The organism is Cellulophaga sp. RHA19 (assembly GCF_002813425.1).
Taxonomy (GTDB): domain Bacteria; phylum Bacteroidota; class Bacteroidia; order Flavobacteriales; family Flavobacteriaceae; genus Cellulophaga.
Window position 1 is genome coordinate 230,687 of the sequence record NZ_PHUL01000001.1, and the last position, 461,373, is coordinate 692,059.

Sequence of the window (461,373 nt, forward strand, 5' to 3'; positions counted from 1 at the left end):
AAATTTTCAGTAGTTATTTTGATAAAAATAGCCCATACAACTTTAATATTCAAATACATTTTATGCAGTACCAAGGTGTTTTACAAAAAATGCAAACCGAGAACGGAAACCCTATACAATATTATTTAGTTTTTGAGAATGATTTTTTAAATGTTAATCAGATTTTAAACAAATCTGTAGAAATTTCATTTATAAAACACCAATGCCTTAATTGCAAGTTAGACAAGCCCATATACAGACAAGGTTTTTGCAAATCGTGTTTTTTTGAGATTCCAACCGCAGGAGATTGGATAATGAGACCTGAGCTAAGCACAGCACATTTAGACCAAGAAGATCGAGATTTAGCTTACGAAAAAAAAGTTCAACTACAGCCACATATTGTTTACATAGCAAACTCTAGCAACGTAAAAGTTGGTGTTACTCGCAAAACACAAGTACCAACAAGGTGGATAGACCAAGGAGCACACGAAGCCATAGAAATAGTAGAAGTACCAAACCGCTACTTAGCAGGCATTACAGAAGTTGCTTTAAAAGACCACGTAGGCGATAAAACCAACTGGAGAAAAATGCTTACCAATACTGTAGATGACGAAAACTTAATTGAGTGGCGCAACAAACTAAAACAATATATACCTGAGGAAGCTGCACAGTATTTTATTGAAGATAATAAAGAAACTCATTTAGAGTTTCCGGTAATGCAATATCCAGAAAAAGTAAAAAGTCTTAATCTGGATAAAACACCTAATTACAAAGGCACACTAAAAGGCATTAAAGGCCAGTACCTAATTTTTGAAGATAATACCGTTTTTAATATTAGAAGTAACGAAGGCTACTACGTAAGTTTAACTATTGCTTAGTAGTATCTTTTTCTGTTTCTTTTTTCTTTTTACCAAACAAGCCTCCTAAAATTTCCTTTACAGCTTCTTTTTGGGTTTCTTGTTTGGTACTAGTTTCTGTATCTTTTTCTACAGCAGTAGTATCTTTTTTACCTAACAAGCCACCAACCACATCTTTTACAACAGAAGTTTTAGCATCATCTTGGGTTAAAGAATCTGTTTTAGATTTATTTTTATTTAGCAGATCGCTAATAACACTAGTTGCTTTATCTTTCCCTTTTGCTATTAGTTTTTGCTTTTCTATTTCTATTAACTGACTTGTTAAGTTTTTAACACCACTAGTTAAATCTGTTTTAACCTCTGGACTTGTAAAATCACCTCCAATATTAGCCGTTACAGGTATTGTTAAATCCTCTAAGTTTTTGTCATCTATTTTAGCTATTAACTTAGTAACATCACTACCCAAATATTTAGCAGGTACTTCTACAGTGGCATTGTAAGCCAACTTACTATCAAATGTATGACTACCAGCAACATTCATTACAATATCTCCATAATTAAGCTTAAATGGCTTAACAGACACCTTACCATTATCAAAAGATAAAGCAGTTTTTAATCCGTTTAAATTTAATTTTTCAGGTTTTAAAAAACTAAGCTTATCACTTAATGCTGTTACAAATTTCTCTTGCTTACCATCTAACTCTGTCTGCATTAACTCTGCCAATACCTTACCAGATATTGTAGTTAAGTCTGGCGTAAAATCATCTTTTAAATTACCCGCTACAGAAATATCAGAATTTAAATTACCTCTAATAATTTTTGCTACAGGCGCTAAAACCTCTAACATCTCTAAACCTTTTAAAGCCTGACTGATATTAAACTGGTTCATTCCTAAATTCATAGCAAAAGTAGCAGCTTCATTTTTAGTAGAAACCTCACCATTAAAAGCCATTTTTCCACCAAATAAAGACGTAGTCATATTAGACAATGTTGCTGTTTCATCTTTAATACGCAATGTACCTTTTACATCTTTAAGCGTTAAATTATCATACAATACCGTATTTGCATTGGCAGTAATTGTTGCATCTAAAAACGATGGTATTTTCAATTTCTCTTCAGTAACAGGTTGCTTCTCTTCTGTTTTTTCAGTTGATGTTTCTGTAGTCTCTTCCTCATCTACCATAAAATCATTTAAAGCAAACGTATTAGAATTTAAAGCAAAATCTCCTTTTACTTTTTCATCCTTAAACATAAAACCTAACAAATTTGTAATTGTACCTTTTGCTGAAAAATCTGTAGTACCAGTTTTTCCTTGAAACTCATTTAACGATACCGTTTTTGGATTAAATGACAAAGATGTTGTTGTAATCTGCACAGGGTTTTTAAGCTCATCAGAATTATACTTAAAATCCTTTAAATCTAACGTACCACTTGTTGTTGTGTTTTGATATTGTTCTTTTTCTATAGAAGCCATATCAAAAGCTGTAGTAACATCTGCCTTAAGCATCCCCTTTAAGTTTAAATCTGCTGGTGCAGGATACGCCTGTGATATGTTAGCTAAATTCATACTACCATCTAAATGCGCTTTAACCTTAGTGTTACCCATTAGATCTGTAATTTGAGAGTTAAGATTAAACCTATCCTGATCTATTGCAAAAGCTAATTTTTTAATATCTACCGAAGTATCCTCTACCAAACCAGTTGTGTTATCTATAGCTGCATTTATAAAAATACTAGTAACAGACTTAGGTAAGTCTGGATATTTAAATGACGCATTGTCCGAATTTAACTTTACTGAAAACTTAGGAATATGAGTTTCATCTACAATACCATTAAGTTTACCTTCTACCGTAAATTTTCCTGTAGTTTTTACGTTTTCAATACTTTTAGTATACTCTTCTGGCACTAATGCTAAAAAGTTTTTAAACTCACTAGACAATGTTTTAAAGTTGATGTTTACCTCTTGGTTATCATCATTAACCTTAACAAAACCATCAAAAACTAATGGTAATTGGTTAATTAAAGCTTCGTTCTTTAAAAAAGAATACTTACTCTCTTTTAAATCTATACCAATTAGAGCATCTAAACCTACTTTATTTCTATTAAGATAATTTGTACCACCCATACCAAAAGACACAAGCGCATTTGTTTTAGTATCTAACTCAGACTTCTCTAGAGATAAATCTCCTGTACCAGAATGCTGCAATTCTGTTAGAGCTAAAGCCATACCAGAAGTTTGGTCTACATATACAATACTAGAGTTTGTAATTTTATAAGATTCCATAGCCAATGTAAAGCTACTCCCCTCTTCTTCTGCCGTTTCTGGAGTTGCAGCTGCAGACGGATCTTTTTTAGCAATATCGTAATTAGCAATACTATCTTTATTAACCATAATATTTACAGATGCACCATCTACAGCCAAGCTTTTAATACCAATAGCTTCAGATGGATCTTTAAACAACTCTGTAATTGCTAATTCTAATGAAATTTCTTTAGATGCAAACAGCGTATCACCAGCAAAAGGCGCTTTATTAGTTAACACCAAATCATTAATAGTAACATTTGCATTAGGAAAGCTAGAAAACAAACTAAGGTCTGCACTAGCAAAATCTAATGTAGCCTCTATATTGTTATTAACCTTATCCTTTATTATTTTTTCAATTTTACCTTGTAAAAAGAAAGGAGCTGCAATAAGCAGAACTACTATTAACAATACTACAATACCTATAATTTTTAATATTTTCTTTTTCATACAGAACTATTTTTTTCTTTTTTAAAATTGAGCTAAACCAGGTAAACAAATTAGATATTTTTAGATTGTATTATAAATCTTACAATTAAAACAACTAAAGGTCTATTTTATTATGACTCCAATGTTATTTCTTGGTTTATTTTTAAATTAAATCTTTTTCTCATTATATATACGAAGAAATACAACAAAGGGGTGTCTACAAATGCTATAATTATCTTAAAAATAAAACCACTAATTAACAAACCCGTAAACTTTTCCCAGCCAATTTCTCCAAAAGAACACAAAAGCAGCAAAACTGTACACGTGTCTACAAACTGAGAGAAAAAAGTTGAAAAATTATTACGCAACCATAAATGCTTACCTTTTGTTATTTTTTTCCAGAAATGATACACTTGTATATCTACAAACTGCGCAAACAAATACGCTAACATAGATGCCGTAACAGCTAAAATTGTGTTACCAAAAACATCTTTAAACATTGCATTACTAACAGAAGACCAACTTGTGGCTTCAGAAGCAGATGCTAAATACACTATTAACAATGAAAAAAATGAAGCAAAAATACCAGCTATTACAATTTGGTTAGCACTTTTTTTACCGTAGATTTCAGAAATTAAATCGGTTAACAAAAAAGTAACAGGATAAGGTAGCACACCCACAGAAATCTCAAACAAGTTTGCCCCAAAAATGGTAACATCTCCAAAAGGTTGCCAAATAAAAAATTTCTGAAAAATAAGATTAGACACCACCAAAGACGTTATAAAAAGTGCTCCTAGGTACAAATATATTTTAAAGGCTAATTTTTTATCTGTTTTGTTCATATATAGGGTCTGCTGTTCTAATTTACTTGTAATTTGTAAAGATACTTAAGTTAAGCTTTTAATACCTTTACAAAAAAGATATTTAATTTTAAGATAGCGCCTTAAAAACTATTTTATTTACTTTGTTTTTAAATGAAGAAGAACGTTACAACTGCATACCTATCTATAGGAAGTAATTTAGGTGATAAGATAGTAAACTTACAAGATGCCATTTTTTTATTAAAGGAAAAAGCAGGTAGCATTGCTGGTATTTCTAAAGTTTACAAATGCGAATCATGGGGTTTTGAGTCGGACGACTTTTTAAACGCCTGCGTTGCTATTAACACAACTAAAGACCCTTTTGAGCTTTTAGATATTATTTTTGAAATAGAAACACACTTAGGAAGGCAGCGAACAGATGAAGCTGGTTACCAAGCCAGAACCATAGACATAGACATTATTTACTATGGCAAAGAGGTAATTAACACCGAGAAATTAGTGGTGCCACACCCAAACTTACAATTTAGAAGTTTTGTTTTGCGCCCTTTAGCAGATGTTGGTCCGCAATTTTACCACCCAATACTTAACAAAGACTCCAGAAACTTGTTTCAGGAATGTAAAGACAAAGGTAAAATAGAGCGTACAGAAAGAAGGTTATATGAAGACAGAGAAAGCATTCTTGCCAAAGCACAATTTTTAGCCATAGAGGGTAACATTGGAGCAGGTAAAACCACTTTAGCCAATAAAATATCTGAAGATTATAATGCTAAGCTAATTGTAGAGCGTTTTGCAGACAATCCATTTTTACCAAAATTTTACGAGGATCAAGCTAGATATGCTTTTTCTTTAGAAATGTCTTTTTTAGCAGATCGTTACCAACAATATTCAGATGATACTTCTCAGCTAGATTTATTTAAGTCTTTTATGGTAAGTGATTATGATATATTTAAATCTCTCATATTTGCAAAAGTAACTTTGCAACAAGACGAGTTTAAATTATACCGTAAGTTGTTTGACTTAATGTATAAAGATGTAAAAAAGCCAGATGTTTTTGTGTACTTATACCAAAACACAGAGCGCTTAATTGCTAACATTAAAAAACGTGGTCGTGAATATGAACAGGATATACAGACCGATTATCTAGAAAAAATTAACAAAGGTTATTTAGATTTCATAAAAAGTTACCCACAGCAAAATACCTTTATTATAGACGTAAGCGACCTTGACTTTGTAGCTAATACAGCTGATTATGAGCACATTTTACACGAAATTGAAGGTTACATTTTACGTAACTTATAGAAAAACACAAATATTAAATTAACAGTTATTTCACAATTTATTTGCAAGATTGAAAACGTTTTCTTTAATTGCATATCTCTTAACAGAGGAACTAACTAACTCAAACTACATACGAGACCCAACTTTGTTGGGTCTTTTTTTTGTCTATAAACTAAATATGCTTTTTATTTCTGTTGTAGTTTAGACCATAAATCCCAAACCACTACACCAGCACTTACAGATATATTTAAAGAGTGTTTTGTGCCGTATTGCGGAATTTCTAAAACCACATCACTAGCAGTAACCACATCTTGGGCAACACCTTTAACTTCGTTACCAAAAATTAGTGCATACTTTTGGTTTTTATCAACCTTAAAATCATTTAAAAAAGTAGCATTTTCTGCTTGCTCTACAGAAAGCATTTTGTAACCATTATTTTGTAATTGCTGTACCAATGGCAATGTTTCTTCTACATACTCCCAAGCAACGCTATCTGTAGCGCCCAAAGCTGTTTTTTGTATGTCTTTATGTGGCGGTTTTGCAGTAATACCACACAGGTATATTTTTTCAATTAAAAAAGCATCAGCTGTTCTAAAAACAGATCCAATGTTGTTTAAACTTCTAATATTATCTAAAATAATAACAATAGGCGTTTTCTCTGCTTGTTTAAACTCTTCAATATTTAATCGCTCTAATTCGTTATTTTTTAATTTTCTCATTCTATTTATATCTAGTAAACTTATCCACAAATATCAACAAAGGTTTTGTAACCAAAGAGAAAAACTTAAATTCGTTTTGTAATTTTTAAGTTAATCATTAAGATTTTTCAATTTGCCTAAAACAAGTACACCAAAGAAGAAAAAGGTAACCCCTTTAATGCAGCAATACAACGCTATAAAAACAAAGTATCCAGATGCTATGTTGCTTTTTCGCGTTGGAGATTTTTATGAAACCTTTGGTGATGATGCCGTTAAAGCATCTAAAATTTTAGGAATTATATGTACACACCGTAATAATGGTGGAGAAAAAACAGAATTAGCTGGTTTTCCACATCATTCTTTAAACACCTATTTACCAAAATTGGTAAAAGCAGGACAACGTGTAGCTATTTGTGATCAGTTAGAAGACCCTAAACAAACCAAAACAATTGTAAAAAGAGGCGTTACAGAATTGGTAACTCCTGGTGTGGCTTTAAATGATGATATTTTATCTGCCAAAACCAACAACTTTTTATGTGCTGTACATTTTGGAAGAAAAAAAGTAGGTGTATCTTTTTTAGATATTTCTACCGGAGAATTTTTAACATCAGAAGGTACAGAAGAGCAAATTGATAAATTACTACAAAACTTTGCTCCTAATGAGGTCTTGGTGTCTAAAACACATAAAAAAGATTTTTTAAAAATATTTGGCACTGAGTTTCATACTTTTTTTGTTGAAGATTGGATTTTTCAGGAAGATTACGCTCAAGAAACACTTACCAAACATTTTAATACTGCAACCTTAAAAGGTTTTGGAGTTGCACATTTAGAGCAAGGTATTATGGCATCTGGTGCTGTTTTACATTATTTATCTGAAACACAACACCACAAACTACAACACATAAATACGCTACAACGTATTGCCGAGGAAGAATACATTTGGATGGATAGGTTTACTATTAAAAATCTAGAGCTGTACCACTCTTATAACCCAAATGCTGTTACTCTTTTAGATGTTATAGACAAAACCATATCACCTATGGGTGGGCGTATGCTAAAACGCTGGTTAGCTTTGCCTTTAAAAAATGTAGAAAAAATAAAAAGAAGACACCAAGTTATAGAGTACTTACAAGCTAATGATTCCATTTTGCACAAATTGCAACAGTCTATAAAGCAAATGGGAGATTTAGAACGTTTAATTTCTAAGGTAGCAACAGCTAAAATATCACCTAAAGAAGTAGTACAACTTAAAAATTCTTTAGAAGCCATACTACCTGTTAAGCAACTTACAAGCACTAGTAAAAACGAAGCTGTAAAACTTATAGGAGACCAATTACACGGTTGTGATATGCTACGCGCTAAAATTAAAGAAATGATTAGCGAAGATGCTCCTGTAAATATGCTTAAAGGCGAAACTATAGCCAAAGGATATTCTGCCGAGTTAGATGAGCTACGTGGTTTGGCATTTTCTGGCAAAGACTATTTAAATAAAATGTTAGAGAGAGAAACCGAACGCACCGGAATTACCTCTTTAAAAATAGCTAGCAATAATGTATTTGGATATTATATAGAAGTACGTAATACCCATAAAGATAAAGTACCAGAAGAATGGATACGTAAGCAAACCTTAGTAAATGCAGAGCGTTACATTACTGAAGAATTAAAAGAATACGAGAGCAAAATATTAGGTGCAGAAGAACGCATACAAGTTTTAGAGCAAGAACTATTTTCTAAACTAGTTGTTTGGATGCAAGAGTATATTGCCCCAGTACAACACAATGCGCAATTAATTGCACAACTAGATTGCCTTTGTGGTTTTACACAATTGGCAACAGACAATAAATATACAGCTCCTGTAATAGACGACTCTACCGACTTAGAAATTGTAAACGGAAGACACCCTGTTATAGAAAAACAATTACCTGTTGGTGAAGCATATATTGCTAACGATGTTACCCTAAACCGAGAAGAGCAACAAATAATAATGATTACAGGGCCAAATATGAGTGGCAAATCTGCCATATTACGCCAAACAGCCTTAATTGTGTTACTAGCACAAATGGGAAGTTTTGTACCTGCAGAAGCTGCTAAAATTGGTTACGTAGACAAAATATTTACTAGAGTTGGTGCTAGTGACAACATCTCTATGGGAGAATCTACTTTTATGGTAGAGATGAACGAGACTGCATCTATCTTAAACAACCTATCTAACCGTAGTTTGGTATTGTTAGATGAAATTGGCCGTGGTACTAGTACTTATGATGGTATTTCTATTGCGTGGGCAATATCAGAATACCTACACCAGCACCCAACACAAGCAAAAACATTGTTTGCTACACACTACCACGAGTTAAATGAAATGACAGCAACATTTAGCAGAATAAAAAACTACAACGTATCTGTAAAAGAACTAAAAGACAATGTCTTGTTTTTGCGCAAACTTACTCCTGGTGGTAGTGAACATAGTTTTGGTATACACGTAGCAAAAATGGCTGGTATGCCACAGCAAGTTATTTCTAAAGCAAATAAAATACTTAAAAAGTTAGAGAAGTCTCACTCTAGTGAAGAACTAACTACTAAACTAACAGATGCCCAAAACGAAATGCAACTGAGCTTTTTTAATATGGATGATCCTTTGTTATTAGAGTTAAAAGAAGAGATAATAGACTTAGATATTAACACGCTAACACCTGTAGAAGCCTTAATGAAGCTAAATGAAATAAAAAGATTGCTTTCTGCACAAAAAAAAGATGAAGTGTAAAACGCTCATTTTATGTTGTTTGAAAATGAAATTTAAAAATAGATAAAAAATATCGATATTTTTTTTGAAAATAGCTTTGTGGTTTAGAAAAATGTCTTAAATTTGCACCCGCATCTGATAAAGATGTACGTTCATAAAAATTGCGAAAGTAGCTCAGGGGTAGAGCATCACCTTGCCAAGGTGGAGGTCGAGGGTTCGAATCCCTTTTTTCGCTCAGAAAAAATTATACCAATTGCCTGTTAGTAATAACAGCTAATTTGCTCGAGTGGTGGAATTGGTAGACACGTTGGACTTAAAATCCAATGGACATTAGTCCGTATGGGTTCAAGTCCCATCTCGAGTACAAAACCCTTGTTAATCTAACGATTTTCAAGGGTTTTTGCTTTTTATATGTTTTTAGTTTTTCTTCTCCCTAAAAAACAGAGTACTACTTTACCTACTTATTTATATATTGCAGAAAATATACTTTAAATTAAGTTAAAGTATCAATTGTTTATTTTACAGCCATACATCATATTTAATGAGTGACATTACTCCACATAGCCAAGAACAAAGTCAAAATCAGCAACAAGAGGAAACTCACCAAGCGCAACCTATTATTATTAATCAAAATAATAACAACCAAGGCTCTAACCCAATTGGTATAGCCGGTTTTATAATCTCTATACTTGCTTATATTTTATATTGTGTCCCTTTTCTAGGGCACCTAATATGGATTTTAGGACTTGTATTATCTATAATTGGACTTTTTAGTCGTCCACGTGGACTTGCCATTGCTGGTGTAGTTATCTCTTTGATATGGATTATTTTTTATGCTATGATTTTTGCTGGAATATTATTTTTAGGCGCTGCTAGCGAAGGCATACAGGGTATGCATTAAAATAGCTTTATAAGGAACAAACAATATCTAACAATAATGAAAACTTACACCCTACTCTTTCTTTTATTTTTGATGAGTGCAACAGGCACTTGTCAGCATACACAAGAAACAGACACAACAAGCTATTTAAAATCGGGCTTTTATATTTTAAACGATTCTGTTGGAGTAAAAGTTTTTGTTCCAAGTTTTAACAAAACACAATACGTTAACACTAAAACATTAATTCCTATTACAGATATTAAAAAGTGTTCTACTGTTGGTATGGATGCTACATTTGGAAACTCTGGAGAAAAACAATTTGGATTAAATATAACATTTACACCAGACGGAGATATTAAAATGCAAATTGCTACAGATATAGCTTTTCAAGAGCGTAAAAGCATAGGATTATTTGTAGATAACAAAATTATTAATGCCTTTTACGTAAATAGTAAAATTAGAAACGGAAATTATTTTCTAGCACTTAATTTACCTTTCGCAGAGATTAGGCAATTGGAAAAGAAAATTAATTCTGAACTTAAAAAAGAGAAATAAAATACTAGTTTTAACAGCTATGAGAAAAACAATATTAATTATTGGTGTTGCGCTTGCACTTGTAAATGTTATATACAGCTTTTTTAGAAATGTAGATACCATCTATTTTTTTGGCCAAGATGTAAATATTTGGGTATACCGACTAATTTGGTCATTTATGGCTGTACTTATTTTTAACGCCTACCGTAAAGAAACAAGAAAATAAAGCATCTTATTTTTCACGATAATATACTTACCTATTACGAATAAACATTAACACATTACAATATCATTTCTACTTTTTAAATTGCTCTCTATTATATAGAAGAATAATATGATACGCAATAATACAAAGAATACAACCATAACAAGCAGATTCAATTTTCTGTATGTATTCTTGTTATTTTTTTTAGTAGCGGTATTATTTTTTCTTTACATCCTTTTAGTCACCAAAGAAGAGATTGTACTATTTTTAATAGGCTTTATGACGTTTGTATTATACGGTTTTTACATAATAGCAAAAAGCCTAGTTTTTTTTAGAGCCAATTCTAAAAACATGAGAGTAGGCCTATTTAAAACTTATAGCTATAATGATATACTTAGCGTAGAACTTTACAGCTCTATACCTTCTAAATTTATGTTTTTTATCTTTTATGAAAAAGGACTAACCATACATTTAAAAAACAATAAAAAAATACACTTAAAAGAAACATACTACTCCAACTTTTGGAAAATACGTCTGTACTTAGACAATAAATTCAATAAAAAGCAACTACAAGAAAGCAAGCCAGTAGACAAAAGCAGAATTAATATAACCAACAAAACCATAGCTACACCATTTTATATTTTTGGCAATAGAATACTAATGTCAATAGCAGTAATAGCAACTTTTATATTACTAATAGACCTATGCACAACGAGCTATTTAAATCCTGGGTATTTTATATTTAGTATGGGTACGTTTCTTTTTTTGTTACTTTTTACAACACAAATGGATTATATAGAAAGTTCTAAAAATTACATCGTCATTAAAAATTTAATAAATCCGTTTGTAAAAAAAATAATACCTACTAAAGATATAGCACACACCTCTAAAGAAACCGTAGGCGGTGGTAAAAACAAAAAAACATTTATAATTTTACACACTATCTACCATAAAAAATTTAAAGTTTCTATAGATTTTATAAGTCTTAAAAGAGAAGGTAATATAATTGAACAAATTAAAAAACTAGATATCCCTTACAGAGATTACACCTAACAATATATAATATAAAACAATGAAGTTATTTAAAATTATATGTTTTGCATTTGCAATTTGCAATAGTGCATTTGCCCAAGAAGAATACAATTACTCTGATGAGCTACTAACAACCACATTTAAAGCCTACCAAGCAGTAGATTTTGATATGGCAAACAGTATGTTTCCTTTTGTAAAAGAGCGTTTTTTAGAACATTTAAAAGACTCCACTAGTTTTACAAATTCATATGATAGTTTATCTAAACATATAAGCATAAAATACAGCTTAGACAGTATAGTAAAAATATACTCCTGGGGACAAAGAGACTCTGGCTGTTGCCACTCCTCTGTTTTATATGCACAATACAAAACAGAAGATAACACTATTAAACATACAAACTTAAAAGACCCAAATACAGGCGGAATAGATGTTTTTACTACTGGTTTGCATAGGATAAAAATTAACAACCAGCCGCACTACTTAATATTGGGCTGGGGAACTTGTTGTGGTGGTAAACATCATAGCACAGCAACAGTGTACAAAATAGCTGATGGCGTCTTACAAAAAAGCGATACTGCTTTTATTGGCGAAAATTATATTTTTACAGAAGCAAACCGCGGACAAGACATTAAACTAACGTACAATGAAGAAAAAAAAATATTGTCTTATTTTAGTTATCCAGAAGATGAGGAAACCGGTTTTTACAAAAGAGAACAAACACTTGCTCAATGGAAACTAACCAACAAAGGGTTTAAAAAAGAAAAATAATAGTGCAACCACAACTGCCAAAACACAAAGGAGATACAGAAGCCGTAGCCAACTTAAAAGACTATAGTTACAAGCAAGTAAAACCAATAGTACCAGAACTATTAACTTGGTTGCAAGATTTAAACTGGCCCATTGCAGGCCCAATAGCATTGTATTTACAATCTATAGCAGAATATATTACAGATGATATTATTGCAATTTTAAGGGGTCAAGATGAAGTTTGGAAATACTGGCTTGTATTAGTTTTTGGCACAAATGCAACAGCTCCAATAGCCCCAAAACTACTGGCCGAATTTAAACGAATTGCCACACAACCCACAAAAGCAGAAATAGCTGAAGAAACACAAGACTTAGCTTTAGAGGTGATTAAGAATTTAAGCTAAAGCTTATTTAGTAGCCAACTACACATAATTATATACCAATTACAGATTTATGACACTAAAAGAATACAAAAATAAATATACAGAAGAAGACGCTGTTGGTTGGGACTATATAGACTCTGCAATAGAAAAAATATACCCTGAGCAAAACCCACAACATTATGCACCACAATTACCTTATGCATTAGGTGGCACAGAACCTATAGACGGTATTAGCGTTTACAATAGCACCTTGCAAGAACCTCATTTTCATTATATTTCTTACGGATTTTCTGAGCTGTATTACAATGAGGAATCTGTTGGTGAAGAATACAGTAAACTTGGTTTTGAACTTACGTTTAGACTAAAAAAATATAGTGATGAAGACAATGTTAACTGGGCTTGTAATTTAATTCAGAATTTAGGAAAATACGTTTTCAGCAAAGAAAAATGGTTTGAGGAATACCATCTTATACCTGCAAACGGACCAATAAGAAGTAATTACAACACAGATATTACAGCAATAGCATTTGTTATAGACAAAGAATTAGGCGTATTAAACACACCACACGGAGAGGTTCAGTTTTTACAAATGGTTGGCTTAACTAACACAGAGTACGAAGAGCTTAAGCAAAGTCCCAGCACCACAAAAACTAAAGAATTGCTAGAAAAACTAAAACAAAACAACCCTTTACTTATTACAGATTTAGAACGTAAGTAATAAAATATTACATCTATTTTAAATAAATTAAGCCACTAAACCCTTCAATTTTTATTGAGGGGTTTTGTTGTTTTTATGGTTACGTAATTACAAAAAAGAACTTTTGTAAGACAAAAATGCGCATTAAATAACAGCTGAAAATATTATTTATTACTAAATAAGATATACAAACACAATGCAGTAATCTAAAAATAAGACCGTTATACAATTTAACATTTTCTTACGAAATTCACCTGATAACTCATTATATTTGACAGTTAATACTTGCAAATATTACTACTATGAAATCAAATGACAAGTTATCAAAATTACTACTCGTATTTATTACAGTACTATTTACACAATCTAATTACCTATGCGCCCAAAATTTTAGCAGTGCTCCAGAATTAATTACACCAAGAGAAACTTGGCAAATATCTAAAGAGGCACTTTCATTTAGGTTTATAGCCCCAAATGATAATAGTTTTAGAAATATCATTAAAAATAATGTTATAAGTGTTGGTGGGTTTGACAATATTAAACCAAAGCCTTTTGCACAACAAACAGCTGTTTACAGAATTCAGATCTCTAAAGAAGAAGATTTCTCTAGCTCTTCTATTATTTATAGCAAACATTTAAAATTGTGGTCAATGCAACACGGAACCACACAACACATACCTAATCAAATTTTTTCTCCTGGAACTTATTACTGGAGAATGAGGTGCGAGGTAGATAAAGGCGGTACAAAAAGAACAAGTCCGTGGTCTGTTAAAAAGAAATTTAAATTGGTAAACAAGTCGGTACAACCAATGCGTTATAAAATATCAGATAGCAATCCGTTGTTTGTTATTGCAGACGCACATACAGCAGAGCTACATAATGATGATGCTAGTTATTTTGCTAACATGCATAAAGACGGCTTTACTAAAAACGATTTTTCTGCAAATAAACGCAAACACGTTGCCGTGGTTTTAAACGATAGATCTAAAGGCGCTGAGCGTTTTATAGAAGACAACTATGCTGTAGGTGAATATTTAGACCTATATAATAAAATTGAAGACTGGGGATATAAAACAATGATTTTTCACCAATACTCCTTAGCAGAACAAGATTGGTTTTATCGTAAATACCCAAATTGTATTGGAAATTTTACTGGTGAAACCGAAGATTTAGTCCTGTATTATGAAAAAGATGATGAGTTTAATAAAGAAACTAATCTTTTTTTTAACAGGTCTTTAAAGTTAGCAGAATTACACGGTGGTTATTTTATGAATGCAACACACTACTACAGTAAAGCTTATGTGTCTGCACAGTTTTCTCCTATGTTTACAAACTCTGAGGTTTACAATAACCTAAAAAAATACAGTAAACACATTATATGGGGAACAAAAAACAATAGCTCTTACGCTAAACATGTTATGGATGGCTACTGGCAAGGTTTATGGCTAGACAACGTTATAGGACAAAGAGTAGCTTGGATAGAGAACTATTTTAATCGTTCTGCACATAATATTAATAAAAAGGTATGGCCTTTAGTTAATAGCAAAAGTACAGATACATATACTCCAATTACCTTAATGAGTAAAGAAATGCTGTATTCTGCTGCTAATGGTGGTACCGTGTTTGTAATTAGAGATAATGATAACTCTACAAATGATGATGCAGCAAACAGGAGATCTGCCAGAAGAGACCATCTATACAAATTGTTTGAAAAAATTGTAGATGAAAAGTTAATTACTCCTAAAGCTCAAGTAAAAGCCAATACAAAAAAAGCGGTGCAGTTTATTACTGCAGCGGAGCACGGTACAAGAAAAAAAGAGGATTATAAAACTATTTATCAAAAATATAAGGAGCTATTTAGTAAAACACATAAGGTTACAAAATACGATAACGAAAAAATAGCAACTGATGTAATACCAGACAATCAAGGAACATATGGTATTATACCTATTGTTTCTAAATTTAGTGGAGCTGCAGACTGGCGAGTAACCAGATTAAAATTAGACGATATTAATACAGGAGCCAAGGTTAATAATGCTTTTAACGCAAAAGCACCTCATAAAGGTACTGCTTGGGTTAATAAAACTGGCAAAAAATATATTATCCTTAATTCTGTTGAAGGCAGAAAATACTTAGATAACCAAACTTACAATATAGATTTTGGAGACAGTAATTTTATAAATAGCATTAAAGGTGGTATTAACATAAGCACCTATATTGTTAGTAAACTAAATAGTGAAGGCGACAAGCTTACCTTAATTGTTAACTCTAATAAGTACCAACAGTACTTAATAAACAAACCAGACGTTAAGGTGGCTTCTAGCCCTATTGAAAACACTAAAATTCTAGTTAATTGCGACTCTAAACCTAAGGTAACACTTAATATTGATGATGCTCTGGTTTCTTCAGATTGGGATGGAAGCACTAAAACTTTAACATTAAAAATTAAACACGATGCTAAGTTTAATGATATAGTAACTGTAACCATTAATGAAAACACAAGTACAGCATCTGCTAATAAAACTTTATTAGAAACTAAAACAGATAGTCTTAATAAAGAGGTAGATCAAGAAAATTTAAAATTATTTCCTAATCCAACTACTAATTTTTTACAAGTAGATTATAAAAAAGATTCTCAAATTAAAGAGATTTTTATTAGGGACGTAAATGGACTTTTAATTAAAACTGTAAATTACACTAACACAACATCTCCTTACACTGTAGATGTAAGTAAATTATCTAAAGGAATTTACTTTTTGAGCTTTAAAGACTCTAGTAAAATTATAACTAAAAAATTTATAGTTAATTAAACATACAATTCTTAATACAAAAGCCTCTTCAATAAAAAATGAAGAGGCTTTTTTTCTTTAAACAAAACTGTTCTTTTTAAAATTAACACTAACCACAGTACTGCTCTTTTTACTTTTGTGTACTTTAGTTTTTCTAATACCTAACCAATTAAAGCTATGCTTAAAAACTTATGCCTATGCATTTTATTAATTGTATTTGTTTGTGCTAATTCTTTTTCTCAACAAATTGAAACAAACTTTCTTGGTTCTTTTCCGTTTACTTTTACTTCTAAAAACAACATTGCAGTACAGGCCATTTTAAATAAAAAAGACACTGTTAGTTTAATGCTACATACAGCAGCAGAATCTATAACTTTAATTAAAGATAGCGCCACAAAAGTAACTAGCGTACAATGGAACACAGAAGATACTGTAGAAAGTTGGGGAGGTAAAAGCACGTCTAGACATAGCAATAGCAACACATTACAAATAGGAAGTTTTAATTGGGAAAATTTACCTATTTGGGAAAATAAAAATTCAGGACCAGGAACAGATGGCAAATTTGGACCTAGTTTATTTAAGCGCAAAGCCCTACATATTAGCTTTACAAACCACAAAATAACGGTATACAAAACAATACCTAAAAAAATAAAAGGGTATAAAAAAATCCCTTTAAATTATAAAGACGGATTTATGTTTTTAGGCGGAGAAAGTAGTATTGAATCTAAAAAGTATACCAACACATTTTTAATTCACTCTGGGTATACTGGTTTTATTTTGTTTGATGATGATTTTGCTAAAACAAATAAATTAGATTCGCTTTTAAAAATAACAGACACTAAAGAACTTAAAGACTCTTATGGTAATGTACTAAAAACACAAAAGGCTATTTTGCCTAAATTTAAAGTTGGCAAAACTACATTTAAAAATGTCCCTATTGGCTTTTTTAAAGGCGCAATTGCTAGGCAAAGTATGAGTGTTTTAGGTACTGATTTTTTAAAAAGGTTTGATTTTTATATTAGTGCAGATAGAACATTTATGTACTTAAAGCCAAACAAAAACTATAATTTACCCTATAACAAATAACATTAAATCAAAAAATAAATAGTAAATGGATGTTTTAGATCATTTTACAGAATTAGTAAATAAGCACTTTATTACACAACACGAGATTTCTTTTTATGAAAAAGAACTTGGTTTAAAACCTAAGTATTTAAGTAAACTTGCTAAAAAAAATAATTTACAACCACCTTGTCAAGTTTTATTAGAAAAGCAAATAACACACGGCAAACAATTGCTAAAACAAACAGATAAAACCATTAAAGAAATTGCTTTTGAAATGAACTTTGAAGATCATTTTTATTTTAGTAAAGTATTTAAACGCAAAACTGGGCAAACACCTACAGAATACAGAAGTTCTTTAAAGTGAACCTTTGTCCATTGCCAATTGTTATACACGGCTATACCTTTGCTTTTTTAAAAATTAAAAATTAGCAGAAATGAAAAATTTTACAAAGCATAGCATAGAAAGCGCTCCAGAAGCATCTAAAGAACTCTTAAAATACGGAGAGCAAAAATACGGAGCTGTGCCTAACTTGTTTAAATATATGGCTGGCGCACCTGCATCTTTAGAAGCGTATAACAGTTTATTTAAAATATTTTCTACTACGTCTTTTACAGCTGGTGAGCAACACCTAATATTACTTGCTGCAAGTGTTGTTAACAAATGTGATTATTGTACTGCTGCACATACTAGAGCCGCTAAAGCAAATGGTGTAGCATCTAAAACCCTAAATGCTATACGCAAACAAAAACAGCTAGAAGACACTAGGTTAGATGTACTTGTAAATATTACCAAAAAAATTACAGAGACCAGAGGTAACGTTTCTAAAAACGATTTAGAGGTTTTTTACAATGCAGGTTTTTCCCCAGAAAATATAATGGAAATTATTGTTGGCGTATCCTTAAAAACCCTAAGTAACTACATTAACCACATTACAGAAAATGTGATAAACGAATCTTTAGAACCTTTTGCGGTTGGTAAAGAAATTGAAGATTAAAAAATTCAGATCATTATTATACTTTTATACAAACCACCATTTAGGTGGTTTTGTTTTTTTAACTTGTGAGTTATTTACGTATTTAATATGAAACATATAGTTTATACCTGTTTTCTAGCAATTTTGTTTTTAACGTCTTGTAAAACCAATTCAAGAACCTTAATAACCAATGCAAACAAAGACATTACATATTGGGGAAGAGTAGATACTACTGCGACAGATAGTACAGATTTACATTGGTCTGGCACATCTATAAAATTAAATTTTGAAGGTTCCGATATAGAAGCCTTATTACAAGATGAAAAAGGAGAAAACTACTATAATATTCTTGTAGATAATGACAGCACTAAATTATTACGATTAGATACTACAAAACGTTATTATACACTTGCCCGTAATTTAAAAAAAGGAAAGCATACTGTAGAGTTGTTTAAAAGAACAGAATGGGATAAAGGCAAAACAAGCTTTTTTGGTTTTAAACTGAATAAAAAAGGTAAAATACTACCAAAAGACACACCTAAAACCAGAAAAATTGAATTTTACGGAAACTCTATTACTGCTGGTTATGCTGTTGAAGATTATACTGGCAATGACAGACCAGATAGTACATACACCAACAATTATTTAAGTTACGCTGCTATTACAGCCAGACATTTTAATGCCGAATACAGAGCTATTTGCAAAAGCGGAATTGGAATTACTGTAAGCTGGTTTCCCATAATAATGCCAGAGCTATACAATAGGCTAAATCCTAATAATAAAAACAGCTTATGGGATTTTTCTTTGTACCAGCCAGATATAGTTGTTGTAAATTTATTTCAGAATGATTCTTGGATAGTGAATATGCCAAAAAATGAAGAATTTAAACATAGGTTTGGGAACAAAAAACCAGAAGACGACTTTTTTGTTACTGCCTACCAAAACTTTATTACTAGCCTAAGAAAAGAATATCCTAATGCTAAAATTATATGTGCTTTAGGAGCTATGAATGCTACAAAAGAAGACTCTAAATGGATGAGTTTTATTAGCAAAGCGGCAACAAAATTAGCAGATAAAAATGTTTATACTCATTTTATGCCTTATAAAAATACACCTGGGCATCCATCTATAAAAGAGCAAGAAGATATGGCTAAAAGTCTTATTACTTTTATTGATAAAAACATAGACTGGTAAGGTCATTGCCTAATTTTAAAAACCATATATCATTTATACAAAATAAATACTGTAAGTTTTTTCTACAGATTTAACATCATATACATTACAACTGTCTAGTAAATTTATATTTTAGCAGATCCAAATAATCTACCAAAATATGAAAACCAAAACCTATAGTACACTAATTATACTTAGTTGCGTGCTTTTTTTAACCAGTTGTAACAACAACAAACCCAAATGGAAACAGCTTTTTAATGGTAAAGACCTTAAAGGCTGGCAAATAAAAATTAGAAATCATCCTTTAAATGACAACTACGCAAATACATTTAGCGTAAAAGACGGTAACATACAAGTACGCTACAATAACTACGGAGATTTTAATCAGCAATACGGACACTTATTTTATAAAAAGCCATACAGCGCATATTTAATAGGTGTAGAATATAGATTTGTTGGTGAACAAGCCAAAGGTGGCGAAGGTTGGGCTACAAGAAATAGCGGTATTATGCTACACGGACAGTCACCAAACACAATGTCTGTAGAGCAAGATTTTCCTAACTCTATAGAACTACAACTTTTAGGTGGCAATGGTAAAGATGAGCGTACTACAGCCAATATATGCACACCAGGTACGCAGTATGTTTTTAATAATGAAATAAAGCAAGAACACTGTGCAAGCTCTACCTCTAAAACGTATCACGGAGAACAGTGGGTACGTGTTGAAGCTCTAGTTTTAAGAGATTCTTTAATAGTACACTATGTAAATGGAGAAGAAGTACTGCGCTATACAAAACCTCAACTAGACCCTGTAAACGGAGCCAAAGAAGGCAAACCATTAACCAGTGGTAGCATCTCTTTACAAAGTGAAAGTCATCCTGTAGATTTTAGAAAGGTAGAAATAGTAAACTTAGAAAAATACATTACAGACCAAGGCAAACTAACAGAAGTAATTAATGAGCTGTTAGCAAAAAATTAATTCTTAAAAAAAAGCCTTTAGCAAATACGCTAAAGGCTTTTTTAATTTAATATGCTTTTTCTAATTTAGAACGCATTGTTTTTGCAGCAGCCACCAAATTCTCTAAAGCAGCTTTTGTTTCTGGCCAATCTCTAGTTTTTAATCCGCAATCCGGATTTACCCAAATATTGTCTGTTGGCAGTAACTTACTTGCTTTTACTAATAACTCTTCTATCTCTAACAAAGTAGGTACACGTGGCGAGTGTATGTCATAAACTCCAGGTCCTATTTCATTAGGATATTTAAAGTCTACAAAAACATTTAATAAATCCATTTTAGATCTAGATGTTTCTATAGTAATTACGTCTGCATCTAAACTAGTAATATGCTCTATAATATCATTAAACTCAGAATAACACATATGTGTATGTATTTGTGTTTTGTCTGCTACACCAGAAGTTGCTATTTTAAAACTCTCTACAGCCCAATTTAAATAGGTACTCCAATACTCTTTTCGCAAAGGCAAGCCTTCTCTAATTGCAGGTTCATCTACCTGTATTACTTGTATACCAGCTTGCTCTAAATCTACTACCTCATCTCTTATAGCTAAGGCAATTTGCTTACAGGTTGTAGAACGTGCTTGGTCATTACGCACAAAAGACCATTGTAAAATAGTAATTGGCCCAGTAAGCATCCCTTTTACAAATTTAGAGCTTAAAGACTGTGCATAAGCAGACCATTTTACGGTTATTGCTGATGGTCTAGACACGTCTCCAAATAATATTGGTGGCTTAACAGCTCTACTACCATAACTTTGCACCCAACCAAAACTAGAGATTGCAAACCCTTCTAGTTTTTCTCCAAAATACTCTACCATATCATTACGCTCACACTCTCCGTGCACTAGAACATCTAACCCTATTTTTTCCTGAAAACGTATGGTTTCTTCAATCTCTTGTTTAATAAGTTCGTTATAAGCATCTAAACTAAGTTCTTTTTTCTTTAATTTAGATCGCCAACTCCTCACCTCTTTTGTTTGCGGAAAAGATCCTATAGTTGTTGTTGGGTATGCAGGTAATTTTAACTGATCTTTTTGTATTTTTTGACGTGTTAAAAACTCAGCATTACGCTCACTATCATTTGCAGTTAATAAACTTACCCTAGCTTTTACCGCTGCATTATGTATAACTGAAGACTCTTTTTTTGTGCTATGCGCTCTGTTGTTGTTTAATAATTTTGCAGCAACCTCTTTACTAGTATCTCCTGTTACAAGTTTTTTAATTGTAACCAACTCGTCTACCTTTTGTTTAGCAAAAGCCAACCATTGTTTTACACTTGCAGGTAAGGTTTCTTCATTCTGTTCTAAATCTAAATCGTAAGGTGAGTGTAATAAAGAACAAGATGTTGCTAGCCAAACTTTGTCTATACCTATTTTAGATTCAACTTTTTTTACAGTCGCAATTGTGTCTTCAAAATTAGTTTTCCAAATATTACGTCCGTCAATTAAACCTAAAGAAAGTATTTTGTCATTTTTAAAATTAGCTGCATCTAAAACATCATCTAACTGTAAAGAACAACGTACCAAATCTAAATGTAAAGCGTGTACAGGCAATTGTAAAACTGTTTCTAGGTTATCGCCATAACAATCAAAATAACTAGTTAAAATAATTTTTAAACTAGAAAACTTACTTGCTAACTCTTTATATAATTTTTTGATAGCCTCCCTGTCCTTATCCGTAATATCTAAAGCCAAACAAGGCTCATCTATTTGTATGTGCGTTGCACCAGCATCTACAAGTCCTTCAATTAGCTTGTAAAAAACTGGTAAAAGATCATCTAATAAATCTATTTTATTAAAACCTTCTTCTTTTTCTTTCCCTAAAAGCAAATATGTAACCGGACTTAACACTACTGGTTTGGTAGTAATATTATGTGCTAATGCCTCTTTAAACTCGTTAATTGGTTTTAAAGAGAATAATTCAAATTTCTGATTTGCTGTAAACTCTGGTACTAGATAATGGTAGTTGGTATCAAACCACTTGGTCATTTCCATAGCAGTAACATCAAACTCATTATTTTGTAAGCCTCTTGCCATTGCAAAATACAGATCTAGCTTAGATTCTTTTTCTTTTATTTTCTGATATCTTGCAGGAATACAACCATAGGTTAAGGTAGCATCTAAAACCTGATCATAAAAAGAAAAATCGTTAGACGGAATAAGGTCTATACCTGCTTGTTGCATTAGCCTCCAGTTAGACAATTTTAACTGCTTACCCATTTCTACTAATTCAGTTTTAGTAGCTGCTCCTTTCCAGTATCTTTCGCTTACTTTTTTTAACTCTCTCTTAGCTCCAATTCTTGGGTAACCTAAAACATTAGTTTTCATATTACTATAAATTTATTATTCTATGCAAAGTTTACAATAATAAATATTTCAGCTAAATAACACCTAAAATTTAGAAATAAGAACTACACTTTATGTAGTAAAAAGAATAATAATCTTTTCTATATTTGTTTATCATCAATTTTTAGACAAATTTTCTATGAGTAACTTAGATAAGATAGATGTACAACTTTTACGTTTACTACAATTAAACTCTACTTTAACATCTAAAGAGTTAGCAAATAAGGTAAACCTATCTACTACACCAGTATTTGAAAGAATAAAAAGGTTAGAAAGAAACGGATTTATTAAAAAATATGTTGCCGTTTTAGATGCTGAAAAGTTAGAGAAAGGATTAACTGTATTTTGCAACATTAAACTAAAACAGCACACAAAAGATATAGGACATAATTTTGTGAAAGAAATTAAGTCTATAAAAGAAGTAACAGAGTGTTACAATATATCTGGTGATTTTGATTTTTTACTTAAAGTACAAGTAAAGGATATGTTGCATTACCAAGACTTTGTTTTAAATGGTTTAGGCTCTGTAAAAAGTGTAGGAAGTACACATAGTACGTTTGTTATGGGAGAAATAAAAAACACCTACGCTATACCAATTTAGATATAATGTAGGTGTTTTAAAATATTGTATTTTTTATTTAGAATCTCTTTATTGTTTTTATAGTATGCATAATACCTATAGAAACGGTAGACCACTCTGTATTATTTCCTAATTGTATACCTGTGTAAGATAAGTTAAGTTCTGTACTCTCTCCCATTAAATAACCTATTTGAGGTCTGTAATAAAAACCACCGTCATTACCATCGTTAAGTCCAAAACCCTGACCTAAATCTGCACCAAAAGAAAAAGAATTAGATGTCCAAACACGCACAGAAGCAGCTGCTTTTAAAAACTGAATATCTGGTAAATCATTAGTAATAGTACCTGTATGATATTTTTCTGCAAAGCCGTGTATGTAACCAGCTGTTACACCTAAATCTACAACTTCACCTAACGCCCACATATGCCCTATATCAGCAGCAACCATTAAGCTTACCTTGTCTGTAAAATCATCTATAGGAATACCGCCTTGTATGCCTATTTTTAATCCTTCTTGGGCAGACAAATTAGCTACGCTAATGATACACACAATTAATAATACAATTTTTTTCATTTTGTTTTTGGTTTAGTTATTTATTGTCAAAACTAAACTCTTAATCAAAATAAGCACAATTTATGTTGCAAAACGCTTGTTTACAGTTGTAGAACAACTGTTTTATAAAGCCTTAAACCAAAAAATTATTTATTAATAGCGTCTAAAATCCATTCTAACTCTGGGTCACAGTTGTTTTTGCGGTCTTCTAAAGTAGGTGTAATAGTTACATCTGGTTTAACACCGTAACCTTCAACTTTAGATTTATAAGGGGTTTCTAAAACCATTAACCCAAAGTATAGCATTAGTTTAGAATTTGGTAGTCTTACCAATTTTGTTTGGCCTGCTACAGTACTATTGTATGCTCCTCCTGTTTCCTCACCAACAATAACTCCTCTTTTACGTGCTTTTACAACATTAGAAAACACAGAAGATGCAGAAAAAGAACGGCCATTTATTAATACGTACACATTACCTTTATAATTATTTTCTTTAGGCTCTGCTACTTTAGTTTCCTTAAACTTATATACCAACTTGCCATTTTTTTTGCGTGCTTTAAAAACTTCTTTAAAAAATACAAATGGTACAAATAAAGACTTGTATGCTGCTCCATAAGCTGTTTTATTACGAGACATATAAGACTTTATAATTGGGTATCTTGTGTTTACCTCTCCTTCTTCAACAAACTTAAATTCTTCTTTTGCTAAGTAAGAAAATAAATCGTGAATTTCTACCAGCCTACCACCTCCATTATCTCGCAAGTCTATAATTAAATCTTTAGTTTTTGCAGAATCTATTTTTTTAAAAGCCTCTTCATAAAAAGCTTCATAGTCACCCCTACTAAAGCTTCTAATTTTCATATAAGCAACAGTACTATCTTCTCCTATAAAATCTAAATTTCTGTTATTATTTTTTTCAGAATAACTATACCCGTATTTACGATAATTCTCTAACTTTTTCTTTAACTTTTTTGAAGCAAGTTTACGTTCTTCTTTTGTCTTTTTAATTGGTTTTTTATCTTTTAAACTATCTTTTTTTTGTTTAGGAAACCTTGTAGAATCTCTTGGTATTCTTCTAAAAACTTTAGTGTATAAACTATCATTTTTAGAAAAAGTAACCTCTAAACTATCTAATCTTCCTTTATCTTGATAGTAATATCTAGCTAGTTTCTGCGCAGCATATTTATTATGAAAAGTTGTGTTATACCCATCTGAAGAAAAATAAGTTTTGTATCTTTTTAGCAAGTCATCAATAGAATCATCTCCTAACTTTACCACTCTGCTCCCTACCATTGTACTATCTTCACCTAGTGTATTCTTCACCAAAACAGCATCTTCTACGTTTTCAAACCTTAAATAAGACCATTCGTTTTTAAGTTTATTAAAAGCTTTATTTTCTTTACGGGTGTATTTTTTTGTTGGTACAGAAATACCTGCGTGTCCTTGTCTAACCTCCACTACAACAGGAGCCAATTTTTCATAAAAGGCATAAGTAGTCATTGGTTTTGTAATACTACTTTTTAAAGCCAAAAACTTAGCATCTAACTCCTTTTTTGGCGTATACAGGTATAATTGAGGATGTAATTTTTGTAGTTTTCTATAAGCTACATCAACATCTTTATGCAGTTCATCTACACTATGTAACTTGGTTATTTGATGATTGTGTTTTTCTATACTGGCGCATGAAGTAATTAACAGTAATGGCAAAAGATAAAACAATAATTTTCTCAAGGGTTGTGGTTTTATGGTTTTTGAACTATATTTTCTTAATTGCAAGAAACACAGCACATTTTATGCCAATAAAGTTAAAATATTATGTAAACTAAAAATATATTTTAACAATACTTTATTTTTAACAATTCTATAGCTCTATTTTGTACCTTTAACTTGTATGAAGAAAAAAATTATCATAACTATTTCTGTACTTGTTCTATTGCCATTATTGGCAATTTTTTGTTCTAATAATATTATTACAAACTCAGCTAAGGGCAAAACTTTTTATAATGTAGATGCTATTCCTTACAATAAAGTTGGTGTTGTTTTAGGCACAACAAGTAAGCTTGTTAACGGTAGTCCAAATCCTTACTACGTACACCGTATAAATGCAACCGTTGCTTTGTACAATGCAAAAAAAATAGACTTTGTTTTAGTTAGCGGTGATAATGGAACTAAATACTATAACGAACCAGATACTTTTAAAAGAGAACTTGTAAAACAAGGAATACCAGAGGATAAAATATTTTTAGATTACGCAGGTTTTAGAACATTAGATTCTATGGTGCGTGCGCACGTAATTTTTGAGCTTAACAAGGTTACCGTTATATCTCAAAAATTTCATAATGAAAGAGCTATTTATATTGCAGAAAAAAAAGGCCTCACTACCGTTGGCTTTAATGCCAAAGATTTAAAAGGAAAAGCTGGTTTAAAAGTACAGACTAGAGAATATTTAGCACGTGTTAAAGTGTTTTTAGATTTACTACTTAATACAGAGCCTAAATTTTATGGAGAAAAAATAACGATAGAATAGTACTTACACTGTAATGCAAAAGATTAAAACTTTACTTAAAAACTTAGGTCCAGGATTACTTTTTGCGAGTATGGCAATTGGCACATCTCACCTTGTGCTATCCACTAAAGCTGGTGCACAATATGGTTGGATTATGTTGGTACCAATTGTACTAGCAAACATTTTAAAATATCCTTTTTTTGAATTTGGAATTAGATACACCAACGCAACAAACAAAACACTTATACAAGGGTATTTAAACCGTGGCAAAGGGTATTTATGGTTTTATGCACTTATTACATTAGTATCTACATTTACCATTTTAGCAGCTTTATACTTGGTTACATCTGGTCTATTAATAAACCTCTTTAACCTTACAAATGTATCTATTACTGTTGTTGCTCTTGTACTATTCAGTTTTATATCTGCACTATTAATTATTGGTAAATATGTTTTTTTAGAGAAGTCTTTAAAAATTGTAGTATCTATTTTAGGAATTGCACTTTTAGTTACCACTATTGTAGTTGTTTTTAAGGGAAAGGTTGATGAGGTAGCAAACTTTAAACCCACGCCTCTTTTTAATAATGCTGGTATTTTATTTATTATTGGTTTAGTAGGTTGGATGCCTACTGCGGTAGAAACCTCTAGCTGGTTAAGTATGTGGACTATTGAAAAGCAGAAACTAACAAACAAAAAACTAAATCTTAAAGAAGCATTATCAGAATTTAACTTTGGATATATAGTTACAGCTATACTTGCTTTTTTCTTTATGACCATTGGTTGCTTATCTCTTTACGGTACAAATACTAAAATGAGTAGTAGCGCTGTTGGTTTTGCAGACCAGCTAATAAACTTATTTACGGTACATATTGGAGAGTGGACAACTATTTTTGTGTCTACAGCCGCTTTTGCCACAATGTTTAGCTCTTGTATGACAGCACACGATGCTATAGCAAGAGTTAGTATAGATGTTATACAGAAGCTAAAAAGCACACCAATTACCAAAACTGAAAAAACAAAACCACAAAGTAAATCTTACTTTACCTTAGCTGTAATAGTATTAACCATTGTAAACTTAGCCGTTATAATCTTTTTTAATTCTAATATGGGTAAGGTTGTTGCCTTAGCTACTTTTGTATCTTTTATTGTAGCTCCTGTTGTTGGTTATATGAATTTAAAAAATGTAATGAGTAACGACGTTGCTAAAGAAGACAGACCTAAAAAATGGCTACAGCTACTTACGTATGCAGGTATTTTATTCCTAAGCTTATTTGCAATTTATTACTGCTACATAGAAATTATTGCATAAAAAAGACCGACTTATATAAAATCGGCCTTTAGAATTTATTCTTTTATTTAAAGAGAGTTGTCCATAATTTCCTGAACAATTTCTGGATTTAACAACGTACTAATATCACCTAAATTATCTGTGTCATTAGAAGCTATTTTACGCAAAATACGACGCATAATTTTACCACTCCTTGTTTTAGGCAAACCAGTTACAAACTGTATTTTATCTAATTTAGCAATAGGTCCAATATGTTCTGTTATTTGCTGATTAATCTCTTTTCGTAAATTATCTCTATCTCTAGTTTCTCCAAATTCTTTTAAAATAACATAACCATACAAAGCATTTCCTTTAACATCATGTGGAAACCCAACAATTGCAGACTCTGCTACAGCTGGATGCTCATTAATGGTATCTTCTATAGGTGCAGTACCTAAATTATGTCCAGATACAATAATAACATCATCTACACGACCTGTTATTCTGTAATAACCAACACCATCTCTTAAAGCACCATCACCCGTAAAATATTTGTCTTTATAAGCCGAAAAATAAGTATCTCTGTACCTTTCATGATTACCCCAAATTGTTCTTGCAATAGAAGGCCACGGAAATTTAATACATAAACGCCCCTCTACTTGGTTGCCCTTTAACTCTTGTGCGTTTTCATCCATTAAGGCAGGTTGTATACCAATAAAAGGTAAGGTTGCGTATGTAGGTGTTGTTGGTGTAACATAAGGTATAGGAGAAATCATAATTCCGCCTGTTTCTGTTTGCCACCAAGTATCTACAATAGGACTATTATTTTTACCAACATTACTATTGTACCAATGCCAAGCCTCTTCGTTAATAGGCTCACCAACAGAACCTAATACTTTTAAAGAAGATAGGTCGTGATTTTCTACAAAATCTACATTCTCTTTTGCCAAAGCTCTAATAGCAGTAGGTGCAGTATAAAACTGAGTTACTTTATGTTTCTCTATCACTTCCCAAAAACGGCCAAAATCTGGATAAGAAGGCACACCCTCAAACATTACAGTAGTTGCTCCGTTAGCCAAAGGACCATACACAATGTAAGAGTGCCCTGTGATCCAACCTATATCTGCGGTACACCAGTAAACATCATTCTCTTTATACTGAAAAATATTTTTAAATGTATACGCCGTATATACCATATAACCACCTGTAGTATGCACCATACCTTTTGGAGTACCTGTAGAGCCAGATGTATATAAAATAAATAAAGGATCTTCGGCATCCATAACTTCTGCAACACAATCCCCGTATGCTTCGTCTAAAAGTGGCTGTAACCATTTATCACGCCCCTCTTTCATTTTTACTTCTGCATTGGTACGCTTGGCTACTAATACTGTTTTTACACCAGGACAGTCGTCCAAAGCCACATCTACAATACCTTTTAAATCTATAGATTTTTTTCCCCTAAAAGATCCATCAGAAGTAATTACAATTTTACAGTCAGAGTCATTAATTCTTGTTGCTAAAGCATTAGAAGAAAAACCTGCAAAAACAACAGAGTGTATAGCTCCTATTCTTGCACAAGCCAATAGAGATACCGCTAACTCCGGAATCATAGGCAAATAAATACAAACACGATCTCCTTTTTTAACTCCATTTTCTTTAAGCACATTTGCCATTTTACACACACGTTTATGTAGCTCATAATAGGTTATGTGTTGTGCCTCTTCATTAGGGTTGTTAGGCTCAAAAAGAATAGCTGTTTTTTCACCTCTAGTTGTTAAGTGCCTGTCTATACAATTCTCTGTAATATTAAGCTTTGCATTTTCAAACCATTTTACCTCTGGCTTAGAGAAATCCCAACTTAAAACATTATCCCACTTTTTCCTCCATAAAAAATGCTCTTCTGCAATTTCTTCCCAAAAGGCTTCTGGGTTACGTACAGATTTTCGGTATACCTGAAAATATTCCTCTAAATGTTTAATGTGATAATTACTCATGTGCTATTTGTTTTGTGCTTGTGATTACTAATAACTAGTAAAACTCTAATAAAACAACAGTTTACATTTTAGATGTTACAGTACATCAACATAAAAACACATATTTAATAAATTTGCTAAATATGTATTATTATGCACCTAAAAACTGTGTTTTACAGAATAATTTCCTATAAAATTAATTGAATTATTAAATATAGGAAAATCTAGAAAAGTATCAATTTAAATAAGACAAAAAAATTATAGTAATATTCAATAAACTTGAGTGATTTAAAAAACAGTCCCATAAGTGATAGGAGACTATACAAAAAAAAGAGCTGTATTAATACAGCTCTTTATAATTTAGAACAACAATGTTGCACCTTCGGTTTTCTGCATGAAAGTAATCTATACAATAGACACCATTTACACATTTGTTTAGCACATGATCTTCTCCATAACCAATGGTGTATAATATATTTTTAGAAGGAACACCATTACTTAATAAGTAATTTTTAATATTATCTGCCCTACCTTGAGACACTCTAAAGTTAGATGAAGAACCTCCTTTACTATCTGTATGCGATTCTATTTGAAGATTAAACTCTGGAAACTTTTTAATTATTTTTATTGCTTTATCTAATTCTGCAATAATAACTGGAGTTAGTTTAGTGCTTTTAGTTTTAAACTCAAACTTATTTAGTTTAAGCATTGTTTTGCCTTCTTTTTCTACAACAAAATCATCTGCAAAATCTAAATAAATTGGTGTTTCCTTTTTATTTTTTAAATCATCTGCTGTATAAAATTGTCTAAATAAAGAGTACTTTTTTTTAGATGCAATAACTGTAATTTTTGTTTGCCAAGGTAACTCTATTTCATAAGATCCGTCATCTGCAGACTCTAGCTCTTTTATAACTTTATTATTTTGATCTAATACCTTTATAGGCACATTAGCAACCCTAACATTATTTAAAGCGTTTAATGTTTTTCCTTGTAAGACAATGGTATTTAACTTAGGCTTTTCTTCTACTTTAAAACCATAAATATCATCTTTACCCTTACCACCTTCTCTGTTAGAAGAGAAATACCCTTCTAAACCACCAGTATTATCATTTTTAACAATAAAGCCAAAATCATCTTTAACAGAATTAATACCTTCTCCTAAATTAATTGGCACGCCAGCGCTACCATCGGCTTTTAAGTTAGACTTGTAAATATCCATACCTCCATAACCATAAAACACATCTGAAGAAAAATACAATCCGTTTTCAAAAACAAAAGGAGAAATTTCGTTTCCGGGAGTATTTACTCTTGGTCCCAGATTAATTGGTGCAGACATAATTTGTCCGTTACTGGTATTAACATAGTAAATATCTGTACCACCGTAGCTACTATCCTCAAAATTAGCAGCAAAGTATAAACGTTGAGAAGCTGCATCATAAAAAGGATAGTAAAAACTAGTACTTAAATGTTTAAGCACGTAGTTAAAGTTTTTATTGCGATCTACTCTTGCTATAGAAAGTGCATTTTTCCCTTTTTCATCATATAACATTTCGCCATCTTTTTCATTAGACAACACGTAAAATAGCTTTTCTAATTCTGATGAGTAATATGGTGTTGCTTCGTGAAAATTAGCTTTTGGTATACCATCAAATGCTTTTACATTAGTAATATCGCCATCTGCCTCAATTTCACTTTCGTATATATCTAAATATATGGTTTCTTGCTTTTTCTTTTTCTTAACTAAGGTTAGAGCCCTATCACTAGTAAATAATAATTTTTCTTTATAAAACGATGGAGAAAAATCTGCAGCAATACTGTTTGCTTTTACATTAAAAACATTGTAATTAGGTATCACAACATCTTCTTTATTTTCTATATCAAAATTAAACTTTGCATTTTCTGCCCAAGAAGCTTCTTTTAAAATAGTATCATTTTCTAAATACTTATTCATTTCATCCTTACCAGATATAGCGTATAAGCTACGCAGCATTTTATTGTAATGAAATGGAGATACAATAGCATCACTCTCCAATATTAACTTGTACGTATCCCAAGATTTCTGAAACTGTTTTGTATTAAAATATGCCTCTGCATAGTTTAAAAACTGCTGTGTAGTAAGTACAGTTTCTTTACTCTCTTTTTCATATTCTTTAACTGCTTGCTCGTATTTATACTGAAAAAAATAACGATCTCCGGCTGATTTTAAATTTTGAGCACAAACAGATAGTACAACTAAATTTAAAAGTAAAAAGCTAAGTTTAAATTTCATATTGTTTGTATTAAAAGAATCTTGGTGTATCTATTTGTTTAGGTTTTTTATTGTCTTTTGAGCGCTTACTTCTTTTTGTTCCTCCTGATCTACCCAAATAAAACTTTAAAATAACCTCATGAGAACCATCATTATAGTTCTTAAATGCGTTTGTAGAATAGTCATACGAATAACCCACATACATAGAATTAGAGACCTGAAAACCAGCCAAACCACTTATAGCATTATCAAACCTATACGATGCTCCAACAGTAACTAAATCACTAATTAAAAAATTAGTAGATAAGTTTACGTTTAAAGGAGACTCATTAATATAATTTATTAAAAATGCTGGTTTAAATTTTAATCCGTCACTTAAATCAAACACAAGGCCACCTATAAAATTAACTTGAGTTTTATCTTCTTCAATAACAGCAACCTCATCATTATACAATGTACTGGTTAATATATTAGGTACAGAAAGACCTAAATACCAATTGTCTGCATATACAAATGTACCTGCTCCTATAATTGGGTAAAACTCATTATACTGTGTATCTTGCAATGCAGGTTCGTTCTGAAACTCAAAATCTCCTTTTGTAAAATCGATATCTAAAATTGAAGCCCCTGCATTTATACCAAAAGACCATTTTACATAGTCTGATAGTTTTACTTGGTAAGAGTAAGAGATGTTTATTAAAGACTGACTCATTGGCCCTAACTTGTCTGAGTATGCATTAAAACCCAATCCTGTTTTTTCATTAGAAAAAGGTATGTTTGCCCCTATACGTATGGTTGTAGGTGAGCCAGGAACTCCTACCCATTGCGTTCTGTATAAACTCATTATTTCTGGGTCTTCTACACTACCTACATAAGCAGGGTTAAAACTTCCAATGTTATACATATACTGTGTATACTGTGGTTCTTTTTGTGCAAAGACGTTAGCACTAACAAAAAACAACATAAGTATACCTAAGTACTTATACATCTGCGTGGATTTTTTCATTTGTTTTTGTATCATCTTATGATTTGAATCCATCCTTTTTTAACTTCTGAACCATCTGCCAAGTCTAACACATAAAAATATGTACCATTTGGCAAATCTCCTTTTTTCCAAGTACCATCCCAATTGTTTTGGTAATTAGTAGCACTGTATACTTCACTACCCAACCTATTAAATATAACAAGTGTATTACCTGTATAGTTTTCTATACAATTTATGCGTAAAAAATCGTTTACACCATCTGCATTTGGAGAAAACTGATTAAATAAAAATCCGCATTCATCATTACTTCTTGGTTCTACAGTAACAATTACAGATGCTGTATTATTTTCTACATTGGCAATATCCAAAGGAAAAGAATCCGTTATTTCTACCGTATTTTCGTGTGTACCATCTTCTAGCACCATAGCTGTTATTTCTAACACCTGTTCTTCATTACCTAGTATTTCATTTAGCGTCCAAATACCTGTAGCAACATCATAATTGCCCGCTGTAGTTGTATGTGAAACATATGTAAAACCCATTGCATTTTCTATACGGTCTGTAACACTTATATCTGTTACCAAACCATCGGTCTCGTTAGTAAGTGTTATTGTAAAAACAACAATATCTCCTACAGTTGTGGTTGTTTTATCTACCGATTTAGAAACAGACATATCAATCTGTTTAATACCAACAGTAACCGAGCTTTGGTTATTAGCAGTAGCTAAATCTACAGGGTTACTACTTGTTATTTCTGCGGTGTTAATATGCGAACCTCCGTCTACAACAGCTGCTGTAATTTGTATTGATGTACTTTCACCAGCTGCTAACTCTGGTATTGTCCAAATACCTGTTGCACTGTCAAAAGTCCCTAGTTGTGCTACATCAGAAACATAACTAAAACCAGTAGTTGCATTTAAAACATCTGTAATTTCTATAGCTGTAACTGCATCACCAGTTAGGTTTTCTACAGTAATTGTAAAAGTTACATCTTCACCTGTAAAAACCTCATCTTTATCTACCGTTTTTACAACAGATAAATCTGTATCTGTAGGCGCGCAATCTACTACTGTAACCGTTATTGTAGTTGTTTCTGCTTCACAAGGAGCAACAAAACCAGTAGTTGTATATGTAAACTGATATTCTCCTAGTGGCTGGTTTGCAAAATCTACACTATTAGCATCTATTGTAATTGAACTAGATGTTGGGGTAGAAGTTATTGTCCATTCCCCTGCATCTGCGTCTGTTAATTGATCGTCTAAATTTACTGCAGTTACTCTGCCATTACCTGGTAGAGAACACGCAGTAGTGTTTGTACCTGTACCAGAAGATGGTTGGTCATTTATTGTTGCTACAACCTCTACCCTTGCAGACGTACAACCATTTGCTGTTGCCTCTACGTAATAAGATGTTGTAGTTGCCAATATTGGTGTATCAAAATTTAATCCTGTATGTACTAATGTTCCTCCAGTAGGCGCATCATACCACAATAAAGAACCATCTGTTGTTGTGCCTGATAATGTTACTACACCTTCTCCACACCTAGATACAGAAGTACCAGTAACGGTTGGACTATTATTTTGAACTATTGTTATTTTTAAAGGTGGACTAACACAGTTATTAGCCTCGTCTAAATAAAACCCGTAAAACTCTCCCGAAAATCCAATTACAGAACTATCATAATAAGATGAGTCATCTAACAAATCATCACTACTACTCCAAGTTAGTACTGTACCCGCAGGTGTTACACTAGATACATAATCATTTAAGTCTTTAGTAAAGCTATCACAAAAGGTAGTTTCTTCACCAGTTCTTAACTCTGGTGCATTAGGAGTTGTAGCACAAACAGGCTCATTATCTATAATTGCTATTCTATCAGAACCCGCTAAAGGGTTTATATCATAGTTTGCATTTTCAGATATGGTAATAATTACACTTTCATCTCCTTCAATTAAAGTATCATCTACTATACCTTCAATATCTAAACTAACACTCCTACTAAGAACAGGAATTAAAATAGAACCTCCTACAGTGTTGTAATCTACACCATTGGTTGCCGTACCAGATATAGTAAAGTTTACACGTAAGCCAGTAAAAGTATTGCCGGTTCTAGAAATTCTAAAACTTCCTGATACAGAACCAGTCTCCGCCGCATTAGCATCTGCCTGAACTGAAACCTGTTGCGCTGATGCAAAAAAACCAAAACACAAAAATAGTACTAGAAAGCAATATGCTTTGTGTTTTTTTATAATACGGAAACTGTCTAATTGTTTAATTTTCATTTTCTTTTATAGATAGTGTTACTCAACTATAATTTATAACAGATAGACTACAATATTAACCAAAATGCCATTTGTCGATAAACAAAATCGACAAAGAACATATTTCACCTCTCAGTAACAGTTATTACCAATAACTTTACTTTTTTATATATGAGGTATTTAGGCTAATTCTGCCGATGTAGTTTCTGATGCTCTATTAATTTTTTTCACCAATCCTTGTAAAACTTTACCTGGACCAACCTCTGTAAATAAAGTTGCACCATCTGCAACCATATTTTGCACACTTTGTGTCCATTTTACAGGAGCTGTTAATTGCGATATTAAATTCTTTTTTATTTCTTCTGCATCTTTTACCGCTGTAGTAGGTACATTTTGGTAAATTGGACAACTTGGCTCGCTAAACGTAGTGTTTTCTATTGCTGCAGCTAATTCTTCTCTTGCTGGTTCCATTAATGGCGAATGAAATGCGCCACCAACTGGCAATAATAATGCTCTTCTTGCTCCAGCTTCTTTTAACTTTTCACAAGCTGTGTTTATAGCTTCTACTTCTCCAGAAATAACTAACTGTCCTGGACAATTATAATTTGCAGCAACAACAACACCATCAATTTCTTCACAAACTTTTTCTACAACATTGTCTTCTAAACCTAAAACAGCTGCCATTGTACTAGATTGCATTTCACAAGCCTTTTGCATAGCTAATGCTCTCTGAGAAACTAATTTTAATCCGTCTTCAAAAGTTAACGTACCATTTGCAACTAAAGCAGAAAATTCTCCTAATGAATGCCCAGCTACCATATCTGGTTTAAAAGCATCACCCATAACTTTACTCATAATTACAGAGTGTAAGTAAATTGCAGGTTGTGTTACTTTTGTTTGTTTTAGGTCTTCTGGTGTACCTTCAAACATAATGTCTGTAATACGAAAACCTAATATATCGTTTGCTTTTTCAAATAATTCTTGCGCCAAAGGATACTTTTCGTAAAGGTCTAAACCCATTCCTACAAACTGTGCTCCTTGACCAGGAAATATATATGCATTCATTTTTTTTGTTTTTAAGTTGATTGACAAAAATAAGTAAACTTATGTAGAACGCATATTGCTTTTACCAAAGTTTATTCCTTGTCTTTAAACCAACTAGAATAAGTTACGTAATTATTAGCTATACGGTTCACTTCGCCCTCGCTTAATTCTACGCTTATATCCTTAATTTTCTTTGCTGGCATACCTGCAAATACCGTTCCAGAAGGTATATGAGTCCCTTTTGTAACTACTGCACCAGCAGCAATAATACTATTACTTTCTACAATACAATCATCCATTACAATACTACCCATACCTATTAACACATTATCTTTAATAGTACAACCGTGCACAATGGCATTATGCCCAATAGAAACGTTATTACCTATGGTCGTTGGACTTTTTTTATAGGTACAATGTATAACAGCGCCATCTTGCACATTAACTTTATTACCCATTTTTATAAAATGTACATCTCCACGTAGCACAGCATTGTACCAAACACTGCACTGGCTACCCATTACTACGTCGCCAACAATTGTTGCATTTTCTGCAATAAAACAATCTTCTCCAATTTGTGGTGCTTTTCCGTTTACTTCTTTAAGTATCATAGTGCAATTATGTATTTAAAATTTATTCAAAATAAGATAAAAGTTCTTTCTTTTTAGATGCAGAAACTAACAATTCTTTACCATTATGCAACACTACACTACCGCCTTTTCCTTTTTTGTATTTAGCTATTGAGTTTACATTTACAAGGTAAGATTTATGTATACGTGCAAACGGAAAATCTGCCATTGCCTCTTCAAAATATTTTAGTGTTTTGCTCACTAATATCTTCTTATTCTCCAGGTAAATTTCAGTATAATTATCATCAGCCTTGCAAAAAAGAATATCAGCAACATTTAAAACCTGAAAACCATCTTGTTGTGGCAGTGTTATTTTACCGTCTATTTTATTTGTTTTTGGTTGTAAAATTTGGTCTTCTAAAGCATTTTCCTTGCTTCTAATTTCACCTACATATTCTACTGCCTTTATTAATTCGTCAATATTAATGGGTTTCATTAAATAATATGCGGCGTGGCTATTTAAAGCATCCATAGCATATTGGTTATATGCGGTAACAAAAACGGTTTCAAAAGTTCTGTTTGGCACTTGGTCTAGCAAATCAAAAGCATTGCCAAATGGCATTTCTACATCTAAAAAAATTAAATCTGGCTGGTGTTTTTCAATTAATTCCAAACCTTCTTTTATAGACGCTGCCTCTCCTAACAAATGTACAGTCGGACAATATTTAGTTAAATAGTTGGTTAAAATTTCTCTGCTATTGGCCTCGTCTTCTACTATAATTGCGTTTAACTTCATTCTATCTTATTTTAAAATAACCACCTATTATTAGTCCTTTTTTAAAGTTAACAACACTTTTGTACCAGAACCATCACTATTTAAATCTTGTATGTTAACATCTACTTTGTCTTTATACATACTATTTAAAATTGAGACTCTTTTTTTTATATTCCCCATACCTTTAGAACGCTGTTTTTTTTGGTTTTGCGTTTTTAACTCGGCACTCTTTTTTCTGCCTATTCCATTATCTTCAATAGTAATCTCTATTGTCTCTTTATTTTTTTGTTTTAGGTTGATATTTAAAAAACCCAACTCGTCTTTATAGCGTAAGCCGTGCCAAATAGCATTTTCTATATAAGGCTGAAGCAGCATTGGTGGAATTTGAAAAGCTGCTACATCTATATTTGGATCTGTTGTTATGGTGTAATTAAATTTATCAGGAAAACGAGAGTGCTCTAACTTCACATACAACTCTAACAACTCTAACTCTTTTGTTAACGGTATAAAATCTTCTTCAGAGTTTTCTAAAACGGCACGCATTAAGGTTGAAAATTCACTTAAAAAACGGTTGGCACTACGCTCATCACTCTTAGATATATAATTATTTACAGAGTTTAACGCATTAAAAATAAAATGCGGATTCATCTGTGATCTAAGCGATTTTAATGCTAATAAATTATTTGCTAATTTTTGCTGTCTGTTACTTCTATAAAAGAAGAAAGCAGCAATACCAAAAAGAAACATACCTAAAACTAAAGCATAAATTAAAATCTTTTGCTTTATAGATGTTGTGGTATACAAATCTTGCTTAGTCCGCGCTAAACTAGATTTACTCTCGTACAACTCTTTATCTTTTTCTAAACCTGTAATACGATTTTGTTTTTCTGCAATTTGTTTGCTTAAACGTTCTGCCCTAGAAATTTCTTGTTCTTTACGAGCATATAAAGTATCTGCTACAGCAGCATATTTTTTATAGGTTTCTAAAGCTTTAGAGTAGTCTCCTTTATCATCATAAACCTCAGACAGTTTACGTGTGGCATCTTTTTGCACCACCAAATCATCTTCACTAGCAGCTTCAGAGATACTTTCTTCTAAGTACGGAATGGCCTCGTCTAACTTATCCTGTACAATTAAATTGTTTGCTATTTTGTAATTTATACGCTGTCTTGTTATTGGCGCCTCTACTTCTTTAGTAACAGCATTTCTTTTTACTGCCTTCTTTTTAGATGAGCTTTCTAGCAGTTCTATATCTTCCAAACTTTGCTGGCGCAATTTCATTTCCTCATTATACAAGCTGTTTTTACTATAGAAATCTGCAGCTCTATCATTTACTTCTAAAGCACGTTGTGGAGCCTCTGTTTTTGCAGACTTTAAAGAATTTTCAAAGTAACCTACAGCTTCTTCAGTTTGGTTTGCATCACCGTAAGCTTCTGCTATTTTGGTGTTTAAATCTGTGATTTTAGGTTTTACAAGTTCTTTTTTAGCTAAATCTAACCCTTTAGTGTAATTAGCTACTGCTTTGCTTGTATTTTTCAGTCCTTTATAGGCATCACCCAAACCTTCATACAAGACTATTTTTTTATAGGTTGATAATTTTGCACTTCCATCTATCTTTAAAAATAGCACTTCAGCTTTTTTATACTCTTTATTTAAAAGGTAAGCATTGGCTAACAATAACTGAGACTCACCTGTAGTACTATACGTTAAAGACTCCTTGTAATTATCAACAGCAAGGTCATACTGTTTATGATACTGGTATATTTCACCTAATAAGGCGTAAGATGCCGCACGCTCTTTGTTATTACCTCTTTTTCCTAATTGTTCTAAAGAAACTCTAATATAATCTATACTCTTACCAATGTCTATTTTTTTAAACTGCTTAGCAGAATCTAAATACATTTTATGTAATGCACTTTTGCTTAATTGCACATCTTCATCTAAGCCTTCTACTAAAACATCTACATCTTCATCATCCTTAATACGGTATTCTACTGTTTCAAACTCTAAACTCTTAAACAACAAATAATCTCCAACTTCTGCTTTTATGCGATATGCACCAAAAGCATCTGTATATACTATTGCTCCGCTAGTAGCAGAAACCTCTACACCAGAAATAGGATTTCTATTTTCTTTAGTTTTAACAGTGCCTTTAATGGTAAATTGTTTTCCTGTATTAACTTGAGAAAAAGCAATTACTGATACAAACAATAAGTATAGTAGTATGTATTTTTTTAACTTCATTTTTACAATTAGATATGGTAAACTTAGTTGTTTTATCTGACTCTAAAAAATGCTAAAACGCAGCTTTTACAACAAAAACAATTGCTTTAGACAGCCTTACAAAGTATAATGGTTTGTTTACTCACCCAAAATGCCTGTTCACTCATTCCTCGTTTTTTATAAGAAACATTAAAAATACTTTTACCCTGTAACAAATAAAAAATAAGCGAAATGAAAAACGTAAAACAAATAGCAGGCATAGCATTACTAACCTTATGTATAGGAACTACAATTAGTTGTAACGCTAATACAAAACCAAAAAAAGAAATAACTTTAGCTACACAAGCTTTAGTGGACACTAAAAAACCAGAAAAAAACGTGGTTAAAGTGGCGTTATTATTAGACACTAGTAACAGTATGGACGGTTTAATAAACCAAGCAAAAGCACAACTTTGGGATATTGTAAACAAATTTAGCTATGTAAAATGTGGTAATGAGGTTAGACCAGAATTACAAATTGCCTTGTACGAGTACGGTAATAGTACTATTGAAAAACAAGATGGTTACATTAGGCAAGTAATAAACTTTAGCAACGATTTAGATGAAATATCTGAAAAACTATTTTCTTTAACTACAAATGGTGGAGATGAATATTGTGGTGAGGCTATTAGCACATCTATTAAAAATTTAGATTGGGGTACAAATCCAGATAATCTTAAAATGATTTTTATTGCAGGTAACGAACCTTTTAATCAAGGTAAATTAGACTATAAAGATGCTACATCTGATGCTAAAGAAAAAGGTATTGTTGTAAATACCATTTTTTGTGGAGACTACAACCAAGGTGCAAATAGTCATTGGAAAAACGGCGCACAATTAACAGGTGGCGAGTACATTGCTATTAACCATAATAAAAAAGTAATACACATAGATACTCCTTATGACGATGTAATCATCACTCTAAATAAAAAATTAAACAAAACATATGTTTCTTACGGTAGCTTAGGTAGTTCTAAAATGGCATTACAATCTGTACAAGATGATAAAGCTGCAGAAATGGAAGAAGCTGTTATGGTAAAAAGAGCAGTAAGTAAAAGCTCTAGATTATACAATAATGCCTCTTGGGATTTAGTTGATGCGTCTAAAAACAAAAATTTTAGTGTATCTAAGATTGATAAAAAACAACTGCCTAAAGAGTTACAAAACAAATCTACAAAAGAGATTGAAGCTTTTATTGAAACAAAGGAAAAGCAAAGAAAAACTATACAGCAACAAATTAAAGAAGCAAATATAAAACGTGAAGCTTATATTGCTAAAAACCAAAAAGAAGGCTCTAAAGGTGAGTTAGAAAATGCAATGATTTCTGCTGTTGTAAAACAAGGAAAAAGTAAAAACTATACGTGGGATAAATAATTTTTATTAAAAAATAAGAAAGCCTGTGATTTTACAATCACAGGCTTTCTTATATCTATTTATTTATCTTAATAATTTACAGCAGGACATTTACAGTCAAACCTCTTTTCAGATACTTGTCCAAAATTATACCCTAAAGTTAATTGATGAAAACCACCATTATCAAACCTAATATCTCCCATTTGGTAAGAGTAATTATAAGACACTAAAAAGTTTTTATAGTTAACACCAACAATAGGCGTAATTAATTGTAATCTTTGTTCTTTAGTACTTCCGCTAGTATTTTGGTATAAAGCGCCATCAAAACTACGTCTGTAAGACAAGCCACCCCAAAGCGTACCAAAATCTAAACTACGGTAAACTTTTGCGTTCATATCTATGGTTTTTTCATTGGTAAAATCTGTCATTTGTAACATTACAGAAGGCTCTAATTGCCAATCTCCTTTACCAAAAACATAACCTGCAGACAATACATATCTTCTTAAATTATCTACAACAGTTGCATTAGGGTCATCTGCCCTATCTTTATAGTATACATTACGTTTACTATTTAAAACATTTAAAATAGTAGCGTGTGCATAAAACTCCATATAATTATATGACGCTCCTAAATCCATATTATAGTATGATGAGCTAATGTTTCCACCAGTAATAATTGGATCTGGAGTAACAGAATTAAACTCGCTCTCATCTAAATTACTTTGCATTATACCTGCACTAATACCAAAAGAAAGCTGATTTAAATTTCTTAAATCTCTAGAAAAACGTAAATGATGTGCGTACGTTAGTTTTACACCTGTTTGTGAGTGGTAACCATTAGCGTCATTAAAAATAATAGCTCCTACTCCACTTTTTTCATTTAACCTAAAATGTGCATTTATTGTTTGTAAGTTTGGTGCCTCTTCAACATCAAACCATTGTTTTCTTATGGTAGCTCTTATTTTACCTCCTTCACCAATACCTGCCATAGATGGATGTACTAAGTAGTAGTTATCCGACAAATAATCAAAATAGACAGGAATCCCTTCTTGCGCTGTTAGACTAGAAATACCAAGTAACAGGAAAGAAAACAAGGCTAAAAATAAGTTTTTCATAAATTAAGGGCTATAAGTCCAAAAGTATTAAATTTATATTAAAACGTTTACATACACTATATTATTATATATGGTATGAGTGAATTTGTTTGTACTTTTGTAAAAATTATTTTTTTAAGATGAAAGAGCATAATATTACCATATATACAACAACAAATCCAGCTATATTAAAGTTTGAAACTAATCACTTTATAACTAAAAATAATAGCTACGAATATAAAAATATTGATGATGCTAAAAATTCTCCTTTAGCGCAGCAATTATTTTACTTACCATTTATAAAAACTGTTTATATCTCTGGTAACTTTATAGCATTAGAACGTTTTGATATTGTTGCTTGGGATGATGTTAAAGATGAAGTAGCCCAGCAATTGGTAGAATATTTAAATAGTGGCGAAGTTATTGTTCACGAACAAGAAGACCCACAAAGTGTACCTGCAACAGTTTATGCAGAAAATACACCTAACCCAGCAGCTATGCGTTTTGTTGCTAATAAATTAATTGTACCAACAATTTTTGAATTTAAAAATAAAGAAGAAGCAAAAGACTCTGAGTTAGCTACAGAGTTATTTAAATTTCCATTTGTAAAAGAAGTTTTTTTAGATGAAAATTATGTTTCTGTTACTAAGACTGAAGATGCAGATTGGAATGAGATTACATTAGAAGTTAGAGAAAGTATACAAGCATTCTTAACAGAAGGAAAAGAGGTTGTTTCTGCTAATAGCATAAGCAAGCAAAAACAAGAAGCGCCTGCTACACAATTACAAGATGAAAACTTAGACGACACCTCTAAACAAATTATTGACATTTTAGAAGAATATATAAAACCTGCTGTTGCTAGTGATGGTGGTAACATTATGTTTAAGTCTTACAACGAGACTACAAAAACCGTAAACGTTGTATTACAAGGTGCTTGTAGTGGTTGCCCGTCTTCAACTTTTACTCTTAAAAGCGGTATAGAGAATACACTTAAAAACTTAATGGGAGACAAAATAAATGAAGTTGTTGCTTTAAACGGCTAATAATCAGTTTTAAATGTAAAATAATTTTGCTATTTTTATAGAAATCTAAACACATTAATTATGGCAATTTTAAAAGTTATTGAAGTATTATCTAACTCTGACAAGAGTTGGGAAGATGCAACCAAAAAAGCAGTTGTACAAGCATCAAAATCTGTAAAAAACATTAAATCTGTTTATGTACAAGACCAAAGTGCAATTGTTAAAGACGGTGAAGTAACAGAATTTAGAGTAAACCTTAAAATTACTTTTGAAGTAAAATAATTTTTACCTATTAAAATAATACAATTAAATAGCGCCTTTTTAGGCGCTATTTTTATTTTATAGGGTATTTAAAAAATTAACTATAGGTCACTTTTTTTAACCTTATATAATTAATAACCAAATAAGCCATTAGAGCTGCTTAGCAGTCTTAAATTAACAACTACATACCCTAGCATAAAAGTCTTAAAAAGCATTATAAATAGACTTTACAAACAACATAGAGGTACAGCTCTTTAAAATCATAATTTGATTTTTAATATAATGTTAAAGCCCATTTAGAAGAGTATTTTTTTTCTTTGCTTTGTATAAACAAAAAGAGAAAATGAAGATGAGTATATTAACAGATTACGAAGAATACGCAGAGAAATTTATAGCTAAGTTCTGGGAGTTTCTCCCTAACTTAATAGTAGCAGCAATTATTTTAATTGTGGGTTTATGGGTAACAAAATTCATTAACCGTATGGTAGCAAAATTCTTTGCGGTTAAGGATTATGACCCAACGTTAGAATCGTTTTTGCAAAGCTTTATTAAAATTGCTCTAAAAGTAGTTTTATTTGTATTAGTTATAACTCAGCTTGGTGTACAATCATCATCATTGGTAGCAGTTATTGGTGCTGCTGGTTTAGCAATAGGTTTAGCACTGCAAGGTTCTTTAGCTAATTTTGCTGGTGGTGTTTTAATTCTACTTTTTAAACCTTTTAAAGTAGGTGACTTTATCACGGCACAAGGAGTAGATGGTACAGTTAAAGAAATATCAATATTTACAACAAAGCTAACTACTTTTGGTAATCAAGTTGCCATTATACCAAACGGACAGTTATCTAACAACAACATTGTAAACTACAATATAGAAAGCACAAGAAGAGATAAAATTACAGTAGGTATTGGATATAGTTCTAATATTAAACTTGCAAAAGAAATTTTATTGCAAATATGTAGCGAAAGACAAGACATACTTAAAGAACCAATGCCAGAGGTATATGTTGCAGAGCTTGCAGATAGTTCTGTTAATTTATCTTTACGTTTTTGGGCTAAAAACGAAGATTTTTGGGCAGCACACTTTTATGTTATAGAGGAATTAAAGCTTAGGTTTGATGATAATGACATTGAAATTCCTTTCCCACAACGTGTTATGAATCAAGCTAAATAATTAAATTTAAAATTGATAAAATTACAACCTCATTTAACTACGTTAGATGGGGTTATTTTTTTACCTTAGGTTTTACAATCATAAAGTCCTTAAGGTAGTATGGCTCAAAATAAGCCACATCTTCAAAATCTGAATTTTTAAACTTAATAAATGACAATGTACACATTTCTTTAGCAGAAGGCACAGCATCTAAAATATATGCTGTATTTGTAGCGTCTAAAGTGTTTTTAATTTTTTCTGCTCCAGAACCTACAAAGTGTACTTTACTATATGTGTTTAAAACATCCTCATAAGAAGTTTCATCAATAATTTTTGCCTCAGTTTCTTTAACTTGAGTAAAATCATTTAAGAAAACGGCAGAATACACCTCCATACGTCTTGCATCTAAAACAGCCACAACAGCTTCATTTTTTTTAGGTTTTGTTTGATGTGCTAAACTAGACAACGTAGCAATAGAAATTAATGGCACATCTAAAGAAAAACATAATCCTTTGGCTGCAGAAACACCAATTCTTAAACCTGTATAAGAACCAGGACCTTTGCTAACTGCAATAGCGTTAATATCTTTTAGTGTCAAAGAAGCCATTTTTAAAGCTTCTTCTATAAAAATATGCAGTTGTTCTGCATGCGAAAAACTAGCACTATTGTACTCTTTTAAAGCCAACACTTTTCCGTCTTTAGCCACACTTACAGAGCAGTTAGTGGTAGCTGTTTCTATATTTAAGATAATTGCCATAGCCCACAAAGATACAAGTTATAACATAAAAAAAGTCCATTAAACATATAGCTTAATGGACTTTAAAAATTATGTATTTAATTTACTCTAGCGTAACTGGTATGCCATAGTATATTTCTAATATTTTAATTCTGAATATGTAGTTGTATTTAGCATTTACCACATCTACAGCTGCATTATCTAATCTAGATTGTGACTGACTAAAATCAAAAGCATTCATTAAGCCAACATCAAAACGTTCTTTAGCAAAATCATACGCTTGTTTTCTTGCATCGTATGTTTTTTGAGCAGCCTCATATCTTTTTCCAAAAGACCTAACATCTAAATATGCCTGATTGATACTTGCCTCTAATGCTAGCTTCTCTTGCTCTGCCTGTAGCTTAGTTTGCTCCAAATTAAGTTTAGACCTTCTAATATTATTACGTACGCTAAAACCGTTAAATACAGGTACACTTAAACTCATACCATAACCAATACCATCATTCGCTGACAACTGATCTGTAAAGCTTGCATTGGTAATTCTTTTTTCAAAACTAGAGTAACTAGTATTGTACCCAATAGATGCACTAAGCGTAGGATACAGAGCTCCTTTAGCTATTTTAACATCTTTTTCTGCTATATCAATATTTGTCTCTACTAATTTTATATTACCTCTAATTGTAAGTGCTTTATCATAAACTTCTTTTGCTGTATAATTATATATCTCAGACGGCGGAACCTCATAACTAGATTCTGCTATATCAAAATTTTGATAATCTGTAATTTGTAATAATTGAGCCAAAAATAATCTTCTAAGCACAACATTGTTTTCTCCGTTTACCTTTTGCTGCTCATAATCAGCTATAGTTGCTTCTAGTTCTAACAAATCTCCTTTTGGCACTGTACCAGCTTCAACTAGTGCTTTTGTACGTTCGTAATCTTTATCTGAAAGTTCAGACTGAAGTACTATAACCTTTAAAGACTCTTTGGCTGCTAAAACATCTAAATAAGCATTAGCCACATTAAGTACAATATTATCTTTAGTACCATCTAATCTGTATTGACTAGCAATAGTATTTAATTTTGCTTTGTTATAATTATGTATGTTACGCAAACCATTAAAAAGTGCAACTCCAGATGACAGACCAGCGTTTAGAGAGAAAAACGTACCAGATACCCTTTTATTTGTTGTCTGGTCAAAAGCAGAACCCTTACTCCATGAACCGTTAGTTGAACCATTTAAGCTTGGTAGAAAATCTCCCAAAGCATCAGACTCACCTAATTTAGTGCTCTCTAATTGCAGTTCTAACTGCTCTACATCTATATTGTTTTCTAATGCATAATTTATACATTCTTCAATACTCCATTTTTTTTGTTGCGCATTGGTTAATGTGGCAGCAAACAGAAGTAGTATTAGTGATATTTTAAGTTTCATATATTTTTGTTTGATGATATTAGTGTTTTACCTACTCTTTATCTTCAGTAGTTTTTTCTTCATCATCGCCTTTTTTAACAGGCTCAGTTTTGTTCCAAATTTTAACAGCATCGTTTTCTGTAAGTCCAGATAGTATTTCTACGTTTACACCATCAGAAATACCAATTTCAATGTCTTTACGCTCAAACTGCTGATCTCCCTTTGCAACTTCTACATAAGGCTTATCCGTGTTTTTATCAAATTGCAACAATGCTTCTGGTAATACCATAACATCACTTTTCTTTTCTAATATAAAAGATGCATTTGCACTATAACCAGCACGTATCATTATTCCTTCATCAACCACAACATCACCTTCAATTTTAAATTGTACAGCACCTGTTTCTTCAACTCCCTTTGGTGCAATAAACCTTAATTTAGCATCAAATTCTTTATCATCTACAGCTCCTAAACTAACTTTTAAAGGCATACCAACTTTAAGTTTTCCTACTTCACCTTCATCTACTTTACCCTCAAAAATCATTTTTTTAAGGTCTGCAATAGATGCTATAGTTGTACCATCATTAAAGTTATTACTTTCAATTACTTGGTCTCCTTCCTCTACAGGAATTTCTAAAATTGTGCCACTTACAGTTGCTCTAATGTTTGTATTTGCACTAGAAGAACCACCAGCAGAACCTTTTCTAATAATTTGATAATCTGCTTGTGCGTTAGATACATCTTGCTGAGCTTGGTCATACCTTAGCTTAATATTATCAAAATCTTGCTTAGAAATAACGTCCTTTTCAAACAAAGCCTTATTTCTGTCATACTCTAATTTTACATTATTTAATGCCAACTGCGCAGTTTTAACTCTACCACTAGCTTGGTTTAAAGACTGCTCATTAGGTACAACCTTAATAACTGCAATTAAATCTCCAGACTTAACCTCTACGCCTTCTTCTAAATATATTTTTTCAATAATTCCAGAAATTTGAGGCTTTATTTCTACTTCTTCCTCTGGTACTAATTTACCAGTAGCAACAGATTTTTTCTCTATACTAGAGATAAATGGTTTTTTAGTTTCATAAGAAATTGAAGACTTACTATTTGTCTTAATAAAGAAGGCTGCTGCCCACAATACAGCCAATACAGCTACCACTATTAGTGTATATTTTAGCACTTTATTCATTTTGATTGATTTAGTTATATTTAGTTTTAATTTTTATTCTTCTCTTAATGCATCAATTGGTTTAATGCTTACTGCTCTTTGCGCAGGTATTAGTCCTATTAGCGTTCCTAAAACCACCATAATACCTAATGCTCCTAACACATAGGAAATTGGCAAAGTAGGGTTTGTATATGGAAAATCTGTTCCTTGCGTAGCCGCATCTATACAAAACAATACAAATGCTCCTAACACAATACCCATAATACCAGAAACAACTGTTAAAAAAACAGACTCTAGTAAAATTAGGTTACGCACCTCTCTAGGTGTTGCTCCTAAAGCACGCCTAACACCTAACTCTTTTGTACGTTCTTTTACAGATATTAGTAATATATTACCAATACTTATTACACCAGCTAATATGGTTGCTATACCTACTATTAAAGACAAAAATGTAAGTCCTTTTGCAAAGCCTGTAATTCTGTTAAAAATTTCTCCTAAGTTAAAAGCACCAATAGCTCTTTCATCATCAGGATTAACTCTGTGTATACTTTTTAATACCGCTTTTACATCTTTTTCTGCTTGTATAACATCTGCATCATCATAAGCTGCAATGGTTAGCCAATCTACATTTTCTCCTGTATTGTATAATTTTTTATAGGTAGAATAAGGTATGTACATATCTGTATCTCCCTCAAAACCACCTCCAGGAACATATTTATGTACACCTACAATTTGAAAGTAAATATTATCTACCCTAACAAATTCACCAATTGGATTTTCTCCTTCTTCAAAAAGTTCTTTTTCTGTACGCTCTCCAATAACTACAACTTTACGAGCTTGCTCTATATCTTCATCGTTTATAAAACGACCACCATCATATATTTTTTTAGTTGCTATTTTAGTATAAATAGGAAAATCCCCATAAACAGGTGCTGTACCAGATTTTTGCCCTCTAACTACAGCTGCTTGGCTTCCTCCAAAAACTCCTTTTGCATTTCTTGGAGCTATGTATTGTATTTCTGGAATTCTGTTTTTTAATGTATTTACATCCTCTAGTTTTAATTGTAAAGAACGTCCTGTTTTAAACCCTTCATAAGGCATACTTGTACTTTGTGCCCAAACAAACATACTGTTCATTGCTGTACTCTCAAAAGCACGTTCAAAACCATTATCTAAACCTTTTGCTGCACCAGCTAAGGCTATGTATATAAAAATTCCCCAAAGCACACCAACTACGGTAATTGCTGTTCTGGTTTTATTTTTTCCAATAGAACCAAAAATCTCTTGCCAAGTATTACTATCAAATATAAACTTCATACTATTCGTCTCTTAATGCTACAATTGGTTTAATCTTGGCCGCTTTTCTGGCTGGCACATATCCTGCAAGTGCACCACATATTATTAATAGAATGGTTGCAAAAATTGCAATTCCGGTGTCTATATATGGATCGGTAATAAAATAATCTTCTAAAGTATCTCCCATTGCATTGAGGAGAACAGTACCTAAAATCATCCCTATAAAACCAGATATTGTGGTAATAAAAATGGACTCTAGCAAAATTGTGCTAATTACAGATTTAGGTGTAGCCCCTAGCGCTTTACGTATACCCAATTCTTTAGTACGCTCTTTAACTACAAAAACCATAATATTACTAATACCTATAATACCAGCTATAATGGTACCAAATGCTACAAAAGAAACTATAATTTGCAACACACTTGCTAGTTGCTGATTTTGTTTTAATTGGTCTGCAATGTTTCTAATAAATAGTCCGTTTTCATCATTAGGATTGATAAACTTTTTGCTTTTAAGATATTTTTCTAAGCTATTTTCTAAAGACATAGCTCCAGAATACCCTATTTGAGGTTTAAAGCCCAATACTATTTGCCCTATTTTATCTGTATTCTTTTCTATAAGTTGTCTTGTAGTATACGGTATGTAAATTTTTCGCTCTTCATTATCTCCACCATCATCTTGAAAAACTCCTATAACTTTAAAAGAACTACCTGCAATATCAATATATTCACCAAGAGATTCTTCTCCTTTAAACAAATCCTTTTCTACCAACCTACCAATAACTGCATACTTGGTTTTGTCTTTTATATCTTGATTGTTGATATAACGCCCCTTCATCATTATTGTCTTCTCGTTAAATTGATGAGAAGGAGCTACACCCATATTGGGATAGTTATTAGACTCGTTTTTGTATTTAACCAAACCGCTCCTTGTAATTCTAGGAGTAACATAGTCTACAAACATTGCAAAGTTTTTTTCAATGTCTTCAAGGTCACTATTATCAAACTCTATTTGCCTATCTGCTTTGTAACCAGAATATGGTACAGATGTTCTACCAGGAAAAATAAAGAATACATTGGTTGCGTCATCACCAAAAAATTTAGCAAATGTATTTGTAAGTCCGTTACCAAAGCCAAAAAGCACAACAAAAATGAAGATACCAATAGCTACCGTAAAGCCCGACAAAAATGTTCTTAGCTTATTTTTTTGAATGGTTTCAAAAATTTCTTTCCAAGCGTCTCTACTAAACATATTGTGATGCTCTTACTTGGTCTACCTTTTTATCTTCTACTATTACACCATCTTTTAAGTGCACAATACGCTTACACATATCTGCAATATCTGGCTCGTGAGTTACAATTAAAATAGTATTACCTGCGTCATTAATCTTTTGCAAAAGATCCATAACCTCATAAGATGTTTTACTATCCAAGGCTCCTGTTGGCTCATCTGCCATTAACACTTTAGGTTCTGCTGCCAAAGCCCTAGCAATAGCCACACGCTGTTTTTGACCTCCAGAAAGCTCACTAGGTAAGTGGCCAGACCATTGTTTTAGTCCAACTTGCTCCAAATATTTAAGTGCTTTTTCTTGACGCTCCTTTCTACCAACACCTTGGTAGTATAAAGGAAGTGCTACATTCTCTGCTGCACTTTTATAATTGATAAGATTAAAAGATTGAAATATAAACCCTAAGAATTTATTTCTGTACTTAGCCGCCTTTGTTTCATTAAGATTAACAATTGGCACACCATCTAAAGTGTAAGTACCCTCATCTAAAACATCTAGCATTCCTAAAATATTAAGGAGTGTAGATTTTCCAGATCCTGAAGAACCCATAATTGCAACAAGTTCTCCTTCTTCTACATTAAAATTGATACCTTTTAAAACGTGCAACGAATTGCTACCCATTTTATAAGACTTATGAAGGTCTTTAATTTCTATCATTGGTGTTAGTTTTTTTTGGCTTTGTACTTAGTACACCTGTAAGACTACCCAACTTATGTTTAGTTACAATTAAAATGTGAAAAAAATGTTAAAATTAAAATTAGCAGTTTTAAAAAAACCACTATCCCATAAAAACAGGGATTTTATTAATCTTAATATTTTTAAAAAGTAAACAAACAACAAGCAATTATAGTAATTTACTGTGTATAAGGATGCTAAGAAAACTAAAATTGTAGTGTATTACTACTAATAGAATGTTAAAACTAAGCTTTCATTTTTTTATAAACGAAGTAAAATAACACACCAACCAGTACATATGGCACTGCCATTAGATACTTAATACCATTATTTATACCCTTTGCAACTGTAACATTACCCTCACTTTCTAAAACTGCTCTACACATTGCACATTGTGCTTCTGTTGCTTGAGGTAGTAAAAAAAACAAAACAAAAACAAAGAATAATATTTTTTTCATAGCTGTATTCTTAAACATAGTAAGGAGATATCATAACATAAACTACAACACCAGTAACCGCAACATACAACCAAATAGGAAAAGTAATTTTTGCTAATTTTCTATGTGCGTCATATTGCTTTAAGTAAGCTTTAGCATAAGTTCTCATTACCAAAGGTATTATTATAATAGATAATATAATATGCGTAATTAAAATGAACAAGTAAATATATTTTACAACACCTTCACCTCCAAAAGGCGTAGATTCTGAAGTCATATGATACGCAATATACATTACCAAAAAAGCAAGAGAGAACACTATACAAGTGGTCATTAAATTTTGATGCAGCTTTTGCTTACCATTTTTAATAGCAATTACGGCTGCAATTAAAAACACAGCAGTAAGTCCGTTTATTGACGCATAAATAGGAGGTAAAAAAGATAAAGGCTCTACATCTGGTATTTTAACTTTAAATAAAAGAGCTACAACCACAGGCACTATAATAGATACAACTGTAATTATTTTATTAAACCTTTTCTCTTTTACACTAGCGTCTTCAACCTTACTCATCTAACAACTTTTTTATATCTTCTTTTAAAATACTTATCTGCTCTTTTTCTCCTTCATCATTAACACCTTCTGCTTCAGATATTGTTCCTCTGTAATAAATAAGTGGATTTCCAAACTCATCTACTCTAGAACGAATAAAACCCCTCTTATCCACTAAGGCAAACATACCAGAATGCTCAAAACCACCTGGTACGCTAGGGTTTTGTTGTGCAAAGATATTAAATCCTTTGTTTGCAAGCTCATAAATAAGATCCCTATCTCCCGTCATTAAATGCCAGTCTAAATTGGTAATTCCGTACTTTTCTGTGTATGTCTTTAAAGTAGTAGGAGTATCATTCTTAGGATCTATGGTAAAAGAAGCAATACCAAAGTTTTCTACATCTTTAAAGTCATTCTGAATTTTAACCAAGTTCTTTGTCATTATAGGACAAATTGTAGGACAGGAAGTAAAAAAGAATTCTACTATATAAACTTTACCTAAATAATCTCTATTAGAAACCACTAAGCTATCTTGATTAATAAAGGTAAAATCTGGAACTCTTTTTTTATTACCGTTAATTTCTATATATGCAAGATTACCTTTATTATCTTTCTTGTTCATACGATCGTTTTCTACAATAGTATCATCACTAATTCTACTTATAATTTTTGGTATAAAAATTATTCCAAAAACCAAGATTATAAAAGAAATCCAAATATAGTTGTAATTATTTTTTTTCATAAAAAGCTACTTTACGTTACTTACGTTCTGCGTTGTTCTTTTTTAAGGCCATACGGTATTCGGCTAAAATAATCTTAACATCATCCTCCATCTTATTATTTAACTCAGCCACAGAAATGGTGTTAAAACCGTATTTAGTACCCTCATCTTCATCATCTGTTCTACCACGTAGATTTAAATCTTTGTCTACTATAAAAACATAAGGAGAGCTTAAATCATCCTCTAAAGTTATGTCTGTTCTTAATTCTTTATGAAAAGATTTAATTTGATCTGCATTACCATATACAAATTTCCAATTTTTGATATCAGCCAAAACAGAAAGTTCCTTTTTAAGTTTTTCTACTTCTTTTTCTTGCCCGTTTGCTACAAGCATAACAAACTGAAAATCTTTAAACTCAAAAAAGTGTTTGTATATTTTTTGATTTAAGTTAAATGCAGTTCCCTTTTTCTGCTCTACATTATCACCTAGAAAGCCAACTATAGAAATTTTATTTTTTAATTGTGTATCTGTAGAAAAACTAGATAACTCACCAACATTATTAGTTAGTATTGGTAGTCTACCAAAATTGTGTATGCCACTGGCAAAAAAAAGGTAAGCTACAATTGGTAGGATAAATAAAACTACCATTACAAAGGTTTTTTTCATAATGGTACAAAAATAAAAAAAGACGGTTTAAAAACCGCCTTTATATATTGTTAAATGATGCTAAATGTTAGAAGTTCCATTTTATAAAACCACTATGGTAAACATCATAGATATAACTACCCTCTGTTAATAGTATAAATACTAAGTAACTTATTAAAAATACTGGTGTCCATACTATAGATCTTCTAAACCCTTTTTTCTCGTCACGCAAGTGCATAAAGTCCCAAGCAATGTAATATGCTTTTACTATTGTTAATACTATAAATATTAAGTTTAGAGGCTTTAAGTAAATAAATGGAGACAATAAAAAGTTTAATGTAGAACCAAAAAAACCAGGCTCAAAGGCAGAAATTAATGGTTTCATTAAAATTGCTGGCTTATAAATACCTAAAATAACTTCTACTAAAGTTACAATAGATAAAAATATTAAAACACCCCAAATCTTCTGGATATTATCTTTAAACTTTAATTTTCCTCTAAAAATCGCTAATTTATGTTCGTGTGCCATTTTATGCTATATTATTATACGTAATGTAATTCTTTTTTAATCTGCTATTATACTAGGTAGAAGAAGGTAAATACAAATACCCAAACTAAATCTACAAAGTGCCAATAAAGACCAACTTTTTCTACCATCTCATAATGTCCTCTACGCTCATAAGTACCTATGATTACGTTAAAGAATATAATGATATTAATTAATACTCCTGAGAATACGTGAAAACCGTGAAAACCTGTAATAAAGAAGAAGAAATCTGCAAACAATCTGCTCCCGTATTCATTATGAATAAGGTTTGCACCTTCTACAACGTATTTAGAACCTGCTAGCCTTTTTAAAGACTCTTCTCTTGATAAAAGAATTTTGTGTCCGTTTTCATCAATGTTTTCAACTCTAACTAAAATATTAGGATCTGCTTTAAAACCTGTTACCACTTCATTAACAGAATATGTTGGCAAAGCACTTTCTCCAAAAAACCAAACACCCTTGTTGTTTGTATGGTCTACTCTATCCTCGTGTAAAGGAGTTGCAAAATCTCTAATTGCAGCTCTCTTACCTGTATCTGCATTAACAAATTGTAATATTCTACCACCTTTTGTCTCAATAGCTCCAAAATCACCTTTAATAAAAGTAGCCCATTCCCAAGCCTGTGAACTTAAGAAGATAATACCACCAATAACAGTAAAAAACATATACCAAGTAACTCTTGTTTTCTGTAGTTTATGACCTGCGTCTACAGCCAGTACCATAGTTACAGAAGACATAATTAAGATAAATGTCATTATAGCAACATATATCATAGGAAAATTACCGTGTACCAAAGGAACGTGGGTAAATACTTCATCTGCAATAGGCCAGCTATCTGCAAATTTAAATCTAGAAAATCCGTAAGCTGCTATAAAGCCAGAAAAAGTTAATGCATCAGAAACGATGAAAAACCACATCATCATTTTACCATAGCTAGCGCCTAAAGGTTTGTTTTTACTTCCTCCGCTCCAAACACTTTCCGCTGTACCTGTTGTTACCGTAGTATCCATATACAATTTAAAATTTATAAACTAAGAACGTTTAACTACGCTCTATTATTTTTAAAAAACACTTAAATAAACCCAAAGTCTAGTTAAGTTCCGCAAATTTACATTTTTTTCGGCTATACAAAAACCAAAATTTAACTGAAATTAACTTTATTTCTATTTATTATCGATATAAATAAAAGAATAAGATTAAATAAACCCATAACAAATCTAAGAAATGCCAAAAGGTTGCTCCTATTTCTAAACCATTAACCTCTGTTGATGAGTACTTATTTTTTAGTTGATTTACAATAACAACTATTAAAGAAACAAGTCCTGCTACAACGTGCGCCACGTGCACAACAGCAATTAAAAAGATATAAGACATTGTAATACTACTTGTTGGCCCAGTAAAATAAAAACCATTACCTATTAACTGAGAAAAACCAACAAATTGTAATACTATAAAAATTATACCCAAAGCCAGTGTAACCAACAAATACGTGGTTGCTTGTGATTTTTTATCCTTTTTGGTTGCTTGTACCGCTAAAAAGTAAGTAATACTACTTACCACTATAATTAAAGTACTCCAGAAGAAAGCAGATGGCAAATCAAAATCTTTTAACCAATCTTCTCTAGAGCTACTAACTATATATGCACTAGTCCAACCTGCAAATGCCATAATTAAACTAACAATACCAAACCAAAGCATCATTTTTTTAGCATTGTCTGACTTCTCTTTTTCTGATTTTTGAGTTAAATCCATTTAGTAAACACTTATTAATTTAAAAGTAAAATTAATTACCTATCTATATTTTATTACACAAACTTATCTACAACATATACCACTTGCATAAGCGTAATGTAAGTAACACTTGCTAACATTAATTTTCTAGCAGAAGCATTATCTCTATTATCAAACAAGCGAAAAGCAAAAAACAACATTACTCCGCCCATAATAAACACAATTACAGCAGCCACTACAGACAACTGCAATGCCCCTGTAAAACCAAAAGCTGGCACTACAGATATTATCATCATCCAAATAGTATACATAATTATCTGAATAATTGTTCCTTTATCTTTTTTACCTGTTGGCAACATTTTAAATCCGCCTTTCTTATAATCTTCATCTAGCATCCAACCAAGAGCCCAAAAGTGAGGAAACTGCCAAAAAAACTGAATCATAAACAATGTTCCTGGCTCTATGCCAAACTCATTTGTTGCTGCAACCCAACCTAACATAAATGGTATTGCACCTGGAAAAGCACCAACAAAAACAGCTAAAGGTGTTTTAGTCTTTAAAGGTGTGTAAACACAGGTGTATAAGAATATAGATATTGCTCCAAACATTGCTGTCTTTGGATTTACTAAATACAAAGCAACAATACCTGCAATTGTCATTGCTACAGCTACAATAGATGCAGTAGTAACCGTCATTCTACCGGCAGGAATAGGTCTGTTTCTAGTCCTATTCATTAACGCATCTAAATCTTTTTCAATAATTTGATTAAATGCATTTGATGCACCTACCATACAGTACCCACCAAAAGCCAATAATAGCAAAACAGTAAAGTCTATTTTATCTGCGCCTAAGAAATAACCAGCTATTGAAGAAAAAACTACACTTACAGCTAGCCTTGCCTTTGTTATTTCTTTAAAATCTGCAAATGCCGAAACATCTGTAGCTTCATTTGCTGTACCAACCGCAGTTTTCATCCTTAATTTTTATGGATTGCAAAGATATAACCTAATTGATTTCTTTACAACCAATTATGAAGGTTTATATTTTGGTTGATAATTAAACAAACTACACAAAAAAACCACTTGTTAAAACAAGCGGTTTCTATAGTTATTACACAAACTTATTGCAATTTAAAATTAATTGGTATTGAGTAAGGAACAACAACATTGCTTTTACCCTGCCTACCCGGAGTCATCTTTGGCAACTTAGCTATAATGCGTTGCGCCTCTTTTTCTAAAATTTTAGAAGGACCTCTCATTTGCACGTCTTTTACAACACCATCTGTACCAATTTTAAACATTACACTAACTTTGCCCTGCTCTCTCATTTCTATAGCTGCATCTGGGTACCTAAAATAACGTTTAACGTGTTTTTGCATTTTTTTATTAAAACAGTCTTTTCGTTTATTTTTCGCAACTTTTTCACAACCTGGAAAAATTGGAACCTCTTCTACTACATCTAATGGTATTATTGGTTCTTCAATAATTTTGCTTTCTATAATACTACTTACAGCCACAGGTTCTTCTGGGTTAACTTCCGTATCATCAATAAAATCTGTAACATCTTCAACTGTATCGTCATCTGCTATTTTAATTTTATCTGGGTTTGTAACAGCTTTTGCCAACACCTTTTCTTTTGGCTTATCTTCTTCAACTTTAAAGTTATCTAAATCTGGATGATATTCTACCATCTCTGCCTCTAGCTCTGTTGGTCTTACCTCTTTATCCTCTACAAAAGCATAAGAAGACTCTAAAGCTAAATAAACCAGACCCATTGCCACAACAAGACCAATTTGAAAGTTTAAGAAACTGTTTTTTCGTAGATTTGCATCGTGCTTACTCTTTTTTGGAGTTGCATTGGTAGACGCTCTGTGACTTCCATTGCCGTGGAAATCACCAGAATTTTCTGTGTTTGTTTTCATAATACTATTTTTTATTTGTTACAATTATGTTAAAACACAAATAGTATACCAAAAAACCCCAAGCAACTGCTTGGGGTTTAATTTTTTATAAAAAAAATGACATAAAAAAAATCCGAACCAAATTGGTCCGGATTCTTATATAACTTAAAAGCAATTACTGCTTATTGTAATCTAAATGTAATAGGTAAGCTAAATGGAACACGTACAGCTCTACCTCTTTGTTTACCAGGTGTCATCTTAGGAAGTTTTCCAATAATTCTGGCTGCTTCTTTTTCTAAGTTTTTGTCTGGACCACGCATTTGAACTTGACCAATAGAACCGTCTTTTTGAATAACAAAACGTACACTTACTCTACCTTGAATACCCATTTCTTGAGCAATTTCTGGATACTGGAAGTGCTTTCTAATGTGCTTGTTCATTTTTTCATTAAAACAATCTCTTAAAGCTTTTGCTCCTTTTTTCTTTACTTTTTCACATCCTGGGAAAATTGGCACATCTTCAATTACAGAAAAAGGTACATCTACATCTACTTCTACTTCTTCTTCTACAACGTCTTCAACATCCATTACTTCTTCTTCCTCATCAGACTCAGTATCTTGTATAACAGACTCCTCTATCTCTACGTCATCTTCAACAACGGCAATCTCTTCTGGTGCTGCTGGTGGTGGCGGTGGAGGTGGTGGAGTTTTAATTTGTTCTGTCATTGGAACTTCTTCATCTAACATATCATCCACATTCTGTGTAATGTCATATGAGTTATCTTCATCGTATTTTTTGTACTCTAATGCTTGCCATACAAGAAACATAACAAGAGCTAGTCCTATTGCAAAATAAAGACCGCTGTTTTTTGTTAAGTCAGCTTGTGGATTTTTCTTTGGTTCCATAGGTTTTAATTTAGTGTTCGCTAATTTAAATAAATATTATCTAAATAAACAATTAATTTTTTCATTTTAATATTCTTTCCCGTAAAAAAAGTCGGTTTGCAACAATTAAGCCTACAAAAACACCTATTGTGTTTGCTACAAAATCTAAAAACTCTGCACTTCTTGTAACGGTAACGGTGTTTTGTAATACTTCAATAATTATGCCATAAGCAATTAAAGAAAATACTAAATACCATACAATTAGACTTTTAACTTTTTTCACCTTAAAAAACTCTTTTAAAGAGAGTACCCCTAAAATAGTTGCAACACTATAAAATGTAAAATGAACTAACTTATCTATGTTAGGTATTTTTACAGAAGGAAGATCTGTATTACTAAAAGAAAATAAGCTGAGTAATGTGATTAACACTACCCAGCTTATAAATAATATGGTATAAATTGGCTTTTTAACCACCAATTAAGTCTTTATAATCAGCATCACTCATCAATTCTTCTGCCTGAGATGCATCACTTATCTTAATTTTTATCATCCAACCATCTCCATAAGGGTCTGTATTTACCTTTTCAGGCTCATCTTCTAAAGACTCATTAAATTCTATTATTTCACCTGTTAATGGTAAAAATAAATCTGAAACAGTTTTAACAGCCTCTACAGTACCAAAAACCTCATCCTTATCTAAGGTCTCATCTAATGTCTCAACTTCAACATAAACTATGTCTCCTAACTCTCCTTGAGCAAAATCTGTAATTCCAACAGTGGCTACATCGCCATCTATTTTAACCCACTCGTGATCCTTAGTATACTTTAATTCTGATGGTATGTTCATTTTAGTATTATTTTAATTAATGCAGCAAATGTAACAGATAAAAAATGATTTGAAAATTATTTAATTTGAAAAATTACAAGAAAATTTTCTTTTTAAATAAGGATTTAACAATTACACATAAAACACTTACAAATTAGGACTTGTATTTAGTTTCCAAAGTTGTACTTAAATGTAAAACCTGTATTTATAGTTGTTTGCGGGAAAGCTGTAGAAACCGCAAATTTAGAGAACGAATGATCATAAAAGAAAGCTACCTCTAACGATTTGCTTAACGCATAATCTGCTCCAAACTTTAATGAAAATACATTTTGACCAGATGTTATTTGATTATTATTTAACTCTAGGTTTCTAATGATAGTAATATTGTCTTTTAAAGTAGCATCTAACTTTAAATTTAAATCTCCTTTAAAACGCATTTTATCTCCTCCTATATTAGTAACAAAATTTACATCTTTAAATCTATATCCTAAACCAACTGTATAATCCTTACTATCTAACTCGGTTAACAAGTTATTATCAAAACTCATTGTTAAAGCCCTCATTGTTTGTAATTCTGCCACAATACTCATAGAATTTTTCATTTCAAAATCTAAACGTACTAGTGGGTTAAATTGATCTGTTAAGACCACATTTGCCATAATATTCTCTGGTAAGAAATCTTGAGTTTCAGGATCTATGGTTGTATTTTCTCTTTCTAAATTGGTTTGAAAAGAGTTGATATTGTATGATGCTCTATAACCGTGACTAATTGAAAAACGCTTAAATTTTTCTTTAAACCAATTAATACGCATTAAACCTGTATACTTTAGCCTCCAGTTTGGAATTGGAAAATTCCTAAATGCACCTAGTTTTACCTTTGAGGCATCTTGACCTGTGTATGCTGCAACAAACGCTGGCAGTAAAACATTTTGACTTGTTTTTCCGTAACGCTCTGGATACCCTTCTGCATCTCTTGCTCCAGTATTGTTTGCTAATCGGTTTGCTATAATTAATCTATTCTCTTTAAACTGATCAAAAGTAGAAGACTCAAACTCATCACTTTTTGCAAAAGCTGTTTTTATCATCATTGTAGAGATACCAAAATTACCAAAGTTATTACCTAAAAGATTTTGGTACTCATACTCTCCGTTTTCTATAGCTACAGAAAAACTTTCTTGGTAGCGTTCAGATAAATTTCGGTTAGCAGTAATATCTATGGTTAAATCTCTAATTGGTTCTGCTACGGCAGTTATATCTAACTGTCTGTTTGTTTCTTGCACAAACTGTTCATTAAAATCTGAAAACGTAGTTAACCACCCTCTCCTAGCTGCATCATAACGTATGTCTTCTTGACTACCAAAAACAAATCCTAAACTAGGCTTTGTTGTTCCTACAAAACCAATTGAGTTTGTATAACCAGGAAGTTGCTTACCTCTTGTTTCTGTGTAATTAAAATTTACACGTTTAACCATTGTAACTAGGTCGGTAGCAATTTTACCTAACCCTCCGTTTTTAGCTTTTGGAGTATTCCCAGCTTTATCTTCTCTGTTGGTTGTAAGTTTTGCTTTTCCTTTAGATTTTTTAAGACCTATTTTATCATACAATTTCTGCATTGTTAAATTGGTTGCAATTGTATGTGTACTTGCATTTTGTATTCTATTAATATCCTCGCCTGCAACTTCTTTTAATGCATCACCTCCACGTTGCCAGTCAAAATTACTAGTATAAACGTATTGTGCACTTATAAAATCTAATGCTGGTATTTTATCAAAAGGAATATCATAGTTTAACTCAAATTGTTGCGCGTGTCTGTTTGGCTCACCAATATCAAAGAAACCATCCCAAATATTTAGCTCATCGTTAATTGCTAAGTCTGCACTACTTTCATCTTTATAATAATTACGAATAATATTATTATTAGAAGCTGATATATTAAAACGTAACGACTTGGTTAAACTGTAATTAATATTGTATTGCCAATTAAACATATAGTTACGTTGCTGCAACTCTGGCAACGCCAAAGCATCTACTCCAGGCTCTACAACATCTCTAAAACGTTGTTGGTTAAACTGACGGTTAATATTTGAATTTACCGCAATACTAGTTGGCAACAAGTTTAAATTGATATCTTTTAACCACTTTAAGTATTTACCTGTAAATAAAGAATCTTTTTTAGCAAAAGGTGCAATTTCTACTGGCTCAAAATTGTGTGCATATGTTAAGCCTGCCACCACATTTTGATCTTTTAATTTAGCAACTTCAAAATCTCTGTGATTTGTTTCGTTATAAGAATAGTTAAACGTAAAGTTTTCTACGTCGTAAAAATTAGCATCTGCTTCTTCACTTCTATTTTTACGAACTCCAATAAAGTTTATACTTGTTCTTTTTGTGTAATCTTGTGCTTGTTCTTCTATAGCGTCTGCATCTTCTTTAGATTGTGCAGCCGCAATTCTATCTTCTAATTTTAAATCGTCATAAACAGGATCAAACTCTGGTGTAATTAACTGCTCAGAAATTCCGTAATTAAATGGTAATTGTATTCCTAACTTTTTAGGCAATAACTGACCTAAATTAATATTAGTAACAGCATCGTAAGACATAGCATCTTCTCTTGCACGCTCATTAGGCATTTGATCTATACCTCCAAAACCAGAAGTACTTTTACTACCTGTTACAGATACATCTGCAAAATCTGCAAAATTTAAATCTACAGCTCCAATTGCTGCCCATCCTCCTTTGCTATCTAAACCTGCTAAACGAAGCTCATTAAACCAAACTTCTCCACGTGCAGGAGCATCATCTGTATTTTTAACACCCACCATCATACTACGTATACTTCCTAATGACGGGTTTCCTCTTAAACCAATACGCATTACACCGGGTTGGCGAGCATCAAACTCATTTACAGGAACAACTTCACCATCTATAATTTCGTAATAATTAATTTGATTTAGTGTTTGTCCGGCTATACCATAAGATTTTATTTTGTTTAAGTCAGCCAACTCTATTAATATCTCATTATCATCTGGCCAAATCTTTTCTCTATCACTCTCTCCGTGTGCAGTAAATTCTAATGGAACTTCTATTTGATAAAAATTCTGACTAAAATCTGTTCCTATTCTTAAAAAACCTACTAATGGTCTTTCTCCATCAGGAAAATCTGTTTCTAAAATTTCTTCTGCGTGAATAAACATTTTAAGACGCTCATACTGTCTAATATCTACATCTACATTTTTAAATACACCCCTAGAATCTTGAGGCTCTAAATTTTCAATTTTAAAAGAAAGCGATTGTTCGTTTTGCTGTACAATTGTATTGTTATTATTTAACTGTTCTCTACGTAAACCAGGAGGCAGGTCATAAATAATTGGAGAACGTGTGTTGTTTTCTTCTATATTTACTGTTGCAACGTCTACAAAAGTACCATCATCATCAGGGTTATTATCTACGTCTGGCTCTAAAGATTTTGTATATGTACGCCAATCTCCTCGTACCAAATCTAATGTTGCAAAACGCATTACTACATTATCAGAAAAGCCAGTTAAATACATACGCATAAAACTAATAGATCTAAAATCTGTAATACCTCCAATAGCATCAGAAAAATCACTTAACGGAATTTTATACTGTATCCATCTTCTATTTAAAACACTACCATTTGGCAACGTTGGTGTTTGCCCTTCTTTTATATCTGTAACGTACTTGTCATTTATAGAGGTATTAGGCTTAATAGGAATTCTGTACTCATAGTAACTGTTTACAGTATTCATTGTTAAATCTCTATCTATATCTTCTACATCTGGTAACGTTGTAGACCCACGGTTAGTATTTGTAACCTGTATAGGTGAATTTCCTTGTGGATTATTATAATTAATATAGCGTTCTAAAATACTACCGTCCTTATTTAAATAATATTCATAGTTATCTAAAGCAGGGTCATTAGCTGGGTTGTTTGTAAATATAGATGACTCATCTGCATCACTTAAACCATCATACCCTAAATCTTGTAATGTTCTATTATTTTCTTCTGCATCAAAAGCATACACTAAAGATTGTGTTGCTGGTACTTTCCCCCACGATGTTTCAGACACCAAGTCATTACTACTAACACCTGGCAATCCGTTTTCATATTGTTTTTTTCCATCTTTTAAAATATCTTCTGAGATATTACCAATATTAAAAACCAATTCTCCCTGACTAGTTGTTTCTCCATCCACGTAAGGATCTAAAACCCAAAACTGAACAAACTCAACATTTGCTTGCTCAAAATTTGTACTACTCATTGGGCGCATAATACCTGCCCATTTTTCTTCTGGCGCTTCTGTACTAAAATCCGCATTGTTATTATAAGGTCCTTTTTGATTTGGATAGTATGCCAAATCTAAAGTCCCCTGAGTTGTTGTTTGTCCTTGTGCAATCTCTACCTTAGGAAAAACCTCATCTATAAAAACTCTTCTAGTTGCGTTTAAAGAAATATCATTATCATTAATACCAGAAGGTCTTTGGTTAGAATAAAAAAGACGATCTATAGAATACCAAGCCATTTTAGCTCTACCAAAACCATTTCTTAAGTTTTCTGTATCATTTGGAGCGCTACCATATAATTGTCCGCTTGGATCCGCAAACTCTAATGGCGTACTTGCTAAATACCACCCCAAAGAAGATCGGATATCTATTAAAGATTGTGCACCTTCAAAATCATCTATATAGGTAGTTGTTTCTCCTTCAAAATTTGCATTTTTAGGAGAATTAGGCTTTAAAAAAGCAACCTCACCACGTACCGATAAATTAGACGGCACATCTGTATCTATATTTGGCAACTTATTTACCAATCTAGTTAAAAACGGAATTTCTGTAGAGAAATTACCATTTAAACCAAACATTGTATTATTTACAGGTTCTACACCGTAAGATGATTTTTGAGTAAGGGGACGCTCATTTAAATTTAAAAATGTAGCTCCCAGAACAAATTTATCGTTAAACTGATGCTCTACATTTACCCCTGTAAATCGTCTTGTTTGCTGACCAAATACAGCATTATTTTCTACAGATATATTTATTGGCGTATTACTAGCCTCTAAACTTGGATCTAAAATTTGTACTGTTCCGGCAGAGTAATTTACAGTGTAATCTATACCTTCTTGCAATTGCCTACCTCCTGCAGTAACACGCACAGAACCTCTTGGCACATTAAATGCTCCAATAGGAATACCATTTATACCAGCAGACTTATATTTACCTTTTATTAAAAATTTGTTTTTATCTGCATCTTCTAGAGCAGCAGACTTTGTACGTGAATACATATTTCTAAACACATACTTTTTTTGGTTATCATTATAACCTTGATCATTTTCTACATCATAAACACCACCACCCAATTCATTAAAAATATATTCTCCAAAAGGTTCCACTTTTGTAAACATTATATTTCCGTTCTGAGAGTCTATTGTTAAACCTTCTACATAATCAAAAAATCCATCTCCACCAGACTGTACATCATTGTAAGCATTTAACCTATCTAAGTTAAAAACATCTAATAAAATACGCTCTTGTAATGGTTTTGGAGTTGTTGGCCAACCAGAACCTGCACCTTCTGCAACTGGAGTAATATAGTTTCTTGGAGTTGGGTCTGTATATAAAATATTTAATTTAAAATCTTCTTGACTTAACTGATATGCGCCTGTGTTATAAATGTTTTTCATCATTAAATCCCAGATAGGATCTTGCACGGCAGTAATATTACTTTTAAGTAATTTTAAAATTAACGTATTATTTTCTACTATTGGTGTAGCACCTGCAGAAACAGATGTTGCCTCTAAGCCTCCATTTGCAAATTCACCAACTTGATAAACCTTTCCTTGGTAGGTATATTGAAAGGCCACCCCTAAAACCTCATCATTACTTAAGCGCTGACTTAATGAAATATAACCTAATTGAGAGTTAAATGTATACTCACCCTTACCAATATCTAATTTTCTTGCGTTTTCTAAAATTGTATAATCAAAACCCTGGTTAACTGTATATCCAGGTACATTAAAACCAGCTTGTACAGTTGCTATGTCTCTAATTTGATTAGTAAGAGCACCACCATTACCTATTAAAGCAGGATCATAGTCATTGGCATTGTTAAATGGTAAATTATCTGCAGTACTAGCGTTAAAAAAACCTGCTGGCGCACCACCACTTTTACCAATTCTTGTTTGGCCAGAATTAGATTCACCTAAATCTTGTACTGCAACTACATTTCTAACATTTAATGTCTCTTGCCTTCTGTTGGTTACCCAAACCTCTAACCTTGTAATTTGTACTTGACTACGTATGTATGGATAGTTCTCTAAAGCAGCATCATAATTATCTCTAAAATATTGCGCTAAAAAAAAGTGTTTATCTTCATCATAATCTAAGGCTGAAAAAGAAAATTCTTCTACTGTACCGCCACCTTGCGCAACAACAGTATTGTTTTGAGATCTTTGTTCTGATAAAACTGCCGTAACCAATGTTTTACCAAATTGAAGCTGTGTTTTAACACCAAATAAACTTTGTGCTCCTGTAATTAAAGAGCTGTTTAACGGCATACTAATATTACCAACTTCTATTTTTTGTATAATATCATCCTCTGTAGGCGTATAGTCTAGTTTTACTAAATTCTGAAAATCAAAAGTTGCCTCTGTATTATAATCTGCACTAACTTGCAATCTTTCTCCAATTTTACCCAGCATACTAAGTTGTATCTGCTGGTCAAAATCAAAAGACGTATTAGTACGCTGTCTTGGAGATAAAGACGGGTTATCATTTTTTTGCCAAATAACACCCAAATCCATAGCAACAGAACCTGTTGGAATAACTTCTATAGTATTACCACCAAATATTGATTGAAAAAAATTATTATTTACATAAAAATTAGGCAATAAGTTTTTTCTAGCCTCTTCACTACCCGCTTTTTTACCAGAAAAAGCATCTGCTTTTTCTTTAAAATAGTTTTTCATTCCCTCTTTACGAGCCAACTCAAAATATTCATCTGGGGTTAAGTAAATAGGATAACTTATATTAAACTCTCCTACTTTTTCTGAGTAAACATACTTATCTAAGTCTGGATCGTATGTATATTTAGAAACAATACTATTAGGGTTTGGCAACGCTATTTTACCAAGCGCCACACCTGTTTTTACTGAATCTTGTTCCTGTTCTTGTTCACCATCTTGCGCAAACGCAAAAGTTGTTGCACCTAAAAAAAGCACACATATAAATACAAACCTATATAATGGTGAAAGATTTTGTTTTGCCCCTGTTCTCAAACTTATTACAAATTTTTCAGCGCCAACTTAATAATGTTTTCAACGCTTAATGTTGGGTCCTGACTAACAACTTTGTCAACGGTTTTCTCTGCTTGTTTGCGAACAAAACCAAGAACCTCTAAAGCAGATAACGCTTCTTCTTTATTTGTATTGTTTGAAGAAGTAGAAACTTCATCAATATCGTATATTTTTAATACTTTATCTTTTAAATCTAAAATAACACGTTGTGCAGTTTTTGCTCCAATACCTTTTACAGACTGTATTGTTGCCACATCTCCACCAGCAATTGCATCTCTCACCTGAGCTGGTGATAACGATGACAACATTGTTCGCGCAATACTAGGTCCAATTCCTGAAACAGAAATTAATAATCTAAAAATTTCTCGCTCAGATTTTTCTGCAAAACCAAACAATGTATGCGAATCTTCTTTAACTTGTAAATGTGTATACAACTGTATATTTTCTGCATCTGTCACCTTAGACAAAGTATGCAGTGATATGTTTACAAAGTAACCTACACCATTACACTCAATTACTAAAAATGTTGGATTTTTCTCTACTAATTTCCCTCTTAAATGTGTAATCATATGAATGGTATAGGTTGGTTTGTATTATTTATTTACTGATTGTTTTTAGCCTTTTTTCTTTTCTCTCTCTCTTGTGCATCTATAACAGCCACTGCGGTCATATTTACCATCTCGTCTACATCTGCTCCTAATTGAAGAATATGTACAGATTTACGTAAACCCAACATAATTGGTCCAATAGAATCTGCATCATTTAACTCTTTAAGCAATTTATATGTAATGTTTGCCGACTCTAAATTTGGAAAAATAAAAGTGTTTACTTTTTTTCCTGCTAATTTAGAAAAAGGAAACTGACTTTGTAACAACTCTTTGTTTAGAGCAAAATCCATCTGAATTTCACCATCTACAACCATTTCTGGATGATCTCTATGAAGAATCTCTACAGCCTTCCTAACCTTTACTGCATTTGGAGCACTAGAAGAGCCAAAGTTTGCATAAGACGTCATTGCTATTACAGGATCAAAACCAAAAGTTTTAGCCACATTAGCCGTCATTAAAGCTATATCTGCTAATTCTTCTGCATTAGGATTAATGTTTATAGAGGTATCTGCAACAAATAAAGGTCCCTTGTCTGTAACCATAATATTAACCGTTGCCACTTTTTGCACATTAGATGCTCTACCAATAACTTCAAAAACTGGTTTTACCACTGTTGGGTATGCTCTAGAATAACCAGAAATCATACCATCTGCATCACCAACTTCTACCATCATAGAGCCAAAATAGTTACGCTCTCTCATTTTAGCTTTGGCGTAGTAAAACGTAACTCCTTTACGTTTTCTGTTTTCCCAAAACTTAGTAGCGTATAATGTACGTTGCCCTTTAGACTCTGTTGCTTTAGTATCTATAATTTGCACGTCTGCATCAAACTCTAATTCTGCCTTAAGCTCTAAAATAGTTTCTTTTTTACCTAATAAAATTGGCTCTGCAATACCTTCTTCGTATGCAATTTGAGCTGCTTTTAACACATCTAAATGATCTGCTTCTGCAAATACAATTCTTTTAGGATTTACTTTTGCTCTGTTGTGTAATAAACGTACAACTTTATTGTCATTACCAGAACGTCTAATTAATTCTTCTTTATACTTATCCCAATCTTCAATAGGCTGTTTTGCAATACCACTATCCATAGCAGCCTTTGCTACAGCTAAAGGAATTTCTGCTATTAATCTTGGATCAAAAGGCTTAGGAATAATATAATCTTCACCAAAAGTTAGCCTTGTTTCTCCGTATGCAATATTTACTTGTTCTGGTACTGGCTCTTTTGCCAATTTAGCTATTGCTTTAACCGCAGCCATTTTCATAGCTTCATTAATACCCGTAGCTCTTACATCTAAAGCTCCTCTAAAAATAAAAGGAAACCCTAAAACATTGTTTACTTGGTTAGGATGGTCAGACCTTCCTGTAGCCATAATAATATCTTTTCTTGTTTTTACAGCTAAATCATAATTTATCTCTGGATTAGGATTAGCCATTGCAAAAACAATAGGTTTTTTAGCCATAGAAATCAACATCTCTGGAGAAACAATATCTGCTATAGATAAGCCTACAAAAACATCTGCATCTACCATTGCTTCATCTAAAGTATCTATTTTTCTGTCTGATGCAAACTCCGCTTTTTCTTTAGATAAATTGTCTCTATCAGACCTTATAACACCTTTACTATCTAGCATTACAATATTTTCATCTTTAGCTCCAAAAGCCTTATACAATCTTGTACAAGATACAGCAGCAGCACCTGCTCCACTTATTACAATACGTACTTCATCAATTTTTTTACCAGCAATTTCCAGTGCATTTAATAATGCCGCAGCAGAAATAATTGCTGTACCGTGTTGGTCATCATGCATTACAGGAATATCTAATTCCTCTTTTAATCTACGCTCAATCTCAAAAGCAGCAGGTGCACTTATATCTTCTAAATTAATACCACCAAAAGTAGGTGCTATCATCTTTACAGTTTCTACAAATTTATCTACATCTTTAGTATCAACCTCTATATCTACACCATCAATATCAGAAAATATCTTAAACAATAAGGCTTTTCCTTCCATTACTGGTTTAGATGCTTCAGGACCTATGTCTCCTAACCCTAAAACAGCTGTACCATTAGAGATTATAGCAACTAAATTACCTTTAGATGTATATTTATATGCGTTTTCTTTATCTTTTTCTATTTCTAAACAAGGCTCTGCTACGCCCGGAGAGTATGCCAATGCTAAGTCTCTTTGTGTTGCATAAGGCTTAGTAGGAACAATTTTTATTTTACCTGGTTGCGGTTTTGCGTGGTAAATTAAAGCCTCTCTTCTATTCTTCTCGTTGCTCATTGTTTCTAATTTTAAGATGCAAATTTACGGGTATCCCAGCAATTAAATTATAATATTATTCTAAAAAATCTATGTTGCGTTGTAATCCCGAAAATTTAGTACGCTTCACTGCAGATTTCTTAAACACTTTTCTAAAAACATCTTCTGTTATCTCTTCCCAGTCTTTTTTGGTCATAGATAATAAATCTGGATGCGGATTAAATAAGGGCTCATTGTGTGGTTTAGAAAACTTATTCCAAGGACATACATCTTGGCAAACATCGCAACCAAAAATCCAATCATCAAACTTACCTCTAACCTCAGCAGGAATTTCATTTTTTAATTCTATGGTAAAATAAGATATACACTTGCTACCATCCACAACATAAGGATCTACAATTGCCTGCGTAGGGCAAGCATCTATACAAGCGGTGCAGGTACCACAATGGTCTGTTACAGCACTATCGTAAGCCAATTCTATATCTACAATTAACTCTGCTATAAAATAAAAAGAACCTACTCTTTGAGTTATTAGGTTACTGTTTTTACCTATCCAACCCAAACCGCTTTTTGCCGCCCAAGCTTTGTCTAAAACAGGAGCAGAATCTACAAACGCCCTACCCTCTACCTCACCAATATTGTCGGTAATAAACTCCTGCAATGCTCTTAGTTTAGATTTTATAACGTGATGATAATCTTGACCGTAAGCATATTTAGAAATCTTTAAAGCATCATCATTTTGAGTAGCCTCTGGATAATAATTTAGCAGTAATGATATTACAGATTTAGAACCATCAACTAATTTAGTTGGATCTAGACGTTTGTCAAAATGGTTTTCCATATAAGACATTTGCCCATTCATATTTTTGTTTAACCAACTCTCTAAACGAGGAGCTTCTTCCTCTAAAAACTCAGCTTTAGAAACTCCACAAGAAATAAAACCTAGTCGTTTGGCTTCTTCTTTTATCAAAGTCGTTGCATTTTCTTTATGTACAATAGGTAACATCACATAGCAAATTTAAAGTTTTACTAGTAATAAAAAATTATTTAGTGATGCTAATACTAACAAACGCACTTGCAAAAGCAATAACTTAACAAAATACTTACATATCTTTATTGCAAAACATATAAATTGCCTATTTTACTATTTATGAGCAAGCTTTTCAATTCTAAATATTACCACAGAGATTTATCTTGGTTACGTTTTAACCATCGAGTTTTACAAGAAATTAAAGACAAAAGAAATCCGCTGTATGAGCGTATAAAATTTTTAGCAATTTTTTCTTCTAATTTAGATGAGTTTTTTAAAGTTCGTGTATCTGACATTAGACAAATAAAAGACTTAGAAAAACCACTGCGTAAAAAATTAATAACTAAACCAAACAAGGTACTTGCAGAAATTAAAAAACAAGTTAACCAACAACAACAAGAATTTGGAAGTGCTTTTTTAGATGAAATTATTCCCGATTTAAAAAAGGAAAATATTCACTTAATTAATTTTAAAGATTTTAACAAACAACAAAAACTATATGCAGAGGATTATTATAGTTCTAATTTAAAAAATACAGTAGATATACAAACTGGCCCCAGCTCTATTAAAAATTCAATTTTTGCAAAAAATGAAGCATCATACTTAGTTGCTTTAAAAGAAGAAGAACAAATAGAATTAGTTGAGATACCTGACAACCAACCACGCTTTGTTGTTTTTCCATCTACAGACCAAACATTTTACATTACTTTTTTAGATGACATTTTAAAACACAACCTCTTAAACAAAAACAGTAAAGAGTACTATGCTTTAAAAATTTCTAGAGATGCAGAACTGTATATTGAAGATGAATTCTCTGGAGATCTAATGCAAAAAATTCTTGATGCATTACCTAAAAGAAAAACAGGGCAAGCAACACGTGCACTTATAGACGCAAGCGCTCCAATTGCACTTTTAGAAGCTGTTAAAAATGCATTAGACATATACAACACAGATATTATTTTTGGCGGTGTTTATCATAATTTTAAAGATTTCTTTAGTTTCCCAAATCCAACAAAAAAGAAACTAAACAACGTAAACCTAGAGCCTATTCCCCATTCTTTGCTAACTAAATACAACTCTGTTTTTGACGCCATAGAAGCAAAAGATCAACTTATACATTATCCGTATCAATCTTTTGAGCCCGTTATAAAATTATTAGAAGAAGCTGCTGTTTCTCCAGAGGTAAAGACCATAAAAATGACTTTGTATCGTTTAGCAAAAACATCTAGGCTAAATACTGCTATTGCAAAAGCTGCAAAAGCAGGTAAAAATGTAATTATTTTTATTGAGGCAAAAGCAAGGTTTGATGAGGATAACAATTTAAGATGGGGTAAAATATTTAAAGAAAATGGTGCAAAGGTAATTTACAGCTATCCAGGAATTAAAGTACACTCTAAAATCTTATACATAGAAAAAGAGATTAAGGGCAAACTTAAAACCTATAGTTACATTGGAACAGGCAATTTTAACGAAAAAACGGCTAAGCTATATACCGACTTTGGCTTAATGACGGCAAATAGCAAAATATGTAAAGAGTTAAATCGTGTTTTTCTGGTTTTAGAAGGTGTTTTAATTGTTCCTAAAGCCAAAAAACTACTTATATCTCCTTTTACATCTAGGCATATATTTTCTACTATGGTAGAAAAAGAAATTGAATTAGCACAAGCTGGCAAAAAAGGCTTAATTGTCTTAAAAATGAACAGCCTTGAAGATAAAAAAATGATTCAACTACTTTACAAAGCCAGCAATGCTGGTGTACAAATACGGTTGTTAATTCGCGGGATTTGTTGTTTAGTTCCTGGCATAAAGGGCCAGAGCGAGAACATTACAATTACCAGTATTTTAGACAGATATTTAGAGCATGGGCGAGTTTACCTTTTTGGAAATAACGGAGACGAAAAACTTTTTATTGGATCTGCAGATTGGATGACGCGCAACCTATCTCACAGAATAGAAGTAATTACCCCTATAAAGGATAAAGAGAATTTTAAAATAGTAAAAGACATTTTAAATATTCAGCTATCAGACAATGTAAAAGCAAGAATTATAGACGCTGATCAAAAAAATAATTATGTTACAAACAATAACACCATAGTACAATCTCAGCTAGCTACTTACAACTATTTTAAAAATCAATAAGTCATCTTTTTCTTATAATAGTTTTATTTTTTATTAGGTCTTATCATAATTTATTTAATACATTTGTTATGTAAACTTTAGGGGTGTTCTTTTTAAGAACTGAGAAATACCCTTTGAACCTGATGCTGTTAGTACAGCCGAAGGGAAAAGTTGAATTCTTTTTATGATTTCTATCTTTTAGTGTTTTTTCCGTTTCTGGAGAATGCATTTTCACACACAGTTTACGATTTAGTTGGATTTTTTAACGCTATAACCTAGCACTTAAAATGTATCGTTATGATACCCATAAACGTAAATAACAAAGAGCACTTAATTCCTAGAGAAACTAATGTGTCTCAACTAATAAAAACTCTAGAAATAACCATTTTTGGTGTTGCCATTGCCATTAACGGCGGTGTAATACCAAAAAGCAGCTGGAGTTCTACCATTTTACAACCCCATGACAATGTATTACTAATACGTCCTGCTCAAGGAGGGTAACCTAAAAACTTAAAAGATTTATAATGAAAAAGAAAGACACCGCACCTAAGCAAAACGGTATTACAAGACAACCATTTCCTAGTTCTAAAAAAGTATATGTTTCTGGTAAATTACATCCAGAAATTAAAGTTGCAATGCGAGAAATTGCATTAAGCGATACTGTAGACTCTATGACCAAAAAGAAAACACCTAATGAACCCGTAACGGTTTATGATACTTCTGGTCCTTATACAGATCCAAACAAAGAAATTGATATACACAGCGGTATAGAACGTATTAGAGAACCTTGGATTAAAAAGCGTGGAGATGTAGAAGAGTTAGCTTCGTTTTCTTCAGAATATTGTAACGAGCGTTTAAACGATGCTAGTTTAGACCATATGCGTTTTAAACTTTTAAAAAAACCGCTACGCGCAAAAAAAGGACAAAACGTAACACAATTACACTACGCAAAAAAAGGAATTATTACTCCAGAAATGGAGTACATAGCTATTCGTGAAAACCAACGAATAGATGAAATGACCGAAATAAGAAAACAACACAAAGGCGAACATTTTGGTGCTAATATTCCAGAAAAAATTACTCCAGAATTTGTACGTAGTGAAGTTGCTAGAGGTCGTGCAATTATACCATCAAACATAAATCATCCAGAAGCAGAACCTATGATTTTAGGTCGTAACTTCTTGGTTAAAATAAACGCAAATATTGGTAACTCTGCAGTAACTTCATCTATAGAAGAAGAAGTAGAAAAAGCAGTTTGGGCTTGCCGCTGGGGAGCAGATAATATCATGGATTTATCTACCGGAGAAAACATTCATGAAACTCGTGAGTGGATCATACGTAACTCACCAGTACCAGTAGGCACCGTACCAATTTACCAAGCTTTAGAAAAAGTAAACGGTGTTGCCGAGGATTTAACTTGGGAAATTTTTAGAGACACTTTAATAGAACAAGCAGAACAAGGTGTAGATTATTTTACCATTCACGCAGGTGTTTTATTACGCTACGTACCAATGACTGCAAAACGTGTTACAGGCATAGTTTCTCGTGGTGGTTCTATTATGGCAAAATGGTGTTTAGCTCACCATAAAGAAAGTTTTTTATATACTCATTTTGAGGATATTTGCGAAATATTAAAACAATACGATGTTTCTTTTTCATTAGGAGACGGCTTACGTCCTGGCTCTGTAGCAGATGCTAATGACGAAGCACAATTTGCAGAATTAGAAACACTAGGAGAATTAACTCAGATTGCTCGCAAGCATGAAGTACAGTGTTTTATAGAGGGTCCAGGTCACGTGCCAATGCACATGATTAAAGAAAATATGGAAAAACAAATTGAAGTTTGTGACGAAGCTCCTTTTTACACCTTAGGCCCTTTAACTACAGATATTGCTCCAGGTTACGACCATATTACATCTGGTATTGGTGCTGCAATGATTGGCTGGTACGGCTGCGCAATGCTGTGCTACGTTACACCAAAAGAGCATTTAGGCTTACCAAATAAAGAAGATGTGCGCGTAGGTGTTATCACCTATAAATTAGCGGCTCATGCTGCAGATTTAGCCAAAGGTCATCCGGGTTCTCAGCACAGAGACAATGCCTTAAGTATGGCGCGTTTTGAGTTCCGTTGGGAAGATCAGTTTAATTTAGGACTAGATCCAGAACGTGCTCGTGAGTACCATGATGAAACCTTACCTGCTGCAGGCGCTAAAGTTGCTCATTTTTGCTCTATGTGCGGACCAAAATTCTGTTCTATGAAGATATCTCAGGAAGTACGAGACTTTGCTGCCGAAAACAAAATTGCAGACGACAACGAAGTTATTGCAAAAGGAATGGAAGAAAAATCTAAAGAGTTTAAAGAAAAAGGATCAGAAGTGTATTTGTAATATAAAGTGGAAGTTCCTACGCCTTTTACTAAGTAAGGCGTAGGCGGGCTTTCCGTTATATCTTTTGCTAAAAAAAAGCAAAAGGATGCCACTACAATCCCTAACTTAAAAAAAACCTAATAAAATGATTGTACTTATAGCACCAGAAGAAGATGTACCTAACGAAATAGAAATACTTCATCAACTATTTAACGCTGGGCTACAATATTATCATTTAAGAAAACCTTTTAAAGACTTAAAGCAGCATAAAGAGTATCTAAACAAAATAAAACCAGAATACTACAACCGTGTTATTATATATCACCATCATGAGCTAATAAATAGTTACAACTTAAAAGGTATTCATTTTCAAGAACAAAAACGTAGAGATACTATAGACAATCCTACACGGTATTTTAAAGACTTAAATATGTTTAGCAAAACCATAAGTTCTTCATTTCATGATCCAGAAGAATTAAACAGTTGTTATTTTGAGTTTGATTATCACCTGCTTAGCCCTGTTTTTAATTCCATATCAAAAAAAGGTTATAAAGGGCGTGGCTTTAATGTAAATCATATAAACAAAACAATTGTTGGTATGGGAGGGGTTACTGCAGAAAACCTTAGCAAATTTAACACATTAGGTTACAAAGGAATTGGCGTTTTAGGAGGAGTTTGGAATAGCAAAAATCCTTTAGAAGCATTTAAGCAAATAAATGAGGCTTACATTACTAGCCTAAAAAACAGAAATAATGATTAGTAAATTACATTATATAAGCCAAGGCGATACTCCAGAAATGCATTTGGCTAACATACAAAAAGCATGTTCTTCTGGTGCAGATTGGGTACAATTACGCCTAAAAAATATAGACGAAGAAACCTTATTGCAAACTGCTTTAAAGGCCAAAGAAATAACTTCTCATTTTCAGACTAGATTAATTATTAACGATCATTATAAAATTGCCAAAGAAGTAAATGCAGATGGTGTGCATTTAGGAAAAACAGATGCTTGCCCATTAGAAGCACGTGAGCATTTAGGAAAATGGATTAGTATTGGCGGTACTGCAAACACCTTAGAAGATTGTGAAAACTTATTAAAAAAAGAAGTAGATTATATTGGTTTAGGCCCATTTAAATTTACCACAACAAAGCAAAATTTAAGTCCAACTTTAGGCTTACAAGGATACCAAGCAATTATAGATGAGTTAAAAACAAATACTCCAATAATTGCCATTGGCGGCATTACTATAGCAGACGTTCCTGAGTTATTAAAAACAGGAATTTACGGTATTGCAGCATCAACAGAAATTACAAGCAATTTTAACAACATTGCCACTTTAAATAAAATTTTAAGCACACCTGCAACACAAGAGCAAGTGTATAAGTTTGATAAAAATAAAAACGATGAAGGATAATTTAATAATAGCAGACAAAGAGTTTTCATCAAGACTATTTACCGGAACAGGAAAATTTAGTTCTTCAGCCGTAATGAAAAATGCTTTACTAGCATCAGAAAGTGAACTAGTTACAGTTGCGTTAAAACGCGTAGATGTAGCAGATGAAGATGACGATATTTTATCACACTTAAATCATTCTAGAATAAACCTTTTACCAAACACCTCTGGCGTGCGTACAGCAAAAGAAGCAGTTTTTGCTGCTCAATTATCTAGAGAAGCTTTAGAAACTAACTGGGTAAAATTAGAAATTCATCCAGACCCAAAATACTTGCTGCCAGATCCTATAGAAACTTTAAAAGCTGCAGAAGAATTGGTAAAACAAGGCTTTGTAGTTATGCCTTACATACACGCAGATCCTGTTCTATGCAAACGTTTAGAAGATGTAGGCGTACAATGCGTAATGCCATTGGGCGCACCAATTGGTAGCAACAAAGGATTAAAAACAGTAGATTTTTTAGAAATAATTATAGCACAAAGTAACGTTCCTGTAATTGTAGATGCAGGCATAGGAGCACCGTCACACGCAGCACACGCTATGGAACTAGGTGCAGATGCAGTTTTGGTAAATACTGCAATTGCCGTATCACAAAACCCAACTGCAATGGCAAACGCATTTAAATTAGCTGTAGAGGCTGGTCGTTTGGCTTACAATGCAAAGCTAGCTCCAATAAAACAAACTGCAGAAGCAAGCTCACCTTTAACCTCTTTTTTAAATGAGTAATTTTACATCACTTTTTAATAAGTATAGTTGGGACAACATTGTTGCTGATATTTACAGTAAAACCAGCACAGACGTAGAAGCCGCTTTACAAAGTAACAAACGTAATCTAGAAGACTTTAAAGTGTTAATTTCCCCTGCTGCAAAGCCATACTTAGAGCAAATGGCACAAATGAGTAGTGCATTAACTAAAAAACGCTTTGGTAATACAATGCAAATGTATGCGCCAATGTATTTAAGTAATGAGTGCCAAAACATATGTACTTACTGCGGTTTTAGCTTAACAAACAAAATACCTAGGCGTACGCTAACTGACGCAGAAATTTTAAAGGAAGCTACCTTTTTACGTAGCAAAGGGTATAACCATATTTTATTAGTAACTGGTGAAGCAAATAAAACTGTTGGTGTAGACTACATAAATAATGCTATTAAACTGTTAAAAAAAGAGTTTGCTAATATTACCATAGAAGTACAACCATTAGACCAAGACGAGTATGAATTGCTTGTAGAAAATGGCTTGTACGCCGTTTTGGTGTACCAAGAAACCTACCACAGAGACGAATATAAAAAACACCACCCTAAAGGTAAAAAGTCTAATTTTGATTACAGGCTAGAAACACCAGACCGTTTAGGCAAAGCTGGCGTACATAAAATTGGTGTAGGTGCTTTATTTGGATTGGAAGATTGGCGAGCAGACAGTTTTTTTACTGCTTTGCATTTACAATATCTACAAAAAACCTATTGGCAAACTAAATATTCTATCTCGTTTCCTAGACTTAGACCACATACGGGTGGTTTAGAACCAAAAGTAGTAATGGAAGATGCAGATTTAGCACAGCTGATATGTGCTTATCGTTTGTTAGACGAAGATGTTGAGCTATCTATGTCTACCAGAGAAAGTGAAAAATTTAGAAACAACATTATCAACTTAGGAATAACGTCTATAAGCGCAGAGTCTAAAACAAATCCTGGAGGTTATGTTGTAGAACCACAATCTTTAGAACAGTTTGAAATTTCTGATGAACGTAGCACAGAAACTATTGCACAAATGTTGCAAAGCAAAGGTTTTGAAGTTGTATGGAAAGATTGGGAAAATGCGTGGTAGTTAAAACAGACCTCCTTGCACACTTCCCTTAATTCTACCTAAATGTTTGTACGCCAATTCTGTTACTTCTCTACCACGAGGTGTACGCATAATAAAGCCTTGTTGTATTAAAAAAGGTTCGTATACCTCTTCTATAGTTTCTGCACTTTCAGATACTGCGGTTGCTAATGTAGTAATACCTACTGGGCCACCTTTAAATTTATCTATAATAGTGGTTAATATTTTATTATCCATCTCGTCTAAACCATGTGCATCTACATTTAATGCATTTAGTCCAAACCTAGAAATTTCTATATCAATTTTACCATTGCCTTTTATCTGCGCAAAATCTCTTACTCGTCTCAACAATGCATTACAAATTCTAGGTGTACCTCTACTTCTACCCGCTATTTCTATTGCAGCTTCTAAATCTATAGGTACATTTAAAATTTCTGCACTACGTTCTGCTATAGTAGACAATAATTCTGTTGTATAATATTGTAATCTACTCTGAATACCAAAACGAGCCCTCATAGGAGCCGTTAAAAGCCCAGAACGTGTTGTTGCACCAATAAGGGTAAAAGGGTTTAAATTTATTTGTACAGAGCGTGCATTTGGGCCTGACTCTATCATTATATCAATTTTATAATCTTCCATTGCAGAGTATAAGTATTCTTCTACAATAGGACTAAGTCTATGTATTTCATCAATAAAAAGAACATCTCTTTCATCTAAGTTCGTAAGCAAACCTGCTAAATCTCCTGGTTTATCTAAAACTGGTCCAGATGTAACTTTTATACCAACACCTAACTCATTAGCTAAAATATGAGCCAATGTAGTTTTCCCTAAACCTGGAGGTCCGTGAAAAAGAGTATGATCCAAAGCCTCTCCTCTCTGGTTAGCAGCTTCTACAAAAACTTTTAGGTTTTCTAAAACTTGATCTTGACCAGCAAAATCATCAAAACTTAAGGGTCTTAATGCTCTTTCTATATCAAATTCTTCAGAAGAAAAATTTTCTGATGTTGGGTCTAGGTTTTCATTCATAGTCTAACAAAGATACTAGAAATTGAAAGCTTTCTAATTAGAAAATAATCTATTCCTTTTTAATTAATTGAGATGCGTTTAAAAAGTCTGTAATTGTAATTTTAGGAGTGCCGTACAAATATGTTTTAGAGCTACCTTTAGATGATAAATCAAAGCTTTCTGTGGCAAATATTCTAGCATCTGGAGATTCATCTAAGTTTGCAGATACAGAAGTTCCTTTTAGTGATTCTGCTCTTAGTTGAGAATTACCAAATAAATCTATATGCAAATCTGTAGCTGCACCCTCAAGTTTACTATCAGCATTACCGTGCATTGTTACTTTAGCCATTTGTGCTTCTAAATACAGCCCTAAGTTACTTTTTTGATCTTGACTAATAACTAACTCGTCACAATCTACATTAAGTTCTGCATTGCTATTACCAGACATTGAAATAGTAACAACATCAGCAAGCGTATTTAAGTTAAGCTTAGAACTTCCTTGGAGATTAATATCTAAATAATCTGTAGTAACAATATCCTTCATATCTAAACGGCCATCTAACATAGTTATACCATTTAATCCCATGTAATTTACTGTTAGCACTAGTTTTTTTCTTGAGACTATTCTATAAAAAGAACTAATTTCTAATATACTATCTGTTACCTCAAACTTAAGAACATCCAAAAGATTATCATCACCTATAAAAGTGTAGCTGTTTTCCCTTGCTTTTTTAAGCTCTATTCGTAAATCATCAGCTATTTTAATGGAGTTAAAAGGCGGCAACTCATTAGTTACCTCAATAACAGTTTTACTTCCTTTAATTTTTGGTTTTTTCTGCGCGATACTTACTACTGATGTAAGTAGCAGTATACTTAAAATAATTTGCTTCAAAATATGGTGTGTTTAATGGTTTGTGTTTGTTGTTAAACAAGATACTAAAATACAGCTTAACTATATATTATTGCCAAGAATGATGCCAAAAAAAAAGCCTTTTAAAATAAATTTTAAAAGGCCTTATATAATTTTTATGAAGTCTAGTGAGTAAGTTCTTCTTCACCAGCTTGAAGAGGTACTACTTGAGGAACATAATCTTGTCCTGGTATTACATATTCTCCGTTTTCATTTGTTTTACTATAATCATATGCCCATCTGTGAACTTCAGGAATAGCACCTGGCCAGTTACCGTGAACATGCTCTACAGGAGTTGTCCACTCTAAAGTAGTAGCTTTCCAAGGGTTTTGCTCTGCCTTTTTACCGTAGAAAATACTATAGATAAAGTTACCAACAAAGACCAACTGAGTAGCTCCGGCTATTAAAGCAAATACTGTTATTAAGATGTTAACATCAGTAAGCTCATCAAACATTGGGAATGCTGTATTTTCATAATAACGTCTTGGTACACCAGCCATACCTACAAAGTGCATTGGAAAGAAAACACCGTAAGCACAAATAGCAGTGATCCAGAAATGAACATAACCTAAGTTTTTATTCATCATCTTACCAAACATTTTTGGGAACCAGTGATATACACCAGCCAATAAACCATATAAAGCAGATATACCCATTACTAAGTGGAAGTGAGCTACCACAAAGTAAGTATCATGAACGTTAATATCTAATGTACTATCTCCTAAAATAATACCAGTTAAACCACCAGTAATAAATGTAGAAACAAATCCGATTGAAAATAACATTGCAACATTCATTTGCAAGTTACCTTTCCAGATTGTTGTAATCCAGTTAAATGCTTTTACAGCAGATGGTATTGCAATTAATAAAGTTGTAAATGTAAATACAGAACCTAAGAAAGGATTCATACCTGAAATAAACATATGGTGACCCCATACAATTGTAGATAAGAATGCAATTGCAATAATTGACATAATCATTGCTCTGTAACCAAAAATTGGTTTACGAGCATTTGTTGCCATAACATCAGATACAATACCCATTGCTGGTAAAATTACAATGTATACCTCTGGGTGTCCTAGGAACCAAAATAAGTGTTCGTATAATACAGGTGATCCACCTTGATAGTGTAATACCTCTCCTTGTATAAATATATCTGATAAGAAGAATGATGTTCCAAAACTTCTATCCATAATTAACAACAATGCCGCTGAAAATAAAACCGGGAAAGAAACAACACCAATTATAGCAGTAACAAATAATGCCCAAGTTGTTAAAGGTAATCTTGTCATAGACATACCTTTTGTTCTTAAGTTAATAACTGTTACAATATAGTTTAATGATCCTAATAAAGATGATGCTATAAATATAGCCATAGATACTAACCACAATGTCATACCTGCGCCAGAACCCGATTGAGCCATAGGTAATGCAGACAAAGGAGGGTAGATTGTCCAACCTGCCGCTGCTGGTCCTGACTCTACAAAAAGAGAACAAACCATTATAACTGCAGATGTAAAAAATAACCAATAAGAGATCATATTTAACAATCCTGAAGCCATATCTCTAGCTCCAATTTGCAATGGAATAAGTAAGTTACTAAATGTCCCACTTAAACCTGCTGTAAGTACAAAGAAAACCATTATAGTTCCGTGCATAGTTACCAATGCTAAATACACATCAGCATCCATAACACCACCTGGTGCCCATTTACCTAATACAGCTTCAAATAAAGGAAAAGATTCACCCGGCCAAGCCAATTGCATTCTAAATAACAATGACATTGCTATACCAATGAAACCCATAATTAAACCAGTAATTAAATACTGCTTTGCAATCATCTTATGATCCATACTAAATATATATTTAGTAATGAAGGTTTCTTTGTGATGATGTCCGTGATCGTCGTCGTGTTCGTGTGTTCCTGACATAATCAGATATTCTATTTTTGTTAGTTAACTTAGTTTCTTAAATCAATTATTTTACAGCAACTCCTGTAGCGGTTTCACCACCAAAAGTTTTCTGAGAAGCCATCCATTTGTCGTACTCCTCTTGAGTTTCAACAATTATCTTCATTTGCATATTGTAGTGAGATTTACCACAAATTTTATTACAAAGTAAAATATAATCGTACTCCCAAGGATCACTATTTGGCTCTCCTGCTGCAGCTTTTTTAGCTCTAATCTTATTAGCTCTTTTCACCTTATCAATTACATCAGGATCCTGACGCATTTCTGCTGTAGTTTTTATAGGTGTAAAAGAGAATTGAGTAATCATACCTGGTACACAATTCATTTGCGCTCTAAAGTGAGGCATATAAGCTGAGTGTAATACATCTTGAGAACGCATATGGAAATTAACTTTTCTTCCCACTGGTAAATGTAATTCTTTAACAATTACATCATCAGCTCCATTAGGATCTGACTCATCTACACCAAGAATATTAGCCTTATCAATATCAATCATTCTAACGTTTGCCTCACCTAATACATTATCTGCACCACCGTATCTAGCTGTCCAGTTAAATTGTTGTGCATAAAGCTCTACAATTAATGGATCGTCCTCATCATTAATATCCATTATATTAGTCCACGTGTATAATCCCCAAAGGATTAATCCAGCTAAAACTATTACTGGAATAATTGTCCAAATAAATTCTAGTTTATGGTTATCAGCATAAAACAATGCCTTTTTACCTTTTTCACCACGATATTTATAAGCAAAATAGTGTAATAAAAATTGAGTTATTGTTTGTACAATAAATATAATAAGCATTGAAACAAACATCAAGCTATCATACTCAGCTCCATGAGCAGAACCTGCTTCTGGCAACAATACTTTTGTATACTTGTAAAAGCTAAAGATTGTTATACCGTAAATAAATACCAAGAAAGCAAACATTAGATAACCGTTAACTTTGTTATCGTTATCAGTTGCTGTTTCATTTTTAGCCGCTCTAAGTTGCGACAATTCAAAAATTTTGGTCATTTGCCAAATTGCTATGGCTACTAAGACTAAAACCGTTATAGTTAAAACTGTAATCATTGTATGATTTATTTTATGCTGTTGTAAACTTCCTTATTAATAATGAAAATGCTTGCTCTCTCCAATAAATGGATTTCTCTTTGGCTGTAATGGAGCTGTTGTTAAAGCTCTAAAAACAACAAAAATAAACAGACCGGCAAAGAATAAAACAGAACATATTTCTGACAATCCTATAGACCATTGATCTCCTACTGTTGCAGGCATAATCATATTAAATATATCTAAGTAGTGACCCGCTAGTATAACTACACCTGCCATAATAACAAACCAGTTAACTCTTTTGTAATCACTATTCATTAACAATAATAATGGAAACAAGAAGTTCATAGCTACCATTCCAAAAAATGGCAAGTTATAATCTTGTATTCTTGTTACATAGTATGTAACCTCTTCAGGTATGTTAGCGTACCATATAAGCATAAACTGAGCAAACCATAAGTAGGTCCAGAAAATACTAATACCAAACATAAACTTGGCTAAATCATGAATATGACTATCGTTTACATCTTCTAAAAGACCCTTAGACTTTAAGTATATTGTTACCATTGCTATAACTGTAATACCAGACACAAACATACTAGCAAACACATACCAACCAAACAGAGTACTAAACCAGTGTGGATCTACACTCATTATCCAATCCCAAGACATCATAGACTCAGATACCAAGTAAAATACTAGGAAACCTGCAGACCATCTAAAGTTTTTAACAAAGTTAGTATTATCATCAGCAGCATCTTGTGCTAAAGATAATTTACGAGATATTGTTCTATAAGCAATCCATCCTCCTAAGAAAATAGCAGCTCTTATTAAAAAGAAAGTTCCATTTAAGTAACCCGCTTTACCCTGCAATAATTTATCGTGTGCTACAACATCTGCATCCATCCAAACAAATAAATGGTTCATATGCGCTACAGAAGCAAGTAATATTACAAAAACAATAATACCTCCTGGTGCCAAGTAAGCCGTTATACCTTCCATTACTCTAAATAATAAAGGAGACCAACCTGCCTGTGCTGCTCTTTGTATTGCATAAAATGCTAATACACCTAATGCTATCATAAAGAAAAAGAAAGCAGCAACATACAATGCAGCCCAAGGTTTGTTTTGCAATTGATGTAATAAATGCTCATCATGACTACTATCATGACCTTCTGCGTGAGCAGAATTGCCATGAGCATCTGATTTATGGTCTTCTGCAGCAACTTCATGATCTCCGTGACCACTAGTATGGCTAGCTACAATTTCTTTAGCATCTTCTACTGTGCTAGGCATAGAGATAAAGCCTATTGCAATACCTATAGCACCAACAGCCATTAATATAAAAGAAGCTATTTTTAGTCTGTTTGAAAAAGTGTACATATTCTTAATCTATGTATTATTTAGTTAAGTCTTGTTTCAATTGCATTACGTATTCCGCAACTTGCCAACGTTCATCGTGATTAAGTTGATTAGCGTAAGAACCCATCGAATTTAATCCGTAATAAATAGTATGGTAAGTGCTACCTACTGTAATATTTCTTCCTGCATCTGCATAATTAGGAACACCTAATATTTTCTCTCTCTTCACTAAATTCCCTTGACCATCACCCTTATTACCGTGACAAATTGCACAGTTAATAGCATACAACTCTTTACCTTTAGTTAAATTAACTTCTGTTTTTAAAGAGTCTAATGGGCTAGCCTGCAAACGAGCTAATTCTTTACCTTCAATATCATTAGCAAACTCATAAGGCATATGACCTCTAGATATAGTGTTTTCTACTGGCAAACCAGCTTCCATACCGCTAGGTAAAAAATCTACTTTTTGGTACGTTTCATAACCTACTGCCTCGTACATATTAGGCATATATTGGTAATTAGGACTGTTCTTATCTGCACAAGATGCCATAAGAAGAGCTATTCCTAAAACCAAACCTATATTTTTAAATATCTTCATAACTGTTATTAAGACTATTTTTCTGAAATATTAATTTCTACTGCTCCTGTGTCTGCTAACAAAGATTTTAATTCTTCTTCATTATCATGAATTTCTATTTCCATTAAAAATAGATCATCTGTTGTTCTTACATCTGGATTTTCAGCTTGTTTAAAAGGCCACAATTTACTTCTCATGTAAAAAGTTATAACCATTAAGTGAGCTGCAAAAAACACAGTAAGTTCAAACATAATTGGAACAAAGGCCGGCATATTTTCTAGGTAACTAAAACTAGGTTTACCACCAATATCCTGAGGCCAATCTTCTATCATGATGTAATTCATCATAAGAGTTGCTATTGTAATACCTATACAACCATAAATAAAAGCAGTTATGGCTATTCTAGTAGGAGCAAGCCCCATAGCTTTGTCTAACCCGTGAACAGGAAAAGGACAATATACCTCTTCTATATGATGCTTAGCTGCTTTTACTTTCTTAACAGCGAGCATCAATATATCATCATCATTATAAAATGCGTGAATAACTTTAGATGCCATAATTATTTATTGTTATTTAAGTTCTTGGCTTGTCCAGCCCAATCATCTCTTTGTGCTCTTCCTGGGAAAGATCCTGTAATAGAATCTAATAGATCATACTCTTTCTGTGTCATTTTACTAACCTGAGCAAAACTATATATCCCAATCTGGTTTAATGTTTGTTCCATTTGCGGACCAATACCTTTAACTTGCTTTAAGTCATCTGGTGTATCAGTAGCAACATCAAACTTACCTAAAGAACTTAATAAGTCCGAAACCTTTTCTTCCTCATTACCAACTACCACCTCTTCTTTTGCTTCTACAGGTGTAGCTGCAACAGTATTAGTATAAATTGTTTTTTCTGGCATAGTATACATAGGTTTACCTGCATCTCTTAACTTCTTGTACTTACTACCAGAAGCTTTCAAAATAGATTTTACTTCTGCCTGCGCTATTACAGGGAATGTTCTAGAATACAACAAGAACAACACAAAGAAGAAACCTATTGTACCAATAAATATACCTATATCTACAAATGTAGGAGAGAACATTGTCCATGAAGATGGTAAATAATCTCTATGTAATGATGTTACAATAATAACAAAACGCTCAAACCACATTCCTATGTTTACTACAATAGAAATAGCAAAAGAGAACATAATACTAGTACGCAATCTCTTAGACCACATAAATTGCGGAGAGAAAACATTACAAGACATCATTGCCCAGTATGCCCAAGCGTAAGGTCCTGTTGCTCTGTTTAAGAAAGCGTATTGCTCGTATTCTACACCAGAATACCAAGCCATAAACAACTCTGTAATATATGCACAACCAACTATAGAACCAGTAATCATAATTACAATGTTCATTAACTCTATATGCTGTACTGTAATATACGCTTCTAAGCTACACACTTTTCTCATAATAATAAGAAGCGTGTTTACCATTGCAAATCCTGAGAAAATTGCACCTGCCACAAAATATGGAGGAAAAATTGTTGTATGCCATCCTGGTATAACCGAAGTGGCAAAATCAAAAGATACAATAGTATGTACAGAAAGTACAAGTGGAGTTGCCAAACCTGCTAACACAAGAGAAACCTCTTCAAAACGCTGCCAATCCTTTGCTCTACCCGTCCAACCAAAACTTACTAAACTGTATATTTTCTTTTGAAACGGCTTAACAGCTCTATCACGTAACATTGCAAAATCTGGTAAAAGACCAGTCCACCAGAAAACTAATGATACTGATAAGTAAGTAGAAATTGCAAATACATCCCATAATAATGGTGAGTTAAAGTTTACCCATAAAGAACCAAATTGGTTAGGAATAGGTAATACCCAATACGCCAACCAAGGACGCCCCATGTGTATTATTGGAAACAAACCTGCCTGCACTACAGAGAAAATTGTCATTGCCTCTGCAGAACGGTTAATAGCCATTCTCCATTTTTGTCTAAACAGCAATAGTACTGCAGAAATCAATGTTCCCGCATGCCCAATACCTACCCACCATACAAAGTTGGTAATATCCCAGGCCCAGCCTACTGTTTTATTTAATCCCCAAGTACCGATACCTGTAGATACTGTGTATATTATACAACCAACTCCCCAAAGGAATGCTATTAATGCAATAGAGAAAACAATCCACCACTGTTTGTTTGCTTTCCCTTCTACAGGAGCAGCAATATCCACAGTTACATCGTGGTATCCTTTATCTCCAATTACTAGGGGTTTTCGTATAGGTGCTTCGTAATGCGACGCCATAATTTATGTTCTAGTTACGTTCCGTTAATTAATTATGATTCTTGTGTATTTCTCACTTTAACATGATAGAAAACATTTGGTTTTGTACCAATGTGCTCTAATAAATGATACATACGGTTACTTTCTTTTAATTCAGCAACCTCACTTTCTTTATCATTTACATCTCCAAATACCATTGCACCACTACTACATGCAGCAGAACAAGCCGTTTGAAACTCACTATCTTTTACTGTGCGTCCGTCTCTCTTAGCATCCAAAATAGACTTTTGAGTCATTTGAATACACATAGAGCATTTCTCCATTACTCCACGAGAACGAACATTTACATCTGGATTAATTACCATTTTTCCTAAATCATTATTCATATGGTAATTAAACTCGTCATTGTTGTTATACAAGAACCAGTTAAAACGACGTACTTTATACGGACAGTTGTTTGCACAATATCTTGTACCAACACATCTATTATACGCCATATGGTTTTGACCTTGTCTACTGTGAGATGTTGCAGCAACAGGACAAACTGTTTCACATGGAGCGTGATTACAGTGTTGACACATTACTGGCTGAAAAGCTACTTGAGGATTAGCAGAAGGATCTTCCAACTCACCAAATCCACTTAAAGAACCTTTATCTCCAGTTAAACCATCAAATTCATCTTTCTTAACATTATCTCCTTCAAAAGTATCTTCAGAAGAATAATATCTATCTATACGCAACCAGTGCATATCCCTAGACTTACGCACTTCATCTTTACCAACAACAGGCACATTATTTTCAGCGTGACAAGCTATAACACAAGCCCCACAACCAGTACATGCGTTTAAATCTATTGATAAATTAAAGTGATGACCAACAGAACGATCAAAATCATCCCAAAGACTAACTGAAACAGCATCTACTTCGTTATGATTTAAAGATACCTGAGGAACTGGATTCCATTCTGCGTGATCTTTAGTATTAAAAATTTCTAATGTAGTTTCTTTGATAATATCACCTCTACCCATTAATGTCTTATGAAGCTGCACACAAGCAAACTCATGCATACCTTCTGCTTTAGACACAGATACAGATTGATTAGAAACACCTCCTTGATATAATGCATACGCATTAACACCAGTTTGCATTTCTGCTTGTAAACCAGATTTTCTTCCGTAACCAAAAGAAAGCCCAACAGAACCTGGCGCTTGACCTGGCTGAATAATTACTGGAACCTCTTTTAACTCAACATCTCCCACTTTAAGGTTTACCTTACTACCATCTAAACCACCGTTAGCCACATGATCATTAACAAGACCTAACTTTTCAGCATCAGCTTTAGATACAGTAACATAATTATCCCAAGATACTCTAGTAATTGGATCTGGAAACTCTTGCAACCATGGATTATTAGCCTGCTGACCATCTCCCATACCCACCTTAGAGTAAAAAGCTAACTCCATACCAGATGAAGATGCCTTAGATAACTTAGAAGCCGCCATAGATAAATCTACTAGAGATGACACTATCGACTCTTCTTCAGAAACAACTGAAGCAACAGTTTCCTCAACAACATCTACAATAGTCGCAGGTGCTTTATAAACACCATCATGTAACGCCTGATTCCACTTTCCGTCTCCTAACACAGAAGAACTCCAAGTTTCCTTAATATAATCATAATACGTCTTATCAGATCCCATCCAAACTAGCAACGATGATTGGAATTGACGCGTATCAAAAATCTCTTTAATTGTTGGCTGTATTAATGCATAATGTCCTTTTTTAATTTGAACATCACCCCAAGACTCTAAGTAATTAGGAGCAGCAGCAGCATAAGTAGAAACAGCTACAGTCTCATTATTACTTTGTGAAAAAGCAACAGACAAATCTACCTTAGACAATGCATCTGTAAACTCAGCCGAATTTGGCATTGTATAAGCAGGGTTTACGCCATCCATAATAAGCAGACCCACCTTACCGGCTTTCATATCTACCATTAATTCAGCAACAGCCTTAACACTACCTTGTCTTACATATTTTGGTGCCTTAGCATCAAAAGCAACACTAGACTGCTTTTCATTAATTGCCAACACAATCGCTTGAGCATCTTTATCATCTAAACCTGTTACAACAACAGCTTTACCTTTAGCCTTTTTAAACTCTTCTGCAGTAGCTAAAACAGCTTTTTCTACAGCAGCAGGCAACTCACCACCTACAGACACATTCATTACTTTAGCGTAAAATTTAGCTAAAGCAATTTTCTGCTGTGTAGGAGTCAACAACACTCTTTTATCTGCATTAGCACCAGTTAACGACATATTTGCCTCAAACTGAATGTGCCTTGACATTTTTCCATTTTTTGGAACACGACCAGCAGAATACCCACTATCATATCCACCACCTTGCCAATCACCAAGAAAATCTGCTCCAAAAGAAACAATCAACTCAGCTTTCTCAAAGTTATAATCAGCTAATGCTCTTTCACCATACTTTTCCTCAAAAGCATTTAATGCAGCATCAGCAGAAATAGCATCATAAGTAACATGATTTACATTTTCACCGTAAACCTCCTTAAACTCAGCAATCAATCTAGAAGTAGATGGACTAGCGTAAGTTTGCGTTAATAATGCAATTTGCTTACCAGAACCCTTCAACGCAGTTAATTTTGACTTAACCACACCATCTAAAGCAGACCACTCAACAGCCCCCCCTTTAGATACAGGACCCTGCAATCTCTTACTATCATATAATGACAAAACAGAAGCTTGCACACGAGCATTTGCGGACCCGTTTACTTTAGCATCTGTATTATTTTCAATTTTTATTGGCCTACCCTCTCGAGTTTTTACCAAAACACTTGCAAAGTCAAAACCATCTGCTATTGTTGTTGCATAATAATTAGCAACACCAGGTATAATTTGATCTGGCTGAACAACATAAGGTATTGATTTTACAACCGGCCCTTCACAAGCAGCCATTGTTGCAGCAGCAGTACTAAAACCTACATACTTTAAGAAATCCCTTCTATTAGTAGAACTTGCTGCTAAACCTTCCTTATCACCTAAGAAATCTTCAACAGGTATCTCCTGAACAAATTCGTTCTGTTTTAGCGCCTCAACAATGGAATCGTTAGGATTTAACTCCGCTTCGCTTTTCCAATATTTTTTGTTTGATGACATACGATATATCTGAAATTATCTTCTTTTACAATCAATTAATAGTGACACTTACCACATTCTAAACCACCTTGCATAGCAGCCGTAAGCTTCCCTACACCATACTTTTTAGAAAGCTCTTCATGAATTTTATCATAATAAGCATTACCTTCCATTTTCACATTTGTTTCTCTATGACAGTTAATACACCACCCCATAGTTAATGGAGCATGCTGACTAACAACTTCCATCTCCTCAATTGGACCGTGACATGTCTGACACTCAACTCCAGCAACACTTACGTGCTGAGAGTGATTAAAGTAAACAAAATCTGGTAAATTATGTATTCTAACCCATTCTACAGGCTTAGACTCACCAGTATATTTTTGACCTTCTTCATCCCAACCAACAGCAGCATAAAGTTTTTTAATCTCCTTAGTATAGAACTCATTTGTATAACCATTTTCAATATCAGACTGAGAAGGACCCTCTGGATTACCCTTGTACTCATATATCGATTTATGACAATTCATACAAACATTCAAAGATGGAATACCCGAAGTCTTAGAAACCCTAGCAGAAGAATGACAATACTTACAATCTACCTTATTATCTCCAGCATGAACTTTATGAGAAAAATGAATTGGCTGAACTGGCTCGTAACCCTGATCTATACCCACTTGCATAAAGTAACCATATACAAAGTAAGCACTAGTTAACAACAAGAATACAACAGAAACCAAAACCAAAAACTGGTTTTGAACAAACGCTTTCCAAATAGGAATTCGTTTTTCAGCTCTTTCTCTCTCAACATCAATACCATTAGCTTTAGCAATGTTACGCAAAGTCTTATTAACCATAAATAACATAGCAACCAACAACGCAAAAACCAAAGCCAACGCTCCTAAGATAATCTCATTAGAAACCCCACTAGAGGAACCACCTGATACATCACCTGAAACAGGAACAGCAGCACTAGCAGCAGGCTTTTCTTCTACTGCAGCTGTATAAGCCAAGATATTATCAATATCTCCATTACTTAATGTAGGAAAAGCAGTCATTGCAGTATTGTTATACTCTGCAAAAATCTTATTAGCATAAGAGTCCCCAGACTTAATAACACCTGAACTATTTTTAACCCACGCATAAATCCACTCACGATCCAAACCTTCTTCCTCTAAACGAGACTCCACATTCCTTAAAGCAGGACCAGTTCCTTTTCTATCCAAAGAGTGGCATGATGCACAATTTTGATTAAAGATCTGTTTCCCCTTTGCAGGATCAGCATTTTCTGATTGAGAAAATAGGGATACTGAAAATAGCATTGCAGCTATCAGATTGACACCCAAAAATTTAGAAAGTTGATTACGGTATAAAACCTTTTTCATATTTAAAATATTTCTATCGAAATCCTGGCACGATAATTACTATATAACAGGCACACGCCCTATATCGCTTCTTAAATTGAACGCAAAAATACGACATAGACTTAAATTTGGAAATGTTAAGGGATTGATAATTTATAATTTATAATTGTTCTAAATAATATTTATGCGTTATGTTTGATTTATAATAATTTACATTTGCATAAGCTTATTAATATTAACACGCACAACTAATGAAAACACTTTATACAAGCATAATATGTCTTACCCTAAGCACTTTTTGTTTTGCTCAAGAAGGAGACATTACTATAAAGCAAGACAAAAGCCTTGAGAAGCTTTTAGATTTATACACTGAAAGCAATAAAACATCAAAATACTACACTATACAAATACATTCTAGTCAAAGCCCCAGTAAAGCTAACAGCAAAAAAAGTGAAGTACAAGAAAGCTTTACAAACTGGTTTTCAGAAATTAGTTTTGACCAACCAAATTACAAGGTGAGAATAGGAAAATTTAACACAAAATTTGAAGCTCAACAAAAACTAATAGAAGTACACAAAAAGTATCCTAACGCATTTTTAATTGCAGACCAAAAGGAAAAATAATCTATACAAACACAATTAAAAGAGCGATCCAGAAATGGGTCGCTCTTTTTTTTATAACCTAATTGAACAAATTAAAAACTTACTTATATAAAACGAAATCACAAATTCAATGTTAAGCAAATAAAGACACCACACACCAATATTACACCTGAGTTTTTTTTTACATATCCAACCCAACCAACAAGAAAACACCAACAGCAAGCAACATAAGAATCTTAAAAAATAACCTATAAACACAGAAAGAGAGAGAAAGAGAGAGAGAGTAACAAATAAAATTGCAAAATAAACACCGGAAGCCCCAACAATAAGTTTTACCACACAGCTTACTAAGACACAACACAAACGAATACCATTTTAATAGCTAACCAGTAAGAAAAATAAAAAAACACAATCTAAAGCCGAACCACCTATTATACACCGATAAATAGACAACATTTTTATGCAACAAAATAAAACACTAATTTTATAAGAAACAAAACCCAATACATATGAAAACAACAAAGATCTACATCAGTCTATTTTTTCTGACTTTTTTCTCTACACTATGTTTTGCACAAGAAAGCGAAATATCAATAAACGAAGAAGAAAACAAAACAACAACAGTTAACCAAAACACATTACTAGCCCCTCCCTTTGCCATACAAATACACCAAAGCACAAACATAGCCGAAGCGAATAAAATAAAATCTGAAGCAAAAAGGAATTTCCCAGGAATGAGCACTAAGCTAAAAAGCAACCAAAACATACACAGCATTACGCTTGGCAATTTCAACAACATAAGGGAAGCCAACCAGAAGCTAAAGACAGTTAAAACAAAATACCCTTCAGCAGTATTAATATCTAATCAAAAGGAATAAATACTAGATTAACATAAAACAAAAAAGCGACTCATTTCTGAGTCGCTTTTTTTATATGATTTAGAAATTATTATTTCAATTTCTTTTTAACCGCTACCTCTTGGAAAGCTTCAACTATATCACCTTCCTTAATATCATTGTAGTTTTTAACCTGAAGTCCACAATCATACCCTTTAGCAACTTCTTTAGCATCATCCTTAAATCGTTTTAAAGAAGCAAGTTCTCCTGTGTAAATTACAACACCATCACGTATTAAACGTATACCTGCATTCCTAACCAATTTACCTGTTAATACCATACAACCTGCAATTGTACCCACCTTAGATATCTTAAAGGTCTCACGTATTTCTGCAGTACCAAGTATCTCCTCTTTCATTTCTGGGGAAAGCATACCTTCCATTGCATCCTTAAGATCATTAATTGCAGCATAAATAATAGAATACATTCTAATATCTATTTCCTCTTTTTCTGCAATTGCTCTTGCATTACCCATTGGCCTTACATTAAACCCAATAATAATTGCATCTGAAGCAGAAGCTAACAATACATCTGACTCCGTAATAGGACCAACAGCTTTGTGTATAATATTTACTTGTATTTCTTCAGTAGAAAGTTTCTGGAAAGAATCTGTAAGTGCCTCAACAGAACCATCAACATCACCCTTAAGAATAATATTAAGCTCTTTAAAGTCACCTAAAGCAATACGTCTACCAATTTCATCTAAAGTAATATGACGCTGCGTACGCACAGATTGCTCTCTTTGTAATTGAGAACGCTTAGAAGCAATTTGCTTAGCCTCACGCTCATCCTCTAACACATTAAACTTATCACCTGCCTGTGGTGCACCATCTAAACCTAAAATAGATATTGGTGTAGAAGGACCAACCTCTTGAACATTATTACCACGTTCATCTTGCATTGCCTTAATTTTACCACTACAAGTACCAGCTAATACATAGTCACCTATTTTTAAAGTACCGGCTTGTACTAAAATTGTAGAAACATAACCTCTACCTTTATCCAAGAACGCCTCTACTACTGTACCTGAAGCTAACTTTTTAGGATTTGCTTTAAGCTCTAACAACTCAGCCTCCAATAAAACTTTCTCTAAAAGCTCTTTAACACCAGTTCCCTTTTTAGCTGAAATATCTTGAGACTGAATTTTTCCACCCCAATCTTCAACCAATAAGTTCATCTGCGCTAAACCTTCCTTAATTTTATCTGGATTTGCAGTAGGTCTATCTATTTTATTTATTGCAAAAATTATAGGAACTCCAGCCGCTTGTGCATGACTAATAGCTTCTTTTGTTTGAGGCATAATATCATCATCTGCCGCAACAACTATAATTGCAATATCCGTTACTTGAGCACCACGTGCACGCATTGCCGTAAAGGCCTCGTGACCTGGAGTATCCAAGAACGCTATTTTTTGTCCATTATCCAACTGAACCCCGTAAGCACCAATATGCTGTGTAATACCACCACTTTCACCAGCAATTACATTCTCTTTACGAATGTAATCCAATAAAGATGTTTTACCGTGATCTACGTGACCCATTACCGTTACAATAGGAGCTCTTTCTTTTAAATCTTCAGGAGCGTCAACCTCTTCCACAATAGATTCTTCAATCTCTGCAGCAATAAACTCAACTTCGTATCCAAACTCTTCAGCAACTATAGATAATGTCTCAGCATCTAAACGCTGATTCATCGTCACCATAATTCCTAATGACATACAAGCAGATATTATCTGAGTACTAGAAACCTCCATCATAGTAGCAACCTCACCAACAGTAACAAACTCTGTTACTTTTAAGATTTTACTTTCTGCTTCTTGCTTCTCAAGATCTTTCTCTGTCTGTTGACGGTGCTGATCTCTTTTATCTCTTCTATACTTAGCTCCTTTTCCTTTTTTAGACTTACCTTGAAGTTTCTCCAAAGTTTCTCTAACCTGCTTTTGAACTTCTTCTTCAGTAGGCTCAACTTTTACAACTGGCGCATTAAATCTACCCTTACCTGGTCCAGATTTACCCCTGTTATTTCCACCTTGTCCACCTCTATTATTACCACCTGGCTTGTTATTACTAACAATTCTCTTTCGGCGTTTTTTCTTATCACCTCCAGCACCAGCAGCATTCTTAGGAGCTTCTTTCTTTTTAGGCTTATTAAACTTAGACAAATCAATTTTTGCACCCGTAAGCTTAGGTCCAGATAATTTTTGATATTGAGTAGTTATAACCGTATTCTCCTTAGCTTCTGCCTCAGTAGTCTCAGCTGGTTTTTCCGCTTCAACTTTTGCTTTTGGCTCTTCTTTTTTAACAGGAGCAGGCTTTTTAGCTGCAGGAGCAGACTTCTTTTTACCCGCATCTAAATCTATCTTACCAACAGTTTTAGGACCCGCTAACTCAACTTTACCCGTTTTTATGGTTGTAGATTCTTTTGCCACAGGTTTTTCAACCGGCTTAGACTCTTCTTTAACCACTGGCTTTTTAGCCTGAACAGGTTTTTCTTCTTTAGGAGCTACTTTTTCCTCAACAGGAGCTGGCTTCTTTTTACCCGCATCAAGATCTATTTTACCAACAGTCTTTGGGCCAGATAATTCTGCTTTAGCCTTAACAACCTCTTGCGCAGCTGCTCTTTTCTCTCTTGCCAAACGCTTTTCTTCTTGCTCTTTTTCCAATTGCAATCTAAGCGCTTCTTTTTCTTTACGTTTTTCCTCGCCAACTTCCTTAGAAGCAACTTTCTTGCTCTTATCCGTTTGGAATTCATCCAAAAGAATTTGATGCACCTCATTGGAAATCTTAGTAGTAGGCCTTGCCTCCACCTCATGTCCTTTGGACGAAAGATGGTCTATAGCCCTATCTAAAGAAATATTTAATTCCCTGAGGACCTTATTGAGCCTTATTGTTGCATTCTCTGCCATAAACAAGTATTCGTATTCTTAAATTTTTGCTAATATATAGCTTAATCTTCTAATTCTTCTTTAAGTATGCGCACAACTTCTAAAATAGTTTCAACTTCTAAATCTGTACGCTTTGCTAAATCTTGAGAATCTTGCTCTAATACGCTTCTTGCAGTATCTAAACCAATCTTCTTAAATTCTTCTATAATCCAGCTATCAATTTCATCAGAGAACTCTGTTAACTCAACATCCTCTTCTACTCCTTCACGGAATACATCAATCTCATAACCAGTTAATTGCCCTGCCAATCTAATATTATGACCACCTCTACCAATTGCTCTTGAAACCTCATCTGGTTTTAAGTAAACTTGCGCAGTCATTTTCTCATCGTTTAACTTAACCGATGATATTTTTGCAGGACTTAATGCTCTTGTAACTAACAATTGTGGATTGCTAGTCCAGTTAACAACATCAATATTCTCATTTCCTAATTCTCTTACAATACCATGTATTCTAGAACCTTTTACACCCACACAGGCACCAACAGGATCTATACGATCATCATAAGAATCTACAGCCACTTTTGCTTTTTCTCCAGGGATACGTACTGCTTTTTTAATAGTAATTAAACCATCAAAAACCTCTGGTATCTCTTGAAAAAATAATTGCTCTAAGAATTTAGGCGATGTTCTAGACATAATAATAGAAGGCTTATTACCCTTTAGCTCTACACTTTCTATAATACCACGAACATTATCTCCTTTTCTAAAGAAATCTGAAGGTATTTGCCTGTCTTTAGGCATTACAATTTCATTCCCCTCATCATCAACAAGAATAACCGCTCTATGCCTAATATGATGCACTTCCGCTGTGTATATCTCCCCTTCTAGATCTTTAAACTGCTTATAAATAGTAGTATTATCATGCTCATGAATTTTAGCTATTAAATTTTGGCGTAATGCTAAAATTGCACGTCTTCCTAAATCTATAAGCTTCACTTCTTCAGATACATCTTCTCCTACTTCAAAATCTGGTTCAATCTTACGCGCATCTGTTAATGAAATCTCTTCATTAGGTTCTTCTACTTCACCGTCTTCTACAACAACACGATTTCTCCATATTTCTAAATCCCCTTTATCAGGATTTATAATAATATCAAAGTTATCATCAGAACCAAATTTCTTTTTCAAAGCGTTACGAAACACTTCTTCCAAAATTGCCATTAACGTTACCCTATCTATGAATTTATCATCTTTAAATTCCGAGAAAGATTCTATTAGCGCAATATTTTCCATATTGATTTATTTATTAAAATTTTAATATAACTTTTGCTTCCTTAATATCAGAAAATGAAATTTCTTCCTTTTTCTGAACAGTAACTTTACCTTTACCTACGGGCTTCTGCTCTCTTGCTTTCCACTCTAGAGTAATAGTATCTTCCGTTGCAGCAGTTAATTCTCCTTCAAAATTACGACCTTCTATTGTTTTTACCTCTAATTTTCTGCCAATATTTTTTGTATACTGCCTAGGTAAAACCAATGGCGTAGAAGCTCCCGCTGAAGCAACCTCTACAGAAAAGTCTTGCTCTTCTCTATCTAAGTTGTGATCTATAGCTCTGCTAACCGCCACACAATCTTTAAGCGTAACACCATTATCACCATCTAAAACAATATTAATTTTATGATCTGGCGTTATAGTAAAATCAATTAAAAACAATGATGGGTTTTCTTTTAAAGCCCCTTCCAACAAAGATGTAACTTGCTCTTTAAACATAACTCTTTTTACAGAAATTTTATTAAACCAAAAAAAGTATAGTTAATAAAAGAGGGGACTATTAAGTCCCCTCATGAATACAGTATATTCTTTCAGCGATGCAAATATACATATTATTTTTCACAAAATAAAGCGATCCTCACTGTTGTTTAGGTAATTATGTATATTTTTAAAAACTAAACACAAACTAATATCCAAAAATGGAAATATTATCCTCTTACAATCTTATTATTGCCGCATCGGTTATCATTATTATCTCATTTCTTTTTAACGGAATTTCTAAAAAAACTAACATTCCATCTGTATTAATGCTTATTGTTTTAGGTGTTATTTTAAAATACGTATTAGAATTTATTGGAGAAGACAGCATTAATTTTTTTCCATCACTAGAACTACTAGGTATTGTTGGACTTATTATGATTGTGCTAGAGGCAGCGCTAGAGTTAAAACTTAAAAGAGAAAAATTAGTTCCTATTTTAAAATCTATGGCCATTGCACTAGTTGGCCTTATAGCCTCTGCATATGTTGCAGCCTTAATTTTACATCAGTTTATAGACGGTATGACAATGCAATCTGCTTGGCTATACGCAACACCCTTGTCCATATTATCTAGCGCTATAATTATACCTAGTGTTAGCGGGTTGTCAGAAAATAAAAAAGAATTTCATATTTATGAGAGTACCTTCTCTGACATTATGGGAATTATGATGTTTTACTTTTTAACTGGCAATTTAAACCCAACCGAAGGAGCTGGTAATGGTGCTGCAGGTTTTGCTGGCAATATTGGCTTAACAATTGTAATATCTATAATTGCTAGTTACGCTATAATATTGGTTTTTCAGCAGATAAAATCACAAGCAAAGCAATTTTTACTAATTGCAGTACTCCTACTTTTATATGCTTTAGGCAAAAAGCTTCACCTATCATCTTTAATTATTATTTTAATATTTGGACTTATAATTGCCAACATGAACTTGTTCTTTGGCGGATTCCTATCTAAATACCTAAATAAAGAGCGAGCAGAGCAAATTTACCACGAACTACATATTATTACACTAGAAACAGCTTTTGTAGTACGTACTTTCTTCTTTGTTATTTTTGGCATCACCATCGTCATCTCTTCTTTATTTAGCATTAACGTAGCAATTACCAGTATTCTAATAATTATATCTATATATCTAATCAGATTTATAATTCTACGTGTTTTTGTTGGTAGCGATATTTTACCACAACTTTTTATTGCCCCTAGAGGATTAATTACCGTTTTATTATTTTATGCAATACCACAAGAAGCACAAATAGAAACTTTTGATTCTGGAATTTTACTTTTTGTGATAATAGGAACTAGCTTAATTATGACCGGCGCTATGATTAAAGACAAACGTAAAATGAATACCATTTTAGACGAAATTGATGAGGATATAGATGAATTAGACAAACTACATGACGAAAATGCTAATGACGATTACGAAAGCATTAACAACAATAACACAGACTTAGAACTACCTGAAGAGGACAGCACAGACAGCGAAGATCACATAAACCATTAAAAACAAAAAACCCGATATCAAGTTGATATCGGGTTTTTACTTAACAGTGGTTGGCCCACAAGGACTCGAACCTTGAATGTCGGTACCAAAAACCGGTGTGTTACCAATTACACCATGGGCCAATGTTTGTTTTGAGGGTGCAAATTTATAATAAACTTTCGTTTACACAAAACATTTTTCAAAAAATTTTCGAAACTTTGTTAAACCTTTATAAAATTTTATCTTTCATATCTCAATTTATTACTAAATTCGCCTTAATTCATAAACAAAAAACTGTATGTTCTCTAAGAATTTTAAAAAATGGGATACTATCCTTGGCTGGGTAGCTTTTTTAATAGCATTTATTACTTACTTAATAACTGTAGAACCTACAAGTAGTTTTTGGGATGCTGGTGAATACATAGCAACTTCTGCAAAATTGCAAGTTGGTCACCCACCAGGAGCACCTTTACTACAAATGATAGGTGCGTTTTTTGCCATGTTCGCAACAGACAAAACTCAAATTGCAAGTATGGTAAACTTTGTTTCTGGCGCATCTAGTGCTTTTACCATTCTGTTTATGTTTTGGTCTATTACCAATTTGGCCAAAAAAATTATACTTAAAGAAGCTAACAGCGCATTAACCAATAGCAAAGCTATTGCAATACTAGGTAGTGGCTTAGTTGGCTCTTTAGCCTTTGCTTTTTCTGATAGCTTCTGGTTTAACGCTGTAGAGACAGAAGTTTACGCAATGGCAAGTTTTATTATGGCTTTGCTTTTATGGCTAGGTCTTAAATGGGTAGATGAATTAGACCACCCAAGAGGAAACAGATGGATTATTATGATCTCTTTTGTAGTAGGCCTTACTTTTGGTATACAGTTTATGGGCTTTTTAGCCATACCAACAATAGGACTATTATTCTACTTTAAAAAATACAAAGAAACCACGGTTAAAAACTTTTTAATAGCTAACATTGCCGTTATTGCTATTTTAATGCTGGTTTACAAATTCTCTTTAACATACGTTCTAAAATTATTTGGTTGGAGTGAAGTGTTCTTCATTAATAGTATTGGACTTCCTTTTAACTCTGGCTCTATAATAATGGGTTTACTTTTTATTATTGCTTTTGCCTACGGATTAAATTATACCAGAAAAAACAACTTTAAAACAGCAAACACAATTGTTTTATGTTTAATGTTTTTATTTTTAGGTTTTTCTACATGGCTAATGTTACCAATACGTGCCAATGCAGACGTTGTTATTAATGAAAATGACCCGTCTGACGCTAGATCTCTTTTAGCCTATTACAACAGAGAACAATACCCAGGAGTAGACAGCCCTGTTTATGGAGCATATTATTCTGATGCCTTTTCTTCTGGTGGAGATAAAATAGACGGCAAGCCGAAGTACGAGCAAGATGAAAAACTAGGAAAATACATTATTGTAAACAACTACAAAGAAGCAGAACAAGGCCCAGACAAAAAACATGTTGGACTTTTACCTAGAATGTGGTCTAGAGAAAATGCAGAAAACTATATGAAATATTATGGTGGTCTAGATTTTAAAATAAAACCAAAGTATTTAGGAAATTCACAATTAAGAAGCATATGCCAAGAAGTAAAGAGTGGTCATGCTAGCGGAGAAATAGCAACAGAACAATACATTGGATTTTTAAAAGAGGTTCTAGATAAAGATTACATAGAAGTAATACCTCCAAGCATATGGGACAACATTAGATACATGATGGATTTTCAGTTTGGATATATGTACTGGCGTTACTTTATGTGGAACTTTGTTGGCAAACAAGATGATTTACAAGGTAGATACAACAACCACGGTAATTGGATTAGCGGAATAAATTTTATAGACAACTATTTAGTTGGCAGTCAAGACAACTTACCAAGTGATGTTGCAAATAACAAAGGAAGGAACACTTATTTTTTCTTACCTCTTATATTAGGTATTATTGGTATTCTTTTTCAAATCAAAAGAGATCCTAAACAATTTTGGGCATTATTGGTATTCTTTTTATTTACCGGTTTAGCCATACAGTTTTACACCAACCCAACTATATTTCAACCAAGAGAAAGAGATTACTCCCTAGTTGGTTCTTTTTATGTATTTGCAATTTGGATAGGATTAGGTGTTGCTGGCTTATATGATGAACTTAAAAAACTAACATCAGCAAAAATTATAGCTCCAATTATAACAGTTGTTTGCTTATTAGCCGTACCAACACTTATGGCTTTTCAAAACTGGGATGACCATGATAGGTCTGATAGATTTACAGCAAACAGTACCGCTAGATCATACCTAGACTCTACAGAAGAAAATGCAGGAGCTATGATATTTACTATTGGCGATAATGACACTTTTCCTCTTTGGTACTTACAAGAAATTGAAGGTTACCGCACAGACGTACGTGTTATTAACACAAGTTTATTTGCTACAGATTGGTATATAGATCAAATGAAGAAAAAGGCATACACTAGTGATCCTATTCCGTCTCAATTAACACACAACAAATACAGGTTTGGATCTAGAGATGTGGTTTACGAGCAACCTTTACCTCAATTTAAAGACAAAAGGTTAGACATTAAAGATTTTATGAACTGGATTGCGAGTGACAAACCAACAAATAAAATAAGATACATATACAAGCAGCAAGGAGCAGATCTTAGTCAGTACCCAGAAAGCTTTTTAGACTTAATATACTACCCTACTAAAAAAATACGCGTACCCGTAAACAAGAAAAATGTTTTAGAAAGTGGATTAGTTAAACCTGAAGATGCAGATCTAATAGTAGACTATATAGATATTGATTTACCTAGCGCTTTGAGCAAGAATCGTTTATTAATGTTAGATATACTTGCAAATAATGATTGGAAACGTCCAATTTATTTCTCTGGAGGTAGTTTTGATAGTGGTGAATACATTTGGATGAAAGAGTATTTACAATTAGATGGTTTAGCATACAAACTAGTACCAATTAAAACAAAAAATGCAAGTCCGTATGAAATAGGCCGTATTGATAGCGACCTAATGTACAGTATTGTTAAGAAATGGAAATGGGGTAACTCTGGTAGTCCTGACATTTACCACGACACACAAACAAGATCACAGTCTATTAGCTTTAGAGGCAACCTTGCCAGACTTACAGAACAACTTATTGAAGAAAATAAAATAGAAAAAGCAAAAGATATTATAAATATAGCTGTGACAAATATGCCTGTAGACTACTTTGGCTACTACGCCTTTGTAGAACCTTTTGTAGATGGCTACTATAAAGTAGGCGAAACTAAAAAAGCAAGAGAACTTTTTGCACAGTTAAAAACTAAGTACCAAGAAAACCTAAGCTACTACAACACCTTAGACTTGGATCAACAATATGTTAGAGAAAATGACATTTTAGGTGACCTAGAGAGCTACTTTAGACTAATAGACATACTTAAAAGAAATAACGAAACAGAACTAGCAGAGAAAGAAGAATTAATTGCCACAGAGTTCTTAACTAAATTCTCTCACCTTAACAGATCTAGAAGGCTATTAAGAGAAGAAACTCCAGAAGAGCCACCAATGACAGATCCAGATTTACCAGACTCTAATACAGTAGACACAAGCGCTACTGTATTAGACTCTATAAATAACTAACACAAGGCTAACCTTGTGTTAGCTTATATAATTAGTTAATAGTATAAATTAAATAAAAAGAGTTTATATTATAAATACTCGTTAAGTAAAGTAATAAGAGTATTTGCGTCTTGTTCGCCGCTTTGGCGCCAAACCATTTCGCCATTTTTGTAGATCATCAATGTAGGTAAGCCTTTTACTCGCAATGCTTGCGCAAGCTCCTTATTCTTATCTACATCAATCTTAATAATTTTACCTTTATCACCTAGTGCCGCAGCTACATCCCTTAAAACAGGGTGCATTTGTGATGATTGCTCATTCCATTCTGCATAGAAATCTAGCAATACAGGTACTTGTAAATCTATTAGTTCTCCAAATTTAGACATAAATAAATCTTTGGGTTGTTAATCAAAAGTAAGAAAAATTGTTAAATTATATAGTTTAGCCCATCTTTTTACAACTATTTGAGTCATAAAACTATGCCAATTCTTTCTTTTTTAGTGTAATTACAGTTATTTCTGGCCAAATACCAACTCTGCCTGGATATCCTAAAAAGCCAAAACCACGGTTAACATTTATATACTGCCCCATTTCTTTGTAAATACCAGCCCAATAGCGGTACCTCCATTTAATAGGACTCCATTTAATCCAACCAGGAATTTCAATTCCAAATTGCATACCGTGTGTGTGTCCACTTAGCGTTAAGTGGTAATGATATTCATCTTTAATAACCTCATGCTCCCAGTGAGAAGGGTCGTGGCTCATCAATATTTTAAAATCGTCTTTTGCAATATTAGCACTGGCCTTTTTTAAATCTCCTGCTTTTTTAAATCCTCCTACACCCCAGTTCTCTACTCCAACTAAGGCTATTTTATCTTCTCCTTTTTGCAAAAATCTACTATCATTTAAAAGTAAATCAAAACCTATTTCTTTTTGAGTGCTCTTTAATTTATCTAAATTTTCTTCTTTTAGCTCTTCAGAATCCCAACTAACATAATCACCATAATCATGGTTCCCTAAAACAGAGTACTTACCATCTTTAGCTTCAAGCTTAGAAAATATTGTTTTCCACGGATCCATTTCTTCTGCTGTATTATTTACCATATCCCCGGTAAACAACAAAACATCACTCTTTTGCTCATTAATTAAATCTATAGCATATTTAATTTTTTCTTCATCATCAAAACTACCACTATGTATATCAGATATTTGTGTAATTTGATATCCATCAAAAGCATCTGGCAAATCATCAAAAGCCAATTCATACTTTAGAACCTTAAAATTATACTTCCCTTTAGCCATACCATAAAGCAAAGCTCCAAAAGGTAAAGAAGCCAAACCTAAACCTATTAAACTTAAAAAACGCCTACGGCTTGGCAGCGCAAACTCTTTAGACTCTCCAAAAAACTTAGTATAAACTCCTGCTAAAAAACGTATAATATCCTCAGAAAAAAGAAAAATAATAAGTACTAAATTAAAAGCCATTACACTTAATAGAAAACCAAAAGCATAACTCATAGGAATACTAATTACTCGTCCTTCATTGCCAACACTAAATTGATAAATAAAATTAAAAACAGCCAAAAGCGACACTGAAATATATAGGTAATGAAGCCAATTAATTCTAGTAGCAGTTTTTAATGCCTGAAAAGCATAAAAACCCAAAACGGAATAAACAAGAACAAAAATAACCCAACGAAGCATAATCTATTTTTTTTGCAAAGGTATTTGTTTAACAAGGAGAAATATCTATTTAAGACTTATTTAACAATGCAACTACCTGCTGTATATTAGCCACACTAGATATTGGCACTTGGTTTTCAACCAAAAAAGAACTAGAATTCATAGACAAAGGCACATCACCATCTAAAGTTTTATTAAAAGCAGCACCAGACATATGCAATGCTTTAAACCCTTCTTTTTTAAAATTGATAACATTATCTGCTCTTAATCCGCCTCCAGGCATTACCACACAGGTTGATGACTTTTTATTTAATTTAGAAAGTAAAGAAATACCCAGTAGAGCCGAAACTTTCTGCCCAGACGACAACACATAATTAACCCCCATACTTTGCAATGTTAAAAATACTTCTTCTGGATTTTTAAGCCAATCAAAAGCCCTATGAAAAGTGAATTGCAATTTTTTTGCTTCATCTATTAACAACTGAGTTCTTTCCTTATCTAAAGTGAAATTTTTATGCAACACGCCAGAAACAACACCTGCACAACCAAGCTCTACACATAAAGCAATATCTTGTTTCATTACTTCAAATTCAGAATCTGAATATGTAAAGTCTCCGCTTCTAGGCCTAATCAATACGTGCACGGGTATATTCACAGCATTTAGCACAGCTTTAACAAGACCATAAGAAGGAGTTACACCACCAACACCAAGCTCCATACACAACTCTATTCTAGTAGCACCAGCTTTTTCTGCGTTTAAGGCAGATTCCAATGAATTTGCACACACTTCTAAAATCATAATCATTATATTTAAAGCCTAAAATTAGTCAACCTACTATTATGAAACGAAGAAAGTTTTTAAAAAATTCATCTTTAAGTACAGCCGGCATCATCTCTGCTCCATTATTAGCATCTTGTGATAACAAAAAAACAATTGCTCCCGATTTAAAAGTAGAGACAATTAAACCAATTGCTATTTGTACTTGGAATTTTAAAAATGCCAATGATAAAGCTTGGGAAGTTTTAGCTAAAGGTGGAAACTCTTTAGATGCTGTTGAACAAGGTGTAATGGTTGAAGAAGCAGATGCTAACAATAATACAGTAGGCTTAGGTGGTAGACCAGACCGTGACGGAAATGTTACATTAGACGCATGTATTATGGACAAAGATGGCAACTGCGGATCTGTAGTTTATTTACAAAATATTGTACACCCAGTTTCTGTAGCACGTAAGGTTATGGAAGAAACACCACATATAATTTTAGCTGGCAAGGGTGCAGAACAGTTTGCTTACGAACAAGGATTTAAAAAAGAAAACTTACTTACAGAAAAATCTAAAAACGATTGGTTAGAGTGGAAAAAGACATCTAAATACGAAACCATTATTAATATAGAAAACCATGATACTATTGGTATGCTAGCTATGGATGAAAAAGGAGATATATCTGGCGCTTGCACCACTAGCGGTATGGCTTATAAGGTTGGTGGACGTATTGGAGATTCTCCAATAATTGGAGCTGGTTTATTTGTGGACAATGAAGTTGGCGGCGCAACCGCTACAGGTGTTGGTGAAGAAGTAATTAAAACAGTTGGTAGTTTTTTAATTGTAGAATTAATGCGACAAGGGAAATCACCACAAGAAGCTTGCGAAGAAGGCGTAAAAAGAATTATGACTAAAAATAAAGACCGTGAAGATTTCCAGATTGGCTTTTTAGCAATGAACAAAAAAGGAGAAACAGGTGGCTATTGTGTTCATCCTGGTTTTACCTATCGCAAAACAACCAAAGAGAGCAACACTAACGAACACGTAAATTCTTTTTACAAGAAAGACTAAATACAAAACAACAATTAGTAGTTTTGACACTTAATTAAGATTATAAGATGGCAGATCAAAAAAGACTTTTTTTACTAGATGCATACGCACTTATTTTTAGAGGATATTATGCGTTTATAAAAAACCCAAGAATAAACTCTAAAGGACTAGACACGTCAGCAATACTAGGTTTCACCAATTCACTATTAGATGTTATAAAAAGAGAAAGGCCAGACCATTTAGCAGTTTGTTTTGATCGTGGCGGAAGTGTAGATCGTGTAGAAATGTTTGAAGCCTATAAAGCCAACCGTGATGCCACACCTGAAGCTATAAAATTAGCCATACCATACATAGAGAATATCTTAAAGGCAATGCACATACCTGTAATTGTTAAAGAAGGTTTTGAAGCCGATGACATTATAGGAACATTAGCTAAAAAAGCAGAAAAAGAAAACTATAAAGTTTTTATGGTTACACCAGATAAAGATTTTGCTCAGTTAGTATCTGAAAATATTTTTATGTACAGACCAATGTTTGGTGGTGGTTATGAAACTTGGGGAATACCAGAAGTATTAAACAAATATGAAATTGAAAGACCTGAGCAAGTTATAGATTATTTAGGTATGATGGGAGATGCCGTGGATAACATTCCCGGACTGCCTGGTGTTGGAGATAAAACCGCAAAAAAATTCCTTGCCGCTTACGGTAGTATGGAAAATCTTTTAGAAAATACGCACGAGCTAAAAGGTAAAATGAAGGAAAAAATAGAAGCCAACAAAGAACTTGGCTTACTTTCTAAAAAATTAGCTCGCATAATGTTAGATGTTCCCGTAGAGTTTAATGAAAAAGAATATGAATTAGACCAACCAGATTTACCAAAGGTTACGGCTATTTTTGAAGAGTTAGAATTTAGAAGACTTGCTGACAACCTTATAAAAACATTTGCTACAGAAACAACTACCGCAGCCACAAGTAGCAATAATGATAAATCTACAAAAACAACAACCAAAACAGCTGCTGCCGGAGCTGGTCAGTTTTCATTATTTGGCGGTGGCGATTCCGCTTCTGCTACGCAAGTACAGCAAGAGTTATCTAGCAGAAAAACAAGCAAAGACATTCCGCACATATACCAAAGTGTAGCACCTGGAATGGCTATGAAATTGTTTTTACAGAACTTAATGAAACAAACATCTGTCTGTTTTTATACAGAAACAACAGGACTAAATCCGCTTACAGCAGAGTTAGTAGGAATTGCTTTTTCTTGGGAAGCCAGCAAAGGCTATTACATTCCTTTTCCTGAAGCAAGGGAAGAAGCACAAGAACTCATAGAGCAATTACGTCCGTTTTTTGAAGATGAAAACATTGAAAAAGTAGGTCAGAATTTAAAGTACGACATTAAAGTATTGCGCAAATACAACCTTATTATAAAAGGAACATATTTTGACACCATGCTAGCTCACTATCTAATAAATCCTGATATGAGACATAATATGGATGTGTTAGCCGAAACATACTTAAACTACACTCCTATTTCCATAACAGAATTAATTGGTAAAAAAGGTAAAAACCAGTTATCTATGCGCCAGGTTCCTGTAGAAAAACAAACAGAGTATGCGGTTGAAGATGCAGATATTACTTACCAACTAGCAAGCCACTTTAGACCAGAACTTAAAGACGCAAAAACAGAAGATTTATTTAACAGCATAGAAATTCCACTATTAAGCGTTTTAGCAGATATGGAGCTAGAAGGTATTAACCTAGATGTTGACTTTTTAAATTCTCTCTCTAATGAGTTAAACATAGATATTAAAAACCTAGAAACTAGTATTTATGAAGCTGCAGGCGAAGAATTTAATATAGCATCACCAAAACAATTAGGAGAAATACTTTTTGGAAAACTAAAACTTGTAGATAAACCCAAAAAAACAAAAACAGGTCAGTATTCTACAGCAGAAGATGTACTCTCTTATCTTGCACAAGATCATGATATCATTAAAAACATACTAGAATACAGAGGTTTAGCCAAGTTAAAAAGCACCTATATTGATGCTTTACCAGAACAAGTAGAAGAAAGCACCGGCCGTGTACACACAGACTACATGCAAACTGTTGCCGCTACAGGAAGACTAAGTAGCAACAACCCCAACTTGCAAAACATACCTATACGTACAGAGCGCGGAAGACAAGTACGTAAAGCTTTTGTACCAAGAGATGAGAATTACACACTATTAGCAGCAGATTACTCACAAATAGAGCTACGTATAATTGCTGCTTTAAGTGATGAAACAACAATGATTGAAGCATTTAAAAACGGAGAAGACATTCACGCCTCTACAGCTTCAAAAGTATTTAACGTTTCTTTAGAAGAGGTTACTAGAGAGCAACGTAGTAATGCAAAAACAGTAAACTTTGGAATTATATATGGTGTATCTGCATTTGGATTAAGCAACCAAACAGACTTAAGCAGAGGAGAGTCCAAAGAACTGATAGACGCTTACTACGAGACATACCCAAAACTTAAAAAGTACATGAGTGAACTGGTAGACTTTGCAAGAGACAATGGTTATGTACAAACAGTTTTAGGAAGACGTAGATACCTAAAAGATATAAACTCCAGAAACGCTGTTGTGCGTGGAGCAGCAGAACGTAACGCCGTTAACGCACCAATACAAGGTAGCGCAGCAGATATTATTAAAATTGCAATGATTAACATACACAAGAAACTTACTCAAGGTAATTTTAAAACCAAAATGCTTTTACAAGTACACGATGAACTTGTTTTTGACGCTCACAAAACAGAATTAGAAGAAGTAAGAACACTTATTAAAACAGAAATGGAAAATGCATACTCGCTTGCGGTTCCTTTAGACGTAGAAATAGGAACAGGAGATAATTGGCTAGTTGCTCATTAATTAAAATACAATAAAACAAAAAGGACATTAGATTTTTCTAATGTCCTTTTTTATTTTTTAAATAGAATGGTTTTAGTTTTTTGTAAAAACAACATCTAAACCTTCATAATTACCTTCATCAATATCTTCCCCTGCAATAATTAGCGTATTACCATTTAAGTCAACCGTAATAACAGTTTTTCCTCCTGTAGGATCTGTAATTGTTAATTGGTCGCCATCTAAATCCCAAGCACCAACTAAAGTATCTGTTTCTTCAGGACAATCAACTTCTATGCCCGCTCCATTAGATTCAATTACAAAATAATTTAATTTATCCTTACCAACAAATGTATCATCAGCATTAAAAGTATATGTAATTATTTTACAACCTTGATCTATAAGATTCTTTGCTATTTCTTGAGGTAAACTCACCTCAGAGGATTCTTCCCTTGTAACATCAGAAATCACCCAAGTACCCACCAAGCTGTTCTCTGAAAAAATTTCTTTATCACTATCCGTAGAACAAGAACTTCCAAACATACATACAGCAGCCATTACTATAAAACTCTTTTTTATCATCTTTTTAGTCGATTAGTTTTCTTTTTAAAAACGCAAAATAACACATAATAGTATATCTACCAGTTTTTTACTTAAAGTATAAATCTATAAGTGGCCTTAAGTAAAATTGTATTATCCTTTTTACGATCTAAAATCTGCCTATTTAAACTTCTACCTAAAGCATCATCAGGATTAACATTACCCGTAAGTCCTTGAGACCAAACTAAAAATATTTCAGAACCTGGTATATACTCCCAGCGCAACACTAAATTAGACCTAAATTGTACAAATGAAAAATCTGGATCTCCAAATTCATAATCTGTATTAGAATCTACATCTTCATCAATTAAATAAACACCATTATTTTCCGTTATTTGATTTTCATTAAACAGTGTTACTCTATTATCAATACTACCAGCAACGGGATTATTAACATAATTAAAATTAGAATATCTACCTCTAGAAATGAAAGGCTGACCATAATATTGTAAACTTAAATTAGGATTTAAGTTATAATTTAAACGTATAGAACTACTAAATGTGTTCTGATCTATTTCTCCTAAAATATACCTAGTTTCATCACTTGTTTCTCGCTTAGTTATGTATTGTGTTTTACTATTTTCTGTAGAAAACTCATTATCCATAGACAAACTAAAAGCATCTATCGGCTGGTATGTAAACCTAAACACATACCTATTATATTTAAATGTATCCTCTGCACCTTTATTACCAACATAACCAACAGTAGCATAAAATTTCCTTCTATTATCTGAACCTGCAAACAACGCAAAACCACCCTGTTCTGCAAAACGCCATCTTGGACCACCACGCAAGTTTGCATTGCTATAAAAAACAGGATCATAAGTAGCCTCTACCTCTGTCCACCAATTATTTTTATAACTTATATTACCATTAAACTGGTATGACATTCTATTATAATTGCCATCAAAATCAAACGTAGAGTACTGTCCTAATTGCAAACGTATGTTTCTGTAAAAATCTGTAGGTTTTAAAAACAAACGCTGCACTTCTGCAAACTGTGTAATCTTATCTGCCTGTCGTAAAAAGCCTATATCATTTAATTCTAATTCCGGAGAATACCAAAGTACACCGCCCTCATATCTCCAATCTCCACCGCCAGCTTTACCAAACTCCAGTTTACCACCTGTACCCGACAAAGAAGTTCTTGAATCGTCAAATTTTACATGACCAGCATCTACTCTGTTAAATAAATGCGCAATAGATTTTTGTGTTTGCGCAATAGCTTCTTTAGAACCATTAACAGAACTAGCTACAAAATTACCTTCTATATAATACTCTCTGTTTTTCCAATTATGCTTAAAATCTACGCCAGCAGAAACTGCAGACTTGCGTAAGAAATCTAAATTATCTTCTAGTCTTCTATTTGTTGATGTGAAAATTGCACCAACATATGAATTTCTATTATTAAAATCTTTTTGAGCTCTAGCAACTAAATAATTTGTAAGCGGCTCAACAAGCTCATCTCTTTTTTCTCCATTAGCATCTATCTCTGCATACATTTTACCTGTAACACTTTCTAAAAGCCCTAATGACCAACCGCTTTTAGTTTTACCCGAAAACTTAGCAGCCCCTAAAATTGTAGTGTTTTTTGGCACATCTACAAACTCACCATCCTCTAAAGCAGGTCTGCCGTGTGGATTACGACCAATACGCCTACTGTAAAATAAGTTATCTTGACCACTACCAAACTCATAATCAAAAATATTCTTATTCTCTATAAAAAATGGACGCTGTTCTTTAAAAAAGATCTGAAAACCATCTAAAGCTATTGCCCCCGGATCTGCTTCAACTTGACCAAAATCTGGATTTACTGTTAAATCTAACGTAAGATCATTTGTAATACCAATTTTAGCATCTAAACCTCCATTTAATTTATAGTCAGAGCCATCTCTATAAGGGTTACCAACCTCTTTTGGATAACTATCATATTGGTTTACTACAAAAGGCTGAATCTCTAATTGTTTTTGTGGCTTAATATTTAACAAACCTCTAAGCTCACCAAACTCACTCACATACCCAGAAGATTCTAACGGAATACGTTGCCAAATAGACCTTTCTTCAGCTCTAAAAATTCTACGTTTAACTTGCAAACCCCATACTTGTTCTGCTGCATCTCCAAACTTTAACTGACTAAAAGGTATTTTTAATTCTGCTGTCCACCCCTCTTCATCAATTTTAGAGCTGCCGTACCAAATAGGATTCCAACTACTATCCCAACTACTTCCGTTTTCAGATATAAACTCATCACCTTTAACACCTGCAACCGTAAACGTAAAAGAAAAAGCGGTTCTTTTATCATTATAACTATCTATATTTACTTCTACCCAATCTCCCTGAAAACCATCTCTCCTTGATAAACGTTTTTCAATCTTATCCAAATCAGCATCATAACATTTAAAGGCTATGTAAAGGAATTTGTCATCATACACAATTTTAAATTTAGTGGGCTGTGTAGGAGATGTATTTTCATCTGGCCTCCATTCTACAAAATCTCCTTGCCACTCGGAGTTATTCCAAGCATCATCTGTTAAATGACCATCAATTACAGGCGATTTTTTATTTTCTACACTATTTGTAGTGTACACCCTCTTTGGAACTTGTATATTTGCACTTTCTTGAGAAAAAAGCGCAGTAGTTAAAAATACTAGAGCACTTGTTATGTTAAATTTAAACATTAGTGGTTTTGGTTATTTTTTAAAAGAAGTTGTAAAAATAAGACTCCTGTTACAGATTTATAATTAAAAATGACAAATTTTTGTTAAAATCAAAAAAATTAAAGCTTCGCAAATCAAGAAAACAATAGCATTTAGAAAAAACAATAAAAATAAACGGAAATAAGCATTTGTATTTCAAGTAAATAATTGTACATTTGCACCCCGTTTATCGGGATTAAGTAAATAATAAAAATATATTAGTGTGGATACATTAAGCTACAAGACAATTTCAGCCAATAAAGCAACCGTTTCTAAGGAGTGGTTATTGGTTGATGCTGAAGGAGAAACGTTGGGTCGTCTTGCTTCTAAGGTTGCAAAAATCTTAAGAGGAAAGAACAAACCTAATTTTACACCACATGTGGACTGTGGGGATAACGTAATTGTTATCAATGCAGAGAAAGTTACTCTTAGCGGTAACAAATGGCAAACTAAGACTTATATTAGACACACAGGTTACCCTGGTGGACAAAGGTCTCAGACAGCTATTGAAATGTTGGAGAAAAACCCAGCACGTGTAGTGGAAAAATCAATAAAAGGTATGTTGCCAAAAAATAGATTGGGCGCTGAGCTTTTTCGTAACTTAAAAGTTTACGTAGGTTCTGAGCACAACCAAGAGGCACAAAAACCAAAAGCAATAAACTTAAAGGACTTATAATGGAGGTAATTCATAAGATAGGCAGACGTAAAACTGCTGTTGCACGTGTATATGTTTCTGAAGGAAAAGGTAACATTACAATCAACAAAAAAGATTTAAATGAATATTTCCCTACTGCTACTTTACAGTACAAAGTGAAACAACCATTTGCTTTAACTAGCAATGAAGAAAACTTTGACGTAAAAGTAAATGTTTACGGAGGAGGTATCACTGGACAAGCAGAAGCTATTAGACTAGCTCTTTCTAGAGCAATGTGTGAGGTTGATGCTGAAAACAGATTAGTATTAAAACCAGAAGGTCTTTTAACTAGAGATCCAAGAATGGTAGAGCGTAAGAAATTCGGTCAGAAGAAAGCCCGTAAGAAATTTCAATTCTCTAAGCGTTAAGAATATATTCCGGAACTTTGTTCCGGTTTTTTTACATCAGATTTTATCTGATATTTTATACCGTTGGAACATCACCAACAAAACAAGTTCATTGAGAAGTCTTTAGAAAAAATCTAAAGCATAAATTAAAACAAGTTGTCGTTGTTATTTATCACCATATAAATAACACTAGTTTAGCATCTAAATGTTAAAGACTGCATACGCACTACTTTAGCATTGCTAAGTAAAACGGAACGTAAACTATTACAAAAAAAATGGCAAACAAAATTGAAGTAAAAGACTTATTAGAAGCAGGTGTACACTTTGGACACCTTACAAGAAAGTGGAACCCGAATATGGCACCATACATTTATATGGAGCGTAACGGAATACACGTTATTAACTTATACAAAACTGCTGCAAAAATTGATGAAGCTAATGAAGCTTTAAAAAAGATAGCAGCATCAGGTAGAAAAATACTTTTCGTAGCTACCAAAAAACAAGCAAAAGACATCGTTGCAGACAAAGCAGGGAAAGCAAATATGCCTTACATCACAGAAAGATGGCCAGGTGGTATGCTAACTAACTTTGTAACTATTCGTAAAGCTGTTAAAAAAATGGCTTCTATTGATAGAATGAAAAAAGATGGTACTTTTTTAACTTTATCTAAAAAAGAACGTTTACAAGTAGATCGTTTAAGAGCTAAATTAGAGAAAAACTTAGGTTCTATCTCTGATATGACACGTTTACCAGGAGCTTTATTTATTGTAGATACAATGAGAGAGCACATTGCAGTTAAGGAAGCTTTAAAATTAAACATTCCTATTTTTGCAATGGTAGATACAAACTCTGATCCAAGACCAATAGATTACATTATCCCATCTAACGATGATGCATCTAAATCTATTGAAGCTGTATTAACACATGTTTCTGACGCAATTATTGAAGGTTTAGCAGATCGTAAGTCTGATAAGCAAGCTGAAAAAGAAGGTAAAGAAGCTGCTGCTCCAAAAGCAAAAGCTGCACCAGCTCCAAAAGCTGAGGCTACAACTTCTGCAGATGACTTAACTAAAGTAGAAGGAATTGGACCTAAAATAGCTGAAATTTTCCAAAACGAAGGAATTAAAACTTATGCAGATTTAGCTGCAAAATCTGTTGAAGATTTAAGCGCTATCTTAACTGCTGCTGGTTCTAGTTTTGCATCTAAAAATCCTGGTTCTTGGCCAAAGCAAGCTAAAATGGCTGCAGATGGCAAATGGGATGAGTTAAAAGTATGGCAAGACAATACTAAAGGTGGTATAGAGTAATCTAAACAACCTTTTATATAAATAAAACAAAATATTAATTTAACATCGTTCTAAAAAAATAATATTTATTTAGAGCAATATTAAAACATAAATAAGATGGCAAAAATTACAGCTGCAGAAGTAAATAAACTAAGAAAAGCTACTGGCGCAGGAATGATGGACTGCAAAAAAGCATTAGTTGAAGCTGAAGGTGATTTTGACAAAGCAATTGACGTATTACGTAAAAAAGGTCAAAAAGTAGCAGAAAAAAGAGCAGATCGTGACTCTAGCGAAGGTGCTGCTGTTGCTAAAGTTAACGCAGAAGCTAACAAAGGTGTTGCAATTGTATTAGGTTGTGAAACTGACTTTGTAGGTAAAAACGATAACTTTTTAGCTCTTGCAAACCAATTAGGAGAATTAGCATTAAACTACAACTCTAAAGAAGAGTTTTTAGCTGCTGATTTTGGAGGGATGACTGTTGCTGAAAAATTAGTTGAACAAACTGGTGTTATTGGTGAAAAATTAGAAATTAACGCTTTTGAGACTGTAGAGGCTCCTTACGTTGGTTCTTACGTTCACATTAACAAACTTGCTGCTGTTGTTGGTTTTTCTGCAAAAGTAGAAAACATAGAAACTCTAGGTAAAGACGTTGCTATGCAGATTGCATCTATGGGTGCAACTACATTATCTTACAAAGATTTTGATCCTGCATATGTAGCATCAGAAACTGAAGCAAGAATTGCTGTTATTGAAAAAGATAATATTGAGTTAGGTCGTTTAGGAAAAACTCTTAAAAACGTACCTCAGTATATTTCTATGGCTCAATTAACTCCAGAAGTTATGGCTACTGCAGAAGAAGATGCTAAAGCACAACTTAAAGCAGAAGGTAAGCCAGAGCAAATTTGGGATAAAATTTTACCAGGTAAAATGGAAAGATTTGTATCTGATAACACTACTCTAGATCAAGAGCAATGTTTATTAGACCAAAACTTTATTAAAGATGAAAAAATTAGCGTAGCATCTTACGTTTCTTCTTACGGCGATGTTGCTGTAACATCTTTTAAAAGAGTTGCTCTTGGATAATAAGACACAAAACTTTTAAAGTTATAAGTAAAGCCGTTTTCTATTTTTAGAAAACGGCTTTTTTATTTAAATAAACGGATACTAATACAACAAAATATTAGAATTAAATATAAGACATACTTTACCGTTCATTTTTTTCATTATTTTTGCTAACCATAAACAACACCAGAAAATGCAATACAAAAGAATACTTTTAAAACTAAGTGGAGAAGCCTTAATGGGTTCTAGACAATACGGAATAGACCCAATTAGACTTGCGGAATATGCTAAAGAAATAAAAGAGGTAACAGACAAAGGTATTCAAGTAGCAATAGTTATTGGTGGCGGTAACATTTTTAGAGGTGTTGCAGGAGCAAGTAACGGTATGGACCGTGTACAAGGTGACCATATGGGTATGCTAGCCACTGTAATTAATGGCTTAGCACTACAAAGTGCTTTAGAAGACGCTGGTGTACAAACAAGATTACAAACTGCCATTAAAATAAATGAAGTAGCTGAGCCTTTTATTAGAAGAAAAGCTATGAGACATTTAGAAAAAGGACGTGTAGTAATTTTTGGCGGAGGAACAGGTAACCCGTACTTTACTACAGATTCTGCCGCAGTATTACGAGCAATAGAAATTGAAGCAGACGTAATATTAAAAGGTACAAGAGTAGACGGTATTTACACATCTGACCCTGAAAAAGACAAAAACGCAACTAAGTTTGACAAAATATCTTTTCAGGATGTACTAAATAAAGGTTTAAAAGTAATGGACACAACAGCCTTTACTTTGAGTCAGGAAAACGAGTTACCAATTGTTGTTTTTGATATGAATACAAAAGGTAATTTATTAAAATTACTATCAGGAGAAAATATAGGAACAGAAGTAAATCTATAAGTGGTACAGTTAATGCTGAACCAAGATTAAATATTAACATGATGAACGAAGAAATTAATTTTATATTAGACAGTACTAAAGAGAGTATGAATGGCACAATAGACCATTTAGAAAAAGCATTTATTAAAATTAGAGCTGGTAAAGCTAGTCCTGTTATGCTATCTAGCGTAATGGTAGACTACTATGGCTCTTCCACTCCTCTTTCTCAAGTAGCTAATGTAAACACTCCAGATGCAAGAACAATATCTGTTCAGCCTTGGGAAAAAAATATGCTTCACGAAATAGAAAAAGCCATAATGAACTCTAATCTTGGTTTTAACCCTATGAACAATGGTGATTTTGTTATTATTAACGTACCGCCACTAACAGAGGAAAGAAGAAAAGATTTAGCAAAACAAGCAAAAGGCGAAGCGGATGATGCCAAAGTTGGTATTAGAAACGCTAGACAAGAAGCCAATAAAGAAATAAAAGCTCTTGAAAATGCATCTGAAGACTTAAAAAAGAATGCTGAAGCAGATGTACAAGAACTTACGAATGAATTCACAAAAAAAATAGATTCATTATTGGTGACTAAAGAAGCCGAAATAATGAAGGTTTAATTTATTTTTTAATGAAAATTAACTACAGAGAAGATTTAAACAAAGTTGAAATTATTGACAATATAAAAAGTCAAAAAAGTAACGGCAAAGTCTTCTCTGTACTTATTATACTAAGCTCCAGTTTAAATATTATTAACAACCAGAGCAACTTACTCTTCTACCTCTCCATAGCCCTCTTAATTGCATCAATAAGTTATGCAATTTATATGTTTACAAAAAAATCTTATAAAGAAACATATAACCTAAGCGAGATTGCACAACTCAAAACAATTAAAATATTTAGCATAACCTATTACAGGTTTCAACTAAGCAACAAAAAACACAGAGACCTAGAAGTTTCTAAACAAAGTACCACTGTCGCAGAACTTATAGATTTCTGCAAACAACACAAAATCAAAATAGAAGATTAAGTTTTATTTACTATTAACACGTATTTAAAGCCCATTTCTTGGGAACACTAATAATACTTCTTTACCTTTGCGCACCTTAATTACATATAATGGTTGCAAAGATTACGCAAGGTTTTTGGGCAAAAACTGCTCGGATAATTCTAAGAAATAGAATTCTCATTATACTACTAATAATAGCTTTTACCGTTTTTCTAGGTTTTCAATGGAAAAACATGAAGTTTTCTAACTCAGAAGCTAATTTATTACCAGATCATCATCCGGTTAATATTAAATATCAGTCGTTTTTAAAGTTATTTGGCGAAGAAGGTAATGTTATTGCTATTGCTGCAAAAGACAGTACACTTTATACTCCTGAAAAATTTAACAGATGGAATAAGCTTAGCAAACAGCTTGATGCTTTTCCGGAGGTTGATTTTGTTTTATCTACAGACAACCTTAAAGAGCTTGTAAAAACCGAAGACGGACAAAAATTTATACTTCAAAACTTTATAAAGTCTAAACCAAGAACCACCAAAGAAATAGATAGTCTAAAACAGCATTTATTTAACAATATGCCGTTTTACGAAAACCTACTTTACAATAAAGAAACAGGCACTATTAGAACTTTAGTGTATTTAGATAAAGACATTGTAAATACATCTGTACGTAAAGATTTTATACTTAAGGACTTTAAACACCTTACAGATACATTTGAAAAAGAAACAGAAATGAATTTGCATATATCTGGAATGCCATATATACGTACAATGAATTCTAAAAATATTATTGACGAAATAAACAAGTTTATACTTGCTGCACTTGGCGTAACGTCTTTAATATTCTTTTTCTTTTTTAGAAGTTTTAGAGCTACGTTTATATCTATGTGTGTAGTAATTATTGGTGTAATGTGGGCCTTTGGCATTTTAGGCCTTTTACAGTATGAAATTACTGTACTTACAGCTCTAATACCACCATTAATAATTGTAATAGGGATACCAAATTGTATCTTTTTAATAAACAAATACCAACAAGAAGTTAAAAAACACGGAAACAAAGCACTGTCTTTACAGCGTGTAATTTCTAAAATTGGTAATGCTACGTTAATGACTAACATTACAACAGCATCTGGTTTTGCCACTTTTATTATTACAGACAGTCAGCTACTTAAAGAGTTTGGTATTGTAGCATCAATAAACATTATTGGCATTTTTATTTTATCATTATTAATTATACCAATTGTTTACAGCTTTTTACCAATGCCAAAAGACAAACATTTAAAACACTTAAACACAAAGTGGATTGATACTTTTGTTAGCTGGATGGAAAACATTGTTAGAAACAAAAGAATATCTGTTTATATTGTTTCTATTCTACTATTAACAATTAGCATCATTGGAATTTATCAAATAGATATTTCTGGAAGCCCTATTGAAGATATGCCAAAAAAGGCTGAGTTTTTTAAAGACATACGGTTTTTTGAAAAAGAATTTAAAGGCATAATGCCTGTTGAAGTTGTAATAGACACCAAAAGAAAAAATGGAGTCTTAAAACCCGCTACTTTAAAAAGAATGGATAAATTTGGTGAAGTAATTGAAGAAATTCCAGAGCTTTCTCACCCAATATCTGTAGTTAATCTTGTGAAATATTCTAAACAAGCATTTTACAACGGAATTCCTAAATACTATCAATTACCAACCACACAAGAGAATAATTTTATTATGGATGTGGCTCGTAATTCTCAAAGCAATGGTAATTTACTAGAAAGTTTTGTAGATTCTACAGGACAAACCGCACGTATTACAACATTTATGAGAGATGTAGATACAGAGCGCATGCAGGATATAGAGAGTAGACTGCAAGAGAATTTAGACAAAATATTTCCAAAAGAAAGATACAACACATTTTTAACAGGTAAGGCTCTTTTATTTTTAAAAGGAACAAAGTACCTAGTTAACAATTTAGTACTTTCTCTAGCACTAGCCATTGCACTTATAGCCCTTTTTATGGCTTATTTGTTTAGGTCTTTTAGAATGATTATTATATCACTAATACCAAACCTACTACCGCTAATTATTACCGCAGGTGTAATGGGCTTTGTAGGCGTACCAATAAAACCATCTACAATTTTAGTATTTAGTATTGCTTTTGGTATTTCTGTAGATGATACAATTCACTTTTTAGCTAAGTACAGACAAGAACTAGTGGTTAACAAATGGGCAATTAAAAAATCTGTTTATGCCGCATTAAGAGAAACAGGAGTTAGTATGTTTTACACCTCTATTGTTCTATTTTTTGGCTTTTCAGTCTTTGTAATTTCTAACTTTGGAGGTACAGTTGCATTAGGCGCATTAGTATCTGCAACGTTATTATTTGCTATGTTAGCAAACTTAATATTACTACCGTCACTACTACTCTCTTTAGAACGTAGTATTGCAAATAAAGAAGTTCTAAAAAAACCACAAATAGATATTTTACCTAAAGACGAGGTTAAAATCAAGAAAAAAAATCAAATCAATAATCAAAACTAATTTGAGTATTTTAAAGACGATTTAAAAAAAGTTATCTTTATCACTTAAAATAAGAAGTATATTTTATAATGAACACAAACAGCATTAAGGATTTATTGTCCGGAAAACATCTTTTACAAGAAGTAACCGTTAGCGGTTGGGTAAAAACATTTAGAAGCAACAGATTTGTTGCCTTAAATGATGGTTCTACTATACAAAACATTCAATGTGTTGTAGATTTTGAAAAATTAGACGAAAGCTTACTAAAACAAGTATCTACTGGCGCTGCTATTAAAGTAAAAGGTACACTTGTAGAAAGTCAAGGAAAAGGACAGTCTGTAGAAATACAAGTTTCTACCTTAGAAATTCACGGTGGTGCTGACCCAGAGACTTATCCAATTCAGCCTAAAAAACACACTTTAGAATTTTTAAGAGAAAAAGCACATTTACGTGTAAGAACAAACACTTTTTCTGCAGTTATGCGTATGCGCTCTGCATTATCTTTTGCTGTACACCAATACTTTCAGCAAAATGGATTTTACCACGTGCACACACCAATTATAACTGGTTCTGATGCAGAAGGAGCTGGAGAAATATTTAAAGTATCTACTTTAGATAGCAAAAACCCACCTTTAAATGAAGATGGTACCGTAAACTACAGCGAAGATTTTTTTGGTAAAGAAACCAACCTTACCGTATCTGGCCAATTAGAAGCAGAAACTTATGCAATGGGTCTTGGTAAAGTATATACATTTGGACCAACATTTAGAGCAGAAAACTCTAACACATCTAGACATTTAGCAGAGTTTTGGATGATAGAACCTGAAATGGCTTTTTATGATTTAGATGCCAATATGGACCTAGCAGAAGATTTCATAAAAAGCGTATTATCTTATGTATTAGAAAATTGCAAAGACGATTTAGAGTTTTTAGAAAAACGTTTATTAGACGAAGAAAAATCTAAACCTGCAGCAGAACGTAGTGATATGCCTTTAATTGAAAAATTAAAATTTATCACAGAAAATAACTTCAAAAGAGTAACTTACACAGAGGCTATAGATATTTTAAGAAACTGCAAACCAAACAAAAAGAAGAAGTTTAAATACTTAATTAATGAATGGGGTGCAGATTTACAAAGTGAACACGAACGTTTTCTAGTTGAAAAGCATTTTAAATGTCCGGTTATATTGTTTGATTATCCTGCAAAAATAAAAGCATTTTATATGCGTTTAAATGAAGACGGAAAAACAGTAAGAGCAATGGACATTCTTTTCCCTGGCATTGGAGAAATAGTTGGTGGCTCACAAAGAGAAGAACGTTTAGATGTTCTTTTAGAAAAAATGAAAGCATTAGATATAGACGAAAAAGAATTATGGTGGTACACAGACCTACGTAAATATGGTAGTGCTGTACACAGTGGTTTTGGTCTTGGTTTTGAACGTCTAGTACTTTTTGCTACCGGAATGGGTAACATTAGAGATGTAATTCCTTTTCCAAGAACACCTCAAAATGCTGAATTTTAATAATTAACAAACAAAATCATAAAAAGAATTAACATTAATGCTTAAACAACACCTACAATTTAAGTTATCTCAAAAGTTGTCTCCACAACAGATTCAACTTATGAAGTTAATTCAACTTCCTACTCAAGCTTTTGAACAACGTTTAAAACAAGAGTTAGAAGAAAATCCTGCTTTAGAAACCGGTAAAGATGAAGCCGATTCTATAGAGGATGAATATGATGATTTGTACGATAATGATACTGAAAAAATTGAAGCTGAAGATATTAATATAGATGAATATCTTTCTGATGATGAAGTACCAGATTACCGTACACAAGCAAATAATTACAGTGCAGATGATGATGAAAAGAGTATTCCTTATGCAGCAGGAACCTCTTTTCATCAATATTTAATGACCCAGTTAAATACGGTTTACTTAGACGATAAAGATTGGTCTATAGCCGAGTTTTTAATTGGAAGTGTAGATGAAAGCGGATACATACGTAGGCCAATTACAGACATTATGGATGACCTGGCTTTTACACAAAATGTATTTGCCGAAGAAAAAGACATAATAAAGGTTTTAAATTTAGTACAAGAATTAGACCCTCCTGGAGTTGCTGCAAGATCTTTAGAAGAATGTTTAATTATTCAATTATCTAGAAAGGAACAAACACCAGAGATAGAATTAGCTATTCAGATTTTACAAAAGTCTTTTGATCAGTTCACAAAAAAACATTACAAAAAACTAATACAAAAGCACAACATTACTGAAGAAGAACTAAAAGGTGCTATTTCAGAAATTGAAAAACTAAACCCAAAACCGGGCGGATCGTATGCTGGCAACACAAGAGCTATTGAGCATATTGTACCAGATTTTTCTATAAAAATTGCTGAAGGAGAACTAGAACTTACTTTAAACGGAAGAAATGCTCCTGAGTTGCACGTATCTAGACAGTATAACAATATGCTAGAAGGATATAAAAACTCAAAAACAAAATCTAAATCTCAAAAAGACACTGTTTTCTTCATCAAACAAAAGTTAGATGCAGCAAAATGGTTTATAGACGCTATAAAACAAAGACAACAAACACTCTTTGTAACTATGAGTGCTATCATGAACTACCAAGAAGAATATTTTTTAACTGGTGATGAGCGCAAACTTAGACCAATGATATTAAAAGATATTGCAGATACTATTGGTATGGACGTATCTACAGTCTCTAGAGTAGCAAACAGTAAGTATGTAGACACACCATACGGAACCAAATTGATAAAAGAATACTTTTCTGAATCAATGAAAAACGAACAAGGTGAAGATGTATCTACTAAAGAGATTAAAAAAATACTAGAAAATGTTATTGGCGAAGAAGAAAAAAGAAAGCCTTTAACAGATGACAAACTTGCTGCTATACTAAAAGAAAAAGGATATCCTATTGCACGCCGTACAGTTGCAAAGTACAGGGAGCAATTAAACATACCTGTAGCAAGGTTAAGAAAACAAATTTAATGAAGGGATTTTACAAGATTATATCCTCTATTTTCCACCCTTTATTTATTCCCATAATTGGTTGTATTTGCTATTTTAAAATAACACCACAGTATTATACTCAAAATCATTTTTTAGGTAACATGTTACCTATTCTAATTTTAACTGTTATTGTACCTGTAGTGTGCTATATTATACTTAGGAGCATAGGTATAATCACATCCTACAGTTTACCAACCATAAAAGAACGCAAATACCCTTTATATATTAGCTTAGGATTATTACTACTTGTTGTTTATAAAGTTATACCTAACAATTACAGCGCAGAACTTTTCTTTTTCTTTCTAGGTATGCTTGCTGCTATATTTAGCTCTCTATTGTTACTTTTTATTCGTTTTAAGAGCAGTTTACACGCCGCAGGAATGGGAAGCTTACTTATGTTTTTAATAAGCCTTAGCGTGCATTTTGAAATAAATATTATTTATGCAATTGCTATTACTATTTTATGCACAGGTTTAGTATCTACAGCTAAACTCTATTTAAAAACAAATACTACTTTAGAAATAATTGTTGGTTTTGTAATTGGATTAACCTCACAGTTAATCACTATTAAATATTGGCTATAATATATAAAAGTTAAAACCTATTCGTATTGGCTTCATATTTAATTGCTCATCACCAACATAAGCATTATCCAACAAGCTATTCAACCCGTAATAAACGTGTATATTCCACGTATTATACCCAATGTTAAACTGTAGTCCATATCTAAAGTTAGATACATCTGTGTTTTTAAATACGTCTTTTAAATCATCAGAAACAAATTTAGACTTAGCGCTAAAAACATAACCCAATTTTGCACCTGCATAAATTCTAAAAAACTTATATTTAGTAGGTGTAGATCTTCGCCAACGAAACTCTATAGGCATTTCTATCAAATGAGTTTCTATTTTACTACGCGTATAATCAAAATCATCATCAACAAGAACATAACTAATAGTATTATCCTGTTTAGAAGCAACTAAATTAGAATAGTAATTATTTACTGCATAGCCCAAACCTAACCCAAAGCCAACTGTTCTATTTTTATTAATAGGTAAATCCTTAATAAAGCCAAGTTGTAAACCATATGGTAAGTTGCGTTGATCTAAATTAGCTGGCTTATCTGCAAAAGTGTTATAAGTAACACCTACATAGAACTGATCCTCTAAATAAAGACTATCTACTTCTTTATTTTGCGCATATACAGAACTACCTAGCAAAACAAAAAATAATAAAAAACTTAAACAACGCATAGCAAATAATAAAAGTTAATGTATAAAAAAACGCTTCAAATAGTTTTACCTATTTGAAGCGCATATAATAGTTTAACTATCTAAATTATTGTAAATTTTTAAAAGCATCACCTTCATAAGTGGTGTAATTTACTTTTAAAGCATTTACTTTTCTCAACTCTTCTTTAATATCCATAACAATACCCATATTGGCATTCTTATCTATTTTTAAAGCAGTTGTTATAGAACTTTGAACCTCTTGAGGCTTCTTAGCTATTTCTTCTAAAACGTAATCTCCTACTTCAGAAACATTAGCAAACTTATCGTTTAACTGTATCTTAGGCTCTTTACCAAAAGCACTTTGATATTTTTCTGTAGGTTGACCAACAAAAATATAAACTACCCTGTCTTTCTTTTCTAGCTTTTTGATTTCAGAAGCGTTTGGCAACTCGTTTGCTACCATTGGCTCGCTATCTTTCATCACTGTAACCGTCATAAAGAAAAACAAAAGCATAAATACAATATCCGGAAGAGAAGCCGTAGAAACTGGAGGTAATTCTCCGTCTTTTTTCTTTTTAAATTTTGACATATTCCTTTGTATTAATATTAATTTGTTGTCGTTTCAGCTTCAGATAATTTCTGAGGATAAAGATCTTGAATCTTTTTGATTCTAACCTTTAACTTTTCTTTAGTCTCATCTGGAGTTTCTTGGTTTGAGTATGCCGCTTCCATTTCTGTAAAAGACATATTGTAACCAAGTTTTTTAGCTGCTCTGTTACGTAAAGCGTTATACGCTGCAACTAGTTCATTCTGCACTGTAATGTAAACAGAATACTTAGTCTCACGATCGTTCTTTAACGATATAACCGCTTTAAACGGGTTGTCAGAAGACTCTGTGCTTCTTGCTCCTTCACAGTAATCACAGTAATCAGGATCTCCTTTTACTGCTCCACCGTTATCTAAAAAAGCAATTGCCGCATCTTTTAAATCCTTAAGATCCATAAGATCCTCTTCTACTAGCAACTGACCATCTTTACCAATTTGTACAGTAAAAATATTCTTTTGCTTTAGTACTATTTGCTCATCAGTAGGCGGCTCTTTAGGAGGCAACATACGATCTAAACCTGCATCTGTTTCTATAGTAGTAGTTACTAAGAAAAAGATAAGGAGTAAGAAAGCAATGTCTGCCATAGAACCGGCATTTACTTCTGGTGCTCCACCTCTTCTTGCCATAATTATTATTTTTTATTTACCAATTAGTTTTTTTACACTTGGTACAATCATTAGAACAACAGCTATCACTGCTAAAATTAAGAAAGTATAAATACCTGTTCCAATGTTTTTAACTGTACTAGTTGTAGCATTCATATCTGTTAAAAACTGAGGATCTAGATCGTCTCCGTTTGAAATAAAATACGAAATAATTACTACAAGTGCAAAACCAACTAAAGCAAATAAAGCTTTTTTAAGGTTTTCTGGAGTAGAAAACAAGTTCTTTAGTGTATAAACCAATGCTACAACTACTGCTACACCTAATAAAAGGTAAGTAATCATAAACATCATATTCATTGCACTACTGTTTGCTGCCTCAGCTGCTACCTCAGGAATAGTAAAATCCCCTGATGGTAAAAAATACCATAGCACAGCTGATATAACGCCTATTACAATTAAGGCTATTTTTATTATTTTTTGCATAATGCTTTTGTATTAAGGTCCGACTTATTTTTTGTGATCTACCAACATATCAATCAATGAGATTGATGAATCCTCCATATCATTTACAATACTATCAATTTTAGCAATGATGTAGTTGTAAAAAATTTGAAGAATAATGGCAGTAACAAGACCAAATACAGTTGTTAATAATGCAACCTGAATATCACCTGCAATTAAAGATGCACTTAAGTTACCAACTGCTGCAATCTTTTGGAAGGCCTGGATCATACCAATTACCGTACCCATGAAACCAAGCATTGGCGCAATAGCGATAAATAAAGACAACCAAGAAACGTTTTTCTCTAACTGTCCCATTTGTACACCACCGTAAGCAACAACAGCTTTCTCAGCAGATTCTACGCTTTCACCAGCTCTATCTAAACCTTGGTAAAAAATAGATGCTACAGGTCCTTTTGTGTTTCTACATACTTCTTTAGCTGCTTCTACACCACCAGATGCTAATGCGTCTTCAACTCTTTGCTTTAATTTAGCAGTGTTTGTGCTTGCCATATTTAAATAGATAATTCTTTCAATTGCCACTGCAAGACCAAGAATTAAACATAAAAGTACAATACCCATAAAAGCAGGTCCACCAGTAATAAATTGTTCTTTTAAAACTTGAACAAAACCTTTTGGCGCTTCTTTCTCCGCTGCATCTTGTAATAATGTAGCTGCATTTACTGTATTTGTACTAAAAACAAACAACCCAGCTACAGCTAGGATAGATGATAATCTTTTCATTTTCGAAACTTAATTTAGTTAGTTAATAGGGTTAAAGATAAAAAAAAAATGTTATAATAAAATTAAACGCAAACTTATCTGCAGAGAGGAAGGGATTCGAACCCTCGATACACTTTTGATGTATACACACTTTCCAGGCGTGCGCCTTCGACCACTCGGCCACCTCTCTCTTTATAAGTTTAACGGCGTCCAAATAACAAAAAAAATATTAGTTAAAGAAATATAATATGTTATTTTTATTGCAATTCTCCACGCAAAGGAGTTTCAAAAAGTGTTTTAAATAGCTTTGGAGACACTCCTGTTCCTAATAAATACATTAACTTAGTTACAGCCGCCTCTGTTGTAATATCCTTACCATTAATAATTTGCAAGCTTTGTAATTCCTCACTAGTTTCATACTGACCCAGCAAAACACTACCTCCAGAGCACTGCGTAACATTAACGATATACAATCCTTTTTTTATTGCATTTTTTAAGTCATCTAACAGCCATTTCTCTGTTGGAGCATTTCCTGCACCATAAGTCTCTAAAACCAATCCTTTCAAATCAGGAATATTTAACACACTTTTAAGTACATTTTTATTTAAACCAGGGAATAATTTTAAAATAGCAACATTGTCATCTAAGTTTTTATGCACTTTTAATGCTTTTTGATGCTTCTTTTTCCTTAAATACTCTTTGTTCACTTTTAAATGCACTCCAGATTCTGCCAATTCTGGGTAATTTAAAGATGCAAAGGCTTCAAAATGCTCTGCATTTATTTTTGTTGTTCTATTACCTCTATACAATTTATACTCAAAATACAAGCAAACCTCCTGTATTACTGCCTTATTATTTTTTTGTAATGCAGCCACCTGTATAGATGTAATTAAATTTTCTTTAGCATCTGTACGCAAATCTCCAATTGGCAATTGAGAACCTGTTAATATTACAGGCTTACTTAAGTGCTCTAACATATAACTTAATGCAGAAGCAGTGTAACTCATAGTATCGCTACCATGCAAAATTACAAAACCATCAAAGGCCTCATAGTTCTCTTCAATAATTGTTGCAATTTTTACCCAGTGCGTAGTATTCATATTAGACGAATCTATAGGCTCATCAAAAGAAACACTATCCACAGAACAGTCTAACTGTTTTAATTCCGGTATACTTTTCATTAGATTATTAAAATTAAAAGCCTTTAGTGCTCCTGTTTTATAATCCTTAACCATACCAATTGTACCACCAGTATATACCAATAATATTTTTGTAGTATCTGCCATCTTACCTATCACTTTAAACACCAAAAACGTCTATAGAATTTTTAGTAGTTATCTCTGCTATTTCCTTTACATCCTTATTATATATGTCTGCTAATTTTTCAGCAACATTAATAAGGTATGCACTTTCATTTCTTTTTCCTCTAAATGGTGTAGGAGCCAAATAAGGGGCATCTGTTTCTAAAACAATGTGCTTAAGATTAATTTCATTTAAAAACTTATCAATTTTGCCATTTTTAAAAGTCACCACTCCACCAATACCTAATTTCATATTATAAGATATTGCTAGTCTTGCTTGTTCTAATGTCCCTGTAAAACAATGAAAAATACCATATAAATCATCGCCTTTTTCTTCTTCCAAAATTTCAAAAACTTCATCAAAAGCATCTCTACAATGAATAACTATAGGCAACTTGTACTTTTTTGCTAATTGTATTTGATGTTTAAAAGCGTATTGCTGCTCTTTTAAAAACGTTTTATCCCAAAATAAATCTATTCCAATTTCCCCAACGGCATAAAACTTACGTTGCGCCAGCATTTCTTCAATATGCAACAACTCTACATGGTAGTTTTCTTTTACATGCGTTGGATGCAAGCCCATCATTAAAAAAACATTATCAGGATAAGCATCTTCCAGTGACAACATAGATGCTGTATATGTAGAATCTATTGCAGGAATAAAAAATCGTTCCACGCCTTTATCAATTGCATTTTGTATTGCTTCTCCCCTATCCTCATTAAAAGCTTCACTATATAAATGTGTATGTGTATCTGTAAATATCATACCGCAAAAATAGAATTATCTAGTAGATTTTATTGTTTTTAGGTTGATATAGTTTGTTTTTACTTTCTCTTTTAAAGATTGATATATATTTGCACAAAAATTAAATACATGTCTAGTTTAAAAAAATTCTTGCTTCATAAAGATTACACTAAAATTAATTTAACACTTACACCTACTAATCATTTTGAAATAAAAGCAAAAATAAATAATGTTTCAGGCAGATTTATTTTAGACACAGGAGCATCTAACACCTGCATAGGCATAGATAAAATTGAAAACTTTAAACTAACACCTGAAGATTCTGAAATAAAAGCTGCTGGTGCTGGCGCAACAGAAATGGACACTCAGATTTCAACTAAAAACACCATAAAAATTGGGGATTGGAAATATAAAAAATTAAAAATTGTTTTGTTTGATTTGGTACACGTTAACCAAGCCCTTATTAACCACAACGCATTACCTGTAGACGGTATTATAGGAGCAGATATATTAAAAAAGACTAAAGCAATTATTGACTACAATAAAAAATGTGTTTATTTTAAGTTATAATTAACACTTACCTTATATATACGTATTGTACCGATTTTTTAATGATAGTTTTTAGCAAACTTTCAATTTTGCCTATCAAATATCCTAATCATGTCAATATCAAAAATAAATACATACTGCTTACTAGTAGTTGGCATTTTATTTACAAGTAGTTGTTCTAATGACGATGACAACTACCAAAAAGCAGAAACTAGTGTTTTAGAAGACAAAATAACCTCTCTTTACGGATCTTTAGAAGCTTTACAATTACCTGCAGAAACCAACTTAAGCAAAATACCGAGCGACCCAAAAAATCCGCTTACAGTAGAAAAAGTTGCTTTAGGTAAATTTCTTTTTCACGAAACAGGATTAGCACTAAACCCTAAAAAAGAAATTGGAGCTAATACATATTCTTGTGCTAGTTGCCACCATGCTGCTGCAGGTTTTCAAAGCGGAAACTTACAAGGCATTGGCGAAGGCGGTTTTGGTTATGGGTCTAAAGGAGAAACAAGACATATGTCTATAGACTACCTAGAAGAAGATCTAGATGTACAACCTATAAAATCTCCTAGTATTTTAAACACTGCCTACCAAAAAGTAATGTTATGGAATGGTCAGTTTGGAGGAACAGGCGAAAATGCCGGAACCGAAAGCAACTGGACAGTAGACACCCCTAAAGAAAGAAATAACCTTGGTTTTGAAGGTATTGAAATACAAGCAATAGCCGGCTTAGGTGTTCACAGACTACTTATAGACACAGATTTTTTAAACAATAATGGTTACAAAAGCTTATTTGATGCTGCTTTTCCTAATGTACCCGAAGAAAATAGATATTCTACAATAAATGCTGGTTTAGCAATTGCCGCTTACGAAAGAACAGTGCTTGCAAACCAAGCTCCTTTTCAGGAGTTTTTAAAAGGAAATGAAGTAGCCTTATCTCCTAAAGAAATAAATGGAGCTAATTTATTCTTTGGAAAAGCTGAATGTTTTAAATGCCACTCTGGCCCAGGGTTAAACAAAACAGGTTTTTATGCATTAGGAATGAATGATTTAGACCCTAACAGCTCTCATATTATTATTGATGAAACTACAAAAAAAGGCAGAGGCGGATTTACCGGTAAGGAAGAGGATAATTACAAATTTAAAATTCCATCTTTATACAATTTAAAAGACGCAACAAACTTTGGTCACGGCGGAAGTTTTACTTCTATTAAAGACGTAATAGAATACAAAAACAAGGCTGTAGCAGAAAACAACAATGTACCTCAAAATCAATTAGCTTCAGATTTTGTTCCACTAAACTTAACAGAAGAAGAAATTAATGACTTAACAGCTTTTGTAGAAAATGCATTATACGACACTAATTTAAGCAGATACACACCAGAAAGTTTACCTTCTGGCAATTGCTTCCCCAATGCAGACAGCGAATCTAAAACAGATATGAATTGCAACTAGCAAAGCAATTCTCATAAAAAAAGGGCTAAAGTTAAAACTTCAGCCCTTTTTTATATCTATTAATTAAGATTACATTTCTAATGCTTTCTTAACATCATTGTTCATTAATAACTCTTCTGGGTTTTCTAGTGCTTCTTTAACCGCAACTAAGAAACCTACAGATTCTTTACCATCAATAATTCTATGATCATAAGATAAAGCTACATACATAATAGGAGCAATAACCACTTCACCATTTTTAGCAATTGGTCGCTCTACTATATTGTGCATTCCTAAAATAGCACTCTGCGGAGGGTTAATAATTGGTGTAGATAACATAGAACCAAAAACACCACCATTTGTAATGGTAAATGTTCCGCCTGTCATTTCATCTACAGTAATTTCACCTTCACGAGCTCTAATAGCCAAACGCTTTACCTCTGACTCAACTCCTCTAAAAGTTAAGTTTTCTGCATTTCTAATTACAGGAACCATTAACCCTTTTGGGCCAGATACTGCAATACTAATATCTGCAAAATCGTAAGAAATCATCTCCTTACCATCTATCATTGCATTTACAGAAGGATACATTTCTAATGCACGGACAACCGCCTTAGTAAAGAAAGACATAAAACCTAAACCAACACCGTGCTTAGCTCTAAAGTCATCTTTATACTGACTACGTAACGCAAAAATAGGAGACATATCTACCTCGTTAAATGTAGTAAGCATTGCTGTTTCATTTTTAGCTGAAACCAAACGCTCTGCTACTTTACGACGTAACATTGACAACTTAGAACGAGTTTCGCCACGGTTACCACCAGTAGTTGGTGTTCCCATAGACGGTACTGCTTTTACAGCATCATCTTTAGTAACTCTACCATCTTTACCTGTACCCTTTACAGCAGATGCCTCTATTCCTTTTTCACTTAATATTTTCTTTGCTGCAGGAGACGCTGTTCCTGTTGCATATGTTTTTGCTGCTTCTGCAGGCTTAGGAGCGGCAGCTTTTGGAGCAGCTTCTTCTTTTTTCTCTTCTTTAGCAGGTGCTTCTGCACCACCTTCTGGTTTTGCTGCAGATGTATCTATTAAACAAACAACGGCACCTACTGCAACAGCATCACCCTCTTCTGCTTTTAATGTAATTATTCCGCTTTCCTCTGCAGGAAGCTCCAAAGTAGCTTTATCAGAATCTACTTCTGCAATAGCTTGATCTTTCTCTACATAATCTCCGTCTTGCACTAGCCATTCCGCTATTTCTACTTCGGTTATCGATTCTCCCGGTGAAGGGACTTTCATTTCTAAAATCATCCTACTTTATTTGATGTGTTATTGTGTTTATCTTTTTGTCATATTGTCTTTGCTTTTATCAAAGACATAATCTATTACTTGTTGGTGTCTACGTTTAGAACGTACTGCACTACCAGCTGCAGGCGAAGCATAAAAACGTCTAGATGCAACCCTAAGCTTATTAGCGTTAGCAAAATGCATCATTATATGACTCCAAGCCCCCATATTTCTAGGTTCTTCTTGTGCCCATACAACATCATCTGCATTTGTATACTTAGCAATAATCTCGTTCATTTTTTCTGCCGGTAACGGGAACAGCTGCTCCACTCTTACCAAAGCAACATCATCTCTATCTTGAGCTTCCTTTTCTGCCAATAAATCATAATAAAACTTACCAGTACAAAAAACTAGAGACTTAACTTTACTAACATTTACAGTAGTATCATCTATAACTTCTTGGAAAGTTCCGGTTGCAAGTTCCTCTACGGTAGAAACTGCTTTTGGATGCCTTAACAAACTCTTAGGTGTAAATATAATTAAAGGTTTTCTAAAATTAACCTTCATTTGTCTACGTAAAATATGAAACATTTGTGCTGGCGTAGAAACATCTGCAATAAACATATTATCTCTAGCACACAATTGCAAATACCTTTCCATACGTGCCGATGAATGCTCTGCACCTTGACCTTCATAACCGTGTGGCAATAACATTACCAAACCGTTTTGAAGTTTCCACTTATCTTCTGCTGCAGATATATATTGATCTAACATAATTTGAGCACCATTACTAAAGTCTCCAAATTGTGCTTCCCAAACTGTAAGTGTTTTTGGACTAGCCATAGCGTAACCATAATCAAACCCAACCACACCATATTCTGATAATAGTGAATTGTATATTTGAAAATTAGCTTGCTCTTTAGATAAGTGATTTAATAAGATAATCTCTTCTTCACTTTCTTCGACTTTCATAACCGCATGACGGTGAGAAAAAGTACCTCTTTCTACATCTTGCCCAGACATACGAACACCAAAACCTTCTTGCAACAATGTACCGTAAGCCAGAAGCTCACCCATTGCCCAGTCTAACTTATCAGTCTCAAAGAACATTTTTTTACGATCTTTTACCAACTTTTCAACCTTACGCAAGAACTTTTTATCACCAGGCAATTCTGTTATTACCTTAGCAATTTCTGTTAATTTGTCTTTATCAAAAGTAGTATCAACAGATTTCATCATCTCCCATTCTCTGACAGAGTCAAAACCTTTCCACTCATCAGCCATAAAAGGCGTAATGATTGTTTTATCTTCTTTTCTAGAATCCTCTAACTCCTCCTCTAAAGAAGCCTTGTATTCTTTTTCTAATTCCTTAACAAAACCTTTTTCTATGACACCTTCTGATAACAAACGCTCTGCGTAAATATCTCTAGAGTTATCATGTTTAGATATTGCTTTGTATAATTTAGGCTGTGTAAAACGAGGTTCATCACCTTCATTATGCCCGTACTTTCTATATCCTAATAAATCTATAAATACATCTCTATTAAAACGCATTCTGTACTCCAATGCAAATAAAGAAGCGTGTACTACAGCCTCTGCATCATCTGCATTTACATGTAGCACAGGACTTAAAGTTACTTTAGCAACATCTGTACAATATGTAGACGACCTAGCATCTAAATAATTAGTAGTAAAACCAATTTGGTTATTTACAACAATGTGTATAGTACCATTTGTTTTATACCCGTCTAGGTTTGCCATTTGCACTACTTCATACACCAAACCTTGACCCGCAATAGCAGCATCCCCGTGCACAACAATTGGTAATACTTTTGAAAAATCTTCTGGAAAATGAGCATCTTGCTTAGCCCTTGCAATACCTTCTACTACCGCACCTACAGTCTCTAAGTGAGATGGATTTGGCGCAATATTCATTTTTATTTTATTTCCATTACTAGCCTTACGCTCAGATGTCCATCCTAAGTGATATTTAACATCTCCATCAAAAATTTCTTGCTCGTAATCCTTACCATCAAACTCACTAAATATATCTTTAGCTGCCTTACCAAAAATATTGGTAAGCACATTAAGTCTACCACGGTGAGCCATACCCATTACAAACTGCTCTACTCCCATTTCTGCAGCACGTTCTACAACAGCATCTAAAGCAGGAATTAAAGACTCATTACCCTCTACAGAAAAACGTTTTTGACCTACATATTTTGTATGCAAAAAACTCTCAAAAGAAACAGCTTGATTTAACTTTTTAAGAATATGCTTTTTTCTATCAGCACTAAACCTAGGGTGATTATCATTTACGTTTAACCAGTTCTGAATCCACTCTACTCTCTCTGGTTTACGGATATACATATACTCTACACCAATAGCATCACAATAAATACTTTTTAAGTGTTTTATAATCTCATCAAGAGATACAGCACCAATACCCAGGATTTCTCCTGCCGTAAACACTGTACTTAAGTCCTCATTAGACAATCCAAAATTGTCTAACTCTAATGTTGGTGTGTATTTTCTTCTTTCGCGAACTGGGTTTGTTTTAGTGAACAAGTGTCCTCTAGATCTGTACCCATCTATTAACTTAATTACTTTAAATTCTTTCTGTAAAGACTGTGGCATTGCAGCTTCTATTGCCGGTCCGTTTTCAGAAAACTCTTCTTGTGCTGTTTCTTGACCAAAGTCAAAACCTTGAAAAAAGGCACGCCAACTTGGCTCTACACTGTCAGGGCTAATTAAGTATTTATCATATAAAGTCGCAAAAAATGATGTATGCGCTGCGTTTAAAAACGAATATTTATCCATTGAAATTCTTCTCTGTCTTGTGAACAAAATTTATTCAAAAATACAACTTTTAGCTTTTATAAGCATATCTTAGTGCTTAATAATGAAAAAAAATAACAAGAATGAGAAAAAATAAGCATTTCCTTTCAAAATTATTGATTTTAAGTATCTTGATAACAACTTTTACTGCAAATAAAGCATTTAGTCAAGTTAGCACTACTGATTCTGACTTTTGGAAAAACGTACATTTTGGTGGCGGACTAGGTCTTAGTTTCGGGAACGATACTTTTAATGCCAGTGTTTCTCCTAGTGCAATTTACCAGGTTAACCAGCAATTTGCAATTGGCACCGGTTTAAACTTCAACTACTCTAAGTTTGGAGACAACACACTAACAGCATACGGAGCAAGTGCATTAACGTTATTTAACGTGATACCTGCCATACAATTATCTGCAGAGTTTGAACAACTGCGTGTTAACCGTAATTTTAGTTTTGATGGGGCTAACATTTCAGACAACTACTGGAGTCCTGCACTATTTTTAGGCTTAGGATACTCTAGCCAAAATGTTACTTTTGGTTTGCGTTATGATGTGTTGTATGATGACGAAAAAAGTATTTATACAGATGCTCTAATGCCTTTTATAAGGATTTATTTCTAATCTACTATTTGCATTTTTTTAAGTAAGAACGATGCATTCATATTTTTACAAATACCGTCTTTAAACTTATAATCAAAATGCAGTTCATTATCTATAATTTCTGCATCAAAATAATGATTTTTAACCCCTGGCAACTCATCCGCAGCCTTACACAAACTAAGATCGTGAGTAGCTATAATTCCGGTAGATTGTGATGCTACCAACTTCTCTACAAATTTACGAGAACCAATAGCTTTATCTGTACTATTTGTTCCTTTTAAAATTTCATCTAAAACAATAAAATAGCGATCGTTTTGTATTTCATCAACAATAAATTTTAATCGTTTCAACTCAGAAAAAAAGTACGACTCATCATCTGTTAATGAGTCTGTTGTACGCATACTTGTAATTAATTTTATAGGAGAATATTCCGCTGCCGCACCACATATTGGCAAACCCATATTAGCCATAACAATTTGTAATGAAACTGTACGCAAAAACGTACTTTTACCAGCCATATTAGCACCAGTTACTATAAAAAACTCTGCATTATTTATATCTATATCGTTTTTAACACTTTTAGTAGGATCTAGCAATGGATGTGCTGCGTTTTTAACCAATAACACTTTACCGTTATTATTAATATTTGGATACACATAATTTGCATTATTATAAGCAAAATTACCCAAGCTATTATACGCATCAAAAAAAGCAATAACGTTAAACCACTCTTCTACAGAAGACCCGTATGCTTTTATCCATTGTTCTATCTTATAAGATTGATGAATATCCCATAATAAAAAACCGTTACCCAAAAAGCCAAAAATCATATTATTACGTTGATCTAAAGCTCCTAAAATCCTTGAAAACTCGTGTAAAACAGCAGAAGTTTTTTTACTGTTTTTTACAATAAGCTCTCTTTTTTCTTTTAGTAGATTAGACGTAAACTCAACATTTTCTATCTCTACAATTAGTTTTTGATACTGCTGAAAAGTACTTTGAATTTTACCCATATCTGCAGCCAACTTACTTACTTTTTTAAAATAAGTACCCGTAATTAACAAGCCCATAAAAAACCAACCCGCTATTAAAAAACCAGATATAAAACCCAAAAAATACAAAACAAAAAGCGCAACACTTACTACAGTAAATACTGTTGGAACAAACTTCATAAACACAGGAACAAAAGCTGTATGTTTTTGCATCCACGCCACAATAGTTTTATAAGACACCTCAGCTTTTACAAGCGTTGCAATAGCTGCAAATTCTTGCCTCCATTTAGGCTTAGAAGCCAATTCTTTAACCGCTTCTTGCTTGGCCTCTATATCATCAATATTATTAGCCGTAAACTGTTTAGCCAACTCCTCACTACCTTGCTCCAAAGCTGTTCTATTGCTAAATTGATAAAAAGATCCTTTACCAAACAAATCTATATCTTGACTATAAAAATGAAGTGGATCTGCAAACTCTTCTCCATCCGGAAGATTATGAAACTTACGATGCAAAACATCTATCTCTATCTCGTTAATCTTAATAAGAGCTAAAAATTTATGATAACCGTATTGTAAGTCTGAATGCCTAGAAACTAAAAAAACAAAACCAATTATAGCTCCTAAAATAACAGCCATAATAGCTTTAGAATTACCCATAAAAAAGTAAATACCAAAACCTGCTAATAAAAAAACAGCCAACCTAAGTAAGCTAGAAACTAACAATTTAGATTTTACTTTTGAGGACTCCTCTTTATATGTAGTGATATTTTGAGTATAAAATTCGATAAGCTCTTTCATAACTATTGTAGTAGGGTAAAAATTTTAGAATTAGTAAAGATATTTGTTATTCTTCTAATTTTTCTAATTCTGCTTGTTGTTTTTTGGTAAGTTTAGATACTACCAGGTCATAGGAATGATCTATTAATTCTTTTAACACTACAGGAGAAACACGCTCTATTTCTATTGTATTCCAATGCTTTTTATTCATATGAAAACCAGGAATAATAACTTCGTCATACTCTTCACGCAATACCACAGCACGTTCTGGATTACACTTTAAGTTTACCTGAGGAGGTAATCTCTCTAAAGAAGTCAAGGCAAACATTTTTCCCATAACCTTAAAAACCAAAGTGCGCTCATCAAAAGGAAACTCTTCTGTAATTCCTTTTTTAGTTAAACAATACGCCCTAAAGTCCTCTATGTTCATATACCCAAAACTTAAATTGTTGTAGAATCATACACAACAACCTTATCCCACAAATGAGCAGACTCCTCTATAAAAGTTAAGTGAGCCTCTTCATCTTGGTATTTTTGTTGATTTTCTACCGATGTAAAAGACACTAATAAACTAAAAGTAAAACTACCATCTACAACATCTCTTGTTGCATTTGGTGCCACCCCAATAAAATTAGTGTTTGCATATTTTGAAGCATCTAAAAACTTACGTAAAGACGTTTTAAATACTTTTTTATCATCTTCACTATTTGGATTTTTTAACCAAAAATATACGTTATGCACAAATGTTGGCTCAAAATTATTACTATCAACCTTCATAAATATTTTATTTACTTATTTATCTCTTTTTCTATATGCTTAACCTCTTGCTTGTTTTCTATTTTTAAAGCAGAATAATCTAAAGACCAACCAATAGTTTGCACTATTGTCTCTATCAAAAGAATAGCTTCTATAGCTTCTTTACGCGCAGTATCCATCAATCCGCTCACAGGTATTTTGTGTAAAATATGTTCTTTAGCTTCCTTATTAACATTAGTTAAATCTTCAGGTGAAAACGAGTTAAATAATCCGTTTTTAATATCATAAAACTGAAGCTCTGGAGAAACAGACAACACTTCTGGTTCTGGAAAATTTGTAAGCACAATTTTCTTTTTTACATCATCTGCATTTAAAAGAATCTTTTTTAAGTCGTACCCAATTTGAACCTTAGCATTAATAATTACTAATGCCTTTTTTTTACTACTCACCAAGCTCATAAAATGCTCCTTGGTATTATGGTACTGATACACCTCTGCAAAATCTCCTTCTACAGAAATTAACTTGCAAACCCTTTTTATCTTTTCTAATAAAACAGTGGACTGTGTATGCGTAACTTCTTTTGTTTTTTTAGTTCTAAAAAAAGAGTACACCCAATACATAAGTATAGCACCCAAAATTAACCCTAAAAAAACCTCTATTAAACTATCCATTTTTTATTTTAAGTATTACTAAAAAGTACTTTGCAACATTGTACTACTCTTCAATTTTATACAAAACTGGCCTACTAGGGCTTGCATCATTCTCAAAAGGAGCTACTTGCAAATTTAAAAAATATGTACCATCCTCTATAGTATTAGCAACATATATAAATTCTGTTATAGTAGCATTCTCCCTAATTTTACCACTAAAGTTCCAAAAAGCCCTGTGCGAAACCAATAGTCCATTATCTTTTTCCTTGTCTACAGAAGGCAAATCTATAAGTAAATGCTCTACTCCTTTTTCCTTTAAAAACGCAGCTCCTTCTTCTAACATATAAGGCGGGTTTGTATTAGAGTACTGCGCGTTAATTTTATCTGACAAATTAGGAATTGTACGTATTACAACTGCCTCTCGCTTTTTTTTACCCAAAGCATATTGCAATTGCTTTTTAGAAATTACAAAATCGTCTCCCATTTTTTCTGGAGCTATAGTAATAACCTCTGCTAAAAAGAAAAATTGTTTTAATTTTTGATTTACAGACATAAATTTTTCTGTAATATGACCCGCACATTCTGTATGCGTACCGTGCGCATGCGGATTAAAACTTATATTTTTAAAGTTTACAGATGAACCCTCGCTTACCAAACCAACAAAATCACCATCTGTATGTGGCTCTATAACTGGCGCACCAACATACCAAGCGTTTACATTAGACTCATTACCTTTTAAGGGCATACTAATATCTAACGCATCATTTAAATTTATTGAATATTTTTTTGTTCTTACCGTAATAACTGCCTTCATAAATCTCTTTCTGTATTAATTTTATAAGTTAACAATAAATAAATCTGCTGCTATACCATCACTTAAAAATTTACCTTTTGCTGTTACTAAAAGCGTATTGTTTTTAAGTTGCAACAAACCTTTTTCAATTTTTTTATTTGCTTCTTTTTCTAAATAAACCACATATTTTAACCCAAAATCTTCCTCTACCTTTTGCAGAGAAACTCCCCAAATCGTTCGCAAACCGGTCATAACATACTCATTATACCTATCTACAACAGACAATTCTTCTACTTCTTTAGGCAAATCATTTAAAGCAATGGCTTTAATATATTTAGGATTATTACTCACATTCCAACTTCTACTTTCCCCATTAAAAGAATGTGCAGACGGGCCAACACCTAAATATTTTTTACCCAACCAATATGCAGTATTATTTTTAGAAAAATAGTCTGGTTTTCCAAAGTTAGAAAACTCATAATTTACAAAACCCTCTTTAGCCAATTCTTTTACCAATATTTTATGGTGCTCTTGGGCAACACTATCTTTAACTGGTGCTATTTCTCCCTTTTTTATAAATTTCTCCAAGGCTGTTTTAGGCTCTACCGTTAGCGCATAACTAGAGATATGTGGCAAACCAAAAGACAGAGCTTTATCTATATTTTGCTTCCACTTATTATTACTCATCCCAGGAATACCGTAAATTAAATCTATAGTAATATTAGAAAAATGCCTTGTCGCTTCAATTATACAATCTTCTGCTTCGTTAGCATTATGCGCCCTATTCATCAGTTTTAAATCATCTTCAAAAAAAGACTGCACTCCAATACTAAGTCTATTTACCTTAGAAGCTGCTAATTGTTCAATTTTTAAGGTTGATAAATCATCCGGATTAGCCTCTAAAGTTATCTCTGGATTACCAATAACATTGTAATTAGCATAAACTGTTTTTATAAGTTGATTTATTTCTTCTGTATCTAAAACAGACGGTGTACCTCCACCAAAATAAATAGTCTCTACGTTAGTATTTGCAAACTCGCTTTTGCGTAAAATAAGTTCTTTAGAAATTGCCTGAAGCATTTCCTCCTTTTTACCCATTGTGGTAGAAAAATGAAAATCACAATAATGGCAAGCTTGTTTACAAAAAGGAATATGAATATAAATACCAGCCATTTTGTTATTTTTTTACTCTGCTTTGGTTTTGCTTCACAAAAGAATCCCAACCAGAATAACTTTTACCAGTATCTATTTTATTGCTATTGTAATAATGACAAACCGCAGCTGCCAAACCATCTGTAGCATCTAAATTTTTAGGTAATTCTTTTAATCCCAACATATTTTGCAACATACCAGCCACTTGCTCTTTACTAGCATTACCATTACCTGTTATTGCCATTTTTATTTTTTTGGGCATATACTCTGTTACCGTTAATTGCCTAGACAAACCTGCCGCCATAGCAACTCCTTGTGCGCGACCCAACTTTAGCATTGACTGTACATTTTTACCATAAAACGGAGCCTCTAAAGCCATTTCATCTGGGTGATACGTATCAATAAGCTCTATGGTACGCTCAAAAATAAGTTTTAATTTAGTGTACGGATCCTTATATTTTTGCAATAAAAGCTCATTCATTTGCAAAAATTCCATTTTTTTTCCTACCACTTTTATGATGCCAAAACCCATAATTGTAGTTCCAGGATCTACTCCTAAAATAATTCTCTCTTTAGACACTAATTTGCTATTTGGTATTTATTACTAACGGAATTCTAAACTTAGCTTTTACAGGAATTCCTCTTTTTAGAGCTGGTTTTAACTTTGGTAGGCTTTTAATACCACGAGTAATTATACCATTAAAACCTGGTATTTGACTATTAACAATAGAGTCTTGTTCTATATGCAAAATAGAAATTAAACCCTTGTTATCTATTAATACATCTATGCGTATGGTATCTTTTATTTTTCTATCTAAAACAAACTCAAAATCCCCTAAAATCTCCGAGTAATGTAACAACAACATCTCCTCAAAACACTTTTTTTGAACTTCTTTTGAAGCGAGTTCATCACACCCTTCAAACAACGGAAATTGATCTATAGCATTCCAATCTATACCTCCCATTTCTTGTTCTATTATCTTCTGAGTTTTTTCGGCTCTAGAATCAAAAAAATCGCAAGAAACACAAAGAAATATCATAAGAATTAAAGCTGCTCTTTGCATAAAAACTGAATTCTAGGCGAAATTTACAATTTTTTAATCAAGTGAACAGCATAGTCACTAAATTAGAATCGCAATACAAGCTCTCATTCACAGGCAACAAACAAGTGGCAACACCTTTTAAACACCCTAAAGAATAGTTTTTTCTAGTTAAAACAACATAACAAATTACCACACCTAACCACCTAACACTATTTTACCTAAAATTTTAATTTTTAAATTATTTAAGGTTAATTTTCTATATTTATGATCTAATCAAAAGAAAACAACCTCCTGTTTTTTAAGATTTTAATACTATCTTACTATGAAATTAACGTATAAACAAACAGAGAAAAGACCCGAAAATTCTTTTCTTGCTCGCCAAGACAGAATGCCTTGTATAGAACAAAATTGGCACTTTCATAAAGAGCTAGAGTTAATTTATTTTATTAAAAGCACAGGCACTAGATACGTAGGTAACTCTATTGGAAATTTTGCCCCAGGAGAACTATATTTAATAGGAAGCAACGTTCCTCATCTATTTAAAAATCATAAAGAATATTATGCGGACAAACTAGAAGATGAAGCCGTAGATTTAATTGTTATTAAATTTGAAAACGATTTTCTTGGTTCAGATTTTTTAGATTTAGCAGAAGCAAAAAGACTACAAACTCTTTTTCAGAAAGCAAATATGGGACTGCAATTTTCTAAAGCTGCAACCTACCTTGTACACAACCACATCCTTGGATTAGTAGGAAATCAAGGTCTTTCTAGAATTATTGGATTACTAAAAATACTAGATATATTATCTGTTAGCGAAAACTACAAACCACTATGCACAGAGGTTATAACAAACACATACAACAAAAACGAAAAAGATCGTATGGCAAGAGTAATTACGTTCTTAACTGAAAATTTTGACAAAAAAATAGAACTAGAAGAGGTATCTTCAATTGCTTTTATGACTCCAAATGCATTTTGCAGATACTTTAAAAAAAGAACTAAAAAATCTTTTACACAATACCTTAATGAAATTAGATTAAGACACGCTTGTAAATTATTAATTGAAGGAGAAATGCAAATCTCTACTGTCTGCTACCAATCTGGCTTTAATACTTTAACAAACTTTAATAGGCAGTTTAAAACCTTAATGAAGGTTACACCATCTGAATATATGGAAAAATACAACCAAAGAATATCTGCATCATAAGCTAATAAAAGCACACACTTTAAAAAGGTATAATAATGCTACTATTAGGTAAGAGTGCGATATCAAAAATCATTTCTTGCTATTATATTTGATCCATTAAAAAACAAACATCTTACTTATGTCTGCCCTAATTATATTAATAATCTGCATTATTTTATTAATTGTAACTGTTACCGTTTTTAAAGTACACCCAATACCAGCGTTACTTGTTTTTGGACTCATATTGGGGTTAGCAACAGGAGAATCTGTTACCGTTGTAACCGAAAGCTTACTAAGCGGATTTGGCAACACATTAAAATGGATTGGTTTAATTATACTTTTTGGAGCTTTACTAGGAGAAATATTATCTAACACAGGCGGGTCTGACGTTATTGCCGATAGTATCATTGGTTTATTTGGCACCAAATACCTACCCTTAAGTATGGCTGTTATAGGTTTTTTAATAGGAATTCCTGTTTTTATGGACGTTGCCTACTTAACTTTACTACCAACATTACATGTTTTATCTAAAAAGTCTGGACACTCTATTTTAGTACTTGGCTTATCTTTAGCAATAAGTCTAACAGTTGCTCATGCACTAATACCCCCTACTCCAGGACCACTAGCAGTTGCAGCAGCTTTTAACATTAATGTAGGCACAATTATTCCACTAAACGTTATAGTTGCTATTGCTGCAATACTAGGAGGCTTAGCTTGGCTAAAATTTAATAAAAAAAACCTTCAAATAACTAACAAAATAGATAACAGCAAACTAAATCAAACTAAAAAAAAGGTTCTAACAGGCTATAAAAAAACACTCCCTTTTGCCGCATTATTAATTCCGTTACTTTTAATGTCTATTGGCACTATTTTCAAAGAAGAAAACCAATTAATATCGTTTATAAAAAATCCTATTTGGGCCTTACTAATTGGTATTTTATTTGCATTACCATTACTTGGAAAAAAGAATTTTTCAACCAAGCTAAACAATTACTTTAATACTGCAGGGTCTAAAACCGCTATTGTTATTTTAATTACAGGAACTGGTGGTGCATTTGGTCAAGTTATAAAAGATACTGGTATTGTTAGCGACCTATTTACAAGCACAGACTCAATTTCATCTATGGGTATAATTGTGCCATTTGCACTAAGCATGCTGTTTACAACAGTTACAGGATCTATAACTGTTTCTTTAATAACAACAGCATCTATTGTTGCCCCATTAATTAGTAACGGTACTTTAGAACCTGCCTTTACTACAGCTGCAATTTGCGCAGGCTCTTTAGGAATTATTCACGTAAACAGCAGCTTCTTTTGGTTGTTTAAAGAAATACACCAAGTATCTGTACCAAAACTCCTAAAGTCATTTAGCTTACTTACTGCTATTGTTTCTTTATCTGGCGGATTAATGGTATTTATTGTCTACATACTTACTAGAAAATAAAACAATTGTCAATTTTGTGCTTATAGGGTAAAATAATGCTGCTCTAAGGTAAAATTCTTCAATATGTACGTTTAATATTAGGGTTTCTTTGTGTAACAAGGATGAAGAACCTATTACCAACACACACTTCATCCAAATCAACTAACACAAAAACCACATAATAATGGACACATACACGCTAGCAATTATACTTGTTGTATTTGCAAGTTTTTTCCAAGGAACCTTTGGATTAGGAATGAAATATATAGCACCACTAAAATGGGAAGCTTGGTGGTTAGTACAAGCATTTATTGCTATGATTTTTGTTCCTGTAATTTGGGCATTAATTGTAATTCCTGATTTATTTAGTGTATTGGCCAATGTAGACGCTAGCACTTTTTGGACAGCCTCTCTTTATGGTTTTTTATGGGGAATTGGAGGTATACTTTTTGGAGTAAGTGTAGAAAAAACAGGAATCTCTATAACCTATGGTATTGTAATGGGATTAGCAGCATCTATGGGATGTATTATTCCTCTATTTCAAATTGACGGCGCTTTCTCGCAACCATCTTTCCCAATTATATTAGTAGGCGTAGCTCTGCTATTAGTAGGCGTAGGTATTACCGCAATAGCTGGCGTTAAAAGAGATAAACTTAAAGGCAATAATGAGTCATCTACCAATAAATCTATAAAACTAGGCGTATTAATTGCTGTAGCTTCTGGCGTATTATCGGCTTTTTTAAACGTAGGTTTTTCTAATGCTGCTCCTGTTGCAAAAATAGCAGTAGACAGTTATGGTACTAGTGCACAAAATGCAAGTTTAGCGTCTTGGGTAGTTGTTTTAATTGGAGCATTTGCTATGAACGGCGGTTATGCTATTTACAGACTTGCTAAAAATAAAACTTGGAATTCTTTTAAAGTAAAAAATAGCAAAAAAGCATATATGTGGGCTATTGCCACAGGTATATTTTGGTTTGCCGCTCTTGGTGTTTATGGCCAAGGAGCTGCTTTAATGGGAGATTTAGGTCCTGTTATTGGATGGCCAATTTTATTAGGTTTAGCATTAATAATAAGTAACATTTGGGCATATAGATCTGGAGAATGGAATAATGCCAAAGGCCCTTTTAAAATTCTTTTAGGCGGACTAGCTGTACTTATTTCTGCTATTTGCATTTTAGGATACGCAAACTACTAAAACAAACCAATTAACTATAAAACACAGTTCTAAAGCCGTTCTGCTTTTTTACTTGAAAAAAAATCCAATTTGGTATGAAAATTAAACACATAGAACCTTACGTAATCAGCCACGAGTTGGATACTCCTTTTTACTTTTCTCAATGGCAATACAATACAAGAAAAATTTGTCTTGTAAAAATAACCTTAGAAGATGGCACCTATGGCTGGGGAGAGGGTTATGGCCCAGCAGGTGTAATTAAAGCCGGTATAGAATTTTTTACTCCTTTTCTTATAGGAAAACAAGCCATTGAAAACGAAGTTTTATGGCAAGAAATGTACCGAAGATCTATGGATTATGCCCGAAGCGGAAGCTTACAAGCCGCATTAAGTGCAATAGATGTAGCGCTGTGGGATATAAAAGGTAAACTACTAAATAAATCTGTAGCCGTTTTATTGGGCGGATTAAAAAACCCTACCATACAACCTTATGCAACTGGACTATATTTTACAAGAGTAGACAATTTAGAAAAAGTACTTACTGAAGAAGCAAAGCTTTATAAATCTCAAGGTTTTAAAGCCATTAAAATGAAAGTAGGCTTAAGCATTGAGGAAGACGTAAAATATGTAGCAGCCATACGCAAAGCAATTGGTAATGATGTTAGACTAATGATTGACGCAAACCACGCATATAGCTACCAAGAAGCAATAGAACTTTGCCGAAGAGTAGAAAAATACAATATCTCATGGTTTGAAGAACCAGTTTCTCCTGAAGATTATAACGGCTACAGAAGATTAAGAGAAAACACTACAATACCAATTGCTGGTGGCGAGTGTGAGTACCTAAAATTTGGATTTAAAAGGCTACTAGAAAAAGAGTGTGTAGATATTGCACAACCAGACATTTGTGCCTCTGGAGGACTGACTGAAGCAAAAAGAATTGCAACCCTAGCCCAAGCATTTAACAAAGATATTGTACCACACTCTTGGGGAACTTGGATTGCCATTAGCGCTGCTGCACATTTTGTAGGCAATCTAGATAAAAATCCGGGAAGAATGTATAACGACCTACCAACTATGGAATTAGACAGGTCTGAAAATGCATTGAGAGATATAGTTACAAAGTGTGACCTTACCGTAAACAACGGACTATTGTGCGTTCCTAACACCCCTGGTTTAGGCGTAGATGTAAATATGGATGAATTAGAAAAATACCTTGATAAAGAAATACATCAAAATGAAAAAAGATTTAAAATTCGGTAATAAAAAACTATATATAAATGGCGAATTAAAAGATGCTTCTAACGGAGCGTCTTTTGATGTAATATGTCCTGCCGATGAAAAACCAGTAGCTAATATTGCTTGGGCTAGTAAAGAAGACACAAAATTAGCGCTACAGACTGCCGAAGAAGGATTTAAACACTGGTCTAAACTACCATTAAAAGAACGTTTAAACTGGATAGATAAGCTAAGAAATAAAATACTAGAAAAAAGCGACTTACTACGCAGTAGTATTATGCATGAAATGGGGAAAACTTGGGAAGGAAGCGAGGAAGACCTTACAAGTATCACCAATTCTCTAGAATATTACTCTAAGGAAATTACTAAACGCCATGACATAAAAATTGAAGATAAAGAAGGTTCTCACGAACATAAAATTGTTTCACAACCTCTTGGTGTTGCTGTAGCCTTTTTGGCTTATAATTTTCCTTTACTAAATTTAGGTTTTAAACTAGGTCCTGCGTTAGCTGCCGGTTGCAGCATTATACTTAAACCATCTGAATTTTCACCTTTATCTGCATACATTATAGGAGAAATTTGTCACGAGATTAATTTTCCTAAAGGTGTTGTTACTGTTATTTGTGGTGATGTATCTGATGTTGGCATTCCGCTATGCGAAAGTAAAATTCCACGTTTAATAACAATGATTGGCTCTACAGAAACTGCACAAAAATTAATAGAGCAAAGCAGTAAAACTTCTATAAAAAGATACAGTATGGAGTGCGGTGGCAATGCTCCTTTTATTGTTTTTGACGATGCAGATTTAGAACTTGCAATAAATATTGGTGCCGCATTAAAAGTTGGCAATACAGGACAAATATGTGTTGCTCCAAACAGGTTTTACATTCACACTTCTGTTATCAAAAAATTTACAGAAGGCATTGTAAACAAATTTAAAAGTACAACCATTGGTTTTGGCAAAGAAAATAAACCACAAATGGGCCCCTTAACCAACAAGCAATCTGTAAACAAAGTACAAAGCATAGTTACAGAAGCTGTTAACCAAGGGGGAGAAATACATTATGGCGGCAAAGCAATAGACCAACCCGGTTATTATTTTGAGCCTACAGTAATAACATTTAAAGACTCTAACCCAGAAATTTTACAACATGAAATTTTTGGTCCTGTAGCACTAATTGTTCCATTTACAACAAAAGAAGAAGTTATAGAATTAGCAAACAATACAGATGCCGGTTTGGCATCTTACGTATTCTCTAAAAACGATGAAACTCTTGCTTATTTTTCTAGCAAATTAGAGTTTGGAGAAGTACAACTTAACGGTGTAAAATACGATATTTATTTACCTCACGGCGGTGTAAAAAACAGCGGAATTGGTGTAGACTGCTCTACATATGCTCTAGATGATTATCTAATTAAAAAAAGAGTTTCTAAAGCACTAAACTAATGGCAGCACCAGATTATTTTATTAGTTGTGATTGGGGAACATCTAACTTTAGGTTACGTGTTGTAGAAACAGCTACGCTTAGTATTGTTGCTGAACATAAAACAGACTGTGGAATAAAATCTCTCTATGAAAAATTCTTAAAACAAAGAGATAAAGAACAAACACAGTTTTTTGCAGACTACCTTAAAACACAAATTTTACTTTTACCCAAAAAGTATCAAAACTATATTATAATTGCGGCAGGTATGGCCTCTTCTAACATTGGTTTATTTGAGCTTAATTATGCCGACTTTCCTTTAAATACAAATGGCAAAAATTTAATTTGGAAACACCTAGTTTTTAACAACAACTTAGAGGTATTGTTAATCTCTGGAGCCAAAACAAATTTTGGGATGATGCGTGGTGAAGAAGTACAAGCAGTAGGGTTAGAACAACAACTAAACCCTTATAAAAAAGGAATTCTGTTATTACCTGGTACGCATAGCAAACACCTAACATATGATAACGGAATTTATACGCATCTAAAAAATTATATGACAGGTGAGTTATTTGAAGTGATCTCTAAAAAAAGCATCTTAGCAAACTCAGTTAATCTAAACTCTTCAACTTTAATAATAACTTCTTTTTTAGAAGGTGTACAACTTGGGCTAAAAGGACAATTAAGCGCTAGTTTATTTTCAATTAGAGCAAAGGATTTACTTCAAACATCAACCAAAGAAGAAAACTTTTATTTTTTAAGCGGACTCCTTATTGGTGATGAAATTAGCTATCTAAAAAATAATGAAGAAAACATATTTTTAGTAGCACCCGATCCTGTTTTTAGTTTATATAAAATTGCGTTACAACAAATTATAACACAAGATCAATTAATTCTTTTTAATGATAAAACATTAGAAAATGCACTTTTAATTGGCCAAAAGAAAATACTACTTCAATATGAAAACTAAACATCCTTTTAATTGGAAATCACATAGTAAAGCACCAATTGTAGGTATTGTACGAGGATTACCCTTAGATACTGTTATTAGCATTGCAAACGCATATGTTTTGGCTGGTTTATCTACTATAGAAATTACTATGAACACCATTGGAGCTTCAGAAATAATTACAGAAATAAGAAACAAGTTCCCAAATTTAAATGTTGGTGCCGGTACAGTTTGCTCTGTAGAAGATTATAATAATGCTATTGCAGCAGGTGCGCAATTTATTGTAACCCCTGTAATTAATGAAGAAGTTATAAAAAAAGCTGTAGCAGATGACGTTCCTATTTTTCCGGGCGCTTATTCTCCATCAGAAATCTACAAAGCTTGGTCTTTGGGAGCTTCTGCCGTAAAGATTTTCCCTGCAACGCAGCTAGGTCCTACTTTTGTTAAAGATATACTAGCACCTTTAAATAATATAAAAGTACTACCTACTGGTGGTGTTACTAAAGAAAATATTGCTTCGTTTTTTGCCGCAGGTGCTACTGGTGTTGGTATGGGAAGCTCCTTATTAAACAAAGAACTTATTAAACAAAACGATTTTAATGGTTTGGCAGAACATTTTAAAAACATTAAAGCAGAGATTAAAGCATATTTATAATTGAGAACTATAAAAACCAAACTATGAAAATTATTGAAAAAATACTCTTAACCTGTGCTATCCTATTGGTACACTCCAGTTTTTTACACGCTCAAAAAGCAATAACACTAGAAGATAGCAACGTAAAAATTACCGTAGATGGTACTACAGGTAACTTTACTGTAATTGAAAAAACTTCTGGTCAAATATGGAATCCAGATCCTTGGGAAAATGCTGCTGGTTTACTAACACTTACAGATAGTAAAAAAACTAAGCAAACAGTAAATATATCTAACAGTAAAAAAATAGAACTTACCAAAAAAGATAAAAATACGGTTGTAATAACATTTACCAATCCTGCTTTTAGAGATGGCTCTATAGCTAAAGATGTAACACTACAAACTAAATTAAGTTTAGATCCTAAAACATCTAAACTAAGAGCAGAAATTATAAGCTACAAATCTAGCAATCATAAACTAATAAATCTAAGGTATCCATCTCGCTACTTTAGCTTAAAAACAGATAAAGATATAGGTGCCGCTGTCATACCACAAAAGCAAGGCATCATCTGTCCGTCTTATATTTTCCCTATGAATGGTGGTCGTTTTTGTAAATGGGATGATACCACATATAATAATAAATCTATAGGTACTTTAGAGCTTTTTAATAACGGTACAGGCTTATCTATGCCATGGTGGGGAACCTACAATAAAAAATCTGCAGTAGTTGGTATTATTGACAAAGACGTAAGACCAAAATTATTTTTTAACATTAATAATAACGGTCAGTACTTATTTAATGCAAAGGGTAAAATGTCTAACTACCAAAGAGTACAGTTTTTAGATCCCGTATGGGACATATCAACACCTAACCAAACAATTGGAGGCATAACTTACTCTTTTATTCCTAAGGGAGATTATGTAGATATGGCTAAAGAATACAGAAAAGAAGCTAAAAAACGTGGTCATTTTGTTTCTTTAAGAGATAAACTAGCAAGAAATCCAGATGTAGATAAACTGCCAGGCTCTATCTACTTTGGTATTTATGGTGGCTACCCTCATTATGTAAATATGCCAGGTATGGCTTTTACTTTTGATGATTTAAAAAATATGATTACTACAATACACGACACTCTAAAAGTAGACAATGCTTTTATACACGCCTGGGGAACTTTCTCTAACTACGTACCTAACAACTGGCCAATAAGTGAAGAACTTGGTGGTGTTAAAAAACTTAAAGAAGCGGTAGATTTAACTAACAAATATGGTTACTTATACTCTTCATACCACTCCTACTCTGCTCTATTAGAGAACGATCCAGATTTTTCTACCGAATTTATGTGGAAAGATGCTAACGGTAAATTACAAGAAACTAATAGCAGATGGGCACGTGTAGATAGTAAATACCAATTAGGTTTGGCAAAAAAACACATCACTGAAGAAATAAAAGCATTAAACTTAAAAGCAGATATTACAGATATTACGTTTGCTGCATATAGAGAAAAAGGAAAAGAAGGGCGTATTGCTCTTGCCAAATACATAGACTCTTTAAACCTTGTAAACGGAACAGAACACGGCCAAGAAGCTTGGATTCCTTATTTTGATATGTTTGAAGGCTTAACTTATCTTGGCAATCCTCCACTTTCTACTATTTCTAAAAAGGCTCCACTTTTTAATCTTGTATACCATGATGCTATTGCTGTTTTTGGAAAAATACAAGATCCAGATAACGAGGTTACTAACAATGGTGATTTTAGAATAAAGTCATTACGCAGCATACTTTTTGGTAGAGGAACAACTATTTTCTTTGCTCCGTATGAGTTTGACGGTATGTCTAGTATGATTAAAATGGCTAACAAATTAGTAGCTCCAATACACAAAGAAACATTTTATGCCGAATTAGAAAGTCACGAATACTTAAGTAAAGATTTTAAAGTGCAACGTACAAAATTTTCTAATGGAACTACTGTAATTGTTAACGTAGGTAATGTAGACCAAAAAATAGAAAACGGACAAACAATTCCTGGTTATGGCTATTATGTTACCAGAGAAAACGGAGAAATTAACAAAGGAAGCTACCAAGTTAGTTTGTTAGAAAACTAATTACTAAGGCATTTTAAGCATTTTTATGAGACACGGATTAACACTTGTGCTTTTACTTTTTGTAGTTGCGCAAAGCGTAACAGCGCAAAATGATTGGGAAAACGAGCATATTTTTGAAATAAATAAAATGGAGGCTCGTGCTGCTAGCTATTCTTATAATAATGAAAATGATGCCTTAAAAGGTAACAGAGAAACAGCCAAAGTAAAGTCTCTAAATGGTATCTGGAAATTTAAATACACAGCTAAATCTATAGATAGACCAACAGATTTTGTTGCTACAAATTTTAAAGGTGATGACTTTGTAGATATCCCAGTTCCATCTAACTGGGAATTAAAAGGGTACGGGCAACCCATTTACACAAATATTACGTACCCTTTTACACCCAACATACAAGACCCTAACTTAAAGTATGATTGGAAAGGACCACAACCTCCAAAGCCTCCTAAGATTTATAGAGATAATCCTGTTGGTAGTTATTATAGAGATTTTGAGGTTCCTAAAGAGTGGAATAATCAGTCTATAATATTACACTTTGGTGGAGTTTCATCTGCATTTTATGTTTGGGTAAATGGTAAAAAAGTAGGCTACAGCCAAGGAAGCCGTTTAGCTGCCGAATTTGACATTACTAACTACATAAAAAAGGGAGTTAAAAATAGAGTTGCCGTTCAAGTTTTTAGGTGGAGTGATGGCAGCTACTTAGAAGATCAAGATATGTGGCGACTAAGCGGCATACACCGTGAGGTTTTATTATTAGCACAACCAAAAATTGCTATTAATGATTTTTATATAAAAACCAAGTTTGATGCTAATATTGAAGATGCAAAATTACAAATTAGACCTAAAGTTTGGGTTAAAGAAAACCAAGATAATTTAAAAGGCTATACTGTTACAGCTATGCTATATAATACAGATAATAAAAAAGTACTAAACAAAGACTTATCTGTAAACGTAGACAAAATTTACAACGAACGTTGGCCACCTAGAGACATCCCTAAATTTGCTTTGTTAGAGGCTAACATTAAAAGGCCTAACAAATGGTCTGCAGAAAACCCGTACTTGTATACCGTTGTTTTAACCGTTAAAGATCCTAGTGGAAATGTAGTAGAATCTAGAAGTCAAAAAATAGGATTTAGAACTGTAGATTTTAGTGCTAAAAATGAGTTATTAATTAACGGAAAGCCTTTAAAGATTATGGGTATAAATAGACATGATCACCATCCAAAAAATGGAAAAGCACTAAGCAGAGCAGATTTACGTAAAGACGTAGAGCTACTAAAACAGTTTAATTTTAATGCAGTACGCACATCCCACTACCCAAATGATCCTTATTTTCTAGAACTTTGTAATGAGTATGGCATTTACGTAATGGCAGAAGCCAATATAGAATGTCACCATTTAGGCAGTTTTATACCGTATTCACCTTCTTGGGCAGCTCCTATTTTAAGCAGAGTGTACCGTATGGTAGAGCGCGATAAAAACAACCCTAGCATTATTTCTTGGTCATTAGGTAATGAGTCTGGTACTGGTCCGGCTTTTGCAGCAGCAGCATCTTGGGTCAGAGATTATGATTCGTCTAGGTTTATTCATTATGAAGGTGCACAAGGAGACCCAAATAATTCTGCCTATATAGAAGACGCTGGTTACAAATCTAACAACTGGCCATCTATGGCAAACCCAACAGACCCTGCATTTGTGGATGTCATTAGTAGAATGTACCCAGATCAATCTCAACTAGAAAACCTTGCAAACAGTGCATACATAAACAGACCTATAATTATGTGCGAGTATATGCACGCTATGGGAAATTCTATGGGCGGTTTAGGTGAGTTTTGGGATATTATTAGAGCTAAACCAAACTTAATTGGCGGTTTTATTTGGGATATGGTAGACCAAGGATTAGAGAAAAAAGATCCAAATGGCAATACCTTTTACGCTTATGGCGGCGATTACGGAGAAACTCCTAATGACCATAACTTTTGTATTAACGGTGTTTTTGCCTCAGACAGAACTCCAAATCCACACGCTTGGGAAGCAAAATATGTTTTTCAACCGGTTGCTTTTGAGGCTGTAGATTTACAAAATAAGCAAGTACGAATTATAAATCGTTTTGCCTTTACAAATTTAGACAAGTACGTTATTAAATGGGCGTTATCAGAAAACGGAAAAGAGCTTCAATCTGGAGAACTTCCAAAACAAGATATTCCTGCATCGTCATCAGCAATAGTCACAATACCATTCAACAATAAAAAAACTAACCCTAATTCAGATTACTGGCTACGTATATCACTTCACGAAAAAGCAGATCGCTTATGGGTTAAAAAAGGGTATGAAATAGCTAAAGAACAACTGCTATTACAGGCTAAAAAATCTATTCAAAATTACACATCAACCTCTAACAAAAATATCAACGCTTTAGAAAGCAACGATGCTTTTACTATTACTGGTTATAATTTTACAGCAGTTATAACCAAAGACAAAGGGTTGTTAACATCGTACAAAATTAAAGGTATAGAACAAATAACTTCTCCTTTAAAACCTAATTTTTACAGACCACCAATAGATAATGACATAAGAGGAGCCAGCAATAAAGTTTTAAAAAAAGGGCGCCAATTTTGGAAAAACATAGCAGACAATATTAAAACCTCAGAAACAAAAATTAGCTCTAAAAACAAAAAACGCATTACAGTTACAGCCAATCAATTTGTGAGTAATAAACTTAGTTTTAACACCAATTATACATTTTATAGTGATGCAACAATAGCCGTGAATTTTAATGTAAAAGCAGACACAACTTTACCAGAACCAGTTAGAATTGGCTTAACAATGGGCATTAATAAACAACTGAAGAAAACCGCTTATTATGGCAATGGCCCGTTTGAAAATTATAGTGATCGAAAACGAAATTCTGAAGTAGGAGAATACCAATCTAAAACAGATGCTATGTTTACAAATTATGTTTTACCACAAGAAAACGGAAACAGAACAGAAACACGCTGGCTAAAACTAACTAACAACCAAAAAACAGGCTTAGAAATTACAGGAAATCCTGAATTTAGTTTTTCAATTTGGCCGTACTCTGCAAATAATATAGAGATGGCAAAACATCCATTTGAATTAAAAAAAGAAGATTTCTACACACTTAATATAGATTATAAGCAAACAGGATTAGGTGGCACTTTATCACATTTACTAACAGAATACAGGCTTAAATCTGGTGAATACAGTTTTCAGTTTTTAATTAAATCGATTAAATAACATTTATAAAAAAAATATGGAATACAAGTTTAGTCATATTGGAATACCAACTACAGAAGAAAAAGAATGGGACGGTTTTTACGAACCAGGAAAAATACACTACACAGAGTTTGATAAAGACGAGTACAATATAGAATGGGTAAAATTTGATGCTGATAGCCCAATGCCAAAGTTAATGCGCACCATACCACACGTTGCTTATTTTGTAGATAATATGGAAGATGCCTTAAAAGGTAAAGACATTTTAGTTGATACTTTTTCTCCTGGAGAAGGTGTACGCGTTGCTTTTATAAAACACAACGGAGCTCCTGTAGAATTTATGGAGGTAAAAGAATAACTCTCTACCCGTAAATAACTCCATTTTAATAAAAATCTATTACTGTAGAGTTAAAATAATGTTACAACAAGGTAATTTGCTTTAATCATTTTACCTTTTTTTTCTTTTAATTTGTTGTAATTCACTCATTACTAATAGTGAAACACATACAAATGAAGAAAAGTATTATTTATCTATTATTAACTTTTATTGCTGTACACCTACAAGCGCAAAAACAACCAAACATTGTTTTCTTATTTTCTGATGATGCTGGTTATGCAGACTTTGGTTTTCAAGGCAGTAAAATAATGAAAACTCCAAACCTTGATAAGCTAGCAAAGTCTGGAGCTAAATTTACCCAAGGCTATGTTACAGATGCTACCTGCGGACCATCTAGGGCCGGCTTAATTACAGGTAAATACCAACAACGTTTTGGATACGAGGAAATTAACGTTCCTGGCTATATGAGTGCCAATTCTAAATTTTTGGCAGATGACATGGGCTTACCATTAGACCAGTTAACAATTGCAGATTACCTAAAAAAATTAGGGTACAAAACTGCTATGTATGGCAAATGGCATTTAGGCGATGCAGACCGTTACCACCCAACTAAGAGAGGGTTTGATGAGTTTTATGGTTTTAGAGGTGGTGCGCGTAGTTACTTTGGCTACAATGATGTTTCTAAAGCCAATTTAGACAACAGAATGGAAAGAGGTTTTGGCAACTACCAAGAGCCAACCAAATACGTAACCGATGCTTTGGCAAACGAAGCTGTTTCGTTTATTCAGAAAAACAAAGACAATCCTTTTTTTATATACTTAGCTTTTAATGCTGTACATACACCAATGCAAGCAACAGCAGAAGATTTAGAAAAATTTCCTAATTTATATGGCAAACGAAAAGAGCTAGCTGCTATGACATTAGCACTTGACAGAGCTTGTGGCAAAGTAATAAACAAATTAAAAGAACTTGGTTTAGATAAAAACACAATTATAGTTTTCTCTAACGACAATGGCGGACCAACAGATAAAAATGCATCTTTAAACTTACCATTAAGTGGCACAAAATCTAACCATTTAGAAGGCGGAATAAGAGTGCCTTATTTAATAAGTTGGCCAAAACAAATAAAGTCTAAAACGGTATACAATTACCCAGTTAGCACTCTAGACTTACTACCTACTTTTTACGCAGCAGGAGGTGGAAAAACTGAAGACTTAAAAGACATAGATGGCGTAAATCTTTTGCCATATATAAATGGTGAAAATAATGCTAGACCGCATAATACCTTATTTTGGAAAAAAGAAGTAAGACTTGCCTATAGAGAAGGCGACTGGAAATTAATACGTTTTGCAGACAGACCAGCAGAGTTATATGATTTATCTACAGACACTGCAGAACTAAATAATATTGCTTTTAAACATCCAGAAAAAGTAAAATCTATGTTTAAAAAAATGTTTGAATGGGAGTCTACATTACAACGACCACTTTGGATGCTAAAAAGAAGTTTTGAAAATTACGACATTGACCGTATGGATAGGTACAGAACTCCCGAAAAAGTAAAAAAAGAGATGCAACAGTACAACTCTCCAATAAAAGAGAAACGTCAATTTGAAAAAAACAACAAATAACAAACTAACTTATACTCAATTTTAAAATATGAAACAATTTACACTTATAGCCTTTAGCGCTCTGGTTCTTTCCTCTTGCGGACAGGATAAAAAAGCAAAGATTCCGGAAGCAACTGCAAATACAGAAAGTAAAGATCTAGCTCTAAACTTAGATCCTAACGCAGGTATTATAAATAATGCCAATAGTCCGCATGTTGCTTTTAAAAGTATAGATATGGGAGATTGCCAATGGACAGAAGGTTTTTGGGCAGATAAATTTAAAATTGCCGAAACAAAAATGGTTCCCTATATGCGAAGTTTACTAACTGGTGATACTGGCCACGCATTAAACAACTTTAAAATTGCTGCTGGCTTAAAAGAAGGTGAACACAAAGGTATGCATTGGCACGATGGTGACTTTTATAAGTTTATGGAAGCCACAATGTATGTTTATGCACAAAATAAAGACGAAGCTTTATTAAAAGAAATAGATAGTTATATTGACATCATTGGAAAAGCACAAGAAAAAGATGGCTACCTACAGACTCAAATTCAGTTAAAAGATGATCGTTCTAGGTATGAAAACCGAAAGTTTCATGAAATGTACAATTCTGGACACTTATTAACTAGTGCTTGTATTCATTACCGAATTACGGGTCAGACTAACTTTTTAGATATAGCTGTTAAACACGCAGATTTGTTACACTCCTTATTTATGACAGATGATGAGCGATATGGTCGTTTTGGTTTTAACCAAACACAAATTATGGGCTTAGTAGAATTGTACAGAACAACAAAAGACAAACGCTATTTAGAGTTAGCAGAGAAATTTATTAACAACAGAGGATCTTATAAAGTTGCAGAAACACCAGAAACAAAAGGATATCCTATTGGAGATATGGTGCAAGAGCGCACACCTTTACGTAAATCTGATGAAGCAGTTGGCCACGCGGTTTTAGCCTTGTATTATTATGCCGGAGCTGCAGATGTTTATGCAGAAACAGGAGAACAAGCCTTAATTGATGCTTTAGATAAATTATGGATGAATGTTGCACTTAAAAAAATGTACGTAACCGGTGCTGTTGGTCAAACTCACTACGGAGCATCAACTAATAGAGATAAGATTGAAGAAGGTTTTATAGACGAGTACATGATGCCAAATATGACTGCATATAATGAGACTTGCGCCAATGTGTGCAACTCTATGTTTAGCTATCGTATGCTTGGCGTACACGGTGAATCTAAATATGCAGATATTATGGAAACCGTATTATACAACAGTGCATTATCTGGTATTAATTTAGAAGGAGACAGGTATTACTACGCTAATCCACTTAGAGTAATTCACGGCTCTAGAGACTATGACAAAATGAACACAGAGTTCCCAACAAGACAAGCTTATTTAGACTGTTTTTGTTGTCCTCCAAACCTAGTTCGTACAATTGCAAAAGTATCTGGCTGGGCATATAGCAAATCTAAAAATGGTATTGCTATAAACCTTTATGGTGGTAACACATTAAAAACAACACTTGCTGATGGCTCTAAGTTAGAGTTGAAACAAGAAACAGCTTACCCTTGGAATGGAGATGTAAAAATAACAATGCAAGCCTGTAAAAGCACTCCTTTTGATGTGCTTGTTAGAATTCCGGATTGGGCAGAAAACACAAAAGTACTAGTAAATGGCAAAGAGATTAACGCTACTGTAAAAGCTGGTGAGTTTACTACTATTACCCGACAATGGAAAAAAGATGATGTAATACGTGTTGCAATGCCATTAGATATAAATTTTGTAGAAGGTCATGAACGTATTGAAGAAGTACGTAACCAAGTAGCCATAAAAAGAGGTCCTCTTATATATTGTGTAGAATCTGCAGATTTACCTAAAGACACTAGTATTTTAGATGTATTTATTAAAGGTGATGCGTCCCAACTAAAATCTGAGTACAGGCCAGACTTTTTAGGTGGAGTATCTGCAATAACAGGAAACGTTTTACTACGTAAGGATGCTAGTAAGGCAGATAAAATGTATCACAAAGTAAAAAAACCAGAGTGGAACACTTACAATACAACCTTTGTTCCTTATTATGCTTGGTCTAACAGAAACAATGAAAAAGAAAGTGAAATGACTGTGTTTTTACCAGTTGTTTGGGAATAAATAACACGTTAGTTTTTATTAAAAAAGGGGATAAGTTGTACAACTTATCCCCTTTTTATATTTTAATTAAATATAGGTAATTACACTAACTTATGATCTTTTAATGGTAAACTTCTATACCTATCTCCTGTTGCTTTAAAAATTGCATTAACAATTGCTGGCGCAATAACAGGTACTCCTGGCTCACCAACACCCGTTGGTTTTTCATTATTTTCTACTATTTCTACATGAATTTTTGGTGCTTGTGGCATACGTAACATTTGATAATCACCAAAATTGGTTTGTTCTATGGCACCATCCTTAGCCGTTATTTTACCATAGAAAGCTAAAGACATACCAAAAATAGCAGCACCTTCCATTTGTGCAATAATTGTATTTTTATTTACAGCCAAGCCACAATCTATAACAGAATGTATGTTGTGCACTTTTACTTTATTATTTATAACAGACACCTCAACTACAGAAGCCACATAAGATAAAAAACTATAATGTACAGCAAGTCCCATTGCATGACCTTCTGGTAACTTTTTACCCCAATCTGCATTTTTAGCAGCCTGTTTTAGCACGTGTTTTAAACGAGCAGTATCATATTTATATTCATTTTTTGTATCTTCAATACGGTCACTACCAATTAAATTTAACCTAAACTCTAACGGATCTACTCCTGCCTCATTAGCTAATTCATCAGCAAAAACATTTATTGCAAAACCGTGCGGAATATTTATAACAGAACGCATCCAACCTATTCTAACGTGTGCTGGCGCTTCACCGGTTTCTACTTGCATATTAGGAATTTCAAAAGGTACATTAGTTGCACTTGAAGCTTCAAACGGAGCAGGATGCAAAATACCAGGAGAAAATGTAGAACCTATAGATGGTAATGCAAAACGATGCAACCAACCTGTTACTTTTCCGTCTTTATCTAAACCACCTTTCATATATTGTGCAGCTACGGTATGGTAATATCCGTGTTTTACATCATCTTCTCTTGTCCAAACAACCTGTACAGGAGCATTAATTGCCTTAGAAATAGCTGCTGCTTCTACCACATAATCTGGTTTAGATTTTCTACCAAAACCACCACCTAAAAATGTCACATTTACAGTAACATTCTTTTCGTCTGTATTTAAATAAGCACTAACCTCAGTCCTTGTACGTTGTGGCTCCTGTGTTGGTGCCCAAATTTCACAATTATCACCTTGCACCCAAGCAACAGCATTAGGCACCTCCATTGGCGTATGTACCAAATGTGGCAGTTGGTAGGTACTTTCTATTGTTTTAGATGCTTTTTTAAATGCATCATCTACATTACCAACAGACTTAGCAACCTTACCTTTTTTATGTACGTTAGCTGTTAACTCTTCCATATAAGCATCTGAGTTATAACCTTTGTTATCACCCAAATCCCACTCTACTTTTAAAGCCTCTTTACCTTTAAAAGCTGCCCAAGTATTTGTAGCAACAACAGCCACACCACCTAAAGGACCAAAAGGTTTTTCTACTCTAGGAATTTCTACAACATCTATAACACCTGCAATTTTTAAGGCTTCAGTTTTGTCAAAAGACTTTACTGTACCAAAAGTAACAGGACAACGTTTTATTGCCGCAAATTTCATATTATCTAAACGCTTGTCTAAACCAAAAATAGCGCTTCCGTTAGATAAGTTTTCTACATCCTTACTTGGTAAATACTTACCAATATATTTAAAATCTTTAGGATCTTTTAAAACAACATCTTTGGGAACCTCTATAGTTTTTGCTACCTCTACAAGTTCTCCAAATCCTATTTTTTTACCACTATTACTTATAACAAAATGGTTTTCTGCTTTTAATTCTGATGCAGGAACCTCCCATTTTTTAGCAGCAGCAGCAATTAAAACTGCTTTTGTAGCAGCACCAATTTTACGCATTTCTTCATACAAAAGACGTACACTTTTAGAGCCATCTGTATTTTGATCGCCATATTTAGCATCACCTACAGCTTGTTTAATACTTACTCTATCCCAATCTGCCTCCATCTCATCTGCAATAACAGACGTTAGAGAAGTACGTACACCTTGTCCCATTTCTGATCTTGATGCTACTAAAATTAGGTTACCATCAGAATTAAGCTGAACAAATAAATTAGGATTAAACTCTATTATTTCTTTTGGCTCACAACCTGTAAAAAGCGTTGTACCAGAAGCTATTATTAAACCTCCTGAAGCCAAACCTAGACCTTTTAAAAAACTTCTACGACTCACATTTTTAACATCCATCATAACTAGCCTTTGTTTTTTAATTCAACAGAATGGTTTATTGCCTTTTTTATACGCGGATATGTACCACATCTACATATGTTACGCACCATTGCATTATTAATATCTTCATCAGACGGGTTGCTATTACCATTTAACAAAGCAGTTGCAGTTATTAATTGTCCAGATTGGCAAAATCCACATTGTGGTACATTATGTTCTGCCCAAGACTTTTGTAATAACTGAAGGTTTTCTGTTTGCCCCTCTACTGTAATTAATTCATTTTCTCCCACCGCAGAAACAGGTAATTGACAAGAATTTACAGCATTGCCGTCCATTAAAACCATACAAGCACCACAAAAACCTTTACCGCAACCAAATTTGGTTCCAGTAAAACCTATAATATCTCTTATTGCCCACAACAAAGGCATATCCGGATCTACATCTATAGTATGTATTTCTCCATTAATTTTTAGCTTGGTCATAAATCTTAATATTTAGTTTTGTAAAGATGTCTATGTTTTAAATTTACACAAAAATAAGTAGAACAATGCAGCGTAAAGACTGTATTAACACTTTATTTTAACACAGATAAAAGATACTAATTTATAGCAACAAAGCTTTTATTACCTCTAAAAACTAAACATACACCCTAAAGCACTTACAAAGAACATAAAAAAGGTAAAATAGTGTATGCTATAGATAAATTATAAGCATATTAAATTGCTACTTTTAAGTTCTTTTGATAGTATCAAATATTAACTTTTCTGAAGCAAATAATGAAATACGCACCAATAATACTTCTACTTTTTATTATTAGTAGTTGTCAATCTCAAAAAGAAAACAAAAAGCAAGTAAAGCAAAAGCCCAACATTTTATTTATTGCTATTGATGATTTACGCCCAGAACTTGGTACGTATGGCTCTAAAATTGCACAAAGTCCAAACATAGATGCCTTGGCAAATACAGGCTTACAATTTAACAATGCCTATTGTCAAGAAGCTATTTGTAGTCCGTCTAGAGCTAGTTTAATGACAGGAGCCAGACCAGAAAGCATTAATGTAATAGAAAACTTTACCTATTTTAGAGATGCCAATCCAGATATAGTAACACTACCCCAACAACTATGGGCTAATGGATATGAGACAGTGCATACTGGTAAAATTTTTCACGGAAAATATAATGATCCTAAGTTATCATGGAGCAGAAAACCAGTACCGCATAGCGTATTGAGCGGTGAAAAAAAGCCAAAATTTGGCTTTAAATTACCCGAAAATATAAAAATGCAAAAAGAAAATAGCGCAGCTATGATTGCTAAATATGGCAAAAATGCATTGCGTAATGGACTAGGAAAAGGTCCTGCTTATGAATTTGCAGACTACCCTGATAATACATATGAAGACGGTTATAACACAGACTTAGCAATTGCTACATTAAAAGATATGCTGCGTAAAAACCCAGACAAACCATTTTTTTTAGGTTTAGGAATGAAAAAGCCACATTTAGATTGGCAAGCTCCAAAAAAATATTGGGATTTATACAATGAAGATGATATAAAGTTAGCTGCACAAAAAAATGCTCCAAAAGACGGTGCAACTATGGGTTTACACGCATCATTTGAATTAAGAGCAAGAGCCGATATTCCTAAAAAAGGTGGTATTAGTGACGAGCAAGCTATAAAATTAAAGCATGCATATTTGGCTTGCGTTAGTTACATAGATGCACAAATTGGACGTATGTTAAAAGCGTTAGATGAATCTGGACAAAGAGATAATACCATTATTATTTTATGGAGTGATCACGGTTGGCATTTAGGAGATATGGGCATTTGGGGAAAAGCAACTAATTATGAAATTGCCACTAGGGTACCTTTAATTATCTCTGCTCCTAGTATGTCTAAAAATATTAGAGGTACAAAAACAGATGCCCTAGTAGAACTTGTAGATATGTACCCTACTCTTTGCGACTTGGTAGATGTTGCAGTACCTAACACTGTAGAAGGACAGAGTTTTAAACCTCTTTTAACCAACCCTAAACAAGACTGGAAAACAGCCGTTTTTAGTCAGTTTCCTACGCCCGCATTAAGAGAATGGGCTGCAAACCCGCTGTCTAAAGGAATGAAAGAAACTTCTTTTGGTCCTTTAATAGAAGAAGTAGAGGCTAAAATTAAAAAACAGCAAGGAGATAAATGGAATAGAGACCTATTTGAAAATAAATTAATGGGCTACTCTATGCGCACAAAAAACTACAGATTTATAGTATGGAAAGATTATACTAACAAAAATGCTGAGCCTATTTTTATAGAATTATACGATCATATAAAAGACCCAACAGAAACTATAAATATTGCGAAAGAAAACCCTGAACTAGTAACTAAGTTATTAGCTCAATTTAATAAAGGTTGGAAAGGAAACTTAGCACAACTTAACTAATCTTAATTATGATTTTACTTAAAAACTCTAAAACTATTTTTTTTGCAGCATCATTGTTGGTATTAAGCTGTACTAATAAACCAAAAAAAGTAGCGCAAATAACTCCAAAAGTTGACACAAACACAAAGCAACCCAATATTTTACTTGTGCTTTGTGATGATTTAGGCTATTCTGATGTTGGTTTTAATGGCAGTACAGATATTAAAACTCCTGAGTTAGATAAATTAGCTAGTAATGGCACAATGTTTACCTCGGCTTATGTTGCACATCCGTTTTGTGGCCCAAGTAGAGCAGCATTGTTAACAGGTAGGTATCCGCATACAATTGGCTCACAGTTTAATTTACCTGCTAACGGAGAATCTTTGGGCAAAGGTATTTCTACTAACGAGCAATTTATAGCAAAAACACTACAAGAATCTGGCTATTACACAGGAGCTATTGGAAAATGGCATTTAGGAGCAACACAAGAGTTTCATCCCAACCAAAGAGGTTTTACAGATTTTTATGGTTTTTTAGGTGGAGGACATAACTACTTTCCTGAAGAATACCGTCCTAAATATGAAAAACAAAAGAAGGCCAACAAAAAAATAATTAGAGATTACATACTGCCTTTAGAACACAATGGCAAAGAAGTTAAAGAAACAGAATATTTAACCGATGCCTTTTCTAGAGAAGCTTCTCGTTTTATTAAAGAGGCTTCAAATAAAGAGAAACCCTTCTTTTTATATTTAGCCTACAACGCACCACACGTACCGCTTGAAGCCAAAGAAGAAGATTTAAAAATATTTTTAGATATAAAAGACAAAGACAGAAAAACCTATGCGGCAATGGTCTATGCTGTAGACAGAGGAGTTGGCGCCATTGTAAACACATTAAAAGAAACAAATCAATTAAAAAATACTTTAATTATATTTTTAAGTGATAACGGCGGAAATACAGACCATGGCGCAACCAATTTTCCATTACACGGAAGAAAAGGAGATACTTGGGAAGGTGGTTACCGCGTACCAATGTTTATGTATTGGCCAAAACACATTGCCAAAGGAGAAAAAAATAATTTTCCAATTAACAGTTTAGACCTCTACCCTACCTTGGCTCATTTAGCAAAAGCAAGGATTCCCAACAATAAAATTTTAGACGGAAAAAATGCTTGGGAATCTATATTAACTAATAAAGATCTACATAAAAAAGAAACTTTATTTGCTATGCGCCACAGAGAAGGCTACACAGATGTATCTGCAAGAAAAGACGAATGGAAAGCACTAAAAGTTAGCAAACAACCTTGGAAGCTTTTTAAAATAACAGAAGACATTGGAGAAGAAAATGACTTAAGTACAAAACACCCAGACATATTAAACTCACTTGTTAGTGATGCAGAAAAATGGAGTAAAACACATACAGAACCACTTTGGTTTGACCCTACGTATTTGCAAGAAATGTGGAAAGACAGCACAATGGCTACTTTTAATAACACATTTCTTATTCCTAAATAACTAGCTATTAAAATTACAATACACTAAACTCCTTATTAAATACAGTAAGGAGTTTTTTTACACCTCATCTTATTACCTACTAACAAGCCATTTAGACCTTAAAACAACTACAATCAAGGGTCATTTACCCCTATTTACATCTCCTTACCTTAAAATAAGCCCTTTTTAATCAAAAAGGTTAAAATAATGTTATCGAAAGGTAAAATTGATAAATAGACACCCTGTTTTTTACGTTTCTTTTGGGATATGAAACTAATTTTTATGATGTCCGCATTTTTTTCAATAACACTTTTTCTTTGTAAAAGAATAAATGCAATTCATCTTAAAGAAAATGAACTACAAAAACCACGTATTAATGTTCAAGTATTTAATGCTTAGCATACAAAACACTATGTAACTAAAAAACTCCTAACGTAACAACTCAGAATTATGAAAAAACCAAAAAATGAACAAAGTAGAAATTACTTTTCCTTATTTAATAAGTTGTTTTTATTGCAACTTATTTTATTTAGTTCATTAGCAATACCATTACAAGCTAGCGCTAATGACAGTACAACTTTAAACACACAAGAAAAAACAATTACAGGTAGCGTATCTGATGATATGGGACCAATGCTTGGTGTTAGTATTGTTGTAAAAGGAACAACTAACGGAACAACAACAGATTTTGATGGTAATTACAGTATAACAGTAGATGGCAATGATACTGTTTTAGTATTTACATATATTGGCTACAAAACACAAGAAGTAACTGTAGGCAGTAAATCTACCATTAATTTAAAAATGGAAACAGATGCTGAAAACCTAGAAGAAGTAGTTGTTTTAGGATATACAACAAGAAAAAAAGGAGAAGTTACTGGCTCTGTTAGTGCTATTAAAAGTGAAGATATAGAAAAAACATCTAATAAAGATTTAGCCAAATCTTTAGCAGGTAAAGTGTCTGGTTTAATTGTGAATGATAGAGGTGGTTATCCTGGATCTACAGGAGACGTATCTTTATTAATTAGAGGTAAATCTACCTTAAACAATAACTCACCCTTAATATTAATAGATGGTGTAGTATCAGGGTCTTTTTCTCAATTAGCTCCACAAGATGTAGCATCTATTACAATACTTAAAGATGGTGCTGCAGCAATTTATGGTGCAAGAGCAGCAAACGGTGTAATTTTAGTAACTACTAAAAGAGGTAAATCTGGAAAACCAAGAATTAACATTTCATCATCATATAACTTATCATCATTTTCTGTAAGACCAGATCTTATGTCGTCAGAACAATATGCAATTTATGAAAATGAAATTACAGATAGGTTAGGACAAGCTCCTCGTTTTACACAAGAACAAATAGACAATTACGCAGCAGGAACAGATCCTATAAATTTTCCAAGTACAGATTGGAGCGATTTAACTTTTGCTAAAACATCTCCAGAGTCTAGAAACTCAATCTCTATTTCTGGTGGTAGTGAAAATGTAAAATATTTTGTTAGTGGTGACTTTATAAAGCAAGTAGGTTTATTTAAATCTGGCGATTTAAAATTTAGACAAAACCAAGTACGCTCTAACTTAGATATTAAAATTACAGATGATATTAAATTAGGTGTAGATATTTCTGGAAGATTTGGAAACACACAAGAACCTGGTGTAGATGCAGGTTTTATTTACAAGCATATTTATACTAACGAGCCTACAGAAGTTGGCATTTACCCAAATGGTTTACCTGGTTGGGGTGGCGAAAACGGAGCTAACCCATATGTAATGTCTAGTAACGAGTCTGGCTTTTTAAAAAGAATAGACAATACTTTACGTGGACGTTTTTCTTTAGATTGGGACTTAAAAAAAATAACTCCAGGATTAACGTTTAAAACCTTTGTTGGTATACGCAGACAAAATAACGATCAGAAATCATGGTACACACCATGGACTGTATACACTTACCAAGGAGACACAGGAGAATATGTACCATCTACTGGTAAATCTCAAAGAGGTGGAGAAAGAATACTTAGAGAAGGTTTTTGGAAATTTGATGAAGTACAAGCAAATGCAACATTATACTATAAGAAAAAGCTAGGAGAAAACCATTCTATAAGCACCTTTGTAGGTTATGAGCAAGCACAATCTGAACAAAGACAGTTTTGGGCTCAACGTCAAGGTTTTCCAACAAAAGAGCACACAGAATTATTTGCTGGTAGTGATGATGGGCAACAATCATATGGAACATCTCAAGAATGGGGAAGAGTCAATTACTTTGGGGCTTTCTCTTACGATTACAAAAAGAAATATTTTGTAGACTTTACAATTCGCCATGACGGTTCTAGTAACTTTGGACCTGGCAAAAGATATGGTACCTTCCCTGGTGTTGCAGCATCATGGGCAATTAACAAAGAATCTTTTTTAGACAATGCAGATTGGTTAACAGATTTAAGACTAAGAGGATCTTGGGCAAAAATGGGTAACGATCGTATTGGAGCTTTCCAATACTTAACACGTTTTGATTATGGAGGACCAACTAATACTGCTAACCCAAATTTTTATGTATTTGGAGCTCCTGGTGTTAGCTACAATGGTTACACACCAGACAATGTACCAAACCCTAACATTACATGGGAAACAGCTTATATGAAAAATATTGGCTTGGCTTTCTCTATGTTTGACAGTAAGCTAACAGGTGATTTTAATTATTTCTATCAAAACAGAGAAGACATATTGGTTACAAGAGCAGCTGCTATACCAGATGCAGCAGGTTTAACTTTACCTGCAGAAAATATTGGTAAAGTAGATAACTTTGGATGGGAACTAGAACTTGGTTGGAGCCAGCAAGTAACAGATAACTTTAGCTATAATATTGGTGGTAATGTTACCAAAGCAAAAAATGAAGTTGTTTACTTAGCAGAAGCTGAAGACGTACCAGAATGGAGAAAAAGAGAAGGATACTCTATAGACTCTTATATTACATACCCAACTGCTGGTATTTTTAGAGACCAAGCACAAGTAGACGCTACAGATGTTAAACTTAATGGTACTGTAGAAGGTGAGCCTATTTATTTAGATACAGATGGCAACGGAAAAATAGACGCTAATGATAGAGTAAGAGATTTTAGCTCTAACATACCACAAATACAATATGGCGTATTTGGAGGATTTAAATACAAAAATTTTGACATGAGCTTCCTTTTTCAAGGGCAAGCAGAAGCTAAAATGTTAGTGTTTTTTGATCAGGCTGGAGCAAAACCAGAATATGTATTTAACCAAAGATGGACACCAACAAACAGAGACTCTAAATACCCAAGAGCTTTTGGGCAAAGTGATAGTTTTAGCGGAAACCAAAGTGGTAATTCTGCTAATTTTCAAGGAGCAGATTTATACTTAGAAGATGCATCTTTCTTAAGACTTAAAGAAATAGAAGTTGGCTACACCATACCTAAAGACAAAATTAAATTTTGTGACATTAAAATATTTGCTAAAGGCTTAAACTTATTTACAATGTTTTCTGATGTTTACAAGCTTGGCTTAGATCCAGAGGCAGCAGGTTACAACAACTTTATAGGTAGTACATACCCATCTTTAAAAACATATACGTTAGGTGTAAACTTTAGTTTCTAATATAAAAAAATACAGATATGAAAAATTTAAAATTAATATACGCGTTATTGACAATTGCCGTATTTAGCTTATCTAGTTGTAATGATGTATTAGATGTAGAAGCTAGAGATGCTTTTGCAGAAGATCTAATATACAATGATCCAGAACAGCTAGAAAGACTAGTATACACTGTTTACAACAGTACAGAAAGCTGGGGAGTAAACAAAAGACAATGGTGGGGACGTAGATTTAATTTAGAAGTAGGTTCTTACGAGGCTATTTTTAACTTTAAACTATTAGACCAGTTTAGATTAAGAGCAGGTATGACGCCTGGTACTGTTGGTATGCTAAACGGAAAATGGGATAATTATTGGGATTATGTGCGTTTAGCTAATGAGTTTTTAGACAAAGTAGATGATAGTGCTGCTATGGAAAAAGACCCAGAAACAGTAACTCTTTTAAAAGCCGAAATGCGTTTTTTACGTGCTAATATCTACAGTAAGTTAATTCGTTTTTATGGCGGAGTACCAATTTTAGAAAATGCTTTAGGTTTAGATGATGATTTTGCATTAACACGTAACAGTTATGAGGAGTGCGTAGATTTTATTGTAAGTGAACTAAATGATGTTGCAACAGTTTTACCTGAAACAAGACCTGGTGGAGAATTTGGTAGAGCTACCAAATTAGCAGCTTTAGCTGTAAAATCTAGAACATTATTATATGCAGCTAGTAAATTACATGACCCTGCATTTGCACCTAGTAACGATCCACTTTATGTTTACACAAAACCTAACAAATGGCAAGATGCTGCAGACGCCGCAAAAGCAATAATAGATATTGTTGGCGCTAGAGATTTAATTGCCGTAGCAAATGCAAAAGAATATCAGAACTTATTTTTATCACCAAATAACGATATTCTATTTGCTAGACCATACAGTGCACTTTATTACGATTTTGGTACCGATACCAATTCGCTTCCAGACCAGACTTTTTCTCCTAGCGGATATAGTGGCTGGGCATTAGCCGCACCAACACATAACTTTGCTTTGCAATTTAATATGGCAGATGGTACCACAACTAATGATGCTGGTTTTGATCCTAATAATCCTAATGATGGTAGAGAAATGAGATACTATGCAGACCTTAATTACAACGGTGCAGAATTTAGAGGTCGTAAAGTACAATATTTTTTATCAGAAGACGTAACTGCAAACCCTCATGGGTTAGATTCACCTGAAGGATTAGGAAACAAACAACACTCTTCTAAAACAGGATACAATATTAGAAAGTTTCAAGATGAAAGTGTTGGTACATTAAATGAAGAAGGTATGATTGATGGCTTAACTGGTATATCTCCAGAACGCCCATACATTTTATACAGACTAGCAGAGGTATATTTAAACTATGCAGAGGCACAATACCATTTGGGTAATGAAGGTGTTGCTACAACTTATTTAAACAAAGTTTCTAGCAGGGCATTACAGCCAGCAATAACTGCAACAGGAAATGATTTATTAGAATCCATAAAAAGAGAAAGACGTATAGAACTTTGTTTTGAAGGTCACAACTTTTTTGATGAAAGAAGATGGATGAATGAAGACCACTTAGGTTTTGATGTAAAAGGACTACAGTGGACAAAAGCAACAGACGGCACAGAAACAAGCCAAGAAGTAACAGTAGTAGAAAGACCATGGTTAACACAACATTATTACTTGCCACTACCAGCATCTGAAGTAGAAAAGGCACCAACAATGTCACAAAACTTTGGATATTAATATAAAAGTTAGTTTAGTTCTCAATTGTTTGAGTTAGTTTATTTGTAAACTATAAAGAGTCGTACATACAGTACGACTCTTTTGTTTTATACAGTAATTTAAATAGAGTTTATATAATTAACCAAATTTACATCCCTGTCTATCTTCATTTTTTTACGTAACCTATGCCTTGCTACGTGCACACTACCAATAGAAATGCCTAGTAAATAAGCCATTTCTTTTCCACTAAAATTTAACTTAATTAAGGCACACACTTTTAAATCTGCAGAACTTAAATCTGGAACTTTATGTTTTAAACGCTCATAAAAGCCTTCATTCTGAGCTAAAAATCTATTATTAAAAGACTCCCAAAGTGTAACAGAACGTTTTCTTATCAATTTTAAAATTGCTGGTGCTTTAGTAGTTGTGTTTTCTTTTTCTATATAATCACTTAGTTCTTTTATTACTTTTTCACGTTCTATTAATTGTAACGTATTAATCATTAACTCACTATTTTTAATTGCAATCTGCTCATTAGAGTCCTGCTGTTTTTTCTGGTGTTTTAAAAACCGTACCCTAGACCTAATTACTAATGCTGCTATTATTAATAAAAACACAATTACAAAAAACAAGATTCTAAAACGCAATATTTCTTGTGTCTGGCTAGCCAACTCTAATTTTTGTTGGTTTAGTATTTTATTCTTTTCGTTTAGTTGAACATTGTAATGATCATGAATTGTTAAAAAACCCTGATTGCTATCGTTCCTAGGGTTAAGATACTCATCATTAATATCATTAGCTTTACGTAAATTAATATATGAATTTTTATAATCTTTAAGTTTATATAATATACTTGCATATTTTGCATACACATAGCTCATATAAAAAGTTAATTCCCCCTCAATGTCTTTTATAACTAGTGCTTTTTCATAATACTGTTTTGCTAATTCTAGATTGTTTTTCTTTCTGTAAATTTTTCCTAGTCTTGCGTAAAGCACAATTAAAAAACTCTTGTGTATAGATGCCGGACTTTCATCAATAATTTTTTCAGAGCTTATTAATAATTTTAAGGCTTCATTTAAGTTATTATTCTTTTCTAATATAGATGCTTTTTTCTCATTTAAATAAGCCTTATAAATTGGGTTTATTTTTGTCTTAACAGCAATCTCTTCACAATTAGCAATATATTTTTCTAGCATTTTTGTGTTAGATTTTCGCTGATAATACAAGGCTAAATTATAATTAGCACTATACATATCAGAAAGCTGAATTTTATTTTTATAAAAAGAAATTCTATAAAAAGTATTTGCTTTTTTAAAGTTATCTCCCGCTAAATCATCTTGCTTAAAAAGGTAATTTAAGTATCCTAATTCTTCATTTGATTTGGCCATTAAAAGAGTATCTTTTATTTCTTCTGCCATTAATAAAGCATCACCTCCGTACCTAAAAGCATCACTATAATTAAGATTAACACGCTCTAAAAAACATAAATTTAGCAACCTATTAATTGCTTTAGAAGAGTCTTTATTTTTTAAAGCAGCATCATACTCTTTTTTAATATCAGTTACACTACTGTTATAATAAACAGCACGCTTTTTAACATCTACCTTAAATGCATGAAATTGTTGCGCCTGTAAGGTGCTTATAAGCGACGCATTAAGTAATACAAAAAAAATAATAACAATATTTAAGCGCAATAACCCCCTGTAAAACATAAACTTAAACACATTTTAAATAATTAATAACCTTTTTTAAAGTTAAGTAAAAAAAGACAGTAAAATAGTAATGTTAAGTTTTTGTAAGGTGATTTTTTAGTCCTTTTATAAGAGTTTGTTCTAGATTTGAGAAGACTCACCAACTCAATTTAGAATGAAAAAATTAATTAAAATAATCTGTTTTATTTTGATAACAATTAGCTGTTATTCTCAAAAAAAAACTAATATACTTTTTATTGCAATAGATGATTTAAGACCAGAATTGGGTTGTTACGGATCTAACATTGCCATTACTCCAAATATAGACAAACTAGCAAGCGAAGGTTTATTGTTTAACAATGCATATTGCCAACAAGCAATCTGCGGACCATCTAGAGCAAGTTTGCTTACAGGCATACGGCCAGAGACAAGTGGTGTTTATCATAACTACATAAAGTTTAGAGACGTAAATCCGGATGTAGTTACTCTACCACAGCAATTTAAAAATAACGGTTATGAAACTGTGTATTGTGGTAAAATTTTTCATCATGGAGATTTAGATGATGAATTGTCATGGAGCAGACAACCTGCAATAGATAGTATGCTTGTAAAAAACATTAAAAGACCTGGCGGTTTTGCTTTAGAAGAAAATAATAAAAATAGAAAAGAACAAAGAACTAAAATGATTGCCAAATATGGTGAAGTAGCCAAATACGGATTGGCAATGGGTCCGGCTTATGAAAATGCAGATGTAGAAGACAATGAATATTTAGATGGATACAATACCGAATTAGCCATTGCAACTATGAAAGAAATGAGCGCTAAAAGCAATACCCCCTTTTTTCTTGGATTAGGATTTAACAAGCCACATTTAAACTGGACATCTCCAAAAAAATACTGGGACTTATACAGCCCAGACAAAATTAAATTAGCATTAGAAAAACAAGGACCAAAACAAGGTGCAGAAATGGGCTTACACGCTTCTTTTGAGTTAAGAACTAGAAGCGGCATACCAAAAAAAGAAGAAATTAGTAGCGAGCAAGCTCTTAAATTAAAGCACGCATATTTAGCTTGTGTAAGCTATGTAGATGCTCAAATAGGAAAAATAATAACTGAGCTAGAGAAAGAAGGTTTAAGAGAAAACACCATTATTATTCTTTGGAGTGATCATGGCTACCATTTAGGAGATATGGGAATTTGGGGCAAAGCCACAAATTATGAAATTGCAACTAGAGTTCCTTTAATTATTTGGACACCAGATATGCCTAGCAAAAATAAAGGTAAAAAAACCAATGCTTTAGTAGAGTTGGTAGACATTTACCCTACCCTATGCGACTACGCAAATATACCAGTGCCAAATTATGTAGAAGGGTATAGTTTTAAACCACTAATAAACAACCCTGCACAAAAATGGAAATCTGCTGCTTTTAGTCAGTTTCCTACTCCTGCATTAAGAGAATGGGGAGCATACCCATTAAGACCCGCAATGAAAGAAACTTTTTTTGGGCCGCTAATTAAAGATGTTGAAGACAGAATAATTAACCAGCAAAAAGAAAATTGGGATAGAGACTTGTTTGAAAATAAACTTATGGGATATGCAATGCGCACAAAAAAGCATCGATTTATTGTATGGAAAAATAGAGACAACCCACAGAAACAACCTCTTTTTATAGAATTATATGATCATGATAATGATCCGTTAGAAACCACAAATATTGCCAATATTAAACCAAAACTAGTAAAAAAACTAATGACAAAGTTTAATAAAGGATGGCAAGGAAATAGACCAAAAAAATAAACCAAGCTACTTATTATACAAAATACTGAATTATGGAAAGAAGAGATTTTTTTAAAAAAGGAACTAAAGCTGCTGTTGCTGCTAGTGTTATTCCTATGATAACAACAGCACACTCTGGCCCAGAAGATATTGTTTACAATAGAGATACTGACAAGTGGTATCATTTAGGAAGCGGCAAAACAGGTATGCCAAACAGAAAAAAGACAGCAACCTATGACGTAGTTGTTATTGGTGGTGGAGCAGCTGGTATTAGTGCCGCAGTTTCATCTGCTCGTAACGGATCTAAAACCGTACTTGTACAAGACAGAGCTGTATTAGGCGGAAATGCATCAAGCGAAATGCGAGTGCATTTAAACGGTGTAAACAGATTAAAAAGTGGCAAAGCAGAAAGAGAAACGGGTATTATTGAAGAAATGTTGCTTTTAAACAGGTTTTATAATGAGCAAGAATCTTTTCCTGTTTTTGATCATGTTTTATACGAGTTTGTAACCCGCGAGCCAAACTTAACACTAATGCTAAATACACAAGCAATAGAAGCTGTTATGGATGGCAACAAAATTACGGCTGCAATGTGTTGGCAATCTTCTACAGAAATGCTGTACACACTTAATGCCTCTATTTTTATAGACTGTTCTGGAGATGGCTTACTTGCAGCAACCGCAGGAGCAGAATACAGAACAGGAAGAGAAGCTGCATCAGAATTTAATGAAACCTACGCGCCAAAAGTTGCAGATGGATGGCAAATGGGTGCCACATTATTAATGTCTTCTGTAGATATGGGAAAACCTATGAAATATAGTCCACCGTCATTTGCAATAAAGTATGATTTTGAAAAAGCACATCCTAAACGCAAATTTGCTGGTTTCCAAGACGGACTTTGGTGGGTAGAGCTTGGTAGTGATAATGATATTATTGCAGATTTTGAAAAAAACAGACATCGTTTAATGGGGTATTTGCACGGAGTATGGGATTTTATTAAAAATTCCGGGAAATTTCCTGAGGCAGAAAACTTAGCTTTAGACTGGGTTGGTTCTTTGCCTTGCCGTAGAGAATCTCGTCGTTTTATAGGTGATTATATTGTGTCTGAAAAAGATTTAACAGAGCACAAACATTACCCAGATGCAGTTGCTTTTGGTGGTTGGCCAATAGACGAACACATTCCTGGAGGCATAGATAATATCTCTGAACCACCAACTCATTTTCATTATCATTTTCATAATATTTATGAATTTCCGTTTAGAAGTTTATACTCTAAAAATATTTCTAATTTAATGTTTGCTGGTCGTAATGCTAGTCAAACCCACATAGCATTATCATCTAGCCGTATAATGGCAACTTGTGCACTAATGGGGCAAGCTGTTGGTACCGCAGCCAGTATTTGTACTAAAAAGAAAATATTACCCAGAGAAGTAGGCAAAAACCATATAAACGATTTGCAAGAACAATTGCTTAGAGATGATGTTTACATACCTAAAAGACCTGCAAATGACCTTAAAGACTTAGCAAAAAAAGCAAGCTTAATTTTTGCCTCTACAACTTCTTCTGGCGATGCCAAACTACTTACCAACGGAATTTCTAGAGATATAGATGGTAAAATTAACCATTGGATGTCTAAAGGCTTACCTGCAGAATTACAATTAGAGTGGGATGCACCTACAGCATTGTCTGCCGTAGAAATAAAATGCGACACAAATGTAAACCGTAATATTATGATGCGTAAAGACAGCAGAAATGATGAGTTATTTACAAATGGTGTACCAAAAGAAATGGTAAAAGCTATTAAAATTGAAGGTAGGATAAATGGTAAATGGACAGACTTAGGAGCTATTGACAATAACCAAACTAGGCTTATTAAATTTAAGTTTAACAGTAGCAAAGTAACCGCTGTTAAAATAAAAGTAACAGAAACCTACGGAGCTAATGATGTAAAACTGTTTGAGGTTCGTTGTTATAAATAATTATGCTAAATAAACTACACATACTTATTGTGATTTTCTTCTTGATTTTTTTTCAAAAAGAGAATCACAATAATCTTAACTACATAGAGCACAAGGTTACTATTCATCATCCTGGAGAAAAAATGCCTGTTAATACGGTATTAACCCAAGTAAAAGATAAAGCCGGTTTTACTACAGGGTATTTTATGGATGTAGAATCTGTAATATGTTTAGAAAATGTGTGTAAAATAATTCCTGTACGTTTACATTGGGATGACATAGGTAATTACCAACGTTACGAGCTTGAAGAATTAGCTACCCTAGAAAAATACGAAGCAGATGTGTTTACTGCTAACGACTACAAAAAACTACACCGTATTCTTTTAAATAAAAACTCGCCATTTAAAGAGGTTTTTATAGACGATATATTAACCGTAGAAAATGAACTTAGCACTAATGTAGACGCAATATCTGGTGCCACAGCTTTAGAACTAGACACCAAAGATACAGTGCCCGGAGCTGCACTTACCTGTTTTACTCTATGGCATTGGGCAAACGGAGATGTAGTTACTACCATACAACACTTAACCGCTAAAACTGCTTCTGCAAAACAATTAGCAGCTTACATAAAAACCAAAAAGCCTACGTATTACGCCTTAGCTTTAAAAGAACTAACCCACAGAAAACTATATAAAAAAACGTATTTAGAAGCTATTTTTAAACATATTAATAATACAACAGCAATTGCAAAACCAACAATTACTTATTTTGAAAACGCTACAAAAAACATCTATTTTAAAAGCATAAAAAAGTTATTTATTAAAGGAAATTCTGAGCAAAAAATAGCGGCTTTAAAATCTATTACAACAACAAGTAAACAAGCAACTCCCACTTATTTAGAAAGCATTAGCAGCTATGCAAATACATTACAAACTTACCAAGAAGTAGATGCTTTAATACATATGCTAGAAGAAAAACAATACTTCTCTAACCAAACGGCAAACAACCTAACTCCTTTACTAAACGGAGATTTTTTAACTGCAAGGCGTGTATACTGGTTTTTATCAAACAAAAAGCTAAGCAACACACAAAACCAAGCAGTTATTAAGTTTAAAAAATTATACAAGAACAAAATATAAACTTCTTCCCTACAGTTTAAACCATCCATTTTTAGAAAAAAAATACAAACTTAAAGTTATGTACTAATTAAACTTTAGATACATTTATTAGGTTATAAAATGTGACCATATAACTAACATACTTAAAAAACTAGAAACAACTACTAAAACGTTATATGTTAATTAATTAGAAAGTTTTTTTAGATTTGAGAGAATAACCTTATTTTTGTGACCTAAATAACTTACCTTTAAGGTGGTAAACACCCAGTTATTAACTAATAAAAGATTGTAAATGAAATAAAATTAAATGTTCTTTTTAACCGTTCTTCTTTTCCCCAAAAGAGGTTTTATAATATTTGAACACTATTATAGGTAAAAAAGAAAATATACAAACCTAAGAACTTTAACCTATGAAAATGAAGAACTTACTACAGATTTCTGTATTTGTGCTTCTGTTAACTAGTTGCTCCCCATCTAATGAGTCATTAGCAGACAAGTACAAACAAAACGGAGAAACCGAAAAAGCCATAGAATACTACAAATTGGCTATTGAGGACGGCAGCACTAGGTCTATGAACAAGTTAGCCCTACTCTACGTTAACAACCACAACCTTAGCGAAGCTAAAAAATACTATAAGATGAGTTTTGAGCAAGGCAATAGTTCTGCTGCTCAGATATTAGCATCTTTGTGCGCCAGTAATGAAGATTATGAAGGCACTATAAAATATAGTAAAAAATTAGCAGATAACGGAAACTTAGATGTGGTATACAATTTAGGAAATGCTTATTTAAAATTAAAAAAGTACGACCAAGCTATTAAATACCTAGAGTTAGACTCTACATCTGTTTTTACTAAAAACCTATTAGGAGAAGCATATTACAAAAAAGGAGATTTAGCAAATGCCGAAAAAGTATGGAAATCTGCTGTAGACAACCATAAAAAAGGACGCGCAAATTCTCATCAAAAATTATTAAAACTATACCTAAAACTAGGCAAAACAGAGCAATACAATAAATACAAAAATATATAGTGTAATTGTAGTTGGCAAGCTATTGACTATTGTACAATATAATGCACAAATCATCGTTTAAAGGTATGTAAAGTCCTGTGAAATACGTTTTTTTCGTTTTTTACAACCTACTGTAAGTAAAAAAAGCTACTACCTATGATAGCACCAAAAGAACATATTAAAGAACGAGAAAGGTTAGATTCTCTACAATCTTACTCTATATTAGATTCCTTACCAGAGTCTGACTACGATAACATTACAGCTATAGCTGCAGAAATCTGCAATATGCCTATGGCCATGATAACGTTTATAGATAAAGATAGGCAGTGGTTTAAGTCTAGCTATGGTATAGATGTAGATGAAATGGACAGACAAATATCGTTCTGTGGGCACGCCATACACAAAAACAATCAGGTTTTTATGGTACCAAATACTAGTGAGGACGAACGTTTTCATGATAACCCATTGGTAACCGGAGACACTAGTGTAATGTTTTACGCAGGCGTACCATTTACTACAGAAGAAGGTTTGCCACTAGGCACATTATGTGTTGTAGACCAAAAACCAAACACACTTACAGAGCATCAGCAAAAATCTTTACAAGCACTATCTAAACAAGTAATGAACTTACTTAGCCTTAGAAAAAGTAAAAAAAGATTAGAAGAAGAGCTACAAAAGCAAGAAGAAAAAAATGTAGACCTAGAACGCTTTGCCTTTATTGCTGCACACGATTTAAAGTCTCCTTTAAACAACGTATCTAGTTTAACAAGTATGTTTTTAGACATATATGAAGCTAAAATAGATGATGAGGGCAAACAAATTTTAAAGATGATTATAGACTCATCAGACAAGTTAAAAGGCTTAATAGAAGGTTTGTTAGATTACAGCAGAAGCGAAAGTATTTTAGGTAAAAATAAAGTAGACGTAAAAGTAGAAACTGTTAAAAACACCATTTTTGGACTCTTTTCTTTTGAACAAAATATAGATTTTACTTTAAAAAATACAATTACAGACTTGTACCTTAATGAAACTGCATTAGACCAAATATTAATAAACTTGGTAACCAATGCCATTAAATATAATGATAAAGAACAAATAAAAATAGAGCTAGGTGTATCTGACTCTGATACTCATTACTATTTTTATGTATTAGATAATGGCCCAGGAATACCTACAGAAAAGCAAGAACAGATATTTAAAATATTTGAAGTTAATGCCAACCAAGACAAATACGGCGTACGTGGTAATGGTATAGGTTTGGCTACAGTAAAAAAAATAGTAGAAAAATCTGGTGGCAGCATTTATGTAACCTCTAAAGTTGGCGAAGGAGCAAAATTTAGTTTTAGCATAAAAAAATAAAAACTTTAATTATAAGTAAAGTTGTAGCCATACAACAAAGGCCTTGGTATTTTACCAAGGCTTTTTTTACATACAAACTATACACGTATTAACACCAAAAAAGTAATAAAATGGCACAACCATACATTTTATTTTTTGCTGTAAAAAAACATTTATAAATTGTAAGAAAAATAAACTAAAAACCAAAATGTGCGTTTACACAGCCATATTGGAGGAATAAACGCAATTAATTGTGTTTATTTATAGTTAGCATTAATACCGAAAAACCAATCTGAATGGAAAACGAATTTGCGAAAACAATGTCGGAACGAACCGATGAAGAGTTAGTAAAGATTGTAACAGCCGAAAGAGATAAATATAACCCAATTGCAATTGAGGCTGCTGAATCGGAAATCGCAAAACGGAATATTGACACGAATAAATTTGAGGAAATAAAAGAAAAAACAACTAAGGAAAGAATTGAGAAGGATAAAGTTGACTCGAAGGTAGTTGGTTCTGGAATACGGTTTTTGAATTTAATAATTGACTCAATTATTTGGTATATTCTTATTGTTATTACCTATTTCCTTTTTTGGATAATTATTCCAACTAGTGTTTCAACCAGCAATGGCTTTATTGTTGGAATTATTAATCTAGTAATAATATTTGTCCCTTTTTTCGCATATCATTCATTGATGGAAATTAAATTTCAAAAAACTATTGGAAAATTTATTACGAAAACACGAGTTGTGAAATTGAACGGAGAAAAGCCTGAAAGTGCTGATATAATTTCTCGAACTTTTTGCAGATTAATTCCTTTTGACCGAATTTCATTTTTATTTATGAAAAATGGAATTCACGATTTTTTATCGAAAACAAAAGTGATTAAAGACAAAAGTGAATAAAGTACTAATGCTAACAATGTATAAGAAAACATAGGGCGTTTGTGCTAAATTGAAAGGTCTGTAAATATTTACAAAGTCCGCTAAATATAAAATTTGGCGTTTATAGAACAAAAGATAAAAGCAAAATATTTATATTTAGCTAAGTAATAAATCGAAACGATAGTGCTTATCACCTGCCCTACGTTTCTTATACTTAACGTTAGCCACAAGCTGAAAAAAAATGACGATAAAAGATTTAAGAATAGAAATTAACCAATCTGAACATAAAGACTTTTTTAAAAGTTGCACTGTACATATAAATTATCCTCATATAGATTTCACTATTGACTTAAAAGGAATTGATGCAATTTATGGTTTTGTACTAAGGCAAAATAAAGGATGGAATAGCACAGAACTTCCTTCTTATCTTAATAATTCTAAAGAACATTTCAAAAAATTAAAATCTCAATTACTTGATTTAGTAAATGGAGGTCATTACAATATTGAAAGTAAATGGCAACAAATTAAAGCTCTAATCCAAAAACAAGAAACAAATAATAGAACGAAAGTATTTACATCTGATTCAAGTATCACAAAATTTCTTGAAGAACTACATAAAGAAAATCCAAACTATGTAAAAGGCGCATATAACTTTATAATAGGTCAAAATGAAACAATAAACACAAATGATTTATTAACAGGTTTAATAAGAGCTTATGAGTATAAAAATCAAGGAAGGACTGATATTTCAAAAAGACGTTCAAATGAAAGAGCTGCAATTTCAACAATAAGAAACTCATTTGAAAATTACGTTTCCGAAACTGAAGGAGAGATTAATGAAGTTCTTGACAAGTCTAAAGAAAATTTAATTGGTCAAACAGCAGAAATAGACGGATTACTTGAATCTAAAAAAACTGAATTTAATGAGTGGTTAAAATCTTCTCAAAATGGTTTTTCCGAATTTGATGTTGACTCAAAGAAAAAAATAACAGATTTAGAGGATACATATCGTAAAAAACTACAATTAGAAGCACCTGCACGATATTGGAGAACTAAATCCAATAAATATAGAGAAGATGCAATTAAAGCGAGGAATATATTATTAACTATGGTTGCAGTTTCTGGAATATTCTTTGCCATAATCTTAATCACTTCACCTGATTGGATATTTAAGACAGTATTTAAAGGAAATGCAACAGCAATAGTTAGATGGTCTATTGTTTTTATTGCTTTAATTTCACTTTTAGCATTTGCTGTCAAGGCAATAACTAAAGTTATGTTTAGTTCTTTTCACCTTGCAAGAGACGCAGAAGAAAGACACACTTTAACTTTTTTCTATTTAGCTTTACTCAAGGATACGAATATAAATGACGATGACAGAAAGTTAATTTTACAATCTCTTTTTAGTAGAGCGGAAACAGGATTACTTAAAGATGATTCGGGTCCAACAATGCCGAATGATTTAATAGGAAAAATAATTGGAAAATAAAGCCAGATGGCTAACACCGTGTATAATTCATTGCTAGTTATAGCCTACTTACGAAAGTCCTCGCGGACTTTCTATCTGTGATTTATTTGCTAACTTTAGTGCTTAAACACGCAGCAAACCATATACAATTACGTTGGCCACAAGTTGAACAAACTGCTATGAAAGAAACATTCATCGGACATAAATGTAAATTATTGAATTCCGAAAAGACAGGAATTACTCTTGAACTGAATAGTTGGAGTTCTGAAAATATGGCGGAAAAATATTCTGTCAGTTTCGATAAAGAAAATAATATTGAGCGAATAACTGAAAACCAACTTTCTTTTGGAGAAAAAATCTCAAAAACTGATTTTTTTAAGCGGTTAATAAAAGATACTCAAGCATCAGAGGAAAAAACAAGAGAATTTGCATCTGCAATTCTTTGTGATTTTCTTGAATTTGACATTGCCGATTTTGACTTAAACATATTGAAACTCGGAATTGAAAAAATAATTGAACAATTAAAAACCGAAAAAAATGTTAATGCTGAACAAAAGTTAGCAGAAGGACTTTTTGAATTTATTTGGTCAGAAAAATTAAATAAAAAAGAGGAATTAAAACTGTTGGAAAGATTGACTGAAATTGACTCTTATCAAATATGTAAGTATTTGGATGACGAAGATTATTTGAAAATTCCGAAAGTAAAAAAATATGTAGAACTGAATAAAACCAGTGGCTAACACTGTATATAATTTATTGCTAGTCCTCGCCTACTCACGAAAATCCTCGCGGATTTTCTATTTGGTTTGTATTTGCTAAATTAGTTGCTTAAACACGCAACTAACCATATACAAACACGTTACCACAATTATGAAAAAAACTTTTTTGCTTATTTTATTATTTTGTTTTGCAATCGTTAGTTCTCAGAATATTTATGATTATGAAAAAGAAATTAGTAATAAAGAATACTATGATTTTAAAGAAATTGACTTTGAAAATACAAATGATAATTTAAAACTTTCTGGAACCTTAATAACACCAAAAACTGTTTTTGAAAAAATAGTAATTATCGTACCTGGAAGTGGACGAGACACAAGACACTCTCATTTTGTGTTAGCAGAAGAATTTTTAAAAAACAATATTGCCGTTTACAGATTTGACGAGCGTGGAATTGGGAAATCTGAAGGAGATTATTCTGAGTTAGCGGGAGATTTGTCAACTGATTTAAGCTACGCATTAAAGGAATTACAAAAACAATTTCTCGATAAAAAATTTGGCATAATAGGACACAGCCTTGGTGGAATTGCAACTCTTAATGTTATTAACAATGATTTAGATTTCGTCATTTTAATTGAAACACCAATTATAAAAAATGGAGCTTTTCTAGTTAACCAATTTGAAAGGAATTATGAAAATAGTATTCCAGAAGTAATGCGCAAGGAAAAAACCAAAACAGAAATTACGTCATTTTTGAAAGGATATATAGACTTAATAAGTAAAAGCACACCTAATTCTTGTAAAAAGGAAATAAAGAAGTATATCAGAGAAAAAGGATTTAATAAAAGGTTTATAGTATTGTTAAAAGACACTTTTTTAGTAGAAATGGCTAGAACTAATTTAGAAGATACAGTTAAGGATCTTTCTATAAAAACTTTATATCTTACAGGAACAAAGGATAAAATTATTAATCACAAGCAAGAAGTTGATTTAGTAAAATCTTTTAGAAATCCTAATATTGAAATAAGAGAATTTGATAGTCTGAATCATTATTTAACCAATAGAAATGGTAAAGTTGGCTCATCACTTTACGAAATGGATAAAGAACCGCTCAATATGATTATTAATTGGATAATAGAAAAATAACTGTCTACAACATTTTACTAAAAATCAAAAACCCTCTTAAATTGACCATTAGAAAAAGAAATATTGGATTAAAAAAACAGAACGCAGATGGACTTTTCATTCAAACACAACTGTTACGCAGATGGACTTTTGCCTTAATACTTTTCATTTCACTAATTTCTTGTAAAAATGTAAAAACAGAATCGAGTTGCGGATTTGAGTTCTTTGAAAAAACAAGCGGATTTAAGTTTCCAAAAAATATTTTAATAATTGACTGTTACGATAGTTTAGAAGGAATGATATGGGTGCATCTAGAATTTGACCCGAAAACCGCATCAGAGTTCATTATACAAAACGAAATGCATCAATATTCTGATAAGATAGAAAACGAACTCTTTAAACTACATGGCTCAGAGGATGACCAAATGATTAAAAGTTTAACAACTTTTATGAATGACAGTATTCAACCGATTACTAAAAATCAACATACATACTTAAAGACAATTAAAAGAGAGCATCAGTATGTAATTTATATTATTAATAAAAATAGCGGATATTTTTGGGGACTAATACAATATCCTGATTGGGGCGGAGAATAAAAACGTTGGAAAAAAAAGTCTACACGTAATGCAGGTTTTAGTACTTAACTCAAAGTTTAGTGTATTTTTATAAAGTCTACCAAATCTTTTGTTTTGGCTTTTAATAATGAAAAGATAAAAACAAACAAAAACATTTGGCTAATCACTTAAACGGAAACAAAAGTGCCTTTTTATTCCCTTACTAATCATAGCCAAAGCCGTTAGGGGCAATTCCACTCATTTCCAAAAAGAATCGGTTATTTTGAGGAAACGTTTTACAAGAATTAAAAAATTTACAATAATCAAATTAACAAAAAGTTACTCAAGATTTGAAAAACCAATTAAAAAATTAAACACAAAATGAAATTAATAGTATCAATTTTTTTATTATTCTTAACAACAAATTCTTTTTGTCAATCTCACTCATTTTATTCTAAGCCAGATACCTTAATCATAAAATCTAAAATATTTGATACAGAACGAAAAATAACGGTTAGTTTACCATTAGATTATGAAAAAATAAAAGAACCAAAAAACCTTATCGTTTATGTAGATGGCGATAATGAGGAAATTACTGGAACAATTTTACAAGCAACGAATAATTTATATCTATACGATGATATTCCTCAAAGTATTTTAGTAGGTATTTTTCACCAAGACAGAAATGAAGAATTGGTAGAAAAAAAGAAACTTTTTAAGTTTTTAGATAGTGATGTCATTCCAATGATAGCCAATAAGTACAATATCAAAAAGAAAATTACTATTGTGGGACATTCCTTTGGTGGTTATTTTTCAACTTACTGTTTCTTGAAAAATAATACAGTTTTTAATAATTGCATATCTATAAGTCCAGCGTATTGGCCAAATGATTCCGACATTTATGACATTGTAAAAAAAGAACTTGGAAAAGAATCAAAACTAACTGGTAATCTCTATCTAGCAATTGGCGACAAAAGATGGGATGACATTTCATTACGTGAAGATTTTTTCAAATTCACAACCATTTTAGAGAAAGGAGACAATAATATCAACTTTCAATACAATGATTTGGTTGGTTTTAATCATAATTCTTCACCGACTGTTGGCTTTGGTTTAGGTTTAAATTTTTGTTTTGATCAACTAGAATGGAATAGCGTTATTATCGACCAAAATAATCGAATAAAGTCATTTCCCGATTTCTGGCAACATTACGAACTAAAAGCTGACGCACTAAAACACCTCGAAAAATATAAAGAAGCAAACGAAGCCTATAAAGTAGCTTTAAACAAACTAAAATTAGATAAAGAAGTTTCAGTTTCCGACAAAGAAAAAATTGAAAATAGATTACAAAAGAAAATGAAAAAATAGCAGAAAACTACCTCTAACAGCGTATATAATTTATTGCTAGTTCTAGCCTAATTACGAAAATCTTCGTGGATTTTCTATTCGGTTTTTATTTGTTAATTTAGTTGCTTAACCACGAAACAAACCATATACAAAACCGTTGTGTGTAATTTAACAAAACCTATAGAAAACTAATGAGCGAAATAACTTTACCATATCACTTAATAATTCCAAGCCTGATTTCAATAATAGCTTTGGGAGTAATATTTCTTAAAAGAAAAAAGTTATTCGCGAATGGGAAATGGAAATGGTTTTGGATAAGCACAACTGTATTTTTAGGACTTTATCTTCTGATTGTTGGAGGAGCGACGTATTCTGACTTTACATCGGAACTGACTCTACAAAAATTTGACTTAAATAAAGACGGATTTTTTAGCGGAAATGAAATTACGCCTGAACAGCAAGAAGCAATGAAAAATATGACAAGTGATACTGGAAGAAATTTTTCATTTATAACTGGATTAATTTTTTCTGGAATTATTGCGCTCTTTGTTTTTGGAATTGGAAAAATAACTGAATTAATAAAAAAGAAAAAAATGATGGCATCTTAATTCAACTAAATAATGATAGCGGTAAAGAATTGAATCTACTTTTTATAAAAACGGATAATAAATTAGTATATAAACTTAAAGTAATTGGTGAATTTCCGCATAATTATATTGGTGCTAGAGTAACTGATTATTTCACTTTTAAAGAAGACAAATTTGAATTTGAAGATTGTGGTGACTTTGAAGGGTAAAACATTTTATAAAAATGATTATAAAACATAAAGCGGTTTAAATTTAATTGCCTAAAACCTATACAAACAACCGCTAAACAAAAATAAATGAACAGAATAGCAATACTATACCAAGCTCAAATTACGCCTGTAAAAGATGGAATTCAAAAACCTATGAAACCAGGAGGTTATTCTGATAGCGGAGCTGATATTGCCTTTGAATTAATAAAAAACAATATTAATGTAATTACACCTGTGGAAAATCCAAATCAAAACAATGATAAAGATTGGGTTTTTCCTGATACAAAAATAGGGATTGAAGCGGCATTACAAAAGGGTGCAAAAATCTTTTGGCTAAATACCGTTTTATATAAACACCATAACATAGAAAATTACTTTAACAAAGGGTTAGAATTTGTAGGACAAACAACTAAATTAGTTGATGTTTATGATGATAAAATGTTTACTAATAGTTTATTAAAATCTAATAATATTCCTATTCCTAAAAATGAATTAATAACTATAGAGAACTACAATAATTTATTGCTAGAATTAGAGTTTCCGGTTGTTCTTAAACCTATTAGAGGAAGAGGTAGTCAAGGAGTTACTAAGATTGAAAACAGTAAAGAACTCACAAACAATCTTAACAAGATATTTAAAAAAAGTAGTTACGGAAATGCTGCCTATGTAGAACAATATTTATATGGACAAGAAATTACAATTACTGTAATGCCTCAGGGGAATTATGTAATCAATAACAAAAAAGAATATTTTAATAGACCTTGGTGTTTGCCTGCTGTTAAACGATTTAATCACAATAATGGAATTGCACCTTACAACGGAACCGTAGCTGTGATGGAAAACAGTGAAGTTTTGAGCGATAAGGAGTTGCAAACAACTGAAATCCAAGAAGTATATGAGCATTGTATTAAGTCGGCCCAACTAATTGAAATAAAGGCACCAATTAGAATAGATTGTAGAGCTAACGATGAAGGAAAATATTTTTTATTTGACCTAAATATGAAACCGAATATGACTGGACCTTCTAGACCTCATAGAAAAAAACAAGACAGCCTAACTCTACTTTCTGCAAGAAAAATAGGATGGAATTACTTTGATTTATTAAGTAATATCTTGAATCAAAAATGGAAATTCAACAGCTAACAAAGTTTAAATATAATAGCTAGTTGTAGGCTGCTTACAAATCCCGAAACGTAGGAGTTAGCAGATTTTTTATTTGGTTTGTATTTGCTAAATTGGTTTATGAAACACGCGATAAACCATATACAAACACGTAAACAATTAAAAAACTAACCTTACAGAATATGAATTGGATTTTAGGAGTTATTATCATTTTAATTTTACTCTATCTTTTAAGTAATTACCGAAAGAAAAAAAGAAGAAAAAAAACTCTAAATAATTTAGTAAACAATTGGAGTAAACAAAAAAGCAAAGATGAATTTCATTTTGTGTCAATAGAAAAATATTTTAATAATAACAACGAAAAAAAAGATGCCTTTCATACCATATCTGATAGATGCGCAACTGATTTAGACATTAATGAAACTTTTAAAATAATTGACAGAACTTCTTCAAAAATTGGACAACAATATCTGTATTACAAATTAAGGTCAATTAAAAACAAAGATAAATTAAAGGATTTTAGTAATTTAACACTTCTATTTGAAGAAAATGAAGATTTAAGATTAAAAGCTCAATTAAATTTAACGAGTTTAAATTCTAATGATTCTTACTCACTTGAAAGTTTAGTTACATCACAACCAATTGAAAAACCAAAAATTATTTGGTTAATTTATACATTATCTATTTTATCAATATCTTTTATTTTTTTAGGTTTTTTCTTTCCTATATTTTTCATTTTCCTTATTCCTATACTTGCAACAAATATGGTATTTCATTATAAGAATAAATGGGAAGTTTCAAATTATATTGATGGTGTAAGCCAACTTTCTAAAGCACTTGTTGTTTCGAAAAATCTTGTCAGTTATCCAAAAATTAAAAATCACTTTAACAACACTTCATTTATAAAAGAAATTGAAGCAATTAGTTTAAAAACAGCTTTTATAAGTTTTGAGAAAAAAGTTGATAATGAATTTGCAATTGCTTTTTGGATAGTAACAGAATTTATAAAAGTTCTTTTAAATTTTGAGTATATTATTTTTTATAGTTTTATTGATTCAATTACAAAAAGGAAAAAAGACCTTAAAAATATGTTTCATTTTATAGGCGAAATTGATTCTGCTATATCGACAGCTTCATTAAAAGCAAGTGAATATGAATTGTGCGAACCGAAATTTATAGAAGAAAAGGAATTAGTTGTAAAAGATATTTATCATCCATTGATTAAAAACTGTATAGTCAACAGTTTAGATTTATTAAATAAAAGCTTATTACTAACTGGTTCAAATATGTCTGGGAAAACAACATTTATTAGAAGTGTATCAATAAACAGTGTTTTAGCACAAACAATCAATATTTGTTTTGCAAAAGAATATGTTGCTCCATTTTTTAAATTGTATTCTTCAATAAGAATTACTGATGACATATTAGAAAACACAAGTTATTATCTTGAGGAAGTTTTAACTATTAAAGAATTAACAGATGCCTCTAACAGTAAAAATCCTTGTCTTTTTGTATTAGATGAAATTTTTAAAGGAACTAATACAATAGAGAGAATTTCGGGAGGAAAAGCTATATTATCATATCTTAATAAAGGAAATAACGTTGTTTTAGTTTCGACACACGACATTGAATTAACCAATATTTTAAATAAAGAGAATTTTGAATTATTTCATTTTAGTGAGTTAATAGAAAACAATGAGCTCACTTTTGACCATAAACTAAAAGAAGGAAAATTAAAAACTAGAAACGCAATTAAGATATTAGAATTATACAATTTTCCGAAGGAAATAATAGGAGACGCAAGAGAAACTGAAAAAATAACATTTGCCAATACCATATGTAATTAATTGCCTGTCTAGTGGCTACTTACAAATCCCGAAGCCTTGGCACTCTCGGAATATTCTATTCGATTTTTATTTACTAAATTAGGTACTTAAACTAGTAACTACCCAAAGCCTAACTGTTAGTAAATATTAAAATGAAACAATCTTATCCAAATGAAATATAGAAGTATAATTACATTCTGTTTGCTAATACTTTTGCTCCTGTTTGCATCAATGACTAACTCAACAGGCCCTTCCTATGTTCATGCAGAAATTAAACCTATTTCAATTAATAAAAAAGGTGAGATACTTTGCAAAACTCGTTTTACAAAAAACGAAATGGGCGCTTATAGTCCTATGAAAATAGAATATGGATTTTGCGTTATTACTAAAGATACAATTATAGAATTTAAAACAAAAACAATTAACCCTAGTCCTGAGGCTTCTTATTATGACCAAACAAAGTATTGGTATGATAAATTTGAATCTGAAACAAACCAAAAACAATTAGACGAAATAAAAAAAAGTATTCTTAAAAACGAATATGATTTCTCTTTAAATCAAATTGACTCTTTTAAAATAGACAAAGTAATGTCAATTTCAGATTTTGAAAAAACTAAAAAAATATCTCTAAAAAATAATAAACAAAAAGCATTACATAACGCTTACAGCAAAGAATATTATAGTGATAAAAAGGTTCATTTACTGTATGATTTTGGAGATATTCTAATTTTTAACAATAATAATGATATTGATAATAATAAATTAGAACTAGAACTGGGAGCTGAATTTAACTACTATAATTCTTCTAATAGTTTAATTAATGATAAGGGTGAAAATATAAACTTAGGGTTTGAAATTAATAAAGTGACAGGTATATTAATAGTCAAATAAAGAGTATAAAAAAACATCATATATAGCAATGTGATAACCTTTAAATGTTGCTTTAAACAACAATCTATATTGCTCTAATAATGAAAGTAGCAATTATAACATTATCTTTAGTTCTGTGTATTTCTTCTTGTAAAAAGAAACATAAAAACACAGAAAAAAGTGTTACATCTGCTGCCAGTCTGGAGATAGAAAAAAAGAATTTAAGGCTATTATTAATTCTTTTAATGTTAAAGGAGCAATATTAATTTATGACTTAAAACAAGACACCTACTTTTTTGCAACCAATTTAGAGCCAAATAAAGATTTTTAATTAAATACTTTTATAAAAAAAAGAATGAATTTAACTCTTATGGCTTTAAAAAAGTTAAACGTTCTAAAATAAATATATCTATAGCTTAAGCCATTTTTTATAGTTTTTTTAAGCCTTATAATACATATAATTTACTCTTAGTAAAAAATTTAAGAATTAAATTCGGTATTCTATTTTCTCATTAATAAAAACAATACTAAATTGCCCTACATAAATATCACCCAAAAATAAAGTATTTACGCACTAAGTATTTAATAAAAACCAACGTTTATTAGGCCAATTAAAGAATTATGACAACTACACAATTAAAACAACAACTGTTAAGCGCACACCAAAGAGATAAAAAACTTTCATTATTAGGTTTCATATTAATAATAGTTGCCATAGCAATTGTTGCAAGTTTAGTATACGTATATGCTTATGACGCTGTTGCCAGCTATATACAAAATATGCTAAAAGGAATTACAGACACTGCAAATAGTGACGAAACCCCTTTTTACTACAAATTAATTGTGCCTGCTATACTAGTTTCTATGTTAGCTGCACCAGTATTAAAGCTTATTGCCTTAACAAAAAGGCCTAAATTAATAGATGAACTTATTCTTAAAATTGATAATGGTGCTATAGCATCTAACATAGAACAAAGAACTGTATATAAAATTATAATACCGCTTTTAAAAATTAACATAAGGCTAGCTCCTGTAGAATATGTTACCATAGTACTAGACCAAGATACCAAATACAAACCTTACGACTTACCTATTGAAGCCTATGACATTCCAGATTTAAAGCTAATATTAAGTGGTGTAAACACAGAACAAATAAATAAAGCTTGGGATGAATTATACAGTACCAGTGAAAATAAAAACGAAGAAATAGAGTATCCACTAAAGCCTAAAGATGAATTTAAAAAATTTATAGATACTACATTATTTAATGAGATTAACCAGTTAGAGCAAGATAGAAACAAAGACAAAAAGAAGTACATAAAATACCTTATATTTTCTGTCATAATTGTTCTTATTTTCGGAGGCGGATATGCTTATCTACAGTTATCAAACACTCCATTTAAATCAGAATATATCATTTATGCTTTCTTTATAGCATTTGGACTTTCATACGCCTATATAATTGCTCTTAGCACTAGCAAAGTTAAACCAGGTACAGTTACAGTTGCTAATTCTAGTAATAGTTTTAAAACTAAAATTTTAAAACCGATGATTGACTTTATTAACCCCAATTTTCATTTTGTATTACACGGACATATTACCTTACCAGAGTTACTAGAAACTGGTCTATTGCAAAACAAACAATACATTATAGATGGTAATGACCAAATATTGGGAGCGCACAAAGGAGTACCTTTTCAGATGAGTGATCTTGATGTAGCATACCAAGAAAACTTTTCTAGTGAAAAAAGTGGTCCAGACCAAGTTTTTTATGGTCAGGCTTTTATTGCTAAATTCAACAAAAAATTTAGCTCAGAGTTATATTTAGTTCCAAAGAAAACTTCTAAAAAGAAGGTTATAGATTCTGTTTCTGAAACCTTAACACTAGGAATGGCAGGTACAAGAACCACAGATATAGATATGTATACTAGTTATGATTTTGGCTCTAAAGTAATGCTAGAAGACCCAGAGTTTTCTAAATTATTTAATGTGTATTGTAATGACCAAACTGAAGCTAGGTACATTTTAACTCCGGCTTTAATGGACAAAATAAAATCAATAGCCAATAGAACCAAAGGAGATTTATTTATCTCTTTTAAAAATAATAGAATATCAATCTTAAATAATAGCGGTTTAAATAATTTTGAACCTGGAAGATTTAAATCTTTAAGTAAAAATGACAATGAACTCTTATTAGAGTTTTATTCTAATTTACACAACCAATTATCAATTATAGACGATTTAAAATTAAACATTAACATCTGGAATAAAAACAATTAAAATGGGAGCAGGAATAATAGTAACATTAGTAGTACTTGCAGTTATAGTCATTACAATCATTTCAATTTTTAATAAAATGACAAGGGCCAAAAACCAAATTGAAAACTCAATTTCATCATTGGACGCATCCTATATAAAACGAAGCGACCTTATACCCAATTTGGTTGAAACAGTAAAGCAATATATGACTTATGAAAAAGGTACATTAGAAAAAATTACGGCGCTAAGATCATCAAAATCTAACTCAGACCCAGCAATAGAGAAAGAAGGAAGTCAGGCTTTAAAAAATTTAATGATACAAGTAGAAAATTACCCAGAACTTAAAGCAAACTCACAATTTACCAACTTACAGTATAGTTGGAACGAGTCTGAAGAGCAAATTGCAGCTGGCAGAAGATACATTAGTTCCTCTATTACACATTATAACAATTCTATTAGCACATTCCCAGCAAATACTGTTGCTAAGCTATTTGGATTTAAAAGCTACCAATGGCAATACGCAACTAAAGAGCAACAAGAGAACATAAATGCTAATGAATTGTTTAATTAAACAAAGTATTACCAATATTTATACTTAAAAATAAATTATATTGCTACAATCATTAAAAAGTATAAAAAATGGAACGATTTAGTAAAAAATTTATTACCACAAAGGATTTAGAATGGGAAGAACTTGGCGGAGGAGTGTCAAGAAAATTCTTAGGTTATGACAACCAAATTATGATGGTAAAAGTAAAGTTTAACAAAGGTGCACTAGGTGCTCCACACCAACACTTTCATACGCAAGCTACCTACTGTGTATCTGGTAAGTTTGAATTTGAAATTAATGGTGAAAAGAAAATTGTTGAAGCAGGAGATGGTGTTTACATAGAACCTAATCTACTGCACAGCGCTGTTTGCCTAGAAGAAGGTATGCTTATAGACACGTTTAGTCCTGTTAGAGAAGATTTCTTAAGCGGTGACGGTGTTTCTTATTTTGGAGATAAGAAATAACACTTAAAAAATGCTGTTATAAAAACAAACAGTACCTTATTATTAAAATTTCCGAAGCTTTGTTGCACGCGTTCCTGAGCTTCGGATTTTTTTTGGCTTATATTAAAAAAACTATGAAACAAATTATACTGTTATTAGCTTTAATTTTATTTTCAAACTTATTAAGTGGCCAATCTGAAAATGACATTACTACGTTTAGCAAAAAACTAGATCAATTTTATAATGTGCGCGATTTTTGCATTTCTAAAAACGGTAATGAAGCTTATTTTACAATACAGAGTCCTTCTGCAGAAATTTCTAAAATAGTAACACTAAAAAAAGAAGGCAATCAATGGTTAGAACCCAAACTACTACCCTTTTGTGATGAGTTTATGTATCTAGAACCTTTTTTATCTCCAGATCAAAATAGGCTATTTTTTGTATCAGACAGGCCTTTGGATGATACTGCTAAACAAAAAAAAGATTTTGATATTTGGTATGTAGATAAAGATACCAAAAACAATAGTTGGTCTAAACCAAAAAACTTAGGCAAGCCTGTAAATTCTAATTTAGATGAGTTTTACCCTACAGTAAGTAGCAACAACAATTTGTACTTTACAATGGCATCACCAGATGGCTTAGGTAAAGACGATATTTATTTTTGTGAGTGGAAATTAGGCGCATACCAACCTCCTGTTATATTAAATGAAAATATAAATAGTGATGGTTATGAGTTTAATGCCTTTGTATCTAAAAATGAAGACTTTTTGTTATTTACAAAATACAACACTGCAGACGGTCAAGGAAGTGGTGATTTATACATTTCTAAAAAAGATAAAAATAACAATTGGGCTAAAGCCAAAAACTTAGGCTTACCAATAAACACAAAATACATGGAGTATTGTCCTTTTTATGATGAAGAAAACCAAAAACTATACTTCACCAGTAAAAGAAAAAGTTTAAAACCACAAGAGTTTAAAACAGTTTTAGATTTTACAAACTACGTAAAAGAAGCCAAAAACGGTTTAAGTAAAATATACGTTACCACTTTAAAAATTCTAAAAAATTAAACTAAAAAAACATACGTGGTACAATAATTGTTTAAGACACACAGAACCAAAAATCTTATTTTATGAATAACTCAAAACTATTACTATTATCATTATTTATTTTAATAACTACAGCCTCTTGTAGTAGTGATGATGACGACGCCAGTCAAGAACTATACACACAAGAAGACTTAATCATTATGCACAACAATAGCTCTAAAACCTGGCAATTAGAAGCATATTACAGTGATTATAATTACAAGCAAAAAAGTAAACAAAATGATTGTCTTGTAGATGATATTTACACATTTAAACCAGACGGAATTATAGAAGTAGTAGCGGGATTAGAAAATTGTTACTACGGAGATAACGAAATTGCTGAAGCGGAATATCGTTTTTATGAAGATGAAGGGCTCTTATACATAACTATAATAAGAGGCGAAGTAACTGAAGATCTTGTCAAAACTACTTCTTTTTCCTTACATCTTATAGAGCTAACAGAAAACAGAATGGTGTTTGCTAGTGGAGACAAAGACAACTATAAAATATCTTTAATTTTTATAACAGAATAAGTCTAAAAACTTAAAAAGCCTTGATATCACTATCAAGGCTTTTTTATTGTACTCGAGGTGGGAATCGAACCCACACTCCGAAGAACTGGATTTTGAATCCAGCGCGTCTACCAGTTCCGCCACTCGAGCAATTGTAACGGACTGCAAAAATAAAAATAATTTCTTGTTTTTTTGCAAAAAATAAGAACAATTATCCTTTAGCTTAACAAATAAATTTTTAAATTTGCACCTCGTTAAAAAAAGGACATTTAAGCCCTTGATTACGACCAACATAGAAATCAACAACACAACAATGTCATACTCGGTCCCAGAACCTAAAATTTTTGCTTGTACACAAAGTACAGCTTTAGCTGAAAAAATAGCCAAATCATTTGGATCAGACTTAGGAAAAGTAAAATTTTCAAGATATAGCGACGGCGAATTTCAGCCTTCTTTTGAAGAGTCTGTTCGTGGCGCAAGAGTCTTTATTATTGGATCTACAAATCCAAGTTCAGAAAACTTAATGGAAATGTTACTTATGTTAGATGCTGCTAAAAGAGCATCTGCTAGGCATATTACTGCTGTTTTACCATATTTTGGTTGGGCAAGACAAGACCGTAAAGACAAACCTAGAGTGCCAATTGCAGCAAAACTAGTAGCAAAAATGCTAGAATCTGCAGGTGCAACAAGGATTATTACAATGGACTTGCACGCAGATCAAATTCAAGGTTTCTTTGAAAAACCAGTAGATCATTTATTTGCTTCTACTTTATTTTTACCTTACTTAAAAAGTTTAAAGTTAGATAACCTTACAATTGCTTCTCCAGATATGGGTGGTTCTAAAAGAGCGTACGCATACTCTAAAGCATTAGAGAGTGATGTTGTTATCTGCTACAAACAAAGAGAAAAAGCCAATATAATTTCTCATATGGAACTTATTGGTAATGTAGAAGGTAAAAATGTTGTTCTTGTAGACGATATGGTAGATACCGCAGGTACATTAACAAAAGCAGCAGACCTTATGATGGAAAGAGGTGCGCTTAGCGTAAGAGCTATTACAACGCACGCCTTACTTTCTGGTGACGCTTACGAAAAAATTGAAAAATCTAAACTTTCAGAACTTATAGTAACAGATTCAATTCCGTTAAAAAAGCAAAGTCCTAAAGTTAAAGTTGTAGAATCTGCTGAGTTATTTGCAGATGTTATGACTAGAGTTCACAACAATACATCTATTAGTTCAAAATTTTTAATGTAAAACCGAACTAATACACTAATTTTGCACATTAATTAAATATATATAATGAAGTCAATTACAATTACAGGATCAAAAAGAGAAAGCGTAGGCAAAAAAGCAACAAAAGCCTTACGTAATGCTGGAATGGTTCCTTGCGTAGTATACGGAGGAAAACAACCACTACATTTTTCAGCACCAGAATTAGCTTTTAAAAATTTAGTGTACACTCCAAACGCGCACACAGTTGTAGTAGAGATGGAAAACGGAGAAAAAGTGAACGCTGTTGTTCAGGATATCCAATTTCACCCAGTATCTGACAGAATTATCCACGTAGATTTTTACCAATTATTTGATGATAAAGCGGTAACTATGGATATTCCTGTTCGTTTAGTAGGTAACTCTCCAGGTGTTAAAAACGGTGGTAGATTATTATTTAGAAAAAGAAAGCTTACTATTAAAGCTTTACCTGGTAAATTACCAGATTTCTTTGATATCGATATAAACAAATTAAAAATTGGTGGTAACATAGCAGTTGCTTCATTATTAAATGATGATTTTGCTATTTTACACCCAGATAATACAGTTGTAGTACAAGTTAAATCATCTCGTAACGTTGTTGCTTCTGATGATGAAGAAGAAGAAGGTGAAGCTGCGGCTGAAGCTCCTGCTGCTGAATAAATTACTGCACAAACAAAATAAAGCATCCTGCCTTGGAATTTACCAAGTTTCAGGATGCTTTTGTATTTTTAATACTTTTATATAGTATGATAGTACAATTTTTTAAATCAATTTTTAGAACAAAACCCTTGTTCCAATTAGAAGAAAAAGATCCTATGAAAAAGTTTTTAGTTGTTGGCCTTGGCAATATTGGCGCAGAATACACAGAAACAAGACATAATATTGGCTTTAAAATACTCGATGCTTTTGCAAAAAAAGAATCATTAACATTTGAGTCTCAAAAATTAGGAGCCGTTACCACATATAAAATAAAAGGGCGTACTATTCTTTTTTTAAAACCATCTACCTATATGAATCTAAGCGGTAAAGCCATTAGATATTGGTTAGAAAAAGAAAAAATACCACAAGAAAATCTATTAGTTATTACAGACGATATTAATTTACCTTTTGGAACTATTAGAGTTAAAACAAAGGGTAGCGACGGTGGTCATAACGGACTAAAAGATACACAAAACGTGCTACAGACAACAACCTACAATAGGTATAGGTTTGGTGTTGGCGCAGATTTTGGTAAAGGCAGACAAGTAGACTACGTTTTAGGCGAATGGAACCAAGAAGAGCAAGATAAAATGCCAGAACGTTTAGAACGCTCTATAGAGCTTATTAAATCTTTTGTATTGGCTGGTGTTAAAACTACCATGAACCATTTTAACAACTCTTAATTAACGTGCTTTAAACTGGTAAACTCCAGAGTCGGACGCATTGCCTTCTGCATCTGTAGTAACTACTTTCCAATAATACACTGTATTTATTACCACACCTACTTTAACAGTAGTATTATTAGGCGCATTTGTTGCTAGCAAACCACTTGGCGGTGTAGTTGTTCCAAAGTAAACTTTATAATTTGCTATGTCATTATCTACATCTTCAGCAAGCCACTCTAAAGCAACATCATTATTTGTATCTTTAAATACAGTTTGCCCAGATTTAGGAGAAATTATTTCTGCTGCAAAAGGCGGATATGTAGTTTGTGATCCTGCGTTGTAAAACTTCCAAATTTCACTAGCAGTAGTCTCAGAAACCTCATCGTTTTTAGCAGTTACAAACCAAGAATAAGCAACACCTTTATCTAATACTACTTTTTGCTTTGTAGTTGTGGTACTTAGTGTCTGCGTTAAATTAGTATTTAAGTTAGTTATTTTAACCTCATACAAATCTGTTCTTGCAGAAGCATTCCACGCCAACTCTACTTCACTTGTATTTGTTGTACCTAAAGTAACACCTGTAGTACACTCGGAGCTCTTTAACGGAAAAAGTAGCTCTGGCGTAGTTGGTGGTTTGGGTGAACTTTTAGAACAAGACAGTGCCAATAAACACACAAGTATTAATATTTTTTTCATTTCTTAATTAATTTTGTTTCTCCATTAACCTCAGCACCATTAAACTTTACCACATACACACCTTTTGCTAAACCAGATACGTCTAATGTAACCGTACCATTATTTATAGTATGCTTCTTTTGCTGTAATACCTGTCCGCCTAACGTATAAATAGCAACTGTAACCTTTCCAGTCAAAGTTTCTAAATAAGCTATTGCTTCACCTGCGGTAGGGTTTGGAGAAATTACCGGATTAGCTGCAATATAAATTTGCTTTTCATACATCCCTTGACACTCTAAACCTGTAGATACTTTTATTGTATTTAATCCGTTTTTAAGTGCTAGATTTTTTGTTTTATCTGTAGTTTGCACTACTACACCATTTAACTCTACATTGTACAATTTTGCTCCACTGAGCTCTAATTTAAGTGTTCGATTTGTTACGGCTGATAGTACAGAAAGTACATCTGGTTCTTTAATTACAACAGTAACACAATAATCTTCGTATACTTTTACACCATCTGTTCCTGTAAAGCACAACACATAAATACCTGCATTTAAATTATCTAAAGTAAGTGTGTTGGTAAATTCCTGTGTAATATTAACTCCCGCACCTGTTATTGTAACACTATAATTTATTTCCTCTATTGCATCAATAAAAATTTCTCCATCATTACTAGTAGTACATGCTTCACTAGCTACAGAAATAGCAAAATTATCTGGCATAAACCTGTAAACAGCACAACCATTAACATCTACCTCTACCCCATTTGGTGTTCCCAAACACGCATCATCACCATCATCAAAAACTCCATCATTATCTGCATCTGGACGCAACATTCCCTCTACACAAATCTCTAAATTAAAATCTTTTATTTCTCCTCCGTCAGATGATGCTCCGTCTTTTACTTCTAAAATCCACTCCCCTAAAATAGACTCACCATTTAAAGATGCCAATGAACCCAAAGGCCTAACCGTACCACCAATTGCCGCTCCTGCTCCACTACCACATACAAAACTGGCACTGTCATCATCAAAAACGGCATTTATATCTTGAAAATCGCCACAAGAGTTAGATGTTAAAACGACTCTTGTACCTTGTGGAGATATTAGACTTACTGTTAAATCACTTAAAAAGCTATGGGTAATATCTACAGTTACATTTACATCTGTAATTGGTAAATCATCTAAAAAAGTAATTTTAGATTGTAGTACAGATGTACCTACTGTTGGTATTGTTTTAGGTAAATCATCTGCTTCTTTTATTGCACAACTAACCAAGGCTGTTGTAAAACTGTAAGCGGGTCCAAAAGTACCTTCTGCACATAAACTTTTTGGTTTAACACGCCAGTAATAAGTTGTTTCTGCCTGTAAACTAGTAGGTTTGTAATATGTAAACGGAGTAGATTTTGTTTCTATAATATTAGTAAAAGCAGCATCTGTTGCAATTTCTAAGTCATAAGATGAGTATGCAACATTCTCCTCCCAAGAAAGTGTCTGATTCATATTGACACTCATAGCTCCGTTTCCTGGAGAAATTAAACCTACATCTGCAAAAGTGGTGTTTCCAATAACCAGAGTTAAAACAACCCCAGTTGAATTGGATGTTGAGTTAGACAATACTGTTACCTCATAAGTGCCTGGAGCAACATTTGCAGTATTAGAAAAAGTTAAGTCTACATTGGTATTATTTGTATCTGCAGTAGGCACAGAAAAGTTAACTCCTAAATTTGCTGGAGCACCAAAAACGCTAAACGTAGAGGTTTCATCAAAACCATTATTTACAGTATATTTAAAAGGAACTAATACATCGTTAGGCTGGCAAACATTATAGGTTAACGCCTCAAACTCTAGGTTAACATCTGACGTATTTATAGTAAAGTTTGTTGTATTTATAGCATAATACACATTATTAGTAGGCATCACTTTTATCCTTGCTGTTGTGGTAACTACGTTTGGTATTTGCACAATGTGCGACCCGTCATTAACCACATTCTCTGCTAATAAAGTAGGAAAAGACAAACCAGAATCTATAGACAAGTATATATTTACAGTTTCTGTATTTATAGGCGCAGCGCTAGTACCTGCCACATCCCAAGTTACTTGCTGTACAGAACCAGACTGGTACACCTGGTTAGTTGATTGAGATGTTACCGCAAAAGGACCGGCTGAATTTATAACACGCACATTCATAGTTTCAGACACAACTTGTCCGCCTCCAACAACATTATCTCTTACTGTTAATGCAAAATTTAAATCTCTCTCTACATCAGAAATAGTTTCCCAAGAAGCTCCTTCTGACGGGTTAGTTTGTGTTAAGTTACCCTGAATTACACGTTCTATTTTTGGAAAATAACGTTCTTTTTTTGTTGTTGGTTTTAATGACCTAAAATTTGCTCCACTTGGGTTCTCTGGTCCAAAGTTACTACGTGTTACAACACCATTATCTATTTGTTCCCAGGTATAAGTTAACACATCTGCTGTATCAGGATCTGTAGCATCACCCGTTAACACAAAAGGGGTTGATTTAGGAATTATATAGTTTGATAAAGGACTTATTACTGGCGGATTGTTAGTTATTGAAGTATTGACACCACAACTTAAACTACTAACATATTCTGCTATCTGAAAAATACTGTAATAATGAAAATAATCGTCACCATTGGCTTGCACATTGTTGCCATCTGCAATACCTGCATACCCCATAATTGTAGATCCGCTAGCTGGTTCTGCTTGCACTAAAGTACCTTCAGAATCAAAAGACCACGTATGGTTAGCCCCAAACTGATGCCCTATTTCATGTGCAACAAAATCAACATCAAACAAATCTCCTTCTGGTGTACTACGAGAGGAGTATGCTCTACCTTTCCAGTTGTCATCACATACAGAACCTACAGTACCAGCATTACCTCCGTTTGGTCCTTGATGAAAAAGATGTCCTACATCATAATTAGCAGAACCAATTACGGTAGAAAATGTATTTTGAGCTTGTGTATTTAAACTACCAGAGTACGGATCTGTAGATGCATCTGTGTAAATTACTTGATCTGTATTGGCAATTAACTCTAAATGTATTCCTAAATCAGTTTCAAAAACCTCATTAACTCTTGTTAACGTAGCATTTATTGCTGCCAAGGCGTCTACTACCGTACCTCCGTGGTATGTTGTATACTCTCCTGAAGCCGAAATTGCTATTCTATACGTTCTAAGCGTTTGGTCATTTATTTGCTTAGCTGCAGAAGCTTTTTTGTTGGCTGCAAGTACTGCTTTTGTATCACAAACAAATTCATCTTTATGCTGGTGCGCATCTGCTCCGTAAACAATATATTGTCCATCTTTTATTTTAGATGGTTGCATATAAATAGCCTCTTCTCTATCTCCATGTACAATCATACTCTGCACGCCTTTGTGAGACACACTAAAACGCACACGCTCTTTAGAGTTTTTTACACCGTAACCAACGTAAGACTTTATATCTGGGTATTTTAAAGCTAATTCTGGAGCAAAAACAGCGTGCTCTTCTACATAAAAAGCTTCTAACTCTCCATCATTATGAGGAAAGTAAACTACATTTTTTCCTTTAGCACTAGAATTTGACTCTTCTAGTTTAGATAAAAAAGCAGATTCATCTAAATAAAACGTTTTTGCTTTATTTGCATCTATATTTTGCATAGATTTAGCCACTGAATTTTGTTCCAAAACACCAGTTTTCCAGTAATTCTGTTGCGCAATACCGTAAAAGCTACCAAATAATATGGTTATTGAAAAAACAAGGCGTAGTTTTGTAATCATTCAAAGCAGTTTAATATTCAAAAATAGTCTTTTTATTATTTTAGTCTCGTGATAACAATTAAAAGCATTTCAAAATTCGACAAAGCACACGCTACAGTTATTACTATTGGTACTTTTGATGGTGTGCACATTGGTCATAAAAAGATACTAGAAAGACTCATAAATAGTGCCAAACTATTAGAAATAGAAAGTACAGTACTTACTTTTTTTCCGCACCCTAGAATGGTTTTGCAACAAGATAGCAATATTAAACTACTTAACACTATTGAAGAGAAAGAAATGATACTAAGCAACTTAGGCTTAGATTTTTTAATTATTCATCCTTTTTCTAAAGAGTTTTCTAGATTAAGCGCCATAGAATTTGTTCGTGACCTCCTAGTTAATAAACTCAATACTAAAAAAATTATTATAGGTTATGACCATAGATTTGGACGTAACCGTAATGCAGACATTAACGATTTAAGAAACTACGGCACTACGTTTGATTTTAATGTTGAGGAAATTACCGCACAAGAAATTGATGATGTCTCTGTTAGCTCTACTAAAATAAGAAAAGCACTTGCAGAAGGTGATGTAAGTAAAGCAAATAGTTATTTGGGCTACAATTATATGCTAACAGGTATAGTTACCAAAGGCAAAGGCTTAGGCAGACAATTAAATTACCCCACAGCAAATATTTATATCAAAGAAGAATACAAACTAATTCCTAAAAACGGAGTATACGCTGTTAAAGCAAAACTAAACAACTCTACAGTTTTTGGAATGATGAATATTGGCTACAACCCAACTGTAAACGGTACAGAAAAAACCATAGAAGTTAATTTCTTTAATTTTGATGGTGACCTTTACGGTAAAAAAATACAAGTAGATATTTTAGACCGTATTAGAGATGAAGTAAAATTTAACTCTTTAGACGATTTAAAAGAGCAACTTGCAAAAGACCAAGAAACTGCCACTAGTTTAATTGCTAAACTATGAACTCCTTTCTTTTTAAAAAAATAGACAACGCGGGCCTAATTCTCTTTAGGACTTTTTTTGGTATTTTAATTAGTTTAGAGTCTTTTGGCGCTATACTTACTGGCTGGGTAAGAACAAATCTTGTAGAACCTACTTTTAATTTTAGTTTTATAGGTTTTGAGTGGCTAACAGTGTTTACAGGTCCAGGTATGTACGCCTACTTTGTTTTAATGGGTATTACCGGTATTTTTATTTCTATAGGTTACAAGTACAAATACAGTATGCTTGCCTTTGCTATTTTATGGACAAGCGTATATTTAATGCAAAAAACATCGTACAACAACCATTACTACCTTCTAATGCTAATTTCGTGGATAATGGTATTTTTTCCGGCAAACGCAGACAATTCTGTAGATGCTAGAAAAAAACCCGAATTGCGCACTAATAAAATGTATGCTTACTACAAGTATATTATTGTGCTGCAATTAATTATAGTTTACACGTATGCCTCTGTAGCAAAATTATATGCAGACTGGCTAGATTTTGGTTTTATAAAAGTATTGATGCAAAATAAAGCAGATTACTTTTTAATTGGAGACTTTTTACAACTTGCTTGGGTACACAAAATTGTAGCTGTTTTTGGTATTTTGTTTGATTTACTAATTATTCCGGCACTGTTGTGGAAACCAAGTAGAAAAATTGCATTTATACTCGCTATATTTTTTCATTTGTTTAACTCTATTGTTTTTCAAATTGGTATTTTCCCTTACTTAGCTTTAGCTTTCACTGTTTTCTTTTTTGAACCACAAAAGCTTAGAAATATCTTTTTCTTAAAAGAAAAAAAACATAAAGAATACTCATCAGCAATTCCAAAACACAAAACTATTATTATTGGTGTTTGGGTAATTTATTTTTTGTTTCAATTAGGCTTGCCCATAAGGCATCACTTTTTTAAAGATGATGTACTTTGGAATGAAGAAGGCCACAGGCTTAGTTGGCGTATGATGTTGCGCTCGCGTAGCGGAAGTGTTAGTTTTACTACTGTAGACAAAAACACAAATAAAAAAACACGCATCAATCTAAACAATTATCTTACAAAAAAACAACGTAGAAAAATTGGTGCCTACCCAGATTTTATTTGGCAATTTGCACAACACTTAAAACAAGAAGCCAAGGAAGACGGTAAGGATATTGCTGTTTACGTAAAATCTAGAGTAAGCATTAACGGTAAACCATACCAACCATTTATAGACCCAACTGTAGATTTAGCACAAGAGAAATGGCATCATTTTAAACACAATAATTTTATTTTACCAAGTCCTAAGTAAAGTATACAGCCACAAAGTCTTCAACTTTTACGCATTCTCTTTTGCGCAATCCCTTTTTACCATTAAATTTGCTGTTAAAATTAAAAATAGATGCTACAGCTTCAAGCTATTCGAGAACAAAAAGACGAGATTATTATCGCCCTAAAAAAGCGTAATATAGATGCAGCTCCTTTGTTAGAAAACGTACTTTCATTAGATGAAAAACGTAGAGATGCACAAACCAAATTAGACAACACACTTGCAGAAAGCAATAAGTTATCTAAAGAAATTGGTATGCTTTTTAAATCCGGAAAAGCATCTGAAGCAACTACTTTAAAAGAACGCACTGTTTCTTTAAAAGAAGAATCTAAAACATTACAAGAAGAGCTAAATACTGTTGCAGAGCAGTTACAAACATTGTTATACCAAATTCCTAATGTACCACACCCAAGTGTGCCTGCAGGTAATACAGATGAAGACAATGAGGAAATTTTTAGAGAAGGAGATATTCCAGAATTAATAGAAGGTGCATTGCCACACTGGGAACTTGCTAAAAAATACGACATTATAGATTTTGAACTTGGTGTTAAAATTGCTGGTGCTGGTTTTCCTGTTTACAAAGGAAAAGGTGCTAGGTTACAGCGTGCGCTTATTGCTTACTTTTTAGATAAAAATACAGCTGCTGGTTACCAAGAAATTCAAGTTCCGCATTTGGTAAATGAAATTTCTGGTTACGGAACCGGTCAATTACCAGATAAAGAAGGACAAATGTACCACGTTACAGAAGACGACCTGTATTTAATACCTACAGCAGAAGTCCCTGTAACTAATATTTTTAGAGACACCATTGTTAACCAGAAAGATTTTCCTATTACCTACACAGGCTACACACCTTGTTTTAGGAGAGAGGCTGGTAGTTATGGGGCACACGTTCGTGGCTTAAACAGACTACACCAGTTTGATAAAGTAGAACTTGTACGTGTAGAACACCCAGACAATTCTTATGCTGCCTTAGATGGTATGGTAGAGCACATAAAAGATATTTTAAGAGAATTAAAGTTACCATACAGATTGCTACGCCTTTGTGGTGGCGACCTTGGTTTTACAGCTGCTCTTACGTTTGATTTTGAAGTGTTTTCTACTGCACAAGACCGTTGGTTAGAAATTAGTTCTGCTTCTAATTTTGAAGCATACCAAGCAAATAGACTTAAGTTACGTTTTAAAGACGAAAATGGTAAAAGCCAATTTGCACATACATTAAACGGAAGCTCTTTAGCTTTACCACGTGTTTTAGCTGGAATTTTAGAAAATTACCAAACAGAAAATGGCATTAAAATACCAGAAGTTCTTGTGCCTTATTGTGGTTTTGATATGATAGATTAAGGTTCTTTAACAAGAACTTCTTATATTCTTGGTATCTTTACTTTTAAAAATAGATTTCTTGAGAATATTTATACTTATACTAGCCTGCTGTTTTGCACAACTTTCTGTTGGGCAAAACAGCTTTTTAGCTAAACAGTATTTTGATGATGGAGATTTTGACAAAGCCGTAATTTTTTACGAAAAGCTTGTAAAAGAAAACCCAAGAAGATCTGACTACCAAACATTTTTAATTAGCTGCTACCAGCAACTAGAGCGTTATTCTGATGCAGAAAAGCAAATACAACAGAATTTACAGTCAAACAATCCGCACCCAGTATATTACATAGACTTAGGACATAATTACACCCTACAGGGTAATGATGCAGAAGCCACTAAATATTACGACTTAGCATACTCAAAAGTAGCAGAAAACCCCAGAGACGGCTATGGTTTAGCCTACAGGTTTCAAAAATATTCCCTTTTAGAATATGCTGCAAAAACATATAGTAAAGCAATGGAATTAAATCCTGACTTGGATTTTAATTTTCAGTTAGCACGCATTTACGGAGAACAAGGCAATGTAGAAAAAATGTTTTACAGCCTGCTTAATATCATAGGTAAAAACCCAGATAAAATGCCAACTGTAATTCGTAGTTTAGACGATTTTATCACATCAGATTCTGATTACAGAAACAACATCATTTTAAAAAAACTAATTCTTAGAAACGCACAACGTACCCCAGATATTATATGGAATGAAATGTTGAGTTGGCTATTTATACAGCAAAAACAATTTAACAGTGCTTTTAGTCAAGAAAAAGCTATTTACAAACGCTCCCAAGAAAGTAGTTTAAGAAGATTGCAAACATTAGCCAACATTTGTGTTGATGAAAACCAAAAAGAAACTGCCCAAGAGGTCTACAATTATATTGTAACCAACAGCACCAGAGAAGACAATATAAAACTCTATGCAGAACTACAAAGAATAGAGCTAGATTTAGAATTGTCTGAAAATAAAAATATAGAAATAGCACAAAAATCTTACAACTATCTTTTAGAAACTTATGGTTATAAAACGCACACTATACTGCTACAATTAAAGTATGCTAACTTTTTAGCTTTTAAGAAGAATAATTCTGAAGAAGCAATAACCGTTTTAAAAAAGACATTAGAATTACAACTTAACAAGTATGAAGAAGCTAAAATAAAAATGACTTTAGCAGATATACTTGTTTACAACAAAAGGTTTAACGAGGCTCTAATTTACTATACACAAATTCAGAAAAACTTAAAAAATGATATTCTAGCACAAAATGCTAGGTTTAAAGTTGCAAAAGCTAGTTTTTACAAAGGTGATTTTGACTGGGCTTTGGCGCAATTAAAAGTGTTACGCAGCTCTACATCTCAGCTAATTGCTAATGATGCTATGCAATTAAGCTTATTAATTTCTGATAACAGCCTTCAAGACTCTACTAAAACAGCATTAAAAAAGTATGCTACGGCAGATTTATTAGCGTATCAAAACAAGACAACAGAAGCCATTACCACTTTAGATGATATTTTAGAAAACCACAAAGGTGAAAAAATTGAAGACGAAGCCTTATTAAAACAAGCTGAACTACTTATACAACAAAAAAAGTATGAGAAAGCCGAGTTTAATTATCTAAAAATTATAGAATTTTACGCCTCCGGAATTTTAGCTGATGACGCCCATTATGCCTTAGGCGAACTATACCGCACTATTCTTTACAAGCCAGAAGAAGCAAAATACCATTATGAAAAAATAATTTATGGCTACCAAGACAGTTACTATTTTCCGTTAGCCAGAAAAGAGTTTAGAAAACTTAGAGGAGACGCTATAAATTAGTTATAGCTTTGCAGATTGTAAAAAAGTAAACATCACACTAAAAAATATATTATGTACATATACAATGTAACCATTAACATAGAAGAAGCAGCACACGACAAATGGTTGTCTTGGATGAAAGAAACACACATACCAGATATGCTAGCTACAGGTAAATTTACAGGAGCTAAAATGTGCAAAGTAATTATAGAAGAAGAAATGGGTGGCGTAACATACTCTGTACAGTACAGCACGCCAAACAAAGAAACTCTAGAGGTTTATTACAAAGAAGATGCAGATAAGTTGCGTGAAGAGGCTAACAAGCATTTTGCGGGTCAGTTTGTAGCTTTTAGAACAGAATTAGAGGTTATTGGAGAAGCTGTACTAACTCCTGCTAAAAAATAAATTTTTACACTGTAAAAACCTGGTATTAAATTATTAGCTACACAATTTATGTCTAAAAAGAAAAAAGAGTTTTTTAAAAAAAATAAGGCCGAACGCAGAAATGATAGCCCCGTAAAAGCTAAAAAACACCTTGGTCAGCATTTTTTGACAGATGAAGCTATTGCACAACAAATTGCTGAAACATTAACCCATAAAGGGTACACTAATGTTATAGAAATTGGGCCAGGTACAGGCGTGCTTACCAAGTACATTTTAAAACACAATTTAAATTTAATAGCTATGGATTTAGATACTGAATCTATAGCATATTTAAATCAGAATTTTTTGTTAGAGCACCCAAAGTTACTTACACGTAAAGGAACGTTTAAAGTTGTGGAGGCCGATTTTTTAAAACAAGATTTAACCACCATTTTTGGTGATGAGCAATTTGCTATAAGTGGTAATTTCCCGTACAACATATCTACACAAATTGTGTTTAAAACACTAGAACACAAAGAGCAGATACCAGAGTTTACAGGAATGTTTCAAAAAGAAGTTGCAGAGCGTATTTGCTCTAAAGAAGGTAGCAAAGCATATGGTATTTTATCTATACTAGCACAAGCATATTACCACGCAGAATATTTATTTACAGTACCGCCAACAGTTTTTAATCCGCCACCAAAGGTAGATTCTGGCGTACTTAGACTAACACGTAAAGAAAACTTAGACATTGGCGTAGATGAAAAATTACTATACCGTGTTGTAAAAGCAGTTTTTAATCAGCGTAGAAAAACTATTAGAAATAGCTTAAAAACCTTTGAACTTTCTGATAATTTAAAAGAAGACCCTATCTTTGGCAAACGTCCAGAACAATTAGCAGTTGCGGATTTTGTAGCACTTACAAAAAAGATAGCCAATGACACCGTTTAAATTAACAGACGAGTTTTTACAGCACATAGAAGCATTAATTTCCAGTCAAAAAGATACTGACATTCAGCTTCTTTTAGAGGAAGTACACTATGCAGATATTGCGGAAATTGTTAATGAGCTAAACACCGATGACGCTACCTATATTATTAAATTATTAGAGAGTGATAAAACCTCTGATATTTTAACTGAATTAGATGAGGACGTTAGAGAATCTATTTTAGGAAACTTATCTACAAAAGAAATTGCAGATGAGCTTAATGAGTTAGACACAGATGATGCGGCAGATATAGTTGCAGAGTTACCACAGAACATTGTAAAAGAGGTAATTTCTGAGCTTGAAGATAGAGAACACGCAAAAGATATTGTAGACCTTTTACGTTATGACGAGTACTCTGCTGGTGGTTTAATGGCAAAAGAACTTGTAAAAGTTAACGTAAACTGGAATGTACTTACCTGCGTAAAAGAAATGCGCGCACAGGCAGAAAACGTTACCAGAGTACACTCTATTTACGTGGTAGATGACGAGGAAAAACTTAAAGGCAGACTGTCTTTAAAAGATTTACTTACCACATCTACAAAAACACATATTAAAGATGTGTATATCCCAAAAGTAGATTCTGTTTCTGTAAACGAAAAACCAGAAGAAATTGCAAAAATAATGTCTAGGTATGACCTTGAAGCCATACCTGTTGTAGACGAAATTGGCAGATTAGTTGGTAGAATTACAATTGATGATATTGTAGATGTTATTAAAGATGAAGCCGATAAAGATTATCAAATGGCAGCTGGTATATCACAAGATGTAGAAGCAGATGATAGCATTTTAGATTTAACAAAAGCACGTTTGCCTTGGCTAATATTAGGTCTTTTTGGTGGTGTAGGTTCTGCCACAATAATGGGCACTTTTGAAGGCGTTATAAAAGGGCACATTTCTCTTTTATTGTTTACACCATTAATTGCCGCAATGGCTGGTAATGTTGGTGTGCAATCTAGTGCAATTGTTGTGCAAGGTATTGCCAATGATGATTTAAAAGGTAGTATGGTAAACAGACTAATAAAAGAAATACTTTTATCTGCACTTAACGGTACCATATTAGCCATTATACTTTTTTGCTTTGCTTGGCTTATGGAGGGCGATGTAAAAATGGCATTTGCCATATCTATATCTCTTATAGCTGTAATTATTGTAGCTGGTATTATTGGCACATTTGTACCTATTTTTTTACATAAAAGAGGAATTGATCCTGCCATTGCAACTGGGCCATTTATAACAACAAGTAACGATATTTTTGGTATAATTATTTATTTTTCAATAGCTAAACTATTTTTATAAAGCATAAGCTGTATCGTTTTTTATTTCTTCTAACACAAAAGAACTTTGCACATTAGATATGCCTTTTATTACAGATAACTTATCTAAAACAAATTGCTGATACTGCGTCATATCACTAACAGCAACTTTTAATAAAAAATCATAATTACCAGACAAGTGTTGGCAACTCATTATTTCTGGTAAATGAGCAATATTATTTTTAAAATTATCTATCAACTCCCTAGAGTGTGTTGCTAAAGTAATATGGCAATACACCTTAATGGTTTTATTAATCATTTCTTCGTTAAGCAAAGCCACATACCCTTTAATATAATTTTGCTGTTCTAGTTTTTTAATACGCTCAAAAGTAGGCGACACCGTTAACCCTATTTTATCTGCAATTTCTTTAGTGTTTTGCTTTGCATTTTGTTGCAACAGCATTAGTATTTTTTTGTCTACAGCATCCATATCAGTATATTTTTTTGTTAGGTCGATAGTTTTTAAATAAAAACAGAATAATCAAATTGAAAATAAACCATAATCCAGTATAATTTATCAAACTAACACCAAATTAAAGATACTTTGACTGAAAATACTAATTTTACAGTATTAAAACCTACTAAACTACTATGTATCAAAATATATCAGAAAAAGACGCAGAACGCCTTTACAAACTAAAGGAAAACATAGAGCAAGCTAGAGATACATTTTTAGGGTATCCTGTATCTAAAGATTTTGATTATTCTGAGCTCAGCAGCTTTTTACAATACCCAATAAACAACTTAGGAGATCCGTTTGAAGATGGCACATACAAGGTGCAAACACACGAAATGGAAAAGGAAGTTGTTGGTTTTTTTGCTAAACTATTTAGAGCACAACCAACAGATTATTGGGGATATATTACTAATGGCGGCTCTGAAAGTAACTTATACGGATTATACTTAGCACGTGAGCTATACCCAAAGGGAATGGTATATTATTCTGAGTCTACACACTATAGCGTGCGTAAAAATATTCATTTATTAAATATTCCAAGTATCATTATACGTTCTCAAGAAAACGGAGAAATAGATTATGAAGATTTTGAGAATACAGTTAAAATGAATCGTCATAAACCTGCCATTGTACTCACCACATTTGGCACCACAATGAAGGAAGCAAAAGATGATGTTTCTAAAATAAAAGGTATTTTAAAAAACTTAGCTATACAAGACCATTACATACATTGTGATGCTGCTTTATCTGGAACCTACGGAGCCTTTATGGAGCCGCGTATACCGTTTGATTTTAGAGATGGTGCAGATAGTATATCTATAAGCGGACATAAGTTTATAGGGTCTCCAATTCCGTCTGGCGTTATTATAACTAAGCGTAGCAATAGAGACCGTATAGCAAAAGGCATCTCTTACATTGGCTCTTTAGACACTACAATTACCGGCTCTAGAAATGGTCATAGTCCATTATTTTTATGGTATGCGCTTAAAAAAATAGGCGTAGAAGGTTTAAGAGCTCGTTACCAAAAGAGTTTAGAAACCGCTGTATATTGCGAAAATAGGTTAAAGGAAATTGGTGTAAACGCTTGGCGTAATCCAAATTCTATTACCGTTGTTTTTCCTAAAACAGCATTAGAAATTAAACAAAAATGGCAATTGGCTACAGAGGGTAATGTTGCACACGTTATATGTATGCCTAATGTTACAAAAGCACAAATAGACGAGTTTATTTATGATATGTCACAGGCCAGCACTATTGAAGAAGAAGAATTTGAGCTAGATTTTTAGATTAACACTACTAGTTTAGAACCCAAAAGTCAATGGATGTTATTTCCATTGGCTTTTTTTGTTGCCAATTGGTTATCTTTATAGAACAACAAAGCAACTACCAATGATAAAAAACTTGTTAAATATATGTGTTTTACTCCTTTTATTTAATGCTTGTAAACCCAAAGACAAACCCGCTACCGCAACAGATAACACAGACCGTAATACAACTAATAGCTCACCTACAAAGATTAACAATACTGCTTTAATTATTTTAGGCACTGTACAAGATGCTGGCTCACCACAAATAGGGTGCAAAAAAGACTGCTGCAAAGACTTATTTACAAATCCAGATGCTAGCAGAAAAGTAGTTTCTTTAGGAGTTATAGACACCAAAAACAAAGCAACTTTTTTATTTGAAGCCACACCAGATATTGCCACACAGGTAAAAGCGCTAAAAAACAGTGCAAACTTTAATGCTAAAGAAACTCCTACAGGCATTTTTTTAACGCACGCACATATTGGTCATTATGCAGGTTTAATGTTCCTAGGTAAAGAAGCTATGAATGCCAATTGCGCTGCGGTTTACGCTATGCCAAAAATGAAAACCTTTTTAGAGAATAACGGACCTTGGAGTCAGCTTATGGCTAACAAAAACATAGAAATAAAAGCTACTGAAAACAACAAAAAAATACAGCTAACCCCTTCTTTAAAAGTAGTTCCGTTTACAGTGCCACACAGAGATGAGTTTTCTGAAACCGTAGGTTACACTATAATTGGACCAAACAAAAGTGCTTTGTTTATTCCGGATATTGACAAGTGGAATAAGTGGGAACAAGATATTATTGCCGAAATTGCAAAAGTAGATTATGCATTTATAGATGCTACTTTTTATGATGCCGAAGAAATAAACAACAGAGATATTTCAGAAATTCCTCATCCATTTATTGTAGAAAGTATGGAGCTGTTTAAAGAGCTTCCTAAAGCAGAAAAAAGCAAAATAAATTTCATTCATTTTAATCATACAAATCCAGCCTTAAATATAGAAAGCGCTAAGGCAAAACAAATTATACAAAACGGATTTAACATTGCGCAGATTAACGGTATTTACAACTTATAAAACGCCTTACAAATATTATATTTACTCTAAAATTACACCTATGAAAATTAAACTGTTTTACCTTTTAGTTTGTGCACTTTTCACTACAGTTATCAAAGCACAGACCTATGCTAAAAATGGTATGGTAGTGTCAGACAACAGTGCGGCATCTAAAGTTGGTGCAGAAATCCTTAAAAAAGGTGGTAATGCAATAGATGCATCTGTTGCAACTGCTTTTGCTTTAGCCGTTACGCATCCACAAGCTGGTAATATTGGCGGTGGTGGCTTTTTAGTTTTTATGAAATCTGATGGTAACGCTACCACAATAGATTTTAGAGAAAAAGCACCTTTAAAAGCAACTACAAATATGTTTTTAGATGAACAGGGCAACTTAATACCTGGCTCTAACCACAATGGTTTGCAATCTGTTGGTGTACCCGGCACGGTTGCAGGGCTATTTATGGCGCATAAAAAATATGGTAAGCTACCTTGGGCATCACTTGTACAGCCAGCTATTGATTTAGCAGAAAACGGTGTGCCTTTGTCTTACACGCTGTATAAACACGCCCTACATTATAAAAAGGAATCTGAATTTATGGCCAATTATTTTACCAATGAAAAAGGTGAAATAACACAAATGGATGAAATTTGGAAACAACCTGTACTTGCCGCAACGCTAAAAGAAATTAGAGATAATGGTAAAGACGGTTTTTACAAAGGTAAGGTAGCCAAAGAAATTGCTCGTTTTATGAAAAAAAATGATGGTTTAATTACATTAAAAGATTTAGTAAAATATGAAGCCGTAGAAAGAACTCCTTTAAAAGGAACTTATAAGGGGCACGACATTTTTGTAATGCCACCTCCTAGTTCTGGTGGAGTTGCATTGTTAGAAATGATGAATATTATGGAGTTAGCAGATTTTAATAACACGCCTTTTAACTCAACACCTTACGTACATTTGGTAGCAGAAGCTATGCGTAGAGCTTTTGCAGATAGAGCAGAACATTTAGGTGATCCTGACTTTAATTTAAATATGCCTTTAGAAAAACTTACGTCTAAAGAATTTGCTAAAAACAGGTTTAAAAATATAGATTGGCAAAAAGCATCTGTAAGCGATTCTACCAAATTTGGACAAATTTACGAAGGCAACAATACCACTCATTTATCTATTTTAGATAAAGAAGGTAATGCCGTATCGTTAACCTACACTTTAGAACATTCCTACGGTTCTAGATTAGGTTCTCCTAAACTTGGTTTTATTTTTAATAATGAAATGGGAGATTTTAATCCGCAACCAGACTACACAAACAGCAAAGGCTTAATTGGTTCTGCTGCTAACATTATTAAGCCAGAAAAAAGAATGCTTTCTAGTATGACTCCTACAATTGTAGCTAAAGACGGTAAAGCTGTTTTGGTTATTGGTAGCCCAGGCGGAAGAACAATTATAAACACGGTCTTTCAAACAGTTTTAAATGTAATTGAGTTTGATATGCCTATACACAAAGCTATTGAAGCTATGAAAATTCACCACCAATGGTTACCAGACCGTATTTTGTATGAAAAAGATTTACTATCACCAGACACTATAAAGGCATTAGAAGCTATGGGACATACAATGGTAGAACGCGAGCACTTAGGCAGGCTAATGGGTATTACTGTAGATACTGAAAATAAAGTTTACATAGGAGCATCAGATTCTTCTAGTCCAGATGGTGGTGCAATTGGTTATTAATTTTAATACATTTTATTTTGAAAACCATCAACCTAAAAGAAAAACAAAGCAAGTTTAGTAAACAGTGGCATCCGCACCAAATTGCTGTTGTAGACAATATGCAGGTACTTTTAGCCAAATTAAAAGGCAACTTTGTTTGGCACGCACACGAAAATGAAGATGAACTTTTTCAGGTACTAAAAGGTACATTGTATATGCAATTTAGAGACCGTACAGAAATAGTAAAAGAAGGCGAAATAATTGTGGTTCCTAAAGGCGTAGAACACTGCCCTAAAACAAAAAATGATGAAGTTGTAGAGGTTTTGTTGTTTGAGAAACAATCTATTTCACACACAGGCACTGTTATTGACGAGAAAACACAAACTGAATATCCAAAAATATAATAATGAAAGTATTGCATTTAGATAAAAATCATCCTTTAATAATAGAACAATTTAAAGATTTTGGTTTTGTAAATGATATAGATTACACAGCAACTAAAGAGGAAGTTGAAGCTATTATTCACAACTATGAGGGATTAATTATACGCAGTAGATTTCCGTTAGACAAAGCATTTTTAGACAAAGCAGCCAACCTAAAATTTATAGGAAGATTAGGTGCTGGCCTAGAAAATATAGATACAGATTACGCTACGCAGAAAGGTATTTTTTTAGCTTCTGCCCCAGAAGGCAACCGCAATGCTGTTGGCGAACACACATTGGGTATGATTTTATCTTTGTTTAATAAGTTAAATAAAGCAAGCCAAGAAATCCGTAATGGCAAATGGGACAGAGAAGGCAACCGAGGTATTGAGCTAGACGGTAGAACCGTTGGTATAATAGGCTACGGAAATATGGGTAATGCTTTTGCTAAAAAACTACGTGGTTTTGATGTAGATGTATTGTGCTATGATATTAAAGATGGTGTTGGCAACGAAAATGCAACTCAAGTATCATTAAAAGAGTTACAACAAAAAGCAGATGTATTAAGTCTACACGTACCACAGTCTAATTCTACCAAAAATATGGTAACAACAGGCTTTATTAATGACTTTAAAAAGCCGTTTTGGTTGTTTAATACTGCTCGTGGTAAATGTGTAGTAACAGCAGATTTGGTGGCAGCACTAAAAGAAGGTAAAATATTAGGCGCAGGACTAGATGTTTTAGAATATGAAAAAGCCTCTTTTGAAAATATGTTTACAGATAATGAACTCCCTAAAGCTTTTGAATACTTAATACAATCTGATAAAGTTTTACTTAGTCCGCACGTAGCTGGCTGGACCGTAGAAAGCAAAATTAAACTTGCACAAACTATTGTAGATAAGGTAGAAGCAAAGTTTTTGTAACTTTAAAAGTGAACCAAAGGAACACAAGATTATGCAATCTAAAGCCGTAACACCAGACCAATATATAAATGAACTACCAGAAGAGCGTAAGGAAACTTTTTCTAAAATTAGAGAAATAATTTTAAATAATATCCCTGCTGGTTTTACAGAAACTATGAGTTATGGTATGTTAGGCTATGTTGTACCACATATCTTATATGCAGATGGCTACCATTGTGATCCAAAGTTGCCACTACCCTTTATGAATGTGGCTTCGCAAAAAAACTTTATTGCCTTGTACCATTCTGGTATTTATGCAGACCCAGACTTGTTAAATTGGTTTACTAAAGAATATCCTAAGCATTGCAAACGCAAGTTAGATATGGGCAAAAGCTGTATAAGATTTAAAAAGTTAGATGATATCCCATACGAGTTAATTGGCGAACTGGCTACAAAAATGACGGTACAACAATGGATAGATTTATACGAGAAAAACACTAAAAAATAAAACCAATATGAAGAATAGGGTAACAGGCTTAGGTGGTTTCTTTTTTAAAACAGAAGACCCAGATAAAATAAAGCAATGGTACAAAGACAGATTAGGTCTAGATACAGACCGTTATGGTTGTACCTTTTGGTGGAAAGATAAAGAAGGAAACGATTGTAGTACCCAATGGAGTCCAATGAAAAATGACACCACGTATTTTGAACCTAGCAAATCTTCTTTTATGATGAATTTTAGGGTTGAAAACTTAGAGAAATTATTAGAAGTACTAAAAGCAGAAGGTGTTACTATTGTTGGTGAAATAGAAGAATATAGCTACGGAAAATTTGGATGGATACTAGACCCTGACGGAAATAAACTAGAATTATGGGAGCCAATAGACGAAGCTTTTAAGTAATAATTAAAAAAAATTACTACATTTATCTCACAATTAAATTAAACCAACACACAAAAATTATGTCAGAAGAAAACAAGGATTTTGCTGATGAAGCAAAAGAAACAACAAACGAATTTGCAGAAGGCGCAAAAGAAGCTGCTAACGATATATCTGAAGGCCTAAACAATATGGCTGGAGGAGAAAACAAGAAAATGCTAGTTGGTATTTTAGCAATTATCTTTGGATCTTTAGGAGTTCATAAATTTATTTTAGGCTACCAAAAAGAAGGTATTATTTTGCTAGTTGCAACCGTAGTAGGTTACGCAACTCTTTGCATTGCTGTTGGTGGTATCATTCTTGCAGCAACTTGGATTATTGGTATTGTTGAAGGTATTATGTACCTAACAAAATCTGATGAAGAATTCTACAACACATACCAAGTAGGTAGAAAGCCTTGGTTTTAAAGAATTAAAACAAATTACAAAACAGAAGGGCTATCTATTTTTTAGATGGCCTTTTTTAGTTTACAGACTCATAATCTAAGGGTAATGTATTTGCTATTCTAAGCAAGCCCATATCGCCGCCAAACAACACCACATCTACAGGAGAATGGTTGCCATAAGCATCTATTTCAAAAGGGTTTTGAGTTACTACAACAAAAGAATTACTCCACCTATTATACAACACATTTAAGCGCTCTAAAGTCTGCGTTACTTTGGTGTTACCATTGCCTATACTTTCTACTTTGTAATAGTCATAAGGGTTTACTTCTAAACTCTCTTTAAAAATTCTAAAATTTTCTTCTGTTAGTCTCTTTGCAGACAAAGCACGCATAAAATGTAATGTAGACCCATAATAAGTAAGTTCTCTATTTTTAATATACTTACGCCTTGTTTTTTTATCTATTTCCTTAAACAAGGTAGTGCCTGCATAAAACACAGAACCTGTTAACCTAAAACCATTTATATTGGTTTTATACCTAACCTCAAAATCTTGTAAATGATACTCTAAATTATACCCTAAAAATTTATTTTGAACTAGAATAGGCTTGTTGGCATAAGCATAAAGTACATCTTCTTTTTTACTGTAGTACAAGCGTATGTCATCTTCATTTAAAATTTTACATTTTTGTGCTGGTAAAGTGGAGCCTAAAAACTGATTTCTAAAGATGCGTAATTTCTTTTCTCTACTCCAAGTGTCTGGTTCCAGAACAACCTCATTTAATTCTTCTATGGCTTCTTGTAAGTAAATAGTACCTACAGTTGTTTTACCAACTACATTTACAACCTTATTTTTAAATCCAAAATAACTTATGACTAAAGGTGAAGTACTATTTTTTTCTGTAGAAATACTAAAATAACCATCTGTAGTTGTAATCACACCAATGGTTGTACCATCATAAAAAACAGATGCTCCTTGCAAAGGTTCTTTACTAACCTCATCTAAAACATAACCATTAACAGTATTTTGCGTGAATCCTTGTAGAAAAAGAAGTGCAAATAAAAAAAAGAAACTCGTTTTCATTTGCACTAGTATTATTCTGTTTGTCCGTTGTGTAGTTTTTGTTCCAATTCTGCCTGAAATTCTTCCATAACCGGCTTAACAGTACTTTCTGGTATATCTGCAATTTTAATATACATTAAACCATCTACAGAGTTATTAAAAAGCGGATCTACGTTAAATGCTACCACTTTTGCATTTTGTTTAATATATTTTTTAATTAAAACAGGCAAGCGTAAGTTACCTGGTTCTACCTCATCAATAAGTCTATCAAACTTATTTAAATCGGCTTCAGTTTCATCAAAAATAAATTCTTTATCTGCGTCTTTTAATTTTACCTTAAACTCTTTTTTAGGCCTAATATACTGCGCTACATACGGATCCCAGTAGTTAGATTTCATAAACTCTATCATTAAAGATTTAGAGAAATTAGAAAACTGATTACTAATACTAACACCACCTATTAAGTACTTATACTCTGGGTGCCTAAGTGTTGTGTGCACAATACCTTTCCAAAGTAAAAATAGAGGCATTGGTTTTTGCTGGTATTCCTTTACTATATATGCCCTACCCATTTCTATGGTTTGCTGCATCATACCATACAGTTCTGGCTCTAACCTAAAAAGATCTTGAACATAAAAACCATCTATACCATATTTTTTAAATATTTCGCCTCCAAGCCCCATACGGTAAGCACCAACTATAGCTTTTCCTTGGTCATCCCACAGAAAAAGATGGTGGTAATAATTATCAAACTCATCTAAATCTATAGCCTTATTAGTTCCTTCACCAATAGCTCTAAAAGTAACCTCTCTTTGCCTACCTATTTCTTGTAAAATAGAAGGCATATCATCTGCGGTAGCCAAAAAGACTTCATAAGATTTACTTTGTAAAAGTCTACAATCTTTTTTACGTAATTCTTCAATCTCCTTTTCTATAATGTCTCTGCTAATAGGTGTTGCTATTTTTTTAGGAGCTTTGGGTATTTTTAGTGTTGTAGGTACTTTATCTATCAACCTTTCTTTTTCAAAGGCATTAGACAACATATATGTTTTTCTACGCAATAAATCTGTAAAATCTGCTAAGCTCTTGTGTTCGTTCTGAGTTTTTACAGTTATAGGCTGACCAATTCTAACTTTAATGACTCTGTTTTTTTGCGTAGTTACTTCAGACGGTAATTTAGCAGTTCTAAAAACATCACTAATTTTAGACAACCTGTAAAACAACCTACTATTTTTAGCGTGAAAATAGATTGGAACCACAGGCACTTCTGCCCTTCTTATGAGCTTTAAAGCAGTTTCTTCCCAAGGTTTATCTACAATTAATTTTCCATCTCTATAAGTAGATACTTCACCTGCAGGAAAAATACCCAATGGATGTCCTCCTCTTAAATGTAGCATCGCATTTTTAAATCCGGCTAAACTACTTTTTACATCTTTTCTAGTCTCAAAAGGATTTACAGGTAATATGTAAGGCGACATTGGCTCTATTCTATTTAACAGAAAATTAGCCATTATTTTAAAGTCGGCCCTATGTTGCAAAAGTAATTTTAACAATAAAACACCATCTATACCACCCAGCGGATGGTTAGATATGGTGATGTATGCTCCGTCTTTTGGAAGTCTTCTAAAGTCTTCCTCAGGAATCTCAAATTTAATTTGGTAATGCTCTAAAATAGCATCTAAAAAAGCGGTCTCTGTTAGGTGCTTATGGTCATCATAAAAGGCATTAATACTAGATATTTTAGTCACCTTCATTAACAACCAACCTATAAAAGTACCAACAAAACCAAACTTATCTACTTTAATGGCCTGCGCAACTTCTTTTGCTGTAACTAATCCCATAAATTATATTGTGATAAACAAATATAACTTATTAGTTTTAATGTAAAACAATGTAGGTTATTTTAATACCAACAATATGTTACTTTACTACTAGTTGTACGGTTTCTTTAGCTCTTTGTTCAAGTAAAATTTCTTTTCCGTTTTGTATACTTTCTATAGCCTTTGTGTTAAAATGACGAATAGTGAATAAAGAAACTCCCTCTTGGTGGTTTACCTTAAATTTTCCTTTTAGTTTGTTAAGTAAATCTGGTAACTGATCAAACTTATTATCTACACACACAGAAAAACTAATGGCAGAGTTCTGAATTAAGTCTACCTTCATTTTATGGTCATGCAACAACTTAAACAACTCACTAATACTATCTTCTACAATAAAAGAAAAATCTAAAGAAGAAAGTTTCATTAAAACCAAATCTCTTTTTATAATAAAACAAGGTACTTTTGGTTCTATTCCTTCACCTTTACCAACAGTAGTTCCTGCATCTAATGGGTTTAAAAAAGATTTTACACGCAGCGGAATTTCTTTACGCTGTAGAGGCTGTAATGTTTTTGGGTGAATTACAGACGCACCATAAAATGCAAGTTCTATTGCTTCTCTGTATGATATTTTGTTTAACAACTGTGTTTCTTCAAAATACCTTGGATCTGCATTTAAAACACCAGGTACATCTTTCCAAATAGTAACCTCTGTAGCATTTAAGCAATACGCCAAAATAGCAGCAGAATAATCAGACCCTTCTCTACCTAAAGTAGTTGTAAAGTTATTATCATCACTCCCTAAAAAACCTTGCGTTATGTTTAGTTTGCTTTTATCTATACCAGCAGTAATTTTCTCTTGTGTTTTGTCCCAGTCTACAATTGCGTCTCTATAATTATCACTCGTTTTTATAAACTCACGAACATCTAACCAATTGCTTTGTATATTAACTTGGTTTAAATATGCATTTAAAATAGTAGTAGAAAGCAACTCTCCGTAACCAACAACTTGGTCGTACACAAAACTACGTTTTGGCGACTTGTTCCACGCTAAAAAGCCCTGTACCTCATCAAACAAAACTTTAACTTTAGCATAAACTTCATGTTGTTTATTGTCAAACAAATCATTTAAAATATTTGTATGAAAATCAACAATTTCTTGAATTGTTGCTGGTAAAGCAGCCTTATCATTAAAATAAGCATTTACAACATCTTCCATTGCATTTGTTGTTTTGCCCATTGCAGAAACAACTACCAAAGTGTTAGTATGCCCAACTTGTTGTAACACATTTACAACATTCTTTACACCAGTAGCATCTTTTACAGAAGCGCCACCAAATTTAAAAATCTTCATTTTATTATCTTATATTTTGTATTAACTAGCCTATGTATTAAAGGTTAGCTATGTAATTTTCAATTCCTTTTTCATCTAAATGTACAACGTCCCAATCTCTTTTTACGTCTGCACCTTTACTTTGGTAAAATTTAATAGCTGGCTCGTTCCAATCTAAAACTTCCCAACATATACGTTTTACACCTTGACTATGGCCGTATTTTATAACCTCATTTAATAACAAAGTTCCTAAACCAGAACCACGCATTTTTTGAGTAACAATTAAATCTTCTAAATGCAAAACAGGACCTTTCCAGGTAGAATATCTGTTATACACCAAAGCAAGACCTGCTATTTCATTATTTGCCTCTGCAACAAAGCAGTGAAACAATTTATGATCTCCAAAACCATCTAAAATTAAATCATCTACAGTAACTTCTACCGCTTCTGCTTCTTTTTCAAAAAGTGCCAGTTCCTTAATTAAATTAAGTACTTGCGGCATATCTTCTCTGGTTGCATCTCTAGTAATAAACTCCATAATTTTTCTTCTAATAAACTGCAAAGTAACACGTTTAAGCGACTTTAAATAACGAAAACGTTGTAGTATCACAAAATTATCGATATTTGTACTTAAATAAAACACAGCTATTGATGGACAAAAAAAACAAGACTTTAGGAGAATTTATCATTGAAAACCAATCCTCATTTCAATATTCTTCTGGGGAACTCTCTAAACTAATTAACGCCATACGTTTAGCCGCAAAAGTGGTAAACCACGAGGTAAACAAAGCAGGATTAATAGATATATTAGGCGCTGCTGGCGATACTAACATACAAGGAGAAGACCAACAAAAGCTAGATGTTTTAGCAAACGAAAAGTTTATACAAACGCTAAAAAACAGAGAAATTGTTTGTGGTATTGCATCGGAAGAAGAAGATGATTTTATTAGCATTAATAGCCAAGATGAGCAACACCAAAACAAATATATTGTACTTATAGACCCATTAGATGGTTCTTCTAACATAGATGTAAACGTATCTGTGGGTACAATTTTTTCTATATACCGTAGAGTAACTCCCGTTGGTACACCAGTAACAATAGAAGACTTTTTACAACCAGGCGATAACCAAGTAGCAGCAGGTTATATTGTTTATGGCACATCTACAATGTTAGTATATACAACAGGTGATGGTGTAAATGGTTTTACATTAAACCCAGCAATTGGTACTTTTTACTTGTCTCACCCAAATATGCAATTTCCAGAAACAGGTAAAATATACTCTGTTAACGAGGGTAACTACATACACTTTCCGCAAGGCGTAAAAGATTATATAAAATATTGCCAGCAAGAAGAAGGAGACAGGCCATACACCTCTAGGTATATTGGCTCATTAGTATCAGATTTTCATAGAAATATGATAAAGGGTGGTATTTATATGTATCCAAAAAGTAGTAAAGCCCATGAAGGTAAACTGCGTTTGTTGTATGAGTGTAACCCAATGGCATTTTTAGCAGAACAAGCAAATGGTAAAGCAACTAATGGTAAAGAGCGTATAATGGCTTTAAAGCCAACAGAATTGCACCAACGTGTACCTTTTTTCTGTGGTAGCACAAAAATGGTAGAAAAAGCAGAAGAATTTATTGCTAAAGCAAGTAAATAATAAACTTAAAAGCTATAAAAACAAAAAACGAGGCAAAAGCCTCGTTTTTTTTTATACTTGTAAGCCTATTTGTTTATCTTCTAACAAACATAGCATAATCTTCAAAATCTAATTTTCCACCAAAAATAGTTATAGATCTAGAAATTACCTGATCTGCCGACTCATTAGAATATCCTAAACCAATAGCATATTTTTTAATAAGCAAACGCTCATCATCATCAATATTATGATCTGCAAATATAATTTTAAACAAATCGTACATACGCTCTAAACGTCTGTCTAAACTTGTTGGCGGATCTATTGGGTATTTCCCTGGGTTTTTCATTACCTCTTTGTACTCAGTTTCAGTAATATCTAATTTACGTGCAAAACGGTCTAAAACAACTTGCTCTGCATCATTAACCTCACCATCTACACTTGCTAAAGAAGCAATAGATGCAAAGTGTGCAACATTTTTTCTATGTTGGCTATTACCGTATAAATCTTTAAAAGACATAATTTATAATTTAATTTAGACTGCAAATATAATTTTTTGCAATTATAGAACTTCAAAATTTTAAAATTATTTTGGGCGTTCGTCAAAACAGCTGTTTTTAACGCCGTGCTATACGTTACTAATCCTCGCAAAAAGCTGCGGGTTATTCACTACTATCACTAACGCAGTAAAAAGTAACCGCTTTGTTTTAATGTAAGATTTTACTTATATTTATAATATAACAACCTCATAAGTAATGAAGCATTTTATATTACTCATCTTTTTTAGTTTAAGTATTATTAGCGCTCAAACGCAAAAAGGAAAAGCCACCTATAAACTAAAACACCCGAAAATAGATGTAGTAAACCCAACAAAAAAACCATCTGCAATGGGCAACAGACTAACAGAGTCTATAAAAACAGCCCAAGAGCTCATAGAATTTAATTTGGTTTTTAATAATAAAGAGTCTGTTTTTTACAGAGAAGAAAAACTATATGCAAACCTAGACAAGTTTACTAAAGGTATTATAGAAGTATTAAGCGAAGGTAGTTATTACAGTAACATAGCTACCAACCAAAAATTAAAATCGACCTCTTTTGATAATCAAAAATTTATTGTAAACATTTACCAACCACAGCCTTGGAAAATTAAAGACACAACCAAAACCATACTTGGTTATACTTGCCATAAAGCCACACTTACCAAAACAAATAAAAAAACAACAAAAGACTATACTGTAGAAGCTTGGTTTAGCAAAGATATACCCTACTATTTTGGCCCAGACGAGTACAATGGTTTACCAGGACTTATTTTAGAACTAAAGCTAAACCCTAAACAAACATTATACTGCACAAATGTAAAACTACAGACTAAAAAAAATAAACTATTTACAAAACCTACAGAAGGAACTTACGTTAACTCTAATGAAGAGTTTCTAGACATTGTAAAAACATTAGCCTCTACAGCAAAGCAAAAATATTAATTAAGGTACACGTAAACCTTCTTTTTTATTTATTACAAAACTTTAAAAATGATATTGATTAAAGAAAGTAAGTTTCATTACCAAAAAAGATTTCTAATTATTACCATCCTCTTTTGTATATCAATTACAAATGCTCAAATACAAAAAGGTATGGCTACTTATAAGAGTAAACATCCAGAAATAGATGTAGTAGACCCAACAAAAAAACCTTCACATACTAGAGATCAGATTAAACAATCTATAAAAACAGCGGATGAACTAATTGATTTTAACTTAGTGTTTAATAACAAAAAATCTCTGTTTTATAAACAAGATAAAATATATACTAATGTAGACCGTATTACCAGAACTATGATTAATGCCACTTATAGTGGTACTTATTATTCAGATATTGAAAACAATGAAAAATTAAGAGTTGTTACTTTTTCTGGAGAAACCTTTATAGCCAATATTAACAAAAATCTGCCTTGGAAAATTACTGATACAACAAAAGTTATACTTGGCTACACATGCTACAAAGCAACATTATTAAAAAAAAATGAGAGGACTAAGAAATACAATACCATAGAAGCTTGGTTTAGTAAAGAAATACCCTATTATTTTGGACCTTTAGAATTCAATGGTTTACCAGGACTTATTTTAGAACTAAAGCTAAATCCTAAACAAACAATATACTGTACAGGTGTAAAACTACAGAGTAAAAAAAATAAACTACTTACAAAACCTACCGATGGTAAACATATAGAATCTCTTGGAGAACTAAATAAAATAGCCATAGAACTAATGCGTAAAAAAAGTCGAAAGTAAACACATTAATAAAGAAAAAGAATACAAATTATTTTTAAACTAAAAATATAGTTTTATATTAGCAAGGTCATCATCAATAAACAACAGGCTATATATGAAACATTTACTCTATTTAATTTTACTACTTCCTTTTCTTTCTTTAGCTCAAATACATAGCGGTACTATAACCTATAATGTTGCTTTGAATAAGGAAGAAGATGAAAGTTACAAAGGCAAGGAAGAATTAAAAGCGTTAATGATGTCAGTAAGTAAAGCTGCAGCAAACGTAAACTACAAACTTCAGTTTAACGCAGCATATGCAAAGTTTAATGTGGACAACAAATTAGCTGTAAAAGATAGTTATTTAGAAAATTTAGCCAGTATTATTTCTGGAAACAAAGGAACTTATTACACATCTTTATCTGAAAAAAAACAGATAATAAAAACAGATGCAGGTATAAATATTGATGCTCCAATAGAAAATGAAGATTGGGACCTAACTAAAGAAACTAAAAAAATAGGAGATTTTTTATGCTATAAGGCAACAAAAGTAAAAACAGTACCTAAAGGAGATGTTACTGTAGTAGCATGGTATACACCAGAAATACCATTTGCTTATGGTCCAAACCATTACGTAGGTCGGTTACCAGGCCTAATATTAGAATTAAATGGCTTAATGGCTACTTACAAAGCCAAAGAGATAAAACTAAACCCTAAAAAAGCAATTGTTATAAAGTGGCCAAAAGAGAAAAATAATATGTCTGCAAGCGAGTATAAAAAAGCTGGTGACAAACTCTATCAAGATCGTAAAGATGAGCGTAAAAGATAAACATAGTATTGTTGTAAACGTTATGTTTCTAGTGTTGTGCTTTACTAGTGTAATAGCGCAAAAAACAACGTCTGGCAGTATTACATATACAGTTAATTTAGCTCCAGAATTAATTAAAAACATTTCTAAAACAAATAACCCTAGTACAAGAGCAATATTAAAAAACTCTAAAGAAGTTAGTTACGCTTTAAATTTTAATAGCAAATTATCTACCTATCAAAAAAATGAAAGCTTGTATGATGAAAGCAAACAAAAACTTAACTTAGTTACTACTGGAGCAGGCGGTGCAAGTATATTCTACTATAACACAAAAGATAACACTTTACTTAAACAGTTAAAATTAGGAGGAGATACTTTTTTAATTACTCAAAACACTAAAAAATGGAAGCTTTTAAATGCTTCAAAAAAAATAGGGAAGTACAATTGTTACAAAGCAACTCTTTTAGATAAAAACAATAAACTAACCAAAATAACGGCTTGGTATACTTTAGATTTTCCCTTACCATATGGCCCAAAAGATTACAATGGTCTACCAGGCATAATATTGGAGTTGTACGAAGGTAAATTCTTTTTTAAAGCATATAAAATACAGTTATCAAATAAAGATAAAATTATAGAAAAGTCAGTAGACGGTATTAAACTAACACAAGAAGAATTTAATAACAGATTTAAAGGTTTTTTTGATGAAAAATAGTGTTGTAAAAATTGTATTAGCATTGATTCTACTAAGCAACTTTACTTATAGTCAAGAGCTGAGCGGTATTATTATGTATAATGGATCTTTAAACAAAACTTATATAGATAGCGTATTAAAGACAATTTACAATAATAAAAATATACCTCATGCTCATAAAGAATTTGCCAAAAATGAATATGGAAGTGCTGCTGACGTAGATTACTATTTACATTTTAAAAATAATCAATCGTATTTTTATTACAATGATGCTATTGAATTGGAAACAGGGCACAATCCAACATCGAGCTTAATAGGTAAAATGCCCTTTTATAGAAATATAAAAGCAAATAATATTATAGAAATAAACCAATACGTAGGAACAATAGACAGAAAACCTCTACAATGGAAAATAACTAATAAAAGAAAAAAAATTGGCAAATATGTTTGTAACCAAGCATTGGTAACTGAAACTTTATTTAGCAGACAAGGACATTATTATACTGAAAAAGTAGAAGCTTGGTTTACCACAGAAATACCTGTAAGCATTGGTCCTAAATTATATACTGGTTTACCAGGTTTAGTCTTAAAGATTAAGACAGATAAATTTACAATGACGGCAACCGAAATAAATTTAAACCCAACAAAAGGTGTAAATATTACAGTGTCCAATTTAAATAAAATAATTACCCAAGAACAAGCTAATAAGAAGTGGGAAGAACTAGCAGAGGCTAGTAAGCAAAATAACTAATAGAAATTTTAGATACCTATAACTATGCAAAAAATAGTATTACTACTTATATTTTTTATTTCAGTTGCCATTCATTCTCAAAATAGCACAATTAAATACAAGGTTTCTACTAATAAAGCATTTGGGGACAGCAGCAAAGACAATACACTAAGTGACGTTAACAATGCACTACTAAACACAACTTTAAATTTTAAACTAACTTTTAATACTAATGAGTCTTTTTACGAGCTAGATGAGTTATTGGATGATGGTATAAACAGTAAAATAGCCGGTATATTTTTTGGAGCTTCAAAAAAATATTATATAAACATAAACACCAATGAGTTTATTCTTCAATCTCTAGCATACGGAGACTTATATCTAGTTTCATTAGAAAAGCCAAATTGGGTATTAAAAAAAGAAAATAAAAAGATAGGAAAATATACCTGCTACAGGGCTGTAACAGAATACACAGTAGTAAACAGCAAAGGGAGTTTTATAAAAAGGGTAACCGCTTGGTATACTCCTCAAATTAAAGGAAGTTTTGGTCCTAGAGGTTATTTTGGTCTGCCAGGAACAATATTAGAGCTACAGGATGATAAAATATTAATCTCTGCTACAGAGGTAAATTTATTATCTAAGAAAAAAAATGAAATTAAAAAGCCCACAAAAGGAAAAAAGATATCGAAAAAAGAATATGATAATTTAAATCCACCTCTTAGGAATTAAAAAAATCAAGTTCTCATTTTATGACTAAAAAGCTATTTTTTATATTCTTCATTATTTCATTTATTGCATACAGCCAAGAAATTACATACAAAGGCTTTGTGCAAGACAGCGTGCAAAGTCCTTTGCCTAATGCTAATATTTTAGCTTTTCCAGATAGTGATGATGCAGAAACTGCTTTTGCAATAACCAATGAAAAAGGTGCTTATATTTTACGTTTGCAAAAAGGCTATACCTACCAAATTAACATTAGCTATATAGGCTATAAAAAACTAGTAGTTTCCACTACAGCAACAGAAAAAACCACTAAAAATTTTGTTTTACAAGAAGATGTAAACACTTTAGACGGTGTAGAGGTCACCTATAAAATACCTATAGAGGTTAAAGAAGATACTACCGTTTATGATACAGATGCCTTTACCAATGGTAAAGAACGCAAACTAAGAGAAACCTTAAAAAAACTACCTGGTTTAGAGGTAGACAGGGAAGGTAATGTAACCTCTAACGGTAAAAAAATTACCAATGTTTTGGTAGACAACAAACCCTTTTTTACAGGAAACACTAAAATGGCGGTAAACAACATACCTGCCAATGTAGTAGACCAAATAGAGGTTATAGATAACTATAGTGAAATTGCTATGCTTAAAGGGTTGCAAGACACAGATAAAATGGCACTAAACATTAAACTTAAAAAAGATAAAAAACGCTTTTTGTTTGGAGATTTAGATGTTGCTGCGGGCCATAAAGACAGGTACACCATACACCCAAATGTATTTTACTACAGTCCTAAAACCAACATTAATTTTATTGGTGACGTAAACAATACTGGCGAAAAAGCATTTACGTTTAGCGACTATATGGAGTTTGAAGGCGGTTTTAGCAAAATACTGGCTGGTTCTGGCAGTATGTCTAGTTTGTTTCAGTCAGACTTTAGTCAGTTTTTAAACAACAATAATTTTAAAGAGCGTAGTCAAAAATTTGGTGCGTTTAATCTACGCCAAGCTATAAATAGCACCACAGATATTAGTGGCTATGTTATTGCATCTAAAACAGATACCGATACAGAAAACCAAACCGAGAATATTTACCAAAACAACAACGATCCTTTTACAGAAAACAGAACCACCACTGGCAATGCCAATAACTTTTTTACCATTGGTAAAATAACACTAGATTATGACCCAACATACAAAGAGGATTTTGCCTTTAATACGTTTGTAAAACTAACCAACAACAATGGTTTAAACTCTATTAACACAAACAGCCCAACAAACACCAATAGCATACGTACCGCTAATGATATAGATGCACTAACCTTAAAACAAAACGTAACCTATAGTCGTAAATTAACAGACAACCACACCGGCACTTTAGAGGCTACACACAATTACACCATAGACAAGCCCAACACAAATTGGCAAACAGATAAAGAAATACTACAAGGATTAATTCCGTTACAGGCAGATGATGTGTATAACATACAACAAACCAAAGAAGTAAAAACACACAGTGTAAATGCCATTGTAAAAGACTATTGGGTGTTAAACAACTACAACCATTTGTATTTTAGTTTGGGTGTAAACTCAACCTTTAACTCTTTTGTAAATGAAGATGTACAGCTCTTAAGTAGCGGAGAAATAAACAATTTTAACACTGCCGATTTTGGTAACAACCTACAGCATAATTTTATAGACACTTATGTTGGTTTAGAATACAAATTTAGAACTGGTATTTTTACGTTTAAACCTGCCGTATATCAGCATTATTTTAATTGGTCTTTACATCAACTACAAACAAAAACAACCAATACAAAAACGGTACTTACACCAGAGTTTACCACAGAAATTAAATTTAAAAACGGCGCAAAAGCAAATTTTAAGTACAAAGCAAATGCTCGTTTTCCTTCTGTAAATAACCTAGCAAGTAATTTTATACTCCGTAATTTCAATTCGGTTTTTAGAGGCAATGCTAACTTGGAAAATGAGTTTTTTCATACCACAAGTTTTAACTACTCTAAAAGAAGTTTATTGCGTGGTTTATTTTACAACTTAAATGTTAGATACAATAAAAAAACAAAGCAGTTAAAAGGAGAAACGCAGTTGCAAGGCATTAACCAATTTAATTCTTTAATACTGTTTACACAACCAGAAGACGACTGGTACTTTAGTGGCAATTTTAATAAAAGAATAAAAAAAATAAGGGCTAAATATAGAGGCTCCTACAACTACAGTAATTTTTACCAGCTTGTAAACTCAGAGACACAAAAAAACACCTCTGGGAGGTTCTTAAATACCGTGAGCTTAGAGACTATTTTTAAAAAAGGCCCAAATTTAGAGGTTGGCTACACACAAACCGATAGTGACTACAACACATCTGTAGGGAAAAACAAGTATAGAAGCACCAATTTTTTCACCTATTTAGATTATGTTCTTCTAGAAGATTTTACCTTAAAAGCAGAATATAATTTTGATAATTATGTGAATAAAGACCGAAACATAGATAATAGCTTTGACAATGCTATGGTTTCTCTTTTTTATCAACAAGAAGATAGCCCTTGGGGTTTTGAAATTAAAGCTACTAATTTATTTGACACACAGTTTAAGCAAGACAATTCTTTTAGTACATTTTTAATAAGCGATAGTAAAACCTTTATCTTACCACGCATTGTACTTTTTAAAATTAGCTACAAACTCTAATTGTTTAAAATTGTAGCTTTATATTTGCAAAAAATGTATTGACTTTTGGGAAAATCTCTCATTTTAAAATCGTTGGCACAGCTTCCGCAAATGCAGAAACTGCAAACTACTATTGCCAAAAATGAAAAAAACACAACACTTACAGGTTTAACAGGCTCTGCCCTATCCTTTGTAATAGCTGAAACTTTTAAAGAAGCAGACACCCCTTTTCTGGTTGTTTTTAGCGACAAAGAAGAGGCGGCTTACCATTTAAATGACTTGGAGCAATTGGTAGGCGAAAAAGATGTGCTCTTTTATCCTGGTAGTTACCGCAGGCCTTACCAAATAGACGAGGTAGATAATGCTAATGTACTGCTACGTGCAGAGGTTTTAAACCGAATTAATTCGCGTAAAAAACCAGCATTACTAGTTACCTATCCAGATGCGTTGTTTGAGAAAGTGGTAACCCGTAAAGAACTAGATAAAAACACTTTAAAAATTAAGGTTGATGACACCATTACCCTAGATTTTTTAAACGAAGTGTTGTTTGAGTATAAGTTTAAACGTGTAGATTTTGTTACCGAACCTGGAGAATTTTCGGTTCGTGGTGGTATTGTAGATGTTTTTTCGTTTTCTAATGATGTACCATACAGAATAGAATTTTTTGGTGATGAAGTAGATAGCATTAGAACTTTTGATGTAGAAACACAATTGTCTACAGACAAAGTCACTAAAATTACTATTGTACCCAATGTAGAAAATAAATTTTTAGACGAAACCAGAGAAAGCTTTTTAAAATACATTGCTTCTAAAACTGTCATTTTTTCTAAAAACACAGAGCTTTTACACGACAGACTAGACTCTCTTTACGCAAAAGCAGAAGAAGCTTTTACAAAACTTACAGGTGAGCTAAAACACGCTCAACCTAAGGAGTTGTTTGTAGATTCTAATCAGTTAAAAAAAGAGTTTGATGCATTTAATGTTATAAGCATTCATCAAACAGCAACAAATGCAGATAAATCTATTGTTTTTCATTCTAAACCACAGCCGTCTTTTAATAAAAAGTTTGACTTGCTTATTGAAAACCTAGATCAAAATCACGCTAATAACTATACCAATTATATTTTTTGTGCCACAGAGCAACAAGCAAAACGTTTTCATGATATTTTTGATGAAGTAGAACAAGATGTACACTATAAAACAGTTGTATTACCTCTTTTTCAGGGCTTTATTTTAGATGATATAAAAGTTGCCTGTTACACAGATCATCAAGTTTTTGAACGTTACCATAAATTCAACCTTAAAAATGGATACGCTAAAAAGCAAGCTATAACACTTAAGGAACTTACCAAATTAGATATTGGAGATTATGTAACACATATAGATCATGGTGTTGGTAAATTTGGTGGTTTACAAAAAATAGATGTAGAAGGTAAAAAACAAGAGGCTATAAAATTAATGTATAGTGAGCGAGATGTGTTGTACGTAAGCATACACTCACTACACAAAATATCTAAATTTGCCGGCAAAGACGGTAAGCCTCCTAAAATATTTAAACTAGGTTCTGGTGCTTGGAAAAAACTGAAGCAAAAAACCAAAACTAGAGTTAAACAAATTGCGTTTGACCTTATTAAAGTATACGCCAACCGTAGACTTAAAAAAGGATTTAAATACGCTCCAGATAGTTATTTACAGCACGAGTTAGAGGCGTCTTTTATTTATGAAGATACCCCAGACCAAAGTAAGGCCACCGAAGATCTAAAAAAAGATATGGAGAGTGATAGGCCAATGGATCGCCTTATTTGTGGTGATGTTGGCTTTGGTAAAACAGAGGTTGCTATACGTGCCGCTTTTAAAGCTGTGGATAATGGCAAACAAGTAGCTGTTTTAGTACCAACAACTATATTGGCTTTTCAGCACCATAAAACATTTGCAGAGCGTTTAAAAGATATGCCTGTAACGGTAGATTATGTAAACCGTTTTAGAACTGCAAAAGAGAAAAAAGAAACACTACAACGCCTAGCAGAAGGTAAAGTAGATATTATTATTGGCACACACCAATTAGTTAATAAAAACGTAGTTTTTAAAGACTTAGGTTTGCTAATTGTAGATGAGGAGCAAAAATTTGGAGTTGCTGTAAAAGATAAATTAAAGTCTATTAAAGAAAATGTAGATGTACTTACATTAACTGCTACACCAATACCAAGAACGTTGCAATTTAGTTTAATGGCTGCCAGAGATTTATCTACAATAAATACAGCACCACCAAACAGATACCCAATAGACAGCCACGTTGTACGCTTTACAGAAGACACTATTAGAGATGCAGTTTCTTACGAGATACAAAGAGGCGGACAAGTATTTTTTATACACAACCGTATAGAAAACATTAAAGAGGTTGCTGGTATGTTACAGCGTTTGGTTCCTGATGCTAAAATTGGCATTGGTCACGGACAAATGGACGGTAAAAAACTAGAGACTTTAATGCTTGCTTTTATGAATGGCGAGTTTGATGTTTTAGTATCTACAACTATTATAGAAAGTGGTTTAGATGTTCCTAACGCCAATACTATTTTTATAAACAATGCCAATAATTTTGGTTTAAGTGATTTGCACCAAATGCGTGGTCGTGTTGGGCGTAGCAACAAAAAAGCTTTCTGTTATTTTATTACACCACCTTATGACTCTATGAGTAACGATGCTCGTAAACGTATACAAGCATTAGAACAATTTACAGAATTGGGTAGTGGTTTTAATATTGCAATGAAAGATTTAGAAATACGTGGTGCAGGTGATATTTTAGGTGGTGAGCAAAGTGGTTTTATTAATGAAATTGGTTTTGATGCATACCAAAAAATACTTGCAGAAACGGTAGAAGAATTAAAAGAAAACGAGTTTAAAGATTTATACGAAGAGGTAGAAGGCAAAGACAAAGTGTTTGTAAAAGAAACCCAGATAGACTCGGATTTTGAACTTTTATTTCCTGATGATTATGTAAATAATGTTACAGAACGATTAAACTTATACACTCAATTAAACTTAATTACCACAGAAGAAGGTTTGGTTAAGTTTGAAAAAGAATTAGTAGACCGTTTTGGTGAAATACCTAGTCCTGTTGAAGACTTACTAAACTCGGTTCGTATAAAATGGATTGCAAATAGCCTAGGTTTAGAAAAAATTGTACTTAAAAAAGGTAAAATGATTGGGTATTTTATAGCAGATCAACAATCTGGATTTTACCAAAGTCCTAAATTCACTAAAGTATTACAATTTGTACAAGCCAATACCGCAATTTGTAAAATGAAAGAAAAACAAACCAGAGCCGGCTTACGCTTACTTTTGGTTTTTGATAAAATTACAACAGTAGAAAAAGCATTAAAAAGCTTAGCTCCTTTTAATACGCATTAAAACAAATGCAAATACACAGTTTGGTTCGGTTTTTGAAAATAAGCTAAATAACTAAGCATTAACCATTGCTAAAAAAGCATACTATGAAAAAAACACTAACATTATTATTTGCTCTTATTGCTGTATCTGTAACAGCACAACATACCATATCTGGCGTATTTTCACCAGCTAAAGACTATACTTGGCTTATTGCATACCAACTTAAACCTGGCACACAAGTTTATGTTGCTGATACTAAAATAGAAGATGGTAAATTTAAACTAGAGCTACCTGCCAACGCAGCTGCCGGAACTTATAGATTGGTGTATGCTGTACCACAAGAAGAGTTTAATTTTGATGTTTTATACAATGGCAAAGAAGATATTGTACTTAATTTTAATGCTCAAGATGGTGCAACGTATACTACATCAGAAGAAAATAAAATAGTAAACAGTTATTTTTTAGAAATTAATGCTTTGCAAAAGCAGGTTATAGATTTTTACACATCTAACAGTACAAATAAAAAAGAACTAGCAAAGCTTTATAATAAAATAAATAGCACACAAGCTAGGTATGAAACTGATGCTAAGGGTTTAATTGCACTTAATTTTATTAAAGCCAACAAGCCATACATTGCAAAAAAACATGAAACAATATATGAGTTTGTTGAGCATAAAAAGCAAAATTATTTTTCGGCAATAGATTTTAAAAACAAACAGCTACAAGCATCTTCGTTTTTAACAGATAAAACATTAAATTATGTGTACACATCTTTACCGTTAAATAAAGTTACAAAAGATGAAACTGAGACAATTTTACAGCAAAATATACAAACTGTAGCTAGCAAACTAGATGGTGTTCATGAGACATTTAAGTTTAGCCTTTTTTATGATATGTGGATTTATGCTGCCAGTGCTAAGTATGATAAAACATCAGACTTTATAACCACTAATTACCTTAAAAAACTTGGAAACATAACTAACAACCAAGAAATTATTAAAAATATAGATGCACATACTAGATTAAGAATTGGCGCAAAAGCACCTGAAATTACTTGGAATGATGGCAAAAATAGTCTTAGCAAATTATCTGGAGCAGATAATTACGTTGTTGTTTTCTGGAGCAGTACATGTTCTCATTGCTTAAAAGAACTACCAGAATTAAACAAAGCAATGCAAACACTACCTAATGTAAAAGTACTAGCTGTTGGTTTAGAGGACGAGTACAATTATTGGGACACAGAATCTGCTAAACTAAAAAGCTTTACACACGCTTTAGCCCTTGGTAAATGGGATAGTAAATACGCAGATTTATATAATGTTTCTGCTACACCTACCTACTTTATTTTAGATAAAGACAAAAGAATTGTAAATAAACCAGAGACTTACAAAGAGGCTCTAGAATATTTAAAAAAGAAATAATAAAAATAGACTTACAAGGCCTTTAGATCTTTAATAGTTTTAAAGGCTACGTCTACTTGCTCATCATTTACTAAAATGGTAAATTCGTTTGTGGTAGAAATCACCTCAAAAAGTACAATACCTTCCCAAGCCAAACGCTGAAAAATAAAGTAATAAATACCAGGTACAGATACGTTTTCTGCTGGTAGCTTTACAGTTATAGACGATAAATTTTCGGCCTTTTGCGTACACCTTTCGTGCTTAAACAACTCTTCAACCGTCTTATCTAATGTATTGTTTACAACTATATTTAGCTCATTTACTCCTCTAGAAGATGTGTAAAAAACATCTTTATTTTTATTAACCTCTTTTAATAAATTAGTTTGATTATCAAGAATAGAATCAGATAATAAAAAAGTAAAATCTGTTAAAGAAGACCTTACAGTAATTTCACCTATATTTTTAAGAACCTTTACAATTTTGTGAGTAGCTCTAAACTCTAAATCATCAGATAATCGTTTTAAGGCCATAACAATGGCTCCGTTTCTAATATCTTTCCCTAACTCAGACTCTATTTCTGGTTTAATAATTCTAGATAAGGAAGTTAAATTAATAATACTCTGTGCTAAAGCACTTTGTAGAAAGGGTTTCTTTTTAATATACTCTTCTACTACTGATGATATTGTTTTCATCTTGTTATTGGGGTTTGGTTGTTTGCTCTTAATCTGGTTAAAAAACTATTCTTATTAGACTTATTTAGAATAAAAAATGTCTTTTGAAAGTTCAAAAATAACAAATTGTTTTAAATGTAACAATTGCAATGTAATAAAAATTGGTGTCTCTTTTTTTAAAAATGATAAAAAGCGTCGGTTAAATGCTCAATTTTTAAATTATCTTCATTTTTTAAGATTGTGATAATATCAAATCTAACATCTACATCTAAATCATTATCAGACACATAATGATCTGCTGCCATAACAAGAAGTTTTATTTTTTTTGCTGTTACAGTATCGGCAATGTTCTGCAACGCATCACTACTTCTAGATTTTACCTCTATAATTGCCAAAGTGTCTTTTTGCTGAGCAATAATATCAACCTCAGCTTTTAGATAGCGGTAATTAAGATGTTTAATAGTGTACCCATTGTCTCTTAAAAACTGTACAGCAAGCTTTTCTCCTTCTTTACCAAACTGATTGTGATCTCCCAAAATTTAAATTTAACATACAAATTAGTGTATTTTACCGAAAAAAAAAGCTTTTCATCATCTAAAACTTTCTGTTTTACGTAACTAATAAAGTGAGCGTGTTAACTTTTTTAACTAATTATATACTCATTTGTATATTTTAACGTTAAAAGTAAACACGTGACCTAATAACCAAACAATACAAATGCAACAATAATTATGGCATATTTTGTGAATTGCAATACTGCATCGCTAAACCCCATAGGTGGTAATTTAGATAAAAACAAGGCAGAACACCTTTACAGACGATTAGGTTTTAGTGCCTCTGTAGATACTATAAATGCTGCCATTGGACAACCAGTTTCTTCATATATAGATAACTTAATAGCTGAAGCAGTTAGTATGCCTGAAATTGCAGCACCAGAATGGGCAAACTGGACAGGTGCAGATTACCCAGAAGATAGCGATTTAAGAAATCCTATATTAAATCAGCAAAAAGACGATTTTTATAATTTATACATAACAGGTTTAATAAATAATAACCTTAGAGACCGCTTAAGTTTCTTTTGGAGCAACCATTTTGTTACTGAATACAGAAACTATAGAGCCGCCCCTTTATTATATCGTTATGTAGATTGCCTACAACGTAATTCTATTGGCAACTTTAAAACATTTGTTAGCGAAATAGGTTTAACAGATGCAATGTTGTACTATCTAGATGGCGTATTTAATAATGGTAATAACCCTAATGAAAATTACGCTCGTGAATTATATGAACTTTTTACTTTAGGTGAAGGTAATAATTACACCGAAGAAGATATTATAGAAACAGCAAGAGCTCTTACTGGATATGTAGAAAGGGGTGAGGAAAGTTATACTCCAGTTACATTTGACCCAGAAAAACATGATGCAGAAAGTAAAACAATATTTGGGCAAACTGCTAATTTTGATTATGATGGTGTTATAGATAACTTGTTTACACAAAGACCCAATGAGATTAGTTGGTTTATTTGTAAAAAACTATACGAGTTTTTTATACATCCAGACTCAGATGACACCTCTGGCAGTAATGCTGAAGAAATAATACAAGGTTTAGCTGCAACGTTTAGAGCTAATGATTTTGAATTAGCACCAGTACTCTCTCAACTTTTTAAAAGTGAACACTTTTTTGACGAAGAAGCTTTAGGTGTAATTATTAAGAGTCCGTTTGATATTTATATTAATTTGATAAACGAGACCCAATTCTCATACGATGACGATACAATTGCAAGTGTTGAAAATATTTGCAGATTAATAGGTCAAGAGTTATTTAACCCACCCGGAGTAGAAGGCTGGTACAGAGATAGAACATGGATTAACACCAATTTTATGATTGGTCGTTGGTTATCCTCAGAATTATTTTTACAAAACGCATGGAATGCTAACCCAGAGCAATTTAGAGACTTTGCAGTGTCTGTAACTCCAAACGCATCTACAGAAAGTAATCCTGATGTTGTAACTCAGGCTATTTTAGACAAACTATTACCTAAAGGTATAGCTGCAGACGAACAACAAAATGTCTATGATGTTTTTAGAGATGATGCTTTAGTACAATATTACGCAGCACCTGATGGCGATGGATCTTGGAGTCTTTATTACCCAGGAGCAGATGTTCAGGTATACCAACTACTACTACACATTATTAGACAACCAGAATTTCAATTAAAATAACCACTTACTATGTGCGATACAAATTCTAAAGTACAACATGCAGACAAAGAGGCTCATGACTTAGAGCATAAAAAATGGAACAGACGTTCTTTTTTACAAGCTATGGGTATGGTTGGTTCTGGATCTATGCTACTAGGTAGTAATGTACTTAATGCTTCGGCTACATCACCTTTAGCTACTGCTATAGCTGATGCAGAAGCAGACGGAAAAATATTAATATTAATTAGACTTGCAGGTGGTAATGATGGTTTAAGTACCGTTATACCTATAGAGCAATATGACACATATGCTAACGCAAGACCAAACATATATATACCAGAAAGTAAAGTATTAAAATTAACTGATAATTTTGGAGTTCCTTCTTATATGGCGCCTTTAGAGCGTATGTGGGGAGAAGGTCAATTTAAGGCTGTACACGGCGTTGGTTATGAAGGGCAAAGTCTTTCTCACTTTACAGGGTCAGATATTTTTGCAAATACAGATTTAAATACTACTGGATTTACAGGAACAAGAACTGGTTGGATGGGTAGACACTTTGAAGAGTGTTTTCCTGATTATCTTATGAGTCCACCACCTGCACCAGCAGCTATACAAATAGGACAATACGGAAGCTTGGTATTTGAAGGTGAAGAAACAAATTATGCCTTTGTAACTAGTAATATTAATCAATTAGAGAAAATTGCAGAAACAGGTGATAATTTTGCCTTAGATCCAGCTCTTTTTGATGGTTGTATGTATGACGATCAACTTAAGTTTTTAAGAGGCGTTGCAAATACAACTTATGAGTATTCTGGAACAATACACGAGGCTTACAAACGTGGTGAAGCCTTAGGTTGTAGCATAGAATACCAAGACAATAGTTTTGCTAAACAATTAGCTGTACTAGCTAAACTTATTAAAGGAAATTTAGGTACAAAAGTATATATGATTTCTATGGGTGGTTTTGACACGCACGGTAATCAACCATTAGCACATGAACGACTAATGACCAACTTATCTGTTGCAGTAAGCGATTTTTATCAAGACTTAGCCTGTACAGATCAAGATGATAAGGTTTTAAGTATGACCTTCTCTGAGTTTGGACGTAGAATATATGAAAACGGATCTAACGGTACAGATCACGGTAAAGCTAGTCCTACTCTATTTTTTGGATCAGGATTAAACGGTAGTGCTTTTGTTGGTGATCATCCTTCATTAGAAGATCCTAATGAAAGAGGAAACTTAGAGTACACAATGGACTTTAGAGACCTTTACGGTACTGTTTTAGCAGAATGGCTATGTGTACCAAGAAATTTAGTAGAACAACATCTTTTAGGTCGTCCTTACGTACCTGTAAACTTAGGTTTTAATTGTAGCGGAGAAGATTTTCCAGATATTGCTATAGATGATGAAAATCCTGTTTTACCAGGACCTGGAGATGGTGGCACTGACCCTACTGACCCAACAGAACCTGAACCAATACCAGAAAATGTTATTGTACATAAACCATATTACCCAACAAAAGGAAACCCTTCTATACATTTAGAAATGCCTTTTACTGCACACGTAGACATACAGTTATATAATATTTTAGGTCAAAACTTAGGAACAGTGTACAACGCTATGACTACAGAAGGAGATCAAGAAATTAACATAAGAGAACGCATACCTGTAAACCTTGCTACTGGTAAATATATTTACAGAATAAGTGTTCAAAATCAGAAAATGAGCAAATCTGTAATGGTATCTTAATCAGTTTACATTACAATTAATTGTTACTCAAAAGCACCTATTATTTTAATTTTAGGTGCTTTTTTATGTCAGTTTAGTATTGCTCTTTTTTGTTTTAAAGTCGAGCTCTTTTTTAACTCTAGAGTTTTTATTTTTATATACTCTAGTTACATCTTCTTCATTTTTAGGAACATCTTTTAATTTATCTAAATCAACAGATTTTAAAATATCTTTGTGTACTGGTTTGCCACTCATATGATTACATTTTATACTATTACAACTAAAAAGTACGTCTTATATTTTAATTAATCGGTGTATCACAACTATTTTTAAGTATTAAGGGCACCAACCTTTACATTTATTTCAATCTTTTTCTTTAGTACTGCTAGCTAAAAATGTATTTTTGCAGCTTAATTCAATTTTAATGGCACAAGAAACTAAAACACCAAGCAGATATACAATTACAGCAGCATTACCCTATACAAACGGACCAATACATATTGGCCATTTGGCAGGTGTATATGTACCTGCAGATATTTATGCACGTTATTTAAGAGGCACAAATAAAGATGTTGCATTTGTATGTGGTAGTGATGAGCACGGTGTTGCCATTTCTATGAAAGCCAAAAAAGAAGGTATTACACCTAAAGAAGTTATAGATAAGTACCACGCAATTATTAAACAATCTTTTTTAGATTTTGGTATTACGTTTGATAATTACTCGCGTACTTCTGCACAAGTACATCATGATACAGCTTCTGAGTTTTTTAAAAACTTATATGACAAGGGTGATTTTATAGAAGAAACTACAGAGCAATTGTATGATGCAGAAGCTAAGCAATTTTTAGCAGATAGGTTTGTAATTGGTACGTGCCCAAAATGTGGTCATGAAGAGGCTTATGGTGACCAATGCGAAAATTGCGGGTCTACCTTAAATGCTACCGAGTTAATAAACCCAAAATCTACAATATCTGGTGCTGTACCAACATTAAAAGAAACAAAACACTGGTTTTTACCTTTAGATAGATACGAAGACTTTTTAAAAGAATGGATTTTAGAAGGACATAAAAACGATTGGAAACCTAACGTTTACGGACAATGTAAATCTTGGATTGATGACGGTTTAAAACCACGTGCAGTAACAAGAGATTTAGACTGGGGAATTCCTGTTCCGGTACCTGGCGGAGAAGGCAAAGTACTTTATGTTTGGTTTGATGCTCCTATTGGTTACATATCATCTACAAAGGAGTGGGCTGCTCGCGAGGGCAAAGACTGGGAGCCATACTGGAAAGACGAGAATACAAAAATGCTTCATTTTATTGGTAAAGACAATATAGTATTTCACTGTATTATTTTTCCGAGTATGTTAAAAGCACACGGAGATTTTATTCTACCTGAAAATGTACCTGCAAACGAATTCTTAAACTTAGAAGGTAATAAATTATCAACCTCTAAAAACTGGGCCGTTTGGTTGCATGAGTATTTAGAAGATTTTCCTGACATGCAAGATGTGTTGCGTTATACATTAACTGCAAATGCACCAGAAACTAAGGATAACGATTTTACTTGGAAAGATTTTCAGGCACGTAATAACAACGAGTTGGTTGCCATTTTTGGTAACTTTATAAATAGAGTTGTGGTATTAACAAACAAATATTACAATGGTGTTTTACCAACACCTGCTGCATTTACAGACGTTGATAAAGCTACTTTAGAAGAGGTTAAAAAATACCCAAGCATAATTTCTAGCTCTTTAGAACGATATAGATTTAGAGAAGCCGGACAAGAATTAATGAACCTTGCTAGACTTGGTAACAAATACTTAGCAGACGAAGAGCCTTGGAAAGTAATAAAACAAGATGAAGAACGTGTAAAAACCATAATGTATGTTGCGCTACAAATAGCATCTGCATTAGCCGTTTTAAGTGAACCTTTTTTACCGTTTACATCAACAAAACTTAAAAATATTTTAAATGTAGCTGCTGCAGATACAACTGTAGAATGGAACACCGTTTCTACCTTAGATGTGTTATTACCAGCCGGACATACAATTAACAAAGCAGAGTTATTGTTTAGAAAAGTTGAAGACAAAGAAATTGAAGCTCAACTAGCAAAATTAGAAGCTACAAAAAAAGCAAACCTACAAATGAATAAAGAGGTTACTCCACAAAAAGACACCATTACTTTTGACGATTTTACAAAGTTAGATATGCGTGTTGGTACTATAATAGAAGCAGAAAAAATGCCAAAAGCTAAAAAGTTATTGGTTTTAAAAGTAGATACTGGTTTAGATACACGTACTATAGTTTCTGGTATTGCAGAAAGCTTTACTCCTGAAGAAATTGTAGGTAAAAAAGTAACTGTACTTGTAAACTTAGCACCAAGAGCATTACGTGGTGTAGATAGTGAAGGAATGATTTTGATGACAGAGAATGCAGACGGCAAATTAGTTTTTGTAAATCCAGATGAAGATGGTGTAAATAGTGGAGAAACAATTAATTAATTTGTAATTTTATAAAAAGCAGAAAATTATGTTATCAAAAAATATAGAAAAAGCACTTAACAACCAGATAAAAATAGAAGCAGAATCTTCTCAAATTTATTTAGCAATGGCTTGTTGGGCAGAGGTTAAAGGTTTAGAAGGTGTTGCTGGTTTTATGTACGACCAATCTAACGAAGAAAGAGACCATATGCTTAAACTTATTAAGTTTGTTAATGAACGTGGCGGACACGCACAAATATCTGAGCTTGCTGCACCAAACGTTACTTTTTCTTCTTTTAAAGAAATGTTTGAAAAATTATTTGAGCACGAAGTTTTTGTATCTAACAGTATTAACGAACTAGTACATATTAGTTTACAAGAAAAAGACTATGCTACGCATAACTTTTTACAATGGTACGTATCTGAGCAAATAGAAGAAGAAGCAATGGCACGCACTATTTTAGATAAAATAAACCTTATTGGAGATGATAAAGGTGGCTTGTATTTATTTGATAGAGATATACAGCAAATAACAGTATCTACCGCATCTACAGAAAACCCACAATAAGTTTAACGTAATAATCTTATTTAGATTAATTTAAAATAACTACTTTTGCCTTACTATTTTTAGGCATAAGTAGTTATGGGCAAAAAGAAGGACAAGAAAAAGGAAAAAAAAGCATTAAAAAAATTACTAAAGGATACTCCTAAAGTAGCCGGTAAGGTAAAAAGCAAATGCTGTAGTAAATACAAAAAGTCTGAAAGCAAGCGATGTAAAAAATGTCCTTGTTTTGATTTGCTTAAAAAAGTGGCATAAACCTATGCACTTTATCTAATTTTCATTTTTATTTACACCTAATTAACACTACTTCCAGTATCTTTACATCATATTTGGACTACAAAATTATTTGCATCATTATTTTATGCAAATGAGTTACACTGTGGTCTAATAATTGAGTTATTTCGTATATACATAAAACAAATAAATATTATGAAACAGTTAATAGTACTACTACTTGCAGTAAGTTTAGTTTCTTGCGGAGCATCAAAAACAGTAAGAACATCAAAAAAAGTAATTAAAGGAGAATGGACACTTAGCAACATTACTTATAGTGAAGCTGGTGAATACAACGTTACACTTTTAAATGATGTATCTAAGGATTGTTTTAACGGTAGTTCTTGGTCTTTTATACCTAACAACAATACAGGTAAATACAGCATAAACAATGCAAATTGTGCTACAGGAGAACGTAATTTCATTTTTACAATTCAAGAAATTGATGAAACTACAGGTTTGTATGACTTTTTAATTAAGCCAACAGACGCAAAAGGAAAAAGCCAAAACAATGTTGGTTTTAGATTATCATTAGCACTGTTAACAGAGTCTAACATGACGTGGACACAAACATTATCTGTAGATGGTAAACCATTTACTATTACAATGAATTTTACAAAAGCAGACTGGCAATAAACACAACCCATTACTTATTAAATAATTTTAAAAATAAACACATGAAAACAACAATAAAAAAAATAACATTAGGTGCTTTTGCATTACTATTAATGGCAAATTTTACAAGCTGTGATGCGGTACAAAATGCAAACAACAAACAAAAAGGTGGCGCAATAGGTGTTGCTGGTGGTGCAATTTTAGGAGCAATAATTGGTAACAACGTTGGTAAAGGTAATAGCGAGTTAGGTGCTGTTATTGGTGGTGTTGTTGGTGGTGGTGCTGGTGTACTTATTGGTAACAGAATGGATAAGCAAGCTCAAAAAATTGAGAACGAAATTCCTGGTGCACAAGTAGAGCGTGTAGACAATGGTATTGTTGTAACTTTTGATGAAAATAGTGGTGTATTTTTTGACACAGCTAAATACAACATTAATGGTGCTTCTAAAACATCTTTAGATAAATTAGCAAGTGTATTTACAGAGTATCCAGATACTAACATATTGGTAGTAGGCCACACAGATAGTTCTGGTGCTGCAGATTATAATATGACATTATCTAAAAATAGAGCAAACGCTGTAACATCATACTTAACAGCTAAAGGTATTGCTGCTAGTAGATTTACTACACAATGGTTTGGTGAAGAACAACCAACTAACGACAATTCTACTGCAGAAGGTAGAGCAAAAAACAGAAGAGTTAACGTTGCTATTTTACCTAATGAGAAAATGATAAATGATGCTAAAATGCAGTCTGGCGAAAACTAGAAAATTTATAGCACAGAAATTCGATTAAATCAATTGAGTTAAATATATTAGAGACCTTATAAAACTAATTTTTATAAGGTCTTTTTTAATGATAAAATATATACTTAAACACACACAGTTACCAGAACTAAGTGTAAAAAATACTATAGAGCTTTTAAATGAAGATTGCACCATACCTTTTATATCTAGATACCGAAAAGAAAAAACAGGTAATTTAGACGAGGTTCAAATTGGTGATATTGTTACTTACAAAGCACAGTTTGAAGCCTTAGAAAAAAGAAAAACAGCAATACTTAAAGCTTTACAGGAGCAAAATGTTTTAACCACAGAACTCCAAACTAAAATTGCTGCTACAGACAACCTTACTACTTTAGAAGATATGTACTTGCCTTATAAGAAGAAGCGCAAGACAAAGGCAGAAACCGCTATTAAAAATGGTTTAGAGCCATTGGCCAAAATAATAATGGCACAGCGTAATGATGAAATTGAATACACTGCCTCTAAATACTTAAACGAAACCATTATTAATGAAGACTTGGCTTTAGAAGGAGCCAGACACATTATTGCTGAATGGATTAATGAGCGTAGTGATATTAGAAACGGTATACGTTACCAGCTTGAAAATTACGCCCTAATTGCTACCAAAGTAATTGGCACTAAAAAAGAAGATGAAAAAGCGCAAAAGTTTAGAGATTATTTTGACTGGAGCGAGGCTTTAAAACGTTGTCCATCACACAGGTTACTTGCCATTTTAAGAGCCGAAAAAGAAGGTTTTATTCGTGTTAAAATAGAAATAGACAAAGAACGTGCTTTAGACAAAATTGAAAGTAGAATTATTAAAAGCAACAACGCGTGTAGCTCTCAAATAGAACTAGCCATACAAGATGCTTACAAAAGACTACTACTACCCTCTTTGTCTAACGAGCTTTTAAAAAATGCCAAAGAAAAAGCAGATGCAGATGCAATAGCTGTTTTCTCTAAAAATTTAAAACAGTTACTTTTAGGTTCTCCGTTAGGCGAAAAAAGAATTTTAGCTTTAGATCCTGGTTTTAGAACCGGATGTAAATTAGTGTGTTTAGATGCGCAAGGAGATTTGTTGCATAATGAAACCATTTATCCGCATGCACCACAAAACAAAAGCACAGAAGCTATTAAAAAAATTAGCTCATTAACAGATGCTTATAAAATTGAAGCCATAGCAATTGGTAACGGTACAGCATCTAGAGAAACAGAGCATTTGGTAAAACAAATACATTTTAAAAACCCTGTAGAGGTTTTTGTGGTAAGCGAGGCAGGAGCATCTATATACTCGGCATCAAAAATTGCTAGGGATGAGTTTCCAGATTATGATGTAACCGTACGTGGTGCAGTTTCTATTGGTCGTAGACTAGCAGACCCATTAGCAGAATTGGTAAAAATAGACGCCAAATCTATTGGTGTTGGGCAATACCAACATGATGTAGACCAAAGCAAACTAAAACAATCTTTAGATACCGTTGTAGAGAGTTGTGTAAACTCGGTTGGTGTAAATATAAACACCGCAAGTACTTCTTTATTAAGTTATGTGTCTGGTATTGGGCCAAAATTAGCAGAAAATATAGTAAACTACAGAAACGAAAATGGTGCTTTTACAAGCAGAACAGCCATAAAAAAAGTACCACGTTTGGGTGGCAAAGCCTATGAGCAAGGCGCAGCCTTTTTACGTATAAAAAATGCTAAAAACCCGTTAGATGATTCTGCCGTACACCCAGAAAGTTACAGCATAGTACAACAAATAACTAAAGATGCTAAAGTTAGCATACAAGAGCTAATTGGTAATAAAGAAGTACTGCAAAAAGTAAACCTGCAAAACTATTGTACAGATACTGTTGGTTTACCTACATTGCAAGACATTGTTAAGGAGCTAGAAAAACCAGGTTTAGACATTAGAGAAAAAGCCAAAGTGTTTTCTTTTAACCAAAACATACGGTCTATTACAGATTTAAGCCCAGGACAACTACTACCTGGCATAGTAAACAACATTACCAATTTTGGTTGCTTTGTAGATGTTGGTATTAAAGAAAGTGGTTTAATACACATATCTAACTTAGCAGATACTTTTGTAAAAGACGTTAATGAGCACGTAAGTCTACACCAACAAATATTAGTAAAAGTATTAGAGGTAGATGTTGCCCGTAAACGCATACAACTAGCATTACACAAAAATATGTAATACAAAAAAGGCTTTCTAAACCAGTATAGAAAGCCTTTTAAATTTTGGTTAGTGTTTGGTATATTTTATCCTTTACCAAGCATTAAAATCTCGTTACAATTAACCTCTGTAATGTATTTTTTTTCTCCTTCTTTAGTCTCGTAAGACCTGTTAACCAACTTGCCCTCTAAAGCAATTTCTTTTCCTTTGGTAATATATTTTTCTACAATTTCTGCGGTTTTACCCCAAGCAACAACATTGTGCCATTGGGTATCTGTTACTTTTTCGCCAGCAGCATTTTTGTAAGTCTCGTTAGTAGCTACAGAAAAGCGTGCCAATTTTTTACCGCCATCTAAGTTCATAATTTCTGGGTCGTTACCAAGGTTCCCAATCAACTGTACTCTGTTTTTAAGTGCGTTCATAATTTGTGTGTTTTAATGTTTAACAGTTAATACTACCAAAGCACTATTGCAATGGCACTGCAAACTTATGGGCACCAGCAAATTTTAGTCGGGTACAAAGCGCTTACTTTCGGTTGTAAATGTTTGTAGTCGTTTAAAAACGACACACACAACCACAAAATGTTATTGTAAATAAGCTTATTCTAATGCATTTTATACATAAAATTGGGCCAATTACACATTTCCGTAATTACAGTACATAAAATAGTTTTAAATTGTGAGAAAAATAGCAACCAAATAACAGCTAATAATGTAAAACGTGCGTTTATCCAGCCATATGGGTGGAATAAACGCAATACATTGCGTTTATATGTAGTTAGGGCTAATATCCACTCAAACCCAAAAAAACTATGATTTACAAGAAAGTTCCTGGGAAAGAACCTGAAGAAATTCACTCAAAAGGAGAACAAGCTGAAGAATTAGTTAATTCATTATCTAAAAATGCCTATTTAAAACATTGGTGTTATCCAAATCCAATTGACATAGATGGCGACAAGAAAGAAATCTGTGATTTACTCATTTTGTTTTTTGACACAGCTATAATTATATCAGTTAAAAATTATGATTTAAAAGGAAATTATGAAAGGTTTAAAAAGAAAGTAATAGAAAAATCGAGTAAACAACTTTTTGGTGCAGAAAGAAAACTGTTTAAATCTAATCGACCAGTAAAAATATCCCATTCCGAAAAAGGAGAAGAAATATTTAATCCTGACGATTATAAAAACATTTTCAGAATTACAGTTAGTGCTGGAGAAGATTTTGAAAATTATGAATTTATCGACAACAAAGAAGGAAAAGGTTCAGTAACAATTTTTAACAAAGAAACTTTTGAAATTATTATTCAAGAATTAGATACGATTAAAGACTTAATCGAATACCTAAAATCTAGAGAGGATTTATTATTAAAAAATCTCGGAAATAAATGCAACTGCACTGAAAAGGATTTACTCGCACAGTTTTTAATGAACAAAAGAGAATTCTCAAATGAATTAATAGCTGACTTTGAGAATGAAACAGAGTCTTTAAAAACTAAATGGGATTCTTATATTCAAAGCAAATCTGTATTTATAAAAAAACTTGAAGATGAAAAGAGTTACTTCATTGATGAATTAATTAAAAATGACGTCTTAAAATTACCAAATGGAGAATTATTAGCCAAAGAGTTAATGACTTTGAGCAGATTTGAAAGACGTATTATTGCACAAAACCTATTTGAAATAGTAGAAAAAAATGAAGATAAAGCTGATTTTCTAGCAAGAAGGTTTTTGAAATATAATGGAATCGGTTTTTTGTTTATTTATTATCCAATAGAAAAAACTCAAGAGGAAATTGATTTTATACTTCAAAAAGCTCAAGAATTATATGCCTACTATCATAATTCAAATAAAGTTGTTTTATTAGCAGCTTCAAAAGGGTTGAAACAATGGAAATTTGGATTATTCCAAGCGACTGAATTAAACGAACAAATTGAAAACTATCTACAAGAATTAGCAAAAACATTTGGTTGGTTCCAAAACGAAAAACGAACTGAAAGAATAATTAAAGAATATCCAGACGAATAAATACTAGCCCTAACACCGTGTATAATTAATGGCTAGTTCTCGCCTACTTACGAAAATCCTCAAGGATTTTCTATTCGGTTTTTATTTGCTAAACTAAGTGCTTAAACACGCCACTAATCATACACAAACACGTTAGGTGCAATTTGACATAACAACATCGGAAAACAAAAAACGTAAACTGAATAACAAATGGTAGTAATTGCGATAGTAATTATTTTAGTCCTTGGATGGATTATTTTCGAACAATCAAGTGCGAAAAAAAATCAAGAAGAACACAATAATAGATTTAAAAACTATGACCTAAAGAGAAAGGAGAATTTTAAAAAAGTTCCTGAATTTTTGGATAATTACTCAAAGACAGAATCTATATTCAGAAAACTTGTTGATTCGGAAATCAATGGACTTGAAGTGTTGCGGACTTTTGAACCTGATGACCAAACTACACAGATAACACGAAATGTTTCTCTAACTTATAACGACATTGAATTTTATATAACTTTAACAGGAACTTATTTTGATTGTAGATGTCTTTTTTTGAGCAAAAAAAATAAGAATTTGAATTTTGATATAAAATTCGCAAATAACGAAGATGATAATATTACTATTTCGAATATTACAAACGAACTGAAAAGATTATCAAAATACGAAAAAGAAAAAATGTTGAACTGATTAAATAAATTGAAGATTAAAAAACTGCACCTAACACAGTATAAAAATAATTGCGGTTTTAGTGCTTAATCAAAGGTTGTTGCGTGTTTGTAACGTCTGAATTTCCTTCGGAAATTCCTCGCATACAAACCCGCAACTATTCTTATACATAAACGTTGCCCGTAATTAAAAAAAAATGAACATATGAGCAAAATTTACAGACTATCATTTTTAGGAATTTCATTTGTAATCTTAATTATTTTAGGCTACTCTTTAACTGATAATTTCGATTTTCTTCTAGACCATTTTTGGTTTACTTCTGGATTATTACTGTTAATTCTGCTCTCACTAATTGACCAACCACATTTTTCGAAAGATTCTAACATTTTTGTTAATGCAATAACCGCAGGAATTTCATTACTAATTGTAGACGAAAGCAATCGAGATTTTATTTTTTGGGTTTTTCTTTCAATAATTATTTATTTAACTGTAAGTAGCTATGTTTTATTATGGTTAAGGCAGAAAAGCCTTGGTTTGGAAAATAAATTAGTCCGTTTAATATCAAGATTAAACAGAGAAATTGGAAAACCCGAAACACTTTTTTCAAGCTTTTTCATTTGGGGAGTTTATAAACAATTTGGAACTGGAAATAATCAATTTAATGGACTGTTATTATTTTGGGCAATATTTATTATTTTAAATATTCCATCTTTAGCTAAATCGATTGAAGATTTATTCGCAATTGGAAAAGATAAAAGTAATAAGTTAGCATTAGGACAAATATTTGGTGTACAATCAAAAAACACTTTTTTAGTACGCTTATATGATTCTTCAGAAAGAATTGTAAATACTCGTATTTTCGACTTTGTAGAATTTAAATATTCAACAGATAAAAAGATTAGAAAAGGTTTACTTTTAGAAACCTATCTATTAAATCAACAACAATGGGTTAAAGTTTTATCTAATAATGAAATAGAAAAAATATTTGATGAAAACATTTTTGAAAATCATAAATCAGATGTCGTTTATAGAATAGACAAAATTCCTGAAAATGATTATTTAAAAAGGTTTGTAGGCATTGTAACTGAAAATAGTACTATTTCCAAAATACGTTTCATCTACAATTCTAAAATAAAAATTAATGAAGGACAGCTTTTAGAAGTATCTATTCAAGGTCAAAAAGTTCTTTATCAAATTATCGAAGGAATAACAAAAATTGAACAACTGGAAAACAAAAACCAAACTGGACTTATTTTAGGAGAAGCTTTACAACTTGGTACTTGGAATGAAGATAAGTTTCAATTTGAACAATTCGGTTGGGTTTCTGAAATTAACACACCAATTTATATAGCTTCACCTATTAAAGAACCTAAAATTGAAAATAATGAATATAAAATTGGAAATATACCAAATACGAATTACCCAGTAGTCTTAAATAAAGACACTGCAATATCTCATCATATGGCAGTAGTTGGAGTTACAGGAACAGGTAAATCAGTATTTTCTAGAAACCTTATCCGACAATATTTAGAAGACGAAAACACCAAGGTTATTTGTATTGATTTCACGGGAGAATATATTGGTAAATTTGCAGATTTAGACCCAATAAAAACTATTGATGAACATCTTAGTGAACAATTATTTAAAGATATTGATTATATAGAACGAGAAATAGGAAGCAATTATAATAAAGACAATGATAATTCAAGGAAAAAGAAAAAAGAAGTTTCCGAGAAAATTAACGAACAAGTAGAGACATTCTTAAAAGGAGATAATAAACTTTCTATTTTTGAATTACCTCACGTGGAAAATACAACTGGTGTTTTAACTTACACCAAAACATTTTTTAGAATTTTATTTCATATAGCTAAAACACAAAATAATTTTGGAAAACGAATATGTATAGTTTTAGAAGAAGCTCATACAATTATTCCTGAATGGAATTTTTCTGGAGTATCAGATAAAGCTTCTCAACCTTTACTTAATAGTATTGCACAAATAGCCTTACAAGGACGGAAATATAATGTTGGTTTGTTAGTTATTGCTCAAAGAACAGCAAATGTTTCTAAAACAATTTTAACACAATGTAATACCATAATTTCATTTCAGGAATTTGACAAAACAAGTAGTGATTTTTTATCTAATTATTTCGGTCAAGAAATTACAAAGTCATTACCAAAACTTAAATTTAGACAAGCAATTATTGCAGGAAAGGCATTGAAATCAAACGTTCCTATGATATTTGAAGTTCCGAATATAAAAGAAGAATAACTACGGGCAACAAAGAACTGAGGTAAAAAACAAACAAATTCTTCGTTAATTTGAGGCATTATTATAGTAAGCTCATAGATTCTAAAGCTGATTCTTTGGGCTTTTTTATTGTATTTATTTTACATTTATCTAGTCAGTATAGAAACGCTAGTATTTACCACCTGCTCAACACTTCTTATAATGAACGTTTTTCGTGATTTGAGATAACCGAAATGATAAAGATATTTAAGCGAAATATTAAGTCTGAATACGAGGAAAGATTAAAAAAATCGTTTCCAAAAGAATTGTATTCAGACTTGAATGAAGTTTTGAAAATTTTACCATTAGATAAGAATCTAGTTAAATTATGTGATGGCCAAACTCATAAAGCTGACAATCTAATTCACGAATTGGAATTGAATATTGAATTTAACAACGAAACTCTAATAATTCCTTCTAGACTTTACTTTAACGAACCAAATCCAGAATTAGAGAAATCTTTGACTGATAAACAAAAAGACATTTTAAATTGTATTTATTTACGTCATCACAATGGATATTTAAGAGAAAAACGACTGAATTTAATATCTGATAATTCAGAAAAGTGGACTGTTCCATTTATAATCCATTTAATTGGTGAATATGTTTATGAATTACTTCCTATTATTGACAAAAAAATAAACAAAAACACTCTGGATTATTACGTTGATTTTATAGGTGAAAACCCTAAATATTGGCAACAGACTGAAAGTAGAATGATAAGCTATTGGAATGAATATTATAGGTGCAAATTTCCGAAACTGAAAGATTATTTGGGATTTGAAATTGTTAACCGAATAAAAAAACGAAAGCAGAATAATGGCTATAAGTAATTGCTACTTCTACCCTATTTACAAATCCCAAAAGCGTTGAAATTTTATCTAGTTTTTATTTGCTAAATTTAGTGCTTAAACCACGCAACTAACATACACAAAACCGTTGTTCCCAATTAAAAAATGAATAAACCAATACTAATAGTACTTATTCTAATAACAATTTTATCTTGTAAAACTGAAAAGTCAACTGAAATAATTGTTATTGGAACACTTCATAAACCAGAATCTAATTTTAATTCAGAAATTCTCTTTAATATATTAGAAGACGTAAAACCTGATTTTATATTACGAGAAGTAGATTCTTCATTCTTTACTTCTGATTTTAGATACAAAAATGTATCAACAAGCAATGAAGCTATAGCATCAGAAAAATATTTTAAAAAATATTCCAAGACAAAATTAAGACCTTATGAGTTTGAAGGCAGAAATGAATACCGATTAAATATTGGTTCACGCCCAACAGACGGTTTAACAACAAAATTATTGGATAGCTTAAATAAAGCTAATTTATTAACTGCTGCTGAATCTAAAATTTACAATAAATATGAATCTCTTTTGGAGCCACTAATAATATTGGCTTCTAAATCACCTGAAAATTTTAACAACAGCACAACGGATAGTATTTGCGCAGAAAGACAGTATTATCAGTATAAAATGTTATCGAAAATTACAAATGTAAGAGATGAGTTCTCAAATCGCTTTCATACCAAACCAAATGGAGAAAAAATAAGTTACCGAGATGGGTTTCAGTTAGTTTGTGATTTTTGGGATTTAAGAAATAAAACAATGGCAAAAAATATAATGACGATTTCTGAACAGAACAATGGCAAACGAATTGTTGTTCTCTGTGGATTTATGCACAGATATTATATTTTAAGTGAATTGAAAAAACTAACCAAAGGCAAGAAAATTATAATAAAAGAATATTACGAGAATTAAAAAACTAAGCACAACAACTCATAAAATTAATTGCTACTTCTACCCTACTTACAAATCCCAAAGCGTTGAAATTTTATCTAGTTTTTATTTGCTAAATTTAGTGCTTAAACCACGCAACTAACCAGATACTAAACCGTTGTGCATCATTATGAAAAACATTATAAAGAAAATTCAAACTATAACATTTTTACTATTAAGTTGTTTTATTTACGCTCAAAACAATTCGGCTTTTGAAATTGAATTCAGTGGAAAACTTTATTTTGACAACATAAAAGATAGCCTCAAGTATTCTAAATTTTACAGCAAAATGGATAGTGAAATTTCAGAGCGTATTCTTACAGCCGAAAAGGAAATTGTAATCATAAATAAGGATACCATATTGATTGAACAGTTTCCGAAAAAAATTGGTCCTTCAAAAACAATGTATATTAGGAATTCTAATATAAACGATAGACTTGATTTAAACTCTGGAAAAAAAACTAAATGGAATAACCCATATATTACATCAAAATATCGTAAAATTAATAATTACAAAAGAATTCCTACTGAAGACCAAAAAATAATAGGAGAGGAATGTGAAGCGTGGATTTCAAAATCTAAAAATGGCTGGAATAAAATTTGGATTTCAAAAGTAAAATTAGAAAATTCAGAATTAGAATACCCAGACTTAATTATTAATGGGTTTTTAGTACTAAAAAGAACTAAACATTTAAATGGAGGTGGAAATATAGATTTTGAGGCTCAGTCAATTAACAAAATAAATATATCTAATTTCAAAAATATTTTGGGAAAACATTTAATAGTTGATATTAAAACAAAATATAGTCCTATTGATGAAAACCAAAAATTATCTGACAAATCAATAAAAGTTGGAAATCAAGTTGACAATTTTGCATTCAGAAATGTATTCGAAAATGACCTTATTAAACTTTATGATATTACTAAACAAAAGAAATATACAATTGTAGAGTTTTGGGGAACTTGGTGCGTACCTTGCTTACTTGCAAATGAAAAAATTAAAGAGTTAAAAAAAACTTATGAAGATAATCTATCAATTTTCTCAATCAACGCCGACGATAGAAATATAAGTAAGTTAAAAAAAATGATTGAGAAAAAAGAAATGAATTGGTCTCACGGTTATGCGACTGAAAAGCTACTGAAAGTTTTTAATAATAAAGGAACTTACCCAAGGTTAGTTATATTGAATAACGAAAATCAAGTTTTGTTTATTGGAAACCCACAAGTTGATTTAGATAAAATAAAAGAAGTATTGAATAAATAACAATGCACAACAATGGCTATAAGTAATTGCTTGTTCTAGCCTATTTACGAAAGTCCTTTCTGACTTTTTCACTCGGTAATTATTTACTAAATTAGTTGCTTAAAACACGCAACTAATCTGATACAAACGCGTTATCATTTATTGCGATACGAATTCTAGTTAAGTAAAAAAATATTTAAATTAAAACTCATCATGTCTAAATTTCATTTTATTATGGTTCTTATTATTTGGGGCTTGTCTTTAGACTTACTAGTAAAAACAAAGCGTTCGTTATCTAGTATTTTATTAAATACTGGTCTTGGATTATTTGTTGTGTGTATTTTCCTTAATGTCTTTTTAGATTTAAGAAGCCCTATCTTATACATTATTCGGAATTATGTTTCTGCTATACTTATTGTTATTGGTTTCTTTATGTTGGTAAGGAAACATATCAAATAACATGTAATTCTACAGTAAAATAAAAGTCATTTAATATGGCTAAAAAATGAAAACATAAAAATTCAGCTTTGTGTAATTCCTAAAAGTTAGTGCCTTTTTACACGCTACGTTTCATACAAAAGACCGTTTATACCTAATTAAAAAACCACTCGAACTTTAATTAAAACTCGAGTGATTCTTAAAAATTACCTGTTAATTTAAACGTTGTTTTACAGATTTAACCGTGTCTAAAACAGATTTTTCAAAAGAAATTGGCTTCCAATTAAATACTTCTTTTGTTTTGCTAACATCTGCGTTATAGGTGTTCCCAATAAAAGGTTTCATACCTTTTAAATCGCTATTAAAATTAGACATAAATTTTAATAAGAAATTTGGACCTTCTAAAGTGCTTACTTTATCGTTTCCATTTGCTTTTAGAATTTGAGCCATTTCTTTAAACGAATATGGATTTTCGGTTGCAACAACAAATCGTTGTCCGTTTGCCTTCTCATTTTCTAAAGCCTTAACGTGTATACTGGCAATATCTCTTACATCAGACATATTCATACGTACTTTGGCAAGCATTGGCATTTTACCAGTAATCATATCCTTAACAATATTCATTGATTCACCAGAGAGTTTATCTGACAAGGTTGGTCCCCAAATTGGACCTGGATTAATAACAACCAATTCCAACTTATTATCTCCTTTTTGAGTTTCTATAAAATCCCAGGCACTCTTTTCTGCAAGTGTTTTACTTTTTACATAGGCAGACATATTTTTAGCATTTGGGTTAGTCCAAGTATCTTGCTCTATGTTTAATGACTTATTTGCATCACCAAACATTGCTACCATAGAAGAAGTTAAAACCACGCGTTTTACACCTGCGCTTTTAGCAAAATTTAAAGCACGTTGTGTACCGTCAATAGCAGGTTTTATAATTTCGTTTTCATCTTTAGGCTCACTTGCCACATAAGGCGAGGCAATATGTAAAACATAGTCACAATCTTGCATTGCTTCCATCCAGCCTTCATCTTTTAAAAGGTTAAGCTCACAAAACTCTAAATTACCATTGGGTTCAACTTCTTTTTTAATTAATCTTATTAATTCATCTGCTTTAGATAAGTTCCTAACAGAACCTTTTACGGCATATCCATTTTTTAGTAATTCCACTGCTGCGTGCAGACCAACATACCCTGAAACTCCTGTTACTAATACTTTTTTCATTTTATTATATTTTATTTACATCAAAATATTACTTGCTAATTGCAAGCAAAGATACTATTTTACTTTTATTTTGCAAGTAATAAATAATTAAACGTATTTTTACAGAATTATTAGTATGATAATACCACATTAAAAATGGAACATAAATTTAGATGCAACTGCCCTATTACAAGCGCTATTGATATTATTGGAGATAAATGGTCTTTAGTAATTATTAAGCAAATGTTGACCGAAAAGAAGAAAACATTTAAAGATTTTATTGAGAGCGAAGAAGCTATAGCAACAAATATTTTGTCTTCGAGATTAAAAATGTTAGAAGAATTTAAAATTATAGTAAAAGGAAAACTTCCTGAAAACAAAAAAACAAACATCTATACTTTAACAGAAAAGGGAATTGCACTTACACCATTAATTGTAGAACTATCTATTTGGAGTGATGCTAATCTACGAGAGTTTCATTCTGATTTATATGCAGGTGAAGAGTTAAAAATGTTAAGAGGTAACAAAGAAAAGTTTATTGAAAATATAGTAGAAAATTATAAGAAGAATAATTAGCTATAATAACATATTGAGAAAAAAATAAAATGTCATTTTTTGACACTAAATATAAATTAAAAGCTAACGAATATAGTTTAGTGGTACCATTAGTATTAAATAATACTAATATTACTCTTAGTAAAGACTATAAAAACGGATATGATTAAAAAATTTCTACTAAGGCTAGCTATTGTTATGCTTCCTTAGGTAGTTATTTAATTAGGTGCTTAAACCACTCAGCAAACCATACAAAAACACGTTGAACAACATTTCTAAAAACGGCATAATTATTGTTAAATTCCTATAATATTTTAACTATAAAAAACAGTTTAAATGAGAAAATCATTACTAACACTAGCTTTTTGTGTACTGACTTTAATTGCAAAATCACAAACCGCAAGTGTTGAACAATCCATTTATGGAATACAAACAGGAGTTTTAGGAATTTGGGCTCATAAGGAGACAAAATTATCTAATCAAATTGTTTTAAGAGCAGAAATTGGAATGGATGCTGGTTTTTGGGGAGGAAGTTTTTATCCTAAAAATGGATATTTAATGACACCTGTAATTAGATTAGAACCTAGATGGTATTATAATCTTAACAAAAGAGTCTCTAAATCGAGAAATATTAGCGGAAATAGCGGAAATTTTTTAACACTACAAACAAATTATAACCCAAATTGGTTTGTAATATCAAATTATGATAATGTAGAAGTGGCTGACCAAATTTCCATAATACCAACTTGGGGAATTAGAAGAAATATTGGGAATCATTTTACATACGAAACTGGAATTGGAATTGGATACAGATATATTTATGCTAAAAGTGTGGGGTATTTGGAAAATGAAGAAGAAGCTGCTTTGAATTTACATTTAAGAATTGGTTACCGATTTTAATTAGAATAATAAACGACACCACAACAAAGTACTATTGGAGATTAAAGAATATAAACTTTCTGAAAAAGAACTTAAAAAAATTAAGAAGAAATACTGGAAATCTATACTGGTAAATGCTATTATGTTTTTGGTGTTTACCATACTATTTTATTTATCAAATAAAAACAGAACTAATTATGATTTCTCCTTAATACTTTTCAACATATTATTTGGCATAGCTGTGTTATTATTATTTCTAAATTTAATAGGTACTATACTTAGTAGCAAAGACTTAAGAAAAGATAGCAAGGAAAGAAAAAAAATAAAAACTACAATTATTATAAAAGAAAAAAATGAGCTTGTTAAAACAGGATCTAGCAGGAGTAATATTAGTACAACCACCTATAGACTGTTGTTTGAAAACAACGATTTTTTGACGGTATATGATGTAAGAAAAAATGATTTCAATAAAGTAAAGGTGGGTGATACAATAACTTTGGTTTGTGCCAAATACAGCAAATTAGTTATTAAAATTGAATGGAATTCTATAAGTATAGAAAACAAAGGTTACTTAGCCTAAACTTGTTTGCAGTAATGGTTTTAAGCAATTTAAGCTATGTAGAAAAGCATTCATTTTACAAAAAAAACTCAAGGTTTAACCAAATATTAACTAGATATTCTAAGAATGGAATTAATGTGAGATAGTTAAACATTACATTTGAAAGAAATGAAATTGTTATGAATTATTCTGTGATGGGCAGCTGTAACAAAAACTGTATACAAGAATGCCTGCCTAAACGTAATGCAGAATTTAAGATAAACCGTAAGGTTTGTGTATATTTATAAAGTCTGCTAAATAGAATATTACGCGACAGCGAAATGGTTTTTTTTTGCTTTTAAAAATGAAAAATTAAAAACATAAAAATTCGGCATCTTTTTACACGCTACGTTTCATTCACAAGACCGTTATGTTTAATTCCAAAAACAGCTTAAATTATTATGAAAGAATTGACATTTGAAATAATTTTCTTAGCGGTTTTAATACTCGCGTACTTTGGAGTTTATTACTTATCTAATTATTTGATTACTTATGAGCTAAAAAAGAAAAACACGAATAGAATATCTAACGTTAAGACTTACAAAACAATAACAAGAAGAGGTGAAGAATATGATTATGAATTTCCTCTAAACCCAAATATTGACGGATTTTGGATTAGATTCTTTGCCAAATTATCTGATTATAGTATTTATGCAGGATTCTTCTACTTGTTTAACAAAATGTTTAAGGAAATAAACTGCTATCCTTTTGTAATAGCTTTTCTTGCCTTATTCATTATCAATCCGATTTTTGAATCATTAACTGGTAAAACATTTGGGAAATATATCTTTGGTATGAGAGTAATTGACGATTTTGGAGATAACCCATCATTTTTGACATCATTTATTAAAAACCTATTACAACTTTTTAGTATCGTATTTTTAATACTCTCAAGTTCAACTTTATTGGAAGACGAAATGTTTTTTCATAACAAAAAGACATTTACATACACAATTTGGAACAAAGACAAAGAAAAAATTTTAACGCAATTAAATACCTAAACAAAACTAATAAGTGCTTAACCCAAAGTTTAGTGTATTTTTATAAAGTATGCCAAGTATTTTGATTTGACTTTGAATAAGAAAAATTAAAAACATTTGCTTGACCAGAAGCTAAAAGCCTGCCAGATTTCTACAGGATTTTACTCATAGTCGCAACTTTAGCGTTAGGCAAATAAAATATTTAGTAAACAAATGCAATTATAAAGAAAATAAAACATTATGACTTCAAACTATTTTTCAACAATAAATAATTTGCAAACAAAGCATACCTATAAAAACTTAATTCTACTAGGTTTATTGACTATACTAGTTTTTAGCATACCGCATATTTCATATTCCCAAGAAAAGAAGACAGAGCAAACATGGGAACTACCAGAGATAAAAAACTCATCGGTAGTTGTTAAAACTGAAACCAATTATTCAGAAGTAAATGACACTATACCAATTCGTGGAACACAATACATGATTAGAGTTCCAGAAGCATGGAATGGGATTTTATTGAACGATTTGGATTATTTACAGTCTGCCAATTCAGAAAGAAATCTTCATCTTTTGGAAGAAGGATATGCATTATCAGGCACTAAACGCCGTCCAGATAGATTTTCGAATTATGACCCTGCTCACGAAATCCACGACATTATTTCGGTGCTTGATATTTTTGAAAAAACATTTGGAAAGCCAAAACACACAATACAATTGGGTTGTTCTGGTGGTGGCACAATAACTTTGGCTATGGCTGAAATTCATCCTGACCGCATAGACGGAGGAATTGCAGGTTGTGCCGCAACAAGTGCTTGGATGGCAAATACACATATGGACGCCCTATTTGTATTACAAGCTCTAATTGCTCCAAAATTACCTATTGTTGGACTTCCTTTAAAAGGTAAAAGAATAGAAGAAATAGAGTTAAGTTGGCAAAAAGCTATTAAAGCAGCACAACAAACACCAGAGGGGCGTGCACGTATAGCCTTAGCATTTACCATTGGTCAATGGCCTGCATGGGGAGCTGCTTGGATGGAACCTTTTCCCCAACCAGATGTAAACAATGCAGATGAACTTCAAGAAAGTATGTATAAGTGCTTAATAAAATTACTACCATCCCAAAAAGCTTTTGGCACAGTTATGCTAGAGCAATCTGGTGGTGGACAACTAAGGTTTAATGATGGAGTTGATTATACTGAGTATTACAAAAATGGCAATCCTGATTTTAAAAAGGCTGTTGAAAAATTATATAAAAAAGCAAATATAAAGCTGGAAGATGAACTTATAAAAATAAACGCAGCTCCTAGAGTAAAAGCTGATGCAGAAGCATTAAACTACTGGAGTTCCCCAGGACGAACACATATTGGAGAACCTAAAATACCATTATTACGAATAAACACAACTGGCGATGGTTTAGTTTATCCTAGTATGGCACAAGGTTATGGAGAGTTGGTTGAAGAAAAAGGCTATTCCAAGCTTTTTAGACAAGCTTACGTTAATAGTTGGGGACATTGTACTTTTTCTTTAGCTGAATGGTTGGCAGCAATTGAAACAATGGTACAACGAATTGAAAATGGAGAATGGCCAAATACTGACCCTAAAACATTAAATTCTTTGGGAAAATCTTTAGATGCAGAAAGCGATGTTCGTTATATTGATTATAAGCCTGTTGGTAAATACAATAGAACGTGGAGTCCTTCAGTTGATAATTTTATTGAGAAACAAAAATAAAATACATCAGTAACAACTGCTGTTAATACCCAGATATAATTAATGCGATAACTTAGTATTTATATGATTTTAGGGCCTCCTAATCATCAGAATACAAATGGCTATATTAAATGATATTTCAAGGAACTAACAACCAAACTGTAGAACTAAGGATAATAGATTATCAGTTTCCTAAAATTACCAATTGTGAATATGACTCTAATTGGCCTATAATTTACTTAAATGTAAAAAGTGATTTTGGTAATTGGCAATACACAGATCCATCCCTGTTAGTAAAGGAAGTTTTAGAAATTATAGATTGGTTAAAAAAAATATATAAAAACGAAACGCCAAAATATAAATGTTTGGAGTTTATTGAGCCAAATTTGGCTTTTGAACTAATAAACACTGGTGTGGACTTTAATACTATTCGCATAAAATTTGATTTGGAATCTAAGCCTCAGAATGCAGATGATGAAAAGGATTATTTTGTGGACTGTAATTTTAATAATTCTGAACTGAACAAAATTATTGAAGGACTAAAAAAAGAATTAAAACCCTATTTAAAAAGAGCTGTCAAATAAAAAAAACCAGCTATTTTCTTCATTAACTAAACACTTTATCTTCTTTACACAGTACTAAAAGCAAAAAACTGATTGTTAATTTACTAATAACCATTAGTTAATCTGCTTAAAGTATTTGCCTAGTAATTTTGGCTAAAATTAATAACAACTTTTAACCAAAATTTAAAAAATGAAAAACCTACTTAAAACAAAAATGATGATATGTATCATTATTTTAACCAGTTTACAAAGTGTTTCTGCACAAGATGCAAACCAAATGAACAAACAGCGCAGATATGATGAAATATCATGGCTTATTACCCACAACGCAAACAATAATAACACAGATGGCCCACAAGGTTTTTTTGGCTGCTTAGGCGGAAGAAATCAAGGAAAAGGTATTAAAGCCCAACTACAAGATGGTATTAGAAAGTTTATGGTAGATATACACAATGTTCATGGCGAATTAAGATTAAAACACGGATCACCAAATATGTGTATGATGGATGCCAAAGACTTTAACAACATTATTGAAGATTGGTTAAAAAATCATCCGTTAGACATTATTACACTACACGTACAAGCCGGCCGTAACTTAGGGATTTCTGGTATGGATGATATTTTTTACGGAAGAAGAAGTGGCTACAAAAATATGTCTAACTACATATACAACCACAGTACTTATGTTAGTGCTAGTAGACCTGCAAATTCTGGTTCAGATACTTACCCTACAATTCAGGAAATGATTAACTCTAATAAAAGACTAGTTATTTTTAGTGAAACCAACTACAATAGTAATATTTACAGATACGAGTTTACAAATACAGTACAAAACCCGTATAGAGCAGGGCAAGTAAGTCATCTTTGGGATACCAATAAGTTTAAGGTAGACAGAGGCATAGACCACAAAACAATACTTACAGTAAACCATTTTGCAGGAGACGCACCAACATACAACGCAGACAAAAATAAATCTAGAGAAGCCAACAAAGATGTAAGCAAAAAAGCGGTAACTGCTTGGTTTCAGTTTGGGCACAGACCTTCGGTTGCTATAGATTATTATAATTTATCTAATGGAAGATCTACCATATCTCAGATTAACGAAGTAAACACTTTTAATGAAGTTAGAGGCAGATTTATTGACTCTAGAAACCCTAATTCTCACATTAAAAATGTGACAACTTATTTAGCCGAATATGTAAATGGTCAATGGAAAAAAATTAAAAACATTGAGTATAAAGGAGAAAGAGCAAAATGGAATTTATTTTACTCTTTTCCTGCAAGACCAAATGACAATAGAGCACTTTTTTTTGAACACCCTAACTATACCTTTTCTCCTAGTTTTATTAAAATTGGAGATTATGATGGTACTCAAAGTAAAACCTACACAGTTAATATTACTGCCAGTCAAAAAAATACATCAAGGTCTTTTGCCGCTAACTCAACATTAAATCAACTGGCTGTATACCCAAATCCATCTTCAAACGGGGAATTAACTTTTAGCTACAACACAGACCTACCTAAAAACTTAACATTAGACTTATATGATTTAAAAGGACAACTCATAAAAAGGGTTACTAATAAAACGGTTATAGGTAAAAATGAACTGCATTGGAACTTTAATAGTTTAAAAGGAATTTATATTCTTAAAGGTAAATTAGGAGAAGAAACAATTACTAAAAAAGTAGTATTTAAATAAAAAATTAAACAAACAGGGAAGTTTACTTCTCTGTTTGTTTTTTCTACTAGTTGCATTCATTTTTTTACAATAACTGGTTGTGCAGACAATTGTGTAAAGAGTTTTTTTATTATACCAATCATAAAATTTAATTTCAGGACATTAAACGTAAAATATTTATATTTGGCCATGTAACACATACTACAACTAGCTGTATTAACTCCTGAACCTTTACAAGAAAATGATTATTGAAAAAGAAGAAAAATTTAAAGAGGTACTTTCTAAAATAGAAGGAAAAATTGACGAACAGAGCTTTTTTAATAAGTTCTTAGAGTTATACCCTGAGGATTGGAAAAAACTTAAAATTACATTTTCAAAATTTAAGAGAAGTAAACAGTTTGGAAAAACAATTCCGTTACCTAAGCCAGAAACGTCATTACGAAAAGAAATTAGATTATGGCTACAAAAGCAATAAACTTAACTGCCATACTAATTGCTAACAAAGCACAAAACAATCCCTTTTAATTATGAAATTTACACTCTTATTTTTTTTGTTTACAATAGCGGTAAACGCACAAAACATAAAGGGAACTGTTTTGAACAAGGAAACCAACAAACCTATAGAAAATGTAAGCATAACAATTAAAGGTGAATCTACAGGCACATATACCAACAGTAAAGGGCAATTTGCATTACATTACAGCTCAAAAATAAAATCTACTACCAAACTAATTTTTTCTAGTATTGGCTACAACAAAAAAGAAGTATTTGCCGAGGTACTAAAACAAAATAATTATGTTGTTTTTCTTTTACCCAAAGTAGAAAACTTAAAAGAGATTATAGTTTCTTCTAATAAAAAATTAAAAAGAAATATTGGCTATAAAAAACTAGCAGAAATGCCTTTTGGTGTATCTAACTTTGGATCTACAATTATTAATGATAAGCTGTACGTAACTGCTGGTGATTTATCTTTTATTGAAGAAAATGAAAAAAGAGCTATAGATAATTCTGAAACTATGTCTAAGTTAGTTTCAAACTTAAAACTAAATGGCTCCTGGGAGGGTTATAGTAACAAAATACAGATATATGATTTTAAAAATAATTCTTGGGAAGTTACCAAGGAAAAACTAGATAAAAAGGCATTTCACAAAACAGTTGCTGTCAATAATAAATTATACATTTTTGGAGGTAAAACAATATCTCCAAACAAAAAGAGAGAATATTTAAATAATAAAATTGAAATATTAAATACAGCCACAAATGAGATTGTTATTGATGATGCATACCCACACCAGGCTATAAATTTTACTGCCGTAACCTACCATGAGAATATAATTATAATGGGAGGTTCTACCAAATTATTAGACAACGGAAAAAAATTGTATCGTAACAATTCTTATATATTTAATACCATTACAGGTTACTGGCACCAATTAACAAATATGTTAAAAGACAAAGAAGCTAACGGTATAGCAGCAAATAACAAAGTCTTTTTAATTGGAGGTTTTCGTAACGGACCATTAAAGAATATTGAATCTTACGATTTAGAAACTGCAAAATGGGAGTTAGAAGGAACATTATTTAACGGAATTGAAAAACCTGCACTAGCTTACAACAATAACATTATTTATATTTTCAACTCTAAAAAAATACTTACTTACAACACTAAAACAAATCTTTTAAAGGAGTATAAAATAGATATCCCTTTAAAATATGCCAATATGCATTATTTAAATGGCAAGTTGTATATACTTGGTGGCTCTAATAGTTTTAATTACAAAATAAAGACCTCAAAAGAAGTATATAGTATAGACTTACAAGAGTTTAAAACAACAAAAGTTGCCAAGGAAAAATATATAAGTTAAACAACAAGATACTTACAAATAAAAAAACCACAACAAACACCTAGTGCCCTTTGCGGTTTTTTTTATTCGATTATTAAGTTTATTAAACTTTATCAAAACTTAAAAACACTCTGTTGTCTTTATTGGCTGCAACATCTAAGTTTCCGTATATATACCCCATACCTGTGTGAGATAATGATACAATTGGCCAATTGCTATTTAACACTGTAAAATCTGCTAGTTTGGTATCAAAATCTAACATTAAAATTAAACCATCTTTTTCTTGACTATTAATTGTCCAGCTGCCATTTACAGTGGTATTATTTGCCTCTGCGACAACTTCACCAGAGTCTTTGAAAACAAAGGTAAAACTTGATAATTTAGAAGTCCTATCTATATAAGCAGTAAGGCCTTTTTTCTCTACTAAGTTATCTATATTCCATGTATTTTTTAAAAGAATACCTGTTAGTAGTGTAACTGTAATACCTTTTTCTTCATTATTTTGATTCTCTTGGTTGTCCTCTTCATTTTCACTACCCTGATCTCCATTAGTTTTGTCATTAGTATTTTTAGTGTCATCTTCTGTATTTTCTTCTGTTTCCACCAGAGGGGTTTCTGCTTGTTCGTCAGGAGTTTCAAACTCTTCCTCAGACTGGCAAGAAGTTAAAGCTAAAATTAAGACCAGACTTAAAAGTAATTGTTTCATTTTTAATTGTGTTAAGGTTAAATTCATTTATCAACCTTTAAACAACTAAGCGTTTAAATCCCCTACTGTTAAATATTTCTTAACGCTTTTTAATTCAGTTTAAAAATAACGTCTTGCGCCTCTAAATCTGCCAATAATTTGGTTGTAATATTTATCTTTTGTTTACGGCTAGCCAAATCTACCTTAATTTGCTCTTCCATTTCATAAACTTCAAATTTTAAAGGATGTTTTCCTTCTTGATCATCAGAATTTAATGTCTGTTTTAAATTATAAACATCTTGTTCTTTAAGCGTATCTATATTAAGTTTTATGGTTAGCTTTTTAGCGTATTGCTCCATTACATCTTGCAACAGCATAAAACTATTAAATTGCAGTCTAGGATCTCCTTTTTTACCTGTATCCTTATTAGTCCAACCTTCTCTAATAAATACTTTTAAGTACACAAAAGAGCTAATCATTAAAAAGTGACGAAATTTTAAGTATTCCTCTCCAAAAATTCTAAACTCATAGGAATCTGTATAGTCTTCCATAGAAAACATTGCCCAACCTTTTCCGTTTTTAGAAACTCTATGCTGTACATCTGTAATTACACCTGCTATGGCAAGTTCTTTATTTACAAATTGCTCCATATTATGTACAGCGGCGATACCGGAGTTACAAAACGATTTTATTTCTGCTTTAAAATCGTCTAAAGGGTGACCAGAAATATAAATACCTACAACTTCCTTTTCTTTTCTAAGTTTTTCCATTGTTCCCCATTCCTCACAAGGCGGAACAACAGGCTCTGGAATTTGCACATCACTAGCCTCACCAAACAAACTTACTTGAGATGAGTTTTGACTTTCTTGAAACTTAGAACCGTACCTCATCACCTTTTCTAAAAACGTAATTCCGTCTCCTTCATCATGTAAATACTGTGCTCTATGTGCGTCTCCAAAAGAATCAAAACCACCAGCGTATGTTAAGTTCTCAAAAGCTCTTTTATTTGCCGCACGTAGATCTATTCGTTTTGCCAAATCAAACACAGATTTATATGGTCCGTCTTCTTTTCTATTTTCTACAATTGTTTCTACAGCTCCACGACCAACACCTTTTACAGCTCCCATACCAAAACGTACAGCTCCGGCATCATTAACTGCAAACTTGTAGTAAGATTCGTTTACATCTGGACCTAAAACTTCTAAGCCCATACGCTTACACTCTTCCATAAAAAAGGTAACCGTTTTTATATCATTCATATTATTAGACAGTACTGCAGCCATATATTCTGCTGGGTAATGTGCTTTACAATATGCTGTTTGGTACGCAATCCAAGCGTAACAAGTAGAGTGAGACTTGTTAAAGGCGTAAGCAGCAAATGCTTCCCAATCTTTCCAAATTTTCTCTAACTTGTCTACCGCATGTCCTTTTGCAGAAGCCTGATCTATAAACTTAGGCTTCATTTTATCTAGAACGTGCTTTTGCTTTTTACCCATTGCTTTACGCAAAACATCGGCTTCACCTTTGGTAAAATCTGCTAACTTTTGCGACAAAAGCATCACTTGCTCTTGGTAAACCGTAATACCATAAGTTTCTGCTAAATACTCCTCGGTAGCATCTAAATCATATATAATTTCTTCTGTACCATGTTTACGCGCAATAAAACTTGGTATGTATTCCATTGGACCAGGACGGTACAATGCATTCATGGCAATTAAATCTGCAAACACTGTTGGTTTTAGTGATCGCATGTGTTTTTGCATCCCAGGAGATTCATACTGGAAAACACCTACCGTTTCTCCTCTTTGGAAAAGCTCGTATGTTTTTTCATCATCTAACGGAAAATTCTCTGGATCTAACTCTACACCGTGTTTTGCTTTTACAATTTTAACGGTGTCCTTAATTAGGGTTAATGTTTTTAACCCTAAGAAATCCATTTTTAACAAGCCCGCATCCTCCACAACAGAGTTATCAAACTGGGTACAATACATTTCTGAGTCCTTTGCCAAAGCCACAGGAACAAACTTGGTAATATCATCTGGCGTAATAATTACACCACAAGCATGTATACCTGTGTTACGCACAGACCCTTCTAATATATAAGCTTGGTTTAAGGTTTCAGACTCTAAATCGTCTCCCTCAGAAATTTCTATAAGCTCATTAATTTTAGCAAGCTCTTCACTATTAAATTTACTTTTTAGTGTTTTTTCATCAATCCCTATAATTTTTTTTAGCTTAGACATATTAGGTATAAGCTTTGCCATACGGTCTGCATCACCTAACGGTAAGTCTAAAGCACGGGCTGTATCTCTAATTGAAGATTTGGCAGCCATTGTACCATAGGTAATAATCTGTGCTACTTGGTTAGATCCGTATTTATCAATTACATAGTCCATTACACGACCACGTCCTTCATCATCAAAATCTATATCAATATCTGGCATAGATACACGATCTGGATTTAAAAAACGCTCAAAAAGCAAATCGTACTTAATAGGATCTAAATTTGTAATCCACAAACAGTAAGCAACGGCAGAACCTGCGGCAGAACCACGACCAGGCCCTACAGATACATCCATTTTACGAGCGGCTCTAATAAAATCTTCTACAATTAGGAAATACCCTGGATACCCTGTTTTTTCAATTACTTTAAGCTCAAAGTCTAAACGCTCATCAATCTCTGGTGTAATTTCACCATATCTTATTTTTGCACCTTCATAAGTTAGGTGTCTTAAAAACTTATTCTCTCCACGTTTACCGCCATCTAACTTATCTTCTTCAAAAGAAAACTCTTCTGGAATATCAAAAGCAGGTAACAGTACGTCACGGGCAAGTGTAAAAGTTTCTACTTTGTCTACAACATCTTGTATATTGGTAATTGCTTCCGGAATATCTTTAAAAAGCTCCTTCATTTCATCTGAAGACTTAAAGTAATATTCCTGATTTGGTAAACCATAACGGTAACCACGACCACGACCAATTGGTGTAGCTTGTTTTTCGCCATCTTTTACACACAAGAGTATATCGTGTGCATAAGCGTTTTCTTTATCTACATAATACGTATTATTGGTTGCCACCAATTTTACATTGTGTTTTTTAGCAAACTGTATTAATACTTGGTTTACACGGTCTTCATCTTCTTGTCCGTGACGCATGATCTCCATATACAAGTCGTCTCCAAACTGCTCTTTCCACCATAGCAATGCTTCTTCCGCTTGTTTTTCACCAACATTTAAGACCAAATTTGGAACCTCACCATACAAGTTACCCGTTAGCACAATGATATCTTCTTTGTACTGCTCTATAACTTTTTTATCTATACGAGGCACATAATATTTACCATCTACAAAGGCAATAGAAGACATTTTTGCTAAATTGTGGTATCCATTTTTATTTTTAGCAAGCAGTACTATTTGGTAACCATTGTCTTTTTGAGATTTATTGGTATGATCCTCACACACCTGAAACTCGCAACCAATAATTGGTGTAATTTCCTTTTCTGGAACAAATTCATGCAAAGGTTCTTCTCCTTCTTCTAAGCGTCCCTCTTGGGTTGCCTCATAACGTATTTCATTAGCATCGTTCCTAGATTTTACTCCTTTGTTATGATTAAGAACACCATTTACAAAATGAAAAGCCCCCATCATATTAGCATGGTCTGTCATTGCAACAGCTGGCATATTATTTTTTGCAGCAGCTTGTATTAAAGCAGGAATACTAATTGTAGATTGCAGTATAGAAAACTGAGTATGATTGTGTAAATGAGAAAACTCAGCCGACTCTAAATTTGCTAAATTCTCTTTAATTTCTTCTTTACTTATACCACCAGTATCCTTAGCCCACAGGGCATCTGCTATTTTTTTAGAAGCCTTTTTTAGGTTGATGTGCTTTAGACCAATAAGTTTAATTGGCTGAGGATTAGCCTCTGAGAAATTTTTAAAATAATCTGGCTCAACATCTAACTGTTCTACCGTATATTGCTGCTTACGTACAAGCTCTAAAAAACAACGTGTTGTTGCCTCTACATCGGCAGTTGCGTTGTGTGCTTCTCCAAAAGGCTCTCCAAATAAAAACTGATGTAACTCTGTTAATGTTGGCAATTTAAATTTACCTCCACGACCACCAGGAATCTGACAAAGAGTTGCCGTATGCTCTGTACACGTATCTAAAACAGGTAACTCTTGCAATTGGTTTTCTACCTGAAGACGATGAAACTCTGCCCCCATAATGTTAAGGTCAAACCCAACATTTTGACCTACTACAAACTTAGTTTTATTTAAAGCCTCATTAAATTTTTCTAAAACCTCTGCTAATGGTATACCGTCTTGTTCTGCTAAAGCAGTAGATATACCGTGAATTTTTTCGGCATCATACGGAATATTAAATCCGTCTGGTTTTACCAAATAATCTTGATGCTCAATAACATTACCCATATCATCATGCAATTGCCATGCAATCTGTATACACCTAGGCCAGTTGTCCGTATCTGTATAAGGAACATCCCAACGCTTAGGTAATCCGGTAGTTTCAGTATCAAAAATTAAGTACATAGTGTGTTGTTTGTAGTCTTAAAAAAGCAGTGGATAAAAATACCAAAAATCCTCCGTTTTATAAAGGCATTTAAGCAAGAGTTATTAACTGCATAAAAAAAGCAGGACTTTCGTCCTGCTTCCTCAACAATTAATCAAACTACAAGATAATTATGAAACCATTTCCTGATATACTTTTGCCGTATTTAATGCAGATTGCACGCTATTACGCTGAGCAAGCAACAGGTTTTCTGTAGATGGCGCTAAAACCATATCTTCATCTTTTAAAATTTCATCATACTCTTCTATAAAAGATTTTTCTCCGCGTTCTACTTCATCTAAAATCTGCTCTTCTTCATTAGCAGATAATGTTGCTGTTAAATTCATCCAAGTTCTATGTAAATCTCCTTTTAAACTTCCGCTTTTTTCAGGTAATTCTCCAAATGCAATTATTTCTGCTTTAAGTTGATGTCCAAAATTGTAACGCTGTTCTGCTTTAGATTCTAAAAACCGTTTAATAGAGGGGTTTTCTACCTTATCTGCACCAAGTTTATATCCCTTTTCGGCATCATAAGTTTTCTCTAACAAACTATTTAATCTCTTTGTAATTTTTTCTGTATACTTCATAATATCTCTTATCATTTAAATTAATTATCATTGCTGGTTTTCAACAATCTTTCCCTCCAAATTAGACAGATAAGCAGCCAATTACAAAAAAACAAAGCGGTTTAGCCTAAGTTTAACTACTAATCTTAACAAATGTTAAGTCAAAACCATTATTTTTGCACCGCAAAGCATTGTCAATTAAACAGAAAGTGTATATTTGCACCCGCTTTTAAGCCAAAAGCAAACGAAAGAATTAATAACAGGGGTCGGGCACCCTACAAATTTAATGTGATATGCCAGTTAAAATTAGATTACAAAGACACGGTAAAAAAGGAAAACCTTTCTACTGGGTAGTAGCAGCAGATTCTCGTGCTAAAAGAGATGGTAAATACCTAGAAAAATTAGGAACTTACAACCCAAACACAAATCCTGCAACAATTAATTTAGATGTAGATAGTTCTGTAAAATGGTTATCTAATGGTGCACAACCATCTGATACTGCAAAAAGAATTTTATCTTACAAAGGTGTTTTATTAAAGCACCATTTACAAGGTGGTGTACGTAAAGGTGCATTAACTGAAGAGCAAGCAGAAGAAAAATTCAATGCTTGGATTGCTGAAAAAGAAAAATCTGTAGCTGGTAAAGTTGAAGGTTTAGATAAAGCAAAAGCTGATGAAGCTGCAAAGAAATTTGAAGCAGAAAAAGCAGTTAACGAAAAACGTGCAGCTGAAGCAGCAGCGGCAGCAGCTCCTGTAGCAGAAGAAGCACCAGCTGATTCTGAAGATGCAGCAGCAGCTTCTGAAGAAGAATAAATTTATATAAAAAACGATATGCAAAAGGAAGATTGTTTCTACTTAGGTAAAATCGTTTCAAAATATAGTTTTAAGGGCGAAGTGTTAATTAAGGTTGATGCGGATGAACCCGATTTATACGAAAATATGGAATCAGTGTTTATTTCTTTAGGAAATAACCTGGTTCCATTTTTTATTGATAAATGTAGACTACACAAGTCTAGTTTGTTACGTATAAGGTTTGAAGAAGTTTTAAATGAGTCTGATGCAGACCGCATTATGGGCTCTAAACTTTACTTACCACTTACAATGTTACCTAAATTAACTGGTAACAAATTTTACTTTCACGAAGTTATAGGTTTTACTCTACTAGATAGTGTACACGGAGATATTGGAGAAATTACCAGTGTTAATGACACCACATCACAAGCACTTTTTGAAGTGCAAAAAGGAGACAAGCAACTACTTATACCTATTAACGACGAAATTATTACCAATGTAGACCGCGAAAACAAAACAATAGCTGTAACTACACCAGAAGGCTTAGTAGACTTATACTTAAGCTAAAATTACCTCTTACATAATAAAACCTGTATTTTTGCGTATATAGTACACATATTATGCAAAACAATCAGAATATAAAAATAGCTGTAGATGCTGTTGTTTTTGGCTACCAAGACAACGCTCTTTATATTTTACTAGTACAACAAAAGTACGGTATGTATAAAGATGAGTGGGTTTTGCCTGGTGGTCTAGTACAAAATGGCGAAACTTTAACCAAAGCAGTTCACAGAGAGTTACAAGAAGAAGCAGGCATTACTGTTAATTACTTAGAGCAACTTTATACTTTTGGTGATGATATAGAGCGTGATAAAAGAAACCACGTAATTTCTGTGTCTTATTTTGCTTTGGTAAATCCTGATAATTTAAAACTATCTGCCGCTACAGATGCGCAAGATGTAAAATGGCAAAACATAAATAATATACCCGCATTACCTTTTGACCATAACCAGATAATAAAAACTGCATTTAAAAGACTAAAAGCAAAAGTACATTACCAACCTATTGGTTTTGATTTGCTTCCGAAAAAATTTCCTTTTTCAGATTTAGAGCATTTATACAGTACTATTTTAGAACAAGAAATAGATCGCAGAAATTTTAGAAAAAAGATTTTAAGCTTTGGATTTATAAAAAAATCTAATGAAAAACAAAAAAATGGCAGCGGTAGACCCGCCCAACTATTTACCTTTGACCACAACAAATACAAAGCATTAGACGAAAATGGAATGCATTTTGAAATTAAGTTTGCGTAATTTTAACACAAAATGTTTTCAGTAATCCATTTACTTATTTAACTTTGTGTAAAAATAACGCAAATGATATTAAATTTAGATCCACAGTTTAACCCGTTCCCAAATCAGAAAAGCATCGAATTTAAATCGTTTTTATTTTCTGGCGGAGAACCTCACATTAAAATTGAAAACAATTTTAATACCTCAGAAACTATTACAGTAACACACAGATTACAATCTTTTAACGATGTTGGCTTATTACTAATAACTGTAGATGCACTAAAACGTATGGGTGTAAATACTATAAACGTTTTTATTCCTTATTTTCCGGCAGCTAGGCAAGATAGGTTAATGGTTGCAGGTGAATCTTTATCTGTAAAAGTATACGCAGATCTTATAAATAACCTTCAATTAAATGAAGTTAGCGTTTACGACCCACATTCAGAAGTTACACCTGCATTATTGAACAACTGCACTACTATTACAAATTACACTTTTATAGAAAAAGTACTATCAACCTTAAATAACAATGTAGTTTTAATTTCTCCAGATGGTGGTGCTCTTAAAAAAATATACAAAGTAGCAGAATACCTAGGAGGTAAGGAAGTTATAGAGTGCTCTAAATCTAGAGATGTAAAAACAGGAAAACTATCTGGCTTTAAAGTGTACGCAGATGATTTAAAAGGTAAAGATTGTTTGGTGGTAGATGATATTTGTGATGGCGGAGGCACATTTAACGGTTTAGCACAAGAACTTAAAAACAAAAATGCAGGCAACTTATACCTAGCTGTAAGTCACGGTATTTTTAGCAAAGGATTAGAGAACCTAAGTAGCTACTACAACGGTATTTACACAACAGATTCTTTTAACACATTAGAAGAACATCCAAAAGTTACACAATTAAAAATAGCAGACTTATTAGCTTAAGTCTTTAATTATAAAATAGATATATTATGAACCCATTATTATATACAGACGGTTATAAAGTAGATCACAGAAGACAATATCCAGAGGGTACAACCTTAGTATACTCTAACTGGACACCTAGAAAAAGTAGAATAGATGCTATAGAAGAAGTCGTATTTTTTGGACTTCAATACTTTATTAAAAAGTACATTATTGAAGAATTTAACACCAATTTTTTTAACAAACCTAAAAAGGAAATTGCAGAAAAATATAGCAGAAGAATTAATAATTACCTAGGTCCAAACTCAGTTGGTATTAAACACATAGAAGATTTACACGATCTTGGCTATTTACCAATGGTCATAAAAGCATTACCAGAGGGTTCTAGTGTACCAATACGCGTACCTATGATGACAATGTACAACACATTGCCAGAGTTTTTTTGGTTAACAAATTATTTTGAGACCATTTTAAGCACAACTATTTGGATGCCTTGTACCTCTGCAACAATTGCAAAACAGTATAGAGGAATATTAGATAAATATGCAGAAGAAACCTCTACAGTTCCTGAATTTGTAGATTGGCAAGGTCACGATTTTTCTATGCGAGGTATTGCTGGTATGGAAGCCGCAGTTATGAGCGCTTCTGCACACTTGTTAAGTTTTTCTGGTACAGATACTATACCCGCTATAGACTTTTTAGAAGAATACTATAACGCTAATTCTGACACTGAACTAGTTGGTGGCTCTGTAGCAGCCACAGAGCACTCTGTAATGTGTATGGGAACAAACACAGGAGAAGAAGAAACATTTAAAAGGTTAATTACTGAGGTTTACCCTAACGGAATTGTTTCTATAGTTTCGGATACTTGGGATTTATGGAAAGTACTTACAGAGTACCTACCCAACTTAAAAGAAGAGGTTTTAGCAAGAGACGGTAAAGTTGTTATTAGACCAGATAGCGGCGACCCTGCAGATATTATTTGTGGCAATCCTAACGGAAAAACTAAAGAGGAGAAAAAAGGAGTTATAGAACTGTTATGGGAGATATTTAGTGGTAAAACCAATAGCAAAGGTTATAAAGAATTAGACCCACACATTGGTGCAATCTATGGCGATAGCATTACAACGGAGCGCGCTACAGACATTTGCGAAAGATTAAAGCAAAAAGGGTTTGCGTCTACAAACGTAGTTTTAGGCATTGGTTCTTTTACCTACCAATACAACACTAGAGATACTTTTGGTTTTGCAATGAAAGCTACATATGGCGAAGTAAACGGTGAGGGAAGAGAAATTTTTAAAGATCCTATTACAGATGATGGAACTAAAAAATCTGCCAAAGGCTTACTTAAAATTGAAAAAGAAAACGGTACTTATAAACTTGTAGATCAAGTAAATTGGGAGCAAGAAAAAACAGGAGAGTTAAAAGAAGTTTTTAAAGATGGTAAATTACTTATTGATGATTCTTTACAAGATATTAGAAATAGAGTAAGATAAACTCCTTAATTTTGTAACCGTAAGAGGCAAGCTTTTTACAAGCTTGCCTCTTTTGTTTTTAAACCTATACAATGAGCAAACCTTTTACTTTTAAGCAATTTACAATTAATCAAGACCGCTGTGCTATGAAAATTGGTACAGACGGAGTTTTACTTGGTGCCTGGACGCCTTTAGACCATAACCCCTACTCTATTTTAGATATTGGCTCTGGTACAGGTATTATTGCCTTGATGTTAGCGCAACGTAGTGCTGCAGATAACATAGAGGCTATAGAGTTAGATGCTGATGCCTACGAGCAATGCACAGAGAATTTTGAAGCATCAGACTGGGCAGATAGGCTATTTTGCTTTCACGCTGGTTTTGATGAGTTTGTAGATGAATACGCTACAGATGAGACAGAAGAAGATGAGCTGTATGATTTAATTGTGTCTAATCCTCCTTTTTACGCAGAAGATGTAACAAGCGGTAATGAAGCAAGAGACAATGCACGCCAAAATACGTCACTTCCTTTTAGTGAATTGATAAGTGGCGCATCTAAACTACTTACTAGTATTGGTACTTTTTGCACCATTATACCTTTTAAAGAAGAGGAAGAATTCATCAAACTTGCTGCAAATTATCAACTATATCCAAAACAAATTACAAGAGTTAAAGGTAACGCTGACGCAGAGGTAAAACGAAGCCTTTTGGAGTTCACAAAAAAACCTTCATCAAACTTAAAAACAGAAGAGCTTGTTATAGAGAAAGATAGACACGTATACACCGAAAATTATACTAATTTAACAAGAGATTTTTATTTAAAAATGTAACATTTAGTCTTTGTATTGTTATATTTCTTTACCTATCTTTGGTTACATATCCTAAAATACAGCTATGAAACCAGATTTATTTGAAGCACCAGATTATTATAATATAGACGATTTATTGTCTGAAGAACATAAATTGGTGAGAGATGCTGCCCGACAGTGGGTAAAAAGAGATGTATCTCCTATTATTGAAGATTATGCTCAAAAAGCAGAGTTTCCAAAACAAATAATTAGCGGATTAGCAGAAATAGGCGCTTTTGGCCCTTACATTCCTGAAGAATACGGAGGTGCAGGTTTAGACCAAATTAGTTATGGTTTAATTATGCAAGAGATAGAGCGTGGAGATAGCGGTGTACGCTCTACGGCGTCTGTACAATCTTCATTAGTAATGTATCCAATATACACTTATGGTACTGAAGAGCAACGCAAAAAATACCTGCCAAAATTAGCAAGTGGTGAGTTTATGGGTAGTTTTGGTTTAACAGAACCTAACCACGGCTCTAACCCAGGTGGCATGGAGACTAAATACAAGGATATGGGCGACCATTACCTTTTAAATGGTGCTAAATTATGGATTTCTAATTCTCCTTTTTGTGATGTTGCTGTAGTTTGGGCTAAAAACGAAGAAGGCAGAATAAACGGACTAATTGTAGAACGAGGAATGGAAGGCTTTTCCACTCCTGAAACTCACAACAAATGGTCTTTAAGAGCATCTGCTACGGGCGAGCTTATTTTTGACAATGTAAAAGTGCCAAAAGAAAACTTATTACCTAACAAAAACGGATTGGGGGCACCGTTAGGTTGTTTAGATTCTGCTAGGTATGGTATTGCTTGGGGTGCAATTGGAGCCGCAATGGATTGTTATGATACCGCTTTACGTTATGCAAAAGAGCGCATACAATTTGGTAAGCCAATTGGCGCATACCAGCTACAGCAAAAAAAATTAGCAGAAATGATTACCGAAATTACCAAAGCACAGTTACTAGCATTACGCTTAGGGCAGCTTAAAAATGAAGGTAAAGCAAGCACTGCACAAATATCTATGGCAAAACGTAATAATGTAGATATGGCGTTAAATATTGCAAGAGAAGCAAGACAAATTTTAGGTGCTATGGGTATTACTGGCGAATACAGCATTATGCGACATATGATGAACCTAGAAAGTGTTATCACTTATGAGGGCACACACGATATTCATTTACTTATAACAGGTATGGATATTACAGGTCTTAATGCCTTTAAATAATAAATTTTCGTTATCTTTACACAATCTAAATAAGGGTTGTTTTCTACAAAATGACCCTTTATAAAATTATAGATTATGGAAACATTGCAACATATTTTGGTTTTTATAACTGCAGCTATTGCTTTTGGATATATTGCTAAAAAATTCTTTCTTCCTAAATCTCTTTTTGCTAGTAACAAAAACAAAAAATCTTGTGGCTCTGACGATTGTGGCTGCAGTTAAAATCTTACCAAATACCCAACACTTTTCTTAAAACATTCACAATTAAGTTAAATAAATAAGAATAGTGTATTAAAATTATCAAAAAACTCTTTTTTGTAGTCATAGTATTACTTTAATTAGCCGGCAGCTAAAAAAACAACAAAAAAAAGAGAACACTCAACAGACTAACTACCATTGATTTAAGTTTTTATTTTAGTTGTTTTAGCTTTTTCAGGCAACGGAATCTAAAAAGTTCTTGTCTATACTAATAAGAAACTAAAATCAAAAAAAATGCGTAAAACTACACAGCTTGTAATCTTAATTTTTACTCTGATTATAAGCAATTACTCAACCGCTCAAGAACTTACAGCAAGTATTAAAGATACAGCTAATAAAGAAGCTATACCATATGTTTCCGTTGTATTATCTAATAAAAAAGGTGTTATAACAAATGGAGAAGGAAAATTTTCTTTAAGCACCACAAATACAACTGCTATAGATTCTATTTTTATTAGTTGTATTGGATACGAGACCATTGCACAACCAGTAAGCACATTTACAGATAGTATTATTTATATGACTCCAAAAACCATAGAACTTAATGAGGTTTTGGTATCTAATAAAAACTACACAGGAGAAGAAATTATAGATATGGTTAAAGACAGTTTAGATAAAAACTATAACAAGGATTTCACTAGAAAAAAAATATTCCTTAGAGAGTCTAATTATGAAGGGTTAGATAAGACAAATTACACCTTTATGAAATCTACCATAAAAGAACTTAACAAACCCTTTTTAGATAGTGTTATAACTGCTTTACCTAAAAGAGATAATAGTTATTCTGAAGTTTTGTGTGATATCTATGGAAATTATAATGCAGAAACCTTAAAAATAGATCCTATAAAGGCATGTAGATTATATGATAAAAACTCTGAATTAGATATTACTAAGCTCGAAGAAAAGTTTAATGACATTATTAAAAAAAATGTAAAGCCAGATTCATATTTTAAAATAAAATCGGGTATTGTTGGTGTTAAAGTTGATGGCGAACTAAGCAATCCTAGTGACGTAAAAAAAGATAGTGCAGCACTAAAAAAAGAATTAAAGGAAAAGAAAAAATTAGAAGAAGCACGCAGAGTTAGTTATGCTACGTATAAAAAAACTACCATAGGCAACCAATTTAGTAATTTGTTTTATATGGATGACCCCAAACTAAACGTGATAACAAAATCTGGGCGTTACAACTTTACCATAAAAGACTATACGTATTGGGGCAACGCTCCTGTTTACATTATAGATTTTGAACCTAAGAGAGGCGCAGATTACGAAGGAACTATGTATATAAATGCAGATGATTTTGCTGTAATACGTATAGATTATGATAATGTAAAAACATTAAAAAGTATTAAGTTATTCGGAATTTCTTACCAAGAACATTTATCTAGAGGAAAAATGATTTTTGCAAAAAATGAAAACAACACCTACGACTTGCAATATCTAGAACGAGAGGCCGGAAATAAAGCAGGCATAAGAAGACCATTAAAAATAATTGAAAAGAATAAGGTTGTTAAAGGAAGAAATAAGCAAAATGAACTTTACGTAAAGTTAGATATGGCAATTACAAGTGTAACCAAGTATGAAATTGTTGTTTTTGATGCTGAAAACATTTCAAAATCAACTTACAACGACTTTAAAGAAAGCAAGGGCATTAAGCCAGAATACTTGCGTAAATATGATCCAGAATTTTGGAAAGGCTACAACATTATAGAGCCTAACCAAGCTATTAAAGAGTTTACTGCAGAAGAATAAAACTTTATACTATAGATTAATAAAATTAAGTAGCAAAAGCGCCCATCCTAGGACTAGTCCCAAACCTCCTAGGGGCGTTATTGGACCAAGAATTTTTATTTTTTTTCCTTTAGCTGATGAAATACACAAACCGTATATGCTAAAAGAAAATAAAAAGATACCTATAATAAAAGCATAACCCATTACAACCTCTATGGTTGAAGAAAAACTATAGTTAAAACCCAAAACTAACAACACAATAGCATGATACATTTGATACTTTACACCAGTTTCAAAATTTTTGAGTTGGTCATCTGTAAATATTTTTTTTAGAGCGTGAGCTCCAAAAGCTCCAAAAATAACAGCCAACATACCGTATAAGGCAGCAAATACTTTTATTATGATAATCATAAGTATAATTTTTATGAATAGGTTATTTAACGCTAGATAAACTATCTATTTTGTGAGAAAACATTGTGTACATTTTTTCTGTCTCTAAAGAGTCTGAGACGTTAAAAAATAGCTGTAAAGAGTCCCTGTAAGTAACTTTTATTTTTTGTTTAGATAATTTATCTACAAAAATATAAACGTCTGTATTATAAATAGAATCTCTAAAAACACCTTTTTCAGTTTCACTTACAGAAAAACCATTAATACGTTCTAGAGAAGGTATTTTATCTACCATTTCTACAGTATTAATATCTGCAAAGTCTAACTTTTTATAATAGATACCAGATAATATTTTAAATTGATTATCCTCTACCTTAATCCAGTTTTTATAGTGCATTAAAAAAGCTATAGCTACTAACACAAGAGTTAATACTATAACTATGTTCCAAAGCCAGTGTTTTTTTGAATTTTTCATTGTGAATACGAATGTACAATTTTTAGAAAAATAATATTAATAATTACCCTCTAAACAAAAAGAAATCTTCTTTCATTTCCTCTATTGCCACAGTACTATTGGTTGTAATATAATCTATAGCTTTGTTTGTAAAACCTTGCCCCTTTTCTGTTAGTGATATAATGTTATCATCTATTACAATCATATTATTTTTTAACGCGAGGTCTAATACAGTTTTAGATTGCATTTTTCCCCAATTAATATGTTCCCCAAGGTGATTTATATGTCGTTCTGACTCTTCTGTATGATTTTGTAAGTGCAACATAAAGGTTAACAAATACACCTCTACTTGTTGTCTTTTTTGTCTAAACACTACTGATATTAACCCTTTACTTGGCGCAAATAAATACACTAATAAAAATAACACACCCAAAACAGTAGTCATAGAACCTGCAATAGAAGCGTCTAAATAATGTGCAACCCAATACCCTATTAACGCAGAAACCACGCCAGAAACAACTGCTATAATAAGCATTTTTTTTAGATCATTTGTAAGTAAATAAGCCATTGCAGCAGGAGCAATCATAAGCGCCACTACAAGTATGGCACCAACAGCATCAAAAGCTCCAACTGTAGTAACAGAAGCAACAGACATTAACCCATAATGTATTACTAAAGGAGAAAAACCTAAAGTTGCAGCAAGTTGCTTATCAAACGTACTTACTTTTAGTTCTTTAAAAAACGTAAACAGTAAAATTAAAGTTACAACTACAATACTACCAATAACCCATAGCGATTTTGCTCCTATATCTACACCATTCACAATAAGCCTATCAAAAGGAGCAAAAGCAAGTTCTCCTAATAAAACAGCATCTACATCTAAATGTACATCATTCGCATTTTTTGCAATTAAAATTACACCAATACTAAACAATGCAGGAAAAACCAATCCTATAGCAGTGTCTTCTTTTACGAGTCCGGTTTTTTGAATGTATTCTACCAAAACAACTGTAATAACTCCCGTAACAGCAGCAAGCAATATAAGCCAAGGCGAGTTTAAGTCTTCGGTTAAAAAGAAACCAATTACCAAACCTGGTAATATAGAGTGACTAATAGCATCACTTATCATAGCCATTTTACGAAGCACTAAAAAAGTACCAGGTATGGCACATGCAATAGCCACCAGACAAGCAATAAGTTGTATTTCTAATTGTGCGCTACTCATTTTCTTCTAGTTGATTATATAAATTAGCGGCAGTGGTAAACCCTTTTTCTGTTAAAGACCACATTGTTTTAGTTACTGTAATTAGTTCTCTATCTTCTAATTTCTGAAGGGATTTACGTGTAAATCCGTGAAAATTATTTAAAATTTTTATAGCATGCGGATGGTCAATGTTATCATGCGACTCCACAATTTGATACATAAAGGCCAGGGTTTTATTCAACTCCAAATCTTTACGGTTGTTACGATACCTAATCTCCCTAAACAACAATCCTCTTTTAGGTGAAAAAACAAAAGAAAACAACACAAAAACAGCAGCTATTAAAACAATTACTGGTCCTGTAGATAAATTATTAGAACTTGCACTAATTGCAGTACCAAACACTCCTGAGAAAGCACCAAAAATAGCCGCTAAAACTACCATTACACTTAAACTATTTGTCCATTGCCTAGCTGCTGCTGCTGGCGCTAATAGCATAGCGCTCATTAAGACTACACCAACAGTTTGTAGTCCCACAACAATAGAAATTACTATAAAAAAAGTAATTAAAACATCTAAAAATTTCACATTAAAACCTAATGATTTTGTGTAATCAGCATCAAAAAGTAATAGTTTAAATTCTTTCCAAAAAACCAATAGAATAAGTAAACTTAAACCAGCAATAATACACATTGTCCATACATCACTAGCTACCAAAGTAGCTGCTTGTCCAAATAAATACTTATCTAAACCGGCCTGGTTTGCATTAGGCATTTTTTGTATAAAGGTTAACAACAACATACCAAAACCAAAAAACAAAGACAAAATTAAACCTAAAGCCGTATCAGTTTTTAAATGTGTTTTTTTTACAATTCCTCGTATCCAAAAAGTACCAACTAAACCACTCACTAGTGCACCTAACAACAACGTATTACTATCTTTTGCTCCTGTAATTAAAAAGGCTAATGCTATACCTGGTAGTGCCGCATGAGATATAGCATCTCCTAGCAAACTCTGTTTACGCAACACAGCAAAACTCCCCAGCATACCACACAAAGCACCTAAAACAGCTGTACCCAACGTTATAGTTTGTAACGTGTAGTCTGTAAAAAGAAGGTTAAAATATTCAGTTATATTCACAGTTTAATTGTTTTGTCTAGAGTTTACTCTTGCACACTTACTTTATAGTTTATACCATAAGTTTTGGTTAAATTTCCATCATTAAAAATATCTTTAACCGGACCAGTAGCTATTTTTTTCACATTTAAAAACGTAACCCAATCAAAATATTCGGGTACAGTTTGTAAATCATGGTGTACTACAATTAGTGTTTTTCCGGCTTTGCGCAGTTCTTTTAAAATATTAATTATAGCTTTTTCTGTAGTAGCATCTACGCCCTGAAAAGGTTCATCCATTAAATAAATACTTGCATTTTGCACTAATGCTCTAGCTAAAAATATACGTTGTTGTTGTCCGCCACTAAGCTGGCTAATTTGTCTAGATTTAAAAGACAACATACCTACTTTTTCTAAAGCTTCTAATGCAGCTTTTTTTTCTTTTTGCCCAGGTCTTTTAATCCAACCTAAACTGCCATAAGTTCCCATCATTACAACATCTAAAGCAGTGGTTGGAAAATCCCAATCTACACTGCCCTTTTGCGGCACGTAAGCAACCTCTTTAAATTGCTTTTTATAGGGTTTTCCAAAAATTTTTACGCTACCTGCAATAGGTTTAATAATTCCTAAAATAGATTTTATTAAGGTAGATTTACCTGCTCCGTTTGGCCCAACAATTGCCATAAGCACACCTTCTGGTATTGCCAAATCTATATCCCACAAAACTGGTTTATAGTTATAAGCAACCGTAAGGTCATCTACCGTAATGGCATAGTTTGTTTCCATAAATTATTATTTTAAGGCATTTACAATTGTTGTTACATTGTACTTAAACATTCCTAAATAAGTACCTTCTACAGTGCCTTTATCTCCTAGCGCATCAGAATACAACGTACCACCTATAGTTACATTATGGTTTTTAGATTGTACTGATGCTTGTAGAGCTTCTATGGTTCTTTTAGGAACAGAAGTCTCTACAAAAATAGCTTTCACTTTATTGTCTATTATAAATTTAGATAATTCTTGTACATCTTGCACACCAGCTTCTGTTGCTGTAGAAATGCCCTGCAAGCCAACAACATTAAAGCCATAAGATTTTCCAAAGTAATTAAATGCGTCATGAGCAGTAACCAAAATTCTTTTTTCTTTTGGAAGCTGATTAATTGTTTCTCTTAAATCTAAATCTAACTTGGTTAATTTTTCTAAATATGTTTTGCTATTCTCTTCGTAAACAGCAGCGTTTTTAGGATTTAATTTTTTAAGCTCGTTTGCTACGTAAGTTGTTATTTGTTTCCAAAATGTAACATTAAACCAAATGTGCGGGTCGTAATTAGAAGCAAAATATTCTGAGCCAATAAGTTCTTTTTTATCTAAAGCATCAGAAACAGCAACCGTTTTTTTACCTGTATGTTCCATTTTTTCAAATACCTCTACCAACTTACCTTCTAAATGTAAACCTCCATAAAAAACAATATCAGCTTCAACTAATTTTGTAACATCACCTTCACTAGCCTTATATAGGTGTGGATCTACGCCACTACCCATTAAACCAACAACATTAATAGCATCTCCACCAATATTATGCAATAAATCTGTAATCATTGTAGTTGTTGTAACTACATTTAATTTTCCGTTTTTAGCTTTTTTAGCATCTGTTTTACACGCAAACAAACTAAGTATTACCGCTCCTACTATTATGTATGTTATCTTTTTCATTTAAATATTTATTCTGTTACCTGCACAAATAAATTAGACGCAATTTGGTTAGACACGTTAAAGCTATTAGCATTAATTTTTAACTGAAAAGAACCATCAAAATCCTCTTTATCTATTACCTCTATTACGTCTCCTAATGCAATTTTATTTTTATCTAAAAACTTTAAAAACTGACTTGAAGAATCTTTTACCCCAACACAAATACCTTTATCTTTTATAGAAAGCTCACTCAAAAGTTTTTTATCTATCACTTTAAAATTACCATTCTTGTCTGGTATAGGATCTCCGTGTGGATCATATTTAGGATAATCTAAAAGCTTATCTAGTTTATCTATTAATTTTTCGCTCTCTATATGTTCTAACTGTTCCGCTACCTCATGTACTTCATCCCAAGAAAAGTCTAATTTTTCCACCAAAAAAACCTCCCATAACCTATGCTTTCTAATAATAGACAAAGCCATAGATTTACCAGTATCTGTTAATGAAACTCCTTTGTATTTTTTATAATTTACCAGGTTTTTTTCTGATAATTTTTTAATCATATCTGTAACAGAAGATGGTTTAGTTTCCATCTGCTCTGCAATAGCGTTAGTAGAAATATCATTAACTCCTCCCTTACCAATGTGAAAAATTGCTTTTAAATAATTTTCCTCAGAATGCGTCATCAATTTTAATTTTTACCAAAAATACATTTTTATTATTAAAAACAAATTTTTAGATTTGTCTAAAAATTTATTTAACCTGATGAAAAAAATATTTTTACTTATTTTACTCGCGCCTTATTTCATTAATGCTCAAGATTTTGAATTAGAAGGAACAATAAATAACCATAATAAACCCATACCTTTTGCTACCATACAGGTTAAAGAGCTTAAGCAAGGGACAGTATCTGACAAAAATGGATATTACAACATAAGTTTGCCAAATGGCACTTATACATTAATATGTAAAAGTATTGGGTTTAGAACTTTAGAAAAACAGATAACATTAACTAAAAACACCACACTAAATTTAAATTTAAAAGAAGATGTCTTAGGCTTAGATCAAGTAGTTGTTACTGGCACAAAAACTGAAAAAAGAAGAACAGATTCTCCAATAATTGTAAATCTCATTAACAGCAAAACCTTAGATAATGCTGTAGCTACCAACTTATCTGAAGGATTGCGTTTTCAGCCAGGCTTAAGAGTAGAAACAGATTGCCAAACTTGTAATTACACACAATTACGTATGAATGGGTTACAAGGTGGTTATTCTCAAATACTAATTAATGGCAGGCCAATATTTAGTCCTTTAACCGGTTTGTACGGTATGGAGCAAATTCCGGTAAATATGATAGAAAGAATTGAAGTGGTTAGAGGCGGTGTTTCTGCACTTTATGGGTCTAGTGCTATTGGTGGTACGGTTAACGTAATTACCAAAATACCTATTAAAAACGAATACAACTTAACCTATACATACCAGAGTATAAATAAAAATGCGTCTGATAATATTTTGCTTGGCAACGCTACTGTAGTTAATGAAGACAGAACTGCAGGCGCAACTTTTTTTATTAACAAAAGAGATAGAAATACGTATGATGATAATGGAGATAATTACTCTGAATTACCTAGCCTAAAGAATAATTCTTTTGGAGCTAATCTATTTTATTTGCCATCTGATAACGAAAAGATAGAAGCTAGTATAAGCAGTATTTACGAGTACAGATATGGAGGAGAACAAGTAGACAAAGCGGCACACTTAGCAAAACAATCTGAAGAACGCACACATAATGTTTTAATGGGTAGTGTAGATTATCAAATAAATTTTAATGAGGATAAAAATAGTTTTATTGCCTACTACGGCGGACAAATTACGGATAGGGACCACTATACTGGTATAATTCCTGACAATGAAGATGAACTAAACTCATTTTTAGCAAACCCTCCCTACGGCACCTCTAAAGTAGAAACCCACCAAATAGGTGTGCAGCTAAACCATAAAGTAGATTCGTTTATTGGCGGAAAAGCAATTTTTACTTTTGGCACCGAATATGTTTATGATGACGTATTGGATGTTATAGAAGCTTATAACTACAAAATAGATCAGACCACAAGAAACTGGGGTGCATTTTTACAAAATGATTGGGATATTAGTCCTAAAATTAATTTTTTATCTGGGATAAGAATAGACAAACATAACCTGTTAGATAATGTAATTGCTAGCCCTAGACTATCTTTATTATATAAAATGAATAAAGAATCACAGTTTAGATTAGGCTGGGGAACCGGGTTTAGAGCTCCACAAGCATTTGACACCGATTTACACATTGCTTTTGCAGGAGGAGGAATTTCTAGAATTTCTTTGTCTGATAATTTATTTGAAGAACGCTCTAACAGCTACACAACTTCTTTTAATTATGACAAAGCTACAGAGCATGTAATTGCAGGTTTTACTGTAGAAGGTTTTTACACTAAATTGAATGATGCCTTTTACCTTTTTCCATTAGGAGAAGATAATTTTGGCGAATTATTTGAAAAAAGAAACGGAGATGGGGCAGTTGTAAAGGGAGTTACACTAGAAACGAGAGCAAATTTTGATTATGTTTTTCAGGTAGATGCAGGCTTTACGTTACAATCTAGTAAATTTACAGAGGCAGTAGAAAATATTGAAGGCTTAGCCACTAAAAAGGAGTTTTTAAGAACACCTAACACGTATGGCTATGCAAACTTTACTTATACACCTACTAAAAAGTTTAGTGCATCTGCTAATTTAATTTATACAGGAAGTATGGATATTGCTCATTTTGGAGGAGAAAATACTGGTCAATTAATAGATGAATACAAAGAAACTCCGTCTTTTTTAGAAACAAGTTTAAGACTAGGGTATACTTTTACAGCTTCAAAATTAAATGCCAACATTGAGTTATTTAGTGGTGTAAAAAATATTACAAATGCTTATCAAAATGATTTTGACACAGGAAAAAACAGAGATAGCAACTATGTTTATGGTCCGTATTTACCAAGAACCATTTTTGTAGGATTAAGAATAAAAAGCTTGTAATTAAAATGAAATCACATTGCAAAAAAATAATTATTTGCTTTTTAATTGGCTATATAAACTGTGGCAATTTATCAGCACAAAATAATGAGATAAACTGGTTAAGTTTTAACCAGCTTGAAGACTCTTTAGCCATAAAACCCAAAAAGGTTTTTATACATTTTTATGCAGAGTGGTGTAGTTTATGTAATAAAATGGAGCGCAAAGCATATAAAGACCCTTCTGTAATTAGCAAATTAAATAAAGAGTATTATGCGGTAAAAATGAATATAGAGTCTACAGAAAAAATAACATTTGGAGGCACAATTTATGAGAATAAAAACGCAAAAAAGGTAAACGCTATTCATCAAATACCACTTTTAATGGCTAGCCGTAAAAACAAACCTTTTTCATTACCCGCAACCGTTATTCTAGACGATACTTTTACCGCCACTGCAAGGTATTTTCAATATTTAAATGCTAAACAACTTTTAAAAACAATAGAATAACAAGTTATTCCGTTTACAAAATGTAACTTTTATTACATTTACAAAAAAAAGCTATGAAAAACCTTGTCTGTTTTTTTACCCTACTGTTTTGCGCTATCACAATTAGCGCGCAACAAGAACAAGACACCACTTTTACCATTAACAAAAGCCAAGATTACAAATTACTGTTTTCTGCAAACAAAAATGATCACATACATTTAAGCTTAAAAGCTAAAGGAAAAGGTGATATAGTTTACACCATTAGTCCATATAAAGATGTAAAAACAGCAACGTTTAAAACTTTAGGTAAAAAAGCAAATTACTGGTTACAAGCTCCCGGTAAGGATGTATACCAATTAATTATAAAAAGTAGCAATAACAAAGACTCTAAAGTAAACTTAAAATTTAAAGTAGATTCGTTTAACAAACAAGCACCAGAAATAGCTTATAAAGAAGTTGCAGACACAACTTATACTGCACCAATAAAAACAGATACAGAGGTTACCAAACTAAAAACTATTTCTTTACAACAAGATAATTTTTACTTAAACAGCAGGTCTAACGACTTATTAAAAGGTGGAAAAAGCAGGGTTCTAGTTCCTATTGCATTACCTAAAAACACAGTGTCTTGGTACTATGTTTTTAGCGCTTCTAGAGAAGAACAAGATATTAAAAACACCATAAAAAGCTTTGGTTTGGCCTCTACACTATCTAACTATATAGATACAGAAAATTCTTTTTCTGGCGCTGTAGAAAATTTAAATCCACCACCAGGAGCTAACATTTGCGACATTTATTTATTAAATGAAGAAAATGCTTTACTTTTTAAGCAAAAAGAAGATTACGCACCCTATTTATTTGGGTCTAGAGAAAACTATAAGTCTGGCATTGTAAACGTAACAGATACTACCAAAGGCACATTTTATTTAGGACTTAATAATCCAGATAATATTTACGGCATACACATAGGCATAGAGGTTATTTGCATTGTAGAACAGGAGAAAACCATACAACAAATGCTTAGTAAACCAATAATATCAATTAACAGCGTACCTTACTTAGTAGATTAAAAAAATTACACTTTTCTAGTCATTAACCACAATCCAAATTGTTTTAACGCTTCTTTTTTATCTAAAGAAACGTCTAACTTTTCTAGAACAGAAAATGCTTTATTAGTGTACTCTTCTATAGCTTGCTTAGTAGCAACATCTGCCTTAGATTCCACAAAAATAGCTTTAACAGTTGCTACTTTATCATTGTTATTTGTTGGTTGTATAGAGAAAAGCTGATCTAATGAGTTCTGCTCTGCTTTAGAAGACAGTTCTAATGCTTTAAGGTATAAGTATGTTTTTTTGTTTTCAATTATATCACCACCCACTTGTTTACCAAATGTCTTTGGGTCGCCAAAAGCATCTAAATAATCGTCTTGCAACTGAAAAGCAATACCTAGGTTTTTACCAAAATCGTAAATTAAATCTTCATTCTGCACAGTAGTTTTAGCTATAACAGCTCCCATTTTCATAGCTGCAGCAACCAAAACAGCAGTTTTATACTCAATCATTTTTAAGTATTCTGGTATAGTAACATCATCTCTAGTTTCAAAATCAACATCATATTGTTGACCTTCGCAAACTTGCAAAGCTGTTATACTAAAAAGAGAATTTAGCTTTTTATATTGGTCACCTTCATATGTTTCTAAAAACCTATATGCTTCAATTAGCATTGCATCACCAGATAATATACCAGTATTTATATCCCATTTTTCATGAACCGTTTCTTTACCTCTACGCAAAGGAGCATCATCCATAATATCATCATGAACTAAAGAAAAATTATGAAAAACCTCAACAGCCATAGCAGCAGAAATAGCCTCTTTATAATCTGCTCCAAAAATATCTGCAGACATTAGGGCTAATATTGGACGCAACCGTTTACCTCCTAAATTTAAAATATATGTTATTGGTTGGTATAAATTTTTAGGCTCTTTATCTATTGCTATTTTACTTAATTCTTTTAAAAAAGAGTCTCTATACTGGTCAATGGAATGCATCTATAATTTTTTTTCAAAAATACATGAAATACTTTTTAAGCAATTATAAATGTAACATTCATTTTAAACTTAAGTTAAGTAATCTTAAAACTATGGAAACTTTTTTTGTTTTCTAAGTTTCCTAACTTATCTTTGCGGCTTATTATGAAAGAAAAAATTTTAGAAAAAGCTACAGATTTATTCTTAAACCTAGGTTTTAAGAGTGTTACTATGGATGACCTTGCTAATGAATTAGGAATGTCTAAAAAAACCATATACTCACATTTTGACAATAAAACCAAGTTAATAGAAGAAAGTACTCTCCAATTATTTAATTCTATATCTACAGGAATAAACAAAATATGTTCTTTAGATATAAATCCAATTGAAGAATTATATGAGATAAGAAAGTTTGTAGTATCAAACTTAAAAGATGAAAAATCTTCTCCCATTTATCAATTACAAAAATACTATCCAAAAATACATAAATCATTAAAACAAAGACAGTTTGCTGCTATGCACGACTGTGTGATTGTAAATATTGAAAAAGGAATTGAGCAAGGACTTTATAGAAAAAATTTGGACATAGAATTTATTTCAAGAATATATTTTTCTGGAATGACAGCTATTAAGGACGATGACTTTTTTCCGCCAGAGCAATTTTCTAAAATAAAATTAATGGACAATTATTTAGAGTATCATATAAGAGGAATAGTTACAACAAAAGGAAAAAAAGTATTAACAGATATTATCAAATCAAATCAATCATAAATGAAAAGGAGTTTAACATTATTACTTTTGCTTTTAGGCATACAAATGAGTTTTTCGCAAGACAAGCCCACGAGTTTTACGCTACAAGAAGCAATTAATTACGCATTGCAGCACAACTACAGTGCAATTAATGCAGAGAGGGATATAGAAGATGCACAAAAGCAAAAGTGGGAAACTATTGCTAGCGGTTTACCACAAATAAATGGTGCTATTAGCTATCAAAATCAATTAAAACAACCAGTATCATTAATTCCTGGAGAATTGGCTGGTGGAGCGCCAGGAACTTTTATTCCTGTTGTTTTTGGTCAAAAGCAATCTACTAGTGCAACAGCAACTTTAAGTCAGCAAATTTTTGATGGTTCATACATTGTTGGCGTACAAGCAACTAAAACATTTATAGACTACAGTGCAAACAGCAAAGAAAAAACAGCCTTAGAGGTTCGTAAATCTGTTGTGGAAGCTTACGGAAATGTTCTTTTAGCAGAAGAAAGCACATCTATATTAGAAAAAAATAAAGCTGCTTTAGAAAAAAACCTTAATGAAACACAAAAGATTTTTGAAAATGGCTTAACAGAAGAAGAAAATGTTGAGCAATTACAAATTACTTTATCATCTGTTACCAACCAGCTAAAAAATGCTATTAGGTTAAAAAAAATAACAGTACAAATGCTAAACTTAGTTATGGGCTTAGAGCTAGACAACCCTACTAAATTAGCTGAAGACTTAGACATTTTAACAGAAAAACAAATAGATTTTAATTTACTAGAAAGCGACTTAGTTTTAGAAAACAATGTAGATTACAAAATGGCTCTTAACTTAAACGAGCAACGTACTTTAGAGCTTAAGTTAGAAAAAAGTAAAGCACTACCTAAATTAAATGCTTTTATAAACTTTGGATACACAGCATATAGTGAAGACTTTGATTTTTTAAAGAAAGAAACGGATTGGTTTAACTCTTCTATTTTAGGGTTTGATTTAAACATCCCTATTTTTAGTTCTTTACGTAGAAGTGCATCTACACAACGTGCAAAAATTGCATTAGAAAAAGCTAAAACACAAAAAACTGAAGCAGAAGAATCTCTACGCCTTAGTTGGGAAAACGCTAAAAGCGAATACATTTTAGCTATAGAGCAATACCAAACAAATAAAGAAAATTTAGGTTTAGCAGAACGCATAGAACAAAAAAATCAAGTTAAGTATTTTGAAGGTTTAGCAACAAGTTTTGAGCTAAGACAAGCACAAACACAATTGTATGCTGTACAGCAAGAGTATTTGCAATCTATGATAGACGTAATTAATAAAAAAACAGCTTTAGAATTAATTCTAAACAACTAACCCCAACACAACAATTTGTAATACAAACAATATGAAAAAAATATTCTACATACTAACACTTACAGCACTTGTAACTGCTTGCGGAGACAAAAACACATCTGTAGAGAGTATTATTGCTACAAAAGATATAGAAAAAATAAGAGAGAAAAAGGCAACCGTTTCAGAAGAGCATAAAGCTTTAGAAAAGCAAATGGTTATGTTAGATTCTGCTATTGCTGTTATACAAGGAAACAAAAACTTACCTTTAATAAGCACACTAACTACAAAGACAAAAGTTTTTAATCATTTTTTAGAATTACAAGGTAATGTACAAACAAAGCAAAACGTTTTAATTTACCCAGAAATGGCAGGTACCCTACAAAGAGTATATGTTAAAGAAGGACAAAAAGTAAGCAAAGGACAAATACTAGCTACTATAGATGATGGTGGTATGAGCAGCCAGCTTGCACAACTTAAAACTCAGGCAGAATTAGCTAAAACTACGTTTGAAAGGCAACAAAGACTTTGGGAACAAAAAATAGGTTCTGAAATACAGTATTTGCAAGCTAAAACTAGTTATGAAGCACAAGTAAACGCTATAAAACAAGCAGAAAGTCAGCTAGGAAAATCTAGCATAAGAGCTCCTTTTTCTGGTATTATAGACGATGTTATTAAAGAACAAGGTACCGTTGTTGCTCCTGGTATGGGTGCAGAAGTTTTTAGAATTGTAAACCTATCTAATATGTATATTGATGTAGAGGTTCCTGAAACATACATTAAAAGCATACAAAATGGTAAAGAAGCTGTTGTATATTTTCCAATCTTAAATGATAGCATTACAACCAAAGTACGCCAAACAGGCAACTTTATTAATCCAAGTAACCGTTCTTTTTCTGTAGAAATTCCTGTTCCTAACAAAAACGGAAACGTGAAACCAAACTTAACTGCTAAAGTTAGACTTAATGACTACACCAACAATGAGGCTATTTTAATACCGCAAAGTGTAATCTCAGAAAATGCTAACGGAGAGCAATATGTTTATGTAGCAGAAAAAACTGAAGAAAATTACGCAACTGCAAAAAAGAAAATAATTACAACTGGTAAAAGCCAAGGTCCGTTAATAGAAGTTATTTCTGGATTAGCAGCTAATGAGCACGTAATTAAAGAAGGTGCAAGAACGGTTAAAGACGGACAAAAAGTTGAAATTTTAAATCAATAATTCCATGAGCAAAATACAAAAAAACGCCGACAAGGAATTTAAAATATCCTCATGGGCAATAGATAACCCTTCGGTTATTTATGTACTTATTGGACTATTTTTATGGATAGGACTCTCTGCATACTTAGCTATGCCAAGAGAAGATTTTCCGGAGGTAATAGAAACTAAAATATACATTAGCACACCATATCCTGGTAACACTGCTGAAGATATAGAACGTTTAATTACAGATCCTTTAGAAGATAAAATAAAGAACGTAAGTAACGTTGTAGAATTTACATCTACCTCTCAAGAAGATTATGCTATGATTGTAGTAGAGTTTGATGAAGGTATAAATGTACAAGAAGCTAAACAAAAAATTAAGGACGAGGTAGATGCCGAGAAAGCTAGTGAAGACTGGCCTACATTTAATGGCGCTAAAGTAGAGCCTAATGTTTTTGACCTTAACTTATCTGAAGAAATGCCAATCATGAATATTAACTTTACAGGAGATTATCCTGTAGAAAAGTTAAAAGATTTTGCAGAGTATTTACAAGATGAAGTAGAAGATTTATCTGAAATTAAAAAGGCAGACATACGTGGTGCCCAAGAAAAAGAGGTAGAAATTGCAGTAGACATTTATAAAATGATGGCTGCTAAAATTAGTTTTGATGATGTTTTAAATACCATTAGAGGTGGCAATGTTACAATGTCTGCTGGTAATTTAAAAACAGAAGAACAAAGAAGAACTATACGTATTTTAGGAGAAGTAAAAGACCCGCAATTACTAAACAACTTTGTTGTTAAGTCTGAAAATGGTGCTACGTACCTTAGAGACATTGCAGAAATTACTTTTTCTGAAGAAGATAAAACTACCTATGCCAGAGAGTTTGGAGAAAGCGTAGTAATGTTAGATGTTAAAAAAAGAGCCGGACAAAACTCAATTTCTGCATCAGACCAAATTAAAGAGATTGTTAAAAAGGCAAAAAAGGAGTATTATCCGCCAGATTTAAAAATTTCTATTGCTAATGATTCTTCTACTAAAACCTTAAACCAAGTAGACGACCTTGTAAACAACATCATATTTGGTATTATACTAGTTGTAACAGTTTTAATGTTCTTTTTAGGATTTAGAAACGCACTATTTGTTGGTTTTGCAATTCCTATGTCTATGTTTATGTCTTTTATGATATTATCTTGGCTAGGCTATACCCTTAACACAATGATTCTTTTTGGAATGATTATGGGACTTGGTATGCTTGTAGATAATGGTATTGTGGTTGTAGAAAACGTGTACCGTTTAATGGATGAAGGCTTATCTAAAGTTGAAGCTGCCAAAAAAGGTGTTGGTGAAATTGCATTCCCAATTATAGTATCTACACTTACTACAGTAGCAGCATTTGTCCCTTTAGGTTTATGGCCGGGTGTAATGGGGCAGTTTATGAAGTTTTTCCCTATCACATTATCAGTTGTATTAGGATCTTCATTACTGGTAGCTATATTAATGAACTCTATGCTAGTTTCTAAATTTATGGAGCTAGGCGAAAAAGAACTTACCGTTAAACAACTAATACGTTTAAGTATTATTCTTGGTGGTTTTGGTATATTGATATTAGTTTTTGGTGGCGTAATGAGAGGTTTAGGCTCTGTTATGCTTATTACTGCTGTAATGTTCTGGGCGTACAAATATTTCATTAAAAAATGGGCAATTCGTTTTCAAAAAAACACAATGGTTAAGTTTGAAAACTGGTACGAGCGCAGATTAAAACACGCCTTAAGAGGTGGTAACGTATACTGGTATGTATCTATAACCTTTGTTCTTTTAATTGTTGTATTTATGCTTTTTGGTATGTCTGTTGGCAGTAAAAGAACCAAAATAGAGTTTTTCCCAGACAATATACCAAATGAAATATCTGTGTATGTAGAATACCCAGAAGGTACATCTATTGAGAAAACAAATGCTATAACTAAGGTTATAGAAAAAAGAGTTTATGAAATTTTAGATGATGACATATACAAACACGATGGAGAAAACTTTATTGTAGATTCTGCCGTATCACAAGTAGGTGAAGGTGCTGGTAACCCACAAACCGATGGTGGTTCTGCTGCAGAAATGCCGCATAAAGGTAAAATAACAGTAAACTTTAGCGAGTTTAAATTTAGGAGAGGAATTAACACAGAAGAAATACGTGCAAAAGTGCAAAAAGCATTAAGCGGTATTTATCCAGGCGTAAACATATCTGTAGAAAAAGACTCAAATGGCCCACCTGCTGGTTACCCTATTAACATTGAGTTAGAGGGTAAAGATTACAATGAACTTATTGCTACTGCAGAAAGCGTTAAAAACTTTATTAATACCAAAAACATAGCTGGTATAGAAGAAATAAAGATTGATGTTAATAAGAGTAAACCATCTATGGAGGTAGTTGTAGACCGCGAAAAAGCTGGTGAATTAGGAGTCTCTGTTGGTCAAGTTGGTAACCAATTGCGTAGAGCCTTATTTGGCGAAAAAGCAGGAGTTTACAAAGAAGATGGTGATGATTATGACATTAACGTTCGTTTTAATGAAGATTTACGTTACAATACAAATGCATTATTTAATCAGAATATAATTTTTAGAGATCCATCAAACGGACAAATAAAAGAAATTCCGGTTTCTGCTGTTGCCTCTATGCAAAACACCTCTGGCTTTAGCGCCATTAAACATAGAGATAATGAGCGTGTAGTAACTATTTACTCTGGTTTAGAACCTGGTTTTACAGATGCTGCTGCAATTGTAGATGAAATACAAAAAGAAATGGAGGATTACAAAGGCAAACCTTCTACCGTAAAAATAGATTATACCGGTCAAATTGAAGAGCAAAACAAACAAATGAAGTTTCTTGTTAGTGCGTTCTTTTCTGGTTTAGGTTTAATTATGCTAATCTTAATATTTCAGTTTGGCGGTATTTCTAAACCAATAATTATAATGATAGCTATTTTCTTAAGCTTTATTGGAGTATTTGGTGGACTAATGATTACTGGCTGGTCTTTTGTTATTATGATGACAATGATGGGAATTATATCCTTAGCAGGTATTGTGGTAAACAACGGTGTAGTACTGTTAGATTATACACAAATACTTATAGATCGTAAAAAAGTAAAGCTTGGCTTAGATGAAAAAGAAGTATTATCTAGAGAAGAAGCTACAGAAGCAATTGTAACTGGCGGTAAAGCAAGGTTAAGACCCGTAATTTTAACAGCTGTTACTACTGTACTTGGTTTAATACCACTAGCTATTGGTTTAAATATAGATTTCTTTGCTTTATTCTCAGAGTTTAACCCACACATATACATAGGTGGTGATAATGTAATTTTCTGGGGACCGCTAGCTTGGACCGTTATATTTGGACTAATGGTAGCTACATTTTTAACCCTTATAATTGTACCTGCATTATTTGATATTACATACAGGTTAAAAATAAGATTCTACAAAAAACCATAAACACATAAAAAGTAGAATAACATATAGTAATAAAAAAAAGGCGCTAATTAAATAGCGCCTTTCTTTTTTTAAAACTTTACACAAAAGTTATTCTTTTATTTTTTCTTGTATCTTTTTAGAGATCATAAAAATCACCAACAAAACAATAGCACATAAAGCTGCAACAATACAGATAAGTGCAATAGTACTTGGGCCATTAAGAGGATCATCAAAATCTATCTGAGTTACATTATACCCAATTAGCAATCCTGCTATTAAAAACAAGATTATAAATATTACTTTATTCATTTTAACTTCTATTTAAAAGAGTTCATTAATATTTGCTGCAAATAGTTTTACCGCTATTGCCAGCAAAATTACACCAAAAACTTTTCTAATAACACTTAATCCGCTTTTTCCTAGTACTCTTTCTATTTTTTTAGAAGACTTTAACACTATATAAACAAATAAGATATTTATTAAGATAGCTACAATTATATTTTGAACGTGATACTCTGCACGTAAAGACAATAAAGACGTCATTGTACCCGCTCCTGCAATTAAAGGAAATGCTATTGGCACAATAGAAGCTGTTTCTGGCTCATCATCCTTATAAAGCGTTATACCCAATATCATTTCTATGGCCATAAAAAAGATAATAAAAGAGCCCGCCACAGCAAAAGAGTTTACATCTATACCAATAAGGTTTAAAATTTCTTCTCCTACAAACAAAAATGCAACCATAATTAAAGTTGCTACTAAAGATGCTTTTTCAGACTGTATATGACCTACTTTTGCCCTTAAAGTAATAATTATTGGTATGCTACCAATAATATCTATTACCGCAAAAAGAATCATACTTGCTGTTACTATCTCTTTAAAATCAAAAAAACTAGAAGACATAATTTTACTTTTTTTAAAAATCGGTGCAAACTTACACTTTATAAAACGGTTTTAAATTACTAAAATTAAAAATAACAGCTTATTAACGTTAAAAAAGTATCTTTGCACTTTTATAATACGCATATGTTTCAAATAGGAAAAACCATAGTATCTGAAGAAATTATAGACAACGATTTTGTCTGTAACTTAACGGCCTGCAAAGGCGCATGTTGTATTGATGGTGATGCAGGTGCACCACTAGAAGACAAAGAGACAGAGATTTTAGTAGATATTTACCAAGATGTAAAACCGTTTTTAAGAGCAGAAGGTATTGCCGCCATTGAGGAGCAAGGTGCTTTTGTAAAAGGTGAAGATGGCGAGTGGGAAACTCCGCTTGTAAATGGTAGCGAGTGTGCTTATGTTGTTTTTTCTGATAACGGAACTGCAAAATGTGGTTTAGAAGATGCTTACAACGAAGGCATTACCAGCTGGAAAAAACCTGTGTCTTGTCACTTATACCCAGTTAGAACAAGAGAATATACAGAGTTTACTGGCGTTAACTACCATAAGTGGGAGATTTGCGACCCAGCTTGCTCTTTAGGAGAAGAGTTAAAGGTTCCTGTTTACAAATTTGTAAAAGAAGCCCTAGTTCGTAAATTTGGAGAAGAGTGGTATAGTGAGCTAGAGTTAGTTGCCCAAGAGTATACTAAGTTAAATAATGGGAATAGTTAATGTAACTTCTGTTCCCATAGCATTGCCTTCTTCATCTACCAGGTCAACAAAAACTACTTTAAAAGAATTTAAATAATCTTTAGAGAAGTTTTTAAGTCGCTCTTTAGTAATATTTATACCTAAGGATTTTCTTTTTAAAACCTTAGCTTCTTTTATTTTTTCTGATGCTGCCCTACCTATACCATTATCTGTAATACTAATAACTACAAACTCTTCATTTTGTTTTGAGATATGAAGGTCAATTTTTTTTAGTCCTTGCTTAGATGATAATCCGTGCCATAAAGCATTTTCTAAAAACGGCTGAAGAATTAATGATGGTATTTTTATTTGGTTTAACTCTACATCCCTATCCACATCTATAGTAAAATCTATTTTATTAGAAAAACGGATGTTTTCAATATGCATATACAAATTAACCGTTTCTAACTCATCCTCTAAAGATATTTCCTTTAAAGAAGATGCTTCAAGTATTTTACGTACTAGTTTAGAAAACTTATTTAGGTAATGTACTGCATTCTTTTTTTCGTTATTAATAATATATAACTTAATAGAGTTTAATGAATTGAATAAAAAATGCGGATTCATTTGACTACGTAGCATTGTTTGCTCCAATGTCAACATTTTTTTATCACTAGTTAATTGGTTTTGCTTGTAAAAAACAAATAAGATCACCGCTAACAACACTAAAGAAATACCTATAATTAGTAAGGTTGCCCTATTTTTCTTTAACTTAAGTTTTACTATTTCATTATCTTTTCTAAGATTTTCTATCTCGTTATTAATTTTTTCGCTCTCGTATCTTAAAATAACATCGTTAGCATAGCGTATATTTCTTGTACTACTAATTTGCTTTTCTAGCTCTATTGCTGTTTTATAATAAGTTAAGGCCTTTGCATGATTACCTTTTAACTGCTCTAACTGAGATAGTCTTTTAGTACCTAAAGCTGTAATTCTTGGTATTCCTTGCTTTTTACCTATTTCTATACTTCTGGTTATATGCTTTTCTGCTTTATCAATAGCATTTAATTGCATATAAGCCCAGCCCACATTAGCCTCTACAAAAGCTATTATAAACTTATCCTTTAACAATTTAGCTTTAGTTAAAGCTGTCAGCAACAAAGCTATTGCTTCCTTAGGTTTGTTTTGTTTTAAATAAATTTGGGCAATACTATTATTGCAAATTATTCTGCCTTTATCAGAATTTACCTGGTTGTTGTATGATAAAGATATTTTATACCTCTCTAAAGCCTCATCTAACTTGCCTTGCTCTTCTAAAGCTTCTCCTATATTTTGGTTATTTATAGCTAAGCCTATCATATTACCTAGCTCTTTTTCTATTTTTAAAGAAGTTTCAAATCTATTTATAGCTAAATTATATTGCTCTAAACTATGATATAGGTTACCTATACTATTTAAAGATACATTTATACTACGTTTTAATTCATCACTAGGTTCCTTTACACTTTCTGCTAGTTCTAGTGCTTGCTGGTTATAATCTAAAGCTGTACGTATAGCATCTATTTTTCTATAATCTACACCTAACATATTTAAACTATAGACTTTAAACTCTAAATCATCTGCCTCCCTAGACGCTTCTAATCCTTTTTTGTGTAACTCTATTGCCTTGCTATATTGAGACAAATTCCTGTAAGCACTACCTAATTGATTGTACCCATAAGCTAACCCAATAAAGTAATTACTTTTTTCTGATTGTTCTGTAAAGTAGCGAAGCAAAAGAGTATCTCTTTTATTGGCTCTTACCACAGTGTTTATTTCATGGTACGACTGAGGTTTTAACAGCACCAAACTATCAATCCTTTTTTTCGCCTTCTCCTGTATGTCTTGGGCTAACAAATTAAAACAACACAAACATATACTGCATACCAAAAGCCTCTGCAGAGCTTGTATAAAAAATAACATTAATTTGTTCTTCAACTTTAAAATCATAGAAAATTAAAGTAAGTCTAAAAAATTAGATTTTTTCTGTCTAGAAACCGGAATTCTATCATCAGATTGCAACACAATGTAACCATCTGTTTTAATAAACTCTTTAACTTTATTAATATTGACTATATATGAGTTATGAACCCTAAAAAAGTTCTCTAAAGTCAGTATTTCTTCAACTTCTTTTAATTTTTTTGTAAGCACAACTTTATTTCCGTCATCCAAGTATAAAGTACTATAGTTACCATCAGATTCTGCATACATAATTTCATCGCTATTTAAAAATATTAGCTTACCATCTGTATTTAATGTTATCCTCTTATTAGATTTGTTAGAGTTAAAACCCACTAACAATTGCTCTAAACGTTCTATAGTACCATTTTTATTACTAAACTTTTTAATTTTAGTTATAGTATCATTTAAATCATCAGTATCTATAGGTTTTAAAAGGTAATCTATAGCTTCATTTTTAAGCGCTTTAATTGCGTATTGGTTATAAGCTGTGGTTATTATAATAGGAAAATCTCTTTCTTTTACTTTTTGCATAAATTGAAACCCATCCATAATAGGCATTTCAATATCTAAAAACACACAATCTGGAGTATTAGCCTCCAAATAATTAAGTGCCTCATAAGGATCTGTAAAAGAAGCAACCACTTTAATTTCGTCACTAAAGTTGGTTAACTCCCAAGTTAAGCTCTGTATGGCTTTTATTTCATCGTCTATTACAACTGCTTCTAACATACTAAAAATTTAAGAGTAGTAAATGTACAATACTATGTTTAAAACAAAATTATTAATGTGTGTTTGGTATGATTTTAAGTATTAATTACCTAAAAATAGGTACAGAACATACAAACTACACAGTTTTTAACGCCATTTATACATTGTTAACCTATAGATTACTAAATGATTATAAATTAGCAGTGTATTAGATGTGAGTAATACAACTATAAAAAGTGAACTAAAAAGGATTACGTTATTATGAAGAAGTGCATTTTCATGTTTAGTCTGTTAGTAATTACAATAGTTATTGCTGCTATAATAGAAAACAGTAAAAAAATAAAAAAAGAACAAGAGACTACTTTAACAGAAACTAATAACAATTTAGATTCTTTAATGGCAAATACAACAAAATAAAAAGTATATATAATTTTATGATACCACCAAACTAAGAGTTTACGATTCTATAGGATGTGTATTAATAAACAGAATACACAACTGCATTATGCAGCCTGTTTTAATTTAAGAGTTAAGTGATTTTTATTGCAAATGATTTAAAGGTTTCGGGGGAACTACCTGAATCATAAAATATTTCATTTTTGTTTTTATTAAAACCGGAATCGTAAAGTTTGGTGCGTCATAAACCGCTACTTCACTAACAAACAACACTTATAAATAATATACTTTTTGGTTTATTTTTTCACTTCGTTTTTCAGTTTTAAAAACTAAAAAAACATATAAATTCTTCAAAGGCAATAAACATCACTAGCGAGCACACATGTCAACAATTGGTGTTAAAAACTTATAACTTAAAACCCATAAAAGCCCTTTACCATGTGGCTACATTTTACAATCTTTGTAGTCCCCCAAGGTTTAAGGATCAATTCTCCTTAAAATTTATAAAACAGTTATAATCCAGATTAAAATTATGTCAACAGCAATAGAACCTATTTTAGAGAAAAACGAAGACAGATTTGTTATTTTTCCTATTAAGCATAACGACTTATGGGATTGGTACAAGAAATGCGAAGCAAGTTTCTGGACAGCTGAAGAAATAGATTTGCATGCAGATCTAGATGATTGGAAGAATAAATTAAATGACGACGAACGTTATTTTATAAAACATATATTAGCATTTTTTGCCGCTTCTGATGGTATTGTAAATGAAAACCTAGCAGAGAACTTTGTTAGCGAAGTACAATATGCAGAAGCAAAATTCTTTTATGGTTTCCAAATTATGATGGAAAACATACACTCTGAAACATATTCTTTATTAATAGACACCTATGTTAAGGATGAAAAAGAAAAAGATGTTTTATTTCATGCTTTAGAAAACTTTCCTGCTATTAGAAAAAAAGCAGATTGGGCTTTAAAATGGATAGAATCTCCTAGTTTTGCCGAGCGTTTAATTGCTTTTGCTGCAGTAGAAGGAATTTTCTTTTCAGGATCTTTCTGTTCTATTTTCTGGCTTAAGAAAAGAGGATTAATGCCAGGACTTACATTCTCTAACGAATTAATTTCTAGAGATGAAGGTATGCACTGTGACTATGCAGTTCACCTACACAACCATCACTTAATAAACAAGGTACCTAAAGCGCGTATTACAGAAATACTTGTAGATGCGTTAGATATAGAAAGAGAGTTTATTACAGAATCTTTACCAGCAAGTTTAATTGGTATGAATTCTAAATTAATGACACAGTATTTAGAGTTTGTAACAGACCGTTTGCTAGTAGAATTAAACTGTGACAAAGTATACAACTCTACTAATCCATTTGACTTTATGGATATGATTTCTCTACAAGGGAAAACAAATTTCTTTGAAAAAAGAGTAGCTGAATACCAAAAATCTGGTGTTGCCAATAACAACGGTGATGAAGATTCTCAGAAAATTAGTTTCGACGCAGATTTTTAAAAATTAGAACCCAATATTTTTTAGAATTTATTTCTAAAAAAAGCATTATAAATAACCAATTTGTTGAGTCCCCCAAGACTTGACCTAACCAACGTATCACTAAAAACAATTGTAGCATGTATGTAGTAAAAAGAGACGGTAGAAAAGAATTAATAATGTTTGACAAGATTACGGCAAGAGTTCGTAAGCTTTGTTATGGCTTAAACGCATTGGTAGACCCCCTTAAGGTTGCTATGCGAGTAATTGAAGGTTTATATGATGGTGTTACCACATCAGAATTAGATAATTTAGCGGCAGAAATTGCAGCTACAATGACAACGACGCATCCAGATTATGCAAAATTAGCTGCACGTATATCTGTATCTAACTTACATAAAAACACTAAAAAATCTTTCTCTGAAGTAATGAAAGATTTATATGAATATGTAAACCCTAGAACAGGTAAAGAAGCTCCTCTTTTATCTGATGAAGTCTTTAAAGTGATACAAGACAACTCAGAAAAATTAGATTCTACAATTATATACAACCGAGATTTTGGCTACGATTATTTTGGATTTAAAACTTTAGAACGTTCTTACCTATTAAAACTTAACGGTAAAATAGCAGAACGCCCACAACATATGTTAATGCGTGTTTCTATTGGTATACATTTAAACGATTTAGATGCTGCAATAGAGACGTATGAACTTATGTCTAAAAAATATTTTACACACGCTACACCTACTCTATTTAATTCTGGTACTCCTAAACCTCAAATGTCTTCATGCTTTTTATTAGCTATGCAAGATGATAGTATAGATGGTATTTATGATACATTAAAGCAAACTGCAAAAATTTCTCAGTCTGCTGGTGGTATTGGCTTATCTATACACAATGTTAGAGCTACAGGATCTTATATTGCAGGTACAAACGGCACATCTAACGGTGTTGTTCCAATGCTACGTGTATATAATGACACAGCACGCTATGTAGATCAAGGAGGAGGAAAACGTAAAGGTAGTTTTGCCGTTTATGTTGAGCCATGGCATGCAGATATTTTTGAATTTCTAGATCTTAAAAAGAACCACGGTAAAGAAGAAATGCGTGCACGTGATCTTTTTTATGCAATGTGGATTCCAGATTTGTTTATGCAAAGAGTAGAGGCCAATGCAGACTGGACACTTATGTGCCCTAATGAATGCCCTGATTTATACAAAAAACACGACAAAGAGTTTGAAGAAGCCTACCTAGCTTTTGAAGCACAAGGTAAAGGAAGAAAAACTATTAAAGCTCGTGAACTTTGGGAAAAAATATTAGAGTCTCAAATAGAGACTGGTACTCCTTATATGCTTTATAAAGATGCCGCAAACCGCAAGAGCAACCAGAAAAACTTAGGAACAATACGTTCTTCTAATTTATGTACCGAGATTATGGAGTACACTGCTCCTGATGAAGTTGCTGTGTGTAACCTTGCCTCTATTGCATTACCAATGTTTGTTAAAAATGGAGAGTTTGACCATAAAGAACTTTTCCGTGTAACTAAACGCGTAACTAAAAACTTAAACACAGTAATAGACCGTAACTACTACCCAGTAGTAGAAGCAGAAAACTCTAACATGCGCCACAGACCAATTGGTTTAGGTGTACAAGGTTTAGCAGATGCATTTATTATGATGCGTATGCCTTTTACAAGTGATGAAGCTAAAAAGTTAAATCAAGAAATTTTTGAAACACTTTACTTTGCTGCAGTTACTGCATCTATGGAGTTAGCTAAAGAAGAAGGCACATATTCTAGTTACGAAGGTTCTCCAATTTCTCAAGGAGATTTTCAACATAACTTATGGGGTATTAAAGATGATGAATTATCTGGCCGTTGGGACTGGGGAAAATTACGTAAAAGCGTTATGAAAAACGGAGTTAGAAACTCTCTTTTAGTTGCTCCAATGCCAACAGCTTCTACATCTCAGATTTTAGGAAACAATGAGTGTTTTGAGCCATATACATCTAACATTTATACTCGTAGAGTATTGTCTGGCGAGTTTATTGTTGTTAACAAACACTTACTAGAAGATTTAGTACAATTAGGCCTTTGGAACGAAAGCCTTAAACAAGAGCTTATGCGTGCTAACGGATCTATACAACATATAGATATTATTCCGCAAGACATAAAGGAGCTATACAAAACAGTTTGGGAATTAAGTATGAAAGACATTATAGACATGTCTAGACACCGTGGATATTTTATTGACCAAAGTCAGTCTCTAAACTTGTTTATGGAAAATGCAAACTACTCTAAGTTAACATCTATGCACTTTTACGCATGGAAGAGCGGACTTAAAACAGGTATGTATTACTTAAGAACTAAAGCTGCTGCAGATGCAATTAAATTTACAGTAGACAATAGCAAGAAAAAAGAAACTCTTGCTAAAGAAGTAGCTAAACCAGAACTAGCAGCTGTTGCCGCTCCTGTAGCTGCACCTAAAGCGGCTCCTACTGAATTAAAAGTAAACCCTACACCTGCAGATACAGATGTAGAACCAATGAGTGCTGCAGAAATGAAAGCTCTTATAGAACAAGCTAAAGCTGGCCAAGCAGATGACGATTGTTTAATGTGCGGGTCATAACAATATAAACGCTTTATGAACACCTCTCGTTATGGGCGAGAAAAAACTAACCTCAACTATGTCCTTCCCCTTAAAACGGCACAGATTGAGGTTTTTTAGTGTCAAATAAATACGTATTTACAAAATAAAAAGCATCATTAAATACTACTAAAATAGTAGATTTAATGATGCTTTAATATCTAAACACAAAAGCCAAGCGTATAGCTAATGCTATTCTTTTCTTAATCTAGGTCTAATAATTGTAGAATACACTAATGCAGATGCATACACAATTAATAAAATAAAATAATTCTCCATAGTAGTATGTATTTTATAAGGAAAAAGTAAACTACCCATTGTCCTTATATTATTTTTACGTTATGAAAATACGAAAAGTTTACATACAACCAAATAAAAGAGCACTTAATCGATACGTTTTAGCATAATTTAACTTTTACACACATTTTTTGACAAAGAAAAAAGCAATAAAAAAAGCTACACCAATTAGGCATAGCTTTTATTTACTTATCATTTAATACTGATTTACAAAAACAAATCTACTTCTTTATAAGCATCTATAACTGCACGCTCACCAACTTTATTTGGCTTAGAGTTACCATGTTCCATACCTAAAATACCAGTATATTTTTTATCATAAATAAACTTAAAAACATTTTTATAGTTTATTTCACCTGTAGTAGGCTCTTTTCTTCCTGGGTTATCACCAATTTGTATATAGGCAATCTCATCCCAACTTGCCTCCATATTAGGAATTAAGTTACCCTCTTGTATTTGTTGATGATAAATATCAAATAGAATTTTACAAGATGGCGAATCTACAGCCTTACATATTTCATACGCCTGTGGCGACTCTGACAAAAACAATCCTGGATGATCTCTAAAATTTAAAGGTTCCAGTACCATAATTATCCCGTGAGGCTCTAAAATAGCAGACGCTTGCTTTAAAGACTCAACTACGTGTGCAGTTTGGTAACCCATAGACAACCTTAAATCTACGTGCCCAGGAACAACTGTAACCCACTTGGCATTAACGCGCTTAGCAACCTCTACAGAGCTCTTAATCTCAGATAAAAACTTATTTCTAAGAACTAAATCCCCTGACGCCAAACTTGGTTTCTTCCAAGAAATTTCATGAGCTACAAAAACACCCATATCTAAATTTAAGCGCTGCATAGTCTTAGCTAACTTTTTTTGTGTAACTACATCTCTACTAAGCATGGTATTATCCTCTAAAGCCGTAAAACCCTCATCTGCCATAAAACGCAACTGATCCTCTAAGCTTTTGGCGTGATTAGAAAACATTCCAAAATGAGGTGCATAGTTTAAATTAAATTTATGCTTTGCCTCTGTATTTTTTAAAGAAGCATACCCATAAGCACCACTTAGCGATATTGCACCTGTAGTTAATGCCGATTTTTGTATAAAACTTCTTCTTTTCATTCTTACTATTTCCTAATTATAGAGCCCAAGCTTTTCCGCCTGTAAACTCATCAACAGTTCCACAAGGAATATATTTACCCGGAATAGGATCAAAAGCTAAAAAGTTCTTAGCAATCTCCTCAGTAACTTTAAAGCCATGAATAGTCCATCCTCTTAGCTCGTGCGCAAAAGCAATAGCTCCAGAATTAAGATCTAACTCCGCAACCTCTCCGTTAGCGATAGCTTTATTGTAATTTTGCATAGCCTTATCCTGAGCCTCTATTTGTGTTTCGGACAGCTTTAAACAACCAGCCAAAGTTTTCTCTAACTCTTCTGCCGTAACATCTGTAACAGCATCCTTACCTGCATTACTTTTAGCTAGGCTTAAAAAATTAGCCATTTTTGCTTTAAACAAGGCTTTTTCCTCCTTTGTATTAGATATATTAATATACTGATCTACAAACATATGCACACCTGCCTCTGAAGCAGAAGGAGAATCTGTTTTTGGCAGTATAATATCCATAAGAGTTACTACAACACCACCTTCTTCTACTGAAAAGAATTCTGGAGTAAAAGCAACACCTTTATCATTTTTACAGCTTTGTACAATACTAATTAAGGTTGGCGTAGCTACAACATAGCCTAATGACAAACCTAAGTTCTTAAGTGCTAATCTTCTATTCATTATAATAATCCTTTTTTAAGTTGTTCTGCAGCATGGTTAGCCGCTCTTGCTGTAAAAGCCATATATGTTAACGATGGGTTAACACATGAAGCAGAGGTCATAAAAGAACCATCTGTAACATAAACATTTGGCACAGCATGTACTTGGTTATACTTGTTTAATACCGATGTTTTTGGATCATGCCCCATACGAGCAGTACCCATCTCGTGAATACCTAAGCCTAGAGCACCTATATTATCATATACATTAACATCTCTTAATCCTGCAGATTTTAACATAGCAGCAGCTTGCTCTTTTATATCTTCTCGCATTTTAAGCTCGTTCTCTTTAAACTCAGCATCAAAAGTAATAGTTGGTAATCCCCAATCATCCAATTTATTATAATCTAAGGTAAATCTATTATCCTCGTAAGGTAAAACTTCACCAAAGCCCATAATACCCATTGTCCAACCTCCTGGCTTTAAAACAGCGTCTTTTAAATCTTTACCGTAAGCGGTTTCCGCAATAACTTCTTGCCAATTACCTCTAGTTGCACCACCCTGGTAACCATAACCTCTTAAAAATTCTTTACGATCTGTATCACCTCCTAAATTCCTAAACCTTGGAATATACACACCATTAGCTTTTCTTCCTTTATAGTATTTATCTTCAAAACCATCAAACTTACCATTAGCTCCACAACCTAAGTGATGATCCATAATGTTTCTTCCTAATTGATCTGATTCGTTCCCCATACCATTAGGAAAAGTATCAGACTTAGACTGCATTAGTATAGATGTAGATGCTATAGCAGAAGCACATAAGAAAATCACTTTAGCCTTAAACTCAATTTTTTCTTTTGTTAATCTATCTATAACTTTAACTCCTGTCGCTTTTTTTGTTTTTTCATCATAAATAACCTCGTAAACTATAGAGTCTGGTCTAAGTGTTAAGTTACCGGTAGCCTCTGCAGTTGGCAAAGTAGATGAGTTACTACTAAAGTAAGCTCCAAAAGGACATCCTCTACTACAACGGTTACGATATTGACATTTAGATCTTCCGTCTCCTGCAAATTTTTTATCACTGGTAATGTGGGCAACTCTACCAGCGGTAACAACACGACCGTCAAAATTTTCGGCTACGCTTTCTTTTAATTTTTCTTCTACACAATTAAGTGGCATCATTGGCTCAAACTTACTATCTGGTAACTGAGGCAATCCTAAACTTTCTCCAGAGACACCAATAAATGTTTCTACCTTATCATACCATGGGGCAATATCTTTATAGCGAACAGGCCAATCTACACCATGACCATCATTCTTATTTGCTTCAAAATCTATATCACTCCAACGGTAACTATGCCTACCCCACATTATAGATCTACCACCAACGTGGTAACCACGCATCCAATCAAAACGTTTTGTTTCATTATAAGGGTGTTTTAAATCATTAACAAACCAATGCTTAGTATCTGCATTTGTAGTGTAACCTGTTCTAGACTGCTTTAACTGCTTTGCTTTTTCTTCAGGAGAAATAGCTCCGTTGTTTGGCAAATCCCAAGATTCTTTAAAAGCAGTAGTGTAATCATCTCTATGTGTTACCATTCTACCCCTTTCTAATATTAAAGTCTTTAAACCAGCTTCACATAATTCTTTAGCAGCCCATCCTCCACTTATACCAGTTCCTACAACAATAGCATCATAAGACTCTTGTTCTTCGTTATAATAAAATTTGCCCATTCTTTGCGTTGTTTATTTGATAATTTTCTCAAATATAAAATAAATTTTCTACATTTAAACCCTGTAAATATTGAGGGTAACGTACTATAACGTTATAGTTGATGTAAATTCCTAAAAATTAAATATCTAAAAAATGAAAGTTAAAAACCTAGTTAGCCAGAGTGTAAAATACCCATTAATTTTACTTGTTTTCTGTTTTGCATCTTGTAAGGATGCGCCTAAAAAAACTGAAGACATAAAAGAAGAAGTTGCTGCCACAACTACAGACGTGCAAAAACCTTTTTTTAAATTGTCTTTAGCACAATGGTCTTTACATAAACAAGTTTTTGATGGCGGTAATCCTTATGATTTTGCTGAAAAAGCAAATAAATTAGGTTTTACTGGCTTAGAATACGTGAGTGCTCTTTACAATGATGTTAAAGAAGCTAATTATTCTGATGAAGCAATGGCTGAATTTGTAGCAAAATCTAATGAAGCTGCAAAAAAACACGGAATGACAAATGTTTTAATAATGATAGATGGTCAAGGAAACCTTGCCCTAGCAGATGCTGATGAACGTAAAAAAGCTGTTGAAAGTCATTACAAATGGGTTATAGCAGCTGCAGAAATGGGTTGCCACGCTATACGTGTAAACTTAGCAGGTGCTACTGAAGAAAAAGAATGGATAGCTAGTTCTGTAGATGGACTGAAACAACTTGGAACTTTTGCCAAAGAACACAACATAAACGTAATTGTAGAAAACCACGGTGGCTTATCATCTAATGGTAAATTACTTTCTGAAGTAATGAGCCTGGTAAATATGGATAACGTTGGTACACTACCAGACTTTGGTAACTTTTGTATTAAAAAGTCTGAAGAAGGTTGCGAAGAAATGTACGATAATTACAAAGGAGTAACAGAACTAATGCCTTATGCTAAAGCAGTTAGTGCAAAGTCTTATAATTTTGATGCTAATGGCAACGAAACTAAAATAGATTATGCTAAAATGCTACAAATTGTTAAAGATGCTGGCTACACTGGTTTTATTGGTGTTGAGTATGAAGGTGATGAAAAAGGTGAAGAAGAAGGAATTATTGCAACTAGAGATTTATTAGTTAATGCATCAAAAAATCTAAAATAAAAACATTTTAAAAGATATTTTTATGAGTAAAAAAATTAGACTAGGAATACTAGGCGGTGGCGGAGATTCATTAATTGGTGTTTTACACAGAGTTGCTTCTTTTATTAATGACAATTACCAAATTACTGGTGCTGTTTTTAATCCAGATTTTAATGCAAGTGTTAGTTTTGCCAAACAAATTGACATTCCTACTAACAGAATATATAAAGATTTTGACACTCTTGTTGAAGAGGAATTAAAGTTACCTGAAGAAGAAAGAATACAGGTTTGCTCTATTTTAACTCCAAACTTTTTACATTTTCCTATGGCTAAAAAGTTATTAGAAAATGGATTTAATGTTATTTGTGAAAAACCAATGACAACTACCTATGAGGAGGCTAAAATTTTACAAGCTACTTTAGAAAAAGCAGGTACCATTTTTGCCGTAACACATACGTATACTGGTTACCCAATGGTACGTCAAATGCGAGAAATGATTAAAGCTGGCGCTATAGGAGATATTCAAAAAGTAGATGCACAATATTACCAAGGATGGATAAACCCAATTATTCATGAAAAAGATAAAAGATCTTCTACTTGGCGTTTAGACCCTGAAAAATCTGGCATTAGCTGTTGTATGGGCGATATAGGAGTACATGCTTTTAATATGATTGAGTACACAACTGGAATGCAAATAAAATCTTTGTTAGCAGATTTAAATTATTTGTATGATGACAATAAAATGGATATTGACGGCACCGCTTTAATTCGTTTTAACAGCAACGCTAAAGGCATTATAAGGTCTAGCCAAATAGCAACAGGTGAAGAAAACGGACTTACCATTAGAATATACGGAAATAAAGGCGGTTTAAAATGGGAGCAAGAAAACCCTAATTACTTGTATGTTATGAGTGATGACAAGCCTGTACAAATTTACAAACCTGGACACGCTTATAATTCGGACTTATCTTTAGATGGCACAAAATTACCTCCAGGACATCCAGAAGGTATTTTTGATGCAATGGCAAATATTTACTTAGGTGTTGCCAGAGCAGTTAGAGGAGAAAAGTATAACGATGGCGAGTTCCCAACAATGTTAGATGGTGTACGTGGCCTTAACTTTATACAAGGTAGTGTAACATCACATCAAAAAGGAAATGTTTGGATAGATTTAGATTAATTTACTTACCATACATAAAACAAAAACCACACTTTAATGTGTGGTTTTTTTGTGCTTATTTTTTTATGATTTTTTAAAAAACTTTTTCAAACTCTTCACAAACCACAATCATACTATCCGTAGGTTGCTTTTTAAACTCCGCCAACTCTCTCTTATAATAATCTACGTGTGTGGTTTTCCAGTATTTTAAACTTTTATCTCCCTCACCTTCTTTTTGCGCATAATTTTCATCAATACTAAACAAAGGTTTTAACTTTACAGCTGTAGTACGCACAATGCATTTTGCTTGTCCTTCCCAATCTGTAACAATTCTAAAATCTCCAATTTTTGGCAAACGCTCTTTACGCAGTTGCAATCCTAAAAGCGAGTGTGTTGTTGCTTTTTTTATCCCTTTTTCTACTAATAAAACACATTCATTAGCATCTTTTTCATTATCACAAAAATGCTCTACTTTAGGGTCTTCTACAAAAGCATCTTCTAAATGCTTATCTAAATAATCTCCCCATAAACTCTTAGCTGACCTATTGTTTTCCACAGATATAGATTTATATTTTTATTCTAATATAGATTTTATGTTGTTCATCGCACAAAACCACTCAATTCGTATAAAAAGAGACCACAAATCATTTACAAATTATTATATTTATGACTTGGGTTATTCTTAGTTATAACCTTAAGAGTTAAACGTTAAATATAGCATTAAATTACATAATACAAACACATAAAATGAAGACAATTAAAGGTCCATCGGTTTTTTTAGCACAATTTATAGACAGTAAAGCACCATTTAATTCTTTAGAAGGACTATGCAAATGGGCGGCTGACCTTGGCTATAAGGGAATACAAATTCCTACTTGGGAAACTTTTTTAATAGATTTAGATAAAGCAGCAGATAGTCAAGAATATTGTGATGAGCTAAAAGCAAAAGTTAACTCTTACGGCCTAGAGATTGCAGAACTATCTACTCATTTACAAGGACAGTTGGTTGCTGTACACCCAGCTTATGACGTTATGTTTGATGGTTTTGCACCAGAACACTTAAGAGGCAACCCAAAGGCAAGAACAGAATGGGCAATAGAAACCGTTAAAAAAGCAGGTACCGCAAGCAGAAGATTAGGTATTAAATCCCACGCTACTTTTTCTGGTTCTTTACTATGGCATACAATGCACCCTTGGCCACAAAGACCTCCTGGTTTAGTGGAGCTTGGTTTTGAAGAACTAGCTACCAGATGGCTACCAATTTTAGATCATTTTGACAAGGAAGATGTAGATGTTTGTTATGAAATTCACCCAGGGGAAGATCTTCACGATGGTGATACTTTTGAACGCTTTTTAGAAGCTACTGGCAATCATAAACGTGTAAATATATTGTATGACCCTAGTCATTTTGTACTGCAACAATTAGATTATATTGCCTTTATAGATCATTACCACCCATACATAAAATCTTTTCACGTAAAAGATTCTGAATTTAATCCTACAGGAAAAAAAGGCGCTTTTGGAGGTTATAACGACTGGAAAGATAGAGCTGGAAGATACCGTTCTTTAGGAGATGGCCAAATAGATTTTAAAACCATTTTCTCTAAACTTACCCAATACGGATGTGATGTTTGGGCTACTATGGAATGGGAATGCTGTATTAAAAGCCCAGAGCAAGGCGCAACCGAAGGTGCAAAATTTATACAAGATCACATAATTGAAGCTACAGAAAAAACTTTTGATGATTTTGCCAAAACTGGCACCGATAAAGAAATGCTAAAAAAAATGCTTGGCATTTAATAAACAACAATTACTACTTATGAAAAAGACATTACTAATAGTTTGCCTATCCGCTTTAGCCTTTAGCTGTAAAGACAAAGCCCCTAAAGAAACTAAAGAAGCAGAAGCTACTGCAGAAAACACTATTAAAGAAGAACCTAAAGAAAATGAATGGACGGTTTTGTTTGATGGTAGCAACCTAGATAATTTAAAGTTATACGGAAACAACAATGCCATAGAAAACTGGAAGATAGAAGATGACGCTTTGGTTTTTTACCCACCCACAGATCGTCCAAAAGACACTTATTATAACCTTGTAACAAAAGAAAAGTACACAAACTTTGTCTTGTCTATAGATTGGAAAATTTCTGAAGGCGGTAACAGTGGTATTTTTTGGGGAATTAAAGATGATGGCACGTACGGACAGCCTTACGAAACTGGCTTAGAAGTACAAGTGTTAGATAATAAAAACCACCCTGACGCAAAAAACGGAACAGATCGCCAAGCTGGTGCGCTGTATGATATGGTTGCACCAAGTAAAGATGCTACAAAACCTGTTGGAGAGTGGAATACTGCCGTTATTACAATAAACCACAAAACAAACAAAGGCAGCTCTGTTTTAAACGGAGTTACTGTTGCTGAGTTTCCTTTAAATGGTAAGGACTGGGATAATCTATTAAAAAACTCAAAATTTAATGGCTGGGATGGTTTTGCTAAATACAAAACAGGAAAAATAGGTGTACAAGATCACGGAAATATTGTCTCTTACAGAAATATAAAAATTAAAGAACTAGATTAAGAATGAAAAAGATTTTACTATCCGTATTAGGCATAGCATTGTTGTTTTCTTGTCAAGAAAAAGTGACTAACAAAACTACAGAAGCTCCTAAAGAAGAAGATTATATTGTATATGAAGAATACAGCGGCACAGAACCTACAAAACCTGAAGAAACAGAACTATACAAGCCAGTTCCGCCAACAGTTACTCCAGCAAAAAATAACGCAGCCCCTAGCGACGCTATTGTTCTTTTTAGCGGTGCAAATTTAGACGAATGGACCAACGCAGATGGCAATCAAACAGCTCCATGGGATGTTGATAAAGAAGGTGGTTTTTTTACTGTAAAAGACAAGTCTGGAGATATTAAAACAAAAAAAGAATTTGGGAGTATACAGCTACATATAGAATGGAGATCACCTGCTGAAGTTTTAAGAGATGGACAAAACCGTGCAAATAGTGGTGTATTTCTTCAAGATAGGTATGAGATTCAAGTACTAGATAATAATGATAATGATACTTATGTAAACGGACAAGTAGGGTCTATTTACAAACAACATATTCCGCTTGCAAAAGCATCTGTACCAACAGGAGAATGGAATACTTACGATGTTGTTTATCATGAACCAGAATTTAATAAAGAAGGCAAAAAAATAAAGTCTGGAACATTAACTCTTTTACACAACGGAATTCTTGTTTTAGACCATGTAGAAATTAAAGGAACTACACCTTATATTGGATGGCCTAAAAACGAAGCTCACGGCAAAGCTCCAATAAGACTGCAAGACCATGGTGATAACAGCAGAGTTAGCTACAGCAACATTTGGGTAAGAGAATTATAATTTTTATTGCAAATGAATAAAAAATTTTAAGTTAAAGTTCTGTCTAAATATATAGACAGAACTTTTCTTTTAAAAACTAATCAATAGTACATAAAACGTTGCATTCACAACAAAAAAAGCTTTAAAAACAACCTCTTAGCCTCAACTAGTATAGTTTAATTATATTTGCATAAAATTTACAATATATGATTCAGTCCATGACCGGATTTGGAAAACACGTAGTGCAACTTCCATCAAAGAAAATTACCATTGAAATTAAATCTTTAAACAGTAAAAGTTTAGATTTAAATGCACGTATGCCTTCTGCATACAGAGAGAAAGAGCTGGAGTTACGTAAAACTATTGCTAACGGTTTACAAAGAGGTAAAATAGACTTCAATTTATATATTGAAAGTACCGGAGCAGACACATCTGCACAAATAAACGAAAGTGTTGTAAAACAATACATGCAACAACTAAAAGCTATTGCTGAAGGTGATGATGTAAAACTTTTAGAAATGGCATTGCGCCTACCTGACGCAATGAAAACAGAGCGTGAAGAAATTGATGCTGAAGAATATAAAGCTATACAAAATACACTTATAGAAGCTCTAAAAGAAATTAATGTATTTAGAACCGAAGAAGGTGCTGTTTTAGAGCAAGATTTTAAACAACGCATATCTTCTTTAGAAAACTTATTAGAACAGGTTATTGCTATAGATCCTGATAGACAAGCAGCTGTACGTGAACGTCTGGACAAAGCTGTTTCTGATTTAAAAACTGAAGTAGACCAAAACAGGTTTGAACAAGAACTTATTTACTATTTAGAAAAATACGATATCACTGAAGAAAAAGTACGCTTAGCAAACCACTTGGCATACTTTACTACAACCATAAACTCTGACGATTCTAACGGAAAAAAATTAGGTTTCATTTCTCAAGAAATAGGAAGAGAAATTAATACAATTGGCTCTAAAGCTAATTATGCACCAATGCAACAGTTAGTAGTGCAAATGAAAGACGAACTAGAGAAGATTAAAGAACAAATGCTAAATGTTTTATAATGAAAGGCGGTAAACTTATCATATTTTCAGCACCATCTGGCAGCGGAAAAACTACTATTGTAAGACACTTATTAGGTAAAGAAAATTTAAATTTAGCATTTTCTGTTTCTGCTACATCTAGACCAAAAAGAGGTAAAGAAAAAGACGGAGAACACTACTATTTTTTATCGTTATCAGAATTTAAAAACCACATTAAAAACGATGACTTTTTAGAGTGGGAAGAAGTTTATAGAGATAACTTTTATGGAACTTTAAAAACCGAAGTAGAGCGTTTATGGGCAGAAGGCAAAAACGTAATTTTTGATATTGATGTTGTAGGAGGCTTAAGAATTAAAAAGAAGTTTCCAGAACAAACATTAGCTGTTTTTGTGAAGCCACCAAGTATTGATGAGCTAAAAATTAGACTAAAAAAACGCAGTACAGAAAGTGATGATAAAATAAATATGCGAATTGCTAAAGCATCTGTAGAGCTAGCAACTGCACCGCAATTTGATACTGTTATTAAAAATTATGATTTAGATACTGCTTTAGCTGAAGCAGAAAAATTGGTTGCAGATTTTATTAGCAAGCCAAACTCATAAAAAAAAGTTTCATATGAAAAAAGTAGGGTTATATTTTGGAACCTTTAACCCAATACACCTAGGGCATTTAGTTATTGCAAACCACTTGGTAGAATTTACAGATTTAGACGAGGTTTGGTTTGTAATAACACCACAAAGTCCGTTTAAAACAAAGCAATCTTTATTAGATAACAATCACAGATACCAAATGGTTTTAGAAGCAACAGAGGAGTACCCTAAGCTTAAACCATCTAATATAGAGTTTAATCTACCACAACCCAATTACACGGTACACACTTTAGCTCACTTGCTAGAGAAGTACCCAACTGGTTATGATTTTTCATTAATTATGGGAGAAGACAATTTAAAAAGTCTTCACAAATGGAAAAACTACGAGGTAATTTTAGAAAATCATGATATATATGTATACCCTAGAGTTTCTAGCGGTACTGTAGATCATCAATTTAAAAATAATCCTAAAATTAAAATGGTTACTGATGCGCCAATTATGGAAATCTCATCTACATTTATTCGTAAAAACCATAGATTAGGAAAAAACATAACTCCATTGCTACCTGCAGCTGTATTTAAATATATGGATGAAATGAATTTTTATAGGTAAGTACTAGTTTAAATGCACACTTCTATACTCATTAACCATTGCAATAAACTCTAACTCCAATTTTAAAGGAGAACCGTCTGCTGCAATATTAGGGTGGTCTTCACCATAGTCAAAATCATTATTAGCTATACGCAATTTTAGACTAGTTAACCCCATTAATATATTTCCTAAGTGAGTAGTAAAATTAGTAACAACAGGCATTGGCTTACCAAACTCTTTTACAATTAAGTCTTGATTTTCTTTTAAACCCTCTAGAGCAACGTAAGCAGCTCTAAGCTCTTTTATTTTAAGATTAATAACAGTAAAGTCCAATGTTAAAAGCCCATCTACATCTCTACCTCCAATTTCATTTAAGATAGTTTCTGTAGCATTTATAGCAGTAAATAGGTTGTACTGCACAACCAATTCTTGTTCTTTAAACTTTTCTTTTTCATAGTTCTCTACACTGTCCTGTAGCCTATAAAAGACAATGGACATATCATCAAAAGTAGAAAAGTAATTTCTGTAAGCCTCTAGTAATTTTATATGTAATTTTTTTCCCTTATTTACATCTACTTTTTCTACAATACCTTTTTTATAATACGCATCTAACTCTATTATGGTATTATATAAAATCTCTGCTGTTTTATATACCAAAAGCATATTTGCATCTACTTTTTTTATTGCAGGAGTGTGTACAATAGTAGATTTTAACAAGTCTAATTGATCTATAGGTAAACCTATTTTACTTTTTAAATTAGTAGTAATTTTTGGTTCGCTTTGGTTTACCCAGCTTAAGTAATTAGCATAGGATTTACGAACCTTATCATCATAGGTATTAAAAAACTCTATGTAATTATTATACTTAATTACAAAATCTGCAGAGTTATAAGAATCTTCAATAGTTGCAAGTTTTTCCTCTCTTTCGTCAGAAGAAAAAGGCTCTAAAGAATTAGTAACCGTTTTTAATTCCTTGTCATCTTCCTCTTGCTTTACGTTTTTGCAACTTACCACTACAAAAGCAATTAGACATGTATGTACAAGGTGTTTTATCATTTCTTATTTTTAATGAGGTGCAAAAATAAACAAAGTTATTGCGTTAACTATCACGGCTTACCGTGATAATTTGCATTTGTTATCAACAATTCACAATTACATTAACTTTTCTCTAACAAATAAGCTATTTTACATTTATTATCTTGTGATCCTAACAAACTCCTAATGAAAAAAATACTCTTATTATGCGTAGCTGCTACTCTTTTTTCTGCTACCAGCATAAATGCTCAAAAAAAGAAAAAATCCAAAAAAGGCAAAGCCGAACAAACAACTCCCCTACAAAAATCCAAAAAGGGAGACATTAAAAACTATAGTCAAGTTGTAACTAAAGATGCCATAACCGACGAAGGCTTATTTAAAGTACATAAAGTAGATAAAAAGTATCTGTATGAAATACCATTTAGTAAGCTAAATAAAGATATGTTATGGGTTACAAGAATTGCAAAAATACCTACGGGCTTAGGCGGCGGGTATATGAATGCAGGTTCTAAAACCAACGAACAAATGGTTAACTGGACGCGTTTTCAGGATAAAATTTTATTAAAATCTAAATCCTACAGCAATGTAGCAGATAGCACAAAAGCAATTAGCGCATCTGTAAAAGTTAACAATTACGAACCTACTCTGTTTGCTTTTGACATTGAAGCTTTTAGCACAGATTCTACCAGCGTAGTTATAGATGTAACCTCGTTATTTAGCACAGACGTACCAGCAATAAGTGGTTTATCTAGTAGGTTAAGAAAAACTTACAAGGTAAAAAGATTAGATCCAAAACGTAGTTTTATAAACATCGTTAAGAGTTTTCCTGAAAACATAGAGGTTAAGCAAGATTTTACCTTTAACGCATCTGAACCATCTACTTTAAGATCTACAGAATCTATTAGTTTACAAGTAAATCAATCTATGATTTTACTTCCAGAGCAACCAATGCAACCACGTATCTCTGATCCTAGAGTTGGTTATTTTACTGTTAGCCAATATGATTTTGGCAGCGATGAATTAAAGGCAGATGAAAAAACATATATTCGTCGTTGGAGATTAGTGCCTAAAGATCCTAAAGCATATGCAAGAGGCGAATTAGTAGAACCAGTAAAGCCTATAGTTTATTATTTAGACCCAGGAACTCCTGAAAACCTGAAAGAATATATAAAACAAGGTATTGAAGATTGGCAAAAACCATTTGAAACAGCTGGATTTAAAAATGCAATAATTGCGCGTGATGCTCCTACCGCTGAAGAAGATCCAGAATTTAGCCCAGAAGACATTCGATATTCTATGATACGCTATGTAGCTAGCACAACAAGAAATGCTGTTGGACCAAGCGTATCTGACCCTAGAAGTGGAGAAATTATAGAAAGTGACATTATCTGGTACCACAACCACTTGCGTAGTTACAGAAACAGATATTTATTAGAAACTGGAGCGGCTAACCCAAGCGCAAGAACATTAAAAACAGAGCCTAAAGAAATAGGTGATATGATGCGCATGGTTATTGCCCATGAAGTTGGTCACGCTTTAGGATTCCCTCATAACATGGCCGCTAGTTACGCGTACCCTGTAGACTCCCTACGTAATGGCGAGTTTACACAAAAAAATGGTATTGCTGCTAGTATTATGGATTATGCTCGCTACAACTATATAGCACAACCTGGTGATAAAAACATTAGATTTATTAGACAAATGGGACCTTATGACCATTATGTTACAAACTGGGGCTATCGTTATTTAGCATCTGAATCACCAGAAGCAGAAATACCTACATTGAATAAATGGATCTTAGAAAAAGCAGATGACCCAATTTATAGGTACGGCAGACAGTCTAGTCGCTTTGATCCACAATCACAAACTGAAGGATTAGGAGATGACCCTGTTAAAGCAAGCACATACGGAGTTAAAAATCTAAAGTATGTAGCAAAAAATCTTAGCAGTTGGACATCAGACAAAACAAATAATTACGATGACTTAGAAGAGTTATACGGAGAATTATTAGGTGTTTATAGTAGATACGCAGGTCATGTAGTTACTAACATTGGTGGTGTTTTTGAAAACTTAAAAACTCCAAAACAAAGTGGCTCTGTATACACAGTTTTAAGTAAAGCAAAGCAAAAAGAATCTATGAAATGGTTACAAGATAATGTGTTTAGCACACAACCTTGGTTAGTAGACAAGACCATTTTACAAAATATAGACCACGCTGGCTACCCAGAAAATTTACGTAAAGTACAAGCCAGACACTTAAACAGTATTTTAAGTGCAGATCGCATTGGCAGATTGTTAGATGCAGAAACAACAAATAAAACGTATTACAGCGCCTTAGAAATGTTAAGTGATCTACGCAAAGGTATTTGGAAAGAAGCCTACACAGGTAGAAGCGCAGATATTTACCGTAGAAATTTACAACGCACCTATGTAGAACGTATGCAAACACTACTAACAGCTAAAAACGGTAGAGGTTCTAGTTTTGATGTAACCACTTCCGATGTTAGCTCTTTAGTTAGAGGAGAACTAAGAACATTACGTTCTAAATTAAAACTTGCTAAAAACGGAAATATAAACACCGTAACTCGCTACCATTATGAAGATGTAATTGCTAAAATAGACCAAGCATTAGATCCAAAATAAATAGAGTTTTAAAAAATAAAAAAGGGCAATCTGTTTAGATTGCCCTTTTCTCTTTTACAACACAAAAGCTTATTTTTTGGTAAGCACATCTGTACCTAAAAGCTTGTCTTCTTTATTAGTATACCAAGCTCTAATAGCCGGCATACGCACACCGTTTATAATTTCAGAATTGCTTAACACAATATACTCTCCATCATTCTTAGACTCATCGTGATAAAACTGATACCTTTCCATATCTAAAGACTTAGGGTCAAAATAGAAATACCACGTATCCTTACCAACTTCTTTATCATAAGTAGCTTTTATAACTTTATACCATTTTTGATTAATTTTTTTAGAGTAAATTTTAGGATCTATTATGGTACCTTTATCTTTTAGCTTCATTGGCAAACCATACAGATAGGTATAATAATTTCTCATAAAAAGTGCTCGCTCTTTAGTAAACTTAAACGTTTTTTGTTCGTCGGCATTTCTTATTTCTTTGTCATAAATAAAAAAACTAACACTATCATTTACAATTTTAGTAGTACGCTTTTTCCCATCTACTTTATTAGACAAAATAAAAGTACTCTTAGGTATATCTATATGAATATCCGTAACTCTATCTTCTTTATTTGGCGTACTCATAGTTACCACTAAATCTCCCTTAAAGGTTGGCCAATTATTATTAGGGTCGTGACGAGAAATTACTTTTTCTAAAAAATCCAAAGCACTTTCTTCTTGTGCTTTTAAAGTTGTTAAACAACTAACAAATAGCATTATTACAAGGAAACTATTTTTCATAAAATATATTTTTTTCAATTTACAACAAAAGGTTAATGTTTAGAAAAAATTTATCAACTAGATAAAACTTATGTAATTTGTAGTAAAAAGTAACCTATGAAGAAATCATCAATCTCCGCATTAATATTAAGCTTAACAACAACAGCTTTGTGTGCACAGCAAAAAAATCAATTTAAATTAGATCCTATAATTTTAGAAACAGCTATTAACAAAACGTATTTGCCACAAAAAAAAGATGACTTATCTAATACTTTTGCTAGTTACAACAAAGAACATTTATTAAAATATAAACAAGATAATTTTCTGCTCACTCCTCCTTTAAAACAAAAAGCAGAATTTATATCTAAAATGCCTGTACACAAACCCAAGGGAAAATCTATAAGCAATACCATAAAAATAGATTCAACAGTTAATTACAGCTTACGAATTATAAAGCTTTAACCAATAAGGTTTAAAACAAAAGAAAGCCCAACACTTAAGGTATTGGGCTTTACTTTTTATAGTATTTAATTATGATATAGTTGCCGGTGGCACACTACTATCATGTTCATTATAATACAGCTCTAACATATTTATTGTTGCCGTCATCAAATCTTTTGTCTCTAGCAATAAAGAGAAATAAAGCGTTGTATTTTTAGGACTAGATTCTTCTGTTCTAGTACGCTCTACTTGCTTCTGTATTTTCTGAGAAAGCAACTCAAACAATGCTTCTTTCTCTTCTAAAATTTGTGCAATTTTATCAAAAGAACGTGTTTCAAATACAGCTTGAGTTTCATTTAAAATATGCTCCAATTTATAGTCAATTTCTTTTAACTCTTTAATTTGGTTGTATTTTAATTTTTTGTGATTGTTGTTTATATGCTTGTATGAAATTTTAGTAATATACTCTAATGACTGAGCCATATCTTGTAACGAGCCAAGTATATTAATATAAAAGTTACTTGCACCAACACTAGCATCGTCTAAATTTTTGATAAAATAAAATATGTGATCTCTTAAATCATCTACCTCATCACCTAACTTAACCACTCCTTTTTTATTCTTTTTAAGAATATCCAAGTTTTGCTTAGCCAAACCATCTATAGCATTTGTATATATTTTGTTGGTTCTTTTTACAACGTTAGCTGTATTTTTAGCACTTTCTACAATAACACCTTGTATAGAGCTACTTTCTGCTCTTCTAAGACTATCTTCTGCTTTTATTTCTTTAGACTTTTTATTGTAAGAGATATAATTTCTTGCCAATAACAATATTGCTACAAATAATAAAATAGCTATGGCAGCGCCAGTACCAAAATTAATAAGAGTTAAAATAATACCCGCGGCTGTAAATGCAATAATTGCAGTACCAAACCATCCGCCAATAACATTTAAAACACCAGCCACTCTATAAACAGCACTTTCTGCTCCCCAAGCCCTATCTGCTAATGATGTACCCATTGCAACCATAAAAGTTACGTAAGTAGTAGACAAAGGCAATTTAAATGATGTTGCCACAGATATTAAAATACCTGCAACCACCAAGTTAACAGCTGCCCTTACCATATCAAAAGCTGGCATATCATACGTTTTATCTTTAGCCAGAGCTATCTTTGGCTTTTCAAATCTAGCTTCAACCTTATCCGTAATAGATTTAGGCATAACAGATGATGTGTATGTAGAAATTGCTATTCCAATTCTAACTATTCCTCTAGATAAAAAGTTAGGTTCAAAACGCTCTTTACCTTCACCTTCTCTAGATAAGTTAATTTCAGTTTCTGCAACATAACGTGCCTTTTTAGAAAACCATAAAGTAGCCACCATAATCATCCCAGAAATAAACAACAACAAAGTTGGTGTTGGTACTTTTTCTGTTAATATAGCCATACTAAATGCAGATGCATCTACGCCAGATGCAGACCATTCTGTATAGGATTGGTATGCAGCAATTGGCACACCTATAAAGTTAACCAAATCGTTACCTGCAAAAGCCAAGGCTAAAGCAAAAGTACCAACTCCAATAATAATTTTATAGATATTAAGTTTTGCAAATACAGTTAATACGTATGACACAACAAACCAAATAACAAAGTTTACAAGCACTATAGGAAACCATTGTACTTCTAAAAAGTGTTTAATAGTCATATCTCCTATAATATCTATACTCTGACTTGCAAAAGCAGTACCTTTTATACCTTTCATAAATATAAAGTACGTAATAGCAGATAACCCAACACCTCCAAAAACAGCACCTACCCATTTAGCCTTTCTCTCAAAATCATAAGACAATAGCAAACGAGAAAACCATTGCACAATTGCACCTATAGAAAAGGCAATAACAACAGAGAGGAGAATACCTATTATAATCTCTGTTGCTTTAGATGTATTAATGTAATTTACTACATCTGATGCACTACCACCAGCTTGCAATATTTTAATTAATGCCATTGCTACAGCTGCACCTAGCAACTCAAAAACAATAGAAACCGTTGTAGACGTTGGCATACCTAGGGTATTAAAAAAGTCTAACAACAGAATATCTGTAATCATTACGGCCATAAAAATGAACATAATTTCATTAAAGTAAAACTCATTGGGGTTAAAAATACCTTTTCTAGCAACCTCCATCATTCCACTAGAAAATATAGCGCCACAAGCAATACCCACACTGGCTACAATCATTATACTTCTAAAAGAAATAGCTTTAGATCCTATAGCCGAATTTAAAAAGTTAACCGCATCATTACTAACACCAACCACAAGATCTGCAATAGCTAAGACAGCTAAAGCAATAATCATTATTAAGTAAATATTACTCTCCATAATTTATAAAAATTCAATTTGCAAATATGCTTTGTTTTAAACTGTCTAACGTTATGTTAAGGTTATTTTTTTTCTTAAAAATGAACCTCTAATTGCAGCCTGTATATAAGTCCGTCAGGTCCACCAACTTCTGTTAAATAAGTAGCATCTGTTTGTACTTTTAATTTGTGCCCTACTAAATACTTAGACACTCCAAATGTATATTGATTTTCTTTATTTTCATTTGTAATTTGCTTATCTAATTCTACAGATGTATACCTACCCGTAATTTCCAAGTTATTTTTAAAAACATAACCAGACATTAGATTTAAACCCTTACCTACTTGCACCACATCTCCCGTGACAGTACCGTCTTTGTTTACAGCAATAGCGTTATCTGCTTTACGATCTGCATATTCTCCTAAAAACGAAAACCCATTGTATTTAAAAATAGCATTTACAAACAACGTATTAATATCTGTCTCATAAAAACCAGTATCAGTAAACATATAATTACCTTGATTACTTCTTGTTTTTACCGCATTTTTATTTGCGTCATAAGCTACACCAAGTAATAACTTTGGAGATTGCTCCCTTTTTAAATCACCTCCTACATACTCTGTATTTCCTGTAAAAGCCCCAAAAGGCAATAATTCTAAACGAGTTGTATACTGGTAACCGCCCAAATTTCCTTTAGACACATTCCTTCCTTCACCTTGAGACAAAGCAAATGCCTCCCGAATTAAGAACTTATCTGACAAATAAAATTTATGCCTTAACTGAGCTCCCATATCCCTATCTATAGTAAACCTATTATTTAACAAAGACCTATCTACCAATTGCATATTAGCAGATGAAACTATGCGCTCTATATTTCCTGGCAATTTTGTTTGCCCAATCCATAACTCAAAATTCTCATAGAAATTCCACATCACAAAAGCATCTAAAATATAGCGTGGTGCGTCGTGTGTAAACTCAGATGCTCCAGAAATATCTCTGTTAGACAAACCTAACTCTACCTTATATTTTAATTTAGGAGAATACGCAAAACCTTTAAATTTTAAACGCCCTCTTCTAATTAAAAAATTAGATCCAATAGAGGATAATTTATCATTCTCTGACCATTGTCCTATACCCAAAAATTGCATTCTTCCAGAAACATTCATACTCCAAGTACTATCTTTTCCTACTAGGTTTAAAATACCTTTACCAAAAGCAGGCGCCTTAACCTCTTGGGATTTAACCGAGTTTAAACCAATAAAAAGAAATAATACCGTTAGAATTCTAAAACACATAAATGCTATTTTTTTCGATTACAACAACCCACTTCTGATGTTAATTAATTGTTTCTAAATTATTAACTCATTGCAAATTTAGGGAAACTAAGTTAAAGACTAAGGTGTTATTATATATAACCGATGTAGACACTAAAGTTGGTTGATATAAAATTCTTTTAAGTTTAATCTACTTTGTTTAAAAAGCTATTTAAGTATCTTGCAACTTTAAAATTGAGCATTATGAACTGGGAGCAATTATTATCTTTAAAACGCTTTGGAGACACCAATAAAAGACTACGAAAAGAACAGGATGAAACTCGTTTAGGATTTGAGGTAGATTATGACCGTGTCATTTTTTCATCTGCATTTAGAAGCTTACAAGATAAAACCCAGGTAATTCCTCTTTCTAAAACAGACTTTATACACACTAGACTTACACATAGCTTAGAGGTTTCTGTGGTTGGTCGTAGTTTAGGACGTATTGTTGGTAAAAAAATACTAGAAAAACACCCACACTTAAAAGAAGTTCACGGTTACCATTACAATGATTTTGGAGCTATTGTTGCCGTAGCATCTTTAGCGCATGATATAGGAAATCCACCATTTGGACATAGCGGAGAAAAAGCTATTGGCGAATATTTTAAAACAGGTAATGGCCTAAAATACAAGGATCAACTAACAGATAAAGAATACCAAGATATTATAGATTTTGAAGGTAACGCTAACGGATTTAAGCTATTAACAGAGTCCAGAACAGGTGTAGAAGGTGGTTTAAGATTAAGTTATGCTACGCTAGGTACCTTTATGAAATACCCAAAAGAATCTTTACCTAAAAAACCCACAAAACATATTGCAGATAAAAAATTTGGTTTTTTTCAGACCGAAAAGGATTTTTTTAGCGAGGTAGCAGAAGAACTGGGATTAATGCAAACCAGAGATGGTAAAGACATCTCTTTTTCTAGACACCCACTAACTTATTTGGTTGAAGCAGCAGATGATATTTGCTACACAATTATAGATTTTGAAGACGGAATAAACCTTGGTTTAATATCTGAAGATTACGCTTTAGAATATTTGATTAAGTTGGTAAAAGACAAAATAAACACTAAAAAATACAATGAAATGGTGTTTATGCAAGATCGTCTTAGTTACTTACGAGCTCTTGCAATTAACACACTTATTACAGATGCTGTTGCTATATTTTTAGAAAATGAAGAAGCCATTTTAGATGGATCTTTTGACGTATCTCTTTTAGATAAAAGCAACTACATTGCACAAATAAAAGATATTATATCTTTAAGCGTATCCAAAGTTTACAAATCACAAGAAGTAATAGAAAAAGAAATAGCTGGATATAAAATTATATCAGACATTTTAGACGTTTACACAAATGCTCTAGTTAAAACAGCAAATGGCACAGCCTCTAATTATGATAATATAGTGCTACAGACATTACCAGAGCGCTACCAAAATACAGATGCTCCTCTTTATAATTTACTATTAAACACTTGCTGCTATGTTGCTAGTTTATCTGATAGTGGCGCTGTGCATATACATAATAAAATTATGGGCAAACAACTTTAAAAATCATAAGACAACCCTACACCAAGCAATTGCTTAAATTGTATTTTAGGTCTGCCTTGCGTAGTAACTACTCCGTCTGTTACAACCTCATCAAAAAGTATATCGTCATCATACAAAAGGTTGGTGCCAATATTAGCTTTTACATATTGGTTTACCTTCATATCTAAACGTAACTCCCAATCTATATCAACGTTACCAAAACTATTTAGATAATCGGTATACAAAGTTAAATCATGCGCTAAAGTCATATTTTTTGCTACGTTGGTTTTCCACGTGTTGGTAACCAAAAAACCAAATTCCATTAAAGTACGCTCTCCTTCTTTAGTGATGTTACCATCTGCATCTCGCTCGGCTTTTTTAACACCAAAGGCACCAGAATTTGCTAACTCTTGATCTAAAACAAATGTTGCTTTTTGGGTAATAGGAGAAATGTATAAGTTAAACTTTTTCCCCTCTGGAATATAAGACGTACCCGCACCTATAAACACATAACCTGGAGCCATAAATGTAGAAATTATATTTTCTGTATTAGGATACTTATAACCATCTGCAAATTGCGTATTAAAGTTTGCTTTTACAGAGTAATACCAATTACTTATTGTATCTCTTCTATAGGCAAAAGTAGAACTAAAACGTATGGCGTCATCTGCCTTCCTAAGCTTTTCGCCCTCTATAGCACTTAATCCAAATCTAAGATCTAAACTATTGCTCCACTGTACGTATCTAAATTTGTAATTACGAACAAATTTAACCTCCCCAATGGCAGAAACAGAATTGTTACCACCGGCTTTCCAGTTTACAAATGCAACTTCATTTATATTAACTCCTAAATGATTGGTTTTTTCCCAGAATGAAGGAACCGTAAACCATCCAAAATTCTCCTTTCTTGGATTGGCTTCATAGGTAAGCCTAGGATTTGCCAATTTAACACCCCTAGGAATATTTTTTATCTTCTCTTGATTTTTACGAACCACAATAGTACCAACAATAGTAGTATCTACTTTTACTGAATCTACCTCTACAGGCTTAGCTACCTGTGCATTTAGCGCACTTATACATAGAGTTAAAACTAAAAGTGCAATTGTTTTTTTAAACATAATCCTATTCATTTCCATACAAAGATTCTATATAAGCCCTAAAGCTATTTGCTCCAATATTATTTAACTCGTGCAGTTCTTCTACATTGCCATGCTGCACAAAAACATCATCTACACCTAAAATGTGCACTTTATTAGAGTAGCTATTAGCATTTGCATACTCTAAAATTGCACTACCAAAACCTCCAATTTTACAACCATCCTCAATAGTAACTATTATTGAGTATTTGTTAAAAATAGACATTAATTTATTAGTATCTAAAGGTTTTACAAAACCCATATTAATATGTCCTATTTTTCTAGTTTCCAAATCATCTAAAACAGAGGCTACCATATTGCCAATATGACCTATAGATAGCACCACAATTTCTATGCCCTTTTTTAACTCCTTTGAGTTTCCTATTTCAATTTTAGTAAATGGCTTCTTCCAATCTTTGGTAACCCCTCTTCCTCTAGGATACCTTATAGCAATAGGATGCTGCAAACCCAATTGAGCCGTGAACATAATATTTCTAAGCTCAACCTCGTTCATAGGAGCATATATTATTAGATTAGGAATACAGCGCAAGTAAGCTATATCATAAACCCCATGATGTGTGGCTCCATCTTCACCAACTAGACCAGCTCTATCCAGACAAAAAATCACAGGCAAATTTTGTAGTGCTACATCATGAATAACTTGGTCATAAGCACGTTGCAAAAAAGTAGAATATATATTACAAAATGGCACCAAACCTTCTGCTACCATACCGGCAGCTAAAGTTACCGCATGTTGCTCTGCTATACCAACATCAAATACCCTATCTGGAATTTCTTCCATCATAATTTTTAAAGAGCTACCTGTTAGCATTGCAGGTGTAATACCCACTATGCTTTTATTTTGTTTAGCCAACTCAACAATAGTTAAACCAAAAACATCTTGGTACTTTGGAGTTCCTGCCCCGTTAGACTTTGGAATTAAATCTCCAGTAAGTTTATTAAACTTTCCTGGTGCATGGTAAGTGACTTGGTTTTCTTCAGCTTTTTTAAGTCCTTTTCCTTTGGTGGTAATAACGTGCAAAAACTTAGGTCCTTTAACCGTTTTTAATCGCTCTAACTCTTCAATAAGCAATGGTAAATTATGACCATCTACAGGACCCGAATAATCAAAATTTAAAGCTTCAAAAATATTATCTTGTTTTGCCGTGCCTTTTTTAACATTGGTAAGGTATTGCTTTAAAGCACCAACACTAGGATCTATACCTATAGCGTTATCATTTAAAATAATTAACACATTTGCATCTGTAACACCTGCGTGGTTTAAACCCTCAAAAGCCATACCACTAGCTATAGAAGCATCTCCAATTACAGCAATATGTTGCTTGGTATGCTCCCCTTTAATTTTAGACGCTATAGCCATACCCAAAATAGCAGAAATAGATGTAGAACTGTGCCCTGTTCCAAAATCATCATAAACACTCTCTTCTCGCTTAGGAAAACCACTAATACCGTTTAACCTCCTATTTGTACTAAATACATCTTTCCTGCCAGTTAATATCTTGTGACCATATGCTTGGTGACCAACATCCCAAACTAACTTATCTACAGGCGTATTAAATACATAGTGTAAAGCAACCGTTAAGTCTACAACACCCAAACTAGCACCTAAGTGCCCCTCTTTGGCAGAAACAATATCAATAATAAAATCCCTTAATTCCTGCGCAACAATTGGCAAGCTTTGCGTTGGTATTTTACGCAAATCATTTGGAGTAGCTATGTTGTTTAAATATGTCATCTAAAAAGCAAATTTAAACGGTATTTATGAGTTAATAAAGAAATAAGCAAAGAGTTATACCTTTACAACCAATTGTATTACAAAAAGTTGGTGTTTTTATTTCTAGACTGATAAAAAACAATACGTTACACTACAAATAGCTGCTGCTTATTTTATACTTTTGACACTATGATAAACCCTTTTGATGACACCTATTTTATGAAAAAAGCTTTAGAAGAAGCTAATGTTGCTTTTGATAAAGGTGAAGTACCCGTTGGCGCAGTAATAGTAATTAAAGATCGTATTATAGCGCGGGCTCATAATTTAACAGAACAATTAAACGATGTTACAGCACATGCAGAAATGCAAGCAATTACTTCCGCAGCTAATTTTTTAGGTGGTAAATATTTAGAAAACTGTACACTCTATGTAACTCTAGAGCCCTGCCAAATGTGTGCAGGAGCTTTGTACTGGAGCCAGATTTCTAAAATTGTATATGCCGCTAAGGATCCTAGGAGGGGCTATATTGCCATGGGCACAAAATTACATCCAAAAACAAAAATGTCTGGTGGTTTATTAGAAGAAGAAGCTTCTGAGCTTTTAAAACGTTTTTTTGTTCAAAAGCGAAATTTAAACTAACACTGTTATAAATAGAAAAAGCCTTGCAAGTGCAAGGCTTATTTTTTAATCAAAATAAATATACTTTATTAGATTACTTGCACTTGGCCAGCAACCACTCCTTTTCTTCCTTCTTCCTCAACGTATTCTACTTTGTCTCCTTCGTTTAACTCTGTTCCGTTTAACGATGTTGCATGAACAAAAATGTCTTTTCCTGTTTCGTCGTTTGTAATGAATCCATATCCTTTAGAGTCATTATAAAATTTTACTGTTCCAGTCATTAAAATAAATTATAAAAAATGTTAATACTCAAATATAAGATATTTTCATTAGAGGAATGTTAAGAGAAGCTAAAATTGTTCAAAATTATTGATTTTCAGTCTTTTCCAAGTTTTTTCCTTGCATTTTCCTAATATTTTCTTCGTTTAACATATAATTTTTAACATTCTTCCCCTTACTAACTCGTATTAAAAAAAGTGGCATTGCTATAAAAAATATTCCTACAGTTCCAAAACCTATACACTTGTGTGCAACAACTTCATTTCCTTCTAAAATAATAAAACCATAAATTATTAAACCCAGTGCAATTAATGCAACTATACCACTACTATACTTCATCATACTAAACTATTTATTTTGTAAAATCTATTAATTTACGCCTGTATGCCGTTAATAATTTTGACTTAGACACAAACCCTATATATTTACCTTCTTTTACAATTGGTAAATTCCAAGCTCCAGAAAGCTGAAATTTATTCATTACCGCCTGCACATTGTCTTCTTCGTAAACTATTACATCTGGCACATTACGCATAAAATCTGACACTTTTAATGTTTTGTATAAATCTTGTTTAAACATTACATCCCTAATATCATCTAAAAGCAAAATACCCTCTAAACATCTTCCTTTTTTGTCTAAAACAGGAAAAATATTTCGGTTAGACTTTACAATTGCTGTACGCACAACGTCCCCCAAGGTCATTTTTTGTTTTAGTGCTATAAAGTTAGTTTCTATAACCGTATCAATATCCATTAATGTTAATACCGCATGATCTTTATTATGCGTTAGCAACTCACCTTTACGACCAAGCTCCATTGTGTACACAGAGTGCGGATAAAAATACCTTGTAATACCAAAAGACAATGTAGCCGTAATCATTAAAGGTACAAAAAGCTCATAACCACCAGTAACTTCTGCAATTAAAAATATAGCTGTTAATGGCGCATGTAAAACTCCCGCCATTAAACCTGCCATTCCTATGAGCGTAAAATTACTCTCAGATACAGGAGAACTAACCAAGCCTGAGTTATTAATAATTCTGGCAAAGCAGTTTCCCATAATACTACCCATAAACAATGTTGGTGCAAAAATACCACCAACACCACCTGCCCCAAAAGTTAAGGAACCTGCAATAACCTTAAAAAAAACTAATCCGGCCAAAAGTGCAATTATAACCCATACATTCTCCAAGTCTAAATGCAAAGAGTTATTTGCCAATGCTTTCTCTGGTTGCCCAGCCATAAGATGATTAATAACATCAAAACCTTCACCGTAAAGCGGCGGAATAAAATAAACCAAAATCCCAATAGAGAGTCCGCCAATAATTAATTTTTTTAAAGGCGATTCTATCTTATCAAAAAATTGCTGAATACGATCATAAACCTCTGTATAATACATAGAAACTAATGCAGAAACTACACCCAGTGCCATATAAAAAGGAACATCAGAAATAACAAACTTATCTTCTAATGTAAATGGTAATAAAACATCATCACCAAAGAAAAAATAAGAAGTAATTATTGCTGATAATGACGCAAGCAATAAGGGCAGCATAGATGCTATTGTTAGATCTAAACTAAAAACCTCAATTGCAAAAACTATTGCTGCAATAGGTGCTTTAAAAATTGATGAAAGTGCACCAGCTGCCGCACAGCTAATTAATAAGTTACGGGTGGTTTGGTCTAAATGAAAAAATCTAGATAAGTTAGAGCTTATTGCCGCTCCTGTTGCAACGGTGGGCCCCTCTAACCCCACAGAACCACCAAATCCTACCGTTATAGGTGCCGTAATTAAAGATCCAAACATTTGGTATCTTTTCATAAACCCTTTACGCTTAGCAATTGCGTACAATGTAGACGGTATACCGTGATTAACTTTGTTTCTAATAACGTATTTAACGCAAAGATATACTAGGAAAAAACCTAGTATTGGCGATAAAAAATAAAATGCATGATGGTAATTAGCCACCAATTTACCCTCTAACGCGTGTTGTATAAAATGGGTTGCATTTTTTAGCAACACTGCGCCAATACCAGATGTTATACCTACTATTACACTAAGAATATAAATAAATTGCCTATTTGTAATGTACCTTGCCCTCCATACTAAAATACGTTTAAGCAACTTTTTGTTAGGCATTACGAGGCAATTTTAAATTCTTAATTATTAATTTTCACTTGTAAGCTTAGTTCTTTTAATTGATCGTCATCAATAGCCGCAGGAGCATCTATCATGACATCTCTACCACTATTGTTTTTAGGAAAAGCAATAAAATCTCTAATTGTTTCTTGCCCTCCTAAAATAGACACTAATCTATCTAAGCCAAAAGCTAAACCTCCATGAGGCGGTGCACCGTATTGAAAAGCATCCATTAAAAAGCCAAATTGCTCTTTAGCCTCTTCTGGCGTAAAGCCTAAGTGCTTAAACATTGTAGCCTGTGTTTCTTTATCGTGTATACGTATAGACCCACCTCCTATTTCATTACCATTTAAAACTAAATCGTAAGCATTTGCTTTTACAGCTCCCGGATCTGTATCTAACAACTCTAATTGCCCTGGTTTAGGAGATGTAAATGGATGGTGCATTGCGTGGTAATGACCTGTTTCTTCATCTAATTCTAACAAAGGAAAATCTATAACCCAAAGTGGCGCAAACTCATTAGACTTACGTAAACCTAAACGTTCTGCCAACTCCATACGCAAAGCACTTAATTGTGCACGCACTTTGTTAGTTGGTCCAGACAACACACAAACCAAGTCTCCCGGTTTAGCATTTGTTCTTTCTGCCCATTTAGCAAGATCTTCTTGGTCGTAAAATTTATCTACAGAAGACTTAAAAGAACCATCATCATTACAACGAGAATAAACCATACCTAAAGCACCAACCTGCGGACGCTTTACCCAGTCTATTAATTTATCTATTTCTTTTCTTGTATAAGCATTACCACCTGGCACTGCAATACCAACTACCAACTCTGCATTGTTAAAAACGCCAAATTCTTTGTGCTGTGCAATATCATTAAGTTCGCCAAATTCCATTCCAAATCTAATGTCTGGCTTATCATTACCATACAAACGCATAGCATCATCAAACAACATTCTTGGGAATTTATCTACTTCTACTCCATTTATTTCCTTTAATAAGTGACGCGTTAAGTTTTCAAAAATATTTAAAATATCTTCCTGCTCAACAAAAGCCATTTCACAGTCAATCTGCGTAAACTCTGGCTGGCGATCTGCACGTAAATCTTCATCTCTAAAACATTTTACAATCTGAAAATATTTATCCATACCACCTACCATAAGCAACTGCTTAAAAGTTTGTGGCGACTGTGGTAATGCATAAAACTGACCCTCGTTCATACGGCTAGGAACCACAAAATCTCTTGCGCCCTCTGGAGTAGATTTTATTAAATAAGGAGTCTCTACTTCTATAAAACCGTTACTAGATAAAAAATTACGCACTTCCATAGAAACCTTACTTCTAAAAATAAGATTATCTTTTACAGGATTTCTACGAATATCTAGGTAACGATATTTCATACGTAAATCTTCACCACCGTCAGTTTCATCTTCAATAGTAAACGGAGGCACAATAGCTTTGTTTAAAATAGTTAATTCTGAAACAAGAATTTCTATTTCACCAGTTTTCATATTAGGATTTTTAGAAGCTCTTTCTATCACCTTACCTTTAACTTGTATTACAAACTCACGCCCTAGTTTTTGAGCACGCTCCATCATTTCTTTACTAGTACGCTCCTCATCAAAAACCAATTGAGTTATACCGTAACGGTCACGTAAATCTACCCATACAATAAAACCTTTATCTCTTGATTTTTGCACCCACCCAGAAAGTGTTACTTCTGTATTTATGTGTGATGCGTTTAATTCTCCACAATTGTGACTTCTATACATTTTTAATAGCTAAAGTTGAAAGCAGCAAAGGTATAAAAGTATCTTATTAACTTAAAAACTATATCAACATTAAAAAAAATAACCTACAGTAAGAAAAAGATTATAAACAAAAACATAATTTAAGTGTGTTAAAAACCAACATTTGTTAATTTATTATTTGTTTATGTGAATAAAATGTCATTATCTTGTCATATAACTAATAAAACACTTAATTAAATGAAAAATTATTTATCAAGAAAATTACTCGGTTTAATCTTTCTTGTTTCCCCATTATTTGCAATGGCTCAGGGTGAGATAAGCGGAACCGTTACAGATCAGAACAATGAGCTTTTACCTGGTGTAAATATTGTTATTAAAGGGACTACAAATGGTACTACAACAGATTTTGATGGCAACTATAGTATTACAGCAGAAAGCTTTCCTGCAACCTTAATTTTTTCTTCTATTGGCTTTAACACTAAAGAAATGGTTGTAAACGCTGCCGGAAAAGTTAATATGACTCTACAAGAAGGTTTAGCTTTAGACGAAGTTGTACTAACAGGTAACAGATCTAAACCTAGAACTATTTTAGACTCCCCTGTTCCAATAGATAATATAGGTGTAGCAGAACTTACTAGTAGTGGCAAACCTACAGTAGACAGAATGCTAACCTTTAAGGTACCTTCTTTTAACGCACAAACACAGGCAATTTCTGATGCAACAGCACATTATGATCCTGCAGATTTACGTGGATTAGGACCAAGTAGAACTTTAGTTTTAGTAAACGGTAAACGTAAAAACCAAAGTGCTCAAGTATACCTAAACAGAACACCTGGTAAAGGTGAGGTTGGCGTAGATTTAAAAAGTATACCTACAGCCGCTATAGAAAGAGTAGAGGTATTAAGAGATGGTGCATCTGCACAATATGGTTCTGATGCCATTGCAGGTGTAATTAATATGGTGTTAAAGAAAAACGCTAAATACACTACAGTATCTGCAAGAACAGGAATTACATCTGAAGGAGATGGTTTTAATTTTGCTGCAGATATGAATACTGCCTTTAATTTTGGCGATGGCGGTTTTATAAACTTAACTTTAGGGTATTACAACCAACAACTTACAAACAGAGCAGGTTCTCCTGGTATTGCAGATTTACCAGATGACGCTAGACCTAATGAAATACAATGGGCTACTGAAAATCCTGAATTAGGAATGAAAGTTGGACAGCCAGATTTAGAAAAAGGCGACTTGTTTATCAACCTTGGACACCCATTAGGCGAAAATGCAGAGTTGTACTCTTTTCACGGATACTCTACCAGAAAGGGACGTAGTTTTGCTTATTACAGAGCTCCTTATTGGAGAAGAGGCGTTGCTGATTCTGAATTTTTAACAAGGTCTGAAGATTTTGTAGGTTACCAACCAAGTTTTGAAGCACAAATTGATGACCATATCAATGCCTTAGGTGTAAAGTTTGATATTACTGATACTTTTAATGCAGATGCGAGTGTTACTTATGGCTCTAACAGTGTAGATTATACTGTAAATAACTCTGTAAATCGTGACTATTTAGCTGATAACGGAACTTCACCTAGAACTTTTAAACCAGGTGGATATACATTGAGCAATGTTGTAATGAACCTAGATTTTGCTAATGCTTTTACAGAGCAATTAACATCTTCTTTTGGGGTAGAATACAAAAAGGAATATTATGAAGCAATTGAAGGAAACCCTTTATCATATTACAAAGGCGGGTCTGATTCTTTTGCAGGTATTAAGCCAGATGAAGCTGGAAAGTGGAACAGAGATAATATCGCTTTTTATGCCGGATTAGATTATGACATTACCGAAGATCTTTTATTAGGATTAGCTGGTAGATATGAAGACTTCTCAGATTTTGGAGACAACTTTTCTTGGAAAGTGTTTGGACGTTACAAATTAGGAGACAAAGGTGCTATTAGAGGCTCATACAGTACTGGTTTTAGAGCCCCAACCTTACACCAACGTTACCTAACAAATAGCCAATACATTATTGTTGATGGTTCTCCAGAGCCTGTATTACAAGGAACACTTGCTAATAACAATTCTGCTGTACAAGCCTTAGGTGTACCTAGTTTATTTGCTGAAACTTCTAGAAACATTTCTGCTGGTTTTACTTATAAAATAAATCCTAAATTTTCTGCATCTATAGATTTTTACCAAATACACGTAGATGATAGAGTACTATTTTCTTCACAAATTGGTTATGATGGAGACGATGCAAGTACAAACCCTGTAGAACAAATTCTTATAGACAATAATGTGGTAGCTCTTCAGTTCTTTATTAATGCTGGCGACACAAAAACTACAGGAGCAGATTTTGTACTTAATTACAGAGGTATAGATATAGGACAAGGTAGATTTAACGTGAGTTTAGCTGCCAATGTTAACGAAACTACAATTGATGCTATTGAAACACCACAGGTTCTTGCAGATAATGGCTATAATATTTTTACAAGAGAAGAAAAAGGTTTAATTACAAATTCTAGACCTAGATCTAAATTTATTTTAGGTATGGATTATGACACTGACAAATTTAACATTGGTTTAAATAATACTCTTTTTGGTAAGGTAACTGTTACTGCTCCAGAAACAGGAGGTATAGACCAAGAGTTATCTTCTATGTTAGTAACAGATTTAAACTTGAGTTACAAGGTAACAGACAAGCTTAGCTTTACAGGCACAATTAACAATATGTTTGATGTATACCCAGATAAAACTTTAGCAACCACTAATACTGCAGAAGCTGGCGGAAGATTTCAGTACTCTTCTGAGGTACAACAAGGCGGACAATTTGGAGCTAATTTTAGCTTAGGAATGAACTACAGATTTTAATTAAAAAAAAAAATAATTCTAAAAGCGGCTGATGAGCCGCTTTTTTTATAGATGAATGTTAAGTAGCTAAAATATATAATTATCTGAAAATCAATAATTCAAAGTTTTAATGTAAATTTAATGTTAACTTAAAGTGTGTTTATTGTAAAATAAAATGTATCTTTATAACGTTAATGTTAAGCAGATAATAATTAAAACCTACATATCATGAAAAAAATAGCACTAGTATTCGCATTTATATTCTCTATAGCAATAGTTAACGCGCAAAGCACTAAACCAGTTTTTGAAAAAGCAAACAACAAAGTTAAAGCAACATATTTTCACTCTAACGGAGAGATTGCACAAGTTGGACATTTTTTAAACGGCAAGTTAGATGGCGAATGGACAATGTTTAACGAAGAAGGAAAAAAAGTTGCTAAAGGAAATTACGCTGAAGGAAAAAAGACAGGAAAATGGTTTTTCTGGAATGATGCTGAGCTAAGTGAAGTTGATTACCAAAACAGTAAAATTGCAAATGTAACAAAGTGGAAAAGCGAAGGAACTTTAGTGAAAAACTAAAACTCCTAAACCATAAAATATTAAAAAACCCAGTGAATTTAAATTCACTGGGTTTTTTATTTTGAGCTGTTTTTACTAAACAAACAAATGGCAGTCTTTACAATCTTTAATTTCTCCGTAATACGTTTGCCTATATTTATAAAGCGTTTTTACAGGAATTCCTAAAACGTATTTCTTAACGTAGGTTACTTTAGCCACAAGCTGCCCCATTCTTTTGGTGTATCTCTTTTCTACTTTGCTTTTTCTTTTGACTTGTATAATCTTCATAATTGAAATTGTTTGCCTTAACATACATTTATACGAGCCAAATGCAAGATAAAAGTGTTAATGTTTTGTTATAACACTTAAAAACCCACACTACAACGTTATAGCAACAACCTAATTTACAATTACTTACTTTTTTAAAAATGAAAAACTAGCACCAAACATGGTGCTAGTTAAACAAACTAAAAAACGATATTTAAAAATGTATGTAAATACCTTACTTTAAAATCCACATTTGTGAATTAATATTATCACCACTAGTAAACTGCCTATTAATAGCTTCCTCTAAATTTTCAGGGTTATTAGTAGACTCACTTGTTGGGTACAACCATCTTTTTGGTATTCTAGCTTCGTTTAATGTACCGCCTCCGTCTACATTAAATTCTGGATAACCCGTTCTACGTTGGTCATAAAACATTTGCCAACCAGTATTTAAAAACAACGCTATGTGTTTTTGAGTTGCAATACTCTCTATAGGGTTTGTGACATTGAGTTGCACATTTGGGTTTGCCAAATAATCATCAGTATTTGCAATACCATAAAACTCCATAGAGGCCTTAATACCCTCTGCATAATACGCAAAAGCATCACCAGAAATCCATCCTTTTACAACGGCTTCTGCTAAAATAAACTGTAGCTCTGCATAACCAATTAACAAGCTAGACTCATTAACAGGATCATTATAATACCTTGGAGCAATTCTAGATGCATTACCAGCTACCGCCTTGGTTGCATTATCACTAAAAACAGCACTACCATATAATCCTCCATAAGCATTAAAATCTGTTTCATCTAAAGCAGAAGCACTTGGCATTTTCTCTGCAAAAACAAATAACCTTGGGTCTTCTAAGCTTTTCAATTTACTTACAAAAGACTCCTCTAAATAATATGCAGTTTGCAAGTTGTTGTTGTTAAATAACGGGTAACGATTGTTTTGTATGTTTACAAAAGTTAACGCCCCATTATCATTATTAGAACTAAACAAAGGATATTTACTTGGGTTATCTACCACCTCTTTAAACCTACCCACAACATTTAAAGATGCAACATCTGTTTTATTAGACAACATTAACAAAACTCTTAAGTAGTACGAGTTAATTAACTTTTGCCATTGCTGTTTATCTCCATTGTAAATTACATCACCCAAAATAAGTTCATCATTAGCAGCAAGCTCATTAGATGCCGATTTTAAATCTGTTAACACCTTTAAAAAAATTTCTTCTTGTGTGTCATATACAGGTGCATAAACTTGCTCCTCTACAGCAATAGCCTGGCTGTAAGGGACATCACCAAAAACCAATGTAAGCTCTGTTATAAAGTACGAGTTAAAGAACTTGCCCAAAATAGCATAAACCTCAGACTCTGCATTCTTGCTCTCTTCTATCATTTTATGAACTTGCTTTATATTGTCATAATTAGCAAAAGAAGCTTGTTGCCAATTGTAGTATTGATTTTCATTAACACCATCTGTAAATGCTAAATACCTACTAGCCAAAGCACTATTTAAACTAACAGTATTAAATGCTAGGGTTTGAATGTTGGTTAGCAATAAATCTGGACTAACTGCTGTTGCTCTGTTAGGATCATCTTGCAACTCTTCTATATCTGTACAACTTACTGTAAAGAAAATTGCACATAAAATGTATATACTAAATTTTTTCATTATGCTTTTATTTAAAATTTTACATTTAAGTTAAGTCCAATATTCCTAGTTGACGGAGCCTGCAATGCATCTACACCAGAATCTGGATCTACATTTGGCACATCAGAATTTAACCAAAGGTTACGTCCAATTAAGGACAGACTAAACTCATGTATAGGTGTGTTTGTTAATGCTTTTTTTGGAAAATTATATGTTAATGTAACCTCTCTAAGTTTTACAAAAGACTCTTTATAATAGTGGTAGTTTTTATTTTGACCGTTACTGGTTGTCTGCATAAAGTTAATGTAGTTAACAGCAACATCATTAGGGGCATATGTACGCGTATCACTAGTAATATTACCATTAACATCATACGTTGCTGTACCGCTTACAACCTTTACTCCCGGTGCTATATAAGAACTAATACCGTTATTTGCATCATCTCTAAATTGTTTTACTGTGCCTTTGTGCTTACCTCCCCACCACATTTTTTGATTTGTAGTAGAGTAAATTAAACCTCCTATTCTACCATCAAACAAGAATGATAAATTAAGATTTTTATACTTAAAAGTATTTGTAATACCGTAAGTCCAATCTGGATCATCATCACCAATATATCTCTGGTAAGGATCGTTTACAGGGAAACCATTTTCATAAATAACCTCACCGCTAGAATTAGTTTGGTATACGTTAGCATAAATTTGATCTGTACGTTCACCAACTTTTACAAAACCTTCTGTTTGCTCTCTATCTCCGTAAATTTCTTCTTGAAACCTTCTAAACCTACTAAAGTTTACAAGCATATCCCAACTAAAATTAGCTGTTTGTATAGGCTTAGCGTCAAAAACAAACTCTAAGCCCTTACGCTTATACTCATCTCCATTAAGTAAAATACTCTCAAACCCAGATCCTTCAGAAATTGGACTATAAATTAGGTTATTGTAATCTTTAGCTTCAAAATAAGCAACATCTAAACCTAAACGATTATTAAACAACCTAACATTTGCACCAACCTCCCAAGTGTCTGATGTTTCTGGTTCTAAACCAGGAGAAAGCAAGCTAGATCCAAAAGAAGCTGACGTATTTCCGTTCCACGTTGTTCCCTTATCATAAGCTTGTATATAACTATAAGGATCGTCTCCTATTTTACCTTCTGACACTCTAGACCAAGAACCTCTTAATTTTGCAAAACTAATAGCCTGTGGCATATCAAAAAGACTAGATAAAACTAAAGAACCAGATACAGATGGGTAAAAGAAAGAATTGTTTTCTTTTGGCAATGTAGATACCTTATCGTTTCTACCAGTAATAGACAAGTAAAATGCATTGTAAAAAGACATATCTACAAAACCATAAACACTCTTTATAGCTTCTTCTTGCTCTAAGTTAGAGGCAATATAACTTACCCCAGCATTATTAGCCAAATTGTAAAAACCAGGAATATTTAAACCATCTGTTTGCGTACTTGCAGCTGTAGATTTACGATAGTAGTTAGAGTAAGCAACTTCACTTTTTAGTGTAAAATTATCTGAAAAATTCTTTTCAAACTTTAAACCAAAATCTGTAATAATATCAAAATATCTACTATCTGCATTGGTAAAATTACCAAGAGATTTATTACCATACCCTACATAACTTTTAGGCTCTTTATACGTTCTGTTTAAGCTGTAAACATTTATACCGCTTGTGCTTTTTACACTTAGTTCTGGCGTAATATTATACTCAAAGGCAACATTACCGTAAATATTATCTTTATCATAACCACGCTCATACTCATATGCCTGAAAATAAGGATTGTTATAATATGACACATTAAAATGTCTTTGTTGGTAACCCTCTTGCCCCTCTCTCCAATAGTTACGCAAATCTTTAACATCTACATCTACACCTGTCCACAAAACCAAATTGTACAAATAATTTGTTGGTCCGTAACCAACTTCAGGAAAATTATCTGTGTATTGTTTATTGTAAGTTAAGTTAGAACTTACTTTAAAATTATCAGACGGATTTAATGTGCCACCAATTGCAAAAGAAGTGTTCCCCAAATCTGTATTAGGAACAATACCCTTTTGATATACGTTAGACACAGACATTCTATAACTAGCTTTATCATTACCCCAATTTACACTTACGTTATTGGTTTGTATAGATCCTGTTTGAAAAAAATCTTTGATATTATCTTTACCTCTAGATGTAAACGGAATTGGAATTAAATTACCAGCAGCATCTGTAGGACTATTGTATTGTGTAGTTTCAAAAAAACCGCTTACTGTACTTGGATCTAATTGATTTACTTTAGGTCCCCAAATCCAGCCACCACCTTCAGAGCCACTACCTAAACCGTTAATATACGCGTATTGCCCTTGATTACCATTGCCATAAACCCTTTGTACATCTGGTACTTTTATAAAAGAAGGTTGAAAAAGTACTGAACTATTAACTGTTACAGTTAACCTTCCTTTTTCTCCTTTTTTACTTGTAATCATTATAGCTCCGTTTCTACCAGCAGAACCATAAAGAGCAGATGCAGTTGCACCTTTAAGCACACTAATACTTTCTACATCATCAGAATTAATTTTCCAAATATCTGCAGAGCGGTCTGGTATACCATCTATAACAACTAATGGTGTTGCTCCTCTTAAACTAATTTCAGGATTCTGAAATAAGTCGGTAGAGTTTTTAATATTTAAACCAGCTACTTTACCCGTTAAAGAATTTACCAAGTTAGGCTCTTTAGCTTTTTCTAAAGAAGCTCCCTTAACTTCTTGTACAGCGTAACCCAATGCTTTCTTTTCTCTTTTAATACCTAAAGCCGTTACCACTACCTCTTCTAATGCCGCAGCATCTTCTAAAAGAGTAACATTAATTACTGCAGCATTTAAAACCGTAATTTGCTTTGTTTTAAACCCCATTGATGAAAATGTAAGCACATCTCCCTTTGCAGCATTAATGGTATAATTACCATCAAAATCTGTTGTTGTACCATTTGTAGTATTAGCAACTACAATGCTAACACCCATTAATGGTGTATTGCCCTCATCTACAACACTCCCCGTAATAGTTTGTTGTCCGTAGCTAAAACAGCATACAAACAACATTACAATAAACGTAATTCTAAAATTCATTTTCTTTAATATTAAGTTAAATTGGTTATTAGTTATTGTTTATGTACCAAGTATTTAGCACATTATTTGGAGTCTCTAATACTATTTTTAACATCTTGCCCGTATGCTTTTTAAGCGATAGCGTAGTCTCTTCACTAGTCAAACTCACTGTTACCTCCTTTGTGTAAGTATCTTTTTTTCCTTCTTTAAATTGATTTGTAGCAGAAGTATAAATTGTTCCTTTTACGTTTTTGTCTGAATTACTTTTCCAGCGAACAACAATTTTGTCGCCTTCTTTAACAGCGGATAAACCATAAGCATCTACCTCGCCTATAAAAGGAGTTCCGTCAATTTCATAAGCAATATCTTTTGAAACATCAATATTTAAAAAACGAAGCATAGTTGGATAAATGTCTGTAATTGCTAGGGTTTCATTTTTAAAATAATTGTTAGTGTTTTTCTCATTAGTTACAATCCAAGTAGCACGCTCCCTATCTGTTTGCCCTCCATGATGGCGTCCATCTTTAGGACTACGACCATGGTCTGTAGTAACTACCAACAACCAATCTTCATTAAAATTAGCTTCACGTATTTTAATAGCATTCCATATTTTGCCAACCAAAGCATCTTCATACGTAATTGCATCATCTAGTTGCGGACTATCACCTAAACCGTGGCCAACATCATCTGCATACTCTAAATACACCCAGGACAAGTCTGGTGCATCTGTTTTTATATATCTAGCAGCCTCAACAGCCACATCATTATCAATTTTTTTAATGTATTGCTTGTAAACATCATGAGGATAATTAATGGTGTCTAATTCAAAACCATCAAAAGCATAATCTAGCTCTAAATTTTTTGTTTCAGATTCTCCCTCAATAAGCTTTGTTCTGTTATCTAGCCAAGTAGAAAAAATAGCTGTTTTTTTAGACGGATATTCATCTTTAAATACCTTAAAAATTGTTGGATAATTGTAATTTGGCTTTTTAATACTGTTACCATATACATTGTGTTTATTAACCCAAGTACCTGTAAGCAGACTATTATAACCTACCGCAGAAATTGTTGGTGTTTGCGAGTAACCTCCTTTTTTACCACCCACATAGGCTTTAGTATAACTCCCAATATTAGCTATACTATCTAAAAAAGGACTTGGAGCTTTTTGTAGCATATCTGTAGAAATACCATCTACTATAACAAACACTACTTTCTTGTTTTTTATAGCCTTGTGAGTTTGTTGAGTAAAACCTACCTGCACAATTAAGCACATAACAAATACTACATATATAATTTTATTCTCCATTTTTTAGATTGATTGGTTACACTAAAATCCGGGTCAAAAGTATTTTTATAAATTATAAATTGAATGAATGTTCAATTAATAAAACTTTAAATAAATGTTAACTTGCACAGGCAAAGCAAGGCTTGTAATTATCTTAAAATGTTACATTTGCCTAAATAAAAATCTTACATGGGAAGAAAAAGTGTATCTGTACAAAGACGAAAAGAAATTATAAAAGCATTTTACAAAGTTGCTAAAGACATAGGCCTAGAAAACACCTCTATTGCTAAGGTTGCAGAACATTTAAGCATAAGTAACGGCTTAATAATGCACTACTTTAAAACCAAAGATGAGCTATTAATTGGCTTAAATGAGTTTATATTAGAACAGCACTTAAACATTGTACAAAATGACGAAAATGGAGAAATAAACTCAAAACAAAAACTTGACAATCTAATAACGTCACTTTTTTCTAGAAACTGGAACAAATATTTTGATGATGGAGTTTTTTATAGTTGCTACGCTTTAATTTACAGGAAAAAAGATTTTAACGAAAGCTTTAAAAGCTACCTACAAGCGCTACACACGGTTTTACACAAAAAACTAACAGAAGCAAAAGAGCACCAAATTATTACCAATACAAACATTGATGAAATAACAGAGGTAATTTTTGCCTTAATAGATGGAGCTTACTATTATCTGGGACTTTTTAATGAAAAAACAGAAGATTACAAGCAAAAAGAAGCTATTTATATTAAGTATGCGTTAAATATACTAGAATTTAAAAACGAGTAAACGTTTATTTAACAACCTTAACAATAGCGTAGAGCCCAATACAAGCCCATACAGCGTTAACTACAACATTAGGAAAATCATTTAACGCAAAGCCATTAATAATTAAGCATACAGCACCTAATATATTTAAAATATGGTACACTTTAGATTTAGATGATAGTTTACCTATGCTTAACAACAAGTAAGACACTACAAACAATAAGGCCCCGAGCCAACCTATTATAGAAAACATAGATTTGTAATTTTAAGACTGAAAAGATACAGGAAAAAACAAAACAACTATAAACTATATAATTGAAGAAACTATACAAAAGCAAAAAACCTCAACTATTTCTAGTTGAGGTTTGTTTTGCTCCCCCTCTTGGGCTCGAACCAAGGACCCTCTGATTAACAGTCAGATGCTCTAACCAACTGAGCTAAGGAGGAATGTTAGCAGACATAACGTCTGTAAGCGGGTGCAAATATAAAAGCTTTTTTAATATCTACAAAGCAAAAATAAAAATTTATATAAATTTCTTTATAATATTCCAGATGTCGTTTCCAAAGACAATTGCCATTAATCCCATAAGTATTACAAAACCAACAATTTGCCCTTTCTCTAACACTTTTTCACTTGGTGGACGTCCAGAAATAATTTCATATAATAAAAACATAACGTGTCCGCCATCTAGTGCAGGAATAGGTAAAATGTTTAAAAAAGCCAACCATACAGAGAACATTGCCATAAAGTTCCAAATAAATGTCCAGTTCCACTGTTTTGGCATCATCTCTACAATTCCAATTGGGCCTTTTACTTGTTTGTAAGCTCCTGTTTTAGTGTTAAAAATAACTTTAAACGGCCTAATTTGTTTAGTTAGCACCTCAATTGTTTTGTTAAAGCCTTCTGGTATTGCTGCGCCAAAACTATAAGTATCTGTAACAAATAAATCTTCTCTATTTAACACAACTCCTATTGCCGCTTCCTCAGGAACCGTCATTCGTAATGTTTTTGGCTGTCCGTTACGTAAAACCTCTAACTCTATTTCCTTTTCAGGTGATTTTTTAATCACTCCAACAAACTCATTCCAATACGAGGTCTTTTGTCCGTTAACAGCAACAATCTCATCTCCTTTAAGAACACCTGCTTTTTCGGCTACCATACCAGACACAACACTATCAATGGTTGCTTTTTGTCTATAACTTAAAAAGTTTCTTCCTTGCGTACTAAAAACAGCCTCTTTACCTTCTGCACTTAACGGCACTGTAATTTCTTTACCGTCTCTTTTAACAGTAACCTCATCTCCTAAAATAATATCTAATACGGCATCTGTAAATTTTTTACTTTTTTTGCCATCTATAGCTAAAATTTTATCTCCTGTTTTAAGTCCTAGTTGCTCACCAATAGAATCTATTAAAATTCCGTGCTTTAAATTATCTGCAGGTATATAAGTATCTCCGTTATTAAACAGTAACATTGTATAAATAAACCAAGCTAAAAAGAAGTTAACTGTTACACCACCCAACATTATAATTAAACGTTGCCAAGCCGGCTTGCTTCTAAATTCCCAAGGTTGTGGTTCACTCTTCATTTGCTCGGTATCCATACTTTCGTCTATCATACCGGCAATTTTAACATAACCACCTAAAGGCAGCCAGCCAATACCGTAAACAGTATCACCTATCTTCTTTTTAAAAAGTGAAAATTTCACATCAAAAAACAAGTAAAACTTCTCTACTTTAGTTTTAAAATATTTGGCAGGAATAAAATGCCCCAGTTCATGCAAAATAACAAGCACTGATATAATTAATATGAACTGTACTATCTGAATAAATAATTCCATTAAATCTCTTTTAGTTTTTAAGAACGAACAAAAGTACACTTTTACGGGTTCTTACAAAAAGATATACTTGCAATGACAGTATTTTTATGAATTATTTAATATGCTATTGTATTGATTATTACTTACACCTATTGTAAATTTGCACAAAAAAATATGGGCGCATTTTTTAGTAAATTTAAAGTTTTTGGCATTGTACTTTTAATAATATCTGCCGTAATAATTACGCTATTTTACAATGCTTTAAAGCCAGAAGTAAAGCTTCCTATTTACCAACCTGCAGACTTTAACACAGAATTGGTAGACTCTACACTTTTACATAAAAAAAAGTACCATACAGTTGCCAATTTTAAACTTACAAACCAAAACGGAGAAACTATTACTCAAGACAATTATGCCAATAAAATTTATGTAGCAGATTTCTTTTTTACCACCTGCCTAACTATATGTCCTACTATGACAAAAAATATGGCAAAAATACAAGAGGTTATTAAAGACGATGAAGATGTTATGCTATTGTCACATTCTGTTACTCCAGAGATAGATTCTGTTGCTCAACTAAAAAAATACGCTATTAAAAAAGGGGTTATAGATAGTAAATGGAATTTAGTAACTGGAGACAGAAAAGAAATTTATGATCTTGCGCGCAAGTCTTATATGGCTGCAAAAACAGACCTTAACAACCCATACAGTATGGTGCATACAGAAAATTTTGTTTTAGTTGATAAAGAAAAACGTATTCGTGGCACTTATGATGGTACAAACCCTAAGGAAATTAAAGAGCTATTAGAGGATATCAAAATTTTAAAAGCATCATATAAAGAGTAATATTGATATTAAAGAATATAAAAAAAGCATTGTATAAGTCTGTTGTTTTGCTTTTTTCCCTTATTTTTGCTCTTACTTAAAATCAATCTAAATAAAAATTGAGCACTACTGTAGCACAACTAAAAAAAGGGCAAAGAGGAATTATTAAAGATTTCTCTGAAGACACCTTACCAATAAAACTCTTAGAAATGGGATGTTTGCCAGGTAACGTTGTAGAACTTATACAGATTGCTCCTCTAAAAGACCCTATTTACATTAACGTAAATGGCTCACATATAGCGATAAGAAAATCTACTGCTACCTTAATAGAAGTAGATTTAATTGAATGAATGTAATTGAGTATGAGCAAAAATATTAATGTAGCCTTAATTGGAAATCCTAACACCGGAAAAACATCTGTTTTTAATCAGCTTACAGGGTTAAAACAAAAAGTTGGTAACTACCCAGGTATTACTGTAGAAAAAAAAGAGGGTATTTGTAAATTACCTCGTGGTGTAAAGGCACATATAATAGATTTACCAGGAACATATAGTTTAAATACTACTTCTTTAGATGAAAGTGTTGTTGTTGAATTGCTTTTAAATAAAAACGACAAAGATTTTCCAGATGTTGCCGTAGTTGTAACTGACGTAGAAAACCTAAAAAGAAACTTACTTTTATTTACACAAATAAAAGATCTTAAAATACCTGCCATTTTAGTTATTAATATGGCAGACCGTATGGCTAGAAAAGGTATTACATTAGACATACCTTTACTAGAAGAAAAATTAAACACAAAAATTGCACTTGTTAGTACTAGAAAAGGTGTTGGTATAGACAATTTAAAAGAATTAATTGCAGACTACAAAAACCTATCTACAAAGTCTAACATAGATACAACTACAATTGCTCCTGAATATTTTAACAAACTTAGAGCAGCATTCCCCAAAGAAGATGTATACAAGCTTTGGCTGGTTATTACACAAGATGTAAATTTTATGCCTATAGAGAAAAAACGCATTAAAGATGTTACTTCTTTCTCTATTAAATCTAATACAGAGCTTAAAAAGCTTCAACACAGAGAAACTGTTTTAAGGTATCAGTTTATAAATAATATTTTAAAAGAAACATATAAGGTAGACCTAACAGTTGCAAAAGGTTTTAGAGCTACTTTAGACAAAATTTTAACGCATAAAGTCTATGGCTACTTAATATTCTTTTTAATACTATTAGTTATTTTTCAAGCAATTTACGAGTGGAGTAGCTACCCAATGGATTTTATAGACGAGTCTTTTGCGCAAATGAGCGAATGGACAAAAATGACGCTACCTGCAGGGGATTTTACCAACCTTTTAGCAGAAGGCATTATAGCCGGCATAGGTGGTGTTGTAATTTTTATACCACAAATTGCTTTTCTATTCTTATTTATATCTCTGCTTGAAGAAAGTGGATATATGAGTAGAGTTGTGTTTTTAATGGATAAGCTTATGCGCCCATTTGGACTAAGCGGTAAGTCTGTAGTTCCTTTAATTTCTGGTACTGCTTGTGCTATACCAGCGGTTATGGCAACAAGAACTATTGAAAACTGGAAAGAACGCTTAATAACCATTCTTGTAACACCATTTACAACCTGTTCTGCACGTTTACCCGTATACTTAATAATTATTGCCTTAGTTATACCAGATGGCACATTTTTAGGCCTTAGTTATCGCGCACTAACCTTAATGCTATTGTACCTATTAGGCTTTGGAATGTCTATTTTCTCTGCAATGGTTTTACATAAAATATTACAAATTAAAAGTAGAACATTTTTTGTTATAGAAATGCCTAACTACAAACTTCCGCTGTTTAAAAATGTAGCTTATACTGTTTGGGAAAAAACAAAAAGTTTTGTGTATGGTGCTGGTAAAATAATTTTAGCAATCTCTGTTATCTTATGGGTTTTAGGATCATATGGCTTATCTGACAATTTTAAAAACGCAGAAGAAATTGTTAAAAACAGAATAAATACGGTTGGCTATTCTGAATTTAACCAAGACCACATTAGTGACGAAATAGCAATTTACACAGGTGAGCTTTTTACCAATTACCCAACGTTAGAGGGTAACGCTATTAAAGATTCTATAGCTACACGCACTGCTGCATTAAAATTAAAAGCTGAGAACGAGGAAATAGCTAGTTTTAAATTAGAACATTCTTTTATTGGCTATGCTGGTAAAGCAATAGAACCTATTGTAAAACCTTTGGGTTACGACTGGAAAATTGGTATTGCGGTAATAACATCGTTTGCAGCACGAGAGGTCTTTGTTGGCACATTAGCAACTATTTACAGTGTTGGTAATGACGAAGAAGAAACTATTAAAAACCGAATGGCAGCAGAGGTAAACCCTTGGAATAATAAGCCTTTATTTAATTTAGCGTCTGGAGTATCTCTATTGTTGTTTTACGCCTTTGCAATGCAATGTATGAGCACCTTAGCTATTGTAAAAAGAGAAACTAATAGCTGGAAATGGCCTGCAGCACAACTAGTTTTTATGAGTGGCTTTGCATACATAGTAGCACTTATTGCATATCAACTTTTAAAATAAGCTACGCAAACCTATAACTAAAACTACCATCTTTTTTTTCTATTATAAAAATGATTGTAGCCTTAACGTTTAAGTAGTTTATAAAGTTATTTTTTTCTTTTAATTGATGAATAAAACTTTGGTAAACCATAGATTTATAATCCCAAGAACATCGTAATTCTAACGCTCTTTTGTGTTCCTTAAAAGAATGATGCACTATAAATAACCTGTTTTGCAAATGACTACGCTTACCTACACTTTGCTTGTTATAGTAAAAGTTTACAATTTTTTCTGGATGCTCTAAACTAAAACTACTACGTAACTCTTTTGGCACAACTGTTCCTTTAACGTCAAAACGCAATGCAGAATTATTATAAAACTCCACATCATACTCTTGATCTCTGCTATTTGGGTTTCTGGTTACATTATTATTTGCATAAAACAAATACTCATCACACCTAGAACACTGCCATAAAAACCATCGTCTTTTAAAATAGTTTTTATCATCTGTAGTTAAACTATTAATATCTTTTTCTAAAGAGCTGAGTGTTTTACATCTAAAAAGGTTTACTTTTTTATCTGTAGTATTGTTTTGCACTTTTCCCCATTGCAATGGTATTTCTGGAGCTAGTTTTTGCAATTCTCTACTAAGCGTATCAAACTCTAATGCGTTCATAATGGTATCTTTTAAAATGAAAACGCAATGCTAGAATATGTTTTTTATATCTAAACTTACACTCCTAAGGTTTCTCTAACCGCTAAAGCAATTGCTTTTGCTAATAAAGGCGGTACAGCGTTTCCTATTTGCACCATTTGTTTTCCTTTTGCTCCTTTAAAAATAAAATCGTCCGGAAAAGATTGTAGTCTAGCCATTTCGCGTACGGTAATAACTCTAGACTCTATTGGATGTATATTTACACCACCGTGGTTTTCTTTTATAGTACAGCTAGCTTCATTCCAAGGGCATTTTTTCCAAGAATCCGAATAATTATCATACAAACTTTTACCCTCTGGCACTTTACCCAAGCGCTCTTTCATAGCATCACTATGCTTTGCTCTAACGTGATTAAAACTAGCGTCGTCTTTCAACTTTACCAAATCCTCTATTGCCTCTTTAGTGGTAATGTAATTTTCTGGTGACAATAATGGTTTAGGGTGTAAATTCTTTTTCCCTATTCGGTTAGCCACAAAAATTATACGTTCTCTTTTTTGAGGCACGTAATAATTAGCTGCATTTAACACAGTAACATTTACCTCATAACCTAGGTTAGCAATATCTTCTTTTATTTTATCTTCTACTTTGCCCTTTAGCATAGATCGTAAACCTTTTACGTTTTCGGCTACTATAAACTGGGGCTGTAACTCTTCAATAATTTGCAACATATCTTTATACAAAGAATTGCGCTCATCCTCTACTATACGACTACCAGACATACTAAACCCCTGACAAGGAAATCCGCCAGACAAAACAGTTAATGACTCACCATTAAGCGAATCTTTAACTGTATTTATAAATTCATCCTTAACACTCCTTTCTGTAATATCTCCTAAAATATGTGGGTGCTTAAAGTTTTCTCGGTATGTCATACCTGCCTCCTTAAACCAATCTAAACCGCCAACCTGTGTAAAACCAGCCATTTCAAAACCTTTTGCCATACCACCTGCGCCACAAAACAAATCTGCAGAAGTAAGTTTGGTTTTAGAAGGTTTCTCCCAATTTTTAGATATATCTGTCCAGTTTACAACATCAGTCTTTATAGATTTAGAGGCCTTTTTAAGCGACTCTTTATTTGGAGAAATAGTTAGTGCATCACTCTTTTTAAAAACAGCTACATCTTTAGGACTTAAATAATGTACACCAAAAGTTTTTGTAGATTTAAGAGCACCAGAATGTATGTGTTTCCTAATTATTTTTTGAGAAACACCTAACTGTAACGCTACATCTTCAATACGTAAAAATTGCTCTTTAACCGCCATATAGTTAATTACTCTCCTAATTCTGTAATTTTCTTTTCGTATAAATTTTTACTTTCAATAACAGCAACATTTAACTCTTGCATAATGCCTTCTACTCTACTTTCTATACTCTCCATTTGGCTATTTATATTATCAAAAGAGTTTAGAGCAGCTGCCACCTCTAGTGCTTTTACAACCTCCACAGCATCTCCGTGCAACAATCTTAATTTTGCAATTGCTTTAGAGGTATTTGCTAATGTGCCATTGTATTTTGTTTTTGCTTTATTAATGGCTTTTAAAAGTGTTTTTCTGCTTTGCTCGTCACTTAAGCTATTGGTTTGGGTTTCCATAGCTGTAAACAAATTAGAGGCTTTAGTTTTTAAATCCTCATACTCCTTATTTAAATTTTCTACACGCTTATTAACCTTTTCCCAGTCACCGTATACTTTAGCAAACTCTTTATCCTCATTTTTAGCATCCTCTAGGGCACCTTTTAAAGCACTTAAAGATGTTAAACCTTTGGTTACGTTTTTGTTTGCTGTAATTTTTTTCTTTTCAAAAGAAGCTACTTGAGATTTAAACTTCTCTTTTAATCTAATTAGATCTTCTGGACTTTTGTTTTTCCAACAAGATGATAAGGTTAATAAAATAACCAATAAAGCAATACTCTTTTTCATATGTTAATTTAGTTAATGGTGGTGTAAAAATAGAAAAATTAAACCATTACTGTTTTGCTCGTTGGTAATCTGTTAATTTTTGTGGCCCTTCTAACAGCACACGCACCACCCGCAACGTACCATCTTCTGTAGTTGCAATCTGCCATTTAATTAACGATATTTTACCATTTTCTATCTCTATACCTGTAATGCTTCTTGGGTGAACGCAACTACCATCATTAAAAAAAGGAATATCTCCTGGTTCCGGAAAACGAGGTCTATGCGTATGCCCTACAACTGTAAGCTTTTCATTGTTTTGCAATATCCAACGTTTAATTCGTTTTTCAACCTTTATTAATTCTTGGTGATTTTTAGCCGGACTAGTAGGATCTGCTATACCCCAAACCTGTAACGGCTTCCAAAGTACACGCACTAAAAATCTCCCTACACGCCAAAACGTATAGTTCCACCAATCTGCTTGGTGTCCGTGTGTTAAAAAAAGTTCTTGTTGAGTATCTTTATGCTTTAAAACAATACCTTCATGATAAGTTATACCAATAAATAAATCTTTGTCTTTACCATCTATTGGCTCAAAATAACTAGACAAATGCTTTTTTACATAACTAGGGTCTTTGTACACCATATCATGGTTTCCCCAAATCATAAACAATCTATTTTGTAAATGAAACTCTCTTAATAAACCATATATGTTTTTATGTGCCGTAAAAATAGACTCAAAAGATGTGTTCTCCCAAAGCTCATCACCATCTCCCAACTCAAAATAACTATAACCTTCTTTAAAATAATGTTGTAATGCGTGGTAGTAAATGTTTCTATTATTTGCAAAATCATCTGCAAAACTATTATCTCCTCTATGACAGTCACTAAAAAGTATTAACTTAGAGCTATCATCAAAAGATACTATTTTAGACTTATTATACGCTCTGGTTAATCTAGTAAAAGAAGACATATTTTAATTTTTGTATAAATATCTAAAAAAGGGATTAAATAGGATTACAACAAACGCAATAAAAAGTAATAATTATTTTGTAATTTTGCAGGCTATTCTTAGACTAAGTAAGGACAATGAAATTTGAAAACGAAATAGAGTTACCACTAAAAAGTCTTGTCAGTTTTGATAAGCTTCTTAAACAGTACGATAAAATGGCTGTTGGTAATGACCTGTTCCTTGCCCAAAAAGCAAGATTTATTTTAAATTACCAAAAACCTTACCCAGAACTACGTGATGGTTTTACAGATTTAACTTTACTTGATAAACATAAAGATGTTATTAATGTTATTCTACAAGATACTTTCTCTGAGGTACTAACTAAGAATGAAATAAAAGCAGCATCCTTACCCTATGCAAACGTAATTTTTAACTCGTCTGAGAGATTTAAAAAAATTATAGAGGATGCAGGTGAAGGTTTTGAACTTGAAATTAAAAACGTAGAAGAAAGATTAAATTATATTATGGCAAGTACCGTAATATTGAATTTTCATTATGGTTTTAATTTAGACTTTAGAAGACCTATGTTTTATGAAATTCCGGATAAAAACGGAGTTATGAGACACTATAGAATATTGTATAATGCAGATTTTATAGATATTAAACCAAACAAAAATGCTAAAAAACTAACACAAGCAGATGTAGATGAACTATTAGAAAACTTTGATAATCTAGAACTATGGAAAGAAAAAATTCCGCCAAATAGTTTTACATCTAAAGGTTTTGTAATTTCTAATATGTTTGATGTTACAGCAGAGCACTCAATCTCCGAAATAAAATCTAGTCTTATTTCAAGTGACAAAAGAGGCTCTGAGTTTTTTATGGAAGACTTCCAAAATACATTTAAGTCGTTATTTGGCCTTCCTAATTTAAAAGTTGGTTTTTCTATACATAATAGCAAAGAAGATACTTTTGAAAAAGTACACGGAATAGGTATAGAAAGTTTTATACTTAATAAAAGTGCCAATGTAGATTGTAAAACTGCATTGTGTAAAAACACTTATGAGACAATTTTAAAAGAGCATAAATACTTTGTAATTTCAGACTTAGATAAATATGCCAAATCAGCTCCAGATAACAACCTATATGCTACACTTGCAGAACAAGGAATAAAAAGTGCAATTATAGCACCAATATCTGATGGCAAACAATTGCTTGGTGTTTTAGAATTAGCGTCTACAAAAAGATACAACTTAAACAATGTTAACGCGCAAAAATTACAAGATGTAATGCCATACATTGTAACAGCTGTTTTACGTTCTAAAGCTGAAGAAGAAAACCTTATTGAAGCTGTAATACAACAAGAATGTACTACAGTACACTCTTCTGTTCTTTGGAGGTTTGAAAACGAAGCAATACGCTTTATTAGAGCAGATGCTGAAGGTCTAGACCCTACATTTAAAGAAATTGTTTTTAAAGATGTACACCCTCTTTATGGTCAAATAGACATTAAAGATTCATCTACATTTAGAAATAATTCTATACAAAAAGACCTTTTAATACAACTAACCGAAGTAAACAATGTACTTACTAAGGCTTGGGAAATTAATAAATTACACATTTATGAAGAATTATTGTTTAGAAGCAATAGTTATTTAGATGAAGTAAAAGAAATTTTAAATACAAATAGCGAGCAAACTATATTAGAGTTCATAAAAAAGGAGATAGCTCCTGTTTTTAAACACTTAAAAAATACAGAGCCTAAAATTGCAAATTTAATTAACACTTACGAAGAAGGTATAGACCCTAATACTGGGTCTTACTATGATCATAGGAAAAACTATGACCAAAGTGTTATGAAGATTAACGAGAAACTTGCTCAGGTTTTAGACAAAAAACAAGTGGAAGCACAAGAAATGTTTCCGCATTATTTTGAGCGCTATAAGACAGATGGTGTGGAACACAATATCTACATTGGAGAATCTATATCACAGAGTAAAGAATACAATCCTTTTTACCTAAAAAACTTAAGGTTGTGGCAGTTGCAGGTAATGTATGATATGGAAAATGAGTACTACAACCTAAAACCAAAACTACCAATAGCATTAGATGTTGCATCTTTATTATTAGTTTATAACACATCTTTATCTATTAGATTTAGAATGGATGAAAAACGTTTTGATGTAGATGGCACATATAATGCCAGATATGAGGTTATTAAAAAACGTATAGACAAATCTTATATAAAAGGAACTAACGAAAGGTTAACCCAAAAAGGAAAACTTTCTATTGTTTACTCTCAGAAAAAAGATGAGTTAGAGTACTTACGCTACATTCGTTTTTTACGCTCTAAAGGATATTTTTCTAAAAATGTAGAAGTACTAGAGCTAGAAGGCCTACAAGGTGTTGCTGGTTTAAAAGCAATACGTGTAGAAATTTTATACAAAAAAGATAAAGAGTCTAAAGAAACATACACTTATGATGATTTAATGCACGAGTTAAAGCATTAATAAATAGGTCATAAAAAAAGGCGAATATTACATATAATATTCGCCTTTTTCCATTTTATAACTTATCCACTACAATATTACTGCTTCCCTTGGCCCATAAAAATGTAATGCTAAAAAGAAAGACAATACAGAGACTATCATTCCAAACATAAAAATAGCATAGGTCCACCTTAACAATTTATATTTTCTATCTAAAACCAATCCTAAAAAGTACAAATCTTTAGTTAGGGAAGAATATACATAGGACTGATCTTTAATTAACTCTTTCATAGCCCACTCATAATCCTCTAGTTTCATTTTATGAAAATTACCAAAAAACAATAAGTTTACTTTTTTATTATCTACATCTTCTTTAGTAAACTGTCCGCTTGTAATATTTGGTCTTGTAGCAATTATAGACAAAACCATAGATATTACACTAAAAAACATAAACAAAGCCGTAGGGAGTATTAAGTACTTATTAGAAGGGCTATCTAGTTTTGGCATTAAATCTGCCAATACTAAAGAAATAATTATAGCATTTACAGACAGTAAAATATTTGCTTTAGTATCTGCAATATCGCTTAACTTTAAGTGGTTACGCATAGTAACCCTATACATAGTTTGCACACCTCTTTCCGGACTCTTGTCTTTAAATTCTGATTTATATTGCGCCTTAACTTTTTCCTTTTTTACCAGCTTCTTCATTTTCTTCCTAGCCTTAATTAATTTAGCCAAGTTATCATCTTTGGTTTCTTGCCAGTTTTTAATAGCATACTCTGTATAAAACCTATGTTTGGTCTGAAACATTCTTATGTTAGTATCTCTCCACTCTGCTGGGGAATAATCTACTAATCCTAATAATGATAATTCTTCCCTTAGCATTTCTGTAGTCTCTAAGTAACTTTCTTTTCCTAAATGAGACCCATCTGCATCTCTAATAATTTCCTCCTGAAGGTTTTTAGGCTCATAGCCTTTTTTAGTTGCTAAAATTAAATTACAAATATTTTCTATTCGTTTTTCCTCAAAAGATTTTCCTTTTAAAAATTCACGAGCAATATCACAACTACGCTCTTCATGTTCTTTAGCACTCTTAGTGTAACCTGCATCATGAAACCACGCTGCTAAAAGTAAGTCGTCATGCTCTTTTACGTCTAACTTATAAAAATCTAACAATTCTTGCGTACTTTTGACAACACGTTGAGTATGCCTAATGTTGTGGTACAAAAAACTAGAGCTTAACTCGTTGGTTAATAGACTAATTACATAATCTTCGGTTTCCTGAATAATATTTGCCATAACTTTAATATAAGATGCATCACAAATTACAAAATTAAAATCTTTATGAATACTTCTATTAGTAAATATTGTTGGTCGTTAAGTATTTTTATCCTTACTGGTTGTGCAACAGTAAAAACTAAATATGATAATAAGAAGCAGAGCATAGACGTTACTACTAATAAAGAAATAGAGCACACTTTTTATTTAATTGGGGATGCAGGAAAATCACCTATCAATGGTATGAATCCTGTTTTAAAGTCCTTCAAAAAAAGAATTGATAAAGCAGACAAAAATAGTTCTGTTTTATTTTTAGGCGATAATATTTACCCTGCCGGAATGCCAGACCCTAAAGATTCTACTGCAGCGTATTTAACAGCTAAAAGTCATTTAGATGCACAACTAAAAACTTTAGAAAATTTTAAAGGAAATCCGCTTTTTATTCCTGGTAACCATGATTGGTATACCGAAGGTTTAGTAGGACTAGAACGAGAGCAAAAATACATACAAGAAGCACTAGGTAGTAAAGATGTATTTTTACCAGAAGATGGCTGCCCATTAGAAACCATAGAGGTAAATGACAACCTAATAATTATAGCCATAGATACAGAGTGGTACTTAACCAACTGGAATAAACGCCCAGATATTAATGACAAATGTGATATTAAAAGCAGAGAAAAGTTTTTAATAGAGTTAGAAAGTTTAATTTCTAAAAACAGACAAAAAACTACGGTTATTGCAATGCATCACCCAATGTTTAGTTACGGTTCTCACGGCGGACAATATTCGTTTAAAAAACATTTTTACCCTAAACCTGGAGTTGGTCCGTTACCTATTTTAGGCACTTTTTTAAATATACTTAGAAAAACAGCCGGACCATCTTCTGAAGACTTACAAGGTAAAAGGTACAGAGAATTAAGAAACCGAGTTGTTACACTTGCACAATACTCTAACAAAGTAATTTTTGTGTCTGGTCACGAGCACTCTTTACAATATATTGTAGAAGAAAACACACCACAAATTGTTAGTGGTGCAGGAGCTAAAAGTGGAGAAACAAGACTTATTAATGGCAGTAAGTTTTCTACAGGAGAAAAAGGGTACACTACTTTAGAAGTTTACAAAGATGGTTCTTCTAGGGTGCGCTATTTTGGACTAGATGATAACAATAATGAGAAATTTTTATTCACCTCTGAAGTTTTACCTGAAGACAAAAAATTATTTACCAAAAAACTGCCAGATAGTTTCCCTGCAACAACAACGGCATCTATATACACGCAAGAAGAAATTACAAAAACAGGTTTTCATAATTTTATATGGGGAGACCGTTACCGCAAATACTATGGCACACCTGTAACAGTACCAACCTTAAGTTTAGATACTATTTATGGCGGATTAACTCCTGTTAGAGCAGGTGGTGGTCACCAATCTAAATCGTTACGTTTAGCAGATAAAAACGGCAAAGAATACGTAATGCGTTCTATGCGTAAAAGTGCAGAATTGTACTTACAATCTATGGCTTTTAAAGATCAATATGTGGTTGGTGAGTTTGAAAATACTGCCGTAGAAAAACTACTTATGGATTTCTATACAGGCTCACACCCGTATGCACCATATATTGTTTCTACATTATCTGACGCTATAGACATTTACCACACCAATCCTAAATTATACTACATCCCCAAACAAAAAGCATTAGGAGATTTTAATGTAAATTATGGTGATGAGTTATATATGTTTGAAGAACATGCTGGTGATAACCACGGAAATTTAAAAAGTTTTGGCTATGCTAATGAGCTTAAAAGCACAGACAGTATGCTTGAAGATTTACGGGATGATGAAAAATACGCAGTTGATGATAAACTATACTTAAGAGCACGTCTTTTTGATATGGTAATTGGTGATTGGGACAGACACACAGACCAATGGCGTTGGGCAGAAAACAAGAAAAATAAAAAAATAATTTATAAGCCAGTACCTAGAGACAGGGATCAGGTTTTTTCTAATATGGGAGACGGACCTTTAATGAGTTTAGCAACCAGAATTGTGCCTTCTTTACGCTTAATGGAAGGTTTTAACGAAGAAATAAGAAGCGTACGAGGTTTTAACTCATCTCCTAAAACTTATGTGTTAGATATTGCCTTGTTAAGCGAAACCAACCTTAAAGATTGGATAACAGAAGCAGAATACATACAAGACAACCTAACCGAAGATGTTATTAACAAATCATTTAAGGATTTTCCTGTAGAAATACAAGATAGCTCTTTACCAAAGCTTAAAAAAATATTACTATCTCGTATCTCACATCTAAAAGAATATGCTAAAGAATACCACAGAATTTTAAACAAATTTGCAGTAGTAACAGGTACAGATAAGGATGATTGGTTTGAGATTAATCACTTAAACAAAAAAGAAGTACAAGTAAAAGCATACCGTAATATTAAAGGAGAAAAAGATAAACTTTTTTTTGATAAAACTTTTAATAGTGATGTTACTAAAGAGATATGGATTTACGGCTTAGATGACGATGACTATTTTGAAGATAATGGTACCGCACGTAACAATATAAGAATTAGAATTATTGGCGGACAAAACAATGATATTTATAACCTTACTGAAGGTCAAAAAATAACCATTTACGATTATAAGTCTAAGAAAAATACATTTAAAGAAACTAATAACGCAAGAATTAAACTAACAGATGACTACAACACAAATGTTTACAATCCGTTAGCAATACGCAACAGCGTTAATCAAATTATACCAACAGTTGGTTTTAATCCAGATGATGGTTTAAAAATTGGCTTTACAAACACATTTACCTACAATGGTTTTAGATTAAATCCGTTTACAGAAAAACATACTTTTAACGCTTCTTTTTACTTTGCTACGCAAGGTTTTGATTTTGGATACACTGGTGAGTTTGCAAACATCTTTGGAAACTGGAATTTTGAGGTTGAAACAAGGTTTACCAGTCCAAACTTTAGTGTAAACTTTTTTGGTTTAGGAAACAAAAGCATTAATAATGATGACGATCTAGGAATGGATTACAACCGTGTTAAATTAGAGCAAATTAAAGTTGTGCCTTCTATAGTTTATAACGGACAATTAGGTAGTAAATTTAAAGCAGGTATTGGTTTAGAAACTATTGAGGTAGAAGAAACAGAAGACAGGTTTATTAATACATTTTACGTAGCTAATAATGAAGATGTACGTAATACTTTTTTAGGCGTAGATGCTACATATACTTACGAAAATAAAGACAATGCTGCTTTTCCTACAATGGGAATGTCTACAATGATAAAAGCAGGCTACAAACAATCTTTAGTAAATAACAGTCAAAATTATGCCTATATAATTCCTAGTCTTGCTTTTGATTATAAGTTAGTACCAAACGGAAGATTAGTGTTAGCTACTAAATGGAAAGCTCATTTTAACATAGGAGATGATTATGAGTTTTACCAAGGAGCAACAGTTGGCGGTATAGATGGCTTAAGAGGCTACAGAAACCAACGTTTTACAGGTAAAAAAGCATATTACCAAAATACAGACATACGTTTTAGTCTTAGAAAAATGAAAACAAACATAATACCTATATCACTAGGTGTGTATTCTGGTTTTGATTACGGACGTATTTGGTTACCTACAGAAGACTCTGATGAATGGAAAACATCTTACGGTGGAGGTCTATTTTTAAATGGAGCAAATGTAGTTTCTGCTAGAGTTGCTTTATTTTATGCTGATGAAGGACCAAGATTTACATTTGGACTAGGGTTTGGCTTTTAAACCCTAGTTTAGCTTGTAAACATATAAATTACCGCCTGTTTTTTTTCTTGCCTCATCTGCCAAATACAGCGTTGTATTATTTATAAAGCAAACAGATTCTAGTTGTGTCCTTACTCCTAAATCTATAGACTCTACAGTTCCTGTTGTAAAATCATCGGTATTAAAATTTGTGAATTTCCAAAGCATACCGTTACCTATAAGCACAATTGTTTTCTCGTCTGGAGAAATAGCAGCAGACGTTACCCTGCTTGTACGTTCGTCTGTACCTGCCATAAAACTACCAACAAGTTCCGCTTTATACTTACCTTTAACAGCTGGCACCTTGTAAATAAGAGCTTCACCTGTAAACGGAGTAGCTCTATTTTTTGTAATTATGTAAAGATTGTTTTTCCAATAAAAAAGTGATTCTGCATCATACAACAATCCTTTTTTCTTTGGTGAAAAATCAGTTTGATCCGGATAGCTAAATTCTATTTTCTCAGCCTCTATATCATCACCTTTTATGGTATTTGGATTTGGAACTTTTAAAATCTCTAGATCATCTCTGTCACTAGCATTATTGCCAAAATCAGCTATATAAACATTTCCTTTATTGTCTTTGGTTAAATCTTCCCAATCGTGATTTTTACCATTTTTAACCTTTAGTGTTTTTTGCCAATCTCCAACAGCATTAATTTTATAAAGTTCATCTTTATTCCCCTTATCTTCAATTAACCATATATGATCTTCTCCAAAATTAACCAATCCAGATACTTCCTTAAACTCTTCAGGTATATTAGCAACTACTTTTAATTGACCATAATTACTACAGCCAACTAAAAGTAATAAACAACTTAGTCCTAAATAATTTTTCATAGACTATGCTCCTGGAAAATTTGCTTTTCTTTTTTCTAAAAATGCAGTAGTACCCTCTTTAAAATCTTCGGTCCCAAAGCAAGCACCAAAAGCCTCTATTTCTACATCATAACCATCTTTTACATAGCCAGCGTTAACCGCTTTTATTGCTGCAGAAATTGCAACAGAAGAGTTATTCGTTATTTTACCTATTAGCTTGCTGCAAAGCGGCATTAATTCTTCTTGTGTAACAACATAATTTACCAAGCCGTAGTTTAATGCTTTATCTGCAGAAATCATTCCTGCTGTCATTATAAGCTCCATAGCTCTTCCTTTGCCTACTAATTGAGGCAAACGTTGTGTACCACCATACCCTGGAATTACACCTAAAGAAACTTCTGGTAAACCCATTTTTGCATTATCACTAGCTACTCTAAAATGGCAAGCCATAGACAATTCTAAACCGCCACCTAAAGCAAAACCATTAATGGCTGCAATAACTGGTGTGCTTAAATTTTCAATTAAATTAAAAAGCTCATCTTGACCTTTACGAGCCAATTTTGCTCCTTCTTCTTCAGAAAAATCTGCAAACTCAGATATGTCTGCGCCAGCAACAAAAGCTTTCTCTCCACTACCCGTTAAAACAATTGCCTTAACACTTTTATCTGCTTCTAAATCTGTAAAAGCGGTGTGCAACTCTAAAATAGTAGCTTTATTTAAAGCATTTAATTTTTTAGGCCTGTTAATAGTTACAATTGCTGTACTCTCTTGCTGTTCAATTAAAATAGTATCAAACTTCATATTTTTTTCTTTTTATTTATTTTCTTTTGGAAAACGAACAATAAACACCGTTCCTTTATCTGGCTGAGATGTAAGTGTTATATCTCCTTTATAAGTTTCTACAATATTTTTTACCATTCCTAAACCTAATCCCATACCACTTGTTTTGGTAGTAAACTTTGGCTCAAAAACTTTATCTTTAAATTCATCTGCTATACCAACACCGTTGTCTGCCACAGATATTTTCACAAAATCATCTTCTGAAGCCACCGTAACTAAAACCCTTGGGTTGTCTACCTCTGGCACAGCTTGCATAGCATTTTTTACTAAATTAGTAACCACGCGCACTAATTGTGTACGGTCTAATTTTGCTACAATATGCTCTTCTTCTGCTATAAAGTGAATATAACTTTCATTAAAAATATCTACAGCTAATTTAACAATTTTAACTACGTTTAATGTCTCATTTTGCTGTGCAGGCATTTGTGCAAAATTAGAAAAAGCAGAAGCTATACTGCTCATAGTATCTATTTGCTGAATTAAGGTTTTAGAATAATCTGCTAGTTTTTCTTTAATATCTGGATCTTCAGGATTAAACTTACGCTCAAAACTTTGTACACTTAAGCGCATTGGTGTAAGCGGATTTTTAATCTCGTGTGCCACTTGCTTAGCCATTTCTCGCCAAGCCTGTTCTCTTTCACTCTTTGCAAGTTTTACAGCACTTTGTTCTAATTCATCAATCATCCTATTATAGGCATCTACCAAACGGCCTATTTCTTCACTAGGATTATCTATTAATATTTTAGGGTTTCTAATGCTTAAATCTGTTTTACTTAATTTGTCAGAAATTGTCTGTAAAGATCTAGTAATGTATTTTGAGGTAAAATAAGCCAAAATAATAGCTATTATTAGCATAAAAACATACACCAAACCTAATCGTAACAAAAACTCTGGAAGTTCTTTATCCTCAAAAGAAGTATCTTCTACATACTCTAATTTTAAAATACCAATATCTCTAAATTTTAAATCTTTTATAAACGTGTACGAAGACCTAAAAACCTTTTCTTCATTAGATATTTTTTCAATGTGATTAACTTCTTCTACATAACGTTGATTTTCGCTAGTTTTAAGCTTTTGAAGAACTAAAGCATCTAAACAATCTGTAACAGATGTTTTATTAAGTAATGGGTGTGAGTCAATAATTAAGCTACCTTCTAAATCATAAATGCTAAAATTTACATTCTGAATTTCTGCAATTTCAAAAATTTCATCTTTAAAAATTAAATGCAATTTTTCTGTAATTCGCTCAAAAGAAGTTTTCCTAATGGTAAGGTTTACGCTTTCTTTTATCTGCGCTTCTTTACGGTCTAAACGGTCTCTGTTATACTCTTTAGACTGTTCTCTATATTGATAAATAGTAACACCTGCTATTAGTATTGATGCCATAAGCACCAAAAACATCATAGTAATAAAGATACGCGACCTAAGTGATAGTTTTTTAAACAAGAATATAATATTTACCCTCAAATATAGCAATTATTAAGCCAAAATAGGCCGCTTAAAAAACTTCTTAAATACAGGTGTACTTAGCTAGAATATTGATTTTTATACCACACTTTTTGCCACTCTCTTTTTAAAATTAAAAAAGCTACCTGATCTGCTACTTCTACCGCATCTGTAACTTGTATTTTTTTAAGAGTTTGCTCAGGTATGTCTATAATGTAAAGCAGATTTAAATATTCTGTAAAACGCTCTAAAAGTAGTTGGTAAATTTTTTCTCGTAATGCAGCAGTTAATTCTTGCGGAGAAATTGTATTGTTTTCTTGTAACAAGCTAAAGTCTATATTAGCTAAACTAAAGTCTTTTTGCAGTTGAGCAACCAAGTTATTATATAAGTTTTGGTTACTTACAGTAGTTAAAAGAGTGTCGGTATCTGGATAATTAAATGTCATCTCTTTTATGTACGCACAAAAAGAAAGTATGGTTTATTTCTAAACCATACTTTACTATTTTTAACACTATTTTCTAATTTTTTGCTCCCAGTCCCAGGCAGATTTCATAGCTTCATCCAAAGTAGATTCTGCTTTCCAACCTAAAACGGTATTTGCTTTTGTGGTATCTGCATAGGCAGTAGTAATATCTCCTGGTCTACGGTCTACAATTTTGTAATTTAATTTTTTACCAGACACACGCTCAAAACTCTGTATTGCCTCTAACACAGAACTTCCTGTTCCTGTACCAACATTAAAAACCTCATAATTACTATCATTATTACCAGCAATTAAACGTTCTAATGCTACTACGTGTGCTTTTGCTAAATCTACAACATGAATATAATCTCTAATACAAGTACCATCTGCAGTAGGGTAATCTCCTCCAAAAACAGACAATTGCTCTCTAATACCAGCTCCTGTTTGTGTAATAAAAGGAACCAAATTTTGCGGTACACCAATAGGTAATTCGCCTATTTCTGTGCTAGGATGTGCACCCATAGGATTAAAATAACGCAATGCTATTGCATTTAAAGCAGGTACAACTTTACACGTATCTCTTATTATTTCTTCGCCCATTTGCTTGGTATTACCATAAGGAGACTCCGCCTCTTTAACTGGCGCACTTTCTGTAATTGGCATTTTATCTGCCTGGCCGTATACTGTACAAGAAGAACTAAAAATAAAATTAGCTTTCTGCATACCAGACAACTCTTGCAATAAGTACACTAATGTTCCTATATTGTTTTCATAATACAGTAATGGTTTTTCTACACTTTCACCTACAGCTTTAGATGCTGCAAAATGTATAACACCAGCAATATTAGAATGACGTTTAAAAAAATCTTGAACCTTAGGTTTTTCTTTTAAATCGAACTTTTCAAAAGTTGGTTTTGTACCCGTTATAGCAACAATACCATCTAGCACTTTTTCTGAAGAATTAGATAAATCATCAATAATAACGACTTCAAAACCCTTGTTTTGTAATTCTACCACAGTGTGCGAACCAATAAAGCCTAATCCGCCAGTTACTAATATTTTCATCTATTTCTATATTTTGGTTAGTTATTTAAAAACTCTAAAACCGCATCTGTGATGTATGTAATTTGCTCATCATCTAACTCGGTATGCATTGGTAAAGAAATCACTTCTTTTACAAGTTGGTTTGTAACAGGAAAATCTGCTTCATTATACCTACTATCTTTATATGCTTTTTGCAAGTGTAGTGGAATTGGGTAATACACACCACAAGGAATATCTTTAGACTGCAAATGTTTTACAAGAGCATCTCTGTCATTGTTTTTTATTTGCAATGTATATTGATGAAATACGTGACAATCACAAACACAAGTGTCAGAAGAACAACATACTGCCATTTTAGGCGTAACAATATCTTTATGGTTTGCTAAAGCCATAGAGTACTTTAATGCTGCAGCTCTACGTTTTTGGTTGTATGTATCTAAATTGGGTAGTTTGGCTCTTAAAACTGCCGCTTGTATAGAGTCTAACCTAGAGTTTACACCAACAACATCATGGTGGTAACGCTCGTACATTCCGTGATTTACAACACCTCTTAATGTATGGGCTAACTCATCATCATTTGTAAAAATAGCACCACCATCTCCGTAAGCGCCTAAGTTTTTAGAAGGAAAAAAAGAGGTTGCAGAAACGTGTCCCATTGTACCAGCTTTTTTCTTTACACAATCTTTACCAATATAACTTGCGCCAATAGCTTGTGCATTATCTTCAATTACATATAAATTGTGTTTTTCTGCAATTTCTAAAATAGCATCCATATTTGCACATTGTCCAAATAAATGTACAGGTACAATTGCCTTAGTTTTTGGCGTAATTGCTTTTTCTATGGCAACGGGGTCTATGTTAAACGTATCTGGTTCAACATCTACCAAAACAGGCGTTAATTGCAATAATGCAATAACCTCAACTGTAGCCGCAAAAGTAAAATCTGCAGTAATAACCTCATCACCTGGTTGTAAACCAAGACCCATCATTGCAATTTGTAAAGCATCTGTACCATTTGCACAAGGTATCATATGTTTAACACCCAAATAGCCCTCCATTTCTTTTTGTAATGCGTGTACTTCCGGACCATTAATAAATGCTGATGTCTCTAATATCTGAGCTATAGAAGTGTTTACTTGCTCTTTTATATCTTGGTATTGACCTTTAAGGTCTACCATCTGAATTTTTTTCATTACCTTAATTTGAAAGGTAAATTTACAAAAATACCAATGGGCAACAATGAAATTAATGAAAGAAACGTATTTTTACGACAAATAAACATTAGGTGCATCTTTTATATAACATTGTAGTACATATTGCCTCATTTTTAGTTAAAGTTATAGCCAATTTTAATCCAAAAATTAAACTCTTTGTTCAGGGACGTAAAGACATTTACAAGAGATTAGAAAAAAGTATACACAAAACAGATAATGTAATTTGGATACATACTGCCTCTTTAGGAGAATACGAGCAAGGCCTACCTATTATTGAAAAAACAAAAGAAGAATATCCTACTTATAAAATTGTAGTTACCTTTTTTTCTCCCTCTGGTTATGAGGTTAAAAAAAATGATGACATTGCAGATGCTATTGTTTACTTACCATTAGACACGCTAAAAAATGCAAAGAAATTTATAGCAGCTGTAAACCCTAAACTTGCCATTTTTGTGAAATATGAGATTTGGCCAAACCACCTTAAAGTTTTAAAAGAAAAACAAACACCTACACTTTTAGTTTCTGCTTACTTTAAAAAAGAGCAATCGTTTTTTAAATGGTATGGCGGGTTTATGCGTAAAAGCCTAACTGCTTTTACACACTTTTTTGTGCAAGACAACCACTCCAAAGAGTTACTAAAAAATATAAATTACAACAACTGTACAATTGTTGGCGACACTAGATTTGACCGTGTTTCTAAAATATTAGAACAAGACAATACATTGGATTTTATGAGCAGTTTTGCACAAAACAAAACCTGTGTAGTAGCTGGTAGTACTTGGCCAAATGGGCAGTTATTTTTATCAACCTATATAAATAATACAACTGTAGAAAACGTAAAGTTTGTAATTGCCCCACACAATATTATTGACTCTCAAATACAAGAATTAAAAAAAAGTATACAAAAAAAAGTAGTTTTATTTTCTGAAATTAATGGCAGAGACATTTCTTCTTTTGAGGTTTTAATAATTGATACCATTGGCATTTTAACTAAAGTATATAGTTATGCAAACATTGCTTACGTAGGTGGTGGTTTTACAAAAGGTGGTTTACACAATACTTTAGAACCTGCTGTTTTTGGAGTTCCTATTATCATTGGCCCTATTTACAAGGGATTTAAAGAAGCTGAAGATTTAGTCCAACTAAAAGGAATTTTACCTACTGCAAACCAAAATGAATTTACGGATACTTTAAACCAGCTAATTTTAAAAAAGGAATATTACAACACAACAGCAGTAATTAATAAAAATTATGTTGCTAAAAATATTGGCGCTACAGAAAAAATAGCATCATACATAGCCACACTACTCTAAAATACAACTTACTGATTTACAGTTGCTAAAATTGTTAAAGTCGATTTTAATTTGTAAATTACTAGAAACTATTGAGATATGAAAGAATTAACTGTTGGCACAAAAGTCTTAAACAGTTTCCTAGGCGCAATGGTTGTTGTACTTATTGCAATATTAATTGCCGTTGTAGGATGCTTAATTTTGGCTGCCGTAGGTGTCTTATAAAAAAGACATAAAAGCACTTTCCCCACGTCTTGTTTTTGAATTTAGCTTTAAAACGCTATAAATTATAATAAAAAAAGCCCTTCAGTTTAGAAGGGCTTTTTCGTTGAAAAAGTAGAGAACTAAAAAACTTTAACAACTAACTTAAAAAACATAACAATTAAAAAACTAATTCCATCCGCCACCTAAAGCGTGGTATATATTTACGTGCGCTAGCATTTGTGCTTTTTTGGTTTCTACTAGTTCTATTTTTGCCTCTAAAGCATCACGCTGTGTTAGTAATACCTCCATATAATCTGCTCTTGCAGACCTAAATAATTTATTAGAAATTTCTATAGACTCTGTTAACGCATTTACTTCTTGCTGCTTTACCTCAAAACTTTTTTTAAGGTTTTTTATGTTAGACAATTGGTTTGTGGTTTCTATGTAACCGTTTAAAATGGCCTTTTCATACTCGTACACCGCTTTTATTTGTTTTTTGTTTGCATTTTTATAAGCAGCCTTAATAGCATTACGGTTTATTAGCGGTGCAATAACATCACCAACAACATTATAAAGTACAGACTCTGGCGTTTTTGTTAAAAACTTAGGCTTAAAAGCCTCAAAACCTACTCCTGCTTTTATACCAATTGAAGGATAAAAATTAGCCTTGGCTACTTTTATGTTCAACTTATTAGCCGCTAACTCATATTCCGCACGCTTAATATCTGGTCTGTTTTGTAGCAACTGACTTGGTATACCTGCGTGTACAGGATTAGTAAAAATTTCTACAAAATTTGTTGTGGTTCTTTTAATATGCTTAGGATAAGACCCCATTAGAAAACAAATTTTATTTTCTACCTCTGTAATCTGTTGCTGTATTTGATATCTAGAACTTTGGTTTTTTAATACCTCAGCTTCAAAACGTTTAACACCCAATTCTGTTGCTCTAGCAGCTTGTTTTTGCAGCTTAACAATTTCTAACACATTATTTTGAATAGCTATATTCTGGTCTATTATTTTAAGCTGATTGTCTAAAGCTAAAAGCTCATAGTATGAAGAAGCAATTTCAGAAACCAAATTAGTTACCATAAAATTTTTACCCTCTTCTGAAGCTAAATACTCTAACACAGCAGCTTTTTTAGAGTTTCTAAGCTTTTTCCAAACGTCTAATTCCCAAGATGCAACAGCTGCTACTTGATAATTGGGTAATGGCTCTGGGAATTCTTCTCCCTCTCTAATATCTGTAGTAGCGTCATTAGCACCTTGACTAGTGTAACGCCCCACTTTTTCTACCTCTGCTCCTGCCTGTATGTTTACAAATGGTAAATACTCACCTTTTCTAACCATAATTTCATTTTTAGACACCTGCACTTCTTGCAACATAATATTTAGCTCTTGGTTGTTTACCAAAGCGGTATCTATAATTGCTTTTAAATTGGGATCAGAAAAATACTGATCCCATTTCATAACAGCAGAATTTACAGTGTCTGTAGTTGCGTTATTATATACAGTTGGCACTGTAATATTTTCATTTTTTATTTCTCTTGTTGGAACGCAAGAGTATACTACTAAAAATGAAACCAACACAAACACATGTACAAACCTTATTTTTAATAATTTGATGTTACTCATTTTTATTATTTTTTCTTAATTTATTTAGAATTCTTGTAAGCTTGTTAATACTTTTTGTATTAGCTTTTGTTTGACTTTCACCTTCTGATATTTCAATAAGTTCTTCAGATAGTGGTGCTGTTTCTTCATCTTTTATAAGACTACGACCATCTGCCATTTTTGCAAATACATAATACAAACCAGGAATTACAAGCACTCCAAAAACAGTACCTATAAGCATACCTCCTAAGGCAGACCCACCAATTGTTCTGTTTCCTATTGCACCAGCTCCACTAGCAATTATTAACGGAATTAAACCTGCTACAAAGGCAAAAGATGTCATTAAAATTGGTCTAAACCTCATTTTAGAACTTATAATAGCGGCTTCTAAAATAGAAGCTCCTTCTCTTCTTTTTTGAACAGCAAACTCTACAATAAGCACGGCATTTTTACCTAACAAACCAACCAGCATTATCATACCAATTTGTGCATAAACATCATTAGAAAGTCCCATCACTTTTAGTAAGAAGAACGAACCAAAAATACCTACTGGCAATGATAGTATTACGGCTAACGGAAGTAAAAAACTTTCATACTGCGCTGCCAACACTAAGTATACAAACACTAAAACAATGGCAAAAATGTAAATAGACTCGTTACCTCTACTGGCTTCATCATAAGACAATCCTTCCCAAGCAACATCATAACCACGAGGTAAAGATTCTTTAGCTACTTCCTTTATTGCATTAATAGCATCGCCACTAGTATAACCAGGAGCCGGAAGCCCTCTAATTGCTGCAGAATTATACAGGTTATACCTAGTAATTTCATTAGGACCAAGACCTTTTTCTATGGTCATAAACGCAGAATACGGTACCATTTTACCTTCTTCACTCTTTACAAAAAGCTTTTCTAAATCTGATGGTAAGCTTCTATATTCTGGAGCTGCTTGTGTATATACTTTAAAGAACCTACCAAACCTAATAAATCCTTGTTCATAGGTACTACCTATTAAAATATTTAGGTTTTCCATAGCTGCACCAATAGACACTCCTTTTTGCATTGCTGCTTTATTATCTATTTTAAGTTTATACTGCGGATAGTTAGCTGCGTAAAAAGTAAACAAACCACTTAACTCTTTACGTTTGCCTAAAGCCTCCATAAAGTTGTTGTTTATTTTCTCGAACTCGTGATAATCTGTACCATTGGTTTTATCTAATAAACGCATAGAAAATCCGCCAGAAGAACCAAAACCAGGAACAGCAGGAGGCTCAAAGTACTCTATAATTGCGCCTAAATCTTGTGTTTCCTCTTCTAACTTTTCCATGATATCGTGTACAGAGTTTTCTCTTTCTGACCACGGCTTAAGGTTAATTAAACACGTCCCAGAGTTAGATCCACGACCTTCTGTCATAATTTCATATCCTGCTAAAGAAGAAACAGATGCAACACCTTCCATTTCCTCACAAATAGCTTGTAGTTTTTTAGCAACTTCATTGGTACGCTCTAAAGTTGCTCCCGGAGGCGTTTGTATAATAGCGTATATCATCCCTTGATCTTCATTAGGAATAAAACCTGCCGGCAGCACTTTGTTTGTTACAAAAATACCCACACAAAATGCTATTAAAATACCAAAAGTCACAACCCTTCTGTTTACTATGTATTTTAAAAAACCAACATACTTCCCTGTTAATTTTTCAAAACCATTATTAAACCAATCTATAAATTTATCTATAGGCGATTTCTTTTTAGGTTTACCATGATTATTTTTAAGCATCATAGCACATAAAACCGGAGTTAAAGTTAATGCTACAATAGCCGAAATTACAATTGCACCAGCCATTGTTATAGAAAACTGTCTGTAGAAAACACCAACTGGTCCACTCATAAATGAAATTGGAATAAAAACCGATGTCATTACTAAAGTAATTGCGACAATAGCACCACCTAGCTCACCAAGCACCGCATAAGATGCCTTAAATGGCGTTAAGTTTTCTTCTTCCATTTTAACGTGCACACCCTCTACCACAACAATAGCATTATCTACCACAATACCTATGGCGAGTACCAATGCAAATAGCGTAATCATATTTATAGACAAGCCAAATAATTGCATTATAAAGAAAGTACCAATTAAAGATACCGGTACGGCTATAATTGGAATTAAAGTAGATCTCCAGTCTCCTAAAAACAAGAACACTACAATAGCAACAAGAATAAAAGCATCTCTAAGTGTATGCAATACTTGCTCTATAGAAGCATCTAAGAAGTTAGATACATCATAACTAATTTTATAATCTATTCCTGGAGGTAAATCTGCTTTTAATTCCTTAAGTTTATCTTTTACAGATGCTATTACATCACTACCATTACTACCAAAGGTTTGCTTTAATACAATAGATGCAGATGGCTTACCATCTAGATTAGAATAAATATCAAAAAACTCACTACCAAGTTCTACATCTGCAATATCTTTTAATTTAAGAATTTCTCCTTCTTCATTGGCCTTAATAATTATATCTTTATACTGGTCTGGTTCACTATACCTATCTTGGTACACCAGTGTATATTCTAGTGATTGCGATTTTTTACCAGAGCTTCTACCAATTCTACCAGGCCTAGCCAAAATACTTTGCTCTTCCATTGCCTTTAAAACCTCTTCAGCAGACACATTATATGCTCGCATACGATCTGGTTTTAACCACACACGCATAGCATACTTACGGCTACCTAAAATTTTAGCACTTGCAATACCGTCTATACGTTGTATTTCGGGTACCATTTTGGTGTAAGCATAATTGTATAAAAACTTTTCGTCTGTATGCTTTTTATTGCTGTATAAGTTAACATACATAAGCATACTAGGTTGTACAGGAGTAATAATTACACCTTCACGCTGTACCAATTCTGGTAGCAAAGGCATTACTTGATCTACACGTGTTTTTATTTTAACAACAGCCTCGCTTGGATCTGTACCTGGTTCAAAAATTACACGTAAAGTTCCTTCTCCAGCACTTGTTGCATCAGAAGCAATGTAACGCATACCTTGTACTCCGTTTATAGAAGTCTCTAAAGGAACTAAAGTTGATTTTACCAACACATCTGCACTTGCTCCAGGGTAAGCAATAAAAATATTTACCGTGGTTGGTGCAATTTGTGGAAACTGAGATATGGGCAATTGGTTTATTGCTAACAAACCTGTAAAAATTATAATTACAGAAATAACAATAGCCAATACCGGTCTATGTATAAATTTACTAAACATATTTTTATAGTTACATTTTGTAATTACTCTGCGTACAGATCTAATTTGTTTAACACCTCATTAGGTTCTAAAAACTTTGTGTGTATTTTTTCGTTGTTTTTTACCATACGTAAGCCCTCTAATAAAATTTTATCTTTAGTAGATAAGCCTTTATTAACTATAAATAAGTTTGGTAAAGTAGCTTCAATTTCTATTTCTCTTTGTTTTACAACTCCGTCTGCATCTATAACATAAACGTAGCTTTTATCTAAAATTTCAAAAATTGCTTTTTGTGGTATTAGCAAGGCATCATCAAAAGGAACAGACATAAGCACACTACCTGTTTCTCCGTGTCTTAGTATTTTATCTGGATTAGGAAATGTTGCTCTAAACGCAATGTTACCTGTTTGGTTATTAAATTCACCCTCTATTGTTTCTACAATACCAGGCTGGTTAAACATTTTGTTGTTTGCCATAACCAAGCTTACCTCTTTAGCTCTTGCTTTTCCTGTATTAGTAATATAGTCTAGGTACTCTGCTTCTGGCACATTAAAATACACCCACATTTTACTATTGTCAGATAAGGTGGTTAGTTTTTCTCCTTCATCTAAAAGACTACCTTCCCTAACCTCTAAATGATCTATAATGCCATCAAAAGGAGCTCTAATATCTGTAAAACCTAAATGTGTTTGCGTTAAAAACACCTCTGCTTTAGCTTTATCCAATTCGGCTTTAGACATTGCTAATTCGTTACTAGAAACCACATTACTATCTGCTAATAGTTTTGTGTTTTTATATTCTATTTCTGCTACTTCTGCCTCTGCTTTTGCTTTTTGCAAATCTGCCTGATATACGTTTGGCATTACATTAAACAATTTTTGACCTTTTTTTACAAACTGTCCTTCATCTATAGAAATATGCTTTAAATACCCTTTTTCTAAAGCTCTTAATTCTATGTGGCGAATAGAATGAATTTGACACACATAGTCTTTTTTAATAACAGTGTCTTTTTTAATAGGGTTGGTCACAAGAAATGTAGATTCCTCTTTTTTCTCTTCCTTTTTAGACTCACAGCTGGCAAAACAAAGCACAAGCAATAGGCCTATGAGTGTAGAAGTTCTCCTCATAATACGATTGATTTTTTAAGTAATTGATTGTTAAAATTTGGCAGAAGCACGTAGCTATTTTATACGAGCTATGCCGTTGTCATTAGACAAATAAAAAAGTGGTGTTTAAAAGCAACAGTGGTTTAGCTGCCTTTTAGTTTTCTAAATTAGAAGTACTTGATATCTAATATAGGTTTTAGCTGCATTTTGTAGTATAAAATGAGCTAGTGTATTTGTTTTTGTAGGTTTTAAGCAGGATAGTTCAAAGTTTTTTGCATAAAAAAAGGCAACTTTAAAATTGCCATTGTCTTTACTTATTTTTTCTGAAGCAATATTTTCTGTTACTTCTTCTTCATCTACTTCTATTACTTCTGCAGCAAAGTCTTTATGTTGCTCTATAATAGGTAACTCTAACTCTGCACCTAATGTATTTACAGAACTTAATTGTTCTTTAACATTTAAAATTGCGTTGTTATCTGTTGTGGTACAAGCATATAAGTTACCCAACATTGTAATAAACAATGCCAAAAGGATAGTAAACTTATTTTTAAATGCTACTTTCATACAAAGTGCAAAATAATGCGACACAAATTTACTGGGCAAAATTTTACTGTTAATAAACGTTAAAACATATTTTATTTTTAAAATAGTCATATTACAACCAATTAAAATTCATTGATTATTTTTATGCTTAGATTTTAGATATGGACTTATTTAATACAGACATACAAAAAAACATACTTCCTTTTGATGGTGAAGTGTATTATTACGGACCAATACTTTCTATAACTAAAGCCCAAGAGTATTACAGTTATTTACTTAGCAACATACAATGGGAGAATGACAAAGCTGTTATTTTTGGAAAAACCATTACAACAAAGCGTAAAGTAGCTTGGTATGCTACAAATCCGTTTAGTTATACCTACTCTAAAATTACTAAAACAGCTTTACCATGGACAAAAGAACTATTAGAACTAAAAGATTTAGTAGAGATAAAAACCGGAGAAACATTTAACTCTTGCCTATTAAACTTATACCACACAGGAGAAGAAGGTATGGCTTGGCATAGCGATGGCGAAAAAGATTTAAAAGAAAACGGGGCAATAGGCTCTTTAAGCTTTGGCGCAGAACGTAAGTTTAGTTTTAAACACAAAGAAAACAAGCAAAAAATAGACATTAATTTAGACAGAGGAAGTTTATTGGTAATGACAGGCACTACACAAAAAAACTGGTTACACAGACTACCACCAACAAAAAAGGTAAGTACACCCAGAATAAATTTAACGTTCAGAACTATTGAAAAATAATAAAACCTTCCAGTTTCCTGAAAGGCTTTTATAATCTATTTTAAAACCTAGTATATAAATACTACAAACTATCTATTCCGTTTTTAATGCTAGTTACAGAGGGATGATCGTTTAAACCACCTGCTTTTTCATTGGTTTCAAAAAATACATTAAAATGTTTTAATGCTTTTTCTTTATTACCTGCTTTTAAATACAATTTAGAAAGCAATAAATTACCCATTATTAAACCATCATTACCAGAAATCATTTTATGCCCCAATTGTAAAGCTCTATCTAACGGCTCTTTAAAACCATTAAATTTAGGGTTTGCATATACTTCATTCCCTATATCATGCAATTTATACACATAATTAGGTTTGTTTTTAAATTCTTCTGCCTCTTTTAATTTTAACTCAAACCATTTGTCAAAATCTTTTTGAGACAAGTAAAAAGTATATACTAAACCTTTCTCTAAACTAGTCTGGTATTTAGATACATTGTCTTTTTTACACAATTCAATTTCTGTATTTAATTTTTCTATAGAAGAACAAGTACTAGCTATTTTGTTTAAGTGTCTGCTTATAGCTCCGTTTAAAACAGAAAAATACTGAGTAGAATCTACCTTATTTAACAGCTTAGCTTTATTCTCTAAAACGTAATTATACTCTTTAGATTTATATGTTACACCTGCATTAGCAACAACTTTAAACATATCTTTATTTGCAAATTTTTCAATTGGCAAACTAGCCAATAATTCTTTAGATACCTGTGCACTTTTTCCTTTATTGTACGCTTCATCTAAACTCTTTATGTAACTTAAAACAAAGTCTAAATCTCTATCTCCGCTTGCATAACGTGCAGCTACACTTGTACTTCTTTTATTGGGATCTAGAGCATCTTTTCCTCCTTGTATTAAATCATTAGCCTGTTTACCGCCCACCATTTTATGCACAACTTTTCCGTTAGCATTTAAAAACAGTAACGTAGGAAAAGCAGTAACCGTGTATTTAGATGCAATACCAATACCCTCGCCTTTTTCACAATCAATTTTTATACTCACAAAATTTTCATTAAAAAATTCCCCAACCTTCTCTTGCGGAAAAATTTCTTTTGTCATCCACTTACAAGGCCCACACCATGTAGTATATGTGTCTACAAAAACTAATTTATTTTCTTTTTGCGCCTTGTCTAAAGCCTCTTGTAAAGTACCGTGCTCAAAATTAATTCCCTGAGAGAAAACTGTAATGGTCATTAAACCAAATAAAAGTAAAACTGCTATTTTTTTCATATTGTTAGGTAGTTATTTACTTAATTCTAAATTAAAATTAAGTGAGTTAGTTCGTAAAAAATTATAATACGTATACCCCTATGAAGCATTTTAACCACCTGCCCCTTGTTAAAAAATGTTAATATTGCTTTATCCCTAACAAACTAGCAACTATTTAAACCTCTTAAACCAAAGATTTTAAAACCAAAAAAGCCTCTCAGTTTCCTGAAAGGCTTTTTGTTTGTACAGGCGGAGAGACTCGAACTCTCACACCTCGCGGCACTAGATCCTAAGTCTAGCGTGTCTACCAATTCCACCACGCCTGCATTTTTCAACTAACAATTTTGCTAATTGGGTTGCAAATATAATGCAAAAAATCAATTTTGAAATACTTAATCATAAAAACTTCTTTTTTTGTACATTTATACTTTATCAAAAACATATTATGCAAGACGTAAAAAGCTTTATAGATAGCAATAAAGACAGATTATTAAATGAACTTATAGAACTTTTAAAAATTCCATCTGTTAGTGCAGATCCTGCGTATGCACATGATGTACTTACTACAGCAGATGCTGTTAAAGCTGCTTTAGAAAAAGCTGGCTGTGACACGGTAGAAATATGCGAAACTCAAGGTTTTCCTATTGTGTACGGAGAAAAGTTAATAGACCCTTCATTACCAACCATTTTAGTATACGGACATTATGATGTACAACCAGCAGACCCAATTAATTTATGGGACTCTCCACCATACGAGCCCGTAATTAAAAAAACAGAATTACACCCAGAAGGTGCAATTTTTGCTCGTGGAGCTTGTGATGATAAAGGACAAATGTATATGCACGTAAAGGCATTAGAATTTATGGTAAGCACCAACCAACTACCTTGTAACGTTAAGTTTATGATAGAGGGCGAAGAAGAAGTTGGTAGCGTAAGTCTTTCTACATTTGTAAAAGAAAACAGAGAAAAACTTAAAAACGATGTTATTTTAATTAGTGACACGGGTATGATCTCTAAAGATGTACCATCTATAACAACAGGCCTAAGAGGGTTAAGTTATGTAGAGGTAGAAGTTACAGGGCCAAATAGAGACTTACACTCTGGCTTGTATGGCGGTGCAGTTGCCAACCCAATAAACATATTAACAAAAATGATTTCGTCTTTACATGACGAGAACAACCATATTACCATACCTGGTTTTTATGACAATGTAGAAGAGCTATCTACAGAAGAGCGTGCAGAAATGGCAAAAGCACCTTTTAACTTAGACGGTTACCAAAAATCTATAGGCATAAACTCTGTTTACGGAGAAAAAGGGTACACCACTAACGAGCGCAACTCTATACGCCCAACTTTAGACGTAAACGGTATTTGGGGCGGCTACACTGGCGAAGGTGCAAAAACCGTAATAGCAAGCAAAGCATATGCAAAAATCTCTATGCGTTTGGTACCAAACCAAGACTGGGAAAACATAACAGAATTGTTCTCTAAACACTTTAAAAGTATAGCTCCAAAAGGTGTAACCATAAAAGTAAACCCACATCATGGTGGTCAAGGTTATGTTACACCAATAGACAGCATTGGATACAGAGCAGCTTCTAAAGCATACGAGACCACATTTGGCAAAACACCAATACCACAACGTAGTGGAGGTAGCATACCAATAGTTGCCTTGTTCGAGAAAGAACTACAAAGCAAAACCATACTAATGGGCTTTGGTTTAGATAGTGATGCCATACACTCTCCTAACGAACATTTTGGCATTTGGAACTATTTAAAAGGTATAGAAACCATACCTTATTTCTACAAAAATTTTACAGATATGAATTCTTAAACACAAATATAACAACATTAAAAAGTCCGTTTCTTACCAATAGAGACGGACTTTTTTTTGTGCAAATATTTTTATTAGGGCGTCCCTACGGGCAGGCTATACGTTACAAGTCCTCGCTACGCTGTGGGCTTTTCACTACTATCCTTAACGCAAAATACTAGCGTAATTACTTTCAAATAAAATAGTACATTTACAAAACCAACCTTTAAAATTTAGTTATGAAATTAAAAGTATTATCGCTTCTTGCTATTTCAATATTTGGAATAAGTAATATAGTAGGTAGAGCAAGAATTCCAATACCTTACGGAGAAGAGCAAAAAATAGTTAAAATAGTAGACCTACCAGACACAGAAGACTTTCAGTTAGACGACGGTACTTATTTTGATATTGGTAAAATGTATACCATAAGTCATATTGTCTGGTTGCCATACAGTAATACAGAGCCTATAATAACTGGCTACGTAGATGATGACACTTATGTAGAGTTATCTGCAGAAAACTTAAAAGAAATAGCAGAAATAGCAAAGGTTGAAATTCCAGAAACCGCATCTGCATCGTTTTTTGACCGTTTAGGCGGAAAAATAATTTTAGGTCTAATAGGCTTAGTTGTACTTTACGGAATATATTCTAGCTACTTTGGCAAAGACGAAGACGAAAAAGAAACAGCTTAAAATAACTGTTTACCATATTAAAAAGTCCGTTTCTATTAAAGAAACGGACTTTTTTTATACACCTAAAAAAACTACACAAGGCAATATAACTCACAAGTTTTAAGACCTTAAACACAATTACAATAACAAAATAACTAACTCTACATTTGTAGAATTCATTTTTTTATTCTACGTTTGTAGAGAACATTCTAAATATGTAGAGCTATGCAGTTATCAAAATCTGAAGAAGAACTAATGAACCACCTCTGGAAATTAGAGAAAGCATTTTTAAAAGATTTACTAGATCAATATTCAGATCCTAAACCTGCAACCACCACTGTGGCTACAATGTTAAAACGTATGGCAGACAAAAATTTTGTAGCCTACAACTTATATGGCAAATCCAGAGAATATTATCCGTTAGTAAAAAAGAAAGCCTACTTCTCTAAACACGTAAACGGCTTAATAAAAAACTTTTTTAATGATAGTGCATCACAATTTGCATCGTTCTTTACTAAAGAAACCAACCTAACAAAAGAAGAGCTGGCGCATTTAAGAGAATTAATAGACCAAGAACTTAAAAACAAATAGTTATGCTTATATACCTATTAAAATCTACAGCTTGTTTAGCCATATTATTTCTTTTTTATAAAGTGTTTTTAGAAGAGCAAAATATGCACAAGTTTAAACGTTTTTACCTACTAGCTGCTTTAGCTTTAAGTTTTGGTATACCGCTAATAACGTTTACAACATACATACAATTGCCAACAATAATTTATGAAACACCATTGGAGTATGGCAACAGAAATAGTACAGAAATTATTGCAGAACCTACCAATTACTGGCCATACATAATTTGGAGTATTTATGGCTTGGGCGTTTTAATTTTTAGTATAAAATTTATTAAAAACAGCACTAACCTATTTTTAAAAATAAAGCAAAATCCTAAGCAAAGGTTACAAAACCATACCAATGTACTGTTAACTGAGAAAACTACACCACATACTTTTTTAAGTTATATATTTTTAAATAAAAAAGCCTATCAACATAAAAAAATACCAAAAGAGGTGTTGCTGCATGAAATTACACATGCAAAGCAAAAACACTCTATAGATGTATTATTTATAGAGGTATTGCAAGTTGTATTCTGGTTTAATCCGCTTATCTATTTTATAAAGCATACTATTAAATTAAATCACGAATTTTTAGCAGACCAAGCAGTCCTAAATCAGGGTGCAGACACTGTTAGCTACAGAAAAATTTTACTCGCATTTTCATCAAATGCAACAGAGCCCCATATGGCAAACTCAATTAATTATTCATCAATCAAAAAACGATTTACAGTTATGAAAAAAAGAACCTCAAAACGGTCGGTTGTATTAAGAAGCTTACTGCTTATACCTTTAGCAGCATTGCTTTTTTACAGTTTTAGCAACCAAAAAACAGAAGAAGTATTAGTAGACACTCAAGCCTCACACACAAATAAAAATGTAGGGAAAGGTGCTTCAGGAAAAATGATGCAAGAGTATATTAATTACATTCAGAATTACCAAAACGCTAAGAAAAAGGTAATTAATATGCCAGATTATAATAGAGTAGTTGCCATTTATGATCTAATGACAGAAGAACAACGTGCAACCGTTACAGACCATAAAACTATTCTTAAATTTCCTAGCATAGATTTAAAAAACACAACAAAAAAAGCACCAACACAATCGGAGTTTAATTCTTGGAAAAACAAAGAAAACTTTGCTATTTGGATAGATAATAAACACGTTCCTAATTCTATATTAAACAAGTATTCGGCATCAGATATTCTTCATTTTAACAACAGTTATGTGTACAAAAATGCACGTAGCACAAAGTTTCCGCAAGAACACCAAGTAAATTTATTTACCAAACAAGGGTTTGCCAATACATACATTAAAGCTGATGTAAATACCTATAATAGTATACTCCAAAATTATAATAGCGAGTTAAATGTATTTAAAAATAACAACGCAATCTCTAACGATGATTTAGACATAAAAAATGTTCAATTAAAAAAACTTTATGCTGAGTTTAGCAAAGAAGAAATAGAAAAATACAACATTCTTTTCCCTGAAAGCATTCCTGTTAAAAATTCTGAACAGCCAGGTTTAGTTATAAAAGAAGAAAAACAAGATCCTTTAGAAACCTATAAAAAAGAATACAACACATATGTAACCTTAACTAAACAAGAGCCACATTATATACATAGGTCAGAAGCTGAGAAAAAGAAAATGGATGACCTTTTTACATTATTAGGTAGCCTGTACTTTAGCTTAAGCAAAGAGGATAGAGCTAAAGTAAAAAGAGTAAAAGCACCTATTTCACCATACGTTATGCTGATTAAGAATGGCAAAACAGAATACAAAAAAAGAAGCGAGTTAACGGCAGAAGATAAAAAATTATTACCACCACCTCCACCACCACCATTACCTCCATCAAATAACAAACAAGATTCTAAAGAACTTGCAAAAGCCAGAGCTACTTTTAAAAAAGATGCTAATGCATATGGTAATGCCGTTAGTGAATACAGAAAACAAGGAAAAGGGACTAGGGAAGAGTTAAATAAATTACACAAAAAAACAATGGAAAGCTATGAGAGATGTAGCGCTTTAATTAAAAAAGAAAAAGGAGCAGCTCCGTTACCACCACCGCCACCTCCTGCTCCACCAATAAAGAACTAATTATTCATAATAATGTCTTAAAAAGTAATAAAAAGCCTCATTTAGAGGCTTTTTCTGTAACAAATCATTGCAAAATGCGTTCTTATAGGTACATCAATCATCAAAAAAAGAACACTTATGATTAAACGTTTTTTTATACTCTGCTCCGGAGCAGATACTGCTATACTAGAAACTTGCTCTAACGGTGAGCAAAACAAATACGCTGGCATTGGCGCAACTGTATTTTTTACTGCTGTTATGGCTTTTATTGCTTGTGCATATGCATTATACACTGTTTTTGACAATGTTTACTACGCTGTGTTTTTTGGACTTGTTTGGGGCTTACTTATTTTTAATTTAGATCGTTTTATTGTTTCTACCATTAAAAAAAGAGACAATTTTAAAAGTGAATTGTTACAGGCCGCACCACGTATTGTTTTAGCTGTTATAATAGCCATTGTTATTTCAAAACCTTTAGAAATGAAGATTTTTGAAAAAGAAATAAATCAGGTTTTACTAGAACAAAAGAACGATTTAACGCTTGCAAACAAGGAACAAATTGCATTACAGTACAATCCAAAAAAGGAAGTCATTCATCAATCTATAGAAAAATTAAAACAAGATATTACAATTAAAGAAGCAGAAACCAACGCTCTTTACAACACTTACATTGCCGAGGCAGAAGGTAGAGAAGGTACTAAACTACTAGGCAAAGGACCTGTTTATGAAGAAAAAAGACAAAAACATGATGCTGCCTTGCAAGAATTACAAAAACTAAAAGAAACCAATGCAGTAAAAATTACAGCACTTGAAGAGCAAGCAGTGGCATTAGATACAGCATATGCTACTTCTGTTAAAGACTCGCAACCTATTATTGACGGTTTTGATGGTTTAATGGCGCGTATAACGGCTTTAAACAAGTTACCATGGTTGCCATCATTCTTTATATTTTTATTGTTCTTAGCAATAGAAACGTCTCCTATAATAGCAAAACTACTAGCTCCAAAAGGTATATACGATTATAAATTGGAAGAAGAAGAAAGTGTTGTAAAAACTTGGGTAACACAAAAGGTAGAACAACGCAATATGTTAATGCAAACAGATGCTGCTATTAACAAAAAAGTATATGAAGATATTGAACAAGAAAACGAAGTTTATAATTATAAAAAGCAACAAGCAGAAAAATTACTAAAACAACAAACTGATGCTTTCCATAACATACAAGCCAAAAACTTGTAATAAAAAAAGAGGCTAGTTTAGCAAAACTAGCCTCTTTATATTTTAAAATACAATTACTTAATTAGCAAAGTAAACGTATATAGCTACTACTATTAAACAAATAACAATACCTATTTGGTTTACGTACTTATAAGGCTTTATTTCTACTTGCTCTGTGTATTTTTGCTCAAAAGCAGTTTCTCTTGGCTTAATTTTACCAATAGCTAACATTATTAAAGAGTTTACTACGCATAATATAGCCATAACGTGTAAAAAGTGAGGGTAAGCATCTGCTTCTACTACAGCTAATGCATCTGCACCAGTAACTCCGGCTGCTTCTGCTTTTTCTAAGGCAGAGCTTACAAAATAAGGCTTCATTAAAAACTGACTAATAATATATAACAAAGAACCTGTTATAATACCAACTTTAGCCGCTACTGCAGGAACTCTTTTAGTTAAAAAACCAATAATTATTACTGAAAAAATTGGAATACTATAAATACCATTTACTTCTTGTAAATATCCAAATAAACTACCCGCATTTGCTATAAAAGGAGCAATAAACATTGCTGCCAAGGCCAATACAATTCCAAATATTTTACCGTTTTTAACTACTTTAGTTTCACTTGCCTCTGGGTTTATATGCTGTTTGTAAATATCTAAGCCAAATAAGGTTACAGAACTATTTAAAACACTATTAAAAGAACTTAAAATTGCACCAAATAATACTGCTGCAAAAAAGCCAACTAAATAGTCTGGCAATACTTTACCAACTAGTAAAGGGTATGCGCTAGAAGAGTCTATTTTACCTTCAAAAATATGAAACGCTATAATGCCTGGTAAAACTAAAATCAATGGACCTAATATTTTTATAAAAGAAGCCAATAACAATCCTTTTTGTCCTTCTGCTAAGTTTTTAGCACCTAAGGCTCTTTGTATAATTTGTTGGTTTGTTCCCCAATAAAAAAGGTTAACCAACATCATACCTGTAAAAATTGTAGAAAAAGGAACTGAGTCTGTTTTAGTTCCCATAGAGTTAAATTTCTCTGGGTTTTCTGTAGTTAAAATAGATAAACCATCCATTATACTACCGTCTCCAATATACATTAATCCAAAAACAGGAATTAAAATACCACCAATTAACAAACCTATTGCATTTATAGAGTCTGATACAACAACAGCTTTTAAACCTCCAAAAACTGCATAAATACCTCCTATAATTCCTATTCCCCAAACACATAGCCATATAGATGCTGTGTGACTAATTCCTAAGTTTTCTGGCACATTAAACATTCCGCTTATGGCAACAGAACCAGAGTATAAAATTACAGGTAATAATACAACTACATAACCTGTTAAAAACAAACCAGATGTTATTGTTTTTGTAGTAACATCAAAACGTTCTGCTAAAAATTGCGGTACAGTTGTTAAACCACCTTTTAAATACCTTGGTAATAAAAAAATAGCAGTAATAACTATTGCTATTGCTGCTAACGTTTCCCAAGCCATAACAGACAAACCATCTGTGTAAGCATCAGAATTTAAACCTACTAATTGCTCTGTAGAAAGGTTTGTTAGTAAAAGAGATCCTGCAATAACACCTGCAGTTAAACTTCTTCCTCCTAAAAAATACCCATCAGAAGAGTTTTCATTTGTTTTTCTTGTAGCCAAATAAGATATAACGGCCACCAAAACTGTAAAGCCCACAAAGGACAGTAATGTTAATAACATAGTGCTAAATAAGTTTGGTTTAAGCTTATAAATATATCGGATTATTTTGTGGATAAAAAATAACACAGACATCATTTATATCTCTTTTGTTATAAATTCAACCGAAAACGATGTAGTTCAACTTAAACTTTAATGTAATCCTAAAACAATTGCTATTTTAGGAATACTTTTTTTTAATGTATGTAACATTTAAAGATACCAAGCGTTACTATAAAGTAATCTTAAGAAAACTAATGATGAAGAAAATTGCAATGCTACTCTTGTTACTTATTGGCTTTACTGCCACTGCACAAAAAATGCAGGTAACTTATAAGTTTAGTGAAAAATATGCCGATAGATACAAATACTCTAATTTGCTTACCATTGATAACGATGGCGCAAATGGGTCTGTACTTGTACGCTCCTATTATACTGGCTTAATTTTAAAGCCTAAAGGGTATTACATAGAGCATTACAATAAAAACTTAGATCTGGTAAGCGAGTATAATTACAAACTAAAAGACAAGGATTTTGTAAATGGTTTTATAAACAACGGACAACTATACCTTATATTTTTAGAGTTTAACGCTGCAAAAGAAAGTTATGATTACATAGTACACCAAAGTCCGTTAGACAATTTTGCTTTTACACAAAAAACTATCTTATCTGTACCGTCTAAACAAGTAGACAACCCATTAGACAAAAACTACTATAACCGTAATTTTGCATCTGGTTTTACAACATCTGTATTATTTAACAAACGTAAAGATGCCTTTGTAATTAGCGCACACTTTAAAAAGGCGAAAGATAATCAGCATTTTATTTATGTTTTTGATAATAACTTAGATTTAGTAATTACACACGACTTTTCTGCTGAAGTTGAAACAAAAAATTATGCTTTTGAAAGCGTTGAAATCACAAAAGACAAAAAAGAAGTATTCTTGGTTGCTAAAGCATATTTTAAAAAGAGACGTTTTTCTGCCCTAGAGCGTAAATTTCAGTACGAATTATTAAAGGTTTCTGAAGAAGAAAGGGTTATGAAAACTTTTGATGAACCTGGTAAATTTTTAGAGGCTTTAAAACCAATACTTACAGATGAAAAACTTGTTTGCGTAGGTTTTTATGCTACACGTAAAGACAACAGATATAACGGCCTTAGTTATTTTAAGTTAGATGAAGGCTCTTTAGACATTAAAGACAAAAAGTTTATTCCGTTTTCTGCACAGTTTATGGCAGACAAATTTGGAAAGGAAGATGACAATAAAGAAATTAAAAACTTAATCTTTAAAAATGCGGAAATAGCTAGTGATGGCTCAATACTTTTTAATGCCGAAGAATATTTTGTAACATCTGGTTACCAAAGTAATCCAGGTGGTGGATCTAGAGTTAAAATTAGCAGGTACCATTACAATGATATGGTTGGCGCTAAACTTAGTGATGATGGCGACCTTATTTGGGTACGTAACATTAATAAGTCTGAGGTTACACAAGGTGATGGTGCATACGCATCATACAGTACATTTACAAAAGGAGACAACACTTACTTTTTTATAAGCACAGCGGCAGAAAATCCACAACTAATAAATAATGAGCGTTTGGTATTTAGACAAGGTTTAAGCAGAAACAGAAACATATTTTTAATTAAGTTAGATGCAAAAGGCTTTATGACTTATGATAAAATTATAGATAGTAAAACAGCTAGGTTACCGCTAATGATTTCTAAGCCATTAACTAACAAAAACAATATTTTGTTTTACGCAAAGCGTGGCACAAAAAAGCAAATGGTAGAAGTAGCTTTTTAAAAAGCAAACCTTATAAATTACAATCCTCTTGCTAAAAGTAAGAGGATTTTTTTTGTTTAAACTGATCTTCTTTTTCAATTAATTATTAAAACCACTAACATCTAATTCCTTCCTGAAAGGTTTCCACCGTATTTTCGTCTAACAATACATTAATACTAAAAGATAAAATAGTTATGCAAATACATATATGGTCTGATATTAGATGCCCGTTTTGTTACATTGGTAAACGTAACTTTACAGCAGCATTAGATAAATTTCCGCACAAAGACAAAATTACTGTAGAGTGGAAAAGTTTTGAATTAGATCCTAACTTAAAAACGCAAACAGATATTAATGCTATAGACCACTTTATGCAAAGCAAAGGTGTAGACGAGGTTAATGCTAAAGGTATGTTTAACAGAGTTACAGAAATGGCTAGTGGTGTTGGTCTTAATTTTAAAATTGAAGACATTGTTACCGCTAATTCTTTAAATGCGCACCGTTTATTACAATATGCAAAAACAGTAGGTTTTACAGATGCTACCAAAGAAGCATTGCTAAAAGCACATTTAGAAGACGGGAAAAATATAGATGATATCTCATTTTTAGTAGATACAGCTGTCTCTGTTGGTATGGACAAAACTACTGTTGAAGAAATATACAAAACAGATGCTTTTACCTACGAGGTTAGACAAGACGAAATGGAAGCTCGCAACATAGGCGTTAGCGGTGTGCCTTTTTTTGTGTTAGATAACAAGTATGGAGTTTCTGGAGCACAACCAGTAGAAGCTTTTACTGAGGCTTTAGAACAAGCTTGGGAAAAACATCAAAAAGAGTCATTAACCATTTTACCAACAACAGGCGGAGAATCTTGTGATGTAGATGGCAATTGTGATTAATTTACAATTTCAAATAAATAAAAAGGCGCTATTAGCAAATGTTAATAGCGCCTTTTTTATCTTTTTATAAAACTTTTATTCTAGTTCCCATCCTTTTCTATAGTCACGAGAAACCCATTCGTTGGCCATATCAAAATTTGTAACTTTCATATTGGCGGCGTCCCATTTTATGGTACGTCTACCAGGGTAGTTATAAGGATCCCAATCTCCTACTTTTTTACCCGCTTTTAGTGTTTTATATTGGTATGCTTTAATAGCTAAATTACCCATAAGCACACCCTCTGTTAATGGTCCGGCTTTAGTTACAAAGTCTGATGATGCGGTTGTACCATTTAAACAACCCTCTACCCAGTTATTTTGATGTCCTGCAGAACCACCTTTTATTCTTGGCAATGTTTCTTTTGGTTTATTAAACATACTATTGACATCTGCTGGTAACAGTCTAGGATTAGCAGAATACACATCTGTTAAAATAATACCTTTTGTACCGTGAAAAACTACGCCACCATCTCCGTTTCCTAGTTTTTCACCATCGGCTAACTCACTAGGAATATCTGGCATAATTCCGCCATCATACCAATTTAAATCTATACTTCCTTGGTTTGGTGCATCTACTTTTAAACGCACTACAGATGAAGGCGGACAAGAGCTAGAGTAATCTGCCTCTACAAAATCTCCTACCCAAGTAGTTGTACAACTAGCCTCTGCTTCTGTTGGTGATCCTAAACCTAAAACACTATATGGAGTTTCCATAATATGGCAACCCATATCACCTAAAGCACCTGTTCCAAAGTCCCACCAACCACGCCATTTAAATGGCAAATAAGCAGGATTATAATCTCTCATAGCCGCTGGCCCTAACCATAAATCCCAATCTAACTCTTTAGGAATTGGGTGTCCGCCTGCTGGTGTTTTTACTCCTTGTGGCCACACTGGTCTGTTGGTCCAACAATCTACTTTAGTAACATCTCCAATTACACCAGCATCTATCCATTCTTTAGCTGTTCTACTACCAGGACTAGATGCTCCTTGGTTCCCCATTTGGGTAATAATTCCGTTTTCTTTAGCTACTTTGGTCATTAACCTTACCTCCTCAATATTGTGCGCTAAAGGTTTTTCTACATACGCGTGTTTTTTGGCACGCATAAAAGGCAATGCAATGGTAGCGTGTGTGTGGTCTGGTGTTGCCACCATAATAGCATCAATTTCATTTAAATGCTTATCATACACTTCTCTAAAGTCCTTATACCTTTTTGCTTTTGGGTGTAATTTATGACTGGCAGCAACTCCTCTTTCATCTACATCACAAAGAGTAACAAACTTAACTTTACCTGTTTCTGTAAGTTCTTTAATTACAGATGATCCTCTACCTCCTACTCCAAATGCTCCTATGTAAAGTGTATCACTAGGTGGCACGTGATTTTTACCAAGTACAAAACTTGGAACAATAGAAAATGCAGCAGAAGATGCAGCTACATTTTTTATAAATTTTCTTCTTCCCATAATAAGGTTGCTTATAGTTTACTGGTTGAAGATACATAAAAAATACAAGCAACACTTTTGCAAAAAATGTTAAAAGAAAAACTATAACGTTGTAGTAAAACCTATTATTCTTTACCGTTCCACTCGTTATAAAACTGCTCTAAAAAAGCCTCCATATAAGAATGTCTTTGTGTCGCTAGCTTTGTACCAGTTTTGGTATTCATTTTATCTTTTAAAAGCAGTAATTTTTCATAAAAATGATTAATTGTTGGTGCTGTAGATTTTTTATATTCCTCTTTAGTCATATTTAAATTGGGAGCAATATCTGGGTTGTACATTTCCCTATTTTTAAATCCCCCATAATTAAAAGCACGTGCTATACCAATGGCGCCAATGGCATCTAACCTATCTGCATCTTGCACCACTTGTAGCTCTAAGGACGTAAAAGGTTTTGCTGTAGTTGCATCATCAACCTTTAAACTACTTTTAAAAGAAATGTTTTCTATAATTTTTACAACGTGATCTATAATTTTTTCATCAACCTGTATAGATCTTAAAAAATCTGTTGCCATTTTAGGACCAACAGTTTCATCGCCATTATAAAATTTAGCATCAGCAATATCATGTAATAACGCACCAAGAGCAACTACTAATTGGTCTACAGCTTCATCCTTAGCCAAAAGCATTGTGTTATTGTACACACGCTCTATATGAAACCAGTCGTGACCACCTTCTGCACCTTCTAAAGTTTTTTTTACAAAGGCTTTAGTTTGTGCAATTATATCAGAATTTATCATTTAAAAGAGGTTACGCCAGCGGTTACTGTTTGTTCTACTTGTGCAATTATATCGTCTGCATTTCCTTTAATTTCTATAGGTGTGTGCACGTCTATTGTAAAGTGACTACCTAAACCATATGGGTATTTACCGTATTTTAAAAGTTTCCAAGAATTGTTAATACTTATAGGAACTATTAAGGCTGATGGTGCATTTTTCATAAGAATTTTAAGTCCCATTGGTTGAAACCTTTTAGGATGCCCTGTTCTACTTCTGGTACCTTCTGGAAAAATTACGGCACTACGCTTGTGTTTTTCTATGTATTTACCAAGTTTAGCAATTTCTGTAAGTGCTTGCCTAGCATCTTTACGGTCTATTAAAACAGAACCTCCGTGCCTTAAATTATAAGATACACTTGGTATTCCTTTACCTAACTCCTTTTTACTCACAAATTTTGGGTGATTTTTTCTAAAAAACCAAATAAGTGGCGGAATATCGTTCATACTCTGGTGGTTTGCCACAAATATAATAGGCCTATCTGTAGGTATTTTTGCCTCTTTTTTAAACGAATAACGCGTACCTAAAAAGTGTGTGCTACGCATTAAAAACCAATTTAAGATACTAACACTTTTTTTATGTGCGGTGTAACCAAACACATTAAAACAAACCCATTGTATAGGATGAAAAATGATTAGTGATAATCCAAAGGATAAAAAATACAATGCCGTTAACGGGTATGATATTAGTTTTTGCATGCTACAAAAATAAAAAAACCGCCCTATGTATAGAGCGGTTTTTTAAGATAATTTAAATTCTATTAATTAACAGAATTCATCATAAGCTTGTTTTAAGTTTTCAGCAATCATTTCTGCTGGTCTACCTTCAATGTGGTGACGTTCTATCATATGCACTAACTCTCCGTTTTTAAACAAAGCCATACTTGGCGATGATGGAGGAAAAGGAACCATAAGTCCTCTTGCTGCATTAACTGCGTCTGTATCTACACCTGCAAAAACTGTAACAGTATTACTTGGTTTTTTATCGTTAAGTAAACTCATTTTTGCGCCTGGTCTTGCATTAGCAGCAGCACAACCACAAACAGAGTTAACTACCACTAAAGTAGTACCTTCTGCATTTATTGCTTTTTCTACAGCTTCTGCTGTGAATAATTCCTCAAAACCTACAGAGGTTAAATCCTCTCTCATTGGTTTTACTAATTCTGCTGGGTACATATATTTTAATTTTATTATGTTAATAAGCGTTACTACAAAAGTAACTAATTTGTCGCATTTTTCTATAAACCTTAACTTTTCATTTAATCTTAACCTTTATCTTTGAAAAAATTTAGAAAAAAGTATGTTAAAATGGATAGCTGCGATACTAGGCAGCATATTTTTTAAAATCCCTGGAGGTATTGCCGGCTTTTTTATTGGTAGCCTTTTAGACAACCTTACTGGAAGTAAAAATAATAGAGGCGGAAATACTGTTTTTAATGATATGACGCGCCAAAAAGTCTCTCCTGCAGATTTTGAAATGCAATTAATATCACTCTGTTCTATTGTTATAAAAGCAGATGGAAAAGTTAGCCAACCAGAGCTAGACTATGTACGCCAATATTTTGTACAGACTTACGGTAAAGAAAAAGCAAATGCCATTTTTAGAACCTTTAATGAGGTTAATAAAAAGCACGAGATTTCTGCAAAGCGCATTTGTTACTATTTAAATCAGCGTGTACGTTATGAGGTTAGGTTACAATTAGTACATTTTTTATTTGGCATTGCACAGGCAGATGGTTCTGTTACTGGTGCAGAAGTAGAAGTAATTAGAGATATTGCTGCTTACTTTAAATTAGGAAAAAGAGATTACGAAAGTGTAAAAGCAATGTTTGTAGCATCTGCAGATACGGCTTATAAAATACTAGAGATTGATAAAAGTGCTACAGATGACGAGGTTAAAAAAGCCTATAGATCTATGGCAAAAAAATACCACCCAGATAAAGTTGTTACTCAAAATGAAGCCATAAAAAAAGGAGCTGAAGAAAAATTTAAAGAGGTACAAAAAGCATATGAAACTATACAGAAAGAACGTGGTATCAGCTAGTTAATTTTTAATCATTTATTTATAAAAAGAAATTATGGAACAGTTTTTATTTTACATAGGATTAGGTTTAGAGCACGTATTAGACCTTAGTGCTTATGATCATATTTTATTTTTAACTGCTTTAGCCATTCCTTTTTCGTTTAAAGATTGGAAAAATGTTTTACTCTTAGCTACCGTTTTTACTGTTGCGCATTGCTTCTCTTTAGGCTTATCTAGCTACGGATATGTTACACCTGACACTGGTTTAATAGAATTTCTAATTCCGGTAACTATTTTTATTACAGCATTATTTAATATTTATGCTGCTAAAAACAAGCAAACTTTAGCATCTATAAAATTACACGTTATTGCCACCGCCTTTTTTGGTTTGGTTCACGGTTTTGGTTTCTCTAACTATTTTAAAATGCTAATGGCAGAGGAAGAAAATAAATTTACACCATTACTTGGCTTTGCTACAGGTATAGAAATGTCTCAACTATTAATATTGGTCTTAGCGCTTGCATTAACTTTTGTAGTAGTAAGCTTATTTAAAGTTAAACAGTGGCTGTATGCCATAGTAGCATCTATAATTGTATTAGCTATTACAATACCAATGTTAATAGATACGTTCCCATACTAAAAGGTTTTAGTGTTAAAATTATCCTTTATTGATTGTGTGCGTTAGCTAAAGCCTGTATCTTGTGGCCATTACAACAAAAATGAAAGACAGTAAACAAAAAAAATACGACGAAGCTTACCTACGTATGGCTCAGGAATGGGCAAAATTATCATACTGTGATCGTAAGCAAGTAGGTGCAATTATTGTAAAAGATAGAATGATAATTTCTGACGGATACAATGGAACACCAACTGGTTTTGAAAACATTTGTGAGGATGAAGAAGGATACACAAAATGGTATGTATTACATGCTGAAGCAAATGCAATATCTAAAGTAGCTTCTTCTACACAATCTTGTACAGGTGCAACTTTATACATTACGTTATCTCCTTGCAAAGAATGTAGCAAGCTTATACACCAGTCTGGCATAGTACGTGTGGTATACCAAAATGCTTACAAAGACGATTCTGGATTAAAATTTTTAGAAAAAGCAGGCATAAAATTAACTCATTTACCACTGTAATAGTAGTATGAAAAATAAAATGTATTACATATGGCCCATTGTAATTGCCGCAGCTTTAGCGTTTGGTATTTTACTTGGTGGTAAGTTAAACTTTAACGATTCTCCTGAGCGTCTTTTTACAACCAACTCTAAAAAAGACAAATTAAACAGGCTTATAGACTACATAGATTATGAGTATGTAGACGATGTTAATACAGACAGTATTGTAGATGTTACCGTAAATAATATTTTAGGCAAGCTAGATCCACACTCGGTTTATATTCCTAAAAAAGAAATGGCTGAAGTATCTGAAAGTATGAAAGGTGACTTTGTTGGTATAGGTATTAATTTTTATATGTACCAAGATACCATTTCAGTTATTAAAACAGTAGAAAACGGACCTAGTTACAACAAAGGCATACAAGCCGGCGACCGTATTTTAAGAGCAAATGGCGAGGAGTTATTTGGCAAAAAGCTAGCAAGTGGTAGCATTGTAGACCAACTAAAAGGCAAAAGAGGCTCTACTATAGACTTAGAAGTTTACCGTAAAAAAGAAGACCGTACATTTACTGTATCAGTAAAAAGAAATACCATACCCTTAAAAAGTGTAGATAGCTATTATATGCTAACCAAAGATATTGGTTACATAAAGGTTAACAGGTTTGCAGAGTCTACCTATAAAGAATTTAAAACTGCTCTTAAAGCATTACAAAAACAAGGTGCAACCAAACTTACCCTAGACCTAAGAGACAATCCTGGTGGTTATTTAGGTATTGCAGAGCAAATGGCTGATGAGTTTTTAAAAGACGGAAAACTTATTTTGTTTACTAAAAATAAAAAAGGTACAATTGAAAATGCTTATGCTACAGACAAAGGTAGTTTTGAAGATAAACCAGTTTTTGTATTAATTAATGAGCGTTCTGCTTCTGCTAGTGAAATTGTTGCGGGCGCATTACAAGATAATGATATAGGTACAATTGTAGGTAGACGCTCTTTTGGAAAAGGCTTAGTACAACGAGAAATGGATTTAGGCGATGGCTCTGCCGTGCGCTTAACTATTTCTAGGTACTACACACCAACAGGAAGATCTATACAGCGTGATTATAAAAAAGGTAATGTAGATTATTACCAAGAATTAATGAAACGTTATGCAAACGGGGAAATGCGCGATGCAGATAGTATCAAAGTTGCAGATTCACTAAAATATATTACTCCAAAAGGAAAAACCGTATATGGTGGTGGTGGTATTATACCAGACGAGTTTGTACCTATTGGAAACAATGAACAAGAAGCAATTATAGACTTAGACAGCTATGGTTTTATATCATACTTTACTTTTGAACATTTAGACAAAGACAGGTCTAGATATAATATGTTCTCTAGAGAAGAATTTATTAGAGATTTTAAGGTTGATGAAAATCTGTTTGTAGAGTTTATTACTTACGCTAAAAAGAACAATCTTTCTTTAGACTTTTACAAGTATGAGGTTAGTTTAAAAAGATACTTAAAAGCAACTTTAGCAGATCAGTTATTTGATGCTAATGCATATGCAGAAATAAAAAGTAAATCTGACCCAATGCTACAAAAGGTTTTAGAACTTACAAATGAGAATTTTGAAGACAAAGACCTGCAAAATCAGGAGGAAATAGACAACTAGTATTTAACATACACAAAGCTCTTTTTTGGTATATTGCATACCATGATGGAGATACTACAAAAGCAACACGCGTTTTTTAAGTCACAACAAACCAAAGACATAACATACCGTAAACAAGCTTTAAAAAAACTTAGGCAAGAAATTATAATTAGAGAAGCTGCAATATGCGATGCTATTTATGAAGATTTTAAAAAGCCTAGATTTGAGTCTATGGCGGCAGAAACACAGTTTGTTTTAGCTGAGCTTAACTACACCATTAAAAACATTAAAAAATGGGCTAGACCAGAAAAAGTGTCTGGTGCATTATTAAATTTTCCATCATCAGACTGGTTGTATAAAGAGCCTTATGGGACTGTGCTTATTGTTGCACCTTGGAACTATCCTTTTCAACTAGCAATTGCCCCCTTAATTGGCGCCATTGCAGCAGGTAACACGGCAGTTATAAAACCATCAGAAATAACACCAAACACCTCTAAAATTATAGTAGAACTAATTACTGCAATTTTTAAGGATGAATATGTTGCCGTTGTAGAAGGAGGCGTAGAAGTATCTAAAAACTTATTAGCTCAAAAATGGGATTATATTTTTTTTACAGGTAGTACCAATGTCGGTAAAATATTTTACAGAAGCGCAGCAGAACACTTAACACCCATTACTCTAGAACTTGGAGGTAAAAACCCAGCTATTGTAGATCAAACTGCCAATATAAAACTTGCAGCAAAGCGTATTGCTTGGGGTAAATTTTTAAATGCGGGGCAAACTTGTATTGCTACAGATTACATTTTAGTACACAAAGATGTAAAAGATAAATTAGTAGCAGCTTTGCAACAAAGTATTTTAGACTCCTATGGCAAAGATATAGAGGCATCTAAAGATTATGCACGTACGGTTAGTAAAAACCATTTTAACAATTTAACTGAATTATTACAAGGGCAAGAAATTATTTTTGGCGGACAAACAAATGCAAACGATAATTACATAGCTCCTACACTTGTTAACGAACCTAGTTTAGATAGTAAGTTAATGCAAGGAGAAATTTTTGGGCCTATTTTACCAATCATTTCATATACTACAGAAAAAGATATAGAAAAACATATTATGAACTATGGTAAGCCACTTGCCACATATGTTTTTTCTACAAACAGGAAATTTCAACAAAAAATAATAACCAAATACAGTTTTGGTGGCGGTGCAATTAACGATACTGTTATACACATTACTAATAAAAAACTTCCGTTTGGCGGTGTAGGTTCTAGTGGTATTGGCGCTTATCATGGTAAAACTTCTTTTGATATTTTTTCACATCAAAAAGCCATTATAAAAAGAGCCAATTGGCTAGAGGCTCCTTTGCGTTACCCACCATACAACTTACCGCTAAAAATAGTAGAAAAAGTAAAGCACTTGTTTTAAATAAAAAAAGGCGAATAATTGTACAATTATTCGCCTTTAAAATATTTTATTCTTTGTTTAGAACTGGTATCTAATACCTAATGCTATATCTAAGTCTAGATCATCAGAATACTTATCATTAAATCCTAGTTCTGGTCTCATATCTAAAGATAAAATTAAAGGAATATCAAAATTATATTCTATACCTATATCACCAGCAACTAAAGCAAAAGTACCGTCGTTTTCTCCTGCATCAAAAGATCCAATACCTGCACCTGCACCAACAAACCAGTTAAAATTACCATCTAAAGGCATTACCCATTGGTATAAACCAACTAGTTTAAATGCATCTACATCATTAGAATCTCTCCATCCTAAATCTACTTCTAATCTGTTATTTTCTCCTAAATGACGCTGGTAAGATACTTCCCCTCCAAAACCATCATTGTCTCCTAAACGTAAACCAATTGCATTTTCAGAAATTGATTGTGCTTGTACACTACAAACCGTTAGTGCTAAGATTGAAAATAAACCTAATATCTTTTTCATTGTTTTTTGTTTTAATTATTAAATATACGATGTAAACACTAAAAAAAGACAACTATAGGGTTGTCTTTTTTTACTAAAATTATGTTAATTTTAATTATTAGTTATCATCAACAGCATCATCAATTTCGTCTCCAACTTCCTCTACTCCTTCTTCAAGTCCGTCTCCTACTTCTTCTACTCCGTCTTCAATTTTTTCTCCTGTAGTTTTTGTATCTCTACAACTTGTAAATACTGATCCTACTGCAAATGCTATTACTGCAAAATATGCTATCTTTTTCATAATTGTTGCTTTTAATGTTGTTGTTTTTTTCGTTTTATTTTGTGTGTATGTGTCTGTGTTGGGGCACTAAATATTTCTTTTTCTTCCTGTAATTAATGACACTACAAAAAGTATCAGAAATAAAAAGAATAAAATTTTAGCGATACTGGCAGCACCTGCTGCAATACCTCCAAATCCTAAAACTCCTGCTATTAAAGCTAGAACCACAAACGTAATTGTCCATCTCAACATAATATTTTTAATTTAAAGGTTAATACTATTATTTTTTTTGAATACTTAAATTCTATACAGCAAAGATGAAGCTTGTTTAGAGATCATCTTGACACAATCAATCCAATTCTTAACTCATTTAAAAACAAGTAAATAATACCCTTTATATATATAATAGGTATAGTTTTCTAAATATAGTATTAGAGTTAAAAATCAAATTAAAAGAGCTAAACCAATTTAATAGGTATAAGTAGTTTTGTTGCAGACATATTAAGTATAAGAAAATAATGATTATGCTTTTTTTAATCAAACTAAACCCCACAACCTTATGAATTATTTAAATATTAGCGACAATAAATTAGTGCCTGTTGTAGGCGAACTAAATATGCTTTTAGCAGACTACAGTGTGTATTACCAAAAATTGAGAAGTTTTCATTGGAATGTTCTTGGACAAAACTTTTTTGATTTACACGAAAAATTTGAAGAACTATATACAGATGCAAGAATAAAAATTGATGCTGTTGCAGAAAGAGTATTAACCTTAAGATACCACCCAGTAAGTAATTTTAGTAAATACTTACAAATTTCTTCTCTTGAAGAAGTATCACCATTGATAACAGACAAAGAAATGGTCTCTGAAATACTAGGCGATCATCAAAAAATATTAAAACAGATGAAAATTACTATTGAAGCTGCAGAGGAAGCAGGTGATGAAGGTACAATGGATATGATGGGATCTTACATTGCAGATTTAGAAAAATCTAGTTGGATGTTAGATGCTTGGCGAAAAAACACAGAAGACCAACTAAAAATAAGAGCTAAAGAAATGACTTCATAAAGGTTATTGCTCATAAAAAGCAATTAATAACCTTATAAATTTTTAAAATATGAAAAATAAAATTGAAGCCTCTTTTATAGATATTTATGATAAAATAGAAGGTTGGGTAACAACTTTAATTGAAAATTTACCCAACATAATAGTTGCCATTATTGTAATGGTGATATCATACTATGCTGCTCGCTTTGTAAACAAATGGGTAGTAAAATTAGCATCTAAACGTATACCGCAAGACAGTATATCTAACCTTGTTGGGCGCATTAGTGCTACTGCTGTTGTTCTTTTAGGGCTATTTTTAGCCTTAGGTGCAATGGACTTAAGCAAAACATTAAATACCTTACTTGCCGGTGCTGGTATATCTGGTTTGGTAATTGGTTTAGCCCTGCAAGGAACACTTTCTAACTTATTATCTGGTGTTGTTTTATCGTTTAGAAAAAAGATTGAAATAGGAAACTGGATAGAAACCAATGGTTACTCTGGTGAAGTAATGGACATTAATTTAAACAGTCTGGTACTTAAAGAGTTTGATAATAATTTGGTGGTTATACCCAACAAAACTATAATAGAAAACCCTTTTAAAAATTACTCACTAACAACACGTATGAGAATAGTTGTATCATGTGGTGTTGGGTATGAGTCGGATTTAGAACAGGTTCAAAAACTAACAAAAGAAGCAGTTGGTAGTTTATATAAAAACGACGATGATTCTGAAATAGAGTTTTACTACACAGAGTTTGGAGACAGCTCTATAAACTTTATATGTAGGTTTTGGGTAGATGCAGAAAATGCCAAAAACAAATTAGACGCTAAAAGTGTTGCAATTAAAGCAATTAAAAAACACTTTGATGCAAACGACATTAACATTCCGTTCCCTATTAGAACTTTAGAATTTAATAACAAACTAAATATAAACTCACCCAACAAAGAATAATTAATAAAATACATAGAAAAACAAACAAGTTTATTGTTGTTGAGTAGTAACATATTCAACGTTTTATTTGTTTGGTTTGTGGTGATGAAAAAGACTTCTTTTAAGTAAGAGGTCTTTTTCTTTTTTATAACCACTGTAGATTTCATAATAAATTCTTAAATACAAAAACGGTATGTGTGTACTTACTATATTTGTGTTTAAGCTTATGATAAAAACAAGTAAACTTCAATTTTCATACTCATCAGAAAACAGTTTTAGTTTTCCTGATATTTCTCTGCTGCAAGGAGAGCATTTGCTAATATTAGGATCTTCTGGTGTAGGCAAAACTACTCTTTTACATTTATTAGCTGGTTTACTACCTGCTAGTTCTGGTAGTATTACTGTTGGTAGCACAGAGCTACAAAATTTATCTAGAAAAGAACTAGATGCCTTTAGAGGTAGAGAAATGGGTATCATTTTTCAAAACGACTATTTTATAAATGCACTTTCTGTTGAAGAAAATTTAGCACTACGACTTTATTTTCCTGATAAAAAGAAAGATACCACTAGAATAAAAGAATTAGCTGAAAGACTTGACATAAGCAACTTATTACACAAAAAAGTAATCGCTTTAAGTGAAGGTCAGCGCCAACGGTTATCTATTGCCTTGGCCTTAATAAATAAACCAAATGTAATTTTTGCAGATGAACCTACTGCAAGCTTAGATGATAAAAATTGTGAAAAAGTAATTGCATTACTTAAAGAAGAAGCTAATACTAGTAATGCTAATTTACTTATAATTACGCATGACCAAAGAGTAAAAACAATGTTCAAAAACCACTTGTATTTATGAATCTTGTAAAACTCAGTTTTAAAAATCTAATATCTAAGCCACTTAATGCTTTACTTAGCTTATTACTTTTAGTTTTAAGTGTGGCTTTGGTTACGTTTATGCTTCAATTAAGCGACCAAGTAAAAGGCAATTTAGACAAAAATATAAAACCAGTAGACTTGGTTGTAGGCGCAAAAGGTAGCCCGTTACAGTTGGTACTTTCATCGGTCTTACATATAGATGCACCTACAGGAAATATTAAATTAAAAGACGCCGAAAAACTAAGAAAAAGTAGACTTGTAAAAACAGCTGTTCCTGTTTCTTATGGTGACAATTATAAGGGCGTACGCATTTTAGGCACAGAAACTAGTTACTTAAAATTATACAATGCTGAGTTAGCAACAGGTGAGTTATTTAGTAAATCACAGCAAGTAGTTTTAGGTAGTACAACTGCTAAAAAACTACAATTAAAAATTGGAGATACTTTTTTAAGTTCTCACGGTTTAGCAGACCAAAGCCTAGAGGAGCATCACGGACACCCATTTAAAGTAGTTGGTATTTTAAAGCCAACAGGTAGCGTTGTAGATAATTTAATTATTACAAATTTAGAAAGTATTTGGGATGTTCACGGTCACGCTGAAGAAGAAGATGATGAACACCACCACGAAGAAGACCTAGAGGTTACATCATTACTTATACAATTTAGCAATCCAATGGCTATGATGCAATTGCCAAGGTATATTAACGATAAAACCAATATGCAGGCAGCATTACCATCTTTAGAGATTAACCGTTTGGTAAAGCTACTAGGTGTTGGTGTACAAACCATACAGCTTATTGCTATTGCTAATCTATTAGTATCTGGTTTAAGTATTTTTATTAGTCTTTTAAAGGCAATTAGGGAGCGTAGACAAGAACTAGCGTTATTACGTACTTATGGTGCTACAGCTACACAGTTACTTTGGTTGGTTCTTTTAGAAGGTCTATTTTTAGGCTTCATAGGTTATGTTATTGGTTGGTTAATTGGCAGATGTGGACTTTGGATTATATCTAACTACGCACAAAACAGCTACGGTTATACTTTTAACTTAGCTACAATAACTAAGTGGGAAGCCATACTATTAGTTGCTACTTTAGGAATTACCGTTGTAGCGTCTGTACTGGCTTCGCTATCTGTTTTTAAACTAAATGTTTCTAAAATTTTATCTTCAGAAAAATAAAAAACACATTTGGAATAATTATTGGATTACTACCTTTGAAAAAAATATTATTATGATAAAAAAGTTAAGTCTTTTATTATTTTTTATATGCTCTACACAACTAACATCTGCACAGGCATTGTTAGACTGGGAAGACATGATACAAGGTGTTACCTACACTACTCCAGAAGGCGGAGCAGAATTAGGAGAATTTTTAACGCCAACGTATACTAAAAAAATGCTGGCTTTAGAAGGCCAAGAAATTTCTATTACAGGTTATTTTTTGGTATTAGAAGGTCAAAAAGACTCTTTTATGTTATCTAACAACCCTATGGCTTCCTGTTTTTTTTGTGGCAATGGCGGACCAGAAACTATTATAGAGTTATATTTTGACAAAAGACCAAACTTTTTTATGGACGATTTAATTTCGGTAAAAGGAACATTAAAACTAAACAGAGATGATCCAGACCATACATATTACACTATAGAACATGCAAATGGTTTTACTATAAAAATGTAAAACTACTTACTTTATAAAATTACAAGCTCTTTACTTCTTTTAAAGAGCTTTTTTTATGCCTGTTTTTTAAATCAGTTAAAGATTTAATTGCTTGGGCTACTCCCTTTTTTAATTTATACGGAATTTAGTAGTGGTATAATTTACGCCTATTTAACCACAAGCTATGATTAATAAAAAGAAGAATATTATAAAAATTACAACGGCAGTAATAGCCTTGTTTTTTGTCTTTTTATTATGCGCACATTGGTTTGTTAAGCATAAAATAAACCAGCAATTACAGTACAATTTACCACAGCATATTACTATAAATTACAACAGCATTAGCCTTAATCTTTTATTAGGGAACGTTGGTTTAGACAAAATTAGTTTTAAAGAAGAATCTAAAGGTAATAATAAAACTAAAACAGTATTAAAGGCTGCTAAAATAGCCATAAAGGATCTTAGTTATGTAGACCTATTATTTTATAAAAAATTAAGTCTAAATAAGTTAAAGATAACCAGTCCAGAGCTTACAAAATATACAGTTTTGGATACCATAACTAGTTATAAAGAAGAAAAAAAAGAGGGCATATTTACAAACCCTATAAGTATTAGTGAATTTAGAATTACCAACGGAAATATTGCTTTTTTAAATGCACAAAAGACAACTACTGCAAAGGCAGAACATATTTTTATTAACTTAAAAGATGTTGTTTTTAAGACTGATAAAGAGAAAAATACGAATCCGTTAGAATATAAATACAGTAATATTTCTGCTCACAAATTATATGCTAACTTAGGTAAGTTTGAAGAAATCAATGCTGAAAAATTAAAGGCACAGAATGAGTCTATCTTGTTTAAAAATCTTCAACTGAAAACAAAATACACTAAAGAAGAGTTGTCAAAAAAAATAACAATAGAAAGAGATTTTATCAATCTAAAAATTAAAGAATTAGCACTAGAAAACACTTCATTTAGTTATTCAAAATTAACATCACTTTTAAACATTTCTAAAGTATATATAGCAAAACCAAATTTAGAAGTATATAGAGATAAACTTATAGCAGACGATTTTAGTTACAAGCCAATGTATAGTAAAATGTTAAGAGATTTATCATTAAAAATAGGTGTAGATTCTATTCTAATACAACAAGGAAACATTGCTTATCAAGAAAAATTAACGCAACATATAAAGCCCCAAAAACTAAGTTTTAATAATATAAATGCAACTATTAGCAACTTAAATAATTACAACAATAAAACAACCACAGTACATACAAACTCTTTATTAATGAACAAAACACCTTTAGAATTAAACTGGAGTTTTAACATACATAAAACAACAGATTTCTTTAAGGCTTGGGGAAGCTTTACAAACTTAGACATTGCAAGTATAAATCCGTTTTTAAACACCAATTTAAGAGCAACAGCAGAGGGAGATATGCAACAGATGTATTTTACGGTTAGTGGTAACAAACAAAAATCTGCAGGAGATTTAAAAATTAAATACAACAATTTTAAGTTCAAGGTTTTAAAAAAGGACAGATTGGGAGTAAATAAGCTCTTAACCAAGTTAGGTAATTTATTAATAAAAGAAGGCTCTAAAGCAAACCCTGAAGATTATAGATACGGAGAAATTGAGGTAGAGAGAGATACCACAAAATCGTTTTTTAATTATTTATGGATAAATGTAAAAGCTGGTTTATTAGATGCCTTAACCGGAAAAGGAACCAAAAAACATTAAAAACACCACAAAAACAAAGTTTAACACTTAAAACAAACTAAAATGGGAGTAATAGCAACAAATAGTAATAAAATAACATTAATTTATAACGGAGACAACTCTATAGGAAAACAAACAGTTGGTTATGTAGAGTCTGCCAGTAAAGATATTTTAACAAAAGACACCTCTAAAACAAAAATTACAGGCACACAATGGGCAGAAATTGCTGATAATTTACAACTAAGCATTTGTGATTTAGTAGATCAAAATCATCCTAATTTTATTAAAATATATGGAGATGAAAAAGTAGATATTACGGCAGACGACTGTATTAAAATATTACAAAATAGTCCGGAAACACTAGCTTATGCAATTTTAATAAATGGCAATGAATTCCAATTAATTAAAACACCATCTGACGTAGAAAAGTATCTAGAAATTAAATCAAACAATAGCAACCAATAATAGAATGAAAAAGCGTAAAATATATAAAAAGAAAAGGTACGCAATACCACTAGCAATAGTAATTATTGTTATAGTGGTACGCTTACTTTTGCCAACGCTTGTAAAAAATTATGTAAACAATGTTTTAGCTGAAATTCCTGGGTATTATGGGCAAGTTAAAGACATTGACATTTCATTAATTAGAGGTGCGTATGTTATTAATGGTTTGTATTTAAATAAAAAAGAAGCTAAGTCTCAGGTGCCTTTTATTGCTGTAGACAAAACAGATATTTCTATACAATGGAAAGCTCTTTTAAATGGCAAAATTGTTAGTGAGTTGCACCTAACTAAACCTAGCATTATTTATGTTTTTGAAGACCACAAAACAACAGGTAGTACAGATATAGACGATTGGTCTAAAGCACTAACAGATATTGTACCTATAGATATTAACCACCTTACTATTGCAAACGGAAAAGCAGCCTTTGTAGAAATAAACACCAGCCCTAATATAGATTTACATTTAGACAACATTGATTTACAAGCAGACAACCTAAGAAACGTTGTCCAAAAAAAACGAAACCTACCCTCTACCATTACAGCAACTGCTGTTTCTATAGGTAACGGAAAGCTAAAATTAGATGGTAAAATGGATTTGGTAAAACAAATTCCTGATATGGATATGTCTTTATCACTACAAAATGCAGATGCAACCGCTTTAAACGATTTTACAAACCATTACAGTGGTATAGATTTTAAAGAGGGTAACTTTAATGTTTATAGTGAAATTGCCATTGCAGATGGTTTTTTAACAGGCTATTTTAAACCTATTTTAAAAGATGCTAAACTTATAAGTAAAGAAGATGGCTTTTTTGAAACCCTTTGGGAAGGTTTTGTTGGCTTTTTTAAGTTTATTCTTAAAAACCAAAAGCAAAATACACTAGCTACTAAAATTCCTATAGAAGGCGATTTAAACAATGTAAAGACAAAAATATTCCCAACGGTAACTAACATTTTTAAAAATGCTTGGATATCTGCTTTTAAAGGTAAGGTAGATGACAACGTAACTTTTAAAGATGCAGAAAAAGGTGCCGACAAAAACAACAAAAAGAAGAAAAAAAAGTAACTTTATACTAGCAATAATTTAATGTTTTGCGTTAAACAAGCTTTAGATTCTTGCCTAATTTTGATGAACAAGAAATATTAATTTTTTAATTATCACAGCTATGAGCAACACAGTAACTACTACAAATCCGTTTACCGGAAAAGATATAAAAACATACAACTTACACACTAAACAAGAAATAGATTCTGTTTTATCTACAGGAGAAAAAACTTTTAAAGATTGGAGAAAAACGAGTATTAAAGAACGTACTTCTTTATTAAAAAAATTAGCTAAACAGTTAGAGAAAAAACGAGATGACTTATCTGCTTTAATGACTGCAGAAATGGGTAAACCTATAGCACAAAGTAAAGCTGAGATAGACAAATGCGTTTGGTTATGCGATTTTTATGCTAAAAACGCAGATAACTTTTTAAGTGATGCCATTATAGATACAGAAGCACAAGAAAGTTTTATTAGTTATGATCCTATTGGAGGTGTATTGGCTGTAATGCCTTGGAACTACCCTTTTTGGCAAGTTTTTAGATTTGCTGTTCCTACGCTAACTGCTGGTAATGTTGGTATTTTAAAGCACGCTGCAAATGTAACTGGTTGCGCACTAGCAATACAAGATTTATTTTTAGATGCTGGGTATCCACAAGGTTGTTTTCAAACAATTATTGCAGACCATAAAGCAACAGAAACTGTTTTAGAAAGTAGTTTTATACAAGCTGTTAGTGTAACTGGAAGCGAAAAAGCTGGTAAATCTATAGCTAGTATTGCAGGTAAAAATCTAAAAAAATCTGTACTAGAGTTGGGTGGCAACAATGCCTGTATTGTATGGGATAATGCAGATTTAGACACCTACATACCTACAATGGTAAAAGCTAGGTTCCAAAACACAGGACAAAGCTGTATTGCTGCAAAACGATTTATTGTTGAAGAAAGCATATATGAAGAGTTTTTAGAAAAATTTAAAGCAGAAGTTGAATCTCTAAAAATTGGAAACCCTGAAGAAGAAGAAACCTTTATGGCTTCTATGGCACGTACAGATTTGGCTGAAGAATTAAAAAAACAAGTTGATGAATCTGTAAAAAAAGGAGCAAAAGTACTTATTGGCAACACACTTAATGGTGCTAACTATGCGCCAACCATACTTACTGATGTTACCGAAGATATGCCCGTTTTTAATGAGGAAACTTTTGGACCAGTAGCTGCAATTACAAAGGCAAAAAATAAAGAGCATAGTTTAGAACTTGCTAGCAGCTCTAGGTTTGGTTTAGGTGCTATGCTGTTTACAGAAGATATAGCTGCTGCCAGACAAGCAATAGACCAAATTGAAGATGGCGCCTTTTTTATAAACGAAATGGTAAAATCTGACCCAAGATTGCCTTTTGGAGGTACAAAAGCATCAGGTTACGGTAGAGAACTATCTAAAGAAGGAATGTTAGAGTTTGTAAATAAAAAAACTGTTTACATTAAATAATATAACTTACAATACATAAAAAAAGCTTCAAACTAAAGGTTTACCTAACAGTTTGAAGCTTTTTTATATTAAATATTAGTCTACCAACTCCGTAAGTTTTGCTGCTAATTTATTTAAGTTATCTTTATTGTACCCCATAGAAATATAAACAACTACTCCGTTTTTATCTATTATATAATTTAAAGGTATTCCTTGCTTTTTGTAGCCACTATAAAACTCATTTTTAGGATCTAAATACACATTAAAGTCTACACCTCTACCCTTAAGTTCTGTCATTTTTTTAACTACAGTAGAACGTTTTTCTCCTACCGAAACAGGAATAAAAACAAAATTCTTGTCTTTATTGGGTGATAAAATAGCTTCTGGTATTTCATAAAATTCTCGTAAACAAGGTACACACCAAGTAGCCCAAAAATTTAGCAATACCACTTTACCTTTTAAGTCTGTACTTTTTAAAACATTTCCGTTTATATCTTCTAATGCAAAAGCAGTAATAGTATCGCCAACTTTAATTTTAGAAGCAGCTACCGTTTCTTTTTTTACAACTTTAGCTTCTTTACTTTTAGACTTACTCTTAACCGGCTGTTTCTTTTTATTGGCTAACATCTCTTCATCAGAAAAGACTTCAATTTTCATTACAAAGTTGTTATCCAGTCGTTCTTTAAAGCGCTTTGCAATAGCTTTTTTCTCTTTTTTAGAAACACCATTATGCATTGCTTTTATTTTATTTTCTTTTTGTAAAACCGTAAGATATTCTTCTGTAACCTCTTGGCCATTTACAATAAAAATCATTTTTGGTTTTACTTCTTTTTTATCTTGCGCATAAGCATTAAAACTAGATGCAAAACATAAAAAAAGTACAGAAACACTTATGTATTTCTGTACTATATAATTATTAAATATCATTTTTTACTTTAAAGTTATTTCAATAACACCATCTCTACCCCTAGAACCGTATTTAGCTGTTGCACTTTCATTTTTCAAAACGTTTATAGCCTCTATATGTTCAGGATTAATCATACCAACATCAAAAGGTTTAGGAACTTCTTGTCCGTTTACAACAAAAAGTATATCAGAAAACTGATTGTTATTTTTAGGTTTAAATCCAACCGCTGCAATACTTTTGTCTTTCTCCTTCACAGAAAAATAAAAATAAAAAGGCTTTATGATTCCCTTTTCATCTTTTTTGTAAGTTTCTGTTACGTTGTCTTTAGTTTTATATGTGGCAGATATGTTTGTTATTTCTCCCTCATCATTACGTTTAACATCACTAAAAGATAAAGTTACACCTTGCTCTTTTGCTTCTTTACTAAAACCTTCTAAATCATTAGCTGTAGTGGTAGGTAATATGTCTATGGTTAGCAATTTTATTTTCTCTTTACTTGCTTCGCCTATGAAAGAAAAAGTACTAGATTGTGCCTGCACATTTAAACCTAACATACATAGTAACAACGTCATTACCGATGTAGTCATCACAATTTTTACTGATTTCATTTTTTGTAACATAACTGTTCGTTTTTAATTGATTAAAGATTGATTTTTATTTTTTCGTTGTAATTTCTACCACACCATTTTCTCCTTTTTTACCAAACCTATCTATAGCAGATTGATTTTTAAAAATATTTATATGCTCAATATTTTCAGGAATTAACAGATTCATATCAAAAGAGCTTGGCATTACCTCTCCATTTACAATTATTAAAGGTTTTTTACTTGTTAAATAAGAATTTTCAGGTGTTTTTGCTTCACGTATTGGCGTAGTCATAGAAACAGGAGTAATAGAAGCTTGCACATTATCTTCTATTTGAAAATTATATGTGTTAGACACTTTTTTCTGTTTTTCTTTTGACTGAATATCAACAGTTTGAGTTTGCTTTTTAGCCTTACTCTCTATTGTTTTAACAGAGTCTTTTACACTTATAGTCTCGCTATTTTTTACAATAGTTACTTTAGGAATATCACTAACTAAGTCATTAGAAACAGATTTAGATTGGGCAATAGTTTCTGTATTAAATACAACAACAGCACAAAACAGCATTGGTATTACCAATCCCATTTTTAATATGCTTTCTTTTCTAGACTTACTTTTGTTAAGCATTACAATACGTTTTTTTACTAATGAGTTAAAAAATGTATTGGTTACTGATAAAGAAGCCATACTATGCACAGACTGTTGCAATAACAAATACTGATATTCTTTTTTATTTTGATGCGATACTATTGCATCATCAACAAGGTACTCTAAGTTTACAGAAACCATTTTTTTGTACCACCACGCAAACGGGTTTGCCCATTGCAATACACATAACAAATGTGTAAGTAACATATCTAGAGAGTGTTTTTGTCTGGCGTGTAACTCTTCATGCTTAATAATTGTTTTAAGCTCATTTGCCGTATGTAAATTAGGATTATACACAATGTAATTAAAAAATGAAAACGCACTGGTATCCGCAGTAACCTCAACCATTTTATACCTACCTACTCTTGTGCTTGCCCCTTTATTAATTAAACTAAATAAAGACGCCAATTGCACTAAAAATCTACCTAAGAAAAATACACAACCCACAACGTAAACAGTCAAAACTACCAACCACCAATTTATATTTTCTATTGATGAATTATTGACAACAGTATTGCTTAATTTATTAAAATCTACAATAGGAGTATTAGTAAAAACCACTTTGGTTATAATTAAAAAAGGAAATATCATTGCTACAAATATTCCTGCTAGCAAAAACAACCTATTCGCTTTAAAAAATGTTTCGTTACGTAAAAACATCTGAAAACAAATAAAAAACAATGCTATAACCAAGCTGCTTTTAGCAATAAAAATTAAATACTCCATTACTTATTGTTTTCTATATGGTTAATAATCTCTTTTAGCTCATCTACACTAATTTTATCTTCATTAACAAAGTTAGACACCAAACTCTTGTATGAGTTGCTGTAAAAGTCTGTAATAGCCCTGCTCATAAATCCTTTTCTGTACACTTCTTTTTCTACTATTGGGTAATATTGATGGGTATTGCCATATGCAGTATGACTAACATATCCTTTTTCCTCTAAATTTCTAATCATAGTAGATAACGTATTGTAATGTGGCTTATCTTCTTTAAATTCTGCCAAGACATCTTTAACAAAAGCTTTTTCTAGCTTCCACAAAATCTTAAGTACTTCTTCCTCTTTGTTTGTTAACTTTTTCATTTTGTATCTATTACAACTCGTTTTTATCAGAAACCAAACTTAATCCTATTTTTTTAGTTACACAACTATTTTTATAGTTAACAAACTAAAATAGCAGTTTTAAACTTCTAAAAACGAGTAAAGGCTACTCTTTTAGGAGTAGCCTTTACTTATAAAATTATGTTATTGCTAATTTAAAACTACCAAATACGCACTCTTTTTTCTGGTGCAACATACATAGGATCTCTTTCTTTAATATCAAAAGCATCGTAAAAAGCATCAATATTTAATAAAGGTTGTACCGCTCTAATCATTCCTGGAGAGTGCGGATCTGTCTTTACTTGGTTACGTAGAGCTTCATCTCTAGACTTAGTTCTCCAAACTGTAGCCCAAGACATAAAGAAACGTTGTTCTGCTGTAAAACCATCAATATCTTCTGGTCTTCCATTTTCTTCAAATAACAATTGTAAACCGTCATAAGCACCTAAAACGCCACCTAAATCACCAATGTTTTCACCTAAAGTAAATTTACCGTTTACGTAAACGCTATCTAAAACTTCTAAATTACTGTACTGTGTTGCTAAAGCATCGCCTCTTTCTGTAAAAGCAGCCAAATCTTCATCTGTCCACCAGTTTTTAAGGTTACCTTCAGCATCAAAACGAGCACCACTATCATCAAAAGCATGAGAAATTTCGTGTCCAATTACAGCTCCAATACCACCATAATTTACAGCATCATCTGCAGTATAGTTATAAAAAGGAGGTTGTAAAATTGCAGCAGGAAAAACAATCTCGTTATTCATTGGGTTAAAATATGCGTTAACCGTTTGCGGAGACATTCCCCACTCGCTCTTATCTACTGGCTCTCCAATTTCTGCAAAGTTTTTTGCTCTACCCCATTTACCAACAGCCGTCATATTATCAAAATAAGACTTGTCTGCTGCTACTTCCATATTAGAGTAATCTTCCCAAGAATCTGGATAAGCTATTTTAACAGTAAATTTGTCTAACTTTTCAATTGCTTTAACTTTTGTATCCTCACTCATCCAATCTAATTTCTTAATTCGGTTTTTATAAGCTGTAATTACATTAGCAATCATTTTTTCTGCTTTTACTTTAGCTTCTGGCGGAAACTTAGCATCTACATACAATTTACCCAAAGCCTCACCAACTGTACCGTTTACTGTTGCTAGAGCACGCTCATCTGCAGGACGTTGTTTTTTAGCACCTCTTAAATATTTGCTGTAAAACTCCCAACTAGCTGTTTCGGTAGCTGTAGTTAACCTACCAGTTGCTCCGTTAAAAGTATCCCATTTTACAAGAGTTTTTAAATCTTCAATAGGTGTATTTTTTAATAACTTATCTAAAGCTGCTGTATATTTTAGTTGTGTTACCAAAATAGTATCAAACTTTTTAGTCATTCCTAAATCAGCAATCATTTTTTTAACATCTAAAGAAGAAAGCATAGCATCTGCTTCTGCAACTGTTTTAGGATTATTAAAATTTCTTGCATCACGACTTTGTACTTTGTCTAAACGTGGTTCTGCTAATTTAGTTTCTAGATCTAAAATAGTTATAGCTGCCTTATTAGCAACTTCTTTAGAATCTCCTAACATTTGTAACATTTTAGAGATGTATTTTTTATACTGTTCTCTAATTTCTTTAGACTTACTATCTTGCTCTAAGTAATAATCACGGTCTGGTAAACCAAGACCAGCACCACCCATATAAACAGCATTCATTGCAGAGTTATTTAAGTCTGCACGTACACTAAAACCAATAAACGGAGAAGAAACCGCTGGATTTTTAGCTAAAACTGTTTGTAAGTCTGATAAACTTTTAACCTCTGCTATTGCTTTTAAAGCTGGTTCTATAGGTGTTAAACCTGCTTTGTTTCTTGCAGTTGTATCTAACTTAGTTTCAAAAATAGCAAGTGCTTTTGCTTGGTCTGTGTCTGCACCATATTTGCCACTTTCTTTAGCTTCTGCAATAATTTCTAAAACATCTGCATCTGTAGACTGGCGTAACACAGAGAAACCACCCCAACTAGATCTGTCATCAGGAATATCTGTATTCTTCATCCAACTACCGTTAACGTAGTTGTAAAAATCTGCTTTAGGATTTACTAAAGTGTCCATATTCTCTAGTACAATACCAGGAATTTTTTCTACTTCGGCTTGGGCTACAACGTCCTCTTTTTTAGCTTCTTTACCATCTTTACATGAGGTAATAGCAAGAGCACCAGCCAAACCAACTACCAGTAGTGATTTGTTAGTAATTTTCATTGTTGAGTTTTTTAAATTGTTAATTAGTATCCATACAAAAATAACAAAAAGATAAAATAAAGCTTCATTTACTATGTTAAATACATTTTTGCAGGCAAATCATTAGATTTCACTAAAATATTTTCAATGATGTTTAATAACACCCAAGATCTAATAAATCTATATTATCTTTAAAAATAGTATTTTTACTTTTTAAGCAACAAATACTTTTTAGGTTAGATTTATGAAGAATGATAAAATAAAAAATGTGTTTAAAGAAGGTGCTATCTCTAGTGCTTTTATTGGTGAAGCTATTGCCAAACACCAAAGCAAAACACAAATTGGCGCTCACAATATATTTTTAGGTCAGGTTAGAGCAGATAAAATAGATGACAAAATTGTAAAAGCTATAGAGTATACCGCTTATGAAGAAATGGCAAACCTTAAGTTTCACGAGATAAAAGAAACTACATTTTCTAAGTTTGATATTACTTGTATGCACATTTACCATAGTAAAGGTATTGTAAACATAGGTGAAATATGTTTATTTGTTTTCGTTTCTGCACCACACAGACAAGTAGTTTTTGATGCGCTTAATTATGTTGTAGAAGAAATAAAGGCACAAGTACCTGTTTTTGGAAAAGAGGTTTTTGAAGACAGCTCATATCAATGGAAAGTAAATAAATAACAATGGTAGATATTACACAAAAAGCAATTACGTTAAGAACTGCAATTGCACAAGCCGTTGTAAAGGTAAGTACACAAGCCACTATAGATGCCATAAACAATAAAACTGTTCCTAAAGGAGATGTTTTTGCCATGAGTAAAGCTGCTGGTTTACTTGGTGTAAAAAAAACACCAGATTTATTACCAGACTGCCACCCTTTACCAATTGAGTTTACAGATATTACGTACCAAATTAACGACTTAGAAATAACAATTTTAATTACCGTAAAAACAAACTACAAAACCGGTGTAGAGGTAGAAGCTATGCACGGAGCAAGTATTGTTGCCTTAAATATGTACGATATGCTAAAACCCATAGACAAAGGCATAGAAATACACCATATAAAACTTTTAAAGAAAACAGGTGGTAAATCTGACATTATCAATAAGTAAAATATTACTTTTTATATTTTACAAGCAATTAACTTTATGGGTTTTGCGTTTTTAAGAGAATAAACTAATTTTAATAACTCGCATATTGCGTGTATTACAATTCTCCAAAAAATAGCTGCTATGGATAACCTTAAACGAGTAATTGTAGATTTTAAAAAACTTACTCCAGAAGTTTTAAAACTACTAGTAGATCGCTATCCTGCTGGGTATGGCGATAGTGACATTATAGTGTTTAAAAATGCTAAAAATGAAACTATTGAGGCAGTAGAAGTACTTACACAAGACACTAAATACCTTGTAAAAATTAGTGCAAAACTAGAGTACACTATGGAGAATTATGACGAGGACGACTATGAGGATTTTAAAGATGATGACCCCACAGCCATCCCAGACATTTCATTACATAATAATGAGAATTAATTTAGTTTGCTAAATTCTTCAGCATTGTTTCTGTAGTTTTTTCTAGATCAAATTCTGCTTTCCAACCCCAATCTTTTTCTGCTGTAGAAGCATCTATACTTTGCGGCCATGAATCTGCTATTTCTTGTCTAAAATCTACATTATAATCAATTTTAAACTCTGGTATTTGTTTTTGTATGCTTGCAGCAATTTCTGTTGGAGTAAAACTCATTGCAGCTAAGTTGTATGATGAGCGCTCTTTTATGTTTTCAGCCTCAGTTTCCATAATAGACACTGTAGCTCTAATAGCATCATTCATAAACATCATTGGTAGTTTTGTGTTTTCAGATAAAAAACAAGTGTATGCCTTATTCTCTAATGCTTTATGGTAAATTTCTACAGCATAATCTGTTGTACCACCACCTGGCTGTGTTTTCCAACTAATTAAACCTGGGTAACGTAAACTACGTACATCTACTCCATATTTATTATGGTAATAACTACACCAACGCTCACCAGATTGTTTACTAATACCATAAACAGTACTTGGCTCCATAATTGTATTTTGTGGCGTGTTTTCTTTAGGAGTATTAGGTCCAAAAACAGCAATACTTGATGGCCAAAATATTTTACTAATTTTTTTATCTTTTGCTAAGTTTAAAACATTAAAAAGGGACCCCATATTTAAGTCCCAAGCACGCATAGGAAATTTTTCTGCAGTTGCACTTAACATAGCTGCCATTAAATAAACCTCATCTATCTCATAATGCATTACAACATTTTCTATAGCCTTATAATCTGTAGCATCTAAAAGCTCAAAGGGACCACTAGCCATAAGATCTTCACCGCCCTCTCTAATATCACTAGCAACTACATTATCGTTACCGTGTTTTTCTCTTAGAGCTAAAGTTAGCTCTGTACCTATTTGCCCACAGGCACCTATAATTAAGATAGATTTTTGCACAATAATTGGTGTTCTAAAGTTAAGCCACAAAGATATATTTATTAAATTAACTTTAGTCGTAATTACATATTTACTACTTATTTAACTAAATTTATAAATGAATTGAAAGTGAACAAACTTCTTATCTTATTCTTTTTTTATACTTTCGCCCTATGAAGAGATTTTTCCTTTTTTTTATTTTGATTTTTAGCGTGATTTCTTGCTCTAACAACAAGAAAGAAACCGTAAAAGAAGAGCAAGTTGCAGACAAAATTACTTTTAATGCTAAAAAGCTACCAAAGAAGATAAAACTAGATCCAAAAGTAGTTACTGTTTTAGAAAACTGGCAAGAATACAAAGACTTTAATACTGCTATAGATGGTATGTATAAGGCTGAAAACGATGAAGACTTACGTTTAACGCTAGACCAAATTATTGACACTCAAAAAAAGCTAGAAAAATCTACTTACCCTGAAGAGTTTAATAAACCACATATAAAGAGCAGGCAAACTGTTATAAAAACATATACTTTAAAAACTAAAGGTGCTATAGAATATAGTTTAGATGTTTTAGAACCTGCGACAGAGTTAATTACTGCTTATAACAATTTTAGAAACCAGTTTAACATAATTGCTAACAATACTTTAGACACTAATTTAATTTTAGAAAATGAATAACAAGCTATTATTAATTATTATGCTAGTTGCAACTTTACAAGTTACAGCTCAAAAAACTGAAATTAATACGGTTGTAGATGCTTGGCATAAGGCTGCTGCCGATGCAAATTTTGACGCTTACTTTGGCTTAATGACAAAAGATGGTGTTTTTATTGGTACAGATGCTACAGAAAATTGGCAGAACAAAGATTTTAAAGCTTTTTCTAAACCTTATTTTGATAAGGGAAAGGCTTGGAGTTTTACTGCTTTAGAACGAAATGTTTATGTAGATAAATCTAAAAAAATTGCTTGGTTTGATGAGTTACTAGATACCCAAATGGAAATATGCCGTGGTTCTGGTATTTTAAAAAAAGTAAAAGGTGAATGGAAAATAGCGCATTATGTTTTATCTATTGCCATACCAAATGAGGATGTAGACAAAGTTGTTGCTCTTAAAAAAGAAAAAGACATACAGCTAAAAAAAGAATTAAAACAAAACTAAAAAAGGAGCGCTAAAGCGCTCCTTTTTTTATTTATAACAAACTAACTCTTATTTTTTTGGAGCCGTTTCTTCTGCTTTTCTTGCCTCTATAGCTTGTTTACTTAAACCAGCTAAATTAAAATTAGGAGCAATTGCCAATGCTTCATTAATTAACGCTAAAGCCGCTTCTGGGTTAGCCTGGTTATTATTAAATTCTATTAATGCTTTTAAGTGTAAAAAAGCTGCTTTAAGAGGTACTTCATAAGGTTGTTGTCTCTCGTAAAAAGCATACTTCATACCATCCTTAGCATTAGCCAAACCATACTCAATATTTGTAATTGCACCAGCTTTATCTCCTGTTTGTATTTTTAAATCCGCTAACTCATACGCTAAAAAAGCGTTAGGAGTTCTTTTGTTTAAAATCTCAAATTGTGCAATAGCTCTTTTTACATCTCCAAGGGCTTTTAATGCTAAGGCTCTTACTTGTACGGCAAGGTTAGAGTCACTATCTTTTGTTTCTACACCAATAACACGCAATGCCTGCATATTTTGGTTGCTGTTTGCATACATAAATGCTAACGTATCTTTACGAGACTCACTTGGCGCTAAAACGTTTAAATGTGTTATAGCATTAATTATTCCTTGAGTATCTCCTTGTGCTTTCATTTGCTTATAGTACGCTTCATAATGCGTTAACAAGTCGCTTTTTTTTTGCGCAGTCATACTTACTGTACAAAGTAACACAACTGCAATAATTATCTGTTTCATTCTCATAATTTTAGTGACTCAAAACTATAAAAATAATTCAAGTAAACAGTAAAAAAATAAACAAGGAGGGTTATAATACAAAAAAAGCCCTCTAAAGAGGGCTTATAGGTTAAATTTGATAATAAGATTTGGGATCTTTTTATATCATTTTTATGAAAAAGGCCAGATTTGGGAAAAAAGGCGTTTTATATCGTTTGTGCAATTAATTCATTTAGATTTTTACAACCCTTGTTTCTTAATTACAGTGTAAATATATGGCGAACCTTAAAAGTCTGGCAATTTATGTTGTGAACCTGCCTTATTCTGTTGTATAAAAAATAAGCGGTTCATTTTCTTCGATAAAGTGCGCTTTTCTAGATAAATAGTAATTTATTACCGCTAACATTTAGTACTCGTCTAAATGCTCTGGGTATAAAAAGTTATTATAAGGAAAACGCGTTACGTGTATGTCTCTAACCTCATCATAAACTCTTTTTCTAAACGTATCTAAGTTCTCATTATTTAATGCTGAAATAAACAAAGCTCTATCCCCTACTTTCTGCATCCACGTTTTTTTCCACTCATCTAAAGTAAAGTGTATTTCGGTTTTTTCAGTTACCAAATCATCTTCATCTATAGTCTCGTGTGTAAACTGGTCTATCTTATTAAAAACAATTATAGTTTTTTTATCGTCTGCCTTAATTTCTTCTAAAATCTTCTGAACAGATGCTATGTGATCTTCAAAATTAGGATGTGATATATCTACTATATGTAATAATAAGTCTGCTTCTCTTACCTCATCTAAAGTACTTTTAAAACTCTCTACCAGTTGTGTTGGCAGTTTTCTAATAAAACCTACAGTATCACTTAATAAAAATGGCAAATTACCTAAAACAACTTTACGTACAGTAGTATCTAATGTTGCAAATAATTTATCTTCTGCAAAAACTTCGCTTTTACTAACCACATTCATTAATGTAGACTTACCAACATTGGTATATCCTACTAAAGCAACCCTAACTAGAGCACCACGGTTACCACGCTGGGTTTCCATTTGCCTATCTATTTTAGATAACTTCTTTTTAAGTAATGTAATACGGTCACGTACAATACGCCTATCTGTTTCTATTTCTGTTTCACCAGGTCCACGCATACCAATACCACCTTTTTGGCGCTCTAAGTGGGTCCATAAACCAGTTAATCTTGGTAATAGATATTGATACTGTGCTAACTCTACCTGCGTACGCGAGTAACTTGTTTGTGCACGCTGCGCAAAAATATCTAGAATAAGTGTTGTCCTATCTACTATTTTACACTTTAAATGGCGTTCTATGTTACGTTGCTGTCCTGGAGTAAGTTCATCATCAAAAATAACTGAACCTATTTCATTTTCTTCAACATAAAGTGCAACTTCATCCATTTTACCGCTTCCTATATATGTCTTAGGATTTGGTTTGTCTATTTTTTGTACAAATCGTTTGTAAACTTCGCCACCAGCAGTATAGGTTAAAAACTCTAACTCATCTAAGTATTCTGTTACCTTTTCCTCTGTTTGTGTGCTGCTTATAACTCCTATAAGAACAGCTTTTTCATATTCTACGACTATCTTCTCTAGCATATGTTTAATTTATAATGCAAATCTAATCAATACTTGCTAAGCTATTTTTGTATTTTAGCATCTAATATTAAAAAGTGAGCACTTTTTTTACTACCTTAAAATAATAAAATAAGATTAATTTGGTTACAATTGCCTTTTATAATTTAGAAAACCTATTTGACACTATTGATGACCCCACAACTTTAGATGATGATTATACTCCTAAAGGCGTAAAAAGGTGGACAAATAATAGGTACAAGAAAAAGCTTTTTAAACTATCTAGCACTATGTCGCAGATAGGAACTCATAATTCTGACAATCCGCCAGCACTTGTTGGTATAGCAGAAGTAGAGAATGAGACCGTAGTAATAGACCTTCTTAATACTGCTAATACAGAGAATATAAATTATGCTTATGTACATTATGATTCTCCTGATGAGCGTGGTATAGATACTGGTTTAATTTACCACAAAGACCATTTTACAGTTATACACTCTGAGCCTATACACGTACATATTATTAATACTAATGGCGAAAAAGATTACACCAGAGATATACTTTATGTACACGGTAAATTAAATGGCGAAGAAGTACACGTTTTTGTAAACCATTGGCCATCTAAAAGAGAAGGAAAAATATCTACAGATTACAAAAGAATTGAAGCCGCCAAAGTACTTGTAAATTTTATTGAAAAGCTTGAAGAAAAATACCCTAACCCTAACTATATTATTATGGGTGATTTTAATGACAGCCCTAAATCTGATAGTATAAAAGTACTAATGGATACTAATAAATTTTACAACCCTAGTGACCACTTATTAACCTTTGAAAAAGGTAGTGCTAGTTACAAAAGAAAATGGAGTTTGTTTGATCAAATAATTATATCTCATAGTTTTTTAAATTATGAGAAAGGCACACACAGTTTTGTAGAGGCAAATATTTTTGATGAACATTTTTTAACCGAGTTTGATGGCAAGTTTAAAGGCACACCGTTTAGAACCTATGTTGGTCGTAAATATGTTGGTGGTTACAGTGACCATTTTCCTGTGTTTTTACAATTTAAATATAACGAGTAGCACCAAAATTATACCCTCTTAATTTCATCGGCATCTAACAACTCTTCATTGCGTAGCCTAAGAAAAACTTGGGCTATTGCAATAACATCTAATTCGCAATACTTTACAATACGGTCTATATCGTTATCAATATAAAAAACATCTCTAACCATACTACCGTCTATATCTTCTTTAGGGGAAGGTATACCAAGTACATTAGCCATTAATTTTAACGAGGTGTAGTGTTTAAAGTCGCCAAATTTCCATAGCTCCATAGTGTCTATATGCGGAACTTCCCAAGGCTTTTTGCCAAACAAATTAAGTTTTGGAGGTAAATCTATACGGTTAATTACCATACGACGAGCTATATAAGGAAAATCAAACTCCTTACCATTGTGTGCACATAATACATATTTAGGTGATGCAAAGTGTGTGGTTAAAAGGTTTTTAAACTCTTTTAATAATATATCTTCTTCTCCAAAAAAAGTAGTGACTCTAAAATTACGCACATCTCCTTTTGTGTTAAAATACCCTACAGAAATACAAACAATTTTACCAAATTCTGCCCAAATACCTGCTCTATCATAAAATTCTTCTGGCGTAAAATCTTCTTTTCTTTTATAAGCTGTTTTACCTGCCCATAATTCTTTCTTCTCATCTGTCATATGGCTATATAACTCATACTCAGGGACTGTTTCAATATCTAAAAAAAGAATATGTTCTAAATTAATTTTATGTAGCATAATATTGGTTTAGTGTACTATAAGAAAAATGAATATAGGTATAAATTACCGTTTATCGAAATACAACATATACAACCAATAAAATCTTACAAATACAGTTTGTTATAAAAACAATTTACATACTATGAATTTAAAATTATTACCATTAGCATTAATTGCCGTTACTTTATTTTCTTGCTCTAGTAGTGATGACAGTGAAAATGACAACAATGTTGATGATCCTGAAAAATCTGAAGAACAAACTGCAAGCTGTGATAAAGTAGAAAACTTTGTCTTTGTTGAAAAAGATGGGCTAGTTAGCGTTGAGTTTGAAAATGCTGTTTTTAATGACTTATGGAAATTAAAAAAAGATAACAACAATGCTACAGGAAAAGGCTATATGGTTTGGGATGGAGCCCAATATTTAAATAAGCCGGGAGAAGGCTTAGCTACGTATAGCATTAAAATAAATAGCCCAGGAACTTATCGTTTTATGTGGAAATCTGCTGTTAAAAAAGGAAACAGTGGATCTGAGCATAACGACTCATGGTTGCGTTTTGCAGATGCTGATGATTTTTTTGGAGAAAAAGAAGGTAGTACAGTATACCCAAAAGACACAGGAAAAACACCAAATCCTAACGGATCATCTAAAGACGGTTGGTTTAAAATATACAGAAGTGGTAACGATTTAGATTTTAAATGGCAAGCAAGCACATCAGACAACGATAGTCACCCTGTTTTTGTAACTTTTGATAAAGCCGGAGTTTATACTATGGAAATATCTGCAAGGTCTTCTGGGCACGCTATAGATAAATTTGTTCTTTTTAAAGATACAGTTAAACAATCTGACGCTATTGCTGACGATATGAAATCTAGTGAAATTACGTGTAAAAACTAAACTATTTTCACCTCAATAAAAAGTAAAATCCGATTTAGTACTAAATCGGATTTTTTTATGTTCTTAAAATAAAGATGTTTGCGTAACTGGGCTCTCATGTTCTAGCAACCACTTTTTACGGTGCAATCCACCTGCGTAACCAGTTAAAGAGCCATCACTACCTATAACTCTATGGCAGGGAACCATAATCCATAATGGATTTTTTCCATTTGCAGCCGCAACAGCTCGTATGGCTTTAGGATCTCCCAGAACTTTAGATAATTCTAAATAAGAATACGTTTTACCATATGGTATTTGTAATAGTGCATCCCATACCTTTTTTTGAAACTCTGTACCTGTTGGGTTTAGAGTTAAACTAAACTTTGTACGTTCTCCTCTAAAATATTCTTGTAGTTGGTAAACTGCATCTTCAAGCACTTCTGGAATTACTTCCGTTATTTCACCATCATCTAAAACAGAAATTACAGAAAGTCCGTCTTCATCGCCTTCTAATTTAGCAATACCTAACGGAGTCTTTATGTAAGCTGCTTCTATCATTTTATATCTTCTGCAGCATCTGGTTTTGTTTCAGAAGTATCAATTTTACCTTCTTCTTCAACAATTAACCCCATTTTTTTAGCTCTATTTTCCCAGTTTTTTCTGGCTAAAGATTGTAGGTCGGCTATATGGTCACTTTCATCCATAATCTCCATTCCTAGCAAGGTTTCTATAACATCTTCCATAGTAACCAAACCACTAACAGAACCATACTCATCTACAACCAAAGCAACATGTTCTCTTTTCTTTATAAAAGTTTCAAATAGTTGCGGAATTGGAGTATTACGCTCTGTTGCTAAAATTTCTCTTTTTATGCTAGATAACGGAGAACTCCCATTTTTATTAATAACTTCTTCTAATATATTATCTTTTAGTACAAAACCCGTTATATTATCTAAGGAGCCACTGTATATTGGAATTCTAGAAAAGCGCATTTTAGGATTAGCGTTATAAAACTCCCCTATTGTTGCTGTTTCTGCAGCAGATTTTAAAACTGTACGTGGCGTCATGATGTGTTTGGCTAAAATTTCATCAAACTCTAATAAATTACGAATAATTTTAGATTCAGATTCCTGAAAAACACCTTCTTCATGCGCAATATCTGCCATTGTTGTAAAGTCCTCTCTACTTAATACACTACCGTGGTGTTCTTTACTACCAACCAGTTTAGTAAACACTTGTAACAACCAAAGTAGGCCTGTATATTTTAAAATTAAGACCATTATATTTAATGCCTTTGTTGTAAAATTTGCAAGTTGTTTCCAATAAGTTGCACCAATAGTTTTAGGTATAATTTCTGATGCTACTAATATTAAAACTGTCATTAAAGTAGACACAATACCAACCATTAAATCTTCTGTAAAAGTAACTCCTAATACACTTGTTGTGGCACTACCATACATTTCTGCATAAGCAACTTTTGCCTGTACACCTACTAAAATTGCACCAACGGTATGCGCAATAGTGTTTAGTGTTAAAATTGCAATTAACGGCTTATCTACATCTTTTTTTAATGCCTCTAATTCTGTAGCAAAGCTTTTACCTTCTTTCTTTTTAACGTTTATAAATGTAGTAGTAACACTTAACAAAACAGCCTCAAGAATAGAGCATAAAAAAGAAAAGAAAACTGAAATAAATGCGTAAAATAATAATAAACCCATAGTATATATTTAAAGTACGAAAATAGCAAAAAGTTAGCAGTTCTAAGATATTAAAAGTTAATTGGACATTGATTTCTCTTTACTTTATTAGGATTGATAGTTACCACAAACAAAATCTGTATGCTAAAATTAACTAAAAAAAGCTAACCTTAACATACAGATACTAATAAGTAAACTAAATAATATTACTCAAAATCCGATGCCTTAAAAGGATATTTTCTTGGCGTTTTTTGAATGGTAATCCAATGTGCGGATGTAAATGATTTTACACCCCATTGACCATTAAATCTACCTAAACCCGAGTTTTTAACTCCACCAAATGGTGCATAGGCACTATCGTTAACAGGCTGGTCATTTATGTGGGTCATACCAGCTTCAATTCCTTTGGCAAAGGTCATACCTTTTGCTTCGTCTTGTGTAAATACAGAACTGGATAAGCCGTAATCCGTAGCATTTGCTAAGCGTAAAGCATCATCCGTGTCTTTTGCTCTTGCAATGGAAACTGCAGGTCCAAAGATTTCATTTTTAAAAAGCGGGCAGTTTTCATCTACATCAACAAAAATATGTGGAGGCATATGCAATCCTTCAGCTTCTCCTCCTAATGCCATTTTGTAACCTTGCTCTTTTGCATCGTCTATTAAGCCCTTTACGGTATCAAATTGGTTTTGATCGATTATTGGACCTATAAAAGTATCCGGGTCGTTCATATCCAGACGTTTTAAGCCTTTTACTTTGGTAATAAACTTTTCTGTGAATTCATCATAGACTTTATCTTCTACAATAATCCTGTTTATTGCCATGCAAATCTGACCTTGGTTCATAAATTTACCCCAAGCAGCTGCTTCTACAGCTTGGTCAATATCTGCATCTTCAAGCACTACAAACGGACTATTACCGCCTAATTCTAATTCAACATTTTTAATTATATCAGCATCTATAGCATTTTTACCTACTTCTCTACCTACCGGTGTTGACCCTGTAAACGAAATTAACTTTGAAATAGGATGCTTCGTAATTGCCGTACCAATTGTGCTTCCTCCGCCTGGTAAAACACTTAACAAGCCTTTAGGGAAACCTGCTTCTTCAAGAAAGGAAGCAAAAATTAAACCTCCTGTTACAATAGATGTAGATGCGGGTTTTAAAACCACTGCATTACCCACTGCCAACGCAGGACCCAAAGTACGGGCGGTTAACTGTCCCGGAAAATTCCAAGGAGAAATTAATCCTATTACTCCTAATGGCTGTCTTACTGCAAGTGATTCTTTGCCTTCTATATCTCGTGGTAGTATTTTACCTTCTACCAGTAATGGTAAGTGTACTGTGCTTTCAAAAACACTTGCCACTAGCTCTGCTTCAAAATAACCTTTGGCAAGTGTTGCACCTACTTCTTTTCTTGCCCATTCTGCAAATTCTTTTTTTCGGTTCCTCACCACTTCGGCAAGTTTTTGCATCATTCTACTTTTTTCAGGTGGCAATACGGCAGCCCATTTTTTTTGGGCGATTGCTGCTTGCTCAAAAGCTTCATTAACATCATCTTTAGTTGCACTTGATAATGTAAAAATTTCTTCTTGATTCCAAGGGTTTATATTCTTTATAGCGGGTCCACTTCCGTCTTTCCAATTTCCTGCAACAAAAATATGCTTTGTGTAATTTGGTAATTCTTCTTGTGTTTTCATATATCGTGTTTTAAATTATTAATGCTATTTTTTAATTCTAGTTCTCAATCTCATTTACAAAAAAGACTTGCTGCGTACCATCAATAACAGCCTTTTTCATTATGCTATTGGTTTCTTGTGCGTATTCTTGTTTTCTGTGAAACGCACCGGCTTCTTTGTTTTTCCAATGTTCTTGAAGCACAAATTCATTATCCTTTGTACTATAAAAATCAAATCTAATATTGCCTTTTTCTGCTCTAGTTAACTCTGTATGCTTGGTTAATTGTGCTATAAATTCTTCCTTATACTCTTCTTTTACATTGAAAATGGAAAACAGTATAACTTCATTATTATTTATATCAGTTTTACTAAAATCATTAGTTGGTAACGGTTTTTTATTAGTTAAAAACAATGTCTTGGGAGCTTCTACTAAAGCAGATTCCACTTGGTCTGCTATGCCTCTTTTGTCAACAGCTTTGGTATGTGATTGCAATGTTTTTTTACTCTCGTTTATACCAAATACTATAAAATTGCCCGGGGTATTCTGGTCTTGATATAACTTCATTTCTAACGTGCCTTTCTCTTTTCTGACCACGTCTTGATTTACAATCATTTTCTTTTTGAAGAAATCTATTTTCTCAGGTTTAATCTTAAAGGATGATAAAATGGTGATTTGTGGGTCTTTCTTCTTATCATAAACCACAGACATTCCTGTTCCTTTATTTAAAATTAAACGCATCTTAGTAGGGGTAACATCAATTTGAATACAATCAGAACCTAAATCCATTGTTCCTAGGGTGCTTGTTCTGCAAAAATATTCACCTTGCCAGTCCCAAGTTCCAGATAACTCTTGTCCACCAAAATTCCCCATAATAATACCATCACTTGTAGCAATAGATTCACCTCCTGCATCGCCATAGTAATTATCTGCGCCTTTTAATATATACTCTTCCTTTGTGGTAATTCTATCCCACGGAACAGGTGTAGAAGCTACCAGCTTGTTATCATAAAAATAGGGTGCATATATAGTTGTACCGTCAGAGTTTATATCTGCTAAACCCTTAATAGAGGTATCTATTAGATAGCTTTCGGAATCGGTAAAGGTGAATAATTGCCCGGTTGGATTACTACTTGCCAGTAACGTTCCATTTATAGAAGTGACACCATCAAAAACCCCTTTTTTATCGGAAGAAGTAATTAGCTCTACCTTTTTAGAAGTAATGTCAATATTGTACAATGCCCCAAAGTCTTTGGGCTTCCATTCTTTTCTTAATAAACCTTCGCCGTTTTTAAGCCCGTAATTAGCCACAACCAAAGTGTTGTCTTCCACTAGAACACCATTTGGAAACGGAATTTTATCAGACTGTAACCATACTACCAACTTATCATTTTCAATAGTATAAATTTTACCGCCGGGTACATCAGAAATAAATACTTGTCCGGTTTTCTGATTAATTGTCAAATCGTTTAAAGAACCAGCTTCATTTGCGGTATAACTTTTTGTGATGTTTCCGTTATCCAGATTTATAAGATGTACCTGCTTTTGATCGGCAACGTATAACGTGTTCTCGTAAATATCAGAGCCTGTAGGAGCTGTCAACCCGGTAACCCAATTCAATTCATCAATTACTCCGTCTTTAGAAACACGACTTATAAAACCTGGTTCTGCACCATTAGTGTTAGAGACATACAACCACTTATGATTGGGTGATGCATATACGGATTCTGGCATTTTAAAACCGTCTAATTCCCATTTTACCGCTACTGAAAAATCGTTTGTAATAACATCTGCAGTTTCATTTGCTGAAGTAAGGCTCGTTACTTTTGAGGTCGTTCCGTCTTTGAATCCAGAAAGAACTACCACAAAAAGAATTAATATAAACTGGAGTAAATTTTTCATAAAATTAGTTTTATAGGGTTACAATTACTTTTCCCACGGTTCTTCCTTTTTCTACTTCGGTATGTGCATCTGCCATCTTTTCAAAAGGAAATGTTTTATATATATGAGGTTTTATTTCTCTGTTTTCAAGCATCCCTTTTAATGTATTCATATCTTGGTCACTAGAATGCACTAGAATATTAGAAACCGTTTTATTTTCTTTTTCAGCTAAAGCTTTCTTTTTATCTGATAAATCTGGAGCTACAGTAGTAATAACTGTTCCTCCTTTTCTTAAAACATCAACTGAATTTTCTAAAACTTTTCCGCCTTGCGTGTCTAGCACAAAATCTATATCAGTTAAAATATCTTCAAAATTTTGAGTATGATAATCAATAGCCTCATCTGCACCTATAGACATTACAAAATCTTTATTTTTAGCCGAAGCTGTAGTAATTACATAGGCTCCCATAGCTTTTGCAATTTGAATAGCAAAATGACCAACACCACCAGAACCAGCTTGAATTAACACTTTATTTCCTTTATTTATTTTTCCTGATAAAATTTGTAATGCGGTTAATGCTGCTAGCGTTGTTGCAGCAGCCTCTGTAAAAGAGACATTGCTAGGCACTACAGCCAAATGTGTTTCTGGAGCTGCAACAAATTCTGCATATGCATTACCAACACCAGGAAAATTGACCATACCAAAGACATTATCTCCTACCTTAAAATTGGTAACTGCCGTACCAACTTCTGTAACTGTACCAGCAATGTCCCAACCTAAAATTATTGGTCGCTCTTCACCATACATCATACCCAACATTTCATCGTTGTATTTTGGTTTAACATCTGCCGGATTTAACGAAATTGCTTTTACGGCAACCAATACTTCGTTTTCTTTTATACTTGGCTTATCAATATTATCTACATAAAGATTCTCTGGTCCGCCTGCTTGTTCTAATAATACTGCTTTCATTTTTATATATTTTTTTAATTTGTTTATTTTCCGTTTTGTTTAGCTGTAGCTTTTGGTGCTGCACCTTGCTTTAAGTCTTTATTTCTAAATTTTTCTGTTTCCGGAAGCTGAAGATTTACTTGGTTTACTTCCTGAATTTCAACTTCTAGCTTATCAAACTTAATATCTTCTAAATGTCCGCCAAGTGTTATATCTTCTGATAAAAAGTGAAAATGCATTCCCGGTATTACTATATTTCCTAGATAATCTGGTGTAAACAAACCAACTAAAGTCCCTTTTATATTTTCTCTTGTGTACATTACACGAGTGTCTAAATATTCAAATAATGACACATCTTCGTTTTCTACTTTATGAGCAGATGCCATTTTTAAATACTTAAATTCTCCTTTAATACGGTAAGCATAAAAGCTGTTTTTAGAAGTTGAATATTTTTGAAGTTCTTTAGTTAAATCTTCATAAGACGTAATACTTTCAACGGTGATTGTTTTTTTCGGCTGAAAATTTATCATTGTCATATTTGGAGATTCTAAGTCGTTTGGAGCTTCAGCTATTCCGCCTTCTGCATCAATAGTGTAAACAACACCATCTACAGCAACCAATTCGCCTGCCAAATGATTTACTGTTCCAATACCAATAGTACCTTGCTGAACCATTTGTTGTGGAGTTATATCGCCTTCGTAAATACTATTTAATAAGGCAACAGTTGGCGCGTATTGGTGAATGGTGTTTTCTGTATGTGGGGCTAAATGGTTGCCATCTTTATCGTGAGAGTGTCCATGTTCAGAAGTTGAAACTACTTCTTTTTTTGTCTGATTTCCGCAACTTGCTATAAAAGCTAGGGAAAATAATAGAATTATTTTTTTCATAATAGAGCTTCTTAGTTGATTATTAATTTCTCTTAAATTTCTTTCACAAAATTCATATACTGTTTTAAGTCACCAACAACAGCTTCTTCCATAAGTTTACCTGTTTTAACTGCATATGGTTGATTAAAGTGAATGTCCCAAACATCAGATTCTTTTCTCCAATGCTCATAAACAGCCAACGTGTCTTCTTGATCATCTACTGTGTATAAGTCAAAAAGAATGTTTCCTTTTTCCTCTTTTCTGGTATGTGTAATGTGGTCTTCAAACTGATTTAAAAGTTGACTTCTAAATGCTGTTTTTAATTTGAAAATGAAGAAGATTATAAACACATCATCTTCTGGGTTTGCAGATTTTGAGTGGTCTGGCAATGGATGTGTATCACCTAGGAAATAAAAATCAGGTTCAGTCTTTAAGGCAGTATTACCTACCTCCATAAGTTTTTTGGTGTGTGGCTCATTGTCGTGAGATGTAATTGCAGCTTTATCTGCCCATCGTTCATAAACAAAGAAAATGTTTTCATCATCTTTAGAAACATAGACTCTTATTTCAATGTTACCTGTTTCTTTTTTTGTAGCCTCTTGCGCTTCCTTTAATGTTTTAGCAAATGAATCTCTGTGTTCTGGTTTTGCCGTAAATTTTACTATAGTGCTTTTCATAATATGACTTTTTATGTTATTGATTTACAATACTATCATTTGTATAGTGACAAAAGTATGTATAGTATAGCAACTGCACAATAACGGTCAAGAAGTATAGTATAAAAACAAAATGCCAAATATTTGATAATCAATTAAATATAATAAAAAATATTTACTATAAAAAATATAGTTGCATACTAAATTAAAGCTCTTTAATTTTACACTTTAATAAATTTTTTAAAAATGGACAGAAAAGAACTGTTTAAAAAGAAACCTAAGATTAAGATTAACGATAAAATATCTTTTTGCCCTACGAGTGCTGCAATGGAACTTATTGGCGGAAAATGGAAAAGCGTTATACTTACACATTTAATTGGAGATAAAAAACGGTATAACGAATTACGTAAAGAAATTCCTGGTATTACAGAACGTACACTAAGCTTACAACTAAAGCAGCTAGAAGCTGATGGTATTGTAAGCAGAAAGGTTTTTACTAAAAAGCCTCCTTTAAAAGTGGAATACAGACTTACCGAATTTGGACAAACCCTTACGCCTATTTTGAACTTAATAGTAGAATGGGGCCTACACGCTGCAGAGACTAAGGGTGAGTTTATTTTTGAAGATTAAATAAATAAAAAAAGGCTACCAAACGGCAGCCTTTTTTATTTATTTAGATAGGTAATTAAAATTTCCCATTTTCATTTTTCCAATCTGCTTTAGCAGGTATATTCTGAATAACATCCCAATGTTCTGCTATTTTTCCTTCTTCAATTCTAAATAGATCATAAAAAGCATTATGTTCTTCTCCTAAATTACCTTCACTCACAGTAAGTACAAAATTACCTTGCCCTAAAACCATATGTATTTTACTATACTTCATAAAAATACCTTGTTGGGCCATAGACTCTAGAGCCGCACCTAATCCGGATAACTTATCTCCAATGTTAGGGTTATGCTGTATATAATTGTCACCATCAAAATACTGAGCTAATTTGCTCATATCTCCATTAACAAGTATATCTGTAACAAATTTAGCAACAAGCTCCTTATTTTCTTCCGTTTTATCTAAATCCTTAATTTCAGTGGCACCATCTATCATTGTACGTCCACTAGGGTTTGGTTGCGCTGCCGTTACTTGCAAATTATCCCAATGCTCAACTATTAATCCGTCTTCAAATCTAAAAATATCAAACCCAATTTTAGGTCCAAAAAAATTATAATCTGTGTGCGTAAAAACAAAATTTCCATCTTCAAAAGCACGCACAGTATTTACTTTTGCAGAATTAGCAGGCAACGCCTTTAAGGTTTCTACAAAGCCATTTAACCCATCTGCAACATCTAAATTATGTTGTTTATAATTACTGGGATTAATGTAAGTTGCCGGTTTTTGATCTCCTGTTTCTATAGATTTTAGCAGAGCAACTACTTTATCTTTGTTAGAGATTTGTTTTGTTGCATCGTCATCTTGACCATTACAAGATATTGCTGTAAGCCCAAGAGCTACAGTTGCATATAAAATTGATTTTTTCATAATTAATTAATTTTTTATGCAAAGATGCAACCAGTAAATTGCTTTAAAGTGATACAAAAAATCCAAAAGATGGTAATTTTTGTCCTATATTAAAAAATGATTATACTTTTAGTTTTGGCTTAACAAAATAGCGTTCTCTTTTTTTGGTTTTGTATATGGTTAATGAAGCCATTACACACCAAATTAAATTAGAAACAAATGATGGTATGGCATTATAATAATAACAGTTTATGGCTATTAATAGTGCTCCAAAAAGATTCAAGTACTTAGCATAGTTAACGTACTTATTATTTTCTATAAGTGTAATCCCGTAAGCAAGGATTAAAAAGCCAGAACCTGACCAACCTAATACATCAATTAACAATTTCATTTTTACTAATTTGTTTCATTTATTGGGGTTAAATTATGAAGCAAATTTGCGCTATCAGGAGTTATGTATTATGATACAAATACGGCTAAAAATGGTAATTTTACGCCAGTAGTATTTTTTTTCTAAATTCGGTTGGCGTAAAGCCTTGATGCTTTTTAAAATATTTTACAAAATTTGTAGGCTCCTCAAAACCAATTCCGTAACCTATTTCTTTTACACTATCTTCTGTATGTACTAATAATCGTTTAGCTTCTAATATTACTCTAGCGTCTATCATTTGCTTTGGTGTAATATCCATAACTTTTAAAGTAGCTGCATTTAAACGTTTTTGAGTTACGTTTAACTGGTCGGCATATTTACTTACAGATTTTTGATTGATAAAATTTTTATCTAACAGGTCTCTAAACTTAATTACACAATCTATATCTGGACCTTTATTTATTTTTTTACTATGCTGATTTTGCCTTTCTCGTTCTGATAAAAGTAAAATATTTTGAAGGTAATTCCTAAGTATATCAGACTGGTAATTGTCTATAGCCGTCTTTAGTTCTTCTTCAATAAACTGAAAAAGACCAGTGTAAATAGGTGTTAGTTTATTAACCTGTATGGTAGAGATAGAATACAGATCGTTAAAAAGCATATTACTTCGTAAAAACTTAGTGTCCTCATCTGTCTTACAAAAAAAATTATCTGTAAACAGTAAAACTACACCCTCTACTGCCTCATCCTCATCAAAACACTGTACACTATTTTTATCTACAAATAAGATAGAGTTTGGCTTAATGTCTATAGGATTAAAATCTACCATATGACGCGGACTGCCCTTTTTAAACCATATAATTTGATAAAAATCTGCCCTATGAGGCACTATTAATTCATCAAAAAAATTATTATACAAGTCTGCTAGGTTTACCAACTCAAACTCGTGCGGCAAACCCTCTTTAAATCCGTGTTTTTGAATATCTGAAGCCAATTGTTTATCTCTTAATCTAAAAACTCAAATGTATGCTAATTATTTTTTAGCTTAAACATTTAAAATTAAATACAAGAACAAACTTACTTCTTTAATAGAATTACTACCTTTTTAGGGATAACATTTTTAACGCATATCGTTTTCCTAGCTCTCTAACTCCATTAGAATTAAAATGCACACTATCTTTACGAACCTCACACCCTTTAGAAGATATTACGTAAGATGTTGGTATTGTTTGTGGCAAAGTATTTACTATAGGGTTCATACTTGCACACCTACCACCTTGCTCTTCATGTACCATTTCACCAGCAAGTAAAGGAACTTTAGTAGCATCTAAATTAAGGTCTGCTAACATATTGTTGTAGATGGTTGCTACGTAAGATGGCCACTGTTTATCACCTGTATTACTTTCTCCTTGATGTAAGAGAATACCTTTTATTACACCTTTTTTTTGAGCTTCTTTGGCAAATTTTATTAAGTGTTTATAGGGGTTACCACCATATGATTTTACTTTATCTGTAAACCAATCTTCTTTGTAAGTATCATCAAAATTGGTATACATATCTTTATCAAATAATCTAATATCACAACCACCAATAGCAACACTAACCAAACCTACAGAGATACTGTCTGGTAAATTTTTAATCATTGTTTTACCAAAATAATCTGCAGGAGACAAACCTGTGTAGCATTGGGTTAAAGGAGGTACAGCCGTATACCATTCCCCTTTTTTTCTTTTAAGATTATCACAATCTAAAGACTGTAATACTTTAAAACGGCTGGCCTCTTTTAAATCCTCTTCTTCTATTGTTGCAGAGCCTTCCATATTAGACTGTCCAAAACATAAATAAATATGAAAATTGGGATCAAAATCTATAGTATTAGACTCTGTAGTGTGTGTTGTATTTTTAGTGTTAAAAGTAGTTGAAGTTGATGATGCTGGTAAAAATGCTTTGTAAAAAGTAAACAAAAATGCAGTTAAAGCAATGTACTTTATAAATGTAAATTTCATTGTTTCAATATTTTAAACACCAATAACTTCAATTATTAGTCAACAACGAATGTAAAAATTTTAACAATTAAAAAATTAGTAAATTATGCGATATATTGATACTTTCATGAAATAACAAATGTCCAAATTAAACTTTTTAAGTCAATTTGGACATTTACAAAACAGGTTTTAAGTAATTCTAATCTAACAAACCTTTGGTTTTACTCCAAAGTCCTTCTCCTTGTTTCATTAGTTCATCTCCTGCTTTTTCTAAGTTTTCTGAGCTAGTATATTTATTGTAGTTTTCTATAAAGCTTTTAAAATTATCTACGGTAGCAAACATTTCCTTAGTATATGGTACGTTTTGCTCCTCCATTATTTTTTGCCAATCTACCTTAGCCAGTAAAGAGAACATATACTTAGTTGCTATTTTACTTAAAAAATATTTATCATAAAATCCGTTTAAAACTTTTCCAGGCTCTCTATTTTCTACGTATCCTATAGACTCTCCCAATCTTGCTTTTTCGTCAGAAGAAAGCAAGTCACTTCCTTTTAATTTTTTTAATGCAGCAATTGCCTTATCATTTTTCTCTTTTTTTAGATATAAATAAGATTCAATAGACCAAATAATTTCATTATCTAATCCTATTTTTTTAGAATCTTCTAAAAACATTTCAAAATCTTCTAGTGCACGTTCCTCATCAATATCACGGTCCATCATTAACCTATCAAAACCTCTAAACAAATGATTTAACGAATGAAAACCAATATGAGTTTGCTCATTATTTAAGTTTCCCCACTCAAACATTGCTCTTGTGTATGGCAAGTCTATATCTGGGTTAGCATTTAACCAATCTATGTTTCTAGATATTTCATCTTCAGATAAATAATACAGTTTTTTCTCAAAAAACAAAAAACCTCTATAGTATTGCAAAAGTGCTTTTATTTCTGAATCTGGCAGTAGTTCTGGCTTAGTTTTAGAGCACTCGTATAAAGACACCTCTTTACCTATATCTCTGCTTAAAACTACAATTGCACTTAAAACTGAGTGCTCTATATTTTGTACATAATCTTTATCTTCTCCTTGTAAAAACTCTTGATTAGATGTTCCTTGCTTCGCATTTGCCCTAGCAAAAACCTCTAACAAAGTAGGAAACTCATCTTCATCAGTCTCCATTATAAATTTTTCCATCTTTTTATAATCTCTGTAAATAGATATATAATCTAAAACAGTTAAGCTTTCAGAATCTTTAGCGTCATACTTAGAAACCTTATCAAAAATTCTATCTAAATCTGACTTAAATTCGGCGTACTCAGGACTAATATCACTTTCTCCTGCTGAAGCCCTAATTAAAATTTTAGCAAATTTATAAGTCAAGACTTTATCAGAATCTATACTTTCAACTAGCGTTTCTTTGTCTATAGCCAATAGTTCTTCATCTGTTTTATCTCCACCAAGACAACTATTAAACAGTATTACAATTAATAGTAGTAGTATTTTTTTCATAGATAATTTTTAAGGTTGATGCAGTAAAGTGCAAAATTAAAAGAATAGTTTATACAATTATACCCTGTTTAACGGGATTATTAAGAGTTCCCTTCTCTAAGAACATCAGATAATTGAGTAATGCCCATAACATTGACTACCTCTCCTTCTTCAACCACAAAAAGATCTTCACACAATACTTCAAAGCCCTGTTTATCAGATAAAATAGCGTATGCATGTAAATTCATAAAATGTGTAATATGCTCTTTATCTAGTAAATTAGAGCACACAAAAATGAGCCCTTTTCTTGGTATTGAAACCAATAGCTCATTAGAATTTAGCATTTTATGTGCCTCTAACATGTGTTTTTTACTTAATATTTTTTCACTAGCAAGTGCAGCTATTTTAACTGATAAAATATCATACTCTATTTTTTCATCAGAGAAATCCCAAAACACAAAAGGTAATTCTAAATTATCTAAATTGATTAGACTATGCTTATCAAACATTTCGTAATCTTCTTCAGTTTTATCACTTGTTTTTAAATGAAAAATATCTATTTCTCCGTTTGCGCCCTCTTTATTTTTATCAATTATTACAAAAGCTTGTACAATAGGAGCATAAATATCTTCTGTTTTATGAAAAACTGAGACTAATTCGTCTACCAAATCTAGCTCTTGTGTTTTTTGAGAAACCAAATACGGATAAACCATAGTGTAATCCACTTTCAACTCATCATTAGCCATCTCCTTCACCACAGATTTAACTGCTGGTTCGTCTGGCTTTTTACGCAATTTTGTTGGTTCTGCAGGGCCAAGTCCTAGAATGTTTCTTAAAAACTGTATCATATATAGTTTGGTTAATAGGTTATTTATAAAACTAAACTATATAATATTTGTAGAATACTACAGTGTGTATGTATTTCTGGTAGACTTGAACCTTTATTCGTTGTAAACGCAAGTATTTTTTAAAGTTAAAACAGACTAATTTGTCCCTTTTTTTGAAGTATAAAAAACCTGCTGTAGTGCTGGTCTAATATTTAGTGTATATAAGTTTCTGTTGGTTCTGGTTGGGTACACTCTGTTTGACAAGAAAATAAAAACCATATTGTTTTTAGGATCTGCCCAAACAAATGTTCCTGTAAAACCTGCGTGCCCAAAACTCTCTTTACTAACCTCTGGTGCCGGATATGCTTTTGCCAACGGCAATGTATCATTGCCCAATGTAGGCTTATCAAAACCCAAACCTCTTTTATTATTATTTTCTGAATACTGTACGCGTGTAAATTCTTTAACTGTAGCATTAGAAAAATAGCGCTTGCCATTATACACTCCGTAATTCAAATACATCTGCATAATTTTAGCCAAATCTGTTGCAGAAGCAAACAAACCTGCATTACCAGATATACCGCCTAAAAGCGCTGCATTTTCATCATGAACAAAATTATGAGTAAGTTCTTTTCTAAAAACTGTATCTATTTCTGTAGGTACAATTGCATTAGCATACTTCTTGTTTTTAGGCAGAAAACCCATTGTATTTAGCCCTAAGGGTGTATAAAAATTTTGCTGTAAATATGTGTTATAATCTACACCAGTTATTTGTTTTACCAATTCTGGATACAGTAGAAAAGTAAGTCCAGAATACTTATACTTTTTTTCTTTTGATACTTTAGACCTGTTTATTTTACGGTACATTTTGTACTTAAATCTATCTTTTACGTACAAACCGTTGTATGCTTCTCTAGAGAATTTTTTGCTTGGTTTATTTTTAACAAACCTATGTTTTAGCTTCCCGTTTTTCTTTAAAACATCATTTAAAAAAACTATATAGGGAGCTAAACCTGCTTGGTGCGCTAGTATTTCTCTTAAAGTAATATGTTTTTTATTTGCTTTATGCCTCCAAGGCTTCCAATAAGTACTAAAGGGCACATCTAAATCTATCTTACCCTCATCATACAGCTTCATTAAAGCTGGCAAAGCAGCTGTAATTTTAGTTACCGAAGCAACATCATAAATATCTGTTAGCTGTACTTTTTGCAAACTATCATACGTATGGTAACCGTATGCTTTATGAAAAATAATTTTAGAATCTTTTGCTACTAAAAGTTGTGCTCCAGGAAAGGCGGTATTCTTAATTCCTAGTTTCATAATAGAGTCGACCTTTTTATAAACTAAAACCGAATCTAAACCCACCTTAGTTATACTAACTTTAGGTAACTCTTGTGCAAATGAAAACAGCACACTAAAAAGTAGTATTGTTAACACTATTTTAGTCTGCTGTTGTTTTTTCATAAAGGGTGTAATTTTATCCTAAAATACGAATTGCATCTTTAGCAAAGTAACTTGCTATAATATTTGCACCTGCTCTTTTTATTGCAGTAAGTTGCTCTATAACTACTGCATCATGGTCTAACCATCCTTTTTCTGCTGCTGCTTTTACCATTGCATACTCACCACTAACTTGGTAAACCGCCACTGGCACATCTACTTCGTTTTTAATTTCGCGTACAATATCTAGGTAACAAAGTCCTGGTTTTACCATTACAATATCTGCACCTTCATCTATATCCATTTCCGTTTCTCTAATTGCTTCAAAACGGTTGGCATAATCCATCTGGTATGTTTTTTTATCCTTAGGTATGTCTTTTACGTCTACTGGAGCAGAATCTAAAGCATCTCTAAACGGACCATAAAAAGCAGAGGCATATTTAGCACTATAACTCATAATACCAGTATTATGAAAACCATCATCCTCTAAAGCTTCACGTATGCTTAAAATACGACCATCCATCATATCACTAGGTGCAACAAAATCTGCACCTGCTTCTGCATGCGATACACTCATTTCTGTTAATACCTCAACAGATTCATCGTTTAAAACTAAACCATCTTCTATAATACCATCATGACCATAAGAAGAGTAAGGATCTAAAGCAACATCTGTCATTACCAACATAGCCGGACATGCGTTTTTTACTGTTTTTACAGCACGCTGCATTAATCCGTCTGGATTTAAAGCTTCTGTTCCTTTATTATCTTTTAAGTTATCTGGAACTTTTGCAAAAAGCAAAACCGACTTTAAGCCCATTTTCCAAAGCTCTTTAACTTCTTTCTCTAACAAATCTAAACTATACCTAAAGTAATTTGGCATAGACGGTATTTCGTCTTTTACACCTTTACCTTCTACCACAAAAAGTGGCACTAAAAAATCGTCTGGAGATATAATGGTTTCACGAACCAAAGAACGTATTGCCTTGTTACTACGTAATCTTCTGTTTCTAATAATTGGATACATAATTATTGTTTACTTTAGTAGAGTCAAAGTTACTTAATATCAACCAAAAATCAAGAAACCACAGCCTTCAATTGCGTACTATTAACAACATTTTACAATTTAAATTTACTTGGCGTACTTATCAACAAAAATTCTTAGATAATTTTGACACACACATTAGTGACAAACACCTACATGTGGTTGCTCCTCCTGGGTCTGGAAAAACTATTTTGGGGTTAGAAATGCTAAAACGAGTAAACCAAACAACCTTGGTATTATCACCTTCTTTAACCATAAGAAACCAATGGAAAGACAGGATGCTTACTTTTTTTTTAGAAGATAATAATTATACTAATTACTCTTTAAACATAAAAAAACCAAAGCAAATTACCTTTACCACCTACCAGGCTTTACACGCTTTACATAAAGATTTTAAAAAAGCAGACAATCCTGAAACTCTAATAAATTTTATAAAGAAGAATAATATTAAAACCATTGTTTTAGATGAGGCTCATCACTTAAAAAATGAATGGTGGAAATGCTTGTTTGAAATTAAAAAGGCAGATGATATAACTGTAATATCATTAACCGCAACACCGCCTTACGATAGTGAAGCTAGTGAGGTAAAAAAGTATTTTGATTTATGCGGACCAATAGATGATGAAATTGTGGTTCCGGATTTAGTTAAAAACGGAGATTTATGTCCGCACCAAGATTATGTACATTTTTCTAAACCAGACAAAGAACAAATAAAACACATTGTTACTTACCGCGAAAACATTTTAAATTTTATCAATACACTTGTAGATGATACTGATTTTACCAACATTTTACAAGAGCATCCGTTTTACAAAAACACAGAAGAAGAGCTAGAAAATATTTATAGTAAACCACTATTTTATTCCGCTATAATTATATTTTTAAATGCCGCAAAAATAACTGTCCCAAAAGAAAAAATAGCAATTTTAGGTTTTAAGGATGATAAAATTGAGTTTCCAAACTTAAACTATAACTGGCTACAAGTACTATTACAAGAACTACTTGTTGTAGAACGAGAATTACTTTTACCTTTTGAAGAAAAACTACACACCATTGAAAAAGATTTACGAAAAATTGGTGTTTTTGAGAAAAAGCGGGTAGATTTTGTTGGTGTTGAAGACTTATACAGAACATTAGCTAACAGCCCCAGTAAATTAAAAAGTATAAATGCTATTATTACTGAAGAAAGCAACAGTTTAAAAGAAAATTTAAGAGCTGTTGTTTTAACAGATTTTATACGAAAAGAGTTTCTTTCTTTTAATAGTACTAAGCTTGAAGAATTAAATAAATTAGGTGTTGTTTCTATTTTTCAATACTTACGTATAAAAAGTAAGCATAAAGAACAACTAGGTGTTTTAACGGGCTCTATTGTAATTTTACATAAAAGTGCTGTAATCAATCTAAAAAAAATAGTAAACCAAACAGAATTTACAACTAAACCCCTAGAGATTGATGAAGATTTTGTTACTATAACTTCTTTTACCAAAGGAAAAAACACTGTAGTTTCTGCAGTCACGGCTCTTTTTGAAAACGGAACCGTAAAAATATTAATTGGCACAAAAGCATTACTTGGAGAGGGTTGGGATGCTCCTGCAATTAACACATTGGTATTGGCCTCTTACGTTGGCTCGTTTGTATCGTCCAACCAAATGCGTGGCAGAGCCATTAGAACCCAAGCTACTAATAAAAATAAAACAGGCAATATTTGGCACTTAGCCTGCATAGATCCTACAGATCCAGAAGGCGGTAAAGATTTAGAAAAATTAACCCGTAGGTTTAATGCTTTTATGGGTGTTTCTCTAAAAGGGGAGCCCTATATTGTTAATGGCTTAGACAGGTTAGGTTTGCCTTTGCAGTATTCATCAGAAATAGACATAGAACAATTAAACAAGGACACTTTTGCTATTGCAACTCAAAGAGATTTAATTACTAAAAGATGGAAAAAAGCAATTGGTAAAGGCGATGTTTTTATTAGAGAGTTAAACATTTTATACCCATATAAAGAACCTTATACAAAACAGAAAAAATTAAAAAGTGTAAACGCTACTAAATATCTTGTTTTAGAAGTATTAATTGGCACATTTGCTATAATACCAGAGTTTATTTTAAAAAATGTTGGCATACTCTTAAGCAAGGGCGTAATGCAGTTTATATCGTTATTTTTTGGAGCTGTTTTTTTAGGTTTTGTACCTAAAGCATATAAAGCGCTTAAGCTCTACTTTTTGTTTGGAAATATGGAGCGTAAAACACAGAAAATAGCACAAGCAGTATTACACTCTTTAGCAGCATTACATAAAATAACAACACCATTAGACAACATAAAACTAGAAACCGACCGCTATAGCAATGGTGTTTTTGCATTTTACATAATAGGTGCAACTACTAATGAGAGCTCTTTATTTATTACTGCACTAGAAGAAATTATTGCTCCAGTAGAAAATCCAAAATACTTAATAGACAGTAGTTCTTGGTTAAAAAGAAAGTGGAATTTACGAACCTATTACGTTGTGCCTACCATTTTTTGTAAACGTAAAGCAGAAGCTAAAAGATTTCATTTTTATTGGAAAGAGTTTGTTGGTAATTCTGCCTTAATATACACCAGAACAAAATACGGCAGAGAACAGTTAATTAAAGCAAGGCTAGCCCATATTGTGTATCAATTTAAAGACGCATCTAAAAAAGCTATTACCTGGAGATAAAAAAATAGTAAGAGATTTCTTAAAATAACTACACAAAAGTGTAACAATTTAACAAATCTGGTTACTAACCTAACAACATCACTAAAAATTAAAAAAATACATATGCTATCTATTAAAGACCTTAACAAAACGTATCCTAACGGAACAAAAGCGTTGAACAATGTAAATTTAGAAATTAGCAAAGGTATGTTTGGTCTTTTAGGTCCAAATGGCGCTGGTAAATCTAGCTTAATGCGTACTATTGCTACATTACAATTAGCAGATAGTGGCAGTATAGAGTTTAACGGTACAGATGTATTTAGCAAGCCTGAAGAATTACGTAAAGTCTTAGGTTATTTACCCCAAGATTTTGGTGTATACCCTAAAGTTTCTGCTGAGATGATGCTAAATCATATTGCAAAAATAAAAGGAATACAAAATAGTGGTGAACGCAAAGCATATGTAGCAGACTTGCTAAACAAAGTAAACCTATACAAGTTTAGGAAAAGAAATTTAGGAGATTACTCTGGTGGTATGCGTCAGCGATTTGGTATTGCACAAGCACTTATTGGCAATCCAAAATTAATAATTGTAGATGAGCCTACTGCTGGTTTAGATCCGCTAGAGCGTAACCGTTTTCATAACCTATTAAGTGAGTTAGGAGAAGAGGCTGTTGTTATTTTATCTACACATATTGTAGATGATGTTATTAATCTTTGTACAAATATGGCTGTTTTTAATGAAGGGCAAGTGCTAGTACAAGGTCATCCTATGGAGCTTACAAACTCTTTAAATGGCAAGGTATTTAGAAAAAGTATTAAGAAAGAAGAAATTGCTACTTACGAAGAAAACTACACTGTTTTATCGTCTTATTTACGTGGTGGAAACCTAAATATAAATGTATATGCAGACAATAACCCTGGAGAAGGTTTTGAGGTTATAAGTAACACTTTAGAAGACTTTTATTTTTACAGTATTAACCAAAAGGCTAAACAAACTGTGTAATTATGAAAGAGATATTTTTATTTGAACTTAAATACAGACTACGCAGACCGGTAACATACATTTACATTTTTTTAATGTTTATAATTCCGCTGTTAATTTCCGTTTTTGAGGATTCTGGAACAGCTCAATTTACTAACAGTCCTAATGCAATTGCTGGCGTTTTAGGTGGCTTAAGCATTCTTGGTTTGTTTTTTTATGCTGCAATTATGGGCGTACCAGTGTACAGAGACGAAGAGCACAAAACCGCACAGACTTATTTTTCTTTTCCTATAACAGAGAAAAATTACATTTTAGGCCGCTTTTGGGGTAGTTTTACCATAGTTACTATTATGAACATTGGCGCTATACTTGGTGCAATGATTGGTTTTACTATTGGTGCAATGCTAAACAGACCAGATTATGGTACGTATACAGACTTTGACTTTACAGCATACTTACTTCCATTTATATTTTTTCTAACGCTTAATTCGCTTTTTATTGGCGCGTTGTTTTTTAGTTTGATGACGTTTTTTAAAAGAATGTCTATTTTATATCTAGGCGGAATTTTAATCTTTATTTTAAGTAATGTGGCTGGCACATTATTAGGAGATTTAGATAGCCAATGGCTAAGTATTTATTTAGATCCGTTTGGATCACAAGCGTATAGATTTATAAAAAAATATTGGTCAATTAACGAAGTCAATACGCTATACCTGCCTATTTATGGTGAGTTTTTACTAAACCGTATTATGTGGTTTGCAGTAAGTATTGGAATTTTTGTTTTTACGTTATTCAAATTTTCATATCCAAGTTTTTTAATTCCTAAAAAGGCAAAAAAACTTAAAGAAGATACTATAGCACCACAAACTTCTGTAGCCATTGACAATATAAAACAAGTATTTTCTAAAAAAGCCAATTGGGGTAACTTATGGTCTTTAAGTAAAATTGAATTTTTATCTATTGTTAAAGAAAATGCTTTTAGAATTCTTATTCTAATTGGTATTATTTTCTCTGTATTTATAGCTACACAGTCTACACAAACATATGGCACACCATCTCTACCATTAACTCGTTTTATGGTAAAAGAGTTAAGCTCTGGCTTACTTGTTTTTTCTATTATAATACTAGTTATTTATGCTGGTGAAGCCGTGCATAGAACAAGAAACAATAAAACATTTGAGTTTTATGATGCCCTACCGGTAACAAACGCTACACTTTATATCTCTAAAATTATTGCTTTAATAGGTGTTTCTGTAGTACTTACACTAATTACCATATTGGTTGGTATGTTATACCAAACATACAATGGCTATTTTAATTATGAAGTAGGAATGTATCTTACATTTAATTTTGCAAACATATTTCCGGCTTACATAACAACGGTATTACTTGCCTTTTTTATTCACATATTGGCAAACAATAAATTTTTAGGACACTTTTTAGTTATTGTAATTTCTTTAGGTTTACCTATACTAATTGCATTAGTTTTTAAAGTGAACAACCCATTATTTATATATGGTGGTGTGCCTAGTAGTTTTTTAAGCGATTTAAATGGGTTTGGCCATTATTTAATTGGCGGATTTTGGTTAAACTTATACTGGATATTATTTAGCTGTATTTTAGCTGTAGTTGGTTACGTTTTTTGGAACAGAGGGTTTTACTCTTCATTTAAAGAGAGGTTACGCTTAGCTGCTAGTCGTTTTAAAGGAAAAACAACAGCTGCATTTTTGGTTTTTACTATTGCATTTATAGCAGTTGGCGCTTATAGTTATTACAACTTACAAGTACTAAACAGTATAGGAAGTGCAGATTATAGCAATAAAATTGCGGCAGATGCAGAAAAAAAATATGCTAAATACATTAACAAGCCACATATACAAATTGTAGACCTAAAGGCTAAAGTAGATATTTACCCAGAAGAAAGAGACGTTTATGCAGAAGGTAATTTTACTGCCGTAAATAATTTTGACACTCCAATAGATACACTCTTAATGGAAGTAAAATTTGGCGTTGCAGATACTAAAATAACTAAAGTTGTTTATAACGGAAAAGAACTACAACCCTTTTTAAAAGATAGTATTTACAGGTTATTTATATACAAACTACCAAAACCTTTGCAACCAAAAGATACTGCTTCTTTAGTTATAAACACCAGAGCAATTACCAAAGGTTTTGCTAACGGATTAGAAACAAATGTATTAAATAACGGTACATTTTTTAGAGATGATATTTTTCCTTCTTTTCATTATGAAATTGCCTTAAATGACAATGGCACTCGTAAAAAGTACGATTTAGAGGAAATGGATTATCTATTGTCTCCTAGAACAGATAGTGTTGCATTGCGTAAAAATTTATTTAATGAAGATGCAAACTATATGAATTTTGAAGCCACAGTAAGCACCTCTAAAGGACAAACAGCAATTGCACCTGGTAAGCTTATTAAAAAGTGGGACAAAGACGATAGAAGTTATTTTACCTATAAATTAGGAGAAAAAACAGATTACTTTTTCAACTTTGCTTCTGCCGCTTATGATGTTAAAGAGGATAGTTGGACAGCCCCAAGTGGTAAAAAGGTAGCTATAGAAATTTATCATTCTCCTAAACATAAAAGAAACTTAGAGCATTTTATAAACGGTATAAAAGTATCTTTAGATTATAACTCTAAAAACTTTTATGAGTATCCTTATTCTATTATTAGAATAGTAGAATTCCCTGCTTACTCAACTTTTGCTCAATCTTTTGCTACAACAATACCTTATTCTGAAGATTTTGGTTTTGTGGCCGATTTTTCAAAAGCTGAAGATTTTAATTATGCATTTAGAGTAACATCTCATGAGGTAGCACACCAGTGGTGGGGACATATTGTAACACCAAGTAAAACATCTGGATCTAATATTATTTCTGAAACTCTTGCAGAGTACGTGTCTTTAATGACAATGAAAAATGAATATGGAGAAAACGGAATAAAATCGTTCTTAAAAAATTCTTTAGACTCTTACTTAAGTGCTCGCCAGTTTAGCTTTAAACCAGAACGTTCTTTACTAAATGTAGAAACTGGTCAGCATATTTGGTACCGTAAAGGTTCTATGGTAATGTATGAGCTACAAGATGTTATTGGCGAAGACAAAATTAACAGCGCTTTAAAACAATTTTTAAACGAGTATAAATACTTTAACAAAGGTGTTTATGCAACATCAGAAAATTTATATGATGCTATTTACAAAGTTGCACCAGACTCTTTAAAGTATAAGGTTACAGATGGTTTTAAAGAAATTGTTTTGTACGAAAATAAAGTTACTGAAGCTAAAACTAAAAAATTAGATAACGGCAAATGGGAAACCACGTTTACTGTAAATTCTTCTAAAATTTATTATGATGACAAAGGAAAAGAAAGAGAAACAGATACTAATATGAATTTAGTTGATATTGGACTTTTTGGACCTGATGTTAAAAATGATGAGAACGTAACCATTAAAGATCCATATTATTTTGAACTAAAATGGTTGGCTCCTGGCGAAAATACATTTACAATTGTAACAGATAAAAAGCCTGAAAAAGCTGGTATAGATCCATACAATAAATTAATAGATCGTAAGTCTAGTGACAATTTAAAAGAAGTATTAGAATAAATAAAATACATTCTTTCTTAACTATTGAAACGCTCCTTTGGGGGCGTTTTTTTGTTTTTTAGAATAATTAATACATCAATCCAAAAAAAGACAACTTTTTTAAAACCCTCTTTTAGTTTTTGCCGTAGGTAAGGTCGTAATCACATATTAAAACACACAAAAATGAAATTATCAAAATTATTAAAATCGACTTCACTAGCTATTGTTCTTTTAATTGGAGCAAATACATTTGCGCAAGATAAAATGATGAAAGCTGAAACAAAAATGGTTGGCGGCGCAGAAATGTACCCATCAAAAGATATTGTATCTAACGCCGTAAACTCTAAAGATCACACAACCCTTGTTGCTGCCGTTAAAGCTGCAGATTTAGTAAAAACGTTACAAGGAGAAGGTCCTTTTACTGTTTTTGCTCCAACAAATATGGCTTTTGATAAATTACCAAAAGGTACTGTAGAAACTTTATTAATGCCAAAAAGCAAAACTACATTACAAAAGGTACTTACTTACCACGTTGTTGCAGGTAAATATTCTGCTGCAGATATAATGAAAGCAATAAAAATGGGTAAAGGAAAAGCAGAATTTACTACTGTTGCTGGCGAAAAATTAACTGCAATGGTTACTAAAGGAAAAGTACAGTTAAAAGATGTTGCTGGTAACGTCTCTACAGTTACAATTGCAGATGTAAACCAGTCTAACGGTGTTATACACGTAGTAGACACTGTAGTTTTACCAATGAAATAGTTTTTTATTAGTTTGATTGATTGTTCCCCAAATGTAAAAAGGTGTCTAAAATTATATTAGACACCTTTTTCTTTGTTATTCTTATTCTAAACCCACTCTTTAGGTGTTTTTAAAACCTGAAGCAATTTTTCTTCTTCACTACCTTCCTCTGGGGTATGATCATAAACCCATTGTACGTGCGGAGGCAAACTCATTAAAATACTCTCTATACGTCCGTTAGTTTTTAGTCCAAACAACGTTCCTTTATCGTGCACCAAATTAAATTCTACATAACGGCCACGTCTAATCTCCTGCCAATCTCTTTGTTCTTTCGTATAAGGCAATTCTTTTCTTTTTTCTACAATGGGCACATAACACGTTAAAAAGCTGTTACCAACCTCGGTTACATAATTATACCAATCTTGCATAGACATAGCGTCTGTTGCCTTACAGTAATCAAAAAATAAGCCTCCAATACCACGCGCTTCATCTCTATGAGCGTTCCAAAAATACTCATCACAACGAGCTTTGTACTTGGCGTAAAACTCTGGATTGTGTTTATCACAAGCAGTTTTACATACGTTATGAAAATGAGTAGCATCTTCATTAAACAAATAATATGGCGTTAAATCTTGTCCTCCACCAAACCACTGGTCTACAATGTTACCCTCTTTGTCATACATTTCAAAATAACGCCAATTTGCATGTACTGTAGGTACCATTGGGTTTTTAGGATGCAATACTAAGCTTAATCCACACGCAAAAAAATTAGCATCTTTAACACCAAAATACTGTTGCATACTCTGTGGCAACTCACCATGTACACCAGAAATGTTTACACCACCTTTTTCAAAAACAGCGCCATTTTCTATAACTCTAGTTCTACCACCTCCACCTTCTGGGCGTTTCCAAATGTCTTCCTTAAATTTAGCAACACCATCTACAGCCTCTAACTTAGCGGTAATAGTATCTTGCAGTTCTTGTATGTATGTATAAAATTTGTCTTTCATTTTAAATCATTGATTTATTACAATAAGTTTCCTTTTCAAAATCTCTAATATTAATAGCTATAAAAGGGACTTCTGGGAATAACTGGTATAATTTTCGTGTTATTTCTTTTGATAAGTTTGCTTTTTGCTCTTTAGTTCTGCCTTCCATAATATTAGCAAAAACGTGAATAAAAGGCTCTTGCTTGCCCCCTACCAAATAGTGTTTTTTAAAAGGATTTAAACGTACTTTTATATCTGCTTCATCAAACAAATTAGAAGCTGCTGCTACAGTATGTATTGACTCTAAAACCTCTGTTGGACTTTGCAGTTTTAAAATATCACTAGAACAATCTATAACAAAGTGTGGCATACTAATTATTTTTTAACAGCTAAAGTGTCTTTCTTTAAAATTTCTATTGTTTTTACCGTTGCTGCAGTTACAGACAAAGGTAAAACAAGAATAATACCTACTAATGGCACAAATAAAAATAGCATAAAAATGATACCATTACCAATTGCTAAACCTCTATTTTTACGCACCAGAACAATACTTTCTTTATATTTTAAATGACGTTCTAAAGTATAGTCCATATTACCAAAACCTGCGTAATATGCTTGCATTAAAAATAACAATATGGTTGAAACTATACCAACAACTGGTATAAGGCCAAGTAGTAGAATTGGCATGGTAAATAAAATTTCTTTAACCAAGTTTCTTACATTTATACGTATACCTCTCCATAATTGCTCACTAAAAGATGTGTTTGTATGACTATGTGCCGGTACACCCGTTAAGTGTGCTTCAATTTTTTCTGATACCGGACTCATAAACGGAGCAGACAATGCCATTACAATATGCTTGTATAGCAATAAACCTATTACAACAATTATGGTTGCACCTAAAAAATTAGATACTGTAGTAAAAACCTCTTTACCCCAATCCCAAATCCATATTTGAGCTATAAAGCCACCAATACTACCAGACAACCAAATAGCTAACAACACAACAATAGCTGCCGTTAACACACTAATTAGTATAGGTACAAGAAAATATTTCCAAAGTTTTAACTTAGAAATTAGAGCAAAAGTACCTGTATAGGCTTTTATTCCTTTTAAGATATTTTTGAGCATTTTTTTTGTTTTAAAATTCTTAGTAAACTAAGGTACAATATATACCATATTTGCAGGGTATAGTTTTATATCTTTTGCACTTACTATTTTTTCTGCAACCTTACTTTTTTCAAAAATAAAGTCTATTAATTCTACTTGGTCCTTATCAATAAAATTGAAGAAATATAATCTGCCTACTGCATTATTTTGCAAGTCCATAAGCTCATCTAACTCATTATTATTAGTAACTTTTTCATACAAATTGGTTACTTTTTGAGCCCAAAACACACTTTTTTGCTTGTTTTTGGTTCGTTTTAATGAATAAGAGCACAAAAGAGCATTCCACACTGCGTGCCTAAATGCATTGCCTTTATTACTTTTACTATGACCTCCTGGGTAATACGTATTGCAAAGTACAAATGTTTGTTTTGTTGCCTTTATACTAGGAACCAACAACAATGGATGTTTAAAAAACAGCAAAGACAGTTTAAAAAACTGTCTTATGCTTAAACTTTTTATTCTGGTCCAGATTTTCACTAGTTAGCCTTATACTCTTTTACAGCATCTATAAATGCTTTTGCATTTTCTAGCGGTATGTTTGGTAAAATACCGTGACCAAGATTTACTATGTATTTGTCTTTACCAAAATCATTAATCATTTGGTGTACCATTTTTTTAATCTCTGCTGGTGGTGACAATAGTCTAGATGGATCAAAATTACCTTGCAACGTAATATTACCACCTGTTAAGTAGCGTGCATTACGTGCAGAGCAAGTCCAGTCTACACCTAATGCAGATGCACCAGATTTAGCCATATCACCTAAAGCAAACCAACACCCTTTACCAAAAGCAATTACAGGTGCTTCATCTTTTAAAGCATCTATAATTTGCTGTATATACTGCCAAGAAAACTCTTGATAATCTGTTGGAGATAGCATACCACCCCAAGAGTCAAAAACCTGAACTGCATTAACACCTGCCTTAACTTTCTCTTTTAAGTAAGCAATAGTAGTATCTGTAATTTTTTGTAATAATTGGTGAGCTCCAACAGGGTTTGTAAAACAAAACTCCTTTGCTTTATCAAAATTTTTGCTTCCCTGACCTTGTACACAGTAACATAGAATTGTCCAAGGAGAACCAGCAAAACCTATTAAAGGAATATCATCATTTAGTTTCTCTTTTGTCATTTTAATAGCATCCATAACATAACCAAGTGTGCTATTTATGTCTGGTACAATAACAGATTCTAAATCTTTAGAGGTACGAATAGGATTTGGTAAATATGGCCCAAAATTTGGTTTCATTTCTACCTCAATATTCATTGCCTGTGGAATAACTAAAATATCAGAAAATAAAATAGCTGCATCCATACCATATCTGCGTATAGGTTGCACTGTTATTTCTGATGCCAATTCTGGTGTCTGACAACGTGTAAAGAAATCGTATTTCTTTTTGATTTCCATAAACTCTGGCAAGTATCTACCAGCCTGACGCATCATCCAAACCGGTGGTCTGTCTACAGTTTCTCCTTTTAAGGCTCTTAAAAATAAATCGTTTTTTATCATATCCTCTCCCTAACCTTCTTTATAACAGAAGGAATTTGTTTAACTTAAACTCAACTTTATAACAAACAAAAGCTAAAAACCAATAGCCAACAGCCAAGGTTAAAAGTTAGCTATAATGCTCATTTACTAAATCTATAACACTTTCTACAGTTGGTAGATTTGCTACTCTAACATCTGAAAAATGCTTTTTTGCCTCTGCAGCAGTTGTATCTCCAATACAAAAAGCAATTGCATTGGCTTTATTTTCTTTTAAAAAGCTTTCTATACCAGACGGACTATAAAATAACACTGACTCTACGCTATCTGGTGCTTTTTTAGTATCAAACTTTGTTTGGTATGCTTCAATCTCATTAATCTTAATATTGTTTTTTTCTAAGATTGTAGGCAAATCATCTAATCTTAAATTTCCCGAGAAATAAGTTACTTCCTTTGTATCTAAGTTATCTGCTAAATAATGTGCTAATTCTGTTGCGCTTTTTTCAAAATGTGCAACAGGACCAATATTATTTTTTATAAAACGTCTTGTTTTACGACCAACACAGTAAATATTTTTAAATTGTAATTCTGAACCTGCATAATTTGTAATTACAGATTCTACCGCATTTTTACTTGTAAAAACAACGTTTTCAATTTCATTTTTAAAAAAACGAGGCGCAATTCTATTAGAGCTGATTTTTATAAAATCGTTACTTTCTACAGTTATTCCGCTTGTAAATCTATCTTTTTGGTCGTTGGTTAGTAATTTGGTAGAGTAAACAGTGGTCTTTTTATCCTCACTATGTAGTCCTTCCATTATATATTTACCACCACGCTCTAAAACAAACTCTGCAATAGTCTCTGCCAGGTCTTGATGTTTACCTAGTTTCACAACTCTGTCTGTTTCAATTTTTTTAGATCCGTCAGGGCTTAAAAGTACAACTCTAAAAACTACTTGCTCGTTCTTTATATAAGCCAATGCACCAATTGGTGCAGTACAACCACCTTCTAATTTATTTAAAAATGTACGCTCTATTGTAGTACATATTTCTGTTTCTTCATGATTAATTTCTGAGCAAATAGCCAAAATATCCTCATCTATTTCCCTAGCGGCAACCATTATTGCACCTTGTCCTGGAGCAGGCACCATCCAATCTAAATTTACAGCTTCTTCTGGCCTTAAATCTAAACGACCAATACCAGCAGCAGCAAATATAGCTCCGTGCCAAGTTTCTGAATCCTCTAGTTTTTGCAAACGTGTGTTTACATTACCACGTATATCTTCAACCCTATGCGTAGGGTAACGGTTTAACCACTGTGCTTTACGGCGTAAACTGCTGGTAGCAATAACACCATCTCGTGCACCTAAAAATTCTTCGTTGTTTTTGTAAACCAACGTATCTTTTACATTACCACGTTCTAAAACAGCAGCTTGTACAATACCTTTTGGTAAAACAGTTGGCACATCTTTTAAAGAGTGAACGGCAATATCTACATCACCTTTTAACATAGCTATGTCTAAAGTTCTTGTAAAAATACCCGTAATTCCTAACTCGTAAAGTGGTTTATCTAACTCTAAGTCTCCTGTAGATTTTACAGCAACAATTTTTGCTTTGTGACCTAATTTTTCTAGTTCAGATTTTACTCTGTTTGCCTGGTAAAGTGCAAGTTCACTATCTCTGGTACCAATGCGTATTATTTTGCTCATTTTGTTGAATTCAATTCTAATTGAAAAACTTTCTGTATTAAATCTAAACTATTGTTTGCATCTGTATTTTCATCTTTTAAATGATTAGCAAACTGTTTTGTAATTTTTTGTATAATACGGTCTGTTATAATATCTGCTTCTTCTAAGTTAAAGTTAGCAGCCTTTTTGCTATGAAAATCTAGCTCTTCTTCTTTAATTGTATTAAGCTTTTGCTTCAATGCTTTAATTACCGGAGCAAATTTGCGGGTCTCTAACCACTTTATAAACTCGGTTTTAATTTCATCGTTAATAGCTTCTGCCTGAGGTATAAACTGTTTTCTTTTCTCTAAAGTTTCATCTGTCATTTGCGATAAATGATCTAAATGAATTAAAGATACATTGTCTAACTCCTCTACATTATCTGCCACGTTTTTAGGAATAGAAAGGTCTAAAATTAAAAGTGGCTTTTTAGTATAAATTAACTCTTTAGAAATAGTAGGTTGTGCAGCGCCAGTAGCAACTATTAACACGTCTGTATTTCTAATTTCGGCCTGTAAATCTCCGTAATCCTTAACTACTAAATTAAACTTGCCAGCAACTTTTTCTGCCTTGTCTTTGGTTCTGTTTATTAAAGTTATGTGAGAGTTTTGGGTGTGTTTTATTAAATTTTCACACGTATTACGTCCTATTTTACCAGTACCAAAAAGTAAAATATTTTTATCTGATATGTTTGGAACGTTTTTAATAATGTACTGTACAGATGCAAAAGCTACAGATGTTGCTCCGCTAGATATTTCTGTTTCGTTTTTGATACGTTTACTTGCACGTATAACTGCATTGCACAAACGTTCTATAAACGGGTTTGCTAAATTGTGTTTTTTAGAACGAACAAAACTTTGCTTAAGTTGACTTATAATTTCAAAATCGCCTAGAATTTGACTATCTAAGCCTGTACCTACTTTAAATAAGTGACTAATAGCATCGTTATTTTTATATACATATGCTACTTCCTGAAACTCTTCAACCGTACCCAAAGCATTATCGCACAACAATTTTATTAATTGAAATGGATGCTTTGCAAAACCGTGTAATTCTGTTCTGTTACACGTAGAGGTTACCAATAAGCCATCTATACCTTCCTCTGCTGCCTCTACTAGCAATGCATTCATTGCTTTTTCATCTAAACTAAATTTACCTCTTACAACTGCATCTGCCTTTTCGTAATTAAGACCTATAGTGTAAAAAGAGTTATGTTTAGAAATATGATAATTCTTCATTGGGAATTTTTCAAATCGGTTACAAAAATAATTCTAGCATTACAATAAAAGTAACGCTAGAGGAACAATAAGTATCGATAACCGCTTTTTACACCAACATTTACCCTGAAAAGGTGCTAAATGCTTATATTTGTTGCTATAACAATGATTTTAAAATTTCTATTTAGAACCTTTCTAAATAGGTGTAAGTTGTAATAATTTTTAATATGGAAGCAAAAAATGCCGCTAAAGGTTCATTTGAAGAAGTACTGATTGAAGACGGGTTTTACGTACTTAAAATACAAAACGATAGTATTGAAAATCAAAAAGTTGAACGTGAAATAGACAGTTCTTTCATACAGTTTCATTACTGTTTAAAAGGCAACGGAAAGTTTATTTTTAATGACAGTAGTTATGCTTTAGAGGTTTCTGAAGAAAACTCTCTTCTACTATACAACACACAAAAAGATTTACCTTTAAATTTAGAGCTAAGCCCTAACTCTTGGATGGTTTCTGTGGTAATGACAATACGTAAGTTTCATTCTTTATTTTCTAAAGAAGCAGAATATATCCCTTTTTTAAGTTCCGATTTTAAAGACAAAAAATACTACTCACAAGAAAATGTGAGCCCGGCTACAGCAATTGTTCTTAGTCAGATTATGAACTACAACCTACACTCGTCTATTAAAAGCTTATATATAAAAGCAAAGGTTTATGAACTTATTGCGCTATATTTTAATATGAGTGAAGATGCAGATATAGAACAATGTCCGTTTTTGGTTGATGAAGATAACGTACAGCGAATTAAAAAAGCAAAAGAAATTATTATTGCAAGAATGGCAGAACCACCAACGTTAGCAGAATTGTCTGATGAAATTGGCTTGTCTTTAAAAAAGTTAAAAGAAGGTTTTAAACAAATTTATGGCGACTCTGTCTACAGTTTTTTGTTTGAACATAAAATGGATTATGCACGCAAAATGTTAGAAACGGGTCAGCATAATGTAAACGAGGTTGGTTTAAAGGTAGGTTACAGTACAGCCAGTCACTTTATTGCCGCCTTTAAAAAGAAATATGGTACAACACCTAAAAAGTATCTAATGTCTTTAACTAATGGCTAATTTAAATTGGCCTTGCAACCATAATACCAATATTACTTTTTATCTTTTTAAGATAATCTACCAATGGTAATTTTGTTATCTCTACTTGCATAGACCCTGTAGAAGCGTGCAACATATGTATGTGCCCATCTTGTGCACGTATAGCAATACCTGTATGCGTAACGTCTAGTCCTTTAATAGAGGTTGCCAACGCAATAATATCACCAGTTTGTATTAAGTGCTCATTAGCTGCAATATCATCTGCAGATAATACACAAAACTCGTTTTGTTTTAGCACTTCTTCAGACTCTAAAATAGTATTATAATTAGCATCATCTTTTAAAAACGGATACAAATCTCTATGTGTACCCATAAAGTTAATTTCCTTTTTAACAATTTTACCTCCAAGGTCGTTTGTTATATTTTTAACCAAGTCTTTGGTTTCATTATTAGAAATCCACTCTGTAAAGTAATGCAGTCTAGAGCCATAACCATCTAAATTACCATCTCTATATCTAATTTTTTTTAAGGCATTAGTAAAGTCTAAAAACTGTAAATTATCTGCTCTAGAAATTAATCCAAAAGCTAAAACGTTTTCTACAAAAGTGGTACAATCTAAACCTTGTAAATTAACAACTAAAGATTCTTTTTTTCCAATTTCTAGCGTTTTTGCAACATACGGAATTTCTAAAAAAGTTTTTCCTATAGCCGTTAAACTATCTCCAAAAGTATTAGATTTTGGCAAGGCCTTTATCTGTTTAATTTTGTCATTAAAAGCAATACTATCTTTTGGTGAGCAGGTAATATGTTGCGCAAAAGAAACTACCGAAAATAAAAGAGTACACAGTACTATTAATTGTTTTTTCATCATCATCAAAAGTAATTAAAAATTAATAGTTGTAGTTCATAAACTGTGTACTGTAAGCATTTGGTCTATAAACTGCGGCACGTTTTCTTTCTTTTAAAATAAACTCCTCTGTAACCATATCTAAAACCTCATCTTGTGTATAAACATTGTCAAGAATTTTACCGTTATTCTGATAAAAAGGCTGATCTCCAATTTCTTCATCTTTAGGATATACTAAAAGGTATAATTTCTTAGTTTCGTCATAAGTTGTTTTTTGTGAAAACTCATAATAATAACCTTCATAGATTACACCATTGTAGGATATATCTTTTGTAGTCACAAAGGCCACTTTATACTTATTGGTATTATACCTGTTTCTAATGTATATTAAGCTCTCACCTAAACTTTCTTCTGTATAATACTCCTTAGGAAAAATATTTATTTTTTTAGCAACTTTAAGCTTATTAAACAACAGTTTTCTACTTTCTGGATTAGCAGCTAAAGAATCTAAAATACCATTTGGTATAGGGGAGTTTGACCTAGCCAGCAAGGCTGCATATGTTGTTTTTACGGCTGCATCATTACTTAGTAAAAGTTTGGTATAAAACCACTGTACTTCTTTTTCTTTTCTAAAAGGAAAAAGCAAAATTGCGTAATCTTCTAATGTATTATAAGCTATATTTCTAGAACCAAAACCTCTTGGCATACCGTTTTTATTATCCTTTCCTAAATGTCTTTTAAGCTGAATTTTAGCATCGTTTAAAAACTGTTTTTTATACTTTTTATAACTGTTAGACTTTATATGAGAATGCAATTGCAAGCGAGCTAAAATAGAAAATATGGGTGCTTTGTATTCTTCAATAGCACTATACTCCAAAATTTTAGGAAATAAATGCTTTGCTAAAGAGAGACTATCTAAATACGGTTTAAAAATGGTATTAATTTCATAATCGTTACTTACTAGTGGCAAGTCTTTAGACATTAAATCTAATAACGTATGAACAGATTTTTCATTTGCTTTTGAGGCTACAGCTTGTAGTATTTTTGTTTGAGCATTAGAGTTGTTATAAGAGTCCTCATAAAAAGAAGTAAAAAAAGGTGTAACTCTACTGCTATTAAGTTTACCCATTTCTTCAATTAAATAGGATTGTATTTTCTTTTGACTATCGTTAAAATCAAAACTAGTAACGTAATAGGCAAGTGAATCTAAGTGCTTTTCGTCAAAATTTAAAAATCGATATCCATTAAGCGCTATACTATCATTTTTACGCAATCCTTCAAAAAACAAAGGTGTTTTATCTTCTAAAAACGATTTGCCAATAACGGTATCCTTAGGTGTAAAGTTGTTTATAAATGCAGTTATAAAACCGCTAGATTTTTGAACGGTGTCAACAACCGCTTTAATCTCGTACAACAGACCATCTTTGGCTATGTTCCTCACAAAAATACCTCTTGTACTAGCTGTATCTGTTAAAATCAAATTTAACTGCTCATACCCTTCTGGCGTTTTAGATTGCTGTTCTTTGTACAAAATAAAACTCTTTTTTTGATACATTTTTTTACGCAATCTCCAAAGAGAATCTACACTTGGCAGCATTAGAAAATCGTGCGCTTTATTTACTGCAACACTAATAATTTCTCCATTAGCATTTTGGTAAAGATTAGTTTTTGTGTACGGATTATAAGCTTTTGGCTTTTTTCTTCCACTATTATAACTATAATTATTCACTGAAAAACTCGGCGGCTTTACGGTAGATTTTGTTGTAAAATACAATGCGGTGTCTTTTACAAAAGTGAATTCTTTTTTATAAGTTGGCGCTTGTATTTTAAAAGAATTAAAATAAGTATTAGCAACAGCAGAGTCTTTACTAACAACACCTAACAAATAATAATTTACACCGTTTACAACCGATTTTAAAAACAGTTTTTTATTAGAAATAGAATCTAAAACTCCGCTAGACACTAGCATATTATTTTTAAAGTTCTTGTAAACTGGTTTTATTTTTAATTGTTGATAAAAACGCTTTTGAATTTGTTTTAGCTCAAACGTATCTTCCTCTATAAAGCGCAAATCGTTTTGACTAACCTTTTTAAGAAAATAATAGTCATCTGTTTTTGTATTTACGCCCTGCACAAAACGAACTCCTTTTCTGTATTTATTAGTAAACGTATGGTTTGATGGTATTTGCACAGAAAAATCTTTAAAGCCAGAAGTTATCTTAACATTTTTTAAAAGATCCTTTTTTAATGTAATTGTATTAAAAATAGTATCTGAATATTGTTGCACATAACTACCCTCACCTCCCATTTTAAAAATAATAATTTCTAGTGGTGTTATATAAATTTGGTACCGCTGGTAGTCACCGTTTTTAAGTAAGTTTTTAATCTCAAAAAAGGGAACTCCGTCTTTTTCTTTCTTATTTTTTTCTAAAATTTTTCCGGGAATATTCTCAAAAAGCAACTCATCAATCTTGTCAAAATCAAAAGTTCTATCATTTTTTAAATAAGAAAAAGTAGGTATGCGGGTAATCATCACATAACTACCATTTGCCAAATCTGGCACTATATAACTTGTATTGTTACTATCTGTTACTGGATATAATTTATTAGGTAACAAAACTGTAAAAGCATCATCATCTGGAGACTGTTTTTTATAGGTATTCTGCTTAAATGTTTTAACTATTTTTTCTTTTAGCAGTTTGCCTTTATAACCAACTTTAGATGTTAACGGCTTAACTGTATAACCCTTATTACGCAAAAGCGCAATTACGCCTTTATCACCTGGCAAATGTGCTGCGCCAATACCCGTAAATACTTTATTATTTTGTAAAAGAGAATCTAACTTTACAACCATATTGTGGTTGCGTATGTAGAGCATATTTTTTAAATAATGATCGGTATAAATTCCAGAATCTAAAGAATCAATTAAATTTATATTACGCTCTCTGTAAGCATCTTGCAATAGAAAATCCATTCCTTTTTGCTGCATTTTTTTAAGCAACCAATCGTCTGGTTTAGCTTTCATAGGGTTTAAATTTGCCCTACCTACTAGTATTCTAGATTCTTCTAAACCTTCTAAAGCAACTATTTTTTTATCAAACTTTTGTCCCGCTTGGTATATAAACATATCTAAGTATGTTTCTTCTTCAAAATCCTGACTAAAAGAATTGGTTCTATATAGTAATCCATTTAAAATACGATCCTCAAAAGCCAAGTAAGAACTCACCTCTTCAACCTGTGGATTATTCATTAAAAAAGAGCTAGCATAAAAACCCTTTGGCACATAATTATAACGCGTAGAAGTCTGGTTCATATCATCCTCTAACCAAGTAGCTGGGTCAGACTCCAATGCAACAACATCACTCTTTAGTAAAGACTCATAAAAAACATCGTCTAACCTAAAAGCTATTTTTTTACTTACGTGCATTGTTCCGTATAAGTAAGACGTTTGCTTTAAGCCATTACCAGAAATCTCCCAAAGCAAACTATTTTTTTCTTGAGCAAAACCTAAACAAGAAAAAAAAAGTAAAACAGAACCAATAAAAATGCGCATAAACATTTGTTTTTTATAAAATATCAACGTAAAAATTAGTTGTAAGTTGCACTAAAAAAAATTACCGCAAAAAAAATACGGCTTAGTTAACATTACATTATGAAGATACTAAACTTTTAAAAACGATTCTAGTTATTAAAGAATAAGTATAAATTATAGTCAAATGTGTTAAAGTTGAGTTACAAGCCCTATTTTTGCATTTCTAAAGAGATACAATTGTGAAAGGAGTTTTATTAGTAAATTTAGGGTCACCAGATAGTCCAACTGCTAAAGATGTTAAACCGTATTTAGATGAGTTTTTAATGGATGAAAGAGTTATAGATGTACCTAATTGGTTGCGTAATATTATTGTACGTGGTATTATTTTACGCACTAGACCTAAAAAATCTGCAGAAGCTTACAAAAAAATCTGGTGGGAAGAAGGATCTCCTCTTGTTGTAATCTCAGAACGTTTTACTGCTAAAGTAAAAGAACAAACAAAAATGCCTGTTGCTTTGGGTATGCGTTATGGTAGTATGACTATTAAAAACGGATTACAAGAGCTTAAAAGCAAAGGTGTAGACGAGGTATTACTAGTTCCTTTGTATCCGCAATATGCTATGTCTTCTTTTGAAACCGTTGTAGTTAAGACTATGGAAGAAAAAGAGCAGCATTTTCCTGAAATGAAAATTACTACACTACAGGCTTTTTATAAAAATGAAGCCTATTTAAAAGTACTATCTGATAGTATTGCTAAAAACTTAGAAGGTTTTAATTACGATCATATATTGTTCTCTTACCACGGTATTCCAGAACGTCACATAAAAAAATCTGACCCAACTAAATTTCATTGCAAAATAGATGGCTCTTGTTGTAGCACAAACTCTGTTGCACACAATACGTGTTACCGTCACCAATGTTATGAGACTACAAAAAGAGTTACCGCCCTTTTAGGTATACCAGAAGATAAAATAAGTGTTTCTTTCCAATCTCGTTTGCCAAACGACCCTTGGTTAAAACCATACACAGATTTTGAGTTTGAACGTTTTCCTAAAGAAGGCAAAAAGAACTTGGCTGTAATAACACCTGCCTTTGTTGCAGATTGTTTAGAGACTTTAGAAGAAATTGCTATGGAAGGTAAAGAGCAATTTACAGAAGCTGGTGGTGTAGAATACAAACACATACCTTGTTTAAACACAGATGAAAACTGGGTTTCTGTTATGGCAGACTGGGTAAACAATTGGGAAAAAGATGGTAGCTTACCTAGCTAAATAAACTATTGCACTAATGGATGAGTATTACCTGTATATAAAATCGCTTCACTTAATTTTTGTAATTACGTGGTTTGCTGGTTTATTTTATATACCTAGGTTGTTTATTTACCATATTGAAGCTACAGACAAACCCTCTCCAGAAAAAGAAATACTTACAACACAGTTTAAATTAATGACTAAGCGCTTGTGGTACATTATTACCTGGCCATCTGCAATTTTAGCTGTGTTATTTGCTGTATTACTACTTATAATTAACCCTTCGTTTTTACAACTACCTTGGATGCACGTAAAACTTGGGTTTGTTTTTTTATTGATTTTATACCACTTAAAAAATCACCAGATAGTAAACCAGTTACAACAAGACCAAGTAAAATACACCTCTAAATTTATGCGTATTTGGAATGAAGCCTCTACGCTTATTTTATTTTCTGTAGTGTTTTTAGTAATTGTCAGGAACGCTATTAATTGGATTTACGGTGTACTTGGCATTTTTATCTTAGCTATACTTTTAATGCTAGGTATAAAACTGTACAAACGCATTAGAAGTAAAAACCCAAACGCATAAACCACTTCCTTATTTAATTTCCTTGGCTTGTAGTTTTTACCTATTTTTAGAAAGACTAATTACAACCAAGAATATTATGAAACTCAATCACTTAAAAAACAGCACGTTTTTGTTGCTGCTTTTATGCATTTCTCAGATTTCTTTTGCTCAAAAAAGAAAACAAAAATCTACAACAGACCAGTACCCAGAAGCCATATATAGCAGTATGCAATACCGTTTAATTGGCCCTTTTAGAGGTGGCAGATCTGCAGC

At 32.6% G+C, this 461,373-nt stretch carries 398 protein-coding genes, 7 tRNA genes and 1 riboswitch (1 of these 406 running past the window's edge); of the genes, 219 read left to right on the forward strand and 186 right to left on the reverse strand.

Going from position 1 to position 461,373, the window contains the following annotated elements:
- Positions 1–62 precede the first annotated feature (62 nt).
- Positions 63–857: a DUF2797 domain-containing protein gene (locus tag AX016_RS01025; protein WP_100893829.1), complete on the forward strand. Its 795-nt coding sequence runs from the start codon at positions 63–65 to the stop codon at positions 855–857.
- Here AX016_RS01025 and AX016_RS01030 read toward each other — a convergent pair.
- Positions 847–3,588 (reverse strand): AsmA-like C-terminal region-containing protein, encoded by a 2,742-nt coding sequence (locus AX016_RS01030; RefSeq protein WP_100893830.1) that lies wholly within the window; start codon positions 3,586–3,588, stop codon positions 847–849. The two genes, AX016_RS01025 and AX016_RS01030, sit on opposite strands and share 11 nt — an antisense overlap.
- A 110-nt stretch (positions 3,589–3,698) precedes the next feature.
- Positions 3,699–4,409 (reverse strand): queuosine precursor transporter, encoded by a 711-nt coding sequence (locus tag AX016_RS01035; protein ID WP_100893831.1) that lies wholly within the window; start codon positions 4,407–4,409, stop codon positions 3,699–3,701.
- Between the two features lie 132 nt (positions 4,410–4,541).
- On the opposite strand from AX016_RS01035, the gene folK reads away from it, so the two are divergent.
- Entirely contained in the window at positions 4,542–5,687 is a 1,146-nt protein-coding gene (folK, locus tag AX016_RS01040; RefSeq protein ID WP_100893832.1) for a 2-amino-4-hydroxy-6-hydroxymethyldihydropteridine diphosphokinase, read from the forward strand.
- 164 nt (positions 5,688–5,851) lie between these two features.
- Here the strand turns inward: folK and AX016_RS01045 are convergent, their stop codons facing one another.
- A complete protein-coding gene (locus AX016_RS01045; protein WP_100893833.1) occupies positions 5,852–6,385 on the reverse strand; it encodes an RNA methyltransferase in 534 nt (177 codons plus the stop codon).
- Between the two features lie 157 nt (positions 6,386–6,542).
- On the opposite strand from AX016_RS01045, the gene mutS reads away from it, so the two are divergent.
- The 16 genes from mutS (at position 6,543) to AX016_RS01125 (ending at position 20,563) form a co-directional block, all read left to right on the forward strand.
- On the forward strand, positions 6,543–9,125 hold the full coding sequence (gene mutS, locus AX016_RS01050; RefSeq protein ID WP_100896776.1) for a DNA mismatch repair protein MutS: 2,583 nt from the start codon (positions 6,543–6,545) through the stop codon (positions 9,123–9,125).
- Positions 9,126–9,267: 142 nt separating this feature from the next.
- A tRNA-Gly gene (locus AX016_RS01055) sits at positions 9,268–9,339 on the forward strand.
- A gap of 45 nt (positions 9,340–9,384) precedes the next feature.
- Positions 9,385–9,468, forward strand: a tRNA-Leu gene (locus AX016_RS01060).
- A 177-nt stretch (positions 9,469–9,645) separates the two neighbouring features.
- Positions 9,646–10,005 carry a hypothetical protein gene (locus tag AX016_RS01065; protein ID WP_100893834.1) on the forward strand — a complete coding sequence of 120 codons (360 nt, stop codon included), beginning with the start codon at positions 9,646–9,648 and terminating at the stop codon, positions 10,003–10,005.
- A gap of 36 nt (positions 10,006–10,041) precedes the next feature.
- Entirely contained in the window at positions 10,042–10,539 is a 498-nt protein-coding gene (locus AX016_RS01070) for a hypothetical protein (protein ID WP_157811049.1), read from the forward strand.
- A gap of 19 nt (positions 10,540–10,558) precedes the next feature.
- Positions 10,559–10,744: a hypothetical protein gene (locus AX016_RS01075; RefSeq protein WP_100893836.1), complete on the forward strand. Its 186-nt coding sequence runs from the start codon at positions 10,559–10,561 to the stop codon at positions 10,742–10,744.
- A gap of 330 nt (positions 10,745–11,074) precedes the next feature.
- A complete protein-coding gene (locus tag AX016_RS01080) occupies positions 11,075–11,776 on the forward strand; it encodes a hypothetical protein (protein WP_157811050.1) in 702 nt (233 codons plus the stop codon).
- A 19-nt stretch (positions 11,777–11,795) separates the two neighbouring features.
- Positions 11,796–12,524: a hypothetical protein gene (locus tag AX016_RS01085; protein WP_100893838.1), complete on the forward strand. Its 729-nt coding sequence runs from the start codon at positions 11,796–11,798 to the stop codon at positions 12,522–12,524.
- Between the two features lie 2 nt (positions 12,525–12,526).
- Positions 12,527–12,907 carry a DUF5071 domain-containing protein gene (locus tag AX016_RS01090; RefSeq protein WP_157811051.1) on the forward strand — a complete coding sequence of 127 codons (381 nt, stop codon included), beginning with the start codon at positions 12,527–12,529 and terminating at the stop codon, positions 12,905–12,907.
- 49 nt (positions 12,908–12,956) lie between these two features.
- On the forward strand, positions 12,957–13,604 hold the full coding sequence (locus AX016_RS01095) for a suppressor of fused domain protein (RefSeq protein WP_100893840.1): 648 nt from the start codon (positions 12,957–12,959) through the stop codon (positions 13,602–13,604).
- A 281-nt stretch (positions 13,605–13,885) separates the two neighbouring features.
- On the forward strand, positions 13,886–16,393 hold the full coding sequence (locus AX016_RS01100; protein ID WP_100893841.1) for a T9SS type A sorting domain-containing protein: 2,508 nt from the start codon (positions 13,886–13,888) through the stop codon (positions 16,391–16,393).
- A gap of 156 nt (positions 16,394–16,549) precedes the next feature.
- Positions 16,550–17,458 carry a hypothetical protein gene (locus AX016_RS01105; RefSeq protein ID WP_100893842.1) on the forward strand — a complete coding sequence of 303 codons (909 nt, stop codon included), beginning with the start codon at positions 16,550–16,552 and terminating at the stop codon, positions 17,456–17,458.
- Between the two features lie 25 nt (positions 17,459–17,483).
- The gene (locus AX016_RS01110; protein WP_100893843.1) at positions 17,484–17,801 is read left to right on the forward strand and encodes a helix-turn-helix transcriptional regulator; all 318 of its coding nucleotides are present in this window, start codon (positions 17,484–17,486) and stop codon (positions 17,799–17,801) included.
- A gap of 70 nt (positions 17,802–17,871) precedes the next feature.
- Entirely contained in the window at positions 17,872–18,432 is a 561-nt protein-coding gene (locus tag AX016_RS01115; protein ID WP_100893844.1) for a carboxymuconolactone decarboxylase family protein, read from the forward strand.
- 87 nt (positions 18,433–18,519) lie between these two features.
- Positions 18,520–19,605: an SGNH/GDSL hydrolase family protein gene (locus AX016_RS01120; protein ID WP_100893845.1), complete on the forward strand. Its 1,086-nt coding sequence runs from the start codon at positions 18,520–18,522 to the stop codon at positions 19,603–19,605.
- A 139-nt stretch (positions 19,606–19,744) separates the two neighbouring features.
- Complete coding sequence (locus AX016_RS01125; RefSeq protein ID WP_100893846.1) at positions 19,745–20,563, forward strand: 3-keto-disaccharide hydrolase; 819 nt, start codon at positions 19,745–19,747, stop codon at positions 20,561–20,563.
- A gap of 46 nt (positions 20,564–20,609) precedes the next feature.
- Here AX016_RS01125 and metE read toward each other — a convergent pair whose 3' ends face one another.
- On the reverse strand, positions 20,610–22,928 hold the full coding sequence (gene metE / locus AX016_RS01130; protein WP_100893847.1) for a 5-methyltetrahydropteroyltriglutamate--homocysteine S-methyltransferase: 2,319 nt from the start codon (positions 22,926–22,928) through the stop codon (positions 20,610–20,612).
- Between the two features lie 157 nt (positions 22,929–23,085).
- On the opposite strand from metE, the gene AX016_RS01135 reads away from it, so the two are divergent.
- Complete coding sequence (locus AX016_RS01135; protein WP_100893848.1) at positions 23,086–23,547, forward strand: Lrp/AsnC family transcriptional regulator; 462 nt, start codon at positions 23,086–23,088, stop codon at positions 23,545–23,547.
- Between the two features lie 37 nt (positions 23,548–23,584).
- Here AX016_RS01135 and AX016_RS01140 read toward each other — a convergent pair whose 3' ends face one another.
- Positions 23,585–24,100 carry an outer membrane beta-barrel protein gene (locus AX016_RS01140; RefSeq protein ID WP_100893849.1) on the reverse strand — a complete coding sequence of 172 codons (516 nt, stop codon included), beginning with the start codon at positions 24,098–24,100 and terminating at the stop codon, positions 23,585–23,587.
- Positions 24,101–24,225: 125 nt separating this feature from the next.
- Entirely contained in the window at positions 24,226–25,785 is a 1,560-nt protein-coding gene (locus tag AX016_RS01145) for a S41 family peptidase (protein WP_100893850.1), read from the reverse strand.
- Between the two features lie 184 nt (positions 25,786–25,969).
- On the opposite strand from AX016_RS01145, the gene AX016_RS01150 reads away from it, so the two are divergent.
- Positions 25,970–26,605 (forward strand): SanA/YdcF family protein, encoded by a 636-nt coding sequence (locus AX016_RS01150; protein WP_100893851.1) that lies wholly within the window; start codon positions 25,970–25,972, stop codon positions 26,603–26,605.
- 13 nt (positions 26,606–26,618) lie between these two features.
- Positions 26,619–27,893 carry an NRAMP family divalent metal transporter gene (locus AX016_RS01155; protein WP_100893852.1) on the forward strand — a complete coding sequence of 425 codons (1,275 nt, stop codon included), beginning with the start codon at positions 26,619–26,621 and terminating at the stop codon, positions 27,891–27,893.
- A 47-nt stretch (positions 27,894–27,940) separates the two neighbouring features.
- On the opposite strand, the gene acs is transcribed toward AX016_RS01155, so the two are convergent.
- From acs to AX016_RS01195, 8 genes are all read right to left on the reverse strand, one after another.
- On the reverse strand, positions 27,941–29,848 hold the full coding sequence (gene acs / locus AX016_RS01160; RefSeq protein ID WP_100893853.1) for an acetate--CoA ligase: 1,908 nt from the start codon (positions 29,846–29,848) through the stop codon (positions 27,941–27,943).
- A gap of 319 nt (positions 29,849–30,167) precedes the next feature.
- Positions 30,168–32,096 carry an OmpA family protein gene (locus tag AX016_RS01165; protein WP_100893854.1) on the reverse strand — a complete coding sequence of 643 codons (1,929 nt, stop codon included), beginning with the start codon at positions 32,094–32,096 and terminating at the stop codon, positions 30,168–30,170.
- Positions 32,097–32,106: 10 nt separating this feature from the next.
- Positions 32,107–33,081, reverse strand: a complete 975-nt coding sequence (locus AX016_RS01170) for a PorP/SprF family type IX secretion system membrane protein (RefSeq protein ID WP_232732581.1) — start codon at positions 33,079–33,081, stop codon at positions 32,107–32,109.
- An 11-nt stretch (positions 33,082–33,092) separates the two neighbouring features.
- Entirely contained in the window at positions 33,093–35,342 is a 2,250-nt protein-coding gene (locus AX016_RS01175) for a gliding motility-associated C-terminal domain-containing protein (RefSeq protein ID WP_100893855.1), read from the reverse strand.
- Between the two features lie 159 nt (positions 35,343–35,501).
- A complete protein-coding gene (gene fabD, locus AX016_RS01180) occupies positions 35,502–36,386 on the reverse strand; it encodes an ACP S-malonyltransferase (RefSeq protein ID WP_100893856.1) in 885 nt (294 codons plus the stop codon).
- 71 nt (positions 36,387–36,457) lie between these two features.
- Positions 36,458–36,976: a gamma carbonic anhydrase family protein gene (locus AX016_RS01185; protein WP_100893857.1), complete on the reverse strand. Its 519-nt coding sequence runs from the start codon at positions 36,974–36,976 to the stop codon at positions 36,458–36,460.
- Between the two features lie 22 nt (positions 36,977–36,998).
- Positions 36,999–37,730 (reverse strand): LytR/AlgR family response regulator transcription factor, encoded by a 732-nt coding sequence (locus AX016_RS01190; RefSeq protein WP_100893858.1) that lies wholly within the window; start codon positions 37,728–37,730, stop codon positions 36,999–37,001.
- Between the two features lie 30 nt (positions 37,731–37,760).
- On the reverse strand, positions 37,761–39,953 hold the full coding sequence (locus AX016_RS01195) for a histidine kinase (protein WP_100893859.1): 2,193 nt from the start codon (positions 39,951–39,953) through the stop codon (positions 37,761–37,763).
- Positions 39,954–40,163: 210 nt separating this feature from the next.
- On the opposite strand from AX016_RS01195, the gene AX016_RS01200 reads away from it, so the two are divergent.
- On the forward strand, positions 40,164–41,345 hold the full coding sequence (locus tag AX016_RS01200; protein ID WP_100893860.1) for a vWA domain-containing protein: 1,182 nt from the start codon (positions 40,164–40,166) through the stop codon (positions 41,343–41,345).
- 68 nt (positions 41,346–41,413) lie between these two features.
- Here the strand turns inward: AX016_RS01200 and AX016_RS01205 are convergent, their stop codons facing one another.
- Entirely contained in the window at positions 41,414–42,439 is a 1,026-nt protein-coding gene (locus tag AX016_RS01205; RefSeq protein ID WP_100893861.1) for a PorP/SprF family type IX secretion system membrane protein, read from the reverse strand.
- 119 nt (positions 42,440–42,558) lie between these two features.
- Here AX016_RS01205 and AX016_RS01210 point away from each other — a divergent pair, with 119 nt between their 5' ends.
- The 3 genes from AX016_RS01210 (at position 42,559) to AX016_RS01220 (ending at position 44,872) form a co-directional block, all read left to right on the forward strand.
- Positions 42,559–43,461, forward strand: coding sequence for a NifU family protein (locus AX016_RS01210; RefSeq protein ID WP_100893862.1), 903 nt, complete (start codon positions 42,559–42,561; stop codon positions 43,459–43,461).
- A 60-nt stretch (positions 43,462–43,521) separates the two neighbouring features.
- Positions 43,522–43,722 (forward strand): dodecin family protein, encoded by a 201-nt coding sequence (locus tag AX016_RS01215; protein ID WP_100893863.1) that lies wholly within the window; start codon positions 43,522–43,524, stop codon positions 43,720–43,722.
- Positions 43,723–44,050: 328 nt separating this feature from the next.
- Positions 44,051–44,872: a mechanosensitive ion channel family protein gene (locus AX016_RS01220; protein ID WP_100893864.1), complete on the forward strand. Its 822-nt coding sequence runs from the start codon at positions 44,051–44,053 to the stop codon at positions 44,870–44,872.
- Between the two features lie 52 nt (positions 44,873–44,924).
- Here the strand turns inward: AX016_RS01220 and tsaB are convergent, their stop codons facing one another.
- The 22 genes from tsaB to queG all read right to left on the reverse strand — a co-directional run bounded on the left by tsaB (position 44,925) and on the right by queG (position 70,869).
- On the reverse strand, positions 44,925–45,608 hold the full coding sequence (tsaB, locus tag AX016_RS01225) for a tRNA (adenosine(37)-N6)-threonylcarbamoyltransferase complex dimerization subunit type 1 TsaB (protein ID WP_100893865.1): 684 nt from the start codon (positions 45,606–45,608) through the stop codon (positions 44,925–44,927).
- Positions 45,609–45,690: 82 nt separating this feature from the next.
- Positions 45,691–47,022 carry a TolC family protein gene (locus AX016_RS01230; RefSeq protein ID WP_100893866.1) on the reverse strand — a complete coding sequence of 444 codons (1,332 nt, stop codon included), beginning with the start codon at positions 47,020–47,022 and terminating at the stop codon, positions 45,691–45,693.
- 31 nt (positions 47,023–47,053) lie between these two features.
- Positions 47,054–48,193 carry an efflux RND transporter periplasmic adaptor subunit gene (locus AX016_RS01235; protein WP_100893867.1) on the reverse strand — a complete coding sequence of 380 codons (1,140 nt, stop codon included), beginning with the start codon at positions 48,191–48,193 and terminating at the stop codon, positions 47,054–47,056.
- 33 nt (positions 48,194–48,226) lie between these two features.
- Positions 48,227–49,489: an ABC transporter permease gene (locus AX016_RS01240; RefSeq protein ID WP_100893868.1), complete on the reverse strand. Its 1,263-nt coding sequence runs from the start codon at positions 49,487–49,489 to the stop codon at positions 48,227–48,229.
- A gap of 1 nt (position 49,490) precedes the next feature.
- Complete coding sequence (locus tag AX016_RS01245) at positions 49,491–50,720, reverse strand: ABC transporter permease (protein WP_100893869.1); 1,230 nt, start codon at positions 50,718–50,720, stop codon at positions 49,491–49,493.
- Complete coding sequence (locus tag AX016_RS01250; protein WP_100893870.1) at positions 50,713–51,414, reverse strand: ABC transporter ATP-binding protein; 702 nt, start codon at positions 51,412–51,414, stop codon at positions 50,713–50,715. Before AX016_RS01250 ends, AX016_RS01245 begins: the two co-directional genes overlap by 8 nt.
- A 263-nt stretch (positions 51,415–51,677) precedes the next feature.
- Positions 51,678–51,890, reverse strand: a complete 213-nt coding sequence (locus AX016_RS01255; protein WP_100896778.1) for a hypothetical protein — start codon at positions 51,888–51,890, stop codon at positions 51,678–51,680.
- A gap of 10 nt (positions 51,891–51,900) precedes the next feature.
- Positions 51,901–52,440, reverse strand: coding sequence for a DUF420 domain-containing protein (locus tag AX016_RS01260; protein ID WP_100893871.1), 540 nt, complete (start codon positions 52,438–52,440; stop codon positions 51,901–51,903).
- Positions 52,433–53,161: an SCO family protein gene (locus AX016_RS01265; protein ID WP_100893872.1), complete on the reverse strand. Its 729-nt coding sequence runs from the start codon at positions 53,159–53,161 to the stop codon at positions 52,433–52,435. Before AX016_RS01265 ends, AX016_RS01260 begins: the two co-directional genes overlap by 8 nt.
- Positions 53,162–53,177: 16 nt before the next feature.
- A complete protein-coding gene (locus AX016_RS01270; protein ID WP_100893873.1) occupies positions 53,178–53,807 on the reverse strand; it encodes a hypothetical protein in 630 nt (209 codons plus the stop codon).
- Between the two features lie 67 nt (positions 53,808–53,874).
- Positions 53,875–54,315 carry a cytochrome C oxidase subunit IV family protein gene (locus AX016_RS01275; protein ID WP_100893874.1) on the reverse strand — a complete coding sequence of 147 codons (441 nt, stop codon included), beginning with the start codon at positions 54,313–54,315 and terminating at the stop codon, positions 53,875–53,877.
- 47 nt (positions 54,316–54,362) lie between these two features.
- Positions 54,363–55,343, reverse strand: coding sequence for a cytochrome c oxidase subunit 3 (locus AX016_RS01280; protein WP_100893875.1), 981 nt, complete (start codon positions 55,341–55,343; stop codon positions 54,363–54,365).
- A gap of 160 nt (positions 55,344–55,503) precedes the next feature.
- Positions 55,504–56,085, reverse strand: a complete 582-nt coding sequence (locus tag AX016_RS01285; RefSeq protein WP_100893876.1) for a cytochrome c oxidase subunit 3 — start codon at positions 56,083–56,085, stop codon at positions 55,504–55,506.
- A 53-nt stretch (positions 56,086–56,138) separates the two neighbouring features.
- Positions 56,139–57,038, reverse strand: coding sequence for a heme o synthase (cyoE, locus tag AX016_RS01290; protein WP_100893877.1), 900 nt, complete (start codon positions 57,036–57,038; stop codon positions 56,139–56,141).
- A gap of 146 nt (positions 57,039–57,184) precedes the next feature.
- A complete protein-coding gene (locus AX016_RS01295) occupies positions 57,185–57,985 on the reverse strand; it encodes an energy transducer TonB (protein ID WP_100893878.1) in 801 nt (266 codons plus the stop codon).
- A 161-nt stretch (positions 57,986–58,146) separates the two neighbouring features.
- A complete protein-coding gene (locus AX016_RS01300; RefSeq protein ID WP_100893879.1) occupies positions 58,147–58,869 on the reverse strand; it encodes an energy transducer TonB in 723 nt (240 codons plus the stop codon).
- Between the two features lie 61 nt (positions 58,870–58,930).
- On the reverse strand, positions 58,931–59,278 hold the full coding sequence (locus AX016_RS01305; protein ID WP_157811053.1) for a VanZ family protein: 348 nt from the start codon (positions 59,276–59,278) through the stop codon (positions 58,931–58,933).
- A gap of 37 nt (positions 59,279–59,315) precedes the next feature.
- Positions 59,316–59,696, reverse strand: coding sequence for a glycine cleavage system protein GcvH (gene gcvH / locus AX016_RS01310; protein ID WP_100893881.1), 381 nt, complete (start codon positions 59,694–59,696; stop codon positions 59,316–59,318).
- A 146-nt stretch (positions 59,697–59,842) separates the two neighbouring features.
- On the reverse strand, positions 59,843–66,970 hold the full coding sequence (sprA, locus tag AX016_RS01315; RefSeq protein WP_100893882.1) for a T9SS outer membrane translocon Sov/SprA: 7,128 nt from the start codon (positions 66,968–66,970) through the stop codon (positions 59,843–59,845).
- Between the two features lie 5 nt (positions 66,971–66,975).
- The gene (ruvA, locus tag AX016_RS01320; RefSeq protein WP_100893883.1) at positions 66,976–67,557 is read right to left on the reverse strand and encodes a Holliday junction branch migration protein RuvA; all 582 of its coding nucleotides are present in this window, start codon (positions 67,555–67,557) and stop codon (positions 66,976–66,978) included.
- Between the two features lie 32 nt (positions 67,558–67,589).
- Positions 67,590–69,884: an NADP-dependent malic enzyme gene (locus AX016_RS01325; protein WP_100893884.1), complete on the reverse strand. Its 2,295-nt coding sequence runs from the start codon at positions 69,882–69,884 to the stop codon at positions 67,590–67,592.
- A gap of 55 nt (positions 69,885–69,939) precedes the next feature.
- Positions 69,940–70,869, reverse strand: coding sequence for a tRNA epoxyqueuosine(34) reductase QueG (queG, locus tag AX016_RS01330; RefSeq protein ID WP_100893885.1), 930 nt, complete (start codon positions 70,867–70,869; stop codon positions 69,940–69,942).
- 144 nt (positions 70,870–71,013) lie between these two features.
- On the opposite strand from queG, the gene ppk1 reads away from it, so the two are divergent.
- The 7 genes from ppk1 (at position 71,014) to thiH (ending at position 78,657) form a co-directional block, all read left to right on the forward strand.
- On the forward strand, positions 71,014–73,032 hold the full coding sequence (gene ppk1 / locus AX016_RS01335; RefSeq protein WP_100893886.1) for a polyphosphate kinase 1: 2,019 nt from the start codon (positions 71,014–71,016) through the stop codon (positions 73,030–73,032).
- A 69-nt stretch (positions 73,033–73,101) separates the two neighbouring features.
- Positions 73,102–73,195, forward strand: a riboswitch (TPP riboswitch).
- Positions 73,196–73,308: 113 nt separating this feature from the next.
- Complete coding sequence (thiS, locus tag AX016_RS01340) at positions 73,309–73,512, forward strand: sulfur carrier protein ThiS (RefSeq protein WP_100893887.1); 204 nt, start codon at positions 73,309–73,311, stop codon at positions 73,510–73,512.
- A 23-nt stretch (positions 73,513–73,535) separates the two neighbouring features.
- Positions 73,536–75,398, forward strand: coding sequence for a phosphomethylpyrimidine synthase ThiC (thiC, locus tag AX016_RS01345; protein ID WP_100893888.1), 1,863 nt, complete (start codon positions 73,536–73,538; stop codon positions 75,396–75,398).
- Positions 75,399–75,522: 124 nt separating this feature from the next.
- Positions 75,523–76,137, forward strand: a complete 615-nt coding sequence (locus AX016_RS01350) for a thiamine phosphate synthase (protein WP_100893889.1) — start codon at positions 75,523–75,525, stop codon at positions 76,135–76,137.
- Positions 76,130–76,792 (forward strand): thiamine phosphate synthase, encoded by a 663-nt coding sequence (gene thiE, locus AX016_RS01355; protein ID WP_100893890.1) that lies wholly within the window; start codon positions 76,130–76,132, stop codon positions 76,790–76,792. The genes AX016_RS01350 and thiE overlap by 8 nt, the downstream gene beginning before the upstream one ends.
- Positions 76,782–77,555: a thiazole synthase gene (locus AX016_RS01360; protein WP_100893891.1), complete on the forward strand. Its 774-nt coding sequence runs from the start codon at positions 76,782–76,784 to the stop codon at positions 77,553–77,555. The genes thiE and AX016_RS01360 overlap by 11 nt, the downstream gene beginning before the upstream one ends.
- Complete coding sequence (gene thiH / locus AX016_RS01365; RefSeq protein ID WP_100893892.1) at positions 77,548–78,657, forward strand: 2-iminoacetate synthase ThiH; 1,110 nt, start codon at positions 77,548–77,550, stop codon at positions 78,655–78,657. Before AX016_RS01360 ends, thiH begins: the two co-directional genes overlap by 8 nt.
- Here thiH and ruvB read toward each other — a convergent pair whose 3' ends face one another.
- From ruvB to AX016_RS01415, 10 genes are all read right to left on the reverse strand, one after another.
- Positions 78,658–79,680 carry a Holliday junction branch migration DNA helicase RuvB gene (gene ruvB / locus AX016_RS01370; RefSeq protein WP_100893893.1) on the reverse strand — a complete coding sequence of 341 codons (1,023 nt, stop codon included), beginning with the start codon at positions 79,678–79,680 and terminating at the stop codon, positions 78,658–78,660.
- A gap of 49 nt (positions 79,681–79,729) precedes the next feature.
- Positions 79,730–80,551: a GIN domain-containing protein gene (locus AX016_RS01375; protein ID WP_157811054.1), complete on the reverse strand. Its 822-nt coding sequence runs from the start codon at positions 80,549–80,551 to the stop codon at positions 79,730–79,732.
- A gap of 143 nt (positions 80,552–80,694) precedes the next feature.
- The gene (locus AX016_RS01380; RefSeq protein WP_100893895.1) at positions 80,695–82,500 is read right to left on the reverse strand and encodes a cytochrome c oxidase subunit I; all 1,806 of its coding nucleotides are present in this window, start codon (positions 82,498–82,500) and stop codon (positions 80,695–80,697) included.
- A gap of 46 nt (positions 82,501–82,546) precedes the next feature.
- A complete protein-coding gene (locus AX016_RS01385) occupies positions 82,547–83,614 on the reverse strand; it encodes a cytochrome c oxidase subunit II (RefSeq protein ID WP_100893896.1) in 1,068 nt (355 codons plus the stop codon).
- A 36-nt stretch (positions 83,615–83,650) separates the two neighbouring features.
- A complete protein-coding gene (locus AX016_RS01390) occupies positions 83,651–84,976 on the reverse strand; it encodes a quinol:cytochrome C oxidoreductase (protein WP_100893897.1) in 1,326 nt (441 codons plus the stop codon).
- A gap of 16 nt (positions 84,977–84,992) precedes the next feature.
- A complete protein-coding gene (locus AX016_RS01395) occupies positions 84,993–85,553 on the reverse strand; it encodes a c-type cytochrome (RefSeq protein WP_100893898.1) in 561 nt (186 codons plus the stop codon).
- A 14-nt stretch (positions 85,554–85,567) separates the two neighbouring features.
- Positions 85,568–86,089: a DUF3341 domain-containing protein gene (locus AX016_RS01400; RefSeq protein ID WP_013621427.1), complete on the reverse strand. Its 522-nt coding sequence runs from the start codon at positions 86,087–86,089 to the stop codon at positions 85,568–85,570.
- Between the two features lie 2 nt (positions 86,090–86,091).
- Positions 86,092–87,834: an NrfD/PsrC family molybdoenzyme membrane anchor subunit gene (gene nrfD / locus AX016_RS01405; protein ID WP_100893899.1), complete on the reverse strand. Its 1,743-nt coding sequence runs from the start codon at positions 87,832–87,834 to the stop codon at positions 86,092–86,094.
- 32 nt (positions 87,835–87,866) lie between these two features.
- A complete protein-coding gene (locus tag AX016_RS01410; protein WP_100893900.1) occupies positions 87,867–90,992 on the reverse strand; it encodes a TAT-variant-translocated molybdopterin oxidoreductase in 3,126 nt (1,041 codons plus the stop codon).
- A 35-nt stretch (positions 90,993–91,027) separates the two neighbouring features.
- The gene (locus tag AX016_RS01415; RefSeq protein ID WP_100893901.1) at positions 91,028–92,356 is read right to left on the reverse strand and encodes a cytochrome c3 family protein; all 1,329 of its coding nucleotides are present in this window, start codon (positions 92,354–92,356) and stop codon (positions 91,028–91,030) included.
- A gap of 230 nt (positions 92,357–92,586) precedes the next feature.
- Here AX016_RS01415 and AX016_RS01420 point away from each other — a divergent pair, with 230 nt between their 5' ends.
- Together AX016_RS01420 and AX016_RS01425 are read left to right on the forward strand one after the other, a co-directional pair.
- Positions 92,587–92,958, forward strand: a complete 372-nt coding sequence (locus tag AX016_RS01420; RefSeq protein WP_100893902.1) for an SPOR domain-containing protein — start codon at positions 92,587–92,589, stop codon at positions 92,956–92,958.
- A 488-nt stretch (positions 92,959–93,446) separates the two neighbouring features.
- Positions 93,447–93,815, forward strand: a complete 369-nt coding sequence (locus AX016_RS01425) for an SPOR domain-containing protein (protein WP_100893903.1) — start codon at positions 93,447–93,449, stop codon at positions 93,813–93,815.
- A 70-nt stretch (positions 93,816–93,885) separates the two neighbouring features.
- On the opposite strand, the gene infB is transcribed toward AX016_RS01425, so the two are convergent.
- Genes infB through rimP form a run of 3 tightly spaced genes read right to left on the reverse strand, consistent with a single transcriptional unit; the run spans position 93,886 to position 98,490 of the window.
- Positions 93,886–96,738, reverse strand: coding sequence for a translation initiation factor IF-2 (infB, locus tag AX016_RS01430; RefSeq protein WP_100893904.1), 2,853 nt, complete (start codon positions 96,736–96,738; stop codon positions 93,886–93,888).
- A 41-nt stretch (positions 96,739–96,779) separates the two neighbouring features.
- Positions 96,780–98,012, reverse strand: coding sequence for a transcription termination factor NusA (nusA, locus tag AX016_RS01435; RefSeq protein ID WP_100893905.1), 1,233 nt, complete (start codon positions 98,010–98,012; stop codon positions 96,780–96,782).
- Between the two features lie 13 nt (positions 98,013–98,025).
- Positions 98,026–98,490, reverse strand: coding sequence for a ribosome assembly cofactor RimP (gene rimP / locus AX016_RS01440; protein WP_100893906.1), 465 nt, complete (start codon positions 98,488–98,490; stop codon positions 98,026–98,028).
- 200 nt (positions 98,491–98,690) lie between these two features.
- On the opposite strand from rimP, the gene AX016_RS01445 reads away from it, so the two are divergent.
- Positions 98,691–100,040 carry a cation:proton antiporter domain-containing protein gene (locus tag AX016_RS01445; protein ID WP_100893907.1) on the forward strand — a complete coding sequence of 450 codons (1,350 nt, stop codon included), beginning with the start codon at positions 98,691–98,693 and terminating at the stop codon, positions 100,038–100,040.
- A gap of 47 nt (positions 100,041–100,087) precedes the next feature.
- Here the strand turns inward: AX016_RS01445 and AX016_RS01450 are convergent.
- Positions 100,088–100,162: transfer RNA gene (locus AX016_RS01450), tRNA-Gln, on the reverse strand.
- 155 nt (positions 100,163–100,317) lie between these two features.
- On the opposite strand from AX016_RS01450, the gene AX016_RS01455 reads away from it, so the two are divergent.
- Entirely contained in the window at positions 100,318–103,671 is a 3,354-nt protein-coding gene (locus AX016_RS01455) for a glycosyltransferase family 117 protein (protein ID WP_100893908.1), read from the forward strand.
- A gap of 68 nt (positions 103,672–103,739) precedes the next feature.
- Here the strand turns inward: AX016_RS01455 and AX016_RS01460 are convergent, their stop codons facing one another.
- From AX016_RS01460 to AX016_RS01470, 3 genes are all read right to left on the reverse strand, one after another.
- A complete protein-coding gene (locus tag AX016_RS01460) occupies positions 103,740–104,036 on the reverse strand; it encodes a thioredoxin family protein (protein ID WP_100893909.1) in 297 nt (98 codons plus the stop codon).
- Between the two features lie 91 nt (positions 104,037–104,127).
- Positions 104,128–105,354, reverse strand: coding sequence for a metallophosphoesterase (locus tag AX016_RS01465; RefSeq protein ID WP_100893910.1), 1,227 nt, complete (start codon positions 105,352–105,354; stop codon positions 104,128–104,130).
- Positions 105,355–105,403: 49 nt separating this feature from the next.
- On the reverse strand, positions 105,404–106,132 hold the full coding sequence (locus AX016_RS01470; protein WP_100893911.1) for a copper homeostasis protein CutC: 729 nt from the start codon (positions 106,130–106,132) through the stop codon (positions 105,404–105,406).
- Positions 106,133–106,173: 41 nt separating this feature from the next.
- Between AX016_RS01470 and AX016_RS01475 the strand changes: the two genes are divergently transcribed.
- Positions 106,174–107,166, forward strand: coding sequence for an isoaspartyl peptidase/L-asparaginase family protein (locus AX016_RS01475; protein WP_100893912.1), 993 nt, complete (start codon positions 106,174–106,176; stop codon positions 107,164–107,166).
- 47 nt (positions 107,167–107,213) lie between these two features.
- The gene (gene polA / locus AX016_RS01480) at positions 107,214–110,057 is read left to right on the forward strand and encodes a DNA polymerase I (RefSeq protein WP_100893913.1); all 2,844 of its coding nucleotides are present in this window, start codon (positions 107,214–107,216) and stop codon (positions 110,055–110,057) included.
- 72 nt (positions 110,058–110,129) lie between these two features.
- Here polA and AX016_RS01485 read toward each other — a convergent pair whose 3' ends face one another.
- Together AX016_RS01485 and AX016_RS01490 are read right to left on the reverse strand one after the other, a co-directional pair.
- The gene (locus AX016_RS01485; protein WP_100893914.1) at positions 110,130–110,615 is read right to left on the reverse strand and encodes a lipocalin family protein; all 486 of its coding nucleotides are present in this window, start codon (positions 110,613–110,615) and stop codon (positions 110,130–110,132) included.
- 71 nt (positions 110,616–110,686) lie between these two features.
- Positions 110,687–113,311, reverse strand: a complete 2,625-nt coding sequence (locus AX016_RS01490) for a DUF5916 domain-containing protein (RefSeq protein WP_100893915.1) — start codon at positions 113,309–113,311, stop codon at positions 110,687–110,689.
- Positions 113,312–113,552: 241 nt separating this feature from the next.
- Between AX016_RS01490 and rplM the strand changes: the two genes are divergently transcribed.
- The 11 genes from rplM (at position 113,553) to AX016_RS01545 (ending at position 124,731) form a co-directional block, all read left to right on the forward strand.
- Positions 113,553–114,005 carry a 50S ribosomal protein L13 gene (rplM, locus tag AX016_RS01495; RefSeq protein WP_100893916.1) on the forward strand — a complete coding sequence of 151 codons (453 nt, stop codon included), beginning with the start codon at positions 113,553–113,555 and terminating at the stop codon, positions 114,003–114,005.
- The gene (rpsI, locus tag AX016_RS01500; RefSeq protein ID WP_100893917.1) at positions 114,005–114,391 is read left to right on the forward strand and encodes a 30S ribosomal protein S9; all 387 of its coding nucleotides are present in this window, start codon (positions 114,005–114,007) and stop codon (positions 114,389–114,391) included. The genes rplM and rpsI overlap by 1 nt, the downstream gene beginning before the upstream one ends.
- Before the next feature lie 254 nt (positions 114,392–114,645).
- Positions 114,646–115,677, forward strand: a complete 1,032-nt coding sequence (gene rpsB, locus AX016_RS01505) for a 30S ribosomal protein S2 (protein WP_100893918.1) — start codon at positions 114,646–114,648, stop codon at positions 115,675–115,677.
- A gap of 96 nt (positions 115,678–115,773) precedes the next feature.
- Complete coding sequence (tsf, locus tag AX016_RS01510; protein WP_100893919.1) at positions 115,774–116,739, forward strand: translation elongation factor Ts; 966 nt, start codon at positions 115,774–115,776, stop codon at positions 116,737–116,739.
- A gap of 172 nt (positions 116,740–116,911) precedes the next feature.
- Entirely contained in the window at positions 116,912–117,619 is a 708-nt protein-coding gene (gene pyrH, locus AX016_RS01515; RefSeq protein ID WP_100893920.1) for a UMP kinase, read from the forward strand.
- 41 nt (positions 117,620–117,660) lie between these two features.
- A complete protein-coding gene (gene frr / locus AX016_RS01520; RefSeq protein ID WP_100893921.1) occupies positions 117,661–118,218 on the forward strand; it encodes a ribosome recycling factor in 558 nt (185 codons plus the stop codon).
- 11 nt (positions 118,219–118,229) lie between these two features.
- Positions 118,230–118,628, forward strand: a complete 399-nt coding sequence (locus tag AX016_RS01525; RefSeq protein ID WP_100893922.1) for a hypothetical protein — start codon at positions 118,230–118,232, stop codon at positions 118,626–118,628.
- 89 nt (positions 118,629–118,717) lie between these two features.
- Positions 118,718–121,135 carry an efflux RND transporter permease subunit gene (locus AX016_RS01530; RefSeq protein ID WP_100893923.1) on the forward strand — a complete coding sequence of 806 codons (2,418 nt, stop codon included), beginning with the start codon at positions 118,718–118,720 and terminating at the stop codon, positions 121,133–121,135.
- A 68-nt stretch (positions 121,136–121,203) separates the two neighbouring features.
- Positions 121,204–122,637, forward strand: a complete 1,434-nt coding sequence (gene asnS, locus AX016_RS01535; protein WP_100893924.1) for an asparagine--tRNA ligase — start codon at positions 121,204–121,206, stop codon at positions 122,635–122,637.
- A 37-nt stretch (positions 122,638–122,674) separates the two neighbouring features.
- Positions 122,675–124,126 (forward strand): RNA polymerase factor sigma-54, encoded by a 1,452-nt coding sequence (gene rpoN, locus AX016_RS01540; protein ID WP_100893925.1) that lies wholly within the window; start codon positions 122,675–122,677, stop codon positions 124,124–124,126.
- A 122-nt stretch (positions 124,127–124,248) separates the two neighbouring features.
- Complete coding sequence (locus AX016_RS01545) at positions 124,249–124,731, forward strand: hypothetical protein (protein WP_232732582.1); 483 nt, start codon at positions 124,249–124,251, stop codon at positions 124,729–124,731.
- Here the strand turns inward: AX016_RS01545 and AX016_RS01550 are convergent.
- From AX016_RS01550 to AX016_RS01585, 8 genes are all read right to left on the reverse strand, one after another.
- Positions 124,726–125,400 (reverse strand): porin family protein, encoded by a 675-nt coding sequence (locus tag AX016_RS01550; protein ID WP_100893927.1) that lies wholly within the window; start codon positions 125,398–125,400, stop codon positions 124,726–124,728. The two genes, AX016_RS01545 and AX016_RS01550, sit on opposite strands and share 6 nt — an antisense overlap.
- Before the next feature lie 85 nt (positions 125,401–125,485).
- Positions 125,486–125,968 carry an ExbD/TolR family protein gene (locus AX016_RS01555; protein ID WP_100893928.1) on the reverse strand — a complete coding sequence of 161 codons (483 nt, stop codon included), beginning with the start codon at positions 125,966–125,968 and terminating at the stop codon, positions 125,486–125,488.
- Between the two features lie 17 nt (positions 125,969–125,985).
- Positions 125,986–126,612: an ExbD/TolR family protein gene (locus tag AX016_RS01560; RefSeq protein ID WP_100893929.1), complete on the reverse strand. Its 627-nt coding sequence runs from the start codon at positions 126,610–126,612 to the stop codon at positions 125,986–125,988.
- 12 nt (positions 126,613–126,624) lie between these two features.
- Positions 126,625–127,074, reverse strand: coding sequence for a hypothetical protein (locus tag AX016_RS01565; protein WP_100893930.1), 450 nt, complete (start codon positions 127,072–127,074; stop codon positions 126,625–126,627).
- A gap of 24 nt (positions 127,075–127,098) precedes the next feature.
- Positions 127,099–127,836, reverse strand: a complete 738-nt coding sequence (locus AX016_RS01570) for a MotA/TolQ/ExbB proton channel family protein (protein ID WP_100893931.1) — start codon at positions 127,834–127,836, stop codon at positions 127,099–127,101.
- Positions 127,837–127,917: 81 nt separating this feature from the next.
- A tRNA-Ser gene (locus tag AX016_RS01575) sits at positions 127,918–128,005 on the reverse strand.
- 67 nt (positions 128,006–128,072) lie between these two features.
- Positions 128,073–129,101, reverse strand: coding sequence for an asparaginase (locus AX016_RS01580; protein ID WP_100893932.1), 1,029 nt, complete (start codon positions 129,099–129,101; stop codon positions 128,073–128,075).
- A 13-nt stretch (positions 129,102–129,114) separates the two neighbouring features.
- The gene (locus AX016_RS01585) at positions 129,115–129,882 is read right to left on the reverse strand and encodes a TatD family hydrolase (protein WP_100893933.1); all 768 of its coding nucleotides are present in this window, start codon (positions 129,880–129,882) and stop codon (positions 129,115–129,117) included.
- A gap of 108 nt (positions 129,883–129,990) precedes the next feature.
- On the opposite strand from AX016_RS01585, the gene AX016_RS01590 reads away from it, so the two are divergent.
- Positions 129,991–130,431, forward strand: a complete 441-nt coding sequence (locus AX016_RS01590) for a retropepsin-like aspartic protease family protein (protein WP_100893934.1) — start codon at positions 129,991–129,993, stop codon at positions 130,429–130,431.
- A 90-nt stretch (positions 130,432–130,521) separates the two neighbouring features.
- The gene (locus tag AX016_RS01595) at positions 130,522–131,865 is read left to right on the forward strand and encodes a cytochrome-c peroxidase (RefSeq protein WP_100893935.1); all 1,344 of its coding nucleotides are present in this window, start codon (positions 130,522–130,524) and stop codon (positions 131,863–131,865) included.
- A gap of 69 nt (positions 131,866–131,934) precedes the next feature.
- Here AX016_RS01595 and odhB read toward each other — a convergent pair whose 3' ends face one another.
- A complete protein-coding gene (gene odhB / locus AX016_RS01600) occupies positions 131,935–133,155 on the reverse strand; it encodes a 2-oxoglutarate dehydrogenase complex dihydrolipoyllysine-residue succinyltransferase (protein WP_100893936.1) in 1,221 nt (406 codons plus the stop codon).
- Positions 133,156–133,182: 27 nt separating this feature from the next.
- Positions 133,183–135,951 carry a 2-oxoglutarate dehydrogenase E1 component gene (locus AX016_RS01605; protein WP_100893937.1) on the reverse strand — a complete coding sequence of 923 codons (2,769 nt, stop codon included), beginning with the start codon at positions 135,949–135,951 and terminating at the stop codon, positions 133,183–133,185.
- A gap of 101 nt (positions 135,952–136,052) precedes the next feature.
- Here AX016_RS01605 and AX016_RS01610 point away from each other — a divergent pair, with 101 nt between their 5' ends.
- On the forward strand, positions 136,053–136,589 hold the full coding sequence (locus AX016_RS01610; RefSeq protein WP_100893938.1) for an alpha-ketoglutarate decarboxylase: 537 nt from the start codon (positions 136,053–136,055) through the stop codon (positions 136,587–136,589).
- Here the strand turns inward: AX016_RS01610 and AX016_RS01615 are convergent.
- Genes AX016_RS01615 through AX016_RS01650 form a run of 8 tightly spaced genes read right to left on the reverse strand, consistent with a single transcriptional unit; the run spans position 136,586 to position 142,728 of the window.
- On the reverse strand, positions 136,586–138,358 hold the full coding sequence (locus tag AX016_RS01615; RefSeq protein WP_100893939.1) for a MutS-related protein: 1,773 nt from the start codon (positions 138,356–138,358) through the stop codon (positions 136,586–136,588). The two genes, AX016_RS01610 and AX016_RS01615, sit on opposite strands and share 4 nt — an antisense overlap.
- Positions 138,359–138,404: 46 nt before the next feature.
- Positions 138,405–138,767, reverse strand: coding sequence for an MmcQ/YjbR family DNA-binding protein (locus tag AX016_RS01620; protein WP_100893940.1), 363 nt, complete (start codon positions 138,765–138,767; stop codon positions 138,405–138,407).
- Positions 138,768–138,778: 11 nt separating this feature from the next.
- Positions 138,779–139,114: a Dabb family protein gene (locus AX016_RS01625; RefSeq protein WP_100893941.1), complete on the reverse strand. Its 336-nt coding sequence runs from the start codon at positions 139,112–139,114 to the stop codon at positions 138,779–138,781.
- 11 nt (positions 139,115–139,125) lie between these two features.
- Complete coding sequence (locus AX016_RS01630) at positions 139,126–139,764, reverse strand: DUF4230 domain-containing protein (RefSeq protein ID WP_100893942.1); 639 nt, start codon at positions 139,762–139,764, stop codon at positions 139,126–139,128.
- Between the two features lie 43 nt (positions 139,765–139,807).
- Complete coding sequence (locus AX016_RS01635; protein ID WP_100893943.1) at positions 139,808–140,557, reverse strand: cyclase family protein; 750 nt, start codon at positions 140,555–140,557, stop codon at positions 139,808–139,810.
- A gap of 21 nt (positions 140,558–140,578) precedes the next feature.
- Complete coding sequence (gene hemW / locus AX016_RS01640; protein ID WP_100893944.1) at positions 140,579–141,709, reverse strand: radical SAM family heme chaperone HemW; 1,131 nt, start codon at positions 141,707–141,709, stop codon at positions 140,579–140,581.
- Positions 141,710–141,713: 4 nt separating this feature from the next.
- Positions 141,714–142,268: a crossover junction endodeoxyribonuclease RuvC gene (gene ruvC, locus AX016_RS01645; protein WP_100893945.1), complete on the reverse strand. Its 555-nt coding sequence runs from the start codon at positions 142,266–142,268 to the stop codon at positions 141,714–141,716.
- Positions 142,269–142,275: 7 nt separating this feature from the next.
- Positions 142,276–142,728, reverse strand: a complete 453-nt coding sequence (locus AX016_RS01650; RefSeq protein ID WP_232732583.1) for a hypothetical protein — start codon at positions 142,726–142,728, stop codon at positions 142,276–142,278.
- Positions 142,729–143,053: 325 nt separating this feature from the next.
- On the opposite strand from AX016_RS01650, the gene AX016_RS01655 reads away from it, so the two are divergent.
- From AX016_RS01655 to AX016_RS01710, 12 genes are all read left to right on the forward strand, one after another.
- Positions 143,054–143,938: an AraC family transcriptional regulator gene (locus AX016_RS01655; RefSeq protein ID WP_100893947.1), complete on the forward strand. Its 885-nt coding sequence runs from the start codon at positions 143,054–143,056 to the stop codon at positions 143,936–143,938.
- 118 nt (positions 143,939–144,056) lie between these two features.
- Entirely contained in the window at positions 144,057–145,361 is a 1,305-nt protein-coding gene (locus AX016_RS01660) for a GntP family permease (RefSeq protein ID WP_100893948.1), read from the forward strand.
- Positions 145,362–145,524: 163 nt separating this feature from the next.
- Complete coding sequence (locus tag AX016_RS01665; protein WP_100893949.1) at positions 145,525–146,535, forward strand: L-rhamnose/proton symporter RhaT; 1,011 nt, start codon at positions 145,525–145,527, stop codon at positions 146,533–146,535.
- A gap of 74 nt (positions 146,536–146,609) precedes the next feature.
- Entirely contained in the window at positions 146,610–147,776 is a 1,167-nt protein-coding gene (locus AX016_RS01670) for a mandelate racemase/muconate lactonizing enzyme family protein (RefSeq protein ID WP_100893950.1), read from the forward strand.
- Positions 147,751–149,199 (forward strand): aldehyde dehydrogenase family protein, encoded by a 1,449-nt coding sequence (locus AX016_RS01675; RefSeq protein ID WP_100893951.1) that lies wholly within the window; start codon positions 147,751–147,753, stop codon positions 149,197–149,199. The genes AX016_RS01670 and AX016_RS01675 overlap by 26 nt, the downstream gene beginning before the upstream one ends.
- Positions 149,199–150,146: a 2-dehydro-3-deoxygalactonokinase gene (locus AX016_RS01680; protein WP_100893952.1), complete on the forward strand. Its 948-nt coding sequence runs from the start codon at positions 149,199–149,201 to the stop codon at positions 150,144–150,146. Before AX016_RS01675 ends, AX016_RS01680 begins: the two co-directional genes overlap by 1 nt.
- The gene (locus AX016_RS01685) at positions 150,136–150,780 is read left to right on the forward strand and encodes a bifunctional 4-hydroxy-2-oxoglutarate aldolase/2-dehydro-3-deoxy-phosphogluconate aldolase (protein ID WP_100893953.1); all 645 of its coding nucleotides are present in this window, start codon (positions 150,136–150,138) and stop codon (positions 150,778–150,780) included. The genes AX016_RS01680 and AX016_RS01685 overlap by 11 nt, the downstream gene beginning before the upstream one ends.
- A gap of 23 nt (positions 150,781–150,803) precedes the next feature.
- Complete coding sequence (locus AX016_RS01690; protein ID WP_100893954.1) at positions 150,804–152,861, forward strand: DUF5696 domain-containing protein; 2,058 nt, start codon at positions 150,804–150,806, stop codon at positions 152,859–152,861.
- A gap of 25 nt (positions 152,862–152,886) precedes the next feature.
- The gene (locus tag AX016_RS01695) at positions 152,887–156,117 is read left to right on the forward strand and encodes a glycoside hydrolase family 2 TIM barrel-domain containing protein (RefSeq protein WP_100893955.1); all 3,231 of its coding nucleotides are present in this window, start codon (positions 152,887–152,889) and stop codon (positions 156,115–156,117) included.
- 16 nt (positions 156,118–156,133) lie between these two features.
- The gene (locus tag AX016_RS01700; protein WP_100893956.1) at positions 156,134–156,454 is read left to right on the forward strand and encodes a hypothetical protein; all 321 of its coding nucleotides are present in this window, start codon (positions 156,134–156,136) and stop codon (positions 156,452–156,454) included.
- Positions 156,455–156,606: 152 nt separating this feature from the next.
- Complete coding sequence (locus AX016_RS01705) at positions 156,607–158,061, forward strand: sulfatase (protein ID WP_100893957.1); 1,455 nt, start codon at positions 156,607–156,609, stop codon at positions 158,059–158,061.
- A 28-nt stretch (positions 158,062–158,089) separates the two neighbouring features.
- Positions 158,090–160,195, forward strand: a complete 2,106-nt coding sequence (locus AX016_RS01710; RefSeq protein WP_100893958.1) for a glycoside hydrolase family 127 protein — start codon at positions 158,090–158,092, stop codon at positions 160,193–160,195.
- Positions 160,196–160,275: 80 nt separating this feature from the next.
- Here the strand turns inward: AX016_RS01710 and AX016_RS01715 are convergent, their stop codons facing one another.
- Positions 160,276–162,456 carry a xanthine dehydrogenase family protein molybdopterin-binding subunit gene (locus AX016_RS01715; protein ID WP_100893959.1) on the reverse strand — a complete coding sequence of 727 codons (2,181 nt, stop codon included), beginning with the start codon at positions 162,454–162,456 and terminating at the stop codon, positions 160,276–160,278.
- A gap of 2 nt (positions 162,457–162,458) precedes the next feature.
- The gene (locus AX016_RS01720; protein ID WP_100893960.1) at positions 162,459–162,917 is read right to left on the reverse strand and encodes a (2Fe-2S)-binding protein; all 459 of its coding nucleotides are present in this window, start codon (positions 162,915–162,917) and stop codon (positions 162,459–162,461) included.
- 294 nt (positions 162,918–163,211) lie between these two features.
- On the opposite strand from AX016_RS01720, the gene AX016_RS01725 reads away from it, so the two are divergent.
- The 4 genes from AX016_RS01725 (at position 163,212) to AX016_RS01740 (ending at position 171,708) form a co-directional block, all read left to right on the forward strand.
- Positions 163,212–164,864: a sulfatase gene (locus AX016_RS01725; RefSeq protein WP_100893961.1), complete on the forward strand. Its 1,653-nt coding sequence runs from the start codon at positions 163,212–163,214 to the stop codon at positions 164,862–164,864.
- A gap of 8 nt (positions 164,865–164,872) precedes the next feature.
- Positions 164,873–166,357 (forward strand): sulfatase-like hydrolase/transferase, encoded by a 1,485-nt coding sequence (locus AX016_RS01730; RefSeq protein ID WP_100893962.1) that lies wholly within the window; start codon positions 164,873–164,875, stop codon positions 166,355–166,357.
- A gap of 429 nt (positions 166,358–166,786) precedes the next feature.
- Entirely contained in the window at positions 166,787–169,954 is a 3,168-nt protein-coding gene (locus AX016_RS01735; protein ID WP_100893963.1) for a SusC/RagA family TonB-linked outer membrane protein, read from the forward strand.
- Between the two features lie 17 nt (positions 169,955–169,971).
- Complete coding sequence (locus AX016_RS01740; protein ID WP_100893964.1) at positions 169,972–171,708, forward strand: RagB/SusD family nutrient uptake outer membrane protein; 1,737 nt, start codon at positions 169,972–169,974, stop codon at positions 171,706–171,708.
- Positions 171,709–171,806: 98 nt separating this feature from the next.
- On the opposite strand, the gene AX016_RS01745 is transcribed toward AX016_RS01740, so the two are convergent.
- Entirely contained in the window at positions 171,807–173,384 is a 1,578-nt protein-coding gene (locus AX016_RS01745; RefSeq protein WP_157811055.1) for a tetratricopeptide repeat protein, read from the reverse strand.
- A gap of 172 nt (positions 173,385–173,556) precedes the next feature.
- On the opposite strand from AX016_RS01745, the gene AX016_RS01750 reads away from it, so the two are divergent.
- From AX016_RS01750 to AX016_RS01845, 21 genes are all read left to right on the forward strand, one after another.
- On the forward strand, positions 173,557–175,179 hold the full coding sequence (locus tag AX016_RS01750; protein ID WP_100893966.1) for a sulfatase: 1,623 nt from the start codon (positions 173,557–173,559) through the stop codon (positions 175,177–175,179).
- Between the two features lie 32 nt (positions 175,180–175,211).
- Positions 175,212–177,137, forward strand: a complete 1,926-nt coding sequence (locus tag AX016_RS01755) for an FAD-dependent oxidoreductase (protein WP_100893967.1) — start codon at positions 175,212–175,214, stop codon at positions 177,135–177,137.
- Between the two features lie 2 nt (positions 177,138–177,139).
- Positions 177,140–178,255 (forward strand): hypothetical protein, encoded by a 1,116-nt coding sequence (locus AX016_RS01760; RefSeq protein ID WP_157811056.1) that lies wholly within the window; start codon positions 177,140–177,142, stop codon positions 178,253–178,255.
- 395 nt (positions 178,256–178,650) lie between these two features.
- The gene (locus tag AX016_RS01765; RefSeq protein ID WP_198519395.1) at positions 178,651–179,265 is read left to right on the forward strand and encodes a tetratricopeptide repeat protein; all 615 of its coding nucleotides are present in this window, start codon (positions 178,651–178,653) and stop codon (positions 179,263–179,265) included.
- Positions 179,266–179,400: 135 nt separating this feature from the next.
- The gene (locus AX016_RS01770) at positions 179,401–180,603 is read left to right on the forward strand and encodes a GAF domain-containing sensor histidine kinase (protein WP_100893970.1); all 1,203 of its coding nucleotides are present in this window, start codon (positions 179,401–179,403) and stop codon (positions 180,601–180,603) included.
- A gap of 275 nt (positions 180,604–180,878) precedes the next feature.
- The gene (locus tag AX016_RS01775) at positions 180,879–181,487 is read left to right on the forward strand and encodes an RDD family protein (RefSeq protein ID WP_100893971.1); all 609 of its coding nucleotides are present in this window, start codon (positions 180,879–180,881) and stop codon (positions 181,485–181,487) included.
- A gap of 220 nt (positions 181,488–181,707) precedes the next feature.
- Positions 181,708–182,955: a DUF6161 domain-containing protein gene (locus tag AX016_RS01780; protein ID WP_100893972.1), complete on the forward strand. Its 1,248-nt coding sequence runs from the start codon at positions 181,708–181,710 to the stop codon at positions 182,953–182,955.
- Positions 182,956–183,113: 158 nt separating this feature from the next.
- On the forward strand, positions 183,114–183,674 hold the full coding sequence (locus tag AX016_RS01785; protein ID WP_157811057.1) for a hypothetical protein: 561 nt from the start codon (positions 183,114–183,116) through the stop codon (positions 183,672–183,674).
- A 130-nt stretch (positions 183,675–183,804) separates the two neighbouring features.
- Positions 183,805–184,797 carry a serine aminopeptidase domain-containing protein gene (locus AX016_RS01790; RefSeq protein ID WP_100893974.1) on the forward strand — a complete coding sequence of 331 codons (993 nt, stop codon included), beginning with the start codon at positions 183,805–183,807 and terminating at the stop codon, positions 184,795–184,797.
- Between the two features lie 41 nt (positions 184,798–184,838).
- Positions 184,839–185,375 (forward strand): hypothetical protein, encoded by a 537-nt coding sequence (locus AX016_RS01795; RefSeq protein WP_157811058.1) that lies wholly within the window; start codon positions 184,839–184,841, stop codon positions 185,373–185,375.
- Positions 185,376–185,714: 339 nt separating this feature from the next.
- The gene (locus AX016_RS01800) at positions 185,715–186,701 is read left to right on the forward strand and encodes an alpha/beta hydrolase (RefSeq protein ID WP_100893976.1); all 987 of its coding nucleotides are present in this window, start codon (positions 185,715–185,717) and stop codon (positions 186,699–186,701) included.
- 170 nt (positions 186,702–186,871) lie between these two features.
- Positions 186,872–187,288: a hypothetical protein gene (locus AX016_RS01805; RefSeq protein ID WP_100893977.1), complete on the forward strand. Its 417-nt coding sequence runs from the start codon at positions 186,872–186,874 to the stop codon at positions 187,286–187,288.
- A 275-nt stretch (positions 187,289–187,563) separates the two neighbouring features.
- Positions 187,564–188,619: an ATP-grasp domain-containing protein gene (locus tag AX016_RS01810; protein ID WP_100893978.1), complete on the forward strand. Its 1,056-nt coding sequence runs from the start codon at positions 187,564–187,566 to the stop codon at positions 188,617–188,619.
- A gap of 161 nt (positions 188,620–188,780) precedes the next feature.
- Positions 188,781–190,445, forward strand: a complete 1,665-nt coding sequence (locus AX016_RS01815; RefSeq protein ID WP_100893979.1) for a MutS-related protein — start codon at positions 188,781–188,783, stop codon at positions 190,443–190,445.
- Between the two features lie 150 nt (positions 190,446–190,595).
- A complete protein-coding gene (locus AX016_RS01820) occupies positions 190,596–191,315 on the forward strand; it encodes a hypothetical protein (protein ID WP_157811059.1) in 720 nt (239 codons plus the stop codon).
- A gap of 80 nt (positions 191,316–191,395) precedes the next feature.
- Positions 191,396–191,560 carry a hypothetical protein gene (locus tag AX016_RS17165; protein ID WP_157811060.1) on the forward strand — a complete coding sequence of 55 codons (165 nt, stop codon included), beginning with the start codon at positions 191,396–191,398 and terminating at the stop codon, positions 191,558–191,560.
- Positions 191,561–191,915: 355 nt separating this feature from the next.
- Entirely contained in the window at positions 191,916–193,574 is a 1,659-nt protein-coding gene (locus tag AX016_RS01825; protein WP_100893981.1) for a DUF3137 domain-containing protein, read from the forward strand.
- Between the two features lies 1 nt (position 193,575).
- Positions 193,576–194,124 (forward strand): LemA family protein, encoded by a 549-nt coding sequence (locus AX016_RS01830; protein ID WP_232732584.1) that lies wholly within the window; start codon positions 193,576–193,578, stop codon positions 194,122–194,124.
- A gap of 68 nt (positions 194,125–194,192) precedes the next feature.
- Positions 194,193–194,567 carry a cupin domain-containing protein gene (locus AX016_RS01835; RefSeq protein ID WP_100893982.1) on the forward strand — a complete coding sequence of 125 codons (375 nt, stop codon included), beginning with the start codon at positions 194,193–194,195 and terminating at the stop codon, positions 194,565–194,567.
- A gap of 113 nt (positions 194,568–194,680) precedes the next feature.
- Positions 194,681–195,616, forward strand: a complete 936-nt coding sequence (locus AX016_RS01840; protein ID WP_100896780.1) for a PD40 domain-containing protein — start codon at positions 194,681–194,683, stop codon at positions 195,614–195,616.
- Between the two features lie 62 nt (positions 195,617–195,678).
- Entirely contained in the window at positions 195,679–196,167 is a 489-nt protein-coding gene (locus tag AX016_RS01845) for a hypothetical protein (RefSeq protein ID WP_100893983.1), read from the forward strand.
- A 49-nt stretch (positions 196,168–196,216) separates the two neighbouring features.
- Here the strand turns inward: AX016_RS01845 and AX016_RS01850 are convergent.
- Positions 196,217–196,296, reverse strand: a tRNA-Leu gene (locus AX016_RS01850).
- Positions 196,297–196,459: 163 nt separating this feature from the next.
- Here AX016_RS01850 and AX016_RS01855 point away from each other — a divergent pair.
- The 3 genes from AX016_RS01855 (at position 196,460) to pth (ending at position 198,780) form a co-directional block, all read left to right on the forward strand.
- Entirely contained in the window at positions 196,460–197,401 is a 942-nt protein-coding gene (locus AX016_RS01855; RefSeq protein ID WP_100893984.1) for a ribose-phosphate pyrophosphokinase, read from the forward strand.
- 45 nt (positions 197,402–197,446) lie between these two features.
- Positions 197,447–198,058: a 50S ribosomal protein L25/general stress protein Ctc gene (locus AX016_RS01860; RefSeq protein ID WP_100893985.1), complete on the forward strand. Its 612-nt coding sequence runs from the start codon at positions 197,447–197,449 to the stop codon at positions 198,056–198,058.
- Between the two features lie 86 nt (positions 198,059–198,144).
- On the forward strand, positions 198,145–198,780 hold the full coding sequence (gene pth / locus AX016_RS01865; protein ID WP_100893986.1) for an aminoacyl-tRNA hydrolase: 636 nt from the start codon (positions 198,145–198,147) through the stop codon (positions 198,778–198,780).
- Here pth and AX016_RS01870 read toward each other — a convergent pair whose 3' ends face one another.
- On the reverse strand, positions 198,781–199,458 hold the full coding sequence (locus tag AX016_RS01870; RefSeq protein WP_100893987.1) for a hypothetical protein: 678 nt from the start codon (positions 199,456–199,458) through the stop codon (positions 198,781–198,783). It abuts the gene before it with no gap.
- Entirely contained in the window at positions 199,455–203,228 is a 3,774-nt protein-coding gene (locus AX016_RS01875) for a reprolysin-like metallopeptidase (RefSeq protein ID WP_100893988.1), read from the reverse strand. Before AX016_RS01875 ends, AX016_RS01870 begins: the two co-directional genes overlap by 4 nt.
- 48 nt (positions 203,229–203,276) lie before the next feature.
- On the opposite strand from AX016_RS01875, the gene AX016_RS01880 reads away from it, so the two are divergent.
- The 7 genes from AX016_RS01880 to mgtE all read left to right on the forward strand — a co-directional run bounded on the left by AX016_RS01880 (position 203,277) and on the right by mgtE (position 211,347).
- Positions 203,277–204,206 carry a bifunctional riboflavin kinase/FAD synthetase gene (locus AX016_RS01880; RefSeq protein WP_100893989.1) on the forward strand — a complete coding sequence of 310 codons (930 nt, stop codon included), beginning with the start codon at positions 203,277–203,279 and terminating at the stop codon, positions 204,204–204,206.
- Positions 204,203–205,513 carry an HTTM domain-containing protein gene (locus AX016_RS01885; protein ID WP_100893990.1) on the forward strand — a complete coding sequence of 437 codons (1,311 nt, stop codon included), beginning with the start codon at positions 204,203–204,205 and terminating at the stop codon, positions 205,511–205,513. The genes AX016_RS01880 and AX016_RS01885 overlap by 4 nt, the downstream gene beginning before the upstream one ends.
- A gap of 90 nt (positions 205,514–205,603) precedes the next feature.
- On the forward strand, positions 205,604–206,875 hold the full coding sequence (serS, locus tag AX016_RS01890) for a serine--tRNA ligase (RefSeq protein WP_100893991.1): 1,272 nt from the start codon (positions 205,604–205,606) through the stop codon (positions 206,873–206,875).
- 58 nt (positions 206,876–206,933) lie between these two features.
- Entirely contained in the window at positions 206,934–208,721 is a 1,788-nt protein-coding gene (locus AX016_RS01895; RefSeq protein ID WP_100896781.1) for a tetratricopeptide repeat protein, read from the forward strand.
- 51 nt (positions 208,722–208,772) lie between these two features.
- Positions 208,773–209,105 (forward strand): DUF4286 family protein, encoded by a 333-nt coding sequence (locus AX016_RS01900; protein ID WP_100893992.1) that lies wholly within the window; start codon positions 208,773–208,775, stop codon positions 209,103–209,105.
- Between the two features lie 48 nt (positions 209,106–209,153).
- Positions 209,154–210,014 carry a 16S rRNA (adenine(1518)-N(6)/adenine(1519)-N(6))-dimethyltransferase RsmA gene (gene rsmA, locus AX016_RS01905; RefSeq protein WP_100893993.1) on the forward strand — a complete coding sequence of 287 codons (861 nt, stop codon included), beginning with the start codon at positions 209,154–209,156 and terminating at the stop codon, positions 210,012–210,014.
- Positions 210,001–211,347 carry a magnesium transporter gene (mgtE, locus tag AX016_RS01910; protein WP_100893994.1) on the forward strand — a complete coding sequence of 449 codons (1,347 nt, stop codon included), beginning with the start codon at positions 210,001–210,003 and terminating at the stop codon, positions 211,345–211,347. The genes rsmA and mgtE overlap by 14 nt, the downstream gene beginning before the upstream one ends.
- On the opposite strand, the gene AX016_RS01915 is transcribed toward mgtE, so the two are convergent.
- Positions 211,342–211,794 carry an Lrp/AsnC family transcriptional regulator gene (locus tag AX016_RS01915; RefSeq protein WP_100893995.1) on the reverse strand — a complete coding sequence of 151 codons (453 nt, stop codon included), beginning with the start codon at positions 211,792–211,794 and terminating at the stop codon, positions 211,342–211,344. The genes mgtE and AX016_RS01915 overlap by 6 nt on opposite strands.
- A 161-nt stretch (positions 211,795–211,955) precedes the next feature.
- Here AX016_RS01915 and AX016_RS01920 point away from each other — a divergent pair, with 161 nt between their 5' ends.
- The 8 genes from AX016_RS01920 to AX016_RS01955 all read left to right on the forward strand — a co-directional run bounded on the left by AX016_RS01920 (position 211,956) and on the right by AX016_RS01955 (position 218,565).
- Positions 211,956–213,107: a histidine decarboxylase gene (locus tag AX016_RS01920; RefSeq protein ID WP_100893996.1), complete on the forward strand. Its 1,152-nt coding sequence runs from the start codon at positions 211,956–211,958 to the stop codon at positions 213,105–213,107.
- A gap of 103 nt (positions 213,108–213,210) precedes the next feature.
- Positions 213,211–214,206 carry an MBL fold metallo-hydrolase gene (locus AX016_RS01925; RefSeq protein WP_100893997.1) on the forward strand — a complete coding sequence of 332 codons (996 nt, stop codon included), beginning with the start codon at positions 213,211–213,213 and terminating at the stop codon, positions 214,204–214,206.
- A gap of 40 nt (positions 214,207–214,246) precedes the next feature.
- The gene (ggt, locus tag AX016_RS01930; RefSeq protein ID WP_100893998.1) at positions 214,247–215,917 is read left to right on the forward strand and encodes a gamma-glutamyltransferase; all 1,671 of its coding nucleotides are present in this window, start codon (positions 214,247–214,249) and stop codon (positions 215,915–215,917) included.
- 17 nt (positions 215,918–215,934) lie between these two features.
- Positions 215,935–216,300, forward strand: coding sequence for a cupin domain-containing protein (locus AX016_RS01935; protein WP_100893999.1), 366 nt, complete (start codon positions 215,935–215,937; stop codon positions 216,298–216,300).
- A 2-nt stretch (positions 216,301–216,302) separates the two neighbouring features.
- A complete protein-coding gene (locus tag AX016_RS01940) occupies positions 216,303–217,241 on the forward strand; it encodes a 2-hydroxyacid dehydrogenase (RefSeq protein ID WP_100894000.1) in 939 nt (312 codons plus the stop codon).
- 31 nt (positions 217,242–217,272) lie between these two features.
- Positions 217,273–217,728, forward strand: a complete 456-nt coding sequence (locus tag AX016_RS01945; protein ID WP_100894001.1) for a DUF1801 domain-containing protein — start codon at positions 217,273–217,275, stop codon at positions 217,726–217,728.
- Positions 217,729–217,735: 7 nt separating this feature from the next.
- Entirely contained in the window at positions 217,736–218,122 is a 387-nt protein-coding gene (locus AX016_RS01950; RefSeq protein WP_100894002.1) for a VOC family protein, read from the forward strand.
- Positions 218,123–218,181: 59 nt separating this feature from the next.
- A complete protein-coding gene (locus AX016_RS01955; protein WP_100894003.1) occupies positions 218,182–218,565 on the forward strand; it encodes a TM2 domain-containing protein in 384 nt (127 codons plus the stop codon).
- A gap of 55 nt (positions 218,566–218,620) precedes the next feature.
- On the opposite strand, the gene AX016_RS01960 is transcribed toward AX016_RS01955, so the two are convergent.
- The 4 genes from AX016_RS01960 to AX016_RS01975 form a co-directional block, all read right to left on the reverse strand.
- On the reverse strand, positions 218,621–219,625 hold the full coding sequence (locus AX016_RS01960; protein WP_100894004.1) for a carboxypeptidase-like regulatory domain-containing protein: 1,005 nt from the start codon (positions 219,623–219,625) through the stop codon (positions 218,621–218,623).
- Positions 219,626–219,636: 11 nt separating this feature from the next.
- A complete protein-coding gene (locus AX016_RS01965) occupies positions 219,637–221,445 on the reverse strand; it encodes a GNAT family N-acyltransferase (protein WP_100894005.1) in 1,809 nt (602 codons plus the stop codon).
- Between the two features lie 79 nt (positions 221,446–221,524).
- Positions 221,525–222,775: an aspartate kinase gene (locus tag AX016_RS01970; RefSeq protein ID WP_100894006.1), complete on the reverse strand. Its 1,251-nt coding sequence runs from the start codon at positions 222,773–222,775 to the stop codon at positions 221,525–221,527.
- A 37-nt stretch (positions 222,776–222,812) separates the two neighbouring features.
- A complete protein-coding gene (locus tag AX016_RS01975) occupies positions 222,813–223,292 on the reverse strand; it encodes a GNAT family N-acetyltransferase (RefSeq protein ID WP_100894007.1) in 480 nt (159 codons plus the stop codon).
- A 113-nt stretch (positions 223,293–223,405) separates the two neighbouring features.
- On the opposite strand from AX016_RS01975, the gene fbp reads away from it, so the two are divergent.
- Positions 223,406–224,416, forward strand: a complete 1,011-nt coding sequence (fbp, locus tag AX016_RS01980) for a class 1 fructose-bisphosphatase (protein WP_100894008.1) — start codon at positions 223,406–223,408, stop codon at positions 224,414–224,416.
- Between the two features lie 73 nt (positions 224,417–224,489).
- On the opposite strand, the gene AX016_RS01985 is transcribed toward fbp, so the two are convergent.
- A complete protein-coding gene (locus tag AX016_RS01985) occupies positions 224,490–224,912 on the reverse strand; it encodes a tellurite resistance TerB family protein (protein WP_100894009.1) in 423 nt (140 codons plus the stop codon).
- 235 nt (positions 224,913–225,147) lie between these two features.
- Between AX016_RS01985 and AX016_RS01990 the strand changes: the two genes are divergently transcribed.
- From AX016_RS01990 to AX016_RS02030, 9 genes are all read left to right on the forward strand, one after another.
- The gene (locus AX016_RS01990) at positions 225,148–225,873 is read left to right on the forward strand and encodes a GLPGLI family protein (RefSeq protein ID WP_100894010.1); all 726 of its coding nucleotides are present in this window, start codon (positions 225,148–225,150) and stop codon (positions 225,871–225,873) included.
- Positions 225,874–225,921: 48 nt separating this feature from the next.
- Positions 225,922–226,680: a GLPGLI family protein gene (locus AX016_RS01995; protein ID WP_100894011.1), complete on the forward strand. Its 759-nt coding sequence runs from the start codon at positions 225,922–225,924 to the stop codon at positions 226,678–226,680.
- Positions 226,681–226,774: 94 nt separating this feature from the next.
- Positions 226,775–227,488, forward strand: coding sequence for a GLPGLI family protein (locus AX016_RS02000; RefSeq protein WP_100894012.1), 714 nt, complete (start codon positions 226,775–226,777; stop codon positions 227,486–227,488).
- The gene (locus tag AX016_RS02005) at positions 227,472–228,182 is read left to right on the forward strand and encodes a GLPGLI family protein (protein ID WP_100894013.1); all 711 of its coding nucleotides are present in this window, start codon (positions 227,472–227,474) and stop codon (positions 228,180–228,182) included. The genes AX016_RS02000 and AX016_RS02005 overlap by 17 nt, the downstream gene beginning before the upstream one ends.
- Positions 228,172–228,912 (forward strand): GLPGLI family protein, encoded by a 741-nt coding sequence (locus AX016_RS02010; RefSeq protein ID WP_100894014.1) that lies wholly within the window; start codon positions 228,172–228,174, stop codon positions 228,910–228,912. Before AX016_RS02005 ends, AX016_RS02010 begins: the two co-directional genes overlap by 11 nt.
- A gap of 24 nt (positions 228,913–228,936) precedes the next feature.
- Positions 228,937–229,620: a GLPGLI family protein gene (locus tag AX016_RS02015; RefSeq protein ID WP_100894015.1), complete on the forward strand. Its 684-nt coding sequence runs from the start codon at positions 228,937–228,939 to the stop codon at positions 229,618–229,620.
- Between the two features lie 20 nt (positions 229,621–229,640).
- Positions 229,641–232,313 (forward strand): carboxypeptidase-like regulatory domain-containing protein, encoded by a 2,673-nt coding sequence (locus tag AX016_RS02020; RefSeq protein WP_100894016.1) that lies wholly within the window; start codon positions 229,641–229,643, stop codon positions 232,311–232,313.
- 90 nt (positions 232,314–232,403) lie between these two features.
- A complete protein-coding gene (mfd, locus tag AX016_RS02025) occupies positions 232,404–235,700 on the forward strand; it encodes a transcription-repair coupling factor (RefSeq protein ID WP_442861206.1) in 3,297 nt (1,098 codons plus the stop codon).
- An 83-nt stretch (positions 235,701–235,783) separates the two neighbouring features.
- Positions 235,784–237,100, forward strand: a complete 1,317-nt coding sequence (locus tag AX016_RS02030) for a TlpA family protein disulfide reductase (protein ID WP_100894018.1) — start codon at positions 235,784–235,786, stop codon at positions 237,098–237,100.
- 11 nt (positions 237,101–237,111) lie between these two features.
- On the opposite strand, the gene AX016_RS02035 is transcribed toward AX016_RS02030, so the two are convergent.
- Positions 237,112–237,771: a hypothetical protein gene (locus AX016_RS02035; RefSeq protein ID WP_100894019.1), complete on the reverse strand. Its 660-nt coding sequence runs from the start codon at positions 237,769–237,771 to the stop codon at positions 237,112–237,114.
- Between the two features lie 155 nt (positions 237,772–237,926).
- Positions 237,927–238,286, reverse strand: a complete 360-nt coding sequence (locus tag AX016_RS02040) for a YraN family protein (RefSeq protein WP_100894020.1) — start codon at positions 238,284–238,286, stop codon at positions 237,927–237,929.
- A 195-nt stretch (positions 238,287–238,481) separates the two neighbouring features.
- Here AX016_RS02040 and AX016_RS02045 point away from each other — a divergent pair, with 195 nt between their 5' ends.
- A complete protein-coding gene (locus tag AX016_RS02045; protein WP_100894021.1) occupies positions 238,482–239,972 on the forward strand; it encodes a DUF1800 domain-containing protein in 1,491 nt (496 codons plus the stop codon).
- Positions 239,973–239,981: 9 nt separating this feature from the next.
- The gene (locus AX016_RS02050; RefSeq protein WP_100894022.1) at positions 239,982–241,703 is read left to right on the forward strand and encodes a DUF1501 domain-containing protein; all 1,722 of its coding nucleotides are present in this window, start codon (positions 239,982–239,984) and stop codon (positions 241,701–241,703) included.
- A 63-nt stretch (positions 241,704–241,766) separates the two neighbouring features.
- Here the strand turns inward: AX016_RS02050 and AX016_RS17170 are convergent, their stop codons facing one another.
- Entirely contained in the window at positions 241,767–241,937 is a 171-nt protein-coding gene (locus AX016_RS17170; protein ID WP_157811061.1) for a hypothetical protein, read from the reverse strand.
- Positions 241,938–242,106: 169 nt separating this feature from the next.
- Here AX016_RS17170 and metG point away from each other — a divergent pair, with 169 nt between their 5' ends.
- From metG to AX016_RS02075, 5 genes are all read left to right on the forward strand, one after another.
- A complete protein-coding gene (metG, locus tag AX016_RS02055; protein WP_100894023.1) occupies positions 242,107–244,185 on the forward strand; it encodes a methionine--tRNA ligase in 2,079 nt (692 codons plus the stop codon).
- Positions 244,186–244,213: 28 nt separating this feature from the next.
- Positions 244,214–244,732, forward strand: coding sequence for a ferritin (locus AX016_RS02060; protein ID WP_100894024.1), 519 nt, complete (start codon positions 244,214–244,216; stop codon positions 244,730–244,732).
- Positions 244,733–245,155: 423 nt separating this feature from the next.
- On the forward strand, positions 245,156–245,635 hold the full coding sequence (locus AX016_RS02065; protein WP_100894025.1) for a lipocalin family protein: 480 nt from the start codon (positions 245,156–245,158) through the stop codon (positions 245,633–245,635).
- Between the two features lie 41 nt (positions 245,636–245,676).
- Positions 245,677–246,381: an OmpA family protein gene (locus AX016_RS02070; protein ID WP_100894026.1), complete on the forward strand. Its 705-nt coding sequence runs from the start codon at positions 245,677–245,679 to the stop codon at positions 246,379–246,381.
- Between the two features lie 88 nt (positions 246,382–246,469).
- Complete coding sequence (locus tag AX016_RS02075; RefSeq protein WP_100894027.1) at positions 246,470–248,593, forward strand: Tex family protein; 2,124 nt, start codon at positions 246,470–246,472, stop codon at positions 248,591–248,593.
- A gap of 65 nt (positions 248,594–248,658) precedes the next feature.
- Here AX016_RS02075 and AX016_RS02080 read toward each other — a convergent pair whose 3' ends face one another.
- A complete protein-coding gene (locus AX016_RS02080) occupies positions 248,659–248,994 on the reverse strand; it encodes a single-stranded DNA-binding protein (protein WP_100894028.1) in 336 nt (111 codons plus the stop codon).
- Between the two features lie 389 nt (positions 248,995–249,383).
- Here AX016_RS02080 and AX016_RS02085 point away from each other — a divergent pair, with 389 nt between their 5' ends.
- The 6 genes from AX016_RS02085 to AX016_RS02110 all read left to right on the forward strand — a co-directional run bounded on the left by AX016_RS02085 (position 249,384) and on the right by AX016_RS02110 (position 256,589).
- Positions 249,384–250,595, forward strand: a complete 1,212-nt coding sequence (locus tag AX016_RS02085; protein WP_100894029.1) for a hypothetical protein — start codon at positions 249,384–249,386, stop codon at positions 250,593–250,595.
- A gap of 189 nt (positions 250,596–250,784) precedes the next feature.
- Entirely contained in the window at positions 250,785–251,264 is a 480-nt protein-coding gene (locus AX016_RS02090) for a hypothetical protein (protein WP_100894030.1), read from the forward strand.
- 183 nt (positions 251,265–251,447) lie between these two features.
- The gene (locus tag AX016_RS02095) at positions 251,448–253,514 is read left to right on the forward strand and encodes an ATP-binding protein (protein WP_100894031.1); all 2,067 of its coding nucleotides are present in this window, start codon (positions 251,448–251,450) and stop codon (positions 253,512–253,514) included.
- A 212-nt stretch (positions 253,515–253,726) separates the two neighbouring features.
- Positions 253,727–254,365, forward strand: coding sequence for a hypothetical protein (locus tag AX016_RS02100; protein WP_100894032.1), 639 nt, complete (start codon positions 253,727–253,729; stop codon positions 254,363–254,365).
- Between the two features lie 123 nt (positions 254,366–254,488).
- The gene (locus AX016_RS02105; RefSeq protein ID WP_100894033.1) at positions 254,489–255,307 is read left to right on the forward strand and encodes a hypothetical protein; all 819 of its coding nucleotides are present in this window, start codon (positions 254,489–254,491) and stop codon (positions 255,305–255,307) included.
- 148 nt (positions 255,308–255,455) lie between these two features.
- Positions 255,456–256,589 (forward strand): TlpA family protein disulfide reductase, encoded by a 1,134-nt coding sequence (locus AX016_RS02110; RefSeq protein ID WP_100894034.1) that lies wholly within the window; start codon positions 255,456–255,458, stop codon positions 256,587–256,589.
- A gap of 630 nt (positions 256,590–257,219) precedes the next feature.
- Here AX016_RS02110 and AX016_RS02115 read toward each other — a convergent pair.
- Complete coding sequence (locus AX016_RS02115) at positions 257,220–258,233, reverse strand: NAD-dependent epimerase/dehydratase family protein (protein WP_100894035.1); 1,014 nt, start codon at positions 258,231–258,233, stop codon at positions 257,220–257,222.
- A gap of 135 nt (positions 258,234–258,368) precedes the next feature.
- Between AX016_RS02115 and AX016_RS02120 the strand changes: the two genes are divergently transcribed.
- From AX016_RS02120 to AX016_RS02160, 9 genes are all read left to right on the forward strand, one after another.
- Positions 258,369–258,788: a winged helix-turn-helix transcriptional regulator gene (locus AX016_RS02120; protein ID WP_100894036.1), complete on the forward strand. Its 420-nt coding sequence runs from the start codon at positions 258,369–258,371 to the stop codon at positions 258,786–258,788.
- A 315-nt stretch (positions 258,789–259,103) separates the two neighbouring features.
- Complete coding sequence (locus AX016_RS02125) at positions 259,104–259,667, forward strand: hypothetical protein (RefSeq protein WP_100894037.1); 564 nt, start codon at positions 259,104–259,106, stop codon at positions 259,665–259,667.
- Positions 259,668–259,701: 34 nt separating this feature from the next.
- The gene (locus AX016_RS02130) at positions 259,702–260,226 is read left to right on the forward strand and encodes a hypothetical protein (RefSeq protein ID WP_100894038.1); all 525 of its coding nucleotides are present in this window, start codon (positions 259,702–259,704) and stop codon (positions 260,224–260,226) included.
- Between the two features lie 419 nt (positions 260,227–260,645).
- Positions 260,646–261,245 carry an RDD family protein gene (locus AX016_RS02135; protein WP_100894039.1) on the forward strand — a complete coding sequence of 200 codons (600 nt, stop codon included), beginning with the start codon at positions 260,646–260,648 and terminating at the stop codon, positions 261,243–261,245.
- Positions 261,246–261,464: 219 nt separating this feature from the next.
- The gene (locus AX016_RS02140) at positions 261,465–262,958 is read left to right on the forward strand and encodes an alpha/beta hydrolase family protein (protein WP_100894040.1); all 1,494 of its coding nucleotides are present in this window, start codon (positions 261,465–261,467) and stop codon (positions 262,956–262,958) included.
- A gap of 110 nt (positions 262,959–263,068) precedes the next feature.
- The gene (locus tag AX016_RS02145; protein ID WP_100894041.1) at positions 263,069–263,521 is read left to right on the forward strand and encodes a WapI family immunity protein; all 453 of its coding nucleotides are present in this window, start codon (positions 263,069–263,071) and stop codon (positions 263,519–263,521) included.
- A 169-nt stretch (positions 263,522–263,690) separates the two neighbouring features.
- Entirely contained in the window at positions 263,691–265,199 is a 1,509-nt protein-coding gene (locus AX016_RS02150) for a T9SS type A sorting domain-containing protein (RefSeq protein ID WP_100894042.1), read from the forward strand.
- Positions 265,200–265,419: 220 nt separating this feature from the next.
- Positions 265,420–265,653 (forward strand): hypothetical protein, encoded by a 234-nt coding sequence (locus AX016_RS02155; protein WP_100894043.1) that lies wholly within the window; start codon positions 265,420–265,422, stop codon positions 265,651–265,653.
- Between the two features lie 52 nt (positions 265,654–265,705).
- Complete coding sequence (locus AX016_RS02160; protein ID WP_100894044.1) at positions 265,706–267,043, forward strand: Kelch repeat-containing protein; 1,338 nt, start codon at positions 265,706–265,708, stop codon at positions 267,041–267,043.
- 82 nt (positions 267,044–267,125) lie between these two features.
- Here the strand turns inward: AX016_RS02160 and AX016_RS02165 are convergent, their stop codons facing one another.
- The 3 genes from AX016_RS02165 to AX016_RS02175 form a co-directional block, all read right to left on the reverse strand.
- Positions 267,126–267,728 (reverse strand): hypothetical protein, encoded by a 603-nt coding sequence (locus AX016_RS02165; protein ID WP_157811062.1) that lies wholly within the window; start codon positions 267,726–267,728, stop codon positions 267,126–267,128.
- A gap of 89 nt (positions 267,729–267,817) precedes the next feature.
- The gene (dnaE, locus tag AX016_RS02170) at positions 267,818–272,257 is read right to left on the reverse strand and encodes a DNA polymerase III subunit alpha (RefSeq protein WP_100894046.1); all 4,440 of its coding nucleotides are present in this window, start codon (positions 272,255–272,257) and stop codon (positions 267,818–267,820) included.
- Between the two features lie 150 nt (positions 272,258–272,407).
- Complete coding sequence (locus AX016_RS02175) at positions 272,408–272,878, reverse strand: ferritin-like domain-containing protein (RefSeq protein ID WP_100894047.1); 471 nt, start codon at positions 272,876–272,878, stop codon at positions 272,408–272,410.
- Positions 272,879–273,135: 257 nt separating this feature from the next.
- On the opposite strand from AX016_RS02175, the gene AX016_RS02180 reads away from it, so the two are divergent.
- The 9 genes from AX016_RS02180 (at position 273,136) to AX016_RS02215 (ending at position 281,389) form a co-directional block, all read left to right on the forward strand.
- On the forward strand, positions 273,136–273,654 hold the full coding sequence (locus AX016_RS02180; RefSeq protein ID WP_100894048.1) for a 30S ribosomal protein S16: 519 nt from the start codon (positions 273,136–273,138) through the stop codon (positions 273,652–273,654).
- Positions 273,655–273,672: 18 nt separating this feature from the next.
- Positions 273,673–274,200, forward strand: a complete 528-nt coding sequence (gene rimM / locus AX016_RS02185) for a ribosome maturation factor RimM (protein ID WP_100894049.1) — start codon at positions 273,673–273,675, stop codon at positions 274,198–274,200.
- A 53-nt stretch (positions 274,201–274,253) separates the two neighbouring features.
- Positions 274,254–274,946, forward strand: a complete 693-nt coding sequence (locus tag AX016_RS02190) for an NUDIX hydrolase (protein WP_100894050.1) — start codon at positions 274,254–274,256, stop codon at positions 274,944–274,946.
- Positions 274,947–275,009: 63 nt separating this feature from the next.
- The gene (gene prs, locus AX016_RS02195; protein WP_100894051.1) at positions 275,010–275,852 is read left to right on the forward strand and encodes a ribose-phosphate diphosphokinase; all 843 of its coding nucleotides are present in this window, start codon (positions 275,010–275,012) and stop codon (positions 275,850–275,852) included.
- A gap of 26 nt (positions 275,853–275,878) precedes the next feature.
- Positions 275,879–277,327: a nicotinate phosphoribosyltransferase gene (locus tag AX016_RS02200; RefSeq protein ID WP_100894052.1), complete on the forward strand. Its 1,449-nt coding sequence runs from the start codon at positions 275,879–275,881 to the stop codon at positions 277,325–277,327.
- 71 nt (positions 277,328–277,398) lie between these two features.
- Positions 277,399–278,136: a tRNA1(Val) (adenine(37)-N6)-methyltransferase gene (locus tag AX016_RS02205; RefSeq protein ID WP_100894053.1), complete on the forward strand. Its 738-nt coding sequence runs from the start codon at positions 277,399–277,401 to the stop codon at positions 278,134–278,136.
- 64 nt (positions 278,137–278,200) lie between these two features.
- Positions 278,201–279,379, forward strand: a complete 1,179-nt coding sequence (locus AX016_RS02210; RefSeq protein ID WP_100894054.1) for an acyl-CoA dehydrogenase family protein — start codon at positions 278,201–278,203, stop codon at positions 279,377–279,379.
- Between the two features lie 75 nt (positions 279,380–279,454).
- On the forward strand, positions 279,455–279,601 hold the full coding sequence (locus AX016_RS17255) for a hypothetical protein (RefSeq protein ID WP_198519396.1): 147 nt from the start codon (positions 279,455–279,457) through the stop codon (positions 279,599–279,601).
- Positions 279,602–279,871: 270 nt separating this feature from the next.
- Positions 279,872–281,389, forward strand: coding sequence for a carboxypeptidase-like regulatory domain-containing protein (locus tag AX016_RS02215; protein ID WP_100894055.1), 1,518 nt, complete (start codon positions 279,872–279,874; stop codon positions 281,387–281,389).
- 9 nt (positions 281,390–281,398) lie between these two features.
- Here the strand turns inward: AX016_RS02215 and AX016_RS02220 are convergent, their stop codons facing one another.
- From AX016_RS02220 to AX016_RS02250, 7 genes are read right to left on the reverse strand one after another with little or no spacing between them, the layout of a single operon-like run.
- Positions 281,399–281,779: a DUF423 domain-containing protein gene (locus AX016_RS02220; RefSeq protein WP_100894056.1), complete on the reverse strand. Its 381-nt coding sequence runs from the start codon at positions 281,777–281,779 to the stop codon at positions 281,399–281,401.
- Positions 281,780–281,801: 22 nt separating this feature from the next.
- Entirely contained in the window at positions 281,802–282,233 is a 432-nt protein-coding gene (locus AX016_RS02225; protein ID WP_100894057.1) for a hypothetical protein, read from the reverse strand.
- Positions 282,234–282,276: 43 nt separating this feature from the next.
- The gene (locus AX016_RS02230) at positions 282,277–283,437 is read right to left on the reverse strand and encodes a metal ABC transporter permease (protein WP_100894058.1); all 1,161 of its coding nucleotides are present in this window, start codon (positions 283,435–283,437) and stop codon (positions 282,277–282,279) included.
- Positions 283,430–284,554 (reverse strand): metal ABC transporter permease, encoded by a 1,125-nt coding sequence (locus AX016_RS02235; RefSeq protein WP_100894059.1) that lies wholly within the window; start codon positions 284,552–284,554, stop codon positions 283,430–283,432. The genes AX016_RS02230 and AX016_RS02235 overlap by 8 nt, the downstream gene beginning before the upstream one ends.
- Positions 284,555–284,577: 23 nt before the next feature.
- Entirely contained in the window at positions 284,578–285,315 is a 738-nt protein-coding gene (locus AX016_RS02240; protein WP_100894060.1) for a metal ABC transporter ATP-binding protein, read from the reverse strand.
- A 6-nt stretch (positions 285,316–285,321) separates the two neighbouring features.
- Positions 285,322–286,245 (reverse strand): metal ABC transporter solute-binding protein, Zn/Mn family, encoded by a 924-nt coding sequence (locus AX016_RS02245; protein ID WP_100894061.1) that lies wholly within the window; start codon positions 286,243–286,245, stop codon positions 285,322–285,324.
- Positions 286,246–286,253: 8 nt separating this feature from the next.
- A complete protein-coding gene (locus tag AX016_RS02250) occupies positions 286,254–286,910 on the reverse strand; it encodes a metal-dependent transcriptional regulator (protein WP_100894062.1) in 657 nt (218 codons plus the stop codon).
- 79 nt (positions 286,911–286,989) lie between these two features.
- Between AX016_RS02250 and AX016_RS02255 the strand changes: the two genes are divergently transcribed.
- The 3 genes from AX016_RS02255 to AX016_RS02265 are packed head-to-tail and all read left to right on the forward strand — an operon-like array spanning position 286,990 to position 290,818.
- Positions 286,990–289,284, forward strand: coding sequence for a TonB-dependent receptor (locus AX016_RS02255; protein ID WP_100894063.1), 2,295 nt, complete (start codon positions 286,990–286,992; stop codon positions 289,282–289,284).
- A 5-nt stretch (positions 289,285–289,289) separates the two neighbouring features.
- Positions 289,290–289,769, forward strand: a complete 480-nt coding sequence (locus AX016_RS02260) for a thioredoxin family protein (RefSeq protein ID WP_100894064.1) — start codon at positions 289,290–289,292, stop codon at positions 289,767–289,769.
- Between the two features lie 53 nt (positions 289,770–289,822).
- The gene (locus AX016_RS02265) at positions 289,823–290,818 is read left to right on the forward strand and encodes a hypothetical protein (RefSeq protein ID WP_100894065.1); all 996 of its coding nucleotides are present in this window, start codon (positions 289,823–289,825) and stop codon (positions 290,816–290,818) included.
- Positions 290,819–290,823: 5 nt separating this feature from the next.
- Here AX016_RS02265 and AX016_RS02270 read toward each other — a convergent pair whose 3' ends face one another.
- Entirely contained in the window at positions 290,824–291,798 is a 975-nt protein-coding gene (locus AX016_RS02270; RefSeq protein WP_100894066.1) for a polyprenyl synthetase family protein, read from the reverse strand.
- Positions 291,799–291,942: 144 nt separating this feature from the next.
- On the opposite strand from AX016_RS02270, the gene AX016_RS02275 reads away from it, so the two are divergent.
- The 4 genes from AX016_RS02275 to AX016_RS02290 are packed head-to-tail and all read left to right on the forward strand — an operon-like array spanning position 291,943 to position 298,544.
- Positions 291,943–292,548 (forward strand): TetR/AcrR family transcriptional regulator, encoded by a 606-nt coding sequence (locus AX016_RS02275; protein WP_100894067.1) that lies wholly within the window; start codon positions 291,943–291,945, stop codon positions 292,546–292,548.
- Positions 292,549–293,883: a TolC family protein gene (locus tag AX016_RS02280; protein WP_100894068.1), complete on the forward strand. Its 1,335-nt coding sequence runs from the start codon at positions 292,549–292,551 to the stop codon at positions 293,881–293,883.
- 31 nt (positions 293,884–293,914) lie between these two features.
- Entirely contained in the window at positions 293,915–295,081 is a 1,167-nt protein-coding gene (locus tag AX016_RS02285) for an efflux RND transporter periplasmic adaptor subunit (protein ID WP_100894069.1), read from the forward strand.
- A gap of 4 nt (positions 295,082–295,085) precedes the next feature.
- The gene (locus AX016_RS02290; RefSeq protein ID WP_100894070.1) at positions 295,086–298,544 is read left to right on the forward strand and encodes an efflux RND transporter permease subunit; all 3,459 of its coding nucleotides are present in this window, start codon (positions 295,086–295,088) and stop codon (positions 298,542–298,544) included.
- An 87-nt stretch (positions 298,545–298,631) separates the two neighbouring features.
- On the opposite strand, the gene AX016_RS02295 is transcribed toward AX016_RS02290, so the two are convergent.
- Together AX016_RS02295 and AX016_RS02300 are read right to left on the reverse strand one after the other, a co-directional pair.
- Positions 298,632–298,832 carry a hypothetical protein gene (locus tag AX016_RS02295; RefSeq protein WP_100894071.1) on the reverse strand — a complete coding sequence of 67 codons (201 nt, stop codon included), beginning with the start codon at positions 298,830–298,832 and terminating at the stop codon, positions 298,632–298,634.
- 12 nt (positions 298,833–298,844) lie between these two features.
- Positions 298,845–299,426, reverse strand: coding sequence for a MarC family protein (locus AX016_RS02300; RefSeq protein ID WP_100894072.1), 582 nt, complete (start codon positions 299,424–299,426; stop codon positions 298,845–298,847).
- A gap of 123 nt (positions 299,427–299,549) precedes the next feature.
- Between AX016_RS02300 and AX016_RS02305 the strand changes: the two genes are divergently transcribed.
- The gene (locus AX016_RS02305; RefSeq protein ID WP_100894073.1) at positions 299,550–300,137 is read left to right on the forward strand and encodes a DUF3109 family protein; all 588 of its coding nucleotides are present in this window, start codon (positions 299,550–299,552) and stop codon (positions 300,135–300,137) included.
- Here the strand turns inward: AX016_RS02305 and AX016_RS02310 are convergent.
- Both AX016_RS02310 and AX016_RS02315 read right to left on the reverse strand, forming a co-directional pair.
- Positions 300,117–301,901 carry a tetratricopeptide repeat-containing sensor histidine kinase gene (locus AX016_RS02310; protein WP_232732585.1) on the reverse strand — a complete coding sequence of 595 codons (1,785 nt, stop codon included), beginning with the start codon at positions 301,899–301,901 and terminating at the stop codon, positions 300,117–300,119. The genes AX016_RS02305 and AX016_RS02310 overlap by 21 nt on opposite strands.
- A gap of 189 nt (positions 301,902–302,090) precedes the next feature.
- Positions 302,091–302,825 (reverse strand): LytR/AlgR family response regulator transcription factor, encoded by a 735-nt coding sequence (locus AX016_RS02315; protein ID WP_100894075.1) that lies wholly within the window; start codon positions 302,823–302,825, stop codon positions 302,091–302,093.
- Between the two features lie 240 nt (positions 302,826–303,065).
- Here AX016_RS02315 and AX016_RS17175 point away from each other — a divergent pair, with 240 nt between their 5' ends.
- The 3 genes from AX016_RS17175 to AX016_RS02325 all read left to right on the forward strand — a co-directional run bounded on the left by AX016_RS17175 (position 303,066) and on the right by AX016_RS02325 (position 307,322).
- The gene (locus AX016_RS17175; protein WP_157811063.1) at positions 303,066–303,221 is read left to right on the forward strand and encodes a hypothetical protein; all 156 of its coding nucleotides are present in this window, start codon (positions 303,066–303,068) and stop codon (positions 303,219–303,221) included.
- 511 nt (positions 303,222–303,732) lie between these two features.
- Entirely contained in the window at positions 303,733–304,719 is a 987-nt protein-coding gene (locus tag AX016_RS02320) for a ribonucleotide-diphosphate reductase subunit beta (RefSeq protein WP_100894076.1), read from the forward strand.
- A 116-nt stretch (positions 304,720–304,835) separates the two neighbouring features.
- A complete protein-coding gene (locus AX016_RS02325) occupies positions 304,836–307,322 on the forward strand; it encodes a ribonucleoside-diphosphate reductase subunit alpha (protein WP_100894077.1) in 2,487 nt (828 codons plus the stop codon).
- 210 nt (positions 307,323–307,532) lie between these two features.
- Here the strand turns inward: AX016_RS02325 and AX016_RS17380 are convergent, their stop codons facing one another.
- From AX016_RS17380 to AX016_RS02340, 4 genes are all read right to left on the reverse strand, one after another.
- Positions 307,533–307,658 (reverse strand): hypothetical protein, encoded by a 126-nt coding sequence (locus AX016_RS17380; protein WP_286141895.1) that lies wholly within the window; start codon positions 307,656–307,658, stop codon positions 307,533–307,535.
- A 186-nt stretch (positions 307,659–307,844) separates the two neighbouring features.
- Entirely contained in the window at positions 307,845–308,762 is a 918-nt protein-coding gene (locus tag AX016_RS02330; protein ID WP_100894078.1) for a hydroxypyruvate isomerase family protein, read from the reverse strand.
- Positions 308,763–308,778: 16 nt separating this feature from the next.
- Positions 308,779–309,426, reverse strand: a complete 648-nt coding sequence (locus tag AX016_RS02335) for a gluconate 2-dehydrogenase subunit 3 family protein (RefSeq protein WP_100894079.1) — start codon at positions 309,424–309,426, stop codon at positions 308,779–308,781.
- Positions 309,426–311,144: a GMC oxidoreductase gene (locus tag AX016_RS02340; RefSeq protein ID WP_100894080.1), complete on the reverse strand. Its 1,719-nt coding sequence runs from the start codon at positions 311,142–311,144 to the stop codon at positions 309,426–309,428. Before AX016_RS02340 ends, AX016_RS02335 begins: the two co-directional genes overlap by 1 nt.
- A 133-nt stretch (positions 311,145–311,277) precedes the next feature.
- Here AX016_RS02340 and AX016_RS02345 point away from each other — a divergent pair, with 133 nt between their 5' ends.
- Positions 311,278–312,264, forward strand: a complete 987-nt coding sequence (locus AX016_RS02345) for a sugar phosphate isomerase/epimerase family protein (RefSeq protein WP_100894081.1) — start codon at positions 311,278–311,280, stop codon at positions 312,262–312,264.
- Between the two features lie 22 nt (positions 312,265–312,286).
- Complete coding sequence (locus AX016_RS02350; RefSeq protein ID WP_100894082.1) at positions 312,287–313,423, forward strand: Gfo/Idh/MocA family protein; 1,137 nt, start codon at positions 312,287–312,289, stop codon at positions 313,421–313,423.
- 73 nt (positions 313,424–313,496) lie between these two features.
- On the opposite strand, the gene AX016_RS02355 is transcribed toward AX016_RS02350, so the two are convergent.
- Positions 313,497–313,958: an ASCH domain-containing protein gene (locus AX016_RS02355; RefSeq protein ID WP_100894083.1), complete on the reverse strand. Its 462-nt coding sequence runs from the start codon at positions 313,956–313,958 to the stop codon at positions 313,497–313,499.
- 191 nt (positions 313,959–314,149) lie between these two features.
- On the opposite strand from AX016_RS02355, the gene AX016_RS02360 reads away from it, so the two are divergent.
- The 6 genes from AX016_RS02360 to nadD all read left to right on the forward strand — a co-directional run bounded on the left by AX016_RS02360 (position 314,150) and on the right by nadD (position 319,023).
- Positions 314,150–315,202, forward strand: a complete 1,053-nt coding sequence (locus tag AX016_RS02360) for a sugar phosphate isomerase/epimerase family protein (protein WP_100894084.1) — start codon at positions 314,150–314,152, stop codon at positions 315,200–315,202.
- Between the two features lie 19 nt (positions 315,203–315,221).
- Positions 315,222–315,980 carry a 3-keto-disaccharide hydrolase gene (locus AX016_RS02365; protein ID WP_100894085.1) on the forward strand — a complete coding sequence of 253 codons (759 nt, stop codon included), beginning with the start codon at positions 315,222–315,224 and terminating at the stop codon, positions 315,978–315,980.
- Positions 315,981–315,982: 2 nt separating this feature from the next.
- On the forward strand, positions 315,983–316,798 hold the full coding sequence (locus AX016_RS02370; protein ID WP_100894086.1) for a 3-keto-disaccharide hydrolase: 816 nt from the start codon (positions 315,983–315,985) through the stop codon (positions 316,796–316,798).
- A gap of 185 nt (positions 316,799–316,983) precedes the next feature.
- On the forward strand, positions 316,984–317,841 hold the full coding sequence (locus AX016_RS02375; protein ID WP_100894087.1) for a YicC/YloC family endoribonuclease: 858 nt from the start codon (positions 316,984–316,986) through the stop codon (positions 317,839–317,841).
- Positions 317,841–318,422 (forward strand): guanylate kinase, encoded by a 582-nt coding sequence (gmk, locus tag AX016_RS02380; RefSeq protein WP_100894088.1) that lies wholly within the window; start codon positions 317,841–317,843, stop codon positions 318,420–318,422. The genes AX016_RS02375 and gmk overlap by 1 nt, the downstream gene beginning before the upstream one ends.
- A 13-nt stretch (positions 318,423–318,435) precedes the next feature.
- Positions 318,436–319,023 (forward strand): nicotinate (nicotinamide) nucleotide adenylyltransferase, encoded by a 588-nt coding sequence (nadD, locus tag AX016_RS02385; RefSeq protein WP_100894089.1) that lies wholly within the window; start codon positions 318,436–318,438, stop codon positions 319,021–319,023.
- Positions 319,024–319,026: 3 nt separating this feature from the next.
- Here the strand turns inward: nadD and AX016_RS02390 are convergent, their stop codons facing one another.
- A complete protein-coding gene (locus AX016_RS02390) occupies positions 319,027–320,058 on the reverse strand; it encodes a YiiG family protein (protein ID WP_100894090.1) in 1,032 nt (343 codons plus the stop codon).
- A gap of 165 nt (positions 320,059–320,223) precedes the next feature.
- Between AX016_RS02390 and AX016_RS02395 the strand changes: the two genes are divergently transcribed.
- Complete coding sequence (locus AX016_RS02395; RefSeq protein WP_100894091.1) at positions 320,224–322,680, forward strand: zinc-dependent metalloprotease; 2,457 nt, start codon at positions 320,224–320,226, stop codon at positions 322,678–322,680.
- A 69-nt stretch (positions 322,681–322,749) separates the two neighbouring features.
- Here AX016_RS02395 and AX016_RS02400 read toward each other — a convergent pair whose 3' ends face one another.
- Complete coding sequence (locus AX016_RS02400; protein WP_100894092.1) at positions 322,750–323,463, reverse strand: DUF6503 family protein; 714 nt, start codon at positions 323,461–323,463, stop codon at positions 322,750–322,752.
- 96 nt (positions 323,464–323,559) lie between these two features.
- Between AX016_RS02400 and AX016_RS02405 the strand changes: the two genes are divergently transcribed.
- Positions 323,560–323,904, forward strand: a complete 345-nt coding sequence (locus AX016_RS02405; RefSeq protein ID WP_100894093.1) for a hypothetical protein — start codon at positions 323,560–323,562, stop codon at positions 323,902–323,904.
- Positions 323,905–323,973: 69 nt separating this feature from the next.
- On the opposite strand, the gene AX016_RS02410 is transcribed toward AX016_RS02405, so the two are convergent.
- Both AX016_RS02410 and AX016_RS02415 read right to left on the reverse strand, forming a co-directional pair.
- Complete coding sequence (locus tag AX016_RS02410; protein WP_100894094.1) at positions 323,974–326,265, reverse strand: inorganic phosphate transporter; 2,292 nt, start codon at positions 326,263–326,265, stop codon at positions 323,974–323,976.
- A 74-nt stretch (positions 326,266–326,339) separates the two neighbouring features.
- Positions 326,340–327,539: a porin gene (locus AX016_RS02415; protein WP_100894095.1), complete on the reverse strand. Its 1,200-nt coding sequence runs from the start codon at positions 327,537–327,539 to the stop codon at positions 326,340–326,342.
- 222 nt (positions 327,540–327,761) lie between these two features.
- Here AX016_RS02415 and dgt point away from each other — a divergent pair, with 222 nt between their 5' ends.
- The gene (gene dgt / locus AX016_RS02420; protein ID WP_100894096.1) at positions 327,762–329,105 is read left to right on the forward strand and encodes a dGTP triphosphohydrolase; all 1,344 of its coding nucleotides are present in this window, start codon (positions 327,762–327,764) and stop codon (positions 329,103–329,105) included.
- Here dgt and AX016_RS02425 read toward each other — a convergent pair.
- Together AX016_RS02425 and AX016_RS02430 are read right to left on the reverse strand one after the other, a co-directional pair.
- On the reverse strand, positions 329,102–330,220 hold the full coding sequence (locus AX016_RS02425) for a DUF3078 domain-containing protein (RefSeq protein WP_232732586.1): 1,119 nt from the start codon (positions 330,218–330,220) through the stop codon (positions 329,102–329,104). The genes dgt and AX016_RS02425 overlap by 4 nt on opposite strands.
- Positions 330,207–331,976, reverse strand: coding sequence for a 1-deoxy-D-xylulose-5-phosphate synthase (locus AX016_RS02430; RefSeq protein WP_100894097.1), 1,770 nt, complete (start codon positions 331,974–331,976; stop codon positions 330,207–330,209). Before AX016_RS02430 ends, AX016_RS02425 begins: the two co-directional genes overlap by 14 nt.
- 168 nt (positions 331,977–332,144) lie before the next feature.
- Between AX016_RS02430 and AX016_RS02435 the strand changes: the two genes are divergently transcribed.
- A complete protein-coding gene (locus AX016_RS02435) occupies positions 332,145–332,594 on the forward strand; it encodes a nucleoside deaminase (protein WP_100894098.1) in 450 nt (149 codons plus the stop codon).
- 68 nt (positions 332,595–332,662) lie between these two features.
- Here AX016_RS02435 and AX016_RS02440 read toward each other — a convergent pair whose 3' ends face one another.
- The 4 genes from AX016_RS02440 to aspS form a co-directional block, all read right to left on the reverse strand.
- A complete protein-coding gene (locus tag AX016_RS02440) occupies positions 332,663–332,854 on the reverse strand; it encodes a cold-shock protein (RefSeq protein ID WP_072303621.1) in 192 nt (63 codons plus the stop codon).
- A gap of 85 nt (positions 332,855–332,939) precedes the next feature.
- Positions 332,940–333,194 (reverse strand): hypothetical protein, encoded by a 255-nt coding sequence (locus AX016_RS02445; RefSeq protein WP_232732587.1) that lies wholly within the window; start codon positions 333,192–333,194, stop codon positions 332,940–332,942.
- 10 nt (positions 333,195–333,204) lie between these two features.
- Positions 333,205–334,992: a chloride channel protein gene (locus tag AX016_RS02450; RefSeq protein ID WP_100894100.1), complete on the reverse strand. Its 1,788-nt coding sequence runs from the start codon at positions 334,990–334,992 to the stop codon at positions 333,205–333,207.
- Positions 334,993–335,012: 20 nt separating this feature from the next.
- Complete coding sequence (gene aspS / locus AX016_RS02455; RefSeq protein WP_100894101.1) at positions 335,013–336,767, reverse strand: aspartate--tRNA ligase; 1,755 nt, start codon at positions 336,765–336,767, stop codon at positions 335,013–335,015.
- 216 nt (positions 336,768–336,983) lie between these two features.
- Here aspS and AX016_RS02460 point away from each other — a divergent pair, with 216 nt between their 5' ends.
- Together AX016_RS02460 and AX016_RS02465 are read left to right on the forward strand one after the other, a co-directional pair.
- Positions 336,984–339,617, forward strand: a complete 2,634-nt coding sequence (locus tag AX016_RS02460) for a TonB-dependent receptor (protein WP_100894102.1) — start codon at positions 336,984–336,986, stop codon at positions 339,615–339,617.
- A gap of 207 nt (positions 339,618–339,824) precedes the next feature.
- Entirely contained in the window at positions 339,825–340,175 is a 351-nt protein-coding gene (locus tag AX016_RS02465; RefSeq protein WP_100894103.1) for a toxin-antitoxin system YwqK family antitoxin, read from the forward strand.
- A gap of 75 nt (positions 340,176–340,250) precedes the next feature.
- Here AX016_RS02465 and AX016_RS02470 read toward each other — a convergent pair whose 3' ends face one another.
- From AX016_RS02470 to AX016_RS02485, 4 genes are all read right to left on the reverse strand, one after another.
- Positions 340,251–340,442, reverse strand: a complete 192-nt coding sequence (locus AX016_RS02470) for a hypothetical protein (protein WP_100896783.1) — start codon at positions 340,440–340,442, stop codon at positions 340,251–340,253.
- Positions 340,443–340,656: 214 nt separating this feature from the next.
- On the reverse strand, positions 340,657–342,102 hold the full coding sequence (locus tag AX016_RS02475) for a SusD/RagB family nutrient-binding outer membrane lipoprotein (RefSeq protein ID WP_100894104.1): 1,446 nt from the start codon (positions 342,100–342,102) through the stop codon (positions 340,657–340,659).
- Between the two features lie 11 nt (positions 342,103–342,113).
- A complete protein-coding gene (locus tag AX016_RS02480) occupies positions 342,114–345,206 on the reverse strand; it encodes a SusC/RagA family TonB-linked outer membrane protein (RefSeq protein WP_100894105.1) in 3,093 nt (1,030 codons plus the stop codon).
- A gap of 28 nt (positions 345,207–345,234) precedes the next feature.
- Complete coding sequence (locus tag AX016_RS02485; RefSeq protein WP_100894106.1) at positions 345,235–346,491, reverse strand: alkaline phosphatase family protein; 1,257 nt, start codon at positions 346,489–346,491, stop codon at positions 345,235–345,237.
- 168 nt (positions 346,492–346,659) lie between these two features.
- Between AX016_RS02485 and AX016_RS02490 the strand changes: the two genes are divergently transcribed.
- Positions 346,660–347,265 carry a TetR family transcriptional regulator gene (locus AX016_RS02490; RefSeq protein WP_100894107.1) on the forward strand — a complete coding sequence of 202 codons (606 nt, stop codon included), beginning with the start codon at positions 346,660–346,662 and terminating at the stop codon, positions 347,263–347,265.
- Positions 347,266–347,269: 4 nt separating this feature from the next.
- On the opposite strand, the gene AX016_RS02495 is transcribed toward AX016_RS02490, so the two are convergent.
- From AX016_RS02495 to rseP, 3 genes are all read right to left on the reverse strand, one after another.
- Entirely contained in the window at positions 347,270–347,497 is a 228-nt protein-coding gene (locus AX016_RS02495; RefSeq protein WP_013621206.1) for a CBU_0592 family membrane protein, read from the reverse strand.
- A gap of 120 nt (positions 347,498–347,617) precedes the next feature.
- Positions 347,618–347,691, reverse strand: a tRNA-Asn gene (locus tag AX016_RS02500).
- A 77-nt stretch (positions 347,692–347,768) separates the two neighbouring features.
- Positions 347,769–349,085: an RIP metalloprotease RseP gene (rseP, locus tag AX016_RS02505; RefSeq protein WP_100894108.1), complete on the reverse strand. Its 1,317-nt coding sequence runs from the start codon at positions 349,083–349,085 to the stop codon at positions 347,769–347,771.
- Between the two features lie 153 nt (positions 349,086–349,238).
- Between rseP and AX016_RS02510 the strand changes: the two genes are divergently transcribed.
- The 3 genes from AX016_RS02510 (at position 349,239) to feoB (ending at position 352,477) form a co-directional block, all read left to right on the forward strand.
- Entirely contained in the window at positions 349,239–349,910 is a 672-nt protein-coding gene (locus tag AX016_RS02510) for an SCO family protein (RefSeq protein WP_100894109.1), read from the forward strand.
- A 98-nt stretch (positions 349,911–350,008) separates the two neighbouring features.
- Positions 350,009–350,239: a FeoA family protein gene (locus AX016_RS02515; RefSeq protein WP_100894110.1), complete on the forward strand. Its 231-nt coding sequence runs from the start codon at positions 350,009–350,011 to the stop codon at positions 350,237–350,239.
- A 12-nt stretch (positions 350,240–350,251) separates the two neighbouring features.
- Positions 350,252–352,477: a ferrous iron transport protein B gene (gene feoB, locus AX016_RS02520; protein ID WP_100894111.1), complete on the forward strand. Its 2,226-nt coding sequence runs from the start codon at positions 350,252–350,254 to the stop codon at positions 352,475–352,477.
- 1 nt (position 352,478) lies between these two features.
- On the opposite strand, the gene AX016_RS02525 is transcribed toward feoB, so the two are convergent.
- From AX016_RS02525 to AX016_RS02540, 4 genes are read right to left on the reverse strand one after another with little or no spacing between them, the layout of a single operon-like run.
- Positions 352,479–353,132 carry a hypothetical protein gene (locus AX016_RS02525; protein ID WP_100894112.1) on the reverse strand — a complete coding sequence of 218 codons (654 nt, stop codon included), beginning with the start codon at positions 353,130–353,132 and terminating at the stop codon, positions 352,479–352,481.
- Positions 353,133–353,188: 56 nt separating this feature from the next.
- Positions 353,189–354,433, reverse strand: a complete 1,245-nt coding sequence (locus tag AX016_RS02530) for a DNA cytosine methyltransferase (RefSeq protein WP_100894113.1) — start codon at positions 354,431–354,433, stop codon at positions 353,189–353,191.
- 8 nt (positions 354,434–354,441) lie between these two features.
- A complete protein-coding gene (locus AX016_RS02535; protein WP_100894114.1) occupies positions 354,442–355,089 on the reverse strand; it encodes a hypothetical protein in 648 nt (215 codons plus the stop codon).
- 46 nt (positions 355,090–355,135) lie between these two features.
- Positions 355,136–356,038, reverse strand: coding sequence for a metallophosphoesterase (locus tag AX016_RS02540; RefSeq protein WP_100894115.1), 903 nt, complete (start codon positions 356,036–356,038; stop codon positions 355,136–355,138).
- 116 nt (positions 356,039–356,154) lie between these two features.
- Here AX016_RS02540 and AX016_RS02545 point away from each other — a divergent pair, with 116 nt between their 5' ends.
- Positions 356,155–358,527: a GAF domain-containing protein gene (locus AX016_RS02545; RefSeq protein ID WP_100894116.1), complete on the forward strand. Its 2,373-nt coding sequence runs from the start codon at positions 356,155–356,157 to the stop codon at positions 358,525–358,527.
- A 69-nt stretch (positions 358,528–358,596) separates the two neighbouring features.
- Here AX016_RS02545 and AX016_RS02550 read toward each other — a convergent pair whose 3' ends face one another.
- Complete coding sequence (locus tag AX016_RS02550; RefSeq protein WP_100894117.1) at positions 358,597–359,805, reverse strand: Pycsar system effector family protein; 1,209 nt, start codon at positions 359,803–359,805, stop codon at positions 358,597–358,599.
- Positions 359,806–359,850: 45 nt separating this feature from the next.
- Here AX016_RS02550 and AX016_RS02555 point away from each other — a divergent pair, with 45 nt between their 5' ends.
- The gene (locus AX016_RS02555; protein ID WP_100894118.1) at positions 359,851–363,567 is read left to right on the forward strand and encodes a metallophosphoesterase; all 3,717 of its coding nucleotides are present in this window, start codon (positions 359,851–359,853) and stop codon (positions 363,565–363,567) included.
- Between the two features lie 3 nt (positions 363,568–363,570).
- Here the strand turns inward: AX016_RS02555 and AX016_RS02560 are convergent, their stop codons facing one another.
- From AX016_RS02560 to AX016_RS02585, 6 genes are all read right to left on the reverse strand, one after another.
- Positions 363,571–364,422 (reverse strand): hypothetical protein, encoded by an 852-nt coding sequence (locus AX016_RS02560; RefSeq protein WP_100894119.1) that lies wholly within the window; start codon positions 364,420–364,422, stop codon positions 363,571–363,573.
- Between the two features lie 3 nt (positions 364,423–364,425).
- Positions 364,426–365,202, reverse strand: coding sequence for an enoyl-CoA hydratase/isomerase family protein (locus tag AX016_RS02565; protein WP_100894120.1), 777 nt, complete (start codon positions 365,200–365,202; stop codon positions 364,426–364,428).
- Between the two features lie 12 nt (positions 365,203–365,214).
- Positions 365,215–366,645, reverse strand: coding sequence for a sensor histidine kinase (locus AX016_RS02570; protein ID WP_100894121.1), 1,431 nt, complete (start codon positions 366,643–366,645; stop codon positions 365,215–365,217).
- A gap of 122 nt (positions 366,646–366,767) precedes the next feature.
- Positions 366,768–367,133 (reverse strand): hypothetical protein, encoded by a 366-nt coding sequence (locus AX016_RS02575; protein ID WP_100894122.1) that lies wholly within the window; start codon positions 367,131–367,133, stop codon positions 366,768–366,770.
- Between the two features lie 66 nt (positions 367,134–367,199).
- On the reverse strand, positions 367,200–368,216 hold the full coding sequence (gene galE, locus AX016_RS02580) for a UDP-glucose 4-epimerase GalE (RefSeq protein WP_100894123.1): 1,017 nt from the start codon (positions 368,214–368,216) through the stop codon (positions 367,200–367,202).
- A gap of 17 nt (positions 368,217–368,233) precedes the next feature.
- Entirely contained in the window at positions 368,234–369,388 is a 1,155-nt protein-coding gene (locus tag AX016_RS02585; protein ID WP_100894124.1) for a DegT/DnrJ/EryC1/StrS family aminotransferase, read from the reverse strand.
- Positions 369,389–369,480: 92 nt separating this feature from the next.
- Here AX016_RS02585 and AX016_RS02590 point away from each other — a divergent pair, with 92 nt between their 5' ends.
- Both AX016_RS02590 and AX016_RS17385 read left to right on the forward strand, forming a co-directional pair.
- On the forward strand, positions 369,481–370,722 hold the full coding sequence (locus AX016_RS02590) for a 3-deoxy-D-manno-octulosonic acid transferase (protein ID WP_100894125.1): 1,242 nt from the start codon (positions 369,481–369,483) through the stop codon (positions 370,720–370,722).
- A 78-nt stretch (positions 370,723–370,800) separates the two neighbouring features.
- Positions 370,801–370,926 carry a hypothetical protein gene (locus tag AX016_RS17385; RefSeq protein ID WP_013621187.1) on the forward strand — a complete coding sequence of 42 codons (126 nt, stop codon included), beginning with the start codon at positions 370,801–370,803 and terminating at the stop codon, positions 370,924–370,926.
- 165 nt (positions 370,927–371,091) lie between these two features.
- Here AX016_RS17385 and AX016_RS02595 read toward each other — a convergent pair whose 3' ends face one another.
- From AX016_RS02595 to AX016_RS02610, 4 genes are all read right to left on the reverse strand, one after another.
- The gene (locus AX016_RS02595) at positions 371,092–372,537 is read right to left on the reverse strand and encodes a TolC family protein (protein ID WP_100894126.1); all 1,446 of its coding nucleotides are present in this window, start codon (positions 372,535–372,537) and stop codon (positions 371,092–371,094) included.
- Complete coding sequence (locus tag AX016_RS02600) at positions 372,530–375,781, reverse strand: efflux RND transporter permease subunit (protein WP_100894127.1); 3,252 nt, start codon at positions 375,779–375,781, stop codon at positions 372,530–372,532. The genes AX016_RS02595 and AX016_RS02600 overlap by 8 nt, the downstream gene beginning before the upstream one ends.
- 23 nt (positions 375,782–375,804) lie before the next feature.
- Positions 375,805–376,887, reverse strand: coding sequence for an efflux RND transporter periplasmic adaptor subunit (locus tag AX016_RS02605; RefSeq protein ID WP_100894128.1), 1,083 nt, complete (start codon positions 376,885–376,887; stop codon positions 375,805–375,807).
- Between the two features lie 141 nt (positions 376,888–377,028).
- Positions 377,029–377,430, reverse strand: a complete 402-nt coding sequence (locus tag AX016_RS02610; protein ID WP_157811064.1) for a hypothetical protein — start codon at positions 377,428–377,430, stop codon at positions 377,029–377,031.
- A 140-nt stretch (positions 377,431–377,570) separates the two neighbouring features.
- On the opposite strand from AX016_RS02610, the gene AX016_RS02615 reads away from it, so the two are divergent.
- On the forward strand, positions 377,571–378,173 hold the full coding sequence (locus AX016_RS02615; protein WP_100894130.1) for an alpha-ketoglutarate-dependent dioxygenase AlkB family protein: 603 nt from the start codon (positions 377,571–377,573) through the stop codon (positions 378,171–378,173).
- Positions 378,174–378,234: 61 nt separating this feature from the next.
- Here AX016_RS02615 and AX016_RS02620 read toward each other — a convergent pair whose 3' ends face one another.
- Both AX016_RS02620 and AX016_RS02625 read right to left on the reverse strand, forming a co-directional pair.
- Positions 378,235–379,440 (reverse strand): thioredoxin domain-containing protein, encoded by a 1,206-nt coding sequence (locus tag AX016_RS02620; protein ID WP_100894131.1) that lies wholly within the window; start codon positions 379,438–379,440, stop codon positions 378,235–378,237.
- 223 nt (positions 379,441–379,663) lie between these two features.
- Positions 379,664–379,745 (reverse strand) — tRNA-Leu (locus tag AX016_RS02625).
- 119 nt (positions 379,746–379,864) lie between these two features.
- Here AX016_RS02625 and AX016_RS02630 point away from each other — a divergent pair.
- The 5 genes from AX016_RS02630 to AX016_RS02650 all read left to right on the forward strand — a co-directional run bounded on the left by AX016_RS02630 (position 379,865) and on the right by AX016_RS02650 (position 385,832).
- Positions 379,865–381,253 (forward strand): dipeptidase, encoded by a 1,389-nt coding sequence (locus AX016_RS02630; protein WP_100894132.1) that lies wholly within the window; start codon positions 379,865–379,867, stop codon positions 381,251–381,253.
- Between the two features lie 218 nt (positions 381,254–381,471).
- A complete protein-coding gene (locus AX016_RS02635) occupies positions 381,472–381,924 on the forward strand; it encodes a hypothetical protein (RefSeq protein WP_100894133.1) in 453 nt (150 codons plus the stop codon).
- Positions 381,925–382,128: 204 nt separating this feature from the next.
- A complete protein-coding gene (locus AX016_RS02640; RefSeq protein ID WP_038505687.1) occupies positions 382,129–382,494 on the forward strand; it encodes a BlaI/MecI/CopY family transcriptional regulator in 366 nt (121 codons plus the stop codon).
- Positions 382,495–382,496: 2 nt separating this feature from the next.
- Positions 382,497–384,614 carry a M56 family metallopeptidase gene (locus AX016_RS02645; protein WP_100894134.1) on the forward strand — a complete coding sequence of 706 codons (2,118 nt, stop codon included), beginning with the start codon at positions 382,497–382,499 and terminating at the stop codon, positions 384,612–384,614.
- A gap of 117 nt (positions 384,615–384,731) precedes the next feature.
- Positions 384,732–385,832 carry a DUF4407 domain-containing protein gene (locus AX016_RS02650; RefSeq protein WP_100894135.1) on the forward strand — a complete coding sequence of 367 codons (1,101 nt, stop codon included), beginning with the start codon at positions 384,732–384,734 and terminating at the stop codon, positions 385,830–385,832.
- Between the two features lie 57 nt (positions 385,833–385,889).
- Here the strand turns inward: AX016_RS02650 and AX016_RS02655 are convergent, their stop codons facing one another.
- Complete coding sequence (locus AX016_RS02655; RefSeq protein ID WP_100894136.1) at positions 385,890–387,542, reverse strand: solute:sodium symporter family transporter; 1,653 nt, start codon at positions 387,540–387,542, stop codon at positions 385,890–385,892.
- Positions 387,543–387,775: 233 nt separating this feature from the next.
- Between AX016_RS02655 and AX016_RS02660 the strand changes: the two genes are divergently transcribed.
- A complete protein-coding gene (locus AX016_RS02660; protein ID WP_330400291.1) occupies positions 387,776–389,323 on the forward strand; it encodes a hypothetical protein in 1,548 nt (515 codons plus the stop codon).
- A 173-nt stretch (positions 389,324–389,496) separates the two neighbouring features.
- Positions 389,497–390,201: a DsbA family oxidoreductase gene (locus tag AX016_RS02665; protein WP_100894137.1), complete on the forward strand. Its 705-nt coding sequence runs from the start codon at positions 389,497–389,499 to the stop codon at positions 390,199–390,201.
- Positions 390,202–390,276: 75 nt separating this feature from the next.
- Here AX016_RS02665 and AX016_RS02670 read toward each other — a convergent pair whose 3' ends face one another.
- From AX016_RS02670 to AX016_RS02685, 4 genes are all read right to left on the reverse strand, one after another.
- On the reverse strand, positions 390,277–391,704 hold the full coding sequence (locus AX016_RS02670; RefSeq protein ID WP_100894138.1) for a Gfo/Idh/MocA family protein: 1,428 nt from the start codon (positions 391,702–391,704) through the stop codon (positions 390,277–390,279).
- A 104-nt stretch (positions 391,705–391,808) separates the two neighbouring features.
- Complete coding sequence (locus AX016_RS02675; RefSeq protein WP_100894139.1) at positions 391,809–392,480, reverse strand: HD domain-containing protein; 672 nt, start codon at positions 392,478–392,480, stop codon at positions 391,809–391,811.
- Positions 392,477–393,214 carry a lysophospholipid acyltransferase family protein gene (locus tag AX016_RS02680; RefSeq protein WP_100894140.1) on the reverse strand — a complete coding sequence of 246 codons (738 nt, stop codon included), beginning with the start codon at positions 393,212–393,214 and terminating at the stop codon, positions 392,477–392,479. Before AX016_RS02680 ends, AX016_RS02675 begins: the two co-directional genes overlap by 4 nt.
- 66 nt (positions 393,215–393,280) lie before the next feature.
- Positions 393,281–393,691: a BrxA/BrxB family bacilliredoxin gene (locus AX016_RS02685; protein ID WP_100894141.1), complete on the reverse strand. Its 411-nt coding sequence runs from the start codon at positions 393,689–393,691 to the stop codon at positions 393,281–393,283.
- Between the two features lie 124 nt (positions 393,692–393,815).
- On the opposite strand from AX016_RS02685, the gene AX016_RS02690 reads away from it, so the two are divergent.
- The 5 genes from AX016_RS02690 (at position 393,816) to AX016_RS02710 (ending at position 398,726) form a co-directional block, all read left to right on the forward strand.
- Positions 393,816–394,559: a TerB family tellurite resistance protein gene (locus tag AX016_RS02690; RefSeq protein ID WP_100894142.1), complete on the forward strand. Its 744-nt coding sequence runs from the start codon at positions 393,816–393,818 to the stop codon at positions 394,557–394,559.
- A gap of 34 nt (positions 394,560–394,593) precedes the next feature.
- Positions 394,594–395,178 carry a HupE/UreJ family protein gene (locus AX016_RS02695; protein WP_100894143.1) on the forward strand — a complete coding sequence of 195 codons (585 nt, stop codon included), beginning with the start codon at positions 394,594–394,596 and terminating at the stop codon, positions 395,176–395,178.
- A gap of 79 nt (positions 395,179–395,257) precedes the next feature.
- Complete coding sequence (locus tag AX016_RS02700) at positions 395,258–395,680, forward strand: deoxycytidylate deaminase (protein WP_100894144.1); 423 nt, start codon at positions 395,258–395,260, stop codon at positions 395,678–395,680.
- 7 nt (positions 395,681–395,687) lie between these two features.
- Complete coding sequence (locus AX016_RS02705; protein WP_100894145.1) at positions 395,688–397,316, forward strand: S41 family peptidase; 1,629 nt, start codon at positions 395,688–395,690, stop codon at positions 397,314–397,316.
- 42 nt (positions 397,317–397,358) lie between these two features.
- Positions 397,359–398,726, forward strand: a complete 1,368-nt coding sequence (locus AX016_RS02710) for an aldehyde dehydrogenase (RefSeq protein WP_100894146.1) — start codon at positions 397,359–397,361, stop codon at positions 398,724–398,726.
- A 57-nt stretch (positions 398,727–398,783) separates the two neighbouring features.
- Here AX016_RS02710 and AX016_RS02715 read toward each other — a convergent pair whose 3' ends face one another.
- From AX016_RS02715 to AX016_RS02725, 3 genes are all read right to left on the reverse strand, one after another.
- On the reverse strand, positions 398,784–399,254 hold the full coding sequence (locus AX016_RS02715) for a hypothetical protein (RefSeq protein ID WP_100894147.1): 471 nt from the start codon (positions 399,252–399,254) through the stop codon (positions 398,784–398,786).
- 97 nt (positions 399,255–399,351) lie between these two features.
- Positions 399,352–399,534: a hypothetical protein gene (locus AX016_RS02720; RefSeq protein ID WP_100894148.1), complete on the reverse strand. Its 183-nt coding sequence runs from the start codon at positions 399,532–399,534 to the stop codon at positions 399,352–399,354.
- 66 nt (positions 399,535–399,600) lie between these two features.
- Positions 399,601–399,765, reverse strand: a complete 165-nt coding sequence (locus tag AX016_RS02725) for a DUF1328 family protein (RefSeq protein ID WP_100894149.1) — start codon at positions 399,763–399,765, stop codon at positions 399,601–399,603.
- Positions 399,766–400,072: 307 nt separating this feature from the next.
- Between AX016_RS02725 and AX016_RS02730 the strand changes: the two genes are divergently transcribed.
- The 9 genes from AX016_RS02730 to AX016_RS02770 all read left to right on the forward strand — a co-directional run bounded on the left by AX016_RS02730 (position 400,073) and on the right by AX016_RS02770 (position 408,777).
- Positions 400,073–400,582, forward strand: a complete 510-nt coding sequence (locus AX016_RS02730) for a Dps family protein (protein ID WP_100894150.1) — start codon at positions 400,073–400,075, stop codon at positions 400,580–400,582.
- Positions 400,583–400,631: 49 nt separating this feature from the next.
- Positions 400,632–401,513 (forward strand): mechanosensitive ion channel family protein, encoded by an 882-nt coding sequence (locus tag AX016_RS02735; protein WP_100894151.1) that lies wholly within the window; start codon positions 400,632–400,634, stop codon positions 401,511–401,513.
- Between the two features lie 205 nt (positions 401,514–401,718).
- A complete protein-coding gene (locus tag AX016_RS02740; RefSeq protein ID WP_232732588.1) occupies positions 401,719–402,345 on the forward strand; it encodes an ABC transporter ATP-binding protein in 627 nt (208 codons plus the stop codon).
- Positions 402,342–403,544 (forward strand): ABC transporter permease, encoded by a 1,203-nt coding sequence (locus tag AX016_RS02745; protein WP_100894153.1) that lies wholly within the window; start codon positions 402,342–402,344, stop codon positions 403,542–403,544. The genes AX016_RS02740 and AX016_RS02745 overlap by 4 nt, the downstream gene beginning before the upstream one ends.
- A 52-nt stretch (positions 403,545–403,596) precedes the next feature.
- On the forward strand, positions 403,597–404,043 hold the full coding sequence (locus AX016_RS02750; protein ID WP_157811065.1) for a hypothetical protein: 447 nt from the start codon (positions 403,597–403,599) through the stop codon (positions 404,041–404,043).
- A gap of 163 nt (positions 404,044–404,206) precedes the next feature.
- Positions 404,207–405,766 carry a DUF748 domain-containing protein gene (locus tag AX016_RS02755; protein ID WP_100894155.1) on the forward strand — a complete coding sequence of 520 codons (1,560 nt, stop codon included), beginning with the start codon at positions 404,207–404,209 and terminating at the stop codon, positions 405,764–405,766.
- 42 nt (positions 405,767–405,808) lie between these two features.
- Complete coding sequence (locus tag AX016_RS02760; RefSeq protein WP_100894156.1) at positions 405,809–406,210, forward strand: hypothetical protein; 402 nt, start codon at positions 405,809–405,811, stop codon at positions 406,208–406,210.
- 4 nt (positions 406,211–406,214) lie between these two features.
- Positions 406,215–407,315 (forward strand): DUF748 domain-containing protein, encoded by a 1,101-nt coding sequence (locus AX016_RS02765; protein WP_100894157.1) that lies wholly within the window; start codon positions 406,215–406,217, stop codon positions 407,313–407,315.
- A gap of 100 nt (positions 407,316–407,415) precedes the next feature.
- On the forward strand, positions 407,416–408,777 hold the full coding sequence (locus AX016_RS02770) for an NAD-dependent succinate-semialdehyde dehydrogenase (protein ID WP_100894158.1): 1,362 nt from the start codon (positions 407,416–407,418) through the stop codon (positions 408,775–408,777).
- 75 nt (positions 408,778–408,852) lie between these two features.
- Here the strand turns inward: AX016_RS02770 and AX016_RS02775 are convergent, their stop codons facing one another.
- The 5 genes from AX016_RS02775 to AX016_RS02795 form a co-directional block, all read right to left on the reverse strand.
- Positions 408,853–409,683 carry a TlpA disulfide reductase family protein gene (locus tag AX016_RS02775; RefSeq protein ID WP_100894159.1) on the reverse strand — a complete coding sequence of 277 codons (831 nt, stop codon included), beginning with the start codon at positions 409,681–409,683 and terminating at the stop codon, positions 408,853–408,855.
- A 3-nt stretch (positions 409,684–409,686) separates the two neighbouring features.
- Positions 409,687–410,271, reverse strand: a complete 585-nt coding sequence (locus tag AX016_RS02780; protein ID WP_198519397.1) for a TonB-dependent receptor plug domain-containing protein — start codon at positions 410,269–410,271, stop codon at positions 409,687–409,689.
- A 46-nt stretch (positions 410,272–410,317) separates the two neighbouring features.
- Positions 410,318–411,622 carry a M56 family metallopeptidase gene (locus AX016_RS02785; RefSeq protein ID WP_100894161.1) on the reverse strand — a complete coding sequence of 435 codons (1,305 nt, stop codon included), beginning with the start codon at positions 411,620–411,622 and terminating at the stop codon, positions 410,318–410,320.
- Complete coding sequence (locus AX016_RS02790) at positions 411,622–411,981, reverse strand: BlaI/MecI/CopY family transcriptional regulator (protein ID WP_013621148.1); 360 nt, start codon at positions 411,979–411,981, stop codon at positions 411,622–411,624. The genes AX016_RS02785 and AX016_RS02790 overlap by 1 nt, the downstream gene beginning before the upstream one ends.
- A 179-nt stretch (positions 411,982–412,160) precedes the next feature.
- Positions 412,161–414,245: a M13 family metallopeptidase gene (locus AX016_RS02795; protein ID WP_100894162.1), complete on the reverse strand. Its 2,085-nt coding sequence runs from the start codon at positions 414,243–414,245 to the stop codon at positions 412,161–412,163.
- Positions 414,246–414,468: 223 nt separating this feature from the next.
- Between AX016_RS02795 and AX016_RS02800 the strand changes: the two genes are divergently transcribed.
- The 3 genes from AX016_RS02800 (at position 414,469) to AX016_RS02810 (ending at position 415,763) form a co-directional block, all read left to right on the forward strand.
- Complete coding sequence (locus AX016_RS02800; protein ID WP_198519398.1) at positions 414,469–414,912, forward strand: molybdenum cofactor biosynthesis protein MoaE; 444 nt, start codon at positions 414,469–414,471, stop codon at positions 414,910–414,912.
- A gap of 2 nt (positions 414,913–414,914) precedes the next feature.
- Positions 414,915–415,343, forward strand: coding sequence for a cyclic pyranopterin monophosphate synthase MoaC (gene moaC / locus AX016_RS02805; RefSeq protein WP_100894163.1), 429 nt, complete (start codon positions 414,915–414,917; stop codon positions 415,341–415,343).
- A gap of 120 nt (positions 415,344–415,463) precedes the next feature.
- Positions 415,464–415,763: a hypothetical protein gene (locus AX016_RS02810; protein WP_100894164.1), complete on the forward strand. Its 300-nt coding sequence runs from the start codon at positions 415,464–415,466 to the stop codon at positions 415,761–415,763.
- 1 nt (position 415,764) lies between these two features.
- On the opposite strand, the gene AX016_RS02815 is transcribed toward AX016_RS02810, so the two are convergent.
- Positions 415,765–416,706: an NAD-dependent epimerase/dehydratase family protein gene (locus AX016_RS02815; RefSeq protein WP_100894165.1), complete on the reverse strand. Its 942-nt coding sequence runs from the start codon at positions 416,704–416,706 to the stop codon at positions 415,765–415,767.
- Positions 416,707–416,858: 152 nt separating this feature from the next.
- Between AX016_RS02815 and AX016_RS02820 the strand changes: the two genes are divergently transcribed.
- Both AX016_RS02820 and AX016_RS02825 read left to right on the forward strand, forming a co-directional pair.
- A complete protein-coding gene (locus tag AX016_RS02820; protein ID WP_157811066.1) occupies positions 416,859–417,362 on the forward strand; it encodes a hypothetical protein in 504 nt (167 codons plus the stop codon).
- The gene (locus tag AX016_RS02825) at positions 417,355–417,843 is read left to right on the forward strand and encodes a nuclear transport factor 2 family protein (protein ID WP_100894167.1); all 489 of its coding nucleotides are present in this window, start codon (positions 417,355–417,357) and stop codon (positions 417,841–417,843) included. Before AX016_RS02820 ends, AX016_RS02825 begins: the two co-directional genes overlap by 8 nt.
- Before the next feature lie 48 nt (positions 417,844–417,891).
- On the opposite strand, the gene AX016_RS02830 is transcribed toward AX016_RS02825, so the two are convergent.
- Complete coding sequence (locus AX016_RS02830) at positions 417,892–418,590, reverse strand: hypothetical protein (protein WP_100894168.1); 699 nt, start codon at positions 418,588–418,590, stop codon at positions 417,892–417,894.
- Between the two features lie 385 nt (positions 418,591–418,975).
- On the reverse strand, positions 418,976–420,187 hold the full coding sequence (gene hflX, locus AX016_RS02835) for a GTPase HflX (protein ID WP_100894169.1): 1,212 nt from the start codon (positions 420,185–420,187) through the stop codon (positions 418,976–418,978).
- A gap of 119 nt (positions 420,188–420,306) precedes the next feature.
- Here hflX and AX016_RS02840 point away from each other — a divergent pair, with 119 nt between their 5' ends.
- Positions 420,307–421,242 carry an endonuclease/exonuclease/phosphatase family protein gene (locus tag AX016_RS02840; RefSeq protein ID WP_100894170.1) on the forward strand — a complete coding sequence of 312 codons (936 nt, stop codon included), beginning with the start codon at positions 420,307–420,309 and terminating at the stop codon, positions 421,240–421,242.
- A gap of 8 nt (positions 421,243–421,250) precedes the next feature.
- Here the strand turns inward: AX016_RS02840 and AX016_RS02845 are convergent, their stop codons facing one another.
- Positions 421,251–421,964: a 3'-5' exonuclease gene (locus AX016_RS02845; protein WP_100894171.1), complete on the reverse strand. Its 714-nt coding sequence runs from the start codon at positions 421,962–421,964 to the stop codon at positions 421,251–421,253.
- Between the two features lie 124 nt (positions 421,965–422,088).
- Here AX016_RS02845 and AX016_RS02850 point away from each other — a divergent pair, with 124 nt between their 5' ends.
- Positions 422,089–422,841: a hypothetical protein gene (locus AX016_RS02850; RefSeq protein ID WP_100894172.1), complete on the forward strand. Its 753-nt coding sequence runs from the start codon at positions 422,089–422,091 to the stop codon at positions 422,839–422,841.
- Between the two features lie 63 nt (positions 422,842–422,904).
- On the opposite strand, the gene AX016_RS02855 is transcribed toward AX016_RS02850, so the two are convergent.
- The 7 genes from AX016_RS02855 to AX016_RS02885 all read right to left on the reverse strand — a co-directional run bounded on the left by AX016_RS02855 (position 422,905) and on the right by AX016_RS02885 (position 430,567).
- Positions 422,905–423,378 (reverse strand): methylated-DNA--[protein]-cysteine S-methyltransferase, encoded by a 474-nt coding sequence (locus tag AX016_RS02855; protein ID WP_442861202.1) that lies wholly within the window; start codon positions 423,376–423,378, stop codon positions 422,905–422,907.
- Positions 423,375–424,538 (reverse strand): CNNM domain-containing protein, encoded by a 1,164-nt coding sequence (locus AX016_RS02860; RefSeq protein WP_100894173.1) that lies wholly within the window; start codon positions 424,536–424,538, stop codon positions 423,375–423,377. The genes AX016_RS02855 and AX016_RS02860 overlap by 4 nt, the downstream gene beginning before the upstream one ends.
- A gap of 185 nt (positions 424,539–424,723) precedes the next feature.
- Positions 424,724–426,214 carry an aldehyde dehydrogenase family protein gene (locus tag AX016_RS02865; protein WP_100894174.1) on the reverse strand — a complete coding sequence of 497 codons (1,491 nt, stop codon included), beginning with the start codon at positions 426,212–426,214 and terminating at the stop codon, positions 424,724–424,726.
- 37 nt (positions 426,215–426,251) lie between these two features.
- Positions 426,252–428,093 (reverse strand): antibiotic biosynthesis monooxygenase, encoded by a 1,842-nt coding sequence (locus tag AX016_RS02870; RefSeq protein ID WP_100894175.1) that lies wholly within the window; start codon positions 428,091–428,093, stop codon positions 426,252–426,254.
- 10 nt (positions 428,094–428,103) lie between these two features.
- On the reverse strand, positions 428,104–429,045 hold the full coding sequence (locus AX016_RS02875) for an NADP-dependent oxidoreductase (protein ID WP_100894176.1): 942 nt from the start codon (positions 429,043–429,045) through the stop codon (positions 428,104–428,106).
- A gap of 23 nt (positions 429,046–429,068) precedes the next feature.
- A complete protein-coding gene (gene budA / locus AX016_RS02880; protein WP_100894177.1) occupies positions 429,069–429,911 on the reverse strand; it encodes an acetolactate decarboxylase in 843 nt (280 codons plus the stop codon).
- Positions 429,912–429,943: 32 nt separating this feature from the next.
- The gene (locus tag AX016_RS02885; protein ID WP_100894178.1) at positions 429,944–430,567 is read right to left on the reverse strand and encodes a putative quinol monooxygenase; all 624 of its coding nucleotides are present in this window, start codon (positions 430,565–430,567) and stop codon (positions 429,944–429,946) included.
- 225 nt (positions 430,568–430,792) lie between these two features.
- Between AX016_RS02885 and AX016_RS02890 the strand changes: the two genes are divergently transcribed.
- Positions 430,793–431,176 (forward strand): winged helix-turn-helix transcriptional regulator, encoded by a 384-nt coding sequence (locus AX016_RS02890; protein ID WP_100894179.1) that lies wholly within the window; start codon positions 430,793–430,795, stop codon positions 431,174–431,176.
- Between the two features lie 55 nt (positions 431,177–431,231).
- Here the strand turns inward: AX016_RS02890 and AX016_RS02895 are convergent, their stop codons facing one another.
- The 8 genes from AX016_RS02895 to hemB all read right to left on the reverse strand — a co-directional run bounded on the left by AX016_RS02895 (position 431,232) and on the right by hemB (position 439,194).
- Entirely contained in the window at positions 431,232–432,080 is an 849-nt protein-coding gene (locus AX016_RS02895) for a nuclear transport factor 2 family protein (RefSeq protein WP_100894180.1), read from the reverse strand.
- A gap of 100 nt (positions 432,081–432,180) precedes the next feature.
- Complete coding sequence (locus AX016_RS02900) at positions 432,181–432,450, reverse strand: hypothetical protein (RefSeq protein ID WP_100894181.1); 270 nt, start codon at positions 432,448–432,450, stop codon at positions 432,181–432,183.
- Between the two features lie 100 nt (positions 432,451–432,550).
- A complete protein-coding gene (locus AX016_RS02905; protein WP_100894182.1) occupies positions 432,551–433,423 on the reverse strand; it encodes an AraC family transcriptional regulator in 873 nt (290 codons plus the stop codon).
- Between the two features lie 103 nt (positions 433,424–433,526).
- Positions 433,527–434,435: a sialate O-acetylesterase gene (locus tag AX016_RS02910; protein WP_100894183.1), complete on the reverse strand. Its 909-nt coding sequence runs from the start codon at positions 434,433–434,435 to the stop codon at positions 433,527–433,529.
- Between the two features lie 178 nt (positions 434,436–434,613).
- The gene (locus tag AX016_RS02915; protein ID WP_100894184.1) at positions 434,614–435,921 is read right to left on the reverse strand and encodes a short-chain dehydrogenase; all 1,308 of its coding nucleotides are present in this window, start codon (positions 435,919–435,921) and stop codon (positions 434,614–434,616) included.
- A gap of 80 nt (positions 435,922–436,001) precedes the next feature.
- Complete coding sequence (locus AX016_RS02920) at positions 436,002–436,748, reverse strand: hypothetical protein (protein WP_100894185.1); 747 nt, start codon at positions 436,746–436,748, stop codon at positions 436,002–436,004.
- Between the two features lie 135 nt (positions 436,749–436,883).
- Complete coding sequence (locus AX016_RS02925; RefSeq protein WP_100894186.1) at positions 436,884–438,191, reverse strand: serine hydrolase domain-containing protein; 1,308 nt, start codon at positions 438,189–438,191, stop codon at positions 436,884–436,886.
- 13 nt (positions 438,192–438,204) lie between these two features.
- Complete coding sequence (hemB, locus tag AX016_RS02930) at positions 438,205–439,194, reverse strand: porphobilinogen synthase (RefSeq protein ID WP_100894187.1); 990 nt, start codon at positions 439,192–439,194, stop codon at positions 438,205–438,207.
- A gap of 71 nt (positions 439,195–439,265) precedes the next feature.
- On the opposite strand from hemB, the gene AX016_RS02935 reads away from it, so the two are divergent.
- The 4 genes from AX016_RS02935 to AX016_RS02950 all read left to right on the forward strand — a co-directional run bounded on the left by AX016_RS02935 (position 439,266) and on the right by AX016_RS02950 (position 447,244).
- Positions 439,266–441,911 (forward strand): DEAD/DEAH box helicase family protein, encoded by a 2,646-nt coding sequence (locus tag AX016_RS02935; RefSeq protein WP_100896787.1) that lies wholly within the window; start codon positions 439,266–439,268, stop codon positions 441,909–441,911.
- A 102-nt stretch (positions 441,912–442,013) separates the two neighbouring features.
- A complete protein-coding gene (locus AX016_RS02940; protein ID WP_100894188.1) occupies positions 442,014–442,895 on the forward strand; it encodes an ABC transporter ATP-binding protein in 882 nt (293 codons plus the stop codon).
- Between the two features lie 2 nt (positions 442,896–442,897).
- A complete protein-coding gene (locus AX016_RS02945) occupies positions 442,898–446,503 on the forward strand; it encodes a M1 family aminopeptidase (protein ID WP_100894189.1) in 3,606 nt (1,201 codons plus the stop codon).
- A gap of 162 nt (positions 446,504–446,665) precedes the next feature.
- The gene (locus tag AX016_RS02950) at positions 446,666–447,244 is read left to right on the forward strand and encodes a fasciclin domain-containing protein (protein WP_100894190.1); all 579 of its coding nucleotides are present in this window, start codon (positions 446,666–446,668) and stop codon (positions 447,242–447,244) included.
- A gap of 86 nt (positions 447,245–447,330) precedes the next feature.
- On the opposite strand, the gene hemF is transcribed toward AX016_RS02950, so the two are convergent.
- The 7 genes from hemF to hemA form a co-directional block, all read right to left on the reverse strand.
- Positions 447,331–448,233: an oxygen-dependent coproporphyrinogen oxidase gene (gene hemF, locus AX016_RS02955; protein WP_100894191.1), complete on the reverse strand. Its 903-nt coding sequence runs from the start codon at positions 448,231–448,233 to the stop codon at positions 447,331–447,333.
- A 1-nt stretch (position 448,234) separates the two neighbouring features.
- Entirely contained in the window at positions 448,235–448,582 is a 348-nt protein-coding gene (locus AX016_RS02960; RefSeq protein ID WP_100894192.1) for a 5-carboxymethyl-2-hydroxymuconate Delta-isomerase, read from the reverse strand.
- Positions 448,583–448,587: 5 nt separating this feature from the next.
- Positions 448,588–449,343, reverse strand: a complete 756-nt coding sequence (locus tag AX016_RS02965) for an EI24 domain-containing protein (protein ID WP_100894193.1) — start codon at positions 449,341–449,343, stop codon at positions 448,588–448,590.
- Positions 449,344–449,370: 27 nt separating this feature from the next.
- A complete protein-coding gene (locus AX016_RS02970; RefSeq protein WP_157811067.1) occupies positions 449,371–449,859 on the reverse strand; it encodes a DUF6973 domain-containing protein in 489 nt (162 codons plus the stop codon).
- Entirely contained in the window at positions 449,859–450,887 is a 1,029-nt protein-coding gene (hemE, locus tag AX016_RS02975; RefSeq protein ID WP_100894195.1) for a uroporphyrinogen decarboxylase, read from the reverse strand. The genes AX016_RS02970 and hemE overlap by 1 nt, the downstream gene beginning before the upstream one ends.
- A 106-nt stretch (positions 450,888–450,993) precedes the next feature.
- A complete protein-coding gene (hemC, locus tag AX016_RS02980) occupies positions 450,994–452,571 on the reverse strand; it encodes a hydroxymethylbilane synthase (protein ID WP_100894196.1) in 1,578 nt (525 codons plus the stop codon).
- Entirely contained in the window at positions 452,568–453,827 is a 1,260-nt protein-coding gene (hemA, locus tag AX016_RS02985) for a glutamyl-tRNA reductase (protein ID WP_100894197.1), read from the reverse strand. The genes hemC and hemA overlap by 4 nt, the downstream gene beginning before the upstream one ends.
- 206 nt (positions 453,828–454,033) lie before the next feature.
- Between hemA and AX016_RS02990 the strand changes: the two genes are divergently transcribed.
- Positions 454,034–454,924, forward strand: coding sequence for a helix-turn-helix domain-containing protein (locus tag AX016_RS02990; protein ID WP_100894198.1), 891 nt, complete (start codon positions 454,034–454,036; stop codon positions 454,922–454,924).
- 1 nt (position 454,925) lies between these two features.
- Here the strand turns inward: AX016_RS02990 and AX016_RS02995 are convergent, their stop codons facing one another.
- Entirely contained in the window at positions 454,926–455,777 is an 852-nt protein-coding gene (locus AX016_RS02995) for an N-acetylmuramoyl-L-alanine amidase-like domain-containing protein (protein ID WP_232732589.1), read from the reverse strand.
- Positions 455,778–455,793: 16 nt separating this feature from the next.
- Complete coding sequence (locus AX016_RS03000; protein WP_100896788.1) at positions 455,794–459,303, reverse strand: TraB/GumN family protein; 3,510 nt, start codon at positions 459,301–459,303, stop codon at positions 455,794–455,796.
- Between the two features lie 218 nt (positions 459,304–459,521).
- Between AX016_RS03000 and hemH the strand changes: the two genes are divergently transcribed.
- From hemH to AX016_RS03015, 3 genes are all read left to right on the forward strand, one after another.
- Positions 459,522–460,553, forward strand: a complete 1,032-nt coding sequence (gene hemH / locus AX016_RS03005; RefSeq protein WP_100894200.1) for a ferrochelatase — start codon at positions 459,522–459,524, stop codon at positions 460,551–460,553.
- Between the two features lie 16 nt (positions 460,554–460,569).
- Entirely contained in the window at positions 460,570–461,121 is a 552-nt protein-coding gene (locus AX016_RS03010) for a CopD family protein (RefSeq protein WP_100894201.1), read from the forward strand.
- A 76-nt stretch (positions 461,122–461,197) separates the two neighbouring features.
- Positions 461,198–461,373, forward strand: the 5' portion of a protein-coding gene (locus AX016_RS03015) for a VPS10 domain-containing protein (protein ID WP_100894202.1). Its footprint extends 2,959 nt past the window's final position; 176 of the gene's 3,135 nt are visible here — the first part of the coding sequence; the start codon lies at positions 461,198–461,200; its stop codon lies beyond the right edge, outside the window.

Coding starts and splice junctions, on each gene's coding strand:
- AX016_RS01025 (WP_100893829.1), top strand. CDS start 63: ATGCAGTACCAAGGTGTTTTACAAAAAATGCAAACCGAGAACGGAAAC.
- AX016_RS01030 (WP_100893830.1), bottom strand. CDS start 3,588: ATGAAAAAGAAAATATTAAAAATTATAGGTATTGTAGTATTGTTAATA.
- AX016_RS01035 (WP_100893831.1), bottom strand. CDS start 4,409: ATGAACAAAACAGATAAAAAATTAGCCTTTAAAATATATTTGTACCTA.
- folK (WP_100893832.1), top strand. CDS start 4,542: ATGAAGAAGAACGTTACAACTGCATACCTATCTATAGGAAGTAATTTA.
- AX016_RS01045 (WP_100893833.1), bottom strand. CDS start 6,385: ATGAGAAAATTAAAAAATAACGAATTAGAGCGATTAAATATTGAAGAG.
- mutS (WP_100896776.1), top strand. CDS start 6,543: ATGCAGCAATACAACGCTATAAAAACAAAGTATCCAGATGCTATGTTG.
- AX016_RS01065 (WP_100893834.1), top strand. CDS start 9,646: ATGAGTGACATTACTCCACATAGCCAAGAACAAAGTCAAAATCAGCAA.
- AX016_RS01070 (WP_157811049.1), top strand. CDS start 10,042: ATGAAAACTTACACCCTACTCTTTCTTTTATTTTTGATGAGTGCAACA.
- AX016_RS01075 (WP_100893836.1), top strand. CDS start 10,559: ATGAGAAAAACAATATTAATTATTGGTGTTGCGCTTGCACTTGTAAAT.
- AX016_RS01080 (WP_157811050.1), top strand. CDS start 11,075: ATGAGAGTAGGCCTATTTAAAACTTATAGCTATAATGATATACTTAGC.
- AX016_RS01085 (WP_100893838.1), top strand. CDS start 11,796: ATGAAGTTATTTAAAATTATATGTTTTGCATTTGCAATTTGCAATAGT.
- AX016_RS01095 (WP_100893840.1), top strand. CDS start 12,957: ATGACACTAAAAGAATACAAAAATAAATATACAGAAGAAGACGCTGTT.
- AX016_RS01100 (WP_100893841.1), top strand. CDS start 13,886: ATGAAATCAAATGACAAGTTATCAAAATTACTACTCGTATTTATTACA.
- AX016_RS01105 (WP_100893842.1), top strand. CDS start 16,550: ATGCTTAAAAACTTATGCCTATGCATTTTATTAATTGTATTTGTTTGT.
- AX016_RS01110 (WP_100893843.1), top strand. CDS start 17,484: ATGGATGTTTTAGATCATTTTACAGAATTAGTAAATAAGCACTTTATT.
- AX016_RS01115 (WP_100893844.1), top strand. CDS start 17,872: ATGAAAAATTTTACAAAGCATAGCATAGAAAGCGCTCCAGAAGCATCT.
- AX016_RS01120 (WP_100893845.1), top strand. CDS start 18,520: ATGAAACATATAGTTTATACCTGTTTTCTAGCAATTTTGTTTTTAACG.
- AX016_RS01125 (WP_100893846.1), top strand. CDS start 19,745: ATGAAAACCAAAACCTATAGTACACTAATTATACTTAGTTGCGTGCTT.
- metE (WP_100893847.1), bottom strand. CDS start 22,928: ATGAAAACTAATGTTTTAGGTTACCCAAGAATTGGAGCTAAGAGAGAG.
- AX016_RS01135 (WP_100893848.1), top strand. CDS start 23,086: ATGAGTAACTTAGATAAGATAGATGTACAACTTTTACGTTTACTACAA.
- AX016_RS01140 (WP_100893849.1), bottom strand. CDS start 24,100: ATGAAAAAAATTGTATTATTAATTGTGTGTATCATTAGCGTAGCTAAT.
- AX016_RS01150 (WP_100893851.1), top strand. CDS start 25,970: ATGAAGAAAAAAATTATCATAACTATTTCTGTACTTGTTCTATTGCCA.
- AX016_RS01155 (WP_100893852.1), top strand. CDS start 26,619: ATGCAAAAGATTAAAACTTTACTTAAAAACTTAGGTCCAGGATTACTT.
- acs (WP_100893853.1), bottom strand. CDS start 29,848: ATGAGTAATTATCACATTAAACATTTAGAGGAATATTTTCAGGTATAC.
- AX016_RS01165 (WP_100893854.1), bottom strand. CDS start 32,096: ATGAAATTTAAACTTAGCTTTTTACTTTTAAATTTAGTTGTACTATCT.
- AX016_RS01170 (WP_232732581.1), bottom strand. CDS start 33,081: ATGAAAAAATCCACGCAGATGTATAAGTACTTAGGTATACTTATGTTG.
- AX016_RS01175 (WP_100893855.1), bottom strand. CDS start 35,342: ATGAAAATTAAACAATTAGACAGTTTCCGTATTATAAAAAAACACAAA.
- fabD (WP_100893856.1), bottom strand. CDS start 36,386: ATGAATGCATATATATTTCCTGGTCAAGGAGCACAGTTTGTAGGAATG.
- AX016_RS01185 (WP_100893857.1), bottom strand. CDS start 36,976: ATGATACTTAAAGAAGTAAACGGAAAAGCACCACAAATTGGAGAAGAT.
- AX016_RS01190 (WP_100893858.1), bottom strand. CDS start 37,730: ATGAAGTTAAACGCAATTATAGTAGAAGACGAGGCCAATAGCAGAGAA.
- AX016_RS01195 (WP_100893859.1), bottom strand. CDS start 39,953: ATGAAGTTAAAAAAATACATACTACTATACTTATTGTTTGTATCAGTA.
- AX016_RS01200 (WP_100893860.1), top strand. CDS start 40,164: ATGAAAAACGTAAAACAAATAGCAGGCATAGCATTACTAACCTTATGT.
- AX016_RS01205 (WP_100893861.1), bottom strand. CDS start 42,439: ATGAAAAACTTATTTTTAGCCTTGTTTTCTTTCCTGTTACTTGGTATT.
- AX016_RS01210 (WP_100893862.1), top strand. CDS start 42,559: ATGAAAGAGCATAATATTACCATATATACAACAACAAATCCAGCTATA.
- AX016_RS01215 (WP_100893863.1), top strand. CDS start 43,522: ATGGCAATTTTAAAAGTTATTGAAGTATTATCTAACTCTGACAAGAGT.
- AX016_RS01220 (WP_100893864.1), top strand. CDS start 44,051: ATGAGTATATTAACAGATTACGAAGAATACGCAGAGAAATTTATAGCT.
- tsaB (WP_100893865.1), bottom strand. CDS start 45,608: ATGGCAATTATCTTAAATATAGAAACAGCTACCACTAACTGCTCTGTA.
- AX016_RS01230 (WP_100893866.1), bottom strand. CDS start 47,022: ATGAAACTTAAAATATCACTAATACTACTTCTGTTTGCTGCCACATTA.
- AX016_RS01235 (WP_100893867.1), bottom strand. CDS start 48,193: ATGAATAAAGTGCTAAAATATACACTAATAGTGGTAGCTGTATTGGCT.
- AX016_RS01240 (WP_100893868.1), bottom strand. CDS start 49,489: ATGAAGTTTATATTTGATAGTAATACTTGGCAAGAGATTTTTGGTTCT.
- AX016_RS01245 (WP_100893869.1), bottom strand. CDS start 50,720: ATGTTTAGTAGAGACGCTTGGAAAGAAATTTTTGAAACCATTCAAAAA.
- AX016_RS01250 (WP_100893870.1), bottom strand. CDS start 51,414: ATGATAGAAATTAAAGACCTTCATAAGTCTTATAAAATGGGTAGCAAT.
- AX016_RS01255 (WP_100896778.1), bottom strand. CDS start 51,890: ATGAAAAAAATATTATTCTTTGTTTTTGTTTTGTTTTTTTTACTACCT.
- AX016_RS01260 (WP_100893871.1), bottom strand. CDS start 52,440: ATGAGTAAGGTTGAAGACGCTAGTGTAAAAGAGAAAAGGTTTAATAAA.
- AX016_RS01265 (WP_100893872.1), bottom strand. CDS start 53,161: ATGAAAAAAAATAATTACAACTATATTTGGATTTCTTTTATAATCTTG.
- AX016_RS01270 (WP_100893873.1), bottom strand. CDS start 53,807: ATGAAAAAAACCTTTGTAATGGTAGTTTTATTTATCCTACCAATTGTA.
- AX016_RS01275 (WP_100893874.1), bottom strand. CDS start 54,315: ATGGCACACGAACATAAATTAGCGATTTTTAGAGGAAAATTAAAGTTT.
- AX016_RS01280 (WP_100893875.1), bottom strand. CDS start 55,343: ATGGATACTACGGTAACAACAGGTACAGCGGAAAGTGTTTGGAGCGGA.
- AX016_RS01285 (WP_100893876.1), bottom strand. CDS start 56,085: ATGGATTTAACTCAAAAATCAGAAAAAGAGAAGTCAGACAATGCTAAA.
- cyoE (WP_100893877.1), bottom strand. CDS start 57,038: ATGAAAACTGCGGTTGGTACAGCAAATGAAGCTACAGATGTTTCGGCA.
- AX016_RS01295 (WP_100893878.1), bottom strand. CDS start 57,985: ATGAAAACAAACACAGAAAATTCTGGTGATTTCCACGGCAATGGAAGT.
- AX016_RS01300 (WP_100893879.1), bottom strand. CDS start 58,869: ATGGAACCAAAGAAAAATCCACAAGCTGACTTAACAAAAAACAGCGGT.
- gcvH (WP_100893881.1), bottom strand. CDS start 59,696: ATGAACATACCATCAGAATTAAAGTATACTAAGGATCACGAGTGGGTT.
- ruvA (WP_100893883.1), bottom strand. CDS start 67,557: ATGATTACACATTTAAGAGGGAAATTAGTAGAGAAAAATCCAACATTT.
- AX016_RS01325 (WP_100893884.1), bottom strand. CDS start 69,884: ATGAGCAACGAGAAGAATAGAAGAGAGGCTTTAATTTACCACGCAAAA.
- queG (WP_100893885.1), bottom strand. CDS start 70,869: ATGTTACCTATTGTACATAAAGAAAATGCAACGACTTTGATAAAAGAA.
- ppk1 (WP_100893886.1), top strand. CDS start 71,014: ATGAGCAAGCTTTTCAATTCTAAATATTACCACAGAGATTTATCTTGG.
- thiS (WP_100893887.1), top strand. CDS start 73,309: ATGATACCCATAAACGTAAATAACAAAGAGCACTTAATTCCTAGAGAA.
- thiC (WP_100893888.1), top strand. CDS start 73,536: ATGAAAAAGAAAGACACCGCACCTAAGCAAAACGGTATTACAAGACAA.
- AX016_RS01350 (WP_100893889.1), top strand. CDS start 75,523: ATGATTGTACTTATAGCACCAGAAGAAGATGTACCTAACGAAATAGAA.
- thiE (WP_100893890.1), top strand. CDS start 76,130: ATGATTAGTAAATTACATTATATAAGCCAAGGCGATACTCCAGAAATG.
- AX016_RS01360 (WP_100893891.1), top strand. CDS start 76,782: ATGAAGGATAATTTAATAATAGCAGACAAAGAGTTTTCATCAAGACTA.
- thiH (WP_100893892.1), top strand. CDS start 77,548: ATGAGTAATTTTACATCACTTTTTAATAAGTATAGTTGGGACAACATT.
- ruvB (WP_100893893.1), bottom strand. CDS start 79,680: ATGAATGAAAACCTAGACCCAACATCAGAAAATTTTTCTTCTGAAGAA.
- AX016_RS01380 (WP_100893895.1), bottom strand. CDS start 82,500: ATGTCAGGAACACACGAACACGACGACGATCACGGACATCATCACAAA.
- AX016_RS01385 (WP_100893896.1), bottom strand. CDS start 83,614: ATGATTACAGTTTTAACTATAACGGTTTTAGTCTTAGTAGCCATAGCA.
- AX016_RS01390 (WP_100893897.1), bottom strand. CDS start 84,976: ATGTACACTTTTTCAAACAGACTAAAAATAGCTTCTTTTATATTAATG.
- AX016_RS01395 (WP_100893898.1), bottom strand. CDS start 85,553: ATGAAGATATTTAAAAATATAGGTTTGGTTTTAGGAATAGCTCTTCTT.
- AX016_RS01400 (WP_013621427.1), bottom strand. CDS start 86,089: ATGGCATCTAAAGTTATTCACGCATTTTATAATGATGATGATATATTG.
- nrfD (WP_100893899.1), bottom strand. CDS start 87,834: ATGGCGTCGCATTACGAAGCACCTATACGAAAACCCCTAGTAATTGGA.
- AX016_RS01410 (WP_100893900.1), bottom strand. CDS start 90,992: ATGTCATCAAACAAAAAATATTGGAAAAGCGAAGCGGAGTTAAATCCT.
- AX016_RS01415 (WP_100893901.1), bottom strand. CDS start 92,356: ATGAAAAAGGTTTTATACCGTAATCAACTTTCTAAATTTTTGGGTGTC.
- AX016_RS01420 (WP_100893902.1), top strand. CDS start 92,587: ATGAAAACACTTTATACAAGCATAATATGTCTTACCCTAAGCACTTTT.
- AX016_RS01425 (WP_100893903.1), top strand. CDS start 93,447: ATGAAAACAACAAAGATCTACATCAGTCTATTTTTTCTGACTTTTTTC.
- infB (WP_100893904.1), bottom strand. CDS start 96,738: ATGGCAGAGAATGCAACAATAAGGCTCAATAAGGTCCTCAGGGAATTA.
- nusA (WP_100893905.1), bottom strand. CDS start 98,012: ATGGAAAATATTGCGCTAATAGAATCTTTCTCGGAATTTAAAGATGAT.
- rimP (WP_100893906.1), bottom strand. CDS start 98,490: ATGTTTAAAGAGCAAGTTACATCTTTGTTGGAAGGGGCTTTAAAAGAA.
- AX016_RS01445 (WP_100893907.1), top strand. CDS start 98,691: ATGGAAATATTATCCTCTTACAATCTTATTATTGCCGCATCGGTTATC.
- AX016_RS01455 (WP_100893908.1), top strand. CDS start 100,318: ATGTTCTCTAAGAATTTTAAAAAATGGGATACTATCCTTGGCTGGGTA.
- AX016_RS01460 (WP_100893909.1), bottom strand. CDS start 104,036: ATGTCTAAATTTGGAGAACTAATAGATTTACAAGTACCTGTATTGCTA.
- AX016_RS01465 (WP_100893910.1), bottom strand. CDS start 105,354: ATGCTTCGTTGGGTTATTTTTGTTCTTGTTTATTCCGTTTTGGGTTTT.
- AX016_RS01470 (WP_100893911.1), bottom strand. CDS start 106,132: ATGATTTTAGAAGTGTGTGCAAATTCATTGGAATCTGCCTTAAACGCA.
- AX016_RS01475 (WP_100893912.1), top strand. CDS start 106,174: ATGAAACGAAGAAAGTTTTTAAAAAATTCATCTTTAAGTACAGCCGGC.
- polA (WP_100893913.1), top strand. CDS start 107,214: ATGGCAGATCAAAAAAGACTTTTTTTACTAGATGCATACGCACTTATT.
- AX016_RS01485 (WP_100893914.1), bottom strand. CDS start 110,615: ATGATAAAAAAGAGTTTTATAGTAATGGCTGCTGTATGTATGTTTGGA.
- AX016_RS01490 (WP_100893915.1), bottom strand. CDS start 113,311: ATGTTTAAATTTAACATAACAAGTGCTCTAGTATTTTTAACTACTGCG.
- rpsI (WP_100893917.1), top strand. CDS start 114,005: ATGGAGGTAATTCATAAGATAGGCAGACGTAAAACTGCTGTTGCACGT.
- rpsB (WP_100893918.1), top strand. CDS start 114,646: ATGGCAAACAAAATTGAAGTAAAAGACTTATTAGAAGCAGGTGTACAC.
- tsf (WP_100893919.1), top strand. CDS start 115,774: ATGGCAAAAATTACAGCTGCAGAAGTAAATAAACTAAGAAAAGCTACT.
- pyrH (WP_100893920.1), top strand. CDS start 116,912: ATGCAATACAAAAGAATACTTTTAAAACTAAGTGGAGAAGCCTTAATG.
- frr (WP_100893921.1), top strand. CDS start 117,661: ATGAACGAAGAAATTAATTTTATATTAGACAGTACTAAAGAGAGTATG.
- AX016_RS01525 (WP_100893922.1), top strand. CDS start 118,230: ATGAAAATTAACTACAGAGAAGATTTAAACAAAGTTGAAATTATTGAC.
- AX016_RS01530 (WP_100893923.1), top strand. CDS start 118,718: ATGGTTGCAAAGATTACGCAAGGTTTTTGGGCAAAAACTGCTCGGATA.
- asnS (WP_100893924.1), top strand. CDS start 121,204: ATGAACACAAACAGCATTAAGGATTTATTGTCCGGAAAACATCTTTTA.
- rpoN (WP_100893925.1), top strand. CDS start 122,675: ATGCTTAAACAACACCTACAATTTAAGTTATCTCAAAAGTTGTCTCCA.
- AX016_RS01545 (WP_232732582.1), top strand. CDS start 124,249: ATGTTACCTATTCTAATTTTAACTGTTATTGTACCTGTAGTGTGCTAT.
- AX016_RS01550 (WP_100893927.1), bottom strand. CDS start 125,400: ATGCGTTGTTTAAGTTTTTTATTATTTTTTGTTTTGCTAGGTAGTTCT.
- AX016_RS01555 (WP_100893928.1), bottom strand. CDS start 125,968: ATGTCAAAATTTAAAAAGAAAAAAGACGGAGAATTACCTCCAGTTTCT.
- AX016_RS01560 (WP_100893929.1), bottom strand. CDS start 126,612: ATGGCAAGAAGAGGTGGAGCACCAGAAGTAAATGCCGGTTCTATGGCA.
- AX016_RS01565 (WP_100893930.1), bottom strand. CDS start 127,074: ATGCAAAAAATAATAAAAATAGCCTTAATTGTAATAGGCGTTATATCA.
- AX016_RS01570 (WP_100893931.1), bottom strand. CDS start 127,836: ATGAAAAGATTATCATCTATCCTAGCTGTAGCTGGGTTGTTTGTTTTT.
- AX016_RS01580 (WP_100893932.1), bottom strand. CDS start 129,101: ATGGCAGATACTACAAAAATATTATTGGTATATACTGGTGGTACAATT.
- AX016_RS01585 (WP_100893933.1), bottom strand. CDS start 129,882: ATGATATTTACAGATACACATACACATTTATATAGTGAAGCTTTTAAT.
- AX016_RS01590 (WP_100893934.1), top strand. CDS start 129,991: ATGTCTAGTTTAAAAAAATTCTTGCTTCATAAAGATTACACTAAAATT.
- AX016_RS01595 (WP_100893935.1), top strand. CDS start 130,522: ATGTCAATATCAAAAATAAATACATACTGCTTACTAGTAGTTGGCATT.
- odhB (WP_100893936.1), bottom strand. CDS start 133,155: ATGATTTTAGAAATGAAAGTCCCTTCACCGGGAGAATCGATAACCGAA.
- AX016_RS01605 (WP_100893937.1), bottom strand. CDS start 135,951: ATGGATAAATATTCGTTTTTAAACGCAGCGCATACATCATTTTTTGCG.
- AX016_RS01610 (WP_100893938.1), top strand. CDS start 136,053: ATGAGAAAAAATAAGCATTTCCTTTCAAAATTATTGATTTTAAGTATC.
- AX016_RS01615 (WP_100893939.1), bottom strand. CDS start 138,358: ATGAAAGAGCTTATCGAATTTTATACTCAAAATATCACTACATATAAA.
- AX016_RS01620 (WP_100893940.1), bottom strand. CDS start 138,767: ATGAACATAGAGGACTTTAGGGCGTATTGTTTAACTAAAAAAGGAATT.
- AX016_RS01625 (WP_100893941.1), bottom strand. CDS start 139,114: ATGAAGGTTGATAGTAATAATTTTGAGCCAACATTTGTGCATAACGTA.
- AX016_RS01630 (WP_100893942.1), bottom strand. CDS start 139,764: ATGGATAGTTTAATAGAGGTTTTTTTAGGGTTAATTTTGGGTGCTATA.
- AX016_RS01635 (WP_100893943.1), bottom strand. CDS start 140,557: ATGAAGGCAGTTATTACGGTAAGAACAAAAAAATATTCAATAAATTTA.
- hemW (WP_100893944.1), bottom strand. CDS start 141,709: ATGGCTGGTATTTATATTCATATTCCTTTTTGTAAACAAGCTTGCCAT.
- AX016_RS01650 (WP_232732583.1), bottom strand. CDS start 142,728: ATGATATTTCTTTGTGTTTCTTGCGATTTTTTTGATTCTAGAGCCGAA.
- AX016_RS01655 (WP_100893947.1), top strand. CDS start 143,054: ATGAAATTAACGTATAAACAAACAGAGAAAAGACCCGAAAATTCTTTT.
- AX016_RS01660 (WP_100893948.1), top strand. CDS start 144,057: ATGTCTGCCCTAATTATATTAATAATCTGCATTATTTTATTAATTGTA.
- AX016_RS01665 (WP_100893949.1), top strand. CDS start 145,525: ATGGACACATACACGCTAGCAATTATACTTGTTGTATTTGCAAGTTTT.
- AX016_RS01670 (WP_100893950.1), top strand. CDS start 146,610: ATGAAAATTAAACACATAGAACCTTACGTAATCAGCCACGAGTTGGAT.
- AX016_RS01675 (WP_100893951.1), top strand. CDS start 147,751: ATGAAAAAAGATTTAAAATTCGGTAATAAAAAACTATATATAAATGGC.
- AX016_RS01680 (WP_100893952.1), top strand. CDS start 149,199: ATGGCAGCACCAGATTATTTTATTAGTTGTGATTGGGGAACATCTAAC.
- AX016_RS01685 (WP_100893953.1), top strand. CDS start 150,136: ATGAAAACTAAACATCCTTTTAATTGGAAATCACATAGTAAAGCACCA.
- AX016_RS01690 (WP_100893954.1), top strand. CDS start 150,804: ATGAAAATTATTGAAAAAATACTCTTAACCTGTGCTATCCTATTGGTA.
- AX016_RS01695 (WP_100893955.1), top strand. CDS start 152,887: ATGAGACACGGATTAACACTTGTGCTTTTACTTTTTGTAGTTGCGCAA.
- AX016_RS01700 (WP_100893956.1), top strand. CDS start 156,134: ATGGAATACAAGTTTAGTCATATTGGAATACCAACTACAGAAGAAAAA.
- AX016_RS01705 (WP_100893957.1), top strand. CDS start 156,607: ATGAAGAAAAGTATTATTTATCTATTATTAACTTTTATTGCTGTACAC.
- AX016_RS01710 (WP_100893958.1), top strand. CDS start 158,090: ATGAAACAATTTACACTTATAGCCTTTAGCGCTCTGGTTCTTTCCTCT.
- AX016_RS01715 (WP_100893959.1), bottom strand. CDS start 162,456: ATGATGGATGTTAAAAATGTGAGTCGTAGAAGTTTTTTAAAAGGTCTA.
- AX016_RS01720 (WP_100893960.1), bottom strand. CDS start 162,917: ATGACCAAGCTAAAAATTAATGGAGAAATACATACTATAGATGTAGAT.
- AX016_RS01725 (WP_100893961.1), top strand. CDS start 163,212: ATGAAATACGCACCAATAATACTTCTACTTTTTATTATTAGTAGTTGT.
- AX016_RS01730 (WP_100893962.1), top strand. CDS start 164,873: ATGATTTTACTTAAAAACTCTAAAACTATTTTTTTTGCAGCATCATTG.
- AX016_RS01735 (WP_100893963.1), top strand. CDS start 166,787: ATGAAAAAACCAAAAAATGAACAAAGTAGAAATTACTTTTCCTTATTT.
- AX016_RS01740 (WP_100893964.1), top strand. CDS start 169,972: ATGAAAAATTTAAAATTAATATACGCGTTATTGACAATTGCCGTATTT.
- AX016_RS01750 (WP_100893966.1), top strand. CDS start 173,557: ATGAAAAAATTAATTAAAATAATCTGTTTTATTTTGATAACAATTAGC.
- AX016_RS01755 (WP_100893967.1), top strand. CDS start 175,212: ATGGAAAGAAGAGATTTTTTTAAAAAAGGAACTAAAGCTGCTGTTGCT.
- AX016_RS01760 (WP_157811056.1), top strand. CDS start 177,140: ATGCTAAATAAACTACACATACTTATTGTGATTTTCTTCTTGATTTTT.
- AX016_RS01765 (WP_198519395.1), top strand. CDS start 178,651: ATGAAGAACTTACTACAGATTTCTGTATTTGTGCTTCTGTTAACTAGT.
- AX016_RS01770 (WP_100893970.1), top strand. CDS start 179,401: ATGATAGCACCAAAAGAACATATTAAAGAACGAGAAAGGTTAGATTCT.
- AX016_RS01775 (WP_100893971.1), top strand. CDS start 180,879: ATGGAAAACGAATTTGCGAAAACAATGTCGGAACGAACCGATGAAGAG.
- AX016_RS01780 (WP_100893972.1), top strand. CDS start 181,708: ATGACGATAAAAGATTTAAGAATAGAAATTAACCAATCTGAACATAAA.
- AX016_RS01785 (WP_157811057.1), top strand. CDS start 183,114: ATGAAAGAAACATTCATCGGACATAAATGTAAATTATTGAATTCCGAA.
- AX016_RS01790 (WP_100893974.1), top strand. CDS start 183,805: ATGAAAAAAACTTTTTTGCTTATTTTATTATTTTGTTTTGCAATCGTT.
- AX016_RS01800 (WP_100893976.1), top strand. CDS start 185,715: ATGAAATTAATAGTATCAATTTTTTTATTATTCTTAACAACAAATTCT.
- AX016_RS01805 (WP_100893977.1), top strand. CDS start 186,872: ATGAGCGAAATAACTTTACCATATCACTTAATAATTCCAAGCCTGATT.
- AX016_RS01810 (WP_100893978.1), top strand. CDS start 187,564: ATGAACAGAATAGCAATACTATACCAAGCTCAAATTACGCCTGTAAAA.
- AX016_RS01815 (WP_100893979.1), top strand. CDS start 188,781: ATGAATTGGATTTTAGGAGTTATTATCATTTTAATTTTACTCTATCTT.
- AX016_RS01820 (WP_157811059.1), top strand. CDS start 190,596: ATGAAATATAGAAGTATAATTACATTCTGTTTGCTAATACTTTTGCTC.
- AX016_RS17165 (WP_157811060.1), top strand. CDS start 191,396: ATGAAAGTAGCAATTATAACATTATCTTTAGTTCTGTGTATTTCTTCT.
- AX016_RS01825 (WP_100893981.1), top strand. CDS start 191,916: ATGACAACTACACAATTAAAACAACAACTGTTAAGCGCACACCAAAGA.
- AX016_RS01830 (WP_232732584.1), top strand. CDS start 193,576: ATGGGAGCAGGAATAATAGTAACATTAGTAGTACTTGCAGTTATAGTC.
- AX016_RS01835 (WP_100893982.1), top strand. CDS start 194,193: ATGGAACGATTTAGTAAAAAATTTATTACCACAAAGGATTTAGAATGG.
- AX016_RS01840 (WP_100896780.1), top strand. CDS start 194,681: ATGAAACAAATTATACTGTTATTAGCTTTAATTTTATTTTCAAACTTA.
- AX016_RS01845 (WP_100893983.1), top strand. CDS start 195,679: ATGAATAACTCAAAACTATTACTATTATCATTATTTATTTTAATAACT.
- AX016_RS01855 (WP_100893984.1), top strand. CDS start 196,460: ATGTCATACTCGGTCCCAGAACCTAAAATTTTTGCTTGTACACAAAGT.
- AX016_RS01860 (WP_100893985.1), top strand. CDS start 197,447: ATGAAGTCAATTACAATTACAGGATCAAAAAGAGAAAGCGTAGGCAAA.
- pth (WP_100893986.1), top strand. CDS start 198,145: ATGATAGTACAATTTTTTAAATCAATTTTTAGAACAAAACCCTTGTTC.
- AX016_RS01870 (WP_100893987.1), bottom strand. CDS start 199,458: ATGAAAAAAATATTAATACTTGTGTGTTTATTGGCACTGTCTTGTTCT.
- AX016_RS01875 (WP_100893988.1), bottom strand. CDS start 203,228: ATGATTACAAAACTACGCCTTGTTTTTTCAATAACCATATTATTTGGT.
- AX016_RS01885 (WP_100893990.1), top strand. CDS start 204,203: ATGAACTCCTTTCTTTTTAAAAAAATAGACAACGCGGGCCTAATTCTC.
- serS (WP_100893991.1), top strand. CDS start 205,604: ATGCTACAGCTTCAAGCTATTCGAGAACAAAAAGACGAGATTATTATC.
- AX016_RS01900 (WP_100893992.1), top strand. CDS start 208,773: ATGTACATATACAATGTAACCATTAACATAGAAGAAGCAGCACACGAC.
- rsmA (WP_100893993.1), top strand. CDS start 209,154: ATGTCTAAAAAGAAAAAAGAGTTTTTTAAAAAAAATAAGGCCGAACGC.
- mgtE (WP_100893994.1), top strand. CDS start 210,001: ATGACACCGTTTAAATTAACAGACGAGTTTTTACAGCACATAGAAGCA.
- AX016_RS01915 (WP_100893995.1), bottom strand. CDS start 211,794: ATGGATGCTGTAGACAAAAAAATACTAATGCTGTTGCAACAAAATGCA.
- AX016_RS01920 (WP_100893996.1), top strand. CDS start 211,956: ATGTATCAAAATATATCAGAAAAAGACGCAGAACGCCTTTACAAACTA.
- AX016_RS01925 (WP_100893997.1), top strand. CDS start 213,211: ATGATAAAAAACTTGTTAAATATATGTGTTTTACTCCTTTTATTTAAT.
- ggt (WP_100893998.1), top strand. CDS start 214,247: ATGAAAATTAAACTGTTTTACCTTTTAGTTTGTGCACTTTTCACTACA.
- AX016_RS01940 (WP_100894000.1), top strand. CDS start 216,303: ATGAAAGTATTGCATTTAGATAAAAATCATCCTTTAATAATAGAACAA.
- AX016_RS01945 (WP_100894001.1), top strand. CDS start 217,273: ATGCAATCTAAAGCCGTAACACCAGACCAATATATAAATGAACTACCA.
- AX016_RS01950 (WP_100894002.1), top strand. CDS start 217,736: ATGAAGAATAGGGTAACAGGCTTAGGTGGTTTCTTTTTTAAAACAGAA.
- AX016_RS01955 (WP_100894003.1), top strand. CDS start 218,182: ATGTCAGAAGAAAACAAGGATTTTGCTGATGAAGCAAAAGAAACAACA.
- AX016_RS01960 (WP_100894004.1), bottom strand. CDS start 219,625: ATGAAAACGAGTTTCTTTTTTTTATTTGCACTTCTTTTTCTACAAGGA.
- AX016_RS01965 (WP_100894005.1), bottom strand. CDS start 221,445: ATGGGATTAGTTACAGCAAAAGAAGTTGCGCAGGCCATTAAAGTAGAT.
- AX016_RS01970 (WP_100894006.1), bottom strand. CDS start 222,775: ATGAAGATTTTTAAATTTGGTGGCGCTTCTGTAAAAGATGCTACTGGT.
- AX016_RS01975 (WP_100894007.1), bottom strand. CDS start 223,292: ATGGAGTTTATTACTAGAGATGCAACCAGAGAAGATATGCCGCAAGTA.
- fbp (WP_100894008.1), top strand. CDS start 223,406: ATGGACAAAAAAAACAAGACTTTAGGAGAATTTATCATTGAAAACCAA.
- AX016_RS01985 (WP_100894009.1), bottom strand. CDS start 224,912: ATGTCTTTTAAAGATTTATACGGTAATAGCCAACATAGAAAAAATGTT.
- AX016_RS01990 (WP_100894010.1), top strand. CDS start 225,148: ATGAAGCATTTTATATTACTCATCTTTTTTAGTTTAAGTATTATTAGC.
- AX016_RS01995 (WP_100894011.1), top strand. CDS start 225,922: ATGATATTGATTAAAGAAAGTAAGTTTCATTACCAAAAAAGATTTCTA.
- AX016_RS02000 (WP_100894012.1), top strand. CDS start 226,775: ATGAAACATTTACTCTATTTAATTTTACTACTTCCTTTTCTTTCTTTA.
- AX016_RS02005 (WP_100894013.1), top strand. CDS start 227,472: ATGAGCGTAAAAGATAAACATAGTATTGTTGTAAACGTTATGTTTCTA.
- AX016_RS02010 (WP_100894014.1), top strand. CDS start 228,172: ATGAAAAATAGTGTTGTAAAAATTGTATTAGCATTGATTCTACTAAGC.
- AX016_RS02015 (WP_100894015.1), top strand. CDS start 228,937: ATGCAAAAAATAGTATTACTACTTATATTTTTTATTTCAGTTGCCATT.
- AX016_RS02020 (WP_100894016.1), top strand. CDS start 229,641: ATGACTAAAAAGCTATTTTTTATATTCTTCATTATTTCATTTATTGCA.
- mfd (WP_442861206.1), top strand. CDS start 232,404: ATGCAGAAACTGCAAACTACTATTGCCAAAAATGAAAAAAACACAACA.
- AX016_RS02030 (WP_100894018.1), top strand. CDS start 235,784: ATGAAAAAAACACTAACATTATTATTTGCTCTTATTGCTGTATCTGTA.
- AX016_RS02035 (WP_100894019.1), bottom strand. CDS start 237,771: ATGAAAACAATATCATCAGTAGTAGAAGAGTATATTAAAAAGAAACCC.
- AX016_RS02045 (WP_100894021.1), top strand. CDS start 238,482: ATGGCATATTTTGTGAATTGCAATACTGCATCGCTAAACCCCATAGGT.
- AX016_RS02050 (WP_100894022.1), top strand. CDS start 239,982: ATGTGCGATACAAATTCTAAAGTACAACATGCAGACAAAGAGGCTCAT.
- AX016_RS17170 (WP_157811061.1), bottom strand. CDS start 241,937: ATGAGTGGCAAACCAGTACACAAAGATATTTTAAAATCTGTTGATTTA.
- metG (WP_100894023.1), top strand. CDS start 242,107: ATGGCACAAGAAACTAAAACACCAAGCAGATATACAATTACAGCAGCA.
- AX016_RS02060 (WP_100894024.1), top strand. CDS start 244,214: ATGTTATCAAAAAATATAGAAAAAGCACTTAACAACCAGATAAAAATA.
- AX016_RS02065 (WP_100894025.1), top strand. CDS start 245,156: ATGAAACAGTTAATAGTACTACTACTTGCAGTAAGTTTAGTTTCTTGC.
- AX016_RS02070 (WP_100894026.1), top strand. CDS start 245,677: ATGAAAACAACAATAAAAAAAATAACATTAGGTGCTTTTGCATTACTA.
- AX016_RS02075 (WP_100894027.1), top strand. CDS start 246,470: ATGATAAAATATATACTTAAACACACACAGTTACCAGAACTAAGTGTA.
- AX016_RS02080 (WP_100894028.1), bottom strand. CDS start 248,994: ATGAACGCACTTAAAAACAGAGTACAGTTGATTGGGAACCTTGGTAAC.
- AX016_RS02085 (WP_100894029.1), top strand. CDS start 249,384: ATGATTTACAAGAAAGTTCCTGGGAAAGAACCTGAAGAAATTCACTCA.
- AX016_RS02090 (WP_100894030.1), top strand. CDS start 250,785: ATGGTAGTAATTGCGATAGTAATTATTTTAGTCCTTGGATGGATTATT.
- AX016_RS02095 (WP_100894031.1), top strand. CDS start 251,448: ATGAGCAAAATTTACAGACTATCATTTTTAGGAATTTCATTTGTAATC.
- AX016_RS02100 (WP_100894032.1), top strand. CDS start 253,727: ATGATAAAGATATTTAAGCGAAATATTAAGTCTGAATACGAGGAAAGA.
- AX016_RS02105 (WP_100894033.1), top strand. CDS start 254,489: ATGAATAAACCAATACTAATAGTACTTATTCTAATAACAATTTTATCT.
- AX016_RS02110 (WP_100894034.1), top strand. CDS start 255,456: ATGAAAAACATTATAAAGAAAATTCAAACTATAACATTTTTACTATTA.
- AX016_RS02115 (WP_100894035.1), bottom strand. CDS start 258,233: ATGAAAAAAGTATTAGTAACAGGAGTTTCAGGGTATGTTGGTCTGCAC.
- AX016_RS02120 (WP_100894036.1), top strand. CDS start 258,369: ATGGAACATAAATTTAGATGCAACTGCCCTATTACAAGCGCTATTGAT.
- AX016_RS02125 (WP_100894037.1), top strand. CDS start 259,104: ATGAGAAAATCATTACTAACACTAGCTTTTTGTGTACTGACTTTAATT.
- AX016_RS02135 (WP_100894039.1), top strand. CDS start 260,646: ATGAAAGAATTGACATTTGAAATAATTTTCTTAGCGGTTTTAATACTC.
- AX016_RS02140 (WP_100894040.1), top strand. CDS start 261,465: ATGACTTCAAACTATTTTTCAACAATAAATAATTTGCAAACAAAGCAT.
- AX016_RS02145 (WP_100894041.1), top strand. CDS start 263,069: ATGATATTTCAAGGAACTAACAACCAAACTGTAGAACTAAGGATAATA.
- AX016_RS02150 (WP_100894042.1), top strand. CDS start 263,691: ATGAAAAACCTACTTAAAACAAAAATGATGATATGTATCATTATTTTA.
- AX016_RS02155 (WP_100894043.1), top strand. CDS start 265,420: ATGATTATTGAAAAAGAAGAAAAATTTAAAGAGGTACTTTCTAAAATA.
- AX016_RS02160 (WP_100894044.1), top strand. CDS start 265,706: ATGAAATTTACACTCTTATTTTTTTTGTTTACAATAGCGGTAAACGCA.
- AX016_RS02165 (WP_157811062.1), bottom strand. CDS start 267,728: ATGAAACAATTACTTTTAAGTCTGGTCTTAATTTTAGCTTTAACTTCT.
- dnaE (WP_100894046.1), bottom strand. CDS start 272,257: ATGTACTTAATTTTTGATACTGAAACTACCGGATTACCTAAGCGTTGG.
- AX016_RS02175 (WP_100894047.1), bottom strand. CDS start 272,878: ATGATAAGAGATATTATGAAGTATACAGAAAAAATTACAAAGAGATTA.
- AX016_RS02180 (WP_100894048.1), top strand. CDS start 273,136: ATGCCAGTTAAAATTAGATTACAAAGACACGGTAAAAAAGGAAAACCT.
- rimM (WP_100894049.1), top strand. CDS start 273,673: ATGCAAAAGGAAGATTGTTTCTACTTAGGTAAAATCGTTTCAAAATAT.
- AX016_RS02190 (WP_100894050.1), top strand. CDS start 274,254: ATGCAAAACAATCAGAATATAAAAATAGCTGTAGATGCTGTTGTTTTT.
- prs (WP_100894051.1), top strand. CDS start 275,010: ATGATATTAAATTTAGATCCACAGTTTAACCCGTTCCCAAATCAGAAA.
- AX016_RS02200 (WP_100894052.1), top strand. CDS start 275,879: ATGAACCCATTATTATATACAGACGGTTATAAAGTAGATCACAGAAGA.
- AX016_RS02205 (WP_100894053.1), top strand. CDS start 277,399: ATGAGCAAACCTTTTACTTTTAAGCAATTTACAATTAATCAAGACCGC.
- AX016_RS02210 (WP_100894054.1), top strand. CDS start 278,201: ATGAAACCAGATTTATTTGAAGCACCAGATTATTATAATATAGACGAT.
- AX016_RS17255 (WP_198519396.1), top strand. CDS start 279,455: ATGGAAACATTGCAACATATTTTGGTTTTTATAACTGCAGCTATTGCT.
- AX016_RS02215 (WP_100894055.1), top strand. CDS start 279,872: ATGCGTAAAACTACACAGCTTGTAATCTTAATTTTTACTCTGATTATA.
- AX016_RS02220 (WP_100894056.1), bottom strand. CDS start 281,779: ATGATTATCATAATAAAAGTATTTGCTGCCTTATACGGTATGTTGGCT.
- AX016_RS02225 (WP_100894057.1), bottom strand. CDS start 282,233: ATGAAAAATTCAAAAAAACACTGGCTTTGGAACATAGTTATAGTATTA.
- AX016_RS02230 (WP_100894058.1), bottom strand. CDS start 283,437: ATGAGTAGCGCACAATTAGAAATACAACTTATTGCTTGTCTGGTGGCT.
- AX016_RS02240 (WP_100894060.1), bottom strand. CDS start 285,315: ATGGAAACAAACTATGCCATTACGGTAGATGACCTTACGGTTGCTTAT.
- AX016_RS02245 (WP_100894061.1), bottom strand. CDS start 286,245: ATGAAAAAGATAACATACATAATAGTAGGAGCGGTAATACTTAGTTTG.
- AX016_RS02250 (WP_100894062.1), bottom strand. CDS start 286,910: ATGACGCATTCTGAGGAAAATTATTTAAAAGCAATTTTTCACATTGGT.
- AX016_RS02255 (WP_100894063.1), top strand. CDS start 286,990: ATGAAAAAAATATTTTTACTTATTTTACTCGCGCCTTATTTCATTAAT.
- AX016_RS02260 (WP_100894064.1), top strand. CDS start 289,290: ATGAAATCACATTGCAAAAAAATAATTATTTGCTTTTTAATTGGCTAT.
- AX016_RS02265 (WP_100894065.1), top strand. CDS start 289,823: ATGAAAAACCTTGTCTGTTTTTTTACCCTACTGTTTTGCGCTATCACA.
- AX016_RS02270 (WP_100894066.1), bottom strand. CDS start 291,798: ATGCATTCCATTGACCAGTATAGAGACTCTTTTTTAAAAGAATTAAGT.
- AX016_RS02275 (WP_100894067.1), top strand. CDS start 291,943: ATGAAAGAAAAAATTTTAGAAAAAGCTACAGATTTATTCTTAAACCTA.
- AX016_RS02280 (WP_100894068.1), top strand. CDS start 292,549: ATGAAAAGGAGTTTAACATTATTACTTTTGCTTTTAGGCATACAAATG.
- AX016_RS02285 (WP_100894069.1), top strand. CDS start 293,915: ATGAAAAAAATATTCTACATACTAACACTTACAGCACTTGTAACTGCT.
- AX016_RS02290 (WP_100894070.1), top strand. CDS start 295,086: ATGAGCAAAATACAAAAAAACGCCGACAAGGAATTTAAAATATCCTCA.
- AX016_RS02295 (WP_100894071.1), bottom strand. CDS start 298,832: ATGAATAAAGTAATATTTATAATCTTGTTTTTAATAGCAGGATTGCTA.
- AX016_RS02300 (WP_100894072.1), bottom strand. CDS start 299,426: ATGTCTTCTAGTTTTTTTGATTTTAAAGAGATAGTAACAGCAAGTATG.
- AX016_RS02305 (WP_100894073.1), top strand. CDS start 299,550: ATGTTTCAAATAGGAAAAACCATAGTATCTGAAGAAATTATAGACAAC.
- AX016_RS02315 (WP_100894075.1), bottom strand. CDS start 302,825: ATGTTAGAAGCAGTTGTAATAGACGATGAAATAAAAGCCATACAGAGC.
- AX016_RS17175 (WP_157811063.1), top strand. CDS start 303,066: ATGAAGAAGTGCATTTTCATGTTTAGTCTGTTAGTAATTACAATAGTT.
- AX016_RS02320 (WP_100894076.1), top strand. CDS start 303,733: ATGTCAACAGCAATAGAACCTATTTTAGAGAAAAACGAAGACAGATTT.
- AX016_RS02325 (WP_100894077.1), top strand. CDS start 304,836: ATGTATGTAGTAAAAAGAGACGGTAGAAAAGAATTAATAATGTTTGAC.
- AX016_RS17380 (WP_286141895.1), bottom strand. CDS start 307,658: ATGGGTAGTTTACTTTTTCCTTATAAAATACATACTACTATGGAGAAT.
- AX016_RS02330 (WP_100894078.1), bottom strand. CDS start 308,762: ATGAAAAGAAGAAGTTTTATACAAAAATCGGCATTAACTACAGGTGCA.
- AX016_RS02335 (WP_100894079.1), bottom strand. CDS start 309,426: ATGAATAGAAGATTAGCACTTAAGAACTTAGGTTTGTCATTAGGCTAT.
- AX016_RS02340 (WP_100894080.1), bottom strand. CDS start 311,144: ATGGGCAAATTTTATTATAACGAAGAACAAGAGTCTTATGATGCTATT.
- AX016_RS02345 (WP_100894081.1), top strand. CDS start 311,278: ATGAAAGTTAAAAACCTAGTTAGCCAGAGTGTAAAATACCCATTAATT.
- AX016_RS02350 (WP_100894082.1), top strand. CDS start 312,287: ATGAGTAAAAAAATTAGACTAGGAATACTAGGCGGTGGCGGAGATTCA.
- AX016_RS02360 (WP_100894084.1), top strand. CDS start 314,150: ATGAAGACAATTAAAGGTCCATCGGTTTTTTTAGCACAATTTATAGAC.
- AX016_RS02365 (WP_100894085.1), top strand. CDS start 315,222: ATGAAAAAGACATTACTAATAGTTTGCCTATCCGCTTTAGCCTTTAGC.
- AX016_RS02370 (WP_100894086.1), top strand. CDS start 315,983: ATGAAAAAGATTTTACTATCCGTATTAGGCATAGCATTGTTGTTTTCT.
- AX016_RS02375 (WP_100894087.1), top strand. CDS start 316,984: ATGATTCAGTCCATGACCGGATTTGGAAAACACGTAGTGCAACTTCCA.
- gmk (WP_100894088.1), top strand. CDS start 317,841: ATGAAAGGCGGTAAACTTATCATATTTTCAGCACCATCTGGCAGCGGA.
- nadD (WP_100894089.1), top strand. CDS start 318,436: ATGAAAAAAGTAGGGTTATATTTTGGAACCTTTAACCCAATACACCTA.
- AX016_RS02390 (WP_100894090.1), bottom strand. CDS start 320,058: ATGATAAAACACCTTGTACATACATGTCTAATTGCTTTTGTAGTGGTA.
- AX016_RS02395 (WP_100894091.1), top strand. CDS start 320,224: ATGAAAAAAATACTCTTATTATGCGTAGCTGCTACTCTTTTTTCTGCT.
- AX016_RS02400 (WP_100894092.1), bottom strand. CDS start 323,463: ATGAAAAATAGTTTCCTTGTAATAATGCTATTTGTTAGTTGTTTAACA.
- AX016_RS02405 (WP_100894093.1), top strand. CDS start 323,560: ATGAAGAAATCATCAATCTCCGCATTAATATTAAGCTTAACAACAACA.
- AX016_RS02410 (WP_100894094.1), bottom strand. CDS start 326,265: ATGGAGAGTAATATTTACTTAATAATGATTATTGCTTTAGCTGTCTTA.
- AX016_RS02415 (WP_100894095.1), bottom strand. CDS start 327,539: ATGTGTTTTAGAATTCTAACGGTATTATTTCTTTTTATTGGTTTAAAC.
- dgt (WP_100894096.1), top strand. CDS start 327,762: ATGAACTGGGAGCAATTATTATCTTTAAAACGCTTTGGAGACACCAAT.
- AX016_RS02425 (WP_232732586.1), bottom strand. CDS start 330,220: ATGGAAATGAATAGGATTATGTTTAAAAAAACAATTGCACTTTTAGTT.
- AX016_RS02430 (WP_100894097.1), bottom strand. CDS start 331,976: ATGACATATTTAAACAACATAGCTACTCCAAATGATTTGCGTAAAATA.
- AX016_RS02435 (WP_100894098.1), top strand. CDS start 332,145: ATGATAAACCCTTTTGATGACACCTATTTTATGAAAAAAGCTTTAGAA.
- AX016_RS02440 (WP_072303621.1), bottom strand. CDS start 332,854: ATGACTGGAACAGTAAAATTTTATAATGACTCTAAAGGATATGGATTC.
- AX016_RS02445 (WP_232732587.1), bottom strand. CDS start 333,194: ATGATGAAGTATAGTAGTGGTATAGTTGCATTAATTGCACTGGGTTTA.
- AX016_RS02450 (WP_100894100.1), bottom strand. CDS start 334,992: ATGCCTAACAAAAAGTTGCTTAAACGTATTTTAGTATGGAGGGCAAGG.
- aspS (WP_100894101.1), bottom strand. CDS start 336,767: ATGTATAGAAGTCACAATTGTGGAGAATTAAACGCATCACACATAAAT.
- AX016_RS02460 (WP_100894102.1), top strand. CDS start 336,984: ATGAAAAATTATTTATCAAGAAAATTACTCGGTTTAATCTTTCTTGTT.
- AX016_RS02465 (WP_100894103.1), top strand. CDS start 339,825: ATGAAAAAAATAGCACTAGTATTCGCATTTATATTCTCTATAGCAATA.
- AX016_RS02470 (WP_100896783.1), bottom strand. CDS start 340,442: ATGAAGATTATACAAGTCAAAAGAAAAAGCAAAGTAGAAAAGAGATAC.
- AX016_RS02475 (WP_100894104.1), bottom strand. CDS start 342,102: ATGAAAAAATTTAGTATATACATTTTATGTGCAATTTTCTTTACAGTA.
- AX016_RS02480 (WP_100894105.1), bottom strand. CDS start 345,206: ATGAATTTTAGAATTACGTTTATTGTAATGTTGTTTGTATGCTGTTTT.
- AX016_RS02485 (WP_100894106.1), bottom strand. CDS start 346,491: ATGGAGAATAAAATTATATATGTAGTATTTGTTATGTGCTTAATTGTG.
- AX016_RS02490 (WP_100894107.1), top strand. CDS start 346,660: ATGGGAAGAAAAAGTGTATCTGTACAAAGACGAAAAGAAATTATAAAA.
- AX016_RS02495 (WP_013621206.1), bottom strand. CDS start 347,497: ATGTTTTCTATAATAGGTTGGCTCGGGGCCTTATTGTTTGTAGTGTCT.
- rseP (WP_100894108.1), bottom strand. CDS start 349,085: ATGGAATTATTTATTCAGATAGTACAGTTCATATTAATTATATCAGTG.
- AX016_RS02510 (WP_100894109.1), top strand. CDS start 349,239: ATGGGCGCATTTTTTAGTAAATTTAAAGTTTTTGGCATTGTACTTTTA.
- feoB (WP_100894111.1), top strand. CDS start 350,252: ATGAGCAAAAATATTAATGTAGCCTTAATTGGAAATCCTAACACCGGA.
- AX016_RS02525 (WP_100894112.1), bottom strand. CDS start 353,132: ATGAACGCATTAGAGTTTGATACGCTTAGTAGAGAATTGCAAAAACTA.
- AX016_RS02530 (WP_100894113.1), bottom strand. CDS start 354,433: ATGGCGGTTAAAGAGCAATTTTTACGTATTGAAGATGTAGCGTTACAG.
- AX016_RS02535 (WP_100894114.1), bottom strand. CDS start 355,089: ATGAAAAAGAGTATTGCTTTATTGGTTATTTTATTAACCTTATCATCT.
- AX016_RS02540 (WP_100894115.1), bottom strand. CDS start 356,038: ATGTCTTCTTTTACTAGATTAACCAGAGCGTATAATAAGTCTAAAATA.
- AX016_RS02545 (WP_100894116.1), top strand. CDS start 356,155: ATGAAATTTGAAAACGAAATAGAGTTACCACTAAAAAGTCTTGTCAGT.
- AX016_RS02550 (WP_100894117.1), bottom strand. CDS start 359,805: ATGGCAAATATTATTCAGGAAACCGAAGATTATGTAATTAGTCTATTA.
- AX016_RS02555 (WP_100894118.1), top strand. CDS start 359,851: ATGAATACTTCTATTAGTAAATATTGTTGGTCGTTAAGTATTTTTATC.
- AX016_RS02560 (WP_100894119.1), bottom strand. CDS start 364,422: ATGAAAAATTATTTAGGACTAAGTTGTTTATTACTTTTAGTTGGCTGT.
- AX016_RS02565 (WP_100894120.1), bottom strand. CDS start 365,202: ATGAAGTTTGATACTATTTTAATTGAACAGCAAGAGAGTACAGCAATT.
- AX016_RS02570 (WP_100894121.1), bottom strand. CDS start 366,645: ATGATGTTTTTGGTGCTTATGGCATCAATACTAATAGCAGGTGTTACT.
- AX016_RS02575 (WP_100894122.1), bottom strand. CDS start 367,133: ATGACATTTAATTATCCAGATACCGACACTCTTTTAACTACTGTAAGT.
- galE (WP_100894123.1), bottom strand. CDS start 368,216: ATGAAAATATTAGTAACTGGCGGATTAGGCTTTATTGGTTCGCACACT.
- AX016_RS02585 (WP_100894124.1), bottom strand. CDS start 369,388: ATGAAAAAAATTCAGATGGTAGACCTTAAAGGTCAATACCAAGATATA.
- AX016_RS17385 (WP_013621187.1), top strand. CDS start 370,801: ATGAAAGAATTAACTGTTGGCACAAAAGTCTTAAACAGTTTCCTAGGC.
- AX016_RS02595 (WP_100894126.1), bottom strand. CDS start 372,537: ATGAGTAACATCAAATTATTAAAAATAAGGTTTGTACATGTGTTTGTG.
- AX016_RS02600 (WP_100894127.1), bottom strand. CDS start 375,781: ATGTTTAGTAAATTTATACATAGACCGGTATTGGCTATTGTTATTTCT.
- AX016_RS02605 (WP_100894128.1), bottom strand. CDS start 376,887: ATGAGGAGAACTTCTACACTCATAGGCCTATTGCTTGTGCTTTGTTTT.
- AX016_RS02610 (WP_157811064.1), bottom strand. CDS start 377,430: ATGAAAGTAGCATTTAAAAATAAGTTTACTATCCTTTTGGCATTGTTT.
- AX016_RS02615 (WP_100894130.1), top strand. CDS start 377,571: ATGGACTTATTTAATACAGACATACAAAAAAACATACTTCCTTTTGAT.
- AX016_RS02620 (WP_100894131.1), bottom strand. CDS start 379,440: ATGAAAAAAATAGCAGTTTTACTTTTATTTGGTTTAATGACCATTACA.
- AX016_RS02630 (WP_100894132.1), top strand. CDS start 379,865: ATGCAAGACGTAAAAAGCTTTATAGATAGCAATAAAGACAGATTATTA.
- AX016_RS02635 (WP_100894133.1), top strand. CDS start 381,472: ATGAAATTAAAAGTATTATCGCTTCTTGCTATTTCAATATTTGGAATA.
- AX016_RS02640 (WP_038505687.1), top strand. CDS start 382,129: ATGCAGTTATCAAAATCTGAAGAAGAACTAATGAACCACCTCTGGAAA.
- AX016_RS02645 (WP_100894134.1), top strand. CDS start 382,497: ATGCTTATATACCTATTAAAATCTACAGCTTGTTTAGCCATATTATTT.
- AX016_RS02650 (WP_100894135.1), top strand. CDS start 384,732: ATGATTAAACGTTTTTTTATACTCTGCTCCGGAGCAGATACTGCTATA.
- AX016_RS02655 (WP_100894136.1), bottom strand. CDS start 387,542: ATGTTATTAACATTACTGTCCTTTGTGGGCTTTACAGTTTTGGTGGCC.
- AX016_RS02660 (WP_330400291.1), top strand. CDS start 387,776: ATGATGAAGAAAATTGCAATGCTACTCTTGTTACTTATTGGCTTTACT.
- AX016_RS02665 (WP_100894137.1), top strand. CDS start 389,497: ATGCAAATACATATATGGTCTGATATTAGATGCCCGTTTTGTTACATT.
- AX016_RS02670 (WP_100894138.1), bottom strand. CDS start 391,704: ATGGGAAGAAGAAAATTTATAAAAAATGTAGCTGCATCTTCTGCTGCA.
- AX016_RS02675 (WP_100894139.1), bottom strand. CDS start 392,480: ATGATAAATTCTGATATAATTGCACAAACTAAAGCCTTTGTAAAAAAA.
- AX016_RS02680 (WP_100894140.1), bottom strand. CDS start 393,214: ATGCAAAAACTAATATCATACCCGTTAACGGCATTGTATTTTTTATCC.
- AX016_RS02685 (WP_100894141.1), bottom strand. CDS start 393,691: ATGTACCCAGCAGAATTAGTAAAACCAATGAGAGAGGATTTAACCTCT.
- AX016_RS02690 (WP_100894142.1), top strand. CDS start 393,816: ATGTTAAAATGGATAGCTGCGATACTAGGCAGCATATTTTTTAAAATC.
- AX016_RS02695 (WP_100894143.1), top strand. CDS start 394,594: ATGGAACAGTTTTTATTTTACATAGGATTAGGTTTAGAGCACGTATTA.
- AX016_RS02700 (WP_100894144.1), top strand. CDS start 395,258: ATGAAAGACAGTAAACAAAAAAAATACGACGAAGCTTACCTACGTATG.
- AX016_RS02705 (WP_100894145.1), top strand. CDS start 395,688: ATGAAAAATAAAATGTATTACATATGGCCCATTGTAATTGCCGCAGCT.
- AX016_RS02710 (WP_100894146.1), top strand. CDS start 397,359: ATGATGGAGATACTACAAAAGCAACACGCGTTTTTTAAGTCACAACAA.
- AX016_RS02715 (WP_100894147.1), bottom strand. CDS start 399,254: ATGAAAAAGATATTAGGTTTATTTTCAATCTTAGCACTAACGGTTTGT.
- AX016_RS02720 (WP_100894148.1), bottom strand. CDS start 399,534: ATGAAAAAGATAGCATATTTTGCAGTAATAGCATTTGCAGTAGGATCA.
- AX016_RS02725 (WP_100894149.1), bottom strand. CDS start 399,765: ATGTTGAGATGGACAATTACGTTTGTGGTTCTAGCTTTAATAGCAGGA.
- AX016_RS02730 (WP_100894150.1), top strand. CDS start 400,073: ATGAATTATTTAAATATTAGCGACAATAAATTAGTGCCTGTTGTAGGC.
- AX016_RS02735 (WP_100894151.1), top strand. CDS start 400,632: ATGAAAAATAAAATTGAAGCCTCTTTTATAGATATTTATGATAAAATA.
- AX016_RS02740 (WP_232732588.1), top strand. CDS start 401,719: ATGATAAAAACAAGTAAACTTCAATTTTCATACTCATCAGAAAACAGT.
- AX016_RS02745 (WP_100894153.1), top strand. CDS start 402,342: ATGAATCTTGTAAAACTCAGTTTTAAAAATCTAATATCTAAGCCACTT.
- AX016_RS02750 (WP_157811065.1), top strand. CDS start 403,597: ATGATAAAAAAGTTAAGTCTTTTATTATTTTTTATATGCTCTACACAA.
- AX016_RS02755 (WP_100894155.1), top strand. CDS start 404,207: ATGATTAATAAAAAGAAGAATATTATAAAAATTACAACGGCAGTAATA.
- AX016_RS02760 (WP_100894156.1), top strand. CDS start 405,809: ATGGGAGTAATAGCAACAAATAGTAATAAAATAACATTAATTTATAAC.
- AX016_RS02765 (WP_100894157.1), top strand. CDS start 406,215: ATGAAAAAGCGTAAAATATATAAAAAGAAAAGGTACGCAATACCACTA.
- AX016_RS02770 (WP_100894158.1), top strand. CDS start 407,416: ATGAGCAACACAGTAACTACTACAAATCCGTTTACCGGAAAAGATATA.
- AX016_RS02775 (WP_100894159.1), bottom strand. CDS start 409,683: ATGATATTTAATAATTATATAGTACAGAAATACATAAGTGTTTCTGTA.
- AX016_RS02780 (WP_198519397.1), bottom strand. CDS start 410,271: ATGAAATCAGTAAAAATTGTGATGACTACATCGGTAATGACGTTGTTA.
- AX016_RS02785 (WP_100894161.1), bottom strand. CDS start 411,622: ATGGAGTATTTAATTTTTATTGCTAAAAGCAGCTTGGTTATAGCATTG.
- AX016_RS02790 (WP_013621148.1), bottom strand. CDS start 411,981: ATGAAAAAGTTAACAAACAAAGAGGAAGAAGTACTTAAGATTTTGTGG.
- AX016_RS02795 (WP_100894162.1), bottom strand. CDS start 414,245: ATGAAAATTACTAACAAATCACTACTGGTAGTTGGTTTGGCTGGTGCT.
- AX016_RS02800 (WP_198519398.1), top strand. CDS start 414,469: ATGAAGAATGATAAAATAAAAAATGTGTTTAAAGAAGGTGCTATCTCT.
- moaC (WP_100894163.1), top strand. CDS start 414,915: ATGGTAGATATTACACAAAAAGCAATTACGTTAAGAACTGCAATTGCA.
- AX016_RS02810 (WP_100894164.1), top strand. CDS start 415,464: ATGGATAACCTTAAACGAGTAATTGTAGATTTTAAAAAACTTACTCCA.
- AX016_RS02820 (WP_157811066.1), top strand. CDS start 416,859: ATGAAGAGATTTTTCCTTTTTTTTATTTTGATTTTTAGCGTGATTTCT.
- AX016_RS02825 (WP_100894167.1), top strand. CDS start 417,355: ATGAATAACAAGCTATTATTAATTATTATGCTAGTTGCAACTTTACAA.
- AX016_RS02830 (WP_100894168.1), bottom strand. CDS start 418,590: ATGAAACAGATAATTATTGCAGTTGTGTTACTTTGTACAGTAAGTATG.
- hflX (WP_100894169.1), bottom strand. CDS start 420,187: ATGCTAGAGAAGATAGTCGTAGAATATGAAAAAGCTGTTCTTATAGGA.
- AX016_RS02845 (WP_100894171.1), bottom strand. CDS start 421,964: ATGCTACATAAAATTAATTTAGAACATATTCTTTTTTTAGATATTGAA.
- AX016_RS02850 (WP_100894172.1), top strand. CDS start 422,089: ATGAATTTAAAATTATTACCATTAGCATTAATTGCCGTTACTTTATTT.
- AX016_RS02855 (WP_442861202.1), bottom strand. CDS start 423,378: ATGATAGAAGCAGCTTACATAAAGACTCCGTTAGGTATTGCTAAATTA.
- AX016_RS02860 (WP_100894173.1), bottom strand. CDS start 424,538: ATGGGTTTATTATTATTTTACGCATTTATTTCAGTTTTCTTTTCTTTT.
- AX016_RS02865 (WP_100894174.1), bottom strand. CDS start 426,214: ATGAAAACACAAGAAGAATTACCAAATTACACAAAGCATATTTTTGTT.
- AX016_RS02870 (WP_100894175.1), bottom strand. CDS start 428,093: ATGAAAAATTTACTCCAGTTTATATTAATTCTTTTTGTGGTAGTTCTT.
- AX016_RS02875 (WP_100894176.1), bottom strand. CDS start 429,045: ATGAAAGCAGTATTATTAGAACAAGCAGGCGGACCAGAGAATCTTTAT.
- budA (WP_100894177.1), bottom strand. CDS start 429,911: ATGAAAAAAATAATTCTATTATTTTCCCTAGCTTTTATAGCAAGTTGC.
- AX016_RS02885 (WP_100894178.1), bottom strand. CDS start 430,567: ATGAAAAGCACTATAGTAAAATTTACGGCAAAACCAGAACACAGAGAT.
- AX016_RS02890 (WP_100894179.1), top strand. CDS start 430,793: ATGGACAGAAAAGAACTGTTTAAAAAGAAACCTAAGATTAAGATTAAC.
- AX016_RS02895 (WP_100894180.1), bottom strand. CDS start 432,080: ATGAAAAAATCAATTTTATATGCAACTGTAGCTCTTGGGCTTACAGCA.
- AX016_RS02900 (WP_100894181.1), bottom strand. CDS start 432,450: ATGAAATTGTTAATTGATGTATTAGGTTGGTCAGGTTCTGGCTTTTTA.
- AX016_RS02910 (WP_100894183.1), bottom strand. CDS start 434,435: ATGAAATTTACATTTATAAAGTACATTGCTTTAACTGCATTTTTGTTT.
- AX016_RS02915 (WP_100894184.1), bottom strand. CDS start 435,921: ATGAAAAAAATACTACTACTATTAATTGTAATACTGTTTAATAGTTGT.
- AX016_RS02920 (WP_100894185.1), bottom strand. CDS start 436,748: ATGATACAGTTTTTAAGAAACATTCTAGGACTTGGCCCTGCAGAACCA.
- AX016_RS02925 (WP_100894186.1), bottom strand. CDS start 438,191: ATGAAAAAACAACAGCAGACTAAAATAGTGTTAACAATACTACTTTTT.
- hemB (WP_100894187.1), bottom strand. CDS start 439,194: ATGTATCCAATTATTAGAAACAGAAGATTACGTAGTAACAAGGCAATA.
- AX016_RS02940 (WP_100894188.1), top strand. CDS start 442,014: ATGCTATCTATTAAAGACCTTAACAAAACGTATCCTAACGGAACAAAA.
- AX016_RS02945 (WP_100894189.1), top strand. CDS start 442,898: ATGAAAGAGATATTTTTATTTGAACTTAAATACAGACTACGCAGACCG.
- AX016_RS02950 (WP_100894190.1), top strand. CDS start 446,666: ATGAAATTATCAAAATTATTAAAATCGACTTCACTAGCTATTGTTCTT.
- hemF (WP_100894191.1), bottom strand. CDS start 448,233: ATGAAAGACAAATTTTATACATACATACAAGAACTGCAAGATACTATT.
- AX016_RS02960 (WP_100894192.1), bottom strand. CDS start 448,582: ATGCCACACTTTGTTATAGATTGTTCTAGTGATATTTTAAAACTGCAA.
- AX016_RS02965 (WP_100894193.1), bottom strand. CDS start 449,343: ATGCTCAAAAATATCTTAAAAGGAATAAAAGCCTATACAGGTACTTTT.
- hemE (WP_100894195.1), bottom strand. CDS start 450,887: ATGATAAAAAACGATTTATTTTTAAGAGCCTTAAAAGGAGAAACTGTA.
- hemC (WP_100894196.1), bottom strand. CDS start 452,571: ATGAGCAAAATAATACGCATTGGTACCAGAGATAGTGAACTTGCACTT.
- hemA (WP_100894197.1), bottom strand. CDS start 453,827: ATGAAGAATTATCATATTTCTAAACATAACTCTTTTTACACTATAGGT.
- AX016_RS02990 (WP_100894198.1), top strand. CDS start 454,034: ATGGAAGCAAAAAATGCCGCTAAAGGTTCATTTGAAGAAGTACTGATT.
- AX016_RS02995 (WP_232732589.1), bottom strand. CDS start 455,777: ATGATGATGAAAAAACAATTAATAGTACTGTGTACTCTTTTATTTTCG.
- AX016_RS03000 (WP_100896788.1), bottom strand. CDS start 459,303: ATGCGCATTTTTATTGGTTCTGTTTTACTTTTTTTTTCTTGTTTAGGT.
- AX016_RS03010 (WP_100894201.1), top strand. CDS start 460,570: ATGGATGAGTATTACCTGTATATAAAATCGCTTCACTTAATTTTTGTA.